The sequence below is a fragment of the Nonomuraea sp. NPDC050547 genome (assembly GCF_044457345.1).
Lineage (GTDB): Bacteria > Actinomycetota > Actinomycetes > Streptosporangiales > Streptosporangiaceae > Nonomuraea.
The window spans coordinates 392,729-845,399 of sequence record NZ_JBITGW010000001.1 but is presented as its reverse complement, the minus strand read 5'-3'; the positions used below and the strand labels follow the sequence as shown (position 1 = coordinate 845,399).

Genomic DNA, 452,671 nt, shown 5'->3' with positions numbered 1-452,671 from the left:
TGCCGAAGGCGTACCCGCTCATGATCGACAGGGTGACGCTGACGACCACGACGAACGCCGACACCCCGAGGCTGGTACGCAGGTAGGTGTGGAAGTGCCCGGTCTCCCAGGCCTGCGCGAACCCCTCGACGCCGCCGCCGGCCGCCGCCTGCAGGATGGTGAGGATGGGGAAGAGCGCGAACACCGCGAAGATCGACAGGATCGCGTAGTTGCCCAGTCGCTCGGCGCGGGAGATCACGAGACGCTCCTGTCGGCGAAGCGGTTGATCACGAAGGAGACCGCGAAGATGAAGAGGGTCAGTGTGACCCCGATCGCCGCCGCCGAGCCCACCTGGCCGAGCTCGAAGGCGCGGTGGTAGACCTCGTAGGACGGCACCGAGGTGGAGTTGCCCGGCCCGCCCCCGGTGGTGATGTAGACCAGGTCGAACGTGCGCAGCGCGGCGATCACGGTCAGCGTGAGCGCGACCGCGATCTCGCCGCGCACCGACGGCAGCGTGACCGCGAAGAACTCGCGCACCGCGCCGGCGCCGTCCAGCCGCGCGGCCTCGTACAGCTCCAGCGGGATCTTGCTCATCCCGGCCAGCATCAGCACCGTCACCAGCCCGGTCTCGAACCAGGTGCCGACCACGCCGACGGCCGGCAGCGCGAAGGCGTAGTCGCCCAGCCAGCCGCGCGCCAGGCCGCCGAGGCCGACCGCTTCGAGCAGGGCGTTGAGCGAGCCGTCGGAGGAGTAGACCTGCCGCCAGGCGACGGCCACCACGACCATGGCCACGACCTGGGGCAGGAACACCACCGTCCGGAAGAACCCCAGCCCGCGCACCTTGGCGTGGTTGAGTATCGCCGCCAGCATCAGCCCGATCGCCAGCGGCAGCACGGCGTAGAAGAACATGAGCGCCAGGGCGTGCCCGAAGGCGTCGCGCAGTTCCCCGTCGGCGATGATCGCCGCGTAGTTGTCCAGCCCCGCCCACGTGCCGAGCGTCAGCCCGTCCCAGTCGTAGAGCGACAGCTGCACCGCCCGGCCGATCGGGTAGAGCAGGAAGGCCGCGTAGACGGCGAAGGCCGGCAGCAGGAACAGGTAGGCGACGCGCCGGGGCTCGCCTGGCGGGCGGGTCATCCGTTGCTGTCCACGAACTTCTTGTAGTCCTTCTCCAGCGTGGCCAGGAACTCCTCCGGCGTCGCCTTCTTGGCCATCAGGTCCTGCAGCGCCGCGCCGAGCGTGTCGGCGAAGGTCGGGGTGGCGTAGTCGAGGTACGGCAGCAGCCCGTCCTGCTTGGTGATGGCGGCGAAGGCGGTGAACATGTCCTTGGTCGGGCCCTCCTCCACCGTCTGCTGGTCGGTGTCGGCGACCGGGAGCAGGCCGTTCCGCGTGAGCACCTTCATCGCGTCGGCGTTGGTGATGAAGTCGAGGTAGGCCGCCGCGGCGTCGGGGTTGGGGCTCTTGGCGGTGACGGCGAACGGCAGGCCGGTGCCGCCGGTGGCGGCGGGCGTGCCTGGCGGCAGGGAGAAGCCCAGGTCCTTGCCCATGCTCTCGCCGAGCTCGCCGATCAGCCAGCTGCCGCCGATGTAGAAGACGCCCTTGCCCTTGCCGAACGCCTGCCAGGAGGCGTCGTAGCCGAGGCCGTTGACGTCCTTGTTGAGGTAGCCCTTGTCCATCCAGTCGACGAGCTGCTGGGCGGCCTTGGTGTTCTCCGGCGTGGACCAGGTGGCGTCCTTGCGGCCGAAGCCGAGCGTGGCGATCTGCTCCTTGGGCACGAACTGGCCCTGGACGGTGCCGAAGACGTGCACGGCCGGCCACTTGTCGAGGTTGCCGAGCATCAGCGGCTGCTCGCCGGCCTGCTTGGCCTTCTCCAGTGCGGCCTGGAAGTCCGCCCAGGTCGTGGGCGGCTGGAGGCCGAGCTTGGTCAGCTTGGTGCGGTTGTAGAGGAGGCCGACGACCTCGCCGGCCTGGGGCATGCCGTACACGCTGCCCTGTCCGAAGTCCTTGCCGTCGGGGGTGTAGCTGACGTACTGCAGGACGGACTGGGGGTAGCGCTTCTTCCAGCCGTACGCGTCGGCGTAGGCGTCGAGCGGGCGGAGCTGGCCGGCCTTGACGAAGGCGCCCATCTGCGGGCGGCCGTTGTTGGCCTGGACCACGTCCGGCGGCTCGTTGCCGCTCAGGGCCAGGCGCAACGTGGTGTTGAGGTCGTCGAAGGAGCGCGAGACCCGCTTGATCGTGATGTTGGGGTACTTGGCCTGGAACGCGGTGTTGAGCGCGGACATCTGGGCGTTCTGCGCGCCGCGTACCTCCTGGTCCCAGACGGTCAGCGTCACCTTGCCGAGCGCGGCGGCGTCGGTGCGGACCGCGGCCGGGCTCGACGGGGCCGGCGACGATGCCGCCGGCGGCGCCGAGGATCCGGGGGCGCAGGCCGCCGCGGCGAGCGCCACGGCACCGGCGGCCAGCGCGGCGCGCGTGGAGGCGTTCATGGGTTACTCCTTCTGGGCAGGCGGCTGGGGAGCCATCCCCAAATCGGCGTAGCGGGCGATGGTCGCGGCCGCCCTGCGGACGGCGCCCACCGGTACCGCGGGGACCAGGGTGTCGAGGAAGGCGTAGCGCCGCGCCAGCGACTCGCCGTAGGCGCCGGTGTGCCCGGCGGAGGCCCGCACCTCGTGCCACCAGTCGGCGATGTCGCCCCAGCCCGGCGCGGCCAGCGACCCGCCGAACTGCTGGACGGCCAGCGCCGCGCAGAGCCCGGCGAACGACAGCCGGTCGGTCAGCGGCCATTCGCACAGCGTGCCGAGCACGAACGCGGCGCCGAAGACGTCGCCGGCGCCGGTGGGGTCGAGCGCGTTCACCCTCGGCGAGGGTACGAACGCCTCCTCGCCGGTGGTGGAGTCGATGGCCATCGCGCCGTTGGCGCCGTCGGTGACCACGGCGACGGGCACCCGGTCGGCGATGGCGTAGAGCGCGTCGCGCGGGGTGTCCATGCCGGTGTAGGCCATGGCCTCGACGGCGTTGGGCATGAAGGCGTGGCAGACGGCGAGCTGGTCGAGCACCGCCTGCGACCAGGCGCCCGAGGGGTCCCAGCCGACGTCGGCGAAGACCAGCGCGCCGTCGCGGTAGGCGAGGTCGGCCCAGTTGCAGTCGCCCTCGGAACCGCCGAGCGGCTCATCCGGGGAGAGTGTGACGATGACGGCGCGGGTGCGCGGCGGCTTGCCGATCATCTCCGAGGCCGCCATGGGCGAGGGATGGCCGTGGGTGACCATGCTGCGGTCGCGGTCGACGGCCATGGAGACGGTGACGGGCGAATGCCAGTGCTCGAAGCGGCGCGACCTCGACAGGTCGACGCTCTCCTGCTCCTCCAGGGTCCGCCAGCAGAAGTCGCCGTAGTCGTCGTCGCCGAACGCGGCGGCCAGCGAGGTGCGCAGGCCCAGGCGGCTGGTGGCGATGGCGAGGTTGGCGATGCCGCCGGGACAGGAGCCCATGCCCTCGGCCCATACCTCGCTGCCGGCGGTGGGCATGGCGGGCAGGCCGGTGAAGACGATGTCCAGGAAGACCATGCCTGCCAGGAAGACGTCGAACTGGGGGCCCTCGGAGCTTCGCCGCTGGGCGAGAGGGTCGTACACGATAGCCGGTCCTCCTCGACAGATCGAAGATGTGCGCAATCTTGCACGTTTGCTCGCTCATAGCAAGGGCCATTGGAAAATCGTGCTCACTGATGCGCGAAAATGACTGATACGATCCGTACGTGCTTCAGCGCCTCCGGCATGAGGAGATCATGCGCCGCGTCCGGCTGTCCGGCGCCACGAGCGTGCACGACCTGGCCAGGCAGCTCGGTGTGAGTCCGTCCACCATCCGGCGCGACCTGGAGGTCCTCGACCGCGACGGCACGCTCAAGCGGGTGCGCGGGGGCGCGCTGCCCAGCGTCGACGCCGACACCGACATGCCGTTCGCGCAGGTCGCCGCCATCCACGAGGGCGACAAGGAGGCGGTCGCGGTGTGTGCGGGACGGCTCGTGCGCGAGGGCGACGTCGTCCTGCTCGACATCGGCACCACCACGATGCGCCTGGCCAGGCAGCTGCGCGGGCGCCGGGTCACCGTGGTCACCTCCAGCCTGGCCGTGCTCGACGTGCTGCGCGCCGATCCCGAGGTCGAGCTGCTGGTGCTCGGGGGGATGGTACGCCGGCCGTACCACTCGCTGGTGGGGGTGCTCACGGAGGAGGCGCTGCGGCAGGTGGTCGCCGACCGGGTCTTCCTCAGCGCCAGCGGCGTGCGCCGCGACGGGCAGGTCGTCGACACGACGCTCGCCGAGGTCCCGCTGAAACGCGCCATGATCGCGGCGGCGGGGCAGGTGGTGCTGCTGGCCGACCGGCACAAGTTTCCCGGCACCGGCGCGTTGCGGGTGTGCGGGCCAGAAGATCTCGACGTCGTCGTCACGAACGACGGCGCGGACGACAGCACGCTGCGCGCCTGCGCGGCGGCCGGCGCGGAGGTGGTGCTCGCATGAAACTGGCCGTTCTCGGCGGCGGGGGCTTCAGGGTCCCTCTCGTGTACGGCGCGCTCCTGCGTGACCAGGCGAAGCCGCGCGTGGAGGAGGTGGTGCTCCACGACGTCTCCGAGCGGCGGCTGGCGGCCATCGAGAACGTGCTCGGCCAGCTGGCCGCCGGGCACGAGCGCCCGCCGCGGGTGCGCACCACCACCGACCTGGACACGGCGCTGGCCGACGCCGACTTCGTCTTCTCCGCCATCCGCGTGGGCGGGCTGGCGGGGCGTACCGCAGACGAGCGGGTGGCGCTCGAGTTCGGCCTGCTCGGGCAGGAGACCACCGGGCCGGGCGGCGTCTCGTTCGGGCTGCGCACGATCCCGGTGGCGGTGCGCGTGGCCGAGCGGGTGGCGGCGGTGGCGCCGCGCGCCTGGGTCATCAACTTCACGAACCCGGCCGGGATGATCACCGAGGCCATGCGCGGCGTGCTCGGCGACCGGGTCGTCGGCATCTGCGACTCGCCGATCGGGCTGATCAGGCGGACCGCGGCGGCGCTCGGCCTGGACTCCGCGCGCGTCTCCCCCGACTACGTGGGACTCAACCACCTCGGCTGGCTGCGCGGGCTGGTCCACGAGGGCCGCGACCTGCTGCCCGGCCTGCTCGCCGACGACGCGGCGCTGCGGCAGGTGGAGGAGGCGCGGATCTTCGGCGGCGACTGGGTGCGCACGCTCGGCGCGCTGCCCAACGAATACCTGTACTACTACTACTTCAACCGCGAGTCCGTGGCCGCGGCCCAGGCCGCCGAGCACACCCGGGGCGAGTCGCTGGTCCTGCAGCAGGACCGCTTCTACACCGCCGTGCGCGAGCGCCCGGGTGACGCGCTGACCGAGTGGACCAGGACCCGCCGCGAGCGCGACGCCAGCTACATGGCCGACACCCGCGACCTCACCGGCGCCGGCGCGCGTGAGGACGCCGACCTGCAGGCGGGCGGGTACGAGGGGATCGCGCTGGCGCTCATGGCGGCGATCGCGCGGGGCGAGCCGTCCACGATGATCCTCAATGTGCGCAACGGCAGCGCCGTACCCGGGCTGCCGGCGGAGGCCGTCGTCGAGATCCCGTGCGCGGTGAGCGGCGCGGGCGTCCAGCCGCTGGCCACGCGGCCGCTGCCCGGCCGGTTCCTGGGCCTGATGCAGCAGGTCAAGGCGGTGGAGCAGGCGACCATCGAGGCGGCGCTCACCGGCTCTTCCGCGCTGGCGGTCGAGGCGCTGGGGCTGCATCCGCTGGTCGACTCGGTGGACGTGGCCCGGCGGCTGCTCGACGCGTACCGGGCGCGCATCCCGGAGCTGGCCGCCGTCCTTCCCCGCTGAAAAGCCTCTTGCGCGGGTGACCGCCCGGTGTCTACTGTAAAGCTCAGTATCCGGCGGACACAAAGTCTCCGGGGGACGACTATCGAGATAGGGGACACTCATGTCGCTCTTCGTCAACCTGCACGTCAAGGACCTCGCCGCCAGCCTCGGATTCTTCGAGAAGCTCGGCTACAGCGTCGACGAGCAGCTGACCAACGACGACGCCGGCTGCGTACACCTGGGTGAGGGCGTCTCCCTCCTTCTGGTCACGGAGCCGTTCTTCACCTCCATCACCGGCAAGGCGATCCCGGACACCGGCGCGAGCACCGAGGTGGCGCTGGCGCTGCAGGTGGAGGGCGGGCGCGCCAAGGTGGACGAGATGCTCACGACCGCGCTGGCCAACGGGGCGAGCGAGACGGGCGAGCCCGAGGACAACGAGTACATGTACAGCCGCAGCTTCCGGGACCTCGACGGTCACCTCTGGAGTGTTCTCGTCATGGCCTGACGTGTCTTGTGTAAACAGAGGTATCCTCAAGACACACCACGTGGTGGACCCGAGGAGGAGCGCATGGCGGCAGGAAGCAAGATCGAAGAACTCCTGTGGGAACAGCCCGCGCCCGCACGTCCCTCGCTCAGCCTCCCCAACATCGCCCAGGCGGCCATCGCGATCGCCGACGCCGACGGCATCGAGGCGGTCTCGATGCAGCGGGTGGCGGGCGACCTCGGGTTCACCAAGATGTCGCTCTACCGGTACGTCTCCAGCAAGGCCGACCTCGTCGCCGTGATGATCGAGCGGGCGGTGGGCGACCCGCCCGATCTGTCGGGCATCGAGGGAGGCTGGCGGCCCAAGCTGGAGGAGCTGGCCCGGCTCGTGGCGGCGGTGTGGGCCCGGCACCCGTGGCTGCCGTGGGTCACGCTGGGCGACCGGATGATGGGGCCGCGCGAGATCGGCTGGACCGAGGCGGCCGTCGGCGCCCTTGACGGAACCGGCCTCACCGGTGGCGAACGCCTGGACGCCGCCCTGCTGATCTTCGGCCACCTGCGCAACACGCAGTCGCTCGCTACGGCGGGCACCCAGCCGTGGGCCGAGGACCGCCAGGCCGGCCCCGCCCTGGCCCAGATACTGGACCGGCACGCCAACCGCTTCCCCTCCCTGGTCGAGGCGCTGGCCGACGTGGGCGACGCGCCGCGCGACTCGGGCCGCTCCTTCGGCCTGACCTGCGTCCTGGACGGCCTCGCCACCCGCATCACCACCCCCCGCCCCTGACCACCCCGCATCCGACCCCGCCCACTCCTCCGAACCCCGGGGAGCCTTCGACTCCGAGGAGTCCCTGGAGGCCGCCCCCTTCGCGCGCCGCCGGAGTGCCCTCGCCGCCGCCGCGAAGCCCAGATCTCCGAGCAGATGGTGCTCCTTACCCAGGGCTTCAGGCGCAGTGTGACCGGCCCGGCGCTGGGCCGCCGGTCATGCGGGTCAGGACGCGTGCCTGGCAGGCCGCGGGTGGTCAAGCGCGGGGGTCAGGGGCGGGGGTCAGGGTGGGGTGGTGAGGCGGCGGGCGTAGGACTGCATGGGGCGTTCGAGGTAGCGGTAGGTCAGCCAGCTGGCGGGCAGCATCAGCAGCAGGCACAACACGCTGATCCCGATCTGCAGGGGGGCGGGCGCCCAGCGCAGGTCGCCGGTTATCGCGATCACCCCCGTCAGGATCGGCAGGTGCAGCAGGTAGAGCGAGTAGCTGATCACCCCGAGCCACACCAGCGGCGCCGGCACCCGGCGGGTACGCAGGAGCATGCCGCCGGCGAACGTGGCCGCGGCGAGCACGATCGTGGTGATCCACACCGGCGGCCGGACCCACCACCACCCGGCGTCCAGCGCCCACACCGGGGTCAGCGCCACGAGGATCGTGGTCACGGCCACCGGCCACAGCCGCCCGGCCCCGCGCTCCCATCGGTGGATGGCGGTCCCGGCGAACATCACCGCCAGGATCGCCGCCCCGAACCACGGCGTGGGGCTGGCGGTCAGCAGCAGGGTGAGGGCCATGACGCCGAGGACGACGGCGGCGGCCGTACGGAAGTATCCGGTGATGACGCAGGTCAGGCCCAGCCCGAAGACGGCCAGTGACACCCAGGACAGCCACGCGCCCGTCAGGGGCGCGTTGCTCAGCACGAGCCCGGCGGCCATCGCGGCGGCGGCGAAGGCGACCGACAGCGCGCTGCGGCCCACCCGCACGCCCGCCACGAACAACGCGGCGACCAGCAGGTAGAAGACCATCTCGTAGGAGAGGGTCCACATGGTGTTGACCACGCCTCCGGCGCCTACCACGTCGAGGAGCATGGTGGCGTGCGAGGCCAGCGCCGAGGCGTCGCGGGGCACCTCCCTGCGCACCGGCAGCCAGAACGACAGCGCCAGCACCACCACGATCACCAGGAGGTAGAGCGGGTAGAGGCGGAAGAAGCGGCTGATCCAGAACGCGCGCACGTCGCCTCTGCGTTCCAGGGACACCGGGATGATGTAGCCGCTGACCAGGAAGAAGACGAGCACGCCGTACATGCCGAGGTTGAAGGAGGTGGGGCGCAGCCACGGCATCGCCCAGGTCAGCAGGTGCTCGCCCACGACGGCGAGCGCGCCGAGGCCGCGCAGGGCGTCGAGCCAGGCCAGCCGCGCGGGCGTCCCGGCGGCGACGGCGGGTACGGGCGGGGCGGCGGCGACGTCGTCGGGACGGGCAGCAGGCATATATCCCAACGTACCGAAGTGTCGGGAAAATCACCTTCAGTCCTGGATCAAGGTTCCTGCTCCTCTGTCCTCCGTCGTCGCCGCACTTGCGAAGGACGCGCCCCGCCTGCCATCCTGGCTCACATGATCGTCGTCAGAAAGGGCGTGCGCGCCCTCGCTCCGTGAGTGAGCAGCGGCGGCCCGTGGCCGCCGACCTCCACGATGAATGGCTGGGCTGGGCGCTGTCCACGCGGCCCGCCGACCGGCCCGCCGCGCAGGCGGCCATCACCTCCCTGTACGAACGGCTCGGCCGTCCCGCGCCCGCGTTCGTCTGGACCGACTCCCCCGCCGCCGCCCTGAACCACGTGCCACGCGGCATCCCCGTACAAGCCTTCGGCCGGCTGAACACGGCCGCAGAACTGACCGTCGCGCAACGCCTCGCGACCCTCGTCTCCACCCTGCGCCACGCCCTCGACCAGCACGTCGGCCACGTCTGGGACCCCGGCTGGCCGTCGCGCGGCCCCGACCCGCTCGACGCCGTCGTCCGCGATCCCCTGCGCGAGACCGTCCGCGACGGCGTGTGCACGCCCATCCGCCTCGCGCTCCCCCTCGCCGACCGCCTCACCTGGTACGGCCAGCACGACGCCTGCTGGATCGCCCACTACGACGCCTGGCGGCGCGTGGGCGGCCTCCGCTACGGCGCCCTGACCGCCCAGCTCGAACCGTGGGCCGAGCTGGCCCGATCCTGCGGCTGGTGGTGGCCGCTCGAAGACCGGTGCGTGATCGCCGAGCGCCCGCTGTCGGTCCGGCTGCGCGACGGCCGCCTGCACGGCGACGACGGCCCGGCCGTCACCTTCCCCGACGGCTGGTCCGTGCACGCTCTCGACGGCTTCGTCGTCCCCGGGTGGGTCATCACGGGACCCACGCCCGAGAAGATCGCCGCGGAGCCGAACGTGGAGGTCAGGCGGCTGGCCATCGAACGCCTCGGGTGGGGCCGCTACATCGAGGAGGCCGGGCTGCGCCTGGTCGCCTCGGCCCCCGACCCCGGCAACCCGGGCTTCGACCTGGAGTTGTTCGACCTGCCGCCGACCGCGCTCGGCCGCCGCCCGAGGGTCCTGCTGGCCGTCAACGGCTCGGAGGAACGCGACGGGCGGCGGCGGCGCTACGGCCTCGGTGTCCCGCACTTCATCGACGACCCCGTGGCGGCTGCCGCCTGGACCTACGGCCTGTCCGCCCATCACTACACCCAGCTGGCCCGGCGCACATGAAAGGAGAACCCGTGAACCTCGACACCCTGTCCCGCCGTACCGGCCTGACCGTCCTGGACCATCTGGAGCGGCAGGTCGCCATCCCGGTGATCGACGGCCTCCAGGCCCAGGGCGATCTGCTGATCGTCCCGATGCCCATGGTGGCCGTGGCCATCACGTTCCCGCCGCCTGCTCGCTGGTCGAAGGTGTTCGGAAGAGGGCTGGAGGTCCTGCGCGGAGCCGCGGGCGGCAATCCGCACACGCTCGTGGCCGATGACGGCGCCTGCGCGTGGACCTGGGACGTCCGCGACACCATGGGCCTGGCGCTGGGCGTCTTCCGCTGTGTCCGGCCGGTCTACCTCCTGCATCCCGAGCACGGGGCGAGCGGCTTCGCCCCCGGCACGTACGTGGTGCGCCGCCAGCGGGAGCTCGACCACCGCGGCTGGCGGCGCGGCGGCCGGGGCCGCCTGGTCGCCGACTAACGGTGGGGCCCGCCCAGTCGCGGCGGGCCCTCACCTCAGGCGTGGCGCTCTCACCTCAGGCATGGCTCTCAGGCGTGGCGCTCCCCGCTCAGGCGCGGCGGGCTTTGGCCAGGAGCCACAGGAGCAGGGGAGCGCCCAGGACGCCGGTGACCACGCCCACCGGCAGTTCCAGGTCCGGGATGACGCGCCTGGCCACCAGGTCGGCCGCGAGCACCAGGAATGCCCCGGTGAGCGCGGAGGCCAGCGGGGGCGGCCAGGCCGTACCGGCGAGGCGGCGGGCGATCTGCGGGGCGGCGAGCGCGACGAACGCGACGGGACCGGCGGCGGCCGTGCCGAAGGCGACCAGCCCCACGCCCGTCGCCAGCAGCGCGAACCGGGCCCGCTGCACGGGCGTGCCCAGCACGACCGCGACGTCCTCGCCCAGCTGCAGCGCCCGCGACGAGCGGCCGAGCAGCAGGGCGAGCGGCGCGAGCACGGCGAGGGCCAGGGCGAGCGGCGTCACCTGGTCCCACGTGCGGCCGTTGAGGTTGCCGAACAGCCAGCCGAGCGCGGCCTGCGCCTGGAACGCGTCCGTGATCACCATGAGGTACTCGGTGGCGCTGGTGAACATCCACGACAGCCCGATGCCGATCAGCACGACCCGGTAGCCGGTGACCCCGCGCCGCCAGGCGAGCAGGTAGGTGAGCAGAGCGGCGGCCACGGCGCCGGCGAAGGCGAGCACCTGCGCGCCGGGACCGGCGTCGAGGCCGAGCACGATCCCGGCCACGACGGCGACGCCCGCGCCCTGGGTGACGCCGATCATGTCGGGGCTGGCCAGCGGGTTGCGGGTCATGGTCTGGAACAGCGCGCCGGACAGCCCGAACGCGGCCCCGGCCATGAGCCCCACCAGCGCCCTGGGCAGGCGAAGCTGCCAGACCACGAACAGCTGTCCCTGCTCGCCCTGCCCGAACAGCGCGCCGACGACCTCGCCGAGCCCGAGCGGGATGTCGCCGAGCCCCACCCCGAGGCAGAACGCCAGGAAGGCGAGGACGGCCAGGCCGAGGCAGACCACGACGAGCCGGATCCGCACCTGCCAGGAGACGGGCGGGGCGGGCAGGCGGACGGTGAGGTTGGCCATCAGAGCTCCGCGAGACGGGCGCGGCGGGCCAGGATCACGAAGATCGGTCCGCCGATGAACGCGACGATGATGCCCGCCTGCACCTCGATCGGCGCGACGATCATCCGTCCGGCGACGTCGGCGGCCAGCAGCAGGCAGGGTCCGAGCGCCGCCGACAGCGGCAGCAGCAGCCGGTGGTCGCTCTCGCCGCCGGCCCAGCGGGCGACCAGCCTGGCCAGGTGCGGGATGACCAGTCCGACGAAGACCACGGGGCCGATGGCCGCGACCGCGGCGCCGGTCAGCAGTGTCACGGCGGCGGCGCCCTGGAGCCTGACCAGGCCCACCCTGCGGCCCAGCGCCACGGCGACGTCGTCGCCGAGCGCGAGGCTGTTGAGCGCGGGGGCCGAGGCGAGCGCCAGCACCATGCCCACCGCGACGAACGGCAGCAGCTGCGGCATGAGCTGCGCGCCCTGCCCGGCCAGCGAACCGGCCGACCAGAACCGGTAGCGGTTCAGCGACTCCGGGTCGGCCAGCACGATGGCGCTGGTCAGCGAGCTGAGCATGACGGTGACGGCGACTCCGGCCAGCGCCAGCTTCACCGGGGTGAGGCCGTCGCGGCCGAGGCCGCCCAGCACGTAGACGGCGACGGAGACCATGAGCGCGCCGGCGAAGGCGAACCAGACGTAGCCGTAGAGCGAGCCGATGCCGAACGCGGCGATGGCCACGACGACCGCGAACGCGGCTCCCGCGCTGACGCCGAGGATGCCGGGGTCGGCCAGCGGGTTGCGGGTCAGCGCCTGCATGAGCGCGCCGGACAGGCCGAGCGCCGCCCCCGCCATGAGGCCGAGCAGGGTGCGCGGCACGCGTACCGACCAGATGACGTCGTGGACCGCTTTGGTGACCTCGCCACCGGTTAGCGCCTGCGCGACCTGGTCGAGCGGGATCGCCCGCGCGCCGACCGACAGCGACAGCGCGCACAGCACCACGAGCCCGGCGACCGGCACCCCGAGCAGGATGACGCCGCGGCCCAGGCGCGCCGCGGGCTGAAGCCCCGCGCGTTCGCGCGCGCCGGGCTTCAACGCGGCCGACCTCACGAGGAGGGTTCTGGCGTGGTCTCCGGCTTGCCGTCGACGGCCGCCGACAGCATGGGAACCAGCCGGTCCAGCAGGAACGGCAGGCTGAGCACCGTGATGAAGGAGGCGGAGTCGGCGAAGTCGGTGCCGTCCACGACGAACACCTCGCGGGCCTGCCTGGCCACCTTGAGGTTCTTGTAGACGCCGTCGCCGCGCAGCGCGGCCACGTCCTTGTCGGCGTTGGTGACGCTCCAGACCAGCACGTCCCGGTCGAGCAGGTCGAGCCGCTCGCGGCTGATGTTGGCGCCGAACTTGTCGCCGATCACCTTGTCCAGGTCGGGCGGGAGCGTGAAGCCGAGCGAGGCCAGCAGCCGGCTGCGCGGGTCCTGGCTGCCGAAGACGAAGTACCCCTCGTACATGCTGACCATCAGCGCGCCCGAGCCGACGAAGGCCGGGTTGTCCTTCTTGATCTGCTCGAAGCGCGCTTCGACGCCCTTGACCATCGTGTCGGCCTCGGCGGGCTTGCCGACGATCGAACCGATCGTCCTGGTGAGTTCCTGCCACGGGATGCCGTAGTCGATGTACTGCTTCGGCTGGGCGACGGTCGGGGCGATCTGCGACAGCGTCGCGTACTGCTCCTTGGTCAGCCCGGAGTACAGGCCGATGATCAGGTCGGGGCGCAGCGCCGCGATCTTCTCGGCCGCCGGTCCGGTGCCGGTGTCCTTCATCACCTGGGGTACGGCCGCGCCGCCCAGCTTGTCCTTGGCCCAGGGGCCGACGGCGCCGGGGTGCTCGCCGAACCACTCGGTGGTGCCCACGGGGACCACGCCCAGGGCGAGCAAAGCGTCCTGCTCGACGAGGCCGACGGTGACCACGCGCTGGGGCGGGGCCTTGACGGTGGTGCTGCCGAACTTGTGCTCGATGGTGACCGGGGTGAACCCCTTCGCCGCGGGGGCGCTCGCGGCCGGGGCGGCGGCCAGGTTGTCCGGGGCGCAGGCGACCGCGCCCAGGAGGACGGCGACCGCCAGGATGATGCGCTTCACGCGTTGTTCTCCGCCCTGCCCATGCGCCAGTAGCCCATGAAGGCCACGGCGCGCTTGTCCATGCCACGCTCGGCGACCAGGTGACGCCGCAGGGCTCTGATCATCGCCGCCTCTCCGGCCAGCCAGGCGTAGAGAGGGCCCTCAGCCTGCTCCTCCGGCACCTCCCAGAGCTCGTCGACATCGACATCGATTTCCCTGAAGTCGATGTCCTCGAAGGCGTCGGCGGGCTTGTGGTCGGGAAGCAGGCGCCCGGCGGCGGCCTCGACGGCCGGGATGAGCTTCTCGCCGTGGCCGTCACCCTCGCGGGCCAGCCACGTGACCGTGACCTCGCTCGGCGAGTCGATCGGCAGGAAGTCGCCGGCGTGCGGCACCTCGATGAGCGCCTCGCCGCGGGTGCCGGCGGGCAGGCGTTCCAGGGTGGCGCAGATCGCCGGGGCGGCGGTCTCGTCGCCGGCCATCAGGATGGCGCCGGTGCCCTCCGGCGGGTGGAACTCCAGGCCGCCGTGCGGCTCGCCGTAGCGGGAGTCGGGGCCGAAGAGACCGACCTCGTCGCCGGGCCGGACGGCGCCGGCCCAGCGGGCGGCGGGTCCGCCGTCGCCGTGCAGCACCACGTCCACGTCCACCTCGCGCAGGTCCGGGCGCACGTTGCGGACGGTGTAGGTGCGCATCGGGTTGCAGCGGTCCTGGGGCAGGGCCCGCCAGCGCTGGAACCAGTCGGGGCCGGTCGGGAACTGCGTCAGGCCGTGGCCGGGCAGGGGGAAGATGAGCTTGATCCGCTGGTCGTACCCGTTGTCGGCGAAGAGGTCGAGGTCCTCCCCGGTGAAGGTCACGCGCAGGAACGACGGGCTGAGCAACTCCAGCCCCCGCACTCGCACATCGAACAAGCGAAAGGGTTCAACCACGACGAACTCCACTGATCACACGGGGGATTTAGGTTAGGCTAACCTACCGTATCCCTCGCCGCTAGCTCGGTGGCAGGGTGGCTCGCCAGGGGACCGGGGTGGACAGGACCATCGAGCTGCTCGGCGTGCCGTACCCGGCCAGCCGGTCGATCAGCCCCTCGAAGTCGGTCATCGTCGCGACCGCGACCCGCAGCACGCAGCAGGCCCCGCCCGTGACCCGGTGCACCTCGAAGATGTCGGGAGAGTCCAGCGCGTCCGGGTGCCGCAGCACGCATCCCGCCCCGTAGCAGGACATCGTGACCAGCGCCACCACGCCGCGTCCCGCCGCCCGGGGGTCCACGTGCGCCCGGTAGCCGCCGATCACCCCGGCCTCCTCCAGCTTCCGCACCCGCTCGGCCACCGCGGGCGGCGACAGGTGCACCCGCCGCGACAGCTCGCTGAAGGACAGCCGCGCGTCGGCCTGCAGCTCACGCAGCAGCAGCCAATCCATCTCGTCCACTTTCACCACCGAAACCCAGAAGCCCAAATCAGGCACCATCCGCCTGGTGCAACACCCTAAAGGCCGTTGAATCGGCATTCCACGCGCGGGGCTCGCGCGGGCATCATGAGCCCCATGGATGTCACCCCGATCACCGCACTCCAACGGCAGGAGCGAGCCCAGGCCAACGGCGGTGCGCCCACGCTCGAGTTCGACCGGCAGGCGCCCTACGACCGCTACGTCCGCGCGAGCACGCTGCACGCCCTGCAGACCCCGCTCAGCGATGACCCCGGCGAGATGTCCTTCCTCATGGTCAGCCAGGTCATGGAGCTGTACTTCGGGCTGATCCGCTACGAGCTGCGCCACGCCCAGGACCTCCTGGCCGGCGACGACGTCTGGGCCTCGCTGGCGCCGCTGCGCCGCTCCGCGCTGCACCTGGAGGCCCTCAACGCCTCCTGGCAGGGGCTGCGCTGGATGACGCCGGCCGAGTTCAACCGCTTCCGCGACCTGCTCGGCGAGGGCTCCGGCTTCCAGTCGGCCATGTACCGGCACCTGGAGTTCACGCTCGGCCTCAAGTCCGAGCAGCTCATGCGCCCCTTCCGCGGCCAGCCCGAGGTCCACGCCGAGCTGCGCGAGAGCTTCGAGGCTCCCTCGCTGTGGGACGAGACGCTGGAACTGCTGCGCCGCCGCGGCCTGGCCGACGAGCCCGAGCAGGTCGTGCAGGCCTGGGTGACCATCTACGCCGACGCCGGCCCCGACAACCACCTGCGCCAGCTCGGCGAGGCGCTCACCGAGGTCGCCCAGCGCTTCGGCGACTGGCGCTACCACCACCTGCAGTCGGTGAAGCGGGCCATGGGCGCCAAGGCCGGCAGCGGCGGCTCGGCCGGGCTCGTCTGGCTGGAGCGCAGCATGGCGCGGACCGTCTTCCCCGAGCTGTGGACCGCCCGCACCTTCATGTGAGGAGTTTTCCCGTGGCAGGTTCTCAAGAGGTCGCGATCGTCGGCGCCGGTCTTGCCGGCTGCCTGCTCGCCTGCTACCTGGCCAGGCGCGGGCACCGGGTCACGCTGTACGAACGGCGGCCCGACCCGCGCGCGGAGGGCGCGGAGCGCGGCCGATCGATCAACCTCGCGCTGTCGGAGCGCGGGCTGTCGGCGCTGCGCGGCATCGGCCTGGAGGAGCAGGTCATGGCCGAGGCGCTGCCCATGCGCGGCCGGCTGATCCACCCGGTGCGGGGCGAGCTGGACCTGCAGCTCTACAGCTCCGACGGGCTCCGCTCGATCAACTCGATCAGCCGGGCGCGGCTCAACGCGGCCCTGCTGGACGCCGCCGAACAGCACGCCGAGGTCCGCTTCGAGCACCGGCTCACCGGACTGGACCCGGCCACCGGGACCATGCGCTTCGAGGGCGGGCAGGAGGAGAAGGCGGCGGTGGTGCTCGGCGCCGACGGGGCCGGCTCCGCCGTACGGGCGCGGCTGGCCGAGAACGCGGGACTGCGCGAGCGCACCGACTTCCTCGGCCACGGCTACAAGGAGCTGACGATCCCGGCGCGGGACGGCGCCTTCGCGATGGACCCGGGCGCGCTGCACATCTGGCCGCGCGGCTCCGCCATGATGATCGCGCTGCCGAACCCGGACCACTCGTTCACGTGCACGCTGTTCTGGCCGAACGAGGACTTCGACGCGCTCGACTCACCGCAGGCGATCGCGCGGCACTTCGGCGAGGTGTATCCGGACGCGGTCCCGCTCATCCCCGGCCTGGTGGACGACTTCGCGGCCAACCCCGTCGGGCGGCTGGGCACGGTGCGGGCCGTACCGTGGCAGGCGGGCGGGCGCGTGGGGCTCATCGGCGACGCGGCGCACGCGATCGTGCCCTTCTACGGTCAGGGCGCGAACTGCGCGTTCGAGGACGTCGTGGTGCTCGACCGCTGCCTGGACGAGACCGGCGACGACTGGGGCCGCGCGCTGCCGAGGTTCGAGCGGCGGCGGCGGGCCGACACCGAGGCGATCGCCGAGATGGCGCTGGCGAACTTCGTCGAGATGCGCGACAAGGTCGCCTCGCCCGTCTACCGGCTGGCCAGGCGCGCCGAGCACGCCCTGCAGGAGGCGCTGCCCGGCCGCTACGTCTCGCGCTACGAGCTGATCTCCTTCTCCACCGTCCCGTACGCGCGGGTGCGCCGCCGGGTCCGCCGCCAGCAGCAGGTTCTCGGCACGCTCGCCGCTCTGGGCGCGGCCGCGCTGGTGTTCGGAGTGGCGCGGCGCTTCAAGGGTGCTCAGGGGCGTCCGACGCTCATGTAGGTGAAGCCGAGGGCGCGCATGGTGGCCGGGTCGAGGTGGTTGCGGCCGTCGAACAACACCGGCCTGCGCATGGTGTCGCGTACCTCGGCCCAGGGCACGTGGCGCAGCTCGGGCCAGGCGGTGGCGAGGATCGCGGCGTCCGCGCCGGCCAGCGCCTCCTGCGGGCTGCCATGCCGTACGGCCGACGCCCAGGGCTCGGGCTGCCCGTCGGGGGCCAGCGGATCCCAGCACGTCACCTTGGCGCCCTCGGCCAGCAGCCGCGCGGCCAGCACGGTGCTCGGCGCCTCGCGCATGTCGTCGGTGCCCGGCTTGAACGTCATGCCGAGCACCGCGATCCTGGTGCCGCCGAGGCCGCCGAGCGCGTCCTTCAGCTTCTGGATGGCCCGCCGCTTCTGCAGGTTGTTCACCTCGATGGCGGCGTTCAGCAGCTGGGTGTGGTGGCCGGTGTTGCTGGCCAGTTGCTTCAGCGCCTCGGAGTCCTTGGGGAAGCAGCTGCCGCCCCAGCCGATGCCGGCGCGCAGGAAGTGCGGGCCGATCCGGTGGTCCAGTCCGACCGCCTTGGAGACCTGCTCCACGTCCGCGCCGGTCAGCTCGCACAGGACCGCGATCTCGTTCATGAAGCTGATCCTGGTCATGAGCATCGCGTTGCTGGCCAGCTTGACCATCTCGGCCGAGGCCACGTCCATCACCTCGACCGGCCCGTCCACGCCTTCGTGCAGTTCGGTGACGAGCCCGACCACGCTCTCGTCGGAGGCGCCGACGACGACCCGGTCCGGGCGCATGAAGTCGGCCACCGCCTGGCCTTCCGCGGTGAACTCGGGGTTGGAGGCGTAGCCGACGTGGGCCAGGCCGCTCTCGTCGAGCACCGCCCGTACCCGGGCGCCGGTGCCGACCGGGACCGTGCTCTTCACCACGACGGCCTTCAGGTGCTCGGCGCCCTTCAGCGACTCGACCACCGACCAGACGCGCGACAGGTCGGCGTCGCCCGCCGCGGTCGGCGGGGTGTCCACGCAGACGTACACGATCTCGGTGTCCGCGAGGGCTTCCTCGGCGCTCAGCGTGAAGGTGAGGCGTCCGGCGTTGCCCGCGATCAGCTCGCCCAGGCCGGGCTCGTGGATCGGCACCCGCCCGGCGTTCAGGAGGCGGATGCGCTCGTCCTGGATGTCGCGGACCGCGACGGTGTGGCCGAGCTCGGCCAGGCACGCGGCGGTCACCAGGCCGATGTAGCCGGCCCCGAAAACTGCGATCTTTCGCATCTCTTCCTCACCTCTTCACCCGCAAGAGTGCCCGAACAGGACCAGGCTCAGGAAATCGGGGTGAAGGGTGCTTCTATAGTGGTCCCACAGACATCCGATGAAAGGCAATATTTCAGGTCATGGCGATACAGTCGTGGTTCCCCCAGGCCAAGCTGGGGATCTTCGTTCACTGGGGCATCTACGCCGTCGACGGCGTGGCCGAATCGTGGTCCTTCTTCGACGGCCGGGTCGGTTACGACGACTACATGAAGCAGGTGGACGGGTTCACCGCCGACCGCTTCGACGCCGCGCAGTGGTCGGATCTGTTCGCCGAGGCGGGTGCCCGTTACGCGGTGCTGACCGCCAAGCATCATGACGGTTTCGCGCTCTGGCCGACGGCGTGGTCGGGGCTGCGCACCGAACGCGACTTCGTCGGCGAGTACGTGAGCGCGATGCGCGAGCGCGGGCTGCACGCCGGGCTGTACTTCTCGCACCTGGACTGGTCGCACCCCGACTACGCCAGCGTGGGCACCGGCGGCAACCGCTTCGCCCACCCGGAGCCGGGCAAGGAGGATCCGGCCGCGTGGGAGCGGTTCCTGGCCTTCCACCGGGGGCAGTTGCGGGAGCTTCAGGAGCGTTACGCGCCCGACCTGCTGTGGTTCGACGGCGACTGGGAGCGCGACGCCGCGACCTGGAGGATGAGCGAGCTGCGCGAGGAACTGCTCGGCCGGCAGCCGGAGGTCGTGATCAACGGGCGGATGCAGGGCGAGGGCGACTACGCCACACCCGAGCAAGGCGTGCCGATCGAGCCGCCGGCCGGTCCTTGGGAACTGTGCCTGACGATCAACGATTCGTGGGGCTACCAGGGGCACGACACCAACCACAAGTCGGTGCGCCAGCTCGTCCGGATCTTCGCCGAGACCATCGGCGGCGGCGGCAACCTGCTGCTCGACGTGGGACCGCGCGCGGACGGGACGATCACCCCCGAGCAGACGGCGCGGCTGCGGGAGCTGGGCGCCTGGATCCGGCCGCGGGCCGAGGCGGTCTACCCGACGGGACGCGGGCTGCCGCCCGGCCACTTCAACGGGGCCAGCACGGTCTCGGCCGACCGCCGGACGCTGTATCTGTTCGTGTTCGACCGGCCCAACGAGTTCGTGGTGCTGCGCGGGGTGCGCAACAAGGTCACCTCGGTACGCGTGCTGGGCGGCGCCGGTGACCTGCGGCACGAGCGGTTCGGCGGGCTGCACGAGGTGCCCGGATGGGAGTACGTCTACCTGGCCGACTCCGACCTCGATCCGCTGTGCACGGTGCTGGAGGTCCGGCTGGACGGGGAGCTGGAGGTCTACCGTGACCACACCCGCGACTAGGCGCGTGGCGATCTGCGGTATCGGGACGGAGTCGAGCACGTTCAGCGCACACCGCACTGGTTACCACGACTTCACCCTTTGGCACGATTTTTCGCGTTATCCGTTTCTTCGTCAGGACTCTGGGCGGTGGCCTGAGGAGGTGGCGGGGGTCCGGGTGGAGTTCGTCCCGATCCTGGTCGCCCGTGCGCTACCGGGCGGCCAGGTCACCCGGGAGGCGTACGACCGGCTGGAGTCCGAACTGCTCGCCGGGTTGCGGGCGGCGGGGCCGTTCGACGGCGTCTACCTGGACCTGCACGGCGCGATGCACGTCGAGGGCCGCGACGACGCCGAGGCCGCGCTCGCCGCGGCGGTCAGGGACGTCGTCGGTCCCGGCGCGCCGATCGCCGCCTCCATGGACCTGCACGGCCAGGTGTCGCGCCGCTTCGCCGAACTCGTCGACCTGCCCACCGCCTACCGCACCGCCCCGCACGTGGACGTCGAGGAGACGCGCGAGCGCGCCTGCCGCCTGCTCGTCCACGCGCTGGCCGAGAACCTGGACGTGGTCCGCTCCTGGGTACGGCTCCCGCTGCTGCTGCCCGGCGAACGCACCAGCACCCGCCTGGACCCGGCCGCCGCGATCTACGCCCGCCTGCCGGAGATCGAGCGACGCCCCGGCGTCCTGGACGCCTCGATCTGGATCGGCTACGCCTGGGCCGACGCGCCGCGCTCCAGCGTCAACATCCTGACCACCGGCACCTCCCCTGAGGCGGTCACCGCCGCCACCGCCGAACTGGCCGGCGCCCTGTGGCGCTCCCGCGACGCCTTCGCCTTCGCCATGCCCGCCCTGTCACCCCGCGCCGCCATCGAACAGGCGTTGTCCTCGCCACAACGCCCGTACTTCGTCAGCGACTCCGGCGACAACCCGACGGCCGGGGGCTCGGGCGACGCGGCGTTCTTCCTGTCCGGCCTCCTGTCCACCCCCGCGCTGGCGGGCGGCGGGAAGAGCGCGATCTGGGCGTCCTGTGTGGATCCCACGGCCGTGGCGGCATGCGTGGCCGCGGGCGTGGGCGGCGAGGTGACCGTGCGGGTGGGCGGCGTCTACTCCGGCGACCCGCCGGTGCTCCTGAAGGGCACCGTCCACGCGGTACGGCCCGCCGACCCGGTGGGCGGCGACCTGGCCGTGGTCCGGGCCGGAGGCGTACACGCGGTGCTGACGACGCGGCGCAAGCCGTACCACCTCGTGAAGGACCTCACCGACCTGGACCTCGACCCGTGGCGGCACGACCTGACCGCCATCAAGATCGGCTACCTGGAGCCCGACCTGCACCAGGCCGCCGCCACCTCGATCCTCGCCCTCACGCCCGGCGGCGTGAGCCAGGACCTGTCGGCACTGCCCTACACCCGCCTGACCCGCCCCATCCACCCCCTCGATCCCGCCATGCCCGCCCCCGACCTCACCCCCGTCCTGCTGAGACGCTCCCACTGAAATTCACCGCTCAGGCGCCCAGCCCGCGAGGCCGAGTACCCGATCATCGGAGCGGCACAGCCGGCCTGCCACGACCGCAAGGGCGAGGCGAAGCGCCCGTGGGGCCCGCCCGAGCGCGGCCTGCTGGACACGGGGGACCGCACGGCTACGGCCCCTCGCTGACCCGTGGCGGCGCTGCCGACCGGCAGCGGCCCCGTGGCTCCGCGGATGGGTGCGGGGTGTCAAGGGGGCGTCAGGATCGGGGGGTTGGGCATGGGGATTTCATGGCAGGCGGGCCCTGGGTGAGGGGTGCGGGCCGATAGTGGGGGCATGACGGCTATCGCCTCTGATCGGCCTCCCGACGGCAGAACCGCCACCGGCCGCGGCATGGAGCAGTTTCACCACCCTCGCCCCGTCTGCGCCGGCCGCGGCACGACGTTCCGGCCGACGCCTCAGCGTGAACGGCTGATGTCCGGGCTCACCGGGCGGGTGGTCGAGTTCGGCGCCGGTGACGGGGTCAAGCTCACCTGCTATCCCCCCGAGGTCCGGGAGATCGTCCTCGTCGAACCCGATCCGTTCCTGCGGGCCGCGGCGGAGCGGGTGGCGGACGAGGTGCCCGCTCCGGTCAGCATCGTCGGCGGCGGCCCTGCCCGGGTGGCGCTGGACAGCGGCTCCTGCGACGCCGTGGTCTACTCGCTCACCCTGTGCTGCTGCCCCTGCCTGGAACGCACGCTCGCCGAGGCCCGCCGGATCCTGCGCCCCGGCGGCCGGCTGCGCTTCTACGAGCACGTCCGCTCGGCCAACCCCGTCCTGGCCCTGGCCGAGGCGCTGGTCGGCCCGCTCTGGTCGCTGGCCGGCGGCGGCTGCCGTCCCGGCCGCGACCCGGTCGCCGCGATCCAGGCGGCGGGCTTCGTGCTCGAACACCTCGACCGCTTCACCTTCCAGCACGTCAGCCACGTCCTCGGCGCCGCCGTCAGCCCGCCGTCCTGACCACCGCCGTGGGTACGGGCATCGCACGCAACGACACGGCGATCGGCTTCTGCCGGGTCACGGCCGTGGCGCGCGGGCCGTACCTGTCGGTGCGACCGTCCATGACCTGGCGGCGTTGAGTTCCGCGACCTCCATGTCGGTGACGCGGGCGTGGAAGCCGTGCAGCCGCGCCCGCTCCTCGTCGCTCAGCACCTCGTCGATGTGCCCGAAGCCGCCGGGGGCGCGCCGGGCGATCTCGTCCAGGATCTCCTCGACCGCCATCCGGCGGTGATTCTCGACCAGCCGGTTGACCTTGGCGCGGCGCTCGCTCTCGTAGGCGGCGAGGCCGGCGGTGGTGGCCAGGTGGTAGGCGAGGACGCGGGCGTCGATGACGGTCTGCGAGCCGCCGTTCGAGCCGATCGGGTACATCGGGTGCGCCGCGTCGCCCAGCAGGGTGACCCGGCCGCGCGTCCACCAGGGCAGCGGGTCGCGGTCCACCATGGGGAACTCCCACACCTGCGGCGAGCGGGCGATGAGCCCCGCCACGTCGAGCCACGGGAAGCGGCGCTCGCCGAAGTGCTCCAGGACGTCCTCGTGGCGGCCGGTGACGTTCCAGCCGGCTCGCGCCACCGGTCCCGGCGTGCCGGTCCTGAGCTCGGCGACCCAGTTGACCAGCCCGTCGCCGATCGGGTAGCAGACGAACTTCCCGACCTCGTTCGCCCCCGACACGATCATGGTCCGCCCGCCCAGGTACGGCTCCGCCTCAGCCGTCCCCCGCCACATGCGCACCCCGTTCCAGAGCGGCGCCCCCTCCCCCGGATGCAGCCGCGCCCGGACCGCCGAGTGCAGCCCGTCGCACCCGACCAGCACGTCGCCGTCGAGCACCCGGCCGTCCTCCAGGTGGAGCCGGACCCGGTCGCGGTCCTGTTCGAAGCGCTCGGCCCTGCCGGTGACCAGCGCGGAGGGGCCGAGCCTGGCGCGTACGGCGTCGAGCAGGAGCATCTGCAGATGCCCGCGGTGGATGGAGTACTGCGGCCAGCGGTACCCGGCCGCCCGCCCCCGGGGCACGTCCATGATCATGTTGCCGTGGCGGTCGACGTAGCTCATGTGGGCGGTGGCCACCGAACGCGCCTCCAGGTCGCCGGCCAGGCCCAGCTCGGACAGTTCCCTGACGGCGTGCGGCTGCAGGTTGATGCCGGCCCCGATCGGGCGCAGGTCGGCGACCTGCTCGACGAGCACGGCGTCCAGGCCGGCGGCGTGCAGGCTCAGCGCGGTGGTCAGGCCGCCGATTCCGGCTCCGGCGATCAGCACGTGCATGGGTCATCCTCCCGTGTGGTGATGCCAGGCGAGCAGCCGTCGCCCGGCCGCGAGCAACGCCGTGTTCAGCGTGTATCCAACGGCGCCGAGAACGGCGACCGCCGCCCACCTCTGGGGCCGTGCCGACCGGCACCGGCCACACGACCCCGCAGGCGATCGTGGCGATCTGCATCGGCAGCGGGCTCGGGACGGAGTTGAGGGTGCCGACGGCGATCTCCGTGCCGGACAGGTCGGCGAGGGCGCGGACGGGCGAGTCCTTGGCGGCGACGATCCGGTGGGTGCCCTGGCCCCTTCCGTGCGAATAACGCCCCGTTTGTCGGCGATATACACGGGCGCCACGTCGATGATGGGAAGCACCCCGATCACCAGGTCGGCTTTTGCGGTCCAGGCGAATGCCGGACGGTATCCGGACCCGCGCAGGCCGTCAGCGCCAAGCGGGCGGCGACGGCGGTCAGACGGGCTGTCACCGTGGATTCTCCTCTGGCTGGGCGAAATGTCTGGCGGATAACTCCGAATGATCCTCCGATAATTACCGCGAAATTCGGCCATTTCGTCCATACCTCTTGGTAGAAAGCACTCTGTTCTTGATCGGAGCGCGGGAAAGGCAAGGAATTGACGCGAAGAATCGGCAGGGTCCCCCAGCTGCCGCCGGACAGCGGTCTCAACATCGTGATTCTGACCATGGCGGCCTCCATGTCCGGCGACCGGCAGAGCGCCGAGATGCTGGCCGAGTGCGCGGAGACGCTGTTCGCCGAGGGCGACGACGCCGACGCGCTCGACTGGTTCTCGCTCATCGTGGAGGGCGGCGAGCCCGAACTCGCCCCGCACGCGGCGCTGCGCATCGGCGACGTGCTCATCGACGAGGACCTCGGCACCGCCCAGGCCGCCTGGCGCCACGCCGCCGACCACGGCGCCGGGCAGGTCGCGAAGACCGCGCGCGAGAACTTCGAGGTGCTCGCCCGCCACGACGTCGAGCCGCGCACCAGCCCCGCCACGGCCGAGGAGGTGATCGGCCGCGCGGCACTGGCCCGCGGCCGCATGTGGGTCGCGGAGGGCGACCTGCGGGCGGCGGCCCATGCGTTCGGCCAGGCCACGGAGTCGCCGATCCCCGACCTCGCCGCGGAGGGCTTCGCCTACCTGGGCTCGGCGCTGGCGCTGGCGGGCGAGCCCGACCAGGCCGTGCCGGTGCTGGAGCGCGCGATCGCCACCGGGCACCCGCGCTACGGGCCCATGGCGGCGGTCGACCTGTCGTCCATCCTCAGCGGCCGGGGTCAGCACGACCGGGCGATCGCCGTGCTCAGGCAGGCCCAGCGCGGCGAGGGCTGGGCCGCCTCCATGGCGGCGGTCAACATCGGGGTGCTGCTCGCGCGCGAAGTGGGCGACCTCGACGCCGGTCTCGCCGAGCTGCGCCGCGTCGCCGCCGGTCCCGACCCGATGGCGGCCTCCGGCGGCCTGTTCAACCTCGCCACCCTCCTGGAGGAGAACGGCGACGCCGCCGGCGCGCGGCGCGCCTACCAGGACGCCGTGGCCCTGCAGCAGCCCATGTTCAGCGGGAAGGCCGCGGTCAACCTCGGCATCCTGGAGACCAGGGAGGGCGACCTCCAGAGTGCCGAGACCGCCTGGCGGCTGGCCGTACGGGTCGGCGGGCCCGAGGACCAGGCCAAGGCGCACGACATGCTGGAACGGCTCAGCCTCCTCGACCCGGCCGACTCCCTGTCCAGGGGCGCGAACCTGCTGGCGGAGGGCGAGCCCGAGGCGGCGCTGCGCGAGTTCGAGCTGGCCATGGACAGCGGCCATCCGCTGCACGCGCCGTGGGGCGCAGCCCATGCCGGGTTCCTGTTCTCGATCGAGTCGGGCCGGCAGGGCGCCGAGGCGGGCATCGGCCGGCTGCGCGAGGCGGGGCGGGCCGAACTGGAGCCGCGGGCGTGGGTGCTGTTCGGCGTGCTGGCCGTACGGCACGGCGACCTCGACGCGGCCGAAGCCGCCTGGCGCACCGTCGCCCGTACGGCCCGCGACGCCTTCCCCGCCGCCGCCTGCCTGCTGTGGGTGCTGCACCGGGACCCGGCGCAGGCGGAGGGGGCGTTCGGCTGGGTGCTGGAGGTGGCCGGCGACCTCGCGCGCGACGTGGTGGAGGCGGCCGAGCAGATCGGGCACGTGCGCGCCCGCCACGGCGACGAGGCCGGGAGCCGGCAGGCGTACGAGACGAGCCGCAGGCTGGCGGCGCTAGCGAACTGACGGGTGCCCGGTCTCGGCGGTCTCCTCGCGCAGGGCCTCCCACAGGAGGTTCAGCGGATGGTCGGGGGCGTAGCGTTCGCGTTCGCCCTTCCTGGTGAACACCGCGGAGACCATCTCGACCTTGGGCTCGACGTCGTGCACCAGGTCCACGACGCGTAGCGGCCCGCCTTCCGCGACGCGTCTGGCCAGGGTGCGGGTGACGATCATGCAGCCTCTGGCCAGGCGGGAGCGCAGGAGGGCGAGGCCGTACTGGACGTCCTCGATCTCCGCGGCGATCGTGAGGCGCTCGCGGAAGGCCGGCCCGAACCAGCGCGTCAGGAAGTCGGCGATCAGCCCGCTCCCCGGCACGACCAGCGGCAGCTTCGCGAGCGCGCTGACCGGCGCCGAGGGGCCGGGCAGGTCCTCGTACGGCAGGTTCGTCAGCAGGACGGGGCTGCCGCGGCGCCATTCGAGCACGTCGTAGGCGTCGTGGGCGGCGGGCGCGCCGACCGGGGTGACGACGCTGCCGCACAGCAGGTCGACCCGGCCCTCGTCCAGGCGCGGCCAGAAGTCCTTGGTGCGCACGTGCACGAGCCGGAACTCCACGCCGCGCCGCGTGAACTCCGCCGCCACCCGCTCCCACGCCCGCGACAGGATCCACAGCGTGAACTCGGTCGTGCCGGCGGTCAGCGTCGTGCCGATGCGCCGCCGGCCGGCGTGCACGTCGCCCATCAGCTCGGCCAGCACCTCCTGCGCCCGCTCGACCAGGCTCTCGCCGGTGGGGGTGAAGGCGAAGTCCTTGCCCCTGCCACGCTTGCTGACCAGTACCTCGCCGCAGAGCTCCCGGTAGGTGCGGTTGAGGCTGTCGAGCTGCTTCTGCACGCTGGACTGCTCCCTGCCGAGCAGCCGCGCCGCCTGCAGCGCCGAGCCCGTCCGCCGGACCACGGCCAGCGTCCTGAGCTGGTCGAGGCTGGTGTCGAGCAGCGCGGGCGGGCAGCTCAGCAGCAGGGCCAGCGGCTCGTCGGGCGGCACCAGCTCAGGTAAGGGCGCGGACATGCCACGAACCTACTGCCTCAGCCGCCGCGCCCCAGCCCCGCCTCGCGCGCCTGGACGATCGCCTGCGCCCGGTCGGCCACCTGGAGCTTGGCGAAGACGTTGGAGACGTTGTTGCGCACGGTCTTCGGCGACAGGTGGAGGCGCTCGGCGATCTCGCCGTTCGAGCGGCCGGCCGCGATCAGCTCCAGCACCTCGCGCTCGCGCGCGGTCAGGTGCGGGAACGGCGTAACCCCCGGCACCTCGCCCCGCGCCAGCCGGGCGAAGAACCCGCTCACCCGGGCCGCCAGCGCCTGCCCGAAGATCACCTCGCCGCCCGCGACCGCCGTGACGGCCCGCAGGATCTCGCCCTGGTCGGCGCCCTTGAGCAGGTAGCCGCGGGCGCCGGCGACCATCGCCGCCAGCACGGTGTCGTCGTCCTCGTGCATGCTGAGCACCAGCACGCCCGCCTCCGGCACCTCGGCCACGATCCGCTCGGTGGCGCGGATGCCGTCCATGCCGGGCATCTGCAGGTCGAGCACGACCACGTCCGGCCGCAGCCGCACGGCCAGCTCAACCGCCCCCAGCCCGTCGGCCGCGGTGCCGACCACCTCGGCCCGCCCGGTCGAGTCGAGCATCATGCGCAGTCCGTCGCGGTAGACGGGATGGTCGTCGGCCAGGACGACCCTCGGCACGCTCATCCGGCCCAGCCCGACGGCAGGACCGCGTGGACCCGCGTGCCACCGCCCGCGCCGGGCGTGACCGCGCACCGGCCGCCCAGCTCGCGCGCCCGCTCCCGCATGGCGATCAGCCCCACGCCCGGCGCGACCTCGGGACCCACGCCCCGGCCGTCGTCGACCACCTCGACCTCCAGCTCGCCCTCCGCCGTGCTCAGGCGGATCTCGCACGTACGGGCCGCCGCGTGCCTGGCGACGTTCACCAGAGCCTCGCACACGATGCGGTAGGCGGCGACCTCCGTCGCGGCGGGCAGTTCGCCCAGGTCCGCGGCCACCCGTACGCGCACGTCCAGGCCGCCGCCGCGGAAGCGCTCGGCCTCCCGCTTCAGCGCCTCGGCCAGGCCCCAGCGGTCCAGGGCGGGCGGCAGCAGGTTGTGCACGAGCCGCCTGACGTCCTCGATGACCGTGCCCAGATCGCCCCGCACCTGGCCGAGCACCTCCCCCGCCGCCCGCGGATCGCGATCCAGCAGGTTGCGCGCCGCCTCCACCTTCAGCGCCGCGGCGGCCATGGCCGGGCCGAGGCCGTCGTGCAGATCCCGGCGCAGCCTGCGGCGTTCCTCCGCCACGCCGGTGACCAGCCGCCCGCGGCTGAGCCGCAGCTCCTCGGTGAGCGCCGCCGCCCGCACCGCCGCCGCCGTCTGGCGTACCACGTCGGCCAGCAGTCGCTGGTCCGCCTCGGCCAGCCGCCCGCGCGGCACCAGCGCCAGGCGGCCGATCCGCTCGCCGCGGTAGGTGATCGGCAGCACGAGCGCGTCGGCGCGCGGCTCGCCGTGCTCGGCCGCGAGCGTGCCGCCGTCCTGCCCGTCGAGCTCCACCCTGACGTACGGCGAGCCGAACGCCCGCGACACCGCCCGCGCGGCCTCCGGCAGCGGCCCGCCCGGCCCGCTCGCCTCCTCCAGCCGCTCGGCCAGCGCCGACACCACCTCGTACGGCTCCACCCTGCCGGTGAGCATCCGGTTCACCCAGCGGCGTGCCCGATCGCGGACCGGGGCGTAGGCGACGGCGACCACCGTGGCGGCCAGCACGGCGGCCACCGGCTCGTCGATCAGGGCGCCCAGGCCCACGAAGACGGGGACGTCGACGGCCACCACCGCCACGGCCAGCCCGCCGTACAGGATGGTCCAGCCGAGCAGCGGGTCGATGTCGTAGAGCCGGTAGCGGCCGACGGCCACCAGCACGGCGCCGGCGACGGCCAGCAGCGACGCGACGAACGCCAGGTCCTGCGGGATGCCGTCGACCGCGAGGGGCAGCACGATCAGCACGCCGTTCAGCACCGCGGCCAGCGCCATCCAGCGCAGCTGAGCCCGCAGCACACCCTGCGAACCGCGGAAGCGGCGCACGAACGCCACCACGGGCACCGCCGTGCTCAGCGCCAGCAGCACGGGTACGGCCGGCAGCACCGACAGCCACACCCGGTCCGGCGGGAACGGAAGCGGAAGGTCGACCCCTGGCCACGGGCCGCCCGGCCGCGCGGTGTCCGCGACCAGGCGCCAGGGGACCGTGACGAAGACCGCCACCGCGAGCCCCGCCGAGGCCAGCGTCACCCAGGCCGCGGGCCGCCAGCGCCGGGTGGGCAGGCGGCCGTCGGGGAAGTACAGCAGGACGAGCGGGGTGACCAGGTTCAGCAGCGGGCCCAGGCGGGCGCCGGTGAACAGGGCGGCGGAGGTCAGCGGGAGCCGCCCGCCGTACACGTGGAAGGACAGGACGGCGTACGCGGCGCCGAGCCCGTTCAGGCCGGCCACGAGGGCGCTGCCGAGCAGGAGCCAGGTCATCGGATGCCGGGGCAGGCGGCTGGACAGCACCAGTCCGGCGCCGGCCAGGGCCAGGGCCGGGATCGTGGACGACCAGATCGACCAGTCGAGGGGTTCGGGGCGCGGGGCCGTACCGGAGAGAAGGTCCAGCCAGGTGGCGGCGAGGACGCCGGCGGCGGAGAGCACGGCCACGGCGGTGGCGGCGGCTCTGGGCAGGGGGTACCAGAACACCGTGCCAGCGTGGCACAGCCGGACACCCGTGACAGGTGACCGGTATCCCTCTCGAACCGGGACATCTGCCCCTGGTGGCCCGGGACGGCGGCGGGAGAGCGTGGGTGCCTCATCGACCTTCAGGAGGCACCAATGATCACCCACAGCACTTCGGCCGGGGTGGAGGGCGGCCGGCTCGCGGGGGCGCTGCTCTCCACCGGCGCGGCCGCGTGGGCCGTCGGCACGGTCGTGGTGGGCGAGAAGATCCAGGAGGGCGTCCAGACGCTCGACACCGTCACGGGGATGATGTTCGTGGCGGGCGTCTGGGCGTTCGTGTGGCGGGTCTGGACGGCGCGGGCCACCGGCGAGCGCCTCGGCCGGGTCGTCCCCTTCGGCCTGCTCGTGCTGCTGCCCGCCGCGTTCCTGCTCAACGTCCTGTCCTTCGGCTACGCCACCCACGACGCGTTCCCGCTCTGGTTGCAGGTCCTGGACGCCGCGTGGCCGCTGAGCATGCTCGGGATGCTGGCGCTGGGGATCACGATCGCCGCCGCCGGGCGGGTCGAAGGGCCGCTGCGGTGGCTGCCCCTGGCGGCCGGGCTGTGGTTCCCGGTGACGATGGCGGCCCAGATCCTCGGCGGCCCGGCGGTGTCCACGTACGTCAGCGCCGCCTGGCTGATCGGCACCTACGGCGTCATCGGCCTGCTGATGGCCAGGCGCTGAGCGGACGGCGCGCGGGTTTGCCAGGGGCCGGACCCACGGGGACCATAGGGAGTCATGCGCGCACCCGACCCGAACGCCGAGCAGGTGAGGGCGGCCGTCGAGGCGTTCCGCATGCTCAGCGACGGCACGCGGCTACGGCTCATGTGGCTGCTGTCATCGGGCGAGTACGACGTCGGGTCGCTGGCCGAGGCCGTCGACGTGCCCCGGCCGTCGGTCTCGCAGCACCTGGCGAAGCTGCGCCTGACGGGACTGGTGGAGACCCGCAGAGACGGCCGCCGGGTCCTCTACCGGGCACGCGACTCCCACGTGCGCGCGCTGATCCACGAAGCCCTGTTCCACGCCGGCCACGAGGTCTCCGGCATCCCCCGGCACGACTGAACACGGCTACGAGCCGGTGTCCACCACCGTCGGAACGTCCTCGAACACCAGGGCGCGCAGGGCGTCGGCCGCCGCGCGGTCCAGCACCGTCGCGCTCGCCGCCGGCCCCGGCGAACCGGCGCGAACCTGGGCGAGCAGCCGCCGCCAGCGGCGGCTGTGCCGGTCGAACGTCGCGGCCGGCACCACCCGGCCGCGCGCGTGCTGCCCCTCCAGCGCCGTGCGCGGGTCCACGTCCAGAAGGATCAGATGGAACGGCCGGCCGCGCCGCCTGGCCAGCCACGCGAACCCATGCAGGACGTGCGGCCAGGCGCCCCGGTTGTGCGCGACCACGGAATGCCCAGCGGCCAGTTCGCGCCCGATCCGCGACACGTGCCCGACGTAGACCACGAACGTCCGCACCGGCTTGGGCGCCCACGACAGCCTGCGCCCCCACCGGTTACGCGACTGGCGCGAGTCGATCACCCGGACCGGGCCGACGGCCACGGGCTCGTGCTCGTCGCCGGTCAGGCCGTACAGGCGGGTCAGCAGGGTGCTCTTGCCCGCCCCCGGCAGCCCGGTGAAAATCACGAGCGAGCCGGGCGGGTAACGGAGAGCCTCGCCGGATTCCACGTGGCCTCCCGTTATGGCATGAACGTCGGCGCACACTCTACCCGGCCCCCGTGGGGAAGACGTCGAAGTGGACGATGACCCGGGCGGTGCCCGGATGGTCGGGCCCGCGCTCGTCCGACACCACGCGATAGGGCTCGATCACCTCCATGACGGCGTCGCGCATGGCGATGCTCTCCTCGGTCGTCAGCCTCAGGGAACGGCGCGACAGGCCGCTGGCCTCGACCCATTCCCTGGGGGTGCCGGCTTCCTCGGCGAGCCAGCGCTCCAGTTCGGCGCCGCGCTGCCGTACGAGGTCCTGGAGGAGGACGCGGATGACGCCGAGCGCCTCGCCGTCGGCGGCGTCCTCCGGCGTGCCGTAGCCGAAGCCGCCGGGGGTCACCCGCCAGTACTTCTCCTTGCCCTTGCCCATCCCCTCCGCCACCTCGATCATCCCGTGCCTGGCCAGTTCGCGCAGGTGGTAGCTGGTGGAGCCGGTGTTCTCTCCGACGCGGCCGGACAGCTGGGTGGCGGTGGAGGGGCCGAGTTCCTCCAGGAGTTCGAACAGTCGCAGTCGCAGGGGGTGCGCGAACGACTTCATGGCGTTCACGTCGAGAGTTCTCTTCGAAAACCGCTTGCCGGCCATCTGCGTGCAAACCTATCTTTGCAAAGAAATACATGCACAGTTTTCTTTACACACTAGCGGAGCCGTGATGCGTTCGTTCGGTTTTCTGTGGTCGTCGTCGGCGCTGTCGAACCTAGCCGACGGCGTCCTCAAGGTGGGAACCCCTTTGCTGGCCGTCACCTTGACCCGCTCCCCGGCGGAGGTCGCGCTCGCCGGCGTCGCCACCACACTGCCCTGGCTCCTGCTCGCCCTGCCGGCCGGCGCCGTGGCCGACCGCCAGGACCGGCGCCGCATCATGGTCCTGGCCAACGCCTTCCGCGCCACCCTGCTGGTGGCCGTCGCCGCCTTCGCCTGGTCCGGCACGCTGTCGCTCTGGATCCTGCTGGCCGCCGTCCTCCTGTCCGGAACAGCCGAGGTCTTCGCCGACACCTCCGCCCAGTCCGTCCTGCCGATGACCGTCCCCTCCGACCGCCTGGCCTGGGCGAACGGCCGCATCGTCGGCGCCCAGACGGTCGGCAACGACTTCATCGGCTCGCCGCTGGCGGGCGTCCTGGTCGCACTCCTCCCACCCGCCATCCTCGGCGCCCCCGGCATCCTGTACGGCTTCGCCGGCCTCCTGCTCCTGGGCATGCGAGGCACCTACCGCCCCGCCCCCGCCCCCGCCGAAGCCCACCTGGCCACCCGTCCCAGCGCGCCCGCACACGCCGCCCCGGACCAGGCCGCCACTGGCCCCGGCACGCCCAGACGCGCCACCCCCGATCCGGCCGTCTCCGGATCGCCCGCGCACCTCGCGCCCGATCCGGAGGGCATCGCCGCCTCGGGTTCCGGAGGCTCGGAGGCGTCCGGGTCGGGGGGCGCGTCCGGGGTGGACGGTGAGGCGGGGCCGTACAGGCGGAGTCTGGTGGGTGACATCGGCGAGGGCCTGCGGTACCTGTGGGCGCACCGGTTCCTGAGGTTGCTGGCGATCTGCAGCGGGATGCTGAACCTCGGCAACGCCGCCTTCTTCGCCGTGTTCGTGCTGTGGGTCGTCGGCCCGGGATCGCGCATGGAGCTCTCACCCGCCGCGTACGGCCTCATGATGACCGCCTTCGCCGTCGGCGCGGTGGGCGGTTCGTTCGTGAGCGACCGCGTGATCCGGTGGGGCGGCGAGGGACGGATGCTGGTGGGTTCCTGGCTGCTCAGCAGCCTGCTCCTGGCGGCCCCCATCCTGGCGCCCCACCCGGCCGCGCTGTTCCCCGTGGCGGTCCTGTGGGGCGCCACCAACACCTGGTCCAACGTGATCGTCATCTCGACCCGCCAGCGGATCATCCCCGAGGGCCTGCTCGGCCGCGTCAACTCCGCCTACCGGCTGATAGGCATGGGCGGCATGCCGATCGGCGCCGGGGTGGCCGGCCTGATGGGCGAGACGTGGGGCCTTCTATCGGTCTTCATCGCCTCGGTCGTGATCTGCCTGGCCGCCGTAGCCCTGATCGCCCGCGCGATCCCCGCCTTCACCCCCGCAACCCCCCAGCCCTAACCCCCTCGCCCCTGTGGCGGAAGGCACGCGTCAGGCGAATGGGCGGGTGCCCCCACGGGTGGTGCGGGGGTGTGGCCGACACGACGGCAGGGGCGAGCGGTGAGCGCCATGAGAGGCGTACGGACACGGTGGCGCGCGGTGGGGTGCGGGCGAGTGACAGATGTGAGGGAACGGCGTTGAGCGCGGGCGGGTGACGGGCGGAGGGACGGCGTTAAGGGCGTGTGGGTAGGGGTTTGGGGGGTGGGGTGCCGAGTTGCGAGGCTCTGGGGGCTGGGGCGCGCGAGGGGTGGGGATCTAATTTCCGGGGCGTTGAGCTGGACCTTGACTATTCCCGACATAACCAGATCACGTTAGGTACCCTATGGCTTGCGCTGAGATGACATGATTGCCCCGGAGCAACGAGGGGATGGCATGCGGGAGATCGGCGGACGGTACCTCCTCAGCGAGGAGGCCGGTCGTGGGGGTATGGGAGTCGTCTGGCGGGCCTTCGATCAGCTCCTCCATCGAGAGGTTGCCCTCAAGGAGCTGACGCTGGCCGGTGAGGCCGAGGTGGTGCGCAGGCGAGTGCTGCGGGAAGCCCGCATGGCCGCCGGACTGACGCACCCCAACATCGTCACGGTCCACGACCTGATCGAGAAGAGCGGCAAGCTCTGGATCGTCATGGAGTACCTTGACGGCCTCTCCCTGCACCAGCTTCTCTCCCAGGTGGGCACGCTGCCCGCCCAGAGTGTCGCCGCGATCGGGCAGCACCTGCTCGCCGCCCTGCGTACCGCGCACCAGGCGGGCGTCCTGCATCGCGACATCAAGCCGGCGAACGTGATGCTCACCGGCGACCGCGTGGTGCTCACGGACTTCGGCATCGCGACCGCCGAGGGCGACATCCGCACGACGACGTCCCGCCGTCTGCGCGGCACCCCGGCGTTCATGGCTCCCGAGCGCCTGTACGGCGGCGCCGCCACCAAAGAGGCCGACATGTGGTCCTTCGGCGCGACCCTGTACAGCGCCCTGGAGGGCCAGCCGCCCTACCCGGGCCAGGACGCCGCGACCGTCCTCGCCATGGCCCGCACCGGCAGCTTCCCGACCCCCCGCCGCGCCGGAATCCTCCGCCCGCTGCTGGAGGGCCTGCTGCACCACGACCCGGCCCGCCGTTTCACGAACGAGCACACGGCCGGTCTGCTGGCGGGCGTGCGGGCGAGCAGCTTCCAGGCCGCCATCTGACGACCCGGGTTCAGCAGGTCATCAGGTGCATGGCGGCCAGCGCCTGCCAGGGCCGCCACCGCTCGGGGTCGACGCCGCCGGGGAACAACCTGGCCACGGCGGCGTGCAGTGAGGGGTCGGACGCGGGCCACGCCTCGGGATCACCGGTCCGGAAGGCCAGGTCGGAACCAGTCTGAGCGGTGAGATCGGCCGGCCTGGCGAACCCTAGCGCCTCCAGCTCGGCCTCCGTGAACGCCGCGGCATCGGGGAAGACGTGGGTGAGCCCGCCGGGCAACCCGGGCACGGCCGTACCGAGGCCGCGCACCAAGGTCGCGAGCCCGTCAGCCGCCACGCGCGCCACGACGATCTCCAGCGGATTCCACGCACCGGGAACCGTCAGCCCCGGACGGGACGCCACCAGAGGCCCCAGAACGGGATCCGCCCCCAGCGCGGCGGCCCCGGGCGCCGGATCGGTGTCGAGGCCCAGCAGCCGGCCGACCTGGTCCACGACGTGGATGAGCCCCTCCCAGTAGGGCAGGTGGGCGGTCAGCACCAGGTGGCCGGGATCGCGCCCGGCCCGCACTTCGAGCACGCCGGGCGCCCCGTCCAGGCTCACGGTCCGCCGGTACGCCCCGTCGCGCACCTCCTCCACCCCCGGGATCGCGCGAGCCCCCAGATAGGACCGGACGGCCGGCCAGTCGTACCCCGGCAGAACGGGCAGCCGCAGCGCGAGCCCGCCGTCCGCCACCAGCCGATCGGCGCGGTGCCGGCGGTCGCGCAGTTCGCCGGGCGCGGCGTGGAAGATCTCCCGCATGGTCCTGTTGAACTGCCGCAGGCTTCCGAACCCCGACGCGAAGGCGATGTCCAGCACGGTCAGATCGGTGTCGTCCAGGAGCCGGCGGGCGAAGTGGGCCCGCCGCGACCGCGCCAGCTGGTCCGGGCTGGCACCCAGATGCTTCAGGAACAACCGGCGCAGATGCCGCGGCGACACGCCCACCCGCTCGGCCAGCGCCGCCTCGGTCCCGCCGTCCAGGACACCGGAGATGATCAGCTGCCAGGCGGCGCACACCAGCCGGGGCACGTCCGCCGACACCGGCCCCGCCACCCGGTACGGCCGGCACCGCAGGCACGCCCGGAACCCGTCCGCCTCCGCCGCCCCCGCATGCCCATATAGCCGGATGTTCTCCGCCAAAGGCCGCGACCCACACCCAGGACGACAGTAGATACCCGTCGTCGCCACCGCCGAATACACCGTCATATCCCATGTCTACGCCACCCCACACCCCAAGGCCGGACATATCCGGACGCGCGGAAGACCGCCACGTAGAGTCGGAGCATGCAGGATCTTGAGCGGTTCGCGACCCTGACCACCGCGCACCTGGCCGACGGATGCATCCGCGCCGGCGTCCAGGTCCGCTGCGCGCCCTCGGCGGTGCGCGCCGTGGTCCCCGGCTCCCGCGTGTTCGGGCGCGTCCTGCCCGCCCGGCACGTCGGAAGCGTCGACGTGTTCCTGGAGGCGTACGAGTCGGCCGAACCGGGCGACATCCTCGTGGTCGACAACGACGGCCGCACCGACGAGGCCTGCGTCGGCGACCTGGCCGTGCTGGAGGCGCGGGCGGCCGGCGTGGCCGGGGTCGTCATCTGGGGCCTGCACCGGGACACCGCGGACATCAGGGCGATCGGGCTGCCGGTGTTCAGCATGGGCGCGCTGCCGACCGGCCCGCTGCGGCTGGACACGCGGCCCGCCGACGCGCTCGGCAGCGCCCGCGTGGGCGAATGGACGGTGGGGCGCGGCGACCTCGTGGCCGGCGACGAGGACGGCGTGCTGTTCGTGCCGGCCGAGCGGGCCGCGGAGGTGCTCGGCCTGGCGGAGGGGATCAGAGACGCCGAGCGCGGCCAGGCCGAGCGCATCCGCGGCGGCCGCTCCCTGCGCGAGCAGCTGCGGTTCGCCGACTATCTGGCGGAACGGCGGGCCGCCCCCGGCCTCACCTTCCGCGAGTACCTGCGCTCGGTGGGCGGCGCCATCGAGGAGTGATCCTCACCCGCCGGGCAGCCGCAGCAGACCGCTGTCATAGGCGAAGATCGCCGCCTGGACCCGGTTCTCCAGCCCGAGCCTCGTCAGGATGCGGTTGACGCGGCTCTTCACCCCGGCCTCGGACAGGCCGAGTTCGGCGGCGATCTGGGCGTTGGACAGTCCCTTGGCCACCAGGACCAGCACGTCCAGCTCGCGCCGGGTGAGCGGGCCGGGAGCCCGGGGGCGTTCCGGCGGGTCGAGGAGGGCGGAGGGCACCGCCGCGAACGCGCCGATCAGCCGCCTGGTCACACTCGGGGCCAGCATGGAGTCACCGGCCGCCACCACCCTGATCGCCTCGGCGAGCTGCTCGGGCGAGGAGTTCTTCAGCATGAAGCCGCCGGCCCCGGCGCGCAGGGCGGCGTGCACGTACTCGTCGAGGTCGAACGTGGTCAGGACCAGCACGCGCGGGCGCGGCCGATCGCGGTGCTGCCAGCCGGACAGGATGCGGGCGGTGGCCTCGACGCCGGTCAGGCCGGGCATCCGCACGTCCATGACGATGACGTCGGGGCACAGGTCGGCGGCCATGGCCACGGCCTGCCCGCCGTCGGCCGCCTCGCCGACGACGTCGAGGTCGGCCCGCCGTACCAGCATGGCCTTGAGCGCGGCACGGACCAGTGCCTGGTCGTCGGCGATCAGCACGCGGATCATCCCGAGGCCGCCCATCGCAGCCGGGCCTCGACGCGCCAGCCGCCGTTGTGCGGGCCGGCGCGCAGGTCGCCGTCGAACAGGGCGGCGCGCTCGCGCATGCCGATGAGGCCGAGGCCGGAGCCGGGCAGCGGGCTGTGGCCGGGCGCGGGCGGGCCGTTGGCGACCACGACGGACAGGCCGCCCGAGACCTGGCGCACCTCGACGCGGACGGTCACGGGGCCGGCGTGCTTCAGGACGTTCGTGAGGGCCTCCTGGACGATGCGATAGGCCGAGACCTGCGCGGCCTGCGGCACCGCGGCCGCGTCCCGGCCGGTGAACGTGAGCTCGACCCGGCAGCCGGCCGACTCCGCGGCGGCGGCCAGCCGGTCGAGATGGTCGAGGGAGGCGTTCGGGCCGGTGTCGCCGGGGCCGCCGTCGGCGAGCAGGCCGAGCAGGCGGCGCATCTCCTCCAGCGCCGTGTCGGCGGCCGAGCCGATCGCGCGCACGCCGGTATCGCCGGGAAGCGCCTCGGCGCTGGCGCGCGCCTGCATGGCGATCGCGCTGACGTGGTGGGCGACCAGGTCGTGCAGGTCACGGGCGACGCGGGCACGCTCGGCCGTGACCGCGCGGCGGGCACTGAGCTCCTGTTCCGCGCGCAGCCGGTCGGTCAGCTCGCGCAGGCGACGGGCATCCTCCCGTACGCGCCGCTGCGCGCTGCCCAGCAGCCACAATCCCCACGCCAGGCCCGCCACGAGCACCCACTCCAGCGGCCCGAGCGACAGCCCAGGCGGCGCGGGCCGCCCCAGCGCCGGCCGCAGCACCTCGGGCCCCAGCACCGCGGCCGTCACCATCACGACCATCGCCGCGCTGCCCGGCGGCCGGGCGTACCGGGCCACCGCGTACCCGGCGAAGGCCACGAACACCCCGTCGTTGTAGCCGACGACCGGATCGGCCACCTCGTACACCACGTAGGCCAGGCCGACCACGACCATCACCGGCCACGGCTGGGTACGCCGCCACACCAGCGGCAGCCCCTGGGCCAGGATCAGCGACAGCAGCATCGCGGCGGTCGCCGGATCGCCCGGCAGGCCCTCGCTCAGCCGCAGCAGCACGCCGAGCAGCGTCACCGCGCAGGCGAGCAGCGTGTCGGCGGCGCGCGGGTGCGCGGCGAAGAGCTGGCGTAGGGTCGTCATCGGTCTGGCCAGCGTAGACGAGCCCCGGGCGGCGACCGGACCGGAGGCGACCAAAGATGCGCGGGCACCGGGAAGATCCCCCTCCGGGGGGAGATAGGGTGTGCGCCGTGATCGCCCGTCAGAGCCAGCTCGTCCTCGACTGCGCCGACCCGGCCCGCCTGGCCGCGTTCTGGGCCGCCGTCCTCGGCGGGGAGCCCGTGCACCGCGACGCCGGCTGGTCGTCGGTCCGTCCGCCGGACGGGCTGCGCCTGGCCTTCCAGCGGGTGCCCGAGGGCAAGACGGCCAAGAACCGCCTCCACCTGGACCTGGCCGTCGCCTCCCCCGCCGACGCCGCGCGGGCGGTGCTCGCGCTGGGCGGGCGCGCCGTCGGAGAACTCCAGGTGGACGCGGTGGGCGCCTTCCAGACGATGGCCGATCCGGAGGGCAACGAGTTCTGCCTCGTCAGCCCGTGATCAGTCCTTCTTGGCGCGCAGCTCGGCCTCCTCGGCGTCCATGGCCGCCGCCTCCTCGGGCGTCGGCGCGGTGCCGCCGAGGTGCGCGGGCTGCCACCAGACGCCCTGCGGGATCTCCGGGTACGTGCGCTGCGCCCGGTCGACCAGCTCCGTCAGGCGGGTCTGCAGGGTGGCGGTGTGCTCGTTGACGTTCTCGCCGCGCTTGGGGTGCATCGGCTCACCCACCAGGATGCTGATGGGCACGTGCCGCTGGGTCAGCTGCTTGGAGCGGCCCTTGGTCCACAGCCGCTGGCTGCCCCAGAGGGCGACCGGGATCAGGGGCACGTTGGTGGCCTGGGCCATCCGGATGGCGCCGTTCTTGATCTCCTTGACGGTGAACGAACGGCTGATCGTGGCCTCGGCGAAGACGCCGACCACCTCGCCCGCCTTCAGCATGCGCAACGCGGTGGCGTAGCTGCCCGCCCCGGCGCCCCGGTCGACCGGAATGTGCTTCATGCCGCGCATCAACGGCCCGGAGATCTTGTGGTCGAAGACGTCCTGCTTGGCCATGAACCGCACCAGCCGCTTGGACGGCAGCGCCCCGAACCCGGCGAAGATGAAGTCGAGATAGCTGATGTGGTTGCTGACCAGCACCGCGCCGCCCGTCCTCGGCACGTGCTCGGTCCCCTCCATGTGGAAGCGGTAGTCCATCACCTTGAAGAGGGTCCGCGCCAGCGCGATCACCGGCGGGTACACGATCTCAGCCATGCCCGAACCGTAGCCTAGGTTGGACGGTGGTCGGGAGGGTGACCATTCCCCGGACGTTGCCGTGGCTGGTACGCCGGATTCCGGACGGGTCCACGTCGTAGTCCGGCTCCACGGCCCTGACGAGTTCTTCCAGCGTGACGCGGGCTTCGAGCCTGGCCAGGGCGGCGCCCAGGCAGTGGTGGCGGCCGGCGCCGAAGCTGATCGCGCGGGAGGTGTCGCGGGTGAGGTCGTAGGCGCCGGCCTCGGGGAAGGCGCTCTCGTCGCGGTTGGCGGAGCCGATGAGGAGCCAGATCTTGGCGCCGGGCGGGAGACGCTCGCCGTACAGCTCGATCTCTGTTGTGAGACGGCGGGCGATGCCGTGCGCGGGGGTGTCGTAGCGCAGCGTCTCGGCGGCCCATTCCCCGATCGCGCCCGCGAACGCGGCGGCGCGCTGGGCGGGGTGGCGCCAGGCGTGGTACCAGGCGGCGTTGAGCAGGTGGGTGGTGGTCTCCGCGCCCGCGCCGATCAGGAGCATGAGGAAGGCGACGATCTCCCCGTCGTCCAGCCCGTCGTCGGCGACGAGGACGGAGACGAGGTCGTCGCGCGGCGACGCGCGGCGCTCGGCGACGATGGAGGCGTAGTAGTCGCCGAGTCCGATGATGCTCTTGAGCCCGTCTTCGCCCATCTCGCCGTTCGGGTCGTAGCGGAGCAGGGCGTCGGAGCGGCCGCGGATCTCGGCCCGGTCGGCGCGCGGCACGCCTATGAGCTCGGAGATGACGTCGAGCGGGAGGCGGGCCGACAGCTCCGTGGCGAAGTCGAAGCTCCCCTTGTCCGCCGCGGCGGACACGTACGCGCGGGCCATCCGCCTGACCATGGGTTCGAGGGCGGCGACGCGGCGCTGGGTGAAGCCGCGCGCGACGATCGCCCGCATCCGGGTGTGGTCGGGCGGGTCCATGGCGACGAACGACAGGTAGGAACGCGCCTTCGGCCCCCACGCGCCGGGATCGATCATGGGCCCGTGGTCGCTGGAGTACAGGTCGCTGTCGGGCAGCGCGGCGGCGACGTCGGCGTGCCGGGACAGCGCCCAGAAACCGAGCGCCTCGTTGCGGTAGAGCGGTGCTTCGCGGCGCATCCTGGCGTAGACGGGGAACGGATCCTCGATGACCGCGGGATCGTAAGGACTGTAGACAAGCTCCACCCGGACCACGCTATTCCGCTTGCTCTCCGGTGAGAACGGGCATTGGTTAGTGACCATGAAGAAGCTCATCAATTCGCCCGGCGACGTGGTCGGCGACGCGCTGAAGGGCATGGCGGCGGCGCATCCGTCGCTGCGGGTGGCCGACCAGGTCGTCTACCGCGCGACGGGGCCGCGCGCGGGCAAGGTCGGGCTGGTCTCCGGCGGCGGCTCGGGTCACGAGCCCCTGCACGCCGGCTTCGTCGGGTACGGCATGCTCGACGCGGCCTGTCCGGGGGAGGTCTTCACCTCACCGGTGCCCGACCAGATCATCGCCGCCACGCGGGCCGTCGACGGCGGCGCGGGCGTGCTCCACATCGTCAAGAACTACACCGGCGACACGCTCAACTTCGAGCTGGCCGCCGACATGACCGAGGGCGTCGAGGTGGCCGGCGTGCTGGTCGACGACGACGTGGCGGTCCAGGACTCGCTGTACACCGCCGGCCGGCGCGGCACCGGCGCCACGTTGTTCGTGGAGAAGATGGCCGGGGCGCTGGCCGAGCAGGGCGCGCCGCTGGCGCAGGTGGCCAGGGTGGCGGCCGAGGTGGACGGGCGCAGCCGCTCGTTCGGCATCGCGCTGACCTCGTGCACGACGCCGGCGGCCGGCAAGCCGACGTTCGACCTGCCCGACGACCAGGTGGAGCTGGGCATCGGCATCCACGGCGAGCCGGGCCGCCGCCGGGCGCCGCACGCCCCCGCGCGGGAGCTGGCCGAGGTCGCGATGGACGCCGTCCACGGCGACCTGCCCCTCTACGGCGACCTGCTCGTCATGGTCAACGGCATGGGCGGGACGCCGCTGATCGAGCTGTACGTGGTCTTCGCCGAGGTGGAGGCGTACGTACGGGCGAAGGGCGCGCGGGTGGCGCGCTCGCTGGTCGGCAACTACGTGACGAGCCTGGACATGCAGGGCTTCTCGGTCACCGTGTGCCGGCTGGACGACGAGCTGACCCGGCTGTGGGACGCGCCGGTCGAGACGCCGGGACTGCGATGGGGCCGCTGATGGACGCCGCGTTCTGCGCCGCGTGGCTGGAGGCCGCCGCGCTGGCGGTCGCGGCGGAGCGCGAACGGCTGACCGACCTGGACGCCGCGATCGGCGACGCCGACCACGGAGCCAACCTCGACCGCGGCTTCTCCGAGGTACGGCAGGCCCTGGCGGCGGGCGAACCCGGCCGGCCGCTGGCCGTGGCGGGGGTGACGCTGATCAGGAAGGTCGGCGGAGCCTCAGGGCCGCTCTACGGCTCCCTGCTGCGGGCCATGGGCAAGGCGCTCGGCGAGTCGTTCACCCTGGACGAGTTCGCGGTGGCCTTCCAGGCGGGGGTGGACGAGGTGGCGCGGCTCGGCAAGGCCGTGGAAGGGGACAAGACGATGCTGGACGCGCTCGGGCCCGCGGCCAGAGCGCTGGCGGGAGCCGTACGGGATGGGGCGGAGCCTCGCGCGGGTTTCGAGCGGGCGGCGCGGGCGGCGCGTGCGGGCGCGCTGGCGACGGTGCCGCTGGTGGCGCGTAGGGGGCGGGCGAGCTATCTGGGCGAGCGCAGCGCGGGACACGAGGACCCGGGCGCGGCCTCGTCCGCGCTGATCGTGGGCGCGCTGGTCACGGCGGACGGGGAGGCGTGATGGTGGGGATCGTGCTGGTCTCGCACAGCGCCGGGCTGGCGGCCGAGACGGTGGCGCTGGCGCGGGGGATCGCGGGCGAGCGGGTGCCGATGGCCGCGGCGGGCGGAACGGACGGCGGCGGGCTCGGTACCAGCTTCGACCTGATCGAGGCCGCCGTCGGCGCGGTCGAGCAGGGCGACGGGGTGGTGCTCATCCCGGATCTGGGCAGTTCGGTGCTGACCGCCCGGCTGCTGGTGGATCCGGGGCGGGTGGTGCTGGCCGACGTGCCGTTCGTGGAGGGCGCGGTGGCCGCGGCCGTCACCTCGGGCGCGGGGGCGCCGCTGGCCCAGGTGGTGGCCGCGGCCGAGGAGGCGCGCACGTTCCGCAAGGGCTAGTGGCCTTTGAACGCCTCCTCCAGCCACCAGGACGGCCGCTCCCTGGTGATCTTCGCGTGGACGAGGATCGCGCGGTCCCTGGGGCCGTCCAGCCAGTCGGAGACGGCTCGCAGGTCGGCGGGCTCGGTGACGGTGACGGCGGCCAGGCCGAGTGCCCGAGCCATGGCCGCGAGGTCGGTGGGCGGGAAGGTCACGGTGCCGTGCGGCTGGCCCGTGAAGTGGTGGACCTCCGCGCCGTACGCCTCGTCGTCGTAGACCACGATCACCATGGGCAGGCCGAGGCGGGCGACGGTTTCGAGCTCGGAGACGCCCATGAGCGCGCCGCCGTCCCCGAGGGCGGCGACGGGAAGCCGGTCGGGCAGGGCCAGCGCGGCGCCGACCGCCGTGGCCAGGCCGAGCCCGATCGACTGGAACGCCTGGGTGAAGCAGAAGCCCCGCTCATCCGGGACATCCATCCACATGGACGGATATCCCATGAAATTTCCGGAATCAGGGGCGATGACGCGCTCGGCCGGGAGGATGTCGTCCAGGGCGGCGGTGAGGGTCCGCGGATCGATGCGCCCTCCCCCCGTCTCGTCCTCGTACGGCACCGCCCGCCACCGCCCCTCGGCCGCGATCCGCCCGGCCAGCTCGGCCGAGCGATACCCGGCGGGCAGACCTTCCGGCGGCGCCAGGAGTTCCCGCACGGCGGTGGCCACCTGGGCGACCTCGCCGGTCACCGGCAGGTCCACCGGGACGTGGCGGGCGGCGACCGGATGTTCGAGGTCGACCTGGGCGACGCGGGTGCCCGGGGAGATCAGGGAGCCGTGCCGGGTGGTCCACATGTTGAGCGCGCAACCCCAGGCGACCACGAGGTCGGCGCCGCCGATGAGCTCGGCGGTCAGCGGGGTGCTGAAGCCACCGCTGACGTCCAGGTCCCACGGGCTGCCGCGGAACAGGCCCTTGGCCACGGCGGAGGTGGCGAGCAGCGCGCCGGTCAGGTCGGCCAGATCCTCCAGTTCCAGCCGCGCGTGCCGCGCACCCCGCCCGGCCACGAACACCGGCCGCCGGGCCTCCCCCAGCAACCGCGCCAGTACCCCCACCCCAGGACCGGCCTCGCGAGCCCCACGACCGCCGAGCGCGTCGGCCCCGGCAACACCGGGCGAACCCGCGCCCAACTCCGCCACACCGGCCTCCGCCTCGGGCGAGAGCATGTCCGGCCGGCGTGAGGACCTATCCGGCACGGGCGGCGTGCCTGTGCCCTGCGGAGGCGTGTGCGGACCGGGCGGAAGGGTGGCCGTGTGTGCCTGGGTGACCAGAGGCTCCAGGGCGGGCCAGTCCGGGGCCGGGCTGGACTGGAGGTCCAGGGGGAGGCTCAGGACGACCGTGCGCCGGTCCTCGCGAGCCACCCGCAACGCCTCCAGCGCGTCCTGCGCGCGGGTCAGCCGCATCGGCACCGCCCCCACCGCCCTGGCCAGCGCCGCCTGGTCGAGGTGGAAGTTGGAGTGCGGCTCGGTGACGTCGGCGGCCAGGACGAGCAGGGGCGTGCGGCTCTTGGCCGCCTCGGCGATGCCGGTCATCGCGTTCGTGAGGCCGGGACCCTGGTGGACCGACAGCACGGCGACCCGGCCGCTCATGCGGGTGTAGGCGTCGGCCATGGTGGCGGCGCCGCCCTCGTGCCGGGCGGCGACGAAGCGGGCGCCGTGCCGTACCAGGGCATTGGTGAGGTGGAAGTTGCCGCTGCCGACCACCCCGAACGCGGTGTCCACCCCCGCGGCGGCCAGCAGCCGCCCGACGGCCTCCGCGACGATCACCGCGCGGCCTCGGGGGCGCCGTGCTCGACCAGCGCCAGGACGCGCACGGGGCTGCCGGAGCCGCCCACGATCGGCAGCGGCGGGGCCAGGACGACGGCGCCGGTGACGGGCAGGCGGTCGAGGTTGCGGAGCTGGGTGAGGCCGTACTTGCCGGCGCCGAGCAGGAAGGAGTGGCAGGGGAACGGGGGGTCGAAGGAGTGGGCGGCGCCGGCGTCGGTGCCGACGGTCTCGACGCCGACGCCGAGGATGGGCGTCTGCTCGGCCAGCCAGCGGGCGCACTCGACGGAGATGCCGGGGCTGTGCGGTCCGGTCTCGTCGGCGTTGAGGAAGGCGGCCTGGTCGTGGGAGCGGGCGTCCCAGCCGGTGCGGTACAGCAGCCAGCCGCCCTCGGGCAGCGCGCCGTTGGCCCGCTCCCACTCCTGGACGTGCTCGACCCGCAGCAGGAAGTCGGGGTCCTTCTCCGCCTCGGCGGCCACGTCGAGTACGACGGCGGGCGCGAGCAGGTGGCCGGTCGGCACCTGGGCGACGTCGTGCCCGTCGCGCCCGCTCACCCAGTGGACGGGGGCGTCGAAGTGGGTTCCGGTGTGCTCTCCGGTGTGGATGTCGTTCCAGTACCAGGCGGGGCCGCGGTCGTCGTAGCGGCTGATCTCCTCCAGCCGGAAGGGGATGGTGTTCCCGAACGGCTCGGGCAGCTGCAGGATCGGGGTCTCGGACGACAGCGGCGCGGTCAGGTCGACGACCTCGATCGCGCCGCTGCGGACGGACTCCACCAGGCTGCGCAGTACGGACATGGCATCCTCCTCGGGACGTTTGGTTGTAGATTCCCCCGCCGGGGGTTCAGGATGCCCGGACCCAGTCGGCGCAGCCGCCGGTCTGGAACGCCTTGTCGGCCGGCTGGATGGTGACGGTGGCGGGGCCGGTGACCATGTCGGCGGCGATCACGTCGCCGATCCCACCGACGCCCTTGAGGCGGGCCCAGTAGCAGGTGCCCTGGCCGGGAGCGGGGCCGGTGGTGCGGTAGGTGCCGGGCTGGATCTCCTGCGGTACGGCCAGCGTCTTGGTCCCGCCCGCGAGCCCGGACGTCAGCCCGGAAGGCAGGGACGAGGGCAGCCCGGACGGCTGAGCGGAAAGCTGGGAAGAGGGCTGAGAAGAGGGCTGTGCGGAGGGCGGGGCGCTCTCGTCCGGTAACGGCTCGTCCATCGTGACCGTCACCGTCGGCCCCGGCGAGGTGATCGGCTCCCCCTCGCCCAGCCCGGCGAAGTACCCGATCAGGAACCCCAGCGCGGCCGTCAGTCCCGCCACGAGCAAAATGACCGACGGACTGCTCGTCGCGCGGGGTGGTTCGGGAGGCCCGTACGTCACCGGACAAGACTCCCACGCCTCACCTACCCCATAACAACCCCCCTTATTGCGACAAGTTCGCAGGTGCAGATTATGCTCGCCGGAGTCCTACCCTTCCCCGGAGGTTCCCCATGAGGCTGGCCCGGCCCGCCGCCGTGCTGTCCATCGCCGCGCTCACCGCCTGTTCCGCGCCGTCCGGCCCGGCACAGCCAGGCGCCCAGAACAAGGGCGACGACACCTTCGTCATCGGCATCAGCTCGGAGTTCGAGAACCTCAGCCCGATCCTCGGCTACGCGGCCGACGGCGGCTCGCTGATGTTCGACGGCCTCATGTCCAGGTCCCCCGACCTCTCGCTGAAGCCGGCGCTGGCCGCCCAGCCCCCGGTCACCTCGCCCGACGGCAAGAAGGTCACCTTCACGCTGCGCGACGGCGTCACCTTCCACGACGGCCGCCCGCTCACCAGCAAGGACGTCGTCTACACCTACACCACCGTCCTGGACCCCAAGGCGAGCTCCCCGATCTCCGGCGACTACGCGGCCATCGACAAGGTCGCCGCGCCGGACGCCAAGACCGTCGAGTTCACGCTCAAGTACCCCTACGCCCCGCTCACCCAGCGCACCACGCTCGGCATCGTGCCCGACGGCGGCATCGACCCGGCCAAGCCCGTGGGCACCGGCCCGTACACCTTCACCCAGTGGACCCCCGGCGACAAGATCTCGCTGGCCGCCAACGAGAAGTACTGGGCCGGCGCGCCGGCCATCAAGAAGGTCGTGGTCGCCTTCGCCCCGGACGACAACGTGCGCTCCACGCGCCTGGCGGCCGGCGAGTTCGACGCGACCGTGCTCCCGCCGAAGGCGGCCAAGCGCTTCGAGGGCCAGCAGGGCCTGACCGTGTACAAGCAGCACAGCGCGGACTACCGGGGCATCATGTTCCCGTCGAAGCCCGCGGTGACCGGCGACAGGGCGATCAGGAAGGCGTTCAGCCTGGCCGTGGACCGCCAGGCGATGGTCGACTCCATCCTCGCCGGCGCCGGCGAGCCCGCCTTCGGCCCCGTGCCGCACGACATCGCCTGGCACAACAAGGAGATCACCGGCAACCCGGCCGCCGACCTCCCGCAGGCGTCGAAGCTGCTCGACGAGGCCGGATGGAAGCCCGGCCCCGACGGCATCCGCGCCAAGGGCGGCACCAAGGCGAGCTTCACGCTCATGTACCCGGCCGGCGACTCGCTGCGCAAGGAGCTCTCCCTGGCCGCCGCCTCCGACGCCAAGAAGGCGGGCATCGAGGTGAAGCTGGCCGGTCTCGACTGGGACGCCATCGAGCCCCGCATGGCCCAGGACGCCCTCATGATGGGGTATGGCTCGCCGTACGACCCCGACTACATCAACTACGACCTGTTCCACTCCTCCCAGGCGGGCAAGGGCTTCTTCAACCCCGGCCACTACGACAACCCGGCCGTGGACAAGCTCCTGGAGAAGGGCCGCGAGTCGGCCGACCCGGCGGTGCGCAAGCAGGCCTACGACGAGTTCCAGAAGCTCATCCGCGAGGACGAGGTCTGGACCTACCTGACCTTCCTCAAGCACGTCTACGTGGTGCGCGGCTCCTACCAGGGCGTTCAGCAGAGCGTCGACGCCCACGAGCACGCGACCGGCGGGCTGTTCCGCGACATCCACACCTGGAAGCCCGCCGCCTGATGCTCCGCCTCGTCCTGTGGCGGCTGGCGTTCGCCGTGCCCGTCCTGATCATGGTCACGATCGGGATGTTCGCGCTGGCCAGCGCCTCGCCGTTCGACCCGGTCCGGCAGTATCTGGGTGATCGGGCGATGACCACCTCTCCCGAGGTCGTCGCCCAGATCCGGGCCAACTGGGCGCTCGACCGCCCGATCATGGAGCAGTACGCCACCTGGCTCGGCAACCTCGTCCAGGGCGACCTGGGCGAGTCGCGCTCCTTCCACCGCCCGGTCCTGGACGTGGTGACCGAGCGCCTGCCCTGGACGCTGCTGGCGACCGGCTCGGCGATCGTGCTCATGCTGGCCGGCAGCCTGATCGTGGGCACGCTGGCCGCCTGGCGGCAGGGCGGCGCCCTGGACCGGGTGATCACCGGCGCGGCGTTCGCCAACGAGTCGGCGCCGGTGTTCTGGCTGGCGCTGCTGGTCGTCTACGTCTTCTCCGTCAAGCTCGGCTGGCTGCCCGCGGGCGGCCTCACCGACGCCGCCTCGACCACCGTGGACCCGCTCGACGTGGCCAGGCACATGGTGCTGCCGGTGACGGTGCTGGCGGTCTCGCAGTCGTCGTGGCTGGTGCTGTACGTGCGCGAGTCGGTGATCGGCACCCTGCGCGAGGACTTCGTCACCGGCGCCAGGGCCCGCGGGCTCAAGGAACGCACGGTGCTGATCCGGCACGCGCTGCGCTCGGCGCTGCTGCCGTTCCTGACGCTGCTGGGCGCCCGCATCCCCGAGCTGGTCACCGGCGCGATCCTGGTGGAGACCGTCTTCTCCTGGCCGGGGGTGGCCTCGACCTCGGTGCAGGCGGCGCTGGCGGTGGACTTCCCGCTGCTGGCGGTGCTGACGCTGCTCGGCACCGTCGCGGTGCTGACCGGCAACCTCGTGGCCGACCTGGCCTACCGGCTGGCCGACCCGAGGGTGGCCACCTCATGAACGTACGTCACAAGGGCGTGTGGGCGGCCGCGATCACGCTGGGCGTGCTCGCGCTGGCCGTGCTGGTGGTGCCGCCGATCGTCCAGCTCGACCAGCAGCTGGTCGACCTGCGCTCCGCGGGCCTGGCGCCGTCGCCCGCGCACCCGCTCGGCACCGACGAGATGGGCCGCGACGTGCTGCTGCGCTCGCTGTACGGCCTGCGCGTCTCGTTCATGGTCGGCCTGGTGGCCGCGCTGGTCAGCATGGTCATCGGCGGCCTGCTCGGACTGGCGGCGGGCAGTCTCGGGGGTCTGCCCGACCGCCTGCTCATGCGGGTGGTGGACGGCTTCTCCGCGCTGCCCCACCTGCTGCTCGGCATCTTCATCGTGGCCATGTTCGCGCCGAGCCCGTACGCGGTGATCGTCTCGGTGGGCGTGACCCACTGGACGACCGCCGCGCGCATCGTGCGTTCGGAGGTGCTGTCGCTGCGCGAGCGCCCGTTCGTGGAGGCGGCGGTCTCGGGCGGCGCGAGCCGCGCCCGGGTGGTCAGGCGCCACCTGCTGCCCCATCTGGCGCCGCACCTGCTGCTGGCCACCGTGCTGATGGTGCCGCACGCGATCTGGCACGAGACCGCGCTCAGCTTCCTGGGCCTGGGCCTGCCGCCGCATCTGGCCTCGCTGGGCAACATGATCAACGACGGCCAGCGCTCGCTGCTGTCGGGCGACTGGTGGTCGAGCTTCGCGCCCGGCCTGTTCATCCTCGTGCCGACGCTGGCGGTCTCGGTGCTCACCCAGCACTGGCGCGACCGTCTCAACCCGCGCACCCGATCGGAGCTGTCGCTGTGAAGCTCGACGTGTCCGGCCTGTCGGTCCGCTTCCGCGTCCCGGGCGCGGTGGTGAGGGCCGTCACAGAGGCCTCCTTCGAGGTACGGCCCGGCCGCTGCCTGGCCCTGGTCGGCGAGTCGGGCTGCGGCAAGTCCGTGCTCGCGCACGCGCTGCTCGGCCTGCTGCCCGCCAACGCCGCCATCACCGGTTCCGCCCGCCTCCACGCCGGGGGCGAGCCGCTCGACCTGCTGTCGGCGACGCCGGCCGTACTGGCGAAAAGGGTGCGCGGGCGCATGATCGGGCTGATCCCGCAGAGCCCGGCCACGCACCTGACCCCCGTGCGGACGGCGCGGGCGCAACTGGCCGAGGCGTGCGGAGAGCTCGGCGCCCGGCACACGCCCGAGGAGCTGGCCGAGCGCTTCGGCCTGAGTGCCCGGGACCTCGACCGCTACCCGCACGAGCTGTCCGGCGGGATGGCCCAGCGGGTCGCCAACGCGATCGCGCTGGCCGGCGACCCCGGGCTGCTGCTGGCCGACGAGCCCACGACCGGCCTGGACCGCCCTCTGGTGGAGCGGGCCATGGACGTGCTGCGCGAGCTGTGCGACGAGGGCCGCGCGGTGCTGCTGATCACGCACGACCTGCGCGCGGCCGAGCGGGTGGCCGACGACATCGCGGTCATGTACGCCAGCCGCCTGGTCGAGGCCGGGCCCGCCGAGCAGATCCTGGAACGTCCGCGCCACCCCTACACGGCTGGGCTGGTGGACGCGCAGCCCGACCGGGCGTTCGTCCCGATTCCCGGGCTGCCGCCCGAGCTGACCGCTCTGCCCGACGGCTGCGCGTTCGCGCCCCGCTGCCCGCGGGCCGCCGACGCCTGCCGTACCGTCCCCGCGCTGGAGGACGGCGTCGCCTGCTGGAGGGCCGGACATGTTGCGCGCGCATGAGATCACCGTGAGGTACGGCCGGCGGACGGTCCTGGACCGGGTCTCGTTCGACCTGCCGCCCGGCGAGGTGGTGGGGCTGGGGGGCCCGAGCGGCTGCGGCAAGTCGACGCTGGCCAGGGTGCTGGCGATGATGCTGCGCCCGGCGGGCGGGGCGCTGAGCGTGGACGGCACGCGGGTGCGCGGCTGGCGCCAGCGGGCGCCGCGCGAGCTGCGTACCCGGGTGGCGCTGCTCTACCAGCAGCCCCGGCTGGCGGTGGATCCGAAGCTGCGGCTGCGCGAGATCGTCGCCGAGCCGCTGGCGGCCGTGGGGCGTCCCGACGAGTCGCGGGTGAGCGCGCTGGCCGCCGAGGTGGGGCTGACCGGCGACCTGCTGACCCGCCGCCCGCACGAGGTGTCGGACGGCCAGCTGCAGCGGGCGTGCCTGGCGCGGGCGCTGACGCTGGATCCCGGCTACCTGATCTGTGATGAGATGACCACGATGCTGGACGCTTCGACGCAGGCTCATCTGGTCGCGGTGGTCAACGCCTACCGCGACAGGACGGGAGCCGGGGTGCTGGCCATCAGCCACGACGAGGTCCTGCTGGACCGCTGGGCCGGCAGCCGGGCCGAGCTCACCGGTGCAGGTAGTCCACCAGGGACGCCTTCTCCGTCTCCAGCTCCTCTATCGCGCTCTTGACCACGTCGCCGATGCTCACGATGCCGACCAGGCGGCCCTGGTCGACGACGGGCATGTGGCGGAAGCGGTGAGTCGTCATGATCCGGCGCAGCTCGTCGACGTTGGCGTTGGGCCCGACGGTGCGTACCTCCGTCGTCATGATCGCCGCGACCTCCGCGTCCAGGACGGCGGCGCCCTGGTCGTGCAGGCGGCGGACGACGTCACGCTCGGAGACGATGCCGTCGATCGTCTCGCCGTCGGCTGAGACGACGACGGCGCCGATGTTGTGTTCGGCAAGCTGTGCCAGCAGCTCCCTGACCGTGGCTCCGGGTGCCACGGTCATCACGTCGCTGCCCTTGTTGCGCAAGATAGTTCCAATGAGCATCTGCACCACCTCGGCTCTCGTAGGAGGGTCCTTCCCCGTTCAACGCCCGGGTTAAGCACTCCGTGCCCTCATCCGTCGCCAAGTAGGCTGGCTTGCCGCAGCGACGCCCTATTAATATGTGAAATACCACTCTCCGACCGCAGCGCAGGGAAGCGATGAACGAGCAGCTGAACACCGGTAGCCACGACCTGCCCATCACCGAGGAACTGGCCGCCTTCATGCGCACCGGCTGGGCCGACACCCGGCGTACCGACCTGAGCGCACTGCCCATCGCCCCCTGGGCGGCCAAGCGCAGGGCCGCCCTGGCCGCCCGCTTCCCGGGTGAGCGGCTGATCGTGCCGGCCGGGGTGCTCCGGGCGCGCAGCAACGACAGCGACCACCGGTTCCGGCCACACAGCGCGTACTCCTATCTGACCGGCGCGAGCGAGCCGGACGACGTGCTGGTGGTCGAGCCCGACGGGCAGGCCAGGCTGTATCTGCGCCCGCGCTCGCCGCGCGAGGAGGGCTCGGAGGCGTTCTACCGCGACCGGCGCTACGGCGAGTTCTGGGTGGGCCGCCGCCCCGACCTGGCCGAGGCCGAGCGGCTCTACCAACTGGAGTGCGCGGACATCCACGACTTCAACCCCGCCGGACCGGCCCGCGTGCTGCGCGGCGTGGACCCGGTCGTGGACGCGGCCGTCGCGCCCGGCGCGGGCGACGCGGAGCTCGCGATCTTCCTGTCGGAAATGCGGCTGATCAAGGACGAGTGGGAGGTCGGCGAGCTGCAGGGGGCCGTGGACGCCAGTGTGCGCGGCTTCGAGGACGTGGTCCGCGCCCTGCCCGAGGCCCTGCGCCACGCCCGCGGGGAGCGCTACCTGGAGGGGATCTTCGGGCTGCGCTCGCGGCTGGAGGGCAACGCGGTCGGCTACGACAGCATCGTGGCCTCCGGCGCGCACGCCTGCGTGCTCCACTGGGTCCGCAACGACGGCCGCCTCGACCCGAGTGAGCTGCTGCTCCTGGACGCCGGGGTCGAGGCCGACAGCCTCTACACCGCCGACATCACCCGCACGCTGCCGCTGTCGGGCCGCTTCAGCCCGGTGCAGCGCCAGGTGTACACGCTGGTGTACGAGGCGCAGAACGCCGGGATCGCCGCGCTGCGCCCCGGCGCCCGCTTCCGTGACTTCCATCTGGCCGCCATGCGCGTGATCGCCGAGGGCCTGCGGGACTGGGGCCTGCTGAAGGGCTCGGCCGACGAGCTCATGGGCAGCGGCCTCTACCGCCGCTACACGCTGTGCAGCAGCGGCCACATGCTCGGCCTGGACGTGCACGACTGCGCGAGGGCGCGCAGCGAGGTCTACCTGGACGGCGTGCTGGAGGAGGGCCAGGTGCTCACCGTCGAGCCCGGCCTCTACCTGCAGCCCGACGACCTCACGCTGCCCGCGGAGTTCAGGGGCATCGGGGTGCGCATCGAGGACGACCTCGTCATCACCCGCGACGGAGCCCGCCTCATGTCCGCCGCCCTCCCCCGCCACCCGGACGAGGTCGAGGGCTGGATGGCCACCCTGCTCTCCTAGGCGCCCAAAGTGGCCAGGAAGCGCGCCACCGCCGGTGTGGGGGTGGCGCGGGCGTCCCAGGCGACGCCGATGGGCCGCTGCTGGGCGGGCACGAGCGGCAGGTAGACGGGTTCGTCGTGCTCCAGCACCGCCGGTCTGGGCAGGACGCCGACGCCCAGCCCGGCGCCGATGAGGCCGCGCACGGTCGCGATCTCCTCACTCTCGAAGGCGATCACCGGCTGGAACCCGGCCGCCCGGCACAGCCGGTCGATGACGTGCCGCAGGTCCGTCGTGGGCGCGAACGCGATGAACGGCTCCCGCCGCACCTCACGCAGCCGCAGCCCCGGTACGGCCAGCGGGTGCTCGACCGGCAGCGCGATGCACAACTGCTGCTCGCGCAGCCCGTGCCAGCGGGCCGGGTGCGCCTGCGGGGGCGGCGTCACCAGCGCGGCGTCGATGTCGCCCTGCTGAAGCCACGCGTACAGTTCCCGGCCGAACCCCTGCCGCAGCTCGAAGCGGATGCCCGGCGTCCGGTCCCGGTGCTCGCGCAGCACCTCTGGCACCAGCCAGCGTCCCACCGAGTGCAGGAACCCGAGCCGGATCAGCCCCGTCCCCGGATCGGTCAGGGCCTCGATCCGGGCGCGCGCCTCGGTCAGCTCGGCGACCGCGCGCGCCGCGTGCTCGCGAAACAGCGTGCCGAACCGGTTCACGGCCAGCCGCCGCCCGTGCCGGTGGAACAGCTCGGCCCCGGCGTCGGCCTCCAGCCTGGCCAGGGCCCGCGAGAGCGTCGACTGGTTGACGCGCTCCAGCGCGGCGGTGTCGCGCATGTTCTCGGTCTCGCACAGCGACAGGAACCAGCGCAGCGTCTGCACGTCCATCCAGCGATGATGCGCCAGACGCATCAGCAGCGTCAACCAGTGCATTTTGAGCATCAGACGAGACCGGGCAGCATCGTGGCCGTGATCCGCCGCGTGAGATATGCGTTGATGTTCGGCGGCCTGGCGAACTTCCTGGCCCTCTACTACGTCCAGCCCCTGCTGCCCGGGATCGCCGCCCGCTTCGGCGTCTCCCCCGCCGAGTCCACGGCGGCGCTGTCGCTGACCACGATCACGATGGCGCTCGCGCTGCTGTTCGTCGGCCCGATCTCCGACATGACCGGCCGGGTGGCCATCATGCGCGCCTCCCTGCTCGGCTCGGCGGCGCTCGGGATCGCCGGCGCGTTCGCGCCGACCTGGCACGCGCTGCTCGTGCTGCGCGCCCTGGAGGGGATCGCGCTGGCCGGGCTGCCCGCCGTGGCGCTGGCCTACCTGCGCGAGGAGACCCCGCCGCAGGCCCATGTGCGCGCCAACGCCACCTTCGTGATGGGCACCGCCGCCGGCGGCGCCCTCGGGCGGCTGCTGCCCGGCCCCGTGCACGCGCTGTGGGGCTGGCAGGGCGCCACGCTGGCCGTCGGCGGCATCATGCTCGTCTGCGCGGCCGGTCTGTGGGTACTGCTGCCGCCCTCGCGCGGCTTCACCCGGTCCACGCCGAGCCTGCGCGGCCTGGCCCGCAACACCGCGCTGACGCTGCGCGACCCGGCGCTGGTGGCGTTGTGCCTGGTCGGGGCGGCGACCATGGGGGCGTTCGTGGGGTTGTGGAACGCGCTCACCTTCCGGCTGGAGGCGGCGCCGTACCTGCTGGGCGGGGCGGGGGCGCTGGTCTTCCTCGCCTACCCCTTCGGCGTGCCGGCGCCCATCGCGGCGGGACGGCTCGCGCTGCGGCGGGGCCGGGGCGTGACGGTCCTGCTCGGTGTGACGTTGCTGCTGGCCGGGACGCTGCTCACCGCCGCGCCCCAGCTACCCGCGATCGTGGCCGGGGTGGCGGTGCTGACCTTCGCCTTCCTCGGCACGCACTCGCTGGTCAGCGGCTGGGTCTCGGACCGCGCGCAGCGGGTGGGCGTGGGTGTGGGGCAGGCGGCCGGCCTGTATCTGCTGGCGTACTACACGGGCAGCTCATGGTTCGGGGCGCTGGCCGCCCAGCGGTGGGAGAGCGGCGGCTGGTCCAGCGTGATCACGGTCTCGGCCGCGCTGGCCGTGGGCGCGGGGCTGCTGGCGGTCCTGGCGCGCCGGTTCGACGCGCGGTGAAGGAGCTAGAGTTCCGTGGTGTACATCGCTCATCAGGTACGCGGCGGCGGCGAGCCCCTGGTGCTGCTGGCCGGGCAGTCGAACTCGCACCTGTGGTGGGAGAGCGTCCGGGAGGACTTCGAGACCCGGCACACCACGATCACGCTCGACTGGCTCGGCACCGGCGACAGTGACAAGCCCGACATCCCCTACTCGACGCGGGGCTTCGCCGCCGACGTGGTGCGGGTGCTCGACGAGCTCGGCATCTCGCGCGCCGCCGTCTACGGCACCTCCATGGGCGGCCGGGTCGCGCAGTGGGTCGCGGCCGACCATCCCGGCCGGGTACGCGCGCTGGTGCTCGGGTGCACCTCGCCGGGCGGCGCCCACGGGGTGGAGCGCTCGCAGGAGGTGCGCAGGGCACTGGCCGCGCCCGGCGCCGGACGGTACACGCTGGAGCTGATGTACACCCCGGAGTGGCTGGCCGGGCACGCCGGGCCGTACCACACGGTCGGTGACCCCGGCATGCCCGCCTACGCCCGCCGCCGCCACCTGACCGCCAGCGCCCGGCACGACGCGTGGGACGCGCTGCCCCGCATCACCGCGCCGACGCTCGTCGTGCACGGCACCGACGACGTGTTCAACCCGGCGGCCAACGCGCCCCTGCTGACCGAGCGCATCCCGGGGGCCAGGATGCATCTGATCAGGGGCGCGCGGCACGCCTACTTCGAGGAGTTCCGCGAGGAGGCGGGGCCGCTGGTGCTCGACTTCCTGGCCGACGCGCCGGGGTGACCGGCGGTGAAGAGCGGGTCGCGGGTGTCGAACGGCACGTCCTCGCGCGACTCGCGGACCGCCCGCATGGACGAGGGCAGGTCGAAGGGCAGCACCCCGTCCACCGGCGCCCGGCCGAGCAGCGCGTCCAGCACCACCTCGTCGGCCGCGCCGAAGTCGGCCAGCATCCGGTCGGCGACGGGGACCAGCCCGGTCAGGACGGCCGGGCGGTCCAGGTGGACGCAGAAGGCCGCCGGGGCCTTCGCGGCCACCGCGCGCAACCGGTCGAGCTCGGCGGCGGGGAACTCCAGCGAGCCCGCGTGGAAGTGCGACTCCAGCAGCCCCTCCCGCGGCTCGTAGGGCGCGTTCAGGCGGATCACCGCCAGGTCGGCCTCCTCCGGCCGTTCGACCACCTGCCCGTAGCGGGCGGCGACGTCCGGGTCGAGGTTCTCCACGTAGAGGGTCCGCGCGTCCCGCGGCCCGCCGGTCAGCCACACCAGCGAACGGCGCTGCGCCTCCCGGCCCAGGCTCCGGTGCCCGGACGCGCCCACCAGCCGCTTCGCCGCGTCCGGGTCGGTGTACGGGTTCTCGAAGAGCCCGAGCCGGAACTTCTCGCGCAGGATCCGGCGCGCGGAGAGGTCGAGCCGGGACTCCGGCGCGCGGCCGGAGGCGACGAGGTCGGTGAGCAGTTCCGGGCAGGTCTCGCCGCCGAGCTGGTCCACGCCGGCCTCCAGCATCATCGCCAGCTGGTCCGGGACCGGCAGGTGCTCGACGCCCCAGTTGCGCGGCGGCAGGGAGAGCACGCCCGGGATCTCGAAGCCGGTCAGCGCGTTGAAGTCGGTGCAGACCACGCCGTCGAAGCCGAACCGGCCGCGGGCCAGGCCGGTGATCACGTCGCGGTTGAAGTTCGCGCCGACCTCGGCCAGGCCGCTGCCGGTGGGGATGGCGTAACACGGCATCAGCTGGCTCACCCCGGCCGCGAAGGCGGCGGCGAACGGGCGCAGGTGGTAGTCGAGGTTGGCGCCCGGGTAGGCCTGGTGCCTGCCGTACGAGAAGTGCGGGTCCTCCCCGGCGGCCTGCGGGCCGCCGCCGGGGAAGTGCTTGACCATGCAGGCGACGCCCGCCCCCCGCATGCCGCGGATGTAGGCGGCGACCATGCGCGCGGCGCGCTCGGCGTCCTCGCCGAAGGTTCCGCTGATCCGCGCCCAGCGCGGCTCGGTGGCCAGGTCGGCCATCGGGTGCAGGGCCAGCCGGATGCCCACGGCGCGCAGTTCCCGCCCGGCCATCGCGGCGAAGCGCTCCACGAGGCCGGGGTCGTCGCTCGCCGCCAGGCCGATCGGCTCGGGTCCCGGGCTGAAGCCGCCGCCGGTGTGCGCGGTCGCCGGGTTGCCGGCGAAGCCGTGGCGCGGGTCGGAGGAGAAGGTGACGGGGATGCCGAGCCGGGTGCCGGCGGCCAGGTCCTGGACCGTGTTGTTCCACTCGGCCATCTCGGCCGGGGAGGGCACGTGCATCATCGCGAAGTGGGTGAGGTGCCGCTCGGTGACGAGCTCGGCGCCGGAGCCCAGGAACATGCGGCCGTGGCACATCAGCCCGGCCTTCTCCTCCAGGGTCATGCGGCCGAGCAGGTCGGTGACCCGGTCCTCCACGGGCAGTGCGGGGTTCCTGTAGGGCGTCATTTCCTTATCAAGGGGGTCAGGGCGGTGGCGAGCAGGGCCGCGACGGCGCCACCGCAGAAGAGCAGGAAGTAGTTCTTGTCCGCCGCGGGCGCGACCGGGTCGCCGCCCACGGCCAGCAGCAGCGGCGCGACGGCCGGGGCGATCGACTGCGGCAGGGCCTTGGCGATGTTGAACACGCCGAGGTAGCGGGCCGAGTCCGCGCTGCCGGGCATCACCCGGATGACGAGCGCGAGGTCAACGGCGTAGAAGACGCCGAGCCCGATCCCGGCCAGACCGGTGGCCAGGTAGATCGGCCAGACGGTGTCGGCGACCATCTTGACCAGCATCGAGGCGGTCAGCAGCAGCCCGGCCACGACGATGAAGGCCCGGTACGCCCGCGTACGCGAGGCCAGCTTGCCGGAGACGCCCGCGGCGGCCACGTTCAGCAGCAGGGAGAGCAGCCCCGTGGCCGAGACCAGCGCGGCCGCGGCGGCGGTGCTCATCTCCAGCCGGGTCATCAGGTAGAAGAGCCCGAAGGTGCCGATGAGCGCGTTGGCGAACTGCAGCAGGAAGCGCTGCACCCAGACCACCGTGAAGCTGGGCGAGAGCCGCGGGTCGAAGACCATGCTGGACAGCACGCTGCGCAGGTTGACCGGCGCGGCCTCGGGCACGACGGTGTCGTCGCGCAGCATCCGCCAGGCCAGCAGCCCGCCGAGCGCCCCGGCCGCGGCGGGGATGAGGAAGAGGGCGGCGACGTTGCCCGACAGCAGGCCCACGAGGACCAGCCCCGGTGTGACGCCGGCGAACCCGGCCGCGCCGAACCATCCGGAGACCGTCGCCTGCTGCTCGGGCGGCACCCGGTCGGCGATCACGGCCGACAGCGCGGCCAGCGCGGCGTTGTAGGACGCCTGGGCCAGCAGCCAGCCGACCAGGAGCTGGACGGTCCCGGTCGCGGTGGCCATCACCACGGCCGCGGGCACACCGCCGGCCAGCCCCGCCACGATCCACGGGCGGCGGCGGCCGTAACGGCTGCGGGTGCGGTCGGACAGGTGGCCGAAAACCGGATTGAGCAGGAACGCGGCCAGCGCGCCGACGGCCGTGACCACGCCGAGCAGGCCCTCCTTGGCGGCGGGGTCGATCTCGCCGGCCTTAAGCCCGAGGGTGGCGATGAGCGGGGTGGCCAGGGCGAAGGTGAGCAGCAGCTCGGTGACGAGCAACGCGGTGACGGTCCGCCGGGGCGCGCGCACCAGGACGAGCTCAGCCACGGATCGCCGCGATCGCCGCCGGTGAGACGCCACAGCGCAGCAGGAACTTCTCCGCTCCGCCGTGCCTGGACCCGATCGTGGCGAGGAAGGCGGTGATCGCCTCCGCGGGAGCGTGGAGCAGCGGTGGCGGGATCTTCGCGAGCCGCTCGCGCAGCGCCTCGACCCCCGCCTCCCCGGCGGCGCCGCCGTTCAGCGCGGTGACACTCGCGTGCCCCGCGGCCAGTTCCCGGAAGATGTCCGGAAGGGCCGCCGCGGTCGCCACGTAGTCGGCCACGATCTCCTCCACGGACACACCGCACAGGTCGAGCAGGAGCGCGACGAACAGTCCGGTCCGGTCCTTGCCCGCCGCGCAGTGCACGAGGACGGGCCCCTGGAAGGCGGCGATCTCCGCCGCCGCGGCGATGGCGCCGGGCGCGCCCTCCGCCATCCGCACGTAGAAGGCGCCCAGGTCGGCGCCGGTCTCCATGGAGGGAATCACCCCGGTGACGTCCAGGGGCAGGTGGTGCACGACGCACCCGGGGACGAGGTCCCACTCGCCGGGCACCCGCTCGGCCGCACCACGGAAGTCCACGATCGAGCGCACGCCGCGGAGCTGCTCAAGGGCCCCGGGCCAGCAGGAGGCGAACGGCTGCGCGGAGCGGAACAGCACCCCGGGAAGCGGTTCACGGAAGTTCATGAGAGACACATCTAGATGTCTAGATGTTGAAGTTGACGCGGGTCAATACTGCCGATGGCAAGCTGGTGAACATGCGTTCCTCCATCCCGGTCTACCTCCGGCTCGCCCGCACGCTCCAGGAACGGATCGACTCGGGCGCCCTGCCCGCCGGATCCCGGCTGCCCAGCGAGCCCGAGCTGTCGGCGGAGTTCGGCGTCAACCGGCTGACGATCCGCCAGGCCATCGCGGAACTCGACCGGGCCGGCTCCGTCGAGATCCGCCGCGGCATCGGAACCTTCGTCCGCTCCCCCGTCACCCGGGTCTCCATCGACGTCGACCCCCTCAGCCAGCGGGTCGACCTGGGCAGCATGCACGCTGGCCTGCCCGCGGAAGGCGTGGACGGCGCCATCGAGCGCATCGTCGCCACCGCCACCGCCGCGAACGCGCCCGAGGACCGCGAGGCCGCCGCCCACCTGGGACGCGGCCCCGGCGAGCTGGCCCGCATCGACACGCTCATCTGGATCGAGTCGGAGCCCTGGGCGATCAGCACGTACTGGCTGCCCGAGCACCTGCTGCCCGGCCGCCTGCCACCGGAGGGCAACGTGGTCCGCTCCCTGGGCGTGGCCCTGCAGTACGACTGGCGGGCCTTCAGCGCGACCGCCGCCGACATCGGCGACGCCGAGCACCTGGGCGTGGCCATCGGCAGCCCGCTGCTGGTCCGCGAGGGCGTCAGCTGCGACCCCGGCGGCGCGCCCGTCCTGTTCGTACGGCGCCGCATCCAGGGCGACCGCATCCGCTTCGTCCTGAACTTCCGGCGCTAGAAGGCTAGAGCATGAAGACGAGCTGGACGGCGATGACCACGTCCACGACCCCGCACCACTCGGCGTAGCTGCGGGCCACGACCTTGTCGAGCTTGAGGTGCACGAAGTCCCAGACCCCGTGGAAGAACCACCCGGCAGCCACCAGATACCGCCCGATCTCAGGGTCGACGATCAGCCCCGCGAAGGCCAGCGCCCCGAACGCCAGCATCCCCACGGCCTGGACCCGCAGGGTCCCGGAGCTCCTGAGCTGCCCGTCGACCGCGCCCCAGACGAGGACGACCAGCGCCATCCCCGCATACACGAACGCGGGCTCGACCACGTCCAGCACCCGCAGCCCGACGACGAGCGCGAGCCCCATCACGAGCCCCGGCCAGGTGGCCTCGCGCCGGCCGAGCTTGGCGACGACGAGGTAGAGCAGCGGCAGGATCAGCAGCGTGCCCGCGAGCGAGCCCACCGCCTCGTCCGATCGGCCGCCGCCGGCGGTGAGGGCGGACATGGCCAGCGCGAGGGCGGTGGGCCAGCGGTTCCTGAGCCACCGGAGTGTTGTCGATGTCATGACTCAAACCTCGGCCCGCCGGCCGTCAAAGGGCAGATGCGGAACGCACGACTCGGCCATGCGGTTTCCCTCTGGCCGCGGGAAGGGGCAGGCTGGGCGGGTGATGGCGATTCACTCGCTGCCCACGCGGCCGCAGGCGGAACCGTACGAGATGACCGCCCGGCTGCCGCCGCCGTGGCTGCGTCCGTACGTGCTGGGGTGGGCCGGGTTTCGCGCGGGCCAGGCGGATCGGTCCAGCCGGATGCTGCCGCTCAACGCGGCCACGCTGATCGTCGACTTCACCGGCCTGGACGCGATCGTCACCGGCCCTCGTGCCGCCGTGACGTTCTCGGCCCGTTCGCCGTGGCGGCACGGGGTCGCGCTCGGGCTCACCCCCGCCGGGATGTCGGCGCTGACGGGCGCGCCGCTGCGCGAGGTGACCGGGACGACCGTGCGGCTGGACGACCTGATGGGCGCCCGCGCCGAGGAGCTGACCGGGCGGCTGACGGCGGCGGCGGGCTGGGCGGAGCGCTTCGGCCTGCTGGAGGAGCGGCTGACGGCGTGGCTGCGTCCCGGCGCCGGCCGCGACGAGCTGGTCATGCGCGCCTGGTCGCGGCTGCAGGATCCGGCCGGGCCGCCCACGATCGCCGCCCTCGCCGGTGAGCTGGGCGTCAGCCGCCGCCATGTCGAGCTCGGGTTCCGCCGGGTGGTGGGGTTGTCGCCCAAGACGGTGGCCAGGATCGCCCGGTTCCAGCGGACCGTGGACACCTGGAGGCGGCCGCAGGCCCGGCTGGACACCGCCCTCGCCTGCGGTTACGCCGACCAGTCCCATCTGGCCAGGGAGGTCCGGGCGATGGCGGAGATGACGCCGAAACAGCTGTTCGCATTCGTTCAATACACCGATCGGCTCGCCGGTTAGCGTGACCTTCCTCTGCGGAAGGGGCACCACGTCATGGCCGATCCGACCCTCGCCGACTTCGGCGCGGACCCGTTGTGGATCATCATCGCGAAGGCGGTGATGCTCTTCCTCTTTCTGGCGCTGGGCGTCGTCTTCGGGGTCTGGTTCGAGCGCAAGCTGATCGCGCGCATGCAGCACCGTCGCGGGCCCAGCCGGGCCGGACCGTCCGGCATCCTGCAGTCGGTCGCGGACGCGATCAAGATGGGCCTGAAGGAGGACCTGTTCCCGCGCGCGGTGGACCGGGTGCTGTACCTCCTGGCGCCGGTCATCATGGTGGTGCCGGCGTTCCTGGCCTTCTCGGTCGTGCCGTTCGGGCCGGTGGTGAGCCTGTTCGGGGTGCGGACGCCGCTGCAGCTGGCGGACCTGCCCGTGGCGGTGCTGTTCACGCTGGCCATGGGCGCGGTGTCGGTGTACGGGGTGGTGCTGGCCGGGTGGTCGTCGCGCTCGCCGTACGCGCTGCTGGGCGGGTTGCGGAGCGCGGCGCAGGTGGTCTCCTACGAGATCGCCATGGGACTGTCGTTCGTCGGCGTGTTCCTGGTCGCCGGGACGCTGTCCACCTCGGAGATCGTCGGGGCGCAGGAGCGGACCTGGTTCGCGGTGCTGCTGCTGCCGTCGTTTCTCATCTACGTGGTCTGCGTGTTCGGCGAGGCCGCGCGCATCCCGTTCGACCTGCCCGAGGGTGAGGGCGAGCTGGTCGGCGGGTTCCAGACCGAGTACTCCTCGTCGCTGAAGTTCGCCCTGATCATGATGGGCGAGTACCTGCACACGTTCACCGCGTCGGCGATGGCGATCACGCTGTTCCTGGGCGGGTGGCGGGCGCCCTTCGGCCTGCCGGACGAGGGCTGGTGGGGACCGCTGTGGTTCCTCGTCAAGTTCGTGCTGGTCTTCTGCTTCGTCGTGTGGGTACGCGCCTCGTTGCCGCGTGTCCGCTATGACCAGTTGATGGCGCTGGGCTGGAAGGTGCTGATCCCGGCCGGCCTGGCCTGGATCATGGTGGTGGCGGCGGTGCGCAACCTGGTGGTGAACGGCGCCGAGCCGCTGGGCATCGGCCTCGGCGTGGTCATCGTGGCCGGCACGCTGGCCGTCTGGCTACGGTTCGACACCGTGCGACAGCGGCGCGAGGAGGCGCGGCAGACGGAGCTGTCCCGCGTGCCCACGGCCGGCGGCTTCCCGGTGCCGCCGCTCGACCTCCCGCACTACCACAACGGCTCCCGGCCATGAGGCACCCGCTCGGCCTTCACGTCGGTGACCGCCACCACCACGACGTCCGGCGGTTCCCGCCATTCGAGCACGTGGTGCCCGTCCCACGCGATCGGGGCGCGGACCGTGTCCAGGGACAGTTCACCGCGTTTGATGAGCGCTTCCTTGCGCGCCCACAGGCGGATCAGCTCGGTGTTGTCGGTGATGCTCGTGGGCGCGGCGATCTGGGCCGCCAGCGTGGTGTCGAAGGCGCCCGGGGGGACCCGTTCCGCGTCGACGCCCACCTTTCCCGGTCCCGCCGCCGCGGCGACGTAGCCGCGCGTGTGGCTCAGGCTGACGCCGAGGCCGGGGAACTCCTTCAGGTACGGCCGGCCGTGCCCCTCCCCGTGGATCTCGCAGTACTGCAGCAGGGTGAGCGTGGCCGGGTCGGCGTCCAGGCAGGCCGCGGCGCTGAGCCGTACCAGAAGGTGGGCGGCGACGAACGCGCGGCGGTCTGCCTCGTGCACGAAGCGGGCCGAGCGCGCGCGCTCGACGTCGGTGAGCCAGGCGGCGGGGGCGAGCACCTGCTCGGGACGCGCGCCCATGACGACGGCGGTGGCGGCTACTTCTTCTTGGTCGGGGTGGGGCTCGGGTCGGCCAGGGGTGTGCCGTCCTTGTTGTACTGGTTCTCCTGGGCCGCGCCGAGCACCGTGACCTCGCGAACCTTCCATGACCCCTTCTCCCGCACCAGAGCGATCTTCAGGTGCGAGTCCTTGACGCTTCTGATCGCCTTGGCGGTCGTCACCTGTTGGTCCACCACCACAATGGCATGGGCGGAGGACTGGTCGGCATCGGCGAGGTAGACGTCGCGGACGGTGGCGACGGAGACGGCCTGCAGCTTGACGATGACCTGTTCCATCACGCCGCCGAAGGCGTCGTCGTAGGTGTTGAGGAAGTCGCCGGTGGCCATGGCCATGAGCTTGGTCCTGGTGGCCTGCAGGCTCTGGTAGTCGTAGCTGAGCAGCGACTGGCCGAAGGTGTGCGCGGCCTGGGAGACTTCCAGGCGCAGGGCCCGGTCGGCCTCCAGCGCGGCGCGGGCGTCCTGGGCGCGGCCCGCTGACATCCACTGGAGTACGGCCGTCGCGGCGAGGGCGGCGACGAGCATGGCGGCCACGGCGCCCATGATCTTCATGCGGAGACCGGAGTCGACCTTCGCCTGAGCCTCGGTCTCAACCTCTACGTCAGGCTCAGCCTTCGCGGGGGTTTCCTGGTCAGTGGTCATGAAAGCTCCGTTTCGCGCCGGCGGGCGGCACGGCCCACCGCGATCCAGCCCACGATGCCACCACCCGCGACGACCGCGAGGAAAATCGCGGCGATCAGGGGCGTGTGGTCGAGCGGGGTGTCGGCCGAGGCCGTCCTGGCGGGGACGTCCTTCTTCGGGGTCGGTGTCGCCTCTGTGGCAGGCTCCTGCTTCTTCCCGGAGGTCACGGGACGGGCCGCGCGCGCCTCCTCCTCGCGGGGGCGCTCGTCCTTCTCCGGGCGCTCCGCGGCGGCCTCGGGAGCGGCGGGCGCCCGCTTCGGGCAGGCACGCAGGCCCGGGATGGCCGGGGGCCCCAGCGGCTCGGCGTACTCCTCGGCCACCTTCGGCCCGCCCGGCACGCTGAAGACGAACATGTTGCGCCCGTAGACGGTGCCGTCGCGGCGGTCGCTGATGTCGTCGGCCAGGCTGAGCGCCGTCGGCATCGTGCTCAGCAGGTGGTGGATGTTCCGCTCGGAATCCGGGGAGAAGATCGGCTTGTGCGGCGTCCCGGCCGCCGACAGCAGGCAGGAGAAGCCCGGCCTGGCCCGCTGGAGCAGCCCGTCGATCTGCGCGAACACCCCAGGCCCCTGGTCCAGGAACGCGTTGAGGTCCTGCCGCGACTCCACCAGCGAGGAGGTCACCAGCTCGGTGTTCTCGATCCCCGAGGCCAGCTCGTTCCTCTTCCCGGCCAGCGTGTGGGTCAGCTCGGTGAGCTGCACCGACAGCTCGTCGAGTACCTCGGAGTTGTCGGCCAGCGTGTCGGTCAGGCCGTGGGCGTCGTCGACGATGCTCCTGATCGCCGGCGAGCGCCCCTCCAGCGCCACGGCCAGCTCGTGCGTGATCGTCTTGGCGTCCTTGGGCGGGACCGCGTTGAGCAGCTTGCCCACACCCTCGAACAACTTCTTGTAGTCCAGCGGCACCGACGTCTCGCGCAGCGGGATCGTGTCGCCGGGCGCGAGGTTCTGGCCGGTCATCGTCTTGGGCGGGGACAGCTCCACGTACGGCTCGCCGATCGCCGACTTGCGCCGGACCTCGGCCGTCAGCGCCTTGGGCAGCCGGACCTCCCGCTCGATGTCGAGGCCCACGACGATCTTGCCGGGCGCCAGCCGTACGTCGCCGATCCGCCCGACCCGCACGCCCAGGTAGGCGACGTCGAAGCCGCGGATCAGGCCGGGCGAGGACTCGAACTCGGCCGAGACCCGGTACGGCTGCTCGATCGCGTCCAGCTTGATGATCGTGGTGAACGCCCAGATCGTCATCACGATGCCCAGCAGCGCGAAGAAGCCCAGGTTGAGGTAGATGCGCAGGTTCTTCATCGCGGCGGCTCCCACAGCAGCTGGAAGTCCTTGAGCTGGTTCGGCAGCGCCGGCGGCTCGACCTTGATGTCGTTGGGGATGACGCCCCTGCTGTCGTTGACCAGCAGGCCCTTCAGCCAGACGTAGATGAGCACCTGGCCGTTGACGGTGATCGGCGGCGTGTCGATGAAGTACTGGATCCTGGCCATGAGGCGCTTGAGATCCTCCTTGCCGCGCACCATCGCGCCGGTGACGCCGTCCAGTTCGCGCATGATCGTGCGCAGGCGGGCCGCGTGGCGCGGGTAGACGGTGGTGTTGGCCTCCTCGGCCAGGCCGGTCAGCGCGACGATGGCCTTCTTCACGTGCTTGCGCCCGTGCGCGATCCTGGCGGTCGCCGCGGCCAGCGTGCCGGGCAGCTTGTCCAGTTCCTTCTCGCCCTTGGCCAGGTCGTCGCCGAGCCGCGCCAGGTAGTCGACGGTGGCCGCCAATTCGGTGCGGGCGGCGGCGTAGCTGTCGGTGACCTCGGCGGTCTGCCTGATGAGCTTGTTGACGTCGCCGCCCTTGCCGGCGAAGGCGGTCGAGGCGGCGTCCAGGATGGCGTTGACGTCCTGCGCGCCGATGGCCTCGATGAGCGGACCGGCCTTCTCGGTGACCTGCTCGATGTCGGGCTCCACCGAGGTGTCGGTGATCGTCGCGCCCTCGGGCAGGTACGGACCGGTGGACAGGTCCTTGCCCGGCGGCGGGCTGAGCGCGACGTAGTTCTCGCCCAGCACCGAGGTCTTGGCCACCGTCGCGGTCGTGCCCCGCGGGACCCGGTGCGCGCCGTCGATCTCCATGGTGACCCTGGCCTGGTAGCCCTGCAGCCGGATCTCGGTGACCGAGCCCACCTTGACGTCGGAGACCTGCACGCTGTGGCCGGCGACCAGGCTCTGCACGTCGTCGAAGGTCGCGTGGAGCGTCAGGTCGCCGCTCGTCCCGCCGAGCGTCTGGAGCGAGCACGAGGTGGTGATCGCCAGGGCGAGCAGGCCGGTCAGGGCGCGCGCTCTCATCGTCCGCCCTTCTTCTTCTGGAACGGGCAGTTGCTGAGCTGACCGGGCAGGCACGGCACCTTGCCCAGGTTCAGCGCGTCGAACAACGGCTGCAGCCACGCCCTGGTCATCGCGTTGAGCACGACGCGGATCTTCAGCAGGTGGTTCTTCCTATCCCACGCCTCGACCAGCACGTCGGCGAAGTCGGCCGCGCCCTTGATCCCCGCGGCCAGCGACTCGCTGTTGGCCCGCACGGTCAGCACCAGCTCGGCCAGCGTCCCCGCGGCTCTGGGCAGGCGCTCGGAGTACTCCTCGATGATCACGTCGCCGCGCCGGACGAAGTCCGCCATGCCCGCGATGAAGCCGCGCAGCCTGCGGCGTTCCTCGGCCAGGATCGCGCTCGCCTCGGAGAAGGCGTCGATGGCCCTGGTCACCTGGCCCTGGCGGTCGTTGAGGCTGGTGGCCAGCCGGTTCAGGCCCTTGGCCAGGTCGATGAGCTGCTGGTCCTGCTTGGCGAGTGTGCCGGTCAGCTCGGCGGTGTCGGAGAGCGCGTTGTTGATCGTCTTGCCGCGCCCGCGTACGCCGTCGGCCAGGTTGCCCGCGACGTCGCCGAGCTTCTCGTCGTCCAGGGCGTCGGTCAGCTTCGTGAAGGCGTCCAGCGCGTCGTCGATCTCCACCGGCAGGTCCGTACGCCCCAGCGGGATGACCGCGCCCGGCCCGGCCCGCCGCTCACCCGGCTTCCACGGCGGATACAGCACCACGTTGCGCTCGCCGAGCGTGTTCTGCGGCGCGACCACCGCCTTCACCTGCTCCGGCAGCGGCACCCGCGCGTCCACCGACATCGTCACCCGGACCTTGTCGCCCTCGATCGCGATCCGCTCCACGTACCCGGCGTCCAGGCCCATCACCTTCACGCGCGCCTGCTCGTACAGCGAGGGCGCGCTCGAGAAGATCGCGGTGATCGTGTACGGCGCCGCCCCGCCCACCAGCCCGCACCCTCCGGAGGAGACCAGCAGGAGCGTCGCCACGAGCAGCTTCAGCACTCTCATCGGTCGTTCTTCCTGTCCTTGGCGATGGCGCCCAGCACCTCCGGGTTGATCGGGCCGAGCCCGGTGGCGATCGCCTCGATCCAGGGCCCCTGGCCGCCCATGGTCGCCAGGCCGGAGAACGTCGGGCCGATCCAGGCCACGAGCTTGTTGAACTCCTGGTTGCTCGCGTTGAGCCGCGTGGTGATCGCGCCGTTGTCGTCGAGGACCTGGACGAGTGCCTTCTCGTGCTCGTTGATCAGCTTGGTGGTGCTCTGGACCAGGTCGCTGCCGTCGCCCAGCAGCGTGCGCAGCTCGTTCCTGCGGCCGCGCAGCTCGTTCAGCATGATCTCGATGGCGTCGATCAGGCGGGCCAGTTGCTTGTCCTTCTTCTCCAGCAGGTCCATGATCCGGGTGCCGTTGTCGAGGAGCTTCCGCAGCTGGGGCTCGCTCTCGCTGATGGTGTCGGACAGGTCGCCGATGTTCTTCAGCAGGCGGGTGATGCGGCCGCGTTCGCTGGTGTCGATCTTGCCGAGCTCGGTGAGCAGTGCGTCCACGGCGTCGGTGTCCAGGGCCTTGACCAGGCGGGTGGCGTCCTTGACCGCGTCGTTGATCAGCGTGGGGGTGCCGGTGCGCTCCACCGGGATGCGGCGCTGTCCCTCGGGGAGCTGGTCCATGAAGGGGGCGGCGACCGGGCCGGTCAGCCTGAGGTAGCGGCCGCCGAGGAGGTTGGACAGGGCGATGTCGGCCCGGGTGGTGCGGCCGAGCCGTACGTCGGAGTCGACGCGCCAGGTGACCACGACGTGGCCCTGCGCGTAGTCCGCGCGGACCTCCGTCACCTCGCCGACGCGCACGCCCGCCACCCGCACGTCCTGCCCGCCGCGCAGGCCGCCGGAGTCGGTGAAGGTCCCCGACATCGTGTAGCCGCCCTCCAGCAGGCCCAGGCTGCCCACCAGGAACGTGGCGACCAGCAGCGAGCCGAGCACGGCCATCGACACGAGGCCGACGACGATCTTGTTGCGGTCGCGGAAGGACTTCAGGGCCATCGGTCACCCACCATGAGCTTCCGCAGGTCCTGGGTGCTGGCGATCTTCTTGCTGCCGCGCAGCGGGGGCGGCGTGGTCATCGGGTACGGGCACGGCGACGGGCCCAGGGCCACGCATGGGACCGCGGAGATGAAGTAGTGGCCGCGGTTGACGCTGGAGTAGGCGCGCTCGAACAGCGGGCGGAAGGTGTTGACCGTCTTCTCGATGGTGCCCACGTTGCGCCGGATGCCGCCGGTCAGGCGCGACAGGTTGTCCACGAGCGCGCCCAGTTCGCCGGCGTTCTTGCCGAGCACCTCGTTGGAGGTGTGCAGGGTCGCGCTCAGCTCCACGATCGAGTCGTCGATGAGCTTCCTGTTGCCCGCGAACGCCTCCGACAGCACCACCAGGTTGTCGACCAGCTGGGAGATCTGCTCGTCGCGCTTGGCGACCACGCCGCTGACGGTCGCGTAGTCCTTCAGCAGGCCGCGGATCGTCTCCCTGCGCTCGGTGAGCGTGCCGGTGATGGCGTTGACGTTGTCGAGCAGCCTCGGGATGTTCTTGTCGTTGCCCTTGAGCGCCTTGGCGGCGGCGGTGAGCAGCTGGTTGATCTGCTCGGGGTCCAGGCTCCTGGTCAGCGGGCCGAGATCGCTGACCAGCTCGCCGATGTCCACGACCGAGGCGGTGCGGGCGATGCGCGCGCCGGGCGGCAGGCGGTCCTTGGCGGTGCCGGGCAGCAGGTAGACCACGCGCTGGCCCACGGCGTTGCGCCAGCGGATCGCCGCCTCGGTGTCGGAGGGCACGGTGACGCCCTCCTGCACCTCCATGGTGACCTCGGCTCTGCCGTTCACCACCTTGATGGTGGCGACCTGCCCGATGGGCGCGCCCGCGATCTTGACCTGGTCGCCCTCCACCAGGCCGGAGACGTCGTCGAAGGTCGCGACGAGGTTGTAGCCGCCGCCGGTGGCGACCCGGGCGATCTGGACGGTGATCAGCCCGATCAGGCCCGCCGCGACGCCGAAGAACAGCGCGAACTTCACCAGGGTCCAGCGGCGCCGCACGATCTGCGGCGAGGTCCTGGCGGGGGCCGCCACCTCAGCGCCTCCCGTCGGTCGGGCCGCAGGCGCCGACGATCAGCTCGCAGATGTCGGTCGAGACGAACGCCTCCACCTGGATCTGCCGGGCGCCGTCCGGGCCCGGCGCCTCGATCAGCTCGTTCAGCAGGTCCACGAGCGTGCGCAGCCCGCGTACGCCGTCGCCGGCCAGGCCGAGCTGGGCGTAGATGAGCGCGGCCACCCGCTCGCCCGAGTGCACGCCGGCGCGCAGGTTCTGCCGGTGCTTGCGCAGGCCGTGCGCGGTCAGGTCGGAGATGTCGGTCATCTCCTTGAGCAGGGCGCGTACCTTGTCGGCGCGCTTCAGCAGGTCGGGGGTGATCGTGTTGATGTCCTCGCCGATGGCCACGAGCTCGTCGCCCTTGCCGGCCAGCGCGCCCGACAGGGCGGCCGTGTCGCGCAGGAAGCGCTGGGCCAGCCCGCGGTGCTTGTGCGCGACGCCGACGACCGTGCCCGCGTCGTCGATCAGCTCGCGCAGGTCCTCGCCCTGTCCCTCCAGGCCCTTGGCGAGCGTGTGCACGATGACCGTGACCTCGCGCGGGTCGACCGCGTCCAGGCCGCGGTAGGCGTCGCCGAGCGTGTCGGACAGGTCCAGCGGGTCCTCGGTCCTCGTGATGACCGCCCCGCTGCCGAGGTACGGCCCCGCCCGCTCCCCCGAGCCGAGCTTCAGGTTGACGTACTTGGGCCCGAAGACCGACGCCGGCTCGATCGAGGCGACCGCCGACCGCGGCACCCGCACGCCCGCCTGCACGTGCATGGTCACCACCGCCTGCCCCTTGGCGTTGAGCGCGACACCGGTCACGTCGCCCACGGTGATGCCGCGGATCTTGACCGGCGAGTTCGTGTCCATGCCCTGCCCGGCGCGGCCGAAGACCGCGTCGATCCGGGTCCCGCTCACCTGGGAGGCGTTGCGCACGATGAAGACCGTGGCCGCCACCAGCGCCACGACCACCAGGGCGGCGATCGCCATCCGGGTGGGCAGGGTGAGTTCCTTGCGTCCCATGCCCCTCACCCCGTCAGCTTCACGCTGCCGCCGCCACCCCAGAACAGGTACGACAACAACAGGTTGAGCAGGACGATCGTGACGATCGACTGGCGGATCGCGCGCCCGGCCGCGACGCCCACGCCGACCGGGCCGCCGGTGGCGTGGAAGCCGTGGTAGCAGTGGATGACGATGACCGTGAACGCGAACACCCCGACCTTGGCGACGCTGAAGACGATGTCGCTGACCGGGAGGTACAGGTAGAAGTAGTAGTCGTAGACGCCCGGCGCCAGGCCGAACAGCACCGTGCTCATCAGCCGGGTGGCGAAGAAGCTGGCGAACAACGCGATCAGGTAGATCGGCATCAGCGCCAGCAGCGCCGCCACCACGCGGGTGCAGATCAGGTAGGTGAAGGCGTTGATGCCCATCACCTCCAGCGCGTCGATCTCCTCCGAGATCCGCATCGCGCCCAGCTCCGCCGTGAACGCCGAGCCGACCTGCGCGGCCAGCGCCGTGGCGGCGATGATCGGCGTGATCTCGCGGACGTTGGCGAAGCTGCCCACCAGGCCCATGAACGACTCGGCGCCGATCGCCTGGAGCCCCTGGTATCCCTGGAGCCCGACGGTGGCGCCCACGACGAAGGCCATCGTGAACACCACGAAGATCATGCCGCCGCCGATGACCGTGGCGCCCACGCCGATCACGACGTCGCTGACCTGCCGCATGACGACCTTGAAGTAGCGCAGGCGCAGGACGATGTCGCGTACGGAGTAGAACAGCACCCGCCAGACGAACAACGGCCAGTCGGCGAGCGTGGCGAACTTCTCGCCGATCTCCCGGCCCTGCCGGGCGAACCTGAGGCCCGCCGTACGGGTGGCCATCACAGCGCCTTGGGCGGGTAGGCGAGGAAGTAGACGGCGGAGATCACGTAGTTGAACGCGAAGACCAGCATGAACGTCACCACGGTGGACTGGTTGACCGCCCGCCCGACGCCGACCGGGCTGGTCGCGCAGGTCATGCCCTTGTAGCAGGCGACGGCCGCGGCGATGAAGCCGAACACCCACGCCTTGAAGAGGGTGACGTAGAGGTCGGAGCCGACGACGAGCGAGAGCGCGCCGTCGAAGTACGCGCCGGGGGTGACGCCCTGGACGACGACGTTGAAGAAGTAGCCGCCCGAGGCGCCGGCCAGGATGACCAGCGGGCACAGGCACACGGCGACGGTGCTGGCCGCCCACATGCGCGGCGTGACCAGCCGGTGGATGGGGTTGACGGACATGACCTCCATCGCGCTCAGCTCGTCGCGGATGTGGCGGGCGCCGATGTCGGAGGTCATGGCGCTGCCTCCGGCGCCGGCGATGAGCAGGGCGCTGGCCAGCGGGGCGACCTCCCGGATGAGGCCGACGAAGACGGCGCTGCCGGTGGCGGAGGCGGCGCCGAGCTGCCAGGCCAGCTCGCCCACCTGGAGGGCCACGGTGGCGCCGAGCGGCAGCGAGACCAGGAGCACGGGCACACTCGTCACCCGGGCCAGGAACCAGCACTGCTCGACGAACTCCCACCACCAGCTTCTGACGTCCCAGGTACGCCGCAGGCCCTCCAGGACGATGACGAAAAGCTCACCCACCTGTCCCAGGGCCGACCCGGCCTTCCGGCCGACGTAACCGGCCATCAGCGCTCCGCCTTGGTTACCGTCATGACCACCTCGTGAACCGGGGCGACTCCGGAGCAGTCACCTTACTGACGAGTTGTCCAGTAGGTCGATGCTTTCTGCTGAATTTGCGCAAAAGCTATGAGACCCGGCTCACCTGTTGTCAGCCCACCACGAAATGTGACAACCCCGTTACCACTGACGTTCCGGCCGCTCCTGGCGGCGGGTGGGGGTCGGGTCGAGGTAGACCTGGGAGATCGTGGGCACGTGCGCGCGCAGCCGCCGGTCCACCTGGTCACAGGCGATCTCCACCCCGGCCGCGCTCGCCGCGTCGTCGAAATCGATCTTGGCCGCGACCAGCAGCCGCCCCGGCCCCAGGTACATGGTCAGCAGCTCGACCACGTCGGCCACCTCCGGCTGCGCCAGCAGCAGGGCCCGGATCTCCGTCTCCACCGGCCGCGGCGCCGCCTGCCCGATCAGCAGCGAGACGTTGGCCGCGATCAACGCCAGCGCCACGACCAGCAGCAGCACCCCGATCGCGACCGACGCCGCCCCGTCCCACAGCGCCGACCCGCTGAGCTGCGAACCCAGCAGCCCGCCCGCGGCGATGACCAGCCCGGCCAGCGCGGCGGCGTCCTCCAGCATGACCGCCTTGAGCGCGGTGTCGGAGGTGCGGGCGACCAGCCGCACCGGCCCGATCCCCCACCGCCGCGCCTCGCGGCGCGCCTGGGAGAGCCCCTTCAGGAACGAGACGCCCTCGATGACGAACGACACCCCGAGCACCACGTAGGAGAGGGTGAAGTCGCCCAGCGACTCGCCGTGGACGATCGTGTGCGCCCCGTGCGTGATGGAGAACCCGGCCCCGCCCACCAGCGTGGCCACGGCCGCCATCATCGCCCAGAAGAACCCGGCCTTGCCGTACCCGAAGGGATGGCGCCGATCGGCCGGCTTGCCCGCCTGCCGGACCGCGACCAGGAGCAGGACCTCCGTCACCGTGTCGGCGGCGGAGTGGGCCGCCTCCGACAGCATCGCGGCGGATCCGCTGATCAGGCCCGCGACCAGCTTGGCCACGGCGATGGCCAGGTTGGCCAGGCCGGCGACCAGCACCGTCCAGAAGCTCTCCCCCGCGCCCTCAGCCATGGGCATCACTCTACGTGAGCGATCTTGAGCATCTTCGAAATCAGGTGACTCCACAACGAAGCGCCCATGAAAGCGCGCACCAAAGCGCGAAGCGGCTCCGGGAACACATGGGTATGCGGGTTTCGACACAGGTCCGGCAGGGTTTGAGGAGGGGAGCAGGCGCTCGCGAGAGGTAGATTGAGATCATGAACGCCCCTCGTTGGCTGACCGACACCGAGCAACGCGCATGGCGTGCTCATCTCGCTCTGCACAAGCTGCTGATGCACCGCCTCGATCGGGAGTTGCAGGAGTTCGAGTTGTCGCTCAACGACTACGAGATCCTGGTCAACCTCTCCGAGAGCCCGGAGCGCAGGATGCGGATGAGCGACCTGGCCGACGCCACGATCCAGTCACGCAGCCGCCTGTCGCACCAGATCTCCCGCATGGAGGCCAAGGGCCTGGTGGTCAGGGAGGACTGCCGCGACGACCGTCGTGGAACGTTCGCAGTGCTCACCGAGCAGGGCTGGGAGACGATCCAGCGGGTGGCGCCCCACCACGTGGCCAGCGTCCGCGAGCACTTCGTGGACCGGCTCACCGACGACCAGCTCGACGAGCTCGACGCCGCGTACACGCCGATCGTGGAGCATCTCAAGAAGCTGCGCTGACACCCAACCGATATCGGCGACCGGCCCGTGGGCTCCCGCGCGCTCGCTACGATCCGGACATGCTGAGAAAGCTGCTGATCGTCCTTGCTCTAGCGCTGGCCGCGGCCTGCTCGTCCGGCGGCGGGGCGGCGCTGCCCAGCGGTCCCGACCTGATGACGAAGTCCGCCGAGGCGATGAAGTCGGTCAAGTCCGCCTCGTTCGCGATCGCCACCGAGGGCAAGCCCAAGGTGCAGATACGCAAGGCCGACGGCCGGTTGACCTCCGCCGGCGACGCCGACGGCACGCTCACCATCGAGGTGTTCGGCAGCCTGCAGGAGATCAGCTTCTTCGTGGTCGGCGACACCGTCCACTTCAAGGGCCCGACCGGCGGCTTCCAGAAGATGTCGAAGAAGGATCTGGCCCAGATCTACGACCCGTCGCTGATCCTGTCGCCCGCCGAGGGCATCGCCAAGCTCCTGTCGACGGCCACGGACCCGCGGGTCGAGGGCGAGGAGGGCGCGGCGTACACGGTCGCGGCCACCTTCTCGCCCGAGGTCCTGGGCAAGCTGATCCCCGGCGTCTCCCAGGGCGTGAACGGCCGGCTCCTGATCGACAAGGCCTCCTCCCGCCTGACCAAGGCCACCCTGCCGTTGCAGGACGGCTCGGTGATCGTCTCGTTCAGCGACTACGACGCCCCGGTCACGATCACCCCGCCCGCGGGATGAAGGCGGCGCGCCGGGTCGCCCTCGGCGTGGGCGGGACGGTGGTGCTGCTGGCCGCGCTCGACGCCTACGTCGTGGTGACCGTCCTGATCGACATCGCCACCGAGGTCGGCGTACCGCTGAACCACCTGGAGCGGGCCACGCCGGTGGTGACCGGCTTCCTGCTCGGCTACATCGCCGCGATGCCGCTGCTCGGGCAACTGTCCGACCGGTACGGCCGGCGTCCCCTGATCCACGCCTGCCTGGCCGCGTTCGCGCTGGGCTCCCTGCTGACCGCGCTGGCCGGATCGCTGCCCATGGTCGTGGGCGGGCGCGCCCTTCAGGGCATCGCCGGCGGCGCGCTGCTCCCGATCACGATGGCGCTCATCGGCGACCTGTGGGACGAGCGCGAACGCCCCGTCGCCCTGGGCGCGGTCGGCGCCGCCCAGGAGCTCGGCAGCGCCCTGGGCCCGCTCTACGGCGGCGTGCTGGCGCTGATCCCGGCCTTCCAGGTGTTCGGGGTGGAGCTGGGCGGCTGGCACGCCATCTTCTGGATCAACCTCCCGCTGGCCGCGCTGGCCGCGATCGCGGTGCAGCGCACGGTTCCCGGCCGCCCGCCGGTCCCGGTCGCCCTGGCGGGAGCCAGGATCGACACCGTGGGCGGCGTGCTGCTCGCGCTCGCGCTGGCCCTGCTGGTCGTCGGCTTCTACAACAACGACCCGGCCAAGGCGATCCTGCCGCCGTGGGGCCTGCCGGCGATCGCCGCCGGCCTCGTCGTCGGCGCGGTGTTCGTCTGGTGGGAGATCCGCTCGCCGGTACGCCTGCTCGACCTGGCCGGCGCCCGTAAGGGCCCGCTGCTGGCCACGCTCGGCGTCAGCTTCCTCGCCGGCGCCGCACTGCTGGTCACCATGGTGTTCGTGCAGTTCACCGCGCAGACGCTGCTGGGCCTGGAGGCGCTGGAGGCCGCGCTGGTGCTGGGCCGCTTCCTCATCGCGCTGCCGGTCGGCGCGGTGCTCGGCGGCGTGCTGGCCCGCAGGCTCGGCGACCGCCCGGTCACGGTCGCCGGCCTGCTCGTCGCCACCGTGGGATACGTGCTGATGAACCGCTGGCCGCTCGACCTGACCGGGCACCCGATCGACCTCGCGCTCATCGTCGCCGGCCTCGGCCTGGGCCTGGTCATCGCGCCGATCTCGGCCGCGGTCCTGCGCGTGACCCCGGCGGTCCAGCACGGCGTCGCCTCCGCCGCCGTCGTCGTGGCCAGGATGATGGGCATGCTCATCGGCATCGCGGGCGTGTCCGCCTGGGGCTTCTACCGCTTCCAGTCGCTGACCGCCGACCTCGACACCCCGCTGCCCGTCGGCGTCGACGCGGCCACCTACGCCCAGCAGCTGGCCGTCTACACCGCGAAGGTGAAGGCGGCCCTGCACGTGGAGTACACCGAGATGTTCCTCGTGACCGCCGTGCTCTGCCTGCTGGGCGCCGTGGTGGCCCTCTGGATGCCTACGGCGAGAGGCGATGCAGGTCGCGCGGGAACAGAGTCGCCTGCCTGATGTTCGCCGCGCCGGTCAGCCGGGCCGTCCAGCGTTCCAGGCCGATGGCGAAGCCGCCGTGCGGCGGCATGCCGTACGCGAAGGCCTGCAGATATCCCCGGTACGGCTCCGCCGCCTCCCCCCGCTCGGCCAGCGCGGCGAGGTAGTCGGCGTGCCGGTGCAGCCGCTGCCCGCCCGTGACCAGCTCCAGCCCGCGAAACAGCAGGTCGAAGCCGTTGGAGGAGCCGGGCCTGGCCGGGTCGGGATGGGTGTAGAACGGACGCTTGGCCATCGGGTAGCCGGTGACGAACAGGAAGTCCGAGCCGTGCTCGCGCCGCGCCCACTCCGACAGCTCGCGCTCACGCGCCGGTGACAGGTCGGGCTCGTCGCTGACGTCGGAGAAGTGCACCGCCGGGATCTCGGCGGGCACCTCGGGCAGCAGGTCGCGGGCCTTCGGGACGCGGTGCCGTACCGACTCGACCATGCCCGCGACGGCCTCGCGCAGGACCGCCATGACGTCGCGGTGGTCGGTGACGAAGCCGAGCTCGGCGTCGAGGCTGGTGTACTGCGCCAGGTGGCGGGCGGTGTCGTGCGGCTCGGCGCGGAAGACGGGCCCGACCTCGTAGACGCGTTCGAAGACGCCGACCATCATCTGCTTGTAGAACTGCGGCGACTGGGCCAGGTAGGCGCGGCCGCCGAAGTAGTCGACGGAGAAGACGTTCGCGCCGGATTCGGTGGCCGACTCGACCAGCTTGGGCGTGTGGATCTCGGTGAACGCCAGCCGGTCCAGCGTCTCCCGGAACCCCGCCACGCTGGCCGCGGAGATCTCCAGCGGCAGGCGGAGCGCGGGATGGCGAAGGGCCAGCGGCGCGTGGTCGAGCACGGTCGGCAGCGCCGCGCTCACCTCGGGGCGGAACAGCTCGAACGGCGGCTGGGCGGCCTCGCCCAGCACGGTGATCTCGGGTTCGGTGATCTCCACGCCGCCGGGCGCCCGCGCGCTGGGCGTGGCGATCCCGGTGATCTCGACGACGCTCTCCTCACCCGGCAGATCCGGGCTGGTCGTGACCGCTTGGGCCAGGCCCGCACGGTCGCGTACGACGAGGAACGACACGGATTTCAGCTGCCGGCGGCGATGAACCCATCCGGCGATCTTGACTCGTTGCCCGGCGTGCTCGGAGAGCTCCGCCGACAGGACACGAGAGATCATCACAACTCCTCGGGGAAGATGCATGACCCCTTGGGAGTGCGGGGGAGAAGGGAGCTCCCGGTGCCACCGCACTTTCGCCGCCCCGCGAGGAGGCGGCCTCCACGACCCGATGACGGGGGTCAGGCCGGCGGGGCATTTCCTCCCCGCACTCGGGAGTGTCTTCGCCCGGGGCGCGGGGCCGCCTTCTCAGCTGCCGGCGGCTCTCTGGACCCGCGTGGTCCCCGGACTACTCATCTCCGTCTACGCGTTGCCGGTCAACTTATCATTTCTTGGCCGGGGCCCCGCCGCTCTTGCGCTTCTCGCGGATCTTCATCGTCACCTCAAGGGGCGAACCGGCGAAGCCGAACTCCTCGCGCAGCCGGCGTTCGATGAAGCGCCGGTAGGTGTCCTCCAGCCAGCCCGAGGTGAACAGCACGAACTTCGGCGGCTCGGTGGACGCCTGCGTGGCGAACAGGATCTTGGGCTGCTTGCCGCCACGCACCGGCGGGGGCGTCGCCTGGACCAGCTCGGTGAGGAAGGCGTTGAGCCGGGACGTCGGCACCCGGGTGGACCAGGAGTCGAGCGCCTTCTCCAGCGCCGGGACGAGCCGGTCGACGTGCCGGCCGGTCTTGGCGGAGATGTTGACGCGCAGCGCCCACGGGGTCCGCACGAGCTGCCGGTCGATCTCCTTCTCCAGGTAGTAGCGCCGGTCCTCGTCGACCAGGTCCCACTTGTTGAAGGCCACGACCATGGCCCGGCCGGACTCGATGACCAGCCCGATGATGCGCAGGTCCTGCTCGGTGAGCGGCTCGGAGGCGTCGATGAGCACGACCGCCACCTCGGCCTTCTCGAGCGCGGCGCGGGTGCGCATGGCGGCGTAGAAGTCGGCGCCCTGCAGCTCGCGGTCGCGGCGGCGGATGCCGGCGGTGTCGACGAAGCGCCACGGCTTGCCGCCGAGCTCGATCAGCTCGTCGACCGGGTCGCGGGTGGTGCCCGCCATCGGGTCGACCAGCACCCGGTCCTCCCCCGCGAGCTTGTTGAGCAGGGAGGACTTGCCGACGTTGGGCTTGCCGAGCAGCGCCACCCGGTGCGGGCCGCCCTGCTCGCCGAACTTCAGCTCGGGCGTCTCCGGCAGCGCGTCCAGCACGATGTCGAGGAGGTCGCCGCTGGAGCGCCCGTGCAGGGCCGAGACGGGGTACGGCTCGCCGAGCCCCAGCGCCCACAGCCCGGAGGCCTCCAGCTCAAGCTGCTGGTTGTCGACCTTGTTGGCGGCCAGGATGACCGGCTTGCCGGACTGGCGCAGCACGTTGCCGACGATCTCGTCGGCGTCGGTGGCGCCCACGGTGGCGTCGACCACGAACAGGATCACGTCGGCGAGCTGGACGGCCACCTGGGCCTGCTCGGCGATGCGCAGGTTCATGCCGGTGGCGTCGGGGTCCCAGCCGCCGGTGTCGACCACGGTGAAGCGGCGCCCGCGCCAGTTGGCGTCGTAGGCGACACGGTCGCGGGTGACGCCCGGCACGTCTTCCACGACCGCCTCGCGGCGGCCGATGATGCGGTTGACCAGCGTGGACTTGCCGACGTTCGGGCGTCCGACGATGGCCACGACGGGCAGCGGCCCGCTGTCGTCGTCATGGTCACTGATCTGCAGGTCGTCGAACTCAGCCTCGACCCAGTCCCCCGTGTTCACGATGTTCTCGTCCTTCGTGTGAGTACCGCACCTGAAGGTCAGGCGCGCTCGTCTACCCGGTCGCGCTCGCTCCGGAGCCCGCCCGGGCCTCCTTGCCGGGCGACCACACTCAGCACCGCGTCGATGACCTCTTGCAGGGTCAGCGGCGTGGTGTCGAGCTCGATGGCGCCATCCGCCATCGACAGTGGATCTGCCTTACGTGTCGAGTCCAGGGTGTCACGCCTGGCCATGGCGGCCTGCTGCGCCTCCACCGTGGTGCCCGACAGCTCCGCGGTGCGCCGCAGGGCGCGCGCCTCCGCGCTGGCGGTGAGGTAGATCTTGACCGCCGCCTCCGGCCAGACGACCGTGCCGATGTCGCGGCCTTCGACCACGATGCCGCCGGCGCCGATGATCTCCCGCTGCAGGGCGACCAGACGGGTCCGCACCTCGGGCACCGCGGCCACCGCCGAGACGGAGCCGGTGACCTCGCCCGTGCGGATCGGCCCGGCGACGTCGGTGGCGCCCACGTGGATGGTCGGCCCGTCCGGGTCGGTGCCGGTGACGATCTCGGGCTCGCCGCAGCGCGCCGCGACGGCGGCCGGATCGGCCACGTCGACGCCCTGTTCGAGCATCCACCAGGTCATCGCCCGGTACATCGCCCCGGTGTCCAGGTAGCGCAGGCGCAGCACACGGGCCACCCCGCGCGACACACTCGACTTGCCCGACCCCGAAGGGCCGTCCATGGCGACGACCAGACCGGCCACGGTCTCTCCCTCTTCACGGCTTTACCTCAACCTGAAGAGGCTACCGCCTCCGCGTCACTCACCGATCCAGCTTCGGCGCTCAGCCGCTGCTGAGACGGAACGCGCGGGCGGGCACCAGGCCCCGCTTCAGCAGCGCGAAGCCCGGCAGCGGGCTGCTGCTGACCGTCTCCTTGTAGACGACGGCCCAGCGCCCCGTCAGGTACGCCCGCCGCGGGCTGTCGTCGCCCCGCGTGAACTGGATGATCCCGTCGGCCCGCCCCAGGCTGAGCGGCTGGTGGAAGTACCCGAACCGGAACGGCCTGGCCCGCCCGCCCCGCAGCCGCGCGGCGATCACGTCGGCGGCGTGCAGAGCCGTGGGGATGCCGCTCTGGCAGGTGCCGTGAATGACCCCGTACGGCTGGCCGACGGCCGCCGCGTCCCCGACCGCGTACACGTCGGGATGCGAGACCGAACGCAGCGTCGCGTCCACGACGACGCGCCCGCGCCCGTCGACGTCCAGCCCCGACTCCCATGCCAGCGGCAGCCCGGTGGTGCCCGCGGTCCACAGCGTGACCGAGGACGCGACGAGCTCGCCCCCGGCCAGCTCCACCGCGTCGGGCAGCACCTTCTCCACCTCGACGCCCTCGCGCACCTCGATGCCGAGGCGGTCCATCGCCCGCCGCACGTAGGCGCGGGCCCTGTCGCCCATCATCGAGGCCGGGGCGCCCCGACTGAGCAGGACCACGCGCAGGTGGGGGTGCGCTTCGGCGATCTCGGTGGCCGACTCGACGCCGGTCAGGCCGCCGCCGGCGACCACGACCGTGCCCTCGGTGAGGCGTTTCAGCGCATCGGCCAGCCGTAGCGCGCCGTCGTGGTCGTCGTAGACGTGGGCGTGCTCGCGCACGCCCGGGGTGGAGCGGTCGGTGACGGTGCCCAGCGCGTAGACGAGCTTGTCGAACCGGGCGACGCGCCCGCTCTGGAGCGTGACCTCGTGCCGGCCCGGATCGAGTCCGGTGACGCGGTCATGCAGGAAGGTGATGCCCGTCCCGGCGATCACCTTCTCGATGGCGTGGCCGGTCAGCCGCTGGCCCGCGGCCGTCTGATGCATGCGCAGCCGCTCGGTGAAGCGCGGTGAGGCGTTGACCAGCGTCACCCTGGCGCCCTGGCGGCGGGTCTTCACCGCGACCCGGATCGCCGCCATCATCCCGGTGTATCCGGCTCCCAGAACCATGATGTGTGTCATGCCGGGAAGACGGATCCACCGCGCCAGAATGTGACATCGGCGCGGGCGCTACGGCACCTGCCAGCCGCGCTCGTGCAGAGCCTCCTGGAGTACGGCCACCGCGTCCGGCTGCACCGACACCTCCGCCAGGCCCAGGGGCAGGCCCGGAGCGTGCTCCAGACGGACGTCCTCGACGTTGACCCCGACCTCGTCACACACCTGGAACAACCGGGCCAGCTGACCCGGCCGGTCACCGATGACCACCTGGACGACGCCGTAGGCGGCGGCGGGGCCGCCGTGCTTGCCCGGGATGCGCCCGTGCCCGGCGACGCCGCGCTTGAGCAGTCGCGTGACGTCGGGGCCCGCGCTCTGGTCGCCTCCGGCCAGCGCGCGCAGCGCCGCCGCGGCCTCGGTCAGGTCGCGCGAGACCGCCTCCAGCACTTCGGCGACGGGCTCGGCGTTGCCGGACAGGATGCCCAGCCACAGGCCGGGGTCGCTGCCGGCGATCCTGGTCACGTCCCGTACGCCCTGACCGGCCAGGCCCAGCGCCACGTCGGAGGCCTCCGACAGCCTGGCCGCCACCGCGGAGGCGGCCACGTGCGGCGCGTGCGAGACCAGCGCGACCGCGCGATCGTGCTCCTCGGCGCTCACCTCGACCGGGTTGGCGCCGCACAGCTCGATCAGCTCCAGCACCGCCCGCTTCGCCTCGGGCCGCGCCGCCTCCGTCGGGCACAGCGCCCACGGCCGCCCCAGGAACAGGTCCGCCCTGGCCGCGCCCGGCCCGGCCTTCTCGCGGCCGGCCATCGGGTGCGAGGCCACGTAGAGGCCCATGTCGCAGCCCAGCTCGACGGCCCTGGCGATCGGCATGGCCTTCACGCTCGACACGTCGGTGTAGAAGCGGGCGGCGTCGCGCCGCTGCAGGCCGCGCAGCTCGGTCGCCACGTGGTCCGGGGGGACCGCGACGATGGCCAGGTCGACCTGTTCGCCGGAGTGCCATTCCTGGCCGGCGCCCATCTCCCTGGCCAGGCGTACCGCGCCGAGGTCGCGGTCGGCCAGCAGGACGCTCACGCCGCGCTGGCGCAGCGCCAGCCCGATCGAGGTGCCGACCAGGCCGGTGCCGAGGACGAGGACGGTCTCCAGCTTCATTGGGCGATGTCCTCACGCAACGCGACGGCGCCGCGCAGGTAGACGTGGCTGATCTCGCCACGTGGCCGGTCGGTCTCCACATGCGCCATCAGCCGCACCACGCGCGGCAGCGCGCCCGGCACGTCGATCTCCGTGCAGCAGATGAGCGGCACGTCGTGGAAGCCCAGCTTGCGCGCGGCCAGAGCGGGGAACTCCGCCGTCAGGTCGGGCGTCGCGGTGAACAACACGCTGATCACGTCGTCGGTCGACAGCCGGTTGCGCTCCATGAGCGTGCTCACCAGCTCCGTCGTCGCCTCGATGATCGCGTCGCGGGTGTTGGCGCCGACCTGGATCGCCCCGCGAATCGCCCGGACCATGGTGCTCGTCCCCTTCATAAGGCATGGAGCCCGTACGCGGCGGTACGGGCTCCTGGGTATGGGCTGCCAGATTACATCTTGACGGCGGCGTACAGCTCGCCGACTTCCGCCAGCGACAGCGCCCGCAGCGTGCCCGCCTTGGTCCGGCCCAGCTTGACCGGCCCGAACTCGATCCGCGCCAGGTCGATCACCCGGTGACCCGACTCCTCCAGCATGCGGCGCACGATGTGCTTGCGGCCCTCGTGCAGCACCACCTCGACCAGCGCCTGCTGGCCGTGCTCCTGCACGATCGAGAACGAGTCCGCGCGGGCGAGGCCGTCCTCCAGCTCGATGCCCTCACGCAGCCTGCGGCCCAGGTCGCGCGGGATCGGCCCCGGCACCTTCGCCCAGTACTTCTTCTGCACCCCATAGCTCGGGTGCGTCAGCCGGTTGGCCAGCTCGCCGTCGTTGGTGAGCAGCAGCAGGCCCTCGGTCTCGGTGTCCAGCCGGCCCACGTGGAACAGCCGCGGCGCCAGCTCCTGCACGTAGTCGGCCAGGCACGGACGGCCCTGCGGGTCCTCCATCGTGGACACGACGCCGATCGGCTTGTTCAGCGCGTAGTAGACGAGGTCGGGGGCGGTGGGGATGCGCTTGCCGTCCACGTGGATGACCTGCGCCGCCGGGTCCACCTTCGCGCCGAAGCGGCGGACGATCTGGCCGTTGACGGTCACGCGACCGGCGCCGATCATCTCCTCGCAGGCACGCCGGCTGGCCACGCCCGCCTGGGCGAGCACCTTCTGCAGCCTGACGCCGCCGGGAACCTCGGTGGTGTCCCGCTCGTCGGTGTAGCCGGGCTCGAAGAACGCGGTGTCGCGGATGGGCTGGCGGGCGGTCTTGAACCGGTCCGACGGCCTGTCGCCCCTGCTCGGCCGCTCGTCCCGCCGCGGCCCCCTGCTGGGGGTCTTGCCGCCGGTACGGCTGCCGCCGATCGTCTGAACGTCGTCGCGCTTGCCGTAGCGTGCCCTGGTGGGGCCGGGGGCGGAGTCACGCCGCCCACCCCGGGCGGCCCGGAACCCGTCATTCCCGGAACGCTCCGGCCGCTCCGCCCGGTCGTCGCGGGGCTGGTAACCGCCACGGTCACGGTCATCACGACGCTGGTAACCGCCACGGTCACGGTCATCACGGCGCTGGTAGCCGCCACGGTCGTCGCTACGGCCCTGATAGCCGCCGCGGTCGTCGCGCCGCTGGAACCCCCCGCGGTCGCGGTCGTCGCGGGGCTGGTAGCCGCCACGGTCACGGTCATCACGGCGCTGGTAACCGCCACGGTCGTCACGACGCTGACCCTGGCCACCACGGTCCTCACCACGACCCTGGTAACCACCACGGTCGCGGTCGTCACGCCGCTGGTAGCCGCCACGGTCGTCGCTACGGGGCTGGTACCCGCCACGGTCGCGGTCATCACGGCGCTGGTAGCCGCCACGGTCGTCGCCACGGCCCTGATAGCCGCCGCGGTCGTCACGACGCTGACCCTGGTAACCGCCACGGTCACGGTCGTCACGCCGCTGGTAGCCACCGCGGTCGTCGCCACGGCCCTGGTTGCCGCCGCGGTCGTCGCGGCGGTCGGTGGGGTTGCCGGGGCGGGTCCGGGAGCCGCCCCTGTCGGCGCGCAGGGAGTCTCGGTCCCCGCTGCCGCCGCGTCGGTCGTCGGAGCGGAAGGCGGGACGCCCGCCGCGGCCCGCGTGGCCGCCCGAACGTCCTCGACCGCGTCCATCACCGGACGGGGTGCTTCGCCTGTTGTTCACTTCGTTGTCTCCTCGAGGTTCTCCACGTCGTCCGGGAGGAGCGGCGCAAGCTCGGGGAGCTCGCCGATGTCCTTCAGTCCCAGACGCTCCAGGAAGTATGAGCTTGTCCGGTAGAGCACTGCCTGGCTCTCCGGGTCGGTGCCGGCCTCTTCGACCAACCCCCTGGCGACGAGCGTACGCATGACGCCGTCGCTGTTCACACCGCGTACCGCGGCCACGCGGGCACGGCTCACCGGTTGCCGGTAAGCCACGACCGCGAGAGTCTCCAGAGCGGCTTGCGTGAGCCGCGTCTGCTGCCCGTCGCGCACGAAGCGCTCGACCAGAGGCGCGCACTCGGCCCGCGTGTAGAAACGCCAGCCTCCCGCCACCTCTCTCAGGTCAAAACCCCGCCGATCGGCCGTGTATTCCGCCGCCAGCTCCGAAAGCGCTTGTCCGACCTCTTGCGTCGGCCTCTCCAGCACCTGAGCGAGCGTCACCTCGGCCACCGGCTCATCCACCACCAGCAGAATCGCCTCCAGCGAGGCCTTCAACCCCAGCCCCGCCTCGCCGCCCGTTCTCGGAATCTCCCCCGAAGACGGCACAACCGCGGCCGAGGAGGACAAAACCTCCCCATCCGAGTCCGAGGCGGCGCCGACGGAGTCCGACCTGACCAGATCCTCCTCAGCCCGGCCCGGCGTCTCCACTGCCGAAGGGGCCGGAACCTCCTCAACCGGGTCCGTGGCCGTCTCCGGCGACGAGACGGCCGGGGCCGGGTCGTCGTCGGGGGCGGGCGCTTCGGTGGGGAGTTCCGCCGCCGGGCGGTCGTCCTCGGAGTCGGCGGGCAGGCGGGGCGCCGGGGTGGGCGGGGTGGTGGACAGGGCGCCGGGGAGCGTCATCCAGGCGGGCAGGTCCGGGTCCGCGGAGCGGCGGGGGGCGGGCGGGGTGTCGTGCTCAGGCATCGGTCTTCTTCTCCGCGGGTTCTTCGTAGTCGTCGCCGACCGAGATGTCGCCGTCGTCGGTTCCGGTCCAGGTGACGTGGAGGTCGCCGAGCGGTTCGACCTGGTCGAAGGTCACGGCCGACTCCCTGAACAACTCCAGCACCGCCAGGAACCGGGCGATCACCTCGAACGTGCCCTCGCAGTCGGCGACCAGGGCGCGGAACGTGGCCTTGCGCATCCGCCGCAGGCGCCGCACCAGGATAGCCGCCTGTTCGCGGACGCTGGCGAGCGGTTGGTAGATGTGGCCGACACTGACCGTCGGCGGCAGCTTCGGGGTGAAGGCCTTGGCCGCGATCCTGGCGAGCTGGTCGGGCCCGATCCCCAGGATCAGCTCGGGCAGCAGGTCGGCGAACTCCCGCTCCATGGGCACGATGCGCGGGAAGCGCAACGCCTCCTCCGCCATCCTGCCGGCGAAGATCTTCGCCACCTGTTTGTACGCCTTGTACTGCAGCAGCCGGGCGAACAGCAGGTCACGCGCTTCCAGGAGCGCGAGGTCCTCTTCGTCCTCCACCTCGCCGGACGGCAGCAGCCTGGCCGCCTTGAGGTCGAGCAGGGTCGCCGCCACGAGGAGGAAGTGGCTGGTCTGGTCGAGGTCCCATTCGGGCCCGCGCGACTTGATGTAGGCGATGAACTCGTCGGTGACCTTCGACAGGGAGACCTCGGTGATGTCCAGCTTGTGCTTGGAGATCAGGCCGAGCAGCAGGTCGAAGGGGCCCTCGAAGACGTCCAGGTGGACCTGGAAGCCGCCTTGCTCGGTCGAGGTCGATGTCACCTGGCCATTGTCGCAGGAGCGGGCCAGCGCGACAGCACTTCGCGGGCCAGCTCCCGGTACGCGTTGGCACCGAGCGAGGACGGGTCGAAGGTGGTGATCGGCTCCCCGGCGACGGTGGCGTCGGGGAAGCGGACGGTGCGGTTGATCACCGTGTGGAACACCTTGTCGCCGAAGGCCTCGACGACCCGGGCGAGGACCTCGCGGCCGTGCAGGGTACGCGCGTCGTACATGGTGGCGAGCAGGCCTTCGATCTCCAGCTCGTCGTTGAGTCGTTCCTGCACCTTGGCGATGGTGTCCATGAGCAGGGCGACGCCGCGCAGCGCGAAGAACTCGCACTCCAGCGGCACCATGACGCCGTGGGCGCAGGTCAGCGCGTTGACGGTGAGCAGGCCCAGGGACGGCTGGCAGTCGATGAGGCAGACGTCGTAGTGCGGCAGCAGCGGCTTGAGCACGCGGCCGAGCACCTGCTCGCGGGCCACCTCGGTGACGAGCTGGACTTCGGCGGCGGACAGGTCGATGTTGCTGGGCAGCAGGTCGAGGTCGTCGACGCCGGTCTCCAGCAGCACGTCCTCGGCGGAGACGTTGCGGTCCATCAGCAGGTTGTAGACGGTGAGGTCGAGCTGATGGGGGTTGATGCCGAGGCCGACCGAGAGCGCGCCCTGCGGATCGAAGTCGACGAGCAGGACCTTCAGCCCGTACTCGACGAGCGCGGCGCCCAGGTTGATGGTGGTGGTCGTCTTGCCGACGCCACCCTTCTGGTTGACCATCGCGACGACGCGGGCGGGCCCGTGGATCTCGCGCCGGGCCGGCTCCGGGAACACTGGACGCGGCCTTCGGGTGGGGCCCAGGTTCACGCCGGCGGTGGGCGTGGCCGTCTTCGTGTCACCCCAGGGGTTTTCGGGGTTCCCCTGGGTCGATCCGTTGGTCGTCACAGTCACCAGCTCGAACCTCCCTGACGATCCCGAACCGGACCGTCCGGACGGACACTATGGCGTCAGCACTTAACGCGGCAAGGCGGCACGCCGTACGCGCCGCACGTCGCAAAGACTATAGATCACTGCCGGGCACGCGGATGCGCCGCGGCGTAGACCTCGCGGAGCCTGTCGACCGTCACCAGCGTGTAGACCTGGGTGGTGGTCACCGAGGCGTGACCGAGCAGCTCCTGGACCACCCTAACGTCGGCACCGCCGTCGATGAGGTGGGTTGCGAAGGAATGGCGCAACACGTGGGGGGAAATCCCGGCAAGTCCGGCTCGTTCCGCGGCGGCCTGGAGTACCTCCCAGGCGCCCTGCCGGGTCAGGCGGCCACCCCGGGCGTTCAGGAACAACGCGGGCGTGCCCCGCCCATGGGCCACCAGACCGGGGCGGGCCCGGACGAGGTAGGCGTCGAGGGCTTCGCGGGCATAGCGGCCCAGCGGGACGACGCGCGTGCGGCCGCCCTTGCCGCGCAGCCGTACCTGCTCGGCTTCGAGGTCGTCGACGGCCAGGCCGACGGCTTCCGAGATGCGGGCGCCGGTGCCGTACAGGACCTCCAGGAGCGCGCGGTTGCGGAGGGTCAGCGGCGCGCTCTCGGGACCGGAGGCGGCGATGAGGAGCTCGACCTCGTCGACGGTGATCGGCTTCGGCAGGCGGCGCAGCTGGCGGGGCGGGCGCACCTGGTGGGCGGGGTCGTGGCCGGTGACGCCCTCGCGCAGGGCGAAACGGTGCAGGCCGCGTACCGCCGAGACCGCCCGCGCGGCCGAGCTGGCCACGAGGGCGGGGTGTTCGCCGTCGCCCTCGCGCAGCGCGGACAGGAACGCCAGGACGTCGGCCTCGGCCACCTGGTCGAGCTCCAGGCGCCCGCGCGCCTGGAGATGGTCGACGTAGCGGCGCAGGTCACGCTTGTAGGAGGCGAGCGTGTTGACAGCCAGACCCCGCTCCACCGCCAGATGGGCGAGGTAGCTGGAGAGCACCGCCTCCACGAAAGCTCACTCCTCGGGTGCGTCGGCGGGCCGCAACAGCCCGAACCCTTCGACCGATGCCGCGTACGCGGCGAGGATACCGGCCACGGCCGGGGAATTGTGGATCATTCCCATGAGCGCCTTCTCGACGGCGTCGGCGAGGGGTACCCATTCGAGCGGCATGTCGGTCTCTTCGTGCTTGCGCTCGAAGTCGATCTCGGTACGGCGCAGCCCCCGCGCCAGGAACACCCGGATGCGCTCGTCGGTCATGCCCGGCGAGCTCATCAGGTCGACCAGCGTGTGCCAGGTGTCGGCGGCGTATCCGGCCTCCTCGGCCAGCTCACGCGCGGCGGTGGTGACCAGCGGCTCGCCCTCGACGTCGCGGATGCCGGCGGGCAGCTCCCACAGCAGGTGGCGCACCGGGTGGCGGTACTGGCGCAGCAGCAGCACCCGGTTCTCCTCGTCGAGCGCGAGGACGGCGACCGAGCCGGGGTGGACGACGTAGTCGCGGTCGGCGACGTCGTCGTCCGGCATGCGCACGGAGTCGGTGCGCAGGCCGATCACCCGGCCCTGGAAGTGGTTCTTGGAGGCGACGACGTCCCACTGCCGCGCGATGTCCCTCACTTGGCGACCTTGGCGGAGACGCGGCCGTCGGCGAAGGCGAGGGCCGCGGCGATGAGGCCCTTGAACAGCGGGTTGGCCCGGGTGGGGCGGGACTTGAACTCGGGGTGCGCCTGGGTGCCGATGAAGAACGGGTGGGTCTCGGCGGGCAGTTCGGTGTACTCGACCAGGCGGCCGTCGGGCGACAGGCCGGAGAAGACCAGGCCGACCTTCTCCAGTTGCTCGCGGTAGGAGTTGTTGACCTCGTAGCGGTGGCGGTGGCGTTCGTCGGCCTTGGCCTTGCCGTAGAGCTGCCTGGCCAGGCTGCCTTCGCCGAGCTTGGCGGTGTAGGCGCCCAGGCGCATGGTGCCGCCCATGTCGCGCTCGCCGGCGACGACGTCCTCCTGGTCGGCCATGGTGGAGATGACCGGGTGCTTGGTGTCGGCGTCGAACTCGGCGGAGTTGGCGTCGACGACCCCGGCCAGGTTGCGCGCGGCCTCGATGACCATGCCCTGCATGCCGAGGCAGATGCCGAGCAGCGGCACCTTGTTCTCGCGGGCGTGCTTGATGGCGCCGATCTTGCCTTCGATGCCGCGTACGCCGAAGCCGCCCGGGATGAGCACGCCGTCGACGCCGTCGAGCTCGCGGGAGGCGCCCTCGTCGGTCTCGCAGTCGTCGGACTTGACCCAGCGGATGTTGACGCGGGCGTCGTTGGCGAAGCCGCCCGCGCGCAGCGCCTCGGTGACCGACAGGTAGGCGTCGGGCAGATCGATGTACTTGCCGACCAGCGCGATCGTGACCTCCTTGGCCGGGCGGTGCACGCGCCGCAGCAGCTGCTCCCACTCCTTCCAGTCGACGTCGCGGAACGGCAGGCCGAGGCGGCGCACGACGTAGGCGTCGAGGCCCTCGGTGTGGAGCACCTTGGGGATGTCGTAGATGGAGGCGGCGTCGACCGCGCTGACGACGGCGTCCTCGTCGACGTCGCACATCAGGCTGATCTTGCGCTTGATGGAGGTCTGCACGGGCCGGTCGGAGCGCAGCACGATCGCGTCGGGCTGGATGCCGATGCTGCGCAGCGCCGCGACGGAGTGCTGGGTGGGCTTGGTCTTCAGCTCGCCGGAGGGACCGATGTACGGCAGGAGCGAGACGTGCAGGAAGAAGACGTTGTCGCGGCCCACCTCGTGGCGGATCTGGCGCACGGCCTCCAGGAACGGCAGCGACTCGATGTCGCCCACGGTGCCGCCGACCTCGGTGATGACCACGTCGACGTCGGGGCCGGCCATGCCGCGGATGCGGTCCTTGATCTCGTTGGTGATGTGCGGGATGACCTGGACGGTGTCGCCGAGGTACTCCCCGCGCCGCTCCTTGGCGATGACGTTGGAGTAGACCTGGCCGGTGGTGACGTTGGCCGAGCCGTGCAGGTCGGTGTCGAGGAAGCGCTCGTAGTGCCCGACGTCGAGGTCGGTCTCCGCGCCGTCGTCGGTGACGAAGACCTCGCCGTGCTGGAACGGGTTCATCGTGCCGGGGTCGACGTTGAGGTAGGGGTCGAGCTTCTGCATCGTGACCCGTAGCCCGCGTGCCTTGAGCAGGCGGCCGAGGCTGGAAGCCGTGAGCCCCTTGCCGAGACTGGAGGCGACACCGCCGGTGACGAACAGATGCTTGGTTTGCGATGCGCTGCGCAAAGGGGCTCCCGTGGCTCGAGGTGTGGCTATGTGTCCACGGGCTCTCAGGATATCAAAGAACGCCCCCGACATGCCCGAACGGCATGACCAAGCGGTAACTTTGGGCCCTATGTCACACGTACGGCGGGCGGCGGGCGCGCTGATTCACCGCGCCTACGCCGCTTTGCGCAGAGCCGGGGCGATCAGTCCGTCCAGTCCGGCAGGCTATCGCTTCCGCCATCTGGGCGAAGGCGTGTCGATCGCGTTCCCGCCCGGGGCGATCTTCGGCGAGCAGTGGATCGAGATCGGCGAGGGGACGCTCGTCGGGGAGCGGGTCTCGCTGTCGTGCGGGATGGGGCCGGGCGTGGACCTGGGCCCGGACTCGATCCTGCGGATCGGCGGAAGCTGCTCGATCGGGCGCGGCAGCCACATCGTGGCGCACCAGTCGATCGACGTCGGCGACCACGTGTTCACCGGGCCGTACGTGTACATCACCGACCAGAACCACGTCTACGACGACCCCGAGGTGCCCATCGGACGGCAGTGGCCGAGGAACAGCCCGGTCTCGATCGGCTCGGGCTCGTGGCTGGGCGCCGGCGCGATCATCCTGCCGGGAACCCGGCTGGGGCGGCAGTGCGTGGTGGCGGGCGGCGCGGTGGTGCGGGGCGAGTTCCCCGACCACAGCGTGGTGGCGGGCATCCCGGCCAAGCTGGTGCGCCGCTACGATCCGGCGCTGGGCTGGCACTCCCCCGGCGCCTCCGCGATCACCTCGCTGGACCGCCAGGCGACCGCCTGAACCACCACGGGCCGCCCGAAGGACCCATGGACCGTTCATAACCCGGCAAAGGCCGCCTCGCGCCCGTCCCGGCGGGGGACATACCGGGCGTGGAGATCGATCTGCTGCTGCGCCTGGTCGCGGCCGCGGTGCTCGGCGCCGTCATCGGCATCGAGCGGCAGTGGCGGGCCCGGATGGCGGGCCTGCGCACGAACCTGCTCGTCGCCGTCGGCGCGGCCCTGTTCGTGCTGCTCAGCGCGTACGGCTTCGCCGGCGCCACCGCCGACCCGACCCGCGTGGCCGCGCAGATCGTCTCGGGCATCGGCTTCCTCGGCGCGGGCGTGATCCTGCGCGAGGGGTTCAACATCCGTGGTCTCAACACCGCGGCGACCCTGTGGTGCGCGGCGGCGGTCGGCTCGCTGGCGGGGGCGGGCATGTACCTGATGGCCACGGCGGGGACCTTCCTGATCGTGGTCGCGAACACGCTCATGCGCCCGCTGGGCCGCTTCCTCGACCGGCGGCGGGCGGCCCGCCGTACCCGCTACCGGTTCGAGGTGCGGTGCTGGGACGACGACCAGGCGCACGTGCGCAAGCTGGTCGTCAACGCGCTGACCCGGCCGGAGCTGCGGCTGCGCAGCCTGCAGGGGCAGGAGGCCGACCGGCGCGGCCAGGTGGAGGTGATCGCGATCGTGGACAGCCTGCGCCGCGACGAGAACCTCTTCGAGTCGGCCACGAGCCGGCTCAGCCTGGAGCCCTCGGTGACCTCGGTGTCGTGGACGGTCGAGGGCGAGGATGACGACGACGAGGACGACTCCTAGACCGAACAAGGTTCTGGGGGTTAGCGTCGCGGCATGCGCACCGAACTGGCCGACAGGCTCGGCGTGGAATTCCCGTTGTTCGCCTTCAGCCATTGCAGGGACGTGGTGGCCGCGGTCACCAACGCGGGCGGGTTCGGCGTCCTGGGCGCCATCGCCTACTCCCCCGCCGAGCTGGACACCGAGCTGACCTGGATCGACGAGCAGGTGGGCGGCCGGCCGTACGGGGTGGACGTGCTCGTCCCCGGGAAGATCGAGGGGCCGCGCGTGGACGTCGCGGCCTTCGTCCCCGACCGGCACCGCGACTTCGTCGCGCACCTGTTCCGCAAGTACGGCGTCGCCGCCGCGTCCGGCCGGGAGATCCGCTCGGCCGACGAGTTCGCGGGCAGGGTGACGGCGGCCGGCGCGACCGGCCTGATCGACGTGGCGCTGAAGCATCCGATCGGCCTCATCGCCAGCGCCCTGGGCCCGCCGCGGCCCGAGATGGTGGCCAGGGCCCGCGAGCACGGCATCCCGGTGGCCGCCCTGGTCGGCACCGTGGAGCACGCGCGCAGGCAGGTGGCGGCGGGCGCGGACGTCATCGTCGCCCAGGGCACCGAGGCCGGCGGGCACACCGGCGAGATCTCCACGATGGTGCTGGTCCCGCAGGTCGTGGACGCCGTGGGCCCGGTCCCCGTGCTGGCGGCCGGCGGCATCGCCGGCGGGCGCCAGATGGCCGCGGCGATGGCGCTCGGCGCGCAGGGCGTGTGGTGCGGGTCGGTCTGGCTGACCACCGAGGAGGCCGAGACGGCCCCGGCGGTCAAACGCAAGATGCTCGCCGCCTCCTCGCTCGACACCGTCCGCTCGCGCTCGCGCACCGGCAAGCCGGCCAGGCAGCTGAAGTCGGCGTGGACCGAGGAGTGGGACGCCGCCCCCGAGAGCCCGGGTCCGCTGGGGATGCCGTTGCAGATGCTGGTGGCCGAGGGCGCGATGGCCCGCATCGGCGCGGCGGCCGAGCGCGGCGAGCCGGGCGCCGTGGAGCTGGCCAACTACTTCGTCGGCCAGGTCGTGGGCCAGCTCGACCAGGTCAGGCCGGCCCGCGAGGTGGTCTACGCGATGGTGAACGAGTTCGCCGACGCGGTGGAGCGGCTGCAGCGCCTGTCAGAGTAGAACGGTGGAGTTCGTCGAGCTGGCCAGGGGCGGCGGGGTGCCCGCGCACGTCCAGATCGAGCGCTGGCTGCTGAAGTCGATCGCGCGCGGCGAAATCGCGCCGGGCGACCGGCTGCCGGGCGAGCGCGAGCTGGCGGCGCGGCTGGGCGTGTCGCGGATGACGCTGCGGCAGGCGCTGGCGACGCTGGAGGCGCGCGGCGTCCTGGTCCGTACGCAGGGGCGCGGCGGCGGGGCGTTCGTGGCCGAGCCCCGGGTCGAATGCGACCTGACGGGGCTGGCCGGGTTCACCGAGCGGATGCGCAGGGCCCACCTGACCGCCGAGGCCCGGCTGCTGCGGGCGCGTACGCGCCGGGCCCCGCCGGAGGTCGCGGCGGCGCTGGAGCTGGAGCCCGCTGCGCCGGTGCACGAGATCGCCCGCGTGCGCTCGGCGGGCGGCTCGCCGGTGGCGCTGGAGCTGTCGTTCTTCCCCGCCGTGCTCCTGCCGGGCCTGCTGAGGGAGGACCTCGGCGGCTCGCTGTACGACCTGCTGGCCGCCCGCTACGGGCTGGCGCCCAGCCGCGCGGTCGAGCACCTGGATCCGGTCGTGGCCACCCACGAGCAGGCCGCCGAGCTGGACGTGGCGCCGGGCACGCCGCTCATGCGCATCGAGCGCACCGCCTACGCGGCCGCGGGCGTGCCGGTGGAGCACGCCCGCGACCTGTACCGGCCCGACCGGGTCCGCCTGACGGTGCGGACCTAGCCGACCGTGCCGGTGACGCGCTCGCCGAACAGCTCCACCTCCACGGCGGTGCCCGGCTCGGCGTTCAGGTAGGCGTAGGCCAGCGAGGCGCCCAGCGTGTAGCCGTAGCCGCCCGAGGTGACGCGCCCCTCCACCCGGCCGTCGACGCGCACCGGCTCGTTGCCGAGCACGACCGCCCGCGGGTCGTCGAGCGTGATGCGGCGCAGCCGCCGCGGGGGCGACGGGTCGAGCGCCGCGCGGCCCAGGAACTCCTTGTCCATCTTGACGCAGAAGCCCAGGCCCGCCTCGTACGGGGTCGTCTCCGGGCCGAGGTCGGCGCCCCAGACCCGGTAGCCCTTCTCCAGGCGCATGCTGTCGATGGCCTTGTAGCCGCAGGCCATCAGTCCGTGCGGCTCGCCGGCGGCCCACAGGGTGTCCCAGAGCGCCCTGCCGTACTCGCTGGAGCAGTAGAGCTCCCACCCGAACTCGCCCACGAACGTCACCCGCAGTGCCAGCACCGGCACGTCGCCCACGGTCAGCTCACGCGCGGACATGAACGGCGCGTCCAGCGGATCGGCGGTGAGCGTCGCCATGATGGCGCGCGCCTTCGGACCCCACAGCGCGAAGCAGGCGTACTGCCCGGTCACGTCGGCGATCCGCGCCCCCGAGCCGCGCAGCCTGGCCTGCTTGCGCAGCCAGCCGAGGTCGTGGGAGCCGAACGCGGTGCCGGTGACGATGAGGAAGTCCTCCTCGCCGCGCCGGGTGACGGTGAAGTCGCACTCGATGCCGCCGCGCCGGTTGAGCGCCTGCGTGTAGGTGACCTGGCCGGGCTCGCGGGCGACGCGGTTGGCGCAGACCCACTCCAGCAGCCCGGCCGCGTCGGGGCCGCTCACCTCGATCTTGGCGAACGAGCTCTCGTCGAACAGCCCCGCGCCGGTGCGGGTGGCGCGGTGCTCGGCGCCGATCGCGGGGTGCCAGCCGCGCGCCGCCCACCCGCGCGGCTCCTCTTCCTTCCGGTACGGCTCCGCCGCGTTCGGCGCGTAGTAGTTGACCCGCTCCCACCCCGACTTCTCGCCGAAGACGGCGCCGTGGGCGGCGTGCCAGGCGTACGCCGGCGAGGTGCGCAGCGGGCGGCCGGCGGCGCGCTCGTGGCCGGGGTAGCGGATGTCGTAGTAGGTCTCGTAGTTCTCCACGACGCGTTTGCGCGTGTAGGAGGGTGAGCGGTACTGGCGGCCGAAGCGGCGGATGTCCATGTGCCACAGGTCCATGGACGGCTCACCCTCGACGATCCACTCGGCCATGACCATGCCGATGCCGCCCGCCCCGGCGATGCCGTGCGCGCAGAAGCCGGCCGCCACGTAGAAGCCGCCGACCTCGGTCTCGCCCAGGCAGAACTCGTTGTCCGGGGTGAACGCCTCCGGTCCGTTGATCATCTTGCGGATGCCGACGTCGCCGAGGGCGGGGACGCGGATGGCGGCATTGTCAGAAATTTCGGTGAATCGGTCCCAGTCCTCCGGCAGCAGGCGGCCGTTGAAGTCCGCCGGGACCGGGTCCAGCCATGGGGCCGAGGTGCGCTCGTAGCCGCCCATGACCAGGCCCTGGACGTCCTGGCGGTAGTAGACGAGCAGGTCGGGGTCGCGCAGCGTGGGCAGGCCGGTGTGCTCGTGGAAGCCTTCCGTCACCACGTACTGGTGCGACATCGGGATGATCGGCACGCGCACCCCGGCCATGCGGCCGATCTCCGGGGCGAACATGCCGCCGCAGTTCACCACGATCTCGCAGTCGATGTCGCCCCGGTCGGTGCGGACCCGGCGGACCCGGCCCCGCTCGACGTCGACGCCGAGTACCCGGGTGTGGGTGCGGAACGTGGCGCCGCCCTCGCGGGCCAGGCCGGCCAGCGCGTAGCAGAGCTGGGAGGGGTCGATCTGGCCGTCGGTCGGCAGGTACGCGGCGCCGACCACGCCCCCCGGGTCCATGAGGGGGAACAGCTCGGCCGCCTCGGCCACCGAGATCTCCTCCAGCGGCAGGCCGTACGTGCGGGCCCAGCCGATCTGGCGGCGGATCTCCTCCATGCGCTCGGGGCTGGAGGCGAGCTTGATGCCGCCGCACTCGGTCCAGACGTCGAGCTTGCGGTAGAGCTCGACCGAGTACTGGTTCATGCGGGTCAGGGTGGGGTCGGCGCGCAACTGGCCGACGAGTCCGGCGGAGTGGAAGGTGGAGCCGCTGGTCAGTTCGTCGCGGTCGAGGACCAGGACGTCGCGTTCGCCGAGTTCGGTCAGGTGGTAGGCCACGCTGGCGCCGCCGACGCCACCGCCGATGATCACGATCCGGGCCGAGTCGCTCATGCCCGCGACGCTAACCGGCTCGATGTAAAAGGTCTAGACCGTTTCCTTCTCGATCGAGCGCGTGTCGCGGGTGCGTGAGGCACGATCGGAGAGGGGGGCACGGTGCTAGCATCGCCGGTCAATCTTGACGAGGAGAGCGCCCATGGATGAGGTTCTCGACCGCATTCCCCTGCTGGCGGGCCTGCCGCGTACCGTTGAAGAGCTTCCCGGGGGGCTCACCAACCGCAACTACAAGGTGAGCGTGCCGGGCGCGGCGTACGTGGTGAGGGTGCCGGCCAGCGAGGGCGGGCTGCTGGGCATCGACAGGGACGCCGAGCACGCCAACTCGATCGCGGCCGAGCGGGCGGGGGTCGGGGCGCCGGTCCACGCCTATCTGCGGGAGCTCGGGGTGCTGGTGGTGGGGTACCTGCCGGGGCGCACGTTCACCGAGGCGGACCTGCGGGACTCGGCGAACCTGCCGAGAGTGGCCGAGGCGTGCCAGAGGCTGCACACCGGGCCGCGCTTCTCCCGGGACTTCGACATGTTCGAGATCCAGAAGGGGTATCTGAAGATCGTCCAGTCCCGAAATTTCCGCCTCCCCGCGAAATATCGGGATTTCGAGCCTCATGTGGAGCAGATCCGTGAGGCGTTGAAGGTCCGTGACGAGGGGACCGTCCCCTGCAACAACGATCTCCTGCCCGGCAACTTCATCGACGACGGCGAGCGCCTGTGGCTGATCGACTACGAGTACTCGGGCAACAACGACGCCTGCTTCGAGCTGGGCAACATCTGGAGCGAGTCCGACCTGTCGCTGGAGCAGCTGGAGGAGCTCGTCACCGCCTACTACGGCCGCCGCCTGCGCAACCGCATCGCGCGGGCGCGGCTGCTCGGCCTCATGTCCAAGTACGGCTGGACGCTGTGGGCCGCCATCCAGGACGGCGCCAACGAGTCCATCGACTTCGACTTCTGGTCGTGGGGCATGGAGAAGTACGAGCGCGCGATGGCCGAGTTCACCGGCCCCGCCCTGCCCGGACTCCTGGACGAGGCCGCCCGGCCCGACTGACAACGCGCACGATGAGCCGGAGCCCCTGATCGACCTGCGGATGCTCGGGGGCCTCGCCGAGGTGACCTGACGCCGGGGGCGGGCGGGCTAGGTTGGTGTCATGTTCGCCACGCTCACCGGCCTGGGTCTGTCGACGGCCGCCGGGCTCAACGCCTACATCCCGCTGCTCGTGGTCGGGGTGCTGGCCAACTTCACCGACCGCGTGAAGCTGCCGGACGGCTACGCGTGGCTGTCGAACTGGGGCGTGCTGGCGGTGCTGGCCGTACTGCTGCTGGCCGAGGTGGTGCTCGACAAGATCCCGGCCGTGGACAGCGTCAACGACATGATCCAGACGGCGGTCCGGCCCGCCTCCGGCGGCGTGGTGTTCAGCGCCACCTCGGCCGCGGCCGAGCTCGACAACTCCACCTGGCTCACCGAGAACCCGTGGCTCAGCTGGGTGCTCGGCATCCTGGTGGCGCTGGCCGTACACGCGCTGAAGGCCGCGGCCCGCCCGGTCGTCAACGTCGGCACCGGCGGGGTCGGCGCACCCGTGATGAGCACCGTCGAGGACGCCGGCTCACTCGGCGTGAGCCTCGTGGCGATCTTCATCCCGCTGCTGGTGATCGTCCTGCTCATCGGGCTGGCCCTGCTCGCGTGGTGGATGATCAGAAAGGTACGGCGCCGCCGCCGCGGCCGCTCACCCGGCTAGCCAGCCGAGCACGAGCGCGACGAAGTCGTCAGGCCGCTCCTCGTGCAGGCGGTGGCTCGCGCCCTCCCAGACGACGACCTTCGAGTCCGGGTGCTTGAGCAGCCCCTCCTCCCAGGCCGCCCGGTCCGGGTCGAACCACAGCGACAGCACCGGGCAGGCCCTTCGCGCCAGGTAGGCGTCGGAGGCGGGCCGTACGCCGATCGAGTCCTCCAGCGCGAACATCGCCTCGAACGCCTGGGCCAGCACGTGCGGCGGCATTCCGTACAGGCGGCGCCGGTGCCAGCGGCGGATGACCGCGGGGGTGCGCCGGTTGGTGCACCAGCGGTCGATCTCGACGGCCGCCTCGTGCGCGTCCTCCGAACGCAGGGCGGCGATCGTCTGGGGGAACATCCCGGCCACCTCGGGCGCGATGCCGTATCCCGGATCGACCGTGACCAGCCGCTCGACCAGGCCGGGATGCTCGACGGCGAGGATGGAGACGATCTGACCGCCCATCGAGTGGCCGATCGCGACGACCTTCGCGACGCCGAGCGCGGCCAGCAGCGCGGCGAGGTCTTCGGCCATGCGGCGGGGCGTGTTGTCCTCGGCGGGCACGGAGGAGTAGCCGTGGCCGCGCAGGTCCACGGCGATCACCCGGCGCCCGGCGGCCAGGGCGTCGAGGTGCCAGGACCACTGGTGCGAGTCGGCGCCCCAGCCGTGCACCAGCAGCAACGGCGTCGCCTGCCCGCCGCCGTCGTCGGTGTAGAAGAGCCGGACGTCCTCGGCGACCCGCGCGTACGGCATGTGCCTCCCTACCTCAGGCCTTCGCGCAGCGCCACGCGGGCGTGCTCGGCGGTGATCACCATCGCGGGCGCCCCGGCCAGGATGCGCCGGTCCTCTTCCGCGTCGAACACCTCGGTGCCGCAGCCCGCCCCGGCGTCACCACCACAACCGGCCTCGCCCCAGGGCCGCCACGGCGCCACACCCCAGGAACACGACCGCATCTGTCACCACAGCGGCTGTGGGATCGCCGGTTCCGTGTGCAGGAGGTCGGAAGGCGGGCACGTCGGATCCCCGCACCCGGAACCCGCGATGGCGCGGCCCTTCGCCCACGTCAGGCCCGTCCAGACTCTGGAGGTGTCGTGGATGCCGCAGGTGGCGGGGATGGGGGTGCGGTGGGTGGTGGGGGGACGGGTGGCCGGGCGATCAGGGCGGCCGCTCCCGCGGTCCAGCCGCCGTCGACGGCGAGTTCGGCGCCGGTGATGTAGGAGGCGGCGTCCGACAGCAGGAACGCGATGGCCTCGGCCACCTCCTCCGGCATGCCCCACCGCCCGCTGGCCGCCAGCGGGAACGCGCCCTCCGCCGGCGTGGCCCCGAACTGCTCGGTCATCGGCGTGACGATCATCCCGGGATGCACGGAGTTGACGCGGATCCGGGCGGGCGAGAACTCCAGCGCCGCGATCTTCGTCAGCCCGCGCACGCCCCACTTGGAGGCGCCGTACCCGGAGGTGCCGGGCAACGCGAACAGTCCCGCCACCGACGACAGGTTGACGATGGCGCCGCCGCCCGCCGCCCGCATGGGCCCGACGGCGGCGCGCAGGCCGAGGAAGACCCCGGTCAGGTTGACGTTCAGCACCCGCTCGAAGTCGTCCAGCGTCGTCTGCTCGATCGGCCGGGAGGAGACGATTCCGGCGTTGTTCACCAGGCCGTGGAAGGGGCCGGTCTCGTCCATGACGCGGGCCCAGTCGGCCTCGCTGGTGACGTCGTGGGGCAGGAAGCGGCCGCCGATCTCCTTGGCGGTAGCCGTACCCTCCTCGGCGAGGACGTCCGTGACGATCACGCTCGCGCCCGCGGCGGCGCAACGGCGGGCGGTGGCGGCGCCCATGCCGCGCGCTCCCCCGGTGATGACGACGACCTTCCCGTCGAGCATGCGCGGCTCCTCAAGCGGCCCGGGACAATGGACGCACTGAACCACAGGCCCCTCACACAATCAAGAGCTTGCTCGGTTCACCATCCTGTGCCGAATCCGCTCCGGATGGAACTACCCGAGCCCCGTCCGGCGTTGGTCAGAGCGATAAGAACGCAGCGGAACGCGATCTGGCTGAGCCTCATGCCGGCCGATTCGGCGGACTATGCTCAGTGCACGGGAGGTGCCTCCGATCGAAACGATCTTCGCGATTCTGCTGGTCGTTTTCCTGCTGTTCCTGGTGCTCGGCGGGGTAGCGATCTTTTTCATGGTCAAGCTGGGCAAGAAGGCGGCCAAGTCCGCCAAGAAGGCCACGACCCGGCTCAGCGCCCACGTCAACGCGATGGGCACCGGCGAGGCGGCCGAGATCGAGCGCCTCCGCCTCGACCTGCGCCGCGAGGTCGGGCTCACCCGCCAGGCGATCGACCAGGCGCACGCGTCGGGCTGGGGCCTGGGCGACCTGCCCCACCTGATGGCAGAGCTGGCCAAGCAGGCCGAGGTCCAGGACCAGCAGCTGGGCATCTACGCCCAGCAGCTGCGCATCTCCTCGGTCGTCGACCACGTCACGGCCGAACGCCTGCGCGAACACCAGGCCAAGCTCACGGCCATGTGCGCCCGCATCCGCGCCGACCTCATGCGCACGCAGGTGCAACACGCCTCGGGCGGCATCGACGACCTCTCCTCCCGCACCGACCTGGAGATCGAGGCCCGCCGCCCGGCCCCCTTCACCGACCCGCTGGACGAGATCGACGATCTCTACCGCAAGACCATCCAGAACCGCCAAGAGCCCTCCTGATATCACTCTCTGTGAGATCATGGAGCCTTCACGTAGCAGGCTCCCAGGGAGACAGGTCGTGGCCACCACACTGCCCGACTGGTTCTATCCGGGCCCTCGGGAGGGCTGGACCGCCGACATGCTCGACCACCTCCCTCCCGACGCGCCCAGGCACATCGATCTGATCGACGGATCGCTCTTCATGAGGCCGCCGCAGACCAGATCCCACATGCTGCTCGTCCGGCTGCTCGAACAGGGGTTCCGCCCTCCCGAGCCGTTGGCCGTGGCTCGGGAGATGACCGTCACCCTGGGCATCAGGCAACGCCCGGAGCCCGACATCCTGCTGGTCAGCAGGTCCGCGATGATGAGCGTCACGACATCCTTCAAACCGGAGGATGTCCACCTGATCGTGGAGGTCGTCTCCAAGGAGTCCGAGGAGCGGGACCGGATCACCAAGCCGAGCAAGTACGCCGACGCCGGGATCAAGTTCTTCTGGCGCATCGAGGAGGAAGACGGCGCAGCGGTCGCCTACACCTTCGAGCTCGAACCGGCCATGAAGGCCTATGTCCCCACGGGCATCCATCGCCGCATGCTGCGTACCGACATCGGCTTCGACGTCGAGATCGATCTCGACTACACCAAGCCCATCTGAAGCACAGCGTGTTTTTTGGGCGTTGACGAAACTTCCTTACATGCTATTGATAGATCGAGTCGGAAAGTTTCAACGCAGCGCTGCACCGCCTCCCCACCCACCCCCCAAGGAGGACGCGCATGGTGCGCAGCACGCCCACTGACCCCATCGACTTACTCGGCCCGGTCCAAGGCGAAGTCTCGTGGTTCTGCTGCGGGAACGCCTGGGGACCCTGCAGTTCCACCGGCAAGGGTGCCTGCGGCACCTGCAACTCGGGGAGCCTGCAGCACGCCTGGCCCAACACCTCCGACGCCTGCTGGAACATCACCCGTCCCGACCGCTGCGGCGACGCCCTGTCCCGCCGGACCTGCGGGTTCCGCCACCGGACCACGTCCTTGTGCGGCGGCGGCAGCATCGTCACCACCATCGCCGACTGCGGCCCGCAGACCGACCTGTTCTGCGGTGAGCGCAGCTGCTGCGGCGCCACCTGCGCCAGCAACCGGCTGATCGACCTCACCCCGGCGGCCTACTCCAGGATCGCCAGCCTGTCCACGGGCCTGCGCCCATGCGAGATCTCGACGGCCTGAGGGAGCTGAGGATGACCACGCGCAGGAAGATGCTCAAATCCGCGCTCCTGGGCGGCGGCGCCACGGTCGTGGCCGCCACCGCCATGGGTTCGCTCGGCCCCGAGGCGGCCTTCGCCGCCGCTCCGGATCAGCCGGAACCCGGCGTCCCCGACCCCGAGTTCGCCGAAGGCCGCATCCGGGCCGTCAAGGACAACACCCTGATCGTGCTCGGCTCGAACATGGTCTTCCACCAGATCAGGGTCGTCGACGGGACGAGCCTGTGGAAGCTCGGCCCGGTCGGCTTCGACCAGGCCAGGCCCGGCGACGGCCTCTACGCCAGAGGCGTCCGCATGCCCGACGGAATGCTCGCCGCCGAGTCCGTGTGGCTCAACATCGTCAACATCAAGGGCCACGTCAGGAACATCACCAACGAGAAGATCCACCTCGACCACAACGGCAAGGACGTGCTCTGCCACGTCGTACCCGGCAGGTCCGTGGCCGTCCACTCCGACGCGCCGCCGTCGGCCGACCTGTCGCTCCTGCGCGTCGGCCAGCACGTCCAGATCCTGGGCGCCTGGCGGCCTGACACCAACGAAGTCGACATCGCCACCGTCTTCTCCCCGCACTAGGAGCGTGTGATGCAAGGGATCGCCGCGCTGCAGCCTTACGTGATCGCCGCCTTCCTGGTCTGGGCGGCCCTGATGAAACTGCTCAGCCGACGGATGCGGTCGCGGGCCGGGCGGACGGCGCTGGCCCGGCTGGCCGGCCCGGCGCGCGCGGTCCCTCTGCTCCGTCTGGTGGCGGTGGCCGAACTCGCGGTCGCGGGCGTCCTGCTCGCGCCACCGTCCTCCCCCTGGGAGGGTACGGCCGCCGCCTCCCTGTCCACCGGCTTCCTCGCCTACCTGGCCTACTCCGCGATCGCCGTCCCCGACGCGTCCTGCGGCTGCCTGGGCGCCCACGGCCGGCCGATCGAGTGGCGCTCGTTCGCCCGCGCCGGGCTTCTGCTGACCATGAGCATGCTGGCGGTGACGGCCGGGCCGTACCCGATCGAGCCGCTCGCGCTCGTGATCGCCGGCGCCGAGGCCCTCGCCCTGCTTGCCCTCTCCCCCGAACTCGACCGTCACTGGCTCACGCCGTCACGGCAGCTCCTGGTACGGCTGACGCGTCCGCTGGCCGTCCGCGAGCCGGGGCTGATCCCGCTGGAGACCTCGCTCCGGCTGCTCTACCGCAGCCCCGCCTACTGCACGGCCGCCGCCCACCTGTCCTCGGACATCCAGGACTTCTGGGATGAGGACGGGCTGCGGTATGCGAGTTATGCGGCGCGGGGCCGTACCGCGGTCTTCTCCATCCCCCTGTACGGCGGCGCCCCCGCGGACGTGCGCGTCGCCCTCGTCGAAGAACCCGCTCTCGGGTGATGTGATGGAGGGGTGGACGTCAAGCACCCGATCTTCGCCCGCCTCTACATCCGGCTGAGCCACGCCATGGAGCGCGGCGGCATGCGCGAGAATCGCCAGTCGCTGCTCGCCCCGCTCCACGGCCGCGTGCTGGAGATCGGCGCGGGCAACGGCATGAACTTCCGCCACTACCCGCGCGAGGTCACCCAGGTGCTCGCCGTCGAACCCGAGCCCCGCCTGCGCGCGGCAGCCCGGCAGGCCGCCAAGGAGGCGCCGGTGCCCGTCGAGGTCGTCGACGGGCTGGCCGAGCGGCTGCCGGCGGCCGACGGGGAGTTCGACGGCGTGGTGTCGTGCCTGGTGCTGTGCTCGGTGCGCGACCAGGCCGCGGCGCTGCGCGAGGTGCGCCGCGTGCTGGCGTCCGGCGGGCAGTTCCGGTTCCTGGAGCACGTACGCGCCGACACCGCCGGGATACGGCGGGCCCAGCGGGTCATCGACGCGACCGTGGGCCCGCGCCTGCTCGGCGGCTGCCACTGCGGGCGGGACACGGTCGCGGCGGTGGAGCGCGCCGGGTTGCGGGTGGGCCGGCTCGATCGGTTCCTGTTCCCCGGCGGGCGCACCCCGTGGGCGTTCCACGTCATGGGCACCGCCGCCCTCTGAACGACCCGGTTCAGCCCAGGCGGGCCTCCGCGCGCAGAAGGGCGGCCAGCCCGTCGGGGTCGGCCCGGGACAGGCCCTTTCCGGCGAACCAGGTGGCCACGTTGCGGGCGTCCCGGTCCAGGAACTCGGGCCCGGCCGGGTGGGAGATCACGTCCACGATCTGGGGCAGGTCGATGATGACCAGGCGGCCCTCGTGGACCAGGATGTTGTAGGGCGACAGGTCGCCGTGGGCCAGGCCTTCGTGCGCCAGCCGTACCATCGCGTCGACGAGCTGCTCCCAGAGGCCGGGCAGGTCGTCCGAGACGTTCGCCAGGCGCGGCGCCGCGTAGCCGTCGGGCGTGCCGATGAACTCCTCCAGCACCTCCGTCCCCACGATCTGAACCGGATAGGGAACCGGCAGCCCCAGCTCGAACAGCCGGGTCAGCGCCGCGAACTCCGCACCCGCCCACTGCCCGGCGATCACCTGCTTGCCGAACGCCGTGCGCCCCGCCATGGCCCGCGACATCCGGCTGTCGCGCATGCGACGCCCCTCCAGATACCCGGCGTCGCGGTGGAAGAGGCGGTGCTCGCCCGATCGGTAGCGCTTGGCGGCCAGCAGGCACTGCCGGTCGGTGCCGGGCACGCCGCGCGAGATGAGGTGCACGTCGGCTTCCTTGCCGGTCTTGAGCACGCCCAGCTCGGTGTCGACGGCGGCCAGCTCGGTGACCAGCCATCCGGGGTACGGCCGGGGCCCGCGCTCAGTCGGCACGCTGAGATCCCAGGTGGACCAGCGATCCCCCTCGGGCGGACCGTCGTCGTCGGCTTCTTCGCGGTGATTGTTCTCAAGCCACTCGATGTCGTCGGCGTCGAGGGCGTTCTTGCCACGCTTGCGGTACTGCTTCGGCACGGTGAAAGGCTCCAGAGTGAAGGCCCACCGGCGCGGCGATCAGGTCGGCGGCTGACCGGTGGGGAGGTCTGAGGACGCGGAAAAGGGCACGCGGAAGACATTCGCCATGGTCTCGACCTCCTCCCTCTCGAAGCTCCGACGAGTATGCCCACCCCGCCGCCCGCCCGCAACCGCATTAACCCTCGCTACGCTGGGCGGATGCACCGGTGCCCGCAATGCGGCTGTTACGAGTACGGCGGCGCCCCCGCCTGCCCCCGCTGCCGCGACCTTCTGGACACCCTCGTGGAGGACGGCTACCAGGCCTTCCTGAAGGAAGAGTCGCTGCCCGACGACCCGGACCTCGCCGAGATGATCGTCAGCGAGATCAAGCCCTACGCGTGGCGGGTCGTGGACGCCGCCTTCGACCGCCTGACCTGCGCCGCCTGTGGCAGCCGCCGGGGCAGGGGCCCGGCCGGGTGCCCGCCGTGCGACCTGGACGAGGGTTTCCGCTACTCGGCCGGGGAGCCCGACCGTCCGGGCGTTCCGCCCTTGAACGAGCACGCGGTCCGTGTGGGCGCCGCCGTGCTCCGCAACGCGCACCGGCACGGTGAGAAGGCCCTGCTGAGCTGGCGCCTCGGCTTCCCGCTGGTGCTGGCGGGCGGGATGTTCACCACCGCCCAGGCCCAGAACCTGCGCGCCCGCATCAACAAGGGCGCCGGCTACGACGACCTGGCCCCGTGGGTGGCTACCAGACTCCGATGAAGACGTCCTCGGCGGTGGCGGCGGTCAGCGCGCGCCGCATCCACTCCCGCACCGTCGACTGGCGCCGGCAGGAGTCGATGGCCTCCTCCTGGACCCGGTCCACCTTGAGCCCCCGGTGCTCCAGCAGCCACCGCAGCGTCTCACGCCGCCCGTGCCAGCGCCCCGCCTCCCAGAAAGGGCCGGTGACGGCGTTCTCGATCAACAGGTAGCGCTCGCCCATCATCAGGTTCTCCAGCCCCGCCCGGTCCTGGGCGGAAAGCCGGGAGCTCAAATACGAGTAGTAGTGCGCGCCACGCTCATCCCTCAACACCAGCAGCGCCTTGGCCACACACGCACGGACATCCGGGTCACCACTGGCGACAGCCCACAGAGTGGCCAGTTCGGGAGACTCCGCGATCTTGTCCAACGCGTACCAGCGCCGCAGGTCCCGGGGCCCGACCACCACGGTCTCCAGCCCATGCCGGAACTGGTCGGCCACCTCCTCGTCGAAACAGACGACCATCAACAGCCCGCTGTCATCCGCGCGCCCGCCACCCAAGGCCAGCGGAAACCGCAGACACACATGGATCCGCCCGCCGTTGGCCGCCGTGACCTCCACCACCGGCGCCTCCGGCTCATCCGAGACCAGCCGCGCGTCCCGATACCCGGTCGGCAGCCCACCCTGAGCCACCGACATCAACTCCAGGACGAGGCTCGGATGCCGTCTGACCATCTCCAGCGGCATCTCGTACATCTGCGGTCCGGGCACAGCGGACTCCTCTCAAAGGGTGACCGTCAGATTACGCTGTGTTTACCGTGACCGGTGGGGCTATCGGTTCTTGTTATGGCCCGAGTTGGCCGTGGCATTCATCACACACCCCGCGAACCCCAGCCCACACCGGGCAAACCCGCAGCTCAAAGCCACAACCACAGGCACCGCCCCCTTGGCGGACGCTCGCCACCCATCGCCGAAGAACCACCGCCTCACACCGAGGACCGCGGCCAGTCCATGGTGGACCACAGCGAGCCTGCGACGCGGGCACCAGGAAGCAACCCGACCACGCCCTGCCGCACCTCGCGCACAGCCGCCCATCACGCCAAAGCCCCCGTGCTGCCGAGGTATCTGCGCGCCTTGACGACAACGCTCTCCCACCGAAGCCACACCCCTACGCGGACTGACCACCCCCGCGCGATCACCCTTCGGCAACCACGCGGGGAGCGCGAGGTTCTCCCTCGCCCGGGTGCGGGGCGGAGCCCGCTGTCACAGCCCTGAGCGCCCAGCCGAGGGATCACGTCCTACTTGACGCCTGCCTCGCGCATGTCGCGCAGTTCCCGCTTCAGTTCCTTGATCTCGTCGCGCAGCCGGGCCGCGACCTCGAACTGCAGGTCGGCCGCCGACTGGTGCATCTGCTCGGTCAGCGACTCGATCAGCGACTCCATCTGCGCACGTGGCATCTCCCCCGCGATCGCCTTGGCGTGCTGCCCCGCCGCCTTCGCCGCGAACCCGGGTACGGGCGCCTTGCCGCGTGACTGCTGGCGGCCGCTGCCCATGAGCTGCTCGGTGTCGGCGTCCTCGCGCTGCAGCGAGTCGAGGATGTCGGCGATCTTCTTGCGCAGCGGCTGGGGGTCGATGCCCTTGGCCTCGTTGTAGGCGATCTGCTTGGCCCGGCGCCGGTTGGTCTCGTCGATCGCCCGCTCCATCGAGGGGGTGATCTTGTCGGCGTACATGTGGACCTGGCCGGAGACGTTTCTGGCGGCGCGGCCGATGGTCTGGATGAGGGAGGTCTCCGAGCGCAGGAAGCCTTCCTTGTCGGCGTCGAGGATGGCCACCAGGGACACTTCGGGCAGGTCGAGGCCCTCGCGCAGCAGGTTGATGCCGACCAGGACGTCGAACTCGCCGCTGCGCAGCTCGCGCAGGAGCTCGATCCGGCGCAGGGTGTCGACCTCGCTGTGCAGGTAGCGGACGCGGATGCCCAGCTCAAGCAGGTAGTCGGTGAGGTCTTCCGACATCTTCTTGGTGAGCGTGGTGACCAGGACGCGCTCGTCGCGGTCGGCCCGCTCGCGGATCTCGTGGACCAGGTCGTCGATCTGGCCCTTGGTGGGCTTCACCACGACCTCGGGGTCGACCAGGCCGGTCGGGCGGATGACCTGCTCGACGACGTCGCCCTTGACCCGGCCCAGCTCGTAGGAGCCTGGCGTGGCCGACAGGTAGACCGTCTGGCCGATGCGCTCCAGGAACTCCTCCCACTTCAGCGGGCGGTTGTCCAGGGCCGAGGGCAGCCGGAAGCCGTGGTCGACCAGGGTGCGCTTGCGGGAGGCGTCGCCCTCGTACATGGCGCCGATCTGCGGGACCGTCTGGTGCGACTCGTCCAGGACCAGGAGGAAGTCCTCGGGGAAGTAGTCGAGCAGGGTGTTGGGGGCGCTGCCCGCCTCGCGGCCGTCCATGTGGCGCGAGTAGTTCTCGATGCCGGAGCAGGTGCCGATCTGGCGCATCATCTCGATGTCGTAGGTGGTGCGCATGCGCAGGCGCTGGGCCTCCAGGAGCTTGCCCTGGCGCTCCAGCTCCTCCAGGCGGCCGGTCAGCTCGGCCTCGATGCCGGCCACGGCCTTGGCCATGCGCTCCTCGCCCGCCACGTAGTGGGAGGCGGGGAAGATGTAGAGCTCGTCGTCCTCGGTGATGACCTCGCCGGTCAGCGGGTGCATCGTGGCGAGCTTCTCGACCTCGTCGCCGAACATCTCGATGCGTACGGCCAGCTCCTCGTACTTCGGGATGATCTCGATCGTGTCGCCCCTGACCCGGAACGTGCCACGGGTGAAGGCCAGGTCGTTGCGCGTGTACTGCATGTCGACCAGGCGGCGCAGGAGCTGGTCGCGCTCGACCTCCATGCCGACCTTGAGCCTGGCCATGCGGTCGACGTACTCCTGCGGCGTGCCCAGGCCGTAGATGCACGAGACCGAGGCGACCACGACGGTGTCACGGCGGGTCAGCAGCGAGTTCGTCGCCGAGTGGCGCAGCCGCTCCACCTCGTCGTTGATCGAGGAGTCCTTCTCGATGTAGGTGTCGCTCTGCGGGACGTACGCCTCGGGCTGGTAGTAGTCGTAGTAGGAGACGAAGTACTCCACCGCGTTGTTGGGCAGCATCTCGCGCAGCTCGTTGGCGAACTGCGCGGCCAGGGTCTTGTTGGGCTGCATGACCAGCGTGGGCCGCTGGAGGCGCTCGATGAGCCAGGCGATGGAGGCGGTCTTGCCGGTGCCCGTGGCGCCCAGCAGCACGTTGTCCTTCTCACCGGCCGTGACGCGGCGCTCCAGCTCGGCGATGGCCGTGGGCTGGTCGCCCGAGGGAGTCATCTCGGTGATCACCTCGAAAGGCGCCACCTTGCGCTGCAAATCTGTGACCGGTCGCATGCTGCCACTGTAGGCAACCGCACCGACAGTTCATGCCGTGCGCTCGCCGATGCGCGGAAACGGCGTGGTGGAGAAGACGACCTCGACCGGCACCTCGAAGTGGGCGGCGATGCGCAGCGCCAGGTAGAGGCTGGGACTGTACTCCCCCCGTTCCAGGTAGCCGACCGTCTGGTAGTGGACGCCGAGCGCGTCGGCCAGCTGCCTGCGGGTGACGCCGCGCTCGGCCCGCAGCAGGGCGATGCGGTTGTAGACGATCTCGCTCATCGCCGCCTATCTTCTCAGCTCACCCGTTGCATCGCCCGCTCGCGGCGCTCCTGCACCAGCGAGCCGGACTCACGCTTGGCCATTCTGCGCAGGATGGGCGGCGCGAGCAGCAGCCCGGCCACCGCCCACAGGCCCAGTACGCCCGTGGTCTCGAAGACCCGCCACGACTGGCCGATCTCCGCGGCGGCCGCCGCGTCGGGCAGGAAGGCCGAGCGCATGCCGAGGCCGAGCCAGTACAGGGGGAAGATCTGGCTGACCGTCTGGAGCCACTCGGGCATGGAGGTGATCGGGTAGAAGATGCCGGAGGCCGAGGTGAGGGCGCCGATGGTCAGCATGGAGAAGCCGGCGGCGGCCTGCGGGTTGCTGGTCAGCGAGCCGACGACGGCGCCCAGTGGCAGCGTGGCCAGCAGCCCGAGCACGATCACCCAGGCGAACATGAGCCAGCCGCCCAGCCCCGTGCCGAGCATCGAGGGCACCAGGATCAGCCCCGCCGCCAGCACGATCGCCAGGGTGACCAGCCCGGCCGTGGAGGTGCTGACGATCCTGCCGATGAGGTAGCCGGTCATGCCGTGCGGCATGGCCTTGGCCCGCAGCAGCGTGCCGTCCTCCCGCTCGACCGCCAGCGTGCCGACGGTGCCGACCAGGCCGCCCACGGCGACGAGCAGGGCGAGCATGCTGGGCAGCGTGGCCGCCGCCAGCGACAGGTTCGTGCCGGGCAGCTTGATCTCGCGCTGGAAGTACAGCACGACGACGAACGCCACGGAGATCAGGGCGTTGAAGTACATGTCGGTGGAGCTGGTCAGGCTGTGCCGGAACTCGATCCAGCCCCTGGCCAGGCCGAGCTTCACCGCGTGAGTGGTGGCGTTCACCGCTCCTCCTTCCGCACGATGGCCATGTAGGTGTCCTCCAGGGTGGCCCGCCGTACCTCCAGGTCCTCGATCGCGTCGCCGTACTGCGCGAAAAGGTCCTGCACGAAGCGGGTGGCGTCGTCGGTGGCGTGCACGAACAGCTCGCCACCGCGGCTCCAGCGGACCTGGGCGTCGCGCGAGACGCCGCGGGCGAGCTGGTCGGGACTGCCGTCGGCGACGATGCGGCCGCCCGACAGGATGAGGATGCGGGCGGCGAGCTTCTCCGCCTCGTCGAGGTCGTGGGTGGTCAGCAGGATGGTGGTGGAGTCCAGGTCGGACAGCCGGTGCACCAGGTCGTGGAAGTCGCGCCTGGCCTGCGGGTCGAAGCCCGCTGTCGGCTCGTCGAGGAAGAGCAGTTCCGGGCGGCCGACGATGCCGATCGCGACGTCGAGCCTGCGCCGCTGCCCGCCGGACAGCCGGTTGACGCGCTTGCCCGCGTGCTCGGCGAGCCCGACCGCCTCGATGAGCTCGTCCGTGGGGTACGGCGTGCGGTACGGCTCGTAGTAGCGCCCGAGGTGCCGCAGCAGTTCCCTGACCCGCCACCGCCCGTGGTCGCGCCACGACTGCAGCACGACGCCGATCCTGGCCCGCCACGCCTCCCCGCCCTGGGCGGGGTCCTCGCCGAGCACGCGGACCTGCCCGGCGGAGCGCCCGCGGAACCCTTCGAGGATCTCGATGGTGGTCGTCTTGCCCGCCCCGTTGGGGCCCAGCAGGGCGATCACCTCTCCCGCGCCCACGGTGAAGCCGACACCGTTCAGCACCTCGCGCGGACCGTAGTTCATCCGCAGGCCGCTGACCTCGATGACGGCGTCGTCGCGGGCGGGTTCCGCGTCCAGCGGGAGCTCGCTCAGAGCCTCCATCATCCCTCCCGATAGTAGGACTACTACATTGATAGCACACCTACTATGCACCGCAATACATCTGTGACAGGGCATTGCAAGCGAACAGTAAGTCGCACCCGATACGGTCAAGAGCGGCCTGAACAGGAAAAGAGAGGTGCGATGTCACGACCCAGAGAGGCCCTGATCCAGGCAGGCCAGGGGATAGCCCAGGCGGTGGTTCAAGGCGGCGACCTGCGGCAGGCGGTCGGCCAGGCGGTGGACCAGGCCGGGCAGCAACTCGCCGCCCAAGCTCCTGGGTTCGCCCTCAACCCGCACGACTTCGCGGCCGCCCGGGACGGCGGTGTGTCGACGGGCACGGTCATCGAGGCCAGGAGCGCCTCGCTCAACGAAGCCGGCGAGATCGTCAACCGCAGCTTCAGCGAGAACGGCATGCACGTCATCTCCCCCGTCGTGATCCCCAAGGGGACGACGGCCAAGGTGGTGGTGCCGCTCGGCATCCTCGTGGTGCTCGGCCTCATCGGCGCGCTCGGCGGCATCATCCCGAACACCGATCTGTTCTTCGGCCCCCACTACTGGCTCGTACTGGTGCTGGCCGCGGTGTTCCTGTGGTGGCGGCGCAGCGTCGTCATGGTGCCCGAGGGCTGCAAGGCGCTCATCACCAAGTTCGGCAAGCTGGTGCAGATCGCCGACCCCGGCCGGGTGACGCTGATCAACCCGTGGAAGCGGGTCAGCTACATCGTCAACACCACCCGCGAGTACCCGTTCAACGCCCCGATCAGCGAGGCGCCGACGCAGCAGGGCGTCAAGGCGAGCGTCGACCTGTTCCTGCAGTTCAGGATCGAGAACCCGGCGGAGTTCATCTTCGTGCTCGGCTCGGTCAGCGGCTTCCAGTCCAAGCTGCAGAACTCCGTCAGCGAGGTCACCCGCTCCCTCATCTACGCCCAGCGCGCCGAGGACATCTACGACCTGGTGGGCGAGAGCACCCAGGGCATCCTGGAGAGCCTCAACCAGCAGTTCCTGCCGGCGGTGCGGCTGACCGACGTGAACATCACCCACGCCGAGCCCTCCAGCCAGGAGTACCGCATGGACCTCGCGGCCCCCGAGATGGTCCGGGTGGCCAAGGAGGCCTACACCTACGAGTACGAGCTCCAGCTGCGCAAGGAGCAGAACGAGGGCGACCTGATCAAGGAGCTGGCCGGGCTGCAGGAGACGCTCAGCGCCATCCAGGCCGAGATCGCCGGCTACCAGGCCAGGATGGACACCGCCCTTGAGCGGGCCAGCCACCAGGCCAAGGCGCAGGCCGGGCAGCGCCTGGTCGAGGCGGAGTCCACCGCCAACGCCAACGCCGCCCTCCTGGAGGCGCAGGCGCTGGACATCAGGGCGCTGAGCGCCGCCGAGGCGCCGGAGATCCTCGACTACCGCTTCCAGCAGGACCTGCTGGCCAAGCTGGAGTCCGTGGCCGCGAAGCTGCCCCAGGTGGTGCAGGTGGGCGAGGAGACCGACATCGACTTCCTCGCGCTGGCCCAGCAGCTGATCGGCGGCAGGGGGGCGGCGCTGTTCTCGCCCGAGGACATGGCCGCCATCAGGAGCAGGCTCTCCGAGATCGGGCAGCGTGTGGCCGACCGCGAGGTCGAGATCGCCGCGCTGCTGAAGAAGGTCGCCCAGCCGGCCGACGCCACCGAGCTGCCGGAGATCGCGGCGGATCCACCCGGCGACACGGACAAGACCCTGGAGCGTCCGCTGCCCGCCGTACAGAAGGAGGGTGAGTTCTGATGGCGCGCGAGTTCTCGAAGATCAAGGAGTCGCTGGCCTCCTGGTCGGACATCAGGCAGCTGCTGCGCGGCGGCGAGCAGGGCCAGCTGGTGCCGGTCGTGATTCCCAAGGACCGGCGCGGCTTCGCGTGGATGGCCCTGATCTTCCTGGCCCTGTACTTCGCCGGGCTGGCGATCTTCTCCGGCTGGCTCTGGGCGGCCCTGTCGGCCGGGGCGCTGGTGGTGATCGCGGCCGTGTGGATGTGGCGCAAGGCCATCATCGAGATCGAGGAGGGCACCACCGGGGTCCGCAGCAGGTGGGGCGCGATCACCGGAACGCTCCCGCCGGGCCGCCACTACCTCTGGCTGCCGTGGGACCGCGTCGACGCCGTCGTCGACACCTCCACCGAGATCCCCTACTCGGCACCGATCGTGGCCTGCCCGACGGCGGAGAACGTGCCGCTGAAGTCGATCGAGTTCTTCCTGAAGTTCCGCATCGTCGACCCGGTCGCCTTCGTGCGTACCATCGGCGCGGGCAACTTCGACCTCGTGCTGTCCAGCGCCGTCCAGGACGCCATCCGCCAGCGCAGCCGGCGCGTCAACACCGAGCGCGCCTACGACCTGCGCGGCTCCGACGTGGGCGACATGCAGGACGCGCTCAGCCGCCAGCTCGGCCGGTACGGCGTGCGCATCATCGGCGCCAACATCCCCGACGTCCAGCTGCCCGACCAGTACCAGCAGCATCTGGCCACCCGCGAGAAGGTCGCCAAGGAGCTGTCCGCCTACGAGCGCGAGTGGGAGCTGACGCGCAAGCGCCGTATCGACACGCTGCTCATGGAGATCGAGCGCTCCAAGAAGACCCGCGACGCCCGCGTCGTCGAGGTCAAGGCCGCGCACAACACGGCCCGCAAGGACGTCGCCCGCATGCTGGAGGAGCAGGAGACCGAGGCGCAGCGCGTGCGCTGGGAGATCGAGGCGCGCGGCCGCGCCGACCTCACCGCCGCGGAGAACGAGGCCAAGGCGCTGCGCAGGCTGGCGGAGTCCTACCGCGACAACCGCGCCGTCCTGCAGTACGAGCTGGCTCGCCGCCGCCTCGACGTCGGTGCCAAACTGGCCGAGAGCGCTCCCCAGCCCCTCGTGGTTCGTACGGCCGGCGGCCAGTCCGACCCGATGTCCACCCTGCTGCTCGCCCAGCTCCTCCCCCGGCTCTCCGGCTCCCACGGAAACGGGTCAGGCACTACCTCTTAGGAGAACCCCATGGTGTTCCGCAAGTTGAAGGCCGCGTTCGGCGCCGGCGTCGAGGTCGACACCGTCCTGAGCAACGCCACCGTCCGCCCGGGCGAGATGCTCCGGGGCGACGTGCACTTCAAGAGCAGCGGCTCCGACTACAAGGTCGAGGGCATCCACATCGAGTTCACCGCCGTGGTCGAGATCGAGAGCGGCGACAGCGAGTACCGCTCGACCTACAGCTTCCTGCGCCAGCAGGTGTCGGGGCCGTTCCACCTGGCGGCGGGGACCTCGCACAGCCACCCGTTCGAGATCCCGGTGCCGTGGGAGACGCCGATCAGCGCGATCGGCGGCCACGCGCTGCCGGGCATGCGGCTGGGCGTCCAGACCGAGCTGGCGCTGGCCGGCGCGCTGGACAAGGGCGACCTCGACCCGCTGTTCGTCAGCCCGCTCGCGGCCCAGGAGAACATCATCACGGCCCTGGACCGGCTGGGCTTCGGCTTCAAGAAGGCCGACCTGGAACGCGGCACGCTGTACGGCTCGACGATGCCGTTCTTCCAGGAGATCGAGTACTACGCCGGCGGCCAGTGGCGGCGCCACTTCAACGAGCTGGAGCTGACCTTCATCGCGGGCCCGTCCCAGATGGACGTCATCCTGGAGGCCGACAACCGGGGCGGCTTCCTCAGCTCGGGCGGCGACTCCTACAACCGCTTCACCGTCCGCTACGGCGACAACCCGGGCGCCGCCGAGCAGGCGCTCCAGCAGGGCCTTGAGGCGATGGCCCGCCGCCGCGGCTGGTTCTAGAACGCTCCCGCCGCCTGGCTCACGGCCCGAACGTCCCGGGCCGGACGAGGTACATCCTCTTGAGCCAGGCGGCGTAACGCGGCCCTGACTCGGCGCGGTAGTCGTGGCGCCGGTAGACCTGGAACGCGGCCTCCTTCAGCCGCCTGGCCCGCCAGTCGAGGTTGGACGGCCAGCCGGTCATCGTGTAGCCGCGGTAGGCCAGCAGCTTGAGCTTCAGCCCCCGCGCGGCCTCGGCGGCGAACTTGGCCGAGGCCGTGTGGTCGGTGTGGTCGCCGTGCCAGTCGGGCGGGTTGGGGTCGAGGGTGCGCAGCACGGTCGGCCGGTAGCGCTGGTAGAGCGCGCGCAGCGTGGCGAGCACGTCCTCCCTGCGTACGCACGGGTGCGGGCACGGCCCGGTGAACCTGCGTACGCAGGCGTCCCTGGCCCACATCCTGGCCAGCGCGTCGTGCCCGCCGTCGGCCCGCGGGTCGCCGCCGTCGGGCAGCCCGGCGAAGACGAGCCTGATCCTGGGGCTGGCGGCGAGCGTGTCGACGCGGACCGGCAGCCTGCCGAGGCTCAGGACGCGGGAGCGCCAGACGTTCGGCACCCCGGCGAGGTAGGCGTAGGCGGCCTTGATGCCCTCCTGCCGGTCGCGGACGTAGGCGCTCGGGTCACGGTCGTCCTCCACCCCGGTCGGCCCCTCGCCGGCGGTCAGGTAGATCGTCGTGGTGACCCGGCCGCCGGCGACCGCGCCGAACAGGTCGGGGCTCATGAAGAGCAGGTCGTCGTCGGCGTGCGCGACGACCTGGACGAAGCGGTCGGCCCGCTCGGCGGCCACCACCTGTCTCATCGTCCACGGCAGCACCGGGCAGACCGTGAACACGATCAGCACCAGAGCGCACACGACGGCCCCCGCCGCCCTGACCCACTTCATCCCCGTTTGCAACCCCCACAACTAGCGTAAGGGCAGGTCAGCGGCGTACCTCATCAAAGGGGTGGATTCTCGCCTCCTCCCCAGGTACGGGATCATGCTCTGGTGGTCGCATGACCCGGTCGTTACCATGACGTGGGGGAACTGACTGATCGTTGCGGATGCGGGGCGAGACGATGGGGCGGGTCGGCGCGGCGCTGAGGCGGGTCGCTCCGTGGGCGGCGCAGAACGCCGACGGCGCGATCGCGCTCGGCTTGGCGATCACCGTGGGCATCCTGGGGATCATGCCGGACGAGCTCTTCGGCAAGGACGGCCAGGAGATCCAGAACCAGCTCGTCAGCGCCGCGACGCTCGTCATCCTCGCGCTGGTCGCCACCGCACTGCTGCGCGACCGGCTGCGCCAGGCCCCCGTCGAGGCGACCATCACCTCCGGCGCCCTGTCCGAGCTCCCGGTCCGGCTGGCCCGGCTGGAGCAGATCGAGACCCTCGTCACCGGCACCCGCCGCGCCCTCGACGAACTCCAGCTGGTCAGGGTCCTGGCCAGCCCGCTGGAGATCGCCCAGGCGCACGGCGACGCCCGCGCCGGCACCACCCGGTGGAGCTTCAAGGGCGGCACCGGAACGTTCCTGCGCGCCGTCACGCTACCCGAGTGCGTGGCGGCCGCCCGCAAGGACAAGCGCCACCTGACCGTCCGCATCGAGATCATCGACCCGACCAACAACGAGGTCTGCGAGGCGTACGCCCATTACCGCCGCTCGCTGGCCGACGCCCCGGACGTCACCGGCGAGACGTGGACCCCCGACCGGGTCAGGAAAGAGTCCTTCGCGACGATCCTGGCCGCGTTCTGGCACCGCCAGCGCTACGGCCTGCTCGACATCGGCGTGGGCCTGTCCTCCACGATGACCACCTTCCGCTGGGACCTGTCCGCCTCCAGGGTGATCATGACGATCGAGGACCCGAACCGCGCGATGACCGCACTGGCCGGAACCTTCTACTACGAGAGCTGCGACACCGAGCTCCGGCTCAGCCTGGAGCAGGCGCGCCGGGTTCCGCTGGAGTCCTACAAGCACGTGCCGCTGAGCGACGAGCCCACGGTCGAGGAGGTCCAGGAACTCTTCCGCGGGGTCGAGCTGCCGCTGCCCAGGACGTACAACGATCGCGACATCGTCGACATCGCCCGCAAGGCCTTGCGGGCCAAGGATCCGTATGAGCTACCGCAGCGCACATGAGGAACTCACCGCGGCGCGCGCCCGCGCATGGGTGAGCACCGCCGTCCGGGGGGACTTCCACGGTGTGCACCATCCGCTGGGATTCGTCTGCCTGCCGCTCGAACGCACCGGCGGCGACGGCGTCTGCCTGCACCTGTGGTCGCGCCGCCTGCCCGGCGCGGGCAGCACCACCTCGCAGATCCACTGCCACAGCTGGGACCTGGTCAGCCACGTCCTGTACGGCCAGGTGCGCAACGTCCACGCCGTCGTCACCGACACGCCCTCCGCCGAGGCCACCCACCGGGTGTTCGAGGTGGTCAGCGGCGACGACGGCGACCGCATCACGCCCACGCCGCGCACCGTGCGCCACTCGACCGGGCTGGTCGAGGTGTTCGGCGCCGGTGACACCTACACGCTGCCCGCCGACCGTTTCCACTCCAGCGTCGTGCCCGAGGGCGGCGAGGCCGCCACGATCGCGCTGGGCTCCGGGCGCACCGGCAGCCGCGACCTGTCGCTGGGCCCGCTCGGCGCGCCCGGCCACCACGTCGCCCGCCGCCCGCTCGACGACGGGGAACGGGCACTCGCCGTCCGGCTGGTCCTGACTCACCTTGGGGGTCCGTGATGGATCTGGAGCGTGCGCGCGAACTGGCCGTGGAGGCCGCGCGGGCGGCCGGGCGGCTGCTGGCGGCCGGCACGGCGGACGCGTTCGGCGTGCACACCAAGGGCGCGGCCGGTGACGTCGTCACCGACCTCGACCTGGCCTCGGAGAAGGTGCTGGTCGAACGCATCCTGACCGCCTACCCCGGCCACGCGGTGATCGCCGAGGAGTCCGGCCTGCTGGGCGCCGCGGGGGCGGAGTGGACCTGGCTGGTCGACCCGCTCGACGGCACCAACAACGTCGCCATCGGCCTGCCCGCCTACGTGGTGGGGCTGGCGTTGTGCCACGCCGGCCGTCCCGTGCTCGGGGTCGTGCACGACCCCGTGACCCGCCGGACGTGGTCGGCGATCCGCGGTCACGGGGCGCTGTCCGATTCAGGGGTACGGCTGGCGCCGCCCGCCCGCCCCCTTCCTCACGGGCCCCTGCTGGCCTGGACCCAGGGCTACACGGTCACCCGCGACGACGCGACCGTCCTCGGGCTGAAGGCGGCCCTGGAACTGCACGCGCGGCGCGTCCTGCAGCTCTGGGCCCCGTTGCTCTCCTGGGTCATGCTGGCCAGGGGGGACATCGACGGCATGGTCGGCTACCGCGCGGAGGCGGTCGACCTGCCCGCGGGCGCTTTGATCGCCCGGGAGGCGGGGATGGAGATCCGGGCGCTGGACGGCTCGCCGTTCGACGAGGACGTCAACGGCAGCGCGGCGGACCGCAGCTTCGTCGCCGCCCACCCCGACACCCTGCCCACCCTCCTCCCCCTCCTCGCCGCAGCGACCCGGCCCTCCGCAGGTCACCACCGCCCGGGGTGACCTGCGGAGGGAGGGCGGGTCAGCCCGTGACGCTGGGGCGGCCGTTTTCGACGTGGCCCATCAGGCGGCGGCGGTAGGACGGGTCCTCCTCGCAGGTGATCTCCAGGTCGTACCAGCCGTGCGAGCCCTCCAGCGGCCACACCACCTGCCGGTACTGCCCGGCCCGCAGCGGCACCGCCTGCTCCTTCCCTCCGTAGGCCAGCGCACGGACGCGCAGCTTCACCCGCGACTCGCCCAGGTTGGTGATCTCGACGCGCAGCCGCCGCGGGTCGATGTCGATCACCGCCCGCGCCTCCACCCGGCCCGCCGCCGCCGACAGCGTCCCGGCGAACTCGCGCCGGAACCCGTTCGGCCCGGTCACCGCCAGGTGGTAGGCATCGCCCACCGCCACCCGCCGCGTGCTCACGCCCTGCACGTCGAAGTGCTGCGGGAGCTCGAACTCCCCCTTGTAGGGGTAGAGCGTCATGTGCATGCTCGCCGCGCCGGTGTTGGCGAGCGTCACCTCCAGCTCCTTCCCGAGCGCCCGCGCCCAGGCGTTCGGCTGGTACGGCAGCGCCCGCGCCGGCTTGGTCCCCGGCTCCTGCTCCGGCATCGACTGGCTGGCCGGCGGCGCCGGCTTCCACCGGCCGCTGAAGGCCGGGACCGGCGCCGGGGTGGCGGGGGCGGGCGGCTGGGCCGTACCGGAGAAGTCGAAGGCGGAGGTGAGGTCGCCGGCGACCGTGCGGCGCCAGGGCGTGATGTCGGGGAAGCGCACGCCCAGCCAGGTCTCCAGGAAGCGGCAGGTCGAGCTGTGGTCGAAGATCTGCGAGGCCACGTGGCCGCCGGCGGTCCAGGGCGAGACGACCGTCATCGGGACGCGGATGCCGAGGCCGATGGGCTTGCCGTCGTACCAGTCGGAGGTCTGCTCGGCGGGCGGGAGCGGCGGCGGGACGTGGTCGAAGAAGCCGTCGTTCTCGTCGTAGGTGATGAACAGCGCGGTCGACTGCCAGGTCTCCGGGTGGGAGGCGATGGCGTCGAGGATGTCGTAGGTGATGCGGGCGCTCTGCAGAGGCGAGGAGGCGCTCGGGTGCTCGGAGTCGGCGGCCGACGGCACGATGTAGCTGACCTCGGGCAGGGTCCCCGCCTGGACGTCGGCGCGGAAGGAGGCGGCCAGCTGCTTGGCCGGCACGCGGCGCAGGCCGCGCTCGAACAGCTCGCGCTCCTGCGGGTCGAGCTTGGCCACGCCCTCCTCCAGGCGGGCCAGGAGTTGCCCGCGCCTGGGCTCGGCGGCGCCGCTCACCTGGCCGTAGAAGGCGTCCATGCTCTTGAAGTCGCCCTGGAGCGCCTTGCGGGCGACCTGGCGGAAGCGGGCGAAGAACTCCAGGTTGTTGTCCTGGTAGTTGTCCCACTCGTGGTAGACCTTCCAGCCGCGGCCGGCCGCCTGGAGGATCTCGCCCGCGTTGGCCCAGGTGTAGCCCTGGTGGGTGTCCTCGCTGTAGGCGGCGTTGTCGATGGCCCGCTTGGTGGTGCCGGGCTCGTAGCCGGTGTGGCCCGAGACGTGGTAGTTGCGGTTCGGGCTGGTCGAGGAGAGCACGGAGCAGTGGTAGTTGTCGCAGAGGGTGAAGGTGTCGGCCAGCTCGTACTGCAGCGGGATGTCCGCGCGGCGGTAGAACGTCATCGTGGCCGGGCTCTTGGCCGGGATCCAGCCGTCGTGCCAGCCCTTGGCGGCGGCGCGCTGGCCGTCGTTCCAGCCGTGGGCCAGGGCGCTGATCCACTGCAGGTCCTTGCCGACCAGGTCGGCGGCCTCGCGTACCGGGAAGGGCAGTACGCTTCCCGTCCCGTTGGGCTGCTCGTAGACGGGCTTGCCGTTCCTGAGCGTGACCGCGTTGCGGTCGGCGAAGCCGCGCACCCCACGCATGCTGCCGAAGTAGTGGTCGAACGAGCGGTTCTCCTGCATGAGAAAGACCACGTGCTTGATGGCCGACAGGCCACCCTGGGGGACGGGCATGGCCAGGGCCCGGTGCACGGAGGGGGGCAGCAGCGAGCCGGCCGCGATGCCGGCGCCGAGGGCGAGGAAGCCGCGGCGAGAGGGTGCGAGAGACATGGCGGAGAGCGTGTCAAAGGTAGGAAACTATCCCATTACGGGCGGGTGGCGATCATGCGAACAGCTCATACCGCGCCCAGCGCCCAGACCGCGGCGACCAGGGCGGTGACGGCCAGGACCGCGCCGGTGAGCAGGAAGCGGCGCATCGGCACCTTCACGCCGTGGCGGCGGCACGACTCGAACCACAGCAGAGTGGCCAGCGACGCCCACGGGGTGATCACCGGGCCGACGTTGGTGCCGATCAGTACGGCGAGCAGCTGGTCGCGGCCGGCGACCTCCTCCAGCGCCTGGTAGGCGGGCAGGTTGTTGATGGCGTTGGACAGGCCCGCGCCCACGGCCGCGGTGCGGTAGGGATTGTCGCCGCCGCCGATCATCCAGGTCATGACGTCGGCCAGTCCGTGCAGGCTGAGCGCCGGGACGACCAGGAACAGGCCGGTGACGAAGATGAGCAGCTGCCAGGGGATCAGGCTCAAGGTCAGGCGCTTGCGGTCGCGCACGAAGAACGCGGCCACGACGATCAGCGCGGCCACCGTCGCGGCCACGTGGACCGGCTGGTCGAGCAGGAGCGCGCCGATGAACAGCACACAGGCCGCCGAAGCCGCCCAGAACAGGACGGTGTCGGCGATCGGCTCCAGGCCGGGCGGGGTGTAGCGGACCTCGCCGCGGCGGCCCCTGCGCCAGAAGAACAGCCACAGGAACACCATCGTCACCGCGATCGCGGCGGCCTGCGGCGCCCACATGCGGGTGGCGAACTCCCGGTTGGACATCTGCAGGGCGTTCATGCCCAGCAGGTTCGTCAGGTTGGAGACCGGCAGCAGGAGGCTCGCGGTGTTGGCCAGCCAAATCGTGGTCATGGCCAGGGGCAGCGCGGCGATGCCGGCGCGGGCGGCCAGGGCGAGCATGACCGGGGTGAGGAGGACGGCCGTGGTGTCCAGGTTCAGAAATATCGTGACGAAGGAGGCGAAAGCCGTACACAAGAAGAAGAGCGCGAGATAGCTGCCGCGCCCGAGCACCGCCATCCTCGCCGCGATCGCGTCGAAGACCTGAGCCTCCTTCGTCAGCTCGGCCAGAACGATCACGCCGACGAGGAACAGCAGCAGCGGAGCGATCTCGTCGAACTTCTCCACCGCGACGTTCAGCGGCAGCCAGCCCGTCACCACGAAGATCAGTCCCAGCGCGAGCAGCCCGATCCTGACCCAGTCGAGCGCGGACAGTCGCCTCCACACCCGAAGATGATCGCACACCACCTCCAAAACACCGATCCCACGCGGAATACTGGGCAGATGGCGCGTGACGGAAGGCCCACGGACATCTTCGTCAGCTACTCCCCCGCCGACACGGCGTGGGCCACATGGATCGCCTGGCAACTGGAGGCGGCCGGTTACCGGACGATGATCCAGGACTGGGACTTCGTGCCGGGCACGAACTTCATCGACTTCATGGACCGCGGCGTCAGCGAGGCGCAGCTGGTCGTGGCGGTGCTCTCGCGCAACTACCTCACCTCGCGCTACGGCCGCATGGAGTGGCAGGCGGCGCTGCGCGCCGACCCGGACAACCCCTCCAACAAGCTCGTCACCATCCGGCTGGAGGACGTCCAGCTCGAAGGGCTGCTGTCCACGATCACGTGGGTGGACCTGCTGGGCGTCACCGACCCCGGCCTGGCCAGGGCGCTGCTGCTCGGCCGGGTACGCGAGTCGCTGGCCGGCCGGGCCAAGCCGGAACTGGCGCCCGCCTTCCCCGACGGCACGGGCGAGCCCGCCCCCGCGCCCACGCTGCCGGAACCCGGCGAGCGCTCACGCGCCAGGCGCACACCCGTGACGGCTCCCGGCTTCCCGCCCCAGGCGGAGGCGGCCCGCTCGCGCGAGTCGGTCAGCGTGCTGCACGTCGGCGGGCCGCGCTTCGGCCGGGCGCTGCCCGACCCGGGCGAGCCGTTCACACCCGAGGACATGCAGGCGAGGATCTGGGCCGACCTGACCGGCATGTACGACAGAGGCATGCCGCGGCCCGACCTGATGGTCGTCAGCGGCAACCTCACCGAGTCCGGCAGCCTCGGCCAGTTCGGCCAGGCCACCCGCTTCCTCACCGACCTGCGCCACCTCATCGGGCTCGAACCGCACCGGCTGGCCATCGTGCCCGGTCCGCGCGATGTCACCAAGGCCGCCGCGAGCGCCTACTTCCTGACCTGCGAGGCCGACGACGTCAGCCCGCAGCCGCCGTACTGGCCGAAATGGCGGCACTTCGCCGGGCTGTTCGCCGAGGTCTTCCAGGGGCTGGACGACCGGGTCTTCGACGGCGGGCAGCCGTGGTCGATGTTCGAGATTCCCGATCTCAAGGTCGTCATCGCGGGCTTCAACTCCACGATGGCGATGAGCCACCTGGAGCGCGACGCGTACGCGCTGCTCGGCGAGGGCCAGGCGGCCTGGTTCGCCGAACGGCTGCGCCCCTACGAGGAGCGCGGCTGGCTGCGGCTCGGCGCGATCGGCCATCCGGTGCGCGACCTCAGCGACGCCGCCACCTACGAGCGCCTGCTCGCCCACCGGATCAACCTGCTCCTGGACGGGCCCGAGCTGCGGCCGGGCCGCCACCGCGTGCTGGAGCTCACCCGCGAGGGCGTGCGCGCCTGGACGCCCGACGGCCCCGACGAGCCCGAGCGCGACAAGCGCTCCTGGCGCTCGGCCCAGGAGACCTTCCGCGCCGACCAGAACGCCCCGTCGGTGCCGGGGCCGGTCCCCGACACCGAGCCCGAGCCGGCTCCCCCCGCGCCGCGGCCGGTCGACCTGCTGCTCGACCGGCTCACCGAGGTCTGCGAGGCCCGGCACGAGCGAGCCAGGATCCGCCGCTTCCCCGACCATCTGGTGGTCACCTACCCCGAGGACGGGTTCGTGCGCCTGTCCATGGTCGGCGCGCACGTCGGCACGCCCGCCACCGCGGACGCCGAGCGCTTCGTCCGGCAGGCGCACGCCACCGGCCTGCAGGGCGAGCTCGTCTACCAGGGCGCGCCGCCGGAACGTTCCCTGCGCGAGGACCTCATGCGCCGGGGTGTACGCCTGCGCAGCTTCACCGAGTTCCAGGGCCTGCTCGACCTGTCCGGCTACGTCGCCGAGCAGACCGCCAGGCTCGCCGGCGACCGCCGCTACCCGCCCGACCTGTACGTCCCGCAGCGCTACCGGGCGCTCGACCGGCCCGGCAAGGTCGAGCAAGGGCTGACCGACGAGATGATGCGCCAGCTCTCGGCCGACCACGGCCGCTTCCTGCTGCTGCTCGGCGAGTTCGGGCACGGCAAGACGTTCGCGCTGCGCGAGCTGGCCCGGCGCATCCCGGCCGAGCTGCCCCACCTGACGCCGATCTTCATCGAGCTGCGGGCCCTGGACAAGGCGCACTCGGTCGACGCGCTCGTCGCCGCGCACCTGGCCAACCACCGCGAGGAGGTCATCGACCTCAAGGCGTTCCGCTACCTGCTCGCGCAGGGGCGCATCGTGCTGCTGTTCGACGGGTTCGACGAGCTGGTGACCCGGCTGACCTACGACCGGGCGGCCGACCACCTGTCCACGTTGCTGGCCGCCGCCGTGGACAAGGCGAAGATCGTGGTGGCCAGCCGTACCCAGCACTTCAAGTCGCAGAGCCAGGTGCTGACCACGCTCGGCGAACGCGTCGGGGTGCTGCCGCAGCGGCGGGTCTTCGCCGTCGAGGACTTCACGCACGCCCAGATCCGCACGTACCTGGAGAACCGGTTCACCGACGGCGACGAGGCCGTGGCCCGCATGTCGCTCATGGAGGGCATCAAGGACCTGCTGGACCTCGCGCAAAACCCGCGCATGCTCAGCTTCATCGCCGACCTCGACGCCGACCGGCTGCGTACCGTGGCCACGACCCGCCACACGATCAGCCCGGCGCTGCTGTACGAGGAGATCCTCAGCTCGTGGCTGCGCTTCGAGGAGCAGCGCACCAGCATGCCCGGCTCGGCCGGGATGCTCAGCGTGGACGAGCTGTGGCGGGCCGTCACCGCGCTGGCGTTGCGGCTGTGGGACACCGGCGAGGCCTTCCTGGGCCTGGCCGAGCTGACCGAGCTCGCCGAGACGCTCACCGACCTGGCCGACGGGCAGCTCACCGGCCCGCAGACCGCGCACGCCGTGGGCACCGGCAGCCTGATGGTACGCACCGACGAGGGCATGTTCGGCTTCATCCACGCCTCGGTCATGGAGTGGCTGATCGCCCGGCACATCGCCGCCGGGCACTGGGAGGCGCTGTCGCGGCGCCCGCTGTCGGCGCTGACGGTGGAGTTCCTGTGCGACCTGGCCGACTCCGCGGCGCTGCGGACATGGCTGGCCGACCCGCCGGCCGACGACGTGGCCACCGCCAACGCCATCAAGGTCAGCACGCGGCTGCGGACACCCGCCCAGGCCGACCTGCGCGGCGCGGACCTGCGCGGCGAGGACCTGTCGGGCCGTGACCTGACCGGGGTCGACCTCACCGGCGCCGACCTGACCGGCGCCACCCTCGCCGGCACCAACCTGTCGCGGGCCAGGCTGAACGCGGCCAGGCTGGCCGGGGCCAAGCTCGACGGGGCCCGGCTCACCGGCGCCGACCTGTCCGGCGCGGACCTGTCAGGGGCCCGCCTGGCCAAGACCGACCTCAGCGACGTGGCCGCCGAGGGCACCCGCTGGCACCGCGCCTCACTGATCAACGTCACCGGCTCCCTGCCGCCGATGTCCGAGCTGCACGGCGCCGCCGTCGTGCCGGGGCATCCGGTCGAGGTGCAGCTCGCGCCGGCCGGAATCGGTGTGCCGTACGGCTTCCACTTCCAGACCACGCGCCTGCCCGAGCCCGTCGCCTACAGCACCGACGGCTCCACGCTGGCGATCGGCAACCAGGACGGCGGCGTGCTGCTGTGCGTGGACGGCCAGCCCGTACGCACGCTCCAGGAGCACAACGGCCGCGTCTACGCCGTCGCCTTCGCCGGGGACGTCCTGGCCACCGGGGCCAGCGACGGACAGGTGCTGCTGTGGGACGCGCTCACCGGCGAGCTGCGCCACCGCCGCGTCGGCCACCCCGACGGCGTCTGGCCGCTACGGCTCAGCCCCGACGGCGCGCTGGTCGCGGCGGGCGACGCCGACGGCGTCATCCACGTGTGGGACACCGCCACCGGCGACCTCGTCCACGACCTGACCGGCCACCAGGCGCCCGTGTTCACCGCCGCGTTCGTCGGCGGCGCGCTGGTGACCGGCGACGCCGGGGGCGTGGTGCGGGTGTGGGACGTGGCGACCGGCCACCTGATCGGCTCGCTCGACGGGCACCGCGGCGCCGTCTACCGAGTCGTGGCCGGCGGCCGGTGGGTGGCCACCGGCGACGAGGCCGGCACCGTCCGCGTCTGGAACGCCACCAGCTGGGCCCTGGAGCAGACCCTGACCGGGCACGCCAGAAGCGTCTACTGCGTGGCCTTCTCCCCCGGCGGCAACCTGCTGGCCAGCGGCGACACCGCGGGCGTCGTACGACTGTGGGATCCGGCGAGCGGCGCCGCGCACGGCGTCCACACCAGCCACTCGGCCGCCGTCTACCAGGTCGCCTTCTCCCCCGACGGGCACACCGTGGCCACCGGTGACGCCAACGGGGCCGTGCGGCTGCAGGACGTCGGGGGCGGCCGCCGTACCGAGCTGAGCGGCCACCGCAGCTCGGTGTGGCCCTTCGCCTTCCGCCCCGACGGCGAGCAACTGGCCACCAGCAGCAACGACGGCACCGTCCGGCTGTGGGAGCCGGCGACCGGCCGCTGCCAGCAGGTGCTGCGCGGCCATGGCAGGCGCATCTCCTCCGCCCGGTTCAGCGCCGACGGCTCCATGCTGGCCACCAGCGGCAACGACGGGATCGTCCGCATCTGGGAGCCGCGCACCGGGCGGCGGCTGCGCGAGATCACCGGCAGCGCCGACCGGCTGATCTCCGCCACGTTCGCCCCGTCCGGGCCGCTCCTGGCCACCTCCAGCAACGACGGCGGCGTCCACTTCTGGAACGGCGCCACCGGCGACTACGAGCGCGAGCTCAACGCCGAGACCGACCACGTGTGGGCCGAGGCGTTCAGCCCCGACGGCTCCCTGCTGGCCACCGCCAACGACGACGACAGCGTGCGCGTCTGGTACCGGCCCACCGCGCGCCTGCTCAGCAACCTCGCCGACCATCGCGGCCGGGTCCGCTCGATCGCCTTCAGCCCCGACGGCCGCTTCGTCGCCACCGGCTGCGACGACCGCCTGGTGCGCATCTGGCACGTCGACTCCGGCGGGCGCGTGGCCACCCTCGAAGGCCACGCCGATCGCGTCTACTCCGTCGTCTTCTCCCCCAGCGGAAGGCAACTGGCCAGCGCCAGCAACGACGGCAAGGCCATGGTCTGGGAGCTGCGCCCCGGCCAGCCGTGGCAGCCGCGCCTGCTGCACACGCTCACCAAGAACGTCGGGCGGCTGTGGAGCGTCACCTTCTCCCGCGACGGCTCTCAGCTGGCCACCGGCGGCGACGATCCCGCCGTGCGGGTGTGGGACACGGCCTCCGGCCATCTCCTCCACACGCTGTACGGCCACGCCCGCCGCGTCTGGTCGGTCTCCTTCAACCCGGCCGAAGACCTGCTGGCCAGCGCCGGCGACGACGGCGTGGTGATCCTGTGGGCGGGGGCCGCGCGCAAGGCGACGCTGCTGGGCCTGCCGGAAGGCTGGGCGGCACTGGCGCCCGACGGCAGGTACAAGCTGGAGGGGCAGGTCGGCGGCCAGTTCTGGCACGTGGTGGGAATGTCGAGGTTCGAGCTCGGGGAGCTGGACGTGTACCTGCCGGGAGTGCGGCAGATCCCGCTGGAGGCCGACATCTGAACCCGCCAGATGGCGGGTTGTGTCCTCCACGTGGCGCTCGCGGGCGGGCTGAGCCGTAACGCACCATGAACGTCATGAGCACACCACCGCCGTTCGACCCCGAACTCACCGCGGCCCTGGAGATGTTCGGCGAGGCCCTGCCCTCGTCGATCACGCCGGACATGATCCCGACGCTGCGCGCGGCCCGCGCGGGCCTGCCGCAGCCCACGGACGAGGAGCTCAGCCGGGACGGCGCGCTCGTCATCGCCGACCACACCGCGCCGGGCCCGGCGGGCCAGCCGGACATCATGCTGCTCGTGGCCCGGCCCGCGGCCGCCGTCGCCCCGGTGCCCGCCCTCTACTTCGTCCACGGCGGCGGCATGATCCTCGGCAACCGCCGCCAGAGCCTGCCCGACCTGGCCGAGCTGGCGCTGGAGCTCGGAATCGCCATCGTCTCGGTCGAGTACCGCCTTGCCCCGGAGCACCCGCATCCCGCGCCCGTCGAGGACTGCTACGCGGGCCTCGAATGGACCGCCAAGAACGCCGCCGAGCTGGGCATCGACCCCGAGCGGATCATCGTCGGCGGCGGCAGCGCGGGCGGCGGGCTGGCCGCCGCCGTCGTCCTGATGGCCCGCGACCGCGGCGGGCCCGCGATCCTGGGCCAGCTGCTCATCTGCCCCATGCTCGACGACCGCAACGACACCCCGTCCGCCCACCAGATGGCCGGGCTGGGCATCTGGGACCGCACCGCGAACGAGACCGGCTGGACCGCGCTGCTCGGCTCCTCGCGCTGCGGCCCCGACGTGTCGCCCTACGCCGCGCCGGCCCGCGCCACCGACCTGTCCGGCCTGCCGCCCGCGTTCATCGACGTCGGCTCGGCCGAGACCTTCCGCGACGAGGACGTCGACTACGCCGTGCGCATCTGGCGCGACGGCGGCCGGGCCGAACTGCACGTGTGGCCGGGCGGCTTCCACGGCTTCGACGGCTTCGCCCCGCAGGCCGCGCTCTCGCAGGACGCCAAGGAGGCGCGGCTGCGCTGGCTGCGGCGCCTGCTCGGCGGCTGAGACATGATGGCTGTGTGAAGGAGCTCGCGGGCAGGCTGTCCGCCCTCGATCCCGACGCGGGGGCGGCCCTTCAGGTGATCGCGTACTTCGACCGGCTGGTGGAGGCGCGGGCCGGGCTTGAGGCGATCGTGCGGGGCGCGGCCGTACTGGCCGGGTGCCCGGTCCGCCTGGTCGACGAGGAACGCAACGTCCGCGTCCGGGTGCTGGCCGACGGCCGCCGCGGCGGCCCCGCCGCGGACCGCTGGCACGAGCGGGTGGATCCTGGCTGGCCGGTCGGGGCCACGCCCGGCGGGGCCGCCCGGTTGTGGCTGGAGATGCCGGGTCCGGCCGGTCCCGTGCACGCGGTGGTGCTCGAACGCGCCGCCGTGGCCGCCAGGGACGTCCTCGACCGGACACGGGGACGGGCTCCCTCGCGCGACGACCCGGCGCTCGTCGAGCTGGTCCTGGACGGCACCGCCCCCGAGCAGGCCCGGCTACGCGCCGCCCGCTCCCTCGGCCTGGAGGTGAGCAGCGAGGCCAGGGCCGTGGCCTTCGCCGGCGGCGACGCCAGGATCGTGCCCGCCGGCACCGATCCGGGCCCGGCGCCTCCCGCCCGCAGGACCGGCATCGGGCCCGCCGTACCCGTGCGCGATCTGCCCGCCTCCTGGCCGCTGGCCCGGCTGGCCCTGCGGCTGGCCGCCGACGGCACCGACCAGGATCCCGGCCCGCGCGTGGTCCGCTACGACAGCCTGGGCGGACTGGCCGCGCTGGCGGCGGCGGTTCCCGCGGGGGCCGACCCCGTCCCGGACGTCCACGCCCTGGAGCACGCCGCCTCCGCCGCTCCCTGGATGCTCGCCACGCTGCACGCGATCGCGTACGCCATCAGCCTGCGAGCCGCCGCGGCCCAGCTCCCTGTCCACCACTCCACCCTCCAGGACCGCCTGGCCCACGCCGAACACCTCCTCGGCTGGACCATCCGCGACCCCGAGGGCCGCCTACGCCTGCAGCTGGCCCTCACCCTGCGCCGGCTCCACCGCCATCCATGACCGAGGGATCGTCCGGTGGCGGTCCGGCCTCTGACTACCCGCGGCCCGCCCGGCGGCGCAGGTCCTCCCACGCCTGTTCCACCCGCGCGCCCAGGTCCTCCAGCGAGCCCTCGTTGGGCACGACCAGGTCGGCGATGGCCAGGCGGGCCTCGCGGGAGGCCTGGGCGGCGATGCGGGCCTTCGCGTCCGCCTCCGGCATGCCGCGGTGGTCGGCCAGGCGGCGGATACGCGTGTCGTCGGCGGCGTCCACGACGATGACCACGTCGTACATGGGGGCGAGTTTGTTCTCGGCCAGCAGCGGGACGTCGTAGACGACGATGGCGTCGGCGGCGGCCTGGTTCTGGAGGGTGGCCACGCGCTCGCCCACCAGCGGGTGGACGATGGCGTTGAGGGTGGCGAGGTGGTCGGCGTCGGAGAAGACGATGGCGCCGAGCTTCTCGCGGTCCAGGGTGCCGTCCGGGCGGAGGATCTCCCGGCCGAAGGCGGCGACGACGCGGGCCAGGCCGACGGTGCCGGGTTCGACCACCTCGCGGGCGATCTTGTCGGCGTCGATCACCACGGCGCCCTTGGCGGCCAGGCGCTTGGACACTTCGCTTTTACCGGAGCCGATCCCGCCGGTCAGTCCCACCTTCAGCACGTGATCAGGGTACCGAGACCGGGCGGCGCAGATGCACCAGCGTCAGGTGGTCGTCCATCCGCTCGCGGTGCGTCTCGCGGTAGCCGAGCTTGTGGTACAGCCGCAGGCTCATGGACAGGTGCCCGGTGAACAGGTCGAAGGCCGTCGCCTGCGGCACCCGCGCGTGCAGGGCGGCCAGCAGGGCGGTGCCGACGCCCTGGCCCTGGCGGTCGGGCGCGATGACGAGCCGGCCGACCAGGCAGGTGGTGCCGGACAACTGGCCGCGCACGGCGCCGACGATGCGGCCGCCGTCGACGGCCTTGAGGACCGTAGCGCTCTCGACGGCCTTGCGCACCTGCTCGGCGGACTCCACGAGCGGGGCGATGAACGGGTCGCCGTAGAGCTGGGCCTCGGTCACGTAGGCCGCACGCTGAAGCGTGAGGATCTCCCCGGCGTCGGCCGCGACTGCCCGCTCTATCAGCACCCGCCCACTTTACTCATCCTCGCCGGGCGTGTCCCTGCCGCGCATCGACAGTACGGCCGCCGCCGCCCCGGCCCCCAGCGCGAGGGCGGCCAGCCCCCACCCGATCCCCTTGCGGTCCAGCCCGAGCAACGCGTCCACGGAGAACCTGCCCGGCCCGTGTACGGCCAGCGCGGTGGCCCCGATGCCCAGGAGCATCGGGTACTCGAAGCCCCCGTTCTGCGCCCACAGCCCCTTGGGCAGGTGGACGGAGACGACGGCGTTCGTCATGACGGAGACGAGCCCGGCGGAGGCGAGCGGGGTGGCGGCGCCGAGCGCGATCCCGGCGCCCGACCCGAACTCGCCGAGCCCGGCGGCCAGCGCCATGAGCTTGCCATGGGGGTAGCCGAGCGCGGTCATCATCTCGCCGGTCTCGTCGGGCCCGCCGCCGCCGAACCAGCCGAAGAGTTTCTGCGCGCCGTGTCCCATGAGCAGGAGTCCCGCGGGCACCCGCAACAGCAGCACCCCGACATCCTCCGCATTGTCTTTCATACAGAGATATATGCCCATTTCGAGCTATAGCTCCCGATTATCCGGAGTCACACGTCGTCGGCCATCGTGTACGCCCCCTGGCGCAGCCGTTCGATCAGGCCCAGCGTCCACTGGGCGCCGCTGTCGGCCGTGTGCACCCACATCCCGAGCACCTCGCCCACCGCTCCCCACGCCTCCGGATCCGCCTCGGGCGTCCACTCCTTGGTCACCGCGGCCCGCCACTCCTCCAGCCCCTGCACCCGCCGCAGCAGCAGTTCGACCGCCTCGGCCCTGGACAGGTCCTCGATCAGCCCCACGCCCGCGGTGATGACGTCCAGCCGCTGGTCGTGGCGGGTCAGCGCGTCACGCAGCAGCGTGAAGTACGCCTGTTCACCGGCCGCCGTGATCTCGTACTCGGTCCGCGGCGGGCCACCGGCGGTGCTCGGCGCGACGTCGTGGGCCAGCATCAGCCCCTGGGCCGCCATCTGCTTGAGGCCGTGGTAGATCGAGCCCGGCTTCATGCCGGCCCACTCATGGGCGCCCCAGGACTCCAGGTCACAACGCACCTGGTAGCCATGGGCCCGGCCACGACGGCGTACCGCACCCAGGATCAGCAGGCGTGTCGCTGACATCGTCCACCCTTCGTCGCCCTCACCCGAGCCTATGCGCGGCAGGCGCGCAGGAAGGCCGCCACCACCAGCGTGTACTCGTCGGGACCGGGTGGCCGGCGGCGAGTGCCCGGCGGAGGTGGCCTCGGCCGCCTGCCCGCGGATGAGGGCGAGCAGGTCGCGATCCGGCCGGGGATCGCGCGCAGGAGCGCCTGCGGCAGGAAGCCGCCCATCGAGGTGCCCCAGGCCACGTGCACGGCGGGCGCGCCCACCTCTCCCGCCGCGGAACACGATGTCCTGACAGCGTACGGCGGACCGTAGGGTGGGCCTATGCCCACGACCCAGGTCTCCCGTCTGGTACGAGCCCCGCGATCGGCCGTCTACCAGGCCTTCCTTGACCCGACCGCGATCGCGGCGTGGCGGGTGCCCGACGGGATGAGCAGCCAGGTGCACACGTTCGAGGGGTGGGAGGGCGGCTACTTCCGCATCTCGCTGACCTACCACTCCCCCGACGAGGCGGGAAAGTCCGGCGGCCACACCGACACCTACCACGGGCGGTTCGTCACGTTGGTGCCGGACGAGCGGGTGGTGGAGGTCGTCGAGTTCGAAAGCGCGGATCCGGCGCTGGGCGGCGAGATGACCATGACGACGACGCTGACCGACGCGGAGGGCGGCACCGAGGTCGTCATCCTGCACGAGGGCCTCCCGGAGGCCGTCTCGGCCGCCGACAACGAGACCGGCACCCGCATGGCCCTGGACAACCTGGCCAGACTCCTCGAATCCCGCTAGCCGCGCTCCGGGCCGCCGGCCGGTGGGTCGGCGGCCCGGGAGGGAGTTCAGCCGACCGCCTTCAGCAGCTGGGCCTTCGTCATCTTCGAGCGGCCCTTGATGTCGCGGCGCTTGGCCTCGGCGTAGAGCTGGTCGCGCGTGCGTCCGCCGGCGCCGGAGTGCGAGCGCAGCCCGCCGCGCCGGCCGGAGGAGATGTCCTGGGTGGAGGTACGGCCGGCCGTCTTCGACTCACCCGCCCGCGCCCGCTCCTTGTTGACCGTGCGGGCCGCGATCTCCTTGGCCCGTTTGTCGCTCGTGCCGCGCTTCTTGGCGCTGTCCTTGATGTGCTCGTACTGGCGTTCCCGTTTCGGGCTTGATCCCCGAGGCATGCTCTTGTCCTTTCGCAAGGGCCGGACTACAGGCCCTGCTCGTCAGGTTTTCCCAGCTCACCCCTGCCCGCATAACACCCTCAATCACCCCATCGCCCAACAAAATGCACGCTTTCCCGCGGGCCGGCGTCGTGGGGTTCGGGCAGCGACTCACACGGGGAAGATCCACACTTCAGGGTCGGTGTCCGTTGGCCGAGACAGCCGCCCAGGCCCGTTCGAGGGTGTCGTGGACGTTCAGCCGGTCCAGCACGCCGGTGATCCGCAGGACCCGGACCGGGATCGGCTGAACGGCGGCCAGATGCACGCGGCCACCGTCGTGCTCGCCGAACAGATGGGCGCTCAGCAGCACCTTCAGGCCACTGCTGTCGAGGAACGTCATCCCGGCCAGGTCCAGCACCACCGGCACCCCGGGACGGCGAGCGTCCTCGATCGCGGACGCCAGACAGGCGGAGTTGGTGGCATCGACCTCACCGGTGACGCGGATCAGCGTGGCGCCGCGCATGTGCTCGCAGCTGACGTCGAGACCGCTCACCGCGCCAGCTTAACCCCGATGACCTTTTCCGGAAAGAGGGTTCGTCAGTCATTGAAGTTGAGGTCAGGGGGCTGGAGGATGAAAACATGGGTAGGTCTGATGATCGGTCGTCGTGGACGTTCCTGACGCATCACGCGCGGGTGCTGCTGGAGATCGCCCGTGACCCCGATGCCCGGCTGCGCGAGATCGCGTTCACGATCGGCATCACCGAGCGCGCGGTTCAGGGCATCGTGACCGACCTGGAGCAGGCCGGCTACCTCACCCGCGACCGGGTGGGACGCCGCAACCGCTACGAACTCAACCTCGACCAGGGCTTCCGCTATCCGACCGAGGCGCACACGCCGGTACGCACCCTGATCGAACTGTTCGTCAGCGAAGCACCGCCCGGCGACGGGCGCGCTACCGGCGACTCATGACCCCGCGCTGCGCCGGATCGGTGCCACCCCAGACACCCTCCGCCTGCCGGGTGTCCAGCGCGTAGGCCAAGCACTGCTCGCGTACCGGGCATCGGGCGCACACCGCCTTGGCCGCCATGACCTGCTCCTCGCCCGGCCCATGAGGGGAGACGGGGAAGAACAGCTCCGGGTCGGCCTCCAGGCAGGCGGCTCGTTCCGTCCAGTCGTGGATCAATGTCCTCATCCGGCGCGCCTACCCCCGTCACGCCACGTCATGCGACGGATTGGTGAGGTTTGGGGCCCGTGTTTCTCGGTAGCGAAGGTGAAGCCGGCGGGGAGGAGCGTAGATGAGACGTCCCGGGTTCTCCTCCCCGCCGGACGATCCAGCCTTACCCCCGGTCCGCGCCGCGAGGCGCTCCAGCCGTCCCAGCCATGCCGCGGCCGTGCGCGCTGCAGCGATCTTTCGAGGCCCCAGGCCCAGCACGTGGTGAAAAGGAGCCGAGCGCATGAGAATCGCCATGATCTCCGAGCACGCCGACCCACTGGCCGCGATCGGCGGAGTGGACGCCGGCGGGCAGAACGTTCACGTGGCCGCCCTGGCCTCGGCGCTGGCCGCGCGCGGGCACACGGTCGTCGTCCACACCCGGCGCACCTCGCCCCGCCAGGCGGAACGGGTTCCGATGGGACCGGGCGTCACGGTGGACTATGTTCCGGCCGGGCCGCCTGGACCGGTGGCCAAGGACGGGCTGGCGCCGTACATGCCGGACTTCGCGCGGATCCTGCGCGAACGCTGGCGGCGCGAGCGGCCGGACGTGATCCACGCGCACTTCTGGATGAGCGGCCAGGCGGCGCTCGCGGCGGCGGCGGACGTCCCCGTGGTGCTGACCTACCACGCGCTCGGCACCGTGAAGCGGCGCTGGCAGGGCGCGGCCGACACCAGCCCGCCGCACCGCGTGGACGCCGAGCGCGAGATCGGCCGGCGCGCCGACGCGATCGTGGCCACCTGCGGCGACGAGGTGCGTGAACTGGCCGCGATGGGCGTGCCGTCCGAGCGGGTCTCGGTCGTGCCGTGCGGTGTGGATCTCGAACGGTTTCGTCCCGCGCCGCCCGATCCCTTGGAGGCGAGCCGCTGGTGGTACGGCCCGCGTACCGGCGGCCGGGTCCTCTGCATCGCCCGGCTGGTGCCGCGCAAGGGCGTCGACACCGTCGTCCAGGCGCTACGCCGGCTGCCCGGTGTGGAGCTGCTGATCGCGGGCGGCGTCCCGGAGGACGGGGAGTTGTCCCGGCTGCGCGGCCTGGCCGCCACGCACGGCCTGGCCGGACGGGTACGGCTGATCGGCAGCGTGGCCAGGCCGGACGTGCCGGGCCTGATGCGCTCGGCCGACGTGGTGGTGTCGGTGCCGTGGTACGAACCGTTCGGGATCGTCCCGATCGAGGCGATGGCCTGCGGCGTGCCCGTGGTGGCCTCGGCCGTCGGCGGACACCTGGACACGGTCGCCGGCTGGGGTCCGCTGGTGCCGCCGCGCCGTCCGCGGGCACTGGCCAGAGCGCTGCGTGAGCTGCTGGACTCACCGGAGCGGCGCGAGGAGCTCGCCGCCGCGGGGGCCCGCCGGGCCCGTCGCCGCTACAGCTGGCCGCGCGTCGCCGAACGCACCGAGGCGGTCTACATGCAGGTGATCAGCGGCCGGATCGTCCGGCTTGAGGCCTCGGGGTGCTGACCGGCGTGTTCCGGGCGGGTTCGCGGGTAGGCGCGATGGCGTGCGCCACAGCAACCCGGAGGAACCGGGCATCACCCGGCGGCGCCGGGGCCGGGGGTTCAGCTACCACCACCCCGACGGCCGCCGCGTGCGCGACCGCCGCGTCCTGGCGCGGATCCGTAGCCTGGCCGTACCTCCCGCCTGGCGCGAGGTGTGGATCTGCCGTGACGACGGCCATCTGCAGGCCGTGGGCACCGACGCGGCGGGCCGGCGCCAGTACCGCTACCACGACCTGTGGCGGGAGGAGCAGGACCGCCTCAAGTTCGACCGGGTCACCGAGATGGCCGGGCGGCTGCCCGCCTTCCGCCGCCGGGTCCGGCGGCACCTGGGGCAGGACGGGCTGACCCGCGAGCGCGTGCTGGCCGCCGCCGCGCGCATGCTGGACCTCGGGCTGTTCCGGGCGGGCGGCGCCGAGTACGACTCCTACGGCCTGGCCACGCTCAGGACCGAGCACGTGACCCGTACCGACGGCGGCGTCCTGTGCCGGTTCGCGGCCAAGGGCGGCAGGCAGCAGGAGACGGAGATCCGCGACTCGCACGTGCGCGAGGTGGTCTCCGCGCTCCTGCGCACCGGCCACGACGGCGAGCTGCTGCGCTACCGCGACGGCTCAGGATGGAAGGACGTGCGCACCGAGGACCTCAACGACTATCTGCGCGAACTGCTCGACTGTGAGGTGTCGGCGAAGGACTTCCGCACCTGGCACGCCACCGTCCTGGCCGCCGAGGGCCTGGCACGCACGCGCCGCCCCCGCGGCAGGCTCGGCCGGCGGCGGGCCGTGCGGCGGGTGGTGGAACAGGTGGCCGCCCGCCTCGGCAACACCCCCGCCGTCGCCCTGGCCTCCTACATCGACCCGCGCGTCGTGCTCGCCTACGAGCGGGGCAGGACCGTGTCACCCGGCCGGGACCTGGAGGAGCAGGTGATCCAGCTGGTCCTGCGCACGCGACGGGCTCAGGCCGAGTAGGTCATGACGGCCAGGCCGCTGTTCAGGATCACGTGATCGGTCAGCGTGAACCGGCGCGCCTCGGCCTCGCTCCGCCCCGCGAACAGCGGCACCCCCGCACCGGCCGTGACCGGGCTGACCTTGACCACGATCTCGTCGATCTCGTCGTAGAGCACGCCCGCCAGCTCCGCGCCGCCGACCAGCCAGATGCCGAGGCCGTCCTCGGCCTTCAGCTTCCTGACGCGCTCCACGGGGTCGCTCGCGACGACCTCGACGTCGGTGGTCTGGGCGAGCTTGCGGGAGAAGACCAGGTGGCGAAGGTGCGGGTAGGCGTCGCTGATGCCCATGTCCAGGCCGATCTGGTACGAGCGCCGCCCCTCCACCACCGTGTCGAAGCGCGTACCCGGATCCGTGACGCCGAGCGCCTGACGGGCGTTGACCGGCAGCGTCTCCGGGTAGTTCGCGATGACGAACTCGATGTAGTCCTGCCCGATGGCGAACAGCCCGCCCGACGGGTCGGCGTCGGAACGCTCGGCGATGTAGCCGTCCAAGGTGGAGGCGACGTAATAGGTGAGCTTGCGCATATGGTCGTTCCTTCGATCTCTTGGGAGTGCAGCACGCACGGCCGACGACCCTACCGGATGGCTCCGGAGGGCCTGACCACGGAGGAGAGCCCCATGGCACGCAACCCCGCCCTCGTCCCTCTCGACACCCTGGTGGGCGAATGGAGCGTCGAGGCCCATATCGGCGGCCACACCGTCTCGGGCGGCCGCGCGGTGTTCGAGTGGATCGAGGGCGGAGCGTTCCTCGCCTTCCGCGCGTACGGCACCGCCGAGGGCGACGCCCCGCAGGAGTGGCAGTCGGACTCGCCGCTGCCGTCCGTCTGCCTCATCGGCGTGGACGACGCCACCGGCGCCTTCTCCTACCTGCACTCCGACGCCCGCGGCGTGCACCGGGTCTACCAGATGACGCTCGCGGACGGCGTCTGGCGGGTCTGGCGCGACGCGCCCGGCTTCCACCAGCGCCTTCGACGAGGACGGCCGGAGGATCGCCGCGGCCTGGGAGTTCTCCAAGGACGGCGCCGACTGGTCCCACGACTTCAGCCTCACCTACACCCGGGCCACACCGGGCTGACCGGCCCCTGACACGGGTCAAGCCCCGCACCACGAGGGTGCGGGGCTTGATCGGTTCGCGCTTGCCGAGCTGGTCAGCTCTGCCCGCCGGCGAGCTTCTCGCGCAGTGCCGCGAGAGCTTCGTCGGAGGCCAGGGCGCCGCTGGCCGGAGCGGAGGAAGAAGAGGTCGAGGAGGAGGAGCTGGCCGGAGCCGGCGTCTCACCGCTGTAGGACGAAGGAGCGGCCTCGCCGGCCTCTGCCTCGGCCTTGCGGGCCTCTTCGATCTGCTTCTTGTGGGCCTCGAAGCGAGTCTGGGCCTCGGCGTACTGCCGCTCCCACTCCTCGCGCTGGCGGTCGAAGCCCTCCAGCCACTCACCCGTCTCGGGGTCGAAGCCCTCGGGGTAGATGTAGTTGCCCTGGTCGTCGTAGGTGGCGGCCATGCCGTAGAGGGTCGGGTCGAACTCGACCTCGGTGCCGACACCCTCGTTCGCCTGCTTCAGCGAGAGGCTGATACGCCGGCGGTCGAGGTCAATGTCTATGATCTTGACGAAGATCTCGTCGCCGACCTGGACGACCTGCTCCGGAATCTCCACGTGGCGCTCGGCCAGCTCGGAGATGTGGACCAGGCCTTCAATGCCCTCTTCGACCCGAACGAACGCGCCGAACGGCACCAGCTTGGTGACCCGGCCGGGAACGACCTGGCCGATCTGGTGGGTGCGGGCGAACTGCTGCCACGGGTCTTCCTGCGTCGCCTTGAGCGAGAGGCTGACGCGCTCGCGCTCCATGTCGACGTCGAGGACCTCGACGGTGACCTCCTGGCCGACCTCGACAACCTCGGACGGGTGGTCGATGTGCTTCCAGGACAGCTCCGACACGTGGACGAGACCGTCGACGCCACCCAGGTCCACGAAGGCACCGAAGTTGACGATCGAGGACACGACGCCCTTGCGGACCTGGCCCTTCTGGAGGGTGTTGAGGAAGGTCTGGCGGACCTCGGACTGCGTCTGCTCAAGCCAGGCGCGACGCGACAGAACCACGTTGTTGCGGTTCTTGTCGAGCTCGATGATCTTCGCTTCGAGCTCGCGGCCGACGTAAGGCTGGAGGTCGCGGACCCGGCGCATCTCGACCAGGGAGGCCGGGAGGAAGCCACGGAGGCCGATGTCGAGGATGAGACCACCCTTGACGACCTCGATGACGGTGCCGGTGACGATGCCGTCCTCGTCCTTGATCTTCTCGATCGTGCCCCAGGCGCGCTCGTACTGCGCACGCTTCTTGGACAGGATCAGGCGACCCTCCTTGTCCTCCTTCTGGAGAACCAGGGCCTCTACGTGTTCGCCGACTTCCACGACGTCCGCGGGGTCGACATCGTGCTTGATCGAGAGCTCTCGCGAGGGAATGACACCCTCGGTCTTGTAGCCGATGTCGAGAAGAACCTCGTCTCGATCGACCTTGACGACGGTGCCCTCGACGATGTCGCCGTCGTTGAAGTACTTGATGGTCTCGTCGATCGCTGCGAGGAAGGCTTCCTCGGACCCGATGTCGTTGACCGCTACCTGCGGGGTGCTCGAGGTGGCCTCAGTGCTGGACGTCATGTGTGGAATTGCTCCGAACGCGGACAGATATCGATGTGGCGGCGCGCGGCAGGCCCTCTTCCGCATCAAGCCGAGGATTACGACATCGACGTGACCGAGCGCGAGCCCGCTCCGTCTGAGGCGCGCGCGAGCCCACAGCGCAGCGATCAGCATATGAGACCTAACGGCGGGGGTCAATCCGAGACGGCGATGACCTTCGAGAACCACCGCGCCTAATAGGCGTTGACCTGGTCTCTCCGCTTCGGGGCGATATTACCCTGCAGCTTCTTCGGCACCGAGACGCGGTCGGAGTCGCCGTCGGAGACATAGCGCCATCCCGGGTGCTTCTGCAGCCATTCCAGCCAGTACTGCGAGCACCACTTACGGCATTCGCCCTTCTTGCCGTTGCTCTGGATCCGCTGAACGGCACCAGGATCGTACCCCTTGGCGAAGGGCGACAAGGACGGCTCCGCCCCCGCCAGGAAGACCGCGTCGAAGTCGTACGGCACGCCGCCCCACTCCCCCTTGCGGGCCGCCTTCTTCTTGTGCGGCATGCTCCCGAACGGCAGCGCCATCGTCGTGGACGGCGGCACCCCGAGCTTCTTCAGCATGCGCTCCAGCCGCGCGATCTGCTCGCGCACCTTCTTGGTGCCCATGGCCCGCAGGTTGGGGTGCGCCCAGGTGTGGTTGGCCACCTCGAAGCCCTGCTTGTGCAGCCATTGCACGGCCGAGGCCTGCTGTTCCTGCTTCTGCAGCCCGAACGGGTAGTGATTGACCCAGAAGGTCGCGACAGGCCGGAAGGACGGGTATTTGCGGGCGACGTCGTAGATGATGGCGACGGCGGTGTTCTTGGCGGGCCGTCCCTGGTCGTCCAGGGCGAAGTGGCTCGGGTGCCCGTCGTCGAAGGTCAGCACGACGGGGAACTTGCCGGCAGGCACCTGGACGCGCCCGGCGGCGAACTCGGCCGCGGTGATCGGCACGTAGCCCTGCTTGGCCAGCTTCTCCAGCTCCTGCCGCAGCTGGGCGGGGGTGCGGTCGATCGAGGCCATCCGCTTCTTGATGATCCGGTGGTACATGATGATCGGCACCAGCCCGGCCTCGTTGGCCTTCACCTGCCTGGCGAACTCCGGCGTGGCGACCACCGCCGGAGGCTGGCTCGCCGTCGGCATCGTGGCGGGCTCGGACGGCTGCCCGGACGGCTGCCCGGACGCCGCCGGAGAGGACGGCTGACCCGGCGAGGGCGCCGGCTGTATCCGCCCCACCCTGGCCGCCTCCGGCGGCGCGTGGGCCGCCGGATCGTCGCCCGGCATGATCATCAGCGCGACGACCGCGACGAGGATGACCGCGACGTTCGCCGCACCGATGACACGCGTGGATGACAGTGAGGGCCGCACAGAACTCCCGTACCGGTCGGGGGATTTCAAAGGTCCAGGGTAGTCCAGAAGCCCTCCGCAGAAGGCCCACGGCGCACCGTGTCCGACCATGTCACGCATCACAGTACAACATCACACATGTCCGGAATACGGCGCGGCGGGCCGTACCGGAGAGGGGAAAAAAGCGACGGCGGGCCCGGAAGCGGACCCGCCGTGCGAAGCGGAGATCAGTGCCCCGCGTCCTCCCACGTACGCCCCACGCCCACCGAGACCTCCAGCGGCACCCGCAGCTGGTAGGCGGCGTTCATCTGGTCGGTCACGAGCTGCCGCAGGCGCTCCAGCTCACCCGGCGCCGCCTCGAACACGAGCTCGTCGTGGACCTGCAGCAGCATCCGCGAGCGCAGCCCCTCCTCGCCCAGCGCCTGGCGCACGTTGAGCATCGCGACCTTGATGATGTCGGCCGCCGAGCCCTGGATGGGCGCGTTGAGCGCCATGCGCTCGGCCATCTCGCGGCGCTGGCGGTTGTCGCTGGTCAGGTCGGGCAGGTAGCGGCGGCGGCCCATGATCGTCTCGGTGTAGCCGTCGGTGCGGGCCTGGGAGACGATGGCGTTGAGGAAGTCGCGCACGCCGCCGAACTCCTCGAAGTACTCCTCCTTCAGCGCCCGCGCCTCGGCCACCGGGATGTTGAGCTGCCCGGCGAGCCCGAAGTCGGACAGGCCGTAGGCCAGGCCGTAGTTCATCGCCTTGATGCGCGCGCGCAGCTCGCCGTCGACCTGCTCCGGCGGCAGGTCGAACACCCGCGAGGCGGTGGCGGCGTGGAAGTCGTGGCCCGACTCGAACGCGGCGATCAGCGACTCGTCGCCCGACAGGTGCGCCATGATGCGCAGCTCGATCTGGCTGTAGTCGGCGGTCAGCAGCGTCTCGAAGCCCTCGCCGACCGTGAAGCCCTGCCGGATGCGGCGTCCCTCGGCGGTGCGGATCGGGATGTTCTGCAGGTTCGGCTTCTCCGACGACAGCCGGCCCGTGGCCGCGATGATCTGGTTGAACGTGGTGTGGATGCGGCCGTCGTCGGCGATCTCCTTGATCAGGCCCTCGACGGTCTGGCGGAGCTTCTGCTGGTCGCGGTGGCGCAGCATGATGACCGGCAGCTCGTGGTCGGTCTGCGTGGCCAGCCACGCCAGCTGGTCGGCGTCGGTGGAGTAGCCGGTCTTGGTGCGCTTGGTCTTGGGCAGGTTGAGCTGGTTGAAGAAGATCTCCTGCAGCTGCTTGGGCGAGCCGAGGTTGAACTGCTCGCCCACCACCCGGTGCGCCTCCTCGACGGCCTGCTTGACCGCGGCGGCGAACTGCGCCTCCATGCCGGTGAGGTAGTCGCGGTCGACGGCGATGCCGGCCCGCTCCAGCTCTGCCAGCACCCGCACCAGCGGCAGCTCCACGTCGGCCAGCAGCTGCGTGCCGCCGCGCTGGGACAGGAACGCCTCCAGCGAGTCGGCCAGCTCGCGCACCGCGTGGGCGCGCAGCGCGAGGTCCTTGGCCGGGGCGTCCTCGTCGTCGCCGAACAGCGCCGCCTGCCCGCCGGACTCCTCCTCGACCTTGAGGTCGCGGTGGAGGTAGCGGCGGGCGAGGTCTTCGAGGGCGAAGGTGCGCTGGCCCGGCATGGCGAGGTAGGCGGCGAGCGCGGTGTCGGCGCTCAGGCCGCGCAGGTCGAGCCCCTGCGTCCACAGGGCCAGCAGCGGACCCTTGGCGTCGTGGACGGCCTTGGGCCGGTCGTCGGCGGCCAGCCAGGCGCCGAGCGCGGCGAAGTCGGCCTCGGTGAGCTTGGTCGGGTCAATATGGGCGGCGGTGCCGTCGGGCGAGGCGATCGCGATGCCGTCGATGCGGCCGGTGCCGCTGCCGTAGGCGCCCTTGAACGCCAGGCCGGCGCGGCCCTCGGGCATCGCCTCCAGCCAGCCCGCCACGCGGTCGGGGCCGAGGATGATCGTCTCGACCTCGAAGCCCTGCTCGGGCTCCTCCTCGCCGCTGCCGAGCACCTTGAACACGCGCTCGCGCAGCTCGCCGCGGATCTGCAGGGTGTCGAAGAGCTTGTTGATCTCCTCGCGGTCCCAGAGGCCCTGGGTGAGCTCGGCGACCTCGACGTCCACCGGCACGTCGCGCAGCAGCTCGGTGAGCCTGCGGTTCATCAGCACCTGGGCGACGTGCTCGCGCAGTTTGTCGCCGACCTTGCCCTTGACCTCGTCGACCCGGTCGACCAGCTCGGTCAGCGAGCCGAACTCGCGCACCCACTTGGCGGCGGTCTTCTCGCCCACGCCGGGGATGCTCAGCAGGTTGTCACTCGGGTCGCCGCGCAGCGCGGCGAAGTCGGGATACTGCTGGGGCGTCAGCTCGTACTTCTCGAAAACCGCCTCCGGCGTGAAGCGCGTCATGTCGCTGATGCCGCGGCGGGTCATGAGCACGGTCACCCGTTCGTTGACGAGCTGCAGCGCGTCACGGTCGCCGGTGACGATCAGCACGTCCATGCCCTCGCCCGAGGCGCGGGTGGCCAGGGTGGCGATGAGGTCGTCGGCCTCGAAGCCGGCCTTGGACAGCCGCGGCACGCGCAGGGTGTCGAGCAGCTCGAAGATGAGCTGCATCTGGCCCTTGAAGTCTTCGGGCGTCTCGCTGCGGTTGGCCTTGTACTCGGAGTACTCCTCGTGCCGGAACGTGGGCTCCGACCGGTCGAAGGCCACCGCCACGTGGGTCGGCTGCTCATCGCGCAGGATGTTGGTCAGCATCGAGGTGAACCCGTAGACCGCCTCGGTGTGCTGACCGTCGGTGGTCATGAGGTTGGCGTCCTTGAGCGCGTAGAACGCGCGATAGGCCAGCGAATGCCCGTCAAGGAGCAACAGGCATGGGCGGTTGGGGGTCACTTCACTCTTCGGCACACCAGAAGCCTAGTCTCCATGTGCGACAGAAAACCTGAGCTCGGAAGACTGGAGGCTCCTCCTTGACGCAGATAGACCGGGTCACCATCGACTCCCTTCACCGCGGCACGCTCGCCGAGCGCATGGGCATCGAGATCGTCGAGGCCAGTGCGGAGCGCGTGGTGGGCCGCATGCCGGTCGAGGGCAACACGCAGCCGTACGGGCTGCTGCACGGCGGCGCGTCGGTCGTGCTGGCCGAGACCCTGGGCTCGATCGGCTCGGCGATCCACGCGGGCGAGGGCCGTATCGCGATGGGCATCGAGATCAACGCCACCCATCACAGGGCGGCCACGTCCGGGCACGTCACGGGCGTGGCGACGCGCGTTCACGGCGGCCGCTCACTGGCCACGTTCGAGATCGAGATCGCCGACGAGGAGGGCCGGCGCGTGTGCACCTCGCGCCTCACGTGCATGCTGCGTGACGCCTGAGACGGCGAAGGCAGTTCGGCTCACCCTTTGCACACGGCCCCCGTGGGTCGCTACGGTTGACCGGACAGAGCCCGCGGGGAGGCCGAGTAGATAACGTGTCGGGCCGGGGAAGCCGGACACGGTCCCAAAGGTCACCCCCGGGCTCGCTCTTTTTTACCCGTGCAATAAGCGGGTCATCCCACCTTTCCGGGCTTGATGCATACGTCGCCCGCCTGTGCAGTGCTTTCCGACCGATCGTTATGGTCTCGTTTTAGTACGGCTCCGCGCCCGTGCCAGGGGTATACCTCGATTTAGCCCCTGACCTGCCTTCTTATTTGCTCACATCACCGACACACCCGCATCACTAATTGGTGACGAACGGTTCGGAACCGGACGTCGCCGGAATAGGCTCCCGCCACAGCATCCCAGTTGTGCCTGCGATGCCCGCGTGTCGAGATGGAGGGGTACAACCCAAGCCCCGCCTTGACCTAATAGAGGGAGCACCATTGCGCAGAGCCGTGATCGCGTTCACGGCCTTCCTGGGTGGACTGATCTTCCTGCTCGCCAGTCCCGCGTCCGCGGGGCCTGCCGACTGCCAGGGAGTGAAGGGAACACTCAAACTCCAAGGCCAGCCAGTGAACGGCGCGAAAATCGTCGTGACCACCGAGGACGGAAAACCCGTCAAGGAGGTCGCCAGTAACGCCCAAGGCACATGGGACGTCCAGGTCGACAAACCAGGGAAGTACAAGGTCACCCTGGATGTCAGCTCGCTCCCTCAGACCGCTGAGGTTCGCGGCGGCAACAACGTCCGCACTCCAACGGTTTATAAGGACAACTGCTCCACCGTCCTGTTCGCCCTGGTTCCCAAGGCCGGCGGCGAGCAGACTCCCGGAGCCCCGGCTCCCACCGACACCTCCAGCGACAGCAGTTTCTGGACGCGGGCCGCACAGCTCACCTTCGAGGGCTTCAACCTCGGCCTGATCATCGCCCTCGCCGCGATGGGCCTGTCGCTCATCTTCGGCACCACCAAGCTCACCAACTTCGCCCACGGCGAGTTGGTGACGTTCGGAGCGCTGATCGCCTACCTCTTCAACGTCGGCTTCGGCCTCGGCGTCATCCCGTCCGCGATCATCGCGGTGCTGGTCGGCGGCGCCTTCGGCTACCTCCAGGACCGCTTCTTCTGGGGGCAGCTGCGCAGGCGGGGCACCGGCGTCATCGCCATGATGATCATCTCCATCGGCGTGGCGATGTTCCTGCGCTTCCTCTTCCTGTTCCTGCACGGCGGTGACAGCGAGCCGTACACCGAGTTCAACGCCCAGGCGGGCATCACCGTCGGCCCGATCACCGCGGCGCCCAAGAACTTCATCATGATGGCCATCGAACTGGCCGTGCTCGTCATCGTCGGCATCGCGCTGCTCAAGACCCGCACCGGCAAGGCCGCGCGGGCCGTCGCCGACAACCCGGCGCTGGCCGCCTCCTCCGGCATCAACGTCGACCGGGTCATCCGCGTCATCTGGACCGCGGGCGGCGCCATCGCGGCGCTGGCCGGCATCCTGCTCGGCCTGTCGCAGACCGTGAAGTTCACGATGGGCCAGGACATCCTGCTGCTCATCTTCGCCGGAGTCACACTGGGCGGCCTCGGCACCGCGTTCGGCGCGCTGGTCGGCTCCCTCATCGTGGGCCTGTTCATCCAGCTGTCCACCCTCTGGATCTCTCCTGAGCTCAAGAGTGTGGGCGCGCTGGCCGTACTCATCATCGTCCTGCTCTTCCGGCCGCAGGGCATCCTCGGCCGCCGCGAGCGGATCGGCTGACGGGGGGAATCATGGACTGGTTCAACATCATGGTGACCACCGTCGAGGCGGCGGTGGGCGTCGAGACGGTCTTCTACATGCTGGCCGCGATCGGCATCAACCTGCACTTCGGGTACACCGGCCTGCTCAACTTCGGCCAGGCGGCCTTCCTCGGCGTCGCGGCGTACGGCCTGGCCGTCACCGTGGTCACGATCGGCCTGCCGTTCTGGGTCGGCATCGGCGTCGGCCTGGCCTCGGTCATCCTGCTCGCCCTGCTGCTCGGCATCCCGACGCTGCGGCTGCGCGCCGACTACCTGGCCATCGTCACGATCGCGGCGGCCGAGATCGTCCGCCTGATCTTCCGCTCGGTCACCTTCAAGGACTACTTCGGCGGCTCCGACGGCCGCTACGGGTTCTCCGAGGGCTTCTTCGCGATGAACCCCTTCTCCAAGGGCGAGTACGGCATCGGCCCCTTCACCTTCAACGAGCGCGTCACCTGGGTCCTGCTCATCGGCTGGATCCTCGTCGGCCTGTCGTGCCTGGTGATCTACATGCTGATGAAGAGCCCGTGGGGCCGCGTGCTCAAGGCCATCCGCGAGGACGAGGAGGCCGTGCGCGCGCTGGGCAAGAACGTGTTCTCGTACAAGATGCAGTCGCTGATCCTCGGCGGCCTCATCGGCAGCTTCGGCGGCTACATCTACGCGCTGGGTTACGCCTCGGTGCAGCCGGACGCGTTCTCGACCGAGCTCACCTTCTACGCCTACACGATCGTCATCCTCGGCGGCGCGGCCCGCGTCTTCGGCCCGGTCGTCGGCTCGATCATCTTCTGGGTGCTGCTCGTCTTCATCGGCAACCTGCTCAACGAGCTGATCGAAGCGCAGTACATCACGTGGATGTCGGTCAACCAGATCGGCGCCTTCCGCTTCATGCTGGTCGGTCTCGGCCTGGTCCTGCTGCTGGTCTTCCGTCCGCAGGGTATCTTCGGCGATAAGAGGGAGATCGCACTCGATGCACGCTGAAACCACGCCCACTGACAGCAAGGCCGCCGCGCTGGCCGCTTTCAAGGACCTGCAGCGCGAGCCGGGCGTCACCAAGCCCGACCCGATCCTGGTCGTCGACAACGTCGTGCGCCGCTTCGGCGGCCTCACCGCCGTCGACGTCAAGCACGTGGAGGTCCAGCGCGGCTCCATCACCGCGCTGATCGGCCCGAACGGCGCCGGCAAGACCACGTTCTTCAACCAGCTGACCGGTTTCGACACCGCCGACGCCGGCGAGTGGACGTTCAACGGCACCAGGATGAACGGCGTCGCGGCCCACAAGGTCGCGCGCGCCGGCATGGTCCGCACGTTCCAGCTGACCAAGGCGCTGTCGAAGCTGACGGTCATCGAGAACATGCGCCTCGGCGCCCAGAACCAGAAGGGCGAGAGCTTCTTCCGCGCGCTGGTGCCGTCCTCCTGGCGCGCCCAGGAGGACGAGATCACCGCGCGCGCCGACGAGCTGCTCGCGCGCTTCAAGCTGGACGCCAAGCGCGAGGACTTCGCGGGCTCCCTGTCCGGCGGCCAGCGCAAGCTGCTGGAGATGGCCCGCGCGCTCATGGTCAGCCCCGAGCTGGTCATGCTCGACGAGCCGATGGCCGGCGTCAACCCGGCGCTGACGCAGTCGCTCCTGGGTCACGTCAAGGACCTGCGCGAGCAGGGCATGACCGTGCTGTTCGTCGAGCACGACATGGACATGGTCCGCGACATCAGCGACTGGGTGATCGTGATGGCCCAGGGCACCGTGATCGCGGAGGGGCCGCCGGACACGATCATGTCCGACGCCCGGGTGATCGACGCCTACCTGGGCGCCCACCACGACGCGCCGCTGTCCGAGGAGGAGCTGGAAGAGCAGCTCCAGGAGGCCGAGGCCGCGCTCGAGGCCGAGGTCGAGGAGGAGGCAGGCAAGTGAGCAGCACCCCGGAATCCAAGGCGGCCGTCACCGACCGCAGCGCCCACGTGGCGGGGGCCGAGAACGCCGTGCTCCGCTGCGACGAGCTCATCGCCGGCTACCTGCCTGGTGTCAACATCCTCAACGGCTCCGACCTGTACGTCGGGGAAGGCGAGCTGATCGGCATCATCGGCCCCAACGGCGCCGGAAAGTCGACGCTGCTCAAGGCCATGTTCGGGCTGGTCAACATCCGCAGCGGCACGGTCGTGCTCAAGGGTGAAGAGATCACGAACATGAAGGCGCACCAGCTGGTGGCCCGCGGGGTCGGCTACGTCCCGCAGACCAACAACGTCTTCCCCAGCCTGACGATCGAGGAGAACCTCGAGATGGGCGCCTACCAGGTGCCCACGAAGTTCAAGGAGCGCTTCGAGTTCGTCGCCGAGTTGTTCCCCGCGCTCAAGGAGCGGCGCAAGCAGCGCGCCGGCTCCCTGTCGGGCGGTGAGCGGCAGATGGTGGCCATGGCCAGGGCGCTCATGACCGAGCCGTCGGTGCTGCTGCTCGACGAGCCGTCGGCCGGCCTGTCGCCCAAGCTGCAGGACCTGGTCTTCATCCAGGCCCAGCAGATCAACAAGGCGGGCGTGACCGTGATCATGGTGGAGCAGAACGCGCGGCGCTGCCTGCAGATCTGCCACCGCGGCTACGTGCTCGACCAGGGCCGCAACGCCTACACCGGCACCGGCCGCCAGCTGGCCAACGACCCGAAGGTCATCGAGCTCTACCTGGGCACGCTGGCACGGGCGTAAACACGCTGTTTCGCGCGAAGGGGTCCCTTTGGGGCCCCTTCTCCGCGTTTAATGAGCATTGTGCGACGCATTACGGCTATCGCCCTGCTAATGCCCATGCTCGTGGCCTGCCAGAACAGCCCGCCCGCGCAGAAGACGCAGGCGGCGGCGAGCGAAACCGCCAAGTACAGCACCGGCGGCGACCCCGACGACGACCCCTGCACCCGCGTCGTCTCCTCCATCGGCTACGCCGGGCTCCTGCTCCTGCCCGCGGGCAGGGAGGACGAGCAGAACTTCGAGAACGCCGTCCTGGGCCGGCTGGCCGAGTTGCGCGGCATGGTCCAGGAGTTCGGCCCCCGGCTCCCCCAGGTGCTCCAGGACGAGGCGGAGAAGGTCGAGAAGGCCACGAAGGGCCTGTCCAGCGCCCAGACCCCCAGAAAGCGCCAGGTGGCGCTCCTGAAGGACTACCGGGCCGCCGCCGACAGGATCGTCGAGGGCTGCGAGGGCCGGTGAACGCGAAGAAGCCCCGGGACCGAGGTCCCGGGGCTCCCGCCTGACTACTTAACCGTCGATGTTGCCGGTGCGGTAGTCGATGGCCTTGGCGGGGTACTTGTTGTCCGCGCCGTACTGGTAGATGCCGATGGTGGCCGTCGCCGGGTCACCGGCGTCGTTGAACTCGACCGGACCGCTGATGCCGTCGTAGTCGATGTCCTTGCCGGCCTTCAGCAGGTCGACGCAGGTCTTGAAGTCGTTGCACTTCTCGCCGCCCTTGCTGACCTCGCCCAGCTTCGTGGCGATGTCGGTGCCCGCGTCGCTCTTGGCGGCCTCGGCTGCCAGGGCGATGAGGTTGGCGGCGTCGTAGGACTCAGGCGCGTAGCTGAAGTCCTCGAGCTTCGGGTTGATCTCGAGAAGCTTCTTCTGGAACGTGTCCGGAGCGGCCGCGCCGGGCAGCGTGCCCTTGACGCCCTTCAGGGTGTTCTTCGGGAACTTCAGGAAGTTCGTGTTGGACAGGTTGCCGTCGACCATGTACCAGTGGTGCTTGTCGGCGGTCAGGCCCTGCTTGACGAGCTCCTGGACGACCTTGTTGGTCTCGGCGAAGCCGATGAGCACGATGCCCTTCGGGTTCTTGGCCTTGACCTTCGCGACGTCGGCCGAGAAGTCCGCGGCCTTGGGGTCGTAGATGATCTTCTCGACGACCTCGCCGCCGCCGGCGATGACGGCCTTCTCCGTGGAGTCGGCCAGGCCGGTGCCGTAGGAGTCCTGCAGCGCGAGGATGGCGACGGTGTCGTCGCCGTCGGCCACCGCGAGGTCACCCAGGACGCGGCCCTGCAGGATGTCCGGCGGAGCCGTACGCCAGAACAGGCCGTTGTCCTTGTAGGTGGTGAGCTCGATGGAGGTGTTGGCGGGCGAGAAGTGCACCACGCCGGCACCCGTGATCTTGTCGATCACGGACAGCGACACCGAGGAGGAGGCGGCGCCGATGATGGCGTCCACCTTCTTGGCCAGCAGGCTGTCCACCGACTGCGAAGCGATCTGCGTCGTGGTGTCGCCGGAGTCGGTGTGTGAGACCGAGACCTGCTTGCCGAGGACGCCGCCCGCGTCGTTGATCTCCTTGACCGCCAGGTCGACGCCCGCGAACTCGGGCGGGCCGAGGTAGGCGAGCGAGCCGGTCTGCGGGAGGAGGGTGCCGAGGTTCAGCGTGCCGTCGCCCTTGCCGGCCGCGGCCGAGGTCGCCGGCGCGGCCGAATCGGTGGCCTTGGTGCCGGCGGTGTCAGCGCCGCCGCCACAGGCCGTCAGAGCGAGGCTCGCCGCAGCCGCGACGGCGAGCACGCGCCCGAGTGGGGCAATGCGGGTCATGAAGTGTCTCCTTCATCCAGGCCGGGAGGCTGTCAGCACCGCCGACGTTCCCGATCGAATGAGCGAAACGTACAAAAAGCAGCACGCTTCCAGCTAGATGCCTGGAAGAACTGTCGGCACTTGGATGCTGAGTCGTAATCACTCCTCAACTTATGAAGAAAACCCCCAGGTAGCGGCCGGTTAGCTGGGAAACCGGCCGCTGACACCCTGTTACCCCGCGATGTTCCCCGATCGATACTCCAGAGCCTTGGCCGCGTCGAAGGTGTTGTTCTGCCCGAATTGGTAGATGCCAATCGTGGCGGTCGCCGGATCCCCCGCGTCGTTGAACTCCACAGGCCCGCTCACGCCGTCGTAGTCGATGTCCTTGCCCGCCTTGAGGAGATCCGCGCACACCTTGAAGGCGTTGCACTTCTCGCCGCCCTTGCTGACCTCGCCCAGCTTCGCGGCCATGTCCGCGGCCACGTCGCTCTTGGCCGCCTCCGCCGCCAGCGCGATCAGGTTCACCGCGTCGTAGGACTCGGGGCCGTAACCGAAGACGTCGAGATCCGGATTGACCTCCAGCAGCTTCTTCTGGAACGCCCCCGGCGCCTCCGAGCCCGGCAGGGTGCCCTTGACACCCTTCATCGTGCCCTTGGGGAACTTCAGGTAGTTGGTGTTGGACAGGTTGCCGTCGACCATGTACCAGTGGTGCTTGTCGCTGGTCAGGCCCTGCTTCACCAGCTCCTGGACGACCTTGCTGGTCTCGGCGAACCCGATCAGCACGATGCCCTTCGGGTTCTTCGCCTTCACCTTGGCCACGTCGGCCGAGAAGTCAGCCGCCTTGGGGTCGTAGAGGATCTTCTCCACGACCTCGCCCCCGCCGGCGAGAACGGCCTTCTCCGTCGAGTCGGCCAGGCCGGAACCGTAGGCGTCCTGCATGGCCACGATCGCCACCGTGTCGTCGCCTTCCGAGACCGCGAGGTCGCCCAGCACCCGGCCCTGGAGGACGTCGGGCGGGGCCGTACGCCAGAACAGGCCGTTGTCCTTGGCGTTGGTGAGCTCGATGCCCGTCGCCGACGGCGAGAACATCAGCACCCCGGAACCCGTGATCTTGTCGAGGATGGACAGCGAGACCGAGGATGAGGCCGATCCCACGATCGCGTCGACCTTCTTGGCCAGCAGGCTGTCGGTGGACTGGGCGGCGATCTGGGTCGTGGTGTCGCCGGAGTCGGTGTGCGAGACCGAGATCTGCTTGCCCAGCACGCCGCCCGTCGCGTTGATCTCCTTGACCGCCAGATCGATGCCCGCGAACATCGGCGGGCCCAGATAGGACAGGTTCCCGGTCTGAGGGAGTACGGAGCCGAGGACCAGCGTGCCGTCGCCCTTGGCGACGGTGGCGCCCGGAGCTGAGGCCGTGTCGCTCGCCGGGGTGCCCGCCCCGTCGGGGCCGGAGGATCCGCAGGCCGCGAGTGCGAGGGCCGAGACCGCCGCGGTCGCGACGGCCAACGCTCGCCGAATCATCGATATCTCCTTCGTGCAGATGCGCAGGGGGGACATGGAGTTCGCGAAATCCACGATCAGCATGACCCCGGAACTATCCGGTGGGAGAGGCCGCGACCTTACGATGCGCAGTCGTGACTCCTCCTTAACCTGGCCCGGCCGCGGGCCGCCTCTACTGTGGCGATGTGAAGCGCACCGCCGCCCTCCTGGTCCTGGCCCTCTGCCTTTCCGCCTGCGGGGGCACTCCGCCCGCCCCCTCCACGAGCCCGCCCCAGGGGCTCACCGTGACCCTCACGCAGGGACGATCCGACATGCCCAAGCACATGCTGAGCGTGGTCATGGCCAACGCCGGGAGCACCCCCGTGTGGGTGTCCGACGTGCGGGTGAGCGGGCCTTCGTTCCAGGAGACCGGGTTCTCGCGCATGGACACCGCCGTCAAGAGCGTTCCGGTGGCTCTGCGCATCGCGTACGGCGCGGCCAAGTGCGCCCCAGGAGCGGTGCCGGAACTGCGGCCGGCGCGGGTGATCGCGCACGTCAAGGCAGGCGACGAACCCTCGCGCGAGGTCAGCTGGGCGCTGCCCCATCCGGACCCGTTGCTGGCGAAGCTTTTCCGGGAGGAATGCGAGCAGTTCCTCGTGCAGCAGGCGGTGTCGGTGGGGTTCGGCCCGGCTTGGACCGAGAAGGACAAGGTCCTCCAGGGCAGTGTTATCGTGACGCGCCGCAACAGCAATGAAGATGTGACCGTTACTGAGTTGTCAGGCAACGTGCACTATGAGCTGAATTCTCGGGAAATGACGCTCAAGGCGGGAATGGCGCGGTTGGAGATCCCCGTCCGGATCACCCCGGGCCGCTGCGACCCGCACTCGTTCGCGGAGGCCAAGATCGCCATGCTCTTCAACGCCCGGGTGGCGCTGGGGACCGGCGAACCGCGTTTCCTCGTCTTCCGCTCCGACACCGTCCAGACGCCTTCCATGCGCCTGGACCAGCTCATCCTCGGCTACGCCCGCAAAACCTGCGGCCTGTAGACCCCACCTCTGGAGAGCCCTTGAGCCGGTGCAGGACCCTGAGCAGGTGCGGGCCGTGGGCCGGTGGGCGCCGACCCCGCGAAGCGCGTGCCCGGCGAGGCGCACGGACCAGCCGGGCAGCGCGGAACCCCGCCAGCGTGCGTGGCGGTGAGACCCGAGGGCCAGGTGGAGCCCTCGGCCGGGGTTATTCGGACTTGGTGGCGTCCGCGACGACGATCTGGGCCACTTCGCGCATGCTGAGGCGCCGGTCCATCGAGGCCTTCTGGATCCACCGGAACGCCTGCGGCTCGCTCCACCCGTGTGCCGCCATGAGCAGCCCCTTGGCCCGCTCGACCAGCTTGCGGGTCTCCAGCCGCTCGGACAGGCTCGAGACCTCGGTGGCCAGCGCCACCATCTCCTCGTGCCTGCTGACCGCCATCTCGATCGCCGGCACCAGGTCCGCCTTCGTGAACGGCTTGACCAGATAGGCCATCGCCCCCGCGTCCCTGGCCCGCTCGACCAGGTCCCGCTGGGAGAAGGCGGTGAGGATGAGACAGGGGGCGACCCGTTCGGCGACGATACGCTCGGCCGCCGAGATGCCGTCGAGTACGGGCATCTTGACGTCGAGAATGACGAGGTCGGGTTTGAGTTCGGTGGCCAGCAGAATCGCCTGCTCACCGTCACCCGCCTCACCCACGACGACGTAGCCGTCCTCCTCAAGCATCTCCTTGAGGTCGAGGCGGATCAGCGCCTCGTCTTCCGCGATCACTACTCGCCGCTGCGTACTCACGAGCAGAAGAGTACCGAGGTCCGCTACATTAGATCCACGCCGGTGTACGAACCTGATCTAGTCAGGCGCGTCCCGGCACAAAACCGGATTCTGCCGGTTTTCCCCGCCGGAATGATGGAATGGCAGACATAGGCGCCTCAAAAGCGCCCGCTCGAGAGGGCGTGCGGGTTCGAATCCCGCTTCCGGCACCACCACACCTCCACAACTGTCAGTGACGGCAGACACACTGAGCGCATGCACCCCCGCGAGACCGTCGACCGCGCGCTCCCCCTCTCCGCCGGAGCCGTCAGAAAGTGGCGCACCGGCGACCGCAGGGCGCGCGACGACCCCCGGTCCGCAGGCTCGTGCGTACGATGCGCGCACAGCCCCCTGCTTCCCCAGCCTCCCGGCGTCTACGCCTACCTCTTGGGCCTCTGTCTCGGCGACCGGCATGTCGTCCACCACCGGCGTGGCGTCCACCGGCTCACGATCTCCTGCTCGGCGTCCTGGCCCGGTCTGGTCGAGGTGGCCGCGCAGGCCATGGCGGCGGTGCTCCCCAGCGCTGTCGGCCTGCTGAGGCGACCGGGCCGACCAGGGCTCTGCACCACGCGGACAGCGGTGGTGGGCGGGTGGTGGTAAGGCCGGTCAGGTGGCGTGGAGGGCTACGGTTGGGGAGGTGCGGGCTGCTCTTACGGCGGGGTACAGGCCGGCTACCGTGCCGATGGCCAGGGTGGCGGTGAAGCCTCCTGCCATCGCCCATGGGGGTACGACCCAGGGCATGCCGCCTGATGTCGCGTATATCCAGGTCGCGGCGGCGCCCAGGAGGACGCCGGCCAGGCCGCCCAGGCCGGAGAGCAGGAGCGACTCCGTCACGAACTGCAGGCGGATCTGGCCGCGGGTGGAGCCCAGTGCCCGGCGCAGGCCGATCTCGTGGCGGCGCTCCAGCACGGAAATGATCATGGTGTTGGCCACTCCCACGCCGCCGACCAGCAAGGCGACCGCGCCCAGGCCGAGCAACAGGTTGGTGAAGGCGCCGGCCGAGGCCGCCTTCGCCTGCAGGGCGGCGGACGGGTCGGTGATCTCCACCTCTTCAGGGTGCTCCGGGTTGACGGTTCTCGGGAGCAGGTCTCTGACCTTGACGACGGTCTCGTCCGTCGAGCGTTCGTAGATGGACGTGGGGTGGCCGTCGAAGGCGAGCAGGTCCTGCGCCGCCTTCCAGCCGACCAGCGCCGAACGCTCGATCTCCTCGGCCATCGGCAGCGGGGCGAGGATGCCGACGACGGTGAAGTAGCGGCCGTCCAGGTAGACCTGCCTGCCGGGTTCGGTGATGCCCAGGCGGCGGGCGGCGACGTGGCCGAGGACGACGGAGGGGTAGCGGCCGTTGGCGGCGTTGAGCCAGGAGCCCTTCGCCATGCGGCCGCGCAGGGTGGCGAGCAAGGACTCCGCGGCGGCCGACAGGGTGATGCCGTTGGTGTCGAGCTCGTCCACCCGGTCGTTGCGGTAGATCGGGTACGGCAGGGCGCCCAGGGCCGCCACCTGCTCCACACCGGCGATGCGGGCGGCCATGGCGGCGGCGTCCTTGGGAAGTTTGGCGCGTTCGCCGGAGAACATCGAGTCGCCCGGTGTCACGACCAGCATGTTGGTGCCGAGCTGGTCGAGCCGGCGCATCAGCTGTTCCTTGCTGGAGGCCGAGATGCCCACGACCGCGATCATGGTGGCGATGCCGATGGCGATGCCCAGGGCGGACAGCACCACACGCATCGGGCGGCCGCGCAGTCCGGCGGAGCCCACGTGGGCGATGTCGCGCGGGCGCAGGCGGGCGGGGGTGAGCGTGGCCATCAGCCGATCACCTGCCCGTCCCTGACGCGCACCTGCCGGGGCAGCGCGGCGGCGATCTCGGGGTCGTGGGTGATCACGGCGATGGTCGCGCCGTCGCGGTTGAGCTCGTGCAGGAGATCGAGTACGGCCGCGCCCGACGCGGTGTCCAGGGCGCCGGTGGGTTCGTCGGCCAGGAGCAGGTCGGGTTCGCCGGCGACGGCGCGGGCGATGGCCACGCGCTGCTTCTGGCCGCCGGACAGTTCGTGGGGCCGGTGGCGCATGCGGTCGGCCAGGCCGACGCGCTCCAGGGCTTCGGCGGCGCGCCGGCGGCGCCGTACCGGGGAAAGGCCGGTGTAGAGGAGGCCTTCGGCGACGTTGTCGAGGGCGTTGACGCCGGGCATGAGGTGGAAGGCCTGGAAGACGAAGCCGATGTGGCGGGCGCGCAGCGCCGACAGCGCGCGGTCGGACAGGCGGCCGACGTCGTGGCCGACGATGCGCACGTGCCCGTCGGTGGGCAGGTCGAGGGTGCCGACGATGTGCAGGAGCGTGGATTTGCCGGAGCCGGACGGGCCGACGATGGCCAGGAGTTCGCCCTGTTCGACGTGCAGGTCGACGCCGCGCAGGGCGTCGACGCCGCCGGGGTAGCGCTTGGTGACGCCGGTGAGTTCGACGACGCTCATGTGCCGGGCACCTCGACCTTCGTGCCTTCGTCCAGCCCGTCGCCGGTGACCTCGACGCGGCCGTCAGCGAACAGGCCGAGTCCGACCTTCACGTCGCGCGGCGGGCCGGCGCCGACGACGCGGACGGCGTAGCCGCCCCCGGGTACGGCCAGCAGCGCGGTGACCGGGACGGACAGGACGTCCTTGCGGGTCTCGCCCTTGATGAGGACGCCGACGGGGGCCTGGTCGACGCCTTTGACTCCGGCGCGGCGGTCGAAGGCGACGGTGATGTCGACCTTGGGGGTCTTGTCGGCGGCCTGGTCGTCGGCTTCGGCTGTGCGTCCGATGCCGGTGACGCGGCCTTTGGCGCGTTTGCCGGTGGGGAGTTCGACGGTGACACGGTCGCCGGTCTTGAGGTGGGCGGCCTCGGTGACGTCCACCTTGAACGTGACGACGCGTTCCGCGCCGGTGGCGGTGAGCAGGCGGCCGCCGGGGGCCACGCGTTCGCCCGTCGCGGTCTCGAGCTTCTGGACGCGCAGGGCACGGGGGGCGAACGCGATCTGCTCCGGGCCGGTGGTTCCGGTCTCGGGCAGGTCGTGGTCCTCCTGCCAGTCGCGTACGGCCTGGGCGGTGGCCCAGGTGTACTCGTCGTCGGCGGTCATGCCGGAGCCGTAGCCGAGGGCCTTGAGGTTGGCTTCGAGCTGGCGCACGTCGGCGCCTTCAGCGCCCTGGGAAAGGGTGCGGTACATGGGCTTGACGCCGTACATGAGTCGGACGGGTTTGCCGTCGACCTCGTAGAGGCGCTCGCCGCGGCCGATGGCCGAGCCCGCGCGCGGCAGCCAGGTGAGGACGCCGCCGAGGGCGGCGCCGACGGTGCGGCGGCCGGCGAAGCCGAGCGTGCCCTTGGCACGGACGCTCTGGGTGAGGTCGCCCTTGTCGACGGTGCCGGTGGCGGCGGTGAGCGGGGGCGTGGCGGACGGCTCCGCTCCGCCGGGCGTGGCGAACGTGGCGAAGGCGACGCCGCCCGCGAGTGCCGCCAGGACGGCCCCCGCGGTCAGCGTCGTCGCGGCGCGGTTCATCCGGTCTTCTCGCTGCAGATCTTGTTGGCCTTGTCGAAGGCGCCCTTGTCGGCGGGCACGGGCCTGGCCTCCTGCATGCCGCCGTCGAACTCGGGGTCGGGGAAGTCGAGGCCCTGCTCGCGCATGCACTTGGCGAAGGCGAGGGCCTTGTCCTTGTCGGCCTGGCTGATCTGCTTGCCGGTGCCGCCGATCGCGCCGCACTCCTTGAGCAGCTTCTCGAACTCCTTCTGGTCCATGCCGCCGCTGTCGATCGTCTGGCTCTTGCCCAGGCCGCCGGGGTCGCCGACCTTGACGCCCTTGGCGCGCAGGCATTCGGCGGTCTTGAGGCGCTGGTCGCCGGAGTTGACGGTCGTGTTCTTCTCGGGCGCGGTGTCGCCGCAGGCGGCCAGGCTCAGGACGAGCGCGGCCAGGGCGAGGGTGGTCTTCATGCGGTTCAGGCTGGCCCGGAGCCGCGTTTCGCCGCTCTAACGGTCGTCTTTATGGCAAGGAAATGCGCACCTCAGGTAGAGAGGGGGCATGCGTGTGCTGGTGGTGGAGGATGAGGCGTTCCTGGCGGAGATGATCGCCGAGGGGCTGCGCCGGGAGGCGCTCGCCGTCGACGTGGCCCATGACGGCCGGGAGGCGCTGCGCAAGCTGGAGACCGGCGAGTACGACGTGATGGTGCTCGACCGCGACCTGCCCGGCGTGCACGGCGACGAGGTGTGCCGCCGGGTGGTGGCCCACCGGCTGATGACCCGGGTGCTCATGCTGACCGCCGCGGGCAGCGTGCGCGAGCGGGTGGACGGGCTGCGGCTGGGCGCCGACGACTACCTGCCCAAGCCGTTCGTCTATGACGAGCTGCTGGCGCGGGTGCTGGCGCTCGGGCGGCGCGCGCGTCCCGCGCTGCCTCCGGTCATCGAGCGGTGCGGGGTGGTGCTCGACACGGCCTGCCGTACGGCCGGCCGCGACGGCCGCCCGCTGCACCTGTCGCGTAAGGAGTTCGCGGTGCTGGAGACGCTGATGCGCGCCGAGGGCGCGGTCGTCAGCAACGAGGACCTCATCGACCAGGTGTGGGAGGAGGACACCAGCTACCTCACGAACGCGGTGCGGGTGACGCTGAGCAAGCTTCGGGCCAAGCTCGGCGACCCTCCGGTGGTGGAGACGGTGCCTCGGGCGGGCTACCGGATCGGCGCATGAACGAGCGGACCCGGCTGACGGCGTTGTTCGGCGGGCTGCTGCTGCTGGCGGGCGGCGGGCTGGTCGCGCTGATCTACTTCCTGCTCCGGGACAGCCTGGTGAACACGATCAGCTCGGCGGCGGCCAGGCAGCCTGGCCGGCCGGGGGCGCTCCCGGGTGTCAGGGTGAGCGCGGCCCCGCCGTCCGGCGGTGACTTCGCCACCACGGTGCAACTGCTCGGCTTCGTCGAGGAGACGGCGCTGGAGCGGCTGCTGTTCATCTCGATCGCGGCGGCGGCGGGGTTCGCGCTGGCGTCGGTGGTGCTGGCGTGGTGGATGGCGGGACGGATGCTGCGGCCGGTGTCGGTGATCACGCGGACCGCCCGGCGGCTGTCGGGGGCGAACCTGCACGAGCGCATCGCCCTGGACGCCCCGTCGGGCGAGCTCAAGCAGCTGGCCGACACCTTCGACGCCATGCTGGACCGGATCGAGCGGCTGGTCGGCGCGCAGCAGCGCTTCGCCGCCAACGCCGCGCACGAGCTGCGTACGCAGCTGGCGATGCAGCGGGCGGCGGCGGAGATCGGGCTGGCGGGCGAGCCGGACGCGGCGCGGGTGTCGCGGATGCGGGAGAAGCTGATCGACATCGCCGACGGCAACGAGCGGCTGATCGAGGGACTGCTGCTGCTGTCGGTGTCGGAGCAGGGGGTGGAACGGCGGGAGCCGGTCGCGGTCCACCACATCGCGGCGGCGCTGGGCGACGACGCCGGAGCGCTCGTACGGAGCGGCCCGCTGGTGGTGAAGGGCGACCCGGTGCTGCTGGAGCGCCTGGTGGGGAATCTGGTGGCCAACGCGGTCCGCTACAACCGGCCGGACGGCAGGGTGGAGATCGTCACCGGGGCCGGCGAGCTGATGGTGACGAACACGGGGCCGATGGTGCCGGCCGAGGTGGTGCCGCTGCTGTTCGAGCCGTTCCGGCGGCTGCACGAGCGCCGGCACACGCCCGGCGAGGGAACCGGGCTCGGGTTGTCGATCGTGGCGGCCGTGGCGCGTGCCCATGACGCCGTCGTCGCGGCCGAGGCGAACCCGGGTGGCGGGCTGACGGTCCGCGTCACGTTCGGCGGGGCCTCGCTGGGTTAAGGTCGGCCACAGGAGTACGACGATCTTCGGGGGGTTGCCGTGGCGCTGAGCGCTGCTGATCGGGAGGCGTTCCTGGCCGAGCCGCACATCGGGGCGGTCGCGGTGGAGGCGGGCGAGGGCCGGGCCCCGCTGAACGTGCCGATCTGGTACGACTACGAACCGGGCGGCATGGTGTCGTTCCTCACCGACGGCGATTCGGTCAAGGCACAGCTGATCGGCAAGGCGGGCCGGGTGTCGATGCTCGCCCAGCGGAGCCATCCGACCTACCGCTACGTGTCCGCCGAAGGCCCGGTGGTCGCGAAGAATCCCACCACGCTGGAGGAGATGACCAGGATCGTCGCCCGCTACCTGCCCGACGACGCGGTGGCCGGCTACGTCGCGCAGTCGAACCTCGCCGTTCTCGTCACCTTCCACATGCGGCCCGAGCGGTGGCTGTCGGCCGACCTCGGCACCATCTGACCCGGTATTTTGGGCCCGTGACTGCTAACGATCCCACCACCACCGGCGCCCACGGCATCGGCCTGGCCACCATCGCCGCCGACGGCACCGTCCTCGACACCTGGTTTCCCGCGCCCGAGCTGGGCGAGCCCGCCTTCGCCGGCACCGAAAGGCTCAACGCCGAGGAGGCGGGCGAGCTGGCCGCCCTGGCCGGTCCCGACCCGGCGCGCGGCGTCGAGGTCGTCGCCGTGCGCACCGGCATCGCCAAGCTGTCGGAGGCCCCGGCCGACGCGCACGACGCGTACCTGCGCCTGCATCTGCTGTCGTCGCGGCTGGTACGCCCGCACGGGCTGAGCCTGGACGGGCTGTTCGGGCTGCTGGCCAACGTCGTGTGGACCGACCGGGGGCCGTGCGCGGTGGACGGGTTCGAGCGGACCCGGTTGCGGTTGCGCGCCACGGGGGCGGTGACGGTCTACGGCGTGGACAAGTTCCCGAGGATGGTCGACTACGTGCTGCCCTCCGGTGTCCGCGTGGCCGACGCCGACCGGGTACGGCTCGGCGCCCACCTGGCCGCCGGCACGACCGTGATGCACGAGGGTTTCGTCAACTTCAACGCCGGCACGCTGGGCGCCTCGATGGTCGAGGGCCGCATCTCGGCCGGCGTGGTCGTGGGCGACGGCTCCGACGTGGGCGGCGGCGCGTCGATCATGGGCACGCTGTCGGGCGGCGGCAAGGAGGTCATCGCGATCGGCGAGCGGTGCCTGCTGGGCGCCAACGCCGGTGTGGGGATCTCGCTGGGCGACGACTGCGTGGTCGAGGCGGGCCTGTACGTCACGTCCGGCACCAAGATCGCGCTGCCGGACGGCCGCGTGGTCAAGGGCAAGGAACTGTCGGGTTCCAGCGGCCTGCTGTTCCGCCGCAACTCCCAGTCGGGCGCGGTCGAGGCGGTCGCCCGCACCGGTCGGCGCATCGAGCTGAACGCCACCCTGCACGCCAACTGAGCCCGGACGGCAGGAAACCCCGCGAGACCGGGTAGGCGGCGCTCGCGGGGTTTCGGCAGGAGTGCTCTTGGTGCTTTGCAAGGTCAGCCGGCTCAGTGGCGGTGAGAACACACCTACGATCACAGGTGGGCCGATTCACCACCCGGACGCCCGTGAAGAGCTCGGGGCGCCGGTGAGGCTTGTCTCTTCTCGATCATGTGACGTTCGAATGGGGTGGGCGGCAGGCCGTCGTCGGCGCTGTGCCGCCGGGCGGTGTCGTAGACCTCGGCGACCCAGGTCGCGATCTTCAGACGGGCCTCGGCCCGGGTGTGGAACCGGTGTCGGTGCACGTACTCGACCTTGAGGGTGCTGTTGAACGCCTCGGCGGCCGCGTTGTCGAGCGCGGCGCGGCCCACGCCTCCCATCGACTGCACCACGCCCAGACACCGGCACAACTCCTGGGAGCGGGCGGCCGTGTATTCCGAGCCGCGATCCGAACGCCGCACCACAGCACGTCCGCGGCGGGCGCGGTGAACTTCCGCCACACCAGGTCCGGCGCCGCCGGCCGCTTGCCCTGCCGGGTCAGCGAGCGCGGCGTGCGCCGCACGCGGACCACCAGACCGAGCTCGGCCATCCGCGCCGCAACGGTGCTTCCCGACACCCGCCGACACCCCTCATGCAGGTCACGGGTGATGCGCGGCGAGTCGTAGGTGCCACCGGAGGCCTCGAACGAACGGGTGATCTCCGCATCCAGGTCGGCCCGCCGACGCTGCCGGGCGGTCGGCGCGGAGTCCGACGCGCACTGCGAGGCGATCGAGGCGATCGGCGCAAGCCCGCCGGACGCGGCCTGGCAGCGCGGTCGCACCCACTGCCTGCGCAACCGGATCGCACAGGCCCTAGTGATGATCATCTTACCTTTTTGACACCTTATTTCCCTTTTGATCACACATATACGATCAAGCAGTTTGTTGACCCTTGCGACAGGAGAATAAGTGGGCTCTCCACGAAGGGCGCGGCCCGGCACAGCGCTCAAGCGGCGCGCGGCACTGCGAGCCGCGACAGCCACGCTGATCATGGGCACGCTGGTGGTATCCACGTCCGAAGCCGCTCTAGCTGTCCCCACCCCTCAACCCGCCCAGCCCCGCCAGGCTGCCCAAGCAAAGCCGCTGGCTGAACGACCCGATCGCGTCTCAGCAGCGCTGTCTGCACGCCTGCAGGGGACCCGCGTGCTGGTCAGCGGAGAAACGACCGAGACCTCGCTGACCTACGCCAACCCGGACGGCACGCTGACACTTGAAGCGTCCAGCGGTCCGGTCCGGGTCAAGGAGGGCGACTCCTGGGCTCCGATCGACACCACGCTGGTAGAGGCCGGCGGCGTGCTCAGGCCGAAGGCAGCGCTGGGCGGCGTGGAGTTCTCCGCTGGTGGCGAAAGCAGGCCGCTGGCAAAGCTCGCGCCGTCGGGCAAGCAGAGTTACGCCCTTGGCTGGCCGGCCGCCCTGCCGCAGCCGAAGGTGGAGGGCAACACGGCCACTTATCCCGACGCCGCCGGTCCAGGTGCGGACTTGGTCTTAACCGCCTTACCCACCGGGTTCCGACACGACGTGGTCTTACGCCAGCGTCCGTCCGGCCCGGTCGAGTACAGAATTCCGATCCACACCGAGGGCCTCACGCTTGCCAAGACCAGGCGGGGCGAACTCAACCTCAGCGATGCGAAGGGCCGGATCGTCGCCTCAGCTCCAGAGCCCGTCATGTACGACTCGCCTGCCACGGAAACCGGCACCATCGAGACCACGGTCGTCACCGGCGGCGACGACCAGGCACTGGTCCTCAAACCCGATGCGAAGTTCTTAGCCGATCCCGACACCACCTACCCGGTGACCGTCGACCCCGCCACCACCATCCCGGTGCTCACGGATGTGACGGCGTTCTCCGACGGCGGGTTCAACCAGAGCATCCAGGTGGGCACCAGCGACAGCGGGAACACCCGGACTTTCCAGCGCGCTCTGCTTCGGTTCGACACCAGCACCCTCGCCGGACAGGCGGTCACCGACGCCCGGCTCGACCTGCAGAGCAATGGCGGCTGGGGATGCGTCACCGGCCAGACAGTCAAAGCACAGCGCATCACGGCCGCATGGAGCGACCGCTTCCCCAACTTCAACGTGGCCACCACCACCGATGGCGAGCAGCTGGCGCGTGAACCCGGCGCGTGCACGGGGAACGGCAGCATCCCGCACGGCGCGTGGACGTGGAACGTCACCGACATCGCCCGCTCGTGGGCGAGCGGCGCCGGGGCGCACGGCGTGATGCTGCGCCTGGTGACGGAGAGCCCGACACCCTTCACCAATCAGTACGATCGCGGCTTCGACGCCTCAGAAGACGCCGCGACCGGCGGCGTCCCGCCCAAATTGATCGTCACCTTCGGCTCGACCCCGGCCACTGGAAAGCTGCGTGTGGCTCCGGTGACAACGGGTCTCGACGGCGTCGTCTACACCAGTACCACCACACCCACGCTCGTGGCCGACGTGAAGGACCCTGACGGGGGCGTACTCCGCGCCGAGTACGAGGTCGAGCGCGACCCCGACGCCAACCAGGGCACCGGCCAGCTTTGGACGGGCAGCGTGGACGGCGTTGCCTCGGGCACCGAAGCGAAGGTCTCAGTCCCGGCCGGGAGACTTCTCGACGGGCAGAAGCTCCGCTGGCGGGCTCGGGCCTTCGACGGCACGAGCTACTCGGCCTGGTCGGTCTGGCAGAAGACCGCCATCGATGCCTCCGCTCCTGCAGCACCTACGATCACCTGCGAGGTTCGGCCGGATACGTGGTATCCCCGAGTCAACGGCGAGCAGCAATCACAGTCCTGCTCGATCAGCGGTCTCAAGGGCAACAACGCCTATCTGTGGACCATCGATGATCCGTACGCGTACCACGTGAACAAGCTGTCCCGGATCGATTCGGAGGTCAACGATTCGCAGCAGTTGGCGATCCCTCCGCTCGACGACGGCTGGCACACTCTCTACGTGAAGACGCGCGACAACGCGCACAACACCTCCGCCGTCGCTTCGTTCAACTTCGGCATCGGTCCTGGCGGGCTCGTCAGCCCCAAGCACAACTCCCGCACACAACGCGCCACCTCGCTGGTCGGCGCCGCCCCGTCCGGACGGACCGGCATCCGCTATGAGTACAGGGGGACGGGCCGCGCGGGCAGCACGGCTTTCACCCCGGTTCCCCCCGCCGATGTCACTGTCCCTGGCAGCGGGCAGCCCGTCCCTGCCTGGCCCCAGACGCGCACCGACACCGCCAAGGACTTCCCCGAGCTGTCCTGGGATGTGGCCAAGACCCTGCAAGCGGCCTCGATCCCCGATGGGACGATCGAGCTGCGCGCCTGTCTTTCCGGCGGCGGGGAAGCCGAGGCGTGCAGCAAGCCGATCGACGTGATCCTTGATCGTTCCGCCTTCGGCGGCTCCTATGCCATCGCCGACGTCGGTCCTGGCAAGGTTGCCCTCCAATCCGGAGATTTCGCGCTGAGCAGCACGGACGCGAGCCTGTTCGGCATCGCCGTGAGCCGGACCGCGACCACGCTCAACCCCGCAGCCGACCGTGCCGACGAACAACTCGCCGAAAACAAGGTGTTCGGGCCGGGCTGGCGTGCGGGCTTTCCCACGGTCGCCTCCGGCATAGAAGAGTTCTCTCCGACGAGCGCCGGCGAGAACGGCTCACTGCAGCTCGTGGGCGCCGACGGCTCGACTTTGTCGTACGTCAAGGACGGCACCAGCTTTGTTGGGGTGGGAGACGCCGCCAACGGATCGAGAATTGCCGCCACGAGCGAAGAGCTCACGATAACTGAGTCCACCGGCAGCAAGACCACCTACACCAAGGCGAACAACAAGTGGGTTGTCGCGCGTACTGGGACGACCGCCGCCGAATCGGCCATCACTTACTACCGTGACGCCCAAGGCCGAGTAACCCGGGTGCTCGCACCTGTGACGGCCGGCGTCACATGTGGGAGCGTCCTGGCTCCTGGCTGCCGCGCGCTGGAGCTCTCGTACGCCGCGGCGACGACCGCCACCGGCGTGGACTCTGGCTGGGGAGACTTCAAGGACCAGGTAAAGAGCGTGTCATTCACCGCGTTCGATCCTGGGTCGAACGCGATGAAGACAACCGTCCTCACCACGTACCAGTATGACTCCACCGGCCGGCTGCGTCAGGTCACCGACCCGCGATCGACGATCTCGACCGTATACGCCTACTCTGCCGAGGGCCGGATCTCTCAGATCACGCCGGTCGGCCTCGCGCCGTGGCGGATCGACTACGACGCTCGCGGGCGTCTGGCCCACGTCGCGCGGGAGAACGGAGCGACCGATCCCACATGGGCGGTGGCCTATGACGTGCCGATCGGGGGCGCAGGCGCACCCGTGGATCTCACGCTCGCCAAGACCGCGACGTGGGGTCAGGCGTCCGGCCTTCCTGTGACGGGTACCGCGATCTTCCCTGCCTCGCACACACCTCCGCGTGCCACCAACGGTGCGTACGCGCCGGGTTCGGGTGACTGGGCGCGAGCCCAGATCTTCTACACCGACGTCAACGGCCGCGCGGTCGACCATGCCGCCTACGGCGCGGGCGGATGGCAGGTCGCTGCGACCCGGTACGACGACCGGGGCAACGTGGTCTGGAAGTTGTCGGCGGCCAACCGTGCTCAGGCGCTGACTCCAGGTCCGCAGACGGATCCGTACGTGGCCGCGCGGGCGGACTCCGCGCAGCGAGCGCACCTGCTCGCGACCGTCAACACCTACAACGCGCGCAGCGCCCTGCTCACCTCCGAGGGGCCGACGCACCCCGTGACCCTCGCGGCCGGAACGGTCGTCTCGGCCAGGCAGCGAACCAGCAATGTCTACGACGAAGGGAAGCCGGACAGCGGCAAGGAGTACGGACTTCTCACCACCCTGCGCGCCGAACCCGCCGTCGTGGACGACGGAGCGTCCCCCTCTGCGAGTGACGTCCGCATCGCCAAGCGCGGGTATGACCCCGTCCAGTCTGGTGACACGTCGGGCTGGGATCTGCGGCTGGCCACCACGGAGTCCGTGCTGGTCAACGAGCAGTCCAGCCTCACGAAGAAGGTGCGCTACAACGCCGCGGGCCGCGAGATCGAGCGCCGGCTTCCGAAATCCGCAGGAGCGGACGCGGGCACGACGGTTACCAGCTACTACACCGCCGGAACGCATCCATCAGTGCCCGCGTGCGGCGACAAGGCGGCCTGGGCAGGCATGGTATGCCGGTCCGGGCCGGGCAGCCAGCCGACCGGAGCGCCGCTTCCGGTCACGACGACCGCGTACGCCTACTACGGTCAGAGTGCCGTGGTCACGCAGGTGAGTGGACCCACGACGCGCACGAAGACCGTCGGGTTCGATCAGGCGGGGCGGCCTAAGACCACCAAGATCACGGTCATACCGGAGGCCGACGGGGGCACATCCGTACCCGAGAGCACTGTCGTCTACGAACCGCAAACCGGTCTGCAGACGGAGGTCAGCACTCCGGCCGCCAAGGTCACGACCACGTACGACACGTTCGGCCGCGTGTCCACCTCGGTAGACGCCGACGGCAACACCTCGACGCTCACTTACACGATCGACGGCCAGACCTCGACGATTAGTGACGGGAAGGGCACGACCACCTACACCTACGGCACCGCGAGCGACGGACAAGCCGAGTCCCGCGGCCTGCCCACCAAGATCGAATCCACTGGGGTGGGGACGTTCACCGCCAGCTACGACGCCGACGGCCGGCTCACGCAGCAGACCTATCCCGGGGGACTGACCGCGACCCTCAGGCACGACAACGCCGGTCAGGCGACAGGAATGTCCTACGGCAAGGCTGGAGCGACCTGGCTCGGCTTCTCTCAATCGGTGGACACGATCGGCAACACCGTCAAGGACGTGTCCCCTGCCGGTAGCCAGAGCTATGGATACGACCTGGCCGGGCGCTTGACCAGCGTTCAGGATCAGGCAGCAGGCCGATGCACGACGCGGCAGTATCAGTTCGACGACAACACCAACCGCACCTCGCTCAAGACCTACCCCGGCGAGTCGAACGGCACCTGCTCGACGACAACCACGCCTCAAGTCCGCAACAGCTCCTACGACCAGGCCGACCGCTCCAACGGCGGCCATGTCTTCGACAATCTCGGCAGGACCACGCAGATTCCGGCCGCCGACGTCGAAGGCGGCACCGACCTGAAGATCGGCTACCACGCCGACGACATGGTCGCATCCCTGACTCAGGACACGCAGACCCGTACGTTCTCCATCGACCCCCTTGGCCGCATCCGCGCGATGACCAGCGTCGGCGGTCCGCGCCCAGGCACGCTCATCAACCACTACGCGGGCAGCGGCGACAGCCCTGCCTGGATCTCCGAGGCCAGCGGTGGCTGGACCCGCAACGTCGCCGGGTTCATCGGGCTGGGTGCGATTCAGAGCAGCGACGGGAAGGTGACGCTCCAACTCGCCAACCTGCACGGTGACGTCGTCGCTACTGTCGACGCCGCAGCGACTGGCAGCGGAGTCGACGCCTACTTCGAGCAGACTGAGTACGGCGCGCCCCGTGACCTCGCCGCCCCGAACCCGTCCCGCTACGGATGGCTGGGGGCCCACCAGCGATCGGGTGACGCCCTCGCGGGGATCATTCTCATGGGTGCCCGGCTCTACAATCCGGCGACCGGCCGATTTCTCCAGATGGACCCGATCATCGGCGGATCCGCCAACGCCTACGAGTACTGCTTCGGCGATCCGGCCAACTGCAACGATCTCGACGGCAAGGCGGGCTGCCCCTGGCTGTGCCAGATCGGCTTCTTCGCATTGGAACAAGCGATCGGGCTGGCCTGCGTGGGCACAGGTGTGCTCTTCGTAGCCTGCAAGGGATTCGTCGGCGGCGTCGTCGGCGTCGCCAAGCAGTTGCTGACCTGCGAAAAGAACTGCAATGCCGATCTCATGGTGGTCTTCTGGGCCAACTTCGTGAAGTCGGCCGCAGGGTCGATCGCCGTGGCCGGCATCTTCATCCCGAAAATTCTCAACCTGATATACAAGCACCTCTCGCCGAGCGTGATCGGAAAAATCCAACCACTGATCAACTTCCTCCAGGGGTTGATGAACAAACTCAACCCGCCCAAGGCCAGCGGCGGAATGTCAATACCCGCGAAGGAGATACAGCAGGCGATCATCGACTACCAGTGCATGACCGGTCCATGCGGCAAGAGCACCGGCGGATGGCCCTCCATGCTCTTCTACTATAAAGCCGGGCTCGGTTTCGATCCGTCCTGATCAACGTCCTTGCAGGGGTGCGGTTCACCGGACCGCACCCCTCCCCTGGAGAGAACGACTGTGCTGGAGAAAACACTCATCACCCTTTCGGCGGCGGTCGGTGTGCTGGCGAGCATACGGCGAAGAATGCTCCGCGGGATGATCCGGCATCCGCTGTGGTTCGCACCCGGGTTCGGCGTCGCGTTCTTCTCGGCCTGGATGGTCATAGCGCTGGCCACCGGTGAGGACCCGCTTCCCTGGGGTCTGGCGGGCGGGGCCGCAGGCGCGGTCACCGTGGCGATCTGGATCAGGACGGGCTATGTGGTGAGTCTGCACAAGGCTCGCAAGAACGAGCGCCACCAGTAGTGCCTTCCTGGTTGCGCTGCGCCCGTGCACACCTGAAATGAACGCTTGCTTTCTAGCTGCGCCTCCCACTGGCGATCGGCGAGCGGTGCCTGCTGGGCGCCAACGCCGGTGTGGGGATCTCGCTGGGCGACGACTGCGTGGTCGAGGCGGGCCTGTACGTCACGTCCGGCACCAAGATCGCGCTGCCGGACGGCCGCGTGGTCAAGGGCAAGGAACTGTCGGGTTCCAGCGGCCTGCTGTTCCGCCGCAACTCCCAGTCGGGCGCGGTCGAGGCGGTCGCCCGCACCGGTCGGCGCATCGAACTGAACGCCACCCTGCACGCCAACTGAGCCCGGACGGCAGCAAACCCCGCGAGACCGGGTAGGCGGCGCTCGCGGGGTTTCGGCGGAGAGAGCTAGTGGGCGTGCGACACGGCGGAACCGATGGTGTGCACGCGCAGCGCGTTCGTGGAGCCCGGGGTGCCGGGAGGGGAACCGGCCACGATGACGACCTTGTCGCCCTTCTCCAGCCGGCCCAGCGACAGCAGCGACGCCTCCACCTGGCGGACCATGTCGTCGGTGTGGTGGACGAACGGCACGTGGAAGGTCTCCACACCCCACGTCAGCGACAGCTGGCCCCGTACGTGCGGCGCCGAGGTGAAGGCCAGCAGCGGGATCGGCGAGCGGTAGCGGGCCAGGCGGCGCGCCGTCTCGCCGGACATCGTGAAGGCCACCAGCGCCTTGGCGCCCACGATGGCGCCGACCTCGGCGGCGGCGCGGGCGATGGCGCCGCCGGTGGTCTCCGGCAGCCGGTCGAGGCTGTGCGTGGCCGTCAGGGAGGCCTTCTCGGCGGCGCAGGCGATGCGGTCCATCGTGGAGACGGACTCGATGGGGTAGTTGCCGACGGAGGTCTCGCCGGACAGCATGACGGCGTCGGCGCCGTCCATGACGGCGTAGGCCACGTCGGAGGTCTCGGCCCTGGTGGGGCGCGGGGCGTTCATCATCGAGTCGAGCATCTGGGTGGCGACGATGACCGGCCTGGCCTTCTCGCGGCACAGCTCGATGATGCGCCGCTGGACGATCGGCACCTCTTCGAGCGGGAGCTCGACGCCCAGGTCGCCGCGGGCCACCATGATGCCGTCGAAGGCCTCGACGATCTCGGGGAGGCGTTCGACGGCCTGGGGCTTCTCGATCTTGGCGAGCAGCGGCAGCCGTACCGCCTCCTGCTCCATGATGTTGCGGACCACGTCGGCGTCCGAAGGACGGCGCACGAACGACAGCGCGATCATGTCGAAGCCGGTGCGCAGCGCCCAGCGCAGGTCGGCCTCGTCCTTGTCGGTGAGGGCGGGGGCGCTGACGTTGACGCCGGGCAGGTTGAGGCCCTTGTTGTCGGAGATCATCCCGCCGATGACGACGCGGGTGGTCACGCGCTGGCCGTCGACGCGGGTCACCTCCAGCACCAGGCGGCCGTCGTCGACCAGGATCGTGTCGCCGGAGCGCACGTCGCCGGGCAGGCCCTTGTAGGTGGTGGAGACCTGCTCGCGGTCGCCGGGCACGTCCTCGGTGGTGACGGTGAAGACGTCGCCGAACCCGAGCCGGACCGGGCCCTCCTCGAAGGTTCCCACGCGGATCTTGGGGCCCTGCAGGTCGGCGAGCACGCCTACGCCGCGGCCGAGGTCGGCCGCCACCTCCCTCACCCGGTCGAATACCTCTTTGTGCATCTCATGGTTGCCATGCGAGAGGTTGAAGCGGGCGACATCCATCCCGGCGGCGATCAGCTCGCGCAGTCGTTCGGGGGAGGATGTGGCGGGGCCAAGTGTGCAGACGATTTTCGCGCGACGAGTCACGAGTCCCACCTTAATTGGTACAGACCACTTGATGGAGCGAAGCGAGCATCCTCGGTCGCTGCCATCACTGTGAGGACCCCGTCATCGACGTCGGAGAACGTAGCCGATATAGGAGAACAGCACGAGAACGGCCACACCCCAGCGTGCCAAGAGTGTGTATTCCTCCGGGTAGATCACGCCCTCGATGTAGTGGTCGATGAACCCGGAGTCCGGCAGCCCCGCCTGCCCGGCCCGCTCACGGCCCCAGTCCTCGACCAGGGTCAGCGGGCACTCCACACCTGTCGTCACCGACAGTACACCCCAGGCGACCACGCCCAGGTGGATCCAGATGGTACGCGGCCAGCGCCAGGCCAGGAACCCGCCGACGGCCATGTAGACGAGGAAGGCGAAGTGCACCAGCATCGCGGCTTCTGCGATGAGGCGGTACCCCATGCCCCGACCCTACATTCAGCGCTTGACGGTGGTGGCGTTCAGGGCGTTGACGATGCCGCGGCCGTAGAAGCCGTTCCTGGCGGTGCCGCCTTCGCAGGTGTGCGTGTCCTCCTCGCCGTACACCTCGTAGACGTACGCGCGCGGCGCCGGGCAGGCCTTGGGCGTGGCGCTCTTGTAGAGCAGCTTCTCCACCGTCGCAGGGGACAGCGTGAGGCCGCCCTTGCCGGGCTTGCCGAAGCGGCTGATCAGCAGGGCGGCGACACCGGTGGCGTGCGGGGCTGCCATGGAGGTGCCGTCCATGTACTGGTAGTACGCGCACGTGCCCTTGGCGCAGTCGCGGACCACTTCGTTCGTCTTCGGCTTGCCGTTCTTGTCGATCTTGTTGCCGGCGCGCAGGGCGGACTCGGGCGCGGCGGCGAGGATGGAGCGGGTGGGCGAGGCGCCCTTGCCGTCGAGCGCGTCGCCGCCGGGCGCGGCCAGGTCGGTCTGCTCGACGCCGTAGTCGCTGTAGATCGCCTTGCGGCCGGACGGGCCGACCGCCGAGATCGAGATGACGCCCTTCGACTCGGCCGGCACGTTCAGGCAGGAGTTGTCGACGCGGCGCACGCGCTCGTCGCCGCGCGGGTAGCCGGGGCTGTCCTTGTCCACCTTCGGCCTACCCAGGTCGGTGGCGCCGTTGCCGAGGGCGGAGATGAGCGTGACGCCCTTGCCCCTGGCGTAGTCGAGGGCGCGCTGCATGCCGGTGATGACGGCCCGCTGCTCGGACCGCTCGCGGGCGCTGTCGTCCTTGTTGGCGGTGCAGTTGAACAGCCACGGGTCCACGTAGTAGCTCATGTTGACCACGTCGACGCCGATGTCGGCGGCGTAGGTGAGGGCGTCGAGGCTGGGCTTGAGGAAGAAGAAGCCGGAGTCCTGGCCGGCGCGGATGTTGACCAGCCGCACGCCGGGGGCGACGCCGGCGACGCCGACGCCGTTCAGCGGGGAGGCGATCGTGCCGGCCACGTGGGTGCCGTGGCCGTCGTCGTCGCGGTCGACCGGGTCCTTGCAGCTCGCGACCTCGCAGGGGCCGTCGAGCGTTTCGCCGTGCTTGTCGCGGGGGCGGTCGGTGACGAAGTTGCGCGACAGGGCGCGCTCGAAGTTCGGGGCGATGTCGGGGTGGTTGCCGTCGATGCCGGTGTCGATGACGCCTACCAGCACCTTCTTGCTGCCGGGCATGGTGGCGTTGGCCCTGTCCGCGCCGATCATCCGCATGTCCCACTGCCGTGAGGCCAGCGGCTCGCGGCCCTTGACCGCGCCTTCGCGGGCCGAGGCGTCCGGGACGGCGCTGGCCGTACCGGGGTGCGCGGGGCTGGCCGAGGCGTACCCGATCTGGCGGTCGGCGGAGACGCCCACGACGGCCGGGTCGTCGTCGAGAGCGGCGGCGAACCGCTCCCCCGCGCCTCTGGCCAGCACGTATCCAAGCCGTTCCTCAGTCCGTACGGCGGAGCCGCCCGCCCGCCCGATCGCGCCGAGCGCTTCGCCCCGCTTGCCGTCGGCGTAGAAGACCAGGAAGTCCGCGCTCGCCTGGGAGACACTGGCGCGCTGCGCGGCCGGGGCGCATGCGGTGAGCGAGGTGACGACGGCCAACCCCGCCAAGACTGAGGCGATCCGCCGCATTACTCCCCCTTTGTTCCAGCCAGAAAACGCATCTTTCCGACACTCATCGAATCGGTCAACTTCATCACGATATTTCGCTATCTATTGGTAGATGCGGTGGCTTTCAGGTGAGCGGCAACCGGCTTTCAAGAGGCTCCGGCCACCGTGAACGGCATGAGACTCTCCGCCGTCGCCGCCGCCGCGCTCACCGCCGCGGTCCTGGCCGGCCTCACGCCGAGCCCGGCGATGGCCGGCTCGTACCCGATCAAGGACCGCCGCCTCACCCACAACGCCCTGTACAGGACCGGCCAGTTCCCGGCCTCCGCCTGCCGGCTCCCGGCCCCGGCCGACCGCGGGCACGCGGCGGTGCGGGCGTACCTGAACACGACCTACGCCTGCCTGAACGCCGTCTGGGGCAAGCACCTGCGGGCGAACGGCCTGGCCTCGGCCAAGCCGGCGTTCACCTACATGACCAGCGGAAAGGCGCCGTTCTGCCGGGGCAAGGCCGCCGACATCATGCCCGGCGCCTACTGCAACCCCACCGGCGTCATCGGCGTCTACCTGCCGGGCCCGGTCAGGGAGTACGCGCCCGAGGTGGGCTTCCTGCTGGTCATGGCGCACGAGTACGGTCACCACGTCCAGCGGCTGACCGGCGTGCTGCAGGGGGCGTCCCAGGAGAGGTACACCTCCAAGGCTCACGTCCTGGAAGCCCAGCGGCGCTACGAGCTGCAGGCCGACTGCCTGGCCGGCGTCTACATCGGCAGCGTGTGGGACGCCCAGAAGCGCTCGGTCCCCGAGTGGGGCGCGCTGATCGCCATCGCGTGGTCACTGGGCGGCGAGAAGGGCAGCACGACCAACGACCACGGCAGCCGCGCCAACCGGGCCCGCTGGTTCAACAAGGGCTTCGCCGCCGAGACCCCGTCGGCCTGCAACACCTGGACCGCCGCCCCGGCCACGGTCGCCTGACCTCCGAAGCGGCCGGGCGGGGCGGGGCGGCCAGGGCCGCCCCGCCGTACACCGTGCAGGGGTTAGACGAGCGAGCGGGCCGTCGGGAGGATCGGGTACGGCAGCGCCGTCTCCCCCGTCAGGAACGCGTCCACCCGGGAGGCGGCCGCGCGGCCCTCGGCGATGGCCCAGACGATGAGCGACTGCCCCCGCCCGATGTCCCCGGCCGAGAACACGCCCTCCACCGAGGTCATGTACGAGGCGTCACGGGCCACGTTCCCGCGCTTGTCGTAGGCGACGCCCAGCTCTTCCAGCAGCACGCTCTTCTCGGGCCCGGTGAAGCCCATGGACAGCGTGACGAGGTCGGCGGGGATCTCCCGCTCGGTGCCCGGAATCGGCTTGAACCCGTTCTGCGGGCCCTCGACCTCGACCAGCCGCAGCGCCCTGACGTTGCCCTCCGCGTCGCCGGCGAAGCCCAGGGTGGAGACGGCGTAGACGCGGTCGCCGCCGCCGTCGGCCAGTTCCTCGTGGGCGCTCTCCATCTTGAACAGCGTCGGGAACGTCGGCCACGGCTGCGAACCCGCCCGGGACGCGGGCGGGCGGGGCATGATCTCCAGCTGGGTCACCGACGCGGCGCCCTGGCGGATGGCGGTGCCGATGCAGTCCGCGCCGGTGTCGCCGCCGCCGATGACCACGACGTGCTTGCCTCGGGCGTTGATCTCGGAGTTCGCGAGATCCCGGTTGGCGGGGGGCAGGTACTCCATCGCCTGGTGGACGCCGCGTAGCTCCCGTCCCTCCACGGGCAGGTCACGCCACTGGGTGGCGCCGCCGGCCAGGACGACGGCGTCGAACCCGGCGCGCAACTGCGCGGCGGTGATGTCGACGCCGGCGTCGACCGAGGTGCGGAACTCGGTGCCCTCGGCCCGCATCTGCTCCAGGCGCCGGTCGATGTGGCGCTTCTCCATCTTGAACTCGGGGATGCCGTAACGCAGCAGCCCGCCGATGGCGTCGGCCCGCTCGAACACGACGACGCCGTGCCCGGCGCGGGTGAGCTGCTGGGCGGCGGCCAGCCCGGCCGGGCCGGAGCCGACCACGGCCACGCGCCGGCCGGTCTTGACCGCCGCGGGCTCGGGACGGACCCAGCCCTCGGCGAAGGCCCGGTCGATGATCTCGACCTCGACCCGCTTGATCGCCACGGGGTCGGAGTTGATGCCGAGCACGCAGGCGGCCTCGCACGGGGCGGGGCACAGCCGGCCGGTGAACTCCGGGAAGTTGTTCGTGGCGTGCAGGCGTTCGATCGCCTCCTGGAAGTCCTCGCGGTAGACGAGGTCGTTCCATTCGGGGATGAGGTTGCCCAGCGGGCAGCCGTTGTGGCAGAACGGGATGCCGCAGTCCATGCAGCGGGCGGCCTGCTGCTTCAGCTTGGCGGCGGGGAAGTCGTGGTAGACCTCCTTCCAGTCCTGGATGCGCACGTCCACGGGACGGCGCTCGGGCAGCTCCCTGTCGTGCGTGAGGAAACCCTTCGGGTCAGCCATGAGTGCCCCCTATCCCTGAACCGCGGCGGCCATGACCGCCTCGTCGATGTCCCGGCCTTCGATGCGGGCGGCCTCCGCGGCCTGCAGGACCCGCTTGTAGTCGGTCGGCATGATCTTGCTGAACCGTCCCGGATCCCAGGTGGCCAGCAGCGCGGCGGCCACCGACGAGCCGGTCTCGGCGAAGTGCCGCTCGACCGTCTCGCGCAGGAACTCCACGTCGTCGGCGGTGGGCTCCTCGATCGCGACCATCTCCCGGTTGACCCGGTTCAGGTCGAGGTCGAGCAGGTACGCGATGCCGCCGGACATGCCGGCCGCGAAGTTGCGCCCGGTGGGGCCGAGGATGACGGCGCGGCCGCCGGTCATGTACTCGCAGCCGTGGTCGCCGACGCCTTCGACGACCGCGGTGGCGCCGGAGTTGCGTACGCAGAACCGCTCGCCCACGACGCCCCGGATGAACGCCTCACCCGAAGTAGCGCCGTAAAGGGCGACATTTCCGGAAATGATGTGGCCGTCCAGCGGCGCCGCGTCGTGCGGCCGGACCGTGATGCGCCCGCCCGACAGGCCCTTGCCCAGGTAGTCGTTGGCGTCGCCGGTCAGGCGCAGCGTGATGCCGCGCGGGATGAACGCGCCGAACGAGTTCCCGGCCGAACCGGTGAACGACACGTCGATCGTGTCGTCGGGCAGGCCGTCGCCGCCCCACTTCTTGGTGACGTGGTGGCCGAGCATGGTGCCGACGGTCCGGTTGACATTGCGGATCGGCAGGTCGAGCTTGACCGGCTCGCCGTACTCGATGGCGCCCTCGGCCAGCTGGATGAGGGTGTTGTCCAGCGCGTGCTCCAGACCGTGGTCCTGGGACTTGGTCCGGCGCCGGTCGGCGCCCGCGGGCACGTCGACCTGGTGCAGAATCGGGGCGAGGTCGAGGCCGCCGGCCTTCCAGTGGTCCTCGGCGGCCGTGATGTCGAGCAGGCCGACCTGCCCGATCGCCTCGTCGAGCGAGCGGAAGCCCAGCTCGGCCAGGTACTCGCGGATCTCCTGCGCGATGAACTCGAAGAAGTTGACCACGAACTCGGGCTTGCCGGTGAAGCGCTTGCGCAGCTCCGGGTTCTGCGTGGCGACGCCCACCGGGCAGGTGTCGAGGTGGCAGACCCGCATCATCACGCAGCCGGACACGACCAGCGGCGCGGTGGCGAAGCCGTACTCCTCGGCGCCGAGCAGCGCGGCGATGACCACGTCGCGGCCGGTCTTGAGCTGGCCGTCGACCTGCACCACGATCCGGTCGCGCAGGCCGTTGAGCAGGAGCGTCTGCTGGGTCTCGGCGAGGCCGAGCTCCCAGGGCGCGCCCGCGTGCTTCAGCGAGGTGAGCGGCGAGGCGCCGGTGCCGCCGTCGTGGCCGGAGATGAGCACCACGTCGGCGTGCGCCTTGGACACGCCAGCGGCGACGGTGCCGACGCCGACCTCCGCGACCAGCTTCACATGCACCCGGGAGACCGGGTTGGCGTTCTTCAGGTCGTGGATGAGCTGGGCCAGGTCCTCGATGGAGTAGATGTCGTGGTGCGGCGGAGGCGAGATGAGGCCGACGCCCGGGGTGGAGTGGCGGGTCTTGGCGATCCACGGGTAGACCTTGTGGCCGGGCAGCTGGCCGCCCTCGCCGGGCTTGGCGCCCTGGGCCATCTTGATCTGCAGGTCGTCGGCGTTGACCAGGTACTCGGAGGTCACGCCGAAGCGGCCGGAGGCCACCTGCTTGATCGCCGAGCGGCGGGAGATGTCGTAGAGCCGGTCCGGCTCCTCCCCGCCCTCGCCGGTGTTGGACTTGCCGCCGAGCTGGTTCATCGCGATCGCGAGCGTCTCGTGGGCCTCACGCGAGATGGAGCCGTAGGACATCGCGCCGGTGGAGAACCGCCTGACGATCTCGCTGACCGGCTCGACCTCCTCGATCGGGATCGGGTTGCCGGGCTTGAGCTTGAACAGGCCCCGCAACGTCATCAGCTTCTCGGCCTGCGAGTCGACGAGGTTCGTGTACTCCTTGAAGATCTCGTACTGCCGCGTCCGCGTGGCGTGCTGCAGCTTGAAGACCGTCTCGGGGTTGAACAGGTGCGGCTCGCCCTCGCGCCGCCACTGGTACTCGCCGCCGACCTCCAGGCGCCGGTGCGCGTTCTCGGCGCGCGGGTAGGCCCGCTTGTGCCGCTGCGCGACCTCTTCGGCCAGTACGGCGAAGCCGACGCCGCCGAGCCGCGAGGTGGTCCCGGTGAAGCAGGCGTCGACGACCTCGCCGCCCAGGCCGAGCGCCTCGAAGATCTGCGCGCCGGTGTAGGAGGCGACGGTGGACACGCCCATCTTGGACATGACCTTGATGACGCCCTTGCCGTACGCCTTGATCAGGTTGCGCACGGCCTTGTGCTTGTCGAGCGCCAGCACGCCCGTGTCGACCAGGTCCTCGACGGTCTCGATGGCCAGGTAGGGGTTGATGACGCCGGCGCCGTAGCCCACGAGCAGGGCCATGTGGTGGCACTCGCGAGCCTCGCCGGTCTCGACCACCAGGCCGATCTTGGTGCGGGTCTTCTCCTGGATGAGGTGGTGGTGCACCGCGCCGGTCAGCATCAGCGACGGGATCGGCGCCATCTCGGCCGAGGAGCCGCGGTCGGACAGCACGAGGATGCGCGCGCCCTGCTCGATGGCCTGGGAGGCCTCGGCGCGGATCTCCTCCAGCCGCCTGAGCAGCGCCTCGCCGCCGCCCGCCACCGGGTACAGGCCCGAGATGGTGTGCGGGTGGAAGCCGGGCAGGTCGCCCTCGTCGTTGATGTGGATGATCTTCGCGAGCTCGTCGTTGTCGATCACCGGGTAGGGCAGCACGAGCTGGCGGCAGCTCGTCGGGCCGGGGTCGAGGAGGTTGCCCTCGGGGCCGAGCACGCTGGCCATCGAGGTGACGACCTCTTCCCGGATGGCGTCCAGCGGCGGGTTGGTGACCTGCGCGAACAGCTGCGTGAAGTAGTCGAACAGCAGCCGGGGCTTCTCGCTCAGGACCGCCACGGGCGTGTCGGTGCCCATCGACCCGATCGGCTCGGCGCCGTTCCTGGCCATCGGCGACAGGATGATCCGCAGCTCTTCCTCGGTGTAGCCGAAGGTCTGCTGCCGCTTGACCAGCGCCTCGTGCGTGGGGATCTCGCGCTGGCGGGCGCGCAGCTCCTCGAAGCGGACGAGCCCGGCGTGCAGCCACTCCTCGTACGGCAGCGCCGCCGCGAGCTCCGCCTTAATCTCGTCATCCTCGATGATCTTGCCGCGGGCGGTGTCGATGAGGAACATCCGGCCCGGCTGCAGGCGGCCCTTGCGGACGACCTCCTCGGGCTTGAAGTCCAGCACGCCCGCCTCGGAGGCGAGCACGACGAGCCCGTCGGCGGTCACCCAGAACCGGCCGGGGCGCAGGCCGTTGCGGTCGAGGACGGCTCCGGCCAGGGTGCCGTCGGTGAAGGTGATCGAGGCGGGGCCGTCCCAGGCCTCCATCATCGAGGAGTGGAACTCGTAGAAGGCGCGGCGGGCGGGGTCCATCCCGGTGTGGTTCTCCCACGCCTCCGGGATCATCATGAGGACCGCGTGCGGGAGCGAGCGGCCGCCGATGTGGAGAAGCTCCAGGGCCTCGTCGAAGGAGGCGGTGTCGGACCCGTCCGGATCACAGATGGGGAAAAGTCGCGAAATATCGCCTGGGATGTGCGCGGACTCCAGCATCGCCTCGCGCGCCCGCATCCAGTTGCGGTTGCCCTTGACCGTGTTGATCTCGCCGTTGTGCGCCACGTACCGGTACGGGTGGGCCAGCGGCCAGCTCGGGAAGGTGTTGGTCGAGAAGCGCGAGTGCACCAGCGCGATCGCGCTCTCGAAGCGCTCGTCGGTCAGGTCGGGGAAGAACGGCTCGACCTGGTCCGGGGTGAGCATGCCCTTGTAGACGATCGTGCGCGCGCTCAGCGAGGGGAAGTAGACGTCCACCTCGTGCTCGGCCCGCTTGCGCAGGCAGTACGCCAGCCGGTCCAGCTCCAGCCCGGACTCCCCATCGGGCCCGGCCACGAACAGCTGCTTGAAGAACGGCATGACGGCCCGGGCGCTCGGCCCGGGAAGAGCCCGGTCGACCGGCACGTCACGCCAGCCGAGCACGGTCAGGCCCTCCTCGGCGGCGATCTCCTCGATCATGCGCACGCCGATCTCGCGCGCCTCGGAGTCGCTGGCCAGGAAGGCGGTGCCCACGGCGTACTCGCCCGCCGCGGGCAGCGCGAACGGCACGTTCGCGCGCAGGAATGCATCGGGGATCTGCGTCAGGATCCCGGCTCCGTCGCCGGTGTCCGGCTCGCTACCCTTGGCCCCCCGGTGGTCAAGGTTGCGCAACGCCTCCAAGGCCTTCTCCACGATGCCGTGACCACGTCGCCCTGCGACGTCGGCCACCATGGCCACTCCGCAGGCGTCATGCTCGTTGGCGGGGTGGTACAGGCCCTGGGGCTCGGGGAACCCGAGGTGGGCAGCAGGCATTGAATCCCTCCCGTCGTCTCTTCGCTTGCTCTTGGTGCTTCAAAGGCGAGGGACGACGTTGGCCCTGCTGCAGTTGTGCGTTAGAGGTTACAACACGTTGCCCGAATGGTGCCCACCAGGTCCACATCGCGAACATCGCACCTGTTCCGGTATACGGACACCAGTGTCCCAAACCCCGGAATTCCAGGACCGATAAGCTGCGAGGGCCGCCGGCGCACGCTCCACCGCCTGCGGGCCCTGCCGGGCGCGGTGGCCGCCAGGCGCGCCGGGTCAGATGGCCTTGAGGACCCTGGACTGCACGACGCGCGCGAGGGTGTCCAGGGCCACCTGTGACTGGGTGAGGTCCACCCTGGCTCCCTCGGCGGCCGGGCCCACCCAGCTGACGGTCACGTAGTGGCCCAGCGCCCGCGCCTGCGCCCAGCTGCGGGCGGTGTCGAAGGCGACCGCCTGCTCCAGAAAGCCCTCCTTGCCCAGCGCCGAGACCAGGGCGTCGGCGGCGCGGCCGTCGGGCAGGTTGAAGATGACGAACTGGCCGTTGACCGCCGGGCCGGTGTAGGTGGCGCGCAGGGCCTGCGAGCAGCCGGCGGCCTCGGGCCCGGCCAGGGCGTCGGCGCAGTCGTCGAGCCGCTCGGCCGCGCCCCTGGTCAGCTCACCCAGCTTCGCGGTGGCCGGGGGGAAGACCTCCTCGGTGGTGAGCGGGGCGGCGTCGCTCTGGCGGGAGTCGATGGCGGCGTACATGGCCGAGGTGGGCTCGCCGCGGAAGGTCGCGGGCCGGACCGGACCGCCACGGGTGAGGAACCAGGCGGCCAGGGCGGCGGCGAGCACGATCAGCACGGCCACGGGCACCGCCACGCGAGCGGGAATCATCGGCGGGCTCCGGCGGGACGGTGGGTCACGAGGGCTGCTGCCCGGTGATCGCGACGACGCGGCGGTAGACGGCCTTCTCCGCTCCGCGCAGGGTGAGGGTGGCCGAGACGAAGTCGTCCTTGGGCGTCGGTTCGGCGCCGTCGGCGCGGCCGATCCAGACCACGCCGAGGTAGTGGCCGAGCGCGTAGGCGCCGCCCTCGGTGTAGCCGCCGCCGGGGAAGGAGGCCTTCTCGCTCTGCAGGGCGTGCGTCCAGCCGCCCCGGTAGCCCGCCTTGAGCTCGGCGACCAGTTCGTCGGCGGCCTTGGCGTCGCGCAGGTTGAGCAGGGTGTACTGGGCGACGTAGCGGCCGTCGGAGCTGGTGTAGAGGGCGCGGGCGGCCTGCGTGCACTCGCCGTCGGCGGCCTTCTCGACCAGTGCGGGGCCCCACAGCACGGCCGCGCAGTCGGCGCCCAGCTCGTGCGCGACCAGCTTGAGCGTGAGCTTCTTCTCGTCGGCCAGCGTCTTCCCGGCGAACAGTTCCTTCTCGGTCAGCGGCTTGGCGTCCTTGGCCCGCTCGCCGATCGGCTCGAACAGCTTGGGCGAGCTCCAGCCGTGGAAGGAGTCCGGCCGGGCGGTGCCGGGCCCGCCGGCCGCGGCGGTGGCCGCGCGGTCGGGCAGGTAGCCGGTGCCCATCGAGCCGATGACGGCCACCAGCCCCACCGCCAGGACCACGACGCCGAGCGCCGAGCCGATGATCACGAGCAGGCGCTGCTGCTCGGGCCGCAGACCCATGTCGCTGAGCAGCGGAAACTGCCAGTCCGACGACGGAGTACGGGTACGCCGCCGCTTCCTGCTGCTGCTCCTCACAGCCCCGTTCCTCCGATCAGGTTGCCGAGCGCGAAGGTCAGTCCCGCCGCCACCGCGCCCACGACGAGCTGGCGCAGACCCGAGTACCACCAGCTGCGGGCGGTCACGGCCGAGACGAGCGCGCCCGCCCCGAACAGCGCCGCACAGGACAGGAGCGCCGACAGCGTCAGGCTGGTCACCCCGAGCAGGTACGGCAGCAGCGGCAGCACCGCCCCCACCGAGAACGAGGCGAACGACGACAGCGCCGCCACCTTCGGTGAGGGCAGGTCCTGGGGCCCGATGCCCAGCTCGTTCTGAGCGTGCACTTCCAGGGCGCGCTCGGGGTTGGCCGAGATCTGCCTGGCCACTTCGGCGGCCAGGCCGGGCGCGACGCCCTTGGAGACGAAGTCGTCGGCGAGTTCCTGCTGCTCGGCGGCGGGGTGGCGGTCGAGCTCGCGCCGCTCGACGGCGATCTCGGCGAGGGCCAGCTCGCGTTGGCTGGCCACCGACACGTACTCGCCGCCGGCCATCGAGAACGCCCCGGCCGCCAGGCCCGCGACCCCGGCCAGGGCGATGATCCTGGTGTCGTCGGTACCGCCCGCGACACCGGCGATGAGCGCGAAGTTCGACACCAGCCCGTCCATCGCCCCGAACACCGACGGCCGAAGCCAGCCGCCGGTGACATCGCGATGCTGGTGGTGCTGCTCCGCGCGATCGTTCATCGCGGGTTCTTTTCCTCTTCCCGTACGGCTCCCGCGTCGTCCTTGACGCCGTCATCCTTGACGCCGTCATCCTTGGCATCGTTCTGGGCGGCTTCGTCCTTGACCGGCTCGTCCTTGACCGGCTCGCCGGTCTTCGCGACGGGCGCCTCGGCCTCGTCCGTCTTCGCGACGGGTACCTCGTCGGTCTTCGCGGTCTCGGCGGGCTTCCCGGGCTCGTCGGAAGCGGTGTCGGCGGCGGGTCCGTCGCCGGTGGCGGAGGCGTCCGTCTTGGCGGGTTCGCCGTCCGCCGGCTTCTCCGCGGTGTCCGCGTCCCGGACGGTGTCGGCCTCGTCGGCCTGGTCGGCCGCGTGCGCCGGGTCGGCCGACGCGCCCTCACCCGGCGGCCCCGAGCCGTCGCGCGGCAGCACGTACTCCACGGTGTCCTTGCCGCGCGTCGCGAAGAAGAAGGCGAGCGCCGCGACGAACAGCACGATCGCGGTCCACTGGTTGATGCGCAGGCTCAGGAACGTCACCGCGTGGTCCACGCCGCCGACGGGGTCGATGCGCAGCCCCTCGATCCAGAAGCGCCCGAGGGTGTAACCGGCCACGTAGAGCGCGAACAGCCGCCCGTGCCGCAGGGTGAAGCGTTTGCCCGCCCAGATGAGCACGAAGGCGAGCACGAGGTTCCAGATGGACTCGTACAGGAACGTCGGGTGGTAGAGCCCGTCGACCGTGCCGTCCTTGTTGATGTCGATCTCCAGCCCCCACGGGAGATCGGTCGGCCCGCCGTAGAGCTCCTGGTTGAACCAGTTGCCCCAGCGGCCGATCGCCTGGCCGATGGCGATGCCCGGCGCGACCGTGTCGGCCACGGCCGACAGTGAGATGCCGCGTTTGCGGCAGGTCAGCCAGACGCCGACGGCGCCCAGCGCGACCGCGCCCCAGATCCCCAGCCCGCCGTTCCAGATGAACAGGGCCTCATACGGCTCGTTGGGGGCTTCGGGGCCGAAGTAGAGCTGCCAGTCGGTGATGACGTGGTAGAGCCGGCCACCGATGAGACCGAAGATCACCGCGGGCACGGCGATATCGATCATGGTGCCGGGCGCGCCGCCACGGGCGCGCCAGCGGCGCTCGCTCATCCAGACGGCGATGATGACGCCGAGCACGATGCAGAGTGCGTAGGCCCGGATCGGAATCGGGCCGAGATACCAGACCCCTTGGGGAGGGCTGGGAATCGAGGCAACAAGGGGCATGTCAGGTGAGGGTAGCGGACCGGCGGGCTACTTGGCTGCGTTGAGGACGGCCTCGCGCAGCTCCGACGGGCGGAAGAGGACCTCGTTGTCCATCTCGACGCCGTTGAGCTTGACCGTGGGCGTGCCGGTCAGGTTTTGCTCCTTGTTGACCTTGTCGCTGTAGCTCTGCTGGACACCGGCGTACTGCTGCTTGGTCACGCACTGCTCGAAGCCGGCCTCGGTGATGCCCACGTCCTTGCCCCACCCGACGAGCTGGTCGATCTTGAAGCCCTCGACGGTCTCGCTCGGCTGCTTCTCGAAGAGGGTGTCGTGGAAGGCCATCCACTGCTTGCCGTCCTTCACGCAGCGGGCCGCGGCCCCGGCGCGGATGGAGTTGCCGCGCGTCGGCTCCTCGCTGAAGATCGTGATGGGGTGGTAGACCACCTTGGCCTTGCCCTCGGCGGCGAGGTTCTTGAACGTGGACCCGCTGACCCGCTCCAGTTCCTTGCAGGCCGGGCACTGGAAGTCCTCGTAGATGTCGATCACCGGCTTGTCGACCCCGGCGTTGCCCATCGTGACGCCCGCGTCGGCCGCGACGGTGATCGGCGCGAGGTTGGCGCCCGCCTCCTCCGACTTGGAGCGGTTCATGTTCCAGAGGATCCCCGCCCCCAGCGCGGCCACCGCCACGACGCCCGCCGTGGTGTAGGTGATGATCCGCCGGCGCTGCTCCCGCTTGCGATCGGCGGCCTGCTGCTCCTTGATCCTGTCGCGCGCCGACTTCTCGCGGTCGCCCTTGCCCATCAGTCGTTCTCCTTGTCATCCACCGTGTGCAGTCCGAGGGCCCCGTCGAGGGCGAAACGCCCCGGCGGGAATCGCGCGGCCCAGACGCCGAGCACCACCAGTCCGAAATCCCGCAGGATGTCGATCAGGTACGTCGGCTCCTGGCCCTTCTTGAGCTCGCCGCCACCCCCGAAGCAGCCGCAATCGATCTTGTAGCCCTTCGCCCACGCCCAGGCGATGCCGAAGACGAAGGCGAGCATGAGCAATGCCCCGACGACCGCCACCACCCTGGTCATCAGGCCGATCACGAGCAGGATGCCGATGATGATCTCCACGATCGGCAGCGCGTAGCCCACGATGGTGGCCAGCGACTCGGGCAGCAGCTGGTACGCCTTGACCGCCACCACCGAGTCGGACGGGTTGCCGATCTTCAGCCCCCCGGCCACGATCAGCACCACGCCCAGGACCAACCGGGCGACGGTCGTGACCCAGGGTATCGCCGATCTGACGTTGCGTGACGATGACGACGCGGCCACGGTGATCTCCTTCATGTCTTCGCCTGCGACAGCGCACAGTACTCGCAGGACATCCGATCACGGGCTGGATAAGCGTCGGCTAAGGCAAAATCCTTCCTCATCCGCACCGGAACAGGGCATCGCCCCAGTCCGCGTGGTCGTTGCCGGCCCCGTCGCCGCCGTCGCCGGCGACGAGTTCCACGAACCGCGCGCCGCGCACGTCGGCGCTCAGCTCGTGGGCCGGATCGGCCCCGCGCAGGACCGGAGTCCCGGCCTTGACCACCCCGTCGGCCAGCACGGTGTAGCTCACCGAGCCGCGCGGCGCGGCCTGCGAGTCGTCTACGCCGACGACGGCGGTGAAGGCGGCGCACCGTCCGCCCAGGTAGTAGCGGATCTTCGCGGGCGCGTGCGTCCCGAGGCCCTTGGCGAAGACCCGGCCGCCGACGGTGAGCGGCGAGCCGTCGCCCTGGGCCCTGTCGCCGTTGGACTGGTCCCGCTCCACCGGCCCCCAGCCGTTGTCGGCCGACACCCACTCCAGGTCACCGGCGTAGGCGTCGGCCGTGGGCGGCGGCGGGAGCGTCCTGACGACCGCGAGGCCGGCCACGCTCTTGCCCGCGTACGCGGCGGTCGCCTTCAGCTCGTAACCGTCGTGGGCGGCGTCGGCGGGCGGGGTGACCTTCCACACAGTGGTGAGCGCCGCGCCCGGCTCGACGTCGCCGCGCCCCTCCCCTTCGACTCTCCAGCCGGGCGGCGCGGTGAGGTGTATCTCGGCGCCGCGGGCGGCCGCGTCCTCCAGGTTGGTGAAGACGGTGGTGACCTCGTTGGCGACGCCCTGCTCCACGTGCGGGTGGGCCGGCCTGACCTCCAGCGTGGCGCAGGCGGCGGGCTCGGCGACGGGTCCGAGGTCCTTGACGGCGAAGTCGTCGAGGATGAAGTCGGCGCCCGGCTGCTCGGCGCGCAGCGAGCGCAGGCCCACCCAGGCGTCGCCGCACCCTGCCACGACCCGTTCGGTGAAGCGGGTGGTGAAGCGCCGCTCGGGGATCGGGGTGCGCCGGGTCTCGACGCTTCTGCCGCCCTTGTCGTAGCCGGTCACCCAGGTATAGGCGTCGGCCAGGGCGTTCTGGTAGGCGAAGGAGACCTCGTAGGCGTGGCCGTTCACGAACCGGGCGGTCTGGGGGACCGTCCGGTAGACCAGGCCCTGCCGTTCCTCGTGGACCTTCAGTGACCAGTCTCCGGCCAGCACGTCGTCGACCGCCTTGCCGTTCCACCCCTTCTGCGTGTACGGCTCGCGCCGCTGCGCCAGGTGGGTGCGGGCGTCGAAGGAGCCGCCCGCGTCGCCCTTGACGAACGGCCCCCAGCCCGCCTCCGGCGCCTCGAAGCCGTCCTGACCCGTGGTCGCGACCACGCGGGCGTCGTCCACCCGCACGGCCCCCTCCGCGTCCGCCGCCGCGATCCTCAGCTTGACGGGACCGGCGGGGGCGGTGAAGCGCACGCGGACGCGCTGGAAGTAGGTGTCGTGCTTCTCGTCGGAGGCGATGTGGTTCTTGGCCGTGGACCTGTCCAGCCGGACCTTCTGCCCGCCGATCTCCAGGGTGACGGCGCGGGTGCGGCCCGGCTCGATCTCCACGAACGCCTCGGCGGCGTAGCGGCGGCCGGGGCGCAGGCCGGTGACGCGCTGCTCCAGCACGGCCGGCGCGCCGCCGCCGAGGTGGGCGTGGCGCTGGCCGAGGTCGTTGACGCGCAGGCTCACCGGGCCGGTCGTGGTCCAGGCGCGCTCGCCGTTGAAGCCCGGGTCGCGCAGGCCGCTGCCCTCGCCCCACCCGGGCTCGGGCCGCCGAGGCGGATCACCGGGGTAGAGCACGTACGGCACGCCGGGCTCGGCGGTGATCGTGATCCGGCCGCCGGACGGGGTGAGCGTGCCCTCGGCGACCCGGCCCCGCGGGGTGAGCCGGTAGATCTTCATCGGCCGGTCGGCCGCCCAGGTGGTCGGTCCGCCCGCCGGGTTGTAGTGGTAGGACCTGCCCTCCCACGGCAGCAGGTAGGCGGTTCCGTCGAGGACCTTGCGGTCGTTGACGAACAGTGCGCGCCTGCCGCCGGTGAAGGTGCCGCGCACGCCGTTCTCGAAGAGGATCTCCCCGTCCGCCCACTTCGTGATCGGCTGCCGCTGCAGGAACTTGACCGGCAGGTTGTGCTCCCAGATGTTGCGGTAGAAGGCGTTCCAGTTGTTCTCGGCCGTCCAGCCCTCGAACTCGACGATGCGGGCGTTGCCGAGGATGGGGTGGGCGTTCCAGACGTCCTTCTGATGGTTGCGGATGAAGCGGATGATCTGGGAGTTCAGGCCCTTGTTGGTGACGCCGCCGTAGTTGAGGTCGTTGGCCCAGTGGGCCCACAGGGACGAGCGTTCCAGCTTGTCCGACCACTCCGTGGTCACCTGCCAGCCCTGGCGGCGCAGTTCGGCCAGCGTACGGTCGGCGACCCAGCCGAACGGGCGGAAGACGTCCACGTACAGGACCGACAGGTTGCGGTCGGTCTCCTCGCGCAGCCGCAGGAAGCGCTCGGCGAGGGTTCCCGCGGTCAGGTCGCGGCGCTGGTCGATGCGGTAGGACTGGTCGAGCCAGTTCCAGCCTTTGACGTTCTTGTCCACCAGGGTCTCGCTGAACGTCTTCGCCTCCGGGTAGGACTCGGTGGCGTTGACGTGCACGCCGAAGCCGGCGTTCCAGCGCCTGCCGGACTTCAGCAGGGTGTTGAGGTCCTTGAGGCCGCCGGCGCGGGTGTTGTAGTTGCCGCCGTAGTCCGGGTGCGCCGAGTCGTGGCCCTCCGACTGGTAGCCCTTCAGGATCGCCAGCTGCCCCAGCCCGTCGGTGGCCAGCGCGATCCGCTTGACGTCGTCCAGCGTGCGCAGGAACGGGTGCGTCGCCTGGCTGCTGAAGTTGAACGGGATGTGCGTCACCACGCGCCCGCTCGTCTCGTCCGCGCCGGGCGGGGTGACGGCGATGTCGCGGAAGGCGATCGCGCCGTCCTGCCAGTCGAGCGTGCCGTCACCGTTGGCGTCAGGCGTCACGACCACCTTCGCCCACGGCAGCTCCTCCGTGAACGGCGCGCCCGCCGCCCGGTAAGTCCACTGCCCGCTCCACACACCCACCCTGACCACACCGTCGGCGCCCTCACGCGCCTGGTGCCACAGGCGGGCGGCGTCCTTGTCGGTGGCGCCGGCGGGCTGGTCGTGGACGGAGTTGGTCTCGACGGCGGCGGCCAGCCGGTCGGTGCTGACGATCCCGTAGGTCGCCCCGACCGGCTCCGCCTCGGCCGCCGTCTGCGCCGTGACCTTGGCGAACACGTCCGCCGTCCGCGTCGAGTTCGGATCCAGCCGGGTGAACGCCGTCGCCGCCCCCGCCTGGTCGCCGCCCACCGACACCAGGTCGTGGCCGGGCAGGTCGATCGTGCCCACGCGGAAGGCCGGGGTGTCGCGCACGGCCTCGACGGCGAAGGTCGCCACGCGCCCTCTCACGCTGATCGCCGCGTCGAGCTCGACGCCGCCCAGGCCGGCGAAGGTCAGCCGGTAGCGGGCGGACTTCCCGTCCGTGCCGGTGAGGGCCGCCGTGACCGGGTACGGCCGGCCGTTCAGGACGACGGCGGGCACCGCCGTACTGCCGCCCAGTCGCGCCCCGCTCGCGCGGTCGGTATAGCCGAGCACGCGCGGAAAGCCCGGATCGACCTCGACGGCGAGCTCGCCGGAGGTGAGCGTCAGAGGCCGTGCGACCTGTGCGGGGCTGGGCGGGATGTGCTGAACGCCCGGTCGCGGCGCGCCGGTCGCGGGCTCCTCCGGCGAGGGCGGCTCATAGCGCGGTGTGGCGGACGGCGATGCGGGGGCCGGGGTGAGCGGGGTCGTGGGCGGCTCGGGCGGAGCGGAGTGGGCCGGGGCGGCCATGGCGAGGGACAGCACGGCGGCGAGCGGCCCTGATAACCAGCGACGCAAGGGATCCTCCTCCTGGGACCCCCATTGTCCTCTTATTTGACAAAAAATCCTGACTTACCCGAAACGTTGGGCGCGAAATTCACCCGGCGGCATCCCCGTCCGGCGGGTGAACAACCGCGTGAAGTACGCCGGATCGTCATACCCCACCCGCCGCGCGACCGCCGCCACCGGCAGATCGGTCCCGGCCAGCAGATCCTTGGCCTGGTTGAGCCGGACCGTCAGCACGTAGTCCTTCGGACTGCACCCGGTCAGCCGCCGCACCCGCCGCCGCAGCTCGGCCAGCGGCAGCCCCAGCCGCCTGGCGTGCTCGGCCACCGGGATCGGCAGGCAGGCGTCCCTCGCGAGCGTCTCCAGCACGCCGTCCGGCCCCTCGCCCACGCGGGCGTGCCGCAGCGCCACCAGCACCTCGTGCACGACCGCCGACGTCTCCACCTCCAGGTACGGGCTGCCGCGCCGGCACGCCTGGACGATGCGCCCGATGGCGCGGACGGCCGGCTCTGACGTGGTCAGCGGCGTCACCGGCCGCCCGTCGCCCAGGAACCCCAGCTCGGTGTAGGTGGCCACCGCGGAGCCGGTGAAGTCGACGAACCACTCGGTCCAGCCGGGCGCGTGCGGCGCGTAGTGGTGCCGGACGCCGGGACGCAGCCAGAGCACGGCGGGCGCGCGGCCGTGTCGGTCACCTTGTCGATCCTGAACGTCGTGGTCCGGCCCCGCACCCCCACCGACGCCTCCAGCGCCACACCGCCCAGCGCGGCGAAGGTCAGCCGGTAGCGGGCGGACTTCCCGTCCGTGCCGGTGAGCGTCCCCGTCACCGGGTACGGCGTGCCGTTCAGGACCACGACCGGGGCGGTGGTGCTGCCGCCCAGGGTGGCCCCGCCGGCCCGATCGGTGTAGCCGAGCACCCGGGGGAAGGCCGGGTCCAGGGAGACGGACAGCTCCCGCGAGGAGATCGTCACCGGGTCCGCGACGGCCGCTGACGGCGCCACGGGGCTGGACGGCGCCTCGGACGTCGACGAGGTCGCGGGCGGCGTGGTGACGGCCGGGGTGGCGGGCGGCAGGCGGACGTCCGGTGGTGCGCCGGCGGGCGAGGGGTCCCGCATCCCGGCGGCCTCGGACGAGGCGGCCGGAACCGCGGGTGGGAGCTCTCGCAGCTCGGCCGTCTCCGAGCCTCGTGGCGTGGCGGTCTCCGCGGAGGAGTGCGTGGGGGTGGCGGTGAGGGCGGCGAGCGCGAGGAGCCCGGCTAACGCGGCGGATCGACGGCGCATGTGCGTCCTTTCGTGCGAAGGGTCCGTGCCGCCACCCTGGCGCGATCACCGGACTGCTTCTATGGACAAACCATGTGCCTTGTTGCACTTTTGCGCCCTGGACCCGGTGAAAGCACGCATAAACGAAAAGCGCGGCCCCCGGAAACCCTGGGTGGCCGCGCTTCGCCGTACCGGAGATCAGGCGTGGGAGCGGACCCCCGCGGCCATGTCGCGCGCCAGCTCGGCGCAGGCGGCGCGGCCCGCGGCCTCGTCGGGCGCGTCGAGCAGGCGGCGGATGAAGGCGGAGCCGACGATGACGCCGTCGGCGTAGGAGGCCACCTCGGCCGCCTGCGCGCCGGTGCCGACGCCCAGGCCCACGCAGACGGGCAGGTCGGTGTGCGCGCGGGTGCGCTCGACCAGGCCTTCCGCGGCCACGTTCACGCTCTCGCGGGCCCCTGTGACGCCCATGAGCGAGGCGGCGTAGACGAAGCCGGTGCAGCACTCGACCACGGCCTTGATGCGCTCCTCCGTGGAACTGGGCGCCACCAGGAAGACGGTGTCGATGCCCGCCTCCGCCGAGGCGGTGCGCCACGGCCCGGACTCCTCGGGCGTGAGGTCGGGCGTGATCGTGCCCACCCCGCCCGCACTGGCCAGGTCGCGGGCGAAACGCTCGGCGCCGTAGCGGTCGATCGGGTTCCAGTAGGTCATGACGAGCGTGGCGGCGCCGGTGGCGGCCACCCCCTCGACCGTGCGGAACACGTCGGCGATGCGGGTGCCGTTGGTCAGCGAGCGGTGCACCGCGTCCTGGATGGTGGGACCGTCCATGAGCGGGTCGGAGTACGGCAGGCCGATCTCGATGACGTCGCAGCCCGCCTCGACCAGGGCCGCGGCGGCGGCGATGGCGCCGTCCTTGGACGGGAACCCCGCGGGCAGATAGCCGACGAGCGCCGCCCGGTTGTCCGCCTTGGCCTTGGCGAACACCGTCTGAAGAGTGGTCATGATCGTGAACCCTAGAGGTTGAAGTACTTCATGGCGGTGCCCATGTCCTTGTCGCCGCGCCCGGAGAGGTTGACCAGGATGGTCGCCTCCGGGCCCAGCTCACGGCCGAGCTTGAGCGCTCCGGCGAGCGCGTGGGAGGACTCGATCGCCGGGATGATGCCCTCGGTCCTGGCCAGCAGCGAGAACGCCTCCATGGCCTCGGCGTCGGTGATGCCGTGGTAGGTGGCGCGGCCGCTGTCCTTCAGCCAGGCGTGCTCCGGGCCGACGCCCGGGTAGTCGAGACCGGCGGAGATCGAGTGGGACTCGATCGTCTGACCCTCGTCGTCCTGCAGCACGTAGGTGCGCGAGCCGTGCAGGACGCCGACCGAGCCGGCGGTCAGGGTGAGCGCGTGCTCGCCGCTGGCCAGGCCGTGGCCGCCCGCCTCGTAACCGTGGAGCGCGACGTCCTTGTCGCCGATGAAGGCGTGGAAGATGCCGATGGCGTTGCTGCCGCCGCCGACGGCGGCGCAGACGGCGTCCGGCAGGGCGCCGGTCAGCTCCAGCATCTGGCGGCGCGCCTCCACGCCGATGATGCGGGCGAAGTCGCGCACGATCTCGGGGAAGGGGTGCGGGCCCGCGACGGTGCCGAAGAGGTAGTGGGTGGTGTCGACGTTCGTGACCCAGTCGCGGAAGGCCTCGTTGATGGCGTCCTTCAGCGTCTGCGAGCCGTTGGTCACCGGGACCACGGTGGCGCCGAGCAGCTTCATCCTGGCCACGTTGAGCGCCTGGCGCTCGCAGTCGACGGCGCCCATGTAGATGACGCACTCCAGGCCGAGCAGGGCCGCGGCGGTGGCGGTGGCCACGCCGTGCTGGCCCGCTCCGGTCTCGGCGATGACCCGCTTCTTGCCCAGGCGCTTGGTGAGCAGCGCCTGGCCCAGCACGTTGTTGATCTTGTGGGCGCCGGTGTGGGTCAGGTCCTCGCGCTTGAGGACGATCCGGGCGCCGCCGGCCTGCTCGCCGAAGCGCGGGACCTCGGTCAGCGTGGTGGGCCGGCCCGCGTACGTGCGCAGCAGGTGGTCGAACTCGCGCAGGAACCCCACGTCGTTCTTGGCCGTCTCGTAGACCGAGGCCACCTCGTCGAGCGCCGGGATGAGCGCCTCGGGCACGTAGCGGCCGCCGAAGATGCCGAACTTGCCGTGCACGTCGGGGTCGTCGCCGTAGGCGCCGTTGCCGGCCAGGTCGGCGGCCGTGAGGATGGAGCCGTCTTGTGCCACTGCTATCCCTCTGATCCGTGGTCGGGGCGCGTCGCGGGGTGGGCGCCGGCGGTCACGAGCGCCTCCACGGCCTTGCGCGGGTCCTTGCCGGTGACCAGGCTCTCACCCACGAGGACGGCATCGGCGCCGCCGCGCGCGTAGGCGAGCAGGTCGTGCGGGCCGCGCACCCCGGATTCGGCGATCTTGATGATGTCGTCGGGGATCATCGGCGCGATCTTGCTGAAGACGTCGCGGTCGACCTCCAGCGTCTTCAGGTCGCGGGCGTTGATCCCGATGATCCTGGCCCCGGCCGCGATCGCGCGCTCGGTCTCCTCCACGGTGTGGACCTCGACCAGCGGCGCGAGCCCGATCGAGTCGGCCCGCTCGATCAGCGACACCAGCGCCTCCTGCTCCAAGGAGACGACCATGAGCAGCGCCAGGTCGGCGCCGTAGGCCCTGGCCTCCCACAACTGGTACGCGGTGAGGATGAAGTCTTTGCGCAGGATCGGGATGTCGACCCGGGCGCGCACGGCGGCCAGGTCGTCGAGGCTGCCGCCGAAGCGGCGCTGTTCGGTCAGCACGCTGATGACGTGCGCGCCGCCCGCTTCGTAGTCGGCGGCGAGCGCGGCCGGGTCGGCGATCGCGGCCAGCGCGCCCTTGGACGGGCTTGACCGCTTGACCTCGGCGATCACCGACACCCTGTCGCCGCCGAGTGCCGCATAGGCGTCTCTGGGGGTGGGAGCCCGCCCTGCCCGTTCCTTGAGCTCGTCAAGCGACACGGCCTGCTGTCGTGTGGCCAGGTCCGCTCGCACCCCGTCGAGGATGTCGTCGAGCACACTCACGCGCTGGGGTCCCTCCGGTCGGCAGTGTTGGGGGCGGCTGAGAGTTCGCTTCGCGTCCGCTCCCGGCCTGCACTTGCGATGGTATCGGCCCGGTCGCGCTCACCTCACCATCGGGGCCCGCCTACGGAGCCAAAAAAGCCCCAAACGGAAGATTTCGCACGACCCAATAGACGATCACGACCGCGAGGAAGGCCCAGATGTAGCCCGGATGGGCGAGGGTCGTCCGCCGGGGTGACCCCTTCCACGACCGCACCAGCCACCGGCCCCACCAGAACAACAGGAACGGCACGACCGCGACGGCGAGCGGGTTGAGCCCCAGCGCGGCCACCGGGTCGAGGTGGGCCAGCGCGTGGATGGTCCGCAGTGTCCCGCAGCCGGGACAGAACAGCCCCGTGCCGAACGCCTGCTCGGTCAGCCACAGGAACGGGCACGTCGGATAGTGCCCCGGCTCGTTCGGGTCGACCGCGCCGACGAAGGCGAAGACCGCCGCCGTGCCCGCGGCGACGCCGAGCGGCGGGAGCACGGCCTTCCACCGGTCCGCGGCCCGCCGCTCGAGGTTCGCAACGCTCATGAGGTCAAGTATCGCCTTTAGTACGACGAGTAGCTGCTGGACACGGCGGCCGCGATGATCACGAAGTAGATGATCAGGCCGATGATGAGCAGCACGTAGTAGATGATGCCGCCGATCAGCGAGCGCTTCCACCAGGTCTTCGCCTCCTCGGAGGCCAGCATCGCGCCCTGGTAGTCACCCGCCTGCCACTTGGAGTTGACCTGCGACGACTTCACGATCGAGACGATGCCCAGAGGAAGGCAGCAGAAGATCGTGGTCAGGATCGCCGCCACCAGGTGGTTGTCCGGCGGCGTCTGCCCGCCCCCGTAGCCGCCGGGCTGGCCGTAGCCGCCGCCACTCGGGGGTTGCTGACCGTAACCGCCGCCCCCGGGAGGCTGCTCGCCGTAGCCCCCGCCGCTCGGAGGCTGCGCGCCGTAGCCTCCGCCGGGAGGCTGCTGGCCATAGCCGCCGCCGCTCGGCGGCTGCTGGCCGTATCCCCCACCGGGGGGCTGGGCACCGTAACCGCCGCTGCCGCCCTGGTTTCCGTAGCTCATGACTGGAGACTCCTCGTGTGGTGCTTGTGGCGAGTTGCCCGCCGCAGCATAGCGACCTACCACGCCCCACATGGGGAATTATCCGTCATTAGGATGATTTGTGACCTGACCGCAAGGACGATGTCAGTAGCTCGTGCCCGCCGCGCTCGCCAGTCCGAACATCGCCAGGATGAAGCCGCCGAACACCAGCCAGCCGATCACCCATGCCACGATCGTCAGGTAGGAGGTGATCAGTCCGGCCACGGCCAGACCGTGCCCCTCACCGCCGTTGCGCTTCACCTGGGCCAGCGCGACGTGGCCGCAGATCGCGCCCGGGATGCTGGTCAGGCCGCACAGGAACAGGCCGACGATGCCGAGGATCAGCGAGGTGATGGCCATGCCGTTCGTCTGGCCCGGAGGTTTGCCGTAGGCGGCCGGCTGGCCGTAGGCGGGCTGGGCGTAGACGGGCTGCTGGGCGTAGGCCTCCTGGGCCTGGCCGTAGCCGCCGGAGGGCTGGCCGTAGCCGTAGCCGGGCTGTTGCTGCGCGTAGGGATCCGGCTGGCCGTAACCGCCGCTGCCCGGCTGGGGCTGGCCGTAACCGCCACCGCTGCCGGGCTGCTGGCCGTAGCCACCGCCACTACCCGGCTGCTGGCCGTAACCGCCGCCACTACCCGGCTGCTGGCCGTATCCCCCGCCGCTGCCGGGCTGCTGGCCGTAACCGCCGCCGCTGCCCGGCTGCTGCTCGTAGCCGCCGCCGCTGCCCGGCTGCTGGCCGTATCCCCCGCCGGGCGGCTGCGCGCCGTAACCGCCGCTGCCGTCCTGGTTGCCGTAGGTCATGCTGCCGCGCCCTTCGTCATCGTGGCCCCTTGCACGGAAGCGTAGGTCAGGAACCTCGATCAACACCCGAGAGCCCCGGATATTTCGGGACTCAGCTCGTGGGATCGTCGCCTCTGTCCAGAGCGTCCCACATCGAACGGTCGTCCGCAGGCCGCTGCCCCGCCGGCCGCCGCTCGTAGCGGGCGGACATGGCCGTCCAGCGCCCGCCGCGTACCACCGCCATCACGCCCCCCACCAGCACCAGCGCCGCGCCGACGCCCGCCACCACCGGCCAGGCCATCTCGATCGTGTACGCCGGCTCCGTCACCCCATGAAGCGCCGGGACGTTCCGGGCCCACCCGGCGATCGACCCCGGCGACAGCGCCGAGAACGTGATCCATCCGAGGCCCGCGCCGCACAACCCCAGCAGCGCGCCCACCACGCGGCGCATCACTCCCTTGGTCGCCAGCACCGCCACCACACCGGCCAGCGCCGCCAGCCCCACCGCGGTCAGGCCGCCGCTCAGGTCGCCGCCCGTCCCGGCGGCGGTGACCCCGCCCGTTCCCGTGGCCGTGCCCGCGGCGCGCACCCAGACGCGGCCCGCCGCCAGCAGCACCAGCAGGCTGCCCGCCGCGGTGGCCGCCGCCCAGACCCACGTCTCCCTGTTCACGGCAGCAGCGCGTCCGCGTCGAAGCAGGTGCGGTCGCCCGTGTGGCAGGCGGCGCCCACCTGGTCCACCTTGAGCAGGACCGTGTCACCGTCGCAGTCGAGCGCGACCGCCTTCACGTGCTGGACGTGACCGGAGGTGTTCCCCTTCACCCAGTACTCCCGCCGGCTGCGCGACCAGTAGGTGGCGCGGCCGGTGGTGAGCGTGCGATGCAGCGCCTCGTCGTCCATCCAGGCGAGCATGAGCACCTCGCCGGAGTCGTACTGCTGGACGATCGCGGGCACCAGCCCGTCGGAGCCGCGCTTGAGGCGCGCGGCGATGTCGGGTTCCAGGGACATGCCGCCATTCAACCAGCCCCGCCCCCTGCTTCTTCCCCCGCTCCCCGCCTCCCGCGCCGGGTCAGGAGTGGGCGGCGGAGATCCAGGAGGCGTGGAGGCCGGCGTAGACGCCCTCCTCGCCGACCAGGTCGTCGTGCGCGCCCCTCTGCACCAGCCGGCCCCCGTCGAACACCAGCACCTCGTCCGCGTTCTCCGCCGTGGACAGCCGGTGGGCGATGGAGATGGCCGTGCGGCCCCTGGTGACGCCCTCCAGGGCGCGGGCCAGCCGTACCTCGGTGGCGGGGTCGACGGCGGAGGTGGCCTCGTCGAGCAGGAGGAGGTCGGGGTCGGCGAGATAGGCGCGGGCGAGGGCGACGAGCTGGCGTTCGCCGGCCGACAGCGACTCGCCGCGCTGCCCGACGGGGGTGTCGAGGGCGGCGGGCAGGCCGTCCACCCAGTCGGCCAGGCCGAGCTCGGTCAGCGCGAGGGCGATCTCGGCGTCGGTCGCGGACGGCCGGCCGTACCGGATGTTGTCGGCGAGTGTGCCGTCGAACAGGAAGCCGTCCTGCGGCACCATCACGATGCGCTCGCGCAACGACGAGAAGCGGATGTCGCGCAGGTCGTGGCCGTCGATGGTGACGCGGCCCGCGGCGGGGTCCATGAGGCGGGTCAGGAGCTTGGCGAACGTCGTCTTGCCCGAGCCGGTCTCCCCCACGATCGCCACGCGCGAGCGCGGCGGGATCTCCACGGTGACCTCGCGCAGGACGGGCTCGCCGCCGGGGTAGGCGAAGTGCACGTCTTCGAACTTGACGGAGATGGGGCCGCGGGGCAGCTCCGCGCCCTTCTCGCCCGGGTCGGCCACGTCGGGCGGGGTGTCGAGGACGCCGAGGATACGCCGCCAGCCGGCGACGGCGTTCTGGGCCTCGTTGAGCACCTCGGTGGCGATCTGGAGCGGCGAGACGAACAGGGTGACGAGGAACAGGAAGGCGACGAGCTTGCCGGCCGAGATGCCGCCGGACAGGCCGAGCTGGACGCCGAGCAGGACGATCCCGGCGACGGCCAGGGCGGCGACGATCTCCGTCAGCGGGAAGACGAATCCGACGATCGTCTGGGCCCGGATCTGGGCGGAGCGGTTGGCGTCCACGCTGGTGTCGACACGCTCGGCGGTGCGGTTCTCGGCGGCGTGGGCGCGGATCACGGCGGCGCCGACCACGGACTCGCTGACGGCGGCGAGCATGTCGCCGGTGCGTTCGCGCACGACGGTGTACGCCCGCGACAGCAGCCGCTGGAAGCGCGGCAGGGCGATCATCAGCGGGATGAAGCAGATCCACACCAGGAGGGTGAGCTGCCAGGAGTAGATGAACATGAGCACCGTGGCCACGAGCAGCTGCCCGAGCGCCACGATGATCATCAGGCCGCCCCACTGCATGAAGGTGCTGATCTGGTCGACGTCGTTGGTGACGCGGGAGACCAGGGCGCCGCGGCGTTCGGTGTTCTGGGTGAGGACCGACAGGTCGTGCACGTGCCGGAACCCGCGTACGCGCAGCGTCGCCAGGGACGACTCGGTGGACTTGTAGAGGCGGACGTTCATCAGGTAGCCGGCCAGGGCCGTCAGGATGACCGCGACGGCGCAGAGCGCCACCGCCCCGAAGATGTACGAAAGATCGGGCTTGCCGCCCTTGAGGCCGGTGTCGATCGTCTGCTGCACCGCGATCGGCACGATGATCTTGCCGACGGTGGCGACGACGGCCAGGGCCATCGTGCCGATCAGGCCGTTGCGGAACTCGGGCGTCAGGGACAGCCCCCGCCGTACCGTGGCCAGCGCCGTGCGCTCCACTCCCCGCAGAGCCATCAGGCGCTCACCCCTTCTTGTTCGCCGGCTTCGATCGCCGCGCGCTCGGACTCCTCGCGCTCGTAGGCGGTCACGAGGTTGCGGTAGCCCTCGCTGCGGGCCAGGAGCTCCTCGTGGGTGCCCCGGTCCCCGACGCGACCGCGCTCCAGGAAGACCACCTCGTCGGCCAGGGCGATCGTGGCCATCCGGTAGGCGACCACGACGGTGGTGGAGGACTCGGCGGAGTCGCGCAGGCCGTACAGGATCTTGGCCTCGACCTGCGGGTCCACGCTGGAGGTCGCGTCGTCGAGAATCAGCAGGCGCGGCCCGCGCACGATCGCGCGGGCCAGCGCGATCCGCTGGCGCTGGCCGCCGGAGAGGGTGGTGCCGCGCTCGCCGACGCGGGTCTCCAGGCCGTCCGGCAGCCGCGCGACGAAGCCGTCCGCCTGCGCCAGCCGCAGCGCCGCCCACACCTCCTCGTCGGTGACCTCCAGGCCGAGTGCGACGTTGCCGCGCACGGTGTCGTCGAACAGGAACGTCTGCTGCGGCACCAGCGCCGCCGAGCGGGCGATCGCGCCGTAGGCGAGCTCGCGCAGGTCCTCGCCGTCGAGCCTGACCGCGCCGTCGCCCGGGTCCACCAGCCGCACCAGCAGCTGGGTGAGCGTGGACTTGCCCGACCCGGTGGGTCCCACCAGCGCCACGGTACGGCCGGCCGCCACGTCGAAGCTCACCCCGTGCAGCACCTCGCTGTCGCCGTAGGCGTAGGAGACGTCGTCGACCTGGAGGGAGGCGGGCCGCGTGCCGGCGGGTTCGGCGGAGCCGTACTCCATGGAACCGCTCGCGTCGAGCACGGCCTGCACTCGCGTCCAGCCGACCACGCTGCGGGGCAGTTCCGCCAGCACCCAGCCGAGCGCCCTGATCGGGAAGGACAGCAACGTGAACAGGTAGGCCACCTGCACCAGCTCACCCGAGTTGATCGAGCCGGACGACAGCCGCATCGCGCCCACGGCCAGCACGACGAGCACGCCGAGCGTCGGCAGCGCCTCCAGCATGGGGTCGAACAGGCCGCGCACCCGCCCGACCGCGATGTTGGCGTCGCGCAGCTCGTGCGCGCGCCGCTGGAAGCGCTCGGTCTCCAGCGCCTCGCGGCCGAGCGTCTTGACGACGAGGGCGCCGTCGAAGCTCTCGTGCGCGATCTCGCTGACCTCGGCGCGCAGTTGCTGGGCGCGGGTCGCGAGCGGGCTGAGCTTGCGCTGATAAATCAGATTCAGTACGGCTATCGCCGGAAAAATCAGGAAACCGACCAGCGCCAGGGCCGGGTCGGTGAACAGCATGGCGATCGCGGCCGTGAACAGCATGACGATCACGCCCACCGCCATCGGCAGCGGGGCCAGCGGCGCCCAGGCCGCCTCGGCGTCGGCGCTGGCGTTCGACAGCAGCTGGCCGGTGGGGTGCTGGTGATGCCAGGACAGCGGCAGCCGCAGGTACTGCTTGGTGACGTCGCGGCGCGAGCGCGCCTGCATGCGGTACTGGACGACACCGGCGAAGATGCGCCGGCCCGCCACGCCGATCGACTTGAGCAGCGCGGTGCCCATGATCAGCAGGGTGGCCGACCAGAGCACCCCTGAGGTGATGTCGCCCTTCTCGAAGGCGGGCAGGACGGCGTTCTCCGTCGCCCAGCCCAGGGCCCACGCCGAGGCCACGGTCATGCCGCCGTACAGGCCGCTGGCCAGCACGGCGATCGCGAACACCGCCTTCTCCGTGCGGATGGCCACCCCAAGGACGCCCAGTCCTTGACGCATCACGGCCGAGGTGACCTTGCTCGCCACTCGGGGGGATTCCTTCCCAACGGGGATATTTCTACATAGTGACTATCACGGCTGATCACCCCGTTATTCCCACAGGTAGGCTGGGCCTCGTGACTCACGCCCGTGCCGAACGCTCTGCGATCTGCGATCTGCTCGACCAGACCGGCCCCGACGCGCCCACCCTGTGCACCGGGTGGACGACCTACGACCTGGCCGCGCACCTGGTTCTGCGGGAACGCCGCCCGGACGCCGCGGCCGGCATCGCGCTCAGGCCGCTGGCCGGACACACCGCCTCGGTGCAGAACGGGCTGAAGGCCAAGCATCCCTTCCCCGAGCTGGTCGGGATGGTCCGCAAACCCGGCGGCTTCTACGGGCTGCTGCCGTTCCTGGACGAGGCGGTCAACACGCTGGAGTTCTTCGTCCATCACGAGGACGTCCGGCGGGCCCGGCCCGGATGGGAGCCGCGGCCGCTGTCCGACGACTTCGAGCGCCTCATCTGGAAGCGGCTGGCCATGGGGGCCCGCCTCATGCTGCGCAAGTCGCCCGTGGGCGTGGTGCTGCACCGGCTGGGCGGGGGCGTCGCGCTGGGCGGGGCGCAGGAAGGGCCCAAGGTCGAGGTGACCGGGCGGGCGGGCGACCTGCTGCTGTTCTGCTTCGGCCGCCAGCAGCACGCCCGCGTGGACCTCACCGGCGACGAGGACGCCGTGGCCCGCCTCCTCAACGCCTCCCTGGGCGTCTAGGAGTCCGGGGCCTTCTTGGACGACATGTGCTCCTGGGCCACCCGCCGCAGGGCGCCCACGATGGCGTCGCCCAGGCGGGTGCCGAGCGCGACGATCTCGACCGCCTGCTCGCGGTCCTCGACGTCGCCCATCACCCGCATGTCCACCTCGGCGATGCGCTCGGCGGCGTCGGCGTAGTCGCCGAGCGCGGCCACCATGTCCTGGCGGCCGAGTTCGTCCAGCGCGGCCAGCACGCCCACCAGGGTGCCGATGGCGGGGTTGCCGCCGGCGTCCTGCCACCCCTTGCGCTCCAGCAATTCGGCCACGATCCGCTCCGCCTTGTCGCGATGAGGTCCCGGGCGGGGGTTGTCGTGGGTGGTGACGGTCTTCTGCGCCTCCCCCATCAGGTCGAACAGGGGGACGCGCGGGTTGTCGAGGTGGGCGGCGAGGTCGCGGATGGCGGCGATGCCGAGCCCGCCGTACTCGACGAGCGCGCGCACCAGGCGTAGCCGCTTGACGTGCGCCGGCCCGTATTCGGCCTGGTTACGGCCGACCGGACGGCCGGGCTCCAGCAGCCCCTCCCGCATGTAGTACTTGATCGTCGCCACGGGGACCCCGGCCGTCTCGCTCAGCTCTGCCATCCGCACGTCTCTATCCTCCCCTTGCCAATGTTGGATAGCTTAGCTATAGATAGTAGAAAGCATCACTATCCACTCGCACCGGGGGACCTTCCATGCACCGCCCACTCGTGATCTTCGGCCTGGCGATGGCCGCGCTCTCGCTCGTCACCGGCGCCGCCCTGCTCATCGACGACCGCACGCTCGACGGCATGCCCCTGTGGGCCAAGCCGCTGAAGTTCGCCGTCTCCTTCACCATCTACTCCTTCACCTGGGCCTGGCTCCTGTCCTTACGGAAGGGCAAGGGCCGCTGGGGCCACCGGGCCGGGACGATCCTGGCCGTCACCGGTGCCGCCGAGGTGGCGGTCATCGTCGTGCAGGCGTCCCGGGTCACGCACAGCCACTTCAACGTCGCCACCCCGCTCGACTTCACCCTGTGGGTCGGCATGGGCGTCACCATCGCCGTACTCCTGCTGGCCAACATCGCCGCCGCCGTCGCGGTCCTGCTCGATCGCCCCTCCGACCGGCCGCTGGCCTGGGCGATCGGCGCCGGCCTGATCGTCTCCACGATCGGCCTGGCACTGGGCGGCCTGATGGCGTTCCCCGGCGAGGACCAGGAGGGCAACCTCATGGGCGCCCACAGCGTCGGCATGGCCGACGGCGGCGCCGGCCTGCCCGTGCTCGGCTGGAACACCCTGGCCGGCGACCTGCGCGTGCCCCATTTCGTCGGCATGCACGCCCTGCAGATCCTCCCCCTGCTCGCGCCCCTGACCCGCAAACTCCACGACACGGTACGGCTGCGCCTGATCGCCGTCGGCGGCGCCGGCTACACGGCCCTGCTGGCGCTGCTGACCTGGCAGGCGCTGCGCGGCCAGTCGATCGTCAGCCCCGACGCCCTCACCCTGGCCGTCGCCGCCGCCCTGGCCGTGGCCGTCCTGTCCGCCGCCCTCGCCTCGCTGCGCCTGCCCACCCTGGAGAACTCCCGATGACCGAGACCCTGTTCACGCTCAGCTTCGTGGCGGCCGCGCCGTTCTGGGCCCTGATGATCGTGGCGCCGGCGTGGCGGGTGACCCGGGCGGTGGCGGCCTCGCCCCTGATCGTCCTGCCCGCGGCGGCGGTCAACCTGGTCCTGCTGCTGCCCCTGCTGGGCGCGTTCTGGCCCGTGGTGACACGGCCCACCCTGGCCGGGCTCCAGGCCCTGGTCGCCTCGCCGGAGGCGCTGGCCGCGCTGTGGGCCCAGATCATCGCCTGGGATCTTTTCGTGGGCCGCTGGATCTATCTCGACAGCCGCGAACGGGGCCTGCACCCCCTGCTGATGGCCCCGGTGCTGTTCCTCACGATCCTGCTCTCCCCCATCGCCCTGCCCCTCTACCTGGGACTCCGTCTCACGACTCGGAATTACGGCGTGGCAGGCGCACCCCGGGGCGACAAAGCCCGTACCATGACGTAGGAAAGACGCCCCCCGGTTATGATCAAGAACATCTTCACAGAAGATGCCAGTGATCGCCCAGATCCGGGTATATACGGCTGGGAATGGACTGCAGGAGGCCCCCCATGCAGGTCAAGAAGGTGGTCACATACGTCGCGGTGGCGTTCGTGATCTTCTACTTGTTCACCCGGCCGGCCCAAGCCGCCGCCGCCGTGAACGGCGTGTTCGACGGAATCGTCAATGGAGCGAACCAACTGGCCGTGTTCTTCACCAACGTTCTGAACTGAGAAACGTCTTCGTCTGCGGAAGTCGCTTCCTTGAGCTGCCGGTTCGTGCTACGCAGACAGGATGGAAGATCGTCAGAGCGTCACCAGGGTCCATCAGCCTGATCCCGCCGTCAACCGCATTCTGGAACGCGCGGAGATCGATGGGATCGAGCTGATCCGGTTCCTCTACGCCGACCACGGAGGCGTCATCCGTGGCAAGGCGGCGTCGCGGTCACTGCTGGCCGAGCGGCTGGAAACGGGAATCGGGCACACGGTGGCCATGATGGCGATGAACATGCTCGACCAGCTCCAGGAGGTCGAGCAGCTGGGACCCGTCGGCGAGGTCAGGCTCGTGCCTGACCCCGCGACCTTCGTGCCGCTGCCTTACGCGCCCGGCGCCGCCGCGATGATGGCGGACCAGCGCCAGGCCGACGGCAGTCCGTGGGACGCCTGCCCGCGCACCTTTCTCAAGGACGCCGTGGCCACCCTCGACCGTGCGGGCTACACGCTGGTGGCCGCCTTCGAGCCGGAGTTCACGCTCGGCCACCGCCAGCCCGGCCCCGGCGGCGGACCCGACCGGCTCGTCCCCCTCGACGACACGCTCTGCTACGCCGCCACCGGCTTCGACACCGCCCACGACTACACGATGCGCCTGATCCACGCCCTCGAGAAGCAGGGGCTCCAGGTCGAGCACTACCACCCGGAGCTCGGCCCCGGCCAGCAAGAACTGTCCATCCGCCACGCTCCCGCCCTGCGCGCGGCCGACAACCACGTCATCTACCGCGAGACCGTGCGCGGCGTGGCAGTCCGCATGGGCATGTGGGCCTCCCTGGCCCCGAAACCCCTGGCCGAACAGGCCGGAAACGGCGCCCACCTGCACCTGTCACTGTGGCGCGAGGGCCGCAACCTCTTCGCCGACGACGACGTGCGCGGCTGGTTCGTCGGCGGCCTGCTTGCCCACCTGCCCGCCCTGACCGCGCTCACCTGCGGCAGCGTCAACAGCTTCCGCCGCCTGGGCCCGCGCATGTGGTCGAGCGGCTACGCCGTCCACGGCCCGGACAACCGCGAGGCGGCGGTCCGCGTGTGCTCCCCGCTGGGCGCCGGCGGCGAGACCAACCTGGAGCTGAAGCCCTCGGACTCCTCGGCCAATCCGTACCTGTCGCTGGGCGCGGTCATCCACGCCGGACTGGACGGCATCCGGCGCAAGCTCGACCCGGGCGAGCCGGTCACCGTCGACCCCGACACCGAGCCGGGCCGCTACCCGCGCCTGCCCGCCTCGCTGACCGAGGCGCTGGACGCGCTGGAGGCCGACCAGGTGCTGATGACCGCCCTGGGCGAGCTGCGCGCCCGCGCGTACCTGACGGTCAAGCGCTCGGAGGCGGCGGCGTTCGGCGAACACGACGCCGCCTTCGAGCTCTACAACCACATGCGAGCCTTCTAGACCCGCACGCCTTCAAGCGGGTTTCGGCCCCGCATGTACCTTCGCGCCACAAGCGGGTCCTCCGGACCCGCGCGTGCTCTCTAGGCCTGTCCGGTCTCGAAGCGCTGGATCTTCGAGCCGTCCGGGGTGAGGACGAAGCGCCAGCGGGTCTTCATCTCGCCCCACGTGTCGTTGCGGAACCGGGCGAGCATCGACAGCCCGTCCGGCTCCTGCGACTCGACGGTGAAACGGCCCGCGGCCGAGAAGATCTCCCGCTCGGTCCACTGGCCGAGGTCGCGCTCGGAGCCGTCGTCGGACATGGTGGCGTCCGGGGCCAGAAGGGCCTCGAACGCCGCCCTGTCGCCTTCGTTGATGGCGGCGACGAACGCCGCCACCACCGGATTGTTAGCGGTCATACCGCCCTTTATCCCCGGACAGGGTATCCCGCCGTCCGGAGAGTGTCCTTGACCTCGGAGATCTTCAGCGTGCCGAAGTGGAACACCGAGGCCGCCAGCACCGCGTCGGCGCCCTCCGCGACCGCCGGAGGGAAGTGCTCCAGCCGGCCCGCGCCGCCGCTGGCGATCACCGGGACCCGGACCGCGGCTCGCACGGCCCGGATCATCTCCAGGTCGTAGCCGTCCAGGGTGCCGTCGCCGTCCATCGAGTTGAGCAGGATCTCGCCCACGCCCAGTTCCTCGCCGCGGGCCGCCCACTCGACGGCGTCGATCCCGGTGCCCTTGCGGCCGCCGTGGGTGGTGACCTCGAAGCCGCTGGCCGTACCGGGAGCACGCCGCGCGTCCACCGACAGCACCACGCACTGCGCGCCGAAGCGGCGCGAGCACTCCGTCAGCAGTTCGGGACGGGCGATGGCGGCGGTGTTCAGCGACACCTTGTCCGCGCCCGCCCGCAGCAGCCGGTTGACGTCCTCGACCGCGCGGATGCCGCCACCCACGGTCAGCGGGATGAACACCTGCTCGGCGGTCCTGCGGACCACGTCGAGCATCGTCTCCCGCTCACCCGAGGAGGCGGTGATGTCGAGGAAGGTGAGCTCGTCGGCGCACTCCGCGTCGTAGCGCCGCGCCAGCTCGACAGGGTCGCCCGCGTCGCGCAGGTTCTCGAAGTTGACGCCCTTGACCACGCGTCCCGCGTCCACGTCCAGACACGGGATGACTCGTATCGCGACCGTCATGCTCTCTGCGCCTCGATCTCGATCTCGATCAGCATCCGCGGGTCGACCAGACCGGCCACCCGCACGCCCGTGCACGCCGGCCGCACCCGGCCGAACACCTCGGCGATCGCGGATCCGACCTGGTCGAAGTGGCGATGCTCGACGACGTAGTACCGGACCATGACGACGTCGTCGCGGGTCAGCCCGCCCGCCTCGACCGCCTCCAGGGCGATGCCCATCGCCGTCATGCTCTGCCAGTAGGGATCGCCGACGTGCTGGACCTCGCCGTCGACGGTGGCCGTGCAGCCGGAGACGACCACCCGGTCGCCTACGACGACGGCTCTCGCGTAGCCGTAGCGCTCCTCCCAGACTCCGCCCGAGAACACCCTCGTCCCGGTTCTTTCCATGCTCACGCTGCCCATCACGCCCCCTCCCAACGAACTAAACGCGGACCGCATCCAGCGCGTTCTCCAGCGTGAACGCCCGAGCGTAGAGCGCCCTGCCCACGATGGCGCCCTCCAGACCCTGCGCCACCAGGCCGGACAACGCCACCAGGTCATCGAGGCTGGAGACGCCGCCGCTGGCCACGACCGGCCGCTCGGTGCGCGAGCAGAACTCGCGCAGCAGCTCCAGGTTCGGGCCGCGCAGCGTGCCGTCCTTGGTCACGTCGGTGACCACGTAACGCGGGCAGCCGTCGGCCTCCAGCCGTTCGAGCGTCTGCCACAGGTCGCCGGCCTCGTGCGTCCAACCCCGGGTGGCGATCGTGGTGCCGCGCACGTCAAGGCCGACCGCGATCTTGTCGCCGTGCTCGGCGATGATCTTCCGGCACCACTCCGGGTTCTCCAGCGCCGCGGTGCCGATGTTGACCCGGCGGCAGCCGCTGGCCAGCGCAGCCGTCAGCGAGTCGTCGTCGCGGATGCCGCCGGACAGCTCCACGTTCACCTCCAGCCGGGCGATGACCTCGGCGATCTGCGCGTGGTTGCTGCCCCGGCCGAAGGCGGCGTCGAGATCCACCAGGTGGATCCACTCCGCGCCCGCCTCCTGCCAGGCCAGCGCGGCGGCGAGCGGGTCGCCGTAGCCGGTTTCGGTTCCCGCCTCACCCTGGACCAGGCGTACGGCCTGGCCGTCCACCACGTCCACGGCCGGGAGCAACACAAGCGACATTCAGATCCTCCGGTTGAAGGCAAGGGTCACGAAGACAGGGACGAACAACACCGAGAAGACGAGCACCCCGAAACTCACCGCCGGCGCCCGCCAGATCAGCCACACCAGCAGCTGCACGAGCAGGAAGACGCCGGCCACGACGGCGTTCTGGACGCGGTGGCGGCGGGCCAGCAGCCCGCCCTGGCGGGCGAAGCGCACCGGCCGGGGAACCAGCCGCAGCAGGCGGGCACGGCGGCGCGCCACACGCGCCTGCCGCACCTCGTTGCGCCGCATCGCCTGCGCGCGCTCGGCCTCGCGCACGGCGCGCCGCCGCGCACGTTCCTTGCTCACCGCGTGTTCACAGGGTGCCGACCCAGTTCTTCAGCAGGGCGGCTCCCGCGTCCCCGGACTTCTCCGGGTGGAACTGGGCGGCCATGAGCGGCCCGTTCTCCACGGCGGCCACGAACGGCACGCCGTGCTCGGCCCAGGTGACCAGCGGGTGGCCGAAGCCGTCTCCGGGCACCAGTTCCCACTCGCGCACGCCGTAGGAGTGCACGAAGTAGAAGCGCTCCTCCTCGACCCCGGCGAACAGCACGCTGCCGTCGGGCACCTTGACGGTGTTCCAGCCCATGTGCGGCAGAACCGGCGCCTCCAGCCGCTCGACCGTGCCCGGCCACTCGCCGCAGCCCTCGGTCTCCACGCCGTGCTCGACACCCCGCGCGAACAGCACCTGCATGCCGACGCAGATGCCCAGCACCGGACGGCCGCCGGCGAGCCTGCGCCCGACGATCTCGTCACCGCGCACGCCCTTGAGCCCGGCCATGCACGCCGCGAACGCGCCCACGCCGGGCACGACCAGCCCTTCGGCGTTCAGCGCCGCGTCGTAGTCGGCGGTCACCGTCACCCGGGCACCGGTCCTGGCCAGCGCGCGCTCGGCGGAGCGCAGGTTGCCGGAGCCGTAGTCGAGCACCACGACGTTCCTGCTCACCACCACAGCACCCCCGCCGTGATCGCCATGACGCCGCCGAGGGCGCAGAACACCGCACCGAGCTTCAGCCCCTGCTTGACCAGCGAGAACACCCCGCCGAACAGGAACAGCCCGATGAACACCATCGCATAAGCGATCATGTTCTCGCTCATAGGACACCCTTGGTGGACGGCACCCCGCTGGCGCGCGGGTCACGCTCGCTCGCCTCGCGCAGCGCGCGGGCCAGCGCCTTGAACTGCGCCTCCACGATGTGGTGGGCGTTGCGGCCGTAGGGGACGTGCACGTGCAGGCAGATCGCCGCCTGCGCCACGAACGACTCCAGGATGTGCCGGGTCATCGTCGTGTCGTACTCGGGGCCGATCATCGGCGCCATGCCCTCCGGCTCGGAGTGCACCAGGTACGGCCGGCCGGACAGATCGACCGTGACGTTGGCCAGCGACTCGTCCAGCGGGCACGACGCACTGCCGAACCGCCGGATGCCCGACTTGTCGCCCAACGCCTGCCGGAACGCCGCGCCCAGAGCCAGCGCCGTGTCCTCGATCGTGTGGTGGGAGTCGATGTGGAGGTCGCCCTCGGTCTTGACGGTCAGGTCGAACAACCCGTGCTTGCCCAGCTGGTTGAGCATGTGGTCGTAGAAACCCACCCCGGTGGACACCTCGACCTGACCCGTGCCGTCGAGGTCCACCTCGACCAGCACCGTCGTCTCCTTGGTGGCCCTCTCCACGCGGCCGATACGGCTCACAGAACTCCCTCCAGAGCGGCGCGGAACGCCGCCATCTCCTCGCCGGTGCCGATCGAGACCCGCAGCCACTCCGGTGGCCCGACCTCGCGGATGAGCACTCCCCGCTCCAGGAGCCCCCGCCACACCGCCTCACGATTTGCGAACCGTCCGAACAACACGAAATTGGCGTCCGAATCGGCGACCGTCAACCCCTGACCGCGCAGCCATGCCACCGTGGCATCACGCTCGCGCCGCAGCGCCGCCACCCCGCCGAGCAACTCCTCGCGGTGGCGCAGCGCCGTACGCGCCGCCGCCTGCGTCAGCGTCGACAGGTGGTACGGCAGGCGGACCAGCAGCAACGCCTGCACCACCACCGGATGCGCGGCCAGATACCCGACCCGCGTCCCGGCCATCGCGAACGCCTTCGACATCGTCCGCGTCACGATCAGCCGGGGAAACTCCGGCAGCAGCGTCAGCGCCGACGCCGTGCCCTCGCGGGCGAACTCGGCGTAGGCCTCGTCCACGACCACCATGCCCGGCGCCGCCTCCAGCACCGCCCGGATCGCCGACAGCGGCAGCGAGGTGCCCGTCGGGTTGTTCGGCGAGGTCAGGAACACGATGTCGGGGCGGTGCTCCTCGATCGCGGCCACCGCCTTGCCCGGATCGAGCGTGAAGTCCTCCTCGCGTGTCCCGTCGACCCACTCGGTGCTCGTGCCCGAGGTGATGATCGGGTGCATCGAGTAGGACGGCTCGAAGCCCAGCGCGCTGCGACCGTGGCCGCCGAACGCCTGCAGGATCTGCTGGAGCACCTCGTTGGAGCCGTTGGCCGCCCACACGTGCTCGCCGCTCAGCCCGTGGCCGAGATATCCGGCCAGCTCCGCGCGCAGCTCCACGGCGTCGCGGTCCGGGTAGCGGTTGAGGGTCGAGGCGCTCCTGCGCACCTCCTCGGCCAGGTCGTCGACCAGGGCCTTGGAGGGCGGATAGGGGTTCTCGTTGGTGTTGAGCCGGATCGGGACGTCGATCTGGGGCGCGCCGTACGGCGTCTTGCCCCGGAGGTCGTCACGCAGCGGCAGGTCTTCCAGCCTCACGGGTTAGGCACTTCCCAGTCGAAACGGGCGCGGATCGCCGCGCCGTGTGCGGGCAGGTCTTCGGCGTCGGCCAGCACCGACACGTGCGCGGCGGCGCCCGCCAGCGCCTGCCTGGTGTAGTCGACCACGTGGATGCCGCGCAGGAACGACTGCACCGACAGCCCACTGGAGTGACAGGCGCAGCCGCCGGTCGGCAGCACGTGGTTGGACCCGGCGAGGTAGTCGCCCAGCGAGACCGGCGCGTACGTGCCCACGAAGACGGCCCCCGCGTTGCGCACCCGCGCCGCCACGGCGGCGGCGTCGGCGGTGTGGATCTCCAGGTGCTCGGCCGCGTAGGCGTCGACCACCTTCAGCCCGGCCTCGACGTCCGACACCAGCACGATGCCCGACTGCCGGCCGCCCAGCGCCTCGGCGATGCGCTCGCTGTGCTTGGTCGCCTCGACCTGGCCAGGCAGCTCCTTCTCCACCGCCGCGGCCAGCTCCACGCTGTCGGTGACCAGCACGGCGGCGGCGATCACGTCGTGCTCGGCCTGGCTGATCAGGTCGGCGGCCACGTGCACCGGGTCGGCCGTGGAGTCGGCCAGGATCGCGATCTCGGTCGGGCCCGCCTCGGAGTCGATGCCGATGCGGCCCTTCAGCAGCCGCTTGGCCGCCGCCACCCAGATGTTGCCGGGACCGGTCACCATCGTCGCGGGCGCGCACTCCTCGGTGCCGTAGGCGAACATCGCCACCGCCTGCGCGCCGCCCACATTGTAGACCTCGTCGACGCCCAGCAGCGCGCAGGCCGCCAGGATCGTCGGGTGCGGCAGCCCGCCGAAGTCACGCTGCGCCGGGCTGGTGACCGCCAGCGAGGCCACCCCTGCCTCCTGCGCGGGAACCACGTTCATGACCACGCTCGACGGATAGACCGCCCGGCCGCCCGGCACGTACAGCCCCACCCGGTCGACCGGCACCCAGCGCTCGGTGACCGTGCCGCCCGGGACCACCTCGGTGGTCGTGTCGGTGCGCCGCTGGTCGCGGTGGACCTTCCTGGCCCGCCTGATCGACTCCTCCAGCGCCGCCCGCACCCTCGGGTCGAGCTCGGCGAGGGCCCGGTCGATCTCCTCCTTCGCCACGCGCGTGGAGGCGATCTCGACACCGTCGAACCTGGCGGTCAGCTCCCGTACGGCCGCCGCCCCACGATGGCGCACGTCCTCGCAGATGGGCCGCACCTTCTCCAGGGCGGCCTCGACGTCGAGCTCGGCGCGGGGCAGCACGTCGCGCAGGTTCTCCGGCAGGGAACCGCGCATGTCGATACGGGAAATCACCCTCCCTAGTCTACGGAGTCCAGCAGCCCATCCCCGTATCGTCCACGATGCGGACGGTTTGTACGCCAGCACAGCGCGTGGCCGACGACTTGGTGGTTCAGCACGAAGCACAAACGCACGCGGGAGGCGGAGGGTGACGGAAAGCGATTTCGAGGCCCGGGAGGAACCAACGGCATGGGACTCGCCGAGACCACCCCCACCATGACGTCGACGCAGGTACGCAAGACCGCCGCGCTCACCGTCGGCCTGCTCATGGGTGTGTGGGTGATCGACTACATCGACCGCGTCATGATGGCGGTCGCCCTGCCGTTCATCGGTGCCGAATACGACCTCAGCAAGACCGAGCAAGGCTGGCTCATCACCGTCTTCTCCCTGGTGTACCTGCTGTGCCAGGTGCCCGGCGGCATCCTCGCCGACCGCTTCGGCGCCCGCCGCCAGCTCATGGTCTCCCTCGTCCTGTGGTCGATCTTCACCGCGCTCACCGGCCTGGCCTGGGGCCTGGCGGCGCTCCTGGTCATCAGGGCGTTGTTCGGCGTCGGCCAGGGACTGTTCCCCGGCGCCTCGTTCAAGGCCATGGCGGAACGCACCACCCCCGCGAGCCGCGCCACCGCCGCCGGGTCGATGCTGGCCGCCAACCAGCTCGGCGCCGGCGTGGCCCCGCTCATCGTGGCGCCGCTCATCCTCCTGCTCGGCTGGCGGCACACCTTCTGGGTCACCGCCGTCGCCGGAGTGATCATCGGCTTCATGCTGTGGAAGATGCTGCCGCCCGCGCTGCCGTCCCACCTCAACGGCTCCGACCGCGCCGAGCGGCAGGGCGTGCCCCTGTCCCTCGTGCTGCGCTCGGCGTCGGTGTGGAAGTTCGCCGCGCTGTTCTGCGCCGCCAACATGCTCGGCTACGGGATGATGACCTGGGTTCCCAGCTACCTGCTGGAGGAACGCGGCATCTCGCTCATCAGCACCGGTTTCATGAGCGCCGTCCCCAGCCTGGTCATGTGCGCGACCACGTTCGTCGGCGGTTGGCTGTTCGACCGCTACTTCCACAACCGCGCCCGGCTCTTCGTCATCCCGCTGCTGCTGCTCACCGCGCTCCTGCTGGTGGTGATGCTCCAGGCCGAGACGGCCATCGGCTTCACCGTCTACCAGACGCTCGCCCTGGGCGTGGCGGGCCTGTCCACCATGGGCGTGCTCGGCATGCCGTTCCGCGCGCTGCCGCCCTCCGTCGTCGGCTCCGGCATGGGCGTCGTCAACGTCGGCGGCCAGGTCGCCGGCGTGCTGGCCCCCGTCCTCATGGGCCTGCTCGTCGACAAGTTCTCCTACACCGCCGCCTTCGGCCTGCTCATCGCCACCACGGTGCTGGCCGCGCTGATCGCCGTCATCGTCCCGCAACGCCCGGAACAGTTCACCTTCGGCACCAAGGAGACCGCGTGACCGCGTACGACCTCGTCCTCGCCAACGGCCGGGCCATCGACCCCGAGACCGGCCTCGACGCCGTGCGCGACATCGGCATCACCGGCGGCGTCATCCGCGCCGTCTCCCAGACGCCGCTGACCGGCACGACCCGCGTCGACCTCGGCGGCCTGGTCGTCTGCCCCGGCTTCATCGACCTGCACAGCCACACCATGGACGTCGCCGGCCACCGCCTGCAGGCCCTCGACGGCGTCACCACCGTGCTCGAACTCGAAGCCGGCGCCTACCCCGTCGGCGCCGCCTACCACAAGGCCGCCCAGCAGGGCCGGCCGCTCAACTACGGCTTCGCCACCTCCTGGGGCATCGCCCGCATGGCCGTACTCCTCGGGCTGGAGGCCGGTGGCGACATCGAGGAGTTCCTCGCCTACATCGGCCACGAGGACTGGCAGCGCCCCGCGGCCCGCCCCGTCGTGGACCGCATCCTCGCCATGCTGGAAGGCGACCTCGCCGACGGCGCGCTCGGCATCGGCGTCCTCGTCGGCTACGCCCCGCGCGTCGACCCCTCCGAATACCTCGCCGTGGCCGCGCTGGCCGCCCGCCACAACCTTCCGACCTACACCCACGCCCGCGAACTCGTCGAGCAGGACCCCACCACGCCCATCGACGGCGCCGAGGAAGTGGTGCGCGCCGCCGCCGAGACCGGCGCCCACATGCACTACTGCCACGTCAACAGCACCTCCATCCGGCACGTGGACCGGGTGCTCGGCCTCGTGGAGAAGGTACGCGCCGAGGGCTCGCGCGTCACCACCGAGGCCTACCCCTACGGCGCCGGCATGACCGGCGTCGGCGCCGCCTTCCTCGCCCCCGAGATCCTGCACCGGCGCGGGCTGACCGCCCACTCCATCGGCCTGCTCGGCGCCGAGGGCCGCCTGGCCGACGAGGAGGCCCTGCGCGCCGCCCGCCGCGACACCCCGGGAGCCGCCGCGTTCGTCCACCTCCTCGACGAGGACGACCCGGCCGCCTTCGACTACATCCAGCGGGCGCTCGCCTTCGCCGACGCCGCCGTCGCCACCGACGCCGTGCCGCTGCTGTGGCGCTCGGGCGCGCCCGACCCCCTCGCCTGGCCGCTGGCCCCCGACGCCGTCACCCACCCGCGTACGGCCGGCACCTACGGGCGCACGCTGCGCCGCCTCGTGCGCGAGAACGCCGTCCTCGGCCTGCAGGAGGCCATCAGGCGTTGCACGCTGGTGCCCGCCGACGTCGTCGGCTCCGGTGTGCCGGCGATGCGCCGCAAGGGGCGCGTGCAGGTGGGCTGCGACGCCGACCTCACCGTCTTCGACCCGGAGACCGTCACCGACCGCGCCACCTACACCGACACCGCCCGGGGCTCATCCGGTTTCGTCCACGTCGTCGTCGCCGGCGACTTCGTGGTCAGGGACGCGGAGATCGTCACGACGGCCTTCCCCGGCCGCCCGGTCAGAGCCTGACGCCCCGCCGAACCCGGGGCCCCAGCCCGTCACCCTCCGGGGCTGGGACCTCTCGGGGGCCTGGGATCCCAGCTTTTCCCCTGGGCTGGGATCCCAACCTCCCGAACCATCCCACCGGCCTGCTCCCGCCGGGCAAGACCCCCACCACGCGCAGACGACCATCCGGCAGCGCCACCACGGAGCCGACAGGCCGAAGGTCACCCACGCCGTGGACATCGACACGGCGACCCGTCGGAGGCTCGCCTCCAGGGCTCCCCACGGACAGCGCACCCAGGTCGACCGGCCGCGCACGCTGCCCTGCCCCACGGCCGGGCGGCGCGTGCGGCCGTGGAGCAGGACCGGGCGCGGCCGGGCCGGTCGAAGCGGTGCGCGCCGTCAGCGAGCAGGCGGGCCAGCGGGCCAGCAGGCCGAGACCGCCGTGCGGCAGGACGACCGGCGCGCGCCGCCCGGTGGTCTCGGTGGACAGCCGGGCACCGTCGGCCATGGTCACGAAACGCCTCACGGCAGGGCGATCGCCGGTTCCTTCAGCGGGCGGGACAGGAACCAGGCCAGCAACGGCATCGCGATGAGCGTGGCCAGCGCCAGACGCAACGAGGTGGCCTCGGCCAGGGCGCCGATCAGCGGGCTGGCGACGCCGCCCACGCTGACCGCCAGGCCGAGGGTGACGCCGCTGGCCGTACCGGCGTGGCGGGGCAGGTAGTCCTGCCCGAGCGTGACGTGCAGTGAGAACGGGACGTAAAGGGCGAGGCCCGTCGCCGCCACGAACAGGAACACGGCCGGGCCCGGCACCAGCACCACCCCGGCCACGGCGGGCACCGCGGCCGCGTAGGCGAGCCGCAGCGTCCGCACGCGCCCATGGCGGGTGGCCAGGCGTCCGCCCAGGATCGTCCCCGCCGCACCACCGGCGAACTGCACGAACAGGGCGACCGCGCCCGCCGCTCCCCCGCCCACGTACAGCGCCACGAACGTGCTCAGCCCGATATAGCCCACCGACCGCAGCCCCATGACCAGCGCCAGCCGCACGAAGGCCGCCCAGTCGTCGCGCGCCCCCTCCCGGGTACGGCTCCCGCCGCCACCCCGCCCGACCGACCGCATGGCCACCACCGTGACCAGGCATCCCAGCACCGCCGGCACCACCAATAGGGGCGAGGCGGCCAGCCCGCCCCAGGCCAGCAACGGCGTGACCAGCAGCGGCGCCACCGCGAACCCGAGGTTGCCGCCCAGCGAGAACCAGCTCATCGCCACATGGCTGCCCTGGCTGGCCGCTCTGGCCAGCCGCGCCGACTCGGGATGGTAGGCCGCCACGCCCAGCCCGGACAGGGCGATCGCCAGCCACGTCAGCGGGTACGAACCGGCCGGGCCGGCCAGCCCCGCCCCGAGCCCGGTCACCAGCATGCTCACCGGGATCAGCCAGCCCAGCCGCCACCGGTCGGCGATGGCGCCGAACACGGGCTGCACGACCGACGACAGGAGGGTGGCGGCCAGCACGATCCCAGAGGCGGCCACGTAGCCGTAGTGCCGCTCGGCCACCAGGAACGGCACCATGGCCGGGACGACGCCCTGGTAGAAGTCGACACTGGCGTGGCCGGCGGCCAGCACGCCCATCCTGTTGATCCGCACCCCTCGATCGTCGCCGCCGGGCCAAGTGGCGCGCTTCCGATAAAGTGCCAACATATGCCGGAAAATCGCCAAACAGCCGGAAGGAGGCGGCGACCGGATGGTGCGGCACATGCCTGAGGCGCCCACCGGGACCCGTCCCCTGCCCGGCGGCGGCGAGATCGACGCGCACCGGCACGACGACCACCAGATCGCCTACCCCTACGAGGGCGTCATCTCCATCAGCACCGGCGCGGGCACCTGGGTGGCGCCGGGCAACAGGGCGCTGTGGATCCCGGCGGGCACCGTCCACGAGCACCGTGCCTACGGACGTACCGACCTGCGCCTGATCGGCTTCACCGAGAACCCGCTGGGCCTGGAGCGACCCGCCGTCCTGGCCGTGACGCCGCTGCTGCGCGAGCTGATCGTGGCCTGCTCCGAGGAGCCGGGGGACCCGCTGCTGCGCGCCGTCCTGCTCGACCGGCTGCGCCGCTCCCCCGCCCCCGAGCACCCGGTGCACCTGCCCGCGCCGCGCGACCCCCGCCTGGCCGCGGTCTGCGCGACGGTCCGCGCCGATCCGGCCGGCGACCGTACGCTGCCGGAGCTGGCCGGGGCGGCGGGCACCAGCGACCGCACGCTGGCCAGGCTCTGCCGCGCGGAACTCGGCATGACCTTCCCGCAGTGGCGCACCCAGGCGCGGCTGCACCACGCCCTGATCCTGCTGGCGGAGGGCCTCCAGGTCACCACCGTGGCCCACCGGTGCGGCTGGTCGTCGGCCAGCGCGTTCATCGACGCCTTCCGGCACGCTTTCGGCCACACTCCTGGTCGCGCGTTCCGTCCCTGACGCCTTTACATTGTAGATCCTGAGTACGATGAAGTGCTGTGAGCAAGAAGAGCAAAGGCGGCGGTCAGGGCACTCCGGCCACCGTGGCGCTGGCCACGGCGGGGGCGGACTTCACCCTCCATCCGTACGAGCACGACGCGAACGCGCAGGCCTATGGTGAGGAGGCGGCCGACGCGCTCGGCCTGCCGTACGAGCAGATCTTCAAGACGCTCGTGGCCGAGGTGGAGAGCGGGCTGGCGGTGGCGGTGGTGCCGGTGGCGGGCAAGCTGGACCTGAAGGCGTTCGCGGCGGCGCTCAAGAGCAAGCGGGCGGCCATGGCCGACGCGGCGAAGGTCGAGCGGGTCACCGGCTACGTGGTGGGCGGCATCAGCCCGCTCGGGCAGCGCAGGCGGTTGCCGACCGTGGTGGACGAGTCGGCGCTCGGCTTCGCGACGATCTACTTTTCGGCCGGGCGGCGCGGGCTGCAGATCGAGACGGCGCCGGGCAACCTCGTCGGGCTGACGCGGGCCACGACGGCCCCGATCGCTAAGACCGGCTGACCACGCGCGTACCGGCGGCCAGGTCGTGCAGGGTGGCGCGGCCGCCCGCCGCCCGCGGTGGTCACGACCAGGCCGGCGCGCCGCTTGCCGAGAGTGGCCTGCCCGGCCGGCGCCTCGCCCACGCTCAGGTAGAGCCGGACCGGCACGACGGGTCAGGCCGGTGATGAGCAGGTCGTCGGCGAGCAGGGACGCGCCGAACAACCTGCTCAGCACGGCGAGCCAGCCCAGGATGACGAGGTAGTCGAGGCCCAGCGCGACGAGGCGGGGTTTCAAGGGCGCCTTGACCATGGTCCGACGATGCCAGCGGGCGGGCGGGTGCGCCTCCCGCCGGGGGAGGATTCGTAGGATCGCCCTGTGACGGATCTGCACTATCTGACGGCCACCGAGATGTCCCGGCTGCTGCGCGCCCGCGACATCGGCGCCGTGGAGCTGCTCCAGGCCCACCTCGACCGCATCGAACAGGTCAATCCCCGCGTCAACGCGATCGTGACGCTCGCCGCCGAGCAGGCCATGGACACCGCGCGGGCGCTGGACTCCGTCGCGCCCGCCGGGCCGCTGCACGGGCTGCCCGTCGCGCACAAGGACCTCGTGGACACCGCGGGCCTACGCACCACGTACGGCTCGCCCGCCTTCGCCGACCACGTGCCGGAGAAGGACGACCTGATCGTGCAGCGGCTCAAGGCGGCCGGAGCGATCACGATCGGCAAGACCAACACGCCCGAGTACGGCACCGGCTCCCACACCGTCAACGAGGTGTTCGGCGCCACCCGCAACCCCTACGACCTGACCAGGTCGGCGGGCGGCTCCAGCGGGGGCGCGGCCGCGGCGCTGGCCGCCGGGATGATCCCGCTGGCCGACGGCTCGGACATGGGCGGTTCGCTGCGCAATCCGGCCTCGTTCTGCAACGTGGTGGGGCTGCGGCCGACGCCCGGCCGGGTGCCGGCGATCTCCGACAGGGCGGCCTGGTACACCCTCGCCGTCCCCGGCCCCATGGCCAGGACCGTCGACGATCTCGTGCTGATGCTGCAGGTCGTCTCCGGGTTCCACCCGGGCTCGCCGTTCGCCGTCACCGAGCCCTTCCGCACCGATCCCATCGAGTCCGTGGAACACATGCGGGTCGCCTGGAGCCCCGACCTGGGCGGGCTGCCCGTCGACCCGCGCACCGCCGAGGTCACCGCGAACGCGCCGCGCGTCCTGGAAGAACTCGGCGCCCGCGTCGAGCGGGTCGACCTCGACCTGTCCGACGCCGACGACGCCTTCCGCGTCTACCGGGCCTGGTACTACGCGCTGGCCTTCCCCGACCTGGACATCCTCGGCCCCAACACCCGCTGGAACGCCGAGCAGGGCCGCCTGCTCACCGGCGCCGACCTGGCCCGCGCCGAACGCCTGCGCACCGGCCTCTACCACCGGATGACCGCTTTCTGGGACCGGTACGACGTCCTGCTGGCCCCGGTCAGCCAGGTGCCGCCCTTCCCGGTCGAGGACCCGCACGTCAGCGAGATCAACGGGATCCAGCTGCCCGACTACCTGTCGTGGATGCGCTCGGCGTACTGGATCAGCGTCCTGCACGCGCCCGCCGCCAGCGTCCCGGCGGGCTTCACGCCGGACGGGCTGCCGGTCGGCGTGCAGATCGTCGGCCGCCCCTTCGCCGACGCGCGCGTCCTGCGCGTGGCGCGCGCCTTCGAGCAGGCCACCGGGTACGGCTCCCGCCGCCCCGCCCTCTAGGCCCCCTAGATCCCGTACGGCTTGCGCAACGCCGAGTCGCGGTAGCCGTGCATGCCTTCGAGCAGGCCGAACAGCGCCACGGCCAGCAGCGGCCAGGCCACGAGCACCCCGCGCGCGGTGAGTTCCAGCGACCCCGGCACCACCTTCAGGCCGGGCGCCGCCGCCTCCACGGTGACCACGCCGATGGTGACGGCGGAGCCGACCCAGAGCGTGAGAAAGGAGGCCAGCACGCCGCCGGCGCAGAGCCCGGCGAGCACGGGCAACTGCTCGCGCCGGTTGCGGAACCACGCCGCGGCCCCGCACAGCAGGCCGAGTCCGCCGGTGATCGCCGCGAACCACCCGTCGGCGGCGATGAGCGCCTGCGTGGACGGGTCGGCCAGGATGGGGCCCTTCTCGGTGACCGCCATCGCCGCGCGCGGAGCCGCGTACGACCAGGCCAGACCGGCCAGAACCCCCAGGACCGCCATGACGAGCACGGTCACCGCGAAAGACCGCACATGCCGTACCACGCCACTCTCCCTCGCAACTATGCCCGAACCGCTCGATGGTATCCCGGTACCTACCCGAACACGCCGAGGCGGACATCGCACCAGCGCGTCCGGTAACGCGGGACAATGTCCGGATGAGCGATGAAGAGGTCTGGCTGATCGATCCCTCCGGACCGCTGCGGGGGGACGTCGTCGTCAGGGGATCCAAGAACGGCGTCTCCAAGCACATGGTGGCCGCCATGCTGGGCACCGGGGAGAGCACGATCGGCAACGCGCCCGAGGTCGGCGAGGTCGGCATCACCGCCGCCATGCTGCGCGCCCTCGGCATCAACGTGGAGATCGACGACGGCGAGATCCGCATCGAGCAGGGGCCGGAGATCCGGCCGAGGGTGCCGGAGGAGTACACCGGGCTCAACCGCATCCCCATCCTGATGCTGGGCCCGCTGCTGCACCTGGCAGGCGAGGCGTTCGTGCCGCTGGTCGGCGGCGACCCGATCGGCCGGCGGCCCATCGACTTCCACGTCGACGCGCTGCGCCAGATGGGCGCCGAGGTCGACATCCAGGAGGGCGGCGTCTACGCCAAGGCCAAGCGGCTCAACGGCACCCGCCTCGTGCTGCCCTACCCGAGCGTCGGCGCCACCGAGACGGTGCTGATGTCGGCGGTGCTGGCCGAGGGCAAGACCGTGCTGAAGAACGCGGCCATGGAGCCGGAGGTCGTGGAGCTGGCGCTGTTCCTGCAGCGGATGGGCGCCAGGATCGAGCTCTCGCCCGACCGCAGGATCGTCATCGAGGGCGTCGAGCGCCTGCACGGCGCCCAGACGTGGCTGGCCGGCGACCGCATCGAGGCCTTCTCCTACCTGGCGGCCGGGCTGGTGACCGGCGGCGAGGTACGCGTGCACGGCTGCCCGCAGGACCGCCTGGTCACCGCGATCACCACGCTGGCCAGGATGGGCGCCCAGTTCCAGATCAACGACGAGTACCTGTGCGCGACCGCGCCGCCCGAGGGCCTGCGCTCGGCGGCGGTGCAGACCGACACCCACCCGGGGTTCATGACCGACTGGCAGACGCCGCTCATGGTGCTGTTCACGCAGAGCCAGGGCATGTCGGTGCTCCACGAGACCGTCTTCGAGAACCGTCTGGTCTACGTGCCCGCGCTGCAGGAGATGGGCTGCGAGATCGAGGTGTTCGACCAGTGCCTGGGCGGACCGGCCTGCCGCTACCACGACACCAACGCCAAGCACTCGGCGGTCGTGCGGGGCGTGTCGCAGCTCAAGGGCGCCGACGTGCGGCTGCCCGACATCCGCGCCGGCTTCTCCGCGGTGCTGGCGGCGGCGGTGGCCGACGGGCAGTCCACGCTGCGCGGGGTGCACCACATCGAACGCGGATATCACCGGCCTTTCGAGCAGTTCAAGATGCTCGGATTGAACATCCAAAGGCGCCGGTAAAGAGTTGGAAGCGGGCGTTTGCCGCTGATCACCAGGTCGTACATCATCCTTCGTGACTGTCCTCAAATCCGTCGGCGCTCTCGGGGTGGTGGGGGCTCTCGGGGGGGTGCTCACGGCCGCCTTGGCCGTGCCCGCCGTCAGCGGCGCGGGGCTCACGGCCAAGAACCTCGCCGCGACCTTCACCGACCTGCCACCCGCCCCCCGCGAAGAGCCGCTCTCCCAGGTGACGCGGCTCCTCGACCGGCACGGTGAGGTCTTCGCGCAGTTCTACACCGCCAACAGGACCGAGGTGCCGCTGGCCGGGGTCGCGCCGGTCATGCGCCAGGCCATCGTGGCCATCGAGGACGCCCGCTTCTACGAGCACGGCGGCCTCGACGTCAAGGGCACGATCCGGGCCCTGATCACCAACAGCCAGGCGGGCGGCATCCGGCAGGGCGGCTCCTCACTCACCCAGCAGCTCGTGAAGAACATCCTGGTGGAGAACGCGCAGAGCGAGGTCGAGCGCGACCGGGCACGGGCGCCCAGCATGGCCAGGAAGATCACCGAGCTGCGGTACGCGCTGGCGCTGGAGGAGAAGTACCGCAAGGACGAGATCCTGGAGCGCTACCTCAACATCGCCTACTTCGGCGCCGGCGCCTACGGCGTCGAGGCCGCCGCCCGGCGCTTCTTCTCCACCTCCTCGGCCAAGCTGACGCTCACCCAGGCCGCCACACTGGCCGGGGCGGTGCGCTCGCCGTACGCCAACGACCCCTCGCTCGGACGCAGGCAGCAGGCGCGGCTGAAGGCGCGGCGCGACCTCGTCCTGGACCGCATGGCCGCGCTCGGGCTGGTGACCGGGCCGCAGGCCGCCGCGGCCAAAGGCACCAGGCTCGGCATCAAGCTGGCGCCGCAGCCGGGCGGCTGCGCCCAGAGCGCCTATCCGTTCTACTGCGTGTACGTGCAGCGGGAACTGCTTTCCAGCCCGGTCTTCGGCAACACGCCCGCCGAGCGGCAGCGGCGCATGGCCCGCGGCGGGCTGACGATCCGCACCGCGCTCGACCCGAAGGCGCAGCGCGCCGCCGAGCGCGCCATCTCCGCGCAGGTACGGCCGGAGGACACCGAGGTGGCCGCCGAGGCCATGGTCGAGCCCGGCAACGGCCGCATCAGGGCGATGGCGGCCAGCAAGCGCTTCGGCAACAACCCGGGCAACCGCAAGAACGGCCCGAACACCACCTTCAACCTGGCCGCCGACGTCATGCACGGCGGCGGGCAGGGTTTCCAGGCGGGCTCGACGTTCAAGGCGTTCACGCTGGCCACCGCCCTGCAGCAGGGCTGGCGCTTCGGCCAGGGCTTCCAGACGCCCGGCGCGCTGGTGCCCGCGAGCGGCTACCGCGACTGCCGGGGCAACGCGGTCAACGACCGTGGCGCCCGCGTCTACAACGCCAGCGGCGAGGGCAAGGGCGGCCCGCACAGCCTGGAGACCGGCACCTGGCAGTCGGTCAACATCTTCTACATGATGCTGGAGGAGAAGGTCGGCCTCTGCAACGTGGTCAAGACCGCGCAGGCGCTCGGCGTCAGCCGCGCCGACGGGACGGCGCTGCGCGAGGTGCCGACGTTCACGCTCGGCGTCAACGAGATGGACCCGGTGACGGTGGCGGCCTCGTTCGCCGCCTTCGGCGCCAGGGGCCGCTACTGCGAGCCGCAGGCCATCCTGGAGATCTCCGGCGGCGACATCGGCAGGACCGCGGTGCCACCCTCCTGCGAGCAGGCGCTCGACCGGCGCGTGGCCGACGCGGTCAACCACGTGCTCAGCGGGGTGTTCAGCAAGGGCACGATGAAGGGCCAGAGCATCGGCCGCCCGGCCGCCGGCAAGACCGGCACCAACAACGGCTACACCTCGGCGTGGTTCGCCGGCTACACCCCGGACCTGGCGGCGGCGGTCAGCGTCGGCGACATCCGGGGCTCCTACCGCTACCCGCTGCGCGGCGTCCAGATCGGCGATGAGTACTACGGCTCGGTCCAGGGCGCCTCGCTGCCGGGCCCGATCTGGGTGCGGTCGATGGAGTCGGCGTTGCGGGACGTGCGAAGCCATGGCTTCGTCTATCCGGATATGTCACGCTTCGGCGGTGGATTCACTCCGGGCCTGAAGGAGGCCCAGGCAGCCGAGCGCAAGGCGGGCCGCGACCGCAAGGCCCGCCACCAGCGGGTGCGCTGGAACCGCGGCGGCGGCAACCACCGCAAGCCGCACAAGGTGCGCTGGAAGCGCCGCCACCGCTGAAGGAGGCACTTGACATCGCATCGCAACCCGGGAGTTATGTTCCGGGATTGAACCACGTGTCTGCGGTGGATAACGTCCGGGAGGATTCACCTAGCCGTTCGGAGTCATTCATGCGCGATTGGCCAGGTTTAGTCGGACGGGACGCCGCACTTCACTCGCTGCGCGAGGCGATGACGGCTCCCCCGTCCGTGGCGTTGGTGGAGGGTGAGCCGGGCATCGGCAAGACCACGCTGGTGCACGCGGCGGCCGTCCACGCCCGTGCGTCCGGGCGCAGCCTGCTGCTCGGGCACTGCCATCAGCTGCGCGAGCCGTTCCCCTACGGGCCGGTCTTCGAGGCGTTACGCGACCTGATGGGCCGCCTGCCGTACCCGGACAAGCTCAATCCCGTCACCGGTGCGCTGCGCGGCCATCTGCCCGAGCTGAGCGACGTGTTACCCGTGGCGCCGGCGCCCCTCACCGACCCGGACGCCGAGCGCCACCGCCTCTTCCGCGCCGTGCACGGCCTGCTGGACGCCGCCGGGCCGACCGTCCTGGTCGTCGAGGACCTGCACTGGGCCGACGACGGCACCCAGGATCTGCTGCGCTTCCTGCGCCGCCGGCCGCCGGACGGACTGTCGCTGGTCATGACCTACCGCAGGCGCGACCTGCCCGCCGCCGGGCTGCCGCTCGGCTCCGCCTACCGCCACGCCCCCGAGGCCACCACCGTCGTCATCCCGCTCGGCCCGCTCGACGCGCGCGACGTCGGCACGCTGGCCGCGGGCCTGCTGGGCCGCGACGACCTGCCCTCCGCCTTCGCCTCCCGCCTGCACGAACGCACCTCGGGCATCCCCTTCCTGGTCGAGGAGGTCGTGCGCTCGCTCGGCGACGACCGCAGCCCCGAGGCCCTGGAACACGCCGGAGTGCCGTTGCTGCTGCGCGAGTCCATGACCGAGCAGCTGGCCAGGCTCTCCCCCGCCGCGCTCGGCACCGTCCGGGCGGCCGCCGTCCTCCGCCTGCCCTCGGGCGAGCCGCAGCTCGCCGCCGTCGCCGGCGACGGGGGCGGCCTCCTGGAGGCGCTCGCCCTCGGCGTCCTGCACGAATACCCCGGCAACCGGTACGGCTTCCGCCACGCCCTCGCCCAGGAGGCCGTCTACGACACCATCCCCGGCCCCGACCGCAGGATGGCCCACGAGCGCGCGGTGCGGGCCCTGTCCGGCGAGGACCCGCCCTCGCTCGTCCAGCTCACCTTCCACGCCCGCAGGTCCGGAGACACCCGCGCCTGGCTGCGCTACGGCACCGCCGCCGCCGAGCGGGCCGCCGCCCTCGGTGACGTGGCGCTGGCGATCCAGCTCCTTGAGGAGATGGTCGCCGACCCGGGACTGCCCGGCTCGGAACGCGTCGCGCTGGTGCTGACCATGGGCCGCCTGGCCGTGGCCGGGCTGTCGGTGCCCCGCGTGACCCGGCTGCTCAAGCAGGTGCTCACGGACAACACGCTCTCCCGCGACCTGCGCGGCCAGGCCAGGCTGGCCCTCGGCCTCATCCTGTTCGCCCAGATGGGCGACATGGTCACCGGGCCGCCGGTGATCCTGACCGCCGTGGAGGAACTGGACGACCGCCCCGCGCTGGCGGCCAGGGGCCTGGCCGGGCTGGCCATGCCCTGGTGGGGCACCGAACCCCTGGCCGTGCACGAGAAGTGGATGGTCCGCGCCGAGGAACTGGTCGCGACCACCGACGACCCCGAGGTGAGCGCGGCCGTGCTCGGCAACAGGGCGGCGCTGGCCATGGCGATGGGCACCCCCGATGCGAGTAAGCTCATCGCCCGCCTGCCGGCCTCCGACCCCTCGGCCGCCGTGCGCAGGCAGGTCGCCCGCGCCTACTGCAACCTCTACGACCTGGCCGCCACCCTCGGCCTGTACGGCGAGGCCGACGACCTCGGCCGCCGCGGCCGCATGCTCGCCCAGGAGACCGGCGCCTTCTTCCACGCCAATCTGGCTGAAGGGGTGGACCTGCGCCTGGCCTGGCTGACCGGACGCTGGGAGGGCCTGGGCGCCAGGGCGGTGACCGCGATCGAGCAGTTCGAGGAGACCCCGGTCGCGACCCTGGACGCCCACTTCGTCATCGGCCGCCTCGCGCTCGCCTCGGGCGAGTGGTCCGAGGCCGCCGCCCACCTGCACGCCGCCGGCCTCGACGAACCGCACGCCGGCTACCTGCCGCTCGCGCTGGCCGCCAGCGGCGGCCTCATCGAGCTGCACCTGGCCCGCGGCGAGGAGGCCCCGGCCGTGGTGGAGGCGGTGCGCGCGGTGGAACGGCTGCGCGGCAAGGGCCTGTGGGTCTGGGGTGACCAGTTGCTGGTCCCCGCGGTCAACGCCCTGCTGCGCGGCGGGATGGCCGAGGAGGCCGCGGACCTGGCCGCGGGCTTCGCCGAAGGAGTCGTGGGCAGGCACGCGCCCTCCAGCGCCGCCGCGCTCGACCTGGCCCGCGGCACGCTCGAAGCCGCCGCCGGCCGGCACGAGGCCGCCGCCGCCAGGTTCGCGCTGGCCCGCGCCGGCTACGCCGCCATGCCGCAGCCCTACGCCGCCGCACGCGCCGGAGAGGCCGAAGCGGGTTCCAACCTCGCCCTGGGCGACCGTACGGCCGCCGCCACCGCGCTGGCCGAGGCCGCGGAACGCTTCGCCGCCCTGGGGGCCACCCGGGACGCCGCCCGCTGCCGGCACGCGCTGCGCGAGTGCGGCGTCGCCATCCCGACCGTGCGGCGCAAGAGCGACGGCGTCCTGTCGCCGCGGGAGCGGGAGGTGGCCAGGCTGGTGGCGCTGGGCCGTACCAACAAGGAGATCGCGGAGGTGCTGTTCCTGTCGCGCAGGACGGTCGAGACTCACGTGGCGACCCTCCTGCGCAAACTCGGAGTGCGCTCGCGGACGGAGGTCGTGTCCGCGCTCGCGGCTGAAGGGGTCCCGGCCGCCGAGCGGCCGGGACCCGGGTGATCAGACCTTGATGCTCCACCAGTCGAGAACGCCCTGGTCCTGGGCGTAGACGTCCTCGATGTAGAGCACCCACTGACCGCTCGCCTGCTGGGTCACCGGCACGGACCAGGTCCGGGTGCCGAAGGCCGAGCAGGACGTGCCGCCGGCGGCCCTGATCTGACGCCACGTGCCGTTGGGGCCACGCAGCCAGATGTCCAGGTCCTCCAGGCAGGTGTGGGTGCTGGTGGCCGTGACCGTCACCGGGGACTGCGCCGTGCCCGTCGCCGTCGAGGTGATCGGGCTCTGGATGTAGGTGAAGTCACGGATCTGGTAGTCGGTGTCGTTGCGGAACGTGCGGCCGCCCGTGTCGCCCGTCACGTTCAGCGTGAACGCCGTGGTGCGGGTCGCGGTCTCACCGGCGCCGGTGATCGTCACCGTGTGGTTGCCCGTCGGGGTCGACGTGCTGGTGGTGATCGTCAGCGTGGAGCTGGCGCCGGAGGTGACCGAGGCGGGGTTGAAGGTGGCGTTGGCGCCGGCGGGCAGGCCGGAGGCGGTCAGGTTGACCGTCTGCGCGGTGCCGGCCGTCGTCTGCGTGTTGATCGTGGTCGTCGCCGAGTTGCCGGCCAGAACGGTGCCGGACGACGGGTTGGCCGCGATCGAGAAGTCGCGCGGGTTCGGGTTGTCGGTGCCTACCGCGAGCTTCCAGATGGCCCAGGCCGACGCGTCGGAGGCGCGGTCGAGGACCGTGTCGTTGATGTTGGCGGAAGTGTCGCACGCGGCGTGGTAGCAGCGGTCATAGGCCTGTCCGGCCGTGCCGCCCCACTTGGCCGCCTGCGCCTGGGTCTTGGTGTAGCTGGCGCCCGCCGCCACACCCGACGTCGCGATGCCCGCGTTGCGGAAGGAGGCGTCGTCGGAGCGGTTGGCGCCCTCGGTGTTCTCCTCCGGCTGCAGGTTCAGCCGGTCGTAGAACGCCTTCAGGTGCTGGGCGGCGGTGGTGTTGATGTTGTTGATGAAGTAGCCGCCGTTGGGCGAGCCCACCATGTCGTAGTTGTGGTAGACCTGGATCTTGGTCCGCTCGGTCTGGTTCAGCGTGGCCACGTAGCCCTCGGAGCCGTTGAGACCCTGCTCCTCGTCGCTCCACCAGCCGAACCTGACGTGCTTGAGCATGTTCGGACGCGTCGCCGCCAGCGTCAGGGCGACCTCGAGCAGCGCCGACGAGCCGGAGGCGTTGTCGTTGATGCCCGGTCCCGCCGAGACACCGTCGAGGTGCGCGCCGGCCATGATGACCTGGTTGGCGTCGCCGCCCGGCCAGTCGGCGATCAGGTTCGGGCCCGCCCCGGAGGTACAGGTCGAACCGCACGCCACGCGGCGTACCTCGAAGCCGGCCGCCTGGAGCTTCTGCTCCACGTAGGAGACCGAGGCGGTGTAGCCGGCGCCGGTCGACCTGCGGTTGCCGCCGTTGTTGGTGGCGATCGTCTGGAACTGCGAGAGGTGCGCCTTGACGTTCGTCAGGCTGATGTCCGGCGGGTCCACCGTCGGGGTGCCCACGGTCAGCCGGTAGGTGGCCGTGTGCGTGGCGGTCTGGCCGGTGCCCGTCACCGTGATGGTGTGGGCGCCCTGCGGCGTCGACGCGCTGGTCGTGATCGTCAGCGTGCTGTTGCCTCCGCTGGTCACCGACGCCGGGTTGAACGAGGCGCTGGCGCCGGCCGGCACGCCGGAGGCGGTCAGGTTGACCGTCTGCGCGGCGCCCGACGTGGTCTGGGTGCCGACCGTCGTCGTGGCCGTCTGACCCGGCTGGACCGTCCCCGTCGCCGGGTTGGTGGAGATGGAGAAGTCCTGGCCGGGCTGCTGGCAGGTGGGCTCACCGCTCTGCACCGGCACGCTCACCGCGTTCCACGCCGCCTTCGTCGTGGCGCACTCGACGCTGCTGGCGCCGTACAGCTCGACCACCGCGGCCAGCGAGGCCGAACGGACGCCGGCGTAACGCCAGGACGAGGTCTTGCGGGCCAGGGCGCCCATGAAGATCTTGCCGGCCTTCTGGATGCCGATGCCGGTCACCGAGCTCGGTCCGCCGGAGCAGATCGGGCTGTTCGGCTTGCCGCCGCCGGGCGCGCTGCCCTCGGCCAGCAGGTAGAACCAGTGGTTCAGCGGACCGGCCGCCGCGTGCACCTCGGTGTTCGGGATCGCGGTCGACCAGCAGTTCGGGTCGCCGACGCGCGACGGGTCGAACATGTACCTGATCGGGCCGTCGCCCACCAGGTTCACCTCTTCGCCCACCTCGTAGTCCGGCGGGTCGTTCGGGTGGTTGGCGTAGTGCTCGGTCAGAGCGCCGAAGATGTCGCCGGTGCCCTCGTTGATGCCGCCGTTCTCGTTGCCGGAACCGGCGCCGCCGGGCGTGGTCTGGAAGATGGCGTGGCCGTACTCGTGGCCGACCACGTCGATCGGAGTGACCTGGCGCTGGTTGTCCTGGGAGCGGCCGAAGTTGGTGTAGCTGCCGTTCCAGTACGCGTTGACGTCGGCCAGGCCGACACGGGCCGGGAAGCCGCGGCCGGCGCCGTCGATGCCGTTGCGGCCGAGCCAGTCACGCAGCATGTCCCACTCGCGCTGGGCGCCGTAGAGGGCGTCCACGCAGGCGGTCTCCAGGTTCGTTCCGGAGCCGTTGCCCCAGACGTCGTCCGGTCCGGTGTACGGCTGGCCGTTCTGACCGCCGCACTGGATGCCGGGACGAGTGGTGTCGACCATCCGGTACGTGCCGGCGGACTGGCTCGTGTCGATGGTCACGTTCGGGTAGTAGTAGCCGTTGCCGGTGCCGGCCTTGACCTCGTCGTAGTGGTCGGCCACCTTGCCGGTGCGGGCGTCCACGAAGACGTGCTGCTTGCTCGGCTTACGGGCGGCGACGCCCTCCACCACGGTCTCCCAGGCCAGCGTCGGCCGCTCGCCCCAGGCCAGCACGACCAGGCGGGGCGTACCGGTGACGTCCACCCGCGACAGGCGGCTCTTCGACACCCGGGCCGCGCGCTCGGCGCTGACCACGGGCTGAACCGCGAGATCGGCCGGCGCCGCGCCGGAGGCCGCGGTGGTGTCACGCACCCGGCCCTGCGAGTCGGTCACGACGACGGCGTCGCCGCCGACCACCGGCAGGCCCTTGTAGGTGCGGTCGTAGGACACGTAGAACATGCCACTGGCGCCAGGCGTGACCGCCCGGCGCCAGTACGTCTCATCAGGGCCCTTGCGTAATTCGTCCAGCCCGCTGGCAACGGCCCGATCGGCCGCGGTGGCGGCGAGGCTCTTCGGGTCTGAGGCGGTCAGGCTCTTTTGGGGGTTGACGCCGGGGGGCGCCGCTGCGGCGGCCGGATTGATCACCATGGCGGCCGTGACGGCCAGCCCGGCGACTGCCGCGAGGACGGATCTGCGTCTCACTCGCCAGTCCTTTCAGGGGTCCGTCCACGCTGGCCCGCCGGTGTGGGCGGGCCGGCGTGGAGGATGGGGGGTGTGGCGGCTTGACACTAAGACTGGACAGCTTGACGGGATATCCGTATCGATATCGGTATACGTACGGAAATTACGTTAACCACCGCTTTACGCGCCCACCTGTAAGAACCCCCGCCCACGCGCACCCCGCCCCGGCACACACCCCACCCATGCCTTGGCCCGCGTTAGCGGCCATCCGCGCCTCGGGTCCGCGGCCGCCCCGCCGCTCAGCTTGACGCCGCGCCCCCACCCCGCGCCCGGCCCGCCGCCAACCGACCGCGGCCCATGGCGCCGCACCCATGACTCACGCACGGCGCAACCGCGACCCGCGCATCATCGCCACGCGGCCCAGCGCAACGCAGCCACCATCGCCGACGGACCGCAACCTGCCCGAGGCGCGCTCCGAGACATTCGCCGTCCACAGCACGACGGCACGCGCGAGCAGGCGCAGCACGACAGAACCTCACGGCTACCGGAGGCACACCGCACAACACGAAAGGGGCTCCCATGGGCGGCGCGGGATGGCGCGGCGGGACGCGAGGGTGAGCCGGAGACGCGGACGCGGGGTGGGCCGGCCTGAGGCGGAGGCGAGAACGGGGGGCCGGAGAGGCCGGGAGGGGCCGAGGGGCGGGGTGGTTAGTGGATGGCGGAGGGGGAGGAGGCGTTGGGGGTGAGGAGGTGGGGGGTGCCGGTGCCGTCGGCGGGGACGGACCAGATGTCCTTGCCCTTGGCGTACATCACGGTGCGCTCGTCCAGCCACGCCGCCTGGTCGTCGATGGAGGCGGTCTCGGCCAGTGGCGTTTCGCGGCCGGTGGCGAGGTGGAGGGCGTGCAGGCGCCACGGGCCGGGTTTGACGCGTTTCTTGTAGACCAGGGTGGAGCCGTCCGGGGAGAGGGAGGGGCATTCGGCGTTCTCGCGGAGCGTACGTGCGCGCCAGTTCGTGAAGTCGCCCTCCACCAGGTACGTCTTGCCCTTCGTCGACAGCGTGGCGTAGAAGCGGGAGTCGTCGGCGGCGAAGGTGATGCCCCAGTAGTTGACGTCGGCGGAGTAATAGCGCCGGCCGTCGATGCGTAGCGGGATCTCCTCGATGTTGGTGACCACGTAGCCGGTCTTGATGTCCAGGATGCCGCTCCAGGTGGAGAAGCCGCCGCTGTTGTAGGAGTCACCGGTCACGAACATCGTCCACGACGCCATCCGCCCGCTGGCCGAGATCCTGGCCCGGCTGGGGATTCCGGCCAGCCGTACCTTGCGGACCTCACGCATCGAACGGTCAAGAATGATCGCGTCCGTGGTGGGAGGCGCACCGGGGCGAGTGACCAGGCAGATGGTCGTCCCGGCAGCCGTGTAGTTCCGGTCGCACTTGGTGGCGCTCACGGCCGGCGCCGCCGCGGGATCCCCGATCGGCACCGCCGCGACCCGCCCCGAACTCCGGACCACCAGCTGCCCAGCCCTCCCCGGATCCACGGCCGAGGCCGCCGGCCCCTCCTTCTTCGCCGCCGCCCAGCTCGCATACCCCACAGCCACCCCGGCCAGCACCACGACCGCCAGAACAACCGCCGCCACCCGCCGGACCCCACCCTTCCCCCCAGAACCCCCTACCACCTGGTCGGTAGCCACCTCCCCCCTACCAACCACCAGGTAGGCGTCCGCTCCCACCTGCCCATCAAACCCTGCCTCAGCAGCCCCACCCTCTCCCCGCGCAACCACCGGTCCGCCGGAGCCTGCCGGGCTTGAGGTGCTCACCGGGCCCGAGGTGGTCACCAGGCCATCGGTGGACGCCGAGCCGTCGGTGGTAGTCGAGCCGAGGGTGGCTGCCGGGCCAGGGGTGGTCGCCTGGCCAGGGGTGGCGGTCGGGCCAGGACTGGTTGCCAGGCCAGGGGTCGTTGCCTGGCCAGGGGTGGTGGTCGGGCCAGGGGTGGGGCTAGAGGTCGCTATCGGGCCAGAGGCCGTGGCCCGGCCGGGGGTGGAGCGGTCGAGGGTGGCGGAGGCATCTGTGGCGGAGGCCAAAGAGGTGAGGTCGGGAGAGCTGGAGGCGGATGGGGCGGAGGCAGAAGGCGTGGAGGCGGGAGGGGTGGGGGCCGAGGGGGCAGAGGCGCGGGACCCGGAGGCGGGAGGTGCGGAAGCGGATGGGGTGGGAGTGATCGCCCCGGAGGCAGGAGGTGCGAAGGCGGGAGAAGTGGGGGTGGGGGAGGCGGGGACGGATGCGGTGGGGGCTGGGGTGGGTGGGGTGGGGGCTGGGGTGGGTGGGGTGGGGGCTGGGGTGGGTGGGGTGGGGGCTGGGGTGGGTGGGGTGGGGGCTGGGGTGGGTGGGGTGGGGGTGGGGGTGGGGGGTGTGGGGTGGTTGGGGGTCATAGGACTCTCCAGGCGATGATGATCGATATGACGAGTCCGGCTGCCATCACCAGCAGGCCTTGTCCCGCGCCCAACCCGGTCCACAACACGCCGAACCCGATCGAGGAGACCATTCGGGCCGCCGCCTGCCCCGTCTGGAGTACGGCGAGGCCGCTGGTTCGCAGGGTTTCCGGGAGCATCGGGCCGGCCAGGGCCATCAGCACCCCGTCCGTCGCCGCGTAGAACGCCCCGTGCAGCACCAGGATGGGCACGAGCCAGCCCGGCCCCATCAGCACCAGGTACGCCCCCAGCAACGCCAGGTGCCCGCCCAGGAAGACGACGGCCCTGCCGTACCGGTCGGAAAGGCGGCCGAACGGGACGGCCAGCAGCAGATAGACCCCGGCCGTCCCCAACGGCAGCAGGGGGAAGAGTTCTGGGGCGAATCCCAGCCGCCGCTGCAGCATGAGGTAGACGAACGCGTCGCTCACGGTGACCAGCCCGAGCAGGCACGCGGCCGCGCAGACCCGCAGGAACGCGCGGTCGCGCAGTACCGCCGCCCGCAGCGACGGCCGGGGGGCCAGGGGGCCGCGGCGGTCGCGGACCAGGGCGGCGAGCAGGACGACCCCGAGCATCGCGACGCAGAAGCTGGTCACGAACACGGCGTCGTGGGCGCCGCCGGTCGCCGCCAGCACGCCGAAGGCGGCCAGCGGTCCGAGGAAGGCGCCGGCGGTGTCCATCGCGCGGTGGACGCCGAAGGCGGAGCCGAGCCCCTCCGGCGGCGCGCTCAACGTGATCAGCGCGTCCCGGGGCGCGGTGCGCAGGCCTTTGCCGGTGCGGTCGGCGGCGATGGCCGCGCCCAGCGCCGCCACGGAGGCGCCGGCCGCGAGCAGTCCCACCTTGGCGGCGGCGGACAGGGCGTAGCCCACGCCCGCCACCAGTTTGCGGCGCCGCCAGCGGTCGGCGGCGTGGCCGCCGGCCAGGCGTACGGCGGCGGTGATGCCGAAGTAGAGGCCGTCGAGGACGCCGAACTGCACGAGGCTGAGCCCGAGCGTCCCCACGAGGTACAGCGGAAGCACCGCTGTGATCATTTCTGAGGAGATGTCGGTCACCAGGCTCACCGCGCCGAGCGCCACCACGTTGGCGGGCACGGCGCGGGTGAGCATGGTGCCGCGGATCGACACGTACATCTAGTGGCAGGTGTAGGTCGGGCTGGTGTCCTTGACCGAACCGTCGACGCCGATGAGCTGCCAGGCGAACGTGGTGTCGGTGAAGTTCAGCTTCAGGACGCCGAAGGTGTTGGTGAGCCGCTTCTGGCTGTTCGGCTGGACGTTCTCGATGTTGTACGGCGAGGCCCCGCCCATCCCGCCGAGGATCTCGACGATGCCGTTGGGGTCGGCCTGCGCGGTCGGGCTCTGGGGCCCGAATCGCTCGTAGTGGTGGTCGTGCCCGTTGAGGACGAGTTCGGCGCCGGCGGCGTACAGGCGCTGCCAGACCGGACGGCTGACCGGGTCGTTGCCGTGCGAACCGGAGCTGAACAACGGGTGGTGCCAGTAGGCGGCCACGCACCGCTTGGTGTTGGCGGCCAGGTCCGCGCTGAGCCAGTCGAGCTGGGTCTGGCTGTCGAAGGAGTTGGAGTCGAGGGAGATGAAGTGCCATTCGCCGCGGTCGAAGCTGTAGTACGGCTTGCCCTGCGGATAGGCGATGGACCCGAAGTACGACTTGTAGCCGGCCAGCGGGCCCGCCGGGTCGTAGGTCTCGTGGTTGCCCGGCGAGGGGCGCGTCTTGGACTTGAACCGGCCCCACGTCTTGTCGTAGTAGTTCCGGAAGTCCGACAGCAGCGCGTCGTCGTACTGGTTGTCGCCCATGGTGAGCACGAACTCGGGGTTCATGGACTCGACCAGGGCTGCGGTCTTGGGGTGGATGCAGGAGGAGCCGGAGGTGCACTGCTCGGCGATGTCGCCGGCGGCGGCGACGGTGAAGGAGGGGCCGCCGGGGTCGGGGGTGCCGCCGAACACCTGCATCTCCCACAGCGAGTAGCCGTAGGAGGTGCCGCGGGCGGTGCCGTACATGCGCACATAGCGGCCGGAGGCGGTGAGGGTCAGGTCGTCGAGACCGCCGTCGCCCGAGGTCGTGGAGTAGACGGTGCTCCAGGTGGCGGCGTCGGGCGAGACCTGGATCTGGTACGCCTTGCCGTAGGCGACCTCCCAGAACAGCTTGACCCGCGAGATCTGCTGGACGCTGCCCAGGTCGACGCGGATCCACTGGGGATCGCTGCCTTCCAGGGAGGCCCAGCGGGTGGAGGTGAAGTTGCCGTCGACGGCCTTGCCCGAACTGTAGGAGGTGCCCTCCTTGGAGGAGGACGAGGCGGGCTTGCCCTGCGACAGCAGGGTCTCGACGACGGCGGAGGCGGTAGTGGCGGTGGCGGTGGCCGGGGTTAACAACCCGGCCATCAGGACGAGGACGGAGAGCAGAGACCAGCGTGCTCTGGACATGGCGAATCTCCTGGGGGGCGAGATCTGGGCATGATCCGTTGAGCAGCCGGGACAGCGGGTGGTTTCCTCGCTGAGCGCGTCACCCCTGGCGGGGCCGCGCCGAGCCGCTTACCGGTGATCGTGGCAAGCGGCAACGAGCGTGTCAAGTTAGTTAGGAAGGTTTCTTAACCTCCGATGCACGCCGGACCGAGCAACTCCCTGAGATCGCCCACCAGAGACGGCGACGGCGTGACCCGCAACCGGTCCTCGACCCGCAGGACCGTCGTCTTCGGCCCGTGATGCACCTGGAGGCGCACCTCGGAGGTGCCGGGGTGGGCGATCAGGATCTCCTTCAAGCGGGCGACGACCGGCGGCGTGCAGCGGCCGAGCGGCAGGCTGACCGTCAGCGGCCCGCCCGCCTCCCGGGTCAGGTCGGGCGCGGTCACCTCCATCGCGACGATCTTCGCGACGTCCTCGCGCTTGTCGATGCGGCCCTTGACGAAGACGATCGCGTCCTCGGCCAGGATCGTCGAGCACAGCAGGTACGCCGACGGGAAGATCATGACCTCGATGGCGCCTTCGAGGTCCTCCAGCTGGGTGAGGACCCAGGTGTCGCCCTTCTTGGTGACCTTGCGCTGCACGCCCGACAGGATGCCGCCGACGGTGACGACCTGGCCGTCGGCTCGGCCGTCGTCCTGCAGGGCCGCGATCGAGCAGTCGGCGCCGGAGGCCAGGACGTGCTCGACGCCGAACAGCGGGTGGTCGGAGACGTACAGGCCCAGCATCTCCCGCTCGAACTGCAGCAGCGTGTTCTTGTCCCACTCCCCCACCGGGATCTGCACGTCGAAGGTCTGGTCCTCGCCGCCCTCGATGGCGCCGAACAGGGAGTCCTGGCCGATGGCCTCGTTCTTCTTGATGTCGATGATCGCGTCGACGGCCTGCTCGTGCACCATGACCAGGCCCTTGCGGACGTGGCCGAGCGAGTCGAAGGAGCCCGCCTTGATCAGCGACTCGATGACGCGCTTGTTGCAGACGACCGCCGGGACCTTGCGCAGGAACTCCTTGAAGTCGGCGAAGCGCCCCTTCTGCCTGCGCGCGCCGATGATGCCGTCGACGACGTTGCCCCCGACGTTGCGGATGGCCGACAGGCCGAAGCGGATGTCGGTGCCGCGCGGGGTGAAGTCGAAGTCGGAGTCGTTGACGTCCGGCGGGAAGACCTTGATGCCCATGCGGCGGCACTCGTTGAGGTAGAGCGCCGACTTGTCCTTGTCGTCCTTGACCGAGGTGAGCAGGGCGGCCATGTACGCGGCCGGGTAATTGGCCTTGAGGTAGGCGGTCCAGTAGGAGACCAGGCCGTAGCCGGCGGTGTGGGCCTTGTTGAAGGCGTAGTCGGAGAAGGGCAGCAGGATGTCCCACAGAGCCTTGACGGCGGCGGCCGGGTAGCCGTTGTCCTTCATGCCCTTGTCGAAGAACTCGTACTGCTTGTCCAGCTCGGACTTCTTCTTCTTGCCCATCGCGCGCCGCAGCAGGTCGGCGCCGCCGAGCGAGTAGCCGGCGACCTTCTGCGCGATGGCCATGACCTGCTCCTGATAGACGATCAGGCCGTGGGTCGTGTCGAGGATGTCGCGCAGGGGCTCTTCGAGCGCCTCGTGGATCGGGGTGATCTCCTGCTGGCCGTTCTTGCGCAGCGCGTAGTTGGTGTGGGAGTTGGCGCCCATCGGGCCGGGGCGGTAGAGCGCGAGGGCGGCGGAGATGTCCTCGAAGCTGTCGGGGCGCATCAGGCGCAGCAGCGAGCGCATGCCGCCGCCGTCGAGCTGGAAGATGCCGAGGGTGTCGCCGCGCGCCAGCAGCTCGTACGTCCTGACGTCGTCGAGCGGCAGGTCGAGCAGCTCGATCGCCTCGCCGGTCGCCGACTCGATGGCCTTGAGGCAGTCGTCGATGATCGTCAGGTTGCGCAGGCCCAGGAAGTCCATCTTCAGCAGGCCGAGCGTCTCGCAGGTCGGGTAGTCGAACTGCGTGATGATCACGCCGTCGGAGTCGCGGCGCATGATCGGGACGTAGTCGGTCAGGACCTCCGACGACATGATGACGCCGGCGGCGTGCACGCCGGTCTGCCGGATCAGCCCCTCCAGGCCCTTGCCGAGGTCCATCGTCGCCTTGACGTCGGCGTCCTCGTCGTAGAGCCTGCGCAGCTCGCCGGCCTCCGGGTAGCGCGGGTGGTCCTTGTCGAAGATGCCCGACAGCGGGATGTCCTTGCCCATGACGGCGGGCGGGAAGGCCTTGGTGACCCGGTCGCCCAGCGCGTAGGGGTAGCCCAGGACGCGGCCGGCGTCCTTGATGGCGGCCTTCGCCTTGATGGTGCCGAACGTGGCGATCATGGCGACCTTGTCGGCGCCCCATTTCTCGGTCACGTAGCGGATCACGTCGGCGCGCCGGCGCTCGTCGAAGTCGATGTCGACGTCGGGCATGGAGACGCGCTCGGGGTTGAGGAAGCGCTCGAAGATCAGGCCGTGCGGGATCGGGTCGAGGTCGGTGATGCCCAGGGCGTACGCGACCAGGGATCCGGCGGCCGAGCCCCGGCCGGGCCCCACGCGGATGCCGTTGTTCTTGGCCCACATGATGAAGTCGGCGACCACGAGGAAGTAACTCGGGAAGCCCATCTGGACGATGACGCCCAGCTCGTTCTCGGCCCAGGAGCGGTGCTCCTCATCGACGCCGCCGGGGAAGCGGCGCTCCAGGCCCTTCCAGACCTCCTGGCGGAAGTATCGCTCCTCGGTCATCCCCTCGGGGACGGGGAAGGTCGGCATGAGGTTCTTGTGCTCGAAGAACCCGCTCGCGTCGACCTTCTCGGCCACCACCAGCGTGTTGCGGCAGCCCTCCGCCCACAGCTCGGAGGAGTCGACCGCGCGCATCTCGTCGGCGGACTTGATGAAGTAGCCGGAGCCGTCGAAGCGGAAGCGGTCGGGGTCGGACAGCTGCTTGCCGGTCTGGACGCAGAGCAGGGCGTCGTGGGAGGCGGCGTCGGACTCGTAGGTGTAGTGGGAGTCGTTGGTCACCAGCGGCGGGATGTTCAGCTCCTGGCCGATCCTGGCGAGGCCGTCGCGGACGCGGCGCTCGATCTCCAGGCCGTGGTCCATGATCTCCAGGAAGTAGTGCTCCCTGCCGAAGATCTCCTGGAACTTCGCCGCCGCCTTCACGGCTTCGTCGTACTGCCCGAGCCTGAGCCTGGTCTGCACCTCGCCGGACGGGCAGCCGGTCGTGGCCATGAGGCCGCCGGCGTGCTCGGCCAGGATCTCGGCGTCCATACGGGCCCACTTGCGGTGGAAGCCCTCGGTGTAGGCGCGTGAGGACAGCCGCATCAGGTTGTGCAGGCCGGTCTTGTCGCGCGCCCAGATCGTCATGTGGGTGTAGTAGCCGCCCGCGGAGACGTCGTCCCTCTTCTGGTGGGGCTCGCCCCACAGCACGGGCCGTTTGTTCTGCCTCATCTCGGGGGCGACGTAGGCCTCGATGCCGATGATCGGCTTCACGCCGGCCGCCGTGGCCTGCCGGTAGAAGTCGTAGGCGCCGTGCATGTTGCCGTGATCGGTGATGGCTATCGCGGGCATGCCCAGCTCCCCGACCTGTCCGAACATCTGCTTGAGCCGCGCGGCCCCGTCGAGCATGGAGTACTCGGTGTGCACGTGCAGATGGACGAACGAGTCGCTGGACGACATGGAGCGGCGCCTCCCGGACGGACGTGGCGTGCGCTCCGACTCTAGTAGTCCGCACCGACAGTTCGGGGGCGGCCACCGGAGCCGCACGACGGCGCGCCCCTCTGGCCGCGGCCACCGGCGTGGATATCGTCGCCATGACGGAGTGCGACGGAAGGCTCACACAGTGCAGACGGACGAAGGCTACACCCACGCGCTGGGCAACCGGCACGTCCAGATGATCGCGATCGGCGGCGCGATCGGGGTCGGCCTGTTCCTGGGCGCGGGCGGCAGGCTGGCCGCGGCCGGGCCCGCGCTGGTGCTGTCCTACGCCGCCGCCGGCCTGGCGGCCTTCTTCGTCATGCGGGCATTGGGCGAACTGGTGCTCTACCGGCCCACGTCCGGCTCGTTCGTCGACTACGCCGACGAGTTCGTCGGCCCGTGGGCCGCCTTCGCCAGCGGCTGGATGTACTGGATCAACTGGGCCTTCACCGGCATCGCCGAACTGACGGCGATCGCCACCTACGTCCACCGCTGGGCGCCCCACTTCCCCACCTGGGCCACCGCGCTGCTCGCCCTGGGCCTGGTGCTGGTGGTCAACCTGCTGTCGGTGCGGCTCTTCGGCGAGCTGGAGTTCTGGTTCGCGCTGCTGAAGGTGCTGGCGATCATCACCTTCCTCGTGGTCGGACTCTGCGCGGTGCTGTTCTCCGTGGGCGCGGCCACCCCGGCCAACCTCGTCGCGCACGGCGGTTTCTTCCCCAACGGCTTCGGCGTCGTGCTGATGAGCCTGCAGGCCGTGGTCTTCGCGTACGCCTCCATCGAGCTGGTCGGCATCACCGCCGGGGAGACCGCCAACCCCCGCCAGGTCATGCCCAAGGCCATCAACGGCGTCATCTGGCGCATCGCCGTCTTCTACGTCGGCTCGGTCATCCTGCTGGCGATGGTGCTGCCCTGGACCGCCTACAGCGCCGACAACTCGCCGTTCGTCACGTTCTTCGCCAGCCTCGGCGTGCCGTGGGCGGCCGACGCCATGAACCTGATCGTGATCACCGCCGCCATGTCGTCGTGCAACTCCGGCCTCTACTCCACGGGCCGTATCCTGCGCTCGATGGCGACGAAGGGCGAGGCGCCCGCGTTCGCCGCGCGGCTCAGCGGGCGGCACGTCCCCATCGGGGGCATCCTGCTGACGGCCGCCGTCTTCCTGGCCGGGGTGGCGTTGTTCTACTACGTGCCCGAGCGCGCGTTCAACATCGCCACGGCGGTGGCCTCGCTCGGCGTGATCACCACCTGGGGGACGCTGGTCTACTGCCAGCTCCGGCTGCGCCGGCGCGGGCACGTCTCGCCGTTCAGGATGCCGGGCACGCCGTACACGAACTGGGCGACGCTGGCGTTCCTGGCGCTGGTGGTGCTGCTCATGCCGTTCGCCGACGACGACCAGCGGGTGGCGTTCTTCCTGCTGCCGCTGCTCGCCGCCGGGATCGCGATCGGCTGGAAGATCACCGCCGCGCGGCGGCGCGCCCACCGTGCGGGTCCTCCGCCCATGCCGTAGACCGCCGGTCCGGTGAACGCGTGGCGACAAATGATGTCGAAAAGATTACATCTGGCGTCTACCTGCCATAGCTTGCTACCCGCAGAACGGACTGACTCTTACGTGAGTCGCCGTTGATCCCCCGCTATGGGAGTATTTCTTGGCCTAGAGGAGGGTTTGAGGCCGTTGACGTCGGATCGTACGCAGCGTGGTCGCCGCATCGCCGGCCGCTACCAACTGCAGGAGCCCATCGGCAGGGGCGGCATGGGGATCGTCTGGCGGGCCCATGACGAACTGCTCGATCGCACCGTCGCGGTCAAGGAGGTCCGTTACGCGGCCGCCCTGGGCGACGAGGTCCAGTTGCTCAACCGGCGTACCATGCGCGAGGCCAGGGCGGCGGCCAGGTTCGAGCATCCCAACGTGATCATCGTGCACGACGTGATCGAAGAGGACGACCGCCCCTGGATCGTCATGCAGCTCGTGCCCTCACGCTCCCTCGGCGCGGTGATCAAGCAGGACGGGCCGCTGCAGCCCGCCCGCGTGGCCGAGATCGGGGTCGCCGTCCTCGACGCGCTGCACCGGGCCCACGAGGCGGGCGTCCTGCATCGCGACGTCAAGCCCGAGAACGTGCTGCTGGCCGACGACGGCCGCGTGGTGCTGACCGACTTCGGCATCGCCACGCTGGAGACCGAGACGCAGCTGACCATGACCGGCCTGGCCGGAACGCCCGCGTTCATCGCGCCGGAGCGGCTCAAGGGCCTGCCCGCACGGCGTGAGTCGGACCTGTGGTCGCTGGGCGCCACCCTCTACACGGCGGTGGAGGGCAAGTCGCCGCACGAGCGCGGCATGGCGCTGGCGACCATGCACGCGGTGCTGACCGACGAGCCCGACGCCTCGCACAACGCCGGGCCGCTCAAGCCCATCATCGACGGACTGCTGGTCAAGGAGCCGGTGCAGCGGCTGACGTACGAGGAGACGGCGCGCATGCTGCGCCGGATCGTCATGCAGTCGCACTCCGAGGCCGTGGTGGCCGTGGACGACATGCCCACCGACCCCAACCTCAAGCCCGTGGCGGCCGCCGTACCGGAGACCGGGACCAAGATCGCCCGGCCGACGCGGATCGACACCTCCGCGCTGGAGAGCGCGGCCGTGGAGCAGGCGCGCACGGCCGAGCGCGAGCGCGCCGCCGCGGAACGCGAACGGGAGCAGATCCGCAAGCGGGAACTGGAGCGCGAACGGGCGCGAGCCCGCGAGCGCGAGAAGGCCGCGGAACGCGAGCGGGCCCGTGAGCGGGAAAGGGCGAGGGAGCGGGAGGCCGCCAGGGAGCGCGAGCGGGAAGCGGCCAGGCAGCGGGCGGCGCTCGCGGCCGAAGCGCCCGCCGACGCCGACGATCCGGACTCCTGGGACCTGGTCCCGCCCGCCCCGGCGGCCGAGCTCACCCATCCCTCAGGCGAGGGCGGCCGCCGCCGTTACGGCCCGCTCCTCGCGGTCGGCGCGGCCGTGATCCTGGTCGCCGGGATCGGCGGCTACCTCGGCCTGAACTCGGCCCTGGACAAGGGAGACAAGACAGAGGATCCGGGGCGCTCCCAGCAGAGCGCCGCGGTGACCTCCAGCCCGGAGAAGAGCCCGCCGGAGCAGGCCGACCCCTCCCCCACCCCGGAGGCGTCCAAGGCGGAGGGCGTGCTGCCCGACGGCTGGAAGATGCACAAGGACAAGTCGGGCTTCTCCCTGGCCCTGCCCAAGGGCTGGAAGGAGTTCAAGCGCGAGGGCAGCCAGATCTTCTACCGCGGACCCGGCGCCGGATCCAACGCCTTCGTGGCGATCGACCAGATCGACAAGGCCGGCGACGACCCGGTCGGCGACTGGAAGCGGCAGGAGAAGTCGGCCAAGAACATCTTCGGCGGCTACAAGAAGATCCACATCAAGAAGGTCGACTACATGGTGGCGGCGGCGGACTGGGAGTTCACCTGGAACACCAACACCGGTGAGACCCGGGTCCGCAACCGGGGCTTCGTCACCGAAGGCGGCATGGGCTACTCCATCTACTGGCACAACCTGGCCAGCCGATGGAAGAAGGACCTGCACTTCTTCGACACCTTCGCCGCCACCTTCAAACCCGCCAAGTAGGCTGCACCGCGTGGAACGGCTGGTCAGCAACCGCTATCGCCTCATCGAGCCGATCGGCGAAGGCGGCATGGGCGTGGTGTGGCGCGCCCACGACGAGCTGCTCGACCGTCCCGTGGCCGTCAAGGAGGTCCGCTACTCCGGCGTCGGCGAGGCCAAGCGGAGCGAGCTCAACCGGCGCACGATCCGGGAGGCGAGGGCCGCCGGGCGACTGGAGCACCCGTCGGTGGTCGTGGTGTACGACGTGGTCGAGGAGGACGGCCGCCCCTGGATCGTCATGAACCTCGTGCGCTCGCGCTCGCTGGCCAAGGTGGTCGGCGACGGCGGCCCGCTGCCGCCCGGCACGGTGGCGGCGATCGGCGCGGCGCTGCTGGACGCGCTGCGCACCGCGCACGCCGCCGGCGTGCTGCATCGCGACGTGAAGCCGGAGAACGTGCTGCTGGCCGACGACGGCCGCGTGGTGCTGACCGACTTCGGCATCGCCACGCTGGAGGCCGAGCAGGGCCTGACCGCGACGGGCCACCTGGTCGGCACGCCCGCGTACATGCCGCCCGAGCGCCTCAACGGCCTGCCCGCCGGGCCGGAGTCCGACCTCTGGTCGCTGGGCGCGACCCTGTACACCGCGGTCGAGGGCAGGCCGCCCTACCGCGGCGACTCGTGGGCCGCCACGGTGGCCGCCGTCCTGCGCGACCCGCCCGCCCCGTCGGCGCGCGCGGGCGCGCTCGCGCCGGTCATCGAGGGTCTGCTGCGCCGCGACCCGGCCGCCCGCATCCCCGCCGCCCAGGCCGCCGCACTGCTCCAGACGGCATCCGGTACGGCCCCGCCGCCCCACGGCCACGGCGGGCCGCCCGGCGTCGCCGGCCACGAACCCACCCTCCACAACGACGGCCACCCCACGGGCGCGTCGCGGACCGGACGCCGCCCACGCTGGGTCGTCGCCTCCACCGCGCTCGTCGCCGTGGGCGGCCTGGCCACGGCCGGTTTCCTGCTGTCGGGCCGGCTGGCCGGCACCGCCGCGCCCAAGTCCACCCCCACGCCGCCCGCCACCGGCGTCACCGTCCCCCCCACCCCTTCAACGACCGCCACGCCGTCCCCGGCGCCGCCCGACGGCTGGCGCACGGTCACCAGCAAGACCGGCGCCTTCTCCGTGGCCGTGCCCGAGAGCTGGAAGGGCAGCAAGAGCCCCGACCGCGACAGCATCTCCTGGACCGGCCCCGGCACCGGCGGCCAGCTCATCGTCGAATGGACCGACGACGTCTGGAGCGACCCCGTCCAGCACTGGAAGAACGTCGAAGGCGACATCCTGCGCAGGAACGAGTTCCGCGACTACAAGCGGATCGCGATCAGGCGGCTGACGTACCTGGGCCGGCCCGCCGCCGACTGGGAGTTCACCCGGGTGAAGGGCACGACGAGGGTGCACGTCATCACGCGCGGCTTCCGCGCCGCCGACGGCCGCCCCTACGCCGTCTACTGGGAGCTGCCCGACAGCCGCTGGGAGGACCACGTGAACTACTTCAACACCTTCGTGGAGTATTTTCGGGTGTTGTGAAGGAGCAGGCGAACTTCTGGCGGCACCCGGCGGTGCCCGAGGTCAACCTGCTCAAAGCCCGTTACGTCACCCACCGCTTCACCCGCCACACCCACGCCGAGTACGCGATCGGGCTGATACTCGACGGCGTCGAGGAGTTCCAGAACCGCGGCTCCACCCACCGGGCGGGCTCCGGCGAGATCGTGCTGGTCAACGCCGACTCGGTGCACACCGGTCACGCGGGGACGCCTGACGGGTGGGCCTACCGGATGCTGTACCCGTCGGCCGAGGCCATGACGGAGGTGGCGGCCGAGCTGGGCCTGCCGTACGCGCGGCCGTTCTTCCCCGAGCAGGTGGTGAGCGATCCGGCGCTGGCGGGGCTGCTGGGGCGCACGCATCTGGCGGCCGAGCGCGGCGACGACCTGACGGCCTCGACGCTGATGCGGACCTTCTTCGCCCAGCTGATGTCGCGCCACTCGACGCCGCCGCACGCTCCGCCGGACGGTCCGCGGGCGGGCGGGCGTGAGGTGGAGGCGGCGCTGGAAATGCTGCGCGCGCGCATGGTGGACCCGCCGACGCTGGAGGAACTGGCGGCGGCGGTGGGCGCGCGGCCGTTCCCGCTGCTGCGGGCGTTCAAGGCGGCGACGGGCCTGCCGCCGCACGCCTACCTCACCTCTTTGCGGGTACGGCAGGCCCGCTCGCTCCTGGAGACGGGCACCCCGCCGGCCCTGGTGGCGGCCGAGGTGGGCTTCACCGACCAGGCCCACCTGAACCGGCACTTCAAGCGCATCGTGGGCGTGCCACCGGCGGCGTACCGGCGCTCCGCAGGAACGTACAAGACGGAGGAAGGCCCAGCTTCCTAGCCTTACCCTCATGGAACAGACAACAACCCGTTCCGCCGCGATCCGGGACGGTTTGGGCGTCGGACTGGCGGTGGGCCTGTCCGGCGTCGCCTTCGGAGCCGCGGCCGTCACCGCGGGACTGGACGTGGCGCAGGCGTGCGTGCTGAGCCTGCTGACCTTCACGGGCGCCTCGCAGTTCGCCCTGACCGGCGCCGTCGGCGCGGGCGGCGACCTGGTCTCGGCCACCGCCGGGGCCCTGCTGCTCGGCACCCGCAACACCCTGTACGGCCTGCGCCTGGCCGACCTCCTCCAGGTCCGCGGCGGGCGCAGGGCGGTGACGGCGCACGGCGTCATCGACGAGAGCACCGCCGTCGCCCTCGCCCAGCCGAACCCGGCGGCGGCCAGGGCCGGGTTCACCACCACGTTCGTCACGCTCTACGTCATGTGGAACCTCACCACGCTCGCCGGCGCGCTCGGCACCTCCTTCCTGGGCGACCCGGGCATGCTGGGCCTGGACGTCGTCGGCCCGGCCACGTTCCTGGCCATCCTGTGGCCGCGGCTGCGGGAACGTTCCGAACTGCGCACACTCGCGCTGACCGGCGCGCTCATCGCGCTGGCCGCCACGCCGTTCCTGCCGCCGGGCGTGCCCGTGCTGGTGGCGGCGGCGGCCGTGCTGGTGGTGATGGTCCGATGACGCTCTGGTGGGCGATCGCGATCGTCTGCGCGGGCTGCTACGCGCTGAAGCTGGCGGGCCTGGCCGCTCCGCGCAAGGTGCTGGACCACCCGCTCGTGCACCGCTTCTCCGAACTGGTGCCCGTGGCGCTGCTGGCCGCGCTGATCGCGGTGCAGATGTTCACCGCGCAGGGCCGCCTGGACTTCGACCTGGCCAGGACCGCCGGGCTGGGCGCCGCCGTGGTCGCGCTGCTGTTGCGCGCGCCGTTCCTGGCCGTGCTGGCATCGGCGGCCGTCGTCACCGCGCTTGTCAGGCTCTTTACCGGGTAGACGCCCCGCATGTCCGAATCTGCGGGGATCGTCGGCGGCCGCTACCGTCTGCTCAGGACCATCGGCAAGGGTGGCATGGGCACCGTCTGGCAGGCCCATGACGAGGTGCTCGGCCGGGACGTGGCAGTCAAGGAGATCCAGCCGCCACCCGGCCTCAGCGGCCCCGAGCGCGAGGTGTTCACCGTACGGACCTTCCGCGAGGCGCGGGCCGCCGGACGGGTCGCCCACCCGGGCGTGGCCACCGTCTACGACGTGCTGGAGGAACACGGGCACCCCTGGATCATCATGCAGCTCGTGCCCTCGCGCACGCTGGGTGAGCTGGTGCGGGAGGAGGGCGCGCTGCCGCCGGTCCAGGCGGCGGCGATCGGCCTGCAGCTCATGCGGGCGTTGCGGGCGGCGCACGCGGCCGGGGTCCTGCACCGCGACGTCAAACCGGACAACGTGCTGCTCACCGACGACGGCCGGGCGGTGCTGACCGACTTCGGCATCGCCACCACCGAGGACGACGCCTCCCTCACCAGGACCGGCGTCCTGGTCGGCACCCCCGCCTTCATCGCCCCGGAGCGCGCCGCGGGCACCACAGCGCGTCCCGCCGCCGACCTATGGTCGCTCGGCGTCACCCTGTACATGGCCGTCGAGGGCCACTCCCCCTTCCAGCGCGGGCACGCGCTGGCCACGCTGGGCGCCGTCATGCACGATCCCCCGGGGCCGCTGTCCAAGGCGGGGCCGCTGGGCCCGGTCATCCTGGGACTGCTGGAGAAGAACCCCGCCGACCGCCTGACCGCCGAGGACACCGAGCGCCACCTGCACGCCATCACCACCGGCCTCGCCCCCGAACCCACCGCCCCCATCCCGGGGACCGGAGCCGCAAGCACGGGCGGCGTGGGAGCGGGCGGCTCGGGCTCGCATGGCGCGGGCGTCGCGGGAGCGGATGCGGGTGTTGCGGGAGCGGGCGCGGGTGTCGCGGGTGCGGGTGTTGCGGGTGCGGGCGCGGGTGTCGCGGGTGGGTATGGCGGCGGGCCTGGTGGCGGGAGCGGTGGCCGTGGCGGGCGTGGGTCCGGACGGCATGGGCGGGGCAAGGGGCGGGCGGGGCGAGTGGCCGCGCTGAGCGGGCTCGTGCTGGCGGCGGGCCTGGTGACGGGCGGGGTGGCGTGGTGGTCGGAGCGCGACGTGGCCACCCCGACGCCCTCGACACCCGTGGTGAAGAGCACCCCCACGCGCGGTTCCTCGCCGTCCGGCACTCCCCCGCCGTCCTCCGCCCCGCCCACCGAGTCCCCGGTACGGCAGAGCCCCACCGCCCGGCCCACCACGCGATCCCCGGACCCCGATCCCACCCCGTCCAGGAAGCCCACCCCCACCCGCTCGGCCACCGAGAAGGGCGACGACGACAAGCCCGGCGAGGTCGACCCGTCGGAGAACGGCGACGGGAAGGGCGGCGAGAACAAGCAGGACGAGGGCAAGAACGAGGACCAGCAGAACGAGGACCCCGGTTCCGGCGTCGCGATGGGCCGGTCCGGCGCAAAGGGCTGAAGCACCCGGGCCCGAAGACGCCCTGGGCTCGTGAAGGCCACAAAGGCGTGGGGGTCAGGTCAGAGCGGTAGCCGTACCGTGAAGGTGGTGCCTGTGCCGGGGGTGGACGCGGCCCGCACCTCGCCGCCATGGGACGCCACGACGGCGGCCACGATCGACAGCCCCAGCCCCGACCCCCCGAGCCGGCGCCCGTCGGCCTGCCGGTGCTCGCCGCGCCAGAAGCGCTCGAACACCCGCTCGGTCTGCTCCTCGCTCAGGCCCGGTCCCTCGTCGGCGACCTCCAGCACCGCGTGCCCGCCCTCCCTGTCCAGGCGGACGACGGCGGGGGTGCCGGGCGGCGTGTGGTCCAGGACGTTCTTGAGCAGGTTGCCGACGACCTGGCGGAGCCTGAGCGGGTCGCCGGTCACGGTGACGGGGGTGGCGCACTCCAGTCCGATCACGCGCCCGGGGTCCATGGCGTGGGCGTCGGAGAGGGCGTCGGCGGCCAGCGCCATGAGGTCGACGGGCGTGCGCTCCAGGGGGCGGCCCTGGTCGAGGCGGGCCAGGAGCAGCATCTCGTCGACCATCGAGCCCATGCGCCCCGCCTCGGCCTCGATGCGGTGCATGGCCCGCGCCAGGTCCTCCGGGCGGCCGTCGGCGCCGCGGCGGAACAACTCGGCGTAGCCGCGGATGGTGGCGATCGGGGTGCGCAGTTCGTGGGAGGCGTCGGCGACGAACCTGCGCAGCCGTTCCTCCGAGGACTCCCGCTGGCGGAACGCCCCCTCCAGCTGGCCGAGCATCGCGTTGAGCGCGTGGGCCAGGCGGCCCACCTCGCCGACCGGGCGGGCGGCCTCGACGCGGCGCTCCAGGTTGCCCGCGCCGATGTCGGCGGCGGCCTCGACCATGCGGTCCAGCGGGCGCAGCCCCTTGCGGATCAGGTGGGCGGCCAGGAACGTCAGCAGGACCAGCGCCGCCGCCGAGGTGCCGGCAAGGACCCAGGCCACCCGCGAGGTCAGCTCGTCGGAGGCGGCCACGAGCGCCTCCGGCGTGTTCATGGCCAGCAGCCTGCTGCCGCCGGATCCGCGCCAGTCCTGCAGCGCGCCGAACGTGGCCCCGGCCACGAGCCCCAGCGCCAGCGTGACCAGCCCGACCGTGGTGAGCACCAGCCGGGTACGCAGGGTCATCGGTCCTCCCTGGGCAGGCGCAGCACGTAGCCGATCCTGGGCATGGTGTGGATCAGCGGGGGCTCGAAGGCGTCGACCTTGCGGCGCAGGTAGCTGATGTAGGTCTGGACGACGCCGTCGTTGCCGCCGAAGTCGTAGTCCCAGACGTGGTCGAGGATCTGGCGTTTGGACATGACCTTGCCCGCGTTGGCGACCAGGAAGCGCAGCAGCTTGAACTCGGTCGGGGTCAGGTCGATGCGCCGGCCGGCCCGCCAGACCTCGTAGGTGTCGTCGTCCACGACCAGGTCGGCGAACCCGGCGCGGGCCGGGCTCTGCGCGGCCCCGCTGGTCCTGCGCAGCACGGCGTGGATGCGCAGGATCAGCTCCTCCAGGCTGAACGGCTTGGTGACGTAGTCGTCGCCGCCGACGGTCAGTCCGGTGATCTTGTCCTCGGTGGCGTCGCGCGCGGTGAGGAAGACGACGGGCACCTGGGAGCCGGCCGTCCTGATCCGGTGGCAGACCTCGGTGCCGAGGATGTCGGGCAGCAGCACGTCCAGCACGATCAGGTCGGGGTCGAAGCTCTGGGCCAGCGCGACCGCGGACGCCCCGCTGCCGGCGATCCGGGTCTCGAACCCCTCGTAGCGCAGGGCGGTGGAGACCAGGTCGGCCAGGTACGGTTCGTCGTCGACGACCAGGATTCGGCTCACGGGACCAGTCTTTCCCGTCCGTTCTGTGAAAGCCCATAAAGATCTCTGTGAAACCGCACTCACATGCTTTCCTCAGAACGCCCACAGAGCGGGCACCGGCGGCGCTGCTCGACTGTTCGCATGGAGAGAATCTCGGCCTTCGTACTCGGCCGCAAGGGCCTCGTCACGCTGCTGGCCGTCCTTGCCTTCCTGATCGGCATGGGCGCCACCCCGATCGCGATCCAGCGGCTGTCGGAGGAGTACTCCCACGCCGGCATGCCCGCCTTCGACGCCAACCAGGAGATCGTCCGTCTCTACGGCAACGGCGGCTACCAGCGTCCGTTCGTACCGGTCGTGGTGCTGCCCGAGGGCACGACCGCGACCGGCCAGCGGGCGGCGCTCGCCCGCGCGTACGACGCGGTGTCCGCGGCGATGCCCCAGGCACGTGTCGTGTCGTTCGCCGGTACCGGGGACACGAAGCTGGTCGGCTCGGACGGCCGTACCACCTTCGGCCTGGTCTACCCCGGCACCTACTCCGACGGCAGCCCACCGGGCGGCGGCCTCGGCGAGACGCCCGACGAGGGCCCGGTGATCAGGGCGGCGATGAGCCCGCACCTTCCGCAGGGCAGCCGGGTCGAGGTGACCGGCCTGGACGCGCTGGCGCCCAGCGTGGACGCCGGCGGCGTGGACGTGCCCACGAAGATCGGCATCGGCGTGCTGGCCGCCGTGCTCGTGCTGCTGCTGGTCTTCCGCTCGGCGCTGGCCCTGGTGCCGGTGCTGATCTCGGTGCTGGCGGTGTTCGTGTCGTTCATCGCGATCCTGCTGCTGACGTTCGTGATGACCGTGCACGACGTGGCGCTGACCACGATGCCGCTGCTCGGGCTCGGCATCGCGGTGGACTACTCGTTGCTGATCGTGGCGCGCTGGCGGGAGGAGCAGGCCAACGGCCACCGGGGCGACGAGGCGGTCCACCGGGCCATGGCGGGGGCCGGGCGGGCGGTGCTGTTCAGCGGCGTGGCCGTCGCGATTGGGCTGGTGACCATGGTGGTGCTGCCGGTGCCGTTCCTGCGCAGCCTGGGCGTCGCCGGGATGATCATCGCGGCGGTGAGCGTGCTGGTGACGCTGACCGTGCTGCCGGTCCTGCTCGCCCGCGCCGGCCGGCGCCTGGACCGCAGGAGGAGCGGCTCGCAGGACGGCGGCGTACGCTTCGCCCGCGAGGCGCGCGCGGGCCGGGCCTGGTCGGCGTGGGCGCACGCGGTGGTGCGCCGGCGCTGGCCGGCCGCGATCGTGGCCGGCGGGCTGCTGGCCGCGCTCTGCTACACCGCCCTGGGCGTCAACCTCGGCCTGCCGGAGAGCGCGCACCTGCGCACCTCCGGTTCGGGGTACGCCGGGCTGACCGCGCTGCGGCAGGCGGGTGTGCCGACCGGCTCCATCACCCCGTTCGACGTGCTGGTGAAGGGTGACCCGGCGACGGCCACCGCCATGATCGCCGGGGTGGAGGGCGTCTCGGCGGTGCTGTCGCCGGACACGCCCGGCTGGCGCCGCGAGGGCACCGCCGTCCTGGCCGTGCTGCCCTCGGCCGAGAACGGCACCGACGCCGGCGAGGCGACCATCGCCCGCGTGCGCGCCGCGGTGCCGGACGGCGTGCTGGTCGGCGGCAACGCGGCGCAGAGCATGGACTTCCGTGAGCACACCTACGGCGCCTTCCCGTGGATGTTCGCGATGATCGCGCTGGTGACGTTCGTGATGCTCGCCCGCGCGTTCCGCTCGCTGCTGCTGCCGCTGAAGGCCGTTCTGCTCAACCTGCTGTCGCTGGGCGCGGTGATCGGCGCGATGGTGCTCATCTGGCAGTACGGCTGGGGCACCAGGGAGGTCCTGGACATCCAGCCGACCGGGGCCATCGGGGAGTTCGTCCCGCTGACCATCTTCGCGTTCCTGTACGGGCTGAGCATGGACTACGAGGTGTTCCTCCTGGCCAGGATGCGGGAGGAGTACGACAAGTCCGGAAACACGGCGCAGGCGGTCGTGGAGGGGGTCGGGCGGACCGGGCGGCTGGTGACCTCGGCGGCGCTGATCCTGTTCATCTCCTTCGCGGTGCTGGCGATGACGCCGGAGCTGGACGTCAAGGTGTTCGCCAGCGGGCTCGCGCTCGGGATCGCCCTGGACGCCACACTCATCCGGGCCGTGCTCGTGCCGGCGGCGGTGGCGATGATGGGGCGCTGGAACTGGTGGCTGCCGGGGTGGGCGGCACGCGTGCTGTTCGTGCGGCCCTCGCCGCTGCGGCACGAGGATCGGGTGGCGCCGGCCGTACCGGAACCCGTGGGCTGACCCCCGACCGGGCCGCCGCCCCACCCGGGGCGGCGGCCCCTCCCGGACCAAAGCCCCTCCCGGACCAAAGCCCCGCACAGACCCAAAGCCCCGCACGGATCGTAGGCCCCGCACAGGTCCAAAGGCCGGTGCGGAGCGCAGGGCCTGTCGGAGCGCAAGGGCTGTGCGGGCGCCGAAAAGCCCGCCCCCGGACGGGAGGCGGGCTGGTCGGGACGGGTGGTCAGGGGCGGGTGAGGACAGCGGCGGAGTTGAAGCCCCCGGCGCCGCGGGCGGTGACGAGGGCGGCCGACAGCCCGCGCACCAGGCGCGGCTCGGTGACCAGGTCCAGGTCGGTGGAGGTGGTGTTGATGGTGGGCGGGATGACCCCGTCGGCCAGGGCCAGCGCGGCCCACGCGAGGTCGAGCGCGGCGCCGCCCGAGCACAGGCGGCCGGTCATGGTCTTCGGGACGGTCACCGGTACCCGGCGCCCCCCGAAGACCTCCCGGAGCGCGGCCACCTCGGCCGCGTCCCGCTCCCGGCTGCCCGCGCCGTCGGCGAAGACGACGCCGACGTCGGCGGGGGTCAGCCCGGCTCTGGCGATCGCCTCGCGCATGGCCCGCGCGTACTGGCGGTGGTCGGGGCTGGGGTCGGTGACGTGGTGGGCGTCGTGGGTGGAGGCGGTCCCGGCGATCTCGGCGTAGACCGTGGGCGCGCCCCTGCCGTAGGCCGAGTCTCTCTCCTCGACCAGCAGGATCGCGCCTCCTTCCGCCGGGACGTACCCGGCGGCGTCCGGCGAGAAGGGCCGGTAGGCCAGGTCCGGGTCGGCGCCGCCGGACAGGGCCGTCTCGCTCGACTGGCAGGCCAGCGCGTAGGGGGACAGCGGCGCCTCGGTGCCGCCGGTGACGACCGCCTCGGTCCCGCCCCGTACGAGCCGCGCGGCCTCGGCCAGCGCGTCGATCGCCCCGGCCGCGTCGGCGACCAGGACGCCGCAGGCGCCCTTGAGCTGGTGCTTGATCGACAACTGGCCGCTGCTGGCGGCGTAGAACCAGCCGATCGACTGGTAGGCGCTGACCGCCTTCGGACCCTGGTTCCACAGCGCCTGGATCTCCCGCTGGCCGAAGGCGTTGCCGCCCGAGCCGCTCGCGGTCACCACCGACAGGTCGTACGGGTTCTCCATGCCGGGGTCGAAGGCGGCGTCGGCCAGCGCCAGATGTGCCGCGGCCAGCGCGAACCAGGTCCACCGGTCGGTCTGGACGCGCAGCTTGCTGTCGACGAACTCGCTGTCGTCGAAGCCGCGTACCCGGCCGGCCAGGGGTACCGGGCCCGCGCCGACGGCGGCGATGCGGTTCTCGCCGGCGAGTGAGGCCTCCCAGTGGTCGGTGACGCCCACCCCGGTGGGCGCCACCACGCCGAGGCCGGTGATGACCGCGCGGCGGGCGCTCACGCGGCCCCCGGGAAGGCTGCGCCCGAGAAGACCATCGCCGACTGGAAGCCGCCGAAGCCGCTGCCGGCCGACAGCACGTGCCCGGCCCGGACCTCGCGGGCGACCAGCGGCGTGTAGTCGAGGTCGCACTCGGGGTCGGGCGTGGCCAGGTTGGCCGTGGGCGGCACGACGCCGCGCTTCAGCACCAGCGCGCAGGCGGCCATCTCGATCGAGCCGATGGCGCCCAGCGAGTGGCCGACGACCGACTTGATCGAGCTGATCGGCACCCGCCTGGCGTGCTCGCCGAGCGCCCGCTTGTAGGCGGCGGTCTCGTGGCGGTCGTTCTGCTTGGTGCCGGAGCCGTGGGCGCTGATGTAGCCGATCGCCTCGGGCCCGAGCCTGGCCTGGGCGAGCGCGGCGGAGATCGCCTCGGCCAGTTCGTGCCCGTCGGGGCGCAGGCCGGTCATGTGGAAGCCGTTGGCGCGGGCGGCGTACCCGGAGACCTCGCAGTAGATCGTCGCGCCGCGCCGCATGGCGTGCTCGAGCTCCTCCACGACGAGGACGGCGGCGCCCTCGCCGAGTACGAAGCCCTTGCGGTCGGCGTCGAAGGGCCGCGAGGCGGCCTCCGGGTCGTCGTTGCTGGGGGTGGTGGCGCGGATGGCGTCGAAGCAGGCGACGGTGATCGGGGAGATGGGCGCGTCGGCCGCTCCCGTGATCATGATGTCCGCCTCGCCGTCCCGGATGAGCTGGAAGGCGCGGCCGATGGCGTCGATGCCCGAGGTGCAGCCGGTGGAGACCACCGCGGCCGGGCCGTGCGCGCCATAGCGTACGGCCAGCTCACTGGCCGCGCTGGAGGGCACGAGCGCCTGGTAGAGGAAGGGCCGCAGGTGGCGGTGGTCCACCTCCCAGTCGCGGCCGTGGTCGCTGGCGACCACGTACTCGTCCTCCAGGGTGATGGTGGCGCCGACGGCCGAGCCGAGCGAGACGCCCATCCGTTCGCGGTCGGCCGCCTCCAGGTCGAGCCCGGAGTCGGCGAGCGCCTCGTCGGCGCAGGCCAGCGCCATCTGCACGAACCGGTCGGTGCGCCTGATCTCGCGCGGCGTCAGGCCCGCGGCGGCGGGGTCGAAGTCCACCTCCGCGGCGATCTGGGAGCGGAAGGGCGAGGGGTCGAAGGCCGTGATCCGCCGTACGGCCGGCTTGCCGTCCACGATCCGGTTCCAGAACTCCTCGCGGCCCACGCCGCCCGGCGCGATGACGCCCAGGCCGGTGACGACCACACGCCTGGAGTTCACGAGGGTTCCTCGGTGTCGACGTGGCCCAGCTCGGGCCGGGGCGCGAGCGGGCAGAGCTGGAAGACCACGAGCGCCTCGACCTCGCCGACGTTCGTCAGCCGGTGGCGGACGTTGCGGGGCACGAACAGCGCCTGCTCGGCCTCCAGGACGACGGGCTCGCCGTCCAGGTCCACCTTGAGCGTGCCGGCGGCCAGGAAGAGGAACTCCTCCGAGTACGGGTGGTAGTGCTCGGCGACCTTCTCCCCGGGCGCCACGCGCACCGCGCCGCTGAAGCCCGACGTGGCGCCGCAGGTGGCGGGCGAGAGCAGGGTGCGCAGGTCGCCGCCGCGCCGCTGGTTGGAGGGCACGTCGTGGAAACCGACCACCGCGCGGCGGCGGCTCTCCAGCTTCTCCTTGATCAGCCTCATCTGGACCAGCGTGTTGGTGTTGATCCGGTCGGTCATCGCGGCGGTGTCGATCGGGGCGTCGGGCTTCATGTGGAAGTCCTGGACCCAGCGCATCCGGGTGAGGTCGTCGGCCAGTTCCTCGTACACCCAGGTGATGTTCATGAACTCGAACGGGCCGGTCTCCACGCGGCGGGCCCGCACGGTCCAGGTGTCGCGGTCCCAGGAGCGCTCGGAGACCCAGCTCCAGACGCGGCCCTGCTCGTCGGGGTGCATGGTGAGGCGGAAGGTGACGGAGGACTCGGTCTCCTCCAGGACCTCGGCCTTGGCGTACTCGGAGAACAGCCCCGGCCAGGTGGTGACGTCGTTGGTGTGCTCCCAGACGAAGGCGGCCGGGGCGGCGATCTCGATCGCGTTGTCGGTGTGCCCGATCATCGGGTCACCGCCGTGAGCCGCTGGTTGACCAGCTCGCGCACCTCGGCGGGGGTGGCGTGCTCGGTGATGCGGTCCTCCACGTCGACGCCGAAGCGGTCCTCGATGCGGGTGGCCAGCTCGACGCGGGCCAGGGAGTCCAGGCCGAGTTCGTCGAAGGTGCGCTCGGCGGCGCCGTCTCCGGCCTGGGAGGGCAGGCCCACGGAGGCCAGCAGGTCGCGCAGCGTGCTGTCGGTGAATTCCATCATGATCCTTTCAGCTGAGGGCGGTGACAAGCCAGATACGGGCGGCGCCGACGACCGAGGAGTCGGCCATCGGGGGGACGGGGCGGCCGAGGCTCCTGGCGAGGTCGGCCTGGTGGGTGACCTCGGCGCGCCAGCCGAACCCGGCGAGCCAGTCGACCGGGTCCTCGACCGACGACAGCCAGGCGGCCTGGGTGGCCTGCAGGCGGTTCATGGCCGGTTTCATGGCGGGCTGGCGCAGGTAGGCCTCGTTGACGTGCTCGGCCGACAGCCGGCTGCCGGGCGCCGACAGCTCGCCGACGCGCTCCAGCACCCGCGCGCCGTCCTCGGGCGCCAGGTACATGAGCACGCCCTCGATCAGCCAGGCGGTCGGCTTCTCCGGGTCGAACCCGGCCTCGGTGAGCGCCGCCGGCCAGTCGCCGCGCAGGTCCGCGGCGACCGCCCTGCGCGCGCAGCGGGGCTGTGCGCCGTGGCCGGCCAGCACTTTCTCCTTGAACGCCACCAGATCGGGCAGGTCCACCTCGAACAACGCGAGGTCCTCCGGCCAGCCGAGCCGGAAGGCGCGGGTGTCGAGCCCGGCGGCCAGCAGCACGACCTGGCGGATGCCGGCCGCGGCGGCCTCGGTGAGGCGGTCGTCGAAGTAGCGGGTGCGCAGCACGAAGTGGTCGGCGGCGCGCCGTCCCGCCTCGCTGACGCCGTCGATCCGCCCGGCCGCCTCGACCAGGGGGCGGGCGAGGGGGTCGTGGAAGAGGCCGCTCGGGCGCGCGCTCTCTCCCTCTCGTGCCTGCGCGATCAGCACGGCTGTACGGCTCACGCCGCTGGGCAGCCCGGTCATGGTGTGTTCCTCTCGGCGAAGTCGACGGCCATGGTGAGGTCGTAGGTCTTGCGGAAGACGAGGCGGTCGAAGGTCAGCCGCATGAAGGCGTCGCGGGCCGCGCAGGCCAGCGGGTTGCGCCAGCGGGTCAGCGCCCCGTTGGCCCGGGACCTGCGAGCGATGCGGGCGGTTCTGGCGACCCTCCTGGCCTCGTAGCGGGCGAGGGCGGCGGGCAGGTCGTGCCCGGCCTCCGGCCCGGCGAGGACCTGGCCGAGGACGACGGCGTCCTCGATGGCCTGCCCGGCGCCCTGGCCCAGGTTGAAGGTCATGGGGTGGGCGGCGTCCCCGAGCAGCGTCACCGGGCCGTGGCTCCAGCGCGCGGCCGGCGGCCGGTCGTAGATGGGGACGGGGGTCAGGTCCGCCTCTGGGGTGGCGGCGATGAGCGCGGGCACGGGATCGGGCCAGCCGGCGAACTGCTCCGCCAGCAGGCCGGTGATCCTCGTGCCGGGCGGGGCGGCGATGTGGTCGCTGAGCACGCCGTCCCAGTAGACGTGCTCGCCGCCCAGCCGGTAGCAGACGAACCAGCGGCCCTCCCCCCAGGTGCTGAGGAAGGTGTGCGGGGGGACACCGGAGCCGGGCAGCTTGATCACGCCTTGGAAGGCGGTGAAGCCCGCGTACCTGGGGGGCGGTTCGTGCGGGATGAGCCCGGCCCGTACGGACGAGCGCAGCCCGTCGGCACCGACGAGCAGATCGGCCCGCTCCTGCCTGCCGTCGTCGAAGCGGAGCGTGACGCCGTCGCCGTCGGCGGAGAAGCCGGTGCAGCGGGAGCCGAGCACCAGGTCGCCGCCGACCTCCTCGGCGAGGAGCTGGTGCAGGTCGGGGCGGCTGACGCTGTAGACGGGCGCGTCGTAGACGGGGGCCATGTCGGCCATCGGCCAGGTGGCGAGCGTGCGGTCGCGCCGGTTGCGGAAGTGGTGGGTGTGCAGCTCGTAGCCGGCTTTGCCCGCGTCGAGGCCGAGCTGCCGCAGCGCCAGTACGGCGTTGTGCCAGAGCACCAGGCCGTGACCGGACTGGGCGGCGCGCAGGGCGGGCGCGCGCTCGTGCACGGTGACGGCGGCGCCGGCGCGGCGCAGCGCGATCGCGGCGCTGAGACCGCCGATGCCGCCGCCGACCACGGCGATCCTGCGCGCGCTCACGACGGGCTGCTGGTCTCTTGCCTGATGTGGAAGCGCAGCGAGCGCGCCTCGGTGATGCACTCGCGCATGGGCTTGACCAGCTCGCGGTGCTCCTCGCCGGCCTCCCAGGCCAGGAACGCGTCCAGGTCCGCCCACTCGCTGGTGATGAGCCACTGCTCGGGGTCGGTGGCGGACTGGCAGACCTGGTCCTTGAGGTGTCCGGGCACGCCGCCGGCGACCTCGTAGCGGATCTTCTCGTAGGCGGTGAGGAAGTCGTCGGTGCGCTCGGCGGGCACCCGGATGAGAAACACGACGCGGGCGCTCATCGGGGCGGCCTTCCCGACAGCTCGGAGGTGAACTCGAAGCGGCCGAGCACCGGCACCACGCTGCCGTACAGGCCGTCGGACTCGGCGCTGGTCAGGAACGCCACCACGCGGGCCACGAGCTCGGGCGCGACCATGTGGTCGGTGTTGAGGTCGGGGCGCTCCCGGCGCTTCTGCGGCGTGTCGGCCATGGTCATGGACACGACGTTGGCGTGCACGCCGCCGCGCTTGAGCTCGTGGGCGATCGAACGCACCCAGGCGACGAGCGCGGCCTTGGAGGCGGCGTAGGCCGACAGGGCGGGCATCGGCTCGTCGGCCAGCGGGGTGCTGAAGTACACCAGCCGGCCGCCGTCGGTGAGGTGTGGTAGCAGGGCCTGGGTGGCGGTGACGGCCGACAGGAAGTTGTCGCGCAGCATGCCCTCGTAGGCGGCCGGGTCCATGAGGAAGTACGGCCCGGCCCGGAACCCGCCGACCAGGTGCACCAGCCCGTCGATCCGCCCGAAGGCGGCCAGCGCGGCCTCGGCCGCCTCCCGGGCGCCGGCGGGGTCGGAGACGTCGGTGGCCAGCGTCTCGACGTCGTGCTCCTTGCCCAGTTCGGCCAGCCTGGCCTTGTCGCGGCCGGTGAGCAGGAGGCGGTCGCCGCGCCCGGCCAGCCGGCCGACGACGGCGGGGCCGAGGCCGCCGGTGGCGCCGGTGACGATGAGCGCCGGCGCCGTCATCGGACGGGCTCCGCCACGCGGGTGGTGACGTGCTCCATGATCGCCGTCATGAAGAAGGCGCGGGCGCCGTCGGGCGTGCTCAGGTCGCGGGGCACGGCCAGGTGGGGGTCGAGCGCGCGCTCCAGCTTCTGGATGCTGGGCTGCCTGGACAGGTGCGCCATCACGCTCGGCAGGCTGCCGTCGATCTCGACGACGCGGATCACCGTGGTGTCCTTCATGAAGATCGAGGTGCTGACCAGCCGCGCGCCGTCGGGGGTGTCCCACTCGGGCGGGTCGTAGGTGGCCAGCAGCTCGCGGACGGCCGCCTCAGAGCCGGGCTTGATCTGGAATGTGATCGCATGACGTTGCATGCCTTCAGCGTGTTCGGAGGGGGCCCGGGTGTCTTCCACCGCTTTGGCGAACCCGCGTCCCCTCACTTCGGGGGATCTCCTCCCCTCCTCGAATGAGACACAAAGGATTCACCCCAATAGAACCCAAATGTAAATTGTTGAAGCGCACACCATTTCGCCCTGTTACGTCGAGCATAGAGAAGGCATAGCGAACGCTGGGAGAACGCTGTGAGCGCTTGATCCGAGCAGGTCAGCATGGTATGCCCGGCGCGGGCGGAGCTCCAGCGCACCGAATAACCCTCTATGTGAAGCCCCTGTGACCATTCTTAGGATTTTCTTGTCATGGGTATGTGGGTCAACTAGGCTCCCCGATCATGGGGGTTAAATGGGGAAATACTCACTTACTTGGGGACATCCAGCTCCTTGAGGTAGAGGTACTGCTGGCCGTCCTTCTCGGCCTCACCATGGCGGCCCTGGTCGTCACCGGGGCGCACTGCCGGCTCAAGTCCGGCGCCATGCTGCGCGAGCGCAGCCGGATCGCCCGCGACCTGCACGACGGAGTCGGGCACGGCCTCGTCGTCATCGCCTTCCACGCCCGCCAGCTCGCCACCGCGCTGCCTTCGGCGCGCTGCGCGGCCGACGTCATCGACAGCACCGCGCAGGCCACGCTGGCCGAACTGCGCGGCGCCCTGGGCAGCCTGCGGGCCATGCCCGCTCCACCGCCGGGAGGAGAACCCGGCCTCGTGGCGCCATCCGGGACCCCACTGGCGGTCCGGCTGGCCGAGCTCACCGACCGCGCCCCGGAGGGACAGCTCACGCTCGTGCTGGAGAACCTGTCCAGCGTCAAGGACGTGGGAGCGGACGTGGAGCACACCGCCTTCCGGGTCGCCCAGGAGGCGCTGACCAACGCGCTCAAGCACGCCGACGGCCCGATCCTGCTGTCGGCCTCGATCGACCATTGCCTCACCGTCGAGGTGATCAGCCACGGCGGCGGCGGGCCGAAGGCGGTCCCGCCGGAAGGAGGGGGCGGCACCGGACTCGAAGGACTGCGCCGGCGCGTGGCCGAGCACGGCGGCGTACTGGAGTCGAGCCCGCTGGCCGGGGGCGGCTTCGCCGTACGCGCGCTGCTCCCGCTGGAGGGCGGCCACTTATGGGAGGACCGCCCGTGCGAACGATCCGCGTCCTGATCGTCGACGACCAGCCGCTCATCAGAACCGGCCTGCACGCCACGTTCAGCGGGGTGCCCGACATCGCCGTCGTGGGCGAGGCGGCCAACGGGGTCGAGGCCGTGCAGGCGGTCAAGCGCCTCAGCCCCGACGTCGTGCTCATGGACATCAACATGCCGCGCATGGACGGCCTCACCGCGACCAGGGAGATCATCGGCGCGCGCAGTCCGGCCAAGGTCGTCATCCTCACCATCTACGACCAGGACGAGCACCTGTTCGACGCCCTGCGCAACGGCGCCAGCGGCTTCATACTCAAGCACGCCCCCACCGAGCGGGTCATCGACGCGGTACGCGAGGCCGCCGAGGGCGACGCCCTGCTGTCGCCCTCGGTCACCCGCCGGCTCATCGACGAGTTCGCCAAGCGGCCCACGCTCGCCAGCACCACCACCGGCAGCCTGCAGCAGCTCACCGACCGGGAGCGGGACGTCTTCCGGCTCCTGGTACGCGGCTACAGCAACGACGAGATCGCCCGGGAGCTCGTCCTCGGCGACAGCACCGTCAAGTCCCATGTCCAGCACCTCTACCAGAAGCTCGGCGTGCGCGACCGCGTCCAGGTCGTCATCTACGCCTACGAGAACGGCCTGGTCCCCTCCTCCGCGCGTTAGGGCTCTCCCCCGCGCGGAGGAGGCGGGCAATCAGGCATGCGGTGGGCGACACCCGCCGGGGGCGCTTCCTACGGTGAGAACGCCATAGCGGCTCGTTCCCCAGGAGGTCACGTGTCCGAAAGGATCCTCATCGTCGCCAGGCTCAGCCCCGGCAGCGCCCCCGAGGTAGCCCGCCTGTTCGGCGCGTCCGACGACGGCGAACTCCCCCACGCGCTCGGGGTCCGGCGGCGCGAGCTGTACCAGTACCGCGAGCTGTACTTCCACGTCGTCGACTTCGACGGCCCGGCCGGCCAGGCGATGGAACAGGCCCGCGGCCGCGCGGACTTCCGCGGCCTGAGCGAGGAGCTGAGCCCGCACGTCGTCCCGTACGACCCGGCCACCTGGCGCGGACCGGCCGACGCCATGGCCACCCGCTTCTACCACTGGAGTCCCGGCGGAGGTGCGCAGTGACCGTCACCGCCACCGACGAGTGGACCCGGTGCGCCGGCTGCTCGGCCATCGTCTACCTGCCCCGCCTGGCCCGCGCCCACCAGGTCTGTCCCGAGTGCGGCCACCACCACCGCCTGCGGGCGATGGAGCGGATCGCCACGCTGGTCGACGAGGACTCCTTCCGCCCGGCCGTACCCCAGGTCAGGGGCGGCGACCCGCTGGGCTTCTCCGACGCCCTCCCCTACACCGAGCGCCTGGCGCGGGCCAGGGCCAGGACCGGCCTCGACGACGCGATCGTCTACGGCCGCGCGGACATCGGCGCCCGCCCCGCCGTCGTGGCCGCCATGGACTTCGCCTTCCTCGGCGGCAGCATGGGCTCGGCCGTCGGCGAGGCCGTCACCCGCGCCTGCGAACTGGCCGTGCGCACCCGCCTCCCGCTGGTGCTGGCCATCGCCTCCGGCGGTGCCCGCATGCAGGAGGGCACGCTCTCCCTCATGCAGATGGGCAAGACCGCCCAGGCGATGAGCCGCCTGCGGCAGGAGGGCCTGCTGTCGGTCTGCGTGCTCACCGACCCCACGTTCGGCGGCGTGACCGCCTCGTTCGCGACGCTGGGCGACGTGCTGGTCGCCGAGCGGGGCGCGCTCATCGGCTTCGCGGGCCCGCGCGTCATCGCCGCGGCCACCAGGGAGCGGCTGCCTGAGGGCTTCCAGAGCGCCGAGTACCTGTTCGCCGGCGGCATGCTCGACCGCGTCGAGCCGCGTGAGGGCCTGCGCCCCCTGCTGTCGCGCCTGCTCGCCCTGACCGGCCCGCGGCCGCCCGCCGTGGAGCGCGACCCGGACCACCTGACCGCCCCGGAGCCCCCAGCCGTGGCGCGCGACGCGGCCCGCCTGACCGGCCCGCGGCCCCCCGCTGTCGTGCGCGACCCCGACGAGCTGACCGGCCCGCTGCGCCCCGCCGTGGTGCGCGACCCCGACGAGCTGACCGGCCCGTCGCGCCCCCATGAGACGGTACGGCTGGCCCGCGACACCGCCCGCCCCACCGCCCTGGACTACATCTGGCACCTGTGCACCGACTTCGTCGAACTGCACGGCGACCGCCTGCACGCCGACGACCCGGCGATCGTCGGCGGCCCCGCGATGCTCGGCGGCGCCCCGGTGATGATCGTGGCCCACCAGAAGGGCCACGACACCAAGGAGCTCGTCGCCAGGAACTTCGGCCTGGCCCACCCCGAGGGCTACCGCAAGGCGCTGCGTCTGATGCGCCTGGCCGACCGCGTGGGCCTGCCGGTGGTGACCTTCGTGGACACGCAGGGCGCCGCGCCCGGCGTCGGCGCCGAGGACCGCGGCCAGTCGTGGGCCATCGCCGAGTGCCTGGCCGGGATGTCGGAGCTGGCCGTGCCGGTGGTCGCCACCGTCATCGGCGAGGGCGGCAGCGGCGGCGCGCTGGCGCTGGCCGTGGCCAACCGGGTGCTGATGCTGCGTCACGCCGTCTACTCGGTGATCAGCCCGGAGAGCTGCTCCACGATCCTGCACGGCGACCCCTCGCATGCCCTGGAGCTGTCGTCGTCGCTGCGCATCACCGCGCCCGACCTGCTGCGGCTGGGCGTCGTGGACGGCGTCGTGCCCGAGCCGGCCGGCGGCGCCCAGGAGAACCCCGCCGCCGCGATGGACGCGCTGCGCGAGGCGGTGCTGGAGGCGCTGGGCGAGCTGGCCGGGATGGACGGCGCCCAGCTGCGCAAGGACAGGTACGAGCGGTTTCGCCGGCTGGGGGTGGTCGAGGGTGGCTGAGCAGGATCTGCACGCGGCGCTGCGGCTGCTGCGCGAGGAGGTGGGGAACCTGGTCAAGACGGTTCCCGGACCGGTCTCGTCGGTCTCGGTACGGCTGGGCGACTGCTCGCTGGAGGTGTCGTGGGCCGGGGCCGTGCCGGCGGCGCCCGCCGTACAGGCCGAGTGGGAGGAGACGCCGCAGGAGGCGGCCGATCCGGCGCTGGCGGTCGTGACGGCGCCGCTCGTCGGCACGTTCTACGTCGCGCCCGAGCCAGGAGCGGCGCCGTTCGTGCGCGCCGGAGACCGGGTGGAGGCGGGCCAGACGATCGGCATCGTGGAGGCGATGAAGCTGATGAACCCGGTGGCCGCCGAGCAGTCCGGCGAGGTCGTGGAGGTGCTGGCGGGCAACGCCGAGCCGGTGGAGTACGGCCAGGACCTGGTGCGGATCAGGGTGGACGGATGAGGCCGCGCAAGATCCTCATCGCCAACCGGGGCGAGATCGCGGTCCGCGTGGCCAGGACCTGCCGGGAGCTGGGCATCCCCACGGTGGCCGTGTACTCGAGCGCCGACCGGGCGGCCAGGCACGTGGCGGCCTGCGACGAGGCGGTGAGCATCGGCCCGCCCCCGGCCCGCCGCAGCTACCTCTACGTGCCGGCGATCATCGAGGCGGCGCTGCGGACCGGGGCGGACGCGATCCACCCGGGCTACGGGTTCCTGTCGGAGGATGCCGACTTCGCCCGGATCTGCGCCGCCCACGGCATCACGTTCATCGGCCCGCGCCCCGAGGTCATGGACCTGGTCGGCGACAAGGCGCGGGTGCGCGCGCTGATGGCGGAGGCCGGGCTGCCGGTACTGCCCGGCAGCGACGGCGCGGTGCCCTCACTGGCCGACGCGGAGAAGGTCGGGGCCGAGATCGGCTACCCGGTGATCGTCAAGGCCGCGGCGGGCGGCGGCGGCCGCGGCATCGCGGTCGCCCGCGACGCCGGCGAGCTGCGCGAGGTCTACCGCGCCACCACCGCGCTGGCCCAGCAGGTCTTCGGCGACGGGTCGGTGTACGTCGAACGGTTCGTCCCCGCGGCCCGGCACGTCGAGGTGCAGCTGCTCGGCGACGCCTCGGGCAGCGTCATCCACCTGGGCGAGCGCGACTGCTCGCTGCAGCGCCGCAACCAGAAGCTGGTCGAGGAGGCGCCCTCCCCGCTGCTGCCGGACGAGCTGCGCCGCCGGCTCGGCGCGTACGCGGTGGCCGGGGCCCGGCACGTCGGCTACACCGGCGCCGGCACGATGGAGTTCCTGGTCGACGCCGGCGGCAACGCCACCTTCATGGAGATCAACGCCAGGATCCAGGTCGAGCACCCGGTCACCGAACTGCTCACCGGCGTGGACCTGGTCGCCGAGCAGATCAGGGCCGCCTCCGGGGAACGGCTCTCGCTCACGCAGGAGCAGGTCACGCCGACCGGGGCGGCCATCGAGTGCCGCGTCAACGCCGAGGACCCGGCCGCCGGCTTCCGTCCCACGCCGGGGCTGCTCACGGTGTTCCGCCCGCCGGGCGGGCCGGGCGTCCGCGTCGACTCGGGGTTCGCGCAGGGCGACCGGGTGCCGCCCGACTACGACTCGCTCGTCGCCAAGCTGGTCGTGTGGGCGCCGACGCGGGCACAGGCGATCGCCAGGGCCGACCGGGCGCTGGCCGAGTTCGCCGTCGAGGGTCCCGGCGTGGCCACCACCGTCCCGCTGCTGCGCGCGCTGCTGGCCCAGCCCGAGTTCGCCGCCGGCACCCACACGACCGCCTTCGTCACCGACTTCCTCTCCCGAACCCCGGTCCCCACCGGATAACGCGATCCCGGCCCTTTTCGCGAGCGGGCCGGGCCCAGACGGTCAAGGAACCCATGGGGCCGGTCCGGGTGGCCAAGGGTGACCGTGACGGCGGTGCGTCTGTCCGGCGTGAGAAGCGACCCCCACGATCGGCGCCCGCGCGCGGCGGCGGGTGGCGTGGGGGCGGCTCGCCGTAACGGAGAGAGCGCCGGAAAGCCCCGCGGCGACGGAGAGCTACGACTCGGCGCGCACCAGGTCGAGGGCTTTCTGGAGGTCTTCGGGGTAGTCGGTGGTGAAGGAGATCCACTCGCCCGAGGCGGGGTGCTCGAAGCCCAGGGAGACCGCGTGCAGCCACTGCCGCGTCACGCCCAGCCGGGCCGCCAGCGTCGGGTCGGCGCCGTAGAGCAGGTCGCCCACGCACGGGTGCCGCAGGGCGGACATGTGCACCCGGATCTGGTGCGTGCGGCCCGTCTCCAGTTTGATGTCCAGCAACGACGCCGCCCGGAACGCCTCGATCGTGTCGTAGTGCGTCACCGACGGCTTGCCGCCCGCCACCACCGCCCAGCGCCCGTCCCCGGCCGGATGCCGGTCGATCGGCGCGTCCACGGTGCCGCGGAACGGGTCGGGATGTCCCTGGACGAGGGCGTTGTAGCGCTTGTCCACCGTACGCTCCTTGAAGGCGCGCTTGAGGTGGGAGTACGCGTGCTCGCTCTTGGCCACGACCATCGCCCCGGTGGTGTTGGCGTCGAGCCGGTGCACGATGCCCTGGCGCTCGGCCGCGCCGCTGGTGGCGATGGTGTGCCCGGCGCCGAGCAGGCCGCCGATCACGGTGGGGCCGGTCCAGCCGACGGTCGGGTGGGCGGCCACGCCGATCGGCTTGTTGACCACGACGATGTCGTCGTCCTCGTACACGATCGTCATGCCGGGCACCGGCTCGGCGACCGGCATCGGGGTGGTGACCGGGGGCGGCATCGTCACCTCCAGCCAGGCGCCCGCGTGCACCCGGTCGGACTTGGCCGCCTCGTTGCCGTCGACCAGCACCTCACCGGCGCCGATCAGCTCGGCGGCGCGCGTACGGGAGAAGCCGAACAGCCGCGAGAGGGCGGCGTCCAGCCGCTCTCCCTCCAGCCCGTCCGGGACGGGCAGGCTGCGCTGTTCGCTCACTTCTTCACCTCGCGGGTGCCGTCGATCTGCAGGCCGCGCCAGGCCAGGATGACCGCCAGGATGCCGCCGCACACGATCGCGGAGTCGGCGATGTTGAAGACCGGGAAGTAGTCGATGATCGGGAAGTTGCCCGGCAGCACCTCGATGAAGTCGACCACGTGCCCCTGCAGCTGGGTCGACCGGCCGAAGCCGGACGGCCAGCGCAGCAACCGGTCGGTGAGGTTGCCCAGCGCGCCGCCCAGCAGCAGGCCCAGTGTGATCGCCCACGGCAGGCTGCGCAGCTTGCGGGCGGTGCGGATGATCGCCACCACCACGCCCGTGGCGATGATGGTGAACACGAACGTCATCCCGGTCCCGATGCTGAACGCGGCGCCGGAGTTGAAGATCACCCGGAACTGGAGCACGCCCGGGATGATCACGTTGGGCGGCTCGCCTTCGAGCGTCCGCAGCACCACGGTCTTGGTGACCAGGTCCGCCACGTAGATCACGAAGGCGAGCGCGCCCAGCAGGAGGAGGAGCTTGCGCTTTACCTGCGCTCCTCCCGCTGCTTGCACGTCACGCACAGCGTCGCCCTCGGGAACGCCTGCAGGCGCTCCTTGCCGATCGGCTTCTGGCACGATTCGCACACTCCATAGGTCCCTGCGTCGATCCTGGCGATCGCACGTTCGTTCTGCGCGACCAGGTCGCGCGCATTCAGGGTAAGGGCGATCTCGCGTTCGCGCTCATAGGTCTTGGCTCCGGCGTCCGCCTGGTCGTCGCCGGCGCCCTGCGTCACGTCGCCCGAGGCGATCTCCGACTCGTGGCGGCGAATGTCCGCGTTGAGCTCGTCTATCTCCCTTTGCAGGGACTCGCGTACCTCGGCCAGCTCCTGCTCCGACCACATCGACGGTGTTGCGGTCTGCGTGACTGCCGCCATGGCTGCCTCCATGCTGATCAAGGCCGGTGAATGGTGCGGGCAGCTTAGGTGCCCGATAACGGATCGGCAAACGACCCGCCGTGCGGTTTACCCCTCCCGTACTATCCCGCCCCGCGCATTCAACTCCTCCGCTGGAGAGTCCATTCCCACCGCTTTGCCCGCCACGGACGCGGCCCGCGGAAAACGGGGAAGTCTTTCGCTCCACTCTGCGTTATGGTTTGAGCCTGCAAGGCGTTGATGGGGCCCGACTGTGAGGGATATCACCCCGGAGCCGCCGGAAGAACGGCTCGTCACCGAGCTCACTAGAACCGGCCGCAGCCCTGAACGAAGAGGGCCCTTTCCGGGGCCAAGAAGGGTGGTACCGCGGAGCCCTCCGGCTTCGTCCCTTCACGCACCTGTCAGCTTGTGACCAGCGTGGAGGTCCCGCCCGAGATGTCTTCCCACTCTTTCCGCTCTCTTCCCGCGCAGGTCGACCTGCCCGCGCTCGAGCGCGAGGTCCTCGACCGCTGGCGCGACGGGAAGATCTTCGAGCGCTCGGTGGAGCAGAACGAAGGCAACCCGTCGTGGGTCTTCTACGAGGGCCCGCCCACCGCCAACGGCCTGCCCGGCGTCCACCACGTCGAGGCGCGCGTCTTCAAGGACCTGTTCCCGCGCTACAAGACCATGCGGGGCTTCAGCGTCCCCCGCAAGGCCGGCTGGGACTGCCACGGCCTGCCCGTCGAGGTCGGCATCGAGAAAGAACTCGGCCTGTCCGGCAAGAAGGACATCGAGGCGTACGGCATCGCCGAGTTCAACGCCAAGTGCCGCGAGTCCGTGCTGCGCCACGTCGACGCCTTCGAAGAGCTCACCGAGCGGATGGGCTACTGGATCGACCTGTCCACCGCCTACCGGACCATGGACCCGTCCTATGTCGAGTCGGTCTGGTGGTCGCTGAAGGTCATCTTCGACAAGGGCCTGCTGTTCCGCGACTTCCGCATCACCCCGTACTGCCCGCGCTGCGGCACCGGCCTGTCCGACCACGAGCTGGGCCAGCCGGGCGGCTACGAGACCGTGTCGTCGCCCTCGGTGTACGTGCGCATGCCGGCCACCTCGGGCCGCCTCCAGGAGCTCGGCGCCTCGCTGCTGGTCTGGACGACGACGCCGTGGACGCTGGTGTCCAACACCGCGGTCGCCGTACACCCCGACGTCACCTACGTCGCCGCGCGCACCGCCGACGGCGAGGTGCTCGTGGTCGCCGAGCCGCTGCTGGGCGTGCTGGGCGACGGCGCCACCGAGGTGGCCCGCTTCACCGGCCGCGAGCTGGAGCACACCTCCTACGCGCGCCCCTTCGACCTCGTCGACATCCCGGGCGCGCACTACGTCGTGCTCGGCGACTACGTCACCGTCGAGGACGGCACCGGCCTGGTCCACCAGGCGCCCGCGTTCGGCGCCGACGACCTCACGGTCTGCAAGAAGTACGGCATGCCGGTCGTCAACCCGATCGGCCCCGACGGCCGCTTCCTCGACGACGTGCCCATGGTCGGCGGCCAGTTCTTCAAGGACGCCGACGAGGGCCTCACCGAGGACCTGCGCGCCCGCGGCCTGCTGTTCCGCGGCGGCCACTTCGAGCACAGCTACCCCCACTGCTGGCGCTGCCACACCGCGCTGCTCTACTACGCGCTGCCCTCCTGGTACATCCGCACCACCGCGGTCAAGGACCAGATGCTCGCCGAGAACGAGAAGACCAACTGGTTCCCCGACACGATCAAGTGGGGCCGCTTCGGCGAGTGGCTGCGCAACAACGTCGACTGGTCGCTGTCGCGCTCACGCTACTGGGGCACGCCGCTGCCGCTGTGGGTGTGCACCGCCGACGAGAGCCACGTCACCTGCGTCGGCTCCCTGGAGGAGCTGGGCGAGCTGGCCGGGCGGGAACTGTCCGCGCTCGACCCCCACCGCCCGTTCGTGGATGACGTGTCCTTCCCCTGCCCGTCCTGCTCGGCCGAGGCGCGGCGCGTACCCGACGTCATCGACGCCTGGTACGACTCCGGCTCGATGCCGTTCGCCCAGTGGGGCGCCCGCGGCAAGCCCGAGGGCGTCTACCCGGCGCAGTTCATCTGCGAGGCCACCGACCAGACCCGCGGCTGGTTCTACTCGCTCATGGCCGTCGGCACGCTGACCTTCGGCCAGTCCTCCTACGAGAACGTGCTCTGCCTCGGCCTCATCCTGGCCGAGGACGGCCGCAAGATGAGCAAGCACCTGGGCAACGTGCTGCAGCCCATCCCGCTCATGGACCAGCACGGCGCCGACGCCCTGCGCTGGTTCATGGCCTGCTCGGGCTCGCCCTGGGCGGCGCGCCGGGTCGGCCACGGCACGCTGGAGGAGATCGTCAGGAAGGTCCTGCTGACCTACTGGAACACCGCCTCCTTCTTCACCCTCTACGCCAACGCCTCGTCCTGGACGCCGCAGGACGCCTCCCCCGGCGCCGAGCGGCCGCTCATCGACCGCTGGGCGCTGGCCGAGCTCCACCGCACCGTCGCCGAGGTGAGCGCGGCGCTCGACGAGTACGACACCGTGCGGGCCGGGCGCCGGCTGGCGGAGTTCCTCGACGACCTGTCCAACTGGTACGTGCGCCGCTCGCGCCGCCGGTTCTGGCAGGGCTCGCAGGACGCCTTCGCCACCCTGTACGAGTGCCTGGGGACCGTCACGCGGCTCATGGCGCCGATCACCCCGTTCGTCACCGACTACCTGTGGGACGTGCTGCGCCGGGAGGGCGACCCCGCCTCGGTGCACCTGACCTCGTGGCCGGCCGTACGCGAGGACCTGCTCGACCCCGCGTTGTCCCAGCAGATGGCCCTGGTGCGGCGGCTGGTCGAACTGGGCCGCTCCGCGCGCGCCTCGTCGGGGGTGAAGACCCGCCAGCCGCTCGGCCGCGCGCTGGTCGGCGCCCACGACTGGCCCGCCCTGCCCACCGAACTGCGCGAGCTCATCGCCGACGAACTGAACGTGCAGACTCTGGAGGACATGTCCGGCTACAGCTCCGACCTCGTCTCCTACACGGTCAAGCCCAACTTCCGCGCGCTGGGCAGGCGGTTCGGCTCCCAGACCAAGCTGGTCGCCGCCGCCGTCTCCGCCGCCGACGCCACCTCCCTGGCGCGCACACTGCGCTCCGGGGGTACGGCTTCGCTGGAGGCGGCCGAGCTCGGCACGGTCGAGGTGGGCCCCGACGACGTGATCGTCACCGAGCAGCCGCGCTCCGGCTGGGCGGTGGAGACCGGCGCCGTCGACACCGGCACCGGCGAGACCGTCGCCCTCGACCTGGCCATGACCGGCGAACTGCGCAGGGCCGGGCTCATCCGCGAGGTCATCCGCCTGGTGCAGGACGCCCGCAAGTCGAGCGGCCTGGCCATCACCGACCGGATCGACCTGTGGTGGACGGCCGCCTCGTCCGACCTCGCCGAGGCGCTGCGGGCCGACGGCGGGCTGGTGGCCGACGAGGTCCTGGCCCTGTCGGTCACGGAGGGCTCGTCCGAGCTGCCGGTGTTCACCGACGCCGACCTGGGGCTGACCTTCCAGCTGCGCCGCGCCTAGATGGGACAAGACGCGGTCCCCGATGCCCGGGGGCCGCGTCTTTCGTGTGCGGGGCCGCTTCGTCCTGGAGCGCGGGGCGGTCAGCCGACCGATTCGCGGTCGTTCTGGCAGACCGAGCAGCTCGTCAGCCCGGCGGCTTCGGCCTGGGCCAGCGTCATGGTCTCCACACCCGTGTCGCCGGCGCCGCGGATCAGCGGGCAGGCGGTGCCGTGGTAGCGGCGCGTGCCGACGATGACCTTCACCGTGCCCGGCCGCGTGTCCTTGGCGGACGCGTCGTCATCGGCGCCGTCCTCGGCCGGTCGTGACTTCGGCTCCGGCTTCGGGGACGGCGCCTCCGGCTTGCCCTCCGCCGAGGACTCGGCGGGCGTGGGCCGTGAGCCGGGCTCAGGCTTCTTCTCCGGGGTCGCGGGCTTGGCCTCGCCGTTGGCGGCCGTGGGGGCGACATAGGGCGCCACACGAGGTCCTGACGGGCTTTTGCCGGTGGCCCTGCCCTCGTCGGCGACCGGCGCCTCGGGCCGCCGGCCCGCGCCGTTGTCGCCGGTGACCGGATGCCCGGCCGTGACCGGCCGCTCGGGCTCGTCCGTCCCGGGCACGTCGTCCGTCCCGGGCCTCTTGTCCGTCGCGGGCTTCTCGTCCTTCCGGGCCTTGTCGTCCGCGGGGCTCGCGGGCCCGGCGTCCGCACTCGCGGGCTTGCCCGTCATGCTCGCGGGACCGCCCGCCGGCGGCTTGGACGGGGACTCCATGGCGGGAAGCCGGAGGTGCGGGTTGGTCGTCTCGGCGTCGGACTCGTCGTCCGGTCCCGGGGCGGGCGGGGTGTCGTCACCGGCCGCTGAGGGCTTCGCCGTACCGGAGGAAGAGGCTTTGGGGGCGAACCAGCCGCCAGGCTGGCCGGACCCGGACTCCGGAGTGGGGGTGGAAGCGGCGGGGGCCGGCTTCGGCGCTGCGACGGGGCCCGGAGGCCGGATGTCGCGGGTCGCCTCGGAGGGTTCCGCCGGAAGCTCGGCGGAGACGGTCCTGGTCTCCGGCGAGGCAGCGGGGTGGGGCGTGACGGGCTCGGGGTCGGCGGCAGGCGGCAGCTGCCGTCCACCGAGCGCCGTGTCGGGCAGGCAGCTCGTGCAGGGCGTGAAGCCCTCCTCGCGCGCCTCCTCGAAGGTGAGCTCCTCGTGATCCCGTCCGATCAGCTGACGGCATCCCGGTACGTGGTAACGCTTGCGCCCGGGGATCACCAGGACGAGAGCGTCCGGGGAGATCCCGCGTGCCGCGGGCCGGCGGGGAGCCGGTGAGGGGACGGTCGCCGTCTGCTGGAACGTCTGGGGACGCGGAGGAGACGGCGGCGCTCCCGCGGGAGCCTGGTCGGAGTGCGGCGGCTGCGGGTACCCGAACTTCGCGGGTTCGGGAGGGGTGGCCGTGGCCCCGGCACGCCCGCCGGGGAACAGCTCATGACGCCGCAGCAGCGCCCCGATCACCAGGAACAACGCGGAAAGCACGCTCACCACGATGGACCACATGATCAGGAACGGCTTTGCCAGCACGAAGCCCGCGATCAGTAGTACAACCGCCGCGAGCACCAAACCAGCACTGATAAGGATCACTAGGGGGCTCTCTCGAGTGACGGGTCCTTGTGTTGACCCGCTACTTTACCGGCGGTCGTTGTGCGGGCCGTCGGCGCCGGGGAAGGCGCCCTGGGGAGCCTCGCCGCCGAACGGGCTGGGACCGCCGGGAAGCGGCTGCTGACCACCCTGGGGTACGGCGTGCGTCATGGCCGGAGCGCCGGGGTTCGGCAGAACCGGGAACCCGCCGCTGCCCTCCGCGGAGACGTTCAGCTCGGCGAGCTGGTTCTCCAGGTAGAGCTTGAGGCGGCTGCGGTACTCGCGCTCGAAGCTGCGCAGCTCCTCGACCTTGCGCTCCAGCTCGTCACGGGTCTGGACGAGGGAGCCCATGGCCTGGCGGTGGCGCTCCTGCGCGTCGCGCTCCAGCGTCTCGGCGCGGGCACGGGCGTCACCGATGACCTGCTCGGCCTGGCGGCGAGCCTTGGTCAGGATGTCGTCGGCCTCGCGGCGGGCGCGGGTGACGGTCTCGTCCGCCTCGCGGCGGGCGTCGGCGATGGCCTGGTCGGCCGTCTGCTGGGCGAGGGCGAGCACGCGGGCCGCGGTGTCCATGTTGTCCTCGGCGGGAGGCATGTTCATGGCGACGGGCTGGGGCTGCGGCTGCATGGGCTGCATCGGCTGCATCGGCTGCGGCTCGGGGGCCCGCATGGGCTCCGGCTGCGGGGGCAGCTGCATCTCGGCCTTCGGCTCCTGCACCGGGGCGGAGGCCATGGGCATGTTCATGCCGCCGGGCACCTTCCCACGCAGGCACTCGGCCAGTTTGGCGCGAAGCTCCTCGTTCTCTTGGATCAGGCGGTCAAGCTCAGCTTCCACCTCGTCGAGGAAGGCGTCTACTTCTTCCTCGTCGTAGCCCGGCCGTAGCCGGGTGGTACTGAACTGCTTGTTCCGCACGTCAGCGGGCGTCAGCGGCATTTTTTGGTCTCCTTGGCGCGCTTGGAGTCTGTCCGGAGGGGGCAGACCCGAATCACTTCAGCGCGGACACGAGTCGGTTCTCGACCGGACCCCGCAGGCCCGTCACCTGGCGAGTGACCCAGCGATCTGGATCAGGATCAGCACCACGATGAACAGGACTGTGAAGCTTAGGTCAAAGGCCACCGTACCCAACCGGAGGGGAGGAATGAAACGGCGGAGAAACTTGAGAGGTGGGTCGGTTGCGGTGTATGTGGCCTCTGCGAGGACCAGCACGACGCCGGAGGGCCGCCACTGGCGGGCGAACGCCTGCACCGTCTCAAAGATCATTCTTCCGATGAGCAACACCAGGTAGAGGGACAGGACAACCACCAAGATCTGACCTACGATCCCCACGGCGTGGCCGCGCCTCCACTTCTGATGAGCCCTCCCGTCGGTCTCGGTGAGACCAGGTTGGGTCCGATAGACATACAGAGACTCTAACTCTGGTTGAAGAATCCGCGTTCCGCGATTCGAGCCTTGTCCTCGGCGGTCACCTCGACATTGGCAGGGGACAACAGGAACACCTTGTTGGTAACACGTTCAATGCTGCCATGTAGGCCAAAGACCAGACCTGCCGCGAAATCCACTAGCCGCTTGGCGTCGCTGTCAACCATTTCAGTCAAGTTCATGATGACCGGGGTACCGTCCCGGAAGTGCTCTCCGATCGTACGCGCCTCGTTGTACGTGCGCGGATGGAGTGTGGTGATCCTCGCGAGGTCGGTGGTACGCCGCTCCAGAACCGTCGTCGAGGGCCTCGGCGCGGGTACGCCGGGGTCGGTCTCGTCGTCGCGGTCCTGGACCGTGACGGCCCGCTCCTCACCGGTCCGCGGCGACTCCTCCTCGTACGGAGGGTCGTAGTCCGCGTAGGCCTCGTACCTCTCGTAACGGTCGTCCTCCACGAGACCGAGGTAGACCGCCATCTTGCGCATCGCGCCGGCCATACTACGTCGTCCTCCTGCTCATGGTCGCACTCGCTCGGGCGGGGACCCGAGGCGGTAGCCGTACCCCCTTGGAGCTCACCGCGGATCGACCTCTACTAAGACCCACTTGAGGGGACATTACCTGACGAAGGGCTTGCGGCGACCGAGCAACGCCGTACCGACCCGCACGTGTGTCGCGCCGTGAGCGACAGCCTCGGACAAATCCCCACTCATCCCCGCGGACACCATGGCCGCGCCCGGATGGCGCGACTGAAGCGCGAGCGCGATCTCCCGCAGCCTGCCGAACGCCTTGCCCGGATCCTCCCCCAGCGGCGCCACCGCCATCACCCCGCCCAGCCGCAGACTGTCGGCCGCCGCGATCACGTCGGCCAGCGCGGGCACGTCGGCGGGCAGCGCGCCGCCGCGTTCCGGGTCGTCGTCGAGCGCCACCTGGACCAGGCACGTCACCTCACGCCCCGCCCGGACGGCCTCCTTCGAGATGGCCCTGGCCAGCCGCTCGCGGTCGACGGAGTGGATCACGTCCGCGTACCCGACCACCGACCTGACCTTGTTCGTCTGCAACTGCCCCACGAAGTGCCAGGTCAACGGCAGATCGGCGCATGCGGCGGCCTTGCCCGCGGCTTCCTGGTCGCGGTTCTCGCCGACGTCGTGGACACCCAGCTCGGCGAGGATCCGCACGTCGTCGGCGGGGTAGGTCTTGGTGATCGCGATCAGCGTCACCTCCGCCCGGTCCCTGCCGGCGGCGCGGCACGCCCGCGCGATCCGCTCCTCCACCTCGCCCAGCCGCTCGCCGATCTCCGCCTTGCGCGTCACTGCACACCTTTCTCCCTGTACGGCAGGCCGCCGTCACCAGGAGGCCTGCGGTAAGAACGCTACTCCAGGGCAGGGTGGGGCCTCGCACGTGAGTTCGATCACTCTGCGCCCACGGCGGCATGTCGCCGGCGGAAGAGCACCGGTCCGGATGTGGGCGGAACCCGGCAGCAGGGCATCCCCGCCCTGGGTCACCGGGTCCGGCGGCGGAGCATCCTCGCCGCAGGCCGGCGGGAACCGGCATCAAGACGTCTCCCGCCGTGGGACGGCGGGGCGGTGGACAGCAGAGCGCCCGCGCCGGTTGCGGCGCGGGCGCACAGTGAAGCTGCGGCTACTTGAGGAAGTCCGGGACGTCCAGTTCCTCTTCCTGCTCCTCGAAGACCACCGGACGGCGCTTGGCCGGCTCCGACATCCGGGAGTTGATCGGTGTCGGCGGGTTCGGGGGCTCGGGGGCCGGGCGGGGGATGGAGACCGGGGCGGGCGGCTCCTCCGCGACCGGCTCCACCGCGGGAGCCACCTGGGCGGCGGCGGGCGCCGACTGCGCGGGCGCCGGTTCCGGCGTGTGATGCTCGGCCGCGCGGACGGGCTCGGGCCTGGGCTCGGGCCGCTGGTCGGGGCGCATCGGCTCGGCGCGCAGCTGCGAGTAGGGGACCGAATCCGCGCGTACGGGCTCGGGACGGGCGGGCTCCGCGCGCGGCGGCGCCACCGGCTCGGCCTTCACGCTCGGCGCCTGGACGCCGCTCGGGCGCACCGGGGCCGAGGCCTGGGCGGCGGTGGCCGACGAGGCGGCCGGCCGTACGGCGGCCGGAGGCAGCTTGGGCACCTCGTCGAAGCCGGCGGCGATGACGGTGACCCGCACCTCGTCGCCGAGCGCGTCGTCGATGACCGTGCCGAAGATGATGTTGGCGTCCGGCGCGGCGGCCATGGACACCAGCTGAGCGGCCTCGTTGATCTCGAACAGGCCCAGGTCGGAGCCGCCCGCGATGGACAGCAGCACCCCGTGGGCGCCGTCGATCGACGCCTCGAGCAGCGGGCTGGATACCGCCATCTCGGCCGCCGCCACGGAACGGTCGTCACCGCGCGCATGCCCTATCCCCATGAGGGCCGAGCCGGCGCCGGACATGACGGATTTCACATCCGCGAAGTCCAGGTTGATCAGACCGGGCGTGGTGATCAGATCCGTGATGCCCTGGACACCGGACAGCAGCACCTGGTCGGCCGCCTTGAAGGCGTCCAGAACACTGACCTGGCGGTCGGAGATCGACAGCAGGCGGTCGTTCGGGATCACGATCAGGGTGTCGACCTCGTCGCGCAGCGTCTCGATGCCGGCTTCGGCCTGCGAGGCCCTGCGCCGCCCTTCGAAGCTGAACGGCCTGGTCACCACACCTATCGTCAGCGCGCCAAGTGACCTGGCGATGTTGGCCACCACGGGCGCGCCACCGGTGCCGGTGCCGCCGCCTTCGCCCGCCGTGACGAAGACCATGTCGGCGCCCTTGAGCACCTCTTCGATCTCTTCACGGTGGTCTTCGGCCGCCTTGCGCCCCACATCGGGGTTGGCGCCCGCGCCAAGTCCGCGCGTGAGCTCACGGCCCACGTCCAGTTTCACGTCGGCGTCACTCATCAGCAGCGCCTGGGCGTCGGTGTTTATCGCGATGAACTCGACGCCCTTGAGTCCCTCTTCGATCATCCGGTTGACGGCGTTGACTCCGCCGCCGCCGATGCCGACGACCTTGATGACCGCGAGGTAGTTCTGCGGTGCTGCCACGACGAGGGGCCTTTCCGCTCGTTGACTTGCCATTTCGGTGCGGATTGTTCTCCGCCATTTCTCACTTCGGGTAACTCTCAACCTCAGGTTGAGATTTAGATTTATGTCAACCTGAGGATTGATACGGACAGTAGGAGTTACGCTCCGGGCGGGTCAACTAACCGCGCCGCAAGCACGTCCGGCGTGTCGCGGGCTGTCCGATTCGTTCCCGTGTCATGCCTGGCCGGGCTCCCGTCCGGGATACAGACTCTCACGCTCCACCCCCCGGATCGGACAGGCTCCACCCATTCTCCTCCCAAACCCTCACCACCCCAAGCCACCGCGGCCTGCCCTGGAACTACCACGCACCGGGCAATACATGTGTTAACCCACTCCCACCCCAGCTCACGCCCCTCATCAAGGGGCAGGGCAGCCCCTTGGGCCACCCTCGCGGAGGACACCCGCCAAGGGCCATCCGGCGAACCGCACAGCCACCACCGAGGCAAGGGCGCCGGGCCACCCGGAAGACGCCACCAGGCGAGACAGGCAAGGCAAGTGGCGGAGAGCGGGGAAGGGTGCGCCGGGGCGGCCGGCGCGGCGGGAGGGCGGGTGCCAGGCGGGAGGGTAGCTCCTGGCAAGCCGTCGGCCCCATGACCGGGGCCGTGACGGCGGGGGCCACGTCCGACGTGAGAAGCGATCCCGCCGACCTGCGCCAGGGCAAGTCGGCGGGTGACGTCAGCCCGGCTTGCCGTAACGGAGAACAAGCACGACGCAACGAGGGCGCATCACTTGAGAGTGACCACGTCCGGCGAGCTGACGTCGTACACGTCCGCCTTGCGGGACAGGAGGGAGAGCAGCACGGCCGCCTTGTCCTCGCCACGGTCGGTGCCGCCCCACACCACGGTCCGCCCGTCGTTGAGACCGAACGTGATCCCCTCGGCCGACGACGCCCGCACCGTCCTCACCTTCCCCGACAACGTGTCCGGCAGGGTGCTGACGACCTTGAGCGCCGCCAGCGTCACGGGGTCGGTCGGGCTGGGCCGGGCCATGTGCAGCACCGGCAGGTCAGGCGGCCCGACGGCGCGGATCTCGGTCACGACGCCCTGCTTGTCGACGAGCGCCGCCTTCCCGCCCACGGGCAGCACGGCGACCGGCTCGCGTTCGGCGACGGTGATCTCCAGCGTGGACGGCCACACCCGCGCGGCCTTCACGGTCGCGAGCTGCCGGATGCCCAGCACGCGGCTCTCGACCGAGGCCAGGTCGACGGTGGCCAGCGGGTGCAGGGCGGCGATCGCGGCCTGCTGCTCGATCTGGTCGGCGGGAACTGTGAGATTCCCCACGATCTCGACATTTCGCACGCCGAGGACAGGTGAGTAGAAAACCAGCCATACCGCCGTGCCCACGACCCCGGCGGTCAGCAGCCCGATGAAGGCGGTCCGTGCCCTCACCGGGTGGACAGCTCCGCGACGATCTGCGGCCCGAGCTCGGTGACGTCGCCCGCGCCCATGGTCAGGACGATGTCGCCCTGCCGCGCCTTGTCCGCCACCAGCGCGGGCACGGCGGCCTTGTCGGGCGCGTAGTCGACGTGGGATTCGGGCAGGTCCACCCGCTCGGCGACCATGGCCCCGGACACCCCGGGCTCGGGATCCTCGCGGGCGCCGTAGACGTCCAGGACGATCGCGCGGTCGGCCAGGCCGAGCGCCGCGCCGAACTCGTCGGCGAAGAACCGGGTACGCGAGTACAGGTGCGGCTGGAAGACCGCGATGACCCGGCCGTCACCCGAGTAGGAGGCGACCACGTCGCGGGCGGCCCGCAGGTCGGCGGCCAGCTCGGTGGGGTGGTGGGCGTAGCTGTCGAAGACCGCCACGCCGCCCGCCTCGCCCTTGGCCTCGAAGCGCCGCTTGGCCCCCGTGAAGGCCGCCAGACCGTCCCTGATCTCCTCGAACGGCAGGCCCAGGGCATCGGCCACGGCCACCACCGCGGTGGCGTTGAGCGCGTTGTGCGCCCCGGGAACGGCCAGCCTGACCTCGCCGCGCCCCTCGATCGTGAAGCGCGTGCCGAACCCGTCGGGCCGCACCCCGGTGACGCGGTAGTCGTCGGACTCGGTGCCGTAGGTCCTGACCCGCAGCCCGCGCCTGGCGGCCACCTCGGCCAGCGCCGCCGACCCCGGGTCGTCGGCGCAGATGACCAGCAGCGAGCCGACCCGTTCCACGAAGCGGTTGAAGCTGTCGTACACGGCCCGCGGGTCCCCGTAGTTGTCGAGATGGTCCGCCTCGACGTTCGTCACCAGCGCGATGTCCGGCGCCAGCATCAGGAACGACCCGTCGCTCTCGTCGGCCTCGGCCACGAACACGTCGCCGTTGCCCTCGTCCGCGCCGAGCCCGGTGGTGACCAGTTGCCCGCCCACGCAGTAGGACGGGTCGGCCCCGCTCTTCTGCAGCGCCACGGTCAGCATCGAGGTCGTGGTGGTCTTGCCGTGGGTGCCGGCGATGGCCACGGCGGTGCGCCCGGCCATCACCGAGGCGAGCGCGGCGGCCCGCGGGATGACCCGCACCCCGCGCTTGAGCGCCTCCCCCAGCTCGGGGTTGGAGTCGCGGATGGCGGTGGAGACCACGACGGTGTCGGCGTCCTTGACATGAGAGGCGGCGTGCCCGATGTGCACGGTCGCGCCGAGCTCGCGCAGCTCGTTCACCAGGTCGGAGCCGCGGGCGTCGCTGCCGGTCACGCGTACGCCGCGCTTGAGCAGGATGCGGGCGATGCCCGACATCCCGGCGCCGCCGATGCCGATGAAGTGGACCCTCCCCAGGTCCTCGGCGGCGACCGGATCGACCAGCTTCACGAGACTCATTGGGCTATCTCCAACACTTTCCTGGCCAGCGTGATGTCCGCGTCCTTGCGCCCCAGTCTGACCGCGGCCTCGGACATGACGGCGACGCGTTCGGGGTCCCGCAGGATGGGCAGCACGTTCCGGATGATCCAATCAGGTGACAAATCGGCATCGTCGATGAGCAGCCCCCCGCCGCCGCCGGCGATGCGTTCGGCGTTGATCCGCTGCTCGCCGTTGCCGTGGGGCAGCGGCACGTACGCCGCGGGCAGGCCGACCGCGGTCAGCTCCGCGCAGGTGAGCGCGCCGCTGCGGCACAGGGCCAGGTCGGCGGCGGCGTAGGCGAGGTCCATGCGGTCGAGGTAGGGCAGCAGCACGTACTGCGGGTCGCCCGGCGGAGGCTCGCGCTCGACGGTGTTCTTGGGGCCGACGACGTGCAGCACCTGCACCCCCGCCGAGCGCAGGGCCGGCGAGGCGGCCAGCGCGGCCTGGTTGATCGAGCGGGCGCCCTGGGAGCCGCCGAAGACGAGCAGCGTCGGCCGGTCGGTCTGCAGGCCGAACCAGGAGCGCGCCTTGTCGCCCATCGACAGCCGGTCGAGCTGGACGATCTCGCGCCGCAGCGGCGTGCCGATGTACTCGGCCTTGGCCAGCACGCAGTCGGGGTGCCCGGTGAAGACGTGGTCGGTGAGCTTGGCGCCCAGCCGGTTGGCCAGGCCGGGGCGCGGGTTCGCCTCGTGCACGACGATGGGCACGCCGCGCCGCTTGGCCGCCAGGTACGCGGGCGTGGCCACGTACCCGCCGAAGCCCACGAGCACGTCGGCCCGCACCCGGTCGAGGACCGCGGCCGCGGCGTTGACCGCTCCGGCCAGACGGCCCGGCATGGTCAGCAGCTGCGGGGTGATCGCCCTGGGCAGGGGTACGGCGGGCACGAGCTCCAGCTCATACCCCCGGCCGGGCACCAGCCGGGTCTCCAGGCCGCGGTCGGTGCCCATGCAGGTGATGCCGATGCCCGGGTCCAGCCCGCGCAGCGTGTCCGCTAGGGCGAGAGCGGGCTCGATGTGCCCGGCCGTCCCGCCACCGGCGAGGACCACCCTCATGATCGGTCACTCCCTAACGTCTCGCTCGGCCCCTGCTCGTTCTTCCCCCCAGGCCAAGCCAGCTTAGAGCCCGAGCGGCCGGTCCGGGGCCACGAGCGGCCAGCGCCTCGCGCGCGCCGGGTTCCTGTTTGGCGAACGACAGGAGCATCCCGAGCGCGGCCAGCGTCGGCAGCAGGGCCGAGCCGCCGTAGGAGACCAGCGGCAACGGGATGCCGGTGATCGGCAGCACGCCGATCACCGCGCCCATGTTGACGATGGCCTGGCCGCAGATCCAGGCCACGACCGCGGCGGCGGCGAGCCTGATGAACGGGTCCTTGACCCGTCCCGCCACCCGCAGCCCGGCGTACCCGAGCAGGCCGAACAGCGCGACGACGACGAGCGTGCCCATGAGGCCGAGCTCCTCGCCGAGGATGGCGAAGATGAAGTCGCTCTCGCCGTGCGGCAGCCAGCTCCACTTCTGCCGGCTGGACCCGAGCCCCAGCCCGAACCAGCCGCCGGAGCCCATCGCGATCTGCCCCTGGACGGCCTGGTACCCGGCGCCCTGCGCCTCGGCCCACGGGTCGAGGAAGGCGCCGATGCGGGCCATGCGGTACGGCTCGACCTTGATCATGATGACCGCGGCCAGCACCGCCACGCCGAGGATGCCGCCGAACAGCTTCAGCGGCGCCCCCACCACCCACAGCAGCGACAGGAAGATCATCATGAGCACGAGCGTGGTGCCGAGGTCGCGCCCGAGCATGACCATGACGGCCAGGATCGCGGTGCCCGGCATCAGCGGGATGAGCATCTGCCGCCACTCGATCCGCCCGGCGCGCGCCCGGCGGGCCAGCATGTCGGCGCCCCACAGCGCCAGGCCGAGCTTGGCCGGCTCCGACGGCTGGACGGTCAGCGGCCCGATGTAGATCCACCGCTGCGCGCCCAGCTCGGAGGAGCCGATGAACAGCACCATGACCAGCGCGATGATCGACAGCACCATGAGCGGGTAGCCCGCCCAGCGGAAGAACTTGTGCGGCAGCCGCGAGCACACGTACATGACCGGCACGCCGATCGCCGCCGACAGCGACTGCTTGATGAACCACGAGAAGGGGCTGCCGGTCTTGTTCAGCGCCTCGATGCTGGAGGCCGACAGCACCATCATGAGCCCGAGGATCAGCAGCAGCGCGCTGCAGCCGATGATCAGGTAGTAGGTGGTCAGCGGCTTGCCGAGCAGCTCGCGCAGCGCGCCCATCTGCTCGCGCGCCCACACCGACGGCCCCTCGACGGCGCCGCTCTTGCGGGGCCGCTCGTCCGTGGTCGCGCTCACGTCCGCGGCTCCCGGCGCAGGCCGTGCTCGTGTACGGCTCGCGCGAAGGCCTCCCCCCGCGCCGGGTAGTTGGCGAACATGTCGAGCGAGGCGCCCGCGGGCGCCAGCAACACGGTGTCTCCGGGGGAGGCGAGCGCTGCGGCTTCGGTGACGACGCGGTCCATCACCCCAGTGTCTTGGTCGGCGATGTCCACCACGGGGACATTCGGCGCGTGTCGCGACATCGCTTCGGCGATCCTGGCGCGGTCCACGCCGAGCAGCACGGCTCCGCGCAGCCTCGGCGCGGCCTTGCGGACGAGGTCCTCGACGTCGGCGCCCTTGAGCTGGCCGCCGGCCACCCAGACGACCGACGGGTAGGCGGCCAGGGCCGCGGCGGCGGCGTGCGGGTTGGTGGCCTTGGAGTCGTCCACGTAGTCGACCTCGGCGACCCGCTCGACGAACGCCATGCGGTGCGGGTCGGGCACGAAGTCCCGCAGGCCCTGCCGTACCGCCCCGGCCGGTACGCCGTGCGCGCGGGCCAGAGCGGCGGCGGCCAGGGCGTTGGCCACGTTGTGCGGCGCGAACGGGTGCACGTCGGCCAGGTTCGCGAGCTCCTCGGCGGCGTGCACGGGGTCGGGGCAGAAGGCCCGGTCGACGATGAGGTCCTCCACCACGCCGATCTCGCCCGCCCTCGGCACCCGCAGCGTGAACCCCACCGCGCCCGGGTACGGCGCCGCCAGCTCGGCCGCGATCGGGTCGTCGGCGTTGTAGACCACGGTCGCCGCCCGCTCGAAGATCCTGGCCTTGGCGGCGGCGTACTCCTCCAGCGAGCCGTGCCAGTCGAGGTGGTCGGGGGCCACGTTGAGCAGCGCGGCCGCCTTGGGCGCCAGCGATCCCGACCAGTGCAGCTGGAAGCTGGACAATTCCACGGCCAGCACGTCGTACGGCTCGGCGACGGCCTCCACGACCGGCACGCCGACGTTCCCGACGGCCAGCGCCTTCTCCCCCGCCGCCAGCAGCATCGAGGTGAGCATGCGCACGGCGGTGGTCTTGCCGTTGGTGCCGGTCAGGGCCAGCCAGGGGGCCGCCCGCTCCGGGCGCAGCCGCCAGGCCAGCTCGACCTCGCCCACGACCTCGACGCCGGCCGCGAGCGCGGCGGCGATCAGCGGGTGGTGGGGCGCCCAGCCGGTGGTGACCAGCCGGGTGGCCTCCCCGGGCAGTTCCATGGGGCCGAAGCGCACCTCGACGCCCAGGCGGGCCAGCTCGGCGGCGGCCAGCCGCTGGCGCTCCCCCTCGGCCGCCTCCAGGACGACGACCCGCTCGCCCCGCTCGGCCAGCACCCGGGCGGCGGCCGTACCGGAGACTCCGAGCCCCGCGACACACGTCAACGTCATGGGCGCGGCATCCACTCCACGTAGAACAGTCCGAGTCCCACGGCCGCGCACAACCCGGCGATCAGCCAGAAGCGGACCACGATCGTGGTCTCCGCCCAGCCCTTCAGCTCGAAGTGGTGCTGCAGCGGCGCCATGCGGAAGACCCGTTTACCGGTCATCTTGAAGAACCCGACCTGGATGATCACCGACATCGTGATGATCACGCAGAGGCCAGCCAGGATGATCAGCAGGAGCTGGGTGCGGGTGGCGATCGCCAGCCCGGCCAGCACGCCGCCCAGCGCCAGCGACCCGGTGTCGCCCATGAAGATCTTGGCCGGCGGGGCGTTCCACCACAGGAACCCGATCAGCGAGCCCAGCACCGCCGCCGCCACCACCGCCAGGTCGAGCGGGTCGCGCACCCAGTAGCAGTTGGGCCCGAGCTGGTCGATGCAGTTGTTGCGCAGCTGCCAGTTGCCGATCAGCACGTACGCGCCCAGCACCACGGCGGTCGCGCCGCTGGCCAGGCCGTCGAGACCGTCGGTGAGGTTCACCGCGTTGGAGAACCCGACGATCATGATGAGCACCCAGATGGTGAACCCGACCAGGCCGATCGACGGCCCGAAGTCCCGCAGGAACGACAGCCGGGTCTCGGCGGGCGTGATGCCGTACACGTTGGCCTGCTGGGTCACCAGCACCGCGAAGACGGCGCCGACGATCAGCTGGCCCAGCGCCTTGGCGCCCGAGCGCAGGCCGAGGCTGCGCTGCTTGTAGATCTTGATGAAGTCGTCGAGGAAGCCGACCGCGCCGAGCCCGGTCATCAGGAACAGCACCAGCAGGCCCGAGATCGTCGGCGACTCGAACGTGACCAGGTGCGAGGCGCCGTAGGCCAGCAGGGAGGCCAGCACGAACACCACGCCGCCCATCGTGGGCGTGCCCTTCTTGCTCAGGTGCGCCTGGACGCCGTCCTCGCGGACCTCCTGTCCGTAGCCCCGCCTGGCGAACAGGCGGATGGCGAGGGGGGTGCCGAGCATCGACAGGATCAATCCCACCGCGCCGGCGATGATGATGTTGGTCACCGCGCGCTCCCGAGTACACGCTCGGCCGTGCGTTCGAGCCCCATCGCCCGCGGGCCCTTGACCAGCACCGCGTCACCGGGCAACAGCCACGAAGCGAGCTCCTGCGCCGCCGCCTCCGCGTCGGCCACGTGCACGATCCGCGTGCCCTGCTGTGGGTACGGCCCCGCCGGCGGCGCGCCCGGTGGCGGCGCCCCCTGGACCGCCGCCACCTGGCTGGAGGCGGCGAACGCGCCCTCCAGCACCGGCCCGGCGTCGGGCCCAGCCACGATCAGCCCGGCCAGGCCGGCGCTTCCCGCCAGGCGGCCCAGTTCCTCGTTGAGCGTGGCGCTGTCCTCGCCGAGCTCGCGCAGCGCGGCGATGACGGCGAAGCGGCGCCGCCCGCCGCCGACCACGCCGAGCGCCTCGAAGGCGGCCCGCATGGAGTCGGGGTTGGCGTTGTAGGCGTCGTTGATCACGGTCACGCCGTCGTGGCGGTCGGTGACCTCCATGCGCCAGCGGCTGCGGGGCTCGGCCTCCGACAGTTCCTCGGCGATCGTGGCCACCGGCAGCCCGAGCTCGTAGCCCGCCGCCGCCGCGGCCAGCGCGTTGTCGACGGCGTGCCCGCCGTACAGCCGCAGCCGCACGTAGGCGACGCCGGACGGCGTGCGCAGCCGGAAGGAGGCGCGGCCACGCTCGTCGACGGTCACCTCCTCGGCGCGGATGGCGGCTTCCTCGCCGCGGCCGAAGAACGTGACGCGAGCGTCGGTGCGCCCGGCCATGTCGCGCACCAGCGGGTCGTCGGAGTTGAGCACGGCCACGCCGGTGGCGGGCAGCGCCTCGACGAGTTCGCCCTTGGCCTTGGCGATGGCGTCCTTGCCGCCGAAGACGCCGAGGTGGGCGGTGCCGACGTTGAGCACCACGCCGATGCTGGGCGGCGCGATGGCGGCCAGGTGGGCGATGTGCCCGGCGTCGCGGGCGCTCAGCTCCAGCACCAGGAAGCGGGTGTCGAGGTCGGCCTTCAGGACGGTCAGCGGGTGGCCGATCTCGTTGTTGAACGAGCCGACCGGCGCGATCGTGGGCCCGATGCGGCCGGTCAGGCGGGCCAGCAGGTCCTTGGTGGTGGTCTTGCCGGCCGAGCCGGTCACACCGAGCACGGTCGCCTGCGGCAGCGAGCCGGCCACCGCGGTGGCCAGGGCTGCCAGAGCCGCGGCCACGTCGGGGACGATCACCGTGGGCGCCTCGACCGGACGGCTGGCCAGCACGGCCACCGCGCCCGCGCGCACCGCCTGGACGGCGTACTCGTGCCCGTCGACGTTGGCGCCCCGGAAGGCGGCGAACAACGATCCCGGCTCGACCTGCCGCGAGTCGATCACGACGGGGCCGCGCACCACGGCCCGAGGGTCGGCCATGCCCGACAGAGCGCCCGAGGTGAGCTCGGCGATCCTGGCCAGTGGCAACGGGATCATTGGTAAACCTTCCTGTGGATCGCTTCGGCGACCACCTCGCGGTCGTCGAAGGGGATCACTTCGCCTGAGACGTACTGGCCCTGCTCGTGGCCCTTGCCCGCCACGACGATCACGTCGCCGCGCCCGGCCCGGCGCACTGCCAGGTCGATCGCCGCCGCGCGGTCGGGCTCAATGATCACATGAGCGCGCTCATGCTGGGGAACGCCGAGCGCCCCCTCCATCATCGCGGCAAGAATATGGAGAGGATCCTCTGTGCGTGGATTGTCGCTGGTGAAAATGGCCACATCCGCGAGGCGCGCCGCAGCTTCTCCCATCATGGGCCTTTTGCCCCTATCGCGGTCGCCGCCGCAGCCGAGCACGATGGTGAGCCTGCCAGAAGTCACCTGGCGCAGCGAATGGAGCACCGACTCGACGGCACCGGGCTTGTGGGAGTAGTCGACCACGGCCTGGAAGTCGTCCTCGGACGTCGTCACCCGCTCCATGCGGCCGGGAACGCCCTTCAGCGTGCCCACGCCGTGCACCGCGGCCTGGAGCGGCACGCCCGCCTCCACGAGCGTCACGATCGCGCCCAGCGCGTTGGCGACGTTGAACGAGCCCGGCAGCGCCACCTGGGCGTCGGCCTCGACGCCGCCGGGGCCCACGACGCGGAAGGAGCTGCCGTCGGCGCCCAGCCGTACGTCGAGCGCCCGCCAGTCGGCCTCCGGGTCACCCGTGGGTGAGAACGTCGTCATCGGGATCTTGGCCACCGTCAGGAGCTCGCGCCCGTGGAGGTCGTCCAGGTTCGTCACGCCGGCCCGGCTCAGCTCCGGCTGGAACAGCCTGACCTTGGTGGCGAAGTAGTCGTCCAGGTCGCGGTGGAAGTCGAGATGGTCCTGCGACAGGTTCGTGAACAGGGCCACGTCGTAGAAGATGCCGTCGATGCGGCCCAGCGCCAGCGCGTGGCTGGAGACCTCCATCACCGCCGAGGAGACGCCCTGCTCGCGCATGAAGGCGAACAGCCCGTGCAACTCCGAGGCCTCCGGCGTGGTCAGCCGCGACTCGAAGCGCACCTCGCCCGCCCGGATCTCCACGCCGCCGATCAGGCCCGTCGTGTGGCCCGCGGCGCGCAGCCCGGCCTCCAGCAGGAACGTGGTCGTGGACTTGCCGCTCGTGCCGGTCACGCCGATGACCGACAGGTCGTGGGACGGCTGGCCGTACACCCAGGAGGAGAGCTGCCCGAGCAGGCCGCGAGGTTCCGGCACGACCAGCACCGGCAACCCGGTCGCGACCGCGGCGTCGCGGCCGGCCGGATCGGTGAGGACGGCGACCGCGCCGCGGGCCATGGCCTCGGCGGCGAAGCTCGCCCCGTGGGCGTGGCTGCCGGGAAGCGCGACGTAGAGGTCTCCGCGCCGCACCTGGCGGGAGTCGATGGTGACGCCGGTGATCGCGGCATGCGGCGAACGCGCCGTGCCGGAATCGGCGTCGAGCATGGTGGCCAGGCCGGTCAGCGGGCGCGGCGGGCTGGTCGTGGGACGCATAGACGACGGGGGACGCACGGCGAGAGCGTACCTTCCCCGGTCACTGTCCGGCGCTCAACCGCACCGGAGGCGCGGTCGAGCTTGTGGGCGGAATCTTCCTGCTCTTGATGGCGAACGTCATCACCTGCTTGAACACGGGGGCCGCGAGCTGCCCGCCGAAGTGGCCCTTCTGCGGGTTCTGCAGCACCGACAGGACCACCAGGCGGGGCGCGTCGGCGGGCGCGAAGCCCACGAAGGATGCGGTGTAGCCGTCGTAACGGCCCAGCTTCGGATCGTAGCGGTTCGCGGTACCGGTCTTGCCGGCCACGCGGTATCCGGGGATGGCCGCCAGGCCGCCGGTGCCCTCCTCGCTCGCCGCGCTCTCCAGCATCGCGGTGATCTCCGTGGCCGTCCGCTCGCTGACCACCCTGGTCTGCTTGCCGGCGCCCGCCGCGGTGAACCTGCCGTCCTCGCCGGTGGTGCCGGCGACGATCTGCGGAGGCACCCTGACGCCGCCGTTGGCGATCGTCTGGTACACGCTGGCCATCTGCAGCGCCGTGACCGAGACGCCCTGGCCGTAGGCGATCGTGCAGCTCTGGCTGCCCGACCAGGTCTTGTAGTCGGGCAGCAGCCCGGCCTCCTCGCCCGGCACGCCGCCGCCCGGCTTGGCGCCGAACCCGAAGGACTTCAGCATGCCGTGCAGCCGCTGCGAGCCCACCTTGCGGGCGGCCATGATCGTGGCGACGTTGCTGGACTTGGCGATCGCCGTCTGGAACGTCATCGTCTCCGTCGGGTGCGGCTCGGCGTCGCGCAGCGTGCGGTCGTAGCAGCGGATGTTGTCCTTGACGCGGAAGCTCGTCGTCGGCCTGACCGCGCCGCTCTCCAGCGCCGCCGCCGCGGTGATCACCTTGTTGGTGCTGCCCGGCTCGAACACGTCGGCCGCCGCCCGGTTGATGTAGTTCTCCTGGGGGGCCTGACGCCAGTTGTTCAGGTCGAGCTCGGGGGCGTTGGCCATGGCGACGATCTGCGCGGTCTTCACGTCCATGACGATGACCGTGCCGCTCTCCGCGCCCACCGCCTGCACCTGCTCGGCGATCGACTTCTGGGCCGCCCACTGGATGTCGCGGTCGATCGTCAGCCGCACGTCGCTGCCCTCCAGGGGCGCCTGGCGCTGGCTGTGCGTCATCGGGATGCGCTGGCCGTCACGGCCCTGCTCCACCCGCTGCTTGCCGTCGCGGCCGGCCAGGAGCGAGTTCTTGGCCTCCTCCAGACCGCCCAGGCCGGTGCCGTCCACGCCCACGAAGCCCACCAGCGTGCCGGCCAGGTCGCCGGCCGGGTAGATGCGCTTGTACTGCTTCTTCGCGGTCAACGCCGGGATCTGCGCCTTGAGCAGGCGACTGGCCACGACCGGGTCGACGTCCTTGGCCAGGAGCTGGTACCGGGTGGTGTCCTTGGCGAGCTTGCCGGCGATCTCCTGCTGCGACTTGCCGAGCTCGGCCGCCAGGACGTTGGCCACCTTGGCGCGTACGCTCGGATGCACCTTCGACGGGTCGATCGCCACCTCGCGGGCCTCGACGGTCATGGCCAGGGCGTGGCCGTTGACGTCGGTGATCGAGCCGCGCTTGGCCGGGATGACCTCGGTGATCATGCGCTGGCCCACGGCCTTGGCCTCGTAGATCTTGGAGTCGAGCCCCTGCATCTGGATCAGGCGGCCGGCGAAGATCGACAGGATGAACGTCATGACGATCATGCCGATGTTGATGCGGCGGCGCGGGTTGCCCAGCCTGAGCACCAGCGGCGGCCTGGGCGGGCGCGGCGGAATCGGCGGCCTGCGCGGCGGCACGCCGCCCCTGCGCGCGCCGCGCTCCGGGTCTCCGGGCCCGCGCGGCGCCCCGCCACGCGGTCGCGGCACCTCGCTCCTGGGCCGTCCTCCGTCGGCGCCGGGCCTGCCGGGCCGTGTCCGCGGGTCACGCGCCTCGCGCTCGTCCCGCCCGTCGGGCCTGGCCGGCCGCTGCCTGGACTCGCGCGCACCGTCCTGAGCGCCCCGCCGTTCGCGGGAAGCGCGCCCTTCTTGAGACGTGCGGCCCTCCTGAGACGTACGGCCTTCTTGAGACGTGCGGCCCTCTTGGGAGGTACGGCCCCGCGGCTCCTGGGGCGAGCGCCCGCCCTCCTGGGAGGCGCGGCCGCGTGGACGCTCGTCCTGCTGCCCGTCGCCGGTCTCGGGGCGGCGGCGGTCGTCGGTGAAAGGCAGGTCGAACGGGTCGTCGCCCGGCGCCGGTCGCCCGGTCCTGCCGGTCCGCCCGGTGCCGCCCGTGCCCCGGGGCGTACGCCGAGCGGCGCCGGGCCCTCCTTGAGCGCCGGCGCCGCCTGGTCCGCGGCCGGGTCCCTGCCCTCGGCCGCCTGAGTCCCTCACCGGTTCGCGCCGCCCACCTTGCTGGAGTCCTCGCTGGCGGGAGTGATGACGTTGGGGTCCTTCCAGTCGGGCTGGAGGTGCTGCCGCTTGCCGGCCTCGGCGATCTCGCCCGGCTGCTTGCGGCGCTCGTTGTCCACCCCGAGCTGCTGGTTGCCGAGCTCGAGCTGGGCGATCTCGGACTTCAGGTTGCCCGCGCGGATGGAGTCCTGCGCCAGCACGGTGTTGAGCAGCAGCAGGCTGACCAGCCCGCCGCCGAGCAGCCCGAGCACCAGCACGATGAACGGACCGCGCTGCCGCCGCGCCGGACCGCGCCGCGCGCTCGCCGGCCGCCGCGCCCCCTGGGGCCGCACCGGCCGCCCGCCGCGCGTCCGCGGAGCGACGCCGGGCTCACCCTCGGCCTGGGGCGAACCGGCGGACCGCCCGTCGCGAAGCTCGTCACCCTGACGCGTCCGCAGCGCACCGGCACGCTCGTCGGCCATCTCCTCCGCACGCCGCGCACTGACATGCTCGCCACCGTCGGCACGCCGGGTCGTCACACGCTCCTCGCCGTCGGCACGCCGCGCGCCGACACGCTCGGCGCCGCGCGTCGAGGCGCGGTCGTCGGTGTCCTCGGCACGGCGCGCGCGGCCGGTCGGGCCGCGGCGGGCGCGGGTGGTGGCGGTGCGCTCGTCGCGGGGCTCGCCCTGGCGGGGCCGTACCGAGCCGGTGCGCTCGTCGCGGGCCTCGTCGGCGTGGTCAGGGGTGGAGGCGGCGGGACGCGGGGGCGGGACGGGCTTGTTCGCCGAACCGGACCTGCCGGCGCCACTCTTCGGCGTGCCGGCGCCGCGTGCGGGCGCGCTCCTCCTGATCTCCTGCTCAGTCCTCGTCGTCAACACGGATCCTCTCTGCCGCCCTCAGCCGGGCCGATGTCGCCCGCGGGTTGCGGGTGACCTCTTCTTCACTTGGGAGCTCCGCTCCCCTCGTCAGCAGGCGGAACCTCGGCTGGTGTGCCGGGAGCGGGACGGGCAGCCCGTGCGGGCTGGTGTCCCTGGTTCGCGCCGTGAGGACCTGCTTGGCCAGCCGGTCCTCCAGGGAGTGGTAGGCGAGCACGACGACTCGCCCACCCAGCACCAGCGCGTCGAGGGCGGCGGGCAGCGCCGCCTCCAGGGCGGCGAGTTCCGCGTTCACCTCGATGCGCAGCGCTTGAAAAGTCCTCTTGGCGGGGTTTCCCCCTGTGCGCCGGGTAGCGGCAGGAATCGCCTCTCGGACGATGTCGGCAAGCCGCTTAGTCGACGTTATGGCCTCCTTGGCCCTTTCCTTGATAATTAGGCCCGCGACACGCGGTGCGAACCGTTCCTCTCCGTAATCACGAAGGATGCGCGTTAGCTCCCCAGCCGAGTAGGTATTGACCACCTTCTCCGCCGTGAGGTCCTGGCTCGTGTCCATCCGCATGTCGAGCGGAGCGTCGTAGGAATAGGCGAACCCGCGCTCGGCCTCGTCGAGCTGAGGCGAGGAGACGCCCAGGTCGAACAGCACTCCGTCGACCTTCTCACGGCCCAGCCGCGCGAGCACGGAGGCCAGCTCGTCCGACGTCGCGTGGACGAGCGAGGTCCGCTCGGCGTACGGCACGAGCCGCCGCGTGGAGAACTCGATCGCGAACGGGTCGCGGTCGATCCCGATCACGTGCAGTGAAGGGTGGGCGGCGAGCAGGGCTTCCGTATGGCCACCGAGGCCGAGGTTGGCGTCGACGACGACTGGGCGCGCACCGGTCAGCGCCGGCGCCAGCAACTCCAGAACGCGCTCGAGCATCACCGGAACGTGAGCGCTCTCTGCCATCTCTCCAACCCCCCTCTCGCGTCCTTGCTCGCGGATGACGCGACGGCCGATCCTTCCAAAGGTCCCCACCCGGTGCCCGTCCGGCCAGGTCCCCATCCGCATCCTCTTCGAGATACCGGTACATCTGACACCGGGGAAGGTGCATCAGCTGCCGGACAGTGGTTGCGGGTGGAGACCTCGCCGAACGACCACACCGTCGAATCGACCGTGACGATTACAGAATCCCTGGCAGCACCTCCTCCGAGAGATCGGCGAAGGCCTGCTCCTGTGCGTTGAGATAGGTCTCCCAGGCCTGCGCGTCCCAGATCTCCAGGCGGGTGTTGGCCCCGATGACCACGCAGTCACGTTCCAGGCCCGCGTACGTGCGCAGGCCCTGCGGGATCGTGATGCGTCCCTGCTTGTCCGGAGTCTCGTCGGACGCGCTGGCGAAGAAGACACGGCTGTAGTCACGCACCGCCTTGGCGGTGACCGGGGCGGTGCTGAGAGCCTCGGTAATGCGCTGGAACTCCTCCACCGGAAAGACGTAGAGGCATCGCTCCTGGCCTTTGGTAATCACAAGACCCTCCGCCAGCTCCTCACGGTACTTAGCCGGCAGGAACAGCCGTCCCTTGTCGTCGAGACGCGGCTGATGGGTGCCGAGGAACATCGGCCCCACCTCCCGTGCCTCATGAAGCGCCTAGCGCTGGTGCACCGGCCCTCCACTGCGCACCACCATACTCCACTTCTCCCCACCGTCAACTGATTACAACCCAGGTCGCCGCCTATGCGTCTTGCAAAACCCCAGGTCAGAGCGATGGCGCTCGGTGGAGCGGGCTGGGCGGCCGGTCAACCCTCATGGGCGTGTCGAGAGTTGAAACGCCCCACGGAATAGGGCCTGGAGGGGCCCCGCGGGGGCAGTGGTGGAGGAAAGTGGAGCGCTTCGCGCCACCGACTGTCACGGGATTCGCACCGCGACGGGACAAGAACACGAAGGTTCCTTCGGACACTGATCGAACGCTCTCAGGGCTGGAGGAATACCGACAAATGTCGCTCAAGAACCCCCAGCGTCGTAGGGTCGGTACACACAATGGAAAAGGAATGGCATGGCTCCCGCCAAGGCACGCTCCAGCGGGACAGCCGTCGCACTTCTCATGGAGGCCTGGTGGCAGTAACCCATGACGTCCCTCAGCGGCTGGAAGAGCTCGTGTCCACCGCGCACCGTATTCGGCAGGCTATCGAGTCGGTGATCGAGGGCAAGAGCGACGCCGTCCGCCTCACCCTGACGGTGCTGCTCGCCGAGGGGCACCTGCTCATCGAGGACGTGCCCGGAGTCGGCAAGACCATGCTCGCCAAGGCCTTGGCGCGCTCCATCGACTGCCCGGTGCGTCGCGTGCAGTTCACGCCCGACCTGCTGCCCAGCGACATCACCGGCGTCAGCGCCTACAACCAGCAGACGCGCGAGTTCGAGTTCAAGCCGGGTCCCGTCTTCGCCAACATCGTGGTCGGCGACGAGATCAACCGCGCCTCCCCCAAGACGCAGAGCGCCCTCCTCGAGTGCATGGAGGAGCACCAGGTGACGGTCGACGGCGTGACGTACCACCTCGAGTCGCCCTTCATGGTCATCGCCACGCAGAACCCGATCGAGATGGAGGGCACCTACCCCCTCCCCGAGGCACAGCGCGACCGCTTCACCGCCCGCGTGGCGATGGGCTACCCGGAGCCGGCCGCCGAGCTGGAGATGCTCGACGTGCACGGCGGCACCCCTCCGCTGGACAAGCTGGAGCCCGTGGCCACCACCGCCGAGGTGCGGGCGCTGATCGAGGCCGTGCGCGGCGTGTACGTCTCGCAGCCGGTCAAGAAGTACGCCATCGACCTGGCGGTCGCCACCCGCCACTCCCCCGACCTGCGACTGGGCGCCTCCCCGCGCTCCACGCTGCAGCTCGTGCGCGCCGCCCGCGCCCACGCGGCCCTGTCCGGACGCGACTACGTCATCCCCGACGACCTCCAGGACCTGGCCGTGCCGGTCCTGGCCCACCGGCTGCTGCCCAGCGTCGAGGCGCAGGGCCAGCGCCGCCTGCCTGAGCAGGTCGTGGGCGATCTGGTCAGGAGGGTGCCCGTACCGGAGACACGGGCGTGAGAACGGGACTGCGCGCACTGACCGCGCGCGGCAGGTCGTTCCTCGCCGCGGGGCTGGCGGCGCTGCTCATGGCCCTGTTGCTCGGTGAACACGACCTGCTGCGCATCGGCGTGCTGGTGACGGCGCTGCCGCTGCTGGCCGCGATGGTGGTGGCGCGCACCCGGTACCGGCTCAGCTGCGCCCGCCGCCTGTCGCCCTCGCGGGCCGAGGTCGGCGGCGAGGCCACCGTGACGCTGCGGCTGGAGAACGTCACCCGGCTGCCCACCGGCCTGCTGCTGATCGAGGACACCGTCCCGTACGCCCTGGGCGTGCGCCCGCGCTTCGTCCTGGACCGGGTGGAGGCCAAGGGCATCAGGGAGATCGACTACCGGGTCCGCTCCGACCTGCGCGGCCGGTTCACCATCGGGCCGCTGTCGGTGCGCATCGCCGACCCGTTCGGGCTGGTGGAGCTGGCCCGCGCGTTCACCATCAGCGACACGCTCGTGGTGACGCCGCAGGTCGTGGCGCTGCCCCACGTACGCCTGTCGGGCGAGTGGACCGGCGGCGGCGACAGCCGTACCAGGAGTGTGGCAGCGGCGGGCGACGACGACGTGGCGCCGCGCGAGTACCGGCAGGGCGACGACCTGCGGCGCGTGCACTGGCGCTCCACCGCCCGCCACGGCGAGCTGATGGTGCGGCGCGAGGAGCAGCAGTGGCAGAGCCGCGGCGCGCTCCTGCTCGACACCCGGCGCTCCGCGCACCGCGGCGAGGGCCCGCGCTCGTCGTTCGAGGTGGCGGTCTCGGCCGCGGCCTCCATCGGCGTGCACCTGGCGCACGAGGGGCTCGGCCTGCGGCTGGTCACCGACCAGGGCGCCGAGCACCTGACCGACAGCGGGCTGAGCTGGTCGCTGCTCGACACGCTCGCGATGGTCCGCAACAGCCCGGCGCGCTCGCTGGAGATCGGCGTCTCGGCGCTGCGGCAGGGCAGCGGCGACGGCCTGGTCGTCGCCGTGCTCGGCGCCATGGACCCGGAGGAGGCCCGCGACCTGGCCAGGATCAGGCACAGCGGCATCACCGGCGTGGCCGTCCTGCTCGACGTCGACACCTGGGACGCCGCCCAGCCGAACACCTCGGAAAGCTACCTGGCCGTCCAGACCGTCCTCGCCGGGTACGGCTGGCGCACGGTCAGGCTCCCGGCCGGCACGTCCATCGCCTCGGTGTGGCAGGACGCCGCCAGCCGGGGCCGCTTCGCCGTCCATCCCGGAGGTGCGGCATGAGGCTGTCCGTCGCCGCGGCCGTCGCCACGTTCTGCGCGGCCATCCTGCTGCACCCGTTGTTCGAGGGCGGCGCCTGGTTCTGGGGCTCCCTGGGCGCGGTCCTGACCATCCTGGTCGCCAGCGCGATCAGCGGCCGGCTTTCGCTGCCCACGTGGGCGGCGGCGCTGGTCAGCCTGGCCACGCTCGGCGTCTACCTGACCGCCTCGTTCGCCGGTGACAAGGCGTGGGCGCTGCTCGTGCCCACGAAGGGCTCGGCGGCCGAGCTGCTGAAGCTGCTGGCCACCGGCTGGGACGACATCCAGCGCTTCGCCGCGCCGGTGCCCGGCGACAACCCGGGGATCGCGCTGCTGACCACGGGCGGCGTGGGGATCATCGCGATCGCGGTGGACCTGCTGGCCGCCCGGATGCGGCGGGCGGCGCTGGCCGGGCTGCCGATGCTGGCGCTGGCGACCGTTCCCGCGACGATCCTGCTGGAGCCGATCGCCTGGTGGGCGTTCATCATCGCCGCGCTCGGCTTCACCGGCCTGCTGATCGCCGACGGCCGCGAGCGGGTCGGGCACTGGGGCCGGGCCGTCCTGGTACGCAGGACCCGCGCGGCCACCACTCCGTCGCCGGGCGAGAGCGCGGACACGCGGGGGCTGCGACTGTCCGGCAAGCGGATCGGGTTCGCCGCGATCGCGATCGCCGTGGTGGTGCCGGCGTTCCTGCCGCCGCTGGAGCCGGTGTCGTTCTTCAGCTTCGGCGTGGGCGGCCAGGGCACCGGCGGCAAGGGGAACATGATCCAGATCCCCAACCCGGTCACGAACATGAAGGGCCAGCTGACGCTTCCGGAGAAGCGGACCGTGCTGACCTATACCAACAACGACGACGTGCCGCGTTATCTGCGGATCTACTCGCTGGACGTCTTCGACGGCGATCAGTTCGGCCTGACCAAGCCGAAGGGCGCGCCGGAGAACCGCACCGACGCCGGCCCGCTGCCGCCTCCTCCTGGGCTGGGCGGCGGCGTCGAGACCGTGAACGCGGTGACCGACATCAAGATCAGCGAAGAGGTCGAGAACCTGGCGTTCCTGCCGCTGCCGTACCCGCCGCGCGAGGTGCGGGCGGACGGGGACTGGCGGGCGGACGTGAGCACGCTCATGGTCTTCTCCACACGCGACAGCGCCTCCGGCCTGGAGTACCAGGTGGCGACGAGCGAGCCGCGGCCGACGCCCGACCAGTTGCGCGCGCTCCAGCGCCCGCAGCAGCCCAACGTCGAGGCGCGCTACCTGCGGCTGCCGGAAGACTTCCCCTCCGACCTGCGCGACCTGGCCTACGAGCAGACCAAGGGCGCCGAGACGCAGTACGACGCGGCGCTGAAGCTGCAGGAGTTCTTCACCAAGACCGGCAACTTCACCTACGACCTGCGCACGCAGGGCAGCAGCACCTCGGCGCTGCGCGACTTCCTGCTGAGCAGCAAGGTCGGGTACTGCGAGCAGTTCGCCAGCGCGATGGCGGTGCTCGCCAGGGCGATCGGCATCCCCGCCCGGGTCGCGGTCGGCTACACCGGCGGCGACAAGACCGGCGACCAGTGGACGGTCGGCACCGACGACTCCCACTCCTGGCCGGAGCTCTACTTCGAGGGCGTCGGCTGGCTGCCGTTCGAGCCGACCCCGGCGGGTTCCGCCGGTCAGGGCAGCGCGCGGGTCCCGGAGTACGCCCGCCCGCAGCCGACTCCGGCCGCGACCTCCTCCAGCCCGACGCCCGGCTCCACCGCCCAGGGCGAGGAACTGCCGCCCGGTCAGCAGCCCGGCCGCAACCCGCGCGAGATCGACGACCGCGAGGCCAGGCTCGGCGGCAACGGCCTGCCGGCGGAGGAGCCGACGCCGCTGATCGCCAAGATCGGCATCGGGGTCGCGATCCTGCTGCTGATCCTGCTCATCCCGGCGGCGATCCGGCAGATCACCCGCAGCCGCCGGGTGCGCGCGCTCGGCTGGAAGGTCTCCGCGCCCTCCGACGAGCTCACCGCGCGCGTGATCGCGGGCAGCCATCCGTCGGTGGCCGCCGCGTGGGCGGAGCTGGACGACATCCTGTACGACTACGGCATGGCCCGCGAGCCCAGCGAGACGCCACGGGCGCTGGCCCGGCGGCTGACGCAGCGCTACGAGTTCGACGCCGAGTCGGCGGCGGCCATGACCTCGATCGCCGCGACGGTCGAGCGGGTGCTGTTCGCGCGCGACCCCGGCGTGGTCGGGCCGATGGGCAAGGACCTGCGCAAGGTACGGCGGGCCCTGGCGTCCACGCTCTCGCGGGGACGGCGGATCAGGGCGGCGCTGCTGCCCCCGTCGACGCTGCGCAGGCTGCGGTCCATGGGCGAGGGCGTGCTGGACGGCTTCGACCGCCTGGAGAACCTCAGGTTCAGGAGAGGCGCGACCAGGTAGATCAGATGAAGGAAGGTGGCTTGCCCGGTTCTGGGCAGGCCACCTTCGTCTGTCGCCCTGGTCGGCTCGTCCCCGTCGGCCGGTCGAGGCCGGCCGTTTCGGCGGGGACCACGTCCGGCGTGAGAGGCGATCCCCCGATCGAGGCCAGCCCTCATCGGCGGGTGGCGGTGGGGCGGCACCGCCGTAACGGATGGAGAAAGGTCAGCGGTCGTCGTGACGACGCCGCCAGCGCTCCTCCATACGTTCCATGAACGTGCCACGGCTCTTCCTGGCTCCCTTGCCGCTGCCGGGCACCGGAGCGCCTTGGGCAGAGCCGGAGTCACCGAACCCGTTCATACGTTTCCAGCTGGACAGACCCCACAGACACGCGGCGAGCATGACCACGAAACCGCCGACGCCGAGCGGGATCATCTGGATGACGACGCCAACCATCATGATGACGACGCCCAGAGCAAAGCCGATGGAGGCTTTGATCAGGCGACGCTTGTAATGGCTGCGCGGGTCACTGATCCTTACGGTGTTGGCCCACTTCGGGTCCTCGGCGTAGAGGGCCTGCTCGATCTGGTCGAGCAAGCGCTGCTCGTGCTCAGAGAGCGGCACGGCGCCTCCCAAGGACGGCCCCAGGACGGGGAAGACGGCAACGGACGACACGGGGTGTCCGAACCTCGCGGTCGGTTATCCCCAGAATACGAGCCTGTAGACGTAGGCGAAAGGAAACGTCCAACGCAGACCAAACCGGAGGTGACGTCATACCTCCATTTTGGGCTATTCGCGACATGGGCGTCATGCCTCCATTTCATCAAGTCTGCCCCGAACAAGCGAAGCCGGGAGTACCGCATCCGGCCCGAAGCGCCGGATCGCCTTGTCCATCGCCTGTTCGGCCTCGCGCCAGCCGGTCTCCCGCGCACCCAGGCTGAGCTGGCGAGAGGCCGCCTGCGCCGGCCCGAGGTTCTCCATCCGGACGCCCACCAGGCGCAGCCGCACGCGCTCCAGGCCCGCCGCGTCGAACAGGTCGCAGGCCGTGGCGTAAATCTCCTGGGCCACGTCGGTCGGCTCCCTGAGCGTGCGGGAGCGGCTGATCGTGGAGAAGTCGGCCCGGCGCAGCTTCACACTCACCGTCCTGCCCACGTGCCCGCTCTTACGCATCCTGGCGGCGACCTTCTCCGACAGGCGGAGCAGCTCACGCTTGATCATCTCGGGATCGTCCACATCTGTGGCGAATGTCTCTTCGTTGCCGATGCTCTTGTCGGGCGTGTGGACGGTCACGGCGCGCTCGTCGCGCCCCCAGGCCAGCGCCGCGAGGTGACCGCCCGCGGCGGGGCCCAGCTCGCGCTGGAGCGTCGCGGGCGGCACTCTGGCCAGATCGCCCACGGTACGGATGCCGAGGCGGACCAGGGCCTGCTCGGTGCGCTCCCCCACCCCCCACAGCGCCGAGACCGGCAGCGGGTGGAGGAAGTCGACGATCTCGTCGGCCGGCACCACCAGCAACCCGTTGGGCTTGCACTGTTTTGAGGCGAGCTTGGCGATGAACTTGCTCGCCGCCACGCCCACGGAGCAGGTGATGCCGTATCTTTCCCGAACCTGTTCCCGGATCAGCACCGCGATCTCCGCGGGCGAGCCCAGCCGGCGCCGCGCCCCGCCGACGTCGAGGAAGGCCTCGTCGGAGGCGATCGGCTCGACCAGCGGGGTGATCGAGTGGAAGATCTCCATGACGCCCTTGGAGACCTCGGAGTACTTCCCGTGACCGGGCGGGATGATCACGGCCTGCGGGCACACGCGGCGCGCCCTGCTCATGGGCATCGCCGAGTGCACGCCGAACGCCCTGGCCTCATAGGTCGCGCTGAGCACCACGCCGCGGCCCGCGGGCGAACCCACGATGACCGGGCGGCCCCTGAGCTCGGGCCGCTCCAGCAGTTCGACGCTGGCGAAGAAGGCGTCCATGTCGACGTGGAGGATCGGGCAGCCGGTGTCGTCGGCCCCGGTGGTGGGAGCGGGGCCGATGCCGGTGATCTGCTTGCGTGCCACTCCGTGATTCTATCCGAACAGACGTTCTACGGCTTGTGGGCGAGGATGTGGACCTGGGCGGCGATCTCCCGCAGGACCGGATGGGCGGCGGCGGCCTGCTCCAGCGCCACCAGCGCCTCCACGGCCCCCGGCTCGCCGTCGACCAGCCTGCTGGGCACCAGGTCGGCGAAGACCCGCACCCCGAGCGCCGGCCCGACCGCGAGCCCGGTCACCGCCAGGAGCTCCGACAGCGCGGCGGGCGTGAAGCGGCGCGGCGTGGGGTCGCGATCGCCCCAGCGCCCCCGAGGATCGTCCAGTACGGCGAGCGCCTCGTCGAAATGGCCGGTGAGCGCCCGGTGCAGGGCGCTGGCGAGCGGGTTGGCGGCCAGCACGCTGACGGCTCCCCCGTGGCGCAGCAGCCCGGAGACGGCGGTCAGCGCGCTGATGGGGTCCTCGACGTACTCCAGGACGCTGTGGCACAGCACCAGGTCGGCGCTGTCCTTGGGCAGCAGCTCGCCGAGGTCGGCGGCGTCGCCCTGGATCGCCCTGACCCCGACGCCCTTCTCCTTGGCCCGCCGCTCCAGCGCGGCCAGCGAGTCGGGGCTGGGGTCGACGACCGTGACGTTGTGCCCGAGCTCGGCCAGCGGTACGGCGAAGCCGCCCGTGCCCCCTCCGGCGTCCACGATGTCGAGCACGCCGCGCCCGGCGGATCCGGCCCGTTCGGCCAGCACTGCCCGCAGAGCGTCCCAGACCACGGCAGTGCGCACCGGGCTCCTCGTCACGTGTTCCCCTCCCACTCGAGCCAGCCGGTGTCAGCCTACGCTCTCCGGCGGCACCCTGGTGTCCGGGGCGAGAACGCTGATGCCCCGCCCGGCGAAGAAGTCGCCGAAGCGGGCCAGCGGCAGCCTGGCCCGCCTGCTGTCCTCGGTGTGGCCGGAGGGGTTGTTGAAGAGCACCGTCCCGTCCGCGGCCCCGGTGACCAGGACGAGGTGCCCGCCCCGGCCGGGCGCGGGGCGCTCGGGGCGGCGGATCTCCGGGTGGACGGAGGCGATCACCATCCGGCCCGCGGCCAGCAGCTCTTCGAGCTCGCCCAGCTCCATCAGGGGGTGGACCTCGGCGGTGAGGCCGTGCTCGGCCCGCGCGTAGTCGGCGAAGGGGGCGTAGTAGAGGCCCTTGATGCCCTCGGGCTCCTCGCGGTAGCCGCCGTAGGCGCGGCAGCCGTACACGAGGTCGAGCAGGGGTGGCGCGTGGCCGTCGCGGTGGTGCAGGAGCATGCGCAGGCAGGCCATCCCGCACGCGTGGCGGCACCAGCGGGAGTACTCCTCGCGGGTGCGCGCGCCCGACCGCCGCCACAGCGGGTCCTCGCCCGGGTCGGCGCCGCCGTAGACGTAGGAGGCGATCCGGTCGGCGCTCATGAACTGCGTGAAGGCGGCTACCTGCATGAACGTTCAGGGTAGCGGGCTCAGGGGACGAGGGGTCGCAGCCTCTTGGGCGCGCGCAGCCGCCAGGCGTCGGTGAGCAGTTCGGCCATCTCCTGCTCCCCGACCACCGGCATGCGGACCAGGACGACGGCGTGACCGTCGTAGTGAGGCAGGGTGAAGAAGACGTCCGGGTCGGCGGCGATCAGCTCGTGCTTGTCCTCCTCCGCGGCCAGCGGCAGCGCCAGCACGTCGCCCTCCTCGCGGATGCGGGCGAACCACCTGGCCTTCACGTAGAAGGCGGGCGTGCCGTACATGGGCTTCTCGCCGGTCTCCGGCAGGGCCAGGGCCAGCCGGCGGACGTCTTCCTCGGTCACCATGAACCGATTGTCACCCCCGGCGGCCGGCGAGATCGAGCGCGATGTCCACGATCATGTCCTCCTGGCCGCCGACCATGCCGCGGCGGCCGACCTCCACGAGGATGGCGCGGGTGTCGAGCCCGTAGCGGGCGGCGGCGTCCTCGGCGTGGCGCAGGAAGCTGGAGTAGACGCCCGCGTAGCCGAGCGTGAGGGTCTCGCGGTCCACCTGGACGGGGCGGGTCTGCAGGGGGCGGACGAGGTCGTCGGCGGCGTCCATGAGCGCGAACAGGTCGCAGCCGTGCTCCCAGCCCATCAGGTCGGCGACGGCCACGAACGCCTCCAGCGGGCAGTTGCCCGCTCCCGCGCCCATGCCGGCCAGGGAGGCGTCGACGCGGGTGACGCCGTTCTCGACGGCGACGACGGAGTTGGCGACGCCGAGCCCGAGGTTGTGGTGGGCGTGGATGCCGAGCTCGGTGCCGGGGTCGAGGACCTCGCGGTAGGCGCGCACGCGCTCCTTCACGCCGTCCATGGTCAGCCGGCCGCCGGAGTCGGTGACGTAGACGCAGTGCGCGCCGTACGACTCCATGAGCCCGGCCTGGCGGGCGAGCTCGGCGGGCGGGGCGAGGTGGGACATCATGAGGAAGCCGGAGACGTCCATGCCGAGCTCGCGGGCGACGCCGATGTGCTGGGCGGAGATGTCGGCCTCGGTGCAGTGGGTGGCCACGCGTACCGAGCGGACGCCGAGCGCGTGGGCGCGGCGCAGGTCGGCGATGGTGCCGATGCCGGGCAGCAGCAGCGTGGTGAGGACCGCGCGGTCCATGGCGGAGGCGGCGGCCTCGATCCACTCCTCGTCGGGGCAGGCGCCGAAGCCGTAGTTGACGCTGCTTCCGGCCAGCCCGTCGCCGTGGGCGATCTCGACGGCGGCCACCCCGGCGGCGTCGAGGGCGCGGGCGATGGCCGCGACCTGGCCGGCGGTGTACTGGTGGCGGATGGCGTGCATGCCGTCGCGCAGCGTCACATCCTGGATGTAGAGCTTCATCGGGCCGCCATCCTCTCCGCGACGCGCAGCGCCGCCGACGTCATGATGTCCAGGTTGCCGGCGTAGGCGGGCAGGTAGTGGGCGGCGCCCTCGACCTCCAGGAAGACCGAGACGAGCGTGCCGCCGTCGGCCGGGCGGAACTGCACGTCCTGCTTGAGCCGATAACCGGGCACGTAGGCGGCCACGGCGGCCACCATCTCCTTGACCGAGGCGGCGACCTCGGCCTCGTCGCAGCCGGGCACGAGGCAGTAGACGGTGTCGCGCATGATCACCGGTGGTTCCGCGGGGTTGAGCACGATGATCGCCTTGCCGCGCCCGGCGCCGCCGACGCTCTCCAGGGCGCGCGCGGTGGTCTCGGTGAACTCGTCGATGTTGGCGCGGGTGCCGGGACCGGCCGAGCGGGAGGCGATCGAGGCGACGATCTCGGCGTAGCGGACGGGCGCGACGCGGGAGACGGCCGCGACGATCGGCACCGTGGCCTGGCCGCCGCAGGTGACCATGTTGACGTTGTCCTCGCCGAGGTGGTCGCCGAGGTTCACGGCGGGCACGACGTAGGGGCCGATGGCGGCGGGCGTCAGGTCCACGACCTTCTTCCCGTACGGCGCCAGCGCCGCCGCGTTGTGCCGGTGGGCCCCGGCCGAGGTGGCGTCGAGCACCACCGCGACCTCCTCGAAGCAGGGCAGCGCGAGCAGGCCCTCGACGCCCTCGTGGGTGGTGGCCACGCCCATCCGCCGGGCTCTGGCCAGGCCGTCGGAGCCGGGGTCGATCCCGGCCATCGCGGCGACCTCCAGCGACGCGGACGTGCGCTTCACCTTGATCATCAGGTCGGTGCCGATGTTGCCGGACCCGATGATGGCGATCTTGCTCATGTGTCCTCCTCGCCGCGGCAGAACCGGGCGAACTCCTGGGTCATCTCCGGCACCGGCTTGTGGCCGGTGAACGGGGTGCCGTGGTTGCCGAAGTACAGCGGCACGTCGGCGAGGTGGCAGGCGCCGAGTTCGGCGCCGTCGCGCGTCATGGGTGAACGCGCGTCGCTGACGAGATGGCGGGCGGGGCCGGGGTGGATGCGCACCAGTTCCCGCGCGGGCTCGGTGAAGATCTCGCGGGTGGACGGCCGGCCCATGCCGGCCGCGGTGAACAGCCGCCCCTCCTGCGCGGTGGTGGTCACCAGCAGCGGCACTTTCGCGAGATTTCCTGACATGGGGTGTTCCTTCAGCAGGTCGCCGTCCAGCACCGGGGCGACGGGCAGCAGTCCTCCCGCCGGGGGCCTGGCGCGGGCGGCCCGTTCCTCCCCCGCCAGCAGCGTCTCGATCGGCGCCGTGGCGGGCTCGGGGACGGCGGCCGCCCTGGTCCAGGCCTCCGCCTGGCCGGGGGTGGCGAAGCCGTAGGGGACGGGGCTCATGGCCGCCGCCCGCGCGTACAGGCCGGGGGCGCAGGCCAGCAGGGCCAGGACGCTGGTGCCGCCCGCCGAGTGCCCGGCGAGCGTCACGTCGCCCGGGTCGCCGCCGAAGGCGTCGATGGCGTTCCTGACCCACTCCAGGGCGGCGATCTGGTCGCGCAGGGCGAGGTTGGCCGGTACGGCGCCGCCGTACCACAGGCCGGTGGCCCCGAAGCGGTAGTTGACGGTCACCACCACGAGGCCGTGCTCACGCGCGAGCACGGTCCCGTCGTACATGGCCTGCGCGCCCGAGCCGAACACGAACGCGCCCCCGTGCAGGAACACCAGCACGGGGCGGCGGCCCTCGGTCCCCGAGGTCCAGACGTTGAGGAACAGGCAGTCCTCGCGGCCCGCGGCCGGGTCGATCTCCAGGCCGGGCACCCACGCCATCCGGCCCGGCCGCTGCGGGGCCGGCGGGCCGGGGGCGAGCGCGTCGCGTACCCCCTCCCAGGGCCGGGGCGGCTCGGGGGCGGTGAAGCGGCGGGCGGGGGCGGCGTACCTGATGCCCTTGAACGCCAGCGCTCCCCCGAGTCCGAGCCCCCGCAGCGTGCCCTGCGGGGTGTGGGCGAGCGTCATGCGCGTGGCGCGCTCTCGGTCAGGCCCAGGAAGCGGGCGGCGTTGCCGCCGAGGATCGCCTCGCGTTCGGAGTCCGTCAGCCCCGGGCAGGCGCGCACGACCGAGCCCGGGTCCTCCTCGCCCAGGGGGAAGGGGAAGTCGGTGCCGAGCATGACCCGTTCCGCGCCCATGACGTCGACGAGCAGGCGCAGCGCCCGGGGGTCGAAGACGGCGGAGTCCACGGAGAAGCGGCCGATGTAGGCGGAGGGCGGCTTGGGCGAGTCGCGGCGGACCAGGTCGCGCCGATGCCAGGCGTTGTCGGCCCGGCCGAGCAGGAACGCGAAGCTGCCGCCGCCGTGGCAGAAGCACAGCCGCAGGTTGCCGGGCAGCTTCTCGAAGGCGCCGGAAAGGATCATCGTCAGGATGCCGAGCTGGGTCTCGGCGGCCATGCCGACCAGCCAGGGCAGCATGTAGCCGCGCATGCGCTCGGCGGCCATCATGTCCCACGGGTGCACGAGGACCGGCATGTCCTGGTGGGCGCAGTGCTCCAGGAAGGCGAGCAGGTCGGCGTCGTCGAGGTTGCGCGGGCCGACGTGGTTGCCGATGTGCACGCCCCGGTGCCCGGCGGCCTTCGCCCTGGCCAGGGTCTCGATGGCGTGGCCCAGGTCCTGCAGCGGCACCTGGCACAGCGGGACGAGCCGGGCGGGGTCCTCCGAGCAGTACGCGAGGATCCGGTCGTTGACCATGTCGCACCAGTCGGCGGCGCGGCCGGGATCGGCCTCGTAGCCGAACAGCAGCGGCGTGGAGGAGACGGCCTGCACCGCCACGCCGGTGCGGTCCATGGCGGCCAGGCGCGCCCCGGCGTCCCACAGCTCGGGGGTGACGGGGCGGTAGTCCTCGTCGCCGCTCATCATCATGCCCTCGCGCAGCCACGGCTCGCCGGCGCCCGCCAGGGTGCGCGCCTCCTCGCGGGAGATCCGCGGGAAGACGTGGGCGTGGATGTCGATCACTGGACCACCGGGCGGAGCGCGTCGGGCCAGTCCTTGCCCGGGTGGACGGCGCCGCAGTGCGGGCAGGTGCGGTCGCTGCCGTAGAAGGCGTTGAAGACCGGCGGCAGGTCGTCCACGATCGACTCCAGCTGCACCTCGGCGCGGTGCACGAGGCGGTGGCAGTTGACGCAGTACCACTCGAAGGCGTCCAGGTCGCCCTGCGGGCGGGCGTACTCGACGACCAGGCCGATGGAGCCGGGCACCGGCCGCTGCGGGGAGTGGCGCACGTGCGGCGGCAGCAGGAAGACGTCGCCCTCGCGGATCTGGATGTCGACCGGCGGCTTGCCCTCCTCCTCCATGACGCGCAGCACCATGCCGCCCTTGAGCTGGTAGAAGAACTCCTCGATCGGGTCGTCGTGGAAGTCGGTGCGCTGGTTGGGGCCGCCGACGACGGTCACCATCAGGTCGGCCTCCTTCCAGATCTGCACGTTGCCCACGGGCGGCTTGAGCTGGTCGGCGTGCTCGTCGATCCACGTGGCGAGATTGAACGGCGGGATCATGGGGTGCTCCTCGTCGGGATGTGGGCGGTGCAGGAGATCTCGATCAGCAGGTGCGGGTGGGGCAGCTGGTGGACGGCGACGGTGGTGCGAGCGGGGCCGTGCTCGTCGAAGTAGGCGCCGTAGACCTCGTTGTAACCGCCGAAGTCGTTCATGGAGACCAGGTAGGTGGTGACGTTGACGACGTCGGCCAGACCGCCTCCGGCGGCCTTGAGGATGTCGGCGAGGTTGCCGATGACGGCGCGGGTCTGCTCGCGGATGTCGAGGCTGGTGGTGCCCATCTCGTCGGCGCTCGCCCCGGCGAAGGTGCCGTCGGGACGGCGGGAGCTCGTACCGGAGACGAAGACCAGGTCGCCGGCCCGCCTGAAGTGCGGGAAGCGCCCGCGCGGGCGCGCCTTGCCCGGCACCAGCATCGATTCTTCGCTCACGTGGTCACCTCCGCGTGGCCGAGGCCCTGTCCGCTGACGCGCACGTGGGCGCCCGGCGGCAGCGGGACGGCGGCGGTGGCCGCGCCCGCCAGGACGATCCAGCCCGCCTCCAGCTCGATCCCGGCGGCCTGGGCCAGGCGGGCGGCGGCGTGCAGGGAGCGCATCGGGTCGCCGAGGATGGCCGCCGACGACCCCGAGGCGACGGTCCGCCCGTCGATCTCCAGGGTCAGGCCGACGTTGGCGACCGCGCGCGGCGTGTGCCAGGGGCCGAGGCCGAAGCCGCTGGCGGAGGCGTTGTCGGCGATGACGTCCTCCAGCGTGAAGGAGAAGTCGGCGAAGCGGGAGTCGAGCACCTCGTAGCCGACCGCCACGCCGCCGACGGCCGCGCCCACGTCGGCGGGCGAGCGGACCGGGCGCTCCAGCAGGAAGGCGATCTCGGGCTCGACGCGCGGGTGGATGAGCGTGCCCGTGTCCAGATGCGACTCGATCAGCATGGCGTCGGTCAGCAGGCCCCAGATGACGTCGTCCACGCCCATCTGGATCATCTTGGCCCGGCTCGTGAAGCCCATCTTGACGCCGATGAGCTTCTCGCCGCGGGCCTCGCGGCGGGCGATGACCTCGCGTTGCACCCGGTAGGCCGCGGGCACGTCGAGCGCCGTCTCCTCGGTCAGCTTCGCGATGGCGGTACGGCTCAGCGCCGCCTCGTCCAGGCGCTGCGCCAGGCGGTTCACAAGGTCTCCTTCGCGAAGGCGGCCCGGACGTCGCCGAGCCCGTCGATCCTGGCCTCCAGCACGTCGCCGGGCACGACCGGCACCACGGGCCCGAGCGCGCCGGTCAGCACGGTGTCGCCCGCCCGGAGCGGGCGGCCGAGGCGGGCCAGGGTGTCGGCCAGCCAGACGGCGGCGTGCAGCGGGTGACCCAGGCACGCGGCGCCGATCCCGGTCGAGACCTGCTCGCCGCGGCGCTCCATGACCATCCCGGCCAGGCGCAGGTCCAGGTCCTTCAGCGGGACGGGCCGGTTGCCCAGCACGTACAGGCCGGAGGAGGCGTTGTCTGCGACGGTGTCGGCCAGCGTGATGTCCCAGCCGCGGATCCGGCTGCCGACCACCTCGATCGCGGGCAGCGCGAACGCGGTCGCCCCGATCACGTCGGCCACCGTGTGGCGCTCGTGCGGCAGGTCGTGCTCCAGCACCAGCGCCACCTCGGCCTCGGCGCGCGGCTGCAGCACGGTCCCCGCCGGGATCTCGGCGCCGTCGGGAACCGCCATGTCGGCGAACAACGCCCCGAAGTCCGGCTGGTCCACGCCGAGCTGCTTCTGCACGGCCGCGCTGGTCAGGCCGATCTTGCGGCCGGTCAGCCGCCGTCCCTCACCCAGCCACCTGCCGGTCAGCCAATCCTGTACGGCGTACGCCTCCTCGACCCCGCCGACCAGATCGCGCACGGGCTCGCAGGGCACGCCGGAGGCGTGCGCCCCCAGCAGCCGCTCGGCGGCCTGTTGAACATTCGTCACCGATGACCTCATATCTTCACGCACACGTTGACCGGCTCGGAGAAGAAGTCGAGCGAGTACTCGCCGCCCTCCCGGCCGATGCCCGACGCCTTCACCCCACCGAACGGGGTGCGCAGGTCGCGCAGGTTCCAGCAGTTCACCCAGACGATCCCGGCCTCGATCCTGGGCGCGACCCGGTGGGCGCGCGACAGGTCGCCGGTCCAGACGGTGGCGGCCAGGCCGTACGGGCTGTCGTTGGCCAGCCGGATCGCCTCGGCCTCGTCGTCGAAGGGCGCGAGGTGGCAGATCGGGCCGAAGACCTCCTCGCGGACGGTCCTGGCGCTCTCGGGCAGGCCGGTGACGACGGTGGGCTCGACGTAGAAGCCGCCGTCGCGCTCGTCGCCGAAGCTCGGGGCGCCGCCCCCGGCGAGGACCGTGGCGCCCTCCTCGACGGCCAGGCGGAAGTAGGACAGCACCTTGTCGCGGTGCTCGGCCGAGATCATCGGGCCGTAGTCCTTCAGGTTCCTTGCCCGTTCGGCGAGCTTCGCGGTGAACGCGTCGAAGATCGGGCGCTGGACGTAGACGCGCTCGGTGCACAGGCAGATCTGGCCGGAGTGGGTGAAGCTCGACCGGATCGTGCCCTCGACCGCCTCGTCCAGGTCGGCGTCGGCGAAGATCAGGGCCGGGTTCTTGCCGCCGAGCTCGAAGGAGACCGGGGTGACGTGGTCGGCGGCGGCGCGCATGATGGCCGAGCCGGTGGCCGACTCGCCGGTGAACGCGATGGCGTCCACGCCGGGGTGGGAGGTCAGGAACTCGCCCGCCGCCGCGGCGCCGTGGCCGTGGATCAGGTTGAAGGCGCCTGGCGGCAGCCGTACCTCGTCGATGACCTCGGCCAGCAGCGTCGCGGTGGAGGGCGTCTCCTCCGAGGGCTTGGCCACCACGGCGTTGCCCGCCGCCAGGGCGGGCGCGACCTTCCAGGTGAGCAGCAGCAGAGGGAGGTTCCACGGGGAGATGACGGCGACGACGCCGAGCGGGCGGCGCACGGTGTAGTTGAGCGCCTCGCCGGTGCCGCTCCAGCCGGGGACGCGGGTGTGGTAGGCGCGTTCCGGGCGGCCGTAGGACAGGTCGGCGTAGGCGCGGAAGTTGCCGATCGCGCGGGGGACGTCCACGGTGGCGGCCAGTTCGCGCGGCTTGCCGGTGTCGGCGACCTCGGCGGCGACGAACTCGTCGAACCGGGCCTCGATGCCGTCGGCGATCCGCCGCATCCAGGCGCAGCGCTCCTCGGTGCTCGTGGCTCCCCAGGGGCCGGCCAGCGCCGCCCTGGCCGCGGCGACCGCGGCGTCGACGACCTCGCGCGGGGCCTCGGGCACGGTCCCCGTCCGGCGCCCGTCGACGGGCGAGATCAGCGGGAAGGGGGTCCCCGTGGTCTCGAAGACCCCGTTGACGTAATGCTTCATGGCGCCATTGTCCGGCCGCATCGCCATATCAGGCCAATACCTGATCGTGGCCCAGCTATGACAATTCCGATATATAACGCTTTTTACATACGTGACGGCCAGAACAGTATTCGCCGTGACATAGCACCTGCGTGCATCCTCGTCCGTACCCCCTGATCGGAAGGTACAGACGAAAATGGACACTGACCGCCGCAGGGCGGCGCGCCGCGTCTCGTGGGCGGCCTTCATCGGCACGACCATCGAGTGGTACGACTTCTTCCTGTACGGCACGGCCGCCGCGCTCGTCTTCAACAAGCAGTTCTTCCCCGCCATGGACCCCGTCGCCGGATCGATCGCCGCCTTCGGCACCATGACCGTGGGATTCCTGGCCCGACCGCTGGGCGGCATCGTCTTCGGCCACTTCGGCGACCGGCTCGGCCGCCGCAACACGCTGGTCGTCTCGCTGCTGATCATGGGGATCGGGACCACGCTCATCGGCGTGCTGCCCACCTACTCCAGCATCGGCATCTGGGCCGCGGTGCTGCTGGTCGTCATGCGCATCGCCCAGGGCATCGGCCTCGGCGGCGAACTCGGCGGGGCCGTGGTGCTGACCATGGAGCACGCGCCGAAGGGCCGTCGCGGCCTGTTCGGCGCCTTCCCGATGATGGGCACGCCCGCCGGGATGCTCTGCGCCAACCTCGTCTTCCTGGGCACCTCCTCGGCCCTGAGCGAGGAGGCCTTCATGTCGTGGGGCTGGCGGGTGCCGTTCCTGCTGAGCGTCGTGCTCGTGGTGGTCGGCATCTACCTGCGGCTGCGTATCGAGGAGAGCCCCGACTTCGTCGTCCAGCGCAAGCCGGTCAAGCTGCCGATCGCCGAGGTCCTGCGCGGCCACTGGCGCGGGGTCGTGCACAGCATCGCGGTCATCATCGGCAACAGCGCCGTCGCCTACGTCTTCATGGTCTACATCCTCCAGTACGGCCAGGCCCCCGCGATCGGCCTGTCCCGCACCTTCCTGCTGACCTGCGTGATCGGCGGCGCGACGGTCTGGCTGGCGACCGCGCCGCTCTGGGCCCACCTGGGCGACCGGTTCGGGCTCCGGGCCCTGTTCTCCCACGGCTCGTGGGTCCTGCTGGCCGGAGCCGTCGCCATCCTGCCCGTCGTCAACACCGGCAGCCACGTGCTGATCGCGGTCTTCATGGTGGCGATGGGCGCCGTGCTGGCGATGACCCACGCCGCGCAGGGCACGCTGACGGCCAGCTTCTTCCCCGTCGCGATCCGCTACTCGGGCACCTCGGCCGCCTATCAGCTCGCCGCGCTGCTCGGCGGCGGCATCACCCCGCTGGTGGCCGCCTCCCTGCTGGCCTCGACCGGCTCGTCGTGGTCGATCACCGCGTACCTGGCGGTCGTGACCGCGATCAGCCTCGTGGCCGCGCTGGTCTTGCCCCGCAACGACGCCGAACGCTTCGGCGACGTCCCCGAAGCCATACCCAATCGGGTCGTCCAGGGCTGAAAGCTATGCTGAAATGGTGATGACCCGCGCTCTGGACCTGCTCGCCGGCCGCCTCAAGCTCCGCCACCTCGTGCTGGTCACCGCCATCGCCGACCACGGCAGCGTGCTGCGCGCCGCCGAACACCTCCGCCTCGCCCAGCCCGCCGCCACACGCGGCCTGCGCGAGGTGGAGCAGATCCTCGGCGTCGAGCTGTTCACCCGGGGGCCGCGCGGTGTCACCCCGACCGTGTTCGGCACCGCCTTCGTCGACCACGCCCGCGCCGTCCAGGCCGAGCTGCGCCGGGCCGGCGACCGCATCACGGGCCTGGCCAACGGCGAGACCGGCACCGTCACCGTCGGCACCCTGCTGGCCGCCACGAACGTCCTGCTGCCCCGCTCGATCGCCGCGCTCAAGGCCGAACGGCCCGGCATCACGGTCATCGTGCGCGAGGGCACGTTCGACTCGCTGGTCCCCCGGCTCATCGACGGCGACACCGACCTGGTCCTCGGCCGTCTCAACCCCATCGACGACCGGCACGGCCTGCGCCAGATCCCGCTCTACGACGAGCCCATCCTCCTGGTCGCCCGCTCCGGCCACCCCGCCTCGGCCGCCTCGACGCTGGCCGGGCTGCTCGGCTACCCGTGGATCCTGCCGCTGGAGCAGACGTCGCTGCGGCAGGAGCTGGAACAGGTCTTCAAGAACCAGGACCTGCCGTTGCCCGAGGACCGTGTGGAGTGCACGTCGATCCTGACGATCCGGTCACTGCTGCTGCAGACCGACATGGTGGCCGCGCTGCCGGCGCTGCTGGTCCGGTCCGACCCGCAGCTCGTGTGCCTGCCGGTGCCGCTGGCCTCGGTGAAACGCTCGGTCGGCGTCACGCTGCCGGGGTCGCGGGCCCTGACTCCGGCGGCGAAGGTCATGCTCGACCACCTGCGAACCCAGTCGGCGACCCTTGAGCCCTGACGGCATCCGGGTGGCACACCGTTCGGTCTTGACCGGGGTCCTTTGGTCTTGACCGGGTCAACGGCGGAGTCGTCGCGGCGGGGACCCGTGAGCCCTCACGAGCGGCGGTGCGGGTGGGGTGGCGGGAGCCGTAACGGAAAAGAGCGCGCCATGAAGATCACGGCGCGCCCTCCCCCGAGTGCGCCGTGATGATCACGGCGCCCCCTTCAGAGCGACAGACTCGGCTTGAGCTGCTTGAAACGGGCCAGGAGGCCGTTGATGAAGCTGGGCGACTCGTCGGTGGAGAGCTCGCCCGCCAGGTGCACCCACTCGCTGATGACCACGCCCTCGGGGACGTCGGGCATCCACAGCAGCTCGTAGGTGCCGCCGCGCAGCAGGTTGCGGTCGACGGCGGGCATGCGCTCCAGCGTCCAGCCCTCGGAGTAGGTGGTGATGAGCTCGTCGATGCGGGCCCGGTGGCGGGCCACGCCCTCCACGATCGCCGAGGTGTACTCGTTGACCGGCGGCTCACTCCGCTCCACCCGCTCGGCGAGGATCTTCAGCGGGTCCTCTTCCCTGGCCTCCGCCTCGAAGAGGATGTCGAGGGCGCGCCTGCGTGCTTTGCCGCGTGCCGACACCTCAGGCCCGGCCGAGGTATTCGCCGCTGCGGGTGTCGACCTTGACCTTCTCGCCGGTGGTGATGAACAGCGGGACCTTGATCTCGGCGCCGGTCTCCAGCGTGGCGGGCTTGGTGCCGCCGGTGGAGCGGTCGCCCTGCAGGCCCGGCTCGGTGTTGGAGATCAGCAGCTCGACCGCGGCCGGCAGGTCGACGTAGAGCGCGGCGCCCTCGTTGAAGGCGATCGTGGCCATGGTGTTCTCGAGCATGTAGCTGGCCGCGTCGCCGACGGTCTTGGCGGGCACGTTGACCATGTCGTAGGTCTCGGTGTCCATGAAGACGAAGTCGTCGCCGTCCTTGTAGGAGTACTGCATCTCGCGCTTGTCGACGTTGGCCACGTCGACTTTCACCCCAGCGTTGAAGGTCTTGTCGACGACCTTGCCGGAGAGCACGTTCTTGAGTTTGGTGCGCACGAACGCGCCGCCCTTGCCCGGCTTGACGTGCTGGAACTCCACAACGGCCCACAGCTCACCGCCGTCGAGCTTCAGCACCATGCCGTTCTTGAGGTCGTTGGTCGTCGCCACTCGTTTTCTCCCGCGTGTTGCCGCTCTTAAAGGACGAGCAGCTCTTTGGTCGTCTTCGTGAGGAGTTCCGGCCCGCCCGCACGCGTGACCAGCGTGTCCTCGATGCGGACACCGCCCTGTCCCGGGAGGTAGACCCCCGGCTCGACGGTGATGGGAACTCGATCCTCTAGTCTACCGGTCCTGGCGGGGCCCAGGAACGGCTCCTCGTGGATCTCCAGGCCGACGCCGTGTCCGAGGCCGTGCCGGAAGTGCCCGGCGTGGCCCGCTTCGGCGATCACGCCGCGCGCGGCGGAGTCGACCTCCTTGGCCGTGGCGCCGGGCGTGAGGGCGTCGCGACCGGCCTTCTGCGCGGCGGCGACGAGGTCGTAGATCTCGCGCTGCCAGGCGGCGGGCTCGCCCAGGCTGACGGTGCGGGTCATGTCGGCGTGGTAGCCGCGGTAGTTGGCGCCGAAGTCGAGGGTGACCAGGTCGCCTGCGCGCAGCTCGCGATCGGTGGGGGTGTGGTGCGGTACGGCCCCGTTCTCGCCCGCGGCGACGATGGACTCGAAGGCGATCTTGTCGGCCCCGAGTTCGATCATCCGGTGCTCAAGGATGCGGGCTACGTGGCGTTCGGTGGCGCCTGGGCGGATTTCTTGGGAAATATCGCTGAATGCCTGGTCGGAGATGGCGCAGGCCGTACGCAGGAGCTCGATCTCTTCTTCGTCCTTGACCGTCCGCAGGAGCTCCACCAGCGGCTCCAGCGGGACCAGGCCCTCTCCCAGCCGCCGGTACGTCGCGACCGACATGTGCGCGGCCTCGATCCCCGTGCCCGGCGCGGCCAGGGCGCCCGCGGTGTCCGGCGCCTCGACGACCTCGACGCCCAGGTCGCGGGTCATCTCGATGTAGCGGGAGTCGGTCGCGAGCGTGGCGCTACCGTCCTCGCGCACCAGAACCGCGGCGTTGGAACTGTCGAGTCCGGTCAGGTACCTCACGTTGACCAGGGAGGTGACGAGCACCGCGGGGACCGCGCGCTCGGGCAGCAGCGCGGCCAGGGCGGCTCGGCGCCGCGCGTGAGTGTCGGTCATTTCGTCAATGTACGCGTATTGACCTTCCTCACGCTCCGCGGCTACCGTGCGCAGCAAGGTTAGTAAGGTTTCCTAACCTTCAAGGAGCGTGCATGAAGCTGGCAGCGGCGTTGACCGCGTTATCCGTCCTGATCGCAGGGAGCCCAGCGATGGCCGAGAGCGCGTCGTTCATCAGGGTCGACCAGGTGGGCTTCGCGCCGGAGGAGGCCAAAGAGGCCTACCTCATGGCGGATCGTCCCCTCCCCTTCACCGTCGTCGATCGCCGGGGGCGGGTGGTCCTGCGCGGTACGGCGGGCCGCGACCTCGGCAAGTGGAACGACACCTACCGTCATGTCTACCACCTGGACCTTTCCAGGCTCCGTACCCCCGGCAGCTACCGGGTCAAGGCGGGCGGGCAGACCTCCGCCGAGTTCGCCGTGGCCCCCTCGATCGCCCTGTCGCTGCCCGCGGCCAAGATCGTGACGTTCTTCGGCGGCCAGCGCGACCGCTGGCACAAGAGCGACAAGGCCGCCTCCGTCTATGACTGGCCCGAGTTCACCGGCCCGGACACCGACCAGATCAAGGGCGACCTCACCAAGGTCGGCGGCCCGGTGGACGTGTCGGGCGGCTGGTTCGACGCCGGCGACTACCTGAAGTTCACCCACATCCTCGCCTATGTCGACACCCTCCTGTGGGCGGCCAAGCGCGACGGCGCCATCGACCCCCGCCTGCGCGGCGAGGCCGACCACGGCCTGAGGTTCCTCGACAAGATGTGGGACGAGACGTCGAAGACCCTCTACATCCAGGTCGGCATCGGAGCCGGCAACGCCGAGGGCACCTTCGCCGGCGACCACGACATCTGGCGCATGCCGGAGGAGGACGACCACTCCACCGAGAAGTACATCCGCGACCGGCCCGTCTTCCGCGCCGCCGCGCCCGGCCAGCCGATCAGTCCCAACCTGGCCGGCCGTACCGCCGCCGCCTTCGCCCTGGCCGCGCAGGTGGAGCCCGACCGCGGGCGCGCCCGCGAACTGCTGGAGAAGGGCGCCTCCGTCTACGCCATGGCCAAGACCGAGAACGTCGGCCGGCTCGTCACCTCGCTCCCCCACGCCTTCTACCCGGAGAGCGTCTGGCGCGACGACATGGAGCTGGGCGGCGCCGAACTGGCCCTGGCCGCCCAGCGCCTGCGTGACCCGCGCGCCGGCGAGTGGCTGCGGCAGGCGGCCCACTGGGCCGGCGAGTACCTGAAGCACGACGCCGGCGGCGACACCTTCAACCTGTACGACGTCAGCGCGCTCGGCCACACCGACCTCGTCAAGGCCATCCGCCAGGCTCGGGGCGGCACGCTGCCGGTCACCGAACGGCAGCTCGTCGGCGACCTGAAGGCGCAACTGGAGATCGGCGCCGCGCGGGCCGGCCAGGACCCGTTCCAGGCGGGTGCGAGCTATGACCAGTTCGACTCGGTGCCGCACGCGTTCGGGCTGGCGGCCACCTCGCGCCTCTACCGGTCGGTGAGCGGCGACCGCTCCTACGACTCCTTCGGCACCCGTCAGCGCGGCTGGGCCCTCGGGGCCAACGCGTGGGGCGTGTCGTTCGTCTCCGGGGTCGGCGACAACGCGATCACCTGCCCGCACTATCAGATGTCCAACATCACCGGCAGGCCGCCGACCGGCGCCGTGGTCAACGGCCCGAACAGCGCTTCCCTGTTCGACGACGGGCTGGGGGGTCACATGGACCGCATGAGCCCCTGCCCCGCCGACGGAGTCGACCGCTACGCCCCGTTCACCGGGCGCGGCAGCCGCTTCGTCGACGACGTCCGGTCGTGGCAGGCGTCCGAACCCGCCGACGACTTCGCCGCGGTGGCGCTCTACGCGCTCACGCTGATGTCACGGGGCGGGTAGATCCCCCCGCTCACGCGGAGGTCCCGGGGCGGTTGAGACCCCAGTCGGCGAGGAAGTTCGCGAGGGGGCCGGTGGCGGCCATGTCGCCGTCGCCGGCCGCTTCGCGCAGGTCCGCCGCCGCCTCCAGCGCGTGGCGGCGGGCCTGGTCCTCGCGGCCCTTCCTCATCCGGTCCATCGCTTTGGCGATCTTCTTGCGGGCGTCGGCGGCCACCCCGCCGTCGATGCCGTTCAGCTGCTGCTGGAGCCGCACCGCCTCGTCGAAGCGGCCCAGCCAGTTCTGCCAGCCGCCCGGCGGGGTCTGCCGCAGGCCGGTGGTGTCGCGCGGCTGGGGGGTGAGGGTGTCCAGAGGGTTCGCCGGGCCCAGCGTGTCGACCAGTCCTGTGGGTTCTGGTGTCGGCTCTTCCGGGGTGAACGTCGGGTCCGGCTCCTCCCGGGTGGCCGTCGGTGTCGGGTCTGGCTGTTGCGGGGTGAAGGTCGCGCTGGGTACGGGCGTCGCGGCCGGCTGGTCACGGCCGGACAGGACGATGAAGCCGATCGTGACCAGAGCGATGACGGCCAGGGCCGCGACCATCTGGATGATCAGGCGGCGGTTCTGGTTGGGCGGGTCCTGGATGGGGCCTTCGAAGATCTGGGTGTGGCCGTCCTTGAAGGGCGGCTGACCGCCCGGGGCTGTGTGCGGACCGGTTCGCGGGCCTGGTTGTGAGCTGTATTGGCCTGGTTGTGGGCTGTATTGGCCTGTTTGCGGACCGCCCAGACCTGAGGCGCCGTAACCCACCTGTGTGTCCCCGAGACCCGGGCCCCCGTGGCTTTGGCCCCCGTGACCCGTTTGTGGGCCCCCGATGCCCGGCGCGCCGTGGGCCGCTTGCGGTCCTTCGTGACCTGGGGCGCTGTGGCCTGGTTGCGAGCCCGGTCCGGCGTAGGCGGGTGGCCGGCCGTCGGTGGTTCCGGGGGCGTTGAAGGGGGTCTGGGCGTCCGGGAGGTTGGGGAGGGGGCCGGTGCGCTGGGTGGCGCCGGGGCGGGCGATGCTCGCCAGGCGGCGCCGTACCGTGTCACCCCCCGCGGGACGTGCGGCGGGATCCTTGGTCAGCAACGCCAGCAACAGCTGCTCCAGCTCGGCCGGAACGGCGGGACGGTGGCGCGTTGGCGGCTCGGGCTCGGCGGTGCGGATGCGCTCGGCGAGCTCCTCCCCCTCGCCCTCGAACGGCGGCCGCCCGCACAACATCTCATAACAAACCGCAGCCAGCGCATAGAGATCGGCGGCGGGCCCGCCCTGCCCGTCAAGCTGCTCAGGCGCGCGGTACGGCGTCACCGGCCCCGGATCCGCCCCCTGAATCCCGAACCCGACCACCTTGAGCACCCCGCTGCCCGCCCGGCGGAAGGAGTTCGGGTCGATCTGCCCGTGCACCACCCCCGCCCGGTGCGCCGCGTCAAGCCCGGCCGCCGCCTGTCCGAACAGGTCGCACGCCTCGACGATCCCCAGCGGCCCGTGCGCGACGCGCTCCTCACCGAGGCTCGCCCCCGTCAAGAACTCCATCACCAGGTACGGCACGCCGTTGTGGCCACCGATGTCCAGAACCATGGCCACATGGGGATGCACGACCTTGGCCACGGTCTGGGCATGTTTGTGAGCCAGTTCGCTGGAGCCCGCGGTGAGCATCTTGACCGCCACGGTCCAGTCGGCGTTCTCGTCGTGCGCCCGCCACACCTCACCGGCCTGCCCTCGGCCGATGAGCTCGTCCAGCCGGTAGCGGCCGGCGACCAGCGTCTCCTCGGACATATCCCCGCCAATGCACTCAAGGTTGGCAATTTGCCCCCAACCTTAGGGGCTTCACCCGCCCTCAAGCCCCCGAACTCCACCACCCGGCCCCCAGGCCCACGGAGATCACCCACCCGGCACCGGACCACGCCGCAACCTCCCCATTCCCCCACACACCGCGCAGACCGCCCCGACCGGACCCACACGGCCCGCCGCCACGTCCCCACCGCCGGCCATCCGCCACACCCCACCCCCGAACCGCCACACCCCACCCCCGAACCGCCACACCCCACCCGCGCGGGCCGCCGCACCCACACCCGCCCGGACCTCCGCACTCCCACCGCAGGCCGTCCGCCAGATCCCCGCGTCAGGCTGGGACCGGGCGAAGAGCCCGGACGCGGGCCACGCGAGCGGAAGCCAGGGACTCCCTGTCCGCGCGTCCCGCCGAACGGGGGTGGTGGGGTGGGGTCAGCGGAGGAAGGCGGCGGGGACGCCGGCGTCGACCGGGATGTGCAGGCCCGTCGTGAGGGCCAGGTCGCCGGCGGTCAGGGCGAACACCGCGGCCGCCACGTGTTCCGGCAGGACCTCGCGCTTCAGCAACGTGCGCCGGGCGTAGAACGCGCCGAGTTGCTCCTCGGGCACCCCGTAGACGGCCGCGCGGTTGGCGCCCCACCCGGAGGCGAAGATGCCGGAGCCACGGACGACGCCGTCCGGGTTGACGCCGTTGACGCGGATGCCGTGTTCGCCCAGTTCCGCGGCGAGCAGGCGGACCTGGTGGGCCTGGTCGGCTTTGGCGGCGCCGTAGGCGACGTTGTTGGGGCCGGCGAAGATCGAGTTCTTGGAGGAGATGTAGATGACATCTCCCCCCATGCCCTGATTTATCAGGACTCGGGCGGCTTCGCGGGAGACCAGGAACGAGCCCTTCGCCATGACGTCGTGCTGGATGTCCCAGTCGTCCGCCGTGGTCTCCAGCAGGGGGCGCGACAGGGACAGTCCCGCGTTGTTGACGACCAGGTCGAGGCCGCCGAAGGCCAGCACGGCCCGCCGTACCATGTCCTGGACCTGCGCTTCGTCGGTCACGTCCGCGCGGACCGCCACCGCCGCGTCCGCTGTGCCGATCCGCGCGGCCACCTTCTCCGCGGCGGCGAGGTCGCGGTCGGCGACCACCACGAGGGCCCCCTCGGCGGCCAGGCGGCGCGCGGTCGCCGCGCCGATGCCGGAACCGCCGCCGGTGACCAGCGCGATCCTCGTGGCCAGCGGCTTGGGCGGCGGCAGGCGGCGGAGCTTGGCCTCCTCCAGGTCCCAGTACTCGATGCGGAACTTCTCGCTCTCCTCGATCGGCGCATAGGCGGACAACGCTTCGGCGCCGCGCATGACGTTGATCGCGTTGAGGTAGAACTCGCCGGCGACGCGGGCGGTCTGCTTGTCCTTGCCGAAGGAGAACATGCCGACGCCGGGCACCAGCACGATCGCGGGGTCCGCGCCGCGCATGGGGGGTGATTCCGGTACGGCGTGGCGGGCGTAATACGCGGCGTACTCCGCGCGGTAGGCGGCGTGGAGCCGCCTGATCCGTTCCTCGTCGGGGTCCGGGGGCAGGACGAGGGGGGCGACCTTGGTGCGCAGGAAGTGGTCGGGGCAGGAGGTGCCGAGGGCGGCCAGGCGGGGGTGTTCGGCGCGGGCGAGGAAGTCGAGGACCTCGGGGGTGGCGGTGTAGTGGCCGGCCATGGGCGCGTCGGTCGAGGCCAGGCCGCGCAGCAGGGGGAAGAGCCGGGCCGCCGCGGCCAGCCGTACTTCTTCGCCGGGGGTCTCGTGCACGATCGGGCCGAAGGGGTCGGGGCGGCCGTGGGCGGCGATGTACCGCTCGGCGGTGCGGATGATCTCCAGCGAGTTGGCGCGGCACTCCTCCGAGGTGGCGCCCCAGGCGGTGATGCCGTGGCCGCCGAGGATGACGCCGATGGCCCGCGGGTTCGCGGCCTGGATGGCGGCGATGTCCAGGCCGAGCTGGAAGCCCGGACGGCGCCAGGGCACCCACACCACGCGGCCGGCGAAGATCCGCTCGGTCAGGGCGGGGCCGTCCTGGGCGGCGGCGATCGCGATGCCGGCGTCGGGGTGCAGGTGGTCGACGTGCGCCGCCTCGACCAGGGCGTGCATCGCGGTGTCGATGGACGGCGCGGCACCGCCCTTGCCGTGCAGGCAGTAGTCGAACGCGGCCACCATCTCGTCTTCGCGTTCAACGCCGGGATAGATCGTTTTAAGCGCGCGGACGTGGTCGAGCCGCAGGACGGCCAGGCCGCTCTCCTTCAGCGTGCCCAGGTCGCCGCCGGAGCCCTTGACCCACAGGAGATCGACGTCCTGGCCGGTGACGGGGTCGTGGCCGGCGGCCTTGACCGAGGCGTTGCCGCCCGCGTAGTTGGTGTTGCGGGGGTCGCCGCCCAGGGCGTGGGCGCGGTCGAGCAGTTCCCTGACCTGCGCGGGAGTGTCGTGGCGCGTGCTGCTCATCAGGCTCCCCAACCTGCCTGGGCGCCGCCGACGCGGGCGGCGCTGATCTCCTGGAAGTATCCGGACCTGGCGTAGGCGGCCATGGGGTCCGGGTCGAGGCCCGCCTCCTGGCGGAGGTCGGCCAGCAGGGGGCGTACGTCGGTGTTGTAGGCGTCCATGAGGACGGCGTGGGCGGCAAGGATGTCGCCCACGGCCTGCGCGGACTTAAGCGCATTCTTGTCGACGAGGAGGGCCTTCGCGGTCGCCTCCTGAACGTTCATCACCGAGCGGATCTGGCCGGGGATCTTGGGCTCGAGGTTGTGGCACTGGTCGAGCATGAACGCGATCCCGGGCTCCTCCGCCACCTCGTACATGATCCGGAACAGCTGGAACGGGTCGGCCGCCCCCACCATCAGGTCGTCGTCGGCGTAGAAGCGCGAGTTGAAGTCGAAGCCGCCGAGCTTCCCCTCCCTGAGCAGGAAGGCCACGATGAACTCGATGTTGGTGCCCGGCGCGTGGTGGCCGGTGTCCACGACGACCTGCGCCTTCGGGCCCAGCTTGACGCAGTGGGCGTAGGCGGTGCCCCAGTCGGGCACGTCGGTCGTGTAGAAGGCGGGCTCGAACAACTTGTACTCCAGCAGGAACCGCTGCCCCTCCCCCAGCCGTGCGTAAACCGATTCAAGAGCCTCGGCCAGGCGGTCCTGGCGGGCACGGATGTCGTCCTGGCCCGGGTAGTTGGTGCCGTCGGAGAACCAGAGCTTGAGCGTGTCCGACCCGGTGGCGTCCATGATGTCGACGCATTCCAGCAGGTGGTCCAGGGCCTTGCGGCGGACGCGCGGGTCGGGGTTGGTGACGCTGCCCAGCTTGTAGTCGTCGTCCTGGAAGACGTTGGCGTTGATCGCCCCGATGCTCAGCCCGAGGCCGTCCGCGTGGCGGCGCAGGCCGGCGTAGTCGTCCACCTTGTCCCAGGGGATGTGCAGGGCGACGCTCGGGGCGATCCCGGTGAAGCGGTGCACCTGGGCGGCGTCGGCCAGCTTCTCGTAGGGGTCGCGGGGGACGCCGGGCTGGGCGAAGACCTTGAAGCGCGTGCCCGAGTTCCCGTACGCCCACGAGGGGGTCTCGATCCGTTGCTCCCTGAGCCGCGGTCTGATGTCCATGGAGGCAATCCTTTGAATCGTTTTAACGACGTGTGCGACGCTAGACAGCGATCTCGCTGCCGTCAATTGCCGTTTCGTGGTTGTTACGTTTTAATCAGGTCTTGTGGTGAACATCAAGGAGGTCGCCGAACTGGCCGGAGTCAGCCCCGGCACGGTCTCGAACGTCCTGAACCGCCCGGAGAAGGTCTCTCCCACGACCCGCCGGCGGGTGGAGGCGGCCATCGAGGACCTCGGCTTCGTCCGGCACGCCTCGGCCTCGACGCTGCGGGCGGGCCACAGCCGGACGATCGGCCTGTCGGTGATCGACATCGGCAACCCGTTCTTCACCGACGTGGCCGCCGGAGTGGAGGAGACCGCCAGCGCCCTGGGGTACGCGGTCATCCTGGGCAACTCGGCGGGCTCGCGTACCAAGGAGGAACGCAACCTGCGCGTCCTGGCCGAGCAGCGGGTACGCGGCGTCCTCATCACCCCGTCCGACGAGGACCCCGCGCGCCTGGACCGCCTGCGCGCCCACAACATCAACGTCGTCCTCGTCGACCACCCGCCGCACCGCGCCGACCAGTGCTCGGTGGCGGTGAACGACGTGGTCGGCGGCAAGCTGGCCCTGGAACACCTCCTGGCCGGCGGCGCCACCTCCGTCGCCTACGTCAGCGGCCCCCTGACCATCCGCCAGTGCCAGGATCGCTTCGACGGCGCCTCTCAGACGTTCCCCGGCACCATGCGCCTGATCCAAATGCCCGCCATGACCGCCCGCGCCGGCGAAAGAGCCGCTCAGCTCCTTCTGGACTCCGGCATCCCGGACGCCGTCTTCTGCGCCAACGACCTGCTGGCGCTGGGCGTCCTGCGCGGCCTCACGCAACTCGGCGTCCGCGTCCCCGACGACGTGGCCCTGATGGGCTACGACGACATCGACTTCGCGTCGGCCTCGGCCGTCTCGCTGACCTCCATCCGCCAGCCGACCTACCAGTTGGGCAAGGTGGCCACGGAACTGCTGCTCGACGAGTGCGACCGCCCCGGCACCCACGCCCACCAGCAGATCGTCTTCCAGCCCGAACTGGTCGTGAGAGAGTCCACCCGATGACCCGCTTCGCCGCCATCGACCTCGGCGCCTCCAGCGGCCGCGTCATCGTCAGCGACGAGTCCCTGACGCTGACCGAGATCCACCGCTTCCCCAACGGCGCCACCCGGCGCGAGGGCGCCCTGCGCTGGGACATCCACCGCATTTTTCACGAGATCCTGTACGGCCTGGCCAAGGCGGGACCGGTCGACTCGATCGGCATCGACTCGTGGGGCGTCGACTACGGCCTCCTGGGCCACGACGGCGCCTTGCTCGGGGACCCGGTGAGCTACCGCGACAGCCGTACCGAAGGCGTGGTGTCCGCCACGATCGACCGGCTCGGCGCCGCGGCTCTCTACGAGGCCACCGGCATCCAGCCCCACCCCATCAACACCATCTTCCAGTTGCTGGCCGACGACCTGACCGACGCCGCGACCATGCTCCTGATCCCGGACCTGATCGCGTACTGGCTGACCGGCGAAGTGGGCGCGGAGGTCACCAACGCCTCCACCACCGGCCTCCTGGACATCCACTCCCGGACCTGGTCGTACGACCTGGCGGGCAAAGCAGGCATCCCCACCCACCTCTTCCCACCGATCCGCCACCCCGGCACCCCCATCGGCGTCATGGCCCCCGCCCACGCGCCGACGTCGTGCTGCCGAGCCGCCTTCCCGGACTGGTCGGCCCCGGTCGTGACCGTGGCCTCCCACGACACCGCCTCCGCCGTGATCGCCACCCCGGCCGCCACGGACGCCTTCGCCTACATCTCCTGCGGCACGTGGTCGCTGGTGGGCGTGGAGCTGTCGTCGCCGGTGCTGTCAGAGGCCAGCCGTACCGGACATTTCACGAACGAGACCGGCCTGGACGGCACGACCCGCTACCTCCGCAACGTCATGGGCCTGTGGCTCCTCCAGGAATGCCTGACCACCTGGGGCACGCCCGACCTCCCCACGTTGCTGCGGTCAGCCGCGGAAGCCGAACCCCACCGCTCCCTGATCGACGCCGCCGACCCGTCCTTCCTGGCCCCCGGCGACATGCCCGCCCGCATAGCCGAAGCCTGCCGCAGAGCGGACCAGCCCGCCCCGAGAACGCAGGCCGAGACAGTCCGCTGCATCCTGGAAAGCCTGGCCCTGGCCCACCGAAACGCGGTGACCGACGCGACAGCGTTGTCCGGCCACCCGGTGGAGGTCATCCATTTGCTGGGCGGCGGCGCCCGCAACCGCCTCCTGTGCCACCTGACCACCGAAGCCACCGGCCTGCCTGTGCTGGCCGGCCCCGTAGAGGCCACCGCCTTGGGCAACATCCTCGTGCAGGCCCGAGCGGCCGGAGTGGTCGACAGCTTCCGCGAAATCCGCACCCTGGCGCGTGACTTTCACAGCGGACCGAGGGCTCCGCTGGGGCACACCTAAGTCCTTCGGCACGGCGAAAGGGCGAGAGGCAGGAAGCCTCTCGCCCTTTCGTCGTCTTGCGGTTATGCCAGCGCCGGTTCCCTGGCGGGGGACTTGGCGGCGGGGGCGTCGTCGTCGAGGGCCTGGGGCGGGGCGTTGAAGACGGCCTCGTCCAGGCGGCCCTCGGAGCGGGCGACCAGGACCGGGACCACTGCCTGGCCCGCGACGTTGGTGGCGGTGCGGATCATGTCCAGGATGGGGTCGATGGCCAGGAGGAGACCGACGCCCTCCAGGGGCAGGCCCAGGGTGCTCAGGGTCAGGGTGAGCATGACGATGGCGCCGGTCAGGCCGGCCGTCGCGGCCGAGCCCACGACCGAGACGAAGGCGATCAGCAGGTAGTCGCCCACGCCGAGCGGGACGTTGAAGACCTGGGCCACGAAGATGGCGGCCAGCGCGGGATAGACCGAGGCGCAGCCGTCCATCTTGGTGGTGGCGCCGAACGGGACGGCGAAGGAGGCGTAGTCGCGGTCGACGCCGTTGCGCTCCACCGTCACGCGCTGGGTCAGGGGAAGGGTGCCCACGGAGGAGCGGGAGACGAAGGCGAGCTCGATGGCGGGCCAGGCGTTGCGGTAGAACTTCAGCGGGTTGACCTTGCCGAAGACGGCCAGCAGCGTCGGGTAGATCGCCAGCAGGACGATGAAGCAGCCGATGTAGACGCCGGCCGAGAACTTGGCCAGCGGGGCCAGCAGGTCCCAGCCGTAGGTGGCCACGGCCTTGCCGATCAGGCCCGCGGTGCCGATGGGGGCCAGGCGGATGACCCACCACAGGGCCTTCTGGACGAGTTCGAGGACCGAGCGGCTCAGGTTCAGGAACGGCTCGGCCTTGTCGCCGATCGCCAGGGCCGCGGCGCCGAGGACGACGCCGAGGAAGACGATCTGGAGGACGTTGAGCTCGGTGAAGGCGGTGACGATGTTCGTGGGGATGATGCCGGTCACGAAGTCGAGCCAGGTGCCGGCGCCCTCGGTGTCGACGGGCTTGGCGGTGCTGGTGTCGAGGGTGACGCCCTGGCCGGGGTTGATGATGAGGCCGAGGCCGATGGCGAAGGCGACCGAGATCAAGGCGGTCGCGAGGAACCAGAACAGGGTCTTGGAGGCCAGCCTGGCGGCGCCGTTGACGTTGCGCAGGTTGGCGACGCTGACCAGCACCGCGGTGAACACCAGCGGCGGGACGGCCAGCTTCAGCAGCTGGACGAAGATCTTGCCGACTTGGGTCAGGGTCTCTGCGAGCCAGGAGACGTCCCAAATTTTGGCGACGAATCCGAGGGCGATGCCGGCCACGAGGCCGGCGAGCAGTTGCAGCGAAAAGCTGAATCTCTTCACGAGAGGAAGGCTCCGGAGATGACGGCATGCCGAAGGCGCACCGGAAAGGAGAAAAAGGGGTGAGTGGCGATCTAGCGCGTCATGGCGCGATCAGCGACAGCTCGTCCCCGTCACGCGGCACAGGTCGATGTGCAGCCGCTCAACGAGCCACACGATGACTACCGAAAACCTCACGAATCGTCACAACACCGCTCTTATCTCTGGCTATTCCCGCCGCCCTGCGTGATCCAGGTCACTGTCCTTTACGGCTCCGCCCCCGAACCACCGCCCGCCGCCCCGGCGCGCCAGCCCGGCCGATGCTCCCCACCGCACTTCGGCTGGGCGCCGCGACAGCCATCCGCCGGCCAGGCGCCGTGGCCCACGCCGGGCACCGCGCCGGGTGCGCCGAGCCCCGCCGCAACCCTTCCGTCCGCGCGGCGCACAAAACCCCAGAAACCAAGACACCCCAAGACCGACGCAAGTCCAGGGCAGGCCGGACCCTGGGCACGAGCGACCGGCGCGGAGGCGGGCGGACCCAGAGCGCTGGAGTGCGGGGCGCCAGGACGCTGGGGTGCTGGGTTGCTGGGTGCCGGGGTGTCAGGGTGCCAGGACGTCGGAGTGCCGGGGTGCCGGGGTGCCGGGGTGCCGGCGTGTCAGGTGGTCAGGTGGTCAGTTCTTTCATCTTTTCCACCAGGCGCAGGCGCTCCTCGTGGGTGTTGGCCAGAGGCGTCACGTTCAGCGTCGTCACCCCCGACTCGCGCAGAGCCTGGATCCGGTCCCGGACGAAGCCCTCCGACCCGATCAGCGACATCTTCTCCAGCAACTCCTGCGGCACCAACGCCGCCGCCTCCTGCTTCTTCCCCTCCAGGTACAGGTCCTGGATCTGCTCGGCCTCCTTCTCGTAGCCGTAGCGCCGGGCGAGCTCGTTGTAGAAGTTGCGCCCCTTGGCCCCCATCCCGCCGATGTACAGGGCCGCCATGCCACGCCCCAGTTCCAGCAGCCCCTGCACGTCGTCCCCGATCGCCAGGGCGGCCTGCGCGATCGTGTCCAGCGGGCCGAGGGACGGGTCGCGGCGGGCGGCCCCGGCGGCCAGCGACGGCCCCCAGACGTCGGCCGCCTTCTCCGGTACGTAGAAGATCGGCTCCCAGCCCTCGGCGACCTCGGCGGTCAGCTCGACGTTCTTGGGGCCGATGGCGGCGACCACGATCGGGATGCGCGGCCGTACCGGATGATTGATGATCTTGAGGGCTTTGCCGAGTCCGGTGCCCTGCTCGGGAGGGAGCGGCAGGGTGTAGTGCTTGCCGGAGTAGGTGAGCTTCTCGCGGCGCCACACCTGGCGGCAGATGTCGATGACCTCGCGGGTACGGCCCAGCGGCGCCGTGTAGGGCACGCCGTGGAAGCCTTCGATCACCTGCGGGCCCGAGGCGCCGAGGCCCAGGGTGAAGCGGCCGTCGGAGACGTAGTCGAGCCCGGCGGCGGTCATCGCGAGCAGGGTCGGGGTGCGGGAGTAGATCGGCAGGATGCCGGAGGCGATCTCCAGGCGGTCGGTCTTGGCGGCGATGTAGCCCATCTGGCTGACCGCGTCGAAGCTGTAGGCCTCGGCCACGAAGACGATGTCGAGCCCGGCCCGCTCGTAGTCGGCCAGTTCGGCGACCGTCTCTTTGAAGCCGCCTGAATAGTTGAGCGCCATACCGATCCGCATGCCGGGCTCCCTCGAACCGAGTAGTAACCGAACTATATTCGGCACCAGGTTAGCCTGTCCGCATCCCGAGCCCGCACCGGCTAGCCTGGGACGGGTGCTGAGTCGGGTCGTCATCGTCGTGTCCGCCCTGGTCGCCGTGGCCTTGGCGGGTCATCAGCTCTTTCCGGCCATGGGTGGATTCACACCTATCTGGGAGAGCATGCTGCCCTGGGTGGGGCTCACGGTGCCCGTGCTTCTGCTCGGCGCGGCGCTGTCGCGCTCGAAGGGCGCCGCGATCGCGGCTCTGGTGCCCGGCCTGGTGTGGGCGCTGATGTTCGGCTCGACCATGCTGCAGTCGCCGCCCGGCGGCGCGAGCGACCTGAAGGTGGCCACGGTCAACGTCGGCGTCACCAACAGCGCCTCCGGCGAGGCCATGCGCAAGATCGCCGAAGGGCTCGACCTGGTCGCGGCCCAGGAACTCACCCCGGGCGGACCGGCCGCCAAGCAGCTCGACCGGATGTTCCCGCACAAGTACCCGGTCGGCACGGTCGGGCTGTGGAGCCGCTACCCGCTGAGCAAGCAGCAGAAGCTCGACGTCGGCATGGGCTGGCCCAGGGCGCTGCGGGCGGTGGCCGACACGCCGAAGGGCAAAGTGACGGTGTACGTGATGCACCTGGCCTCGGCCCGCCCCGGGCACACCGCCTTCCGCGACAAGTCGCTGGCCCACGCGCGCTCGCTGGTCGACAAGGACTCCAGCAAGCGCATCCTGCTCATGGGCGACCTCAACACCGCCACCACCGACCGCGGCATGTCCGGGCTGACGCCGCCGCTGCGGGACGCGCAGCGCGAGGCGGGCGACGGGTTCGGGTTCACCTGGCCGTCGTCGTTCCCGATCACCCGGCCCGACCACATCCTGTACAAGGGCATGACCGCGACCAAGGCGGGCGTCGCCCCGGCCGTCGGCAGCGACCACCGCGCCGCCCTGGCGTCGCTGCGCCTGTCATAGGAGCCCTTGACGGGCGGTGGCGGCGACGGCCGAGACTCGGCTAGAGGCCTTTCAGAAGCTCCAGGTCCTCGGGCGTGTCGATGTCGGCCGGGCTGCCCAGCCCGTCGCACGGCACGTCGGTGATCAGCTCCGGGTACGCCTTCAGGAACGGCCTGGCCCCCACGTCCCCCACGGCCAGCCCGGCCACCTCGGCGAAGTGGTCCCGGCCGAACAGCACCGGGTTGCGCCGGGCGCCGCCGTACGTGGCCACGGCCACCTCGCCCCCGCTGGCGATCAGCGCCGCCACGGCGGCGGGCGTCACGAACGGCTGGTCCACCAGCGCGACCACGACGGCGGCGGCGTCCGGCGGCAGCGCGGCCAGCCCGACACGCAGCGAGGAGCCCATCCCGGTGCGCCAGTCCGGGTTGCGCACGACGACGGCGCCGCGCACGGGCACGGTCGCCGCCCCGAGCACCACCACGACGGGATGGCAGCCGCCGGTCTCCAGGAGCCGCACCCCGCGATCGACCAGCCGCTCGCCCTCGTACTCCACGAGCGCCTTGGGCGTGCCCAGCCGCGCTCCGCGCCCGGCCGCGAGCAGCAGCCCGGCCACGCTAGATCGCTTCATCCCGCTTTTCTGCCCATCCGTGAATGCGTCCACGCGTCTCGCTCAGCGGCCGTCCGGAACCGCCCCACCGCAGCTGGATGAGCTCGGCGGCGATGGACACCGCCGTCTCCTCCGGGGTGCGGGCGCCCAGGTCGAGGCCGATGGGCGAGCGCAGCCGTCCCAGCTCGCCGGCGGTGAGCCCGGCCTCGCGCAGCCGTTCCAGCCGGTCCTCGTGGGTACGGCGCGAGCCCATCGCGCCCACGTAGCCGGCGTCGGTGCGCAGGGCCAGCTCCAGCAGCGGCACGTCGAACTTGGGGTCGTGGGTGAGCACGGCGATGACCGTGCGCTCGTCCACCTTCTGCGTGGCCAGGTAGTCGTGCGGCCACTTGACCACGACCTCGTCGGCCTCGGGGAAGCGCTTGGGGGTGGCGAAGACGGGGCGGGCGTCGCAGACGGTGACGTGGTAGCCGAGGAACTTGCCGACCCGGGAGACGGCGGCGGCGAAGTCGATGGCGCCGAAGACCAGCATGCGCGGCGGCGGCGCGAAGGAGTGCACGAACACCGCCAGGTCGTCCAGGCGGCGCTCGCCGTGGCCGCCGTAGTGGCGGATGCCGGTCAGGCCCTGGGCGAGCATGCCGCGGGCGTCGTCGTCGACGGCCTGGTCGAGGCGGTCGAGGCCGAGGGTCCCTGCGGTGCGGTCGGGCCAGATCACCCTTCTGGCCCCCATCCGGCCGGGGCCGCCGACGATGGTGGCGACGGCCACGGGCTCGTGGGCGCGTACCGAGGCGTAGATGTCGCCGAGCTCGGGGAAGGTCTCGATGGAGACCGGCTCGACGAGGATGTCGATGATGCCGCCGCAGGTGAGCCCGACCGCGAAGGCGTCGTCGTCGCTCACGCCGTACCGCCGCAGGACGGGGACCTCGGTCTCGGCGGCCAGCTCGAACACCGCGCCCTCGACGCAGCCGCCGGAGACGCTGCCGACGACCTCGTCCCCGCGCACGGCCATCGAGGCGCCGGGCGGCCGGGGCGCGCTGCTGAACGTGCTCACCACCGTCGCCAGCCCGAACCTCAGCCCGGAGCGCCACCACCGCATGATCTCCGGGAGCACCTCACGCATGGCCGAGCCTTTCGCTGAGCGCCTCGAACGCGGCCAGGCTGTGCCCGGCCACGAGGTCGTCTATGTACGGCAACGCCGCCCGCATCCCACCGGTGAGCGGCTCATAACCCTCATACCCCTTGTGCGGGTTCACCCAGATCACCCGGTACGCCTGCCGGGCGAGCCTGGCCATCTGGGCGCCGAGCAGTGCCGGGTCGCCGCGTTCCCAGCCGTCCGAGGCGAGGACCACGATCGCGCCACGCGCGTCATGATTTTTCAGGAAACTCCGGAGCTCCTCCCCCAGCCGGGTGCCGCCGCTCCAGTCCGGTATCACCCGCGACGCCGCGTTCAGCGCGGTGCCCGGATCGCGGTGACGCAACTCGGCGGTGACGTGCGTCAGCCGCGTCCCGATCGAGAACACCCTGGTCGCCCTGGGTTCGCCGCGCACCAGCGCGTGCGCGTACCGCAGCAGCGTCTCCGCGTACGGCGACATCGACCCGCTCACGTCGACCAGCAGCACCACTTCACGCGGGCGCGTGGCGTGCGCCTTCCTGCGCAGCCGCGCCACCTCGCCCTTGCGCAGCGCCTCGCGGATCGTCCGCCTCGGGTCGAGGACGCCGCGGTGGGCGGGATGGTAACGCCGCGAGCGCCGGCGGGCCCGCCGATCGCGCAGCATCGCCAGCATCCGGTGCACTTCTGCGCGTTCGGCCTCGGTCATCCTGGCCACGTCGCGGTGGCGCAGGATCTCGGTGCGGCTGGCCGTGCCGGGCGCCGCGTCCGCGTCCTCCTGCTCGCCGTCCTCGCGCGCCTCGCCCGCCGCCACGTGCCGCGTGACGACCTTGTCCGCGGTACGGCCGGCCGCCCGCAGCCCGCCGAAGTAGGCGGCGAAACAGCGGTCGTACCGGGGCAGGTCGTCCGGCGCGGCGCACAGCGTCAGCCGCCCGGCCCAGTACACCCGTGCGGGGTCGCCCACGTCGAGGTGGTCCAGTGCGAGCAGCAGGTTGCGGGTGCGCTCGTGGTCGGCCGCGACCCCGGCCGCCCGCAGCGTCCTGGCGAACCCGGTCATCGTCGCGGCGAGCTCATCCATGGCGCAGCAGCCCGTTCGCGAGCACGGCCTCGACGTCCTCCCGGTACTTCAGCGCCGCGCCCAGCGTGGCCGCCGCCAGACCCGGGTCGAGCTCGCGCGCGCCGAGCGTGAGCAGCGCCTCGGTCCAGTCGAGGGTCTCGGCCACGCCGGGCGGCTTGATCAGCTCGGCCGCCCGCAGCCGCTCCGCCGCCCCCGCCACCTGCAGGGCCAGCGTCTGCGTGCACCCGGGCAGCCTGCGCAGCAGGATCGCCACCTCACGGTCGAATCCCGGATGCTCCAGCCAGTGGTACAGGCAGCGCCGCTTCAGCGCGTCGTGCACCTCCCGCGTCCGGTTGGAGGTGACGACCACGACCGGCGGCGTGGCCGCCCTGATCGTGCCCAGCTCGGGGATGGAGATCGTGAAGTCGGACAGCACTTCGAGCAGGAACGCCTCGAACTCGTCGTCGGCCCGGTCGATCTCGTCCACCAGCAGCACGCTGGGCTGCGTCTCGACCGCCTTCAGCAGGGGCCGGGCGATGAGGAAGCGCCGGTCGTAGATCTCGCTCTCCAGCCGGGCCACGTCGGTGACCCCGGCCGCCTCGGCGGCCTTGAGATGGAGGAGCTGGCGGGCGAAGTCCCAGTCGTAGAGGGCCTGGGCGGCGTCGAGGCCCTCGTAGCACTGCAGCCTGATGAGCGGCGCCTTGAGCAGGTCGGCCAGCGTCTTGGCCAGCTCGGTCTTGCCGACCCCCGCCTCCCCTTCCAGGAACAGCGGCCGGCCCATCCGCAGCGCCAGGAACGCCGCCGTCGCCAGTCCTTCGTCGGCCAGGTAGGAGTGCCGGTCGAGCAGCTCGACCAGCTTTTCCGGTGACTCGATGTCCGTCGCCCTGATGGTCCGCCTCAGCACCCCTTCAGGCTACGCCGACATTCAGAGGATCGTTCGGTAGTGCGTCGTCACGCGGCCCTCGTCGAGCACGTGGAAGGCCAGGGACGGCGGCTGGTCGAGGTCCACCACGCCCTTGGGCAGCTCCCACGGGAGCCGGAGCGTCGAGACGACACCGGGCGCCACGAGCAGGGGCCGGCCCGCGAACGTGGTGGCCGCCGGGGTGTGGGCGTGCCCGGCCAGCAGGGCGGCGACGTGGGGGTGGCGCTCCAGGAGGTCGGCCAGGCGCCGCTCGCCGTACTGCCGGATGCCGTCGATGAACGGCACGTGCAGCAGCGCGGGAGGGTGGTGAAAGGCGACCAGCGCCGTCCGCTCCCCCGCCTCGGTCAGGATCTGGTCCAGCCACTGGAGCGTCTCGTCCTCCAGCAGCCCCTCGTCCTTGCCCGGCACCGAGGAGTCGCACGCCGCCACGACGAAGCCGGAGCCGTGGTGCGCCTGGTTGACCGGGCCCCGGCCGGCGTCGCCGCCCAGAAGGTGCGCGCGGAAGGCGGCGCGGTCGTCGTGGTTGCCGGGGCAGACCAGGACGGGGTGCCGGGAGTCCAGCAGCTCGCGGGCCCGCTCGTACTCCTCCGGCAGGCCGTGGTCGGCGATGTCACCGGTGACCAGGACGAGGCCGAGGTCGTGCGGGAGATCGTTCAGGTAGTCCATGACGGCGCGGGTCCGGTCGGAACTGCGCGGATCGGCGTCGATGTGGACGTCGCTGAGATGCGCGATCACGTTCATGTCCGTGCAGCGTAGCCCCGGGGTGGTCGCCGGCAAAGGTCCACCTCACCCCCGAATTCCCAGGCCACTTCAGTCTTCGCCGGCCTCGCCCCGGGTGCGGATGAGGGCCCTGAGCTCGGCCGTGGCCTGCTTGGCGCGGGCCTTCTCCGAGCCCTGGATGCCCATGGCGCCGACGGTGCGGCCGTCGGAGAAGTCGATCTTGGGCCAGGGGTCGCCGACCAGCAGCGTGACGTCCAGGACCTCGGGCCAGGTGTAGCGGTGGGTGCGCAGGGCGTTGACGAGGGTGATGCCCTCGTCGTCGGCCTCCACGCGGACGCGGCCCAGCAGATGCAGGATGTACGCCACCGCGCAGCCGAACAGCACGATGGCGATCCGGTCGGCCAGCTGGAACGGCTCGGCGATGAACAGGGCCATCAGCACGGCGCCGATGAGGATGACCACGGCGAAGCCGTACGGGACGATTCTGCCGCGGCGCGGGCGGAAGGTCACGGGCAACGGCGGCGGGCTGACGGGCTCGGGCACGCAGGAAACTTACCGCACGTCGGGGTCGGTCCGGCGAGCGGACGGCCGCCGCCACCTGCCACAGCCCGTGGCAGGCCGCCCGCGACCGCGCCGCCCGCTTCGTGCGCCGGCGCCCCGGCGATCAGACGGTCAGCCCGCGGAGCAGCAGCGCCGTCTCCAGCGCCGCCATGGCCGACTCGTAACCCTTGTCCTCCTTGGCGCCGGGCCCTCCCGATCGGTCCTCGGCCTGCTTGAGGTTCTCGCAGGTCAGGACGCCGTTGCCGACCGGGGTCTCCTCGTCGAGCGAGATCCTGGTCAGTCCCGCCGTCACCGAGTCGCAGACGTACTCGAAATGGGCGGTCTCACCCCGGATCACCGCTCCCAGCGCCACCACCGCGTCGCAGCGCCTGGCCAGCGCCTGCGCCACCACGGGGATCTCCAGCGAGCCGGCCACCCTCACCACGGTGGCCAGGGCGCCGCTGTCGTCGCAGGCCTGTACGGCCCTGGCCACCAGCCGGTCGGTGATCCCCGCGTGCCAGCTCGCCGCGACGATCCCGACCTTGAGTCCGGAGGCGTCCACCACGGACGCCCCGGGCCGTCCTTCGCCGCTCATGAGGTCTCCTCCACGAAGTGGCCGAGGCGTTCCCGCTTGGCCGTCAGGTAGCGCTCGTTGTGGGGGTTCACGGCCACCGGCATCGCCTCGCGGCCCAGCACCTTGATGCCGTAGCCGTCCATGCCCTTGAGCTTGGCCGGGTTGTTGGTCAGCAGCCGGATCGACCTGACCCCCAGATCGGCCAGCATCTGGCCGGCGTTGGAGAACTCGCGGGCGTCCACCGGCAGCCCCAGCTCCAGGTTGGCGTCGACCGTGTCGCTGCCGTTGTCCTGCAGGCTGTAGGCCTTGAGCTTGGCCAGCAGGCCGATGCCGCGCCCCTCGTGCCCGCGCAGGTACACGACGACGCCCCTGCCCTCCTCGGCGATGGCGGCCATGGCGTGGTCGAGCTGGACGCCGCAGTCGCAGCGCAGCGAGCCGAAGACGTCGCCGGTCAGGCATTCGGAGTGGGCGCGGACCAGCACGTTCTCGCCGTCGCCGAGCTCGCCGAGCACCAGCGCGAGGTGCTCGCCGCCGTCCAGCGAGCTGGAGTAGCCGTAGGCGCGCCACATGCCGTGGCGGTTGGGCAGGCGGGTCTCGGCGACCCGGGTGACCATGCTCTCGGTGCGCCGCCGGTGCTCGACGAGCTGCTCGATGGAGATGAGGGCGAGGTCGTGCTCGTCGGCGAAGGCGCGCAGCTCGGGCAGCCTGGCCATGGTGCCGTCGTCGTTGACGATCTCGGCCAGGACGCCCGCGGGTGACAGCCCGGCCAGGCGGGCCAGGTCGACGGCGGCCTCGGTGTGGCCCCTGCGCATCAGGACGCCGCCGTCGTGGTAGCGCAGCGGGAAGATGTGGCCGGGCCGTACCAGCTCATTGGGTTCCGTGGCGGAGTCGGCGAGCGCGCGGATGGTCTTGGCGCGGTCGGCGGCCGAGATGCCGGTGGTGACGCCGTCGCGCGCGTCGACGCTGATGGTGTACGCGGTCCGCATGCGCTCGCGGTTCTGGAACACCATGAGTGGCAGCCCGAGCCGGTCGAGCTCCTTGCCCTCCATGGGCACGCAGATGACGCCGCTGGTGTGGCGGATGGTGAAGGTCAGGAGCTCGGGGGTGGCCTTCGCGGCGGCGAAGATGATGTCGCCCTCGTTCTCGCGGTTCTCGTCGTCGACGACGATGACGGGCCTGCCGTCGCGGATGTCGTTGATGGCCCGTTCGACTTGGTCCAGCATGGTCATGTCGCCACCGCCATGGGCTTGAGCTCGGTGGTTCGTGTGCGGTACTCGCGCAGCCACTTCACGAAGCCGATGAGGACGAGGATGAAGAAGAGGCCGTAGACGGCGCCGGAGACGTAGAGCTGGGAACGGAACAGCAGCGGCACGCCGACCAGGTCGACGGCCATCCACACGATCCAGAAGTCGACCAGCGCCCGCCCCTGCGCCCAGGTGGCGACGGCCCCGCCGACGAAGATGTAGGCGTCGGCGGCCACGAGGAAGAAGGCCTCCGGCGCGGGCGCGTGCACGCCCCAGGACAGCGGCAGCTCGAACAGCACCCACGCCCCGTAGAACACCGTGCCGACCAAGGCGGTGCCGAGCAGCATCGCGGTGACCAGACCGACGCGCTCTCCCATCCGGGCCGGGCGCACCTCGAGGGCCTGACCGTCCTGGGTGCCCTGGCGCCACTTCCACCAGCCGTAGACCGCCAGCGCGCCGAACAGGACCTGCTTCAGGGCGTTTCCGGTGACGTGCGCGCTGACCGAGGCGATGAACAGCAGCACCGCCCCGACGAACTGCACCGGCCACGTCCAGATGGACTTGCGCATGGCGAACAGCACGGTCGCCACCGCGAACACGTTGCCGAGCAGATCGGTCCACTTGACCGGCAACCCGAACACATTGATTGAGGCATCTGCCCAGCTCACCGCAGTGCCACCAGCCTTTCCACATACTTGGCGATCACGTCGACCTCCAGGTTCACCAGCTCCCCGGCCTCGCGCCCGCCCAGGTTGGTCAGGCGCAACGTGGTCGGGATGAGGCTCACCCCGAAGCTGTCGTCGTCAACCGTCGTGACCGTGAGACTGATTCCGTCGATCGCGATCGAGCCCTTCTCCGCCACGTACCGGGCGAGCTGGGCGGGCAGGCTGAAGCGCAGGTTGTCCCACGCCTCGCCGGGCTCCCTCGACAGCAGGACGGCGGTGCCGTCCACGTGGCCCTGCACGATGTGACCGCCGAGCCGCTGGTCGGCGCGGACCGCGCGCTCCAGGTTGACCGCCGAACCCTCCTTGAGCCCGCCGAGCGAGGTGCGTTCCAGCGACTCCTTCATCACGTCGACGGTGAACACCCCGTCCGCCGACTCCACGACGGTCAGGCAGACGCCGTTGACGGCGATGGAGTCGCCGTGGCGGGCGTCGGAGGTGACGACCGGGCCGCGTACCGACAGCACGGCCGAGTCCCCGCGCGTTTCGAGGGCGACGACCTCGCCCATTTCCTCGATGATTCCGGTGAACATCACTTCTCCTTAGGGGAGCCCGGCCGCGCGGTGAGCCGCAGGTCCGGGCCGATCATGGAAACCTCTTCGAAGACGAAGGAGTGGATGCCGGCGATCGTGGACACGCCCGCCTGCCCCAGCGCCGCCCGCCCCGAGCCGAGCAGCGCGGGCGCGACGTAGGCCACGACCCGGTCGACCAGGCCCTGCCTGACGAAGGAGCCCGCGAGCGTCGGCCCGCCCTCCAGAAAGACGCTGACCACGCCGCGCCGGCGCAGCTCCGCGAGCAGCGCGTGCAGATCCAGCCCGTCCGGCCGGTACGGCAGCCGCACGAGTTCGGCCGTCAGCCCGGTGCGCGTGGTGTCGGCGACGGCCACGAGGGTCGGCGCCGCCCCGTCGAGCACCCGCGCCCCGGCGGGCGTACGGGCTCCGGAGTCGACCACCACCCGCAACGGCGGCCGCGCCCGCCGCCGAGCCTCGGCGAGCTGCTCACGCATCACCCCGCCCAGCCCGCCGTCGCGCCGGTCCCGCCCGCCGTCCCGCCCGTCCCGCGGCCCGCCGTCCGGCCCGTCCGCCGGCCTGTCGTCCGGTACGGCTTCCGCCGGCCGGGCGGTCAGGAGCGGGTCGTCGGCCAGGACGGTGCCGATGCCGGCGACGATCGCGTCGGAGGTGGCCCGCAGCCGGTGGACGTCCTGCCTGGCCTGGGGCGAGGTGATCCACTTGCTGGTGCCGTCCGCGGCGGCCGAACGCCCGTCCAGGGTGGCGGCGAACTTCCACGTGACATGCGGCCTGCCCAGCCGCACCGAGGTCAGCCACGCGGCGTTGACCCGCTCGGCCTCCTCGCCCAGCAGGCCGTGCGCGACCTCGACGCCGTGGGCGCGCAGCCGTTCGCCGCCGCCGGCCGCGAGCGGGTTGGGGTCGGGGACGGCGTAGACGACCCGGGCGAGGCCGGCGGCCAGGAGCGCCTCGGTGCACGGGCCGGTGCTTCCGGTGTGGTCGCAGGGTTCGAGGGTGACGTACGCGGTGCCGCCACGGGCCCGCTCACCGGCCGCGCGCAGGGCCACGATCTCGGCGTGGGGGCCGCCGGCGTAGGCGTGGAAGCCCTCGCCCGCGACCTCGCCGTGGGCGTCGAGGATGACGCAGCCTACGACGGGGTTGGGGCTGGTCGTGCCCAGGCCGAACGCGGCCAGTTCGACGGCCCGCGCCATGTACCCGGCATTCCGCTCGTCCGCGGTGCGCCGTTCATCGGAAAGGGGGTCATCCCGGAAGGGTTCGTCCACCCCCGGACCTCCTACTCGCCAGTAGCTCCAAGCCACGGCGAACCCCGGGGGTGCGTGGTGCGCGTACGCCACCACAACGGCGCCCGGCCACGGCCGGACGCCTGCGCGCTTCCTCCCATCCGGACTTTAACCGTCGGTCCCGGAATTTCACCGAGTCAACCGGCCGATGGCATCGGCCGGGTCGCGGACTGTAACCGCCGGTTCGGAATTTCACCGACCCCGGAGCACGCTAGCTCTTCTTTCGCCTATCAGTCTGCCATGCCCGAATCGGCATCTGCGACCGCCCCCATATTCTCAACCAAGCGCTCGCTTGGTCAAGCGGCCATGAGCTTCCGTGCCCGGCGGGCGTCGGGGGCGTAGCGCATCTGGGCGGGCACCAGGCCGAGTCCCGCGTGCAACGCCCGCAGGGTGGCGGTGGCCCACAGGTCGCCGACGGGGGTGGCGGGCAGGCCGTACAGGCGGCGCGCCCAGCGGGGCAGGGTCGCGAACGCCAGCAGCGTCAGGGCGGGAAGCACGGGCTTGAGCGGCGCCAGCCGCAGGGGCAGCGGCGCGGTCAGCGACTGCCGCAGCGGGTGCGCCGCCTCGGGCACCAGGCGCAGGCCCGGCCGCTCGGACTCGATGTAGTCGCGCAGCTCGGCGACGCTGCCCGGGGCGTCACCGGGGTTCAGGCCGACGACCTCCGCGGCCCGCCGCCATTCCAGGACGAACCGATCGGCGTCCCCGGCCGACAGCCGCACCCCCGCCCGCCGCGCCACCGACAGGTAGGAGTCCACCTCGCCGACGTGCACCCACATCAGGGCGCCGGGCTCGTCCAGCCGGAAGCGCTCACCGGTGTCGGGGTCGTCGGCGCGGAGCGTGGAGTGGATCTTCCGTACCCGCTTGCCCGCCCGCTCGACCTCGGGCAGCGTGCCGTACGTCCGGACCCGGACGAACTCGGTGGTCCGCATGAACCGCGACCAGGCCTCGTCGGGGTGCATGAGCGCGGAGTTCTGCAGGACACCGCGCATCGCCCTCGGGTGCAACCCCTGCATCAGCAGCGCCCGGAACCCGCCCACCAGCAGGATGGGCTCCCCCATCACCCGCCACGTCACCGATTCCGGCCCGAACAGCCCATGGTCCGTCATAAGTAAACAGTTACCCATAACCCCCAACCAGACAAACGTTCCAGAACGCCCCCGAGCCAAGGAACGCCCACCCGTTCCCGGCGCTCGGAGACACCCGCGATCCGGATGCCCGGCACCGGAGGCTTCTGGGCGCACACAGGGCCAGGGCCCGGCGCGACGAACTCCCGGGAGAGACCGGGGCACCGCAAGGGCGGATGTCGTCCTGGGGCGTGCCTCTGGAGGGTTAGATCGCGCCGCCCGGGCGGGGGACGCTCTCGGCCAGGGCGCGCAGGTGGTCGATGGCGGCGCGTGGGTCGGTGGCTCCGTAGACGGCGCTGCCCGCCACGAACACGTCCGCGCCCGCCTCGGCGCAACGTTCGATCGTGTCGGCCGCCACCCCTCCGTCCACCTGGATCCAGATCTTGCCCCCGTGCCGGGACACCAGCTCACGGGCGCGGCGGATCTTGGGGAGCACCACGTCGAGGAAGCGCTGTCCGCCGAAGCCGGGTTCGACCGTCATCAGCAACAGCATGTCGATCTCGCCCAGCAGGTCCTCGTACTGGGTGACGTCGGTCGCGGGGTTGAGGGCGAAACCGGCCCGCGCCCCCAGCGCCCTGATCTGGCGCAGCGTCCGTACCGGCGCCTTGGCCGCCTCCGCGTGGATGGTCACGCTGCCCGCCCCGGCCTCGGCGTAGGCGGGCGCCCAGCGGTCCGGGTCCTCGATCATGAGGTGGCAGTCGATCGGCGTGGACGTGGCCTTGAGCAGCGCTTCGACGACGGGCAGCCCGAGGGTGAGGTTGGGCACGAAGTGGTTGTCCATGACGTCCACGTGGAGCCAGTCGGCGTTGGGCACCGCGGCGGCCTCGTCGGCGAGCCGGGCGAAGTCGGCGGACAGGATGCTGGGCGAGATCTGCACGCTCCGATTCTAGGGAAGCCCCGGACCCGCGACGGGCACCGGCCATGATGCGGGAAGGCCCGGCGGCGCCAGGAAGCCAGGAAGTCCTTACGGCACCTTGCGTTCGGCTCCGCTCATCAGGCCCAGCCGGATGAAGGTCAGCGGCGCCCCGAGCTGCACCCACAACGTCAGCAGCGCATACCGGAGATATCTCAGCACATCATGCTCCGGCAGCAGTTCCCGCAGCCCGAACCACAGCGCCCCCACCACCACCGACCCGAGCGCCCACCGCGCTGCCTTCCGCCCCAGCGTCCCGCGCACCGAGAACCACCCGAGCCGGTACATCACCGACGCCCCCGCCAGCATCCCCAGCACCGACCCGCACATCGCCACCAGCGTGTCGAGCGCGGCGGGGTCGACGTCCCCGGCCAGCCGCCACGCCGCCGGCAGCGACCACCCGGCATGGGGCACGTCGGCCAGCGCGGCCGCCCCCAGCGGGAGTACCGAGACCAGCGCCGACGCGGCCAGCTGCCGGCCCAGCGTCAGCCCCCGCCACCACCGTACGGCGGGCGGCTCCAGCTTCACCACCAGCACCAGTACGGCCACGCCCAGCAGCACCCCCGCCACCACGTCGGAGATGAAGTGCACCCCCAGGTAGACCCGGGACAGCCCGATGAGCGCGACCGCCCCCACCGCGCCCCACCACGCCCACGGCCGGCGCACGGCCGCGGCCAGGGCGCCCCACGTGGCCGTGGCGATCTGCGCGTGACCGGACGGCAGCCCGAACGTCCCCTCCAGCGACAGCGGCCTGACGCGGGCGTCTACCCAGTAGGGACGCGGCGCGTGGAACAGCAGTTTGAGCACCGCGTTGCCGGCCGCCGCGCCCAGCACGACCACGCCCATCCGCAGGCCGAGGCGGGGGCTGACGCACCAGTACAGGACGGGCAGCAGGAACAGGAAGGTCTGCTCGCTGCCGAACAGCGACACCGCCTCCATCACCGGTTCCAGCCAGCCGGGCAGCCCCTGGAGCGCGATGATCGGCCCGAGCTCGGCCCCGCGCAGGCCGTCGAGGATGTCCACGTGGCCGATGGGACCACACCGGCCCAGGGCAAGGACAGGCTTAGCAGGCGAATTGTGACCTAACGCTTGCTTGTTACCGCTTGCGGAGCAGGGCCAGGAACATGGCGTCCATGCCGTGCCGGTGCGGCCAGAACTGCGCGTGCGGGCCGTCGCCCAGGCCGGGCACCTCGGTCAGGTACGAGCGCGCGTCCAGCTGCTCGACGTCCTCGCGGCCCCGCAGGACGTCGGAGACCACGATCCCGGTCTCGGCCAGGTGGGGCGAGCAGGTGACGTAGGCGACGACGCCGCCGGGCCGTACCGCGTCGAGGGCGGTGCCCAGAAGACCGCGCTGCAGCGCGCCGAGGCCGGGCACGCCCGCGGGGTCGCGCCGCCACCGCGCCTCAGGACGGCGGCGCAGCGCGCCCAGGCCGGTGCAGGGCGCGTCGAGCATGATCCGGTCGAAGGCGCCGGACCGCCAGGCCGGCTCGGTGCCGTCGGCGGTGATCACCGAGGCCTCACGGGTGGTCTGCCAGACCAGGCGGGCACGGTGGTACTGGACGTCGGCGGCCAGCAGGTGCTTGCCGCCGGGGAAGCCCTCGTCGGGGTCGCCGTAGGCGGCGATGGCGTCGAGCAGGCCCGCCTTGCCGCCGGGGCCCGCGCACATGTCGAGCCAGAACTCGTCGCGACCCTCCACCGGCACCCTGGCCAGGGCGAGGGCGACGAGCTGACTGGCCTCGTCCTGCACGGCGGCGCGATACTCGGCCACCGCCCGCACCTGACCCGGGTCGCCCTCGGGCAGGTACGCGGCATAGGGCGAGTAGCGGCCGGCCTCGGCGCCGGAGTCCTGCAGCTCGGCCACCGAGCTACGGCCGGGACGGGCCACGAGCGTGACCAGCGGGCGTACGTTGTCGGCCGCCAGCAGATCGGCCGTCTCCGCGTCGTCGCCGCCGAGCGCGTCGCGGAAGGCGGACACGATCCAGCGCGGATGGCTGTGGGCGATCGACATGTGACCGACCGGGTCCTCGGGGGCCACGATCGGGATCCAGTCGTCGAGGGGCCTGGCGGCCACCTTGCGCAGGACGGCGTTGGCGAACTTGGAGGCGCCGACGCCGACGCGCAGCCGTACCAGATCGACGGTCGTGCCCACCGCGGCGTGCGGCGGGACGCGCATCTTGAGCAGCTGGTGGGCGCCGAGCCGCAGCGCGTCGCGCACGTCGGGGTCGGGCGCGCGGTCGGTGCAGTACTCGATGATCGCGTCGTAGGTGCCGAGCCCGCGCAGCGTCCCGTAGGCCAGTTCGGTGGCGAGCGCCGCGTCGCGCCCGCCCAGCCGCCGCTCGCGCAGCAGGCGCGGCATCAGCAGGTTGGCGTAGGCGTCCCGCTCGTCGACGGCGCGTAGCACGTCGAAGGCCGCGTTGCGCGGCTCGTCCCGCACCGGCCCCTTCCCGGTACGGCTCCCGCCGCCTCCGCCCCGGCCGTAGCCGCCGTCACCACGACCGCGGCCCCGTGCGCCGCCGTCTCCCCGTGAAGCCGTCACGCGAACTTGTCCCCTTCGCCCAGGCGCGAGCCGCGGGCCCACTCGGCCGCGCTCATCGCCCGTTTGCCCTGCGCCTGCACCTCGGTCAGCTCGACCGGATGGGTGGCGGTGCCGACCAGCACCTCATGCTTGGTGGCCGCGATCACGCCGGGCTCCAGCCGGGCGGCGTCGGGCCGCGGCCGGACCGGGCCGAGCTTGACCCGCTGACCGCGGAACTCACTCCACGCGCCGGGGTTGGGTGTGCAGGCGCGCACGAGCCGGTCGACCCGCATCGCGGGCGCCTGCCAGTCGGCCCTGGCGTCGTCCACGTTGATCTTCGGTGCGTAGCTGATGCCGTCGGCGGGCTGGGGCCGGGGCTCCAGGGTGCCGTCCTCGATTCCGTCGAGGGTGGCGGCCAGCAGCCCGGCGCCGGAGATCGACAGGCGCTCCAGCAGCGCGCCGCTGGTGTCGCCGGCGCGGATCTCCTCGGTGACGACACCGTAGACGGGTCCGGCGTCGAGCTCCTTGACGATCTGGAAGGTGGCAGCGCCGGTGATCTCGTCGCCGTGGAGCACCGAGTGCTGCACGGGGGCGGCGCCGCGCCAGGCGGGCAGCAGCGAGAAGTGCAGGTTGATCCAGCCCCGGCGGGGCACGTCGAGCGCGGACTGCGGCAGCAGCGCCCCGTAGGCGACGACCGGGCAGCAGTCGGGCTCCAGCGCGCGCAGCCGGTCGAGGAACCCGGGGTCGCCGGCCTTGGCCGGGCGCAGCACCTCGATGCCGGCCTCCTCGGCCAGCTCGGCGACCGGCGACGGGTGCACCTTGCGGCCGCGGCCGGTCTGGGCGTCGGGACGGGTGACCACGGCCACGACGTCGTGGCGTGGCGAGTCGATGAGGGCGCGCAGCGAGGGCAGGGCCGTCTCGGGCGTGCCGGCGAAGACCAGGCGCATGGTCAGAGAGCCTTCCCGCCGGTGGCGTGCGGGGAGATCTTGACCGCCGGCGGGGTCAGACCGCTCCACTCGGCCTCTCGGATGGCCTTCATCGCGAGCTTGCGCTGCGCGGAGTCCATCCGGTCGATGAACAGGACGCCGTCGAGGTGGTCGGTCTCGTGCTGGAAGCAGCGGGCCATCAGGTCGGTGCCTTCGAGGGTGACCGGCTCGCCGTGCATGTCGAGTCCCTTGGCGACGGCGCGGATGGCGCGGGGCGTCGGGAAGGACAGGCCGGGGAAGGACAGGCAGCCTTCCTCGCCCTCCTCGTCGAGGTCGGCCGACAGGTCGAGGTCGGGGTTGATCAGGTGGCCGAGCTGGTCGTCGACGTAGTAGGTGAAGACCCGCAGGCCGACGCCGATCTGCGGGGCTGCCAGGCCGGCGCCCGGCGCGTCCATCATCGTGTCGGTCAGGTCTTTGACCAGTTTGCGCAGCTCCTTGTCGAAGTCGACGACCGGGGCCGCCGGGGTGCGCAGCACCGGGTCTCCGAACAGCCGGATCGACTGGATCGCCAAGAGGCCAACTCCGTTCCGCGAAGGCAGGGTGGGATCAGCCCAGTTTAGTGGTCTGGAGAGACCTGGCTTTCATCGCTGCTTTGCGCGCCGCCTTGGCGACGGCCGCGTCACTGTGGGTGGAGGCCAGGAGTTCGAGGACGGCCACGGTGTCGGGGTGGCTGGAACCGGCCATCTCCCCCACGCTCCTGACCAGGTCCTCGCCCGACTCCAGCGCGCCGAACTCGCCGACGGACTCCGGACTGCCGGAGATGTGGAGCAGGGCGGCCACGGAGTCGACGGCGATCCAGGTGTGGTCGTCGGAGCTGAGCGGCGGCGCGTCGAGGTCGCGGATGTGCAGCCAGGAGGCGGCGTAGCGCCACAGGGTGGGGTCGGCGAGCGAGTCGCGTACCGGCGACTGGGCCTCGGGGCCGAGCTCTTCGAGTATGGCGCCCACGGCGCCGCGGTGGCCGGCGCCGCCGGCCGTGGCGACGGCCAGGAGGTCGCGGGCGGCCTGCTCGGGCGGGCGGCGTTCCAGCCAGGTCGTCACCGCGCTCTGCGTGACCGCGCCACTGACCAGGGACTCCACCAGCGCTTCCGCGTCGAGCCCGGCGAAGACCTCGACCTCGGCCAGCGTGGGCGCCTCGTGGCCCTCGCGCAGCAGGTCGTGGCGGACGGCCCACACGCCGAGCGGGGTCAGCGCGATCCGGCCGGTGCCGGTCTGCTGCACCAGGCCGCAGTAGGTGAGCAGGGACAGCGCCTCCAGCAGCTCGCCCGGCAGGCTGCCGCTGAGCTCGCGCAGCTCGGCCTGGCTCGGCTCACAGGCCACCTCGTGCGACTGCAGCAGGCCCTTGGCGAGGTTGGCGATGGCGACGCCGGAGCGCACGGAGTAGATGGTGGCGAGGGTCTCGGCCAGGTGGCCGTCGATGACGCGCGAGCCGGTCAGGCGGGAGGACTCGGCCTGGTCGAGTACGTCCATGACGACACCGTCCCAGAACTCCAGCGTGCCCTCGACGGGCAGGAGCAGGGGCAGCGCGCCGCGCGAGGCGGTGCCGCGCACGATCTGGAGCAGGCGGGTGTTGACCGCCACGATCCAGGCCAGCCGCAGCCGGGCCCGGGAGACGCCGAGCTCCTTGGCCGCGGCGCCGGCGTCGGTCTCGGACAGCAGTCCCTCATCGGTGACCGGGCGCTCGCCGGTCCAGGAGGTGAGCTTGATGGCGTCGGCGACGAGCGGCACCCCGGGCACCGCGGCGGCCAGCTCCGCGTCGGCGGCCAGCGCGACAGGCGGGAACGTCAACGCCTCCCTGACCTGGGGCGCGGGCGTCTCCACGGGAGCGGGCTCCTCGATCAGCTTGCGGAGCTCGGCGAGGTCGAAGACGTTGTTTGCCACCCACGAAACTTACTGCACACGAGTCACAGGGATGTACTTCATCGGATGGCTCGTGAGCGCGCTTTGAACGCCGCCTTGCGCGCCGCCTTGGCCTCTCCGCTGCCCGGCAGCGACTGCCCGAGCAGTTCGAGCACCTCGACCACGTCGGGGTGGTCGACCCGCCACATCTCCTCGATGAGGTGGGCGGGCGGGCCGGAGGCGGCCATGTTCTCGGCGAAGATCTCGGGGTCCTCCCGGGCCGCGGGCATCGCCAGCGCGAGCATGTCCACGCTGACCCACAGGAGCTCGTCCTGGGTGAGCGGCGGCGCGGGCATGCCCCTGGAGGTCAGCCAGTGGATGGCGTGCGGGCGCAGTTCCTCGTCGTCGAGCACCGCGCGCAGCGCCGGTTCGGCGGCGGCGCCGAGGTGGTCGACGATGGTGACCGCGATGCCGCGGGCGACGGCCGGGGCGCCGGTGGCGGCGGCCAGCAGCTCGGTGGCGGCCTGCTCGGGCGTGCGCCCGGCCAGCCAGCGTTCGATGTCGTGCTCGGCCGCCTCGGTCGGCATGCCGTCGAGCAGTCCCTCGATGAGGCCGACCGCGTCGGCGACGGCGAGGTCGGGCGCCTCGGGCGCCTCGCGGCCGTGGGCGAGGTAGAGCTCGCGCAGCCCCCATACGGCCAGCGGGCTCAGCCCGGCGCCGTCATGCCGGCGCTCGACCAGCCCGCACCAGGCCAGCCGGTCGAGCACCGCCTCCACGTCCACGTCCGCGTCGGCCAGCTCGACCACGTGGTCGGCGATTACCTCGTCCGGCACCCGCGTCTGCATGCGGTAGAGGCGGTCGAGCAGGTCGTAGAGGGCGTCGTCGAGCTCGGGCAGGCCGGTGACCGCGCCGGCGGTGTCGTGTTCGACCAGGTAGGCGACGGTGCTCGCCCAGCCGCCGAGACCCGTGTGCCCGGCCAGCGCCCACAGCAGCCTCGGCTCGGGCACCGGCGCGGCGGCGGCGTCCTTGGCGCGCAGCGCGCCCTTGGCCGTGGGGGTGCTGCCCCGGTCGCCCAGCCAGGCCAGCAGCCGGTCGCGGTCGGCCAGCAGGGCCACGCCGCCGAGCGCGTCCGCCAGCTCCCGCGCGGGGGCCAGCCGTACGGCGGGCAGCGGCGTGCACGCCGGGCAGTCGCAGGGCGCCTCCTCGATCTCGGGAAGCTCACTCCCGGGCGCGTCGGCGGAGGGGATCGCGATGTCCTGCTCGAGCGATTCCGGTCCGATCGAGCTGAACAGGCTCTTGGCCATGCCGAAATTGGCCGGGTCGGCCAGGGCGGCGGGCATCTCCTCGGCGATCTCGCTCAGCCGCGCGCGCATGGCCCGCGCCCGGTCGGCGCCGGCGGCGCCGGAGGACTCCAGGTAGTCGACGAGCGTGCCGGCCGCGGCGATCGACTCGGGGGCGCTCTCCGGCGGCGCGATCACCTTGCGCGGGTAGATGGACAGCAGCAGGTCGTCGAAGGTCGAGGGAGCGAAGTCCGCCAGCTCGTTCACGCCCAGATAGTCGCTGGCGTAGTCGCAGAGCAGCCGCACCTCGTCGGCGTCCACCTCGACGCCCCGCGCCCGCCCCCATGCGCGCAGGTCGTCGATGGCTCGGTTCACCCATTCGATCGACACAGGGAGACGCTAACGGCTGGCCAACAGATGAGCGAATCGGGGAAAGCGGCTAAATCAGGTCGAGAGGGTCGACACTCACCCGGACGACATCAGCCGCCTTACGCGCCGCACGCACCCCGGTGGCCCCTTTGAGCGCGGCGGCCAGCACGCCGCCGGAGGCTCTCGGGACCCGGATCATGGCGCGTTCCCGCTCGTCGTCGACCTGGACCGGGCCGAGGACCTGGGCTTCCTCCGGCAGGCGGACCTCGTCGAGCATCTGGCGGACGGCGGCGGCCGTACCGGTGAGCGTGGCCATCCGTACCGCCGGCGGGAAGCCGAGCTCGGCGCGGTCGGCGAGCTCGCGCTCGGCGTGGGTGACGGGGTCCCACCGCAGCAGCGCCTGTACGGCCGGCAGCGCCATGTCCGCCAGCACCACCAGCTCGGCGCCGGGCCGCAGCAGGGCGGCGGCGTTCATCCAGCGGCGCACGCCCTCCTCGGCCGCCCGCAGGTCCGCCCGGCCCAGCAGGGCCCAGCCGTCCAGGAGCACGGCCGCCGTGTACCCGCCGCCGGCCACCGGCTCCGCGCCCGGCGTGGCCACCACCAGCGCCTTGCCGGGGCCGACGCGCGCCAGGACCCCGTCCCTGCCGGACGTCTTGACCGGCACGGACGGGAAGGCCCGCCCCAGCTCCTCGGCGGTCCGGCGGGCGCCGACGACGACCGCGCGCACGTGCGCGCCGCCGCAGTGCTCGCAGCGCCAGGCGGCGTCCACCCGACCGCACCAGCGGCAGTAGGGCGCGCTGTGCCCGCTGCGCAGCGCCAGCGGCCCATGGCAGGCGGCCTTCCCCGGTACGCCGTCGTCGATCCTGTTGCCCTGGTCGGGGGCGGTGCGGGTGGGCGGCAGGGCGCAGCGGGCCGGGCGGCGGCACTGTCGGCAGGCGATCGAGGGCAGGTAGCCGCGCCTCGGAACCTGGACCAGCACCGGGCCGGACTCCAGCCCCTCGCGCAACGCCCGCCAGGCGACGCTGGGCAGGCGGGCGGCGCGGGCGGCCTGGTCCTTGGCCAGCTCGGCGTCCTCACCCGCCGGGCGCACCCTGGGGGCCTTGGCGCGCACGGTCTCACGGGCGGCCACGATCGGCCTGGCCCAGCCGGTGGCGATGAGCTGGGTGGCCTCGGCGGTGCGGGCGTAGCCGCCGATGAGCATGGCCGCGCCGCCGCGGTGGGCGCGCAGGGCGAGCACTTCGCGGGCGTGCGGGTAGGGCGCCAGCCGTTCGGCGTGGAGGTCGTCGCCGTCGTCCCAGAGGGCGACGAACCCCAGGTCGGCGACCGGCGCGAACATGGCCGCACGGGTGCCGACCACCGCGCGCGCCTGCCCGCGCAGCACCCTGAGCCAGCGCCGGTAGCGCTCGGCCGGCCCCAGGCCCGCGGTGAGCGCCACGTGCGCGCCGTCGCCGAGCAGCCGCTCGAGCACCTCGTCGGCGAGCGCCACGTCCTTGCCGTCCGGCACGACGACCAGCGCGCCCCGGCCGCCGGCCAGCGTGGCGCGCACCGCCTCGCCGATCGCCTCGGCCCACCCTCCGGCCCCGGGCAGCGCCGACCACACGGCTCTGGGCGCCCGCCCGTGCTCCAGCGCGTCCAGGAACGACGGCCCCATCGGGTAGTCGGCCCAGGCCTGGCCGTCTCCGGGCTCCGGCGGGCCGCCGGCGGCGGCCGCCTGCCGGGGCTCCGCCTCGACCTTGGCGTGACGCGGGGGTACGGCCAGCCGCAGCACGTCGGCCAGCGTCCCGGCGTAGCGGTCGGCCACGGCCCTGGCCAGCGCGGCCACCTCGGCCGTGAGGACCGGCTCCGCCGACACCACCCGCTCGATCGCGGCCAGCTTCCCCCGGTGCTCGCTCTCCTCGGTCCGCTCCAGCAGGAACCCGTCCACGAGCTTGCCCGCGAACCGCACCCGGACCCGCACCCCCGGCCGCGCGCCGTCGTGCAGGGCGGCGGGCACGAGGTAGTCGAAGGGCCTGTCGAGGTGCGGCAGCGGGTTGTCGACCGCCACCCTGGCCACGGGCGCCTCGGGGGCGGGAACGACCGAGCCCTTGGCCTTCTGCGCGGCCGGGCGTACCGCATCCAGCGGCAGCAGGGCGTGGTCGGTCTCGGTCACGCACTACGTCTACCAGACCGTGGCCTCAGGTAAGGCCGGTCGGTCACTGGCCAGGTCGTGGTGGATGCGGGCGCGGGGCACGCCGTCGCGCAGCAGCCTGCGTACGGTGGCCTCGACCATGGCCGGCGGCCCGCAGACGTAGGCCTCGTGGTCGGTCCAGGCGCGGAAGCGCTCCAGCGCGTCGGGCAGCATGCCGCTCAGCGTTTCCCCGGAGGCGAGCCCCCTGGCGGGGCCGCCGTGGGAGACGACGGGCACCAGCCGCAGCCGGGGGTGGCGGGCGGCCAGGACGAGCAGGTCGGGCAGGTCGTAGAGGTCCTGGGCGCTCCTGGCGCCGAACAGCAGGTGGATGCCGGGCCGCCGGCCCGAGGCGAGGATCTGCTCGATGATCGCCTTCAGCGGCGCGAGGCCGGTCCCGCCCGCGGCGAACAGCAGTTCCCGATCCCCCTCCGGCGCGGCCATGGTGCCCATCGCGGGCCCGACGGTCAGCTCCTCTCCCGGCCTGGTGTCCTTGACCAGGGCGGTGGAGACGTGCCCGCCGGGCACCGCCCGTACGTGCAGCCGGATGAGGCCGTCGGGCGCGGGCGCGTTGGCGACGGAGTAGGTGCGCCAGATCCGGGGGTGGCGCGAGGTCAGGACGCTCACGTACTGCCCGGCGCGGTACGGCACGCGCCCCGCCGGCCGGAGCGTGAGCACGGCGACGGACTCGCCCCTGCGCTCGTGCGCGACCACCTAGGCCCGCGTCCAGGCGGGCCCGTCGGTCTCGGCGGCGGCGCCGATCATGTGGTTGGCCGCCATGGTGTAGGCGCTGACCCAGGCGGACTCGGTGGCGCTGTCCCATGAGTGTCCGCTGTAGCGGCGCACGGCCGCGATCAGGGCCCGGCCGACGGCGGTGTAGTGCTCGGGGGCCACGCCGTACTTGCGGTGGTCGCGCCCGAGCTGTCCCAGGTACTCCCGCAGGTCCCGCGGCCGGTCGAGGAGGGCGACGATCTGGCCGAGCGACACGAACAGCCGTTCCCTGCGCACGTCCATGACCGGCGGGAACATCGCCCGCAACGCGGGGTCCTCCGCGAACAGCCGCCCGTAGAAGTACGCGGCCGCGCGCTCGGCGTGCGGTTCCACGCGGGCGAGGCTGGCCCGCACCAGGGCGGGGTCGATCGGCATCGGCTTCCCCTCGTCGCTGTGGTGCCGGCGGATGGACGCGGGGCGCCGGACCCTGGGACCCCTCCCCTGGACGACGCCGGTGGTCACCCGCCGGCATGACAACAGTTCGCCGTGGACCCGGCCTCCCGCATCCAGAGAAGTGCCGATTAATCGCTGGAAGCCACCCACGCGGCGACATGGGTGCGGGAGGCGAGGTGCCCCTTCGCGAGGATGTTGCGGACGTGCGCGTCGACCGTCCGCTTCGAGATCACCAGCCGCCCGGCGATCTCCAGGTTCGTCAGGCCCTCGGTGATGAGCCTGGCGACCTGCAGCTCGCGGGGGCTCAGAACCACGTCACCGGCCTCGGGGCCACCGCCGGGCGCGGGCACGGGCGCGGCCGTGGCGGCGCCGTAGCGGGCCGTCAGGCGCCTGCGCGCCCGCGCCTCGAGAAGCTCCAGCCCGACCTGCCGGTACGGCCGCAGCAGCCGGTAGCCGGCCGGCTCCCGCAGCACCACCGAACCGGCGACGAGATCGCCCAGCACCGCGGCCACCCGCACCCTGGGCAGGCCCGCCTCGACGCCGATCGCCTCGGCCGTGTCCCGTGCGAACCCGCCGTCCACCACCGACAACGCCGCCCACAGCGCGCGCTGCTCCGTCCCGCACAGCGCGTGACTCCACTCGACCGTGGCGCGCAGGTCGCGCTGGCGCGGCAGCGTGCTGGTGGTCCCCGCCGCCGGCAGCGGGCAGCGGTCGCGCAGCCGGTCGCGCAGTTCGGGCGCGGTCAGCGAGCGCAGGCACGCCGCGGCCAGCTCGATGGCCAGCGGCAGGCCGTCCAGGCTCCGGCAGATCTCGGCGACCGCGGCGCGCGTGCCGCCGCCGGACAGGGAGAAGTCGGGGTCGACGGCGGCGGCACGCTCGGCGAACAGCGTGACGGCGTCGGCCTCCTGCAGCGGGCGCACGTACAGCACGCGCTGCCCGGCCAGGTCGGGCGGCTGCCGTCCGGTCACCACGATCTTGACGTGGGGCGCCCGGCGCAGCAGCACCTCCGCCAGTCGCGCGACGGGGCCGGTCAGGTGCTCGCAGGTGTCGAGCACGACCAGCGCCCTGCGCTCGCGCAGCGCCGCGGCGATCCCCTCGGCAGTACGCGCCTGCGGCCGGCCGATCGCGGCCGCCACGCGGGCGGTCAGCGCCGGTTCCCCGGTCACCGCCGACAGCTCGGCGTACCAGGTCCCGCCGGGGAAACGCCGCCGGGCGTGCCGGGCGACCCTGACCGCCACGCGGCTCTTGCCCACCCCTCCGGGCCCCGTGACCGCGAGCAGGCGCGTGCGCGCCAGCGCCCGCAGGCCCTCGGCCACCTCGGCCGCGTGGCCGATCATGCTGGTGAACTCGGCGGGGAGATTCCCCCTGCCTCGCTCGACCATGGACTCTCCCTCCTGGCGGCGGGAGGCCCGGCGGGCCGTCCGTGCCGCGGACCATACGGGCTCGCGTCAGCGCGCGAACCGCCCCCGCACCCCCGGACTACGGACACGATGAGTATTCACCGTCTCACCCAGGGCAACATCGGGGACTATGCCTATCCTGCTCAGCCTTCCTCCCTCTGCCGGCGCCTGATCACCCACGCGGCGATCTGGCTGCGTCCGGAAAAGCCGAGCTTGGCGAGGATGTTCTCGACGTGGGTGTCGACCGTGCGCCGGGCCACGACGAGCCGGTGGGCGATCAGCCGGTTGGTGAGCCCGGCGGCGACCAGGCCGGCGACATCGGCCTCGCGCGGCGTCAGCGGCGCCCACGCCGGGACCGCCCGCGGCTCACTCTCCTCCGGCTCGCCGGACAGCGCCTCGGCGATCGCCTCCTCAGCCGACAGCGCCCGCCCGGCGGCCTTGACGCGTTCCAGCTGCGACCCCAGGGCCTCGGCCAGCTCATCCTGGTAGCGCTCGCGCTCGGCGGCCATGTGCGGCGAGCCCAGCAGCGGCCGCACCTCGGCGCCCCAGAGCCGGTGCGCGGCGCTCAGCAGCCGCGCGGCCCGCGCGTGCGCGCCGCGGTCGGCCGCCAGCCACGCCAGCACCTCCACGCAGAACGCCCGCCCGAACGTCGTCTCCACCCGCGCGTGCGTGCGCAGCACCGCGCGGGCATGCCCCTCGGCCTCGCCGGTCCGTCCGCACCGCCGCAGCAACAGCGCCAGCGCCAGGTCCGCCCACGCCGCGCCGCACCCGTCACCCGCCTGCCCGCACAGCCGCGCCGCCCGCGTCAGCACCCGTTCCGCCTCTTCGGTACGGCCCGCCGTCAGCAACGTGAACCCCAGCTCGATCAGGCCGTTGAGCAGGTGGATGCCGCCGTGTCCCGCCAGTCCGTCCACGCTCTCGCGCAGCAGCCGCTCGGCCGCCTCCAGGTCGCCCTCGCAGAACAGCAGCGTGCCGCGCATCTTCGTGAGGTGCAGGCCGCCGAGCGTGCCCAGCCGGGCCGCCGGCTCCCCGGCCCCGGCCAGCGCGCGCCGGGCGGCGGGCAGGTCGCCCTGGCCGATGGCGATGTGGGCGAGCTCCAGGTGGGCGCCCAGGCGGATCCAGTCGGGGGCCTCGGTGCCGGGGAGCAGGCGGTCGAGGTACTGCCGGCCGTACCTGGCCATGCCGCCGAACACCCACAGGTAGCCGAGGCGCAGGCCCATCTCCAGACCGGCGGCGCGCCCGGCGGGGTCGGCGGCGTAGGACTCCAGGGCGGCCCGCAGGTTCGGCCAGTCAGAACGCGCGTGCAGCACCTCCTCCACGCGGTCGCGCCCGGCGCGCTCCACGCCGAAGCGGCGGGCGACGGCGAAGTAGTGCTCGCGGTGACGCGTCCGCAGCCGCTCCGCCTCGGGCTCCGGGACGCGTCCCATGGCGTACTCGCGCAGGCCGTCCAGCATCCGGTACACGGTGCGCCGCCCGTCGTGCTCGCGGACCACGATCGACTTCTCGACCAGCGCGGCCAGCGTCGGGTAGACGAGGGTGCCGGGCAGGTCGGCGCCGGAGCAGACGCGCTCGGCGGCGTCCAGGTCGAAGGAGCCGGAGAAGACGGTCAGCCGCTCCCACAGCAGCCGTTCCTCCTCGGCGCACAGGTCGTGGCTCCAGGCGATGGCCGCCTGCATCGTCGAATGGCGTCCGCCGCGGGCGCGCGAGCCCGTGTGGCCCAGCGAGCCGTGGGCGTCCATGAGCTGCAGGAGCCGGGCGACGGGCAGCAGCCGGGCGCGCACCGCGGTCAGCTCGATGGCCAGCGGGATGCCCTGAATGCGCCGGCACAGCTCGGCCACGACGGGCGCGTTGCCGGGCCCCAGTTCGAACGCCGGGTCCACGGCGGCCACCCGGTCCAGGAACAACGCGACCGACTCGACGTGCGCGACCGCCGCCGGCTCGGTCTCCGGCCCCGGTACGGCCAGCGGCCGGACGATCACGATGTGCTCACCGGGTGCGCGTAAGGCCTGGCGGCTGGTGACCAGGATGTGCAGGCCGGGCGCGGCGCGCAGCAGAGCCTGGGCCAGCCTGGAGCAGGCTTCCGCGACGTGCTCGCAGGTGTCGAGGACCAGGAGCATGCGCCGATCGGCCACGTGGGCCGCCGACTCGGCGGGCGCGCCGACGCCCAGGGCCTGGGCGATCGCCTCGTCCACCGCTTCCGCCGTGGTGGCGCCGGACAGCTCGACGTAGGTGACGCCGTCGGTGAAGGCCCGCCGCATGAGCTGCGCGGCGCGTACGGCCACGCGCGTCTTGCCCACGCCCGCTATCCCGGTGACCGTGACCAGGCGGCTGCGCTGGAGCATCCTGCGCACCCCGGCGATCTCCTGACGGCGGCCCACGAAGCTGGTGACGGCGGTGGGGAGGGCGGCCCGCGACAGCATGGTCCCGCACCCCCAACGAGCCGCACCCGCGGCCCCGTGTGGCAGGCCCGGTTCTGGAAGATCCCTGGGAACACGTTATATGGATCTTGGACCGGACAAGACACGGCCCTCCCCCTCGGGGGCCGCCCCTGGCCGCACGGGAGTCAGCCCGCGGACCGCTCTTCCCCGGCCGTGACCACGTCCGGGGCTCCTCGGTGTCCTGTCCGGGCATGCGTGAGCCCTGAGGCCGCCGGGTGGCGGAACTCAGGGCTCAGGCGGTGGAACGGGCGCCGGTCAGAGGCCGGCGGCGGTGCGGAGGGACTCGGCGCGGTCGGTCGACTCCCAGGAGAAGCCCTCGCGGCCGAAGTGGCCGTAGGCGGCGGTCTCGGAGTAGATCGGGCGCAGCAGGTCGAGGTCGCGGATGATGGCCGCGGGACGGAGGTCGAAGACCTGCAGCACGGCGGCCTGGATCTTCTCGATCTCGACCTTCTCGGTGCCGAAGCACTCCACGAACAGGCCGACCGGCTGGGCCTTGCCGATGGCGTAGGCGACCTGGACCTCGCAGCGGTCGGCCAGGCCGGCCGCGACGACGTTCTTGGCGACCCAGCGCATGGCGTAGGCGGCCGAGCGGTCGACCTTGGACGGGTCCTTGCCGGAGAAGGCGCCGCCGCCGTGACGGGCCATGCCGCCGTACGTGTCAATGATGATCTTGCGGCCGGTGAGGCCGGCGTCGCCCATGGGGCCGCCGATCTCGAAGCGGCCGGTCGGGTTGACCAGCAGGCGGTAGCCCTCGATGTCGATCTCGAGCCCGGCGAGCACGGGGTCGACCACGTGCTCCTTGATGTCGGGGGCGAGCATCTCCTTGAGGTCGATCTCGGCCGCGTGCTGCGTGGAGACGACCACGGTGTCGAGGCGGACCGGCGTGTCGCCGTCGTACTCGATCGTGACCTGGGTCTTGCCGTCGGGGCGCAGGTACGGCACGGTGCCCGACTTGCGGACCTCCGACAGGCGCTGGGCGAGCCGGTGCGCGAGCATGATCGGCAGCGGCATCAGCTCGGGGGTCTCGCGGCAGGCGTAGCCGAACATCAGGCCCTGGTCACCGGCGCCCTGGCGGTCGAGCTCGTCGCCGACGCCCTCCTCGCGGTGCTCGTAGGCGTCGTCGACGCCCTGGGCGATGTCGGGCGACTGCGCGCCGATCGAGACCGAGACGCCGCAGGACGCGCCGTCGAAGCCCTTGTGCGAGGCGTCGTAGCCGATCTCAAGGATCTTCTCGCGGATGACGCCGGGGATGTCGACATAGGTCTCGGTCGTCACCTCGCCCGCGACGTGGACCTGGCCGGTAGTGATCATCGTCTCGACGGCGACCCTGCTCTTGTGGTCGTCCTTGAGCATGGCGTCGAGAATCGCGTCACTGATCTGGTCGGCGATCTTGTCCGGGTGGCCCTCGGTGACCGACTCGGAGGTGAACAGGCGACGTGACAACTCAGTGGCTCCTCATGCAGCGGCTGCTGACGTATGTGCGGCACGGACAGGTGGACACCAGCCTGGGCCTCGCCGAAGTCTAGCCCCACGGGAGGCCAGGTAGCGAAACCGCGGGCCGATTCAGAGATCCGGCAGGGGGTCGGGCGGAAGCGTCTCGGGCGCGAAGATCTCCGCGTCCGCGGCTCCCACCACGGCGGCGTACTCCTCATCGAACTCGAAGGCCATCGAGCCGAGCTCGATGATCGATCCAGTCATGATGGGGCCCAGGCGTGTCGCCCTCGGGAACGTGGCGTAGACCGACACCGGCCGGTCGCTCCTGAGCATCCTGGTGGCGAGCACCGAGATCGCCCCGTCGGTGACCACGATGAGGAAGTTGGCCATCCCCGGCGGCCCCACCGACAGCGCGGGAAACACGTATCTGATCTGTTCGCCGGGCCCGAGCAGCGTCCTGCAGCGGTCCCTCACCGCGGTTCCTACCGGCATCTGTGTTCTCCCCCTTTGTGTAAGTATCCGCAGGGGTACGGCAACGCGGCAACATCCAAATCCCGATCCACCCACCCCAGCCCGAGGAGACGACCACGGCGCAGACCCGAGGCGAGGTCACCACGGCGAGGCGCAGGGCGACAGCGGCATGGGCGGAGGCGTCCCGGCGGCCGGCCACCACGGCGGGCCCAGGAGTGAGCCCAGGGTGAGCCACGGCAGTGGGCCGGGGCGGAGTCGTCACGGCGGGAGAGCCGTTGGCCTTCACGACCGGCGCTCGACGGGCGCCCGCCCGCGACGGCGGGGCGGGCAGGCCGGCGGAAGCCGTAACGGATGGCGGGCGTGACGGACGCGAGCGCCAACGGACCAGCGCCGAAGCAAGACGGGGCCCTGGAGAGCCGCCCGGCCGCGCCGGGGAGAGCAGGCGCGGCCGGGATGGGTCAGTTGGGGCTGGGGGACTGGATGGGGAGGGGCTTGCCCATCTTCAGGGCGGCCAGGCGGGCCTCGATCTCGGCCTGGGCGCTGACGTCCTCCAGGCTCTCGAACTGCGCGTCGAGCGACGAGGCGGCCAGTTCCTGCTGTCCGATGACCTTCGCCTCCTCCCGCTTGATCTTCTCTTCGAAGCGGCTGACCTCGCTGGTCGGGTCGAGGATGTCGATGCTCTTGATCGCGTCCTGGACCTGCGACTGGGCCTGGGCGGTCTTGGCGCGGGAGACGAGTTCGTCGCGCTTGCCCCGGAGCTCGCCGAGCTTGTTCTTCATCTGCTGGAGGCCCGCCTTGAGCTTGTCGACGACCTCCCGCTGCGCCGTGATGCCCGGCTCGGCGGCCTTCGCCTCCTGCTCGGCGGACATCTGGCGGCCCAGGGCGATCTTGGCGAGTTCGTCGAACTTGTCGCCCTCCGCCCGCTGCCCCGACGCGCGCAGCTGGTCGGCGCGCTGGCTGGCGGCCATGGCCTTCCTGCCCCACTCCCCCGCCGCCTGGACGTCCTCGCGGTAGTCGGCCTCGACCATCCGCAGCGACCCGATGGTCTGCGCGATGGCCTTCTCCGCCTCGGCGATGTTGTCGGTGTAGTCGCGCACCATCTGGTCGAGCATCAACTGCGGGTCCTCGGCCGAGTCCAGCAGCGCGTTGATGTTGGCCCTGGCCAGCTGGGCGACACGGCCGAAGATGGACTGTTTGGACATTGCTCATTCCCCCGATATGTGATCGTTTCCGGGTCAGAAGGCTCCCCCTGAGCCCCTCCGCCCTCGTGTACCCGAGCCGCCGAAGCTGCCCGGCGCCTGGCCGCGCCTGCCCGTCCCCGCGGTCTGGCGGCCGCCCGCGCGGCCCGCGCCGCGGCCGGACATCATGCCGCCCATCATCCCGTCGATGAGGATGCCGCCCAGGACCGCGCCCATCATCGCGTCGGCGCCGCCCCTGCCGTTGCCGGTCCTTCCGTAGCCGAACGCCGACACCTCGCCCCGCGCCGCCTGCCCGGCCTCCTGGGCGAGCTGGTCGGCGCGCTGGGCGGCGGCGAGCGCCGCCGACGGGTCCTCCCCTGCCCGCGCCCGCGCCTCGGCCAGCAGGCGTTCCGCCTCGGCGATCCGGGTGCGCGCGGTGCTGCCGACCGCGCCGCGGTTGGTGGTGATGAAGTCCCTGGTGGCCGCGATCTCGCTGCGGGCCGTGAGCATCGCCTGGCCGAGCATGCTGCGCGCCTGCTCCTGACGGGCCTTCTTGTCGCGTACGCCCTTCAGCGACTCGTCCAGCGTCGCCTGCGCCTCCTCCACGCGGCGCAGCAGCGCGATCGGGTCCACGCGGGTCGCGACGACGTCCTCGGCCACCTGGGTCGCGGTGCTCTCCGCGTACGCGATCTGGGGCGCCAGGTCCGCCGCGTACGCCTGGTCGGCGGCCAGCGCCTTCGCCGCCGACAGGTTGGCCGCGACGGTCTCCAGGGCGGGCTTGAGCCCGGCCGCCGCCTGGTGGATGTCGTCGGCCCGCCTGGTCACCGCCTCCATGAGCTGCCGGGCCTGGTCCACGGCCGACTGCGCGGCCAGCACCTGGGCGACCGCCTTGCCCGACTCCCCCGCGTCCAGCGACGCCTGCGCGGCGGCGAGCGTCTGGCCGGCGAACTCCAGGCGGTTGGCCGCGTCGTCCGCGTTGTCCTCGACGGGGGTCAGGGCGCTGTGGGCGAAGCGCTCGGCGGTGGCGGCCATGGCCCGCCGTACCTCGGCGAGCTTGGGGGTGAGCTCGGCGTGCGCCTGCCGGACCTCGGCCAGTACGCGCGGGGTCTGCTGCTCCATGTCGCGCAGCTTGTCGAAGGCCTCCGACTCGGCGTCGAGCCGGGCGTTGGCGTCCGCGCACCGCCTGACGATCTCCTCCAGCATCGCCTGGCGGGTCACGTCGTCCTCCGGGACCTCGTCGTCGAGCTGCTGGCGGAGCCGGAAGGCCTGGTCGAGCTCGCCTTTGGCGTACTCGAGCGCTTCGGCGAACGGCTGGGCCGCCTCCTCGCCGAACTGGGCCGTCGCGAAGCCCACCTCCTGCTCGGAGGTCTTGACCGCGTCGTCGGTGTGGACGAGCGCCTGTCCCGCCCGGGTCTCCAGGTCCTTGGCCGCGGCGGCGTGGCGGGAGGTCGTGCGGCGGCGCGAGTACAGGTAGACGCCCCCGCCGGCTGCGGCCAGCACCCCCGCCCCCGCCAGCCACCAGGCGCTGCGGCCTTCGGGGTTGGCCGGGTTCGCCATGGCCGTGCCGTACCCCTTGGCGGCGCCGACGGCCGCGCCCGCCCAGTCGTCCTCCCGCAGCGCGGGGACGATGGCGTCCTGCGCGACCGCGTTCATCTGCTCGGTGGACAGGGGGAAGTTCGCGTCGGCCGATACGGCGTAGCGGCGTTCCTGCGTGGCGACGGCCATCAGCAGGTCGTCGCGGCCCAGGCGGCTCAGGCCGGCGGTCTGGTCGGCCCAGGTGGTGGCGTTCCAGCCGGAGAAGCCGGTGACGTAGACGACGTAGAGGCGGATGCCGTGCTCGGCTTCGAGCTGGCTGATGGCGGCCTGGACCTCGCCCGCCCGGTCGCCGAGGGCGCCGGCGTGGTCGGTGACGGTCTGGGTGACGGCCTCGGGCGCCTCGGCGGAGGCCGCCGCGGGGATGGCCAGGAGGGCGCCGGCGATGAGCAGTACGCGTATGACGTGCCTGAATGCTGACAACCCCGACCGCCCCCAGTCGTAGCTTCACTGACCCCTGAGGCGTCTCATCCCCACATTACGGAGCGTGTACACATTTGTCCCATTAGTGAGGAAGCCAGGTCACGGGGGGCTCGATCACGCCAGGCGTGGGGCGACCAGGGACCAGAGGGTGTCGGCCAGATCGTCCTTCGGGCCCCTCGGGACCTCGACCGGGTCTCCCCCGGCGACCAGGATCGTGGCCGCGTTGTCGGGGGTGCCGAAGGCGAGGTGCTCGCCGACCTGGTTGACCACCAGCAGGTCGCACCCCTTGCGGGCCAGCTTGGCCTGGCCGTTGGCCAGCACGTCATCGGTCTCGGCCGCGAACCCCACGATCACCGCGGGGGTGGCGCCGTTCCCGGCCTGGGTACGCCGCACGCCGAGCTCGGCGAGAATGTCGGGATTCTTCGTCAGCCGAATGGCCTCGGGATCGCCGGACGTTTTCTTGATCTTGGACGTGGCCCGCGCCACCGGCCGGAAGTCGGCCACGGCGGCGGCCATCACCACCGCGTCGGCGTCCTCCGAGGCCGACAGCACCGCCTCGCGCAGCTGCTCCGTCGACTCCACCCGGACGATCTCGGCCCCGGCCGGATCGGGCAGCGTGACGTTGGCCGCGATCAGGGTCACCTCGGCGCCGCGTGCCACGGCCGTGCGCGCCAGCGCGTACCCCTGAAGGCCGGACGAGCGGTTGCCGATGAAGCGGACCGGATCGATCGCCTCGCGGGTGCCGCCCGCGGAGACGACCACGCGGCGGCCGGCCAGGTCGCGCGGGGCGCCGCGCAGCACGCGGCGGCAGACCTCGAAGATCTCTTCAGGGTCGGGCAGCCGTCCGGGGCCGGTGTCGGCGCCGGTCAGGCGTCCCGAGGCGGGGTCGATGACGAGGGCGCCGCGCTCGCGCAGGGTGGCGACGTTGGCGCGGGTGGCGGGGTGGTCCCACATCTCGGTGTGCATCGCCGGCGCGAACACCACCGGGCAGCGCGCCGTCAGCAGCGTGGTGGTGAGCAGATCGCCGGTCAGCCCCTGGGCGGCCTTGGCCAGAACGTCCGCGGTGGCCGGGGCGACGATCACGAGGTCGGCGTTCTGCCCGATGCGCACGTGCGGCACCTCGTGGACGTTCTCCCACACCTCGGTGGTCACCGGGTTGCCGGACAGCGCCGCCCAGGTCGGTTCGCCCACGAACCGGAGCGCGTCGCGGGTGGGCACCACGCGCACCTCGTGCCCGGACTCGGTGAACAGGCGGAGCAGCTCACACGCCTTGTAGGCGGCGATGCCGCCGCTGACGCCCAGTACGACCCTCATCGGCGCGCCGCCACCCCTCTCCTCCGCACGAACCGCCCCAACCCTAGAGCTCCGCGCCGGTACGGCTCCGCCCGGGGTCCGGACATGGCGCAGCTCCCGGCTCCGCCCTGGGCGGCGTCGAGAGCTGGAGTCGAACGGTCAGACCGCGCCTTCGATGGGCTCGGCGTTGAGCAGCCCCTCGGAGACCTCGCGCAGCGCGATGGACAGCGGCTTCTCCTGGGCGTGGGTCTCGACCAGCGGGCCGACGTACTCGAGCAGGCCCTCGCCGAGCTGCGAGTAGTAGGCGTTGATCTGCCTGGCGCGCTTGGCGCCCATGATCACCAAGGAGTACTTGCTGTCGACGATGTCGAGCAGAGAGTCGATCGACGGGTTGGTGATTCCCTCAGCGACCGGGGCAATGCCTGCCACGATTGTCAGACCTCTCGGTTGGTGGATGTCGTGACCCCCTGAGGGTCCGTCATCAAGGCTATCAGCCGATGACATACATCCTGGACACTCGTGTTCACAAGTGTGATGTCGAACTCGGGTTCCGCGGCGCATTCGACGCGCCCGGCGGCCAGGCGGCGTTCGATGACGTCCTCCGGCTCGGTGCCGCGGCCGCGCAGCCGGCGTTCCAGCTCCTCCCACGTGGGCGGGGCCAGGAAGACCAGGAGCGCCTCCGGCATCGTCTTGCGCACCTGCCTGGCGCCCTGGAGGTCGATCTCCAGGAGGGTGGGCACGCCGCTCGCGAGCCGGTCGAGCACGGGCCGGCGCGGCGTACCGTAGCGGTTGCCGGCGAACTCGGCCCATTCGAGCAGTTCGCCCGACTCGATGAGCCGGTCGAACTCGTCGTCGCCGGCGAAGAAGTACTGCACGCCGTGTGACTCGCCGGGCCGGGGCTTTCTGGTGGTCACCGAGACCGACAGCCACACCTCGGGGTGGGACCGCCGGATCTCGGCGACGACCGTGGACTTCCCCACGCCCGACGGCCCGGACAGGACCGTCAGGCGCCTGGAGGGAAGGAGGTCGACCTGTGTGTCGTGGGCCCTCAAACTGTCGGACCAAGACATGTCGGTCACTTCCTACCCCCCGCTGAAGCTGCGCTTTCGTGTGAAGACGAGATTAGCTCTCGCCGCCACCGAACTCGCGCTCAAGGGCGGCCCTCTGGTTCGCGCCGAGGCCGCGCACGCGGCGCGACTCGGCGATGGTGAGCCGCTCCATAAGCTGCTTGGCGCGGACCTTGCCCACGCCTGGGAGCGACTCCAAAAGCGCCGACACCTTCATCTTGCCGATGACGTCGTCGGTCTGCCCATCCTTGAGCACCTCAGCCAGAGAAACCGCGCCATGCTTGAGCCGGTTCTTGACCTCGGCACGCTCTTTACGGGCCTTGGCAGCCTTCTCCAGGGCTGCGGCGCGCTGCTCGGGGGTCAACGGAGGAAGAGCCACGCCGGGTCACCTCGAATTTCTGTCGATGTACTCGGACGAGAGGGGAAACTAGCTGGTCATCGCCACCTAAGCAACGCCAAGAGCGGTTTCTCTCACCACAAAATCCAGTTCTTAACTCTCCGTGTTTGTAAAACTACGATGAGCTGATCAAATCGCGCTCACTTCCCGGTTCTCGAAGATCGTCGCCCGCCAGGGGCGATAACGATCATGACTACTGACCGTCACCCGAAAACCCTCATACCGCGACCCGAAAAGCCGTTATCAAACCGAGACCTTCCATGCGCCCGAACAGCTCCGCCGCCCCCGCGATCACACCCGCGGGTGGAGGATTCTTCTATCCGGTGGAAGGTTCTTCCACCCGCCGACGGCCGGCGGAGTGATCACGTACTGACTCCGGGTTAGCTTGGCGGCACGCGAGTCTCACTCGCGATCGACGTGGGGATCGGCGAGGGCAGGCGAGGGGGAAGTACCGCACGACCGGAACACGTTCTTGGTCGTGCGGTACTTCCGGGAAGCCGGCCCACCGGGCAACTCCCGGAAGACCCCGCGCGCGGCTACGAACGGAGTTCGGCGGTGGCGGCGGTTCTCGCCGCCCACGTCGTGACGGCCAGCACCGCCACCGAGCACGCGGCCGCCGCCGGAAGGTTCGCCGGATCGTCGATCCAGCCGAGGGTGACGCCCATGAGCGGCGACACGATGAGCACGGCCCGCCGCCCCACAGGCGACCGCACCGCGACCACCGCGAGCACGAGGATGGGCAGGAACCCGGCCGCAGGCAGGGGAATCCGCGTACTCACCACGACGCCGGCGAGCAGGGCGGCTGCCCACCCGATCGGCCGCCGGGCTTCCGGGCGCGCGGGGCCGGACGACGGGGCGAGCGTCAGCATCACGGCGACCAGGCAGGCGGGCAGGACGAGCCGCCATCCGGCCCCTCCGACGAGGAGCACGCCGTCCCGCACCACGTAGATGGGCGAAAGGCCGAGCTCCGACCAGCCGGCGACGAGCACGGTCCACCCCCATGCGACGGAGGCCGCGACCTTGCGCGCGTCCCGCCATGCCAGGAAGGCGATCACCCCGTACGGCAGGGCGAGAACGAGGGCTTGCAGGGCCGCTTCCGGGTACGGCGGCGCGTCCCCGGCGTAGGCGGCGGCCCGGCCGGCTTCGAGGACGAGCGGCCAGATCGGTGCGAGCAGCGCCGCGAGGCGGAAGGCGGCGTTCCAGTGCCGGCGGGAAGCGGCTCCCACGGCGCGGCGCAACCGGATGGTGAAGGCTGCCCGCAGCAGGTCGAACGTCTCGCGAGCGCTTGGCCGCTCGCGACCGGCGTCGGCCCCCGCCAGGAGAACCGCGACCATTTCCTCCTCGTGCGACGCGCGATGCTCTCTCGGATACCACGCCAGCAACCGCCGGTAACGATCCTCCAGGCTCACGTGGCGCTCCCGAAGGAGGCGGCGAGGCCGGGCGGCGCCGCTCTCATGCTGAACGCCGGGCGCAGCCCGCCGCCGCGCAGACGGGAGGCGGCGGTGTCGGCGTTGCGACGCAGTCGCTCCGCCTCGACCGCCAGCCGGGCCTCGCCGTCGGAGGTGAGCCGGTAGTAGCGCCGCGCGCGGCCGTCGACGACTTCCTCGCGATCGGTCTCGACCAGTCCCTCTCCCTGCAGCCGGTCGAGCGCGGCGTACAGGGTACCGGCCTGCAGCCGTACCCGATCACCCGAGATCTGCAGAACATCCGTGATGATGCCGTAGCCGTGCTGGGGCTCGGCGGCGAGCGCCGTCAGGATCAGGAAGGTCGGTTCCTGCATGGATCTTCGACTCATGTGATCTATATATACAGATTATCTGACCTTCGTGGGATGACTTCCGGAAATCGGTGGCGCGCGAGAGGGCGCTCGGGCAGGCTCCCGCTCATGGTCTCAGTCGTGCAGAACGTGGCGATCGATTGCGCGGACGCCTTTGAGCTGGCCGGATTCTGGAGCGAGGCGACCGGCGGGCCCCGGCATCCGGAGGACCGGCCGGGTGACCACGAGACCCAGGTACTGCTGCCCGAGGGCCCCGTCCTGCACTTCAACCAGGTGCCGGAGAAGAAGACGACCAAGAACAGGTTCCACCTGTGCCTGCGTCCGGAGACCTCCCGGGAGGAGGAGGTGGAGCGGTTGCTGAGCCTCGGCGCCACCCAGGTCGCCGACCACCGGAACCCCGACGGCTCGGGCTGGGTCATCCTGGCCGACCCCGAAGGCAATGAGTTCTGCGTCCTGCGCAGCGACTCCGACCGCGCCGCGACGCCTTCCTGATCCCGAGACGGGCCCGGGTCGCGGCGCAAGGCTCATACCCCGACGAGGAACAGGATCGCCTCCACCTACACCCCGGCTTCGAAGACACGGGCGCTCATCCGCATGACGCTACGGCCGGGGTAAGGATCAGCCCGAGCCGGAGCATCTGGAGGCGGCGACCTTGGTCAGATGGATGAACAGCGACGCGGCGGCTTTCGGCGCCGGCGCAGGCACCGGTGACCAGGCTCTCGCACTCCCGGACGAACTCAAGACCGGCCTGTCCGAGGATGCCTGGCAGATCGAGCACAAGGGCCGCTCCGGAGAGGACGCGTGAGCACTGTTCGCCTTGTCAGTGGGTCCGCTTGGGAGTGGGCCCGGCCGCATGCGCCGACTCCACGCTGATCCTCGATGAGGCGACCACCGCGACCTGCCACGTGGCCACTGGGGACAAGGGCAGAGAAGCCGACGCCTCTCCGCTCAAAGCCAAGACGCGGTTCTCAACCGGCCAACGCTCGGGGAGCGCGAGGGGCCGGAGGCCTCTCGCCGGGGTTCGGGGCGAAGCCCCGATCAGAACAGCCCGAAGGCCCGAGCTCTTGGAGTGGGGCGTGGGGGCTCTGCCCCCCACTCGGACACAGCCCGGAGCCGCCCCAGCGCGAAGCGCCCCTGCCGACAAGCGGAGGCCCGAGCTCTCAGGTGGTGCGGCGCAGGGAAGCGGCCAAGGCCGCGGCCGTGGCTCCCGGGTCCGCCGAGCCCGTGATCGGGCGGCCGATCACCAGGAGGTCCGCGCCGTCGGCCATCGCCTGTTCCGGGGTGGCCACGCGGGCCTGGTCCTGGGTTTCCGCGCCCGCCGGCCGTACACCAGGAGTGATCAGTGTGATCGCGGGGCCGACTTCGGAGCGGACGGCGGCCACCTCGTGCGGTGAGCAGACCAGCGCGGTCGCGCCCGCCCCCACCGACAGTACGGCCAGCCGCCGCACGGCGTCGTCGGCCGGCCCCGACAGTCCGATCCGGTCGAGGTCGGCCTCCGACAGCGACGTCAGCACGGTCACCGCGGCGATCTTGGTGTGTGGAGCGGCCTGTACGGCCGCCTGGATCATCGCCGGGCCTCCGGCGGCGTGGACGGTCAGGATGGCGGGCCGGAGCCGGGAAACGGCCTTTGCGGCCCCCGCGACGGTGTTGGGGATGTCGTGCAGTTTGAGGTCCAGGAAGACCTGCACCCCGCTGCCCCCGCGGACGGAGTCGATCACGTCGGGCCCGTAGCGGAGGTAGAGTTCGAGCCCGACCTTCACCGTGCTGACGTGAGGGGTGACCATCGCGGCCCAGCGGGCCGCGGTCTCGAGGTCCGGCGCGTCCAGGGCGACGGCGATCGGGGCGGGCGTCACGGTGGTCTCTCCTCGTGCGGGTGCGAGCGTCAAAGGGAACTCTCTTCGTGCAGGTGCCGGGCGGCGCTGCCGGGCGGGCGGTGGGCGAGGCCGACGGCGTCGGCCAGTCGCTGGAAGCCGCGTGCGCGCAGCAGGTCCTCGAGTTCGCGCTCGATGCGCAGGCACGCGTACGGGTCGTGGAACAACGCGGTGCCCACGCCGACGGCGCAGGCTCCGGCGAGGATGAGCTGGAAGGCGTCGGCGCCGGTCATGACGCCGCCTACGCCGATGATGGGCGTGCCGGGCAGGGCGGAGTGGACCTGCCACACGCACCGTACGGCCAGCGGCAGGATGGCCGGGCCCGACAGCCCGCCGGTCACCGCGGCGAGGGCGGGTTTGAGCGTGACGGTGTCGATGCTCATCCCGAGCGGGTTGTTGATCATGGAAAGCGCGTCGGCCCCGGCGTCCACGCAGGCGCGGGCGACGGCGGCGATGTCGGCCACGTCGGGCGCCAGCTTGGCGATGACGGGCACGTCGTAGCGCATCACCGAGCGGACGGAGGCGATGACCTCGGCTGCCGCTCCGCCTTCGCGGGCGAAGACGCGGCCGCGGTCCTCGATGTTGGGGCAGGACAGGTTGACCTCGACGGCGGTGACGCCGGGCGCGTCGGCGAGCCTGCGGGCCAGGGCGGCGTACTCGGCGACGGTGCCGCCGCCGATGGAGACGATGGTCTTGATGCCGCGCTGGGCGAGCCAGGGCAGTTCGCGTTCCAGGAAGGCGTCGACGCCCGGCCCTTGGAGGCCGACGGCGTTGAGCAGGCCGGCGGGCGTCTCGGCCATGCGGGGCGTGGGGCGGCCGGCGCGCGGCGCCATGGTGATGGAGCGAGTGACGAGCGCGCCGAGCCGGTGGAGGTCGAAGAACTGGGCGAGTTCGCGCCCGGAGGCGGCGCAGCCGGCCGCGGTGGTGATGGGGTTCGCTAGCTCGACATGTCCCAGAAAAGTCCGCATATCAACTGACATGTCGGGCTCCACCTCCGGGCGCGCCCAACGCGTCGAACGGGATCGTTCCCACGTCCTCGAAGCGCACGCGCTCCCCCCTGAACACCGGCCCCTCCGCGCACGCCCGCGTCATCCTCGTCACCCCGTCGTCGCCGATGACCGGCAGCACGCAGGTCATGCAGATGCCGATCCCGCACGCCATCGACTCCTCCACCGCCACCTGCACCGGGATGTCGGCCTCCATGGCGACGGCGGTGACCGCGCGCAGCGTCTGCATCGGCCCGCAGGCGTAGACGACGTCGGCGCGGGTGCCGGCCACGACCGCCGGCAGCGCGTCGCTGACCGTGCCGCGCACGCCCAGCGAGCCGTCCTCGGTGGTGAGCGTGACCGTGGCCCGCTCGGCCATCCGCCTGGCCCGCATCGCGCCGAACACCCGGTCGGCCGAGGCGGCCCCGAGCACGAAGTCGACCCGGCAGCCCCGCTCGGCCAGCGCGTCGGCGAGCGGGAACAGCACGGCGGAGCCGTACTCGGAACCGACGAGCACGCAGTGGACGGGGTCGCGCGGCAGCGGGAACGGCCGCCCGAGCGGTCCCACCAGGTCGATCGTGTCGCGGGCGCGGCGCTCGGCGAGCCAGGCGGTGCCCGGCCCGCCGGTGCTGAAGACCAGCTCGACGGTGCCGCCGTACTCCGGCTTGACGTCGTGCACGTAGAAGGCGCGGCGCGTCACCATCGCGGTGTTCGCGCCGCCGACCGACACGGACACGAAGTGGCCGGGGCGGAAGCGCTCGGCGATGCCGGGCGCCACCACGGTCAGCGCATGATAGGCGTCGACCCGGCGCGTCGTCAGCACCGTGCCCGTCACCTGCACCGGAGTGCCGGCCAGTGTCGCTCACCTCCCGCGGGGGCTCACCCCCGAAGCGCTCGTGCGTGCTCCTGGAGGGACCGTACGCCAACATCGCCCCGCACCTTGGCCTGGATGCCCGCGGCGGCCGCGGCGAGTCCCTGGACCGTGGTGATGCACGGGATGCCGCGCAGCACCGCGGCGGTGCGGATGTCGTAGCCGTCCAGGCGCGGCCCGGACTGGCCCGGACTGCCGAACGGGGTGTTGACGATCAGGTCGACCTCACCGTCCAGGATGCGCTGGACGATCGTGGGCTCACCTCCGGGTCCCGTGCCGTCGCTCTGCTTGCGCACGATCTTGGCATGGACACCGTTGCGGCGCAGCACCTCGGCGGTGCCCTCCGTGGCGAGGATCTCGAATCCGAGATCGGCCAGCGCCCGCACGGGGAAGATCATCGCCCGCTTGTCGCGGTTGGCCACCGAGACGAACGCGCGGCCCTTGACGGGCAGCTCGCCGTACGCGGCGGCCTGCGACTTGGCGAAGGCGATGCCGAAGAACTCGTCGATGCCCATGACCTCGCCGGTCGAGCGCATCTCCGGGCCGAGCACGGTGTCGACGCCCCTGAACCGGTTGAACGGCAGCACCGCCTCCTTGACCGCGATCGAGGCGTCCAGCGGCAGCGTGCCCCCGTCGCCCTGGGCCGGCAGCATGCCCTCGTCGCGCAGTTCCTTCAGCGTGGCGCCGAGCATGACGCGGGCCGCCGCCTTCGCCAGCGGCACCGCCGTCGCCTTGGAGACGAACGGCACGGTACGGCTGGCGCGCGGGTTGGCCTCCAGGACGTACAGCACCCCGGCCGACATCGCGTACTGGACGTTGAGCAGCCCGCGCACCCCGACGCCGCGGGCGATGCCCTCGGTGGCGGCGCGGATGCGCTTGATGTCGGCCCCGCCGAGCGTGATCGGCGGCAGCGCGCACGCCGAGTCGCCGGAATGGATTCCGGCCTCCTCGATGTGCTCCATGACGCCGCCGAGGTAGAGCTCGTGGCCGTCGAAGAGCGCGTCCACGTCGATCTCGATGGCCTCGTCCAGGAACTTGTCGACCAGCACCGGGTGCCCGCCCTCCTGGGCCGACATGTACGTGGTGAGGGTCTCGTCGTCGTAGACGATCGCCATGCCGGCCCCGCCCAGCACGTACGAGGGACGCACCAGCACCGGGTAGCCGATCTCCTCGGCCACCGCCAGCGCCTCCGCCACGGTGGTGGCGGTGCCGTGCTTGGGGGCGGGCAGGTTCGCCTCGGCCAGCACGCGCCCGAACGCGCCGCGTTCCTCCGCGAGGTGGATCGACTCGGGAGAGGTGCCGACGACGGGCACGCCCGCGTCCTTGAGCGCCTGCGCGAGGCCCAGCGGCGTCTGCCCGCCGAGCTGCACGATGACGCCGGCGACCGGGCCGGTCTGCTGCTCGGCGTGGACGACCTCCAGGACGTCCTCCAGCGTCAGCGGCTCGAAGTAGAGCCGGTCGGAGGTGTCGTAGTCGGTCGAGACGGTCTCCGGGTTGCAGTTGACCATGACGGTCTCGAACCCGGCCCTGGACAGCTCGAAGCTGGCGTGCACGCAGGCGTAGTCGAACTCGATGCCCTGGCCGATGCGGTTGGGCCCGGAGCCGAGGATGAGGACCTTGGACCGCTCGCCGTAGGGGACCTCGTTCTCCTCGTCGTAGGTCGAGTAGAGGTAGGGCGTGGTCGCCGCGAACTCGGCCGCGCAGGTGTCGACGGTGTTGTAGACCGGGCGCAGGCCGAGCGCGTGGCGCAGGTCGCGTACGCGCGTCTCGTCGAGGCCGCGGATCTCGCCGATCTGGACGTCGGAGAAGCCGTGCCCCTTGGCCCGCTCCAGCGTCTCGCGGGTGAGCTCGGGCGCGGCGGCCAGCGCCATCGCCTCCTCGTGCAGCAGGAAGAGCTGGTCGACGAACCACGGGTCCACGCGGGTGGCCTCGAAAAGCTCCTCCGCGGTGGCGCCCGCCCTGATGGCCTGCTGCATCGTGCGCAGCCGTCCGTCATGGGGGGTACGGCACGCGTCCAGCAGTTCCGCCTTGCCGGTGTACTCCCCGACCCAGGAGAACGACGAGCCCTTCTTCTCCAGCGACCGCAGCGCCTTCTGCAGCGCCTCGGTGAAGGAACGGCCGATGGCCATGGCCTCGCCCACGGACTTCATGTGCGTGGTGAGCGTCTGGTCGGCCCCGCGGAACTTCTCGAAGGCGAAGCGCGGCACCTTGACCACGATGTAGTCGAGCGTCGGCTCGAAGGAGGCCGGGGTGACCCGGGTGATGTCGTTGGGGATCTCGTCGAGCGTGTAGCCGATGGCCAGCTTCGCGGCGATCTTCGCGATCGGGAAGCCGGTGGCCTTGGAGGCCAGGGCGCTCGACCGGGACACGCGCGGGTTCATCTCGATGACGATCATGCGGCCGGTGGCCGGGTCGACGGCGAACTGGATGTTGCAGCCGCCGGTGTCGACGCCGACCTCGCGGATGACCGCGATGGCCACGTCGCGCATGTTCTGGTACTCGCGGTCGGTGAGGGTCAGCGCGGGCGCGACGGTGACGCTGTCGCCGGTGTGGACGCCCATCGGGTCGATGTTCTCGATGGAGCAGACGATGACCACGTTGTCGTGCTTGTCGCGCATGACTTCGAGCTCGTACTCCTTCCAGCCGAGGATGGACTCCTCCAGGAGCACCTCGGTGGTCGGCGAGGCGTCGAGGCCGGCTCCGGCGATGCGGCGCAGGTCGGACTCGTCGTAGGCGAAGCCGGAGCCGACGCCGCCCATGGTGAAGGAGGGCCGCACGACCAGCGGGTAGCCGAGCGTCGTGGCGGCGGCCAGGCAGTCGTCCATGGTGTGGCAGATCACCGACTCGGCGCTGGAGGCGTTGAGCCCCTGCTCGCGGGCGACCTTGGCGACGATCTCCTTGAACCGCTCGCGGTTCTCCCCCGCCTGGATCGCGTCGAAGTCGGCGCCGATCAGCTCGACCTCGTAGCGCTCCAGCACGCCCGCCTCGTGCAGGGCGACCGCGGTGTTGAGCGCGGTCTGCCCGCCGAGCGTCGGCAGCAGCGCGTCGGGCCGCTCCTTGGCGATGATCTTCTCGACGAACTCGGGGGTGATCGGCTCGACGTAGGTGGCGTCGGCGAACTCCGGGTCCGTCATGATCGTCGCGGGGTTGGAGTTGACCAGGATCACCCGGAACCCCTCGGCCCGCAGCACGCGGCAGGCCTGGGTGCCGGAGTAGTCGAACTCGCACGCCTGCCCGATCACGATCGGCCCCGAGCCGATGACCAGGACCGATTGGATGTCTGTTCTCTTAGGCACGCTGCATGACCTCGCAGAACTCGTCGAAGAGGTACGCGGCGTCATGCGGGCCCGCCGCGGCTTCCGGGTGGTACTGCACGCTGAAGGCGCGCCCGTCGAGCAGGCGCAGTCCTTCCACGCAACGGTCGTTGAGATTGACGTGACTGACCTCGGCCGGGCCGTACGGGGTGTCGAAGGAGCCGTCGAGCGGCGCCTCCACCGCGAAGCCGTGATTGTGCGCGGAGATCTCCACTTTTCCGGTACGCACGTCCTGGACCGGCTGGTTCACCCCGCGGTGACCGTAGGCGAGCTTGTAGGTGCCGAGCCCGAGCGCGCGGCCGAACAGCTGGTTGCCGAAGCAGATGCCGAAGAACGGCACCCGCGCCTCCAGTACCCGCTTCAGCGCGCCGACGTCGGCGGTGGCCGGGTCGCCCGGCCCGTTGGAGAAGAAGACGCCGTCCGGCTCGACGGCCATGATCTGCTCGAAGGTGGCGGTCGCGGGCAGCACGTGCACCTCGCAGCCGCGCTCCGCCATGCGGTGGGGCGTCATGCCCTTGATGCCCAGGTCGACGGCGGCCACGGTGAACCGCTTCTCGCCCTGGGCGGGGATCACGTAGGTCTCGCCGGTGGAGACCTGCTCGGCCAGGGAGGCTCCGGTCATCTGCGGGGCCTGCCGTACGCGCTCGACGAGTTCCTCGACCGGGACGGTGGGCGCGCTGAAGACGCCCGCCCGCATCGCGCCGCGCTCGCGCAGGTGGCGGGTGAGCGCGCGGGTGCCGCGCAGGGCGATCCCGACCACGCCCTGTTCCTTGAGGTAGGCGTCGAGGGAGCGGTCGGCGCGCCAGTTGGAGACGATGCGGGACGGCTCGCGCACGACGTATCCGGCGACCCAGACCTTCGACGACTCGGGGTCCTCGTCGTTGACCCCGGTGTTGCCGATGTGCGGGGCGGTCATGGCGACGATCTGCCGGTGGTAGGAGGGGTCGGTGAGGGTCTCCTGGTAGCCGGTCATGCCGGTGTTGAAGACCATCTCGCCGAACGTCTCACCCTCGGCGCCGTAGGGGGTTCCCTGGAAGACACGACCGTCTTCCAGGACAAGCACCGCGTTCACATGTGGCTCCCTCTGGTCGTGCACGGGTGTCAAACCAGCTTTCCTTCCAGAACGGTCGGCTTGCCCCGGAGGAAGGTGGCGACGACCCGGCCCGGGAGGGTCATCCCCTCGTACGGGGTGTTGCGGCTCTTGGAGGCGAAGGCGCGCGGGTCGACCTCGGTGCGGGCGCCCGGGTCGTACAGGGTGATGTTGGCCGGGGCGCCGGCCTCGATCGGGTTGCCGTGGCCGGACAGGCGGCCGATCTCGGCGGGCTTGAGCGACATGCGCTCGGCCACGCCCGCCCAGTCGAGCAGGCCGGTGTCGACCATGGCCTCCTGGACGACGCTGAGCGCGGTCTCCAGGCCGATCATGCCCATGGCCGCCGCCGCCCACTCGGTCTCCTTGTCCTCGACCGGGTGCGGCGCGTGGTCGGTGGCGACGACGTCGATGGTGCCGTCGGCCAGGGCCGCGCGCAGCGCCTCGACGTCGGCGCGGGTACGCAGCGGCGGGTTGACCTTGTAGATCGGGTTGTAGGAGCCGTTGGGCGACTCCTCGACCAGTTCGTCGGTCAGCAGCAGGTGGTGCGGGGTGACCTCGGCGGTGACGTTCCAGCCCTTGGACTTGGCCCAGCGGATGATCTCCACGGAGCCGGCGGTGGAGACGTGGCAGATGTGCAGGCGGGACCCGACGTGCGCGGCCAGCAGGCAGTCGCGGGCGATGATCGCCTCCTCGGCGACGGCGGGCCAGCCGGCCAGGCCGAGGCGGCCGGAGATGACGCCCTCGTTCATCTGGGCGCCGGAGGTGAGGCGGGGCTCCTGGGCGTGCTGGGCGACGACGCCGTCGAAGGCCTTGACGTACTCCAGCGCGCGGCGCATGAGCACGGCGTCGTCGACGCAGTGGCCGTCGTCGGAGAAGACGCGCACGCGGGCGGCGGAGTCGGCCATCGCGCCGAGCTCGGCCAGTTGCCTGCCCTCCAGGCCGACGGTGACGGCGCCGACGGGCTGCACGTCGCAGTGGCCGCCCTCCTGGCCGAGCCGGTAGACCTGCTCGACGACGCCGGCGGTGTCGGCGACGGGCGAGGTGTTGGCCATGGCGTGCACGGCGGTGTAGCCGCCGCGGGCGGCCGACTGGGTGCCGGTCAGGACGGTCTCGGCGTCCTCGCGGCCGGGCTCGCGCAGGTGGGTGTGGAGGTCGACCAGGCCGGGCAGCGCGATCGCGCCGCGGCCGTCGACGATCTCCTCGGTGCCCTGCAGCCCCGCGCCGATCTCGGTGATGGTTCCGCCGGAGACGCGGATGTCGGCGGGCTCGCCGCCCAGGACGCGGACATTGCGAATGATCATGCGGACTCTCCCCCGAGGAGCAGGTACAGGACGGCCATGCGGGTGGTCACGCCGTTGGCGACCTGCTCGACGATGGTCGAGCGCGGGGAGTCGGCCACGTCGGCGGCGATCTCCATGCCCCGGTTCATCGGGCCGGGGTGCATCACGATGGCGTCGTCCGGCATCTTGGCGAAGCGGTCGCGGTCCAGGCCGTAGCGCCGGGAGTACTCGCGCTCGCTGGGGAAGTAGGCGGCGTTCATGCGCTCCTTCTGCACGCGGAGCATCATGACCACGTCCGACTTGGGCAGCACCGCGTCGAGGTCGTAGGAGACCTCGCAGGGCCAGGTGCCGACGGAGACCGGCAGCAGCGTGGGCGGGGCGACCAGCGTCACGTCGGCGCCGAGCGTGGCCAGCAGCAGCACGTTCGAGCGGGCCACGCGCGAGTGGAGCACGTCGCCCACGATGGTGATCTTGCGGCCTTCCAGCGAGCCGAGGCGGCGGCGCATGGAGAAGGCGTCGAGCAGGGCCTGCGTGGGGTGCTCGTGGGTGCCGTCGCCGGCGTTGACGACGCTGCCGCGCACCCAGTTGGCCAGGCGGTGCGGCGCGCCGGAGGCGCCGTGGCGGATGACGACCGCGTCGGCGCCCATGGCCTCCAGGGTCAGCGCGGTGTCCTTGAGCGACTCGCCCTTGGAGACGCTGGAGCCCTTGGCGGAGAAGTTGATGACGTCGGCCGACAGGCGCTTGGCCGCGGCCTCGAAGCTGATGCGGGTGCGGGTGGAGTCCTCGAAGAACAGGTTGACCACCGTACGGCCGCGCAGTGTCGGCAGCTTCTTGATGGACCGTTCCGAGACGGCCGCCAGTTCCTCCGCGGTGTCGAGGATGAGCAGCGCGTCGTCCTTGGACAGGTCCGCGGCGGAAATGAGGTGCTTGTTCACTTGATCAACTCCACTGCGTCGCGCCCGTCGATTTCGTCGAGGAAGACCTTGACCTTCTCGCTCTTGGCGGTCGGCAGGTTCTTCCCGACGTAGTCGGCGCGGATGGGGAGCTCGCGGTGGCCCCTGTCGACCAGCGTGGCGAGCTGCACGGCCGTCGGGCGGCCCAGGTCGTTGAGCGCGTCGAGCGCGGCGCGGACGGTGCGGCCGGAGTAGAGCACGTCGTCGACGAGCACGACGGTCCTGCCGTCGACGCCGTCCGGCGGAAGCTCGGTGTGGCCGAGCGGGCGGGCGGGCTTGAGCCGCAGATCGTCGCGGTACATCGTGATGTCGATCGAGCCGACGGGGATCTTCACGCCTTCGAACTGCTCGATCCGCTCACCGAGCCGGCGGGCCAGAGTCACGCCGCGGGTCGGGATGCCGAGGAGGACGACGCCGTCGGCGCCCTTGGTGCGCTCGAGGATCTCGTGCGCGATCCGGGTCAGCGCCCGGTGGATGTCCGGGCCTTCGAGAACGGCCCTTGATTCGGACATGGGAAATCATCACCACCTTCCCCGCCTCACGGGACGGGACTTAAAAGGGTGTCGGTCGGGACACACAGTACCAGGCGCCACCAGCCACGATGCGGCGCCCCCTCGGCGCGCTAGCCTGATCGCGCACACCATGTAGTCGGGGGGTCACATTGGGTGCTCAGCTACGCCTGATCAGGCAGCGGATCAAGTCCGTGAAGTCGACCGCGAAGATCACACGAGCCCAGGAGCTGATCGCCTCGTCGCGCGTGGGCAAGGCCCGCGACCGCGCCGACGCGGCGCAGCCGTACGCGCGGGAGATCTCCGCGGCGGTCTCGGCGCTCGTCAGCCACCACATGAAGATGAACCACGCGCTGCTGAACGAGCGGCCGGACACCTCGCGGGTGGCGGTGCTGGTGCTGACCAGCGACCGGGGCTTCGCCGGCGGCTACAACCACAACGTCATCAAGAACGGCCAGGCCCTGCACGCCATGTTCGAGGCGCAGGGCAAGGAGGCGGTCTACTACGTGGTCGGCCGCAAGGGGGTCGACTGGTTCCGCTTCCGGGGCCGGGAGATGGCCGGGCACTGGTCGGGGATGAGCGGCCGGCCGGGCTACGACACCGCCGCCGAGATCGGCAAGACGCTCATCTCGGCGTTCGACATGCCGACCAGGGACGGCGGCGTGGGCGAGGTGCACGTGGTCTACACGGAGTTCGTCACGATGCTCACGCAGACGCCGCGCGTCACCAGGATCCTGCCGCTGCTGGTGGAGGAGGTCGAGGGCGAGGCGGAGGCGGCCCCGGGGCCGCCCAAGGCGCCCTACGAGTTCGATCCCTCGGCGGAGGCGGTGCTGGACGAGATGCTGCAGAAGTACGTGCGCTCGCGGATCTGGTACATGCTGCTGTCGTCGGCGGCGGCCGAGCACGCGGCGCGCCGTACCGCGATGACGGCGGCGACCGAGAACGCGCAGGAGCTCATCGAGAAGCTCACGCGCGAGGCCAACGAGGCGCGGCAGGCGGAGATCACGACGGAGATCACCGAGATCGTCGGCGGCGCGGAGGCGCTCAAGCACTCCTGACGGATTTGGCACAATCGGACAATGCAGTATAAAACCTCCTTCAAGGTCTCTTGGGGGAGGTTTCATCATGGCGCTGTCCGCGCGCGAGCAAACGGTCCTGGACGCGATCGCCCGCCAGCTCGCGGTCGAGGACCCGGCGCTGGTCAAGGACCTCTCCGAGCACGGCAGCGGGGTCGTGAGCGCCGAGCGCATCCCCCGGGCCTGGGACGCCTGGCCCGTGGCGCTGATCGCGCTGTGCCTCGCGGTCTTCACGGTCGTGCTGCTGCTGAGCGGTTCACCGTCCGATCTGCCGCATGCCGTGATCAGGTAATTTCCGGACAAGGCCCCGTGTCAGCGCTCTGAGTGCCGGGCACGTCACCGTGAGTCGCACGCGTTCCGCCTGCGGCTTTCCACGGACCGACGTGCACGGGGGCACCGCATGGGGGAACCACGACCGCCCGAGGGCGGTGTCACGACCGCGATTCCCACCGAGACCGCTCCCGGCTCCGGCGGACTCGGGCTCGGCTCGGCCATCGCGCTCATCATCGGCAACGTCGTCGGCACCGGGATCTTCCTGCTGCCCGCCTCGCTGGCCGCCTTCGGCACCGTCAGCCTCATCGCCATGGGCGTGGTCACGATCGGCGCCGTCGCCATGGCGATGGTCTTCGGCAAGCTCGGCGAGCGCATCCCCGCCGGCGGCGGCCCCTACGCCTACGCGCGCAGCGCCTTCGGCGAGTTCGCCGGCTTCTGGAACGCCTGGTCGTTCTGGCTGACGGCGTGGATCGGCAACGCCGCGATCGCCGTCGCCTGGGTCGGCTACGTCCAGTACTTCGCCCAGCAGGTCTTCGGCCTCGACTGGAACGGCGTGCCCATCGCCATCGGGCTGGTCGGCCTGTGGATCCCGGCGGTCGTCAACCTGATGGGCGCCAAAAACATGGCCGCCTTCCAGCTCGTCACCACGATCCTGAAGTTCGCCCCGCTGCTGTTCGTCGGCGTCATCGGGCTCTTCTTCATCCAGGGCGCCAACTTCGGCGCGTTCAACGCCACCGACGGCAACTGGGTCGGCGCCATCTCGATGGCGGGCGCGGTCGCCCTGTTCATCTACTCCGGCGTCGAGAGCGTGTCCATCGCCGCCGAGAAGATCAGGAACCCCGAGCGCAACATCGGCAGGGCCAGCGTCATCGGCGTGCTCGCCTGCGCGGTCCTCTACATCCTGAGCACCGTCGCCGTCATGGGCACCGTGCCGCACGAGCGCCTGGTCAACTCCACGGCGCCCTTCGCCGACGCGCTCAACAACATGTTCGGCGGCTCGGCCGGCGGCATCCTCATGGCCGCCTGCGCGATCATCTCCGGCATCGGCGCGCTGAACGGCTGGACCATGCTGGTGGCCGAGATGCCGCTGGCCGCGGCCAGGGACGGTATGTTCCCGCCGGTCTTCGGCAGGGTCTCGCGCCGGGGTGTGCCGGCCGCGGGCATCCTGGCCGGCACCATCCTGACCTCGGTGATGCTGCTGGTCGGCTACGCCTCGGAGAACGCCTTCAACACCATCGTGCTGCTGGCCTCCTTCACCACGGTCATCCCGTACTTCTTCTCCGCCGCCGCCCAGATCTTCTGGCTGGCCACCGGAGGGCGCCTGGTCGACAAGCGCCGCCTGGCCAGGGACATGGTCATCGCGGTCATCGCGCTGCTGTTCGCGTTCTGGATGGCCTTCGGCTCCGGCGCGGAGGCGGTACTCGGCGGGACGCTCATGCTCCTGGTGGGTGTTCCGGTCTACATCTGGGTCAAGTCCAAGAGGGGCGAGTACGGCCCGCGTGACGCCCGCGTTTCCTGAGGGGATAGAGAAGAAATGACCTTTCACGTCGATTCCGAGGTGGGCAGGCTCCACCAGGTGATGCTGCACAAGCCCGAGCTGGCCCTGAAGCGCCTCACACCCTCCAACAAGGACGAGTTCCTCTTCGACGACGTCCTGTGGGTGCAGCGGGCGCTTGAGGAGCACGAGGAGTGGCAGCAGGTCCTGCGCGACCGCGGCATCACGGTCTACATGCTGGCCGACCTCCTGCGCGAGACCCTCGACATCCCCGAGGCGCGCAAGCACGTGCTGGAGCACGTGGTCGACGAGCGCTGGATCGGCCCGCTGGCCGTGGACGCCGTGCGCAACGTCCTGGACGCCATGCCCTCGGCCGAACTCCAGCAGTACCTGACCGGCGGCATCACCAAGGGCGAGCTGATGGAGCGCGGGGTCGACCCCAAGAGCGTCGCCTACCACGTGCTGGAGGTGTCCGACTTCGTGCTGCCGCCGCTGCCCAACCACCTGTTCACCCGCGACACCTCCTGCTGGATCTACAACGGCGTCTCGATCAACGCCATGAAGAAGAAGGCCCGCCAGGCCGAGACGATCAACCTGGAGGCCGTCTACCGCTACCACCCGGTCTTCGCCGCCGGGTTCCGCCGTCCCGAGGCGGGCGGCTTCAACGTGTGGATGCCCGGCACCGCGGTCGCCCCGGCCACGATGGAAGGCGGGGACGTGCTGGTCATCGGGCGCGGGGCCGTACTCATCGGCATGAGCGAGCGCACCCAGCCGCAGGCGGTGGAGATGCTCGCGCGCAACCTCTTCAAGCACAACGGCGCCAAGAAGATCGTGGCGCTCAACATGCCGAAGGCCCGCGCCTTCATGCACCTCGACACGGTGATGACCAACGTGGACGTGGGCGTGTTCACCAAGTACGCCGGCCTCGGCATGCTGCCCTCCTACACGATCGAGCCCGGTGACAACGACAAGGAACTCAAGGTCACCGACCACCGCCCCGAGGACATGCACAAGGCGATCGCGCGCGCCCTGGACCTGGACGACATCAAGGTCCTGACCGCCCACCAGGACGTCTACGCCGCCGAGCGGGAGCAGTGGGACGACGGCTGCAACGTGCTGGCCATCGAGCCCGGCGTGGTCGTCGCCTACGAGCGCAACACCACCACCAACAACTTCCTCCGCTCGGAGGGCATCGAAGTGATCACCATCAGGGGCAGCGAGCTCGGCAGGGGGCGCGGCGGCCCGCGCTGCATGAGCTGCCCGCTGGAACGCGACGGCATCTGACCTTTCAGGTTCTCGGGGGGAACTTCATGGCATTCAACCTGCGCGGGCGCAGCTTTCTCAAAGAACTGGACTTCACGCCCGAGGAGTTCGGGTTCCTGCTGCGCCTGGCGGCCGACCTGAAGGCGGCCAAGTACGCCGGCGTCGAACAGCAGCGGCTCAAGGGCAAGAACATCGCCCTGATCTTCGAGAAGTCCTCGACCCGCACCCGGTGCGCGTTCGAGGTGGCCGCCCACGACCAGGGCGCGCACGTCACCTACCTGGACCCGTCCGGCTCGCAGATGGGGCACAAGGAGTCGGTCAAGGACACCGCCCGGGTGCTCGGCCGGATGTTCGACGGCATCGAGTACCGGGGCAGCGCCCAGTCGAACGTGGAGGAGCTCGCCCTGTACTCGGGCGTACCGGTGTGGAACGGGCTCACCGACGAGTGGCATCCCACGCAGATGCTCGCCGACATGCTCACCATGAAGGAGCACAGCGACAAACCGCTGCACGACATCTCCTTCGCCTACCTCGGCGACGCCCGCAACAACATGGGCAACTCGCTGCTGGTCACCGGCGCGATGTTCGGCATGGACGTACGGCTGGTCGCCCCCAAGGCGCTGCAGCCCGACCGGCAGATGGTCGTCAAGCCGGCCAAGGATCTCGCCAAGCAGACCGGGGCCACGGTCACCATCACCGACGACGTGGCCAAGGGCGTCAAGGGCGTCGACTACCTCTACACCGACGTGTGGGTGTCGATGGGCGAGCCCAAGGAGGTCTGGGACGAGCGGATCAAGCTGCTGAAGCCGTACCAGATCAACGACAAGGTGGTGAAGGCCACCGGCAACTCCAAGGTGAAGTTCATGCACTGCCTGCCGGCCTTCCACAACCGGGAGACGAAGGTCGGCGAGGACATCTACGAGAAGACCGGCCTGGACGCGCTGGAGGTGACCGAGAGCGTCTTCGAGTCGCCGCGCTCGATCGTCTTCGACGAGGCCGAGAACCGCCTGCACACGATCAAGGCCATCATGGTGGCCACCCTCGGGGACTGACCGCGATGCGCGTCATCGTCGCCCTCGGGGGCAACGCGCTGCTCAAGCGCGGGGACCGGCCGGACGCCGACACCCAGATCGCCAACGTCACCATCGCGGTGAAGACGCTGGCCAAGCTGGCGGAAGAGCACGAGCTGATCATCACCCACGGGAACGGTCCCCAGGTCGGGATGCTGGCGCTGGAGAGCGCCTCCGACGCCAGCCTGTCGCGGCCCTACTCCTTCGACACGCTCGGCGCCGAGACCCAGGGCATGATCGGCTACTGGATGCTGCAGGCCCTGCAGAACGCCCTGCCCGGCCGTCAGGTCATGGCGCTGGTCACCCAGACGCTCGTCTCGGCGGTCGACCCGGCCTTCGACAACCCGACCAAGTTCGTCGGCCAGGTCTACGAGCAGGCCGAGGCCGAGAAGCTGGCCAGGGAGAACGGCTGGGTGGTCAGGCAGGACGGCCCGTACTGGCGCCGCGTGGTGCCTTCTCCGGCGCCGCAGCGCGTGGTGGAGACCCGGCTGATCCGCAAGGCCGTACGCGACGGCGTCGTGGTGGTCTGCGCGGGCGGCGGCGGCATCCCGGTCGTCCGCGACGCCCAGGGCCGGCTGTCCGGGGTCGAGGCCGTCATCGACAAGGACCTGACCGCGTCGATGCTGGCCGAGGCGCTGGACTGCGACGCGTTCCTCATCCTCACCGACGTGCCGAGGGTCATGAAGGACTTCGGCACGCCGCAGCAGAGCGAGATCGGGCACACCACTCCGTACGAACTGCGCTCCATCGACTTCCCCGCCGGCTCGATGGGGCCGAAGGTGGAGGCAGTGTGCAGGTTCGTGGAGACCACGGGTGACATGGCCGCGATCGGCAAACTCGACCAGGCCGTCGAGATCCTCAAGGGGAAGGCGGGCACGATCATCACGCCGAGCGCCACCTGGCCGTTGACGAGCACGCTTTAGTCACATCGGGGCCGGTGGCCCCTTCTTTGGGGAGGTGCCGGTGGCACTGACACAGTTGTTCCGCATCAAGCCGACGGACGAGATCGTCGCGGAGGCCGGCAGGGGCGAGGGCGGCGAGCTACGGCGCACGATGGGCCTGTGGCAGCTCACCCTCTTCAGCGTCGGCGCCACGCTCGGCACGGGCATCTTCGTCATCCTCGGCCAGGCCGTGCCGAAGGCGGGCCCGGCGGTGGTGCTGGCGTTCGTGCTGGCCGCCATCACGGCCCTGTTCTCCGCGCTGAGCTACGCCGAGCTGGCCGGGACCATCCCGGTGTCCGGCTCGTCCTACTCCTACGCCTACGCCACGCTCGGCGAGATCGTGGCCTGGGTCTGCGGCTGGTGTCTCATGCTGGAGTACGCCGTGTCGGTCGCGGCCGTGGCCGTCGGCTGGGGCGAGTACCTCAACACGTTCCTGCAGGGGCTGTTCGGCTGGCAGCTGCCCGCCGAAATCACCCACTCCCCCAGCGACAAGGGCGGCGTCGTCAACGTGACCGCCATCCTCATCGTGCTGCTGTGCACCTGGCTGCTGCTCGGCGGCTCCTCCGAGTCGGCCACCGCCAACGTGGTCTTCGTGCTCATCAAGGTCGCGGTGCTGGCGTTCTTCTGCGTGGTGGCGTTCACCGCCTTCCAGGCGAAGAACTTCACCCCGTTCGCCCCGCTGGGCGTCCTGGGCATCACCGCCGCCGCCTCGCAGGTCTTCTTCTCCTATATCGGCTTCGACGCCGCCTCCACCGCCGGTGAGGAGGCCAAGAACCCCAAGCGCGACCTGCCGCTGGCGATCATCTTCTCCCTGGTGATCGTGACGGCGATCTACGTACTGGTCGCGGTCGCCGCCATCGGCGCCATGCCGTGGACCGACTTCGACCCGGAGAACACCGAGGCCAGCCTCGCCGTCATCGTCGACATGGCCACCGGCGCCACCTGGCCGGGCCTGGTCGTCTCCTTCGGCGCGGTCATCGCCATCGCCAGCGTCGTCCTCACCGTCATGTACGGCCAGACCCGCATCCTGTTCGCGATGTCGCGCGACGGGTTGATCCCGAAGGTGTTCCAGAAGGTCAACCCGCGCCGCCAGGTCCCGGTCGCCAACACGCTGATCGTGACGTTGTTCATCAGCGTCCTGGCCGGGCTCATCCCGCTCGGGCAGCTGGCCGAGGCCACCAGCATCGGCACCCTGTTCGCCTTCGCGATCGTCAACGTCGGTGTGATCGTGCTCCGCCGTACCCGGCCCGACCTGCCGCGCAACTTCAAGACACCGCTGTTCCCGATCACGCCGGTCCTCGGTGTGATCATGTGCGTGGTCGTGATGGCGGGCCTGCAGGGCGTCACGTGGCTGGCGTTCGCGCTGTGGATGGCCGTCGGTTTCATCTGCTATTTCCTGTACGGCTACCGCCACTCCAGGCTCCGCACGGAGGTGCCCCGATGAAGATCGAGAACGTGCTGACCGGCTTCATCGCCGAGCCCCGTGGACGCGACGGGCTGGCGCTCGCCGTACTCCTGGCCAGGCAGGCCAGGGCGAAACTGACGGTCGCGACCGTGCAGCCGCCCGCCTGGAACACGCCGGGACCCGCCAAGGCCGACGAGAGCGCCTGGCGCGCCTACCTGCGCGAGCAGGCGGACGCGACGCTGGAGCAGGCCCGCGAGCTGGCCGGCGACGAGGCGGACTACGTCGTCCACACCAACAGGGGCAGCGGCCGCGGCCTGGTGGAGCTGGCCCGCAAGCGCGAGGCGGACGTGGTCGTGATCGGCTCGGCGCCCTCGGGCGCCAAGGGCCGCATCTCGCTCGGCAGCACCGCCGACCAGCTGCTGCACTCCTCGTCGGTTCCGGTACTGCTGGCGCCCAAGAGCTGGTCGGAGGAGCCGCCGGCCGAGTTCGAGCGCCTCACGGTCGCCTACCGGCGCGGCCCCGGCTGCGACCACGCGGTGGCCGAGGCGGCGCGGGCGGCGGTGAGCCTGGACGTGCCGCTGCGGCTGGTCACGCTGGTCCTCAGCAGCGCCAGGAAGGCGAAGATCGAGCAGGAGATGTCCGAACGGCTGCGCGAGCAGGCGGCGGCGGACCTGAAGGCGGCCGCGCGAGGGCAGCGCCGCAAGCTGCAGGTGGACGTGGAGATCCTGGAGGGCAGGAACGTGGCCCAGGCCCTGGGCGCGGCCACGTGGCTGGACGGCGAGCTGATCATCTGCGCGTCGAGTAGTTCCGGGCCGCTGCGCCGGGTCTTTCTGGGCGACACCTCCATCAAAATCGTCAAGGCGGCAACATGCCCCGTGATGATCCTGACTCGAGAGCCATAGCTGGATATCCCTCGTCAAACTATGACGAAGTACTGTTATCAACGGGACAAGAGGGGCGTTTGAGGCGATCCATACCGGACCGGATTCGGCATCTTTTTTCCAATCAGCTTGACCTTCGGCTTAACCCCCTTTACCGTCACTGTGCGTAACCACTTTGCGCGGCGTTCTGGGGTAAACCCGGGGCCATGGCTACCGATGGTGCCGAGCTTGGCACCAGACCCCCCGGTGGCCGGGTCAATCGTCGCAAAGGCGCACAATCTACTGAGAGCAGTACATAACACGAGCCGGGGGGCCACAACGATGCCGTCTGAGTACGCAAAGTCGCTGGGTGCACGACTCCGCGCGATCCGCACCCAGCAGGGGCTTTCCCTGCACGGAGTGGAGGAGAAGTCGCGCGGACGCTGGAAAGCCGTGGTCGTGGGCTCCTATGAGCGCGGCGACCGGGCCGTCACGGTGCAGAAGCTTGCCGAGCTTGCCGACTTCTACGGGGTACCGGTGTCCGAGCTGCTGCCGGGCGGCGCCGCCCCCAGCCCGCTCGGCCCGACACCCAAGCTTGTGATCGACCTCGAGCGTCTGGCGACGCTGCCGAAGGAGAAGGCCGGGGCACTCGCCCGGTACGCGGCGACGATCCAGTCGCAGCGCGGTGACTACAACGGCAAGGTGCTCTCGATCCGGCAGGAGGACCTGCGCTCCCTTGCCGTGATCTATGACAAGTCGCCGAGTGAGCTGACCGAGGAACTGATCAGCTGGGGCGTACTCGACGCCGAGGCCCGGCGGGCGGTCGAGTCGTTCTGACCTGGTTCGTGAGAGGGCGCGCCTGAACACCTCAGGCGCGCCTTTCGCGCTTCCCCGGGGGCTTTGCGGTGTCCGCCGTGGCCGGGGTGCGGCCACGTGGGCTCCCGGGGGCTTGGGGAACCGCAGGATCTCCAGGCCGGGCATCCAGCGGAACCCCGTGCGCTCGCCACACACGAGCTCAGGAACACGCGGGCTCGCGAGCTCCGGGACGCTCGACCTCGCCCGGGGCTTGAGGGCCGCAACGGCCGAGGCGCACCGGCTCGCCGGCCCCCTGGAGCCTCTGGGCCGGGAGGGTGCCGCGTGGTTGGGCTGGTTGTGAGCTTGGCCGGTCAGCAGTGCGCCGTTGCGGCGGGCACCACGTCCGACGTGAGAAGCGATCCCCACGATCGGCGCCCGCTCACGACGGCGGGTGGGGTGGGGGCGGCTGTGCCGTAACGGAGGGAAATCTGGACACCCACCGCCGCTGCCAGGGGGTTTCGACGGCGCGGGGGTGGTGGTGGGCGCGGGTCCAGGCGATCGCGTCGGCGGCGGCGAGGCCGGACAGCACGGCGAGGCACGACAGGACGGTGCCGGTGCGACCCACTCCGCCTCCGCAGGCGACCTCGGCGTGTTCGCCCGCCTGGAGCCGTTCGTGCAGGGCTCGGATCAGGCGGACCGCTTCGCCCGTGTCGCGTGGCAGCAGAAAGTCCGGCCAGTCGATCCAGTCGTGCGGCCAGGTGTGCTCGTGCTTGCGTCGTAGCTTGGAGGTGCCGAGGTACAGGCCGTAGCCGGGGTTCGGTCCCTCGGGTGCGGGGTTGCGCAGCCCGCGCCCGCGCACCCAGCCACCGTCCGGCAGTTGGATCGCGCCGGTGAGTCGATCGTTCATCCGGCGACGATAGACCCGGCCGCTCCCCCTGGGCCCTGCCCAGACGCGGCGGCCGGTGCGGTCGACGACATCGGTGACCGCACCGACCAGGCATGAAGGCGCTCGCCCCAGGCCAGATCGGCCCATAGCGAAACCACCAAGCTCTGCTCAGAGCAGCGGGCTTCGGCCACATCTGCCAGCCGCCTGCGCACGCGCCGCCTGCGCCCACCACTGCCGCCCCTCGCGATGGCTGTTACCCCGTTGCTGTCGCCGCCAGGTGCCCGGGGCGCCCGGTGGGTGTTGTCGCCGGCAGGTGCCCGATGGCGTGCTGCGGCCGGGCAGGCGGCGCAGCCCGGATGGCGAGCTGCCTTCGGCCAGCGGAGGGCGCCTGATGGTGTGCTGTCGCTGGGCGGTGCTGCGGGTGGCTGGGTGGCCGCTAGCAGCCCGGGTATGCGCCTGCCCGCCTGCGCGGGGCGCTGTTGTCCTTGGCGGCTTCGGTGGGCGGCTCGTCGGTGGGTGGGGCGTCGGTTGGGTGATCCGGATTGCCGGGGAAGCGGCCTCCGTAGTGGCCTGGGGCATTTTGCGGGCGCCCGGGGCGGACCGGGAGCGCGCTGGGATGGTGGTTGGGGTGCCCCCTCGCCGGTAGCGGGAGCCGACATGGGGGAAGGCCATGCCGTGGTGCTCGTGCTAGCCGGCGAGGGGGATGTCCATGGGGAGCTGGGGCTGGGCGGGGACGCCCAGGAGGGACTCGGCCGTCGTGACGAAGGTCTCGGCCTCGGCCAGGAGTTCGTCGGCGTCGGCCGAGGTGATGCCGCGGACCACGCCCGCCTCGGCAGCCGCGCGCTTGGCGGCGCTCTGCGCGAAGTAGGCGGCCCACGGGGCAAGGTCGGGTTCGGCTTCGGGCAGGAGCTCCCAGGCGCTGCGCAGGCGGCGTCTGCGGCCCTCCATCGGCCTCGGGTGGGCGGCCAGGATCGCGGCGGACGCTCTCAGCGCCGCCAGGTGGGCCGCCACATATCGTGTCGCCGGGGTGCGGGCCGTCATCGCCTCAGCCAGGCAGGCACGTGAATCCGCCAGGTGTGCCCGCACCGCGGGCGACAGCCGGGGGCCGGTGTTGTCTGTCTGCCGTCGGGACATCTTGCGCGCCTCCTTGGGGTTATGAGGGCTTCCGGCGTTTCCACCGGTGGTGCTAACAATTTCAGAGCCCACCGACATTTCCGCCGGGCGGCCGGACGAGGAGCTTCCCCTCACCCCGTCCGGCCGGGACGCGCCCACTCGTCTCCGCCGACGACGAGGACACGCCCTTCGCCCGTGGACCCTGATCGCGGACCCCGCCATGGGGGAGGCGGTTCGCCCGCGACCAGGACCTGCAGACGCGAGCCGCGAGCCCCGCGTCCAGCATCGAACATAATTTCGATCACGTTGGATGTCAACCAATTCTGCGAACACGGGTTCGATCAGCGACAGGCATCCCAGCTCCGGCACCCCGCCCCCTGCCGACGCCACCCGATACACCCCCACCCCGACCCGGGCGGCTCAGCCCTACCCGGGAGGCGGGATCCGCCCTCCGGGGCCTCATCCACGGTGTCGAGGAGCCGCAACGCTCCATCGGGTACGCGCCACGAAGAAGAGCCGCGCCGCAACCCCTGGCCACCCGGCACGAGGGGCCGGACACGAAGCATCGCGCCGAGAAGCGTTGGTGATCGTTTGCTCGGGGTTGGGGAGCGCTTTACCGGGCGTAGGGGTGGGACGCGGAGGATCTGGCACGCAATTACCGACAATAGGAGCATTGCGTGCGATTCCCCCTTCGAGGCGCGGTCATCGCCGCGGCCATAGCCGTCCTCAGCGGGACCCAAGCCGTCGCCTTCGCCGGCACGCGAGCCGCCGAACCCCCCGCCGCGGACTCGGCCTCCGGCGGCCGGTCCGTCGACGTGCAGCTGCTGTCCCTCACGGACTTCCACGGCTACATCCGTCCCCACACCGACGCCGGCAACGGCACCATCAAGGACGCCCAGGGCAAGACCATCGTGGTGGGCGGCGCGCCGTACATCGCGACGCATCTCGACAACCTGCGCCAGGGCAAGCGCAACACCGTCACCTTCACCACGGGAGACAGTTTCAGCGGCTGGCCGCCGGAGGTGGCCAGGCTGGCCGACGAGCCGACGATCGAGTTCCTGAACAAGATCGGCGTGGACTTCTCGGCCGTGGGCAACCATGAGCTGGACATCTCGCTGGAGTTCCTGCGTGACCACATGGGCCGCGGCAAGTGCTTCGGGCAGCGTGGCGTGGACAGCTGTTTCACCGACTCCGACGGGCGCCGATTCCGCGGCGCGCGCTTCGACTTCTCCGCGGCCAACGTGACGCGCAAGGGAAGCACGCGGCCGGTCCTCAAGCCCTATGTGATCAAGTACTTCCAGGGAGTGCCGGTCGGGTTCATCAACCTGACGACCACGACGACGGTGGACGGCTCGACCTCGTTCCAGCCGTCGCTGGACAACCTGCCGCTGGTGGAGACGGCCGACAAGTACGTGGCCGAGCTCAAGCGGCGCGGCGTCGAGGCGATCGTGGCCAACGTCCACGAAGGTGGTACGGCCGGTGACGTCTACGACCGGTGCAACGCCAACCCCACCGGCCCGGTCATCGACTTCGCCCGCCAGGCCTCGGCCGAGATCGACGCGATCGTGACGGGCCACTGGCACGCGCCGTTCAACTGCTCGATCCCCGACCCGGAGGGCAACCCGCGCCCGGTCGTCGAGGCCGCCTTCCACGGCAAGCTGATCAACGAGATCAACCTGAAGATCGACCGCCGCAGCCGCGAGGTGATCCGCTCGGCCACGGTCTCCACGAACCACCCGGTCACCAGGGACGTCCCCGCCGACCCCGCGATGGTCAAGCTGGTCGACCACTGGGTGGCGGCCGAGAAGGGCGTCTCCGCCCGCCAGGTCGGTACGATCACCGGCGACCTGACCAGGACCCGCGACGCCGACGGCGAGAGCACGCTCGGCAACGTGCTGGCCGACGCCGAGCGCGCCGACAGCGCCGACGCCGACCTGGCCATGGTGGCGGTGGCGCCGGCGAAGGGCTCGAACTCGTTGCGCGGCGACCTGCGCTTCGCCAAGGGCGCCGACCCGGCCGACGGCGACGGCAGGGTGCTGTTCGGCGAGGCGTGGAACACCTGGGGCTACGCCAACCCGGTGGTCACCGCGACCGTCAAGGGCGGCCAGATCGACCAGGCGCTCGAGCAGCAGTGGCAGACGCAGCCCGACGGGACGATCCGGTTCGCCCCGCTGGCCGTATCAGGAAATGTCCGCTTCTCGTATGACGTGAGCAAGCCGGTCGGCGAGCGCGTCCAGAACGTGCTCATCGACGGCAAGGCGCTCGACCCGGCCCGCGGCTACCGGCTGGCCGCCCTGGCCTACACGCTGATCGGCGCCGACGGCTACAGCGCCTTCGCCGGGTACACGGACGCGGTCCGCGGCAGCCGGGACTACGAGGCCTTCCGCGCTTTCCTCGCGAAGGGCCCCGTCTCCCCGCCCGCCCTGGACCGCGCCGTCGCCGTGAACGCCGCTTCCTGACCTGTGCTCAGACGCTGATCGCGCCCGAAGGGCACTGCTGGACGGCCCGCCGTACCAGAGCCTCCTGCCCTTCCGGAACGGGTGAGACGAGCACCACGACGGTGCCCTCCTCCTCGCTCTGGTCGAACACCTCGGGCGCGGTCAGCGCGCACATGCCGGCTCCGATGCAGACGTCCGTGTCCGCTTTGATCTCCATACCTACCTCTCTACCAGGTCACGGGGAGGCGGTGCACGCCATAGATGGCCATGTCCGAGCGCATCGGCACCTCCGACGGCGCGCACGCCAGCCGCAGCCCGGGAAAACGCCGCAGCAGCGCGGGGAAGGCGATGCGCATCTCGATCCTGGCCAGTTGCTGGCCGAGGCACTGGTGGATGCCGTGCCCGAAGGTCAGGTGGCCGCTGGTGGCACGGGTGAGGTCGAGCCGGTCGGGCGCCTCGAAGTGGGCGGAGTCGCGGTTGGCCGAGGACAGCGAGATCGTGACCGACTCCCCCGCCTTGATCTGGTGGCCCTCGATCTCCACGTCCTCCAGCGCCGCCCTGATCGGGCCGGCGTGGATGATCGTGAGGTAGCGGAGCAGTTCCTCGACCCCGTTGTCCACCGCCGAGGGGTCGTCGCGCATGAGCGCGAGCTGGTCCGGGTTGGTGAGCAGGGCGTAGGTGCCGAGGCCGAGCATGTTCGCGGTGGTCTCGTGACCGGCGATGAGCAGCAGGAACGCCACGCCGAGCAGTTCGTCGTCCTCCAGGTCGAGCAGCCCGCTGAGCAGCGCCTCGTCGGGCTGGGCGCGCTTCTTCGCGATGAGCCCGTACAGGTATCCGGCCAGGTCCTGGTAGGCGGCGATCATCACGTCGGCCTCGCCGTCGAACGACAGCAGCGTGGCCGAGTCGCGCTGGAAGGTCTCCCTGTCCTCGTACGGCACGCCGAGCAGCTCGCAGATGACCAGCGACGGGATCGGCAGCGCGAAGTCCTTGACCAGGTCGGCCGGCGCCGTCATGGCGTCGAGCCGCTCCTCGGTGATCTCGGCGATCCGCGGCTCCAGCCCTTTCATCCGCCGGACCGTGAACTGGCCGGTCAGCAGCTTGCGGTAGCGGGTGTGGTCGGGCGGGTCCATCCGCAGGAACATCCCCGCCGGCGGCTTGCTGTTCGGCATCTGCTTCTTGAACTTCTCCGCGATCGCCGCCCGCGACGGGACGGCCTGGTGCTGGAGCTCCATCCGGTTGCTGAAGCGGTTGTCGGCGAGGATGGCGCGGGCGACGCCGTATCCGGTGACGAGCCAGCCCTCGTGGCCGTCCGGGTAGGTCATGCGGTGCACGGAGCCCTGCTCCCTCAGGACGCCGAACTCGTCGGGCGGGTCGAGCGGCCGCTGCCGCCGCATGGGAAAGGTTGTCATGAGTCCAGAAAACCTCAGTTGATGTAATTTTTCAATGGATGCAAATCATAAGGCAGTGTAGAGTTTCGCCATGACGGGGCTACGCGAGCGCAAGAAGGTGCGCACCAGGCACGCGCTGATCGAGGCGGCGCTCCGGCTCTTCGCCGAGAAGGGCTACGAGGAGACCACGCTGGCCGAGATCGCCGCGGCGGCCGACGTGTCGACACGCACGTTCTTCAGCTACTTCGACAGCAAGGAAGACGTGCTCTTCCATGACGGCGGCCTGCGGCTGGAGGCCGTACTCGACATGGTCAGGCAGCACCCGCCCGGCGAGCCGATCGGCGACCTTCTGCTGCGGGTGTGCGAGACCAGCCTGAACTGGACGGCCAAGGAGGACCTCGCGATCGACCTGAGCCCCGAGCGGGCCAACCTGATCATGAGCGTGCCCGCCCTGCAGGCCAAGGCGCTGCATCTGCTGTTCGACAGCCAGTTGCGGCTGGCCAAGGCGCTGCACGCGGCCTACCCGGACGAGCTCGACCTCCTGGAGGCGGCCACGATCGTCGGCTCCCTGGTGGGGGCGGCCAAGCTGACCGTGATGGCGGCCATGGACCGGGGCGACTCGCTGGAAGACGTCTGGCAGGCCGCCCGCACCGCCGCCACCGTGACCATCAGCCGGTTGCGCTAGCCGGGACCCAGGCCGATGAGGGTCATGATCGTCACCGCCGCCGCGGCGCGCGCCCACGACTCGGGGGGCAACGGCTCGACGATCAGCGGGCAGCCGCCCGCCGCCCCGAACGCCTGCGGGCCGTAGGCGGCCCGCAGATCCCTCTCCAGTACGGCCACACTGTCCCCGGTGACCACGACCTTCTCGGGCCCGAACATGTTGACCATGGCCGCGATGCCCCGCCCCACCGCCCGTCCGGCCGCGGCGAACGACTCCAGCGCCGCGCGCTCGCCCGCCTGGGCCAGGGCCATGGCGCCGGGCAGGTCCAGGGCGGCCCGGCCGGTCGCGGCGCGGATCCGGGCCACGACGGCGGGCTCGGCGGCGATCGCCTCGACACAGCCCCGGCCTCCGCAGTGACAGCGCGGGCCGGCGTCGTCCACCGGGACGTGGCCGATCTCGCCGGCGACGCCGTACCCTCCCTCGACCAGCGTGCCGTTGACCACGAGCCCGCAGCCGACCCCCTCGCCCACCGTCACCAGCGCGAACGAGCGGGTCCCCGCTCCCTCCCCGAACCACTGCTCGGCGACGGTCAGCGCCCTGACGTCGTTCTCGACGGTGGCCGGCAGGCCGGTCGCCTCGCGCACGAGCGCCGCGAGCGGCACGTCGCGCCAGCCCGGGTACGGCCCGCGCCGCACCGTGCCGGAACCCCGGTCCACCTCCCCCGGCACCGCCACACCGACCCGCCGCACCAGGGCGCCGGGCTCGCCCACGACGGCGACGGCACGGGCGATGGCGGCCACCGCGGCGGCCACGTCGCCGCCGGGCAGGGGGACCTGGTGCGCGGCCCGCACCCCGGCCCGCAGGTCCGCCAGCACCACGACCAGTTCCCCCGCCCGCAGCCACGCCCCGGCGAAGAACTCCCGATCGGCCCGTACGGCCAGCGGCGCCGCCGGCCGTCCCGACCCGGCCGAGGCCGGCCCGACGGGCAGTTCGTCCAGGTACCCGGCGGCCAGGATGGGCCGGACCACTTTGGTGACCGCCGCCGTCGACAGCCCCGTCACCCGCGACACCTCGGTCCTGGAGATCGGCCCGCGGGTGAGCACGGTGGCGAAGACGGCGGTGGCCGCGGGCGTCAGCGTGACGCGGTCCATGCGGCTCAGACCCGCACCGGCAGGCCCGTCTCGATGGACGTGTTGGCCGCGATGCCGATCCCGGCGGCGCGGATGCCGTCGGTGTAGTCGGCGCGGCGGCCCAGCGGGTCGGGGGCCGGCGTGCCGAACAGGTCGTCGAGCAGGAGCCGGTCGCCGCCGCCGTGCCCGCCGGAGCCGGCCGGGATCTCGATCTCCTCGGCGGGTTCCCAGTGGCGCTGCAGGACGAGGCGCTCGCCGCGTACCCGGCCCTCGGTGAGCCGCCTGGCGCCCTTGCCGAGCTTGGCGGCGGAGCCTGGGTCGGCCCATTCGCGTTCGACGACGTCGAGTTCGATCCGGCCGAGCGTGCCGTTGAGCGCGACCCGGTAGCCCTCCCAGGGCGCGTGCGCGTGCAGCGAGTAGGTCAGCAGGGCCCGGGAGTCGTAGCGGACGAGCACCGCCATGTTGTCCTCGATGTTCACGCCGGGGGCGAAGACGTCCTGGTCGCGGTGGTAGCCGTCCTCGTGCTCGGCCTGGAGGTAGAGGGTTTCGAGGCGGGGGTCGGCGGCGAGGTCGATGGAGAAGCGGTCGGCGCCGATGAGGCCGGAGCCCCGGCTGCGGGGCGGGCGCGGGCCCGGCGCGTTGGCGGGGCCGTAGAAGCGCAGGTCGCCTTGCGCGTAGACGGTCCGCGGGGCGGCGGCCAGCCACCAGTTGACCAGGTCGAAGTGGTGGCCGGACTTGTGCACGAGCAGGCCGCCGGAGTTGGCCTTGTCGCGGTGCCAGCGGCGGAAGTAGTCGGCGCCGTGCATGGTGTCGAGCAGCCATTCGAAGTGCACGGAGGTGACCTCGCCGATGGCGCCCTCGGCGACCAGGCGCTTCACCGCGGAGTTGCGCGGCGAGTAGCGGTAGTTGAACGTGATCGTCACGTCTCCCGCGGCCTTGGCGATGGCCCGGCAGCCCTCGGCCGTGGTGGCGAGGGGCTTCTCGACGATGACGGCGCAGCCGCGTTCCAGGGCGGCGACGGCGTAGACGTGGTGGGTTCGGTCGGGGCTGGTGACGATGACGACGTCGGGGCGCGCCCGGTCGAGCATCTGGCCGAAGTCCCGGTAGGCGGGCACGTCGGCGCCGTAGGAGGCCATGCGGGAGGCGTTGGTGTCGCAGAAGGCGACCAGGTCCCCGGCGTGGTTCCAGTCGCCTCTCAGGGCGTTGACGTACATCCCGGCGCGGTGTCCGAGTCCGACGACGGCGTAGCGGCGGGTCACGGCTGCTCCTTGCGCAGGCGGATGAGGGCGCTGGCGTAGTCGTCGCCGGGGAAGGGGGGCAGCAGGCCCCGGGAGGTCAGCAGCACGCCGTGGTGGACGGCGCCGGTGTCCTCGTCGCGGTAGCGGGCGTCGGGGTCGAGCCCGGACAGGCGCAGGGGCACGCCGGGCGCGCCGAACGCGGCGCGGCGCCTGAAGGCGAGCACGACGACGCGCTCGCCGAGCGTGTACTGCACGGCCTCGCGCAGCCGGTGCAGCTCGCCGTGCTGGACGACCGGGCGGATGTCCTTGTAGACGGCGACCAGTTCGGCGGCCTCGTCGAGCTCCCGCTCGCTCCAGTTCGGCAGGTCGCCGCCGAGTCCGAGCACGCCGGCCATGGCCACGTGGAAGCGGAAGGCGAGCGGGACGCGCCGGCCGGTGATCGGGTTGGGGCTGTCGGTGACCCAGGCCGCCATCGCGCCGGCGGGGTAGATCTGGGTGAAGCCGTGCTGGATGGACAGGCGGTCGGCGGCGTCGGTGTTGTCGGAGGTCCAGACCTGGTCGGTGCGGGCCATGATGCCGAGGTCGGTACGCCCGCCACCGCCCGAGCAGGCCTCCACGCGCAGGTGCGGGTGGTCGGCGCGCAGCCGGTCGAGGATGGAGTAGACGGCCCGCACGTGGCCGACCAGCAGGTCGCCCGGGTCGGCCTGGGTGAAGGTGCGGTTGCAGTCCCACTTGAGGAAGTCGATGGCGTGCTCGCTGACCAGCCGGTGCAGCCACTTGTGCGCCCAGTCGGCCACCTCGGGGCGGGAGAAGTCGAGCAGGAGCTGGTGGCGCAGCTCGGTGCGCGGCCGTCCCGGCATGTGCACGACCCAGTCGGGGTGCTCGCGGTAGAGGTCGCTGTCGGGGTTGACCATCTCGGGCTCCACCCACAGCCCGAACTTCATGCCGAGCCCATGGACCTCCTCGATGAGCGGCGTCAGCCCGTGCGGGAAGCGCCCGGGGTTGGGCCACCAGTCGCCGAGCCCGGCCCGGTCGCTGGTGCGCCCGCCGAACCAGGCGTCGTCCATGACGAACACCTCGGCCCCGACCCGCGCGGCCAGCGCCGCCATGCGCTTCTGGCTCTCCTCGCCGACGTCGAAGCCGACGGCCTCCCACGAGTTGTAGAGCAGGGGCCGCAGCTCGCCGGCGGCCGGACGGACGTGCTCGTTGACATAGCGATGCCAGGTACGGCTGGCGCCCCCGAACCCGCCGTCGGAGTAGAGCCCGGCGAAGACCGGCGTGCTCCACTCGGTCCCCTGCCAGGACACCCCTTCGTGGCCGAACCCGCCGGTCCAGCCGGTGCGCCCGGAAGGGGTGCGGCCGATGGTGACGCGCCAGCTCCCGCTCCAGGCCAGGGCGCCGCTCCAGACCTCGCCGTGCTCCTCGCCCGCGTCACCGGCGTCCACCATGAGCCAGGGGTTGGCCTGGTGGCTGGTGATGCCGCGCCGGCTGGTCAGCACGGTCTCGCCGACGGGCAGCTCCACGCGGCGCACCGCGTTCTCGGCGGCCCATCCGCCGCTGGCGTGGCTGAGCCGGTATCCGGGCAGCGGGGGCAGGTTCCAGGCGGCCGAGTCGCAGCGCAGCAGCGTGACGGGCTCCTCGGAGCGGATCTCCGTCCAGCGCTCCACCACGTCGGCGTCCGCGTACACGCGGTAGTGCAGCGCCACCTCCACCGGATGGGCGCGGTCGCGCATGAGGATCGTCAGGTGGCCGTCCTCGATCTCGTGCCCGGTGTGCTGCCACTCCACGCCGGTGTCGCCGTTGGCGAAGCGGATCTGCAGGGAGGCGGCGCCGTAGCGGGCGCCGGCCTCGGTGAGGAGTTCCTCGGCCACGCCGGATTCGTCGAAACTGCTGGCCCTGAACGGCGCGGCCCCGGGCAGCGCGGCGGCCTGCACGGGTGTGAGCCTCGGCCCCCAGTGCAGGCAGGCGGGCACGTCGTCGTCGGTGAGCCCGATGACGTAGCTGGTGCGTGGAGTGGTGAGCGACCAGCGGCGTCGCGAGGGGTCGAAAGCGATGAGGCTCATGATCTGGAGCCTAGGCACGGCCTCGCGCGAATTCAATTCTTGACGAAGTTAATTACTGCTACTATGCGGCCATGCTGGATCCCTCGCGCGGGCGGGCGGCGACGATCACGAGCCCGGCCTCCGCCACCGTCTTCACCATGGTCCTGACGCAGGGTCCGGTCTCCCGCGTGGAGATCGCCAGGCGCACCGGCCTGTCGTCGGCGGCCGTCACCAAGGCGGCGAGGCCGTTCATCGACGCGGGATACCTCTTCGAGATGGCGGCCACCGAGCGTACCGGCCCCGGCGCGGGGCGCCCGGCCAGCCCTCTGGCCATCCACCCCGACCGGGAGTTCTTCGCCGGAGTGAAGATCACCGACGACGACCTCATCGGCGTCGTCACCGACCTGCGCGCCCAGGTCGTCGAGGAGGCCCACCGGCCGCTGACCGCGCGCACGCCCGAGCACGTGGTGACGGAGCTCAAGGCGCTCACCGGCGAGCTGCTCGGCCGCGCGCCCGGCTACCGCGAACGCTGCCACTCGCTCGGCCTGGCCATCTCCGGCGACGTCGACAAGAGCACCGGGCTGGTGCGCTACTCCCCCTTCCTGGGCTGGCGCGAGGTGCCGCTCGGCGAGCTGGCCGGGGCCGCGACCGGCCTGACCGTCACCGTGGAGAACGACGTCAAGGCGCTCACCGTGGCCGAGCACTGGTTCGGCGAGGGCGTGGGCGCCTCGTCGTTCGCGCTGGTCACGGTCGGGCTCGGCATCGGCTGCGCGGTCGTCGTGGACGACCGCCTGGTGGCGGGGGCGCGCGGCGTGGCCGGCGAGATCGGGCACGTGCCGGTCGGCGGCGACAGCCCTCCGTGCCACTGCGGCGGCCACGGCTGCGTGGAGGCCATCGCGGGCACCCCGGCCGTCGTCGCGGCGGCCCGCGCGGCGCTGGGCGACGACACGCTGACGCTCGACGGCGCCATGGCCGCGGCGCGTTCGGGCTCGCCGGCCGCCATGGCGGTCTTCGCCCGCGCGGGCGAGGCGATCGGGCGGGCGATGGCGGCCATGGCCAACCTCATCGGCCCCGAGCGCATCATCGTCAGCGGCGACATGCCGGGGCTGGCGGCCTACGAGCTGTTCGAGGACCAGCTCCGCGCGGCCTTCGCCCAGCAGGCCTTCGGCGCGGCGGCCGACTGCCGCCTGGTCCTGCGGCCCTCGCCGTTCGAGCAGTGGGCCCGCGGCGCCGCCGCGGTGGCCATCCAGACCCTCTTCACCCTCCAGGAGAGATGAGTGACCGCGACCATCTGGCAGCCCCACGACACCGCCGCGGCCTCGGGCGTGGTGGAGATCCCCCTGGGCATCGGCGACCTGGTGGCCCAGGCGAGCGCGGTGACCGTGGACGCCGCCGACGCGCCCGTCGAGCTGGCGTGGGAGGTCGTGCCCACCGGCGACGGCGTGGTGGAGGTGCGGGTGACGCCCGGGGCGCCGGCGGCGGTGCGCGTGGCGTGGCGCGTGCCGTGCGTGGACGTGACCGCCTTCTGGGCGCCCGACAGCGGCGAGCACCGGGGCCTGCCGCCGTTCTGGCGCCGCCCGCGCCGGACCTCGCTGGAGAAGGGCGCGCCGGTGGGCGCGCTGATCGGCGCGGGCGACGTGTCGGTGTGCACGTACGCGGTGGCCGAGGTCGTGCGGCCGGTGCTGATCCGCACCGGCGTGGTCGAGGAGACGGGTGACTTCGGCTTCTGGGCCGAGCACCGGGCCGCCCCGGGGGCCGGCCTCGTGCTGCGGCTCGACCTCGGCGGCAGGCACTTCGCCGACACGCTGGCCGGCGTCGCCGCCTGGTGGTCGGCCGGGCGCGGCGCGCGGGAGGTTCCGCGCGCCGCGCGGATGCCCGCCTACTCCACCTGGTACGCCATGCAGCAGCACGTGAGCGCCGAAAGCGTGGAACGCCAGGCCGCGGCCGCCGCCGCCCTGGGCTGCGAGGCGATCATCGTGGACGACGGCTGGCACAGCGACGACCGGGGCCGGGGTTACGGCTACGTCGGCGAGTGGCTTCCCTCCCCCACCGCATTCCCCGACATTTCCGGGCACGTCGCCAAAGTCCGCGCCCACGGCCTCGCCTACCTGCTCTGGTACGCGCTCCCCTTCGTCGGCCGCCACACCCCGCTCTGGGACCGGGTCCAGGACTACAGCCTCACCTACAAACCGCACATGAACGCCGTCGTCGTCGACCCCCGCTACCCCCACATCCGCGACCTGCTCACCGGCAACCTCGCCCGCGCCGTCGAGGAGTGGGGCATGGACGGGCTCAAGATCGACTTCATCGACCAGTTCGCCGTCGAGGACCCGCCGGAGCCCGGCCCCGAGGCCGACTGCGCCACGGTCGACGAGGGCGTGCGCCTCCTGCTGGACGAGCTGGGCGCGCGCCTGCCCGCGGACGCGCCGATCGAGCTGCGGCAGCCCTACGTCAGCCCGGGGCTCTGGCGGCACGCCGCGATGGTGCGCGCCTCCGACTGCCCGCTCAGCGCACTGCACAACCGCCAGCGCACGATCGACCTGCGCCTGGTCGCGGGGCCGCTGGCCGTACACGCGGACATGATGATGTGGCACCCGGCGGAGAGCGCCGAGCGCGTCGCCGTGCAGCTGATCAACGTGTTGTTCGCGGTGCCGCAGATCTCCGTGGACCTCACCGCGCAGAGCGCCGCGCAGACGGCGGCGCTGCGCTTCTGGCTGGCGTTCGTGAAGGAGCACGCCGAGGTGCTGCAGCGCGGGCAGCTGCGCCCGTCGCGGCCCGACCTGCAGTATCCGCTGGTCACCGCGCGGGGCGACGGCGTGGTGATCGCCGCGCGCTACGCGCCGGTGCCGGTCGCGGTGCCCTCGTCGGGCACGCTGTGGCTGGCCAACGCCGACGACGACACCGCCGTCCTGCTGACCTCCGCCCTCGCCGGTACGGCCCGCGCCACCGTCCACGACTGCCGCGGCGAGGTCGTGGGCCGGGGCACGCACACGTTCGAGGCCGCCGGCACGCACCGGATCACGGTGCCCACCGGCGGCCTGCTGAAGCTGGTCAGATCTGGATGACCGACAGCACGTTGCCGGCCGGGTCGGTGAACCACGCGATCGGCGGCCCGCCGGCCCGCATGACGCCGTTGGCCTCCTGCTCGAAGCCCGGATAGCGGACGAACTCCACGCCGCGCTCGCCGAGCCGCTCGACGGCCTTGTCGATGTCGTCGACCGGGAAGTTCAGGATGGTGTAACCGGCGGGCTCGTGGGCCTCGCCCTTGGGATAGACGAGGGTGTCGCGATCGCCGGCGAGGTGCAGGGTGAGCATCCCGTTCTCCTCCGAGACCCGCAGGCCGAGCACGCCCTCGTAGAACGCCTTGGCCCTGGGCACGTCGTCGACGGAGAACCCGCTGAACGCCTTGGTCTGGCCGAACATCACTTCGCCTCCATTTCCGCGCGGTGCTCGGGGCTGAGCTGGATGACCTGGACGTAGTTGCCGTCGGGGTCGATCGCGGTGGCGAACAGGCTGCCGTCGCGCTCCTCCAGCGGAGCCAGCCAGGTCACCCCGAGGCCCTCCATGCGGGCGGTGACCTCTCTCGCATCGTCCACCTGGAAGTTGAGTATCATCCTGGCGGGCTCCGGGTTCTTGGCGCTGACGTCGGCACGCCGGTCGAAGAGCACGCCGAACGTGCCGAAGCGCAGGAAGAGGTAGTCGCCGAGGTCGGCCTTCTCGGCCGGCTCCAGCGCCGCGGCGTACCAGTCGCTGAGCCGGACCGGGTCGGTGCTGGCCAGCAGCATGCTGTCCAGGGCGGGGCTGGTCATGTCTTCCTCCAGGGTCGTGGATCGCTTTCCCGTACAGACCCCGGAGGAAGCCGGAACTCATCGGTGGCGATCGAAGAACTGTGCCTGATAGAGCGAGGGCGGCAGCAGGCCTGGCCGGTTGGCGCCCTCGATGTAGCCCGCGGGCTGGGCGAACGGGCCGTCGCCGGTGATCGTCCCGCGGCAGCCGATGGCGTAGTTCTGAGCCGTGGGCGGTTTCTGGACGATCAGCCTGCTGGTGGACACGTCGCGGTTCCAGGCGACGGAATGGGCCGCCGACCAGCCGTGCGAGGTGCCGTAGCGGCCGCGGTTGTACAGGCCGAGCGTGTAATCGTGATGCGGGTCGAGGTCGCGGCGGTCGTGGCGCACGAGGGCGGACTGCCAGAGGGCGCCCGCCCGTGCGGGCGCCGGGCCCGCGGCGGCGAACGCCAGCGCGCCGCCGGCGGCCAGTAACCCGCGTCTGGTGAGATCCATGCTCCGCTCCTACCTGATGACGATCTTGTCGAGCTCGGGCGTCCTGGCGGTGAGGTTGAAGAAGCGGACGTTGTTGACGCCGGCGATCAGCGGCACCTGGACGGTCGTCGTGGTGATCGTGCCGGGGGTGCCGGTCATGCGCACCTCGAAGGAGTCGGCGCCGTTCACGCTGACGCGGAAGGACTGGGTGCCGTCGACGACGGCGTGGACGGTCATCTCCTTGGTCGCGGTGGTCTCGGAGAGGATGCCCTTGACCGTGGTGTAGTCGTAGGTGTTGCCGCCGATGAGGATGGTCTTGAGCCCGCCGGAGCAGATCCCGCAGTAGGCGGGTTCCGCGGCGCCCTCGAAGATCGTGCCCTTGCGCTCGGCCTCGTACGCGGCCGGGTCGGGCGCCGGCAGCCGGACCGGCGGGTTGACCGGCCCCAGCGTCCATGCCTTGAGGTCCCTGACCAGCATGTGGGTGTCCTGCAGGCCGGTGCTGCGGATGCTGCGGTAGATGCCCCACTTCGGACGGTTGTACTGCTCCTCGGTCCAGAAGAAGTCGATGTCGTCGATCCGCTGGTCCACCAGCGTGCGGTGGCCGTCCTTCAGCACCCACCACATGTAGCCCTTGTCGCTGGACTTGATCTCGATCGTGGTGGTGACCCACTTGTTCTGGATCGCCTCCAGGTCGTAGGAGGCGAAGCCGTGCGTGGCGTTGTCGGCCAGCGTCCAGTAGCGGGCCTCGATCTTCTGCACGCCGCTCTTGACCGGCAGGGAGAGCTGGGCGACCGGGGTGCCGATGTCGGAGGTCTTGAGCTGCCAGATGTGGCTGAAACTGGAGGTGGCGTCCAGGGTGTCGGGAATGTACATCTGCCAGCTGATCCGCCAGGTCTCGTCCTTGCGCATCTCCAGGGCGCGGCCCCGGCCGTCGCGCATGCCGCGTACCTCGTTGCGCTGGCGGTCGGAGCCGTCGCGGTCCACGGTGTGCATGTCGAAGCGCCAGGCGTTCCTGTCGGTGGAGACGTGCGGCAGGCCGTCGGCGTGCGAGCCGCGCCGGTCGTCCTCCAGCGCCTCGAAGGCGCCGACGCCGTCGCGCGAAGGGCTGGGGTTCCAGCGCAGTTCCCAGCGATCGCCCGCGGCCTGCGCCGCGGACGGGGTGAAGGCGGCCACCAGCACGAGCGCCGCCGCGATCTGCCTGATCATCGAATCTCTCCCACGGCGTAGACGTTTCCGGTCTGCACGGTCTGGTCCTGGGTCCCGGTGTTGGTCTCGGCGAGCATGCGGACCGGGTCCTTGCCGCCCTCGATCACGTTGCCCTTCTGGAGCTTGGTGTCGGTCCAGACGTACTGCCCCTGCCGCCAGTTCCGGCCACGGTCGAGGGTGAAGGCGGTGATGCCCGACTCGCTGCCCCTGGTGGTGTAGACCCGGAGCGTGTGGGGGCCGGTCTTCTCGCTGTCGAGCAGGCCGTACTCCTGGGTGAGGCGGGTGAAGTCCCACGAGCGGCCGTTCCAGCGGCCCGCGGTCAGCCAGGCGCGCTGTCCGCCGGTCTGGTTGTCGTAGAAGACGATCACCGGCTTGCCGTCGGCCATGACCTGGACCGAGTGGGTGAAGCCGGTGCCGTGCAGCAGCTCCCTGTTGCTGCGCCAGACGATCGCCTTGTCCAGCATCTCGGCCTGGTCGAGCTGGGTGCCGAGGTCCTCGCCGGCGACGGTCGAGAAGCGCCGGGTGGCCGGGTCGAAGACGGCGTAGAACACGTCGTGGATCTGGGTGCCGTGGCCGTGGACGTCGGGTTTGCCGCCGCCCGCCATCGTCCAGAGCATGTGGAAGCGGCCGCCGTACTCGGTCATCTCGGCGACGTAGACCTCGTCCATGTTGTCCGCGCGCTCGGAGCCGAGGATGTACGGGTGGCCGGTCAGCTCGCCCGAGCTCTTCCAGGTCACGCCGTCGTCGGTGGACATGAGGTACTGCATCGGCCGGTCGTCGACGAAGGCCGTCCCGTCGTCCTCCTTGAGCGTGTCGCGGAAGAAGACGTAGACGTCGCCGTTGCGGGCCTTCAGCGCCATCGGGTAGGAGGCGTAGTAGGGCGCGACGTCACCGAGGCCGCGGTCGCTCCACGTGCCGTCGGCCGCCCGCGTGGCCAGGCGCAGCGGCGAGTTGTGCGCGCCGTGGAAGACCAGCAGCTTGCCGTCGTCGGCCTGGACCATGACCGGGTAGTTGTGCTTGTCCTCGAAGGAGGAGCCGATCTTGACCGGCGTGCTCCAGCGGCCGCCCCTGTGGTCGTAGTCCTGGAAGTAGGCGTCGGAGTCCTTGCCCATCCAGGAGACGTAGGTCCGGTCCGCCTCGCGGTCGTACAGGCCCGCGCCCATCGGGCGGCGGTCGCTGTGGACGCGGGCGTGGGTGGCGGTGGTCTGCGCGACGAGCGTGCCGCCCCTGTCGTGCTGGGGTTCGGCCCGCGCGCTGGTGAAGACACCGAGGGCGAGGGCGGCCGCCGCCGTGGCGGCGCCGATCCGGGTGGGGTGCACGGGTCCTCTTTCCGCTCTTTACGGCTGGCGCCGGGCCAGCCGTAAGGTGAAACCGCCGTTGGCGGCGACGGGGATGTCGAGCTTGGCGCCCGGGGCGACGTCGGCCTCCTCGGCCGCGAGGCCGTCGCCGGGGGCGTCCTGGTAGATCTCGGCCGTCCACTCCCCGTCGCCGAGGAAGTCGAGCGCGACCGTGATCACGCGGGACTCGCCCGCCGTGCCGCAGGCCACGTACCAGACCTCGCCGTCGCGGCGGGCCAGTACGAGGTGGTCGGCCGGGTCGCCGGACAGCAGGCGGGTCTCGTCCCAGGCGACGGGGACCCGGGCGAGCAGGCGCCGGGCTTCGGGGCGCGCGCCGTACGCCTCGATGCTGTCGGCGAAATGCTGCACGCCGGACTCGAACAGGACGGCGAGCGCGAGCTCGAACCCGGCCGAGATGCTCCGTACGGCGCTGAAGGTGACGGGGGTGAAGTCCATCGGGCCCTGCACGTTGCGGGTGCAGGCCAGCGACAGGTAGTGCGTGGGCGGGTAGAGCGGTTCCTTGCCGGGTTTCGGCTTGATCCACTCGGCGCCCTTGACCGCCTCGGCGGTCATGAAGTGCGGCCAGGTGCGCTCGGTGCCGCGCGGGATCGTGCCGCCGTGGAAGACGACCATCAGCTCCAGCCGCGCGGTGGCCTCCAGGATGGAGTCGAACCAGCGCATGCGGTCCTGGCCGTCGGACTCGGTGAAGTCGATCTTCACGCCGACGGCGCCCCACTCCTTCCAGAGGGCGAGCTTCTCGCGGTGCTCCAGCGGGGTGTCGACGTGCTGCCAGTGCGACCAGAGCCAGATGCCGACGCCGCGCTCGCGGGCGTAGGCGATGAGCTCGGGCATCCACTCCTTGTTCCATCCGGCGTCGGCCAGCACGTACGGCCAGCCCATCCCGGCGGCGAAGTCCACCCAGACCTTCTGGGCCTCCAGGTCGCGGGTGGAGGGACCGTCCGACCACCAGGACCAGGCTGCGGCGCCCGGTTCGACCCAGGAGGCGTCGGCCACCTTGGACGGCTCGGCCAGGCTGGTCACCAGGTCGCTCGCGACGATGGCGGCGAGGTCGCCGACGATCGCCGTACGCCAGGGCGTGACCAGCGGGGAGGCCGCGGTGACGTACGGGTCGGGCAGGTCGAGGCGGAAGGCGGTGCCGTCGAAGGCGAGACGGGTGCCGGCATAGCCGCTGTCCAGGTTCGACTCGGTGACCAGCATCCAGCTCTCGCCGATCTGGAACAGCGACGGGTAGCCGTACAGGATCGGCTCGGCGCGCCCGACGGTGGTGTGGTGGTGGATCTCCTCGTAGTCGCAGCGGCCGTTCTCGTAGGGCAGGAGGATGGCGCGGGCCGCCGCCGGCACCACATACTCCGAAATTTCATCGCAAATCGTGACAGGGCCGGTCCAGCTGACCCTGTACCGGCACGCGACCCCGCCCGAACCCACCCGCACCTGGAATTCCAGGCCCGGGGTGAACGAGAGGGTCCATTCGGTGGCGGTGTAGCGGTGCGCGCGGCTCTTGCCGGTCACGGTCTCGTAGCTCTCGTCGACGGCCCGGCTGGTGATCCCCTCGAACGCCAGGCCGCGGGTCAGGTCGGCGTGGGCGGCCTTCAGGCCCAGCCGGGACGGGCTGACGACCACCCGGCCGACGTGCCGTACCTCCCATGAAAGCTCGCCGTCAGGCGAGAGTTCGATCACTGCTTCCAGATCGTCGGCAGCACAGGTCCATTTGGGCATGAAAGCCTCCATGGCTAGCTCACAGTGCGCCCGAGCCTAGGTTGCAAGCGATTGCAATTCAATTCTTGACGAAGTTAATTACCAGGTCTACGGTACGGCCATGCCCCTGAGTCATCGGACCTTTATGGCGAGACTGACCGAACCGGGCCTGGGTGCGCCCGGCACCTTCACCCTGCGACCGCCGGTGCGGCCATCGAGATCTTCCTCGGAAAGAGGTCATCCATGGACATGAACCGCCGCCGGATGCTGGCCCTCGCCGTAGCCGCCGCGTCCATGCCCGTCCTCGCCGCCTGCGGGGGCGACACGCGCCAGCAGAAGCAGGCCGCCGCGCCGGTCAAGACGGGCATCCAGACCATCGACCCCAACCGGCCGGGCAACGACACCTGGCCGTTCGAGGAGGCCGAGAAGCTCAACGACTCGTTGCGGTGGCCGAGGTCGGACGTGGCCGACCCCGCCGCCAAGGTGACGATCACCATCGCCTCCACCTCGGACGTCATCGCCGAGGTGCGCAACATGCAGTTCGACTACTTCTTCAGGAAGCGCCACCCGAACATCGAGATCAAGCGCGAGACCTCGACCTTCGACGGCTTCCTCACCAAGTACATGGCCCAGGCCGCGGGCGGCTCCCTGCCCGACGTCATGTACAACCACTACTCCTGGACCCAGAACTTCATCTCCAACAACATCGTCGCCCCGCTGGAGGACTTCATCTCCAGGTCCCCCGACTTCGCCAGGGACGACCTGCCCAAGGCCGGGCTCGCCTACTTCGAGCGCGGCGGCAAACTGTACGGCCTGCCCACCGACATGGCCCCCAAGCTGCTCTTCTTCAACAAGGACATCTTCGACAAGGCCGGCCTGAAGTACCCGGACGAGACCTGGACCTTCGAGCAGATGATCGAGACCGCCAAGAAGCTCAAGAGCGGCTCCGGCGCCACGAAGATCTTCGGTTTCTCGCCGACCCCGAAGCCCGCCCCCGACCTGTCGACGGTCTTCCTCATGCCGTACGGCGGGCGCTTCCTCTCCCCCGACGAGACCCAGGTCCAGGTCAACTCCCCCGAGGCGGTCAAGACGCTCGGCATGTGGCTCGACCTGCTGCTCAAGGACGGTGTCACGCCGAGCCTGGCCGAGGAGCTCCTGCTGGAGAAGGTCGACCCGTGGAAGTCCGGCCACGCCGCGATGCACATCAACGGCGCCTGGATCATGACGGAACTGGCCAAGCAGAAGGCGTTCAAGTGGGGCGCCACGCACGTGCCCAAGGGCCCGCAGGGCCGCTTCTCCCCCGCCGTCGGCAGCGCCCTGGTCATCACCGAGGCCTCCCGGCAGAAGGAGGCGGCGTGGCTCTACATCTACGAGTACCTGTCGTCGTCCGGCTACCAGTTCCGCCGCATCAGCGCCCCGGCGCGCCAGTCGGCGTGGCTGCCCAACGCCGAGGCGCTCGGCATCCCGGCGGAGACGGCGGAACTGGTCAAGGAGATCCTCGCCGACTACGCCACCAGTGACGGCGTGCTGCGCCTGCCCGCGACCAAGAAGGCGGTCGACACGGCCAAGCCCATCTGGGAGCGCGCGATGCTCGGCAAGATCGACGCCAAGGCGGCGCTGGACGAGATCGCCGCCAAGGTCGGCCCGTTGCTCGCCGAGAACAAGATCGCGTGATGGCCACGCTCGCCCAGCGCGAGGCGCGGCGCTTCCACCTGTTCGTCTCGCCGTGGCTGCTGGGGTTCATCCTGTTCACGGCCGGCCCGATCCTCGCGGCCATCGTCATCAGCTTCATGGAGTGGAACCTGCTGAAAGCGCCGCAGTGGGTGGGCCTGGCCAACTACGAGCGCATGTTCGGCGACCCCGAGTTCTGGGAGTCGATCGAGAACACCGTCCAGTACGGGGTCGGCTACGTCGCGCTCGGCGTCACGTTCACGTTCGTGATGGCGCTGCTGCTCAACCAGCCGCTGCGCTTCCAGGGCCTGTTCCGCACCGTCATGTACATGCCGTCCGTGGTCTCCGGGCTGGCGACGGCGCTGCTGTGGCTGAACATCCTGCACCCCGACTACGGCCTGATCAACAAGGTCCTGGCCACGGTCGGCATCTCCGGCCCCGGCTGGCTGGCCTCGCAGGAGTGGGCCATCCCGGCGCTGGTGCTCATGGCCGTGTGGGGCGCGGGCAACACCATCGTCATCTACCTGGCCGGGCTCCAGGGCATCCCGAAGTCGCTCTACGAGGCGGCCGAGATCGACGGCGCCGGCTGGTGGCGGCGTTTCTGGAACGTCACCGTGCCGATGATGTCGCCGGTCATCTTCTTCAACGTGGTCACCGGCTTCATCGGCGCCCTGCAGGGCTACGTGCTCATCCTGGCCATGACCGAGGGCGGGCCCGGCAACGCCACGATGGTGCTCGGCCTCTACATCTACCGGCACGCCTTCGTCTACTTCGACATGGGGTACGCCGCCGCGCTGTCGTGGGCCATGTTCGCCATCATCATCGCCGTCACCGCCATCCAGTTCGCCCTGGCCAGGCGCTGGGTGCACTACGAGTTCAGGTGAGGTCACGATGCTGCTGAAGAGAGCGGAGCCGAGGACCCTCACCCCGGCGCAGACCGAGCGGATCCGGCGGGCGCAGCGGGCGGGCGCGTACGTGCTGCTCATCGCGAGCACCGTCGTGTTCGTGCTGCCGTTCCTGTGGATGATCACGACGTCGCTGAAGTCGGACGCGGAGAACCTCGCCTTCCCGCCGCAGTGGCTGCCCGACTCCTTCCACTGGGAGAACTACTCGCGCGGCTGGTTCGGATCGCTGGACTACACGCGGTTCATGCTCAACACCGTGCTGATCACCGCGCTGTCGATGGCGGGCAACCTGATCTCGTGCGTCCTGCCGGCCTACGCGTTCGCGCGGATGCGGGCGCGGGCGGCGACGCTGATGTTCGGGGCACTGCTGGCCACCATGATGATCCCGCGCGAGATCACGCTGGTGCCGAAGTTCATCCTGTTCTCCAAGATCGGCTGGGTGGACACGTACCTGCCGCTGATCGTGCCGGAGTTCTTCGGGGTCGCGCTCTACATCTTCCTGCTGCGGCAGTTCTTCACCACGATCCCGCAGGAGCTCATCGACGCCGCCCGCATCGACGGCGCCTCCGAGCTGCGGATCCTGTGGCGGATCATGCTGCCGCTGTCGAAGCCGGCGCTGGCGGCCATCTGCCTGTTCTCCTTCGTGGGCAACTGGAACCAGTACCTGGAGTCGGTCATCTACATCAGGACGACCGAGAAGTTCACGCTGCCCATGGGGCTCGGGCTGTTCACCGACCAGTTCGCCACGCAGTACAACCAGATGATGGCCGTGGCCCTGATCGCCATGATGCCCATCGTGATCATCTTCTTCATCGCCCAGAAGACCTTCATCAGGGGCGTCACTCTGACCGGAATCGCAGGAAGGTAGGACGTGGACTATCGACGGTGCGGGCGCAGCGGTCTGCTGCTGCCCGCTGTCTCCCTCGGGCTCTGGCACAACTTCGGCGACGGCCGTACGCCGGAGAGCCGGCGCGCGATCGTGCGCGCGGCCCTCGACCTCGGCATCACCCATTTCGACCTCGCCGACCGGTACGGCCCGCCGCTCGGCGCCGCCGAGCGCACGTTCGGCTCGATCTTCCAGCTCGACCTGCGCGGCATGCGGGACGAGATCGTGGTCACCACCAAGGGCGGCAACCCCATGTGGGACGGCCCCTACGGCAAGGGCAACTCCCGCAAGCACCTGCTGGCCACCCTGGACCAGTCGCTCGGCCGCCTCGGCCTGGACCACGTCGACATCTACTACCTGCACCGCGACGACCGGGACACGCCGCTGGAGGAGCAGGCCGCGGCCCTGGACCACATGGTCCGCACCGGCCGGGCGCTGTATGTGGGGGTGTCGAACTTCGCGCCCGGCCGCACGGCGGCCATCGCCGGGCTGCTGCGCTCCCTGGGCACGCCGCTGCTGGTGCACCAGCCCGTCTACTCGCTGCTGCGGCGCGACATCGAGGAGGAGTTGCTGGGGGTGCTGGAGCGGGAGGGCGTGGGCTGCGTGGTGTACTCGCCGCTGGCCCAGGGGTTGCTGACGGACCGGTATCTGGCGGGCATCCCGTCGGACTCGCGGGCGGCCGAGGGGCGGTTCCTGACGGCTGACCGGGTGACGGAGGAGGTGCTGTCCTTCGTACGGCAATTGTCGGAAATTTCGGCTGATCGTGGGCAATCGGTGGCGCAGCTGGCCCTGGCCTGGGCGCTGCGCGACGAGCGGATCACCTCCGTGCTCGTCGGCGCCTCCAGCCCCGAGCAGCTCGCGGCCAACGCCGCCGCCGTGGACCGCCTCGGCTTCACCGCCGACGAACTGGCCGCCATCGAGCGGGCGGCCAAGGAGAGCGGCGTCCTCGGCTGACGGCATTTCCGGCAGACGGCGTTTCGGCCGACGGCGTTTCAGCCGACGGCGTTCGCGCCGCCACGGACCGCGTGCGCGCCCGGTGCCAGGGGCGCGCACGCACCCTTTCTTCCTCAGAATCTCCGGAAAGGAGCCCCGATGCGCAGGAGCACGCTGGCCGAGCACGGCGACGGGATCTCGTTACCCGGCTACCGGGTCGAATCCGGCGGCGTCTCCACCCTGCCCCCCGGCCAGATCAGCCACCACCGGGGCCCGCACACCCATCCCGACCCCGAGATCTTCCTCATCCTGTCCGGCACGGGCCGCATCCACCTCGACGGCGAGGCGTCCGGCTTCGCCGCCGGGGACGTGCTCATCGTCGAGGCCGGCGAGGACCACCACCTGGAGGCCGTCACCGAGGTCGTCACCACCTGGCTCCACCTGGAACCCGCCCCGTGACCCTGCCCCACCTGCCCGAGCTGGGGCTGGGCGGCGGCCCGCTCGGCAACTACCTGCGCCCCATCAGCGACGGGCAGGCCCGCGAGGTCGTGGACGCCGCCTGGGAGTCGGGCATCCGCTACTTCGACACCGCCCCCTACTACGGGCTCGGGCTGGCCGAGCGCCGTCTCGGCGCGGCACTGCGCGAGCGGCCCCGATCGGAGTACCTGCTGTCGACCAAGGTGGGCCGGCTGATCCGGCCGGGACCCGGCGGCCCGGGGATCTTCGCCGTCGACGACGACCGGCACGCCGTCCACGACTTCTCCCGCGACGGCGTCCTGCGCAGCCTGGAGGAGTCGCTCGAACGGCTCGGCACCGGCCATGTCGACATCCTGCTCGTCCACGACCCCGACCGCCACTGGCCCCAGGCCCTCGACGAGGCGTTCGCGACGCTGGCCGACCTGCGCGCGCAGGGAGTGGTCAAGGCGATCGGCGTCGGCATGAACCAGCCCGCGATGCTCGCCGCCTTCGTCAGGAACGCCGATCCCGACGTGCTGCTGGCCGCCGGCCAGTGCACGCTGCTGCGCCGAACCGCGTTCGACGAGCTTCTGCCGCTGTGCGCCGAGCGGGGCGTCCCGGTGGTGGCTGCCGGCCTGTTCCACCGCGGCCTGCTGGCCGAGCCGCCCGCCGATCCGCCGCCGGAGGTCCGGCCGATCCTGGACGCCTGCGCCGCGTACGGGGTGCCGGTGGCCGGTGCCGCGATGCGTTTCCCGCTGCGCCACCCAGCCGTGCGCTCGATCCTCATCGGGGCCCACACTCCGGCCCAGGTGCTGGCCAACGTGGCGGACTTCCGTACCCCGGTCCCCGAGGAGTTGTGGGCCGCGCTCTAGGAGGCCTGGACGACGGCGGCCAGCTCGGCGCCGAGCGGGTAGGGACGCTCGTCGGGCAGCAGCCCGGCGACGTCCCGCTTGGCCCGCAGCGCCGCGTGCACGGCCTTGACCTGCGGGGTGATGTCGCGGATGGCGGTGATCCACTCATCGGTGTAGCGGGTGACCGCCTCGCCGGACAGCCCGATCTGGATCGAGCGGTGGGGCAGCGGGTTGTGGTGGAGGTCGCGCTCCGGATCCCACTGCACCCGCACCGGCCTGCCGCGTGCCTCCGCGCCGCCGTGGTGGCTCAGCGACGCGTTGGCCAGCGCCCACGCGAAGCCGTCGCGGCTGATGTCGACGGCCAGCACGCGGGCCTGGCCGGGCTTGGTGGCATAGCCGCAGCGGTACATCATCCAGAGGAACGACGGCTTGATCCACGTCATCCGCTCGCGCTTGAACGGCGCCACGAACCGCTGCGCCGCGACCGCCGGAGCGGCGATGGCCGGATCGTAGGCCTGGTAGACGGTGATCGTCTCCTCGGTGTAGACGGCACGGATCTGCCGATAGGGCACGTTCATCCGCCCAGCGTGGCGAAAGCGGCGACAACCCCGCAACGCGTTTACCCGTGTCGGTCGATACGCGGGCCGCCCGATCGTGTAAAGGGAGAGGACCGCCGCAGAAAGGGAGACACGGCATGACGTTCACCGACGAGGAGCGCGCCTACCTGCGTTCCCAGTCCCTCGCCCGCCTCGCCACGCTCGACGCGGGTGACCAGCCCGACGTGATGCCGGTCGCCTACGAGTTCGACGGCACGCACGTCTGGGTCGGCGGCGGGCAGAGCGTGGTGGCCACCCGCAAGTTCCGCAACGTCGCCGCCGGACGCGCCAAGGTCGCGCTGGTGGTCGATGACCTGCCGTCCTTCGACCCGTTCGTCGCGCGCGGAATCCGCGTGTACGGCATGGCCGAGCAGCCCTTCGAACGCACCGGCATGGTCGGGCCCGGCGTGTACCTGCGCGTCACGCCCACGATCTCCTGGAGCTGGAACCTGGCCGGCGAGCCGGTCGGCGAGAGCTGGTACCCGTCCCGCCGCGCCGTACATCAGCCCTGAGCCTCCTTGAGCTTGGCCGCGGCCAGGCGGGCCGCGCGCCGGCTCAGCGCCGGGTCGAAGGTGCCGAAGTAGCCGTCGCTCACGACCAGCGTGACGGCCTGGCCGACCCGCATGAGCACGACGTCCTGGGCGTGGATCGGGCGGGCGAACTCCTGGGGATGGTCGCTGTAGCGGATCGCGTACACCCAGGTGCCCACGCGCCCGACGGACAGCCGCTTGATGCCCTCCTTGCGCTTCTTGGTGCTCTTGTCCACCCCGGCGCAGTCACGCGCCATCGCCTTGCCCGCCGCCTGCCAGGAGGCCAGCCCTGCCGGGGTGGCGCCGAGCGCGAACTGCCGCAGCCCGGACGGCTTGCCCTGCTTGTCGATGAAAGCGGCCGCCTTGCTCCTGAGCAGCGGCTTCAGCCTGCCTATCGCCGTCCGGCAGGCCTTGGTGTGCGCGGAGTCCTTGTCGAGCGCCTCGCGCGGGCGCTTGGGGTTGTCGGTGTAGCCGTCACCCAGGTCCTCGGGCGTGAGGACGGCCTCGGCGAGCTGGGCCGGGGCCGGCGGCTTGGCCGACGCGGGCGTAGCCGACAGCACCATGGCGGCGACGCCGCCTAAGATCACGAAACGCATGGCACCGGATCCTAGTGTCCTAGGGTGGGCGGCATGACGCGGAGCTGGACCGACGCCGGCGTCGGGCGCTACTTCACCCCGCGGTACGTCAGGGGCTGGGTGGGCGTCGAGCCGCCGCCTACGACGCGTCCAGGCGCCGGTAGCCCTCCCCGAACACCCAGGGATCGGCCTCGCACTCGGCCAGGAAGTCCCCGGGGAAGCCGGCCTCGAAGGCGGCCGCCGCCTCAAGCCTCCTGACCGCCTCCTCGTCCAGCACGACCTCGGCCGCCCCGAGGTTGTCGGCCAGCTGCCGGACGTCCCTGGCCCCGACGATCGGATGCACGAACGGATGCCGCGCCCGCGTCCAGGCGATCGCCACCTGCGACGGGCTCGCGCCCACCTCCCCCGCGACCTCCCGCACGGCCCGCGCCACGGCGTGATCCCGGTCGCCGAGCGTCCCCGGATCCACCCGGGTGGGCCCCTCCGCCCCCTCGCCGCCGCTGAACTTGCCCGACAGCACGCCCCCGGCCAGCGGCCCCCACGCCGCCACGCTGAGCCCGAGTTCGCCCGCCATCGGCAGCAGCTCCCGCTCGACGTCCCTCTTGAGCAGGCTGTACGGCACCTGCACCCCCGCGAACGGCGTCCACCCGCGCCACTCCGCCAGCGTGTCGGCCCGGCTCACCACCCACGCGGGCGCATCCGAGATCCCCACGTACAGCACCTTCCCCGCGCGCACCGCGTCGTCCAGCGCCCGCATCGTCTCCTCCAGCGGGGTGCGCCGGTCCCACAGATGCACCCAGAGCAGGTCCACGTAGTCGGTACGCAGCCGCCGGAGGCTCCGCTCCAGCGAGTGCACGAGGTTCTTGCGGTGGTTGCCCGCCGCGTTCGGATCCGTCTGGTCGCGGGAGATCGAGTACTTGGTGGCCAGGACGAGCCGCTCGCGCCGCCCGGCCAGCAGTTCGCCGAGGACGCTCTCGCTCTCGCCGTAGGCGGAGGCCGTGTCGATCACGTTGCCGCCCGCGCCCTCGTAGGCGTCGAGCATCGCGCGGTGCTCCTTGCCCGCGCCGCCCTCGTAGAAGCCCATCGCGCCGAAGAAAAGCTCCGACACCCGCAGTCCGGTACGCCCCAGCAGCCGGTACCTCACGCCGCCACCTCCCTGGCGGCGAAGTCGCCCTCGATGCCCCAGGCGAGGATCCGGCGCGGCAGGATCAGCATCCACGCCTCCTCGAACGGGAACGGCGCCGCGAGCCGCTCCCCCACCTCCACGCCGCCCTCGTCGAACGTCCGCGCCACACCCCTGATCTCGATACCCCGCGGAGTCCACGGCTCGACCGAAGCCAGATCGTCCACCACGAACGCGACGTCCGGGTGCCGCCGGGCGTCGCGGAACTTCTTGCTGCGGGCCATGCCGGAGCCCGTGACGCCGCCCACGATCAGCCCGCCGGAGTCGGGATCGTAGATCACCCCGACGGGGCGCACCGACGGCCTGCCGTCGGCTCCGGTCGTGGCCAGGCGGCCGAGGGGCTGGCTGGTCAGGTAGGCGATCTCGCCCGGTGTGAATGCGCTCATGGGACGAGACTGCCGGGCCGTGCACGGGAGAGGGAGACCGCCGTGAGCCTGGCTCCCGCAGGGCCACCCTCTACACTCGGGCCATGGGTAACAACGAGCTGGGCGCGTTCCTGCGCGCCCGGCGCGAGGCGGTGTCGCCCGAGGCGGTCGGATTCCCGTCGGGAGCGCGCCGCCGCACCCCGGGCCTGCGCCGCGCCGAACTGGCCACGGTCGCGGGCGTCAGCGTCGACTACCTCACGCGTCTGGAGCAGGGCCGCGACCGGCGCCCGTCCACCGAGATCCTCACCGCGCTCGCCGACGCCCTGTCGCTCTCGCCCGACGAACGCATCCACCTGCACCGCCTGCACAAAGCGGAAGCCGGCGGCGTCTGCGCGGGCGCCCCGCCGCTGTCCCGCACGCTGCGCCCCACGGTGGAGGCGATGCTGGCCCGCCTGGCCCACACCCCCGCCGTGGTCGTCAACCAGCTCACCGAGATCCTGGCCCACACTCCCGCGTACGCCCGCCTGCTCGGCCCCTTCGGCCTGCTCGACGACGACCCGCCGAATCTGTCCCGCTACCTGTTCACCGACCCCCGCGCCCGCGACGCCTTCCCCGGCTGGACGGAGGTGGCCGCGCAGCGCGCCGCCGACCTGCGCGCCGGCGCCGCGCTGGGCGACCGGCACGCGGCGCACCTGGGCGACGAACTGTCCCTGACGGCCGGAACCACCTTCACCCGGTACTACGCGAACGCGATGCTCCCCGCCCGCATCGGCACCGAACGATGGGCGCACCCGGAAGGCGAACTCCTGCTCGCCTACGAGACCCTCTCGCTGGCGGGCACCGAGGACCAGCGCCTGATCGTCTACGTCCCGGCCGACGAGGCGACCACCGCCCTGCTGGCCGAGCCCACCCGCACCAGCCTGCCGTAGGACACCCCGCCCGGAGCGGTTCACGCTCCGGACGGGGCGTCATGCCCAGCCCCGAACGGCCGGTGCCCGACCCCGAACGGCCAGTGCTGGACCCCGAACGGCGGTGCTAGATCCCGAACGGCGCCGCGTACCGGATGGTTCCGGATGGCAGCCGCTCACCGGGCACGAGCGCCAGCGCCATCAGCGCCTCGTCGGGCGCCTCGAACGTGACCCCGATCCCGTGCTCGGACGCGCGCCCGAACCCGAACCTCGGGTAGTACTCCGGATGCCCGAGGACGACGACGAACCGCTCGCCCATGTCGGCCGCGGCCCGGAGCGCGGCCCGGGTGGCGGCCGACCCGGCGCCGGTCTTCTGCCGGTCGGGCCGCACCGAGACCGGCGCCAGGCACAGCGCCGGCGTGTCCCCGATGTGGCACCGGGTGAGCAGCGCGTGGCCGGCCGGCCGGTCGTCGTCGTCGACCGCGACGATGGACAGCCCGTCGATCCAGGCGGAGTCGGTGCGGAGCGCGTCGACGAGATCCGCTTCCAGCGGGGTCTCGAACGCCGCCAGGACGATCTCCCGGACAGCGGGGACGTCGGCGGTGGTCTCGGCGCGCGTGATCCACTCAGAACGTGAAGACATGATGGATGAAGATCCGTTTCGTGATGAGTTGACGATGTCCTCCGGCGGGCTCACGCACCCGGCCGGTCAGAATGGCGCGAATCAGGCCGTCGTCCGGGACGTGAGGATGCTCCGGACGCTGTGCACGACAGTGGCCTCCAGCGCGGTCATCAACTCACCTCTCCCTCTCTCCATCTCGATCGCCCACTCTACCAGCCGCACATGCCTCCTCGCCCTCCGCGGGAGGAGGACGAGGAGACATGGGTCAACCGGCCGCGCGCCGCATGATCTCCCGCTCGGTGAGCGGATCCGGCGGGTGACGGCTCAGGCAGTGCGGTCTCCGAAAAAGGAACCGCATAGTAGTTTGCAGGCATGCCTAGATCACCAGCATTCCTCCGGCGTAAGCCCGTTGTGTTAGCCGTGGTCGCGGGAGTTGTCGCGCTCGGCACGCCGCCCGCGTACGCCGCGGATTCACCGCCGAATGCCATCATCGTCTGGGACAAGAACGCCGAAACGGCGATCTGGGAAATCGCCCGGCAGCAGCCGCAGGTCCAGGCCCGTAGTTTCGCCATGGTGCACGGCGCCGTTTACGACGCGGTCAACGCGATCGCCGGCCGGCCGTACCAGCCCTATCTGCGCGCGCCCCGCGCGGACGGCGGTGAATCGACGGAGGCCGCCGTCGCGACCGCGGCCTTCCATGTTCTGCGCTCGCTTTTCCCGGCGCAGCGGGAAAGGCTGCAGACGCAGTACGACGCGTCGCTCGCCGCGATCCCCGACGGCACGTCGAAACGGCGCGGTATTGACGTCGGCGGACAGGCCGCCGCCGCGATGATCGCCGCCCGGGAGAACGACGGCGCGTTCGGCGGCCAGACCTGGCCGGTCGGCACCGAGCCGGGTCAGTGGCGGCCGACCCCGCCCGTTCCGAGCACGGATGGCGCCTGGGTCGCCTACCTGAAGCCGTTCATGCTGGCGAGGGCGTCGATGTTCCGCACCGCCGGCCCGCCCGCCCTGACCGGCAGCCGGTACGCCCGCGACTTCAACGAGGTCAAGACCGTCGGCTCGGCCACCAGCACGGTCAGGACCCCGGACCAGACCCAGGCCGCCATCTGGTGGCACGACCGGCACCTGGCCGAATGGGAGATCAAGCGCCAGCTCGCCACCACGCGGCGCCTGACCCCGCTGCAGACGGCGCGCATGTTCGCCATGGTCGACCTCGCGGAGGCCGACGCCACGACCGCCTGCTACAACGAGAAGGCCGCCTGGAACTTCTGGCGCCCCATCACCGCCATCCGCCTGGCCGACACCGACGGCAACCCGAGGACCGCCGCCGACCCGGACTGGACGCCGCTCCTGGCCACCCCGCCGCACCCCGACTACACCTCCGGCCACACCTGTTTCACGGGGGCGAGCATGTCGGCGCTCAAGCACTTCTTCGGCCGCGACGACATCTCCTTCAGCGGCTACAGCAACGACTCGGGCACGACCCGCCACTTCCGCAGTTTCTCCCAGGCTCTGGAAGAGGTCACCAATGCCCGTATCTGGGGTGGAATTCACACCCGCACCGCCGACGTCGAAGGCGCCAAGATCGGCAAGCAGGTGACCGCGTATATGGTCAAGCATTACTTCAAGCCCAGGAATCACTGACGCCAGAGCTCCTATCGGCCGAATGCGGACACGCGGAAGGCGTAACGGCCACGAAGCCCTGGCTGTGAGCTGGACGGAGTGGCCGGCGCGGCCTGATCACCCACAACGGGCATCACGTCATGGGTCTGGGCGGTCCGCGAATCCGGTGGGACGATGCGGATGTGGAATATCTGAACGCGGTCGAAGCCGAATTAAAGTCCGTCTCGCCCGGGATGGAAGGGAAATTGTGGAGCCGCACGCCGGGCAACAAATTCGACACGACCGGCGATGACGCCGCGTCCTGGATACTGCAGGTTCCCGACTGCTGGGGATGGACCGCCTCCAAAGGCATCCCGATAGGCGCCGAAAAGCCCGGCGTCAAGAAGCTCCTGAACCGGCTGCGGCACAACCTCGCCCAGGCGAGCAGAACCGTGGACATCACCGGCTTCGGCCCGCCGGACATGATAGGTTCCCCGGCCGGGCCGTTTCCGGACGGCGATTTCCTCGACGCCATGTTCGACGGAATCAAGGAAGCCGTCGAACGCCGCGACGAAGGCGATGACCGGTTGATCGTGCGGTTCATGACCGGCGTGGTGGGCGTGGACCGCACGGCCGATCCGTGGGTGTTCCGCGACGCGCTGATCAAGCGGTTCGGCACGCTGGCCCGTGAGATCGACCTGCGGGTCTGCTCGATGACGACGCGCGGCGTGTCGTCCTACAACCACACCAAGTTCGTGATCGTGGACGGCCGGTCCGTCATTCACGGCGGCATCAACTGGATGACGAACTACTACATCGAGGAAGGCCCGTTGTTCAGCCGGGGCTTCGGCGACACGGCGCCGGTGACCGACCTCGACATCGCCCTGCGCGGCCCCGCGGCCCTGTCGGCCGGCAAGTTCCTGGACATGTTGTGGGAGTGGGCCCGCACCCACGCGGGCTGGGTCAAGTCAGGCTGGATCAAGAACCGCAAACAGTATCCGGCCTGGATCGCCGTCGAAAAGCCCAGTCCACCGGCCGAGGGATGGTCGTTGTACGACGAGGAGGAAGAAGAGCCCTACACCCCGGGCACCCTTCAGGTGATCTCCGTCGGCAGCCTCGGATACGGCATCCTGGACCGCGACAAGGACTCCGCCTACGAGCGGCCGTACGCCGAACGAGAAGAGCAGGCGGCGAGCTACCTGAACAACGAGACCAACCTCGACAGCGCGTTCATGACGGTCAATCCCGACGCGAACGCCATCCGGGCCTTGGTCGCCCACGCGAAAACCAGCATCGTGCTGTCCCAGCAGGACATCAACGGATTCACCGGCCTGCCGCTGATGCACGCGCTGTTCGACGTCAGGCTGCTCGACGTCCTCGCCAAGAAGATGATGGACGGGGTCAAGGTCCGGATCGTCATCAGCAATCCCGGGAGCCCGGACTACTCCAACATCAGCAGCGTGGACGTGGCCTACAAATCGTTGTACCAGCGGGTCAGGCTCAAGACCACGTATGACGCGGAGGCGCATCGGGTGCTGAGACACGGCCTGCAACTGGCGCCGTTGCGCGTGTCGAATGAGCAGACCTGGCCGGGCGGCTACAAATACCGGCTGCACAGCAAAGTCGTCTGCGTGGACGACACGGCGTTCTACGTCGGCTCCAGGAACGTGTATCCCGACACGACCCAGGACCACGGATTCATCATTCAGGACGAGGCCGCGGCCGCCCACCTCGTCGAGCATTTCCTCGACAAACTCTGGCTCTATTCCAGGAACGCCGCTATCTGCGACTGGGAGTGGTGAGCTTCGGATCCGCCGGCCGAGCGCGCGGCGTTCGACTCGGCCAGGTGGAAGCCGATGCCTGACGTGATGCCCCGGACGGTTCCGTTGTCATGACGGAGCGGGCCGGGTCGCACGGCGGTGACGGTGGCGTGGGCGTTCGGCCCGTGATCACCTGGGTCGCCACCAGTCCGGTCCGCCCGTGGCCTGACCATCCGGCTTCAGCGGGCTCGCTCCGGCAGGCGCACCCACAGATCCGGCGGGCCGATGACGGCCCGGGCGCCGGGCGGTCGCGGCCCTGCCTTGGCGCACACATAGGCCACGGCCTCGCCCTGGTAGAGGTATTCGACGGCGTCGGAACGCGAATCGGGACCACGCCCGACAGGACCGCCTGGTGGAGACCCGCCAGATGCCGAACACCGTGACCACGGCGGGCCGAAAACCCGCCCACACGACCGCGGCGGAGATGTCGGCGAGCCGTCCGTTCACAGTGCCCGCCAGGGCGATGAGGATGCCCACGCCAGCGCGCTGGGCGCGGAACCCGGCGTCGGCGGCGAGGGCCACGGCCCGCCGGAGATTCTCCGTCGTGGACGGCAGGACGCCGGGATCGGCGCGGGCGAGAAGCTCGAAGGCGGCGCGGAAGGCCCGTTCCCCGGCCGCCCGGCGGCCGTGAACGTTCACTGCGTGAGGGACGTGACGTCCAGCGGCTTGGACAGCCATCCGGCCTGGCTCATCCAGTCGGCGACGCGCTGCAGTCTGACGGGTTCGTCCTCAGCCGGGAAGAACGGCAGCGTGACCCGCTCCGCGGTGGCCCGGTCGACCTGCGTGAACTCGGGCAGCACCGAGGTCACGGAGCTGCGGTCGGCCGCGAGGTTCCCGGCAGCCCGGATGGCCCGCCGGAAGGCGGCCGAGATGGTGGGGTTCTGGGCGAACCAGTCCCGCGTGGTGACATAGCCGGAGATCGGAAACTCGGCGGCCGGGCCGGAGGCTGGGTCGAGGATCTTGCGGGCGCCCAGCTTGGTGGCGAGGGAGGTGACCATGGGCTCGCCCACGTAGGCCGCGTCGATCTGGCCTTTCTGCCAGGCGGAAACGAGGTCCTGGAACGTCACCGGCACGTAGGTGATCTTCGCGGGGTCCACGCCGTGCCGCTTGAGCACCTGGGCGAGGGCCAGTTCCTGGAAGTTCTTGAGGACCTGGACGTTGATCGTCTTGCCTTCCAGGTCCTCGGGGGTCTTGATCGGCGAATCGGGCAGGGCCATGATGCTCAGCGATCGGGGGGCGGGCTCGTGAGCCTACCGCCAGGATTTTCACCTGGAGGGCGCCGGTGTCGTTCGCCTGGAACAGGGAGACGTAATCGGCGAAGATGATGTCGGCTTCGCCGTTGAGAAGCATGGGACCGGGGTCACTCATGTGCCGTCCTCTCGATTGTGCGGCATCCATGCGCGAAGATCAGGCCGCCCTTTCCAGGGTTTCGCAAGGACGAATTCGCGCGGGGTCGGCGCGGTGGCGTACATGCTGGAGTCATGACTGATGATCAGATGGCCGCCGTCCGTGCCTTGATCAAGGAGTATGACCCCGAAGGGTTGCTGGGTATGGGGGCTCCTGACGACGAATACGACCCCGAAGTGGGCGATCTCGTCGCTCTCGTGCGCGGCGAAGAAGAGATCACCCCCGACGCTGTCGGCACCATCTGGAACAGGTGGTTCAACAACGTCTCCGACTGGTGCGCCCGGGAACCGGAGCAGGTCCGTGAGGTCGCGGCCGCACTCGAGAGACTTCGCGGCCGGGCAGCTGACTCCGCGGAACCTGGCTGGGGCGTGGGCCCGGGCGAATAGAGCAGGCGCCCTTTCCGCGTCGACCGCTACCGACGCCTCGGCTTCCGCCGATGACCTGTGCCGGAGGAAGGCCTTGTCAGCACACAGTCGGCTTCTGGATGGCGTCCTTTCACAACGCCAGAAGGGCTACACCACTTGCCCCGCTTGGTAGCGAGATTCGAACCCTTGATCTTCTGATCTTGCCGCCGTGCCCGGGGGCCGGGCGCCGGCAGGCCACCGGCGAGGGGGAACTGGGCTCCCCCGTCGGGCCGGTCCTCCCCCTGACGCGCGAAGCGCGCCCATGGGGAGGACCGTGCCTTTTGAGGTCAGCGTTTGAAGGCGCCGCGTACGTGGACCGGGACGCCCTTGCCGAGCATGCCGGGCAACGTCTGGGCCACGTTCATCGGCAGACGTACGCAGCCGTGCGAGGCCGGGGCCAGCGGAACCGACAGCGCTCCGTGGAACGCGATGCCGCCGTTGAAGAAGATCGGGTTGTACAGCTGGCCCAGGTAGCTCTTGTGCCAGCCGCTCCTCCGCCACGTGGTCCGGAAGTTGCCGGTCGGGGTGCGGGCCGAGCCGCAGAAGCGCTGGCTCTTGCCCTGCCACGTCGTCGTCTCGCAGTAGGGGATGCCGCTGCCCGACGAGATGTGGGTGATCAGCTTGGGCTCGCCCTTCACGTACATGACCATGATCTGGGTGCTGAGGTTCACCTCGGCCCGGGTCGGCTTGCCGTTCTTGACGAGGACCTTGGGGAGCTTCGGGGTCTCCAGGGCGTTCCAGGTCCTGTTGCTGATCGTGCTGGTCGGCCTGATGCCGTTGACCTTCTGGAAGGCCCAGATGGCGGTCAGCGTCGAGCCGCCGTAGCGGCCGTCGGCCTTGCCCGGGCGGTAACCGAGCTCCGCCAGTCGCTTCTGGAGCAGGACGACCGTCTTGCCCTTGGCTCCCAGCTTCAGCTTCTTCTTCGGGGCGGCGAACGCGCTCGCGACCGCGCCGCCCGCGCTCACCGCCGCCTGTGTGCGCGTGCCGGCTGCCGTCTGGCTTGCGGCCGGTACGGCCTCGGCCCCGGCCGTACCCGCTCCCGTGAACGCGACGGCCCCCACCGTCATCAGAGCGGCAAAGCCGAGCGCCCCGCGCCGACGAGGTCCCCCCACGTACATCACCCCTCATATCACTAACAATCGAATCAAGGGACCCTACACCACCACCATGTCGAGGTAATCCGCGGGTCAATCTGTTTAGAGTGTCGGCATGCCGGAGAAGTTGCCTGCCAACGCCGTCCATGTGGCCGATGTCCTGCGCGGACTCGGAGCGACGGGTGAGATCGTGATATTGCCGGAGACAGCGCCGACGGCGGCCACGGCCGCGGCCCAGCTCGGCTGCGAGGTCGGCGCCATCGCCAACAGCCTCATCTTCGACGCCGACGGCGCCCCGCTGCTGGTGCTGACGAGCGGCGCCCACCGCGTCGACGTGGAGCTGATCGCGGGCCTCGTGGGAGTGCGGAAGGTACGCCGGGCCTCGCCCGAGTTCGTCAGGGAGGCTACCGGCCAGCCCATCGGCGGCGTCGCCCCGGTCGGCCACCCCGCCCCGGTCCGTACGCTGGTCGACACCTGGCTCGGCAAGCACGAGGTGGTGTGGGCGGCCGGTGGCCATCCGCACACGGTCTTCCCCACCTCGTTCGACGAATTGGTCCGGATGACCGGCGGCACCCCCGCGGACGTGGAGTAGCGTGCACCGGGTGATCGAGTTTCGCGGCGCGGGGCCGGCGGAGTTCGCCGAGCGGCTGGACACCGTGATCGACGTCTACACCGCCGCCATGCGCCCGCCGGTGGAGCAGGTCACCGGTCGCAAGAGCATCATGCACAACCACAGCACGTACCCGCTGTTCCAGTGCTATTTCGCCGAACTCCGGCACGTGCCCGCCGTCCGCGCGGGCGCCGTGGACCTCGGCCCGGCCGGTGAGGCGGCGGACGAGCATCGGGTGGTCGGCTTCGCCTACGGTTTCCACGGCGCGATCGGCCAGTGGTGGCACGACGTGGTCACCCGGGCCCTGGCCGAGAAGTCGGGCGGCGAGGCCGCCGACGCCTGGCTGGGCGACGCGTTCGAGCTGGCCGAGATTCACGTGCACCCGGACTTCCAGGGCAAGGGCATCGGCCGGGCGATGATCAACACGTTGTGCGCGGGCAGGAAGGAGCGTTCCGGCGTCCTGTCCACGCACGACCGCCCGACGGCCGCCCGCCACCTGTACGCCGCGCTCGGCTTCACCGACCTGCTGACGCACTTCGTCTTCCCCGGCGGCTACGAGGAGTACGCGATCGTCGGCCGCCCCCTCCCCCTTTCTTGACCCGCGGCGGCGTTTGACCGCCGGCACTCCGGGCATCCCTTCGATCGCAGAGCGTAACCGTTTGTTGACTCCATGAAGGGGTTGCCATGCCCAGCGCCCCGGACCGCCTCGACGCGCGGCTCAACGCCTTCCACCTGGCGCGGATCTCGGGCACCTGGGCCGGGCCGCTCATGCTCGCCAGCCGGCCGCCGGACCCCGACGCGATCATCCTGACCGGCAGCGACTGCCTGGCGATCGCCCGGCATCCGCGCATCGTCTCGGCGATGGCGCGGGCGATGGAGGCGGCAGCCGTACCGGAGAAGCAGGATCGTCTGGAGGCGGAGTTCGCGGCCTTCCTCGGCGCGTCGGCGGCGGTGCTGTGCCCGTCGGGGTGGGCGGCGAACACGGGGCTGATGCAGCTGATCGCCGACCCGCACCTGACCGTCTACCTGGACGAACGCGCGCACCACTCGCTTCGGGAGGGCGCGCACGCCGCCCGCGCGCCGGTGGTGTGGTTCCGCCACAACGATCCCGACCACCTGCGCGGCCGTCTGCGCAGGCACGGCTCGGGTGTGATCGCCGTGGACGCGGTCTACGGCGTCGACGGCGCGGTCTGCCCGCTGGCGGAGATGGCCGCGACGGCGCGGGAGTACGAGAGCCTGCTGGTGGTGGACGAGTCGCACGCGCTCGGCACGCACGGGCCGCACGGCGAGGGGCTGGCCGCGCGGGTGGGCGCCGACTTCAGGACGGCCAGCCTGGCCAAGGCGATACCGGGGCGGGCGGGGCTGATCGTCTGCGACCGTCCGGAGTTCGTGCCGTATTTCCGGGCGGAGGCCTTTCCCGCGGTGTTCAGCTCGCCGCTGCAACCGCACGACGTCGCCGGGCTGGCCGCGGCGCTGGCGCTGGTGCGCGAGGAGGACTGGCGGCGTACCCGGCTGCGCGAGATCACCCGCCGGCTGCGCCAGGAGATCACCACGCTCGGCTACGCCCCCGAGCCCGGCCACGCCCACATCCTCGCGCTGGGCGCGCGCAGCAGGACCGACGTCCTGCTCGCCCGCGACCTGCTGGAACAGCGCGGAGTCTACGCCTCGGTCTGCTTCCCGCCCTCCGGCTCGCACGAGCGCGGCCTGGTGCGCCTGGCCCTGCACGCGGCCCTGTCCGACCAGGACGTGGACCGCGTGGTGGGCGCCTGCCGCGACATCCGCACGCTGTGCGGCTTTTGAGCGGGTACGGCGGGCCTCAGGTCAGACCGCCACCGCCGAGTGGTTGAGCCGCTGGAAGACCTCGGCGGAGGCGCTGGAGCGGTTGAACGTGATGAAGTGGATGCCCGGCGCGCCCTCGTCGAGCAGCCGCTGGCACAGCTCGGCGCCGTGGTCGATGCCCAGCCGCCGCACCGCCGCGGGGTCGTCGGCCACGGCCTCGAAACGCGCGGCCACGTCCGGCGGGAACGGCGCCCCGGACAACTGCTCGGAGCGGGCGATCGTGCTCATCTGGGTGACGGGCATGATGCACGGGATGATCGGGGTGGCGCAGCCCTTGGCCGCCACCCGGTCACGCAGCCGCAGGTAGTCCTCGGCCTGGAAGAACATCTGGGTGATCGCGTAGTCGGCGCCCGCGCGGCACTTCTGCACGAAGTAGTCGGTGTCGGACTCGATCGACGGCGAGCGGGGGTGCTTGTAGGGGAAGGCGGCCACGCCCACGCAGAAGTCTCCGGCCTGGCGGATCAGCCGGACCAGTTCCTCGGCGTAGAGGACGCCTTCCGGGTGCTGGACCCACTCGGCGCCCGGGTCGCCGGGAGGGTCGCCGCGCACGGCCAGGATGTTGCGCACCCCGGCGTCGGCGAAGCGGCCCACCAGGTGGCGCAGTTCGCGGATGGAGTGGTTGACGGCGGTGAAGTGCGCCACCGGGGTGAGCGTGGTCTCGTGGGCGACGCGTTCGACGATGTCGACGGTGCGGTCGCGGGTGGTGCCGCCCGCGCCGTACGTCACGGAGACGAAGGTGGGACGGAGCGACTCCAGCTCGCGGATGGCTCGCCACAGCTGCCGCTCGCCTTCGTCGGTCTTCGGCGGGAAGAATTCGAAGGAGAACGACCGTCCACCGGAGGCGAGCAGCTCGCGCACGGTGGGAACACGATCGGGCAGGATGGAGGGTCGACCAAGCGCCATGCACCAAGGTTACCGCCCGCGGATCGAGCGGAGATCGAAGCCTGGTCCACCGCCCGTTAGTCTCATGAGCATGACCACTGACGCCCTGCGCCAGCAGGTGGACCGTTCGCTCAGGCAGTTCGTCGGCCGGCAGGAGCCTGCCCTCGGCGACCCCGACCTGGAGCCGCTGCTGGCGGCGGCGAACGACCTGCTGTCGGGGGGCAAGCGGCTGCGCCCGGCGTTCTGCTACTGGGGCTGGCGCGGCGCGGGCGGCGAGGACGGGCCCGGCATCTTCGCCGCGGCGGCCTCACTGGAGCTGCTGCAGGCCAGCGCGCTGGTCCACGACGACGTCATGGACAAGAGCGATCTGCGCCGCGGCATGCCGTCGGCGCACCGCCGTTTCCAGGCGCTGCACGAGAAGGCCGGCTGGCACGGCGCGGCCGAGCAGTTCGGCGAGGGCGCCGCGATCCTGCTGGGCAACCTGCTGCTCATCTGGTCGGGCGAGATGTGGCGCACCAGCTCGCTGCCGCCGGAGTCGCTGGCGGCCGCGCAGCCGTTGCACGACCACATGCGCACCGAGCTGATGTGCGGCCAGTACCTGGACCTGCTGGAGCAGGCCCACGGCGAGAACTCCTTCGACTCGGCGCTGCGCGTGGCGCTGTACAAGAGCGGCAAGTACTCGGTGGAGCAGCCGTTGCGGCTCGGGCTCGTGCTCGCGGCCCGCAGCGCGCAGCCGTGGATCGACGAGCTCTGCGTGGAGTACGGCCGGCGCGTCGGCATCGCCTTCCAGCTGCGCGACGACATCCTGGGCGTGTTCGGCGACCCCGCGCAGACGGGCAAGCCGGCCGGGGACGACCTGCGCGAGGGCAAGCGGACGATGCTGGTGGCCAAGACGCTGGCGGCCGCCTCTTCCGACGACGCCCAGATCGTGCGCCGCCTGCTGGGTGATCCGGCGCTGGACGAGCAGGGGGTGGCGACGCTGCGCGGCATCATCGCCGACACCGGGGCGCTGCAGGAGTGCGAGGACCTGATCGCGTCCTACCTGGACGAGGCGCTCGCGGCGCTGGCCAGGGCGCCGATCACGGAGGAGGCGCGGGCGGCGCTGGACGGCCTGGCCGTCGCCGCCACGTCCCGCAAGTCCTGACCTTCCTGATCGCCCGCTCCAGGCACTCCGGCAGAAGGGCGAAGCCGTACGTCTGACCGACGCACGGCCCCGAACACCTACCGCATCAGGCGGCGGACAGCCGCTTGGCGAACTCGGCCGCCGCGGCGCCCGGGTCGGGCGCCTCGGTGATGGCACGGACGACCACGGCGCGGCGCACCCCGTAGGAGAGCACCTCGTCGAGGTTGTCCAGGTCGATGCCGCCGATGCCGAACCACGGCCGGTCCGTGCCGAGCGCCGCCGCGTGCCTCAGCAGCGCGGGTCCGGGCGCGTGGCGTCCGGGCTTGGTCGGCGTCGGCCAGATCGGGCCGCAGCAGTAGTAGTCGACGCCCGGCTCCACCGCGGCGGCGGAAGCCTCCGCGGCGGAGTGGGTGGACCGTCCGATGACGATGTCGTCGCCGAGGATCTCTCGCGCGACCGTCACGGGAAGGTCGTCCTGCCCCAGGTGGAGCACGTCTGGTCGGGCCGCGTAGGCGATGTCGGCCCGGTCGTTGACGGCGAGCAGTTTGCCGTGCCGGTCGCAGGCGTCGCGGAAGACCTCGAGCAGCGCGAGCTCTTCGCGCGCCTCGAGTCCCTTCTCCCGCAACTGGACGATGTCCACGCCGTTGGCCAGCACGGCGTCGAGGAAGTCGGCCAGGTCGCCGCGCCCTCGCCGCCCGTCGGTGCAGAGGTAGAGGCGGGCCTCAGAAACCGAGGGCTTGGGCACGCCGCTTGACCTCTGTGTGTCTACCGGCCTTGATCGCGTCAACGGGCGATCCTGGCAGTGAGTCATCTGGGGTGAAGAGCCAGCGCAGGGCTTCGGCCTCGTCGTAGCCGGCGTCCTGCAGCACGGTGAGCGTGCCTGGCAGGCCCTTCATCACTTCCTTTCCGTCGAGGAAGACCGCGGGCACCTGGGGCCCGCCGCTGCCTCGCCGTACGCCGAGGAGCTTGTGGTCTTTGAGGAGCTGCTTGGCCCGCCCGATCGTGAGATCCAGGCGCGCGGCCACTTCGGGGAGAGTGAGCCACTCGCTGACGAGCTGGTCGGTCTCCCGGTCGATCTGTGCAACAGAAAGCGTCACGAAACCACAACTACCACATGGAGTGCTTGCTCAAACAACACAATCTCGTAGGGTCACATCCGGATCTACCAGGCGTTCCACATCAAGACGGGCGCCAGCCTCGATGAGACGGCGGCCCTGGACGAGGTCGCGGGGCCGATCGGCGGCCAGCACGGCGGTGATCCGATCTTCTGAGGTCAGCCACACCGCCGACCACTTCTGCCCCTCGCGGTACACGACCCGGCCGCCCGCCGGGTGGTATCCGGCGTACTGCAGCATGTGACCGAACTGCTCCGACCAGAAGTACGGCACCGGGTCGTAGACCGCCTTCTCGCCCAGCAGCGTGGCGGCGGCGACGTCGGGAGAGTTGAGCGCGGTGTCCCAGTGCTCGACCCGCATCCGGGTCTGGAACCGGCGCGACCACCAGTTGGCGCAGTCGCCGACGGCCACCACGCCGGGCAGGGAGGTACGCAGGTGCTCGTCGGTGACGACGCCGTTGTGCAGGTCGATGTCGGCGTCGGCGAGCCATTCGAGCACCGGGCGGGCGCCGATGCCGGACACCACCACATGGGCGGGCACGAACTCGCCGCCGACCAGCTCCACACCGCCTTCGACGACCTCGCTGACCATCGTGCCGAGCCGCAGGTCGACGCCCTCGTACCAGGGCAGCGTGCGCGCGCCCATCTCGCCGATCGCGTGCGACAGCGGCGTTCCCGCCGCCTCGATCACGGTGACCACGCAGCCCGCCTTGCGCGCCGCGGTCGCCACCTCGGCGCCGATCCAGCCCGCGCCCACCACGGCCACCCGCGCGCCGGGCACCAGGGCGGCCCGCAGCACGTGGGCGTCGTCGAGCGTACGCAGGACCAGCTGGGGGCCCTCGCCCGGCAGCCGGATCGGCTCGGAGCCCGTCGCGATCACCAGGCCGTCGTAGGGCAGGTCGCCCTCGGTGGTCTCGACCACGCCCTCACGCAGGCTCTTCGCGGCCACGCCCGGCCGGAAGTCGGCCCGCAGGGCGGCCAGGTCGGTGTCGACGAAGCTGTCGTCGCTCGTGCCCAGCAGCACCGCCTTCGACAGGGGTGGACGGTCGTAGGGCCGGTGCCTCTCCTCGCCGAGGAGAGTGATCCTTCCTTCGAACCCGCGCCCGCGCAGCGATTCGACACTGCGTACTCCGGCCAGGCCGGCTCCCACCACCACCACGTGATCCACGGTTCCGACCATACCGGGGTCAATCGTGAGAGTGCCTGCCGAGGCCGTAGGCTGGGACCGTAAGACGCGCGGGAGTCCGGCCTTAACCGGACTGAGAGGAAGGCTTCATCGGGCCTTCGACCGCAAGACACCTGATCCGGATCATGCCGGCGTAGGGAGCGGACATGCACGTGATCGTGGGCGGCGGCGTCGTCGGGCTCAGCGTGGCCTGGCGCCTTGCCCGCTCAGGACGGCCCGTCACCGTCGTCGACCCCGCGCCCGCCTCGGGCGCCACCCACGCCGCCGCGGGGATGCTCGCGCCGGTGAGCGAGGTCACGTTCACCGAGGAGCCGTTGCTGCGCCTGGGCGCGGCCTCCCTGGCGCGCTGGCCCGGCTTCGCCGCCGAGCTGACCGCCGACGCGGGCCTCGCCGCCGGGGCGCTCGACTACCGCGCCGACGGCACGCTCGACGTGGCCTTCGGCGCCGACGACCTGGCCGTCCTGGAGGAGACGGCGGGCTTCATGGAGAAGCTGGGGCTGCGGGTCGAACGACTCAGCGGGCGCGAGTGCCGCCGCCTGGAGCCCATGCTCGCGCCGTCCGTGCGCGGCGGCCTCCTGGCGCCCGACGACGCCTGGGTGGACCCGCGCAGGGTCGCCGGCGCGCTGCTGGCCGCCTTGGAGCGCCTCGGGGTCCCGATCGTGCGGGCGCGGGTGCGCGAGCTGCTGCGCGGCGATGAGGGCGTCCAGGGGGTACGGCTGAGCCCGGGTGACACCGGTGACGGGGCGCACCGGGAGGCCGGTGGCGGCCCTTACCGGCAGGAGCGCGGCGAGCCTTACCGGGAGGAACACGGCGGCCCGTTCCGGGAGGAGCTGCGCGCCGAGCGGGTGGTGCTGGCGGCGGGAGCGTGGAGCGGGTCGCTGGCCCCGGTGCCGGTGCGGCCGGTGAAGGGGCAGATTCTTCGCCTGCGCTCGCCGGAGCCACTCCTGGGCAGGTGCGTGCGGGGCACGGTGCACGGCCTGCCCGTCTACCTGGTGCCGCGCGGCGACGGCGAGCTGGTCGTGGGAGCCACGCAGGAGGAGCTGGGCTTCGACACCCGGGTGACCGCGGGCGGGGTGTACGAGCTGCTGCGCGACGCCCGCGAGCTGGTGCCCGGGGTGACCGAGCTGGAGCTGGCGGAGGTGGTGGCGGGGCTGCGGCCCGGCACGCCGGACAACCTGCCGCTCGTCGGGCCGGGCGGTGAGCGGGGGCTGCTTCTGGCCAGCGGGCATCACCGGGGCGGGGTGCTGCTGGCTCCGCTCACGGCCGCCGTCCTCATGGGCGAGGAGCGCGAGCTGTCGTCGTTGTGCTCGCCCGCCCGGTTCGCACCCTGAACAGCCCTGCCGCCCCATACCGGCCGACCAACTACCCGCCTCCCGAAGCTCGCCTCCCCAAACCTGGCTTCCCGAATTTTCATCCCGAAGGGGGATATTTCATGAATGTGACGATCAACGGGGCCTCACATGAGGTGCCCCGCGGGACGACGGTGGCGCAGGCCGTACGGACGCTGACGGAAGCCACCAAGGGGGTCGCGGTGGCCGTGAACGACGAGGTGGTCACGCGCAGTTCGTGGGAGACCACGGCGCTGGCCGACCGCGACCGGGTCGAGGTGCTGACGGCGGTGCAGGGTGGATGAGCTGATCATCGGCGGGGAGAAGTTCGCCTCCCGCCTCATCATGGGCACCGGCGGCGCCCCCTCGCTGGACGTGCTCGACCAGGCGCTGGCCGCCTCGGGCACCGAGCTGACCACGGTGGCGATGCGGCGGCTCGACCCGTCCGCGCCCGGATCCGTGCTCGACGTGCTGCGCGAGCGCGGCATCAAGGTGCTGCCCAACACCGCGGGATGCTTCACCGCGGGCGAGGCCGTGCTGACCGCCCGGCTGGCCCGCGAGGCGCTCGGCACCAACTGGGTCAAGCTCGAGGTCATCGCCGACGAGCGCACGCTGCTGCCCGACCCGATCGAGACGTTCGACGCGGCGGAGCGGCTGGTGGCCGACGGGTTCGTGGTGCTGCCCTACATCGGCGACGACCCCGCGCTGGCCCGCCGCCTGGAGCAGGCCGGATGCGCGGCGGTCATGCCGCTCGGCGCGCCCATCGGCTCGGGGCTCGGCATCCGCAACCCGCACAACATCGAGCTCATCGTCGAGGCCGCCTCCGTGCCGGTCATCCTCGACGCCGGGATCGGCACCGCCAGCGACGCCGCGCTCGCCATGGAGCTGGGCTGCGACGCGGTGCTCCTGGCCACCGCCGTGACCAGGGCGCAGCGGCCCGAGCTCATGGCCGCGGCGATGAGGCAGGCCGTCCAGGCGGGCCGGTTGGCGCGCCAGGCCGGGCGCATCCCCCGCCGCCGCTATGCTGAAGCGTCCTCGCCCATGCACCCTTAGTGACGACGGAGTGCCACGTAATGGCATCGGTTTCGGATGGTCAGGCCCCTCCAGTGGCAAAACGACCGTAAACTCGGCCACGTGGACACGACGACCGCGGACCCTCTCGTCGGGCGACTGCTCGACGGGCGCTATCGCATCGAGTCCCGGATCGCCCGGGGCGGGATGGCGACCGTCTACCTGGCGCTCGACGTCAGGCTCGACCGCACGGTAGCGCTGAAGGTCATGCACCGCTCGCTGGCCGAGGACCCCGCGTTCGTGCGCCGGTTCATCGGCGAGGCCAAGTCCGTGGCCAGCCTCTCCCATCCCAACGTCGTGCACGTCTTCGACCAGGGCACCGACGGCGACGTCGTCTACCTGTCGATGGAGTACGTGCCGGGCAAGACGCTGCGCGACATCCTGCGCGAGCGGGTCAGGCTGCCCGCCCGCGAGGCCCTGGAGATCATGATCCCGGTGCTGGCCGCGCTCGGCGCCGCCCACCAGAGCGGGATGGTCCACCGCGACGTCAAGCCGGAGAACGTCCTGCTGACCGACGACGGCCGGGTCAAGGTCGTCGACTTCGGCCTGGCCCGCGCCATCGAGGCCACGAACCAGACCCGCACCGGCGTGATGATCGGCACGATCGGCTACATGTCGCCCGAGCAGGTGACGACCGGCGGCGCCGACGTGCGCAGCGACGTCTACGCCGCGGGGATCATGCTGTTCGAGCTGGTCACCGGGCAGCAGCCCTACGACGGCGAGACGCCCATGTCGGTGGCCTACCGGCACGTGCACGACAGCGTGCCGCCGCCGTCGTCGCTGGTGCATGAGACGCCGCCGCTCATCGACACGCTCGTCACCCACGCCACCGCCCGCGATCCGCAGGACCGTCCGGCCGACGCCACCGCGATGCTGGTCGCGGCCGTCGACGCCCACCGGATGCTGCCGAGGCAGAGCACCCCGCCGCACGCCCCGCCCCACAGCGGGGCGCACGCCCGCATGTCGGGCCCGCAGCATGTGCCGCCGCCCAGCCACACGCTCATCCAGCCGCGCGCCGACCTCCACACCGCCCCGCCCGCGCCGCCGCGCGGGTCGCGCGGCGGTGGCAAGGGGTTCAGGCCCAGCTGGTTCCTCATCGGGCTGGCCACCGTGATGGTCGCCGCGATCGCGATGACCGGCGCGTACTTCGCGCAGACCCGCTACGTCAAGGTGCCCATCCTGATCGGGGAGAACGTCGACGTCGCCATCAAGAACGCCCAGGGGATGGGCTTCGTGGTCAAGCCCGCCGAGGGCCGCCACGACGAGAAGTACGGCAAGGGGCTCGTGCTCAGCACCGACCCCGTCGCCGGGTCGGAACTGGCGGAGGGCTCGACGCTGACGATCGTGCCGTCGCTGGGGCCGAAGCGCGTGGCCGTACCCAAGACCCAGGGCATGTCGGAGGCCGACGCGCGCGCGGCGCTGGCCGCGGCGGGGCTGCAGGTCGGCAACGTGCGGCGGATCGAGAACCTCCAGGTGCCCCGCAGCACCGTCATCCGCTCCTCGCCCGACGTGGGCGAGCAGGTCAAGGAGGGCTCGAAGATCGGGCTGTTCGTCAGCGCCGGGCTGATCATGCCGGACGTCGGCGGCATGCCCAAGGACGAGGCCGCCGCCTACCTGGGCGAGCGCGGGCTCGGGGTGCAGGTCAACGAGGTCGACGACGACGCCGAGCCGTGCACGGTCATCGCGCAGAGCCCCAAGGCCAAGTCCGAGGTGGACAAGGGCACGCCCGCGCAGCTCACGATCTCGCGCTGCCGCGACTTCTTCGACTGGTTCCGCGGTGATGACGACGAGGCGCGTGACGACGCCGAGTTCCGGATCGTGCCGCAGGTGATCGGCAAGACCGTCAACGACGCCAGGAGCGAGTTGTCGGCGCAGGGGTTCAAGGTCAGGGTGCGCAGCCTGATGGGCGGGGACGTGGTGCGCTTCCAGCGGCCCACGCCGAACAGCGAGCGTCCGCCGGGAGCGTTGGTGTACCTCTGGCGGTGAACCTTTCGCCGTCTGGCGCGGTATGAGGTTCATGAGAGTCGCTGGGGTGCCGGCCGCTGTGGTGGTCGTGGCCGGGTGCACGTCATCGGGTACGGCCGCGCCTTCTCCCACCGCCTTCCCCCGGGGCGATCGGCCCATGGCGCCGCTGTCCGGCGGGCCGCTGACCGGCGGCGGGTTGCGGTTGCTGGTGACCGGGGCGCGGGCGTACCTGCTGGAGGTGGACTCCGGGCGGCGGACGGCCGTCGAGGGGCTGCCGCCCGGCAGGGAGTACTGGGGGTTCGTGGCGGGGCGGACCGCGGTGGCCGCGGTCAGGCCCGGGCGGCGCGATCCCGGGCGGGTCTATGTGCTCGACGGCGCGCGGGCACGGGCGCTGGCGGACGGGGTGTGGGCGTTCGCCTCGCGCGACGGGCGCGGGGTGTGGGTGACGCGGCCGGCCGGGTCTCGGTGCGAGCTGCGCGAGTATTCCTTCGCCGGTACGGCTTCGCGACCCGGCTTTCCGGTCGGCTGTGACGAGGTGCCCTTCGCCGACTCCGTGCTCGGGCTGCTGGCCAACCGGAACGACGGGACCATGGCCGTGCTCTCTCGTGACGGCGGGCGGCCGTTGAGCGTGTCCCGGGGTGAGCCCGGGTGGCAGGTGCTGGGGACCACGCGAGATCAGGCGTTGGCGCTGGTGAGCTCTCTCGGGGCCGGCGGGCGCGAGTCGCCGGCGTTGCTGGATCCGGCTACCCGGCGGGTCACCCCGGTGCGGTCTCCGGCCACCGAGGGGCGTGCCGCGGAGGCGGTGCCCGGCCCGGACGGGCGGCTGCTGGCCGTCCGGTTCGTGGATCCGGCGTTTCCCGGGCCCCGGCAGTATCTGGACGTGTGGGTGCTGGATGTCGAAACGCTCCGGTGGACCCGGCTGCCGTCGATGCCGGTGCCCGCCTCGATCAAGACCGCGTCCATGGCGTGGACCCCGGACGGGCGGCTGGTGCTGACGGGGGACTACGTGATGACGGACAAGGTGTATCCGGCCGAGTCGGACTACGCGTCGATGGTGGTGGACTGGCGGCCGGGTGAGGGTGCTCTGCGGGTGAAGCGGCTGCCGGTCGCGCGGGGCGAGATCGCCGTCCTCGCCCCACGCTGACCGCTCCCCCGCTACCCCTGCCGCCCCGCGCTCCGCGGGCTCGCCGGGCCGTCCGGTTGGTCCGGGCAGAGGACCGACTCCGCGGCCTTGGAGATGGCCCTGACCACGTTCAGGCTCTGCTCGGCGTCCAGCGTGGTGGAGATCGCGAAGTGCTTGCGCCCGTCGCGGGTGCTGATGGTCGCCGAGGTGAAGCCGGGGGCGCCGCCGTTGGTCTGCACGATCTGCCCGCCGCACGGCGGTGACGGCATCGGAGGCGCGCCCTCGGGCGGGTCGGTGATCACCCGCTGGAGGTCGGCCGGCAGGAGCCTGCCCTGGAGGAAGGCCCGCCGGTAGGTGCTCAGGTCGCGGGCCGTGGAGATGACGCCGCCGGCGCCGTGTCCCCAGCTGGCGTTCAGGCGGTCCATGTCGTGGAGCCTGCCGTCGGGGCCGGGCGCGTAGCCGTGGCCGCGCGGGCCCTTGATGGCCTGCGGCGGCCGGATCGGCAGGTAGGTGTCGCTCATCCCCAGTGGCCGGAACAACCGCCGCTCGAACTCGGCCGCCAGGCTCCTGCCCGCGATCCGCTCGATGATCATGGTGAGCAGCGTGTAGTTGGCGCTGGAGTAGGAGAACTTCTCCCCCGGCTCGCCGGTACGCGGCTGCGCCCGCGAGAGCTTGAGCAGGTCGGCCGGGCGGTGGTAGGTGGTGAAGTCGAAGACGTCGACGAGCTCCGGCCTGAACCACTCCGGTATGCCGGAGGTGTGCCTGATCAGCTGCCGCACGGTGATCTCGCCGGCCCGTTCGACCAGGTCCTTCTCGGCCACGACCGGCAGCACGTCGGCGACCTTGTCGTCCAGGCCGAGCCTGCCCTCCTTGACGAGCTGAAGGATCACGGTGGCGGTCATCCCCTTGGTCTGGGAGCCGATCCGGTAGCGGGCGTCGGTCGGGATCTTCCCGCCCTTCCCGCCGAGCAGCCGCGACCCGGCGCTGCTCCGGCCGACGCGCCTGCCGTCCACGTAGAGCTCTCCGATCGCCCCCAGCACCCCGTCGGCGTCGGCCAGTTCGGCGATGGCCCGCCGTACGTCACCCGTGCGGGCGTCGGCCCCGGCGGTGGCGGGCTGGGCCAGACCTAGCGCGAGAGCGGCACCGGCCAGTCCCGCGGTCACACGTTTCCCCACAGTGGGTCCTTTCCACGTCCGGCGGCCTGAGGGGTGTCCCTCAGGCCGAGGTCGAGGATCTTTGTAGGCCCACCGGTGCTAAGTGCCGATAAGTCAGGCGGTCAGGGCGCGTTCCAAGGGGGTGCGGAAGCGGGGAGTCACCTTGGCGCCGTCCAGCCAGGTGGCCAGGCCCGCCGCCTCCGACTCGATGGCGGAGCGGGCCTCGGAGCCCACGTCGGACAGCAGGCGCCAGACGATCTCGCCGTCCGCCCGGGTCGCCCAGCCGCCCACCACCTGGCCGTTCCACCACACGGTCGGGCCCACGTTGCCGCTGCGGTCGAACAGGTCGGCGCGGTGCTCCTGGGGGAGGTACCAGTCGCGTCCCTGCCAGCCCATCGGGGTCGGGTCCAGCGCGGGGAGCAGCGCCGCCCACGGCTCGGGTGACGGGGACGCCAGATCGCCGGGGAGGACGTAGCCGGTGCCCTCGTCCAGTTCGACCCGCACCGCGTCCAGCGCCTTCAGCGCGCGGCGGGTGTCGCCCAGCGTCCAGCCGGTCCACCACTTGATGTCGGCCTCGGTCCCCGGGCCGAAGGCCCGCAGCCACCGCTCCACGAGCGCGGACTGGGCCTCCTCCACCGGCAGGCCGGGCATCGGGCCGCCCAGAGCCCACCTGTGCTGGCCGCTGATCCACGTGCCCGCCGGGCGGCCGCGGCGCACCACCGTGCCGTCCATGGCCATCAACGTCAGCAGGCGCGTGGCCACTCCCTGGCGGGTCTCTTGACGGGTGCCGGGGGCGTACACGATCTGCCGGCGCAGTTCGGGCACGACGGCGCCGAGTTCGGTGGCGGCGGCCTCGCCGAGCTCGCCCAGGGCCGTGACCACCGCGGCCTCCGCGGCGGCGATCCACTCCTCGTCGTACGGCCCGCCCTCGGCGAAGTGCTTGACCAGCACCCTGCGCTCCCTGGCGGCGATGGCCACGGTCGAGGAGTGGTGCACGACGGGTACGAGCGCCTCGGGCACGACGAAGACGGTGCGCCGCATGCCGGTCATCCGCACGAGGGTCCGGTCGGCGTAGAGGGCCTTCTCCACGGCCGAAACCGTGGGCAGGGCGAGGCGGGCGCCCGCCGACAGGAACACGGTCGCGGGGTCGGTCGCGTGGAGTGCCACGACCGACTCCACGACCTGCTCGACGCCGGCCGCCTTGCGCGCCAGCGCATGCCGTGCGCCCAGGCGGGCGCGCCGCTGCAGCGCCGTGATCCGCTCCACGAGTGCCTCCGTCCTTTCGCCGAGGCCACCATCGCACACAACGCGCTCCTCAGCCGCATGGGCTTGGCACAACGCACAAGCTGATCGCGTACGGCACGCGCCGGCTTCGGACGTCTGGCGGCTAGACCGGCCACGAGGCCGCTGGGTGTACTGAAACGGCACTCAGGCACCGCGCTGCCCGCCACCGGGCAGACCTACGGGCCCCGTCCCCGGCGAAGGAGCCTGCATGACCCTGATGTTCCTGAACGGCGGCGCCATGCGGGGCGGACCGCTGCACCATCTGCTCGGCGACGCGCCACTCGTGGCCGAGACCCGGACGGCGGCCAAGTACCGCTTCTACTCCGTCGGCGGCCGCTGCCCCGCGCTGTACCCGGTCTCGCACGGCGGCGCCGAGATCGACGGCGAACTGTACGACCTGGACCTGGACCGGCTGCGTGACCAGGTCCTCCCGGCCGAGCCGCCGGAGCTGGAGCTGGGGGTGATCGAGCTGGCCGACGGCAGGTCGGCGCTGGCCATGCTGCTGCGCCGGCCGAACACCTCGCACGCCGAGCTGGCCGACATCACCGACTTCGGTTCCTGGACGACCTACAAGGAGAGAGCGTGAGGTTCGACGTCAACTGCTCCATCCTGTTCACCGGCCTCCCCCTGCTGGAGAGGCCGGCCGCGGCCAAGGCCGCCGGGTTCGAGGGGGTGGAGTTCTGGTGGCCGTTCGCGGCCGCCGTACCGGATGACCATGAGGTGGACGCGTTCGTCGCCGCGGTCGAGGACGCGGGGGTGCGGCTGGTCGGGCTGAACTTCGCCGACGACATCGCCGAGGGCGGGCGCGGGCTGTTCTCGCGGCCCGCCGACCGGGCGCGGCTGCGCGACAACCTCGACGTCGCGGTCGGCATCGCGCAGCGGCTGGGCTGCACGGCGCTCAACGCCCTGTACGGCAACCGCGTCACCGGCCAGGAGCGGCAGCAGGACGCGCTGGCGCTGGAGAACCTGGCGCTGGCCGCGCGCAAGGCGGCGGCGATCGGCGCGGTGGTGCTGGTCGAGGCGCTCAACAGCTACGAGTCACCGTCCTACCCGCTGGTGTCGGTGAAGGGCGCGATCGACGTGATCGAGAACGTCGGGGAGCCGAACGTGCGCTTCCTGTGCGATCTGTACCACCTGGCCCGCATGGGCGAGGACCTGACCGCGGCTCTCGCACATCCGCTGGTCGGCCACGTCCAGATCGCCGACGCGCCGGGCCGGGGCCGTCCGGGGACCGGGGAGATCCCGCTCAGGAACCTCCTGGACGGCTACGACGGCTGGGTGGGGCTGGAGTACAAGGACCCCGGCCTCGACTTCGACTGGATCAAGGAGTTCAGCTAGTGAAGATCGGTTTCATCGGGCTCGGGATCATGGGCAGGCCCATGGCCGGGCATCTGGTCAAGGCCGGACACGAGGTGACGGGCTACGACCTCAACCCCGTGGAGTTCGGGGGCGCCCTCGCGGGCGGCGTGGCCGAGGCGGTGAGCGGGGCGGACGTGGTGATCACGATGCTGCCCGCCGACCCGCAGGTCGAGGCCGTCTTCCCGGAGATCGCGGCGAACGCCCGGCCGGACGCCCTGTACATCGACTTCTCCACCATCACCCCGCGGACCTCGCAGAAGGTCGCCCAGCGGTGGAAGCGCAGCCTCGACGCCCCGGTCTCCGGCGGGGAGAAGGGCGCGGCCGACGCGGTCCTGTCGATCATGGTGGGCGGCTCGGCGGACGACTTCGAGGCCGCGAGGCCGGTCTTCGAGGCCGTCGGCACGACGTACAAGCTGGTCGGCGGCCCGGGGGCCGGCCAGTACGTGAAGGCCGCCAACCAGCTCGTCGTCGGCGGCACCTACGCGCTCGTCGCCGAGGCGATCGTGCTGATGGAGGCCGCGGGCGTGGACGCCGCCGCGGGCCTGGACGTGCTCGCCGGCGGCCTGGCCGGCAGCCGCATCCTGGAGCTCAAGCGCGTCTCGATGCTGGCCCGCGACTTCCGGCCGGGCTTCCGCGTCGACCTGCACCACAAGGACATGGGCATCATCCTCGACGCCGCCCGCGGCGCCGGGGTGGCCGTCCCGATGGGCGCGCTGACCGCGCAGCTCATCGCCGCCGCGCGGGCGCAGGGCCACGGCGGCCTCGACCACTCCGCCCTGCTCAAGGTCGTCGAAGGGCTCAGCCGATGAAGATGCCGGCGATGGAGGCAGTCGTCCACGTCCTGCGGTCGGAGGGCGTCGACGTCGCCTTCGGCTGCCCGGGCGCGGCCATCCTGCCCCTGTACAAGGCCATGGAACGGCTCGGCGGCATCGAGCACCTCATCGTCAGGCACGAGGAGGGCGCCACCCACATGGCCGACGGGTGGGCGCGCACCAACGGCCGGGTCGGCCTCGCGATCGGCACCTCGGGCCCGGCGGGCACCAACATGATCACCGGTCTGTACACCGCGATCGCCGACTCGATCCCGATGATCTGCGTCACCGGCCAGGCCGCCTCGGCCAAGCTGCACCAGGAGGCGTTCCAGGCGGTCGACATCGTGGAGATCGCCAAGCCCGTCACCAAGTGGGCCGTGCAGATCAAGGAGGCCGCGCAGGCACCCTGGATCTTCCGCGAGGCCTTCCGCATCGCGCGATCGGGCCGTCCGGGGCCGGTCCTGATCGACATCCCGGTGGACATCGCCAAGCAGGAGATCGAGTACGACCCGGCCATCGACGCCCCGCTGCCCGTCACCCGGGCGCACCCGCACCCGCCGCGGGTCGAGCGCGCCCTGGACATGCTGCTGGCCGCCGAGCGGCCCATCATCCTGGCCGGCGGCGGCGTCATCCTCGCCGACGCCTCGCCGGAACTGGCCGAGCTGGCCGAGCTGCTGCAGATCCCGGTGCAGGCCACGCTCATGGGCAAGGGCTCCATCGACGAGGACCACCCGCTGTACTGCGGCATGACCGGCATCCAGACCTCCCAGCGGTACGGCAACGCCTCCTTCCTGGAATCGGACCTGGTGCTGGCGCTCGGCGCCCGCTTCGGCGACCGGCACACCGGCACCCTCGACGTCTACCGGGGGTCGCGGAAGTTCATCCACGTGGACATCGAGCCGACCCAGATCGGCCGGGTCTTCGGCCCCGACCTGGGCGTCGTTTCCGACACGCGGCTGTTTTTGCGGGCGGTCACCGCGCTGGCGCGCGAGCGCGGCGTGAGCCGTACCCCGGGGGCGTGGGTGGAGCGGGTGCGGGAGCTCAAGCGCACGCTCACCCGCCGCGAGGACTTCGACGAGGTGCCGATCAAGGCTCCGCGCGTCTACAAGGAGATCAACGAGTACTTCGACGACGAGACCTACTTCGTCACCGCGATCGGCCTCTACCAGATCTGGGGCGGCCAGCACCAGAAGGCCGGCAAGCCGCGCCGCTACCAGGTGTGCGGGCAGGCCGGGCCGCTCGGCTGGGAGATCCCGGCGGCCATCGGCGTGAAGAAGGCCAGGCCGGAGGCCACCGTCGTGGGAGTCGTGGGCGACTACGGCTTCCAGTTCCTGGTCGAGGAGCTGGCGGTGGCGGCGCAGTACAACGTGCCGTTCGTGCTGGTGATGCTCAACAACGAGTACCTGGGTCTGATCCGGCAGGCCTCGATCGGCTACGACATGAACTACGAGGTGAACATCCACTACGACGCGTTCGGCTCGGACAACGTCAAGATCATGGAGGCGTACGGCTGCGCCGGCACGCGCGTCTTCGACCCGGCCCAGATCCGTTCCTCGCTGGAATGGGCCACGAAGGAGGCCGAGCGGACCTCGCGGCCCGTGCTGGTCGAGATCATGATCGAGCGTGAGGCCAACACCCCGCACAGCCTGTCGTCCATCGACGCGGTGAGGGAGTTCGAACCCCTTCCGGAGCAGGTGTGATGATAGGCACGCCTTCCTGCCCGCTCGCACCGGGCAGGAAGGCGCGTCCGGCCATTCTGTAACAGCTCGCGAGGAGTTCGTAGTGGTGGAGCACGTGCTTGTTGCCCCCGACAAGTTCAAGGGGTCGCTCACGGCGGCCGAGGTGGCCTCCCGGGTCAGCGCCGGCCTGGGTGTCGCGACGGTCGAGCTGCCCGTGGCCGACGGCGGCGACGGAACCGTCGATGCCGCCGTGGCCTGCGGTTTCGAGCGCGTGCCCCTGACCGTCACCGGTCCCACCGGCGAGCCCGTCGAGGCCGCGTACGCCTGGCGGGCGCCGGTCGCCGTCGTCGAGATGGCCGAGGCGTCCGGGCTGCGCAGGCTGCCCGGCGCGCCGGACGCGCTCGGCGCCACCAGCTACGGCACCGGCGAGCTGATCGCGGACGCGGTCAAGCGGGGCGCCACGCGCGTCGTGCTGGGCATCGGCGGCAGCGCCTGCACCGACGGCGGCGCCGGGATGGCGCGTGCGCTGGGCGCCCGGTTCCTGGACGAGGCGGGTGCGGAGCTGCCGGAGGGCGGGGCGGCGTTGCGGAACCTGGCGAAGATCGATATGTCCGCTTTTATCGAGCTTTCTGGGGTCGAGGTGGTGGTCGCCAGCGATGTCGACAACCCGCTGCTCGGCCCGCACGGCGCCGCCGCCGTCTACGGGCCGCAGAAGGGCGCCTCGCCCGAGGACGTCCAGGTGCTGGAGGCCGGGCTGTCGCGGCTGGCCGCCCGCGCCGCCGCCACGCATGGCCTGGTCGGCGCGGTGGAGCACGACGGCACGCCCCGGCCGATGGGCGTCGCGGGCGCGCCCGGCGCGGGCGCGGCGGGCGGGGTCGGGTTCGCCGCCCTCGCCTTCCTGAGGGCCGAGATCCAGCCGGGCATCGAATACCTGCTCGACCTGCTCGGCTTCGGCGAGCACGTGCGCGGCGCCCGCCTCGTCGTCACCGGCGAGGGCTCGCTCGACGAGCAGTCGCTGCGCGGCAAGGCTCCCGTGGGCGTCGCCAGGGCCGCGGCCAGGGCGGGCGTGCCGGTCGTGGCCGTCTGCGGGCGGCGCACGCTCACCGACGAGCAGCTCAGCGCCGCCGGGATCCGCGCCGCCTACGCGCTCAGCGACATCGAGCCCGACCTGGACCGCTGCATGGCCGAAGCCGGCCCACTGCTCGAACGGCTGGCGGCGCGCATCGCCGCCGACTGGAGGTGAGATGGACGACCTGGTGATCCGGTCGCGGCGCGTGGTGACCCCGGAGGGGGTCCGCGCGGCGGCGGTGGCCGTACGGGAGGGGAAGATCGCGGCGGTGCGCCCGCACGAGGCGAGCACGCCCGCGGCCACCGAGCTCGACCTCGGCGAGGTGGCCCTGCTGCCCGGCCTGGTCGACACCCATGTGCACGTCAACGAGCCGGGCCGCACCCACTGGGAGGGGTTCGCCTCGGCGACGCGCGCTGCCGCGGCGGGCGGCGTCACCACGATCGTGGACATGCCGCTCAACTCGCTGCCGCCGACCGTGACGCCCGCCGCGCTCGCCGCCAAGCGGGCCGCCGCCGCCGGGCAGTGCTTCGTGGACGTCGGGTTCTGGGGCGGGGCGGTGCCCGGCAACGTCAAGGAGCTGCGGCCGCTGCACGAGCTGGGCGTGTTCGGCTTCAAGTGCTTCGTGTCGCCGTCGGGCGTGGAGGAGTTCCCGCCGCTGTCGCTCGACGAGGTACGCCTCGCGCTGGCCGAGATCGCCGCGTTCGACGGCCTGATGATCGTGCACGCCGAGGACCCCGCGCTGCTGGCCGACCCGGCCGGCCCGAGCTACCCCGAGTTCCTCGACTCGCGCCCCGGCTCGGCCGAGCGCAGCGCCGTCGAGCAGGTGATCAGGCTCACCCGGGAGACCGGCGCGCGCACGCACATCCTGCACGTCTCCAGCGCCGGCTGCCTGGAGCCGCTGCGCGCCGCCCGGGACGAGGGCCTGCCGATCACCGCCGAGACCTGCCCGCACTACCTGACCATCGCCGCCGAGCAGGTGCCCGAGGGCGCGACCGCGTTCAAGTGCTGCCCGCCCATCCGCTCGGCCGCCAATCGCGACCTGCTCTGGCAGGGACTCGCCGACGGCGTGCTGACCTGCGTCGTCTCCGACCACTCGCCGTCGCCGGCGGACCTGAAGGTGCCCGACTTCGCCGCCGCGTGGGGCGGCATCGCCTCGCTGCAGCTCGGGCTGAGCGCCGTCTGGACCGAAGGATCGCGCCGCGGGTACGGCCTGGCCGACCTCACCCGCTGGATGGCGGAGAATCCCGCCCGGCTGGCCCGCGTCCCCGGCAAGGGCGCCATCCGCCCCGGGTACGACGCCGACCTGGTCGCCTTCGACCCCGAGGCCGGTCACCGGGTCGACGCCCTCGCCCTTCACCACAAGAACCCCGTCACCCCCTACCACGGGCGCGCCCTGCGGGGCGTCGTCCGCACCACCTGGCTCCGCGGTCGGCGCGTCGACGTGACGGCGGGGCCGTTCGGAACCTTTCTGCAGTTGGGAGCACACTGAATGCCCGCCTTCACCAGACTTCCCGACCTCGCCCTGCGCGGGTACGGCGGCGCCGTCATCGCCGCGAGCGACGAGTCGTTCGCCGAGAAGGAGGCGCTCGTCCGGCCGGGCAGACCGGCCTTCCAGGCGGAGACGTTCGGCAACAAGGGACAGGTGTACGACGGCTGGGAGACCCGCCGCCGCCGCACGCCCGGTCACGACTGGGCGATCATCCGGCTGGGGCTGCCCGGCACGGTGCGCGGCGTGGTGATCGACACGGCGTGGTTCAAGGGGAACTTCCCGCCGCACGCCTCGGTGGAGGCGTGCGAGGTGACCGGGACCCCGTCTCCGGAGGAGCTGGCGACGGCCGGATGGGTGGAGATCGTGCCGCGCGCCGACCTCAAGGGCGATGCCGAGCATCACTTCGAGGTGCGCGACGAGCGCCGCTACACCCATGTGCGGCTGAACATGTACCCCGACGGGGGGATCGCCCGGCTGCGCGTGCACGGCGAGGTACGCCCTGACCTGTCGCTGTATGACGGGCTGAGCCTCGACCTGGCCGCGCTGGCCAACGGCGCGGTGGTGACCGGGTGCTCGAACGAGTTCTACTCCGCGCCCCACAACGCCATCGCCCCCGGTCTGGCCAGGCACCAGGCGGAGGGCTGGGAGACCGCGCGGCGGCGCGACGAGGGCAACGACTGGATCGAGGTGCGCCTGGCCGGGCGGGGCGTCATCGGGCTGGCCGAGATCGACACGACGAACCTGCTGTTCAACGCGCCGGGCGCGATCAGGCTGCGGGGCAGGGACGGCGAGGGCGACTGGTTCGACCTGCTCCCCCGGACCGGCCTGCAGCCCGACACCCCGCACCGCTTCCGGGTCGGGGAGGCCCGGCCCGTCACCCACGTGCGGGCCGACATCTACCCGGACGGCGGCCTGGCCAGGATCCGCCTGCACGGCAACCTGGCGTGAGACGCCTTATGCCATCGCCGCGTCCGTGGTGACCCGGCGGCGTTCGGCCACGGAGGAGCCCAGGGCGACCAGGGTGCTCAGGGCCACGCACAGGCCGATGGCGGGCTGGGCGCCGACGCGCTCCACGAGCCAGGCCACGGTCATCCCGGCGGCGCCGTAGCCGAGCCCTCCGGCGGCGTACATGCCGGAGAAGCCCACGGCCCACTGCGACTCCGGCAGCCGGTCCTGCAGCGACACCGCGCGGGCGGTCAGGGCGGGCGTCTGCAGGAGGCCGGCGACCGCGAACAGGGCCACGACCAGGCCGAGCACCGGGACCAGCGTGGCCGCGCCCAGCGCGAGACCGATGCCCGCCGACAGCAGCGCCGCCTGCGCCGGCGGGGTGCCCGGCCAGGCGCGGGCGCCGTACAGGAGGCCGCCGCCGATTCCGGCCAGGGTGTACGCGGTCAGGACCGGGCCGGCCAGGGCGGCGTCGGCGTCGTGCGCGGCCAGGAGGACCGGCAGCGCCAGGCTGACGGCGCCGAAGGCGAACATCATCGCCCCGTCGTACGCCATCGCGGGCCAGCTGGTGCGCCACAGGCGGGCGCGGTGGGCGGTGGCGGTCCTGGGCGGGTCGAGGAGGCGGCGTCCGGCCAGCGCTCCCGCCGCCGCCACGGCGGCCATGAGCAGGATCGGGAGGCGGGCGTCCACGACGGCCAGGAGCGCCACCACCGCGGGGGCGACGGTCCAGACGGTCGTGCCGGCCACCGATTCGAGGCTGAGCGCGGGCACGCGTCGCTCGGGTGGCGCCAGCCGTACCAGGAGGGCGCGCAGGCCGCCGTGGGCGCCCGCGGAGATCGCGCCGCCGAGCCCGGCCAGGGCGAGCATTCCCGCGGGCGTCCACCACTCCGCGCGGGGGGAGGCGGTGGCGAGCAGGGTAAGCAGGGCGAAGGCCGCGGCCTCCACACCCAGGACCAGGGCGATCTCGGAGCGGGCGGGGCGGCGGTCGAAACGCCTGCCCAGAGGGCCTGCCGCGACCGCCTCGGCGAGCGCGTGGCCGCCGCCCAGGAGGGCGCCGACGGCGTAGGAGCCGGTGGCGGCGTGCCCGAGGAAGACCAGCGCGAGCGGCGCGGCGGCCACCGGGAACCGCTGGCAGACCAGGACGGCGAACCAGACCCCGACCCCCGGCGAACGCAGTACGGCCAGATACTGTTTACCGGTCATACTTATAGACGGTAACAGTTACCGGCTATCGAGTAAACTGGTTACATGACGGAGAGCGTGGCGCCGGGAGCGTTGGAGCAGGTGCGGTCGTTCCTCAACACGTGGTGGGTGCCCAACGACACGCGGGTGGCCGAGGACAGCCTGCCCGGCACACTGGCCGATCCGGCCGACCTCGGTGAGATGTCGGAGCTCAGGGCGGCGTTGCGGGCGGCTCTGGGGGTCGAGCGGCCGGCCGTACTGGCGTCATGGCTGGAGCGGCACCCGCTGCGGGCCGGGCTCTCGTCCGACCCCGGGAGCCCGCCGCTCGTGCTGACCCCCGAGGACGGCACGGCGGCGGGCCGGGTTCTGGCGGTGGTGGCGGAGGCGGTGCGGGCCGGGCAGTGGGCGCGGCTCAAGGCCTGTCCCGACTGCTCGTGGGTCTTCTACGACCACAGCCGCAACGGCAGCCGCCGCTGGTGCGTGATGAGCCCGGGAGGTTCGGATTCGCGGGGGTGCGGAAGCATCGCGAAGGTGCGCGCCTATCGGGAGCGCAGGCGCGCCTAGCGGGTGAGGGCGTGGACGGGGCCGGAGGTGGTGGTCAGGGGGCGGCAGGTGCCGCCGCGCCGGGTGGCCACGAGCTCGGCGGCGATGGAGACGGCGACCTCCTCCGGGGTGCGGGCGCCGAGGTCGAGGCCGATCGGGGAGCGCAGGCGCGACAGTTCGGCCTCGGACAGGCCCGCCTCGCGCAGACGGCGCGACCTCTCCTCGTGGGTACGGCGCGAGCCCATCGCGCCCACGTAACCGGCTTCGGTGCGCAGGGCCCGTTCCAGCAGGGGGATGTCGAACTTCGGGTCGTGGGTCAGGACGGCGATGGCGGTGCGGGCGTCCACGGGGGTGCGCTCCAGGTAGCGGTGCGGCCAGTCGACGACCACCTCGTGGGCGTCGGGGAAGCGCTTGGGGGTGGCGAAGACCGGGCGGGCGTCGCAGACGGTCACGTGGTAGCCGAGGAAGCCACCGGCGCGGGTGAGGGCGGCGGCGAAGTCGACGGCGCCGAAGACCAGCAGCCGGGGCGGGGGCGCGTAGGTCTCTGCGAACATCCGCAGGCCGTCACAGCCCACCTCCCTGACGCCGGTCAGGCCGGTGTCCAGCATGGCCGCCGCCTCCGCCGCCACGAGGCGGCCGACGACCTGGTCGCCGGAGGCGCCGGTGACTCGCCCATCCGCCTCAACCGTCAAGGAGAAGGGGTCGCCACTGGCCGGGGGCAGGATCCGGGCCAGGGCGACCGGCTCATCGGCGGCCAGCGCCTCCAGGTAGGTGCGGAAGGCGGGCTCGGCGGTGTTCGGCCATACGAGGATCTCGATGACGCCGCCGCAGGTCAGCCCGACCGCGAACGCGTCGTCGTCGCTGTAGCCGAACGTCCGCAGCAGGGGCCGGTTCTCTTCGAGGGAGCGCAGGCACAGCTCGTACACCGCGCCTTCCACGCAGCCGCCGGAGACGCTGCCGACGGCGGTGCCGTCTTCTGCCACGGCCAGCGCGGCTCCCGGCTCGCGGGGCGCGCTGCCGCCGACCCCGACGACGGAGGCGACCGCGAACCTCCGGCCCTCCCCGGTCCAGGCCAGGAGGTCGTCGACGAGATCACGCATGGTGTCTCCCTGAGCTGTAGGCGGGGGAACGCCCGCGGGCGCTCCCCCGGGCGGAAGGGGCCTAGCCGAACAGGCCCTCGATGAACGAGATCCCGAAATAGGCCACGAAAATGGCGGTGATCAGCCACAACAGCCAGTGGATCTCGGAGAACCTGCCGCGCGCCGCCTTGATCACGGTGTACGCGACGATCCCCGCCCCGACCCCGTTGGTGATCGAGTAGGTGAACGGCATCAGGGAGATCGTGAGGAAGGCCGGAACGGCCAGCTCCAGATCGTCCCAGGAGATCTTGCGGGCGGCGGTCATCATGAGCGCCCCCACCAGCACGAGCGCGGGCGCCGCCGCCTGGGCGGGCACGACGGCGGCCAGCGGGGTCAGGAACATCGCGCCCGCGAACAACCCGCCGGTGACGAGGCTGGCGAGGCCGGTGCGAGCGCCCTCCCCGACTCCCGCCGCCGACTCCACGACGACCGTGTTGGCCGAGGCCCCGGTGGCGCCGCCGATGATGGCGCCGAAGCCGTCGATGGTGAGGATCTTGCCGATGCCCTTGATCTGCCCCTTGTCGTCGGACAGCCCGGCCTCCTCGCCGACGCCGATGATGGTGCCCATCGCGTCGAAGAAGCCCGACAGCACCAGCGTGAACAGCACCACGGTGGCGGTCAGGATTCCGGCCTGGCCGAAGCCGCCGAACAGGTCGACGGAGCCGAGCAGCCCGAAGTCGGGGGTGGCGAAGACGTCCTTGGGCATGGCCGGGGTGACGACGCCCCACTTAAGCCCGTCGACGGCGGCGTTGACGACGATGGCCAGCGCGGTCGCGGCGACGATGCTGATGAGGATGGCTCCGGGCACGCGGCGCACGTACAGGCCGAGCATGAGCAGCAGCCCGGCGCAGAAGACGACCACGGGCCAGCCCTGCAGGTGGCCGCCGGCGCCGAGGGTGATGGGCGTGCCCTCGCCCCTGCCGACGAATCCGGCGTCCACGAGGCCGATGAGCGCGATGAACATGCCGATGCCGACCCCGATGGCGTGTTTCAGGCCGGTGGGGATGGCGTCCATGATGAGCTGCCTGATGCCGGTGAGGGCGAAGACGACGATCACGACGCCTTCGAGCACCACCAGGCCCATGGCCTGGTCCCAGGTCATGAACGGCGCCGCCTGGAAGGCCACCACCGGCGCCACGCCGAGCCCGGAGGCCAGCGCGAACGGGGCGTTCCCCACCAGGCCCATCAGGATGGTGGTGAGCGCGGCCGACAGCGCGACGGCGGTGGTCAGCTGCGGGATGGTGAGCTGGGCTCCGGTGACGTCCTTGGCGCCGCTGAGGATGATCGGGATGAGCAGGATGATGTAGGCGACGGCCACGAACGTGGTGATGCCGCCGCGCACCTCCCTGCCGACGGTGCTCCCCCTGCCCGACAGGTCGAAGAACCGGTCCAGCGCTCCGGTTGGGGGTTTTGTCTGGAGTTGGGTCATGGTCGGGGCCCTCCTCGGGCGTGGTCGACCTGCGGCTGCGCTGCCGCTGGGTGCGGTTGTGGAGTCTGTCCCGCTGACATGGGGGGTGCGGGCTGCCCCTGTTGATCAACTCACCCGGAGTGGTTCATCCCGTGATGTGCTCCGGACGCACAGGCACTCGGTGGAGTGCGAGCCCCGTGGCGTCGCGGATGGCCGCGACGATGGCCGGGGTGGAGGAGAGCGTGGGTGGCTCTCCGGCGCCACGCAGCCCGTATGGGGCCCGCGGGTCGGCGTTCTCGAGGATCTCCAGCCGCATGGGCGGCATGTCGAGGATGGTGGGGATGAGGTAGTCGGTGAAGGACGGATTGCGTACCTTGCCGTCGCTGACCACGATCTCCTCCATCACGGCGAGGCCGAGGCCCTGGGCGGTGCCGCCGTGGATCTGGCCTTCCAGGGAGAGGCGGTTGAGGATCTTGCCGACGTCCTGGACGGCAGCCAGCTCGACCACCTTCACCAGGCCGAGTTCCACGTCGACGTCGACGACGGCGCGATGCACGCAGAGCGCGACCTGGGTGTGGGTGTCGCCCTGGCCGGTGACCGGGTCCATGCCGGTGGTGGGGTGGTGGTGGTACTCGCGGGTCTCCTCGATGACCTGGTCGCCCAGGACGTCCTCGATGCTCGCGACCACTCCCCGCGAGGCAGAGATGATTTTTCCCCCGGCGAGCGACAAATCGTCGTACACCCCGTCCACGAGGGCGAAGAGGCGATCGCGTACGGCCCAGCAGGCCGCCTGGACCGAGCCGCCCGTCATGTACGACTGCCGCGACGCCGACGACGACCCCGCGCTGCCCACCTGGTTGTCGGCCGGATGGATGACCACGTTCTCGATTCCCAGCTCGGTGCGAGCGATCTGGGCCTCGATGGTCACCAGCCCCTGGCCGACCTCCGCGGCGGCCGTGTGCACCAGCGCGGTCGCGGCCCCGCCGATGACCTCCAGGCGCACCCGGGCTGTGGAGTAGTCGTCGAAGCCCTCGGAGAAACAGATGTTCTTGAGGCCGACGCCGTAGCCGACGCCCCGCCGTACCCCCTCTCCGTGGGTGGTCTGGGAGGCGCCGCCGGGCAGGTTGCGGAGGTCGGAACTGTCGAGCGGAGGGGGCATGGGCAGGTCGCGGGCCTGGGCGAGCATGTCCTTCATGGGCAGTGGCGCGTGGATGATCTGCCCGGTGGCCAGCGCGGACCCTTGGGAGGCGGCGTTTGTTCGCCTGATGGTCACCGGGTCGATCCCGCAGGCTTCACCCAGCTTGTCCATCATGGACTCGTAGGCGAAACACGCCTGGACCGCGCCGAACCCCCGCATCGCCCCGCAGGGCGGGTTGTTGGTGTAGACGCCATAAGCGTCGATCTTGACGTTCGGGATCTCGTAGGGGCCGACGCCGAGCGAAGCGGCGTTGCCCACGACGTTGAGCGTGGCCGAGGTGTACGCGCCGCCGTCCAGGACGATCTCCACGTCGGCGTAGAGGATCTTGCCGTCCCGGGACGCGCCGTACTCGTAGCGCATCTGGGCCGGATGCCGGTGCACGTGGCCGAAGAACGACTCGTGCCGGTTGTACATCATCTTGACCGGCGCGCCGGTGCGCAGGGCGAGCATGGCGGCGTGGATCTGCATGGACAGGTCCTCGCGCCCGCCGAACGCGCCGCCGACCCCGGACAGCGTCATCCGGATGCGGTCCTCGGGCAGGCCGAGGCAGGGGCCGATCTGCTTGAGGTCGTTGTGCATCCACTGGGTGGCGACGTACAGCTCGACGCCGCCGTCCTCCGCGGGCACCGCGAGGCCGGATTCCGGGCCGAGGAAGGCCTGGTCCTGGATACCGACCTCGTAGGTGCCGGTGACCACGACCTCGGCGGCGGCGCGCACGGCCTCGACGTCGCCGACCCTGACCGGCTGGTGGCGGGCCGGGTTCGGCCGGTCCTGCACCCGCGGGTAGGAAGGGTCGAAAGCGGCCCGCCTGGCGTCGATCAGCGGCTCCAGGATCTCCCACTCGATCGCGATCTTGTCGAGCGCGCGGCGGGCGGTCTCGGGGTGGTCGGCCGCGACGAGCGCGATCGCCTCGCCCTGGTGGCGTACCTCGCCGATGGCCAGCACGGGCTGGTCCCAGGTGAGGTCGAGCCCGTAGTGCTTGCGGCCGGGGACGTCCTCGTGCGTGAGTACGGCGCGCACCCCCGGATGGGCGAGTGCGGCGGCGGTGTCGATCGAGACGATGCGGGCGCGCGGATGGGGGCTGCGGAGCGTCGCGCCCCACAGCATCCCCTCCGCCCACAGGTCGGAGGCGTAGGCGAACTCGCCCTTGACCTTGAGGGTCCCGTCGGGCCGCAACGTGCTCTCGCCCACTCCCCCGATGCCGGGGGCGGCGATCTCGTGCGGCGCGCGCAGCGGGAGTGTCACGTGTGTACCTCCTTGGCGACGGAGAATCCCCGCTCCCGCGCCAGCCGCATCAGGCGCCGGTGCGCCTCGGCGCCCGCGCGTCCCGACGCGTCCTGGTCGACGGTCTTCAGCTCGTCGTTCTCGACGACGCTCTCGCCGCCGACGAGCAGGCGGGCCAGCGGCGGCTGCCGGGTGGCGAACACCAGCTGGCAGACGGGGTCATCGACGGCGCCGGCGAAGGCGCCGTCGACGCGCCACAGCGCGATGTCGGCGAGCTTGCCGGCCTCCAGCGAGCCGAGCTCGCCGGCGCGGCCGAGGTTGCGCGCGCCGCCCATGGTGGCCATCTCCAGCGCCTGGCGGGCGGTGAGCGCGGTGGGCCCGTGCGCGGCGCGCTGGAACAGCAACGCCTGGCGCATCTCGCCGGACAGCGTGGTCAGCTCGGAGGAGGCGTTGCCGTCGACGCCGAGCCCGACGTTGGCCCCGCGCCGCAGCATCTCGGAGACGCGGGCGATGCCGGCGCCGAGGCGGCCGTTGGAGGAGGGGCAGTGGGCGGCGCCGGTGCCGGTCGCGGCGAACTTGTCGATGTCGGCGTCGCTCAGGTGCACGGTGTGGGCGAACCACACGTCGGGGCCGAGCCAGCCGAGCTTCTCCATGTAGTCGACCGGCCGCACGCCGAACGCCTCGACGCAGTGCTCGTCCTCGTCGAGCGTCTCGGCCAGGTGCGTGTGCAGACGTACGCCCTTGGCCCTGGCCAGCTCGGCGGCGTCGGTCATCAACTCGGCGGTGACCGAGAACGGCGAGCAGGGCGCGACCGCGACGCGCAGCTTCGAGGAGAACGACGGGTCGTGGTAGGCGTCGATGGCCTCGGAGGTGGCGGCCAGGACGGTGTCGCGGTCCTCGACCACCACGTCCGGCGGCAGGCCGCCCTGCGACTGACCGCGGTCCATGGAGCCGCGGGCGGGGTGGAAGCGGATGCCCAGCTCCCTGGCGGCCTCGATCTCGGCGGCGAACAGGTCGCCGCGGCCCTTCGGGAAGACGTAGTGGTGGTCGCTGGAGAGCGTGCAGCCCGACAGCGCCAGGTAGCCGAGCCCGGCGGCGGCGGCGCCCTTGACGACCTCGGCGTCCATGGCGGCCCACACCTGGTAGCTGGCGACCAGCCACTCGAACAGGGTGGCGTCCTGGGCCAGGCCCTGCGAGGCCCACTGGTAGAGGTGGTGGTGGGTGTTGACAAGGCCGGGCGTGGCCAGGCAGCCGGTGCCGTCGACGCGGGTCTCGCCGGGGTCCGGCGCGGCGGCGCCGGAGCCGACCTCCGTGATCCGGTCCCCCTCGATCCGGATGTATCCGGACGGGATCTCGGGGCCGGTGACCGGCGCGATGTAGACGTTCTCGATGATCATGGGGTGACGGCCTTTCGGGACGCGGCCAGCCGTACCGCGTCGAGGATCTTCTCGTAGCCCGTGCAGCGGCACAGGTTGCCCGCGAGCGCCTCGCGGATCTCCGCGTCGGACGGGTCGGGCACTCTGCCGATGAGGTCGTGCGCCTGCACGATCAGCCCGGGTGTGCAGAATCCGCACTGCACGGCGCCGCACTCGACGAACGCCTCCTGCACGGGGTCGAGGCGGTCGCCGTCGGCCAGGCCCTCGACCGTGCGGACCTGGCGGCCCTCGGCCTGACCCGCGGCGACCAGGCAGGCGCAGACCGGCGTGCCGTCTAGGTAGACGGTGCAGGAGCCGCATTCGCCCTGCTCGCAGGCGTTCTTGGAGCCGGGCAGGCCGACCCGCTCGCGCAGCACGTACAGCAGGCTCTCTCCGGCCCACACGTCGTCGACGGACTCTTCGCGGCCGTTGACGGTGAAGGAGACCCTCATCAGGCGGCCCTCACTTTCCGGTAGTCGTTCCACGCCCAGGTGAGCGTGCGGCGCGCCATCACGGCGATGGCGTGCCTGCGGTAGTCGGCGGTGCCGCGCACGTCGTCGATCGGCGAGGCGGCGCGGGAGCACAACTCGCCGAAGCGCCTGAGCACCGCGGAGTCGAGGCGGGCGTCCCAGTCGAGTTCGTTCGCCAGGAACTCCTCGGCCTCAAGGGCGCGGCGCGGGGTGGGGGCGGCCGAGCCGATCCCGGTTCCGACCCGGCGCTCGCCGGGGTGCAGCGCGACCGAGAACGAGCAGACCGCGATGACCATGGCGTTGCGGGTGCCGACCTTGGAGAAGTACTGCGGCCCGCCCGCTGCCTCGACCCGCACCGCCCTGATCAGCTCGTCCGGCTCCAGCGCGCTGCGCTTGACGCCCAGGTAGAACTCGTGCGCCGGGATCATCCGCACGCCGCGCGCCCGCGACTCCACCTCGACGACCGCCCCGGCCGCCAGCAACGGCGGATGGCTGTCGCCCGCGGGCGAGGCCGCCCCGAGGTTGCCGCCGACGGTGCCGCGGTTGCGGATCTGCGGCGAGCCGACCGTCCGCGAGGCCTGCGCGAGCCCCGGCAGCACCCCGCCGAGCTCCTCGATGATCTTCACGTACGGCAGGCCCGCCCCGACCCGGTAGGTGCCGCCCTCCCGCGACCAGGTGGCCAGCTCGCCCACCTGGTTGAGGTCGAGCAGCGCCGGCGGCCGGTGCACGTCGAAGTTGATCTCCACCATCACGTCGGTGCCGCCCTGGATGGGCACGGCCTCCGGCTGGTCCGCCTTGGCGGCCAGCGCCTCCGCCCACGTGGTGGGCCGCAAGAACTCCATCAGTCAGTCACTCCCAGGCGAAGGCGGCCTCAGGGGCGTCGTCCCGCAGGACGGCGCCCTCGATCAGCCCGTAGGGCCGGTCGGCCGCGTAGTAGACCTCGTTGTCGTTGTCGAGCCCGAACGGCGCCAGGTCCACGAGGAAGTGGTGCTTGTTCGGCATCGCGAACCTGATCTCGCAGACCTCCTCGCGGGTGTCGAGCACCCGCCTGCCCATGGCGTAGAGGGTCTGCTGGAGGGAGAGGCTGTGGGTGTCGGCGAAGGCTTCGAGCAGGCAGCGCCGTACCTCGTCGTAGGACGTGCCGAAGGAGGAGGCTTCGCCTGTGTGCCGCCACCGGGCGCTGACGGCGGTCGCGAGGATGCGGTCGGTGGTGGGCTTCAGCGTCGTGTACGCGTCCTCGATGTAGCCGTGGAACTCCGAGCCGGTCGAGTTGAGCACCACGAGGTCCTTCAGGCCGGACACGACGGTGGTGCGGCCGTCCCTGTCGTGGTGGACCACGCAGGTGCGCACCTCCTGCCCGTCGCGGACGAAGGAGTGCCGGTGCTCGCCGGAGACGGGGATGCGCCGCCAGGCGTACTCCTCGATCTCCACGCGGGCGTGGCCGATCGTGGGCTGGCTGTCGACGTAGTGTCTGGCCAGCAGGAGGGCGAAGTCCTCGATCTGGTCGACGCCGTGCTTCCTGGCGAAGGCGAAGGCCGTGTTCTTCTGCGTGTCGGTGGGGAGAACGGCCGCGTTGCTGCCGGTCAGGTGGACATCGGCCATGTCGCCGGACAGGGCCGAGCTGACGTTGATGTCCTTGATGTGATGGACACCGCCGTCCCGCACGACCCGGACGACCCTGGTCTCCGCCTTTCCGTAGCGGTTGGGCCCGAGAATGACAGGCATCTAGCTCCCTCGATAAGTGGAGTACGCGAACGGGCTGAGCAGCAGCGGCACGTGGTAGTGCTGGTCCGGGTCCTCGACGGCGAAGGTGATGACCACCTCGGGGTAGAAGGCGCTCAGCGCGCCGGTGTCGAAGACGACGCGGTGCACGCCCCGGCCGGGGTTCCAGCCCTTGATCCGGCCGTCGTCGTCGGTGCGGCCCTCGGCCACGACCTCGCCGTCCCGCTCCAGCCGTACGGGGACTCCCGCGGCGGGGCGGCCCGTCGCGGCGTTCAGGATGTGGGTGGAGAAGCTCATGCCACGCCCACCAGCTTCGCCATGCGCAGCCGGGTGATCTTGGCGAGCTCGTCGCGTACCACGCGGCGCTCGGCCTCCTCGTCGTTGAGCAGGCGCTCGTTGAGGCGGTCCAGCATCTGGCGGCCGCTCAGGCCGGTCGCGCAGATGAGGTACACGTGGCCGAACCTGTCCTCGTAGTCCCGGTTGCCCCGCGCGAGCTCGGCCAGCACGTCGTCGCCGACTCCCGCCTGCTCCTGACGCGACCACTTCTCCGTGGTGCGCTCGCCGATCCTCGGGTGGGCGCCGAGCGCCTCCAGCACCTCGGGCCACTCCAGCGCGCGCACCGCGGTGTCGGCGGCGGCGGTGAGCTGGGCCAGGTCCCGGTGGGGCCGCAGCGCGGCCACGGTCCTGGCGAAGGCGGGCGAGGCGCAGCAGGCCATCAGCTCGCGCTCGGCGTCGGCCGGGCCGAGGGCGTTGAAGTCGGCCAGCCCGGACACGGTCTGCAGGTTCGGCATGTCAGAAGTACACACAGGGCTCTCGTGCCCGGTCCATCCGCAAGAACTCCGAACTGCTCCAGGGGTTGGTCAGGACTTTTCGTGTCATGCTCCAAGTTCTTGGGGCCCGCACCCGCGGGTACTGTCCGTGCATGCGACTCAACGCGCTGCTGGAGATGCCCGAACTGGGCCTGTCGACCGTGGTCGGGCACGACGAACTCGACCGGCCGCTGCGCTGGGTCGTCACCACCGACCTGCTCCACCCCGGCCGCTACCTGAGCGGCGGCGAACTCGTCCTGACCGGCCTCATCTGGCGCGGCTCCCCCGCCGACAGCGAGACGTTCGTGGCCGCGCTGGCCGCCGCCGGGGTCTCGGGGCTGGGCGCCTGCGAGGCGGCCTCCGGCGGCCTGCCCGCCGACCTGGTGGCCGCGTGCGAGAAGCACCGGGTGCCGCTGTTCCACGTGCCGCAGGCGCTCGGGTTCGCCGAGGTGACCGAGCACATCGTGCGCCGGCTGTCGGGCGCGCGGGCCTCCGACGTCAAAGCCGTGCTCGACCGGCACCGCCAGCTCGTCTCCGGCGCCGGGCTCGACCCCGTGATGGAGATGATCGGGCGCGACCTCGGCATGCGCGGCTGGGTGCTGACCGCCTCCGGCCGTACCGTGGCCGGCGCCGAGCCGCCTGCCGACCCGGCCATGCTGGCCAGGGCGTTCCTGACGGCCAAGCGGCTGCCGTGCGTACGCGGCGGCCACACGATCTTCCCCGTGGACGAGCAGACCACCTCGCGGGTGGCCGACTGGTTCGTGGCCTTCGAGGGCTCCATGGACGACTGGCCGGAGGAACGGCTCGCGCTGGCCGCGGAACTGGCGGCCGTCGCCGCGCTGGAGCGCATGCGGCTGGACGACCGGCTCAGCCCCGAGGGCCGCATCGGCCAGGAACTGGTCCGGCTCGTGCTCACCGACGGACGGCCCAGCGACATCCTGCCGCGCCTGCAGGTGACCGGCCTGGCCGAGGCGGCCGGTTACGTCGCCGTCGCCGCCGCGGCGGGGGGCAGCCTGCGCCCCGGCGAGCTGCGGGCGGTCGTCAAGGAGATCCTGTACGGCCTGCGCCCCGTCGTCGGCGTCGTCGAGGACGAGACGATCGCCCTCGTGCCGGCGACCGGCGAGGACGTCACCGGCCGGGTACGCGACGCCGTACACGCGCTGGCACCCGGGCTCGGCGGCAGCAGGCTCAAGGTCGGGGTGAGCGGCCAGGCGCAGGTGGAGGGCCTGCACGGCGCGGTCGAGGAGGCCCGCTACGCGCGCCGGATGGCCGAGGGCAGGGCCGAACCCGACGCGGTCGTGGGCCACGACGAACTGGCCACGCACGTGCTGCTGCTGGCGTCGGTGCCCGACGACGTGCGGCACATGTTCCGGGTGCGGCTGCTGGACCCGCTGCGCTCCTACGACCAGGTGCACCGGGCCGACCTGGTGCGCACGCTGGAGGCGTTCCTGCTGTGCTCGGGGTCGTGGACCAAGTGCGCCGAGCTGCTCCACGTGCACGTCAACACGCTGCGCTACCGCATCCAGCGCATCCAGGACCTCACCGGGCGCGACCTGTCGCGGCTGGAGGACCGGGTGGACTTCTTCCTGGCGCTGCGGCTGGGCTAGGCGGGTAAAGAGAGGTCAGGGCGACGGAGACGGGCGGAGCGCGGCGATAGACTGGACGCCATCATGACTCCCACTTCACTCATCGGCGGGCACGTCTCCGTCGCGGGCGGCCTGGCCACCGGCGGCCTGAAGTTCATGGCCGACATCGGCGCCGAGATGATGCAGGTCTTCGTCACCAACCCGCGCTCGTGGGCGCTGACCGAGCGCAAGCCCGACGAGGACGCCAAGCTCGCCGAGTCGGGAGTGGAGAGCTTCATCCACATCCCCTACCTGGTCAACTTCGGCTCGCCCAACCCCGACACGCTCGCCAACTCCATCGAGCTGACCCGCTACACGCTGCGGCGCGGTGTCGAGACGGGCGCCAAGGGCGTGGTCGTGCACACCGGCTCGGCGGTCACGCAGCCGCGCGAGGCCGCGATGGCGCAGTTGCACGAGCACCTGCTGCCGCTCCTGGAGGAGATCCCCGACGGCGGCCCCGACCTGCTGCTGGAGCCGATGGCCGGGCAGGGCGCGATGTTGTGCGCGACGGTCCAGGACCTGGAGCCCTACCTCGCGGCGCTCGACTGGCACCCGAAGGCGGGCATCTGCTTCGACACCTGCCACGCCTTCGCCGCCGGGCACGACCTGGCCAAGGAGGGCGGCGTCACCGAGACCCTCGACGCGCTGCACAAGATCGCGCCGGGCCGGTTGAAGCTGGTCCACGCCAACGACTCCAAGGACGTCTGCGGCTCCAAGAAGGACCGCCACGAGAAGATCGGCCAGGGCGAGATCGGGCTGGCCGCCTTCGGCGAGCTGTTCCGGCACGACATCGTGGCCGGGGTCCCGGTCTGCATCGAGACGCCGGGCAAGCCGCCGGAGTACCGCATCGACATCCAGGCGCTCAAGGACCTGCGCGACGCCCCGCTCTAGGACGGGGCCGCGGCGGTGCTGTTCCTGACGTTCAGCTCGTGCGGGAGCAGCAGCCGCTCGGGCCGCGGGTCGCCCGACAGGAGCAGCCGGCCCGCGGTCTGGCCGGCGAGCTGGCTGTGCTGCCTGACCGAGGTGAGGTCCGCCTCCTCCGCCGCGCTGTCGGAGAAGCCGACCACCGACAGCTCGCCGGGCACCTTGACGCCCGCCTCCGCCGCCGCGTCCAGCACGCCGAGCGCCAGCACGTCGGTGTTGCACAGCACCGCCGTGGGCCGGGGTGAGCGGGCCAGCAGCGCCCGGCCGGCCTCGCGGCCCGCCTCGCGCTCGTTGCCCACCACCTCGTAGACCGGCACGTCCGCCCAGTCGACTCCTCCGGCCTCGAAGGCGGCGCGGTAGCCGAGGATCCGGTTGCGCATGGCCTGGAAGACCGCGCTCTCCTGCCGTCCGACGTCGGCCCAGCCGTGGCGGCCGTCCTGGTGGAGCCCGACGACGGCCAGCCCGACCCGTCTGTGGCCGAGGTCGAGCAGGTGCCGCGCGGCCGATCCGGCCGCGGCCGGTTCGTCGATCCCCACGAACGGCACGCCCTCCACGAACGGCTCGTCCACCATCACCGTCGGCAGCCGCCTGGCCAGCACGGCGTCGAGCGCCGCGTGCCCGTCGGGCAGCGAGAACACGCAGAAGGCGTCCACCACGGCGTCGCGCACCAGCTCGGTGCGTTCGACGCCGCGCGGCTGCTGCAGGATGAGCAGCCCGACCGCGGCCTCCTCCGCCGCGACCGCGAGCCCTTGCAGGAAGCCGATCGCGTACGGGTCGGCGAAGGCGTAGGGCAGCGTCTCGGTGAAGATCAGGCCCAGCGCCCCCGCCCTGCCGAGTCTCAGGGATCGCGCGGTCGGGTTGGGGCCGGCGTACCCGAGCTCGTCGGCCACCCGCAGGATGCGCTCGCGCAACTCGGCGCTGAGCTGGTCGGGGCGGGAGAAGGCGTAGGAGACCGTGGCGCGCGAGACGCCCACGCGGTCCGCGATCGTCTGCAGGGTCACTCGCTCGGTCATCCACACACCCTAGCGAACCGTTTCTTAATCAGTTAAGCTCTTAATGGATTAAGGAGGCAACATGGATGCCATGCAAGTGCTCGCCCACCAGACGGCGATGGGGTACGAGGACGGCCTTCGCACCGCGCTGCCCGATGCCCCGCGACAGCCCGGCCGAGACGTCGAACGCGTCAGGGTCCGGCTGGCCCGCACCCTGCGCCGCACCGCCGACCACCTGGACCCGGCCCCCGCCAGGACGGTCACCGAGTAGGTCAG

At 71.6% G+C, this 452,671-nt stretch carries 427 protein-coding genes, 1 tRNA gene, 1 pseudogene and 2 riboswitches (2 of these 431 cut by a window edge); of the genes and pseudogenes, 162 read left to right on the top strand and 267 right to left on the bottom strand.

Translation table 11 applies throughout. From position 1 onward, the window contains the following. The 4 genes in view from ACIBHY_RS03955 to ACIBHY_RS03940 are tightly spaced (at most 3 nt apart) and all read right to left on the bottom strand, a layout consistent with a single transcriptional unit that may run on beyond the window. Positions 1-238 carry the 5' end (the start) of a carbohydrate ABC transporter permease gene (locus ACIBHY_RS03955; protein ID WP_397246643.1) on the bottom strand. It extends 542 nt beyond the left edge of the window, so only the first 238 of its 780 coding nucleotides appear in the window; the start codon lies at positions 236-238; the stop codon falls past the left edge of the window. After that, positions 235-1,113 carry a carbohydrate ABC transporter permease gene (locus ACIBHY_RS03950; protein ID WP_397305871.1) on the bottom strand — a complete coding sequence of 293 codons (879 nt, stop codon included), beginning with the start codon at positions 1,111-1,113 and terminating at the stop codon, positions 235-237. The genes ACIBHY_RS03955 and ACIBHY_RS03950 overlap by 4 nt, the downstream gene beginning before the upstream one ends. Continuing rightward, positions 1,110-2,462: an ABC transporter substrate-binding protein gene (locus ACIBHY_RS03945; RefSeq protein ID WP_397305870.1), complete on the bottom strand. Its 1,353-nt coding sequence runs from the start codon at positions 2,460-2,462 to the stop codon at positions 1,110-1,112. The genes ACIBHY_RS03950 and ACIBHY_RS03945 overlap by 4 nt, the downstream gene beginning before the upstream one ends. A 3-nt stretch (positions 2,463-2,465) precedes the next feature. Beyond that, positions 2,466-3,602, bottom strand: a complete 1,137-nt coding sequence (locus tag ACIBHY_RS03940; RefSeq protein WP_397246637.1) for a PfkB family carbohydrate kinase — start codon at positions 3,600-3,602, stop codon at positions 2,466-2,468. A gap of 122 nt (positions 3,603-3,724) precedes the next feature. On the opposite strand from ACIBHY_RS03940, the gene ACIBHY_RS03935 reads away from it, so the two are divergent. From ACIBHY_RS03935 to ACIBHY_RS03920, 4 genes are all read left to right on the top strand, one after another. Continuing rightward, complete coding sequence (locus ACIBHY_RS03935; RefSeq protein ID WP_379612833.1) at positions 3,725-4,483, top strand: DeoR/GlpR family DNA-binding transcription regulator; 759 nt, start codon at positions 3,725-3,727, stop codon at positions 4,481-4,483. Continuing rightward, positions 4,480-5,826 carry a 6-phospho-beta-glucosidase gene (locus tag ACIBHY_RS03930; RefSeq protein WP_397246634.1) on the top strand — a complete coding sequence of 449 codons (1,347 nt, stop codon included), beginning with the start codon at positions 4,480-4,482 and terminating at the stop codon, positions 5,824-5,826. The genes ACIBHY_RS03935 and ACIBHY_RS03930 overlap by 4 nt, the downstream gene beginning before the upstream one ends. Before the next feature lie 100 nt (positions 5,827-5,926). After that, positions 5,927-6,310 (top strand): VOC family protein, encoded by a 384-nt coding sequence (locus ACIBHY_RS03925; RefSeq protein WP_397246632.1) that lies wholly within the window; start codon positions 5,927-5,929, stop codon positions 6,308-6,310. Between the two features lie 63 nt (positions 6,311-6,373). Next, the gene (locus tag ACIBHY_RS03920) at positions 6,374-7,072 is read left to right on the top strand and encodes a TetR/AcrR family transcriptional regulator (RefSeq protein ID WP_397305868.1); all 699 of its coding nucleotides are present in this window, start codon (positions 6,374-6,376) and stop codon (positions 7,070-7,072) included. A 261-nt stretch (positions 7,073-7,333) separates the two neighbouring features. On the opposite strand, the gene ACIBHY_RS03915 is transcribed toward ACIBHY_RS03920, so the two are convergent. Beyond that, on the bottom strand, positions 7,334-8,533 hold the full coding sequence (locus tag ACIBHY_RS03915) for an acyltransferase family protein (RefSeq protein WP_397305867.1): 1,200 nt from the start codon (positions 8,531-8,533) through the stop codon (positions 7,334-7,336). A 161-nt stretch (positions 8,534-8,694) separates the two neighbouring features. On the opposite strand from ACIBHY_RS03915, the gene ACIBHY_RS03910 reads away from it, so the two are divergent. Both ACIBHY_RS03910 and ACIBHY_RS03905 read left to right on the top strand, forming a co-directional pair. Then, the gene (locus ACIBHY_RS03910; RefSeq protein WP_397246626.1) at positions 8,695-9,780 is read left to right on the top strand and encodes a DUF6745 domain-containing protein; all 1,086 of its coding nucleotides are present in this window, start codon (positions 8,695-8,697) and stop codon (positions 9,778-9,780) included. Between the two features lie 11 nt (positions 9,781-9,791). Beyond that, positions 9,792-10,241, top strand: a complete 450-nt coding sequence (locus ACIBHY_RS03905) for a hypothetical protein (RefSeq protein ID WP_397305866.1) — start codon at positions 9,792-9,794, stop codon at positions 10,239-10,241. A gap of 88 nt (positions 10,242-10,329) precedes the next feature. Here the strand turns inward: ACIBHY_RS03905 and ACIBHY_RS03900 are convergent, their stop codons facing one another. The 5 genes from ACIBHY_RS03900 to ACIBHY_RS03880 all read right to left on the bottom strand — a co-directional run bounded on the left by ACIBHY_RS03900 (position 10,330) and on the right by ACIBHY_RS03880 (position 14,845). Then, positions 10,330-11,358: a FecCD family ABC transporter permease gene (locus tag ACIBHY_RS03900; RefSeq protein ID WP_397246622.1), complete on the bottom strand. Its 1,029-nt coding sequence runs from the start codon at positions 11,356-11,358 to the stop codon at positions 10,330-10,332. Then, positions 11,358-12,431 carry a FecCD family ABC transporter permease gene (locus tag ACIBHY_RS03895; protein ID WP_397305865.1) on the bottom strand — a complete coding sequence of 358 codons (1,074 nt, stop codon included), beginning with the start codon at positions 12,429-12,431 and terminating at the stop codon, positions 11,358-11,360. Before ACIBHY_RS03895 ends, ACIBHY_RS03900 begins: the two co-directional genes overlap by 1 nt. Further along, positions 12,428-13,453: an iron-siderophore ABC transporter substrate-binding protein gene (locus tag ACIBHY_RS03890; RefSeq protein WP_397246618.1), complete on the bottom strand. Its 1,026-nt coding sequence runs from the start codon at positions 13,451-13,453 to the stop codon at positions 12,428-12,430. Before ACIBHY_RS03890 ends, ACIBHY_RS03895 begins: the two co-directional genes overlap by 4 nt. Further along, a complete protein-coding gene (locus ACIBHY_RS03885; protein WP_397305955.1) occupies positions 13,450-14,328 on the bottom strand; it encodes a siderophore-interacting protein in 879 nt (292 codons plus the stop codon). Before ACIBHY_RS03885 ends, ACIBHY_RS03890 begins: the two co-directional genes overlap by 4 nt. A gap of 88 nt (positions 14,329-14,416) precedes the next feature. Then, on the bottom strand, positions 14,417-14,845 hold the full coding sequence (locus ACIBHY_RS03880) for an Lrp/AsnC family transcriptional regulator (RefSeq protein ID WP_397246801.1): 429 nt from the start codon (positions 14,843-14,845) through the stop codon (positions 14,417-14,419). A 123-nt stretch (positions 14,846-14,968) separates the two neighbouring features. Between ACIBHY_RS03880 and ACIBHY_RS03875 the strand changes: the two genes are divergently transcribed. Together ACIBHY_RS03875 and ACIBHY_RS03870 are read left to right on the top strand one after the other, a co-directional pair. After that, positions 14,969-15,793, top strand: coding sequence for a tryptophan 2,3-dioxygenase (locus tag ACIBHY_RS03875; protein ID WP_397246616.1), 825 nt, complete (start codon positions 14,969-14,971; stop codon positions 15,791-15,793). A gap of 11 nt (positions 15,794-15,804) precedes the next feature. Then, entirely contained in the window at positions 15,805-17,127 is a 1,323-nt protein-coding gene (locus ACIBHY_RS03870) for an FAD-dependent oxidoreductase (protein ID WP_397246614.1), read from the top strand. On the opposite strand, the gene ACIBHY_RS03865 is transcribed toward ACIBHY_RS03870, so the two are convergent. Further along, on the bottom strand, positions 17,103-18,383 hold the full coding sequence (locus ACIBHY_RS03865; RefSeq protein ID WP_397305864.1) for a UDP-glucose dehydrogenase family protein: 1,281 nt from the start codon (positions 18,381-18,383) through the stop codon (positions 17,103-17,105). The genes ACIBHY_RS03870 and ACIBHY_RS03865 overlap by 25 nt on opposite strands. 119 nt (positions 18,384-18,502) lie before the next feature. On the opposite strand from ACIBHY_RS03865, the gene ACIBHY_RS03860 reads away from it, so the two are divergent. The 3 genes from ACIBHY_RS03860 (at position 18,503) to ACIBHY_RS03850 (ending at position 22,163) form a co-directional block, all read left to right on the top strand. Next, positions 18,503-19,729: an alpha-L-fucosidase gene (locus ACIBHY_RS03860; RefSeq protein WP_397246610.1), complete on the top strand. Its 1,227-nt coding sequence runs from the start codon at positions 18,503-18,505 to the stop codon at positions 19,727-19,729. After that, on the top strand, positions 19,710-21,194 hold the full coding sequence (locus tag ACIBHY_RS03855; protein WP_397305863.1) for a M81 family metallopeptidase: 1,485 nt from the start codon (positions 19,710-19,712) through the stop codon (positions 21,192-21,194). The genes ACIBHY_RS03860 and ACIBHY_RS03855 overlap by 20 nt, the downstream gene beginning before the upstream one ends. 309 nt (positions 21,195-21,503) lie before the next feature. After that, positions 21,504-22,163: a class I SAM-dependent methyltransferase gene (locus tag ACIBHY_RS03850; RefSeq protein WP_397305862.1), complete on the top strand. Its 660-nt coding sequence runs from the start codon at positions 21,504-21,506 to the stop codon at positions 22,161-22,163. 57 nt (positions 22,164-22,220) lie between these two features. Here the strand turns inward: ACIBHY_RS03850 and ACIBHY_RS03845 are convergent, their stop codons facing one another. Further along, positions 22,221-23,459 (bottom strand): flavin-dependent oxidoreductase, encoded by a 1,239-nt coding sequence (locus tag ACIBHY_RS03845; protein ID WP_397305861.1) that lies wholly within the window; start codon positions 23,457-23,459, stop codon positions 22,221-22,223. Between the two features lie 612 nt (positions 23,460-24,071). Here ACIBHY_RS03845 and ACIBHY_RS03840 point away from each other — a divergent pair. Beyond that, positions 24,072-25,694 (top strand): tetratricopeptide repeat protein, encoded by a 1,623-nt coding sequence (locus ACIBHY_RS03840; protein WP_397305860.1) that lies wholly within the window; start codon positions 24,072-24,074, stop codon positions 25,692-25,694. Here the strand turns inward: ACIBHY_RS03840 and ACIBHY_RS03835 are convergent. The 3 genes from ACIBHY_RS03835 to ACIBHY_RS03825 are packed head-to-tail and all read right to left on the bottom strand — an operon-like array spanning position 25,683 to position 29,424. Beyond that, positions 25,683-26,729 (bottom strand): LysR family transcriptional regulator, encoded by a 1,047-nt coding sequence (locus ACIBHY_RS03835; protein ID WP_397305859.1) that lies wholly within the window; start codon positions 26,727-26,729, stop codon positions 25,683-25,685. The two genes, ACIBHY_RS03840 and ACIBHY_RS03835, sit on opposite strands and share 12 nt — an antisense overlap. A 17-nt stretch (positions 26,730-26,746) precedes the next feature. Continuing rightward, positions 26,747-27,406, bottom strand: a complete 660-nt coding sequence (locus ACIBHY_RS03830; protein WP_397305858.1) for a response regulator — start codon at positions 27,404-27,406, stop codon at positions 26,747-26,749. Further along, positions 27,403-29,424 (bottom strand): sensor histidine kinase, encoded by a 2,022-nt coding sequence (locus ACIBHY_RS03825; RefSeq protein ID WP_397305857.1) that lies wholly within the window; start codon positions 29,422-29,424, stop codon positions 27,403-27,405. The genes ACIBHY_RS03830 and ACIBHY_RS03825 overlap by 4 nt, the downstream gene beginning before the upstream one ends. 132 nt (positions 29,425-29,556) lie before the next feature. Between ACIBHY_RS03825 and ACIBHY_RS03820 the strand changes: the two genes are divergently transcribed. Both ACIBHY_RS03820 and ACIBHY_RS03815 read left to right on the top strand, forming a co-directional pair. Continuing rightward, positions 29,557-30,123, top strand: coding sequence for a hypothetical protein (locus ACIBHY_RS03820; RefSeq protein WP_397305856.1), 567 nt, complete (start codon positions 29,557-29,559; stop codon positions 30,121-30,123). Positions 30,124-30,177: 54 nt separating this feature from the next. After that, positions 30,178-30,501: an ArsR/SmtB family transcription factor gene (locus tag ACIBHY_RS03815; RefSeq protein WP_397305855.1), complete on the top strand. Its 324-nt coding sequence runs from the start codon at positions 30,178-30,180 to the stop codon at positions 30,499-30,501. Between the two features lie 6 nt (positions 30,502-30,507). Here the strand turns inward: ACIBHY_RS03815 and ACIBHY_RS03810 are convergent, their stop codons facing one another. Further along, positions 30,508-31,110, bottom strand: a complete 603-nt coding sequence (locus ACIBHY_RS03810; RefSeq protein ID WP_397246592.1) for an AAA family ATPase — start codon at positions 31,108-31,110, stop codon at positions 30,508-30,510. Between the two features lie 37 nt (positions 31,111-31,147). Further along, positions 31,148-31,687 carry a winged helix-turn-helix domain-containing protein gene (locus tag ACIBHY_RS03805; protein WP_397305854.1) on the bottom strand — a complete coding sequence of 180 codons (540 nt, stop codon included), beginning with the start codon at positions 31,685-31,687 and terminating at the stop codon, positions 31,148-31,150. A gap of 112 nt (positions 31,688-31,799) precedes the next feature. On the opposite strand from ACIBHY_RS03805, the gene ACIBHY_RS03800 reads away from it, so the two are divergent. Both ACIBHY_RS03800 and ACIBHY_RS03795 read left to right on the top strand, forming a co-directional pair. Further along, positions 31,800-33,227 carry an MFS transporter gene (locus tag ACIBHY_RS03800; protein WP_397305853.1) on the top strand — a complete coding sequence of 476 codons (1,428 nt, stop codon included), beginning with the start codon at positions 31,800-31,802 and terminating at the stop codon, positions 33,225-33,227. Positions 33,228-33,638: 411 nt separating this feature from the next. Beyond that, positions 33,639-34,445, top strand: coding sequence for a serine/threonine-protein kinase (locus ACIBHY_RS03795; RefSeq protein ID WP_379612862.1), 807 nt, complete (start codon positions 33,639-33,641; stop codon positions 34,443-34,445). 10 nt (positions 34,446-34,455) lie between these two features. On the opposite strand, the gene ACIBHY_RS03790 is transcribed toward ACIBHY_RS03795, so the two are convergent. Next, a complete protein-coding gene (locus tag ACIBHY_RS03790) occupies positions 34,456-35,682 on the bottom strand; it encodes a bifunctional transcriptional activator/DNA repair enzyme AdaA (RefSeq protein WP_397305852.1) in 1,227 nt (408 codons plus the stop codon). Between the two features lie 78 nt (positions 35,683-35,760). Here ACIBHY_RS03790 and ACIBHY_RS03785 point away from each other — a divergent pair, with 78 nt between their 5' ends. Continuing rightward, positions 35,761-36,459, top strand: coding sequence for an RraA family protein (locus tag ACIBHY_RS03785; protein WP_397305851.1), 699 nt, complete (start codon positions 35,761-35,763; stop codon positions 36,457-36,459). A 3-nt stretch (positions 36,460-36,462) separates the two neighbouring features. Here the strand turns inward: ACIBHY_RS03785 and ACIBHY_RS03780 are convergent, their stop codons facing one another. Further along, positions 36,463-37,146 carry a response regulator gene (locus tag ACIBHY_RS03780; RefSeq protein WP_397305850.1) on the bottom strand — a complete coding sequence of 228 codons (684 nt, stop codon included), beginning with the start codon at positions 37,144-37,146 and terminating at the stop codon, positions 36,463-36,465. Beyond that, the gene (locus ACIBHY_RS03775; RefSeq protein ID WP_397305849.1) at positions 37,143-38,318 is read right to left on the bottom strand and encodes a sensor histidine kinase; all 1,176 of its coding nucleotides are present in this window, start codon (positions 38,316-38,318) and stop codon (positions 37,143-37,145) included. Before ACIBHY_RS03775 ends, ACIBHY_RS03780 begins: the two co-directional genes overlap by 4 nt. A gap of 107 nt (positions 38,319-38,425) precedes the next feature. Between ACIBHY_RS03775 and ACIBHY_RS03770 the strand changes: the two genes are divergently transcribed. Then, the gene (locus ACIBHY_RS03770; RefSeq protein WP_397246580.1) at positions 38,426-38,770 is read left to right on the top strand and encodes a VOC family protein; all 345 of its coding nucleotides are present in this window, start codon (positions 38,426-38,428) and stop codon (positions 38,768-38,770) included. Here ACIBHY_RS03770 and ACIBHY_RS03765 read toward each other — a convergent pair whose 3' ends face one another. Next, positions 38,771-39,517, bottom strand: coding sequence for a lysophospholipid acyltransferase family protein (locus tag ACIBHY_RS03765; protein WP_397246578.1), 747 nt, complete (start codon positions 39,515-39,517; stop codon positions 38,771-38,773). After that, positions 39,510-40,694 (bottom strand): cytochrome P450, encoded by a 1,185-nt coding sequence (locus ACIBHY_RS03760; protein ID WP_397305848.1) that lies wholly within the window; start codon positions 40,692-40,694, stop codon positions 39,510-39,512. The genes ACIBHY_RS03765 and ACIBHY_RS03760 overlap by 8 nt, the downstream gene beginning before the upstream one ends. A 55-nt stretch (positions 40,695-40,749) precedes the next feature. On the opposite strand from ACIBHY_RS03760, the gene dhaK reads away from it, so the two are divergent. The 3 genes from dhaK to ACIBHY_RS03745 are packed head-to-tail and all read left to right on the top strand — an operon-like array spanning position 40,750 to position 42,718. After that, positions 40,750-41,730 (top strand): dihydroxyacetone kinase subunit DhaK, encoded by a 981-nt coding sequence (gene dhaK / locus ACIBHY_RS03755; protein WP_397305847.1) that lies wholly within the window; start codon positions 40,750-40,752, stop codon positions 41,728-41,730. After that, entirely contained in the window at positions 41,730-42,344 is a 615-nt protein-coding gene (dhaL, locus tag ACIBHY_RS03750) for a dihydroxyacetone kinase subunit DhaL (RefSeq protein WP_397305846.1), read from the top strand. The genes dhaK and dhaL overlap by 1 nt, the downstream gene beginning before the upstream one ends. Beyond that, a complete protein-coding gene (locus tag ACIBHY_RS03745; protein ID WP_397246570.1) occupies positions 42,344-42,718 on the top strand; it encodes a PTS-dependent dihydroxyacetone kinase phosphotransferase subunit DhaM in 375 nt (124 codons plus the stop codon). The genes dhaL and ACIBHY_RS03745 overlap by 1 nt, the downstream gene beginning before the upstream one ends. Here the strand turns inward: ACIBHY_RS03745 and ACIBHY_RS03740 are convergent. The 3 genes from ACIBHY_RS03740 to ACIBHY_RS03730 are packed head-to-tail and all read right to left on the bottom strand — an operon-like array spanning position 42,715 to position 45,813. Next, positions 42,715-44,511, bottom strand: coding sequence for a thiamine pyrophosphate-binding protein (locus ACIBHY_RS03740; RefSeq protein ID WP_397305844.1), 1,797 nt, complete (start codon positions 44,509-44,511; stop codon positions 42,715-42,717). The genes ACIBHY_RS03745 and ACIBHY_RS03740 overlap by 4 nt on opposite strands. Continuing rightward, entirely contained in the window at positions 44,508-45,302 is a 795-nt protein-coding gene (locus tag ACIBHY_RS03735; protein WP_397246566.1) for a cyclase family protein, read from the bottom strand. The genes ACIBHY_RS03740 and ACIBHY_RS03735 overlap by 4 nt, the downstream gene beginning before the upstream one ends. A gap of 46 nt (positions 45,303-45,348) precedes the next feature. Further along, complete coding sequence (locus ACIBHY_RS03730) at positions 45,349-45,813, bottom strand: hypothetical protein (RefSeq protein WP_397305843.1); 465 nt, start codon at positions 45,811-45,813, stop codon at positions 45,349-45,351. Between the two features lie 170 nt (positions 45,814-45,983). Here ACIBHY_RS03730 and ACIBHY_RS03725 point away from each other — a divergent pair, with 170 nt between their 5' ends. The 5 genes from ACIBHY_RS03725 to ACIBHY_RS03705 are packed head-to-tail and all read left to right on the top strand — an operon-like array spanning position 45,984 to position 50,925. Continuing rightward, positions 45,984-47,543 carry an ABC transporter substrate-binding protein gene (locus ACIBHY_RS03725; RefSeq protein WP_397305842.1) on the top strand — a complete coding sequence of 520 codons (1,560 nt, stop codon included), beginning with the start codon at positions 45,984-45,986 and terminating at the stop codon, positions 47,541-47,543. Further along, positions 47,543-48,505: an ABC transporter permease gene (locus ACIBHY_RS03720; protein ID WP_397246560.1), complete on the top strand. Its 963-nt coding sequence runs from the start codon at positions 47,543-47,545 to the stop codon at positions 48,503-48,505. The genes ACIBHY_RS03725 and ACIBHY_RS03720 overlap by 1 nt, the downstream gene beginning before the upstream one ends. After that, positions 48,502-49,329 carry an ABC transporter permease gene (locus tag ACIBHY_RS03715; protein WP_397246558.1) on the top strand — a complete coding sequence of 276 codons (828 nt, stop codon included), beginning with the start codon at positions 48,502-48,504 and terminating at the stop codon, positions 49,327-49,329. Before ACIBHY_RS03720 ends, ACIBHY_RS03715 begins: the two co-directional genes overlap by 4 nt. Next, positions 49,326-50,249: an ABC transporter ATP-binding protein gene (locus tag ACIBHY_RS03710; protein ID WP_397305840.1), complete on the top strand. Its 924-nt coding sequence runs from the start codon at positions 49,326-49,328 to the stop codon at positions 50,247-50,249. Before ACIBHY_RS03715 ends, ACIBHY_RS03710 begins: the two co-directional genes overlap by 4 nt. After that, positions 50,233-50,925, top strand: coding sequence for an ABC transporter ATP-binding protein (locus tag ACIBHY_RS03705; RefSeq protein ID WP_397246554.1), 693 nt, complete (start codon positions 50,233-50,235; stop codon positions 50,923-50,925). Before ACIBHY_RS03710 ends, ACIBHY_RS03705 begins: the two co-directional genes overlap by 17 nt. Here ACIBHY_RS03705 and ACIBHY_RS03700 read toward each other — a convergent pair. Further along, the gene (locus tag ACIBHY_RS03700) at positions 50,861-51,289 is read right to left on the bottom strand and encodes a CBS domain-containing protein (protein ID WP_397246552.1); all 429 of its coding nucleotides are present in this window, start codon (positions 51,287-51,289) and stop codon (positions 50,861-50,863) included. The two genes, ACIBHY_RS03705 and ACIBHY_RS03700, sit on opposite strands and share 65 nt — an antisense overlap. 155 nt (positions 51,290-51,444) lie before the next feature. On the opposite strand from ACIBHY_RS03700, the gene ACIBHY_RS03695 reads away from it, so the two are divergent. Next, positions 51,445-52,842: an aminopeptidase P family protein gene (locus ACIBHY_RS03695; protein ID WP_397305839.1), complete on the top strand. Its 1,398-nt coding sequence runs from the start codon at positions 51,445-51,447 to the stop codon at positions 52,840-52,842. Here ACIBHY_RS03695 and ACIBHY_RS03690 read toward each other — a convergent pair. Continuing rightward, a complete protein-coding gene (locus ACIBHY_RS03690) occupies positions 52,839-53,699 on the bottom strand; it encodes a LysR substrate-binding domain-containing protein (protein WP_397246548.1) in 861 nt (286 codons plus the stop codon). The two genes, ACIBHY_RS03695 and ACIBHY_RS03690, sit on opposite strands and share 4 nt — an antisense overlap. Positions 53,700-53,780: 81 nt before the next feature. Between ACIBHY_RS03690 and ACIBHY_RS03685 the strand changes: the two genes are divergently transcribed. Beyond that, on the top strand, positions 53,781-54,944 hold the full coding sequence (locus tag ACIBHY_RS03685) for an MFS transporter (protein ID WP_397246546.1): 1,164 nt from the start codon (positions 53,781-53,783) through the stop codon (positions 54,942-54,944). Between the two features lie 18 nt (positions 54,945-54,962). Beyond that, a complete protein-coding gene (locus ACIBHY_RS03680) occupies positions 54,963-55,712 on the top strand; it encodes an alpha/beta fold hydrolase (protein ID WP_397305838.1) in 750 nt (249 codons plus the stop codon). Here the strand turns inward: ACIBHY_RS03680 and ACIBHY_RS03675 are convergent. From ACIBHY_RS03675 to ACIBHY_RS03665, 3 genes are read right to left on the bottom strand one after another with little or no spacing between them, the layout of a single operon-like run. After that, entirely contained in the window at positions 55,643-57,367 is a 1,725-nt protein-coding gene (locus ACIBHY_RS03675) for a glycoside hydrolase family 3 protein (RefSeq protein ID WP_397305837.1), read from the bottom strand. The genes ACIBHY_RS03680 and ACIBHY_RS03675 overlap by 70 nt on opposite strands. Continuing rightward, the gene (locus ACIBHY_RS03670) at positions 57,364-58,611 is read right to left on the bottom strand and encodes an MFS transporter (RefSeq protein WP_397305836.1); all 1,248 of its coding nucleotides are present in this window, start codon (positions 58,609-58,611) and stop codon (positions 57,364-57,366) included. The genes ACIBHY_RS03675 and ACIBHY_RS03670 overlap by 4 nt, the downstream gene beginning before the upstream one ends. Next, positions 58,604-59,287 carry a tyrosine-protein phosphatase gene (locus ACIBHY_RS03665; RefSeq protein ID WP_397305835.1) on the bottom strand — a complete coding sequence of 228 codons (684 nt, stop codon included), beginning with the start codon at positions 59,285-59,287 and terminating at the stop codon, positions 58,604-58,606. Before ACIBHY_RS03665 ends, ACIBHY_RS03670 begins: the two co-directional genes overlap by 8 nt. Positions 59,288-59,358: 71 nt before the next feature. Here ACIBHY_RS03665 and ACIBHY_RS03660 point away from each other — a divergent pair, with 71 nt between their 5' ends. Then, positions 59,359-60,087, top strand: coding sequence for a GntR family transcriptional regulator (locus tag ACIBHY_RS03660; protein WP_397246534.1), 729 nt, complete (start codon positions 59,359-59,361; stop codon positions 60,085-60,087). A gap of 4 nt (positions 60,088-60,091) precedes the next feature. On the opposite strand, the gene ACIBHY_RS03655 is transcribed toward ACIBHY_RS03660, so the two are convergent. Then, positions 60,092-60,643 (bottom strand): hypothetical protein, encoded by a 552-nt coding sequence (locus ACIBHY_RS03655; RefSeq protein WP_397305834.1) that lies wholly within the window; start codon positions 60,641-60,643, stop codon positions 60,092-60,094. 103 nt (positions 60,644-60,746) lie between these two features. Between ACIBHY_RS03655 and ACIBHY_RS03650 the strand changes: the two genes are divergently transcribed. Together ACIBHY_RS03650 and nuoH are read left to right on the top strand one after the other, a co-directional pair. After that, a complete protein-coding gene (locus ACIBHY_RS03650) occupies positions 60,747-61,541 on the top strand; it encodes a helix-turn-helix transcriptional regulator (protein ID WP_397305954.1) in 795 nt (264 codons plus the stop codon). A 33-nt stretch (positions 61,542-61,574) separates the two neighbouring features. Then, on the top strand, positions 61,575-62,801 hold the full coding sequence (gene nuoH / locus ACIBHY_RS03645; protein ID WP_397305833.1) for an NADH-quinone oxidoreductase subunit NuoH: 1,227 nt from the start codon (positions 61,575-61,577) through the stop codon (positions 62,799-62,801). On the opposite strand, the gene ACIBHY_RS03640 is transcribed toward nuoH, so the two are convergent. The 11 genes from ACIBHY_RS03640 to ACIBHY_RS03590 all read right to left on the bottom strand — a co-directional run bounded on the left by ACIBHY_RS03640 (position 62,777) and on the right by ACIBHY_RS03590 (position 73,308). Then, the gene (locus tag ACIBHY_RS03640) at positions 62,777-63,364 is read right to left on the bottom strand and encodes a 4'-phosphopantetheinyl transferase family protein (RefSeq protein WP_397305830.1); all 588 of its coding nucleotides are present in this window, start codon (positions 63,362-63,364) and stop codon (positions 62,777-62,779) included. The genes nuoH and ACIBHY_RS03640 overlap by 25 nt on opposite strands. A 17-nt stretch (positions 63,365-63,381) precedes the next feature. Next, positions 63,382-64,041, bottom strand: coding sequence for a hypothetical protein (locus tag ACIBHY_RS03635; protein WP_397305828.1), 660 nt, complete (start codon positions 64,039-64,041; stop codon positions 63,382-63,384). Further along, positions 64,038-65,375, bottom strand: coding sequence for an MlaD family protein (locus tag ACIBHY_RS03630; RefSeq protein WP_397305827.1), 1,338 nt, complete (start codon positions 65,373-65,375; stop codon positions 64,038-64,040). Before ACIBHY_RS03630 ends, ACIBHY_RS03635 begins: the two co-directional genes overlap by 4 nt. Next, complete coding sequence (locus tag ACIBHY_RS03625; protein WP_397246522.1) at positions 65,372-66,403, bottom strand: MCE family protein; 1,032 nt, start codon at positions 66,401-66,403, stop codon at positions 65,372-65,374. Before ACIBHY_RS03625 ends, ACIBHY_RS03630 begins: the two co-directional genes overlap by 4 nt. Then, the gene (locus ACIBHY_RS03620; RefSeq protein ID WP_397246520.1) at positions 66,400-67,431 is read right to left on the bottom strand and encodes an MCE family protein; all 1,032 of its coding nucleotides are present in this window, start codon (positions 67,429-67,431) and stop codon (positions 66,400-66,402) included. Before ACIBHY_RS03620 ends, ACIBHY_RS03625 begins: the two co-directional genes overlap by 4 nt. Continuing rightward, entirely contained in the window at positions 67,428-68,453 is a 1,026-nt protein-coding gene (locus ACIBHY_RS03615; RefSeq protein WP_397305826.1) for an MlaD family protein, read from the bottom strand. Before ACIBHY_RS03615 ends, ACIBHY_RS03620 begins: the two co-directional genes overlap by 4 nt. Continuing rightward, the gene (locus ACIBHY_RS03610; protein ID WP_397305825.1) at positions 68,444-69,523 is read right to left on the bottom strand and encodes an MCE family protein; all 1,080 of its coding nucleotides are present in this window, start codon (positions 69,521-69,523) and stop codon (positions 68,444-68,446) included. The genes ACIBHY_RS03615 and ACIBHY_RS03610 overlap by 10 nt, the downstream gene beginning before the upstream one ends. Position 69,524: 1 nt before the next feature. Beyond that, positions 69,525-70,544 (bottom strand): MCE family protein, encoded by a 1,020-nt coding sequence (locus ACIBHY_RS03605; protein WP_397305824.1) that lies wholly within the window; start codon positions 70,542-70,544, stop codon positions 69,525-69,527. A 5-nt stretch (positions 70,545-70,549) separates the two neighbouring features. After that, the gene (locus tag ACIBHY_RS03600) at positions 70,550-71,404 is read right to left on the bottom strand and encodes an ABC transporter permease (protein WP_397246512.1); all 855 of its coding nucleotides are present in this window, start codon (positions 71,402-71,404) and stop codon (positions 70,550-70,552) included. Beyond that, positions 71,404-72,189: an MlaE family ABC transporter permease gene (locus tag ACIBHY_RS03595; RefSeq protein ID WP_379612901.1), complete on the bottom strand. Its 786-nt coding sequence runs from the start codon at positions 72,187-72,189 to the stop codon at positions 71,404-71,406. The genes ACIBHY_RS03600 and ACIBHY_RS03595 overlap by 1 nt, the downstream gene beginning before the upstream one ends. A gap of 171 nt (positions 72,190-72,360) precedes the next feature. Next, a complete protein-coding gene (locus ACIBHY_RS03590) occupies positions 72,361-73,308 on the bottom strand; it encodes a cation diffusion facilitator family transporter (protein WP_397305822.1) in 948 nt (315 codons plus the stop codon). A gap of 185 nt (positions 73,309-73,493) precedes the next feature. Between ACIBHY_RS03590 and ACIBHY_RS03585 the strand changes: the two genes are divergently transcribed. Genes ACIBHY_RS03585 through ACIBHY_RS03575 form a run of 3 tightly spaced genes read left to right on the top strand, consistent with a single transcriptional unit; the run spans position 73,494 to position 76,182 of the window. Continuing rightward, complete coding sequence (locus tag ACIBHY_RS03585; RefSeq protein WP_184960989.1) at positions 73,494-73,952, top strand: MarR family winged helix-turn-helix transcriptional regulator; 459 nt, start codon at positions 73,494-73,496, stop codon at positions 73,950-73,952. A gap of 59 nt (positions 73,953-74,011) precedes the next feature. After that, the gene (locus tag ACIBHY_RS03580) at positions 74,012-74,656 is read left to right on the top strand and encodes an LppX_LprAFG lipoprotein (protein WP_397305821.1); all 645 of its coding nucleotides are present in this window, start codon (positions 74,012-74,014) and stop codon (positions 74,654-74,656) included. Next, positions 74,653-76,182, top strand: a complete 1,530-nt coding sequence (locus tag ACIBHY_RS03575) for an MFS transporter (protein ID WP_397305819.1) — start codon at positions 74,653-74,655, stop codon at positions 76,180-76,182. The genes ACIBHY_RS03580 and ACIBHY_RS03575 overlap by 4 nt, the downstream gene beginning before the upstream one ends. On the opposite strand, the gene aspS is transcribed toward ACIBHY_RS03575, so the two are convergent. From aspS to ACIBHY_RS03510, 13 genes are all read right to left on the bottom strand, one after another. After that, the gene (gene aspS, locus ACIBHY_RS03570) at positions 76,133-77,368 is read right to left on the bottom strand and encodes an aspartate--tRNA(Asn) ligase (protein ID WP_397305817.1); all 1,236 of its coding nucleotides are present in this window, start codon (positions 77,366-77,368) and stop codon (positions 76,133-76,135) included. The two genes, ACIBHY_RS03575 and aspS, sit on opposite strands and share 50 nt — an antisense overlap. A 262-nt stretch (positions 77,369-77,630) precedes the next feature. Further along, positions 77,631-79,037, bottom strand: a complete 1,407-nt coding sequence (der, locus tag ACIBHY_RS03565; RefSeq protein WP_379612907.1) for a ribosome biogenesis GTPase Der — start codon at positions 79,035-79,037, stop codon at positions 77,631-77,633. Positions 79,038-79,075: 38 nt separating this feature from the next. Then, on the bottom strand, positions 79,076-79,780 hold the full coding sequence (gene cmk, locus ACIBHY_RS03560) for a (d)CMP kinase (RefSeq protein WP_397305816.1): 705 nt from the start codon (positions 79,778-79,780) through the stop codon (positions 79,076-79,078). A gap of 79 nt (positions 79,781-79,859) precedes the next feature. Next, positions 79,860-81,002, bottom strand: coding sequence for an NAD(P)/FAD-dependent oxidoreductase (locus ACIBHY_RS03555; protein ID WP_397305815.1), 1,143 nt, complete (start codon positions 81,000-81,002; stop codon positions 79,860-79,862). Between the two features lie 48 nt (positions 81,003-81,050). Next, a complete protein-coding gene (locus tag ACIBHY_RS03550) occupies positions 81,051-82,127 on the bottom strand; it encodes a prephenate dehydrogenase (protein WP_397305814.1) in 1,077 nt (358 codons plus the stop codon). Next, positions 82,124-82,483, bottom strand: a complete 360-nt coding sequence (aroH, locus tag ACIBHY_RS03545; RefSeq protein ID WP_379612910.1) for a chorismate mutase — start codon at positions 82,481-82,483, stop codon at positions 82,124-82,126. The genes ACIBHY_RS03550 and aroH overlap by 4 nt, the downstream gene beginning before the upstream one ends. A gap of 71 nt (positions 82,484-82,554) precedes the next feature. Then, positions 82,555-84,264 (bottom strand): pseudouridine synthase, encoded by a 1,710-nt coding sequence (locus ACIBHY_RS03540; protein ID WP_397305813.1) that lies wholly within the window; start codon positions 84,262-84,264, stop codon positions 82,555-82,557. Next, complete coding sequence (gene scpB, locus ACIBHY_RS03535) at positions 84,261-84,845, bottom strand: SMC-Scp complex subunit ScpB (RefSeq protein ID WP_397305953.1); 585 nt, start codon at positions 84,843-84,845, stop codon at positions 84,261-84,263. The genes ACIBHY_RS03540 and scpB overlap by 4 nt, the downstream gene beginning before the upstream one ends. 349 nt (positions 84,846-85,194) lie before the next feature. After that, on the bottom strand, positions 85,195-86,013 hold the full coding sequence (locus ACIBHY_RS03530) for a segregation and condensation protein A (RefSeq protein WP_397246490.1): 819 nt from the start codon (positions 86,011-86,013) through the stop codon (positions 85,195-85,197). Further along, the gene (locus tag ACIBHY_RS03525) at positions 86,010-86,951 is read right to left on the bottom strand and encodes a ParA family protein (RefSeq protein ID WP_379612913.1); all 942 of its coding nucleotides are present in this window, start codon (positions 86,949-86,951) and stop codon (positions 86,010-86,012) included. Before ACIBHY_RS03525 ends, ACIBHY_RS03530 begins: the two co-directional genes overlap by 4 nt. 116 nt (positions 86,952-87,067) lie before the next feature. Then, the gene (locus ACIBHY_RS03520; protein WP_379612914.1) at positions 87,068-87,973 is read right to left on the bottom strand and encodes a site-specific tyrosine recombinase XerD; all 906 of its coding nucleotides are present in this window, start codon (positions 87,971-87,973) and stop codon (positions 87,068-87,070) included. Positions 87,974-87,979: 6 nt separating this feature from the next. After that, a complete protein-coding gene (locus ACIBHY_RS03515; protein WP_397246488.1) occupies positions 87,980-88,576 on the bottom strand; it encodes an NUDIX domain-containing protein in 597 nt (198 codons plus the stop codon). Further along, the gene (locus tag ACIBHY_RS03510; RefSeq protein WP_397246486.1) at positions 88,573-90,234 is read right to left on the bottom strand and encodes a CTP synthase; all 1,662 of its coding nucleotides are present in this window, start codon (positions 90,232-90,234) and stop codon (positions 88,573-88,575) included. Before ACIBHY_RS03510 ends, ACIBHY_RS03515 begins: the two co-directional genes overlap by 4 nt. Positions 90,235-90,343: 109 nt before the next feature. On the opposite strand from ACIBHY_RS03510, the gene ACIBHY_RS03505 reads away from it, so the two are divergent. From ACIBHY_RS03505 to ACIBHY_RS03490, 4 genes are all read left to right on the top strand, one after another. Next, positions 90,344-91,009: an acyltransferase gene (locus tag ACIBHY_RS03505; protein WP_397246483.1), complete on the top strand. Its 666-nt coding sequence runs from the start codon at positions 90,344-90,346 to the stop codon at positions 91,007-91,009. 89 nt (positions 91,010-91,098) lie between these two features. Then, complete coding sequence (locus ACIBHY_RS03500) at positions 91,099-91,806, top strand: MgtC/SapB family protein (protein ID WP_397101845.1); 708 nt, start codon at positions 91,099-91,101, stop codon at positions 91,804-91,806. Between the two features lie 33 nt (positions 91,807-91,839). Next, positions 91,840-92,952, top strand: coding sequence for an NAD(P)H-dependent flavin oxidoreductase (locus tag ACIBHY_RS03495; protein WP_397305812.1), 1,113 nt, complete (start codon positions 91,840-91,842; stop codon positions 92,950-92,952). A 4-nt stretch (positions 92,953-92,956) separates the two neighbouring features. After that, positions 92,957-93,691 (top strand): GntR family transcriptional regulator, encoded by a 735-nt coding sequence (locus ACIBHY_RS03490; protein ID WP_397305811.1) that lies wholly within the window; start codon positions 92,957-92,959, stop codon positions 93,689-93,691. On the opposite strand, the gene ACIBHY_RS03485 is transcribed toward ACIBHY_RS03490, so the two are convergent. Continuing rightward, positions 93,688-96,015, bottom strand: a complete 2,328-nt coding sequence (locus ACIBHY_RS03485; RefSeq protein WP_397246475.1) for an FAD-dependent oxidoreductase — start codon at positions 96,013-96,015, stop codon at positions 93,688-93,690. The genes ACIBHY_RS03490 and ACIBHY_RS03485 overlap by 4 nt on opposite strands. A 142-nt stretch (positions 96,016-96,157) precedes the next feature. Between ACIBHY_RS03485 and ACIBHY_RS03480 the strand changes: the two genes are divergently transcribed. Both ACIBHY_RS03480 and ACIBHY_RS03475 read left to right on the top strand, forming a co-directional pair. Then, positions 96,158-97,057 (top strand): phosphotransferase, encoded by a 900-nt coding sequence (locus ACIBHY_RS03480; RefSeq protein ID WP_397305810.1) that lies wholly within the window; start codon positions 96,158-96,160, stop codon positions 97,055-97,057. A gap of 100 nt (positions 97,058-97,157) precedes the next feature. Further along, entirely contained in the window at positions 97,158-97,745 is a 588-nt protein-coding gene (locus tag ACIBHY_RS03475) for a DUF4126 domain-containing protein (RefSeq protein WP_397246471.1), read from the top strand. Here the strand turns inward: ACIBHY_RS03475 and ACIBHY_RS03470 are convergent. The 3 genes from ACIBHY_RS03470 to ACIBHY_RS03460 all read right to left on the bottom strand — a co-directional run bounded on the left by ACIBHY_RS03470 (position 97,734) and on the right by ACIBHY_RS03460 (position 99,654). After that, entirely contained in the window at positions 97,734-98,528 is a 795-nt protein-coding gene (locus ACIBHY_RS03470) for an alpha/beta fold hydrolase (protein WP_397246469.1), read from the bottom strand. The genes ACIBHY_RS03475 and ACIBHY_RS03470 overlap by 12 nt on opposite strands. 8 nt (positions 98,529-98,536) lie before the next feature. Next, the gene (locus tag ACIBHY_RS03465) at positions 98,537-98,728 is read right to left on the bottom strand and encodes a hypothetical protein (RefSeq protein ID WP_397305809.1); all 192 of its coding nucleotides are present in this window, start codon (positions 98,726-98,728) and stop codon (positions 98,537-98,539) included. A gap of 110 nt (positions 98,729-98,838) precedes the next feature. Next, positions 98,839-99,654 carry a glucose 1-dehydrogenase gene (locus ACIBHY_RS03460; protein WP_397246465.1) on the bottom strand — a complete coding sequence of 272 codons (816 nt, stop codon included), beginning with the start codon at positions 99,652-99,654 and terminating at the stop codon, positions 98,839-98,841. Positions 99,655-99,874: 220 nt separating this feature from the next. On the opposite strand from ACIBHY_RS03460, the gene ACIBHY_RS03455 reads away from it, so the two are divergent. The 6 genes from ACIBHY_RS03455 to ACIBHY_RS03430 all read left to right on the top strand — a co-directional run bounded on the left by ACIBHY_RS03455 (position 99,875) and on the right by ACIBHY_RS03430 (position 103,713). Continuing rightward, on the top strand, positions 99,875-100,486 hold the full coding sequence (locus ACIBHY_RS03455; protein WP_397101830.1) for a hypothetical protein: 612 nt from the start codon (positions 99,875-99,877) through the stop codon (positions 100,484-100,486). 58 nt (positions 100,487-100,544) lie between these two features. Next, on the top strand, positions 100,545-101,117 hold the full coding sequence (locus ACIBHY_RS03450; RefSeq protein WP_397246463.1) for a Uma2 family endonuclease: 573 nt from the start codon (positions 100,545-100,547) through the stop codon (positions 101,115-101,117). 119 nt (positions 101,118-101,236) lie between these two features. Continuing rightward, positions 101,237-101,683: a hypothetical protein gene (locus ACIBHY_RS03445; protein WP_379612930.1), complete on the top strand. Its 447-nt coding sequence runs from the start codon at positions 101,237-101,239 to the stop codon at positions 101,681-101,683. An 11-nt stretch (positions 101,684-101,694) separates the two neighbouring features. Then, a complete protein-coding gene (locus ACIBHY_RS03440) occupies positions 101,695-102,291 on the top strand; it encodes a cell wall protein (RefSeq protein WP_397246461.1) in 597 nt (198 codons plus the stop codon). Positions 102,292-102,300: 9 nt separating this feature from the next. Next, positions 102,301-103,077 carry a MauE/DoxX family redox-associated membrane protein gene (locus ACIBHY_RS03435; protein ID WP_397305808.1) on the top strand — a complete coding sequence of 259 codons (777 nt, stop codon included), beginning with the start codon at positions 102,301-102,303 and terminating at the stop codon, positions 103,075-103,077. A gap of 12 nt (positions 103,078-103,089) precedes the next feature. Next, complete coding sequence (locus ACIBHY_RS03430) at positions 103,090-103,713, top strand: class I SAM-dependent methyltransferase (RefSeq protein ID WP_397246456.1); 624 nt, start codon at positions 103,090-103,092, stop codon at positions 103,711-103,713. 10 nt (positions 103,714-103,723) lie between these two features. Here ACIBHY_RS03430 and ACIBHY_RS03425 read toward each other — a convergent pair whose 3' ends face one another. Beyond that, a complete protein-coding gene (locus ACIBHY_RS03425) occupies positions 103,724-104,599 on the bottom strand; it encodes a serine protein kinase RIO (protein WP_397305806.1) in 876 nt (291 codons plus the stop codon). 198 nt (positions 104,600-104,797) lie between these two features. Here ACIBHY_RS03425 and ACIBHY_RS03420 point away from each other — a divergent pair, with 198 nt between their 5' ends. Then, positions 104,798-105,340 (top strand): hypothetical protein, encoded by a 543-nt coding sequence (locus tag ACIBHY_RS03420; protein WP_397246451.1) that lies wholly within the window; start codon positions 104,798-104,800, stop codon positions 105,338-105,340. Here ACIBHY_RS03420 and ACIBHY_RS03415 read toward each other — a convergent pair. From ACIBHY_RS03415 to ACIBHY_RS03395, 5 genes are all read right to left on the bottom strand, one after another. Further along, positions 105,324-106,088: a hypothetical protein gene (locus ACIBHY_RS03415; RefSeq protein ID WP_397246448.1), complete on the bottom strand. Its 765-nt coding sequence runs from the start codon at positions 106,086-106,088 to the stop codon at positions 105,324-105,326. The genes ACIBHY_RS03420 and ACIBHY_RS03415 overlap by 17 nt on opposite strands. Positions 106,089-106,615: 527 nt before the next feature. Beyond that, positions 106,616-108,724 (bottom strand): excinuclease ABC subunit UvrB, encoded by a 2,109-nt coding sequence (gene uvrB, locus ACIBHY_RS03410; RefSeq protein WP_379612937.1) that lies wholly within the window; start codon positions 108,722-108,724, stop codon positions 106,616-106,618. A 30-nt stretch (positions 108,725-108,754) separates the two neighbouring features. Then, a complete protein-coding gene (locus ACIBHY_RS03405; protein ID WP_184960935.1) occupies positions 108,755-108,988 on the bottom strand; it encodes a helix-turn-helix transcriptional regulator in 234 nt (77 codons plus the stop codon). Between the two features lie 14 nt (positions 108,989-109,002). Further along, positions 109,003-109,857 (bottom strand): ABC transporter permease, encoded by an 855-nt coding sequence (locus ACIBHY_RS03400; RefSeq protein WP_397305805.1) that lies wholly within the window; start codon positions 109,855-109,857, stop codon positions 109,003-109,005. Continuing rightward, complete coding sequence (locus ACIBHY_RS03395) at positions 109,854-110,759, bottom strand: ABC transporter ATP-binding protein (protein WP_397246443.1); 906 nt, start codon at positions 110,757-110,759, stop codon at positions 109,854-109,856. Before ACIBHY_RS03395 ends, ACIBHY_RS03400 begins: the two co-directional genes overlap by 4 nt. 138 nt (positions 110,760-110,897) lie before the next feature. Here ACIBHY_RS03395 and ACIBHY_RS03390 point away from each other — a divergent pair, with 138 nt between their 5' ends. From ACIBHY_RS03390 to ACIBHY_RS03380, 3 genes are read left to right on the top strand one after another with little or no spacing between them, the layout of a single operon-like run. Beyond that, complete coding sequence (locus tag ACIBHY_RS03390) at positions 110,898-112,511, top strand: SPFH domain-containing protein (protein WP_397305804.1); 1,614 nt, start codon at positions 110,898-110,900, stop codon at positions 112,509-112,511. After that, complete coding sequence (locus tag ACIBHY_RS03385; RefSeq protein WP_397246439.1) at positions 112,511-113,737, top strand: SPFH domain-containing protein; 1,227 nt, start codon at positions 112,511-112,513, stop codon at positions 113,735-113,737. Before ACIBHY_RS03390 ends, ACIBHY_RS03385 begins: the two co-directional genes overlap by 1 nt. Before the next feature lie 9 nt (positions 113,738-113,746). Further along, positions 113,747-114,520, top strand: a complete 774-nt coding sequence (locus tag ACIBHY_RS03380) for a sporulation protein (protein WP_397246437.1) — start codon at positions 113,747-113,749, stop codon at positions 114,518-114,520. A gap of 19 nt (positions 114,521-114,539) precedes the next feature. Here the strand turns inward: ACIBHY_RS03380 and ACIBHY_RS03375 are convergent, their stop codons facing one another. Beyond that, on the bottom strand, positions 114,540-115,433 hold the full coding sequence (locus ACIBHY_RS03375) for a PIG-L family deacetylase (RefSeq protein ID WP_397246434.1): 894 nt from the start codon (positions 115,431-115,433) through the stop codon (positions 114,540-114,542). A gap of 158 nt (positions 115,434-115,591) precedes the next feature. On the opposite strand from ACIBHY_RS03375, the gene ACIBHY_RS03370 reads away from it, so the two are divergent. From ACIBHY_RS03370 to ACIBHY_RS03360, 3 genes are read left to right on the top strand one after another with little or no spacing between them, the layout of a single operon-like run. After that, positions 115,592-116,659 (top strand): hypothetical protein, encoded by a 1,068-nt coding sequence (locus ACIBHY_RS03370; protein ID WP_397246431.1) that lies wholly within the window; start codon positions 115,592-115,594, stop codon positions 116,657-116,659. Further along, entirely contained in the window at positions 116,637-117,260 is a 624-nt protein-coding gene (locus tag ACIBHY_RS03365) for a hypothetical protein (protein ID WP_397246428.1), read from the top strand. Before ACIBHY_RS03370 ends, ACIBHY_RS03365 begins: the two co-directional genes overlap by 23 nt. Then, positions 117,260-118,099: an inositol monophosphatase family protein gene (locus ACIBHY_RS03360; protein WP_397305803.1), complete on the top strand. Its 840-nt coding sequence runs from the start codon at positions 117,260-117,262 to the stop codon at positions 118,097-118,099. Before ACIBHY_RS03365 ends, ACIBHY_RS03360 begins: the two co-directional genes overlap by 1 nt. Positions 118,100-118,118: 19 nt before the next feature. Here the strand turns inward: ACIBHY_RS03360 and ACIBHY_RS03355 are convergent, their stop codons facing one another. Together ACIBHY_RS03355 and ACIBHY_RS03350 are read right to left on the bottom strand one after the other, a co-directional pair. Then, the gene (locus tag ACIBHY_RS03355; RefSeq protein ID WP_397246423.1) at positions 118,119-120,182 is read right to left on the bottom strand and encodes a phosphocholine-specific phospholipase C; all 2,064 of its coding nucleotides are present in this window, start codon (positions 120,180-120,182) and stop codon (positions 118,119-118,121) included. Between the two features lie 65 nt (positions 120,183-120,247). Beyond that, a complete protein-coding gene (locus tag ACIBHY_RS03350) occupies positions 120,248-121,408 on the bottom strand; it encodes an SLC13 family permease (protein ID WP_397246421.1) in 1,161 nt (386 codons plus the stop codon). 57 nt (positions 121,409-121,465) lie between these two features. On the opposite strand from ACIBHY_RS03350, the gene ACIBHY_RS03345 reads away from it, so the two are divergent. The 3 genes from ACIBHY_RS03345 (at position 121,466) to ACIBHY_RS03335 (ending at position 129,092) form a co-directional block, all read left to right on the top strand. Continuing rightward, complete coding sequence (locus ACIBHY_RS03345) at positions 121,466-127,024, top strand: TIR domain-containing protein (protein ID WP_397305802.1); 5,559 nt, start codon at positions 121,466-121,468, stop codon at positions 127,022-127,024. A 74-nt stretch (positions 127,025-127,098) separates the two neighbouring features. Further along, the gene (locus ACIBHY_RS03340) at positions 127,099-128,067 is read left to right on the top strand and encodes an alpha/beta hydrolase (RefSeq protein ID WP_397305801.1); all 969 of its coding nucleotides are present in this window, start codon (positions 127,099-127,101) and stop codon (positions 128,065-128,067) included. 14 nt (positions 128,068-128,081) lie between these two features. Beyond that, positions 128,082-129,092 carry a helix-turn-helix domain-containing protein gene (locus ACIBHY_RS03335; protein WP_397305800.1) on the top strand — a complete coding sequence of 337 codons (1,011 nt, stop codon included), beginning with the start codon at positions 128,082-128,084 and terminating at the stop codon, positions 129,090-129,092. A 34-nt stretch (positions 129,093-129,126) separates the two neighbouring features. Here the strand turns inward: ACIBHY_RS03335 and coaE are convergent, their stop codons facing one another. Genes coaE through ACIBHY_RS03310 form a run of 5 tightly spaced genes read right to left on the bottom strand, consistent with a single transcriptional unit; the run spans position 129,127 to position 131,579 of the window. Further along, positions 129,127-129,729: a dephospho-CoA kinase gene (coaE, locus tag ACIBHY_RS03330; RefSeq protein WP_397305799.1), complete on the bottom strand. Its 603-nt coding sequence runs from the start codon at positions 129,727-129,729 to the stop codon at positions 129,127-129,129. Between the two features lie 4 nt (positions 129,730-129,733). Then, the gene (locus tag ACIBHY_RS03325) at positions 129,734-130,189 is read right to left on the bottom strand and encodes a GNAT family N-acetyltransferase (RefSeq protein ID WP_397305952.1); all 456 of its coding nucleotides are present in this window, start codon (positions 130,187-130,189) and stop codon (positions 129,734-129,736) included. 12 nt (positions 130,190-130,201) lie between these two features. Then, entirely contained in the window at positions 130,202-130,720 is a 519-nt protein-coding gene (locus ACIBHY_RS03320; RefSeq protein ID WP_397246409.1) for a DoxX family protein, read from the bottom strand. Between the two features lie 47 nt (positions 130,721-130,767). After that, positions 130,768-131,331, bottom strand: a complete 564-nt coding sequence (locus ACIBHY_RS03315) for a PadR family transcriptional regulator (protein ID WP_397305798.1) — start codon at positions 131,329-131,331, stop codon at positions 130,768-130,770. A 29-nt stretch (positions 131,332-131,360) separates the two neighbouring features. Continuing rightward, complete coding sequence (locus tag ACIBHY_RS03310) at positions 131,361-131,579, bottom strand: hypothetical protein (RefSeq protein WP_397305797.1); 219 nt, start codon at positions 131,577-131,579, stop codon at positions 131,361-131,363. 58 nt (positions 131,580-131,637) lie between these two features. Here ACIBHY_RS03310 and ACIBHY_RS03305 point away from each other — a divergent pair, with 58 nt between their 5' ends. Beyond that, on the top strand, positions 131,638-132,096 hold the full coding sequence (locus ACIBHY_RS03305; RefSeq protein ID WP_397246400.1) for an SRPBCC domain-containing protein: 459 nt from the start codon (positions 131,638-131,640) through the stop codon (positions 132,094-132,096). A gap of 47 nt (positions 132,097-132,143) precedes the next feature. Here ACIBHY_RS03305 and ACIBHY_RS03300 read toward each other — a convergent pair whose 3' ends face one another. Together ACIBHY_RS03300 and ACIBHY_RS03295 are read right to left on the bottom strand one after the other, a co-directional pair. Continuing rightward, the gene (locus ACIBHY_RS03300) at positions 132,144-132,464 is read right to left on the bottom strand and encodes a plasmid stabilization protein (protein WP_397246398.1); all 321 of its coding nucleotides are present in this window, start codon (positions 132,462-132,464) and stop codon (positions 132,144-132,146) included. A 172-nt stretch (positions 132,465-132,636) separates the two neighbouring features. After that, positions 132,637-132,996: an STAS domain-containing protein gene (locus ACIBHY_RS03295; RefSeq protein WP_397246396.1), complete on the bottom strand. Its 360-nt coding sequence runs from the start codon at positions 132,994-132,996 to the stop codon at positions 132,637-132,639. An 86-nt stretch (positions 132,997-133,082) separates the two neighbouring features. Between ACIBHY_RS03295 and ACIBHY_RS03290 the strand changes: the two genes are divergently transcribed. Beyond that, a complete protein-coding gene (locus ACIBHY_RS03290; protein WP_397246394.1) occupies positions 133,083-133,412 on the top strand; it encodes a helix-turn-helix transcriptional regulator in 330 nt (109 codons plus the stop codon). On the opposite strand, the gene ACIBHY_RS03285 is transcribed toward ACIBHY_RS03290, so the two are convergent. Continuing rightward, complete coding sequence (locus ACIBHY_RS03285) at positions 133,396-133,635, bottom strand: WhiB family transcriptional regulator (RefSeq protein ID WP_397246392.1); 240 nt, start codon at positions 133,633-133,635, stop codon at positions 133,396-133,398. The two genes, ACIBHY_RS03290 and ACIBHY_RS03285, sit on opposite strands and share 17 nt — an antisense overlap. A 262-nt stretch (positions 133,636-133,897) precedes the next feature. Here ACIBHY_RS03285 and ACIBHY_RS03280 point away from each other — a divergent pair, with 262 nt between their 5' ends. Further along, positions 133,898-135,109 carry a glycosyltransferase gene (locus ACIBHY_RS03280; protein ID WP_397246390.1) on the top strand — a complete coding sequence of 404 codons (1,212 nt, stop codon included), beginning with the start codon at positions 133,898-133,900 and terminating at the stop codon, positions 135,107-135,109. A gap of 40 nt (positions 135,110-135,149) precedes the next feature. Continuing rightward, positions 135,150-136,109, top strand: a complete 960-nt coding sequence (locus ACIBHY_RS03275) for a DNA topoisomerase IB (protein WP_397305796.1) — start codon at positions 135,150-135,152, stop codon at positions 136,107-136,109. On the opposite strand, the gene ACIBHY_RS03270 is transcribed toward ACIBHY_RS03275, so the two are convergent. Then, positions 136,097-136,672: a dihydrofolate reductase family protein gene (locus ACIBHY_RS03270; RefSeq protein ID WP_397246384.1), complete on the bottom strand. Its 576-nt coding sequence runs from the start codon at positions 136,670-136,672 to the stop codon at positions 136,097-136,099. The two genes, ACIBHY_RS03275 and ACIBHY_RS03270, sit on opposite strands and share 13 nt — an antisense overlap. A 93-nt stretch (positions 136,673-136,765) precedes the next feature. Between ACIBHY_RS03270 and ACIBHY_RS03265 the strand changes: the two genes are divergently transcribed. Further along, positions 136,766-137,233 carry a hypothetical protein gene (locus ACIBHY_RS03265; protein WP_397305795.1) on the top strand — a complete coding sequence of 156 codons (468 nt, stop codon included), beginning with the start codon at positions 136,766-136,768 and terminating at the stop codon, positions 137,231-137,233. Between the two features lie 62 nt (positions 137,234-137,295). Here ACIBHY_RS03265 and rpsA read toward each other — a convergent pair whose 3' ends face one another. The 3 genes from rpsA to polA form a co-directional block, all read right to left on the bottom strand. Continuing rightward, positions 137,296-138,792 (bottom strand): 30S ribosomal protein S1, encoded by a 1,497-nt coding sequence (gene rpsA / locus ACIBHY_RS03260; RefSeq protein WP_184960885.1) that lies wholly within the window; start codon positions 138,790-138,792, stop codon positions 137,296-137,298. A gap of 212 nt (positions 138,793-139,004) precedes the next feature. Further along, complete coding sequence (locus ACIBHY_RS03255) at positions 139,005-140,165, bottom strand: polysaccharide deacetylase family protein (protein ID WP_397305794.1); 1,161 nt, start codon at positions 140,163-140,165, stop codon at positions 139,005-139,007. A 206-nt stretch (positions 140,166-140,371) separates the two neighbouring features. Beyond that, positions 140,372-143,062, bottom strand: a complete 2,691-nt coding sequence (gene polA, locus ACIBHY_RS03250) for a DNA polymerase I (RefSeq protein ID WP_397246376.1) — start codon at positions 143,060-143,062, stop codon at positions 140,372-140,374. Between the two features lie 122 nt (positions 143,063-143,184). Between polA and ACIBHY_RS03245 the strand changes: the two genes are divergently transcribed. The 6 genes from ACIBHY_RS03245 (at position 143,185) to ACIBHY_RS03220 (ending at position 148,519) form a co-directional block, all read left to right on the top strand. Continuing rightward, complete coding sequence (locus ACIBHY_RS03245; protein WP_397246791.1) at positions 143,185-143,529, top strand: PaaI family thioesterase; 345 nt, start codon at positions 143,185-143,187, stop codon at positions 143,527-143,529. 485 nt (positions 143,530-144,014) lie between these two features. After that, entirely contained in the window at positions 144,015-145,319 is a 1,305-nt protein-coding gene (locus tag ACIBHY_RS03240; protein ID WP_397246373.1) for a branched-chain amino acid ABC transporter permease, read from the top strand. 11 nt (positions 145,320-145,330) lie between these two features. Next, positions 145,331-146,317, top strand: coding sequence for a branched-chain amino acid ABC transporter permease (locus ACIBHY_RS03235; RefSeq protein ID WP_397246370.1), 987 nt, complete (start codon positions 145,331-145,333; stop codon positions 146,315-146,317). Next, positions 146,307-147,245 (top strand): ABC transporter ATP-binding protein, encoded by a 939-nt coding sequence (locus ACIBHY_RS03230; RefSeq protein WP_397246368.1) that lies wholly within the window; start codon positions 146,307-146,309, stop codon positions 147,243-147,245. Before ACIBHY_RS03235 ends, ACIBHY_RS03230 begins: the two co-directional genes overlap by 11 nt. Further along, positions 147,242-148,027: an ABC transporter ATP-binding protein gene (locus ACIBHY_RS03225; RefSeq protein WP_397101758.1), complete on the top strand. Its 786-nt coding sequence runs from the start codon at positions 147,242-147,244 to the stop codon at positions 148,025-148,027. The genes ACIBHY_RS03230 and ACIBHY_RS03225 overlap by 4 nt, the downstream gene beginning before the upstream one ends. A gap of 90 nt (positions 148,028-148,117) precedes the next feature. Continuing rightward, positions 148,118-148,519, top strand: coding sequence for a hypothetical protein (locus tag ACIBHY_RS03220; protein ID WP_397305793.1), 402 nt, complete (start codon positions 148,118-148,120; stop codon positions 148,517-148,519). A 48-nt stretch (positions 148,520-148,567) separates the two neighbouring features. Here the strand turns inward: ACIBHY_RS03220 and ACIBHY_RS03215 are convergent, their stop codons facing one another. Together ACIBHY_RS03215 and ACIBHY_RS03210 are read right to left on the bottom strand one after the other, a co-directional pair. Beyond that, entirely contained in the window at positions 148,568-149,863 is a 1,296-nt protein-coding gene (locus ACIBHY_RS03215; protein ID WP_184960872.1) for an ABC transporter substrate-binding protein, read from the bottom strand. A 210-nt stretch (positions 149,864-150,073) separates the two neighbouring features. Then, a complete protein-coding gene (locus ACIBHY_RS03210) occupies positions 150,074-151,363 on the bottom strand; it encodes an ABC transporter substrate-binding protein (protein ID WP_397246363.1) in 1,290 nt (429 codons plus the stop codon). Between the two features lie 164 nt (positions 151,364-151,527). Between ACIBHY_RS03210 and ACIBHY_RS03205 the strand changes: the two genes are divergently transcribed. Further along, positions 151,528-152,367 (top strand): hypothetical protein, encoded by an 840-nt coding sequence (locus ACIBHY_RS03205; protein ID WP_397305791.1) that lies wholly within the window; start codon positions 151,528-151,530, stop codon positions 152,365-152,367. A gap of 184 nt (positions 152,368-152,551) precedes the next feature. Here ACIBHY_RS03205 and ACIBHY_RS03200 read toward each other — a convergent pair whose 3' ends face one another. Next, the gene (locus tag ACIBHY_RS03200; RefSeq protein WP_312896323.1) at positions 152,552-153,136 is read right to left on the bottom strand and encodes a response regulator; all 585 of its coding nucleotides are present in this window, start codon (positions 153,134-153,136) and stop codon (positions 152,552-152,554) included. A 105-nt stretch (positions 153,137-153,241) separates the two neighbouring features. On the opposite strand from ACIBHY_RS03200, the gene ACIBHY_RS03195 reads away from it, so the two are divergent. Together ACIBHY_RS03195 and ACIBHY_RS03190 are read left to right on the top strand one after the other, a co-directional pair. Further along, positions 153,242-153,327, top strand: a tRNA-Leu gene (locus ACIBHY_RS03195). Between the two features lie 43 nt (positions 153,328-153,370). Next, positions 153,371-153,754, top strand: a complete 384-nt coding sequence (locus tag ACIBHY_RS03190) for a hypothetical protein (protein ID WP_397305789.1) — start codon at positions 153,371-153,373, stop codon at positions 153,752-153,754. Positions 153,755-153,760: 6 nt separating this feature from the next. Here the strand turns inward: ACIBHY_RS03190 and ACIBHY_RS03185 are convergent, their stop codons facing one another. From ACIBHY_RS03185 to ACIBHY_RS03170, 4 genes are read right to left on the bottom strand one after another with little or no spacing between them, the layout of a single operon-like run. Next, complete coding sequence (locus ACIBHY_RS03185; RefSeq protein ID WP_397305788.1) at positions 153,761-154,954, bottom strand: ABC transporter permease; 1,194 nt, start codon at positions 154,952-154,954, stop codon at positions 153,761-153,763. After that, positions 154,954-155,613, bottom strand: coding sequence for an ABC transporter ATP-binding protein (locus ACIBHY_RS03180; protein ID WP_397305787.1), 660 nt, complete (start codon positions 155,611-155,613; stop codon positions 154,954-154,956). The genes ACIBHY_RS03185 and ACIBHY_RS03180 overlap by 1 nt, the downstream gene beginning before the upstream one ends. After that, positions 155,610-156,671, bottom strand: coding sequence for an efflux RND transporter periplasmic adaptor subunit (locus ACIBHY_RS03175; protein ID WP_397305786.1), 1,062 nt, complete (start codon positions 156,669-156,671; stop codon positions 155,610-155,612). The genes ACIBHY_RS03180 and ACIBHY_RS03175 overlap by 4 nt, the downstream gene beginning before the upstream one ends. Beyond that, the gene (locus tag ACIBHY_RS03170; RefSeq protein WP_397246351.1) at positions 156,668-157,099 is read right to left on the bottom strand and encodes a hypothetical protein; all 432 of its coding nucleotides are present in this window, start codon (positions 157,097-157,099) and stop codon (positions 156,668-156,670) included. The genes ACIBHY_RS03175 and ACIBHY_RS03170 overlap by 4 nt, the downstream gene beginning before the upstream one ends. Before the next feature lie 88 nt (positions 157,100-157,187). Between ACIBHY_RS03170 and ACIBHY_RS03165 the strand changes: the two genes are divergently transcribed. From ACIBHY_RS03165 to dapD, 4 genes are read left to right on the top strand one after another with little or no spacing between them, the layout of a single operon-like run. After that, entirely contained in the window at positions 157,188-157,847 is a 660-nt protein-coding gene (locus tag ACIBHY_RS03165) for a response regulator transcription factor (RefSeq protein WP_397246349.1), read from the top strand. Continuing rightward, positions 157,844-158,962, top strand: coding sequence for a sensor histidine kinase (locus ACIBHY_RS03160; protein ID WP_397305785.1), 1,119 nt, complete (start codon positions 157,844-157,846; stop codon positions 158,960-158,962). Before ACIBHY_RS03165 ends, ACIBHY_RS03160 begins: the two co-directional genes overlap by 4 nt. Positions 158,963-159,001: 39 nt before the next feature. Beyond that, positions 159,002-159,421 carry a pyridoxamine 5'-phosphate oxidase family protein gene (locus tag ACIBHY_RS03155; RefSeq protein WP_397246345.1) on the top strand — a complete coding sequence of 140 codons (420 nt, stop codon included), beginning with the start codon at positions 159,002-159,004 and terminating at the stop codon, positions 159,419-159,421. Between the two features lie 17 nt (positions 159,422-159,438). After that, complete coding sequence (dapD, locus tag ACIBHY_RS03150; RefSeq protein ID WP_397305784.1) at positions 159,439-160,401, top strand: 2,3,4,5-tetrahydropyridine-2,6-dicarboxylate N-succinyltransferase; 963 nt, start codon at positions 159,439-159,441, stop codon at positions 160,399-160,401. A 119-nt stretch (positions 160,402-160,520) separates the two neighbouring features. Here dapD and ACIBHY_RS03145 read toward each other — a convergent pair whose 3' ends face one another. Together ACIBHY_RS03145 and ACIBHY_RS03140 are read right to left on the bottom strand one after the other, a co-directional pair. Beyond that, positions 160,521-160,886: an integrase core domain-containing protein gene (locus ACIBHY_RS03145; RefSeq protein WP_397246340.1), complete on the bottom strand. Its 366-nt coding sequence runs from the start codon at positions 160,884-160,886 to the stop codon at positions 160,521-160,523. A gap of 104 nt (positions 160,887-160,990) precedes the next feature. After that, positions 160,991-161,290: pseudogene (locus ACIBHY_RS03140) on the bottom strand (transposase); the annotation flags it as partial. 163 nt (positions 161,291-161,453) lie between these two features. On the opposite strand from ACIBHY_RS03140, the gene ACIBHY_RS03135 reads away from it, so the two are divergent. The 3 genes from ACIBHY_RS03135 (at position 161,454) to ACIBHY_RS03125 (ending at position 168,361) form a co-directional block, all read left to right on the top strand. Next, entirely contained in the window at positions 161,454-167,687 is a 6,234-nt protein-coding gene (locus ACIBHY_RS03135) for an RHS repeat-associated core domain-containing protein (RefSeq protein ID WP_397305783.1), read from the top strand. Positions 167,688-167,825: 138 nt separating this feature from the next. Further along, positions 167,826-168,032, top strand: coding sequence for a hypothetical protein (locus ACIBHY_RS03130; protein WP_397246335.1), 207 nt, complete (start codon positions 167,826-167,828; stop codon positions 168,030-168,032). Positions 168,033-168,088: 56 nt separating this feature from the next. Beyond that, positions 168,089-168,361 carry a DapH/DapD/GlmU-related protein gene (locus ACIBHY_RS03125; RefSeq protein ID WP_397246789.1) on the top strand — a complete coding sequence of 91 codons (273 nt, stop codon included), beginning with the start codon at positions 168,089-168,091 and terminating at the stop codon, positions 168,359-168,361. 65 nt (positions 168,362-168,426) lie between these two features. Here the strand turns inward: ACIBHY_RS03125 and pyk are convergent, their stop codons facing one another. The 3 genes from pyk to ACIBHY_RS03110 form a co-directional block, all read right to left on the bottom strand. Then, entirely contained in the window at positions 168,427-169,857 is a 1,431-nt protein-coding gene (gene pyk, locus ACIBHY_RS03120; protein WP_397246333.1) for a pyruvate kinase, read from the bottom strand. An 81-nt stretch (positions 169,858-169,938) separates the two neighbouring features. Then, complete coding sequence (locus tag ACIBHY_RS03115) at positions 169,939-170,289, bottom strand: DUF2784 domain-containing protein (RefSeq protein WP_397101731.1); 351 nt, start codon at positions 170,287-170,289, stop codon at positions 169,939-169,941. 15 nt (positions 170,290-170,304) lie between these two features. Beyond that, positions 170,305-171,924 (bottom strand): S8 family peptidase, encoded by a 1,620-nt coding sequence (locus tag ACIBHY_RS03110; protein WP_397305782.1) that lies wholly within the window; start codon positions 171,922-171,924, stop codon positions 170,305-170,307. 174 nt (positions 171,925-172,098) lie between these two features. Between ACIBHY_RS03110 and ACIBHY_RS03105 the strand changes: the two genes are divergently transcribed. Continuing rightward, entirely contained in the window at positions 172,099-172,890 is a 792-nt protein-coding gene (locus ACIBHY_RS03105; RefSeq protein ID WP_397305780.1) for a neutral zinc metallopeptidase, read from the top strand. 62 nt (positions 172,891-172,952) lie between these two features. Here ACIBHY_RS03105 and ACIBHY_RS03100 read toward each other — a convergent pair whose 3' ends face one another. From ACIBHY_RS03100 to ACIBHY_RS03000, 21 genes are all read right to left on the bottom strand, one after another. Continuing rightward, on the bottom strand, positions 172,953-174,404 hold the full coding sequence (locus ACIBHY_RS03100; RefSeq protein WP_397305779.1) for a glutamate synthase subunit beta: 1,452 nt from the start codon (positions 174,402-174,404) through the stop codon (positions 172,953-172,955). 9 nt (positions 174,405-174,413) lie between these two features. Further along, positions 174,414-178,913 (bottom strand): glutamate synthase large subunit, encoded by a 4,500-nt coding sequence (gene gltB / locus ACIBHY_RS03095; RefSeq protein WP_397305778.1) that lies wholly within the window; start codon positions 178,911-178,913, stop codon positions 174,414-174,416. A gap of 270 nt (positions 178,914-179,183) precedes the next feature. Further along, positions 179,184-179,780, bottom strand: a complete 597-nt coding sequence (locus ACIBHY_RS03090; protein WP_397305777.1) for a hypothetical protein — start codon at positions 179,778-179,780, stop codon at positions 179,184-179,186. Positions 179,781-179,805: 25 nt separating this feature from the next. Beyond that, the gene (locus ACIBHY_RS03085; RefSeq protein ID WP_397246317.1) at positions 179,806-180,627 is read right to left on the bottom strand and encodes a hypothetical protein; all 822 of its coding nucleotides are present in this window, start codon (positions 180,625-180,627) and stop codon (positions 179,806-179,808) included. Further along, positions 180,624-181,328 (bottom strand): VIT1/CCC1 transporter family protein, encoded by a 705-nt coding sequence (locus ACIBHY_RS03080; RefSeq protein WP_397305775.1) that lies wholly within the window; start codon positions 181,326-181,328, stop codon positions 180,624-180,626. Before ACIBHY_RS03080 ends, ACIBHY_RS03085 begins: the two co-directional genes overlap by 4 nt. Continuing rightward, entirely contained in the window at positions 181,325-182,557 is a 1,233-nt protein-coding gene (gene lgt, locus ACIBHY_RS03075; RefSeq protein ID WP_397305772.1) for a prolipoprotein diacylglyceryl transferase, read from the bottom strand. Before lgt ends, ACIBHY_RS03080 begins: the two co-directional genes overlap by 4 nt. A 27-nt stretch (positions 182,558-182,584) precedes the next feature. Continuing rightward, positions 182,585-183,337: a thioredoxin domain-containing protein gene (locus tag ACIBHY_RS03070; RefSeq protein ID WP_397246310.1), complete on the bottom strand. Its 753-nt coding sequence runs from the start codon at positions 183,335-183,337 to the stop codon at positions 182,585-182,587. Further along, positions 183,337-183,867 (bottom strand): MauE/DoxX family redox-associated membrane protein, encoded by a 531-nt coding sequence (locus ACIBHY_RS03065; RefSeq protein WP_379624095.1) that lies wholly within the window; start codon positions 183,865-183,867, stop codon positions 183,337-183,339. Before ACIBHY_RS03065 ends, ACIBHY_RS03070 begins: the two co-directional genes overlap by 1 nt. Positions 183,868-183,949: 82 nt before the next feature. Then, a complete protein-coding gene (locus tag ACIBHY_RS03060) occupies positions 183,950-187,807 on the bottom strand; it encodes an endo-alpha-N-acetylgalactosaminidase family protein (protein WP_397305771.1) in 3,858 nt (1,285 codons plus the stop codon). Positions 187,808-187,861: 54 nt separating this feature from the next. Further along, positions 187,862-188,371, bottom strand: a complete 510-nt coding sequence (locus ACIBHY_RS03055) for a helix-turn-helix transcriptional regulator (RefSeq protein ID WP_397305770.1) — start codon at positions 188,369-188,371, stop codon at positions 187,862-187,864. After that, entirely contained in the window at positions 188,323-189,072 is a 750-nt protein-coding gene (locus ACIBHY_RS03050; protein WP_397305769.1) for a hypothetical protein, read from the bottom strand. Before ACIBHY_RS03050 ends, ACIBHY_RS03055 begins: the two co-directional genes overlap by 49 nt. Positions 189,073-189,249: 177 nt before the next feature. Then, on the bottom strand, positions 189,250-190,050 hold the full coding sequence (gene trpA / locus ACIBHY_RS03045) for a tryptophan synthase subunit alpha (RefSeq protein WP_397246301.1): 801 nt from the start codon (positions 190,048-190,050) through the stop codon (positions 189,250-189,252). Between the two features lie 11 nt (positions 190,051-190,061). Continuing rightward, a complete protein-coding gene (gene trpB, locus ACIBHY_RS03040) occupies positions 190,062-191,267 on the bottom strand; it encodes a tryptophan synthase subunit beta (RefSeq protein ID WP_397246787.1) in 1,206 nt (401 codons plus the stop codon). A 38-nt stretch (positions 191,268-191,305) separates the two neighbouring features. Continuing rightward, on the bottom strand, positions 191,306-192,124 hold the full coding sequence (gene trpC, locus ACIBHY_RS03035) for an indole-3-glycerol phosphate synthase TrpC (protein ID WP_397246299.1): 819 nt from the start codon (positions 192,122-192,124) through the stop codon (positions 191,306-191,308). 121 nt (positions 192,125-192,245) lie between these two features. Further along, on the bottom strand, positions 192,246-192,695 hold the full coding sequence (locus tag ACIBHY_RS03030) for a DUF2752 domain-containing protein (RefSeq protein WP_184960825.1): 450 nt from the start codon (positions 192,693-192,695) through the stop codon (positions 192,246-192,248). 17 nt (positions 192,696-192,712) lie between these two features. Continuing rightward, complete coding sequence (locus tag ACIBHY_RS03025; protein ID WP_379624081.1) at positions 192,713-193,228, bottom strand: CD225/dispanin family protein; 516 nt, start codon at positions 193,226-193,228, stop codon at positions 192,713-192,715. 123 nt (positions 193,229-193,351) lie between these two features. Beyond that, entirely contained in the window at positions 193,352-194,044 is a 693-nt protein-coding gene (locus ACIBHY_RS03020) for a DUF4190 domain-containing protein (RefSeq protein ID WP_397246296.1), read from the bottom strand. Positions 194,045-194,135: 91 nt separating this feature from the next. Then, the gene (locus tag ACIBHY_RS03015; protein WP_397305768.1) at positions 194,136-194,693 is read right to left on the bottom strand and encodes a Trp biosynthesis-associated membrane protein; all 558 of its coding nucleotides are present in this window, start codon (positions 194,691-194,693) and stop codon (positions 194,136-194,138) included. After that, complete coding sequence (gene hisI, locus ACIBHY_RS03010) at positions 194,690-195,028, bottom strand: phosphoribosyl-AMP cyclohydrolase (protein ID WP_397246292.1); 339 nt, start codon at positions 195,026-195,028, stop codon at positions 194,690-194,692. Before hisI ends, ACIBHY_RS03015 begins: the two co-directional genes overlap by 4 nt. A gap of 61 nt (positions 195,029-195,089) precedes the next feature. After that, a complete protein-coding gene (locus ACIBHY_RS03005; protein WP_397305767.1) occupies positions 195,090-196,859 on the bottom strand; it encodes an ABC transporter ATP-binding protein in 1,770 nt (589 codons plus the stop codon). Next, positions 196,859-198,640 (bottom strand): ABC transporter ATP-binding protein, encoded by a 1,782-nt coding sequence (locus tag ACIBHY_RS03000; RefSeq protein ID WP_397246785.1) that lies wholly within the window; start codon positions 198,638-198,640, stop codon positions 196,859-196,861. The genes ACIBHY_RS03005 and ACIBHY_RS03000 overlap by 1 nt, the downstream gene beginning before the upstream one ends. A gap of 116 nt (positions 198,641-198,756) precedes the next feature. Between ACIBHY_RS03000 and ACIBHY_RS02995 the strand changes: the two genes are divergently transcribed. Continuing rightward, on the top strand, positions 198,757-199,386 hold the full coding sequence (locus ACIBHY_RS02995) for a TIGR03085 family metal-binding protein (protein ID WP_397246286.1): 630 nt from the start codon (positions 198,757-198,759) through the stop codon (positions 199,384-199,386). On the opposite strand, the gene ACIBHY_RS02990 is transcribed toward ACIBHY_RS02995, so the two are convergent. Continuing rightward, positions 199,383-200,006 carry a MerR family transcriptional regulator gene (locus ACIBHY_RS02990; RefSeq protein WP_397305766.1) on the bottom strand — a complete coding sequence of 208 codons (624 nt, stop codon included), beginning with the start codon at positions 200,004-200,006 and terminating at the stop codon, positions 199,383-199,385. The two genes, ACIBHY_RS02995 and ACIBHY_RS02990, sit on opposite strands and share 4 nt — an antisense overlap. 92 nt (positions 200,007-200,098) lie before the next feature. Between ACIBHY_RS02990 and ACIBHY_RS02985 the strand changes: the two genes are divergently transcribed. From ACIBHY_RS02985 to ACIBHY_RS02970, 4 genes are all read left to right on the top strand, one after another. Further along, positions 200,099-200,971: a hypothetical protein gene (locus ACIBHY_RS02985; protein WP_397246282.1), complete on the top strand. Its 873-nt coding sequence runs from the start codon at positions 200,099-200,101 to the stop codon at positions 200,969-200,971. Continuing rightward, on the top strand, positions 200,968-201,432 hold the full coding sequence (locus tag ACIBHY_RS02980; protein WP_397305765.1) for an ABA4-like family protein: 465 nt from the start codon (positions 200,968-200,970) through the stop codon (positions 201,430-201,432). The genes ACIBHY_RS02985 and ACIBHY_RS02980 overlap by 4 nt, the downstream gene beginning before the upstream one ends. A 104-nt stretch (positions 201,433-201,536) precedes the next feature. Beyond that, positions 201,537-201,698 carry a hypothetical protein gene (locus ACIBHY_RS02975; RefSeq protein WP_184960810.1) on the top strand — a complete coding sequence of 54 codons (162 nt, stop codon included), beginning with the start codon at positions 201,537-201,539 and terminating at the stop codon, positions 201,696-201,698. 61 nt (positions 201,699-201,759) lie between these two features. Next, positions 201,760-203,118: a glutamine synthetase family protein gene (locus ACIBHY_RS02970; protein WP_397305764.1), complete on the top strand. Its 1,359-nt coding sequence runs from the start codon at positions 201,760-201,762 to the stop codon at positions 203,116-203,118. 80 nt (positions 203,119-203,198) lie between these two features. Here the strand turns inward: ACIBHY_RS02970 and ACIBHY_RS02965 are convergent, their stop codons facing one another. Genes ACIBHY_RS02965 through hisD form a run of 10 tightly spaced genes read right to left on the bottom strand, consistent with a single transcriptional unit; the run spans position 203,199 to position 209,512 of the window. Further along, the gene (locus tag ACIBHY_RS02965; protein ID WP_397246274.1) at positions 203,199-203,513 is read right to left on the bottom strand and encodes a nuclear transport factor 2 family protein; all 315 of its coding nucleotides are present in this window, start codon (positions 203,511-203,513) and stop codon (positions 203,199-203,201) included. A gap of 8 nt (positions 203,514-203,521) precedes the next feature. Beyond that, positions 203,522-204,286 (bottom strand): imidazole glycerol phosphate synthase subunit HisF, encoded by a 765-nt coding sequence (hisF, locus tag ACIBHY_RS02960; protein ID WP_397305763.1) that lies wholly within the window; start codon positions 204,284-204,286, stop codon positions 203,522-203,524. Beyond that, positions 204,283-204,672 carry a Rid family hydrolase gene (locus ACIBHY_RS02955; protein ID WP_397246783.1) on the bottom strand — a complete coding sequence of 130 codons (390 nt, stop codon included), beginning with the start codon at positions 204,670-204,672 and terminating at the stop codon, positions 204,283-204,285. The genes hisF and ACIBHY_RS02955 overlap by 4 nt, the downstream gene beginning before the upstream one ends. Before the next feature lie 34 nt (positions 204,673-204,706). Next, positions 204,707-205,429 (bottom strand): bifunctional 1-(5-phosphoribosyl)-5-((5-phosphoribosylamino)methylideneamino)imidazole-4-carboxamide isomerase/phosphoribosylanthranilate isomerase PriA, encoded by a 723-nt coding sequence (gene priA / locus ACIBHY_RS02950; protein WP_397305762.1) that lies wholly within the window; start codon positions 205,427-205,429, stop codon positions 204,707-204,709. Then, positions 205,430-205,759, bottom strand: coding sequence for a hypothetical protein (locus tag ACIBHY_RS02945; protein ID WP_397305761.1), 330 nt, complete (start codon positions 205,757-205,759; stop codon positions 205,430-205,432). A 7-nt stretch (positions 205,760-205,766) separates the two neighbouring features. Then, positions 205,767-206,396: an imidazole glycerol phosphate synthase subunit HisH gene (hisH, locus tag ACIBHY_RS02940; RefSeq protein ID WP_397305760.1), complete on the bottom strand. Its 630-nt coding sequence runs from the start codon at positions 206,394-206,396 to the stop codon at positions 205,767-205,769. After that, positions 206,393-206,548, bottom strand: coding sequence for a hypothetical protein (locus ACIBHY_RS02935; protein ID WP_379624051.1), 156 nt, complete (start codon positions 206,546-206,548; stop codon positions 206,393-206,395). Before ACIBHY_RS02935 ends, hisH begins: the two co-directional genes overlap by 4 nt. Further along, positions 206,545-207,138 (bottom strand): imidazoleglycerol-phosphate dehydratase HisB, encoded by a 594-nt coding sequence (gene hisB, locus ACIBHY_RS02930; RefSeq protein WP_397246264.1) that lies wholly within the window; start codon positions 207,136-207,138, stop codon positions 206,545-206,547. Before hisB ends, ACIBHY_RS02935 begins: the two co-directional genes overlap by 4 nt. Then, entirely contained in the window at positions 207,135-208,205 is a 1,071-nt protein-coding gene (locus ACIBHY_RS02925; RefSeq protein WP_397246262.1) for a histidinol-phosphate transaminase, read from the bottom strand. Before ACIBHY_RS02925 ends, hisB begins: the two co-directional genes overlap by 4 nt. Further along, a complete protein-coding gene (hisD, locus tag ACIBHY_RS02920) occupies positions 208,202-209,512 on the bottom strand; it encodes a histidinol dehydrogenase (protein WP_397305759.1) in 1,311 nt (436 codons plus the stop codon). The genes ACIBHY_RS02925 and hisD overlap by 4 nt, the downstream gene beginning before the upstream one ends. 174 nt (positions 209,513-209,686) lie before the next feature. On the opposite strand from hisD, the gene ACIBHY_RS02915 reads away from it, so the two are divergent. Continuing rightward, the gene (locus tag ACIBHY_RS02915) at positions 209,687-210,940 is read left to right on the top strand and encodes an MFS transporter (RefSeq protein WP_397305757.1); all 1,254 of its coding nucleotides are present in this window, start codon (positions 209,687-209,689) and stop codon (positions 210,938-210,940) included. Next, a complete protein-coding gene (locus ACIBHY_RS02910; protein WP_397246255.1) occupies positions 210,937-212,406 on the top strand; it encodes an amidohydrolase family protein in 1,470 nt (489 codons plus the stop codon). Before ACIBHY_RS02915 ends, ACIBHY_RS02910 begins: the two co-directional genes overlap by 4 nt. 498 nt (positions 212,407-212,904) lie before the next feature. On the opposite strand, the gene ACIBHY_RS02905 is transcribed toward ACIBHY_RS02910, so the two are convergent. Beyond that, positions 212,905-214,026: an MFS transporter gene (locus tag ACIBHY_RS02905; RefSeq protein WP_397246250.1), complete on the bottom strand. Its 1,122-nt coding sequence runs from the start codon at positions 214,024-214,026 to the stop codon at positions 212,905-212,907. A gap of 109 nt (positions 214,027-214,135) precedes the next feature. Between ACIBHY_RS02905 and ACIBHY_RS02900 the strand changes: the two genes are divergently transcribed. The 3 genes from ACIBHY_RS02900 to ACIBHY_RS02890 all read left to right on the top strand — a co-directional run bounded on the left by ACIBHY_RS02900 (position 214,136) and on the right by ACIBHY_RS02890 (position 217,110). After that, complete coding sequence (locus ACIBHY_RS02900; RefSeq protein WP_397246247.1) at positions 214,136-214,846, top strand: AraC family transcriptional regulator; 711 nt, start codon at positions 214,136-214,138, stop codon at positions 214,844-214,846. Positions 214,847-214,884: 38 nt separating this feature from the next. Beyond that, positions 214,885-215,385, top strand: coding sequence for a Cys-tRNA(Pro) deacylase (gene ybaK, locus ACIBHY_RS02895; RefSeq protein WP_397305756.1), 501 nt, complete (start codon positions 214,885-214,887; stop codon positions 215,383-215,385). A gap of 354 nt (positions 215,386-215,739) precedes the next feature. Then, on the top strand, positions 215,740-217,110 hold the full coding sequence (locus ACIBHY_RS02890) for an amidase (protein ID WP_397305754.1): 1,371 nt from the start codon (positions 215,740-215,742) through the stop codon (positions 217,108-217,110). Positions 217,111-217,115: 5 nt separating this feature from the next. Here ACIBHY_RS02890 and ACIBHY_RS02885 read toward each other — a convergent pair whose 3' ends face one another. Then, a complete protein-coding gene (locus ACIBHY_RS02885) occupies positions 217,116-217,619 on the bottom strand; it encodes a hypothetical protein (RefSeq protein WP_397246236.1) in 504 nt (167 codons plus the stop codon). Positions 217,620-217,732: 113 nt separating this feature from the next. Between ACIBHY_RS02885 and murA the strand changes: the two genes are divergently transcribed. The 3 genes from murA to ACIBHY_RS02870 all read left to right on the top strand — a co-directional run bounded on the left by murA (position 217,733) and on the right by ACIBHY_RS02870 (position 224,260). Next, positions 217,733-219,043, top strand: coding sequence for a UDP-N-acetylglucosamine 1-carboxyvinyltransferase (gene murA, locus ACIBHY_RS02880; protein ID WP_184960780.1), 1,311 nt, complete (start codon positions 217,733-217,735; stop codon positions 219,041-219,043). Between the two features lie 52 nt (positions 219,044-219,095). After that, a complete protein-coding gene (locus tag ACIBHY_RS02875) occupies positions 219,096-221,300 on the top strand; it encodes a transglycosylase domain-containing protein (RefSeq protein WP_397246233.1) in 2,205 nt (734 codons plus the stop codon). A 110-nt stretch (positions 221,301-221,410) separates the two neighbouring features. Beyond that, positions 221,411-224,260 carry an ATP-binding protein gene (locus tag ACIBHY_RS02870; RefSeq protein ID WP_397305753.1) on the top strand — a complete coding sequence of 950 codons (2,850 nt, stop codon included), beginning with the start codon at positions 221,411-221,413 and terminating at the stop codon, positions 224,258-224,260. Here the strand turns inward: ACIBHY_RS02870 and ACIBHY_RS02865 are convergent, their stop codons facing one another. The 6 genes from ACIBHY_RS02865 to dnaE form a co-directional block, all read right to left on the bottom strand. Further along, positions 224,261-227,659 (bottom strand): M28 family peptidase, encoded by a 3,399-nt coding sequence (locus ACIBHY_RS02865; RefSeq protein ID WP_397246229.1) that lies wholly within the window; start codon positions 227,657-227,659, stop codon positions 224,261-224,263. Between the two features lie 355 nt (positions 227,660-228,014). Then, positions 228,015-228,164 (bottom strand): hypothetical protein, encoded by a 150-nt coding sequence (locus ACIBHY_RS02860; protein WP_397305752.1) that lies wholly within the window; start codon positions 228,162-228,164, stop codon positions 228,015-228,017. Between the two features lie 182 nt (positions 228,165-228,346). Further along, positions 228,347-229,273, bottom strand: a complete 927-nt coding sequence (locus tag ACIBHY_RS02855; RefSeq protein ID WP_397305751.1) for a TolB family protein — start codon at positions 229,271-229,273, stop codon at positions 228,347-228,349. A 785-nt stretch (positions 229,274-230,058) separates the two neighbouring features. Then, a complete protein-coding gene (locus ACIBHY_RS02850) occupies positions 230,059-231,228 on the bottom strand; it encodes an MFS transporter (protein WP_397305750.1) in 1,170 nt (389 codons plus the stop codon). Further along, positions 231,229-232,533 (bottom strand): discoidin domain-containing protein, encoded by a 1,305-nt coding sequence (locus ACIBHY_RS02845; RefSeq protein WP_397246218.1) that lies wholly within the window; start codon positions 232,531-232,533, stop codon positions 231,229-231,231. 164 nt (positions 232,534-232,697) lie between these two features. Continuing rightward, complete coding sequence (gene dnaE, locus ACIBHY_RS02840; protein WP_397305749.1) at positions 232,698-236,225, bottom strand: DNA polymerase III subunit alpha; 3,528 nt, start codon at positions 236,223-236,225, stop codon at positions 232,698-232,700. Between the two features lie 163 nt (positions 236,226-236,388). On the opposite strand from dnaE, the gene ACIBHY_RS02835 reads away from it, so the two are divergent. The 7 genes from ACIBHY_RS02835 to ACIBHY_RS02805 all read left to right on the top strand — a co-directional run bounded on the left by ACIBHY_RS02835 (position 236,389) and on the right by ACIBHY_RS02805 (position 244,755). After that, positions 236,389-237,750: an amino acid permease gene (locus tag ACIBHY_RS02835; protein ID WP_397246214.1), complete on the top strand. Its 1,362-nt coding sequence runs from the start codon at positions 236,389-236,391 to the stop codon at positions 237,748-237,750. 165 nt (positions 237,751-237,915) lie between these two features. Next, positions 237,916-239,856 (top strand): serine/threonine-protein kinase, encoded by a 1,941-nt coding sequence (locus tag ACIBHY_RS02830; protein WP_397305748.1) that lies wholly within the window; start codon positions 237,916-237,918, stop codon positions 239,854-239,856. A gap of 10 nt (positions 239,857-239,866) precedes the next feature. Next, a complete protein-coding gene (locus tag ACIBHY_RS02825; protein ID WP_397305747.1) occupies positions 239,867-241,402 on the top strand; it encodes a serine/threonine-protein kinase in 1,536 nt (511 codons plus the stop codon). Continuing rightward, entirely contained in the window at positions 241,399-242,244 is an 846-nt protein-coding gene (locus ACIBHY_RS02820; RefSeq protein ID WP_397305746.1) for an AraC family ligand binding domain-containing protein, read from the top strand. Before ACIBHY_RS02825 ends, ACIBHY_RS02820 begins: the two co-directional genes overlap by 4 nt. A gap of 10 nt (positions 242,245-242,254) precedes the next feature. Beyond that, positions 242,255-242,917 carry an AzlC family ABC transporter permease gene (locus tag ACIBHY_RS02815; RefSeq protein ID WP_397246206.1) on the top strand — a complete coding sequence of 221 codons (663 nt, stop codon included), beginning with the start codon at positions 242,255-242,257 and terminating at the stop codon, positions 242,915-242,917. Next, positions 242,914-243,225, top strand: coding sequence for an AzlD domain-containing protein (locus ACIBHY_RS02810; protein ID WP_379618507.1), 312 nt, complete (start codon positions 242,914-242,916; stop codon positions 243,223-243,225). The genes ACIBHY_RS02815 and ACIBHY_RS02810 overlap by 4 nt, the downstream gene beginning before the upstream one ends. Positions 243,226-243,234: 9 nt before the next feature. Beyond that, positions 243,235-244,755: a serine/threonine-protein kinase gene (locus tag ACIBHY_RS02805; RefSeq protein ID WP_397305745.1), complete on the top strand. Its 1,521-nt coding sequence runs from the start codon at positions 243,235-243,237 to the stop codon at positions 244,753-244,755. 59 nt (positions 244,756-244,814) lie between these two features. On the opposite strand, the gene ACIBHY_RS02800 is transcribed toward ACIBHY_RS02805, so the two are convergent. Then, positions 244,815-245,918, bottom strand: a complete 1,104-nt coding sequence (locus ACIBHY_RS02800) for a sensor histidine kinase (RefSeq protein WP_397305744.1) — start codon at positions 245,916-245,918, stop codon at positions 244,815-244,817. After that, entirely contained in the window at positions 245,915-246,604 is a 690-nt protein-coding gene (locus tag ACIBHY_RS02795; RefSeq protein ID WP_397246198.1) for a response regulator transcription factor, read from the bottom strand. The genes ACIBHY_RS02800 and ACIBHY_RS02795 overlap by 4 nt, the downstream gene beginning before the upstream one ends. A 120-nt stretch (positions 246,605-246,724) precedes the next feature. Here ACIBHY_RS02795 and ACIBHY_RS02790 point away from each other — a divergent pair, with 120 nt between their 5' ends. Further along, a complete protein-coding gene (locus ACIBHY_RS02790) occupies positions 246,725-248,911 on the top strand; it encodes an MMPL family transporter (RefSeq protein WP_397305743.1) in 2,187 nt (728 codons plus the stop codon). Positions 248,912-249,131: 220 nt separating this feature from the next. Here ACIBHY_RS02790 and ACIBHY_RS02785 read toward each other — a convergent pair whose 3' ends face one another. The 9 genes from ACIBHY_RS02785 to ACIBHY_RS02745 are packed head-to-tail and all read right to left on the bottom strand — an operon-like array spanning position 249,132 to position 256,043. Further along, entirely contained in the window at positions 249,132-250,334 is a 1,203-nt protein-coding gene (locus ACIBHY_RS02785; RefSeq protein WP_397305742.1) for a beta-ketoacyl synthase N-terminal-like domain-containing protein, read from the bottom strand. Further along, positions 250,331-251,605 (bottom strand): beta-ketoacyl-[acyl-carrier-protein] synthase family protein, encoded by a 1,275-nt coding sequence (locus ACIBHY_RS02780; protein ID WP_397305741.1) that lies wholly within the window; start codon positions 251,603-251,605, stop codon positions 250,331-250,333. The genes ACIBHY_RS02785 and ACIBHY_RS02780 overlap by 4 nt, the downstream gene beginning before the upstream one ends. Further along, a complete protein-coding gene (locus ACIBHY_RS02775) occupies positions 251,602-252,423 on the bottom strand; it encodes a cupin domain-containing protein (protein WP_397305740.1) in 822 nt (273 codons plus the stop codon). Before ACIBHY_RS02775 ends, ACIBHY_RS02780 begins: the two co-directional genes overlap by 4 nt. Continuing rightward, entirely contained in the window at positions 252,420-252,668 is a 249-nt protein-coding gene (locus tag ACIBHY_RS02770; protein WP_397305739.1) for an acyl carrier protein, read from the bottom strand. The genes ACIBHY_RS02775 and ACIBHY_RS02770 overlap by 4 nt, the downstream gene beginning before the upstream one ends. Positions 252,669-252,675: 7 nt before the next feature. Further along, complete coding sequence (locus ACIBHY_RS02765) at positions 252,676-253,497, bottom strand: SAM-dependent methyltransferase (protein ID WP_397305738.1); 822 nt, start codon at positions 253,495-253,497, stop codon at positions 252,676-252,678. Further along, a complete protein-coding gene (locus ACIBHY_RS02760; RefSeq protein ID WP_397305737.1) occupies positions 253,494-254,672 on the bottom strand; it encodes an FAD-dependent oxidoreductase in 1,179 nt (392 codons plus the stop codon). Before ACIBHY_RS02760 ends, ACIBHY_RS02765 begins: the two co-directional genes overlap by 4 nt. Beyond that, entirely contained in the window at positions 254,669-254,977 is a 309-nt protein-coding gene (locus ACIBHY_RS02755) for an antibiotic biosynthesis monooxygenase family protein (RefSeq protein WP_397305736.1), read from the bottom strand. The genes ACIBHY_RS02760 and ACIBHY_RS02755 overlap by 4 nt, the downstream gene beginning before the upstream one ends. Next, positions 254,974-255,693, bottom strand: coding sequence for an SDR family oxidoreductase (locus ACIBHY_RS02750; RefSeq protein ID WP_397305735.1), 720 nt, complete (start codon positions 255,691-255,693; stop codon positions 254,974-254,976). The genes ACIBHY_RS02755 and ACIBHY_RS02750 overlap by 4 nt, the downstream gene beginning before the upstream one ends. Then, positions 255,690-256,043 (bottom strand): SchA/CurD-like domain-containing protein, encoded by a 354-nt coding sequence (locus ACIBHY_RS02745; RefSeq protein ID WP_379618535.1) that lies wholly within the window; start codon positions 256,041-256,043, stop codon positions 255,690-255,692. The genes ACIBHY_RS02750 and ACIBHY_RS02745 overlap by 4 nt, the downstream gene beginning before the upstream one ends. A gap of 353 nt (positions 256,044-256,396) precedes the next feature. Here ACIBHY_RS02745 and ACIBHY_RS02740 point away from each other — a divergent pair, with 353 nt between their 5' ends. The 6 genes from ACIBHY_RS02740 (at position 256,397) to ACIBHY_RS02715 (ending at position 261,878) form a co-directional block, all read left to right on the top strand. Beyond that, positions 256,397-257,209: a sensor histidine kinase gene (locus ACIBHY_RS02740; protein WP_397305734.1), complete on the top strand. Its 813-nt coding sequence runs from the start codon at positions 256,397-256,399 to the stop codon at positions 257,207-257,209. Next, positions 257,188-257,853, top strand: coding sequence for a response regulator (locus ACIBHY_RS02735; RefSeq protein WP_397305732.1), 666 nt, complete (start codon positions 257,188-257,190; stop codon positions 257,851-257,853). Before ACIBHY_RS02740 ends, ACIBHY_RS02735 begins: the two co-directional genes overlap by 22 nt. Positions 257,854-257,964: 111 nt before the next feature. Then, a complete protein-coding gene (locus tag ACIBHY_RS02730; RefSeq protein ID WP_397305731.1) occupies positions 257,965-258,303 on the top strand; it encodes a TcmI family type II polyketide cyclase in 339 nt (112 codons plus the stop codon). Beyond that, a complete protein-coding gene (locus tag ACIBHY_RS02725) occupies positions 258,300-260,069 on the top strand; it encodes an acetyl-CoA carboxylase carboxyltransferase subunit alpha (RefSeq protein ID WP_397305730.1) in 1,770 nt (589 codons plus the stop codon). The genes ACIBHY_RS02730 and ACIBHY_RS02725 overlap by 4 nt, the downstream gene beginning before the upstream one ends. After that, positions 260,062-260,511, top strand: a complete 450-nt coding sequence (locus tag ACIBHY_RS02720) for an acetyl-CoA carboxylase biotin carboxyl carrier protein (RefSeq protein ID WP_397305729.1) — start codon at positions 260,062-260,064, stop codon at positions 260,509-260,511. The genes ACIBHY_RS02725 and ACIBHY_RS02720 overlap by 8 nt, the downstream gene beginning before the upstream one ends. Then, positions 260,508-261,878, top strand: a complete 1,371-nt coding sequence (locus tag ACIBHY_RS02715) for an acetyl/propionyl/methylcrotonyl-CoA carboxylase subunit alpha (protein ID WP_397305728.1) — start codon at positions 260,508-260,510, stop codon at positions 261,876-261,878. Before ACIBHY_RS02720 ends, ACIBHY_RS02715 begins: the two co-directional genes overlap by 4 nt. A gap of 213 nt (positions 261,879-262,091) precedes the next feature. On the opposite strand, the gene ACIBHY_RS02710 is transcribed toward ACIBHY_RS02715, so the two are convergent. From ACIBHY_RS02710 to ACIBHY_RS02700, 3 genes are read right to left on the bottom strand one after another with little or no spacing between them, the layout of a single operon-like run. Beyond that, positions 262,092-263,021: an RluA family pseudouridine synthase gene (locus ACIBHY_RS02710; RefSeq protein ID WP_397246192.1), complete on the bottom strand. Its 930-nt coding sequence runs from the start codon at positions 263,019-263,021 to the stop codon at positions 262,092-262,094. Beyond that, the gene (gene lspA, locus ACIBHY_RS02705; RefSeq protein WP_397246190.1) at positions 263,018-263,584 is read right to left on the bottom strand and encodes a signal peptidase II; all 567 of its coding nucleotides are present in this window, start codon (positions 263,582-263,584) and stop codon (positions 263,018-263,020) included. The genes ACIBHY_RS02710 and lspA overlap by 4 nt, the downstream gene beginning before the upstream one ends. Beyond that, entirely contained in the window at positions 263,548-263,937 is a 390-nt protein-coding gene (locus ACIBHY_RS02700; RefSeq protein WP_184960723.1) for a TraR/DksA C4-type zinc finger protein, read from the bottom strand. Before ACIBHY_RS02700 ends, lspA begins: the two co-directional genes overlap by 37 nt. A gap of 432 nt (positions 263,938-264,369) precedes the next feature. On the opposite strand from ACIBHY_RS02700, the gene ileS reads away from it, so the two are divergent. Next, entirely contained in the window at positions 264,370-267,504 is a 3,135-nt protein-coding gene (gene ileS, locus ACIBHY_RS02695) for an isoleucine--tRNA ligase (protein WP_397305727.1), read from the top strand. A gap of 80 nt (positions 267,505-267,584) precedes the next feature. Here the strand turns inward: ileS and ACIBHY_RS02690 are convergent, their stop codons facing one another. The 18 genes from ACIBHY_RS02690 to mraZ all read right to left on the bottom strand — a co-directional run bounded on the left by ACIBHY_RS02690 (position 267,585) and on the right by mraZ (position 289,024). Further along, the gene (locus ACIBHY_RS02690) at positions 267,585-269,036 is read right to left on the bottom strand and encodes a hypothetical protein (protein WP_397305726.1); all 1,452 of its coding nucleotides are present in this window, start codon (positions 269,034-269,036) and stop codon (positions 267,585-267,587) included. Positions 269,037-269,141: 105 nt separating this feature from the next. Then, complete coding sequence (locus ACIBHY_RS02685; protein ID WP_397246184.1) at positions 269,142-270,023, bottom strand: DivIVA domain-containing protein; 882 nt, start codon at positions 270,021-270,023, stop codon at positions 269,142-269,144. A gap of 102 nt (positions 270,024-270,125) precedes the next feature. Then, entirely contained in the window at positions 270,126-270,416 is a 291-nt protein-coding gene (locus ACIBHY_RS02680) for a YggT family protein (RefSeq protein ID WP_184960716.1), read from the bottom strand. A gap of 83 nt (positions 270,417-270,499) precedes the next feature. Continuing rightward, on the bottom strand, positions 270,500-271,003 hold the full coding sequence (locus ACIBHY_RS02675) for a cell division protein SepF (protein WP_397101592.1): 504 nt from the start codon (positions 271,001-271,003) through the stop codon (positions 270,500-270,502). A 117-nt stretch (positions 271,004-271,120) separates the two neighbouring features. Continuing rightward, positions 271,121-271,816, bottom strand: a complete 696-nt coding sequence (locus ACIBHY_RS02670) for a YggS family pyridoxal phosphate-dependent enzyme (protein WP_397246182.1) — start codon at positions 271,814-271,816, stop codon at positions 271,121-271,123. A gap of 328 nt (positions 271,817-272,144) precedes the next feature. After that, a complete protein-coding gene (gene ftsZ / locus ACIBHY_RS02665) occupies positions 272,145-273,578 on the bottom strand; it encodes a cell division protein FtsZ (RefSeq protein WP_397246179.1) in 1,434 nt (477 codons plus the stop codon). A gap of 764 nt (positions 273,579-274,342) precedes the next feature. Beyond that, a complete protein-coding gene (locus tag ACIBHY_RS02660) occupies positions 274,343-275,005 on the bottom strand; it encodes a cell division protein FtsQ/DivIB (RefSeq protein ID WP_397246177.1) in 663 nt (220 codons plus the stop codon). After that, positions 275,002-276,405, bottom strand: coding sequence for a UDP-N-acetylmuramate--L-alanine ligase (gene murC, locus ACIBHY_RS02655; protein ID WP_397246175.1), 1,404 nt, complete (start codon positions 276,403-276,405; stop codon positions 275,002-275,004). Before murC ends, ACIBHY_RS02660 begins: the two co-directional genes overlap by 4 nt. Continuing rightward, complete coding sequence (gene murG / locus ACIBHY_RS02650; protein WP_397246172.1) at positions 276,402-277,478, bottom strand: undecaprenyldiphospho-muramoylpentapeptide beta-N-acetylglucosaminyltransferase; 1,077 nt, start codon at positions 277,476-277,478, stop codon at positions 276,402-276,404. The genes murC and murG overlap by 4 nt, the downstream gene beginning before the upstream one ends. Before the next feature lie 13 nt (positions 277,479-277,491). After that, the gene (gene ftsW / locus ACIBHY_RS02645; RefSeq protein WP_397101582.1) at positions 277,492-278,781 is read right to left on the bottom strand and encodes a putative lipid II flippase FtsW; all 1,290 of its coding nucleotides are present in this window, start codon (positions 278,779-278,781) and stop codon (positions 277,492-277,494) included. Next, on the bottom strand, positions 278,778-280,154 hold the full coding sequence (murD, locus tag ACIBHY_RS02640) for a UDP-N-acetylmuramoyl-L-alanine--D-glutamate ligase (protein WP_397305725.1): 1,377 nt from the start codon (positions 280,152-280,154) through the stop codon (positions 278,778-278,780). Before murD ends, ftsW begins: the two co-directional genes overlap by 4 nt. Further along, positions 280,151-281,209, bottom strand: a complete 1,059-nt coding sequence (gene mraY / locus ACIBHY_RS02635; protein WP_184960705.1) for a phospho-N-acetylmuramoyl-pentapeptide-transferase — start codon at positions 281,207-281,209, stop codon at positions 280,151-280,153. The genes murD and mraY overlap by 4 nt, the downstream gene beginning before the upstream one ends. Further along, positions 281,206-282,654, bottom strand: a complete 1,449-nt coding sequence (gene murF / locus ACIBHY_RS02630; RefSeq protein ID WP_397246167.1) for a UDP-N-acetylmuramoyl-tripeptide--D-alanyl-D-alanine ligase — start codon at positions 282,652-282,654, stop codon at positions 281,206-281,208. The genes mraY and murF overlap by 4 nt, the downstream gene beginning before the upstream one ends. Continuing rightward, positions 282,651-284,171 (bottom strand): UDP-N-acetylmuramoyl-L-alanyl-D-glutamate--2,6-diaminopimelate ligase, encoded by a 1,521-nt coding sequence (locus ACIBHY_RS02625; protein WP_397305724.1) that lies wholly within the window; start codon positions 284,169-284,171, stop codon positions 282,651-282,653. Before ACIBHY_RS02625 ends, murF begins: the two co-directional genes overlap by 4 nt. Positions 284,172-284,211: 40 nt before the next feature. After that, positions 284,212-286,563 carry a penicillin-binding transpeptidase domain-containing protein gene (locus ACIBHY_RS02620; protein WP_397305723.1) on the bottom strand — a complete coding sequence of 784 codons (2,352 nt, stop codon included), beginning with the start codon at positions 286,561-286,563 and terminating at the stop codon, positions 284,212-284,214. Further along, positions 286,560-287,435, bottom strand: coding sequence for a hypothetical protein (locus ACIBHY_RS02615; protein WP_397246157.1), 876 nt, complete (start codon positions 287,433-287,435; stop codon positions 286,560-286,562). The genes ACIBHY_RS02620 and ACIBHY_RS02615 overlap by 4 nt, the downstream gene beginning before the upstream one ends. Continuing rightward, positions 287,419-288,378, bottom strand: coding sequence for a 16S rRNA (cytosine(1402)-N(4))-methyltransferase RsmH (gene rsmH / locus ACIBHY_RS02610; RefSeq protein ID WP_397246779.1), 960 nt, complete (start codon positions 288,376-288,378; stop codon positions 287,419-287,421). The genes ACIBHY_RS02615 and rsmH overlap by 17 nt, the downstream gene beginning before the upstream one ends. 214 nt (positions 288,379-288,592) lie before the next feature. Further along, positions 288,593-289,024, bottom strand: a complete 432-nt coding sequence (gene mraZ / locus ACIBHY_RS02605) for a division/cell wall cluster transcriptional repressor MraZ (RefSeq protein WP_184960700.1) — start codon at positions 289,022-289,024, stop codon at positions 288,593-288,595. 420 nt (positions 289,025-289,444) lie between these two features. On the opposite strand from mraZ, the gene ACIBHY_RS02600 reads away from it, so the two are divergent. The 3 genes from ACIBHY_RS02600 to ACIBHY_RS02590 are packed head-to-tail and all read left to right on the top strand — an operon-like array spanning position 289,445 to position 294,167. Then, positions 289,445-290,494: an AAA family ATPase gene (locus tag ACIBHY_RS02600; protein WP_376773467.1), complete on the top strand. Its 1,050-nt coding sequence runs from the start codon at positions 289,445-289,447 to the stop codon at positions 290,492-290,494. Then, on the top strand, positions 290,491-291,750 hold the full coding sequence (locus ACIBHY_RS02595; protein WP_379618590.1) for a DUF58 domain-containing protein: 1,260 nt from the start codon (positions 290,491-290,493) through the stop codon (positions 291,748-291,750). Before ACIBHY_RS02600 ends, ACIBHY_RS02595 begins: the two co-directional genes overlap by 4 nt. Next, entirely contained in the window at positions 291,747-294,167 is a 2,421-nt protein-coding gene (locus ACIBHY_RS02590) for a DUF3488 and DUF4129 domain-containing transglutaminase family protein (protein WP_397305722.1), read from the top strand. Before ACIBHY_RS02595 ends, ACIBHY_RS02590 begins: the two co-directional genes overlap by 4 nt. 201 nt (positions 294,168-294,368) lie before the next feature. Here ACIBHY_RS02590 and ACIBHY_RS02585 read toward each other — a convergent pair whose 3' ends face one another. From ACIBHY_RS02585 to ACIBHY_RS02520, 14 genes are all read right to left on the bottom strand, one after another. After that, positions 294,369-294,767, bottom strand: coding sequence for a DUF3040 domain-containing protein (locus ACIBHY_RS02585; protein WP_397101563.1), 399 nt, complete (start codon positions 294,765-294,767; stop codon positions 294,369-294,371). Positions 294,768-294,950: 183 nt separating this feature from the next. After that, the gene (dinB, locus tag ACIBHY_RS02580) at positions 294,951-296,192 is read right to left on the bottom strand and encodes a DNA polymerase IV (RefSeq protein WP_397246151.1); all 1,242 of its coding nucleotides are present in this window, start codon (positions 296,190-296,192) and stop codon (positions 294,951-294,953) included. Positions 296,193-296,218: 26 nt separating this feature from the next. After that, complete coding sequence (locus ACIBHY_RS02575; protein ID WP_397246149.1) at positions 296,219-296,938, bottom strand: methyltransferase domain-containing protein; 720 nt, start codon at positions 296,936-296,938, stop codon at positions 296,219-296,221. A 45-nt stretch (positions 296,939-296,983) separates the two neighbouring features. Continuing rightward, positions 296,984-297,613: a C39 family peptidase gene (locus ACIBHY_RS02570; protein WP_397246147.1), complete on the bottom strand. Its 630-nt coding sequence runs from the start codon at positions 297,611-297,613 to the stop codon at positions 296,984-296,986. A gap of 20 nt (positions 297,614-297,633) precedes the next feature. Beyond that, the gene (locus tag ACIBHY_RS02565) at positions 297,634-297,969 is read right to left on the bottom strand and encodes an MmcQ/YjbR family DNA-binding protein (protein ID WP_397246145.1); all 336 of its coding nucleotides are present in this window, start codon (positions 297,967-297,969) and stop codon (positions 297,634-297,636) included. 10 nt (positions 297,970-297,979) lie between these two features. Next, positions 297,980-298,987: a 4-hydroxy-2-oxovalerate aldolase gene (gene dmpG, locus ACIBHY_RS02560; RefSeq protein ID WP_397246142.1), complete on the bottom strand. Its 1,008-nt coding sequence runs from the start codon at positions 298,985-298,987 to the stop codon at positions 297,980-297,982. Beyond that, positions 298,984-299,856, bottom strand: a complete 873-nt coding sequence (locus tag ACIBHY_RS02555) for an acetaldehyde dehydrogenase (acetylating) (protein ID WP_397246140.1) — start codon at positions 299,854-299,856, stop codon at positions 298,984-298,986. Before ACIBHY_RS02555 ends, dmpG begins: the two co-directional genes overlap by 4 nt. After that, positions 299,853-301,001, bottom strand: coding sequence for an alpha/beta fold hydrolase (locus ACIBHY_RS02550; RefSeq protein ID WP_397246138.1), 1,149 nt, complete (start codon positions 300,999-301,001; stop codon positions 299,853-299,855). Before ACIBHY_RS02550 ends, ACIBHY_RS02555 begins: the two co-directional genes overlap by 4 nt. Beyond that, positions 300,998-301,990, bottom strand: a complete 993-nt coding sequence (locus ACIBHY_RS02545; protein WP_397305720.1) for an amidohydrolase family protein — start codon at positions 301,988-301,990, stop codon at positions 300,998-301,000. The genes ACIBHY_RS02550 and ACIBHY_RS02545 overlap by 4 nt, the downstream gene beginning before the upstream one ends. Then, positions 301,987-302,529 carry a 3-hydroxyanthranilate 3,4-dioxygenase gene (locus tag ACIBHY_RS02540; RefSeq protein ID WP_379618612.1) on the bottom strand — a complete coding sequence of 181 codons (543 nt, stop codon included), beginning with the start codon at positions 302,527-302,529 and terminating at the stop codon, positions 301,987-301,989. Before ACIBHY_RS02540 ends, ACIBHY_RS02545 begins: the two co-directional genes overlap by 4 nt. Then, the gene (locus tag ACIBHY_RS02535; RefSeq protein ID WP_397246134.1) at positions 302,526-302,954 is read right to left on the bottom strand and encodes a RidA family protein; all 429 of its coding nucleotides are present in this window, start codon (positions 302,952-302,954) and stop codon (positions 302,526-302,528) included. Before ACIBHY_RS02535 ends, ACIBHY_RS02540 begins: the two co-directional genes overlap by 4 nt. Then, on the bottom strand, positions 302,951-303,685 hold the full coding sequence (locus tag ACIBHY_RS02530) for a 2-keto-4-pentenoate hydratase (RefSeq protein WP_379618616.1): 735 nt from the start codon (positions 303,683-303,685) through the stop codon (positions 302,951-302,953). Before ACIBHY_RS02530 ends, ACIBHY_RS02535 begins: the two co-directional genes overlap by 4 nt. After that, a complete protein-coding gene (locus ACIBHY_RS02525) occupies positions 303,682-304,464 on the bottom strand; it encodes a 2-keto-4-pentenoate hydratase (RefSeq protein ID WP_397246132.1) in 783 nt (260 codons plus the stop codon). The genes ACIBHY_RS02530 and ACIBHY_RS02525 overlap by 4 nt, the downstream gene beginning before the upstream one ends. Positions 304,465-304,472: 8 nt before the next feature. Further along, positions 304,473-305,900 (bottom strand): 2-hydroxymuconic semialdehyde dehydrogenase, encoded by a 1,428-nt coding sequence (locus ACIBHY_RS02520; RefSeq protein WP_397305719.1) that lies wholly within the window; start codon positions 305,898-305,900, stop codon positions 304,473-304,475. Positions 305,901-306,075: 175 nt separating this feature from the next. Between ACIBHY_RS02520 and ACIBHY_RS02515 the strand changes: the two genes are divergently transcribed. Together ACIBHY_RS02515 and ACIBHY_RS02510 are read left to right on the top strand one after the other, a co-directional pair. Continuing rightward, on the top strand, positions 306,076-307,389 hold the full coding sequence (locus tag ACIBHY_RS02515; RefSeq protein WP_397305718.1) for an MFS transporter: 1,314 nt from the start codon (positions 306,076-306,078) through the stop codon (positions 307,387-307,389). Positions 307,390-307,408: 19 nt separating this feature from the next. Continuing rightward, entirely contained in the window at positions 307,409-308,332 is a 924-nt protein-coding gene (locus tag ACIBHY_RS02510; protein WP_397246126.1) for a LysR substrate-binding domain-containing protein, read from the top strand. Positions 308,333-308,538: 206 nt separating this feature from the next. On the opposite strand, the gene nusB is transcribed toward ACIBHY_RS02510, so the two are convergent. The 3 genes from nusB to ACIBHY_RS02495 are packed head-to-tail and all read right to left on the bottom strand — an operon-like array spanning position 308,539 to position 310,575. Then, positions 308,539-308,949 (bottom strand): transcription antitermination factor NusB, encoded by a 411-nt coding sequence (nusB, locus tag ACIBHY_RS02505; RefSeq protein ID WP_184960681.1) that lies wholly within the window; start codon positions 308,947-308,949, stop codon positions 308,539-308,541. A 1-nt stretch (position 308,950) separates the two neighbouring features. Next, a complete protein-coding gene (gene efp, locus ACIBHY_RS02500) occupies positions 308,951-309,511 on the bottom strand; it encodes an elongation factor P (RefSeq protein WP_379618626.1) in 561 nt (186 codons plus the stop codon). A 26-nt stretch (positions 309,512-309,537) separates the two neighbouring features. After that, entirely contained in the window at positions 309,538-310,575 is a 1,038-nt protein-coding gene (locus tag ACIBHY_RS02495; RefSeq protein ID WP_397305716.1) for a M24 family metallopeptidase, read from the bottom strand. A 92-nt stretch (positions 310,576-310,667) separates the two neighbouring features. Between ACIBHY_RS02495 and ACIBHY_RS02490 the strand changes: the two genes are divergently transcribed. Next, entirely contained in the window at positions 310,668-312,455 is a 1,788-nt protein-coding gene (locus tag ACIBHY_RS02490) for a glycoside hydrolase family 9 protein (protein ID WP_397246121.1), read from the top strand. 10 nt (positions 312,456-312,465) lie between these two features. Here ACIBHY_RS02490 and ACIBHY_RS02485 read toward each other — a convergent pair whose 3' ends face one another. From ACIBHY_RS02485 to rhaI, 3 genes are all read right to left on the bottom strand, one after another. Beyond that, positions 312,466-314,232, bottom strand: a complete 1,767-nt coding sequence (locus ACIBHY_RS02485) for a protein kinase (protein ID WP_397246119.1) — start codon at positions 314,230-314,232, stop codon at positions 312,466-312,468. A gap of 447 nt (positions 314,233-314,679) precedes the next feature. Further along, positions 314,680-316,710 (bottom strand): bifunctional aldolase/short-chain dehydrogenase, encoded by a 2,031-nt coding sequence (locus ACIBHY_RS02480; protein WP_397305715.1) that lies wholly within the window; start codon positions 316,708-316,710, stop codon positions 314,680-314,682. Further along, the gene (gene rhaI / locus ACIBHY_RS02475) at positions 316,710-317,846 is read right to left on the bottom strand and encodes an L-rhamnose isomerase (protein ID WP_397305713.1); all 1,137 of its coding nucleotides are present in this window, start codon (positions 317,844-317,846) and stop codon (positions 316,710-316,712) included. The genes ACIBHY_RS02480 and rhaI overlap by 1 nt, the downstream gene beginning before the upstream one ends. A 106-nt stretch (positions 317,847-317,952) precedes the next feature. Here rhaI and ACIBHY_RS02470 point away from each other — a divergent pair, with 106 nt between their 5' ends. Further along, positions 317,953-318,927 (top strand): LacI family DNA-binding transcriptional regulator, encoded by a 975-nt coding sequence (locus ACIBHY_RS02470; RefSeq protein WP_397246113.1) that lies wholly within the window; start codon positions 317,953-317,955, stop codon positions 318,925-318,927. Then, the gene (locus ACIBHY_RS02465) at positions 318,924-320,312 is read left to right on the top strand and encodes a rhamnulokinase family protein (protein WP_397305712.1); all 1,389 of its coding nucleotides are present in this window, start codon (positions 318,924-318,926) and stop codon (positions 320,310-320,312) included. The genes ACIBHY_RS02470 and ACIBHY_RS02465 overlap by 4 nt, the downstream gene beginning before the upstream one ends. A gap of 62 nt (positions 320,313-320,374) precedes the next feature. On the opposite strand, the gene ACIBHY_RS02460 is transcribed toward ACIBHY_RS02465, so the two are convergent. The 3 genes from ACIBHY_RS02460 to ACIBHY_RS02450 form a co-directional block, all read right to left on the bottom strand. Continuing rightward, on the bottom strand, positions 320,375-321,670 hold the full coding sequence (locus tag ACIBHY_RS02460; RefSeq protein ID WP_397246109.1) for a dicarboxylate/amino acid:cation symporter: 1,296 nt from the start codon (positions 321,668-321,670) through the stop codon (positions 320,375-320,377). A gap of 90 nt (positions 321,671-321,760) precedes the next feature. Beyond that, on the bottom strand, positions 321,761-321,823 hold the full coding sequence (locus ACIBHY_RS02455) for a putative leader peptide (protein ID WP_376773472.1): 63 nt from the start codon (positions 321,821-321,823) through the stop codon (positions 321,761-321,763). Positions 321,824-322,310: 487 nt separating this feature from the next. After that, positions 322,311-323,351: an LLM class F420-dependent oxidoreductase gene (locus ACIBHY_RS02450; RefSeq protein WP_397246106.1), complete on the bottom strand. Its 1,041-nt coding sequence runs from the start codon at positions 323,349-323,351 to the stop codon at positions 322,311-322,313. 94 nt (positions 323,352-323,445) lie between these two features. Here ACIBHY_RS02450 and ACIBHY_RS02445 point away from each other — a divergent pair, with 94 nt between their 5' ends. Beyond that, positions 323,446-324,336 (top strand): endonuclease/exonuclease/phosphatase family protein, encoded by an 891-nt coding sequence (locus ACIBHY_RS02445; RefSeq protein WP_397305711.1) that lies wholly within the window; start codon positions 323,446-323,448, stop codon positions 324,334-324,336. Between the two features lie 40 nt (positions 324,337-324,376). Here ACIBHY_RS02445 and ACIBHY_RS02440 read toward each other — a convergent pair whose 3' ends face one another. The 34 genes from ACIBHY_RS02440 to ACIBHY_RS02275 all read right to left on the bottom strand — a co-directional run bounded on the left by ACIBHY_RS02440 (position 324,377) and on the right by ACIBHY_RS02275 (position 359,453). After that, complete coding sequence (locus ACIBHY_RS02440; RefSeq protein WP_397246102.1) at positions 324,377-324,943, bottom strand: NTP transferase domain-containing protein; 567 nt, start codon at positions 324,941-324,943, stop codon at positions 324,377-324,379. Further along, positions 324,930-326,039 carry an XdhC family protein gene (locus tag ACIBHY_RS02435; protein ID WP_397305710.1) on the bottom strand — a complete coding sequence of 370 codons (1,110 nt, stop codon included), beginning with the start codon at positions 326,037-326,039 and terminating at the stop codon, positions 324,930-324,932. Before ACIBHY_RS02435 ends, ACIBHY_RS02440 begins: the two co-directional genes overlap by 14 nt. After that, positions 326,032-327,105, bottom strand: a complete 1,074-nt coding sequence (locus tag ACIBHY_RS02430; RefSeq protein ID WP_397246098.1) for a VWA domain-containing protein — start codon at positions 327,103-327,105, stop codon at positions 326,032-326,034. The genes ACIBHY_RS02435 and ACIBHY_RS02430 overlap by 8 nt, the downstream gene beginning before the upstream one ends. Then, positions 327,098-327,988: an AAA family ATPase gene (locus ACIBHY_RS02425; RefSeq protein WP_397305709.1), complete on the bottom strand. Its 891-nt coding sequence runs from the start codon at positions 327,986-327,988 to the stop codon at positions 327,098-327,100. Before ACIBHY_RS02425 ends, ACIBHY_RS02430 begins: the two co-directional genes overlap by 8 nt. 21 nt (positions 327,989-328,009) lie before the next feature. Next, on the bottom strand, positions 328,010-328,747 hold the full coding sequence (locus ACIBHY_RS02420; RefSeq protein WP_397246094.1) for a metallophosphoesterase: 738 nt from the start codon (positions 328,745-328,747) through the stop codon (positions 328,010-328,012). 69 nt (positions 328,748-328,816) lie between these two features. Then, positions 328,817-329,269 (bottom strand): PH domain-containing protein, encoded by a 453-nt coding sequence (locus tag ACIBHY_RS02415; protein ID WP_397246092.1) that lies wholly within the window; start codon positions 329,267-329,269, stop codon positions 328,817-328,819. 121 nt (positions 329,270-329,390) lie between these two features. Further along, positions 329,391-329,861, bottom strand: a complete 471-nt coding sequence (gene ribH / locus ACIBHY_RS02410) for a 6,7-dimethyl-8-ribityllumazine synthase (protein WP_397246090.1) — start codon at positions 329,859-329,861, stop codon at positions 329,391-329,393. Further along, the gene (locus ACIBHY_RS02405) at positions 329,858-331,069 is read right to left on the bottom strand and encodes a bifunctional 3,4-dihydroxy-2-butanone-4-phosphate synthase/GTP cyclohydrolase II (protein ID WP_397305708.1); all 1,212 of its coding nucleotides are present in this window, start codon (positions 331,067-331,069) and stop codon (positions 329,858-329,860) included. Before ACIBHY_RS02405 ends, ribH begins: the two co-directional genes overlap by 4 nt. Next, complete coding sequence (locus ACIBHY_RS02400; protein ID WP_397246777.1) at positions 331,066-331,725, bottom strand: nicotinamide riboside transporter PnuC; 660 nt, start codon at positions 331,723-331,725, stop codon at positions 331,066-331,068. The genes ACIBHY_RS02405 and ACIBHY_RS02400 overlap by 4 nt, the downstream gene beginning before the upstream one ends. Positions 331,726-331,748: 23 nt before the next feature. Continuing rightward, positions 331,749-332,339 carry a riboflavin synthase gene (locus tag ACIBHY_RS02395; protein WP_397246086.1) on the bottom strand — a complete coding sequence of 197 codons (591 nt, stop codon included), beginning with the start codon at positions 332,337-332,339 and terminating at the stop codon, positions 331,749-331,751. Continuing rightward, positions 332,339-333,595, bottom strand: a complete 1,257-nt coding sequence (gene ribD, locus ACIBHY_RS02390) for a bifunctional diaminohydroxyphosphoribosylaminopyrimidine deaminase/5-amino-6-(5-phosphoribosylamino)uracil reductase RibD (RefSeq protein ID WP_397305707.1) — start codon at positions 333,593-333,595, stop codon at positions 332,339-332,341. Before ribD ends, ACIBHY_RS02395 begins: the two co-directional genes overlap by 1 nt. A gap of 101 nt (positions 333,596-333,696) precedes the next feature. Continuing rightward, positions 333,697-333,827: riboswitch (FMN riboswitch) on the bottom strand. An 82-nt stretch (positions 333,828-333,909) separates the two neighbouring features. After that, complete coding sequence (locus ACIBHY_RS02385; RefSeq protein ID WP_397305706.1) at positions 333,910-334,719, bottom strand: oxygenase MpaB family protein; 810 nt, start codon at positions 334,717-334,719, stop codon at positions 333,910-333,912. Positions 334,720-334,942: 223 nt separating this feature from the next. Further along, positions 334,943-335,614: a ribulose-phosphate 3-epimerase gene (gene rpe / locus ACIBHY_RS02380; protein WP_397305705.1), complete on the bottom strand. Its 672-nt coding sequence runs from the start codon at positions 335,612-335,614 to the stop codon at positions 334,943-334,945. 87 nt (positions 335,615-335,701) lie between these two features. Then, the gene (locus tag ACIBHY_RS02375; protein WP_397305704.1) at positions 335,702-336,673 is read right to left on the bottom strand and encodes a phosphatase PAP2 family protein; all 972 of its coding nucleotides are present in this window, start codon (positions 336,671-336,673) and stop codon (positions 335,702-335,704) included. Positions 336,674-336,746: 73 nt separating this feature from the next. Continuing rightward, positions 336,747-338,186, bottom strand: a complete 1,440-nt coding sequence (locus ACIBHY_RS02370; RefSeq protein ID WP_397305703.1) for an RsmB/NOP family class I SAM-dependent RNA methyltransferase — start codon at positions 338,184-338,186, stop codon at positions 336,747-336,749. Then, positions 338,183-339,112: a methionyl-tRNA formyltransferase gene (gene fmt / locus ACIBHY_RS02365; protein WP_397246076.1), complete on the bottom strand. Its 930-nt coding sequence runs from the start codon at positions 339,110-339,112 to the stop codon at positions 338,183-338,185. Before fmt ends, ACIBHY_RS02370 begins: the two co-directional genes overlap by 4 nt. Before the next feature lie 2 nt (positions 339,113-339,114). Further along, positions 339,115-339,663, bottom strand: coding sequence for a peptide deformylase (gene def / locus ACIBHY_RS02360; RefSeq protein ID WP_397246074.1), 549 nt, complete (start codon positions 339,661-339,663; stop codon positions 339,115-339,117). A gap of 34 nt (positions 339,664-339,697) precedes the next feature. Continuing rightward, positions 339,698-341,029 (bottom strand): hypothetical protein, encoded by a 1,332-nt coding sequence (locus ACIBHY_RS02355; protein WP_397305702.1) that lies wholly within the window; start codon positions 341,027-341,029, stop codon positions 339,698-339,700. Between the two features lie 38 nt (positions 341,030-341,067). Then, positions 341,068-342,657 (bottom strand): hypothetical protein, encoded by a 1,590-nt coding sequence (locus ACIBHY_RS02350; protein ID WP_397246070.1) that lies wholly within the window; start codon positions 342,655-342,657, stop codon positions 341,068-341,070. A 49-nt stretch (positions 342,658-342,706) separates the two neighbouring features. Further along, a complete protein-coding gene (locus tag ACIBHY_RS02345; protein WP_397305701.1) occupies positions 342,707-344,785 on the bottom strand; it encodes a primosomal protein N' in 2,079 nt (692 codons plus the stop codon). 9 nt (positions 344,786-344,794) lie between these two features. Continuing rightward, positions 344,795-345,514, bottom strand: coding sequence for an FAD-binding oxidoreductase (locus ACIBHY_RS02340; RefSeq protein WP_397305700.1), 720 nt, complete (start codon positions 345,512-345,514; stop codon positions 344,795-344,797). Further along, on the bottom strand, positions 345,515-345,946 hold the full coding sequence (locus ACIBHY_RS02335) for a globin domain-containing protein (protein WP_397305699.1): 432 nt from the start codon (positions 345,944-345,946) through the stop codon (positions 345,515-345,517). A 146-nt stretch (positions 345,947-346,092) separates the two neighbouring features. Further along, complete coding sequence (locus ACIBHY_RS02330) at positions 346,093-347,346, bottom strand: LuxR C-terminal-related transcriptional regulator (protein WP_397305698.1); 1,254 nt, start codon at positions 347,344-347,346, stop codon at positions 346,093-346,095. Positions 347,347-347,507: 161 nt separating this feature from the next. Beyond that, positions 347,508-349,784, bottom strand: coding sequence for an ATP-binding protein (locus ACIBHY_RS02325; RefSeq protein WP_397305697.1), 2,277 nt, complete (start codon positions 349,782-349,784; stop codon positions 347,508-347,510). Between the two features lie 273 nt (positions 349,785-350,057). Continuing rightward, positions 350,058-351,245 (bottom strand): methionine adenosyltransferase, encoded by a 1,188-nt coding sequence (gene metK, locus ACIBHY_RS02320; protein ID WP_379618693.1) that lies wholly within the window; start codon positions 351,243-351,245, stop codon positions 350,058-350,060. A gap of 120 nt (positions 351,246-351,365) precedes the next feature. Then, positions 351,366-351,728 (bottom strand): hypothetical protein, encoded by a 363-nt coding sequence (locus tag ACIBHY_RS02315; RefSeq protein WP_397305696.1) that lies wholly within the window; start codon positions 351,726-351,728, stop codon positions 351,366-351,368. Between the two features lie 437 nt (positions 351,729-352,165). Continuing rightward, a complete protein-coding gene (locus tag ACIBHY_RS02310; RefSeq protein WP_397246057.1) occupies positions 352,166-352,909 on the bottom strand; it encodes a PspA/IM30 family protein in 744 nt (247 codons plus the stop codon). Between the two features lie 33 nt (positions 352,910-352,942). Further along, positions 352,943-354,901, bottom strand: a complete 1,959-nt coding sequence (locus tag ACIBHY_RS02305; RefSeq protein WP_397305695.1) for a TPM domain-containing protein — start codon at positions 354,899-354,901, stop codon at positions 352,943-352,945. A gap of 114 nt (positions 354,902-355,015) precedes the next feature. Further along, positions 355,016-356,215 (bottom strand): bifunctional phosphopantothenoylcysteine decarboxylase/phosphopantothenate--cysteine ligase CoaBC, encoded by a 1,200-nt coding sequence (coaBC, locus tag ACIBHY_RS02300; protein ID WP_397246053.1) that lies wholly within the window; start codon positions 356,213-356,215, stop codon positions 355,016-355,018. 138 nt (positions 356,216-356,353) lie between these two features. After that, positions 356,354-356,623 (bottom strand): DNA-directed RNA polymerase subunit omega, encoded by a 270-nt coding sequence (rpoZ, locus tag ACIBHY_RS02295; RefSeq protein ID WP_184960643.1) that lies wholly within the window; start codon positions 356,621-356,623, stop codon positions 356,354-356,356. Between the two features lie 5 nt (positions 356,624-356,628). Beyond that, positions 356,629-357,264, bottom strand: a complete 636-nt coding sequence (gene gmk, locus ACIBHY_RS02290; RefSeq protein WP_397246051.1) for a guanylate kinase — start codon at positions 357,262-357,264, stop codon at positions 356,629-356,631. A gap of 52 nt (positions 357,265-357,316) precedes the next feature. After that, positions 357,317-357,640 (bottom strand): integration host factor, actinobacterial type, encoded by a 324-nt coding sequence (mihF, locus tag ACIBHY_RS02285; protein ID WP_157244637.1) that lies wholly within the window; start codon positions 357,638-357,640, stop codon positions 357,317-357,319. A 554-nt stretch (positions 357,641-358,194) separates the two neighbouring features. After that, on the bottom strand, positions 358,195-358,992 hold the full coding sequence (locus tag ACIBHY_RS02280) for a hypothetical protein (protein ID WP_397305694.1): 798 nt from the start codon (positions 358,990-358,992) through the stop codon (positions 358,195-358,197). Positions 358,993-359,063: 71 nt separating this feature from the next. Further along, complete coding sequence (locus ACIBHY_RS02275; RefSeq protein ID WP_397246047.1) at positions 359,064-359,453, bottom strand: PadR family transcriptional regulator; 390 nt, start codon at positions 359,451-359,453, stop codon at positions 359,064-359,066. A gap of 90 nt (positions 359,454-359,543) precedes the next feature. Between ACIBHY_RS02275 and ACIBHY_RS02270 the strand changes: the two genes are divergently transcribed. Then, positions 359,544-359,927 (top strand): VOC family protein, encoded by a 384-nt coding sequence (locus ACIBHY_RS02270; RefSeq protein ID WP_397305693.1) that lies wholly within the window; start codon positions 359,544-359,546, stop codon positions 359,925-359,927. Positions 359,928-360,099: 172 nt separating this feature from the next. After that, positions 360,100-360,240 (top strand): hypothetical protein, encoded by a 141-nt coding sequence (locus tag ACIBHY_RS02265; protein ID WP_397246043.1) that lies wholly within the window; start codon positions 360,100-360,102, stop codon positions 360,238-360,240. A 355-nt stretch (positions 360,241-360,595) separates the two neighbouring features. Here the strand turns inward: ACIBHY_RS02265 and pyrF are convergent, their stop codons facing one another. Genes pyrF through pyrR form a run of 8 tightly spaced genes read right to left on the bottom strand, consistent with a single transcriptional unit; the run spans position 360,596 to position 370,312 of the window. Further along, complete coding sequence (gene pyrF, locus ACIBHY_RS02260) at positions 360,596-361,288, bottom strand: orotidine-5'-phosphate decarboxylase (RefSeq protein ID WP_397305692.1); 693 nt, start codon at positions 361,286-361,288, stop codon at positions 360,596-360,598. A 29-nt stretch (positions 361,289-361,317) separates the two neighbouring features. Next, positions 361,318-362,286, bottom strand: coding sequence for a dihydroorotate dehydrogenase (locus ACIBHY_RS02255; protein ID WP_184960638.1), 969 nt, complete (start codon positions 362,284-362,286; stop codon positions 361,318-361,320). Then, positions 362,276-363,148, bottom strand: coding sequence for a dihydroorotate dehydrogenase electron transfer subunit (locus tag ACIBHY_RS02250; protein WP_397246775.1), 873 nt, complete (start codon positions 363,146-363,148; stop codon positions 362,276-362,278). Before ACIBHY_RS02250 ends, ACIBHY_RS02255 begins: the two co-directional genes overlap by 11 nt. Before the next feature lie 23 nt (positions 363,149-363,171). Continuing rightward, complete coding sequence (gene carB / locus ACIBHY_RS02245; protein WP_397305691.1) at positions 363,172-366,459, bottom strand: carbamoyl-phosphate synthase large subunit; 3,288 nt, start codon at positions 366,457-366,459, stop codon at positions 363,172-363,174. Next, complete coding sequence (gene carA, locus ACIBHY_RS02240; RefSeq protein WP_397246037.1) at positions 366,452-367,549, bottom strand: glutamine-hydrolyzing carbamoyl-phosphate synthase small subunit; 1,098 nt, start codon at positions 367,547-367,549, stop codon at positions 366,452-366,454. Before carA ends, carB begins: the two co-directional genes overlap by 8 nt. A 29-nt stretch (positions 367,550-367,578) precedes the next feature. Further along, a complete protein-coding gene (locus tag ACIBHY_RS02235) occupies positions 367,579-368,868 on the bottom strand; it encodes a dihydroorotase (RefSeq protein ID WP_397246035.1) in 1,290 nt (429 codons plus the stop codon). Beyond that, positions 368,865-369,782, bottom strand: coding sequence for an aspartate carbamoyltransferase catalytic subunit (locus ACIBHY_RS02230; RefSeq protein WP_379616470.1), 918 nt, complete (start codon positions 369,780-369,782; stop codon positions 368,865-368,867). Before ACIBHY_RS02230 ends, ACIBHY_RS02235 begins: the two co-directional genes overlap by 4 nt. Further along, positions 369,779-370,312, bottom strand: a complete 534-nt coding sequence (gene pyrR, locus ACIBHY_RS02225; RefSeq protein WP_184960632.1) for a bifunctional pyr operon transcriptional regulator/uracil phosphoribosyltransferase PyrR — start codon at positions 370,310-370,312, stop codon at positions 369,779-369,781. The genes ACIBHY_RS02230 and pyrR overlap by 4 nt, the downstream gene beginning before the upstream one ends. Positions 370,313-370,461: 149 nt before the next feature. On the opposite strand from pyrR, the gene ACIBHY_RS02220 reads away from it, so the two are divergent. The 9 genes from ACIBHY_RS02220 (at position 370,462) to ACIBHY_RS02180 (ending at position 379,529) form a co-directional block, all read left to right on the top strand. Continuing rightward, positions 370,462-371,367, top strand: coding sequence for a F0F1 ATP synthase subunit gamma (locus ACIBHY_RS02220; RefSeq protein WP_397246033.1), 906 nt, complete (start codon positions 370,462-370,464; stop codon positions 371,365-371,367). Between the two features lie 67 nt (positions 371,368-371,434). Continuing rightward, positions 371,435-371,677, top strand: a complete 243-nt coding sequence (locus ACIBHY_RS02215) for a DUF3040 domain-containing protein (RefSeq protein WP_397305690.1) — start codon at positions 371,435-371,437, stop codon at positions 371,675-371,677. Positions 371,678-371,785: 108 nt separating this feature from the next. Further along, positions 371,786-373,177: an amino acid permease gene (locus ACIBHY_RS02210; RefSeq protein WP_397246028.1), complete on the top strand. Its 1,392-nt coding sequence runs from the start codon at positions 371,786-371,788 to the stop codon at positions 373,175-373,177. 15 nt (positions 373,178-373,192) lie between these two features. Then, complete coding sequence (locus ACIBHY_RS02205; protein ID WP_397246026.1) at positions 373,193-374,437, top strand: arginine deiminase; 1,245 nt, start codon at positions 373,193-373,195, stop codon at positions 374,435-374,437. Positions 374,438-374,463: 26 nt separating this feature from the next. Next, a complete protein-coding gene (argF, locus tag ACIBHY_RS02200; protein ID WP_397101420.1) occupies positions 374,464-375,468 on the top strand; it encodes an ornithine carbamoyltransferase in 1,005 nt (334 codons plus the stop codon). 5 nt (positions 375,469-375,473) lie between these two features. Further along, positions 375,474-376,409, top strand: coding sequence for a carbamate kinase (arcC, locus tag ACIBHY_RS02195; RefSeq protein WP_397246024.1), 936 nt, complete (start codon positions 375,474-375,476; stop codon positions 376,407-376,409). 40 nt (positions 376,410-376,449) lie between these two features. Then, positions 376,450-377,871 carry an amino acid permease gene (locus tag ACIBHY_RS02190; protein WP_397305689.1) on the top strand — a complete coding sequence of 474 codons (1,422 nt, stop codon included), beginning with the start codon at positions 376,450-376,452 and terminating at the stop codon, positions 377,869-377,871. Next, the gene (locus ACIBHY_RS02185; RefSeq protein WP_397246020.1) at positions 377,868-378,734 is read left to right on the top strand and encodes a universal stress protein; all 867 of its coding nucleotides are present in this window, start codon (positions 377,868-377,870) and stop codon (positions 378,732-378,734) included. Before ACIBHY_RS02190 ends, ACIBHY_RS02185 begins: the two co-directional genes overlap by 4 nt. 300 nt (positions 378,735-379,034) lie before the next feature. Continuing rightward, on the top strand, positions 379,035-379,529 hold the full coding sequence (locus ACIBHY_RS02180; protein WP_026214021.1) for a transcriptional regulator: 495 nt from the start codon (positions 379,035-379,037) through the stop codon (positions 379,527-379,529). Between the two features lie 397 nt (positions 379,530-379,926). Here ACIBHY_RS02180 and ACIBHY_RS02175 read toward each other — a convergent pair whose 3' ends face one another. Together ACIBHY_RS02175 and ACIBHY_RS02170 are read right to left on the bottom strand one after the other, a co-directional pair. Beyond that, positions 379,927-380,394, bottom strand: coding sequence for a protein-tyrosine phosphatase family protein (locus tag ACIBHY_RS02175; protein WP_397305688.1), 468 nt, complete (start codon positions 380,392-380,394; stop codon positions 379,927-379,929). 666 nt (positions 380,395-381,060) lie between these two features. Continuing rightward, positions 381,061-381,507 carry an SAV_6107 family HEPN domain-containing protein gene (locus ACIBHY_RS02170; protein WP_397246016.1) on the bottom strand — a complete coding sequence of 149 codons (447 nt, stop codon included), beginning with the start codon at positions 381,505-381,507 and terminating at the stop codon, positions 381,061-381,063. Positions 381,508-382,163: 656 nt separating this feature from the next. Here ACIBHY_RS02170 and ACIBHY_RS02165 point away from each other — a divergent pair. Next, the gene (locus ACIBHY_RS02165; RefSeq protein ID WP_397305686.1) at positions 382,164-383,945 is read left to right on the top strand and encodes a bifunctional metallophosphatase/5'-nucleotidase; all 1,782 of its coding nucleotides are present in this window, start codon (positions 382,164-382,166) and stop codon (positions 383,943-383,945) included. A gap of 7 nt (positions 383,946-383,952) precedes the next feature. Here the strand turns inward: ACIBHY_RS02165 and ACIBHY_RS02160 are convergent, their stop codons facing one another. Together ACIBHY_RS02160 and ACIBHY_RS02155 are read right to left on the bottom strand one after the other, a co-directional pair. Then, the gene (locus ACIBHY_RS02160) at positions 383,953-384,141 is read right to left on the bottom strand and encodes a ferredoxin (RefSeq protein WP_184960620.1); all 189 of its coding nucleotides are present in this window, start codon (positions 384,139-384,141) and stop codon (positions 383,953-383,955) included. Between the two features lie 10 nt (positions 384,142-384,151). Further along, positions 384,152-385,333: a cytochrome P450 gene (locus ACIBHY_RS02155; RefSeq protein ID WP_397246012.1), complete on the bottom strand. Its 1,182-nt coding sequence runs from the start codon at positions 385,331-385,333 to the stop codon at positions 384,152-384,154. A 70-nt stretch (positions 385,334-385,403) separates the two neighbouring features. Here ACIBHY_RS02155 and ACIBHY_RS02150 point away from each other — a divergent pair, with 70 nt between their 5' ends. Beyond that, positions 385,404-385,997 (top strand): TetR/AcrR family transcriptional regulator, encoded by a 594-nt coding sequence (locus ACIBHY_RS02150; protein WP_397305684.1) that lies wholly within the window; start codon positions 385,404-385,406, stop codon positions 385,995-385,997. Here ACIBHY_RS02150 and ACIBHY_RS02145 read toward each other — a convergent pair. Genes ACIBHY_RS02145 through ACIBHY_RS02135 form a run of 3 tightly spaced genes read right to left on the bottom strand, consistent with a single transcriptional unit; the run spans position 385,994 to position 390,407 of the window. Beyond that, positions 385,994-387,127, bottom strand: a complete 1,134-nt coding sequence (locus ACIBHY_RS02145) for an ROK family protein (protein ID WP_397305683.1) — start codon at positions 387,125-387,127, stop codon at positions 385,994-385,996. The genes ACIBHY_RS02150 and ACIBHY_RS02145 overlap by 4 nt on opposite strands. A 5-nt stretch (positions 387,128-387,132) precedes the next feature. After that, positions 387,133-388,365: a Gfo/Idh/MocA family protein gene (locus tag ACIBHY_RS02140; RefSeq protein WP_397305681.1), complete on the bottom strand. Its 1,233-nt coding sequence runs from the start codon at positions 388,363-388,365 to the stop codon at positions 387,133-387,135. Beyond that, positions 388,362-390,407, bottom strand: coding sequence for an alpha-galactosidase (locus ACIBHY_RS02135; RefSeq protein WP_397305679.1), 2,046 nt, complete (start codon positions 390,405-390,407; stop codon positions 388,362-388,364). The genes ACIBHY_RS02140 and ACIBHY_RS02135 overlap by 4 nt, the downstream gene beginning before the upstream one ends. Before the next feature lie 71 nt (positions 390,408-390,478). Between ACIBHY_RS02135 and ACIBHY_RS02130 the strand changes: the two genes are divergently transcribed. Then, on the top strand, positions 390,479-391,663 hold the full coding sequence (locus ACIBHY_RS02130) for an ROK family protein (protein ID WP_397305678.1): 1,185 nt from the start codon (positions 390,479-390,481) through the stop codon (positions 391,661-391,663). Beyond that, the gene (locus ACIBHY_RS02125; protein ID WP_397305677.1) at positions 391,664-393,451 is read left to right on the top strand and encodes a glycoside hydrolase family 36 protein; all 1,788 of its coding nucleotides are present in this window, start codon (positions 391,664-391,666) and stop codon (positions 393,449-393,451) included. Here the strand turns inward: ACIBHY_RS02125 and ACIBHY_RS02120 are convergent. From ACIBHY_RS02120 to ACIBHY_RS02095, 6 genes are read right to left on the bottom strand one after another with little or no spacing between them, the layout of a single operon-like run. Then, complete coding sequence (locus tag ACIBHY_RS02120; RefSeq protein ID WP_397245997.1) at positions 393,438-393,809, bottom strand: VOC family protein; 372 nt, start codon at positions 393,807-393,809, stop codon at positions 393,438-393,440. The two genes, ACIBHY_RS02125 and ACIBHY_RS02120, sit on opposite strands and share 14 nt — an antisense overlap. Next, complete coding sequence (locus ACIBHY_RS02115; RefSeq protein WP_397245995.1) at positions 393,809-394,195, bottom strand: VOC family protein; 387 nt, start codon at positions 394,193-394,195, stop codon at positions 393,809-393,811. The genes ACIBHY_RS02120 and ACIBHY_RS02115 overlap by 1 nt, the downstream gene beginning before the upstream one ends. A 57-nt stretch (positions 394,196-394,252) precedes the next feature. Further along, positions 394,253-394,666 (bottom strand): hypothetical protein, encoded by a 414-nt coding sequence (locus tag ACIBHY_RS02110; protein WP_397305676.1) that lies wholly within the window; start codon positions 394,664-394,666, stop codon positions 394,253-394,255. Between the two features lie 9 nt (positions 394,667-394,675). Further along, the gene (locus tag ACIBHY_RS02105) at positions 394,676-395,851 is read right to left on the bottom strand and encodes a hypothetical protein (RefSeq protein WP_397305675.1); all 1,176 of its coding nucleotides are present in this window, start codon (positions 395,849-395,851) and stop codon (positions 394,676-394,678) included. Beyond that, positions 395,848-397,170 (bottom strand): BNR-4 repeat-containing protein, encoded by a 1,323-nt coding sequence (locus tag ACIBHY_RS02100; RefSeq protein WP_397305674.1) that lies wholly within the window; start codon positions 397,168-397,170, stop codon positions 395,848-395,850. The genes ACIBHY_RS02105 and ACIBHY_RS02100 overlap by 4 nt, the downstream gene beginning before the upstream one ends. Positions 397,171-397,188: 18 nt before the next feature. Beyond that, positions 397,189-398,925, bottom strand: coding sequence for a glycoside hydrolase family 97 catalytic domain-containing protein (locus ACIBHY_RS02095; protein WP_397305673.1), 1,737 nt, complete (start codon positions 398,923-398,925; stop codon positions 397,189-397,191). Positions 398,926-399,147: 222 nt separating this feature from the next. On the opposite strand from ACIBHY_RS02095, the gene ACIBHY_RS02090 reads away from it, so the two are divergent. The 6 genes from ACIBHY_RS02090 to ACIBHY_RS02065 all read left to right on the top strand — a co-directional run bounded on the left by ACIBHY_RS02090 (position 399,148) and on the right by ACIBHY_RS02065 (position 404,627). Further along, entirely contained in the window at positions 399,148-400,578 is a 1,431-nt protein-coding gene (locus ACIBHY_RS02090) for an ABC transporter substrate-binding protein (protein ID WP_397305672.1), read from the top strand. Further along, positions 400,578-401,459, top strand: coding sequence for a carbohydrate ABC transporter permease (locus tag ACIBHY_RS02085; protein ID WP_397245983.1), 882 nt, complete (start codon positions 400,578-400,580; stop codon positions 401,457-401,459). The genes ACIBHY_RS02090 and ACIBHY_RS02085 overlap by 1 nt, the downstream gene beginning before the upstream one ends. Positions 401,460-401,466: 7 nt before the next feature. Continuing rightward, entirely contained in the window at positions 401,467-402,348 is an 882-nt protein-coding gene (locus ACIBHY_RS02080; RefSeq protein WP_379621418.1) for a carbohydrate ABC transporter permease, read from the top strand. A 3-nt stretch (positions 402,349-402,351) separates the two neighbouring features. Continuing rightward, on the top strand, positions 402,352-403,320 hold the full coding sequence (locus tag ACIBHY_RS02075; RefSeq protein WP_397245981.1) for an aldo/keto reductase: 969 nt from the start codon (positions 402,352-402,354) through the stop codon (positions 403,318-403,320). A gap of 138 nt (positions 403,321-403,458) precedes the next feature. Beyond that, on the top strand, positions 403,459-403,758 hold the full coding sequence (locus ACIBHY_RS02070) for a cupin domain-containing protein (RefSeq protein ID WP_397245979.1): 300 nt from the start codon (positions 403,459-403,461) through the stop codon (positions 403,756-403,758). Then, positions 403,755-404,627: an aldo/keto reductase gene (locus ACIBHY_RS02065; protein WP_397305671.1), complete on the top strand. Its 873-nt coding sequence runs from the start codon at positions 403,755-403,757 to the stop codon at positions 404,625-404,627. The genes ACIBHY_RS02070 and ACIBHY_RS02065 overlap by 4 nt, the downstream gene beginning before the upstream one ends. On the opposite strand, the gene ACIBHY_RS02060 is transcribed toward ACIBHY_RS02065, so the two are convergent. After that, complete coding sequence (locus ACIBHY_RS02060) at positions 404,624-405,184, bottom strand: DUF4291 domain-containing protein (RefSeq protein ID WP_397245975.1); 561 nt, start codon at positions 405,182-405,184, stop codon at positions 404,624-404,626. The genes ACIBHY_RS02065 and ACIBHY_RS02060 overlap by 4 nt on opposite strands. A gap of 116 nt (positions 405,185-405,300) precedes the next feature. Here ACIBHY_RS02060 and ACIBHY_RS02055 point away from each other — a divergent pair, with 116 nt between their 5' ends. Further along, a complete protein-coding gene (locus tag ACIBHY_RS02055; RefSeq protein WP_397305669.1) occupies positions 405,301-405,714 on the top strand; it encodes a PPOX class F420-dependent oxidoreductase in 414 nt (137 codons plus the stop codon). Here the strand turns inward: ACIBHY_RS02055 and ACIBHY_RS02050 are convergent. The 3 genes from ACIBHY_RS02050 to ACIBHY_RS02040 all read right to left on the bottom strand — a co-directional run bounded on the left by ACIBHY_RS02050 (position 405,705) and on the right by ACIBHY_RS02040 (position 407,876). Beyond that, a complete protein-coding gene (locus ACIBHY_RS02050) occupies positions 405,705-406,328 on the bottom strand; it encodes a hypothetical protein (protein WP_397305668.1) in 624 nt (207 codons plus the stop codon). The two genes, ACIBHY_RS02055 and ACIBHY_RS02050, sit on opposite strands and share 10 nt — an antisense overlap. A gap of 118 nt (positions 406,329-406,446) precedes the next feature. Continuing rightward, positions 406,447-407,451 (bottom strand): aldo/keto reductase, encoded by a 1,005-nt coding sequence (locus tag ACIBHY_RS02045; protein WP_397245970.1) that lies wholly within the window; start codon positions 407,449-407,451, stop codon positions 406,447-406,449. Further along, positions 407,448-407,876 carry a PPOX class F420-dependent oxidoreductase gene (locus ACIBHY_RS02040; RefSeq protein ID WP_397305666.1) on the bottom strand — a complete coding sequence of 143 codons (429 nt, stop codon included), beginning with the start codon at positions 407,874-407,876 and terminating at the stop codon, positions 407,448-407,450. Before ACIBHY_RS02040 ends, ACIBHY_RS02045 begins: the two co-directional genes overlap by 4 nt. Before the next feature lie 83 nt (positions 407,877-407,959). Here ACIBHY_RS02040 and ACIBHY_RS02035 point away from each other — a divergent pair, with 83 nt between their 5' ends. Then, positions 407,960-408,784: a helix-turn-helix domain-containing protein gene (locus ACIBHY_RS02035; RefSeq protein WP_397305665.1), complete on the top strand. Its 825-nt coding sequence runs from the start codon at positions 407,960-407,962 to the stop codon at positions 408,782-408,784. Between the two features lie 106 nt (positions 408,785-408,890). Here ACIBHY_RS02035 and ACIBHY_RS02030 read toward each other — a convergent pair whose 3' ends face one another. After that, positions 408,891-409,406: a GNAT family N-acetyltransferase gene (locus ACIBHY_RS02030; protein ID WP_397305663.1), complete on the bottom strand. Its 516-nt coding sequence runs from the start codon at positions 409,404-409,406 to the stop codon at positions 408,891-408,893. A 399-nt stretch (positions 409,407-409,805) separates the two neighbouring features. Here ACIBHY_RS02030 and ACIBHY_RS02025 point away from each other — a divergent pair, with 399 nt between their 5' ends. Both ACIBHY_RS02025 and ACIBHY_RS02020 read left to right on the top strand, forming a co-directional pair. Continuing rightward, on the top strand, positions 409,806-411,029 hold the full coding sequence (locus ACIBHY_RS02025; RefSeq protein ID WP_397305661.1) for a hypothetical protein: 1,224 nt from the start codon (positions 409,806-409,808) through the stop codon (positions 411,027-411,029). Positions 411,030-411,148: 119 nt separating this feature from the next. After that, on the top strand, positions 411,149-412,789 hold the full coding sequence (locus ACIBHY_RS02020; RefSeq protein WP_397245963.1) for a phospholipase D-like domain-containing protein: 1,641 nt from the start codon (positions 411,149-411,151) through the stop codon (positions 412,787-412,789). Positions 412,790-413,442: 653 nt separating this feature from the next. Here ACIBHY_RS02020 and ACIBHY_RS02015 read toward each other — a convergent pair. Then, on the bottom strand, positions 413,443-414,024 hold the full coding sequence (locus ACIBHY_RS02015) for an ABC transporter substrate-binding protein (protein WP_397305660.1): 582 nt from the start codon (positions 414,022-414,024) through the stop codon (positions 413,443-413,445). A gap of 264 nt (positions 414,025-414,288) precedes the next feature. On the opposite strand from ACIBHY_RS02015, the gene ACIBHY_RS02010 reads away from it, so the two are divergent. Continuing rightward, positions 414,289-414,600 carry a hypothetical protein gene (locus ACIBHY_RS02010; RefSeq protein WP_397305659.1) on the top strand — a complete coding sequence of 104 codons (312 nt, stop codon included), beginning with the start codon at positions 414,289-414,291 and terminating at the stop codon, positions 414,598-414,600. 305 nt (positions 414,601-414,905) lie between these two features. Here the strand turns inward: ACIBHY_RS02010 and ACIBHY_RS02005 are convergent, their stop codons facing one another. After that, positions 414,906-415,685 (bottom strand): L,D-transpeptidase family protein, encoded by a 780-nt coding sequence (locus ACIBHY_RS02005; RefSeq protein WP_397305658.1) that lies wholly within the window; start codon positions 415,683-415,685, stop codon positions 414,906-414,908. 142 nt (positions 415,686-415,827) lie between these two features. Here ACIBHY_RS02005 and ACIBHY_RS02000 point away from each other — a divergent pair, with 142 nt between their 5' ends. From ACIBHY_RS02000 to ACIBHY_RS01990, 3 genes are all read left to right on the top strand, one after another. After that, positions 415,828-416,304: a YbaK/EbsC family protein gene (locus ACIBHY_RS02000; RefSeq protein WP_397305657.1), complete on the top strand. Its 477-nt coding sequence runs from the start codon at positions 415,828-415,830 to the stop codon at positions 416,302-416,304. 10 nt (positions 416,305-416,314) lie between these two features. Beyond that, complete coding sequence (locus tag ACIBHY_RS01995) at positions 416,315-416,920, top strand: GNAT family N-acetyltransferase (protein WP_397305656.1); 606 nt, start codon at positions 416,315-416,317, stop codon at positions 416,918-416,920. Positions 416,921-417,006: 86 nt separating this feature from the next. Next, a complete protein-coding gene (locus tag ACIBHY_RS01990) occupies positions 417,007-418,122 on the top strand; it encodes an aminotransferase class I/II-fold pyridoxal phosphate-dependent enzyme (protein ID WP_397305655.1) in 1,116 nt (371 codons plus the stop codon). Positions 418,123-418,143: 21 nt separating this feature from the next. Here the strand turns inward: ACIBHY_RS01990 and metF are convergent, their stop codons facing one another. Continuing rightward, positions 418,144-419,064, bottom strand: a complete 921-nt coding sequence (gene metF, locus ACIBHY_RS01985) for a methylenetetrahydrofolate reductase [NAD(P)H] (protein WP_397245956.1) — start codon at positions 419,062-419,064, stop codon at positions 418,144-418,146. 70 nt (positions 419,065-419,134) lie between these two features. Between metF and ACIBHY_RS01980 the strand changes: the two genes are divergently transcribed. Beyond that, positions 419,135-420,187, top strand: a complete 1,053-nt coding sequence (locus tag ACIBHY_RS01980; protein ID WP_397245954.1) for a polyprenyl synthetase family protein — start codon at positions 419,135-419,137, stop codon at positions 420,185-420,187. Positions 420,188-420,272: 85 nt separating this feature from the next. On the opposite strand, the gene thiE is transcribed toward ACIBHY_RS01980, so the two are convergent. Genes thiE through ACIBHY_RS01965 form a run of 3 tightly spaced genes read right to left on the bottom strand, consistent with a single transcriptional unit; the run spans position 420,273 to position 422,448 of the window. Then, positions 420,273-420,911, bottom strand: a complete 639-nt coding sequence (gene thiE, locus ACIBHY_RS01975) for a thiamine phosphate synthase (protein ID WP_397245953.1) — start codon at positions 420,909-420,911, stop codon at positions 420,273-420,275. Next, a complete protein-coding gene (locus ACIBHY_RS01970; protein WP_379621476.1) occupies positions 420,889-421,263 on the bottom strand; it encodes an Rv2175c family DNA-binding protein in 375 nt (124 codons plus the stop codon). The genes thiE and ACIBHY_RS01970 overlap by 23 nt, the downstream gene beginning before the upstream one ends. A 30-nt stretch (positions 421,264-421,293) precedes the next feature. Then, entirely contained in the window at positions 421,294-422,448 is a 1,155-nt protein-coding gene (locus tag ACIBHY_RS01965) for an NAD(P)/FAD-dependent oxidoreductase (protein WP_397245951.1), read from the bottom strand. Between the two features lie 58 nt (positions 422,449-422,506). Then, a riboswitch (TPP riboswitch) is annotated at positions 422,507-422,623 on the top strand. Between ACIBHY_RS01965 and thiO the strand changes: the two genes are divergently transcribed. The 5 genes from thiO to ACIBHY_RS01940 all read left to right on the top strand — a co-directional run bounded on the left by thiO (position 422,613) and on the right by ACIBHY_RS01940 (position 427,974). Further along, positions 422,613-423,797, top strand: a complete 1,185-nt coding sequence (thiO, locus tag ACIBHY_RS01960) for a glycine oxidase ThiO (protein WP_397305654.1) — start codon at positions 422,613-422,615, stop codon at positions 423,795-423,797. (Overlaps the previous riboswitch by 11 nt.) Positions 423,798-423,898: 101 nt before the next feature. Next, positions 423,899-424,099, top strand: a complete 201-nt coding sequence (gene thiS / locus ACIBHY_RS01955) for a sulfur carrier protein ThiS (RefSeq protein WP_397305653.1) — start codon at positions 423,899-423,901, stop codon at positions 424,097-424,099. Continuing rightward, complete coding sequence (locus tag ACIBHY_RS01950; RefSeq protein ID WP_397245945.1) at positions 424,092-424,847, top strand: thiazole synthase; 756 nt, start codon at positions 424,092-424,094, stop codon at positions 424,845-424,847. The genes thiS and ACIBHY_RS01950 overlap by 8 nt, the downstream gene beginning before the upstream one ends. 81 nt (positions 424,848-424,928) lie before the next feature. Beyond that, positions 424,929-426,851 carry a Stk1 family PASTA domain-containing Ser/Thr kinase gene (gene pknB / locus ACIBHY_RS01945; RefSeq protein WP_397245943.1) on the top strand — a complete coding sequence of 641 codons (1,923 nt, stop codon included), beginning with the start codon at positions 424,929-424,931 and terminating at the stop codon, positions 426,849-426,851. 31 nt (positions 426,852-426,882) lie between these two features. Continuing rightward, complete coding sequence (locus ACIBHY_RS01940) at positions 426,883-427,974, top strand: hypothetical protein (protein WP_397305652.1); 1,092 nt, start codon at positions 426,883-426,885, stop codon at positions 427,972-427,974. A gap of 11 nt (positions 427,975-427,985) precedes the next feature. On the opposite strand, the gene ACIBHY_RS01935 is transcribed toward ACIBHY_RS01940, so the two are convergent. Both ACIBHY_RS01935 and ACIBHY_RS01930 read right to left on the bottom strand, forming a co-directional pair. After that, entirely contained in the window at positions 427,986-429,128 is a 1,143-nt protein-coding gene (locus ACIBHY_RS01935) for a serine hydrolase domain-containing protein (protein ID WP_397305651.1), read from the bottom strand. A 93-nt stretch (positions 429,129-429,221) separates the two neighbouring features. Then, complete coding sequence (locus tag ACIBHY_RS01930; protein ID WP_397305650.1) at positions 429,222-430,373, bottom strand: winged helix DNA-binding domain-containing protein; 1,152 nt, start codon at positions 430,371-430,373, stop codon at positions 429,222-429,224. A 226-nt stretch (positions 430,374-430,599) separates the two neighbouring features. Here ACIBHY_RS01930 and ACIBHY_RS01925 point away from each other — a divergent pair, with 226 nt between their 5' ends. The 7 genes from ACIBHY_RS01925 (at position 430,600) to alc (ending at position 437,747) form a co-directional block, all read left to right on the top strand. Further along, complete coding sequence (locus tag ACIBHY_RS01925; RefSeq protein WP_184960572.1) at positions 430,600-430,977, top strand: gamma-glutamylcyclotransferase; 378 nt, start codon at positions 430,600-430,602, stop codon at positions 430,975-430,977. Beyond that, complete coding sequence (locus tag ACIBHY_RS01920; protein ID WP_397245935.1) at positions 430,974-431,729, top strand: hydroxypyruvate isomerase family protein; 756 nt, start codon at positions 430,974-430,976, stop codon at positions 431,727-431,729. Before ACIBHY_RS01925 ends, ACIBHY_RS01920 begins: the two co-directional genes overlap by 4 nt. Before the next feature lie 29 nt (positions 431,730-431,758). Next, the gene (locus tag ACIBHY_RS01915; RefSeq protein ID WP_397246773.1) at positions 431,759-432,559 is read left to right on the top strand and encodes an NAD(P)-dependent oxidoreductase; all 801 of its coding nucleotides are present in this window, start codon (positions 431,759-431,761) and stop codon (positions 432,557-432,559) included. Positions 432,560-432,561: 2 nt separating this feature from the next. Continuing rightward, positions 432,562-434,262, top strand: coding sequence for a glyoxylate carboligase (gcl, locus tag ACIBHY_RS01910; protein ID WP_397305950.1), 1,701 nt, complete (start codon positions 432,562-432,564; stop codon positions 434,260-434,262). Between the two features lie 85 nt (positions 434,263-434,347). Further along, positions 434,348-435,484, top strand: a complete 1,137-nt coding sequence (locus ACIBHY_RS01905) for a glycerate kinase (protein WP_397305949.1) — start codon at positions 434,348-434,350, stop codon at positions 435,482-435,484. Between the two features lies 1 nt (position 435,485). Next, positions 435,486-436,799, top strand: a complete 1,314-nt coding sequence (gene allB / locus ACIBHY_RS01900) for an allantoinase AllB (RefSeq protein WP_397305649.1) — start codon at positions 435,486-435,488, stop codon at positions 436,797-436,799. Beyond that, a complete protein-coding gene (gene alc / locus ACIBHY_RS01895; RefSeq protein ID WP_397245929.1) occupies positions 436,800-437,747 on the top strand; it encodes an allantoicase in 948 nt (315 codons plus the stop codon). A 6-nt stretch (positions 437,748-437,753) separates the two neighbouring features. Here the strand turns inward: alc and ACIBHY_RS01890 are convergent, their stop codons facing one another. After that, on the bottom strand, positions 437,754-438,947 hold the full coding sequence (locus ACIBHY_RS01890; RefSeq protein WP_397305648.1) for an MFS transporter: 1,194 nt from the start codon (positions 438,945-438,947) through the stop codon (positions 437,754-437,756). A gap of 45 nt (positions 438,948-438,992) precedes the next feature. Here ACIBHY_RS01890 and ACIBHY_RS01885 point away from each other — a divergent pair, with 45 nt between their 5' ends. Next, on the top strand, positions 438,993-439,490 hold the full coding sequence (locus ACIBHY_RS01885) for a CGNR zinc finger domain-containing protein (RefSeq protein WP_397305646.1): 498 nt from the start codon (positions 438,993-438,995) through the stop codon (positions 439,488-439,490). Here ACIBHY_RS01885 and ACIBHY_RS01880 read toward each other — a convergent pair. From ACIBHY_RS01880 to uraD, 9 genes are all read right to left on the bottom strand, one after another. Further along, positions 439,487-440,569 carry an XdhC family protein gene (locus ACIBHY_RS01880; RefSeq protein WP_397305645.1) on the bottom strand — a complete coding sequence of 361 codons (1,083 nt, stop codon included), beginning with the start codon at positions 440,567-440,569 and terminating at the stop codon, positions 439,487-439,489. The two genes, ACIBHY_RS01885 and ACIBHY_RS01880, sit on opposite strands and share 4 nt — an antisense overlap. 61 nt (positions 440,570-440,630) lie before the next feature. Beyond that, positions 440,631-442,037, bottom strand: coding sequence for an NCS2 family permease (locus ACIBHY_RS01875; protein ID WP_397305644.1), 1,407 nt, complete (start codon positions 442,035-442,037; stop codon positions 440,631-440,633). A gap of 124 nt (positions 442,038-442,161) precedes the next feature. Continuing rightward, the gene (locus ACIBHY_RS01870; protein ID WP_397305643.1) at positions 442,162-444,459 is read right to left on the bottom strand and encodes a xanthine dehydrogenase family protein molybdopterin-binding subunit; all 2,298 of its coding nucleotides are present in this window, start codon (positions 444,457-444,459) and stop codon (positions 442,162-442,164) included. Next, entirely contained in the window at positions 444,456-445,835 is a 1,380-nt protein-coding gene (locus ACIBHY_RS01865) for an 8-oxoguanine deaminase (protein WP_397245917.1), read from the bottom strand. The genes ACIBHY_RS01870 and ACIBHY_RS01865 overlap by 4 nt, the downstream gene beginning before the upstream one ends. After that, positions 445,832-446,305 carry a (2Fe-2S)-binding protein gene (locus tag ACIBHY_RS01860; RefSeq protein WP_397245915.1) on the bottom strand — a complete coding sequence of 158 codons (474 nt, stop codon included), beginning with the start codon at positions 446,303-446,305 and terminating at the stop codon, positions 445,832-445,834. The genes ACIBHY_RS01865 and ACIBHY_RS01860 overlap by 4 nt, the downstream gene beginning before the upstream one ends. Further along, the gene (locus ACIBHY_RS01855; protein ID WP_397245913.1) at positions 446,305-447,165 is read right to left on the bottom strand and encodes an FAD binding domain-containing protein; all 861 of its coding nucleotides are present in this window, start codon (positions 447,163-447,165) and stop codon (positions 446,305-446,307) included. Before ACIBHY_RS01855 ends, ACIBHY_RS01860 begins: the two co-directional genes overlap by 1 nt. A gap of 7 nt (positions 447,166-447,172) precedes the next feature. After that, positions 447,173-448,048, bottom strand: coding sequence for a factor-independent urate hydroxylase (gene pucL / locus ACIBHY_RS01850; RefSeq protein WP_397305642.1), 876 nt, complete (start codon positions 448,046-448,048; stop codon positions 447,173-447,175). Then, on the bottom strand, positions 448,049-448,342 hold the full coding sequence (gene uraH, locus ACIBHY_RS01845) for a hydroxyisourate hydrolase (protein WP_397245909.1): 294 nt from the start codon (positions 448,340-448,342) through the stop codon (positions 448,049-448,051). It lies immediately after the preceding gene. Then, a complete protein-coding gene (gene uraD, locus ACIBHY_RS01840) occupies positions 448,339-448,836 on the bottom strand; it encodes a 2-oxo-4-hydroxy-4-carboxy-5-ureidoimidazoline decarboxylase (protein WP_397245907.1) in 498 nt (165 codons plus the stop codon). The genes uraH and uraD overlap by 4 nt, the downstream gene beginning before the upstream one ends. A 131-nt stretch (positions 448,837-448,967) precedes the next feature. Between uraD and ACIBHY_RS01835 the strand changes: the two genes are divergently transcribed. Together ACIBHY_RS01835 and ACIBHY_RS01830 are read left to right on the top strand one after the other, a co-directional pair. After that, positions 448,968-450,461, top strand: coding sequence for a PucR family transcriptional regulator (locus tag ACIBHY_RS01835; RefSeq protein ID WP_397305641.1), 1,494 nt, complete (start codon positions 448,968-448,970; stop codon positions 450,459-450,461). Between the two features lie 63 nt (positions 450,462-450,524). Then, on the top strand, positions 450,525-451,370 hold the full coding sequence (locus ACIBHY_RS01830) for a deoxyribonuclease IV (RefSeq protein ID WP_397305640.1): 846 nt from the start codon (positions 450,525-450,527) through the stop codon (positions 451,368-451,370). On the opposite strand, the gene ACIBHY_RS01825 is transcribed toward ACIBHY_RS01830, so the two are convergent. Next, entirely contained in the window at positions 451,367-452,416 is a 1,050-nt protein-coding gene (locus ACIBHY_RS01825; protein WP_397305639.1) for a LacI family DNA-binding transcriptional regulator, read from the bottom strand. The two genes, ACIBHY_RS01830 and ACIBHY_RS01825, sit on opposite strands and share 4 nt — an antisense overlap. Before the next feature lie 61 nt (positions 452,417-452,477). Here ACIBHY_RS01825 and ACIBHY_RS01820 point away from each other — a divergent pair, with 61 nt between their 5' ends. Further along, complete coding sequence (locus tag ACIBHY_RS01820; RefSeq protein WP_397105412.1) at positions 452,478-452,666, top strand: hypothetical protein; 189 nt, start codon at positions 452,478-452,480, stop codon at positions 452,664-452,666. Between the two features lies 1 nt (position 452,667). On the opposite strand, the gene ACIBHY_RS01815 is transcribed toward ACIBHY_RS01820, so the two are convergent. Beyond that, positions 452,668-452,671, bottom strand: partial view of a PucR family transcriptional regulator gene (locus ACIBHY_RS01815; RefSeq protein ID WP_397305638.1) — the 3' portion only. 1,199 nt of this gene lie beyond the right edge of the window; the window shows 4 of its 1,203 coding nt (coding positions 1,200-1,203); the start codon falls outside the window, past its right edge — the gene reads right to left on this strand; the stop codon is at positions 452,668-452,670.

Excerpts from the sequence above, each read along its gene's own strand:
- ACIBHY_RS03950 (WP_397305871.1), bottom strand. The coding sequence starts at position 1,113 with ATGACCCGCCCGCCAGGCGAGCCCCGGCGCGTCGCCTACCTGTTCCTG.
- ACIBHY_RS03945 (WP_397305870.1), bottom strand. The coding sequence starts at position 2,462 with ATGAACGCCTCCACGCGCGCCGCGCTGGCCGCCGGTGCCGTGGCGCTC.
- ACIBHY_RS03930 (WP_397246634.1), top strand. The coding sequence starts at position 4,480 with ATGAAACTGGCCGTTCTCGGCGGCGGGGGCTTCAGGGTCCCTCTCGTG.
- ACIBHY_RS03925 (WP_397246632.1), top strand. The coding sequence starts at position 5,927 with ATGTCGCTCTTCGTCAACCTGCACGTCAAGGACCTCGCCGCCAGCCTC.
- ACIBHY_RS03920 (WP_397305868.1), top strand. The coding sequence starts at position 6,374 with ATGGCGGCAGGAAGCAAGATCGAAGAACTCCTGTGGGAACAGCCCGCG.
- ACIBHY_RS03915 (WP_397305867.1), bottom strand. The coding sequence starts at position 8,533 with ATGCCTGCTGCCCGTCCCGACGACGTCGCCGCCGCCCCGCCCGTACCC.
- ACIBHY_RS03900 (WP_397246622.1), bottom strand. The coding sequence starts at position 11,358 with ATGGCCAACCTCACCGTCCGCCTGCCCGCCCCGCCCGTCTCCTGGCAG.
- ACIBHY_RS03880 (WP_397246801.1), bottom strand. The coding sequence starts at position 14,845 with ATGGATTGGCTGCTGCTGCGTGAGCTGCAGGCCGACGCGCGGCTGTCC.
- ACIBHY_RS03875 (WP_397246616.1), top strand. The coding sequence starts at position 14,969 with ATGGATGTCACCCCGATCACCGCACTCCAACGGCAGGAGCGAGCCCAG.
- ACIBHY_RS03865 (WP_397305864.1), bottom strand. The coding sequence starts at position 18,383 with ATGCGAAAGATCGCAGTTTTCGGGGCCGGCTACATCGGCCTGGTGACC.
- ACIBHY_RS03860 (WP_397246610.1), top strand. The coding sequence starts at position 18,503 with ATGGCGATACAGTCGTGGTTCCCCCAGGCCAAGCTGGGGATCTTCGTT.
- ACIBHY_RS03850 (WP_397305862.1), top strand. The coding sequence starts at position 21,504 with ATGACGGCTATCGCCTCTGATCGGCCTCCCGACGGCAGAACCGCCACC.
- ACIBHY_RS03845 (WP_397305861.1), bottom strand. The coding sequence starts at position 23,459 with ATGCACGTGCTGATCGCCGGAGCCGGAATCGGCGGCCTGACCACCGCG.
- ACIBHY_RS03835 (WP_397305859.1), bottom strand. The coding sequence starts at position 26,729 with ATGTCCGCGCCCTTACCTGAGCTGGTGCCGCCCGACGAGCCGCTGGCC.
- ACIBHY_RS03830 (WP_397305858.1), bottom strand. The coding sequence starts at position 27,406 with ATGAGCGTGCCGAGGGTCGTCCTGGCCGACGACCATCCCGTCTACCGC.
- ACIBHY_RS03820 (WP_397305856.1), top strand. The coding sequence starts at position 29,557 with ATGATCACCCACAGCACTTCGGCCGGGGTGGAGGGCGGCCGGCTCGCG.
- ACIBHY_RS03815 (WP_397305855.1), top strand. The coding sequence starts at position 30,178 with ATGCGCGCACCCGACCCGAACGCCGAGCAGGTGAGGGCGGCCGTCGAG.
- ACIBHY_RS03805 (WP_397305854.1), bottom strand. The coding sequence starts at position 31,687 with ATGAAGTCGTTCGCGCACCCCCTGCGACTGCGACTGTTCGAACTCCTG.
- ACIBHY_RS03800 (WP_397305853.1), top strand. The coding sequence starts at position 31,800 with ATGCGTTCGTTCGGTTTTCTGTGGTCGTCGTCGGCGCTGTCGAACCTA.
- ACIBHY_RS03795 (WP_379612862.1), top strand. The coding sequence starts at position 33,639 with ATGCGGGAGATCGGCGGACGGTACCTCCTCAGCGAGGAGGCCGGTCGT.
- ACIBHY_RS03790 (WP_397305852.1), bottom strand. The coding sequence starts at position 35,682 with ATGACGGTGTATTCGGCGGTGGCGACGACGGGTATCTACTGTCGTCCT.
- ACIBHY_RS03785 (WP_397305851.1), top strand. The coding sequence starts at position 35,761 with ATGCAGGATCTTGAGCGGTTCGCGACCCTGACCACCGCGCACCTGGCC.
- ACIBHY_RS03780 (WP_397305850.1), bottom strand. The coding sequence starts at position 37,146 with ATGATCCGCGTGCTGATCGCCGACGACCAGGCACTGGTCCGTGCCGCG.
- ACIBHY_RS03775 (WP_397305849.1), bottom strand. The coding sequence starts at position 38,318 with ATGACGACCCTACGCCAGCTCTTCGCCGCGCACCCGCGCGCCGCCGAC.
- ACIBHY_RS03765 (WP_397246578.1), bottom strand. The coding sequence starts at position 39,517 with ATGGCTGAGATCGTGTACCCGCCGGTGATCGCGCTGGCGCGGACCCTC.
- dhaK (WP_397305847.1), top strand. The coding sequence starts at position 40,750 with ATGAAGAAGCTCATCAATTCGCCCGGCGACGTGGTCGGCGACGCGCTG.
- dhaL (WP_397305846.1), top strand. The coding sequence starts at position 41,730 with ATGGACGCCGCGTTCTGCGCCGCGTGGCTGGAGGCCGCCGCGCTGGCG.
- ACIBHY_RS03745 (WP_397246570.1), top strand. The coding sequence starts at position 42,344 with ATGGTGGGGATCGTGCTGGTCTCGCACAGCGCCGGGCTGGCGGCCGAG.
- ACIBHY_RS03735 (WP_397246566.1), bottom strand. The coding sequence starts at position 45,302 with ATGTCCGTACTGCGCAGCCTGGTGGAGTCCGTCCGCAGCGGCGCGATC.
- ACIBHY_RS03725 (WP_397305842.1), top strand. The coding sequence starts at position 45,984 with ATGAGGCTGGCCCGGCCCGCCGCCGTGCTGTCCATCGCCGCGCTCACC.
- ACIBHY_RS03720 (WP_397246560.1), top strand. The coding sequence starts at position 47,543 with ATGCTCCGCCTCGTCCTGTGGCGGCTGGCGTTCGCCGTGCCCGTCCTG.
- ACIBHY_RS03715 (WP_397246558.1), top strand. The coding sequence starts at position 48,502 with ATGAACGTACGTCACAAGGGCGTGTGGGCGGCCGCGATCACGCTGGGC.
- ACIBHY_RS03705 (WP_397246554.1), top strand. The coding sequence starts at position 50,233 with ATGTTGCGCGCGCATGAGATCACCGTGAGGTACGGCCGGCGGACGGTC.
- ACIBHY_RS03700 (WP_397246552.1), bottom strand. The coding sequence starts at position 51,289 with ATGCTCATTGGAACTATCTTGCGCAACAAGGGCAGCGACGTGATGACC.
- ACIBHY_RS03695 (WP_397305839.1), top strand. The coding sequence starts at position 51,445 with ATGAACGAGCAGCTGAACACCGGTAGCCACGACCTGCCCATCACCGAG.
- ACIBHY_RS03690 (WP_397246548.1), bottom strand. The coding sequence starts at position 53,699 with ATGGACGTGCAGACGCTGCGCTGGTTCCTGTCGCTGTGCGAGACCGAG.
- ACIBHY_RS03675 (WP_397305837.1), bottom strand. The coding sequence starts at position 57,367 with ATGACGCCCTACAGGAACCCCGCACTGCCCGTGGAGGACCGGGTCACC.
- ACIBHY_RS03665 (WP_397305835.1), bottom strand. The coding sequence starts at position 59,287 with ATGAACTTCCGTGAACCGCTTCCCGGGGTGCTGTTCCGCTCCGCGCAG.
- ACIBHY_RS03660 (WP_397246534.1), top strand. The coding sequence starts at position 59,359 with ATGCGTTCCTCCATCCCGGTCTACCTCCGGCTCGCCCGCACGCTCCAG.
- ACIBHY_RS03655 (WP_397305834.1), bottom strand. The coding sequence starts at position 60,643 with ATGACATCGACAACACTCCGGTGGCTCAGGAACCGCTGGCCCACCGCC.
- ACIBHY_RS03650 (WP_397305954.1), top strand. The coding sequence starts at position 60,747 with ATGGCGATTCACTCGCTGCCCACGCGGCCGCAGGCGGAACCGTACGAG.
- nuoH (WP_397305833.1), top strand. The coding sequence starts at position 61,575 with ATGGCCGATCCGACCCTCGCCGACTTCGGCGCGGACCCGTTGTGGATC.
- ACIBHY_RS03640 (WP_397305830.1), bottom strand. The coding sequence starts at position 63,364 with ATGGGCGCGCGTCCCGAGCAGGTGCTCGCCCCCGCCGCCTGGCTCACC.
- ACIBHY_RS03635 (WP_397305828.1), bottom strand. The coding sequence starts at position 64,041 with ATGACCACTGACCAGGAAACCCCCGCGAAGGCTGAGCCTGACGTAGAG.
- ACIBHY_RS03630 (WP_397305827.1), bottom strand. The coding sequence starts at position 65,375 with ATGAAGAACCTGCGCATCTACCTCAACCTGGGCTTCTTCGCGCTGCTG.
- ACIBHY_RS03625 (WP_397246522.1), bottom strand. The coding sequence starts at position 66,403 with ATGAGAGCGCGCGCCCTGACCGGCCTGCTCGCCCTGGCGATCACCACC.
- ACIBHY_RS03620 (WP_397246520.1), bottom strand. The coding sequence starts at position 67,431 with ATGAGAGTGCTGAAGCTGCTCGTGGCGACGCTCCTGCTGGTCTCCTCC.
- ACIBHY_RS03615 (WP_397305826.1), bottom strand. The coding sequence starts at position 68,453 with ATGGCCCTGAAGTCCTTCCGCGACCGCAACAAGATCGTCGTCGGCCTC.
- ACIBHY_RS03605 (WP_397305824.1), bottom strand. The coding sequence starts at position 70,544 with ATGGGACGCAAGGAACTCACCCTGCCCACCCGGATGGCGATCGCCGCC.
- ACIBHY_RS03600 (WP_397246512.1), bottom strand. The coding sequence starts at position 71,404 with ATGGCCACCCGTACGGCGGGCCTCAGGTTCGCCCGGCAGGGCCGGGAG.
- ACIBHY_RS03595 (WP_379612901.1), bottom strand. The coding sequence starts at position 72,189 with ATGGCCGGTTACGTCGGCCGGAAGGCCGGGTCGGCCCTGGGACAGGTG.
- ACIBHY_RS03590 (WP_397305822.1), bottom strand. The coding sequence starts at position 73,308 with ATGGCTGAGGGCGCGGGGGAGAGCTTCTGGACGGTGCTGGTCGCCGGC.
- ACIBHY_RS03585 (WP_184960989.1), top strand. The coding sequence starts at position 73,494 with ATGAACGCCCCTCGTTGGCTGACCGACACCGAGCAACGCGCATGGCGT.
- ACIBHY_RS03580 (WP_397305821.1), top strand. The coding sequence starts at position 74,012 with ATGCTGAGAAAGCTGCTGATCGTCCTTGCTCTAGCGCTGGCCGCGGCC.
- ACIBHY_RS03575 (WP_397305819.1), top strand. The coding sequence starts at position 74,653 with ATGAAGGCGGCGCGCCGGGTCGCCCTCGGCGTGGGCGGGACGGTGGTG.
- aspS (WP_397305817.1), bottom strand. The coding sequence starts at position 77,368 with ATGATCTCTCGTGTCCTGTCGGCGGAGCTCTCCGAGCACGCCGGGCAA.
- ACIBHY_RS03555 (WP_397305815.1), bottom strand. The coding sequence starts at position 81,002 with ATGACACACATCATGGTTCTGGGAGCCGGATACACCGGGATGATGGCG.
- ACIBHY_RS03550 (WP_397305814.1), bottom strand. The coding sequence starts at position 82,127 with ATGAAGCTGGAGACCGTCCTCGTCCTCGGCACCGGCCTGGTCGGCACC.
- aroH (WP_379612910.1), bottom strand. The coding sequence starts at position 82,483 with ATGGTCCGGGCGATTCGCGGGGCGATCCAGGTCGGCGCCAACACCCGC.
- ACIBHY_RS03505 (WP_397246483.1), top strand. The coding sequence starts at position 90,344 with ATGTCACACGTACGGCGGGCGGCGGGCGCGCTGATTCACCGCGCCTAC.
- ACIBHY_RS03495 (WP_397305812.1), top strand. The coding sequence starts at position 91,840 with ATGCGCACCGAACTGGCCGACAGGCTCGGCGTGGAATTCCCGTTGTTC.
- ACIBHY_RS03485 (WP_397246475.1), bottom strand. The coding sequence starts at position 96,015 with ATGAGCGACTCGGCCCGGATCGTGATCATCGGCGGTGGCGTCGGCGGC.
- ACIBHY_RS03480 (WP_397305810.1), top strand. The coding sequence starts at position 96,158 with ATGGATGAGGTTCTCGACCGCATTCCCCTGCTGGCGGGCCTGCCGCGT.
- ACIBHY_RS03475 (WP_397246471.1), top strand. The coding sequence starts at position 97,158 with ATGTTCGCCACGCTCACCGGCCTGGGTCTGTCGACGGCCGCCGGGCTC.
- ACIBHY_RS03470 (WP_397246469.1), bottom strand. The coding sequence starts at position 98,528 with ATGCCGTACGCGCGGGTCGCCGAGGACGTCCGGCTCTTCTACACCGAC.
- ACIBHY_RS03465 (WP_397305809.1), bottom strand. The coding sequence starts at position 98,728 with ATGCGGTCGTGTTCCTGGGGTGTGGCGCCGTGGCGGCCCTGGGGCGAG.
- ACIBHY_RS03460 (WP_397246465.1), bottom strand. The coding sequence starts at position 99,654 with ATGCTCGACGGGAAGGTCGTCGTCATCACCGGGGGAGCGCGCGGCATG.
- ACIBHY_RS03445 (WP_379612930.1), top strand. The coding sequence starts at position 101,237 with ATGGTGCGCAGCACGCCCACTGACCCCATCGACTTACTCGGCCCGGTC.
- ACIBHY_RS03440 (WP_397246461.1), top strand. The coding sequence starts at position 101,695 with ATGACCACGCGCAGGAAGATGCTCAAATCCGCGCTCCTGGGCGGCGGC.
- ACIBHY_RS03435 (WP_397305808.1), top strand. The coding sequence starts at position 102,301 with ATGCAAGGGATCGCCGCGCTGCAGCCTTACGTGATCGCCGCCTTCCTG.
- ACIBHY_RS03420 (WP_397246451.1), top strand. The coding sequence starts at position 104,798 with ATGCACCGGTGCCCGCAATGCGGCTGTTACGAGTACGGCGGCGCCCCC.
- uvrB (WP_379612937.1), bottom strand. The coding sequence starts at position 108,724 with ATGCGACCGGTCACAGATTTGCAGCGCAAGGTGGCGCCTTTCGAGGTG.
- ACIBHY_RS03405 (WP_184960935.1), bottom strand. The coding sequence starts at position 108,988 with ATGAGCGAGATCGTCTACAACCGCATCGCCCTGCTGCGGGCCGAGCGC.
- ACIBHY_RS03395 (WP_397246443.1), bottom strand. The coding sequence starts at position 110,759 with ATGATGGAGGCTCTGAGCGAGCTCCCGCTGGACGCGGAACCCGCCCGC.
- ACIBHY_RS03390 (WP_397305804.1), top strand. The coding sequence starts at position 110,898 with ATGTCACGACCCAGAGAGGCCCTGATCCAGGCAGGCCAGGGGATAGCC.
- ACIBHY_RS03385 (WP_397246439.1), top strand. The coding sequence starts at position 112,511 with ATGGCGCGCGAGTTCTCGAAGATCAAGGAGTCGCTGGCCTCCTGGTCG.
- ACIBHY_RS03380 (WP_397246437.1), top strand. The coding sequence starts at position 113,747 with ATGGTGTTCCGCAAGTTGAAGGCCGCGTTCGGCGCCGGCGTCGAGGTC.
- ACIBHY_RS03375 (WP_397246434.1), bottom strand. The coding sequence starts at position 115,433 with ATGAAGTGGGTCAGGGCGGCGGGGGCCGTCGTGTGCGCTCTGGTGCTG.
- ACIBHY_RS03370 (WP_397246431.1), top strand. The coding sequence starts at position 115,592 with ATGCGGGGCGAGACGATGGGGCGGGTCGGCGCGGCGCTGAGGCGGGTC.
- ACIBHY_RS03365 (WP_397246428.1), top strand. The coding sequence starts at position 116,637 with ATGAGCTACCGCAGCGCACATGAGGAACTCACCGCGGCGCGCGCCCGC.
- ACIBHY_RS03360 (WP_397305803.1), top strand. The coding sequence starts at position 117,260 with ATGGATCTGGAGCGTGCGCGCGAACTGGCCGTGGAGGCCGCGCGGGCG.
- ACIBHY_RS03355 (WP_397246423.1), bottom strand. The coding sequence starts at position 120,182 with ATGTCTCTCGCACCCTCTCGCCGCGGCTTCCTCGCCCTCGGCGCCGGC.
- ACIBHY_RS03345 (WP_397305802.1), top strand. The coding sequence starts at position 121,466 with ATGGCGCGTGACGGAAGGCCCACGGACATCTTCGTCAGCTACTCCCCC.
- ACIBHY_RS03340 (WP_397305801.1), top strand. The coding sequence starts at position 127,099 with ATGAGCACACCACCGCCGTTCGACCCCGAACTCACCGCGGCCCTGGAG.
- ACIBHY_RS03320 (WP_397246409.1), bottom strand. The coding sequence starts at position 130,720 with ATGAAAGACAATGCGGAGGATGTCGGGGTGCTGCTGTTGCGGGTGCCC.
- ACIBHY_RS03315 (WP_397305798.1), bottom strand. The coding sequence starts at position 131,331 with ATGTCAGCGACACGCCTGCTGATCCTGGGTGCGGTACGCCGTCGTGGC.
- ACIBHY_RS03305 (WP_397246400.1), top strand. The coding sequence starts at position 131,638 with ATGCCCACGACCCAGGTCTCCCGTCTGGTACGAGCCCCGCGATCGGCC.
- ACIBHY_RS03300 (WP_397246398.1), bottom strand. The coding sequence starts at position 132,464 with ATGCCTCGGGGATCAAGCCCGAAACGGGAACGCCAGTACGAGCACATC.
- ACIBHY_RS03290 (WP_397246394.1), top strand. The coding sequence starts at position 133,083 with ATGGGTAGGTCTGATGATCGGTCGTCGTGGACGTTCCTGACGCATCAC.
- ACIBHY_RS03285 (WP_397246392.1), bottom strand. The coding sequence starts at position 133,635 with ATGAGGACATTGATCCACGACTGGACGGAACGAGCCGCCTGCCTGGAG.
- ACIBHY_RS03280 (WP_397246390.1), top strand. The coding sequence starts at position 133,898 with ATGAGAATCGCCATGATCTCCGAGCACGCCGACCCACTGGCCGCGATC.
- ACIBHY_RS03270 (WP_397246384.1), bottom strand. The coding sequence starts at position 136,672 with ATGCGCAAGCTCACCTATTACGTCGCCTCCACCTTGGACGGCTACATC.
- ACIBHY_RS03265 (WP_397305795.1), top strand. The coding sequence starts at position 136,766 with ATGGCACGCAACCCCGCCCTCGTCCCTCTCGACACCCTGGTGGGCGAA.
- rpsA (WP_184960885.1), bottom strand. The coding sequence starts at position 138,792 with ATGACGTCCAGCACTGAGGCCACCTCGAGCACCCCGCAGGTAGCGGTC.
- ACIBHY_RS03245 (WP_397246791.1), top strand. The coding sequence starts at position 143,185 with ATGGGCATCGAGATCGTCGAGGCCAGTGCGGAGCGCGTGGTGGGCCGC.
- ACIBHY_RS03235 (WP_397246370.1), top strand. The coding sequence starts at position 145,331 with ATGGACTGGTTCAACATCATGGTGACCACCGTCGAGGCGGCGGTGGGC.
- ACIBHY_RS03230 (WP_397246368.1), top strand. The coding sequence starts at position 146,307 with ATGCACGCTGAAACCACGCCCACTGACAGCAAGGCCGCCGCGCTGGCC.
- ACIBHY_RS03220 (WP_397305793.1), top strand. The coding sequence starts at position 148,118 with ATGCCCATGCTCGTGGCCTGCCAGAACAGCCCGCCCGCGCAGAAGACG.
- ACIBHY_RS03215 (WP_184960872.1), bottom strand. The coding sequence starts at position 149,863 with ATGACCCGCATTGCCCCACTCGGGCGCGTGCTCGCCGTCGCGGCTGCG.
- ACIBHY_RS03210 (WP_397246363.1), bottom strand. The coding sequence starts at position 151,363 with ATGATTCGGCGAGCGTTGGCCGTCGCGACCGCGGCGGTCTCGGCCCTC.
- ACIBHY_RS03190 (WP_397305789.1), top strand. The coding sequence starts at position 153,371 with ATGCACCCCCGCGAGACCGTCGACCGCGCGCTCCCCCTCTCCGCCGGA.
- ACIBHY_RS03185 (WP_397305788.1), bottom strand. The coding sequence starts at position 154,954 with ATGGCCACGCTCACCCCCGCCCGCCTGCGCCCGCGCGACATCGCCCAC.
- ACIBHY_RS03180 (WP_397305787.1), bottom strand. The coding sequence starts at position 155,613 with ATGAGCGTCGTCGAACTCACCGGCGTCACCAAGCGCTACCCCGGCGGC.
- ACIBHY_RS03175 (WP_397305786.1), bottom strand. The coding sequence starts at position 156,671 with ATGAACCGCGCCGCGACGACGCTGACCGCGGGGGCCGTCCTGGCGGCA.
- ACIBHY_RS03170 (WP_397246351.1), bottom strand. The coding sequence starts at position 157,099 with ATGAAGACCACCCTCGCCCTGGCCGCGCTCGTCCTGAGCCTGGCCGCC.
- ACIBHY_RS03165 (WP_397246349.1), top strand. The coding sequence starts at position 157,188 with ATGCGTGTGCTGGTGGTGGAGGATGAGGCGTTCCTGGCGGAGATGATC.
- ACIBHY_RS03160 (WP_397305785.1), top strand. The coding sequence starts at position 157,844 with ATGAACGAGCGGACCCGGCTGACGGCGTTGTTCGGCGGGCTGCTGCTG.
- ACIBHY_RS03135 (WP_397305783.1), top strand. The coding sequence starts at position 161,454 with ATGGGCACGCTGGTGGTATCCACGTCCGAAGCCGCTCTAGCTGTCCCC.
- ACIBHY_RS03130 (WP_397246335.1), top strand. The coding sequence starts at position 167,826 with ATGATCCGGCATCCGCTGTGGTTCGCACCCGGGTTCGGCGTCGCGTTC.
- ACIBHY_RS03115 (WP_397101731.1), bottom strand. The coding sequence starts at position 170,289 with ATGGGGTACCGCCTCATCGCAGAAGCCGCGATGCTGGTGCACTTCGCC.
- ACIBHY_RS03105 (WP_397305780.1), top strand. The coding sequence starts at position 172,099 with ATGAGACTCTCCGCCGTCGCCGCCGCCGCGCTCACCGCCGCGGTCCTG.
- ACIBHY_RS03100 (WP_397305779.1), bottom strand. The coding sequence starts at position 174,404 with ATGGCTGACCCGAAGGGTTTCCTCACGCACGACAGGGAGCTGCCCGAG.
- gltB (WP_397305778.1), bottom strand. The coding sequence starts at position 178,913 with ATGCCTGCTGCCCACCTCGGGTTCCCCGAGCCCCAGGGCCTGTACCAC.
- ACIBHY_RS03090 (WP_397305777.1), bottom strand. The coding sequence starts at position 179,780 with ATGATTCCCGCTCGCGTGGCGGTGCCCGTGGCCGTGCTGATCGTGCTC.
- ACIBHY_RS03080 (WP_397305775.1), bottom strand. The coding sequence starts at position 181,328 with ATGAACGATCGCGCGGAGCAGCACCACCAGCATCGCGATGTCACCGGC.
- lgt (WP_397305772.1), bottom strand. The coding sequence starts at position 182,557 with ATGCCCCTTGTTGCCTCGATTCCCAGCCCTCCCCAAGGGGTCTGGTAT.
- ACIBHY_RS03070 (WP_397246310.1), bottom strand. The coding sequence starts at position 183,337 with ATGGGCAAGGGCGACCGCGAGAAGTCGGCGCGCGACAGGATCAAGGAG.
- ACIBHY_RS03065 (WP_379624095.1), bottom strand. The coding sequence starts at position 183,867 with ATGAAGGAGATCACCGTGGCCGCGTCGTCATCGTCACGCAACGTCAGA.
- ACIBHY_RS03050 (WP_397305769.1), bottom strand. The coding sequence starts at position 189,072 with ATGCGCCGTCGATCCGCCGCGTTAGCCGGGCTCCTCGCGCTCGCCGCC.
- trpA (WP_397246301.1), bottom strand. The coding sequence starts at position 190,050 with ATGACCACTCTTCAGACGGTGTTCGCCAAGGCCAAGGCGGACAACCGG.
- ACIBHY_RS03030 (WP_184960825.1), bottom strand. The coding sequence starts at position 192,695 with ATGAGCGTTGCGAACCTCGAGCGGCGGGCCGCGGACCGGTGGAAGGCC.
- ACIBHY_RS03025 (WP_379624081.1), bottom strand. The coding sequence starts at position 193,228 with ATGAGCTACGGAAACCAGGGCGGCAGCGGCGGTTACGGTGCCCAGCCC.
- ACIBHY_RS03020 (WP_397246296.1), bottom strand. The coding sequence starts at position 194,044 with ATGACCTACGGCAACCAGGACGGCAGCGGCGGTTACGGCGCGCAGCCG.
- hisI (WP_397246292.1), bottom strand. The coding sequence starts at position 195,028 with ATGTCCCTGGAACCCGACATCGCCGCGCGCCTCAAGCGCGGCTCCGAC.
- ACIBHY_RS03005 (WP_397305767.1), bottom strand. The coding sequence starts at position 196,859 with ATGGCTCTGCGGGGAGTGGAGCGCACGGCGCTGGCCACGGTACGGCGG.
- ACIBHY_RS03000 (WP_397246785.1), bottom strand. The coding sequence starts at position 198,640 with ATGCGTCAAGGACTGGGCGTCCTTGGGGTGGCCATCCGCACGGAGAAG.
- ACIBHY_RS02990 (WP_397305766.1), bottom strand. The coding sequence starts at position 200,006 with ATGGCAGAGCTGAGCGAGACGGCCGGGGTCCCCGTGGCGACGATCAAG.
- ACIBHY_RS02985 (WP_397246282.1), top strand. The coding sequence starts at position 200,099 with ATGCACCGCCCACTCGTGATCTTCGGCCTGGCGATGGCCGCGCTCTCG.
- ACIBHY_RS02980 (WP_397305765.1), top strand. The coding sequence starts at position 200,968 with ATGACCGAGACCCTGTTCACGCTCAGCTTCGTGGCGGCCGCGCCGTTC.
- ACIBHY_RS02975 (WP_184960810.1), top strand. The coding sequence starts at position 201,537 with ATGCAGGTCAAGAAGGTGGTCACATACGTCGCGGTGGCGTTCGTGATC.
- ACIBHY_RS02970 (WP_397305764.1), top strand. The coding sequence starts at position 201,760 with ATGGAAGATCGTCAGAGCGTCACCAGGGTCCATCAGCCTGATCCCGCC.
- ACIBHY_RS02965 (WP_397246274.1), bottom strand. The coding sequence starts at position 203,513 with ATGACCGCTAACAATCCGGTGGTGGCGGCGTTCGTCGCCGCCATCAAC.
- hisF (WP_397305763.1), bottom strand. The coding sequence starts at position 204,286 with ATGACGGTCGCGATACGAGTCATCCCGTGTCTGGACGTGGACGCGGGA.
- ACIBHY_RS02955 (WP_397246783.1), bottom strand. The coding sequence starts at position 204,672 with ATGGAAAGAACCGGGACGAGGGTGTTCTCGGGCGGAGTCTGGGAGGAG.
- priA (WP_397305762.1), bottom strand. The coding sequence starts at position 205,429 with ATGTCGCTTGTGTTGCTCCCGGCCGTGGACGTGGTGGACGGCCAGGCC.
- ACIBHY_RS02935 (WP_379624051.1), bottom strand. The coding sequence starts at position 206,548 with ATGAGCGAGAACATGATCGCTTATGCGATGGTGTTCATCGGGCTGTTC.
- ACIBHY_RS02915 (WP_397305757.1), top strand. The coding sequence starts at position 209,687 with ATGGGACTCGCCGAGACCACCCCCACCATGACGTCGACGCAGGTACGC.
- ACIBHY_RS02900 (WP_397246247.1), top strand. The coding sequence starts at position 214,136 with ATGCCTGAGGCGCCCACCGGGACCCGTCCCCTGCCCGGCGGCGGCGAG.
- murA (WP_184960780.1), top strand. The coding sequence starts at position 217,733 with ATGAGCGATGAAGAGGTCTGGCTGATCGATCCCTCCGGACCGCTGCGG.
- ACIBHY_RS02870 (WP_397305753.1), top strand. The coding sequence starts at position 221,411 with ATGCGCGATTGGCCAGGTTTAGTCGGACGGGACGCCGCACTTCACTCG.
- ACIBHY_RS02850 (WP_397305750.1), bottom strand. The coding sequence starts at position 231,228 with ATGTACGTGTCGATCCGCGGCACCATGCTCACCCGCGCCGTGCCCGCC.
- ACIBHY_RS02845 (WP_397246218.1), bottom strand. The coding sequence starts at position 232,533 with ATGTCCAGAGCACGCTGGTCTCTGCTCTCCGTCCTCGTCCTGATGGCC.
- dnaE (WP_397305749.1), bottom strand. The coding sequence starts at position 236,225 with ATGTCGTCCAGCGACTCGTTCGTCCATCTGCACGTGCACACCGAGTAC.
- ACIBHY_RS02815 (WP_397246206.1), top strand. The coding sequence starts at position 242,255 with ATGGAACAGACAACAACCCGTTCCGCCGCGATCCGGGACGGTTTGGGC.
- ACIBHY_RS02810 (WP_379618507.1), top strand. The coding sequence starts at position 242,914 with ATGACGCTCTGGTGGGCGATCGCGATCGTCTGCGCGGGCTGCTACGCG.
- ACIBHY_RS02805 (WP_397305745.1), top strand. The coding sequence starts at position 243,235 with ATGTCCGAATCTGCGGGGATCGTCGGCGGCCGCTACCGTCTGCTCAGG.
- ACIBHY_RS02800 (WP_397305744.1), bottom strand. The coding sequence starts at position 245,918 with ATGACCCTGCGTACCCGGCTGGTGCTCACCACGGTCGGGCTGGTCACG.
- ACIBHY_RS02790 (WP_397305743.1), top strand. The coding sequence starts at position 246,725 with ATGGAGAGAATCTCGGCCTTCGTACTCGGCCGCAAGGGCCTCGTCACG.
- ACIBHY_RS02775 (WP_397305740.1), bottom strand. The coding sequence starts at position 252,423 with ATGATCGGGCACACCGACAACGCGATCGAGATCGCCGCCCCGGCCGCC.
- ACIBHY_RS02770 (WP_397305739.1), bottom strand. The coding sequence starts at position 252,668 with ATGATGGAATTCACCGACAGCACGCTGCGCGACCTGCTGGCCTCCGTG.
- ACIBHY_RS02765 (WP_397305738.1), bottom strand. The coding sequence starts at position 253,497 with ATGACCGGGCTGCCCAGCGGCGTGAGCCGTACAGCCGTGCTGATCGCG.
- ACIBHY_RS02755 (WP_397305736.1), bottom strand. The coding sequence starts at position 254,977 with ATGAGCGCCCGCGTCGTGTTTCTCATCCGGGTGCCCGCCGAGCGCACC.
- ACIBHY_RS02750 (WP_397305735.1), bottom strand. The coding sequence starts at position 255,693 with ATGACGGCGCCGGCGCTCATCGTCACCGGCGCCACCGGCGGCCTCGGC.
- ACIBHY_RS02745 (WP_379618535.1), bottom strand. The coding sequence starts at position 256,043 with ATGCAACGTCATGCGATCACATTCCAGATCAAGCCCGGCTCTGAGGCG.
- ACIBHY_RS02740 (WP_397305734.1), top strand. The coding sequence starts at position 256,397 with ATGGGGGTTAAATGGGGAAATACTCACTTACTTGGGGACATCCAGCTC.
- ACIBHY_RS02715 (WP_397305728.1), top strand. The coding sequence starts at position 260,508 with ATGAGGCCGCGCAAGATCCTCATCGCCAACCGGGGCGAGATCGCGGTC.
- ACIBHY_RS02700 (WP_184960723.1), bottom strand. The coding sequence starts at position 263,937 with ATGGCGGCAGTCACGCAGACCGCAACACCGTCGATGTGGTCGGAGCAG.
- ileS (WP_397305727.1), top strand. The coding sequence starts at position 264,370 with ATGTCTTCCCACTCTTTCCGCTCTCTTCCCGCGCAGGTCGACCTGCCC.
- ACIBHY_RS02685 (WP_397246184.1), bottom strand. The coding sequence starts at position 270,023 with ATGCCGCTGACGCCCGCTGACGTGCGGAACAAGCAGTTCAGTACCACC.
- ACIBHY_RS02675 (WP_397101592.1), bottom strand. The coding sequence starts at position 271,003 with ATGGCCGGCGCGATGCGCAAGATGGCGGTCTACCTCGGTCTCGTGGAG.
- murC (WP_397246175.1), bottom strand. The coding sequence starts at position 276,405 with ATGAGTCTCGTGAAGCTGGTCGATCCGGTCGCCGCCGAGGACCTGGGG.
- murG (WP_397246172.1), bottom strand. The coding sequence starts at position 277,478 with ATGAGGGTGGTCCTCGCCGGTGGCGGGACGGCCGGGCACATCGAGCCC.
- murD (WP_397305725.1), bottom strand. The coding sequence starts at position 280,154 with ATGACGTTGACGTGTGTCGCGGGGCTCGGAGTCTCCGGTACGGCCGCC.
- murF (WP_397246167.1), bottom strand. The coding sequence starts at position 282,654 with ATGATCCCGTTGCCACTGGCCAGGATCGCCGAGCTCACCTCGGGCGCT.
- ACIBHY_RS02625 (WP_397305724.1), bottom strand. The coding sequence starts at position 284,171 with ATGCGTCCCACGACCAGCCCGCCGCGCCCGCTGACCGGCCTGGCCACC.
- rsmH (WP_397246779.1), bottom strand. The coding sequence starts at position 288,378 with ATGGCAGAGAGCGCTCACGTTCCGGTGATGCTCGAGCGCGTTCTGGAG.
- mraZ (WP_184960700.1), bottom strand. The coding sequence starts at position 289,024 with ATGTTCCTCGGCACCCATCAGCCGCGTCTCGACGACAAGGGACGGCTG.
- ACIBHY_RS02600 (WP_376773467.1), top strand. The coding sequence starts at position 289,445 with ATGGAAAAGGAATGGCATGGCTCCCGCCAAGGCACGCTCCAGCGGGAC.
- ACIBHY_RS02590 (WP_397305722.1), top strand. The coding sequence starts at position 291,747 with ATGAGGCTGTCCGTCGCCGCGGCCGTCGCCACGTTCTGCGCGGCCATC.
- ACIBHY_RS02570 (WP_397246147.1), bottom strand. The coding sequence starts at position 297,613 with ATGCAGGTAGCCGCCTTCACGCAGTTCATGAGCGCCGACCGGATCGCC.
- ACIBHY_RS02565 (WP_397246145.1), bottom strand. The coding sequence starts at position 297,969 with ATGGTGACCGAGGAAGACGTCCGCCGGCTGGCCCTGGCCCTGCCGGAG.
- dmpG (WP_397246142.1), bottom strand. The coding sequence starts at position 298,987 with ATGAAGCTCTACATCCAGGATGTGACGCTGCGCGACGGCATGCACGCC.
- ACIBHY_RS02555 (WP_397246140.1), bottom strand. The coding sequence starts at position 299,856 with ATGAGCAAGATCGCCATCATCGGGTCCGGCAACATCGGCACCGACCTG.
- ACIBHY_RS02550 (WP_397246138.1), bottom strand. The coding sequence starts at position 301,001 with ATGACGCTCGCCCACACCCCGCAGGGCACGCTGCGGGGGCTCGGACTC.
- ACIBHY_RS02540 (WP_379618612.1), bottom strand. The coding sequence starts at position 302,529 with ATGATCCCGCCGTTCAATCTCGCCACGTGGATCGACGAGCACGCCGAC.
- ACIBHY_RS02520 (WP_397305719.1), bottom strand. The coding sequence starts at position 305,900 with ATGAAGCATTACGTCAACGGGGTCTTCGAGACCACGGGGACCCCCTTC.
- ACIBHY_RS02515 (WP_397305718.1), top strand. The coding sequence starts at position 306,076 with ATGGACACTGACCGCCGCAGGGCGGCGCGCCGCGTCTCGTGGGCGGCC.
- ACIBHY_RS02510 (WP_397246126.1), top strand. The coding sequence starts at position 307,409 with ATGACCCGCGCTCTGGACCTGCTCGCCGGCCGCCTCAAGCTCCGCCAC.
- ACIBHY_RS02495 (WP_397305716.1), bottom strand. The coding sequence starts at position 310,575 with ATGACCGACACTCACGCGCGGCGCCGAGCCGCCCTGGCCGCGCTGCTG.
- ACIBHY_RS02490 (WP_397246121.1), top strand. The coding sequence starts at position 310,668 with ATGAAGCTGGCAGCGGCGTTGACCGCGTTATCCGTCCTGATCGCAGGG.
- ACIBHY_RS02485 (WP_397246119.1), bottom strand. The coding sequence starts at position 314,232 with ATGTCCGAGGAGACGCTGGTCGCCGGCCGCTACCGGCTGGACGAGCTC.
- ACIBHY_RS02480 (WP_397305715.1), bottom strand. The coding sequence starts at position 316,710 with ATGAGCAGCACGCGCCACGACACTCCCGCGCAGGTCAGGGAACTGCTC.
- rhaI (WP_397305713.1), bottom strand. The coding sequence starts at position 317,846 with ATGGACATCAGACCGCGGCTCAGGGAGCAACGGATCGAGACCCCCTCG.
- ACIBHY_RS02465 (WP_397305712.1), top strand. The coding sequence starts at position 318,924 with ATGACCCGCTTCGCCGCCATCGACCTCGGCGCCTCCAGCGGCCGCGTC.
- ACIBHY_RS02450 (WP_397246106.1), bottom strand. The coding sequence starts at position 323,351 with ATGCGGATCGGTATGGCGCTCAACTATTCAGGCGGCTTCAAAGAGACG.
- ACIBHY_RS02440 (WP_397246102.1), bottom strand. The coding sequence starts at position 324,943 with ATGAAGCGATCTAGCGTGGCCGGGCTGCTGCTCGCGGCCGGGCGCGGA.
- ACIBHY_RS02435 (WP_397305710.1), bottom strand. The coding sequence starts at position 326,039 with ATGCGTGAGGTGCTCCCGGAGATCATGCGGTGGTGGCGCTCCGGGCTG.
- ACIBHY_RS02430 (WP_397246098.1), bottom strand. The coding sequence starts at position 327,105 with ATGGATGAGCTCGCCGCGACGATGACCGGGTTCGCCAGGACGCTGCGG.
- ACIBHY_RS02420 (WP_397246094.1), bottom strand. The coding sequence starts at position 328,747 with ATGAACGTGATCGCGCATCTCAGCGACGTCCACATCGACGCCGATCCG.
- ribH (WP_397246090.1), bottom strand. The coding sequence starts at position 329,861 with ATGAGCGGCGAAGGACGGCCCGGGGCGTCCGTGGTGGACGCCTCCGGA.
- ACIBHY_RS02405 (WP_397305708.1), bottom strand. The coding sequence starts at position 331,069 with ATGACCATGCTGGACCAAGTCGAACGGGCCATCAACGACATCCGCGAC.
- ACIBHY_RS02395 (WP_397246086.1), bottom strand. The coding sequence starts at position 332,339 with ATGTTCACCGGAATCATCGAGGAAATGGGCGAGGTCGTCGCCCTCGAA.
- ACIBHY_RS02385 (WP_397305706.1), bottom strand. The coding sequence starts at position 334,719 with ATGACGGACCATGGGCTGTTCGGGCCGGAATCGGTGACGTGGCGGGTG.
- fmt (WP_397246076.1), bottom strand. The coding sequence starts at position 339,112 with ATGCGCCTGGTCTTCGCCGGCACGCCCGAGACGGCCCTGCCCTCGCTG.
- ACIBHY_RS02335 (WP_397305699.1), bottom strand. The coding sequence starts at position 345,946 with ATGCCGATCGACCCCGCCCTGGTGCGGGCCAGCCTCGCCCGCGTGGAA.
- ACIBHY_RS02330 (WP_397305698.1), bottom strand. The coding sequence starts at position 347,346 with ATGGTCGAGCGAGGCAGGGGGAATCTCCCCGCCGAGTTCACCAGCATG.
- ACIBHY_RS02325 (WP_397305697.1), bottom strand. The coding sequence starts at position 349,784 with ATGCTGTCGCGGGCCGCCCTCCCCACCGCCGTCACCAGCTTCGTGGGC.
- ACIBHY_RS02315 (WP_397305696.1), bottom strand. The coding sequence starts at position 351,728 with ATGCCGGTAGGAACCGCGGTGAGGGACCGCTGCAGGACGCTGCTCGGG.
- ACIBHY_RS02310 (WP_397246057.1), bottom strand. The coding sequence starts at position 352,909 with ATGTCCAAACAGTCCATCTTCGGCCGTGTCGCCCAGCTGGCCAGGGCC.
- coaBC (WP_397246053.1), bottom strand. The coding sequence starts at position 356,215 with ATGAGGGTCGTACTGGGCGTCAGCGGCGGCATCGCCGCCTACAAGGCG.
- gmk (WP_397246051.1), bottom strand. The coding sequence starts at position 357,264 with ATGTCTTGGTCCGACAGTTTGAGGGCCCACGACACACAGGTCGACCTC.
- ACIBHY_RS02280 (WP_397305694.1), bottom strand. The coding sequence starts at position 358,992 with ATGGTCGCGGTTCTCCTGGCGGGGGCCGACGCCGGTCGCGAGCGGCCA.
- ACIBHY_RS02275 (WP_397246047.1), bottom strand. The coding sequence starts at position 359,453 with ATGAGTCGAAGATCCATGCAGGAACCGACCTTCCTGATCCTGACGGCG.
- ACIBHY_RS02270 (WP_397305693.1), top strand. The coding sequence starts at position 359,544 with ATGGTCTCAGTCGTGCAGAACGTGGCGATCGATTGCGCGGACGCCTTT.
- ACIBHY_RS02265 (WP_397246043.1), top strand. The coding sequence starts at position 360,100 with ATGAACAGCGACGCGGCGGCTTTCGGCGCCGGCGCAGGCACCGGTGAC.
- ACIBHY_RS02255 (WP_184960638.1), bottom strand. The coding sequence starts at position 362,286 with ATGTCAGTTGATATGCGGACTTTTCTGGGACATGTCGAGCTAGCGAAC.
- ACIBHY_RS02235 (WP_397246035.1), bottom strand. The coding sequence starts at position 368,868 with ATGATCATTCGCAATGTCCGCGTCCTGGGCGGCGAGCCCGCCGACATC.
- pyrR (WP_184960632.1), bottom strand. The coding sequence starts at position 370,312 with ATGTCCGAATCAAGGGCCGTTCTCGAAGGCCCGGACATCCACCGGGCG.
- ACIBHY_RS02215 (WP_397305690.1), top strand. The coding sequence starts at position 371,435 with ATGGCGCTGTCCGCGCGCGAGCAAACGGTCCTGGACGCGATCGCCCGC.
- ACIBHY_RS02210 (WP_397246028.1), top strand. The coding sequence starts at position 371,786 with ATGGGGGAACCACGACCGCCCGAGGGCGGTGTCACGACCGCGATTCCC.
- ACIBHY_RS02205 (WP_397246026.1), top strand. The coding sequence starts at position 373,193 with ATGACCTTTCACGTCGATTCCGAGGTGGGCAGGCTCCACCAGGTGATG.
- argF (WP_397101420.1), top strand. The coding sequence starts at position 374,464 with ATGGCATTCAACCTGCGCGGGCGCAGCTTTCTCAAAGAACTGGACTTC.
- arcC (WP_397246024.1), top strand. The coding sequence starts at position 375,474 with ATGCGCGTCATCGTCGCCCTCGGGGGCAACGCGCTGCTCAAGCGCGGG.
- ACIBHY_RS02185 (WP_397246020.1), top strand. The coding sequence starts at position 377,868 with ATGAAGATCGAGAACGTGCTGACCGGCTTCATCGCCGAGCCCCGTGGA.
- ACIBHY_RS02180 (WP_026214021.1), top strand. The coding sequence starts at position 379,035 with ATGCCGTCTGAGTACGCAAAGTCGCTGGGTGCACGACTCCGCGCGATC.
- ACIBHY_RS02175 (WP_397305688.1), bottom strand. The coding sequence starts at position 380,394 with ATGAACGATCGACTCACCGGCGCGATCCAACTGCCGGACGGTGGCTGG.
- ACIBHY_RS02170 (WP_397246016.1), bottom strand. The coding sequence starts at position 381,507 with ATGTCCCGACGGCAGACAGACAACACCGGCCCCCGGCTGTCGCCCGCG.
- ACIBHY_RS02160 (WP_184960620.1), bottom strand. The coding sequence starts at position 384,141 with ATGGAGATCAAAGCGGACACGGACGTCTGCATCGGAGCCGGCATGTGC.
- ACIBHY_RS02155 (WP_397246012.1), bottom strand. The coding sequence starts at position 385,333 with ATGACAACCTTTCCCATGCGGCGGCAGCGGCCGCTCGACCCGCCCGAC.
- ACIBHY_RS02150 (WP_397305684.1), top strand. The coding sequence starts at position 385,404 with ATGACGGGGCTACGCGAGCGCAAGAAGGTGCGCACCAGGCACGCGCTG.
- ACIBHY_RS02145 (WP_397305683.1), bottom strand. The coding sequence starts at position 387,127 with ATGGACCGCGTCACGCTGACGCCCGCGGCCACCGCCGTCTTCGCCACC.
- ACIBHY_RS02135 (WP_397305679.1), bottom strand. The coding sequence starts at position 390,407 with ATGAGCCTCATCGCTTTCGACCCCTCGCGACGCCGCTGGTCGCTCACC.
- ACIBHY_RS02130 (WP_397305678.1), top strand. The coding sequence starts at position 390,479 with ATGCTGGATCCCTCGCGCGGGCGGGCGGCGACGATCACGAGCCCGGCC.
- ACIBHY_RS02120 (WP_397245997.1), bottom strand. The coding sequence starts at position 393,809 with ATGTTCGGCCAGACCAAGGCGTTCAGCGGGTTCTCCGTCGACGACGTG.
- ACIBHY_RS02115 (WP_397245995.1), bottom strand. The coding sequence starts at position 394,195 with ATGACCAGCCCCGCCCTGGACAGCATGCTGCTGGCCAGCACCGACCCG.
- ACIBHY_RS02110 (WP_397305676.1), bottom strand. The coding sequence starts at position 394,666 with ATGGATCTCACCAGACGCGGGTTACTGGCCGCCGGCGGCGCGCTGGCG.
- ACIBHY_RS02105 (WP_397305675.1), bottom strand. The coding sequence starts at position 395,851 with ATGATCAGGCAGATCGCGGCGGCGCTCGTGCTGGTGGCCGCCTTCACC.
- ACIBHY_RS02095 (WP_397305673.1), bottom strand. The coding sequence starts at position 398,925 with ATGCCCAAATGGACCTGTGCTGCCGACGATCTGGAAGCAGTGATCGAA.
- ACIBHY_RS02090 (WP_397305672.1), top strand. The coding sequence starts at position 399,148 with ATGGACATGAACCGCCGCCGGATGCTGGCCCTCGCCGTAGCCGCCGCG.
- ACIBHY_RS02085 (WP_397245983.1), top strand. The coding sequence starts at position 400,578 with ATGGCCACGCTCGCCCAGCGCGAGGCGCGGCGCTTCCACCTGTTCGTC.
- ACIBHY_RS02080 (WP_379621418.1), top strand. The coding sequence starts at position 401,467 with ATGCTGCTGAAGAGAGCGGAGCCGAGGACCCTCACCCCGGCGCAGACC.
- ACIBHY_RS02070 (WP_397245979.1), top strand. The coding sequence starts at position 403,459 with ATGCGCAGGAGCACGCTGGCCGAGCACGGCGACGGGATCTCGTTACCC.
- ACIBHY_RS02060 (WP_397245975.1), bottom strand. The coding sequence starts at position 405,184 with ATGAACGTGCCCTATCGGCAGATCCGTGCCGTCTACACCGAGGAGACG.
- ACIBHY_RS02055 (WP_397305669.1), top strand. The coding sequence starts at position 405,301 with ATGACGTTCACCGACGAGGAGCGCGCCTACCTGCGTTCCCAGTCCCTC.
- ACIBHY_RS02050 (WP_397305668.1), bottom strand. The coding sequence starts at position 406,328 with ATGCGTTTCGTGATCTTAGGCGGCGTCGCCGCCATGGTGCTGTCGGCT.
- ACIBHY_RS02040 (WP_397305666.1), bottom strand. The coding sequence starts at position 407,876 with ATGAGCGCATTCACACCGGGCGAGATCGCCTACCTGACCAGCCAGCCC.
- ACIBHY_RS02035 (WP_397305665.1), top strand. The coding sequence starts at position 407,960 with ATGGGTAACAACGAGCTGGGCGCGTTCCTGCGCGCCCGGCGCGAGGCG.
- ACIBHY_RS02030 (WP_397305663.1), bottom strand. The coding sequence starts at position 409,406 with ATGTCTTCACGTTCTGAGTGGATCACGCGCGCCGAGACCACCGCCGAC.
- ACIBHY_RS02020 (WP_397245963.1), top strand. The coding sequence starts at position 411,149 with ATGGGTCTGGGCGGTCCGCGAATCCGGTGGGACGATGCGGATGTGGAA.
- ACIBHY_RS02015 (WP_397305660.1), bottom strand. The coding sequence starts at position 414,024 with ATGGCCCTGCCCGATTCGCCGATCAAGACCCCCGAGGACCTGGAAGGC.
- ACIBHY_RS02010 (WP_397305659.1), top strand. The coding sequence starts at position 414,289 with ATGACTGATGATCAGATGGCCGCCGTCCGTGCCTTGATCAAGGAGTAT.
- ACIBHY_RS02005 (WP_397305658.1), bottom strand. The coding sequence starts at position 415,685 with ATGACGGTGGGGGCCGTCGCGTTCACGGGAGCGGGTACGGCCGGGGCC.
- ACIBHY_RS02000 (WP_397305657.1), top strand. The coding sequence starts at position 415,828 with ATGCCGGAGAAGTTGCCTGCCAACGCCGTCCATGTGGCCGATGTCCTG.
- ACIBHY_RS01990 (WP_397305655.1), top strand. The coding sequence starts at position 417,007 with ATGCCCAGCGCCCCGGACCGCCTCGACGCGCGGCTCAACGCCTTCCAC.
- metF (WP_397245956.1), bottom strand. The coding sequence starts at position 419,064 with ATGGCGCTTGGTCGACCCTCCATCCTGCCCGATCGTGTTCCCACCGTG.
- ACIBHY_RS01980 (WP_397245954.1), top strand. The coding sequence starts at position 419,135 with ATGACCACTGACGCCCTGCGCCAGCAGGTGGACCGTTCGCTCAGGCAG.
- thiO (WP_397305654.1), top strand. The coding sequence starts at position 422,613 with ATGCACGTGATCGTGGGCGGCGGCGTCGTCGGGCTCAGCGTGGCCTGG.
- thiS (WP_397305653.1), top strand. The coding sequence starts at position 423,899 with ATGAATGTGACGATCAACGGGGCCTCACATGAGGTGCCCCGCGGGACG.
- ACIBHY_RS01940 (WP_397305652.1), top strand. The coding sequence starts at position 426,883 with ATGAGAGTCGCTGGGGTGCCGGCCGCTGTGGTGGTCGTGGCCGGGTGC.
- ACIBHY_RS01925 (WP_184960572.1), top strand. The coding sequence starts at position 430,600 with ATGACCCTGATGTTCCTGAACGGCGGCGCCATGCGGGGCGGACCGCTG.
- ACIBHY_RS01915 (WP_397246773.1), top strand. The coding sequence starts at position 431,759 with ATGGGCAGGCCCATGGCCGGGCATCTGGTCAAGGCCGGACACGAGGTG.
- gcl (WP_397305950.1), top strand. The coding sequence starts at position 432,562 with ATGCCGGCGATGGAGGCAGTCGTCCACGTCCTGCGGTCGGAGGGCGTC.
- allB (WP_397305649.1), top strand. The coding sequence starts at position 435,486 with ATGGACGACCTGGTGATCCGGTCGCGGCGCGTGGTGACCCCGGAGGGG.
- alc (WP_397245929.1), top strand. The coding sequence starts at position 436,800 with ATGCCCGCCTTCACCAGACTTCCCGACCTCGCCCTGCGCGGGTACGGC.
- ACIBHY_RS01890 (WP_397305648.1), bottom strand. The coding sequence starts at position 438,947 with ATGACCGGTAAACAGTATCTGGCCGTACTGCGTTCGCCGGGGGTCGGG.
- ACIBHY_RS01885 (WP_397305646.1), top strand. The coding sequence starts at position 438,993 with ATGACGGAGAGCGTGGCGCCGGGAGCGTTGGAGCAGGTGCGGTCGTTC.
- ACIBHY_RS01880 (WP_397305645.1), bottom strand. The coding sequence starts at position 440,569 with ATGCGTGATCTCGTCGACGACCTCCTGGCCTGGACCGGGGAGGGCCGG.
- ACIBHY_RS01875 (WP_397305644.1), bottom strand. The coding sequence starts at position 442,037 with ATGACCCAACTCCAGACAAAACCCCCAACCGGAGCGCTGGACCGGTTC.
- ACIBHY_RS01865 (WP_397245917.1), bottom strand. The coding sequence starts at position 445,835 with ATGATCATCGAGAACGTCTACATCGCGCCGGTCACCGGCCCCGAGATC.
- ACIBHY_RS01860 (WP_397245915.1), bottom strand. The coding sequence starts at position 446,305 with ATGAGGGTCTCCTTCACCGTCAACGGCCGCGAAGAGTCCGTCGACGAC.
- ACIBHY_RS01855 (WP_397245913.1), bottom strand. The coding sequence starts at position 447,165 with ATGGAGTTCTTGCGGCCCACCACGTGGGCGGAGGCGCTGGCCGCCAAG.
- pucL (WP_397305642.1), bottom strand. The coding sequence starts at position 448,048 with ATGCCTGTCATTCTCGGGCCCAACCGCTACGGAAAGGCGGAGACCAGG.
- uraH (WP_397245909.1), bottom strand. The coding sequence starts at position 448,342 with ATGAGCTTCTCCACCCACATCCTGAACGCCGCGACGGGCCGCCCCGCC.
- uraD (WP_397245907.1), bottom strand. The coding sequence starts at position 448,836 with ATGCCGAACCTGCAGACCGTGTCCGGGCTGGCCGACTTCAACGCCCTC.
- ACIBHY_RS01835 (WP_397305641.1), top strand. The coding sequence starts at position 448,968 with ATGCGACTCAACGCGCTGCTGGAGATGCCCGAACTGGGCCTGTCGACC.
- ACIBHY_RS01830 (WP_397305640.1), top strand. The coding sequence starts at position 450,525 with ATGACTCCCACTTCACTCATCGGCGGGCACGTCTCCGTCGCGGGCGGC.
- ACIBHY_RS01825 (WP_397305639.1), bottom strand. The coding sequence starts at position 452,416 with ATGACCGAGCGAGTGACCCTGCAGACGATCGCGGACCGCGTGGGCGTC.
- ACIBHY_RS01820 (WP_397105412.1), top strand. The coding sequence starts at position 452,478 with ATGGATGCCATGCAAGTGCTCGCCCACCAGACGGCGATGGGGTACGAG.